Annotated in this window: 390 protein-coding genes, 5 tRNA genes, 4 pseudogenes and 1 riboswitch (2 of these 400 running past the window's edge); of the genes and pseudogenes, 208 read left to right on the top strand and 191 right to left on the bottom strand. The window is 61.6% G+C overall.

Going from position 1 to position 461,373, the window contains the following annotated elements; all coding sequences use genetic code 11:
* The 6 genes from HBO05_RS09035 to HBO05_RS09060 all read left to right on the top strand — a co-directional run.
* On the top strand, window positions 1–172 hold the 3' portion of the coding sequence (locus HBO05_RS09035) for a CsgG/HfaB family protein (protein WP_169953970.1). 512 nt of this gene lie to the left of the window's left edge; only the last 172 of its 684 coding nucleotides appear in the window; its start codon lies off the left edge, out of view; it ends in the stop codon at window positions 170–172.
* A gap of 29 nt (window positions 173–201) precedes the next feature.
* A complete protein-coding gene (locus tag HBO05_RS09040) occupies window positions 202–564 on the top strand; it encodes a DUF4810 domain-containing protein (RefSeq protein ID WP_169953969.1) in 363 nt (120 codons plus the stop codon).
* The gene (locus tag HBO05_RS09045) at window positions 561–1,211 is read left to right on the top strand and encodes a DUF799 domain-containing protein (RefSeq protein ID WP_169953968.1); all 651 of its coding nucleotides are present in this window, start codon (window positions 561–563) and stop codon (window positions 1,209–1,211) included. The genes HBO05_RS09040 and HBO05_RS09045 overlap by 4 nt, the downstream gene beginning before the upstream one ends.
* 202 nt (window positions 1,212–1,413) lie before the next feature.
* Window positions 1,414–3,045: a VWA domain-containing protein gene (locus HBO05_RS09050; protein WP_172312417.1), complete on the top strand. Its 1,632-nt coding sequence runs from the start codon at window positions 1,414–1,416 to the stop codon at window positions 3,043–3,045.
* A gap of 155 nt (window positions 3,046–3,200) precedes the next feature.
* Entirely contained in the window at window positions 3,201–3,773 is a 573-nt protein-coding gene (locus HBO05_RS09055; protein WP_172312418.1) for an RNA polymerase sigma factor, read from the top strand.
* Window positions 3,770–4,372 carry a hypothetical protein gene (locus tag HBO05_RS09060; protein WP_172312419.1) on the top strand — a complete coding sequence of 201 codons (603 nt, stop codon included), beginning with the start codon at window positions 3,770–3,772 and terminating at the stop codon, window positions 4,370–4,372. Before HBO05_RS09055 ends, HBO05_RS09060 begins: the two co-directional genes overlap by 4 nt.
* A gap of 53 nt (window positions 4,373–4,425) precedes the next feature.
* Here HBO05_RS09060 and HBO05_RS09065 read toward each other — a convergent pair.
* Window positions 4,426–4,502 (bottom strand) — tRNA-Arg (locus HBO05_RS09065).
* Window positions 4,503–4,871: 369 nt separating this feature from the next.
* Between HBO05_RS09065 and gabD the strand changes: the two genes are divergently transcribed.
* From gabD to HBO05_RS09080, 3 genes are all read left to right on the top strand, one after another.
* A complete protein-coding gene (gene gabD, locus HBO05_RS09070; protein WP_099170293.1) occupies window positions 4,872–6,314 on the top strand; it encodes an NADP-dependent succinate-semialdehyde dehydrogenase in 1,443 nt (480 codons plus the stop codon).
* Between the two features lie 180 nt (window positions 6,315–6,494).
* Window positions 6,495–7,775, top strand: a complete 1,281-nt coding sequence (gabT, locus tag HBO05_RS09075; protein WP_169953951.1) for a 4-aminobutyrate--2-oxoglutarate transaminase — start codon at window positions 6,495–6,497, stop codon at window positions 7,773–7,775.
* A 138-nt stretch (window positions 7,776–7,913) separates the two neighbouring features.
* Window positions 7,914–9,125, top strand: coding sequence for an HDOD domain-containing protein (locus tag HBO05_RS09080; RefSeq protein WP_170058193.1), 1,212 nt, complete (start codon window positions 7,914–7,916; stop codon window positions 9,123–9,125).
* A 238-nt stretch (window positions 9,126–9,363) separates the two neighbouring features.
* Here the strand turns inward: HBO05_RS09080 and HBO05_RS09085 are convergent, their stop codons facing one another.
* Complete coding sequence (locus HBO05_RS09085; RefSeq protein ID WP_169953949.1) at window positions 9,364–10,371, bottom strand: sensor domain-containing diguanylate cyclase; 1,008 nt, start codon at window positions 10,369–10,371, stop codon at window positions 9,364–9,366.
* 267 nt (window positions 10,372–10,638) lie between these two features.
* Window positions 10,639–11,820: a delta-9 fatty acid desaturase DesA gene (desA, locus tag HBO05_RS09090; protein WP_169953948.1), complete on the bottom strand. Its 1,182-nt coding sequence runs from the start codon at window positions 11,818–11,820 to the stop codon at window positions 10,639–10,641.
* Between the two features lie 165 nt (window positions 11,821–11,985).
* Here desA and dibA point away from each other — a divergent pair, with 165 nt between their 5' ends.
* The 6 genes from dibA (at window position 11,986) to HBO05_RS09120 (ending at window position 18,306) form a co-directional block, all read left to right on the top strand.
* The gene (dibA, locus tag HBO05_RS09095; RefSeq protein WP_169953947.1) at window positions 11,986–13,896 is read left to right on the top strand and encodes a phosphodiesterase DibA; all 1,911 of its coding nucleotides are present in this window, start codon (window positions 11,986–11,988) and stop codon (window positions 13,894–13,896) included.
* 285 nt (window positions 13,897–14,181) lie between these two features.
* Window positions 14,182–14,364, top strand: coding sequence for a sulfur starvation response protein OscA (gene oscA / locus HBO05_RS09100; RefSeq protein ID WP_029299482.1), 183 nt, complete (start codon window positions 14,182–14,184; stop codon window positions 14,362–14,364).
* A gap of 75 nt (window positions 14,365–14,439) precedes the next feature.
* Window positions 14,440–15,450 carry a sulfate ABC transporter substrate-binding protein gene (locus HBO05_RS09105; protein ID WP_169953946.1) on the top strand — a complete coding sequence of 337 codons (1,011 nt, stop codon included), beginning with the start codon at window positions 14,440–14,442 and terminating at the stop codon, window positions 15,448–15,450.
* A 167-nt stretch (window positions 15,451–15,617) separates the two neighbouring features.
* Window positions 15,618–16,436: a sulfate ABC transporter permease subunit CysT gene (gene cysT / locus HBO05_RS09110; protein WP_029299485.1), complete on the top strand. Its 819-nt coding sequence runs from the start codon at window positions 15,618–15,620 to the stop codon at window positions 16,434–16,436.
* A 13-nt stretch (window positions 16,437–16,449) separates the two neighbouring features.
* The gene (gene cysW, locus HBO05_RS09115) at window positions 16,450–17,322 is read left to right on the top strand and encodes a sulfate ABC transporter permease subunit CysW (protein WP_029299486.1); all 873 of its coding nucleotides are present in this window, start codon (window positions 16,450–16,452) and stop codon (window positions 17,320–17,322) included.
* Between the two features lie 3 nt (window positions 17,323–17,325).
* Window positions 17,326–18,306: a sulfate ABC transporter ATP-binding protein gene (locus tag HBO05_RS09120; RefSeq protein WP_169953945.1), complete on the top strand. Its 981-nt coding sequence runs from the start codon at window positions 17,326–17,328 to the stop codon at window positions 18,304–18,306.
* A 103-nt stretch (window positions 18,307–18,409) separates the two neighbouring features.
* On the opposite strand, the gene HBO05_RS09125 is transcribed toward HBO05_RS09120, so the two are convergent.
* A complete protein-coding gene (locus tag HBO05_RS09125; protein WP_169953944.1) occupies window positions 18,410–18,934 on the bottom strand; it encodes an Mpo1-like protein in 525 nt (174 codons plus the stop codon).
* Between the two features lie 83 nt (window positions 18,935–19,017).
* Between HBO05_RS09125 and HBO05_RS09130 the strand changes: the two genes are divergently transcribed.
* Window positions 19,018–19,704 (top strand): Crp/Fnr family transcriptional regulator, encoded by a 687-nt coding sequence (locus HBO05_RS09130; RefSeq protein WP_170058191.1) that lies wholly within the window; start codon window positions 19,018–19,020, stop codon window positions 19,702–19,704.
* A 121-nt stretch (window positions 19,705–19,825) separates the two neighbouring features.
* Here HBO05_RS09130 and HBO05_RS09135 read toward each other — a convergent pair whose 3' ends face one another.
* Genes HBO05_RS09135 through HBO05_RS09145 form a run of 3 tightly spaced genes read right to left on the bottom strand, consistent with a single transcriptional unit; the run spans window position 19,826 to window position 23,862 of the window.
* The gene (locus HBO05_RS09135; RefSeq protein WP_172312420.1) at window positions 19,826–21,436 is read right to left on the bottom strand and encodes an arylsulfatase; all 1,611 of its coding nucleotides are present in this window, start codon (window positions 21,434–21,436) and stop codon (window positions 19,826–19,828) included.
* 15 nt (window positions 21,437–21,451) lie between these two features.
* Window positions 21,452–22,267, bottom strand: a complete 816-nt coding sequence (locus HBO05_RS09140) for an ABC transporter ATP-binding protein (protein WP_169953941.1) — start codon at window positions 22,265–22,267, stop codon at window positions 21,452–21,454.
* Window positions 22,264–23,862, bottom strand: a complete 1,599-nt coding sequence (locus HBO05_RS09145) for an ABC transporter permease subunit (protein WP_172312421.1) — start codon at window positions 23,860–23,862, stop codon at window positions 22,264–22,266. Before HBO05_RS09145 ends, HBO05_RS09140 begins: the two co-directional genes overlap by 4 nt.
* A 286-nt stretch (window positions 23,863–24,148) precedes the next feature.
* Between HBO05_RS09145 and HBO05_RS09150 the strand changes: the two genes are divergently transcribed.
* Complete coding sequence (locus tag HBO05_RS09150) at window positions 24,149–25,150, top strand: ABC transporter substrate-binding protein (protein ID WP_169953939.1); 1,002 nt, start codon at window positions 24,149–24,151, stop codon at window positions 25,148–25,150.
* Between the two features lie 198 nt (window positions 25,151–25,348).
* Here the strand turns inward: HBO05_RS09150 and HBO05_RS09155 are convergent, their stop codons facing one another.
* Window positions 25,349–26,269: a LysR family transcriptional regulator gene (locus HBO05_RS09155; RefSeq protein WP_169953938.1), complete on the bottom strand. Its 921-nt coding sequence runs from the start codon at window positions 26,267–26,269 to the stop codon at window positions 25,349–25,351.
* Window positions 26,270–26,450: 181 nt separating this feature from the next.
* Here HBO05_RS09155 and HBO05_RS09160 point away from each other — a divergent pair, with 181 nt between their 5' ends.
* Window positions 26,451–27,356: a TauD/TfdA family dioxygenase gene (locus HBO05_RS09160; RefSeq protein WP_169953937.1), complete on the top strand. Its 906-nt coding sequence runs from the start codon at window positions 26,451–26,453 to the stop codon at window positions 27,354–27,356.
* 129 nt (window positions 27,357–27,485) lie between these two features.
* Here the strand turns inward: HBO05_RS09160 and HBO05_RS09165 are convergent, their stop codons facing one another.
* Window positions 27,486–29,090 carry an alkaline phosphatase family protein gene (locus HBO05_RS09165; protein WP_172312422.1) on the bottom strand — a complete coding sequence of 535 codons (1,605 nt, stop codon included), beginning with the start codon at window positions 29,088–29,090 and terminating at the stop codon, window positions 27,486–27,488.
* A gap of 159 nt (window positions 29,091–29,249) precedes the next feature.
* The gene (locus tag HBO05_RS09170) at window positions 29,250–30,194 is read right to left on the bottom strand and encodes a LysR family transcriptional regulator (RefSeq protein WP_169953935.1); all 945 of its coding nucleotides are present in this window, start codon (window positions 30,192–30,194) and stop codon (window positions 29,250–29,252) included.
* A gap of 155 nt (window positions 30,195–30,349) precedes the next feature.
* On the opposite strand from HBO05_RS09170, the gene HBO05_RS09180 reads away from it, so the two are divergent.
* Window positions 30,350–32,698, top strand: coding sequence for a TonB-dependent receptor (locus tag HBO05_RS09180; RefSeq protein WP_172312423.1), 2,349 nt, complete (start codon window positions 30,350–30,352; stop codon window positions 32,696–32,698).
* Window positions 32,699–32,790: 92 nt separating this feature from the next.
* Here HBO05_RS09180 and HBO05_RS09185 read toward each other — a convergent pair whose 3' ends face one another.
* Both HBO05_RS09185 and HBO05_RS09190 read right to left on the bottom strand, forming a co-directional pair.
* The gene (locus HBO05_RS09185) at window positions 32,791–33,975 is read right to left on the bottom strand and encodes a CynX/NimT family MFS transporter (protein ID WP_172312424.1); all 1,185 of its coding nucleotides are present in this window, start codon (window positions 33,973–33,975) and stop codon (window positions 32,791–32,793) included.
* Window positions 33,962–34,423 carry a nucleoside deaminase gene (locus HBO05_RS09190; RefSeq protein WP_172312425.1) on the bottom strand — a complete coding sequence of 154 codons (462 nt, stop codon included), beginning with the start codon at window positions 34,421–34,423 and terminating at the stop codon, window positions 33,962–33,964. The genes HBO05_RS09185 and HBO05_RS09190 overlap by 14 nt, the downstream gene beginning before the upstream one ends.
* 104 nt (window positions 34,424–34,527) lie before the next feature.
* On the opposite strand from HBO05_RS09190, the gene HBO05_RS09195 reads away from it, so the two are divergent.
* The 11 genes from HBO05_RS09195 (at window position 34,528) to HBO05_RS09245 (ending at window position 43,884) form a co-directional block, all read left to right on the top strand.
* Window positions 34,528–35,379: a LysR substrate-binding domain-containing protein gene (locus tag HBO05_RS09195; RefSeq protein WP_170042320.1), complete on the top strand. Its 852-nt coding sequence runs from the start codon at window positions 34,528–34,530 to the stop codon at window positions 35,377–35,379.
* 238 nt (window positions 35,380–35,617) lie between these two features.
* Window positions 35,618–36,427: an energy transducer TonB gene (locus HBO05_RS09200; protein ID WP_169953931.1), complete on the top strand. Its 810-nt coding sequence runs from the start codon at window positions 35,618–35,620 to the stop codon at window positions 36,425–36,427.
* 42 nt (window positions 36,428–36,469) lie between these two features.
* Window positions 36,470–37,195 carry a MotA/TolQ/ExbB proton channel family protein gene (locus tag HBO05_RS09205; protein ID WP_169953930.1) on the top strand — a complete coding sequence of 242 codons (726 nt, stop codon included), beginning with the start codon at window positions 36,470–36,472 and terminating at the stop codon, window positions 37,193–37,195.
* A gap of 1 nt (window position 37,196) precedes the next feature.
* On the top strand, window positions 37,197–37,598 hold the full coding sequence (locus HBO05_RS09210; RefSeq protein ID WP_029299521.1) for a biopolymer transporter ExbD: 402 nt from the start codon (window positions 37,197–37,199) through the stop codon (window positions 37,596–37,598).
* 297 nt (window positions 37,599–37,895) lie between these two features.
* Complete coding sequence (locus HBO05_RS09215; protein WP_032856553.1) at window positions 37,896–38,477, top strand: alpha/beta hydrolase; 582 nt, start codon at window positions 37,896–37,898, stop codon at window positions 38,475–38,477.
* 49 nt (window positions 38,478–38,526) lie between these two features.
* A complete protein-coding gene (locus HBO05_RS09220) occupies window positions 38,527–39,453 on the top strand; it encodes a sigma 54-interacting transcriptional regulator (RefSeq protein ID WP_169953929.1) in 927 nt (308 codons plus the stop codon).
* Window positions 39,454–39,602: 149 nt separating this feature from the next.
* Window positions 39,603–40,385: a MetQ/NlpA family ABC transporter substrate-binding protein gene (locus tag HBO05_RS09225; RefSeq protein WP_169953928.1), complete on the top strand. Its 783-nt coding sequence runs from the start codon at window positions 39,603–39,605 to the stop codon at window positions 40,383–40,385.
* Between the two features lie 557 nt (window positions 40,386–40,942).
* On the top strand, window positions 40,943–41,608 hold the full coding sequence (locus HBO05_RS09230; RefSeq protein WP_169953927.1) for an amino acid ABC transporter permease: 666 nt from the start codon (window positions 40,943–40,945) through the stop codon (window positions 41,606–41,608).
* The gene (locus HBO05_RS09235; protein ID WP_076962043.1) at window positions 41,589–42,248 is read left to right on the top strand and encodes an amino acid ABC transporter permease; all 660 of its coding nucleotides are present in this window, start codon (window positions 41,589–41,591) and stop codon (window positions 42,246–42,248) included. Before HBO05_RS09230 ends, HBO05_RS09235 begins: the two co-directional genes overlap by 20 nt.
* The gene (locus HBO05_RS09240) at window positions 42,245–43,021 is read left to right on the top strand and encodes an amino acid ABC transporter ATP-binding protein (protein ID WP_169953926.1); all 777 of its coding nucleotides are present in this window, start codon (window positions 42,245–42,247) and stop codon (window positions 43,019–43,021) included. The genes HBO05_RS09235 and HBO05_RS09240 overlap by 4 nt, the downstream gene beginning before the upstream one ends.
* Window positions 43,018–43,884 carry a transporter substrate-binding domain-containing protein gene (locus tag HBO05_RS09245; protein ID WP_169953925.1) on the top strand — a complete coding sequence of 289 codons (867 nt, stop codon included), beginning with the start codon at window positions 43,018–43,020 and terminating at the stop codon, window positions 43,882–43,884. The genes HBO05_RS09240 and HBO05_RS09245 overlap by 4 nt, the downstream gene beginning before the upstream one ends.
* Before the next feature lie 35 nt (window positions 43,885–43,919).
* On the opposite strand, the gene HBO05_RS09250 is transcribed toward HBO05_RS09245, so the two are convergent.
* The 4 genes from HBO05_RS09250 to HBO05_RS09265 all read right to left on the bottom strand — a co-directional run bounded on the left by HBO05_RS09250 (window position 43,920) and on the right by HBO05_RS09265 (window position 47,767).
* Complete coding sequence (locus HBO05_RS09250; protein ID WP_172312426.1) at window positions 43,920–44,309, bottom strand: hypothetical protein; 390 nt, start codon at window positions 44,307–44,309, stop codon at window positions 43,920–43,922.
* Window positions 44,306–45,721 (bottom strand): PAAR domain-containing protein, encoded by a 1,416-nt coding sequence (locus HBO05_RS09255; protein WP_172312427.1) that lies wholly within the window; start codon window positions 45,719–45,721, stop codon window positions 44,306–44,308. Before HBO05_RS09255 ends, HBO05_RS09250 begins: the two co-directional genes overlap by 4 nt.
* Before the next feature lie 128 nt (window positions 45,722–45,849).
* Window positions 45,850–46,329, bottom strand: a complete 480-nt coding sequence (locus HBO05_RS09260) for a hypothetical protein (RefSeq protein WP_172312428.1) — start codon at window positions 46,327–46,329, stop codon at window positions 45,850–45,852.
* 277 nt (window positions 46,330–46,606) lie between these two features.
* Window positions 46,607–47,767, bottom strand: coding sequence for an AAA family ATPase (locus HBO05_RS09265; protein WP_170042323.1), 1,161 nt, complete (start codon window positions 47,765–47,767; stop codon window positions 46,607–46,609).
* Window positions 47,768–47,931: 164 nt separating this feature from the next.
* On the opposite strand from HBO05_RS09265, the gene HBO05_RS09270 reads away from it, so the two are divergent.
* The 4 genes from HBO05_RS09270 to HBO05_RS09285 all read left to right on the top strand — a co-directional run bounded on the left by HBO05_RS09270 (window position 47,932) and on the right by HBO05_RS09285 (window position 55,505).
* Window positions 47,932–49,035 (top strand): efflux RND transporter periplasmic adaptor subunit, encoded by a 1,104-nt coding sequence (locus tag HBO05_RS09270; RefSeq protein WP_170042324.1) that lies wholly within the window; start codon window positions 47,932–47,934, stop codon window positions 49,033–49,035.
* Complete coding sequence (locus HBO05_RS09275; protein ID WP_172312429.1) at window positions 49,032–50,102, top strand: efflux RND transporter periplasmic adaptor subunit; 1,071 nt, start codon at window positions 49,032–49,034, stop codon at window positions 50,100–50,102. The genes HBO05_RS09270 and HBO05_RS09275 overlap by 4 nt, the downstream gene beginning before the upstream one ends.
* Window positions 50,099–53,140 carry an efflux RND transporter permease subunit gene (locus HBO05_RS09280; RefSeq protein WP_172312430.1) on the top strand — a complete coding sequence of 1,014 codons (3,042 nt, stop codon included), beginning with the start codon at window positions 50,099–50,101 and terminating at the stop codon, window positions 53,138–53,140. Before HBO05_RS09275 ends, HBO05_RS09280 begins: the two co-directional genes overlap by 4 nt.
* A 127-nt stretch (window positions 53,141–53,267) precedes the next feature.
* Window positions 53,268–55,505, top strand: a complete 2,238-nt coding sequence (locus HBO05_RS09285) for a glycoside hydrolase (protein WP_172312432.1) — start codon at window positions 53,268–53,270, stop codon at window positions 55,503–55,505.
* A 529-nt stretch (window positions 55,506–56,034) separates the two neighbouring features.
* Here HBO05_RS09285 and HBO05_RS09290 read toward each other — a convergent pair.
* From HBO05_RS09290 to HBO05_RS09345, 12 genes are all read right to left on the bottom strand, one after another.
* Window positions 56,035–56,670, bottom strand: coding sequence for a class I SAM-dependent methyltransferase (locus HBO05_RS09290; RefSeq protein ID WP_172312434.1), 636 nt, complete (start codon window positions 56,668–56,670; stop codon window positions 56,035–56,037).
* A 40-nt stretch (window positions 56,671–56,710) separates the two neighbouring features.
* Window positions 56,711–57,355 (bottom strand): methionine ABC transporter permease, encoded by a 645-nt coding sequence (locus HBO05_RS09295; RefSeq protein ID WP_169953913.1) that lies wholly within the window; start codon window positions 57,353–57,355, stop codon window positions 56,711–56,713.
* The gene (locus HBO05_RS09300; protein WP_169953912.1) at window positions 57,345–58,460 is read right to left on the bottom strand and encodes an ATP-binding cassette domain-containing protein; all 1,116 of its coding nucleotides are present in this window, start codon (window positions 58,458–58,460) and stop codon (window positions 57,345–57,347) included. The genes HBO05_RS09295 and HBO05_RS09300 overlap by 11 nt, the downstream gene beginning before the upstream one ends.
* Window positions 58,461–58,462: 2 nt before the next feature.
* Window positions 58,463–59,272 carry a MetQ/NlpA family ABC transporter substrate-binding protein gene (locus HBO05_RS09305; RefSeq protein WP_170042329.1) on the bottom strand — a complete coding sequence of 270 codons (810 nt, stop codon included), beginning with the start codon at window positions 59,270–59,272 and terminating at the stop codon, window positions 58,463–58,465.
* Between the two features lie 144 nt (window positions 59,273–59,416).
* A complete protein-coding gene (locus HBO05_RS09310) occupies window positions 59,417–60,769 on the bottom strand; it encodes an LLM class flavin-dependent oxidoreductase (RefSeq protein ID WP_170042330.1) in 1,353 nt (450 codons plus the stop codon).
* The gene (locus HBO05_RS09315; protein ID WP_169953909.1) at window positions 60,769–61,962 is read right to left on the bottom strand and encodes an SfnB family sulfur acquisition oxidoreductase; all 1,194 of its coding nucleotides are present in this window, start codon (window positions 61,960–61,962) and stop codon (window positions 60,769–60,771) included. Before HBO05_RS09315 ends, HBO05_RS09310 begins: the two co-directional genes overlap by 1 nt.
* A 23-nt stretch (window positions 61,963–61,985) precedes the next feature.
* Window positions 61,986–63,227, bottom strand: coding sequence for an SfnB family sulfur acquisition oxidoreductase (locus HBO05_RS09320; protein ID WP_172312436.1), 1,242 nt, complete (start codon window positions 63,225–63,227; stop codon window positions 61,986–61,988).
* A gap of 185 nt (window positions 63,228–63,412) precedes the next feature.
* The gene (locus HBO05_RS09325) at window positions 63,413–64,189 is read right to left on the bottom strand and encodes a hypothetical protein (protein WP_172312438.1); all 777 of its coding nucleotides are present in this window, start codon (window positions 64,187–64,189) and stop codon (window positions 63,413–63,415) included.
* Between the two features lie 304 nt (window positions 64,190–64,493).
* Window positions 64,494–65,240, bottom strand: a complete 747-nt coding sequence (gene tcyN / locus HBO05_RS09330) for an L-cystine ABC transporter ATP-binding protein TcyN (protein ID WP_169953906.1) — start codon at window positions 65,238–65,240, stop codon at window positions 64,494–64,496.
* A 3-nt stretch (window positions 65,241–65,243) separates the two neighbouring features.
* Complete coding sequence (gene tcyL, locus HBO05_RS09335) at window positions 65,244–65,909, bottom strand: cystine ABC transporter permease (RefSeq protein ID WP_169953905.1); 666 nt, start codon at window positions 65,907–65,909, stop codon at window positions 65,244–65,246.
* Entirely contained in the window at window positions 65,909–66,703 is a 795-nt protein-coding gene (gene tcyJ / locus HBO05_RS09340) for a cystine ABC transporter substrate-binding protein (protein WP_169953904.1), read from the bottom strand. The genes tcyL and tcyJ overlap by 1 nt, the downstream gene beginning before the upstream one ends.
* A 177-nt stretch (window positions 66,704–66,880) precedes the next feature.
* Window positions 66,881–67,873 (bottom strand): D-cysteine desulfhydrase, encoded by a 993-nt coding sequence (locus HBO05_RS09345; RefSeq protein WP_172312440.1) that lies wholly within the window; start codon window positions 67,871–67,873, stop codon window positions 66,881–66,883.
* Window positions 67,874–68,040: 167 nt separating this feature from the next.
* Between HBO05_RS09345 and epsC the strand changes: the two genes are divergently transcribed.
* Entirely contained in the window at window positions 68,041–68,967 is a 927-nt protein-coding gene (epsC, locus tag HBO05_RS09350; RefSeq protein ID WP_170042334.1) for a serine O-acetyltransferase EpsC, read from the top strand.
* A 392-nt stretch (window positions 68,968–69,359) separates the two neighbouring features.
* Window positions 69,360–71,321, top strand: a complete 1,962-nt coding sequence (gene betT / locus HBO05_RS09355; protein WP_170042557.1) for a choline transporter BetT — start codon at window positions 69,360–69,362, stop codon at window positions 71,319–71,321.
* 39 nt (window positions 71,322–71,360) lie between these two features.
* Here the strand turns inward: betT and tauD are convergent, their stop codons facing one another.
* The 7 genes from tauD to HBO05_RS09390 all read right to left on the bottom strand — a co-directional run bounded on the left by tauD (window position 71,361) and on the right by HBO05_RS09390 (window position 79,529).
* Window positions 71,361–72,197, bottom strand: a complete 837-nt coding sequence (gene tauD / locus HBO05_RS09360; RefSeq protein WP_172312442.1) for a taurine dioxygenase — start codon at window positions 72,195–72,197, stop codon at window positions 71,361–71,363.
* 12 nt (window positions 72,198–72,209) lie between these two features.
* The gene (gene tauC, locus HBO05_RS09365; RefSeq protein ID WP_172312444.1) at window positions 72,210–73,037 is read right to left on the bottom strand and encodes a taurine ABC transporter permease TauC; all 828 of its coding nucleotides are present in this window, start codon (window positions 73,035–73,037) and stop codon (window positions 72,210–72,212) included.
* A complete protein-coding gene (gene tauB / locus HBO05_RS09370) occupies window positions 73,034–73,813 on the bottom strand; it encodes a taurine ABC transporter ATP-binding subunit (protein WP_170058173.1) in 780 nt (259 codons plus the stop codon). The genes tauC and tauB overlap by 4 nt, the downstream gene beginning before the upstream one ends.
* A 16-nt stretch (window positions 73,814–73,829) precedes the next feature.
* Window positions 73,830–74,807 (bottom strand): taurine ABC transporter substrate-binding protein, encoded by a 978-nt coding sequence (gene tauA, locus HBO05_RS09375; RefSeq protein WP_170042337.1) that lies wholly within the window; start codon window positions 74,805–74,807, stop codon window positions 73,830–73,832.
* 203 nt (window positions 74,808–75,010) lie between these two features.
* Entirely contained in the window at window positions 75,011–76,594 is a 1,584-nt protein-coding gene (gene gshA / locus HBO05_RS09380; protein WP_172312446.1) for a glutamate--cysteine ligase, read from the bottom strand.
* A 215-nt stretch (window positions 76,595–76,809) separates the two neighbouring features.
* Window positions 76,810–77,193: a PaaI family thioesterase gene (locus HBO05_RS09385; RefSeq protein ID WP_169953896.1), complete on the bottom strand. Its 384-nt coding sequence runs from the start codon at window positions 77,191–77,193 to the stop codon at window positions 76,810–76,812.
* A complete protein-coding gene (locus HBO05_RS09390) occupies window positions 77,193–79,529 on the bottom strand; it encodes a Tex family protein (protein ID WP_170058171.1) in 2,337 nt (778 codons plus the stop codon). The genes HBO05_RS09385 and HBO05_RS09390 overlap by 1 nt, the downstream gene beginning before the upstream one ends.
* A 335-nt stretch (window positions 79,530–79,864) precedes the next feature.
* Here HBO05_RS09390 and ompR point away from each other — a divergent pair, with 335 nt between their 5' ends.
* Together ompR and HBO05_RS09400 are read left to right on the top strand one after the other, a co-directional pair.
* Window positions 79,865–80,605, top strand: coding sequence for a two-component system response regulator OmpR (gene ompR / locus HBO05_RS09395; RefSeq protein ID WP_032856582.1), 741 nt, complete (start codon window positions 79,865–79,867; stop codon window positions 80,603–80,605).
* Between the two features lie 116 nt (window positions 80,606–80,721).
* Window positions 80,722–82,035, top strand: a complete 1,314-nt coding sequence (locus tag HBO05_RS09400) for an ATP-binding protein (RefSeq protein WP_169953894.1) — start codon at window positions 80,722–80,724, stop codon at window positions 82,033–82,035.
* 128 nt (window positions 82,036–82,163) lie between these two features.
* On the opposite strand, the gene rimK is transcribed toward HBO05_RS09400, so the two are convergent.
* Together rimK and HBO05_RS09410 are read right to left on the bottom strand one after the other, a co-directional pair.
* Window positions 82,164–83,069, bottom strand: coding sequence for a 30S ribosomal protein S6--L-glutamate ligase (gene rimK / locus HBO05_RS09405; RefSeq protein ID WP_038445187.1), 906 nt, complete (start codon window positions 83,067–83,069; stop codon window positions 82,164–82,166).
* Window positions 83,066–83,515: an ATP-dependent zinc protease gene (locus HBO05_RS09410; protein WP_169851488.1), complete on the bottom strand. Its 450-nt coding sequence runs from the start codon at window positions 83,513–83,515 to the stop codon at window positions 83,066–83,068. The genes rimK and HBO05_RS09410 overlap by 4 nt, the downstream gene beginning before the upstream one ends.
* Window positions 83,516–83,830: 315 nt before the next feature.
* Between HBO05_RS09410 and HBO05_RS09415 the strand changes: the two genes are divergently transcribed.
* Window positions 83,831–84,238, top strand: a complete 408-nt coding sequence (locus tag HBO05_RS09415) for a S4 domain-containing protein (protein WP_169953893.1) — start codon at window positions 83,831–83,833, stop codon at window positions 84,236–84,238.
* A gap of 101 nt (window positions 84,239–84,339) precedes the next feature.
* On the opposite strand, the gene HBO05_RS09420 is transcribed toward HBO05_RS09415, so the two are convergent.
* Window positions 84,340–85,140 (bottom strand): phosphatase PAP2 family protein, encoded by an 801-nt coding sequence (locus tag HBO05_RS09420; protein ID WP_172312448.1) that lies wholly within the window; start codon window positions 85,138–85,140, stop codon window positions 84,340–84,342.
* A 126-nt stretch (window positions 85,141–85,266) separates the two neighbouring features.
* On the opposite strand from HBO05_RS09420, the gene hslO reads away from it, so the two are divergent.
* Together hslO and HBO05_RS09430 are read left to right on the top strand one after the other, a co-directional pair.
* Complete coding sequence (gene hslO / locus HBO05_RS09425) at window positions 85,267–86,169, top strand: Hsp33 family molecular chaperone HslO (protein ID WP_169953891.1); 903 nt, start codon at window positions 85,267–85,269, stop codon at window positions 86,167–86,169.
* A gap of 179 nt (window positions 86,170–86,348) precedes the next feature.
* Complete coding sequence (locus HBO05_RS09430; RefSeq protein ID WP_057437065.1) at window positions 86,349–87,890, top strand: phosphoenolpyruvate carboxykinase; 1,542 nt, start codon at window positions 86,349–86,351, stop codon at window positions 87,888–87,890.
* Window positions 87,891–88,031: 141 nt separating this feature from the next.
* Here HBO05_RS09430 and HBO05_RS09435 read toward each other — a convergent pair whose 3' ends face one another.
* Window positions 88,032–88,388 (bottom strand): DUF1493 family protein, encoded by a 357-nt coding sequence (locus tag HBO05_RS09435; RefSeq protein ID WP_172312672.1) that lies wholly within the window; start codon window positions 88,386–88,388, stop codon window positions 88,032–88,034.
* Between the two features lie 478 nt (window positions 88,389–88,866).
* Between HBO05_RS09435 and HBO05_RS09440 the strand changes: the two genes are divergently transcribed.
* From HBO05_RS09440 to HBO05_RS09450, 3 genes are all read left to right on the top strand, one after another.
* Window positions 88,867–90,042 (top strand): tetratricopeptide repeat protein, encoded by a 1,176-nt coding sequence (locus HBO05_RS09440; protein ID WP_169953890.1) that lies wholly within the window; start codon window positions 88,867–88,869, stop codon window positions 90,040–90,042.
* Window positions 90,043–90,304: 262 nt separating this feature from the next.
* Window positions 90,305–92,242 (top strand): ATP-dependent DNA helicase RecQ, encoded by a 1,938-nt coding sequence (locus HBO05_RS09445; protein ID WP_172312450.1) that lies wholly within the window; start codon window positions 90,305–90,307, stop codon window positions 92,240–92,242.
* Between the two features lie 23 nt (window positions 92,243–92,265).
* Window positions 92,266–92,697 carry a thioesterase family protein gene (locus tag HBO05_RS09450; RefSeq protein WP_170058168.1) on the top strand — a complete coding sequence of 144 codons (432 nt, stop codon included), beginning with the start codon at window positions 92,266–92,268 and terminating at the stop codon, window positions 92,695–92,697.
* Between the two features lie 134 nt (window positions 92,698–92,831).
* On the opposite strand, the gene HBO05_RS09455 is transcribed toward HBO05_RS09450, so the two are convergent.
* From HBO05_RS09455 to HBO05_RS09470, 4 genes are all read right to left on the bottom strand, one after another.
* Entirely contained in the window at window positions 92,832–93,311 is a 480-nt protein-coding gene (locus HBO05_RS09455) for a glycine zipper domain-containing protein (RefSeq protein WP_169953887.1), read from the bottom strand.
* Window positions 93,312–93,534: 223 nt separating this feature from the next.
* Window positions 93,535–95,883 (bottom strand): FdhF/YdeP family oxidoreductase, encoded by a 2,349-nt coding sequence (locus tag HBO05_RS09460; RefSeq protein WP_169953886.1) that lies wholly within the window; start codon window positions 95,881–95,883, stop codon window positions 93,535–93,537.
* Window positions 95,880–96,719, bottom strand: coding sequence for a formate dehydrogenase accessory sulfurtransferase FdhD (fdhD, locus tag HBO05_RS09465; RefSeq protein ID WP_169953885.1), 840 nt, complete (start codon window positions 96,717–96,719; stop codon window positions 95,880–95,882). The genes HBO05_RS09460 and fdhD overlap by 4 nt, the downstream gene beginning before the upstream one ends.
* A 115-nt stretch (window positions 96,720–96,834) precedes the next feature.
* Window positions 96,835–97,704, bottom strand: a complete 870-nt coding sequence (locus tag HBO05_RS09470) for a LysR family transcriptional regulator (RefSeq protein WP_170058166.1) — start codon at window positions 97,702–97,704, stop codon at window positions 96,835–96,837.
* Between the two features lie 134 nt (window positions 97,705–97,838).
* Between HBO05_RS09470 and lysM the strand changes: the two genes are divergently transcribed.
* Window positions 97,839–98,279: a peptidoglycan-binding protein LysM gene (gene lysM, locus HBO05_RS09475; protein ID WP_170042345.1), complete on the top strand. Its 441-nt coding sequence runs from the start codon at window positions 97,839–97,841 to the stop codon at window positions 98,277–98,279.
* Between the two features lie 127 nt (window positions 98,280–98,406).
* Here the strand turns inward: lysM and yrfG are convergent, their stop codons facing one another.
* Window positions 98,407–99,069 (bottom strand): GMP/IMP nucleotidase, encoded by a 663-nt coding sequence (yrfG, locus tag HBO05_RS09480; protein WP_169953882.1) that lies wholly within the window; start codon window positions 99,067–99,069, stop codon window positions 98,407–98,409.
* Window positions 99,070–99,160: 91 nt separating this feature from the next.
* On the opposite strand from yrfG, the gene nudE reads away from it, so the two are divergent.
* Complete coding sequence (nudE, locus tag HBO05_RS09485) at window positions 99,161–99,727, top strand: ADP compounds hydrolase NudE (protein WP_169953881.1); 567 nt, start codon at window positions 99,161–99,163, stop codon at window positions 99,725–99,727.
* Window positions 99,724–100,560, top strand: coding sequence for a 3'(2'),5'-bisphosphate nucleotidase CysQ (gene cysQ, locus HBO05_RS09490; protein WP_170042348.1), 837 nt, complete (start codon window positions 99,724–99,726; stop codon window positions 100,558–100,560). The genes nudE and cysQ overlap by 4 nt, the downstream gene beginning before the upstream one ends.
* Before the next feature lie 160 nt (window positions 100,561–100,720).
* On the opposite strand, the gene HBO05_RS09495 is transcribed toward cysQ, so the two are convergent.
* From HBO05_RS09495 to rfbB, 6 genes are read right to left on the bottom strand one after another with little or no spacing between them, the layout of a single operon-like run.
* Window positions 100,721–101,176, bottom strand: a complete 456-nt coding sequence (locus HBO05_RS09495; RefSeq protein WP_169953879.1) for a thioesterase domain-containing protein — start codon at window positions 101,174–101,176, stop codon at window positions 100,721–100,723.
* Window positions 101,177–101,202: 26 nt separating this feature from the next.
* Window positions 101,203–102,585 (bottom strand): sigma-54 dependent transcriptional regulator, encoded by a 1,383-nt coding sequence (locus HBO05_RS09500; protein WP_169953878.1) that lies wholly within the window; start codon window positions 102,583–102,585, stop codon window positions 101,203–101,205.
* Window positions 102,582–104,390 carry an ATP-binding protein gene (locus HBO05_RS09505; RefSeq protein ID WP_169953877.1) on the bottom strand — a complete coding sequence of 603 codons (1,809 nt, stop codon included), beginning with the start codon at window positions 104,388–104,390 and terminating at the stop codon, window positions 102,582–102,584. Before HBO05_RS09505 ends, HBO05_RS09500 begins: the two co-directional genes overlap by 4 nt.
* Before the next feature lie 35 nt (window positions 104,391–104,425).
* Entirely contained in the window at window positions 104,426–105,316 is an 891-nt protein-coding gene (rfbD, locus tag HBO05_RS09510; protein ID WP_172312452.1) for a dTDP-4-dehydrorhamnose reductase, read from the bottom strand.
* Entirely contained in the window at window positions 105,313–106,188 is an 876-nt protein-coding gene (rfbA, locus tag HBO05_RS09515) for a glucose-1-phosphate thymidylyltransferase RfbA (protein ID WP_169953875.1), read from the bottom strand. The genes rfbD and rfbA overlap by 4 nt, the downstream gene beginning before the upstream one ends.
* Window positions 106,185–107,267, bottom strand: a complete 1,083-nt coding sequence (gene rfbB, locus HBO05_RS09520; protein ID WP_172312454.1) for a dTDP-glucose 4,6-dehydratase — start codon at window positions 107,265–107,267, stop codon at window positions 106,185–106,187. Before rfbB ends, rfbA begins: the two co-directional genes overlap by 4 nt.
* Before the next feature lie 199 nt (window positions 107,268–107,466).
* Between rfbB and HBO05_RS09525 the strand changes: the two genes are divergently transcribed.
* The 4 genes from HBO05_RS09525 to HBO05_RS09540 all read left to right on the top strand — a co-directional run bounded on the left by HBO05_RS09525 (window position 107,467) and on the right by HBO05_RS09540 (window position 113,126).
* Complete coding sequence (locus HBO05_RS09525) at window positions 107,467–110,376, top strand: aminotransferase (RefSeq protein ID WP_172312456.1); 2,910 nt, start codon at window positions 107,467–107,469, stop codon at window positions 110,374–110,376.
* Window positions 110,377–110,679: 303 nt separating this feature from the next.
* Window positions 110,680–111,558: an N-carbamoylputrescine amidase gene (gene aguB / locus HBO05_RS09530; RefSeq protein WP_170042351.1), complete on the top strand. Its 879-nt coding sequence runs from the start codon at window positions 110,680–110,682 to the stop codon at window positions 111,556–111,558.
* A 5-nt stretch (window positions 111,559–111,563) separates the two neighbouring features.
* A complete protein-coding gene (gene aguA / locus HBO05_RS09535; RefSeq protein WP_172312458.1) occupies window positions 111,564–112,670 on the top strand; it encodes an agmatine deiminase in 1,107 nt (368 codons plus the stop codon).
* 243 nt (window positions 112,671–112,913) lie between these two features.
* On the top strand, window positions 112,914–113,126 hold the full coding sequence (locus tag HBO05_RS09540; RefSeq protein ID WP_172312460.1) for a hypothetical protein: 213 nt from the start codon (window positions 112,914–112,916) through the stop codon (window positions 113,124–113,126).
* A gap of 186 nt (window positions 113,127–113,312) precedes the next feature.
* Here HBO05_RS09540 and HBO05_RS09545 read toward each other — a convergent pair whose 3' ends face one another.
* The gene (locus HBO05_RS09545; protein ID WP_172312462.1) at window positions 113,313–115,385 is read right to left on the bottom strand and encodes a TonB-dependent siderophore receptor; all 2,073 of its coding nucleotides are present in this window, start codon (window positions 115,383–115,385) and stop codon (window positions 113,313–113,315) included.
* Window positions 115,386–115,845: 460 nt separating this feature from the next.
* Here HBO05_RS09545 and HBO05_RS09550 point away from each other — a divergent pair, with 460 nt between their 5' ends.
* Window positions 115,846–117,141: an OprD family porin gene (locus HBO05_RS09550; RefSeq protein WP_169863984.1), complete on the top strand. Its 1,296-nt coding sequence runs from the start codon at window positions 115,846–115,848 to the stop codon at window positions 117,139–117,141.
* A gap of 74 nt (window positions 117,142–117,215) precedes the next feature.
* On the opposite strand, the gene HBO05_RS09555 is transcribed toward HBO05_RS09550, so the two are convergent.
* The 4 genes from HBO05_RS09555 to HBO05_RS09570 all read right to left on the bottom strand — a co-directional run bounded on the left by HBO05_RS09555 (window position 117,216) and on the right by HBO05_RS09570 (window position 121,560).
* Complete coding sequence (locus HBO05_RS09555; RefSeq protein WP_169953868.1) at window positions 117,216–118,781, bottom strand: M48 family metallopeptidase; 1,566 nt, start codon at window positions 118,779–118,781, stop codon at window positions 117,216–117,218.
* Window positions 118,782–118,793: 12 nt separating this feature from the next.
* Window positions 118,794–119,159: a hypothetical protein gene (locus tag HBO05_RS09560; protein WP_029299836.1), complete on the bottom strand. Its 366-nt coding sequence runs from the start codon at window positions 119,157–119,159 to the stop codon at window positions 118,794–118,796.
* 38 nt (window positions 119,160–119,197) lie between these two features.
* Window positions 119,198–120,544, bottom strand: a complete 1,347-nt coding sequence (locus HBO05_RS09565; protein ID WP_172312464.1) for a CHASE2 domain-containing protein — start codon at window positions 120,542–120,544, stop codon at window positions 119,198–119,200.
* A 137-nt stretch (window positions 120,545–120,681) separates the two neighbouring features.
* Window positions 120,682–121,560, bottom strand: a complete 879-nt coding sequence (locus HBO05_RS09570; RefSeq protein ID WP_172312466.1) for an EamA family transporter — start codon at window positions 121,558–121,560, stop codon at window positions 120,682–120,684.
* A gap of 100 nt (window positions 121,561–121,660) precedes the next feature.
* On the opposite strand from HBO05_RS09570, the gene HBO05_RS09575 reads away from it, so the two are divergent.
* The gene (locus HBO05_RS09575; RefSeq protein ID WP_172312468.1) at window positions 121,661–122,443 is read left to right on the top strand and encodes a helix-turn-helix transcriptional regulator; all 783 of its coding nucleotides are present in this window, start codon (window positions 121,661–121,663) and stop codon (window positions 122,441–122,443) included.
* 69 nt (window positions 122,444–122,512) lie between these two features.
* Here HBO05_RS09575 and HBO05_RS09580 read toward each other — a convergent pair whose 3' ends face one another.
* The 3 genes from HBO05_RS09580 to HBO05_RS09590 all read right to left on the bottom strand — a co-directional run bounded on the left by HBO05_RS09580 (window position 122,513) and on the right by HBO05_RS09590 (window position 126,481).
* Window positions 122,513–124,921 carry a TonB-dependent receptor gene (locus HBO05_RS09580; RefSeq protein ID WP_262381392.1) on the bottom strand — a complete coding sequence of 803 codons (2,409 nt, stop codon included), beginning with the start codon at window positions 124,919–124,921 and terminating at the stop codon, window positions 122,513–122,515.
* A 112-nt stretch (window positions 124,922–125,033) separates the two neighbouring features.
* Window positions 125,034–125,981, bottom strand: a complete 948-nt coding sequence (locus tag HBO05_RS09585) for a FecR domain-containing protein (protein ID WP_262381090.1) — start codon at window positions 125,979–125,981, stop codon at window positions 125,034–125,036.
* Complete coding sequence (locus tag HBO05_RS09590) at window positions 125,981–126,481, bottom strand: sigma-70 family RNA polymerase sigma factor (protein ID WP_169953863.1); 501 nt, start codon at window positions 126,479–126,481, stop codon at window positions 125,981–125,983. Before HBO05_RS09590 ends, HBO05_RS09585 begins: the two co-directional genes overlap by 1 nt.
* Window positions 126,482–126,779: 298 nt before the next feature.
* On the opposite strand from HBO05_RS09590, the pseudogene HBO05_RS29245 reads away from it, so the two are divergent.
* The 3 genes and pseudogenes from HBO05_RS29245 to HBO05_RS09600 form a co-directional block, all read left to right on the top strand.
* Window positions 126,780–126,935 (top strand): annotated as a pseudogene (locus HBO05_RS29245) (phage portal protein); the annotation flags it as partial.
* A gap of 519 nt (window positions 126,936–127,454) precedes the next feature.
* A complete protein-coding gene (locus tag HBO05_RS09595) occupies window positions 127,455–127,931 on the top strand; it encodes a hypothetical protein (protein ID WP_172312470.1) in 477 nt (158 codons plus the stop codon).
* A 29-nt stretch (window positions 127,932–127,960) separates the two neighbouring features.
* A pseudogene (locus tag HBO05_RS09600) lies at window positions 127,961–128,635 on the top strand (hypothetical protein).
* A gap of 393 nt (window positions 128,636–129,028) precedes the next feature.
* Here HBO05_RS09600 and HBO05_RS09605 read toward each other — a convergent pair.
* A tRNA-Thr gene (locus tag HBO05_RS09605) sits at window positions 129,029–129,104 on the bottom strand.
* Window positions 129,105–129,346: 242 nt separating this feature from the next.
* Here HBO05_RS09605 and HBO05_RS09610 point away from each other — a divergent pair.
* Window positions 129,347–130,195, top strand: coding sequence for an SDR family NAD(P)-dependent oxidoreductase (locus HBO05_RS09610; protein ID WP_172312472.1), 849 nt, complete (start codon window positions 129,347–129,349; stop codon window positions 130,193–130,195).
* Window positions 130,196–130,335: 140 nt separating this feature from the next.
* Window positions 130,336–131,241 carry a cellulose biosynthesis protein BcsQ gene (gene bcsQ / locus HBO05_RS09615; protein WP_346343155.1) on the top strand — a complete coding sequence of 302 codons (906 nt, stop codon included), beginning with the start codon at window positions 130,336–130,338 and terminating at the stop codon, window positions 131,239–131,241.
* A 185-nt stretch (window positions 131,242–131,426) separates the two neighbouring features.
* Here the strand turns inward: bcsQ and HBO05_RS09620 are convergent, their stop codons facing one another.
* From HBO05_RS09620 to HBO05_RS09640, 5 genes are all read right to left on the bottom strand, one after another.
* Entirely contained in the window at window positions 131,427–132,695 is a 1,269-nt protein-coding gene (locus tag HBO05_RS09620; RefSeq protein ID WP_172312474.1) for a methyltransferase, read from the bottom strand.
* Window positions 132,676–133,365 (bottom strand): ABC transporter permease, encoded by a 690-nt coding sequence (locus HBO05_RS09625; protein ID WP_029295855.1) that lies wholly within the window; start codon window positions 133,363–133,365, stop codon window positions 132,676–132,678. Before HBO05_RS09625 ends, HBO05_RS09620 begins: the two co-directional genes overlap by 20 nt.
* 38 nt (window positions 133,366–133,403) lie before the next feature.
* The gene (locus HBO05_RS09630; RefSeq protein WP_076961640.1) at window positions 133,404–134,099 is read right to left on the bottom strand and encodes an ABC transporter permease; all 696 of its coding nucleotides are present in this window, start codon (window positions 134,097–134,099) and stop codon (window positions 133,404–133,406) included.
* Window positions 134,100–134,173: 74 nt separating this feature from the next.
* Window positions 134,174–134,923: an ABC transporter substrate-binding protein gene (locus HBO05_RS09635; protein WP_076961641.1), complete on the bottom strand. Its 750-nt coding sequence runs from the start codon at window positions 134,921–134,923 to the stop codon at window positions 134,174–134,176.
* Window positions 134,924–134,936: 13 nt separating this feature from the next.
* A complete protein-coding gene (locus HBO05_RS09640; RefSeq protein ID WP_057437115.1) occupies window positions 134,937–135,710 on the bottom strand; it encodes an ABC transporter ATP-binding protein in 774 nt (257 codons plus the stop codon).
* Window positions 135,711–136,263: 553 nt separating this feature from the next.
* On the opposite strand from HBO05_RS09640, the gene gabP reads away from it, so the two are divergent.
* Window positions 136,264–137,655, top strand: a complete 1,392-nt coding sequence (gene gabP / locus HBO05_RS09645) for a GABA permease (RefSeq protein ID WP_057437117.1) — start codon at window positions 136,264–136,266, stop codon at window positions 137,653–137,655.
* 138 nt (window positions 137,656–137,793) lie between these two features.
* Here the strand turns inward: gabP and HBO05_RS09650 are convergent, their stop codons facing one another.
* Together HBO05_RS09650 and HBO05_RS09655 are read right to left on the bottom strand one after the other, a co-directional pair.
* A complete protein-coding gene (locus HBO05_RS09650; protein WP_172312476.1) occupies window positions 137,794–138,207 on the bottom strand; it encodes a hypothetical protein in 414 nt (137 codons plus the stop codon).
* A 70-nt stretch (window positions 138,208–138,277) separates the two neighbouring features.
* The gene (locus tag HBO05_RS09655) at window positions 138,278–139,186 is read right to left on the bottom strand and encodes an alpha/beta fold hydrolase (protein ID WP_172312478.1); all 909 of its coding nucleotides are present in this window, start codon (window positions 139,184–139,186) and stop codon (window positions 138,278–138,280) included.
* A 199-nt stretch (window positions 139,187–139,385) separates the two neighbouring features.
* On the opposite strand from HBO05_RS09655, the gene HBO05_RS09660 reads away from it, so the two are divergent.
* Window positions 139,386–141,026: a glycosyltransferase family 39 protein gene (locus tag HBO05_RS09660; RefSeq protein WP_172312480.1), complete on the top strand. Its 1,641-nt coding sequence runs from the start codon at window positions 139,386–139,388 to the stop codon at window positions 141,024–141,026.
* 34 nt (window positions 141,027–141,060) lie between these two features.
* Here HBO05_RS09660 and HBO05_RS09665 read toward each other — a convergent pair whose 3' ends face one another.
* The 6 genes from HBO05_RS09665 to HBO05_RS09690 all read right to left on the bottom strand — a co-directional run bounded on the left by HBO05_RS09665 (window position 141,061) and on the right by HBO05_RS09690 (window position 148,050).
* Entirely contained in the window at window positions 141,061–143,136 is a 2,076-nt protein-coding gene (locus tag HBO05_RS09665) for a TonB-dependent siderophore receptor (protein WP_169955636.1), read from the bottom strand.
* A 307-nt stretch (window positions 143,137–143,443) separates the two neighbouring features.
* Window positions 143,444–144,112 (bottom strand): hypothetical protein, encoded by a 669-nt coding sequence (locus HBO05_RS09670; protein WP_169955637.1) that lies wholly within the window; start codon window positions 144,110–144,112, stop codon window positions 143,444–143,446.
* A 206-nt stretch (window positions 144,113–144,318) separates the two neighbouring features.
* A tRNA-Phe gene (locus HBO05_RS09675) sits at window positions 144,319–144,394 on the bottom strand.
* A 103-nt stretch (window positions 144,395–144,497) separates the two neighbouring features.
* Window positions 144,498–144,770: an oxidative damage protection protein gene (locus HBO05_RS09680; RefSeq protein WP_038445278.1), complete on the bottom strand. Its 273-nt coding sequence runs from the start codon at window positions 144,768–144,770 to the stop codon at window positions 144,498–144,500.
* Window positions 144,767–145,834 (bottom strand): A/G-specific adenine glycosylase, encoded by a 1,068-nt coding sequence (gene mutY, locus HBO05_RS09685; protein WP_172312482.1) that lies wholly within the window; start codon window positions 145,832–145,834, stop codon window positions 144,767–144,769. Before mutY ends, HBO05_RS09680 begins: the two co-directional genes overlap by 4 nt.
* The gene (locus HBO05_RS09690) at window positions 145,831–148,050 is read right to left on the bottom strand and encodes an AsmA family protein (protein ID WP_172312484.1); all 2,220 of its coding nucleotides are present in this window, start codon (window positions 148,048–148,050) and stop codon (window positions 145,831–145,833) included. The genes mutY and HBO05_RS09690 overlap by 4 nt, the downstream gene beginning before the upstream one ends.
* Window positions 148,051–148,346: 296 nt before the next feature.
* On the opposite strand from HBO05_RS09690, the gene HBO05_RS09695 reads away from it, so the two are divergent.
* The 7 genes from HBO05_RS09695 (at window position 148,347) to HBO05_RS09725 (ending at window position 154,114) form a co-directional block, all read left to right on the top strand.
* Window positions 148,347–150,008 (top strand): OFA family MFS transporter, encoded by a 1,662-nt coding sequence (locus HBO05_RS09695; RefSeq protein ID WP_169955640.1) that lies wholly within the window; start codon window positions 148,347–148,349, stop codon window positions 150,006–150,008.
* Window positions 150,009–150,246: 238 nt separating this feature from the next.
* Window positions 150,247–150,840 carry an imidazoleglycerol-phosphate dehydratase HisB gene (gene hisB / locus HBO05_RS09700; protein WP_003218037.1) on the top strand — a complete coding sequence of 198 codons (594 nt, stop codon included), beginning with the start codon at window positions 150,247–150,249 and terminating at the stop codon, window positions 150,838–150,840.
* Complete coding sequence (gene hisH, locus HBO05_RS09705) at window positions 150,840–151,478, top strand: imidazole glycerol phosphate synthase subunit HisH (RefSeq protein ID WP_057437127.1); 639 nt, start codon at window positions 150,840–150,842, stop codon at window positions 151,476–151,478. Before hisB ends, hisH begins: the two co-directional genes overlap by 1 nt.
* Complete coding sequence (locus HBO05_RS09710) at window positions 151,478–151,735, top strand: DUF2164 domain-containing protein (RefSeq protein WP_029295898.1); 258 nt, start codon at window positions 151,478–151,480, stop codon at window positions 151,733–151,735. Before hisH ends, HBO05_RS09710 begins: the two co-directional genes overlap by 1 nt.
* A 39-nt stretch (window positions 151,736–151,774) precedes the next feature.
* The gene (gene hisA / locus HBO05_RS09715; RefSeq protein WP_038445290.1) at window positions 151,775–152,512 is read left to right on the top strand and encodes a 1-(5-phosphoribosyl)-5-[(5-phosphoribosylamino)methylideneamino]imidazole-4-carboxamide isomerase; all 738 of its coding nucleotides are present in this window, start codon (window positions 151,775–151,777) and stop codon (window positions 152,510–152,512) included.
* A 9-nt stretch (window positions 152,513–152,521) separates the two neighbouring features.
* Complete coding sequence (gene hisF, locus HBO05_RS09720; protein WP_003171107.1) at window positions 152,522–153,292, top strand: imidazole glycerol phosphate synthase subunit HisF; 771 nt, start codon at window positions 152,522–152,524, stop codon at window positions 153,290–153,292.
* Between the two features lie 66 nt (window positions 153,293–153,358).
* Window positions 153,359–154,114, top strand: a complete 756-nt coding sequence (locus HBO05_RS09725; protein WP_169955643.1) for an ABC transporter substrate-binding protein — start codon at window positions 153,359–153,361, stop codon at window positions 154,112–154,114.
* Here HBO05_RS09725 and HBO05_RS09730 read toward each other — a convergent pair.
* The 6 genes from HBO05_RS09730 to gpmI all read right to left on the bottom strand — a co-directional run bounded on the left by HBO05_RS09730 (window position 154,111) and on the right by gpmI (window position 161,290).
* The gene (locus HBO05_RS09730; RefSeq protein ID WP_172312486.1) at window positions 154,111–155,367 is read right to left on the bottom strand and encodes a Vps62-related protein; all 1,257 of its coding nucleotides are present in this window, start codon (window positions 155,365–155,367) and stop codon (window positions 154,111–154,113) included. The two genes, HBO05_RS09725 and HBO05_RS09730, sit on opposite strands and share 4 nt — an antisense overlap.
* Before the next feature lie 153 nt (window positions 155,368–155,520).
* Entirely contained in the window at window positions 155,521–156,063 is a 543-nt protein-coding gene (locus HBO05_RS09735; RefSeq protein ID WP_178121770.1) for a hypothetical protein, read from the bottom strand.
* A 69-nt stretch (window positions 156,064–156,132) separates the two neighbouring features.
* The gene (locus HBO05_RS09740) at window positions 156,133–156,906 is read right to left on the bottom strand and encodes a divergent polysaccharide deacetylase family protein (protein ID WP_172312488.1); all 774 of its coding nucleotides are present in this window, start codon (window positions 156,904–156,906) and stop codon (window positions 156,133–156,135) included.
* A 1-nt stretch (window position 156,907) separates the two neighbouring features.
* Window positions 156,908–158,215: a S41 family peptidase gene (locus tag HBO05_RS09745; RefSeq protein ID WP_169955646.1), complete on the bottom strand. Its 1,308-nt coding sequence runs from the start codon at window positions 158,213–158,215 to the stop codon at window positions 156,908–156,910.
* Window positions 158,216–158,244: 29 nt separating this feature from the next.
* Window positions 158,245–159,531 carry a murein hydrolase activator EnvC gene (locus tag HBO05_RS09750; RefSeq protein WP_172312490.1) on the bottom strand — a complete coding sequence of 429 codons (1,287 nt, stop codon included), beginning with the start codon at window positions 159,529–159,531 and terminating at the stop codon, window positions 158,245–158,247.
* Window positions 159,532–159,763: 232 nt separating this feature from the next.
* Window positions 159,764–161,290 carry a 2,3-bisphosphoglycerate-independent phosphoglycerate mutase gene (gpmI, locus tag HBO05_RS09755; RefSeq protein WP_172312492.1) on the bottom strand — a complete coding sequence of 509 codons (1,527 nt, stop codon included), beginning with the start codon at window positions 161,288–161,290 and terminating at the stop codon, window positions 159,764–159,766.
* A gap of 151 nt (window positions 161,291–161,441) precedes the next feature.
* On the opposite strand from gpmI, the gene HBO05_RS09760 reads away from it, so the two are divergent.
* From HBO05_RS09760 to secB, 3 genes are read left to right on the top strand one after another with little or no spacing between them, the layout of a single operon-like run.
* Complete coding sequence (locus HBO05_RS09760; RefSeq protein ID WP_029295907.1) at window positions 161,442–161,855, top strand: rhodanese-like domain-containing protein; 414 nt, start codon at window positions 161,442–161,444, stop codon at window positions 161,853–161,855.
* A 1-nt stretch (window position 161,856) separates the two neighbouring features.
* On the top strand, window positions 161,857–162,111 hold the full coding sequence (gene grxC / locus HBO05_RS09765; protein WP_172312494.1) for a glutaredoxin 3: 255 nt from the start codon (window positions 161,857–161,859) through the stop codon (window positions 162,109–162,111).
* 44 nt (window positions 162,112–162,155) lie between these two features.
* Window positions 162,156–162,641, top strand: a complete 486-nt coding sequence (gene secB, locus HBO05_RS09770; RefSeq protein WP_057437139.1) for a protein-export chaperone SecB — start codon at window positions 162,156–162,158, stop codon at window positions 162,639–162,641.
* A 157-nt stretch (window positions 162,642–162,798) separates the two neighbouring features.
* Here secB and HBO05_RS09775 read toward each other — a convergent pair whose 3' ends face one another.
* On the bottom strand, window positions 162,799–163,254 hold the full coding sequence (locus HBO05_RS09775) for a tRNA (cytidine(34)-2'-O)-methyltransferase (RefSeq protein WP_029295910.1): 456 nt from the start codon (window positions 163,252–163,254) through the stop codon (window positions 162,799–162,801).
* Between HBO05_RS09775 and HBO05_RS09780 the strand changes: the two genes are divergently transcribed.
* Window positions 163,253–163,693, top strand: a complete 441-nt coding sequence (locus HBO05_RS09780) for a hypothetical protein (protein WP_170058147.1) — start codon at window positions 163,253–163,255, stop codon at window positions 163,691–163,693. The genes HBO05_RS09775 and HBO05_RS09780 overlap by 2 nt on opposite strands.
* Window positions 163,694–164,102: 409 nt before the next feature.
* Here the strand turns inward: HBO05_RS09780 and ntrC are convergent, their stop codons facing one another.
* From ntrC to glnA, 3 genes are all read right to left on the bottom strand, one after another.
* Window positions 164,103–165,539: a nitrogen regulation protein NR(I) gene (gene ntrC, locus HBO05_RS09785; RefSeq protein WP_169955651.1), complete on the bottom strand. Its 1,437-nt coding sequence runs from the start codon at window positions 165,537–165,539 to the stop codon at window positions 164,103–164,105.
* Window positions 165,536–166,621: a nitrogen regulation protein NR(II) gene (glnL, locus tag HBO05_RS09790; RefSeq protein ID WP_003218001.1), complete on the bottom strand. Its 1,086-nt coding sequence runs from the start codon at window positions 166,619–166,621 to the stop codon at window positions 165,536–165,538. The genes ntrC and glnL overlap by 4 nt, the downstream gene beginning before the upstream one ends.
* A 460-nt stretch (window positions 166,622–167,081) precedes the next feature.
* Window positions 167,082–168,488 carry a glutamate--ammonia ligase gene (gene glnA / locus HBO05_RS09795; RefSeq protein WP_029295916.1) on the bottom strand — a complete coding sequence of 469 codons (1,407 nt, stop codon included), beginning with the start codon at window positions 168,486–168,488 and terminating at the stop codon, window positions 167,082–167,084.
* 333 nt (window positions 168,489–168,821) lie between these two features.
* On the opposite strand from glnA, the gene thiI reads away from it, so the two are divergent.
* A complete protein-coding gene (thiI, locus tag HBO05_RS09800) occupies window positions 168,822–170,276 on the top strand; it encodes a tRNA uracil 4-sulfurtransferase ThiI (RefSeq protein WP_170042368.1) in 1,455 nt (484 codons plus the stop codon).
* A 139-nt stretch (window positions 170,277–170,415) separates the two neighbouring features.
* Window positions 170,416–172,236, top strand: coding sequence for a translational GTPase TypA (gene typA / locus HBO05_RS09805; protein ID WP_053140412.1), 1,821 nt, complete (start codon window positions 170,416–170,418; stop codon window positions 172,234–172,236).
* Between the two features lie 199 nt (window positions 172,237–172,435).
* Here typA and HBO05_RS09810 read toward each other — a convergent pair whose 3' ends face one another.
* Window positions 172,436–172,870 carry a YkgJ family cysteine cluster protein gene (locus HBO05_RS09810; RefSeq protein WP_032862271.1) on the bottom strand — a complete coding sequence of 145 codons (435 nt, stop codon included), beginning with the start codon at window positions 172,868–172,870 and terminating at the stop codon, window positions 172,436–172,438.
* A gap of 240 nt (window positions 172,871–173,110) precedes the next feature.
* On the opposite strand from HBO05_RS09810, the gene HBO05_RS09815 reads away from it, so the two are divergent.
* The 4 genes from HBO05_RS09815 (at window position 173,111) to HBO05_RS09830 (ending at window position 181,249) form a co-directional block, all read left to right on the top strand.
* Window positions 173,111–175,561, top strand: a complete 2,451-nt coding sequence (locus tag HBO05_RS09815) for a glycogen/starch/alpha-glucan phosphorylase (protein ID WP_169955653.1) — start codon at window positions 173,111–173,113, stop codon at window positions 175,559–175,561.
* A 156-nt stretch (window positions 175,562–175,717) separates the two neighbouring features.
* Window positions 175,718–178,789, top strand: a complete 3,072-nt coding sequence (locus tag HBO05_RS09820; RefSeq protein ID WP_172312496.1) for a DUF2339 domain-containing protein — start codon at window positions 175,718–175,720, stop codon at window positions 178,787–178,789.
* Window positions 178,789–180,126, top strand: a complete 1,338-nt coding sequence (locus HBO05_RS09825) for a DUF3999 domain-containing protein (RefSeq protein WP_172312678.1) — start codon at window positions 178,789–178,791, stop codon at window positions 180,124–180,126. The genes HBO05_RS09820 and HBO05_RS09825 overlap by 1 nt, the downstream gene beginning before the upstream one ends.
* Before the next feature lie 112 nt (window positions 180,127–180,238).
* Complete coding sequence (locus HBO05_RS09830) at window positions 180,239–181,249, top strand: class 1 fructose-bisphosphatase (protein WP_057437154.1); 1,011 nt, start codon at window positions 180,239–180,241, stop codon at window positions 181,247–181,249.
* Window positions 181,250–181,298: 49 nt separating this feature from the next.
* On the opposite strand, the gene HBO05_RS09835 is transcribed toward HBO05_RS09830, so the two are convergent.
* Both HBO05_RS09835 and HBO05_RS09840 read right to left on the bottom strand, forming a co-directional pair.
* The gene (locus tag HBO05_RS09835; protein ID WP_169955655.1) at window positions 181,299–181,622 is read right to left on the bottom strand and encodes a type II toxin-antitoxin system RelE/ParE family toxin; all 324 of its coding nucleotides are present in this window, start codon (window positions 181,620–181,622) and stop codon (window positions 181,299–181,301) included.
* Complete coding sequence (locus HBO05_RS09840) at window positions 181,619–181,891, bottom strand: type II toxin-antitoxin system Phd/YefM family antitoxin (RefSeq protein WP_169955656.1); 273 nt, start codon at window positions 181,889–181,891, stop codon at window positions 181,619–181,621. The genes HBO05_RS09835 and HBO05_RS09840 overlap by 4 nt, the downstream gene beginning before the upstream one ends.
* A gap of 235 nt (window positions 181,892–182,126) precedes the next feature.
* Between HBO05_RS09840 and HBO05_RS09845 the strand changes: the two genes are divergently transcribed.
* Window positions 182,127–182,381, top strand: coding sequence for a lipoprotein (locus HBO05_RS09845; RefSeq protein ID WP_038445326.1), 255 nt, complete (start codon window positions 182,127–182,129; stop codon window positions 182,379–182,381).
* A gap of 30 nt (window positions 182,382–182,411) precedes the next feature.
* Complete coding sequence (locus tag HBO05_RS09850; protein WP_032862264.1) at window positions 182,412–182,981, top strand: lipocalin family protein; 570 nt, start codon at window positions 182,412–182,414, stop codon at window positions 182,979–182,981.
* A gap of 206 nt (window positions 182,982–183,187) precedes the next feature.
* Here HBO05_RS09850 and HBO05_RS09855 read toward each other — a convergent pair whose 3' ends face one another.
* Window positions 183,188–184,552, bottom strand: coding sequence for a formimidoylglutamate deiminase (locus HBO05_RS09855; RefSeq protein ID WP_170042370.1), 1,365 nt, complete (start codon window positions 184,550–184,552; stop codon window positions 183,188–183,190).
* A gap of 78 nt (window positions 184,553–184,630) precedes the next feature.
* On the opposite strand from HBO05_RS09855, the gene hutC reads away from it, so the two are divergent.
* From hutC to HBO05_RS09955, 20 genes and pseudogenes are all read left to right on the top strand, one after another.
* On the top strand, window positions 184,631–185,410 hold the full coding sequence (gene hutC, locus HBO05_RS09860; RefSeq protein WP_169955658.1) for a histidine utilization repressor: 780 nt from the start codon (window positions 184,631–184,633) through the stop codon (window positions 185,408–185,410).
* Window positions 185,407–185,967, top strand: coding sequence for a HutD family protein (locus HBO05_RS09865; RefSeq protein ID WP_170058145.1), 561 nt, complete (start codon window positions 185,407–185,409; stop codon window positions 185,965–185,967). Before hutC ends, HBO05_RS09865 begins: the two co-directional genes overlap by 4 nt.
* A gap of 392 nt (window positions 185,968–186,359) precedes the next feature.
* Window positions 186,360–188,045 carry a urocanate hydratase gene (gene hutU / locus HBO05_RS09870; protein WP_170058144.1) on the top strand — a complete coding sequence of 562 codons (1,686 nt, stop codon included), beginning with the start codon at window positions 186,360–186,362 and terminating at the stop codon, window positions 188,043–188,045.
* Between the two features lie 175 nt (window positions 188,046–188,220).
* Complete coding sequence (locus HBO05_RS09875; protein WP_169955661.1) at window positions 188,221–189,690, top strand: cytosine permease; 1,470 nt, start codon at window positions 188,221–188,223, stop codon at window positions 189,688–189,690.
* Window positions 189,691–189,758: 68 nt separating this feature from the next.
* A complete protein-coding gene (locus HBO05_RS09880) occupies window positions 189,759–190,727 on the top strand; it encodes an ABC transporter substrate-binding protein (RefSeq protein WP_169955662.1) in 969 nt (322 codons plus the stop codon).
* 71 nt (window positions 190,728–190,798) lie between these two features.
* Window positions 190,799–191,650: a proline/glycine betaine ABC transporter permease gene (locus HBO05_RS09885; RefSeq protein WP_076961686.1), complete on the top strand. Its 852-nt coding sequence runs from the start codon at window positions 190,799–190,801 to the stop codon at window positions 191,648–191,650.
* Window positions 191,647–192,471: a glycine betaine/L-proline ABC transporter ATP-binding protein gene (locus HBO05_RS09890; protein WP_169955663.1), complete on the top strand. Its 825-nt coding sequence runs from the start codon at window positions 191,647–191,649 to the stop codon at window positions 192,469–192,471. The genes HBO05_RS09885 and HBO05_RS09890 overlap by 4 nt, the downstream gene beginning before the upstream one ends.
* Before the next feature lie 142 nt (window positions 192,472–192,613).
* Complete coding sequence (gene hutH / locus HBO05_RS09895; RefSeq protein ID WP_169955664.1) at window positions 192,614–194,137, top strand: histidine ammonia-lyase; 1,524 nt, start codon at window positions 192,614–192,616, stop codon at window positions 194,135–194,137.
* Window positions 194,138–194,156: 19 nt separating this feature from the next.
* The gene (hutH, locus tag HBO05_RS09900) at window positions 194,157–195,695 is read left to right on the top strand and encodes a histidine ammonia-lyase (protein ID WP_169955665.1); all 1,539 of its coding nucleotides are present in this window, start codon (window positions 194,157–194,159) and stop codon (window positions 195,693–195,695) included.
* 110 nt (window positions 195,696–195,805) lie between these two features.
* A complete protein-coding gene (locus HBO05_RS09905) occupies window positions 195,806–197,215 on the top strand; it encodes an amino acid permease (protein WP_169955666.1) in 1,410 nt (469 codons plus the stop codon).
* A gap of 15 nt (window positions 197,216–197,230) precedes the next feature.
* Window positions 197,231–198,436, top strand: a complete 1,206-nt coding sequence (hutI, locus tag HBO05_RS09910; protein WP_172312498.1) for an imidazolonepropionase — start codon at window positions 197,231–197,233, stop codon at window positions 198,434–198,436.
* A gap of 29 nt (window positions 198,437–198,465) precedes the next feature.
* Entirely contained in the window at window positions 198,466–199,266 is an 801-nt protein-coding gene (gene hutG / locus HBO05_RS09915) for an N-formylglutamate deformylase (RefSeq protein ID WP_172312500.1), read from the top strand.
* Between the two features lie 255 nt (window positions 199,267–199,521).
* The gene (pip, locus tag HBO05_RS09920; protein ID WP_169955669.1) at window positions 199,522–200,493 is read left to right on the top strand and encodes a prolyl aminopeptidase; all 972 of its coding nucleotides are present in this window, start codon (window positions 199,522–199,524) and stop codon (window positions 200,491–200,493) included.
* Window positions 200,490–200,927, top strand: a complete 438-nt coding sequence (dtd, locus tag HBO05_RS09925) for a D-aminoacyl-tRNA deacylase (protein ID WP_172312502.1) — start codon at window positions 200,490–200,492, stop codon at window positions 200,925–200,927. The genes pip and dtd overlap by 4 nt, the downstream gene beginning before the upstream one ends.
* A 267-nt stretch (window positions 200,928–201,194) precedes the next feature.
* Window positions 201,195–202,931, top strand: a complete 1,737-nt coding sequence (locus HBO05_RS09930) for a glucan biosynthesis protein G (RefSeq protein ID WP_346266507.1) — start codon at window positions 201,195–201,197, stop codon at window positions 202,929–202,931.
* A pseudogene (gene mdoH, locus HBO05_RS09935) lies at window positions 202,924–205,568 on the top strand (glucans biosynthesis glucosyltransferase MdoH). The gene HBO05_RS09930 and the pseudogene mdoH overlap by 8 nt, the downstream one beginning before the upstream one ends.
* A 155-nt stretch (window positions 205,569–205,723) precedes the next feature.
* Window positions 205,724–206,521 (top strand): transporter substrate-binding domain-containing protein, encoded by a 798-nt coding sequence (locus HBO05_RS09940; RefSeq protein ID WP_172312504.1) that lies wholly within the window; start codon window positions 205,724–205,726, stop codon window positions 206,519–206,521.
* Between the two features lie 222 nt (window positions 206,522–206,743).
* A complete protein-coding gene (locus tag HBO05_RS09945; RefSeq protein WP_032862246.1) occupies window positions 206,744–207,541 on the top strand; it encodes a transporter substrate-binding domain-containing protein in 798 nt (265 codons plus the stop codon).
* Window positions 207,542–207,664: 123 nt separating this feature from the next.
* Window positions 207,665–208,624, top strand: a complete 960-nt coding sequence (locus HBO05_RS09950) for an amino acid ABC transporter permease (RefSeq protein WP_172312506.1) — start codon at window positions 207,665–207,667, stop codon at window positions 208,622–208,624.
* Window positions 208,617–209,351: an amino acid ABC transporter ATP-binding protein gene (locus HBO05_RS09955; RefSeq protein ID WP_057437198.1), complete on the top strand. Its 735-nt coding sequence runs from the start codon at window positions 208,617–208,619 to the stop codon at window positions 209,349–209,351. Before HBO05_RS09950 ends, HBO05_RS09955 begins: the two co-directional genes overlap by 8 nt.
* Window positions 209,352–209,366: 15 nt before the next feature.
* On the opposite strand, the gene HBO05_RS09960 is transcribed toward HBO05_RS09955, so the two are convergent.
* The 11 genes from HBO05_RS09960 to ubiE all read right to left on the bottom strand — a co-directional run bounded on the left by HBO05_RS09960 (window position 209,367) and on the right by ubiE (window position 219,485).
* On the bottom strand, window positions 209,367–211,274 hold the full coding sequence (locus HBO05_RS09960) for a methyl-accepting chemotaxis protein (protein ID WP_172312508.1): 1,908 nt from the start codon (window positions 211,272–211,274) through the stop codon (window positions 209,367–209,369).
* 187 nt (window positions 211,275–211,461) lie between these two features.
* Window positions 211,462–213,378: a methyl-accepting chemotaxis protein gene (locus HBO05_RS09965; protein ID WP_169955677.1), complete on the bottom strand. Its 1,917-nt coding sequence runs from the start codon at window positions 213,376–213,378 to the stop codon at window positions 211,462–211,464.
* A 104-nt stretch (window positions 213,379–213,482) separates the two neighbouring features.
* Complete coding sequence (locus tag HBO05_RS09970; protein ID WP_172312510.1) at window positions 213,483–214,190, bottom strand: 16S rRNA (uracil(1498)-N(3))-methyltransferase; 708 nt, start codon at window positions 214,188–214,190, stop codon at window positions 213,483–213,485.
* Window positions 214,187–214,978 carry a twin-arginine translocase subunit TatC gene (gene tatC / locus HBO05_RS09975; RefSeq protein WP_170058129.1) on the bottom strand — a complete coding sequence of 264 codons (792 nt, stop codon included), beginning with the start codon at window positions 214,976–214,978 and terminating at the stop codon, window positions 214,187–214,189. Before tatC ends, HBO05_RS09970 begins: the two co-directional genes overlap by 4 nt.
* Entirely contained in the window at window positions 214,975–215,382 is a 408-nt protein-coding gene (gene tatB / locus HBO05_RS09980) for a Sec-independent protein translocase protein TatB (protein WP_172312512.1), read from the bottom strand. The genes tatC and tatB overlap by 4 nt, the downstream gene beginning before the upstream one ends.
* Window positions 215,383–215,392: 10 nt before the next feature.
* Window positions 215,393–215,671, bottom strand: coding sequence for a twin-arginine translocase TatA/TatE family subunit (locus HBO05_RS09985; RefSeq protein ID WP_170042383.1), 279 nt, complete (start codon window positions 215,669–215,671; stop codon window positions 215,393–215,395).
* Between the two features lie 27 nt (window positions 215,672–215,698).
* Window positions 215,699–216,031 carry a phosphoribosyl-ATP diphosphatase gene (locus HBO05_RS09990; protein ID WP_029295998.1) on the bottom strand — a complete coding sequence of 111 codons (333 nt, stop codon included), beginning with the start codon at window positions 216,029–216,031 and terminating at the stop codon, window positions 215,699–215,701.
* Window positions 216,032–216,033: 2 nt separating this feature from the next.
* On the bottom strand, window positions 216,034–216,426 hold the full coding sequence (gene hisI / locus HBO05_RS09995) for a phosphoribosyl-AMP cyclohydrolase (protein WP_169952418.1): 393 nt from the start codon (window positions 216,424–216,426) through the stop codon (window positions 216,034–216,036).
* 64 nt (window positions 216,427–216,490) lie between these two features.
* The gene (gene ubiB, locus HBO05_RS10000; protein ID WP_169952416.1) at window positions 216,491–218,095 is read right to left on the bottom strand and encodes a ubiquinone biosynthesis regulatory protein kinase UbiB; all 1,605 of its coding nucleotides are present in this window, start codon (window positions 218,093–218,095) and stop codon (window positions 216,491–216,493) included.
* The gene (locus HBO05_RS10005; protein ID WP_172312514.1) at window positions 218,092–218,715 is read right to left on the bottom strand and encodes an SCP2 sterol-binding domain-containing protein; all 624 of its coding nucleotides are present in this window, start codon (window positions 218,713–218,715) and stop codon (window positions 218,092–218,094) included. The genes ubiB and HBO05_RS10005 overlap by 4 nt, the downstream gene beginning before the upstream one ends.
* Window positions 218,715–219,485, bottom strand: coding sequence for a bifunctional demethylmenaquinone methyltransferase/2-methoxy-6-polyprenyl-1,4-benzoquinol methylase UbiE (gene ubiE, locus HBO05_RS10010; RefSeq protein WP_003209306.1), 771 nt, complete (start codon window positions 219,483–219,485; stop codon window positions 218,715–218,717). Before ubiE ends, HBO05_RS10005 begins: the two co-directional genes overlap by 1 nt.
* Window positions 219,486–219,640: 155 nt before the next feature.
* Here ubiE and HBO05_RS10015 point away from each other — a divergent pair, with 155 nt between their 5' ends.
* The 3 genes from HBO05_RS10015 to HBO05_RS10025 all read left to right on the top strand — a co-directional run bounded on the left by HBO05_RS10015 (window position 219,641) and on the right by HBO05_RS10025 (window position 221,448).
* Window positions 219,641–219,916, top strand: coding sequence for a polyhydroxyalkanoic acid system family protein (locus tag HBO05_RS10015; protein WP_032862236.1), 276 nt, complete (start codon window positions 219,641–219,643; stop codon window positions 219,914–219,916).
* Between the two features lie 138 nt (window positions 219,917–220,054).
* Window positions 220,055–220,477: a phasin family protein gene (locus HBO05_RS10020; RefSeq protein ID WP_076961706.1), complete on the top strand. Its 423-nt coding sequence runs from the start codon at window positions 220,055–220,057 to the stop codon at window positions 220,475–220,477.
* A gap of 11 nt (window positions 220,478–220,488) precedes the next feature.
* Window positions 220,489–221,448, top strand: a complete 960-nt coding sequence (locus HBO05_RS10025; RefSeq protein ID WP_169952412.1) for a phasin family protein — start codon at window positions 220,489–220,491, stop codon at window positions 221,446–221,448.
* Window positions 221,449–221,632: 184 nt separating this feature from the next.
* Here the strand turns inward: HBO05_RS10025 and HBO05_RS10030 are convergent, their stop codons facing one another.
* The 10 genes from HBO05_RS10030 to HBO05_RS10075 all read right to left on the bottom strand — a co-directional run bounded on the left by HBO05_RS10030 (window position 221,633) and on the right by HBO05_RS10075 (window position 234,613).
* Window positions 221,633–222,253, bottom strand: a complete 621-nt coding sequence (locus tag HBO05_RS10030; protein WP_169952410.1) for a TetR/AcrR family transcriptional regulator — start codon at window positions 222,251–222,253, stop codon at window positions 221,633–221,635.
* Window positions 222,254–222,280: 27 nt separating this feature from the next.
* Window positions 222,281–223,963, bottom strand: coding sequence for a class II poly(R)-hydroxyalkanoic acid synthase (gene phaC, locus HBO05_RS10035; RefSeq protein WP_172312516.1), 1,683 nt, complete (start codon window positions 223,961–223,963; stop codon window positions 222,281–222,283).
* Between the two features lie 102 nt (window positions 223,964–224,065).
* Window positions 224,066–224,923, bottom strand: coding sequence for a poly(3-hydroxyalkanoate) depolymerase (phaZ, locus tag HBO05_RS10040; protein ID WP_172312518.1), 858 nt, complete (start codon window positions 224,921–224,923; stop codon window positions 224,066–224,068).
* Between the two features lie 194 nt (window positions 224,924–225,117).
* The gene (gene phaC / locus HBO05_RS10045) at window positions 225,118–226,797 is read right to left on the bottom strand and encodes a class II poly(R)-hydroxyalkanoic acid synthase (RefSeq protein ID WP_169952406.1); all 1,680 of its coding nucleotides are present in this window, start codon (window positions 226,795–226,797) and stop codon (window positions 225,118–225,120) included.
* Window positions 226,798–227,047: 250 nt separating this feature from the next.
* Window positions 227,048–227,425 carry a DUF971 domain-containing protein gene (locus tag HBO05_RS10050; protein ID WP_169952404.1) on the bottom strand — a complete coding sequence of 126 codons (378 nt, stop codon included), beginning with the start codon at window positions 227,423–227,425 and terminating at the stop codon, window positions 227,048–227,050.
* 162 nt (window positions 227,426–227,587) lie between these two features.
* Window positions 227,588–228,925, bottom strand: a complete 1,338-nt coding sequence (gene hslU, locus HBO05_RS10055) for an ATP-dependent protease ATPase subunit HslU (RefSeq protein ID WP_169952401.1) — start codon at window positions 228,923–228,925, stop codon at window positions 227,588–227,590.
* Between the two features lie 38 nt (window positions 228,926–228,963).
* Complete coding sequence (hslV, locus tag HBO05_RS10060) at window positions 228,964–229,494, bottom strand: ATP-dependent protease subunit HslV (protein ID WP_017738857.1); 531 nt, start codon at window positions 229,492–229,494, stop codon at window positions 228,964–228,966.
* A gap of 255 nt (window positions 229,495–229,749) precedes the next feature.
* Window positions 229,750–230,451: an SPOR domain-containing protein gene (locus HBO05_RS10065; protein ID WP_029296044.1), complete on the bottom strand. Its 702-nt coding sequence runs from the start codon at window positions 230,449–230,451 to the stop codon at window positions 229,750–229,752.
* A 1-nt stretch (window position 230,452) separates the two neighbouring features.
* The gene (argS, locus tag HBO05_RS10070; RefSeq protein WP_169952399.1) at window positions 230,453–232,189 is read right to left on the bottom strand and encodes an arginine--tRNA ligase; all 1,737 of its coding nucleotides are present in this window, start codon (window positions 232,187–232,189) and stop codon (window positions 230,453–230,455) included.
* Window positions 232,190–232,393: 204 nt separating this feature from the next.
* Window positions 232,394–234,613: a primosomal protein N' gene (locus HBO05_RS10075; RefSeq protein ID WP_169952397.1), complete on the bottom strand. Its 2,220-nt coding sequence runs from the start codon at window positions 234,611–234,613 to the stop codon at window positions 232,394–232,396.
* Window positions 234,614–234,815: 202 nt separating this feature from the next.
* On the opposite strand from HBO05_RS10075, the gene rpmE reads away from it, so the two are divergent.
* The 3 genes from rpmE to HBO05_RS10090 all read left to right on the top strand — a co-directional run bounded on the left by rpmE (window position 234,816) and on the right by HBO05_RS10090 (window position 237,319).
* Window positions 234,816–235,046, top strand: a complete 231-nt coding sequence (gene rpmE / locus HBO05_RS10080) for a 50S ribosomal protein L31 (protein ID WP_029296053.1) — start codon at window positions 234,816–234,818, stop codon at window positions 235,044–235,046.
* A 14-nt stretch (window positions 235,047–235,060) separates the two neighbouring features.
* Window positions 235,061–235,867, top strand: a complete 807-nt coding sequence (locus HBO05_RS10085; RefSeq protein WP_172312520.1) for a thermonuclease family protein — start codon at window positions 235,061–235,063, stop codon at window positions 235,865–235,867.
* A 183-nt stretch (window positions 235,868–236,050) separates the two neighbouring features.
* Window positions 236,051–237,319: a malic enzyme-like NAD(P)-binding protein gene (locus HBO05_RS10090; RefSeq protein ID WP_057958076.1), complete on the top strand. Its 1,269-nt coding sequence runs from the start codon at window positions 236,051–236,053 to the stop codon at window positions 237,317–237,319.
* A 128-nt stretch (window positions 237,320–237,447) separates the two neighbouring features.
* On the opposite strand, the gene HBO05_RS10095 is transcribed toward HBO05_RS10090, so the two are convergent.
* A complete protein-coding gene (locus HBO05_RS10095; RefSeq protein ID WP_172312522.1) occupies window positions 237,448–239,892 on the bottom strand; it encodes a penicillin-binding protein 1A in 2,445 nt (814 codons plus the stop codon).
* A 48-nt stretch (window positions 239,893–239,940) separates the two neighbouring features.
* Here HBO05_RS10095 and HBO05_RS10100 point away from each other — a divergent pair, with 48 nt between their 5' ends.
* From HBO05_RS10100 to hemE, 12 genes are all read left to right on the top strand, one after another.
* Window positions 239,941–240,084 (top strand): hypothetical protein, encoded by a 144-nt coding sequence (locus HBO05_RS10100; RefSeq protein WP_169952392.1) that lies wholly within the window; start codon window positions 239,941–239,943, stop codon window positions 240,082–240,084.
* A 25-nt stretch (window positions 240,085–240,109) separates the two neighbouring features.
* Complete coding sequence (pilM, locus tag HBO05_RS10105) at window positions 240,110–240,763, top strand: type IV pilus assembly protein PilM (protein ID WP_170042387.1); 654 nt, start codon at window positions 240,110–240,112, stop codon at window positions 240,761–240,763.
* Window positions 240,763–241,314, top strand: coding sequence for a PilN domain-containing protein (locus tag HBO05_RS10110; protein ID WP_169952387.1), 552 nt, complete (start codon window positions 240,763–240,765; stop codon window positions 241,312–241,314). Before pilM ends, HBO05_RS10110 begins: the two co-directional genes overlap by 1 nt.
* Window positions 241,311–241,931, top strand: coding sequence for a type 4a pilus biogenesis protein PilO (pilO, locus tag HBO05_RS10115; protein WP_172312524.1), 621 nt, complete (start codon window positions 241,311–241,313; stop codon window positions 241,929–241,931). The genes HBO05_RS10110 and pilO overlap by 4 nt, the downstream gene beginning before the upstream one ends.
* Window positions 241,928–242,443 carry a pilus assembly protein PilP gene (locus HBO05_RS10120; protein WP_172312526.1) on the top strand — a complete coding sequence of 172 codons (516 nt, stop codon included), beginning with the start codon at window positions 241,928–241,930 and terminating at the stop codon, window positions 242,441–242,443. The genes pilO and HBO05_RS10120 overlap by 4 nt, the downstream gene beginning before the upstream one ends.
* Window positions 242,444–242,512: 69 nt before the next feature.
* Complete coding sequence (locus HBO05_RS10125) at window positions 242,513–243,844, top strand: type IV pilus secretin PilQ family protein (protein WP_170042560.1); 1,332 nt, start codon at window positions 242,513–242,515, stop codon at window positions 243,842–243,844.
* A gap of 4 nt (window positions 243,845–243,848) precedes the next feature.
* Entirely contained in the window at window positions 243,849–244,367 is a 519-nt protein-coding gene (aroK, locus tag HBO05_RS10130; RefSeq protein WP_169952380.1) for a shikimate kinase AroK, read from the top strand.
* Window positions 244,368–244,514: 147 nt separating this feature from the next.
* Window positions 244,515–245,615, top strand: a complete 1,101-nt coding sequence (aroB, locus tag HBO05_RS10135) for a 3-dehydroquinate synthase (protein WP_057958082.1) — start codon at window positions 244,515–244,517, stop codon at window positions 245,613–245,615.
* Between the two features lie 10 nt (window positions 245,616–245,625).
* A complete protein-coding gene (locus HBO05_RS10140) occupies window positions 245,626–247,200 on the top strand; it encodes an AAA family ATPase (RefSeq protein WP_169952376.1) in 1,575 nt (524 codons plus the stop codon).
* A gap of 349 nt (window positions 247,201–247,549) precedes the next feature.
* Window positions 247,550–251,995 carry a glutamate synthase large subunit gene (gltB, locus tag HBO05_RS10145; protein WP_172312528.1) on the top strand — a complete coding sequence of 1,482 codons (4,446 nt, stop codon included), beginning with the start codon at window positions 247,550–247,552 and terminating at the stop codon, window positions 251,993–251,995.
* Window positions 251,996–252,027: 32 nt separating this feature from the next.
* The gene (locus HBO05_RS10150) at window positions 252,028–253,446 is read left to right on the top strand and encodes an FAD-dependent oxidoreductase (protein WP_010213750.1); all 1,419 of its coding nucleotides are present in this window, start codon (window positions 252,028–252,030) and stop codon (window positions 253,444–253,446) included.
* A 253-nt stretch (window positions 253,447–253,699) separates the two neighbouring features.
* A complete protein-coding gene (hemE, locus tag HBO05_RS10155) occupies window positions 253,700–254,767 on the top strand; it encodes a uroporphyrinogen decarboxylase (RefSeq protein ID WP_169952372.1) in 1,068 nt (355 codons plus the stop codon).
* Between the two features lie 133 nt (window positions 254,768–254,900).
* Here hemE and HBO05_RS10160 read toward each other — a convergent pair whose 3' ends face one another.
* Entirely contained in the window at window positions 254,901–256,166 is a 1,266-nt protein-coding gene (locus HBO05_RS10160) for an MFS transporter (RefSeq protein WP_172312530.1), read from the bottom strand.
* 124 nt (window positions 256,167–256,290) lie between these two features.
* Between HBO05_RS10160 and HBO05_RS10165 the strand changes: the two genes are divergently transcribed.
* Complete coding sequence (locus HBO05_RS10165) at window positions 256,291–257,184, top strand: LysR family transcriptional regulator (RefSeq protein WP_169952367.1); 894 nt, start codon at window positions 256,291–256,293, stop codon at window positions 257,182–257,184.
* A 268-nt stretch (window positions 257,185–257,452) separates the two neighbouring features.
* Here HBO05_RS10165 and HBO05_RS10170 read toward each other — a convergent pair whose 3' ends face one another.
* From HBO05_RS10170 to HBO05_RS10265, 20 genes are all read right to left on the bottom strand, one after another.
* Window positions 257,453–257,902 carry a hypothetical protein gene (locus tag HBO05_RS10170; RefSeq protein ID WP_169952365.1) on the bottom strand — a complete coding sequence of 150 codons (450 nt, stop codon included), beginning with the start codon at window positions 257,900–257,902 and terminating at the stop codon, window positions 257,453–257,455.
* Window positions 257,903–257,929: 27 nt separating this feature from the next.
* Window positions 257,930–259,156, bottom strand: coding sequence for a beta-ketoacyl-ACP synthase (locus tag HBO05_RS10175; RefSeq protein WP_169952363.1), 1,227 nt, complete (start codon window positions 259,154–259,156; stop codon window positions 257,930–257,932).
* Window positions 259,156–259,884 carry a 3-oxoacyl-ACP reductase FabG gene (fabG, locus tag HBO05_RS10180; protein WP_169952361.1) on the bottom strand — a complete coding sequence of 243 codons (729 nt, stop codon included), beginning with the start codon at window positions 259,882–259,884 and terminating at the stop codon, window positions 259,156–259,158. Before fabG ends, HBO05_RS10175 begins: the two co-directional genes overlap by 1 nt.
* The gene (locus tag HBO05_RS10185; protein WP_169952359.1) at window positions 259,877–260,341 is read right to left on the bottom strand and encodes a hotdog family protein; all 465 of its coding nucleotides are present in this window, start codon (window positions 260,339–260,341) and stop codon (window positions 259,877–259,879) included. Before HBO05_RS10185 ends, fabG begins: the two co-directional genes overlap by 8 nt.
* Window positions 260,338–261,504 carry a beta-ketoacyl-[acyl-carrier-protein] synthase family protein gene (locus tag HBO05_RS10190; RefSeq protein ID WP_169952357.1) on the bottom strand — a complete coding sequence of 389 codons (1,167 nt, stop codon included), beginning with the start codon at window positions 261,502–261,504 and terminating at the stop codon, window positions 260,338–260,340. The genes HBO05_RS10185 and HBO05_RS10190 overlap by 4 nt, the downstream gene beginning before the upstream one ends.
* Window positions 261,501–261,983, bottom strand: coding sequence for a DUF3261 domain-containing protein (locus HBO05_RS10195; RefSeq protein WP_169952355.1), 483 nt, complete (start codon window positions 261,981–261,983; stop codon window positions 261,501–261,503). Before HBO05_RS10195 ends, HBO05_RS10190 begins: the two co-directional genes overlap by 4 nt.
* On the bottom strand, window positions 261,980–262,729 hold the full coding sequence (locus tag HBO05_RS10200; RefSeq protein WP_170042395.1) for a class I SAM-dependent methyltransferase: 750 nt from the start codon (window positions 262,727–262,729) through the stop codon (window positions 261,980–261,982). The genes HBO05_RS10195 and HBO05_RS10200 overlap by 4 nt, the downstream gene beginning before the upstream one ends.
* Window positions 262,726–263,973 (bottom strand): NAD(P)/FAD-dependent oxidoreductase, encoded by a 1,248-nt coding sequence (locus HBO05_RS10205; RefSeq protein ID WP_346266879.1) that lies wholly within the window; start codon window positions 263,971–263,973, stop codon window positions 262,726–262,728. The genes HBO05_RS10200 and HBO05_RS10205 overlap by 4 nt, the downstream gene beginning before the upstream one ends.
* 57 nt (window positions 263,974–264,030) lie before the next feature.
* Entirely contained in the window at window positions 264,031–266,343 is a 2,313-nt protein-coding gene (locus tag HBO05_RS10210) for an MMPL family transporter (protein ID WP_172312532.1), read from the bottom strand.
* The gene (locus HBO05_RS10215; RefSeq protein ID WP_172312680.1) at window positions 266,333–266,983 is read right to left on the bottom strand and encodes an outer membrane lipoprotein carrier protein LolA; all 651 of its coding nucleotides are present in this window, start codon (window positions 266,981–266,983) and stop codon (window positions 266,333–266,335) included. The genes HBO05_RS10210 and HBO05_RS10215 overlap by 11 nt, the downstream gene beginning before the upstream one ends.
* Before the next feature lie 134 nt (window positions 266,984–267,117).
* Window positions 267,118–267,546 (bottom strand): acyl-CoA thioesterase, encoded by a 429-nt coding sequence (locus tag HBO05_RS10220; protein ID WP_170042399.1) that lies wholly within the window; start codon window positions 267,544–267,546, stop codon window positions 267,118–267,120.
* On the bottom strand, window positions 267,539–269,083 hold the full coding sequence (locus HBO05_RS10225) for an aromatic amino acid ammonia-lyase (protein WP_169952349.1): 1,545 nt from the start codon (window positions 269,081–269,083) through the stop codon (window positions 267,539–267,541). The genes HBO05_RS10220 and HBO05_RS10225 overlap by 8 nt, the downstream gene beginning before the upstream one ends.
* Complete coding sequence (locus tag HBO05_RS10230; protein WP_169952347.1) at window positions 269,064–270,002, bottom strand: glycosyl transferase; 939 nt, start codon at window positions 270,000–270,002, stop codon at window positions 269,064–269,066. Before HBO05_RS10230 ends, HBO05_RS10225 begins: the two co-directional genes overlap by 20 nt.
* Window positions 269,999–270,733, bottom strand: coding sequence for a glycosyltransferase family 2 protein (locus tag HBO05_RS10235; RefSeq protein ID WP_172312534.1), 735 nt, complete (start codon window positions 270,731–270,733; stop codon window positions 269,999–270,001). Before HBO05_RS10235 ends, HBO05_RS10230 begins: the two co-directional genes overlap by 4 nt.
* An 80-nt stretch (window positions 270,734–270,813) precedes the next feature.
* Complete coding sequence (locus tag HBO05_RS10240) at window positions 270,814–272,484, bottom strand: acyl-CoA synthetase family protein (RefSeq protein ID WP_172312536.1); 1,671 nt, start codon at window positions 272,482–272,484, stop codon at window positions 270,814–270,816.
* Window positions 272,481–273,026, bottom strand: a complete 546-nt coding sequence (locus HBO05_RS10245) for a hypothetical protein (protein WP_169952341.1) — start codon at window positions 273,024–273,026, stop codon at window positions 272,481–272,483. Before HBO05_RS10245 ends, HBO05_RS10240 begins: the two co-directional genes overlap by 4 nt.
* A complete protein-coding gene (locus HBO05_RS10250; protein WP_169952339.1) occupies window positions 273,023–273,277 on the bottom strand; it encodes an acyl carrier protein in 255 nt (84 codons plus the stop codon). Before HBO05_RS10250 ends, HBO05_RS10245 begins: the two co-directional genes overlap by 4 nt.
* A gap of 9 nt (window positions 273,278–273,286) precedes the next feature.
* Window positions 273,287–273,556 carry a phosphopantetheine-binding protein gene (locus tag HBO05_RS10255; RefSeq protein WP_032862152.1) on the bottom strand — a complete coding sequence of 90 codons (270 nt, stop codon included), beginning with the start codon at window positions 273,554–273,556 and terminating at the stop codon, window positions 273,287–273,289.
* Complete coding sequence (locus tag HBO05_RS10260) at window positions 273,534–274,346, bottom strand: lysophospholipid acyltransferase family protein (RefSeq protein WP_172312538.1); 813 nt, start codon at window positions 274,344–274,346, stop codon at window positions 273,534–273,536. The genes HBO05_RS10255 and HBO05_RS10260 overlap by 23 nt, the downstream gene beginning before the upstream one ends.
* Entirely contained in the window at window positions 274,322–275,041 is a 720-nt protein-coding gene (locus HBO05_RS10265) for a beta-ketoacyl synthase chain length factor (protein ID WP_169952335.1), read from the bottom strand. Before HBO05_RS10265 ends, HBO05_RS10260 begins: the two co-directional genes overlap by 25 nt.
* 347 nt (window positions 275,042–275,388) lie before the next feature.
* On the opposite strand from HBO05_RS10265, the gene HBO05_RS10270 reads away from it, so the two are divergent.
* Window positions 275,389–276,159: a ParA family protein gene (locus HBO05_RS10270; protein ID WP_169952333.1), complete on the top strand. Its 771-nt coding sequence runs from the start codon at window positions 275,389–275,391 to the stop codon at window positions 276,157–276,159.
* Between the two features lie 116 nt (window positions 276,160–276,275).
* Here HBO05_RS10270 and trxC read toward each other — a convergent pair whose 3' ends face one another.
* The 5 genes from trxC to HBO05_RS10295 form a co-directional block, all read right to left on the bottom strand.
* The gene (gene trxC, locus HBO05_RS10275; protein ID WP_172312540.1) at window positions 276,276–276,710 is read right to left on the bottom strand and encodes a thioredoxin TrxC; all 435 of its coding nucleotides are present in this window, start codon (window positions 276,708–276,710) and stop codon (window positions 276,276–276,278) included.
* A gap of 120 nt (window positions 276,711–276,830) precedes the next feature.
* Window positions 276,831–278,294, bottom strand: a complete 1,464-nt coding sequence (locus HBO05_RS10280) for a protein adenylyltransferase SelO (protein ID WP_172312542.1) — start codon at window positions 278,292–278,294, stop codon at window positions 276,831–276,833.
* Window positions 278,295–278,342: 48 nt separating this feature from the next.
* Window positions 278,343–281,681 (bottom strand): mechanosensitive channel MscK, encoded by a 3,339-nt coding sequence (gene mscK / locus HBO05_RS10285; RefSeq protein ID WP_172312544.1) that lies wholly within the window; start codon window positions 281,679–281,681, stop codon window positions 278,343–278,345.
* A gap of 70 nt (window positions 281,682–281,751) precedes the next feature.
* Complete coding sequence (locus HBO05_RS10290) at window positions 281,752–283,494, bottom strand: potassium/proton antiporter (RefSeq protein ID WP_029299228.1); 1,743 nt, start codon at window positions 283,492–283,494, stop codon at window positions 281,752–281,754.
* A gap of 200 nt (window positions 283,495–283,694) precedes the next feature.
* The gene (locus HBO05_RS10295; protein ID WP_169952324.1) at window positions 283,695–285,320 is read right to left on the bottom strand and encodes a methyl-accepting chemotaxis protein; all 1,626 of its coding nucleotides are present in this window, start codon (window positions 285,318–285,320) and stop codon (window positions 283,695–283,697) included.
* 275 nt (window positions 285,321–285,595) lie between these two features.
* Between HBO05_RS10295 and HBO05_RS10300 the strand changes: the two genes are divergently transcribed.
* Together HBO05_RS10300 and HBO05_RS10305 are read left to right on the top strand one after the other, a co-directional pair.
* A complete protein-coding gene (locus HBO05_RS10300) occupies window positions 285,596–285,826 on the top strand; it encodes a hypothetical protein (RefSeq protein ID WP_029299225.1) in 231 nt (76 codons plus the stop codon).
* Complete coding sequence (locus HBO05_RS10305) at window positions 285,823–286,116, top strand: cell division protein ZapA (RefSeq protein WP_172312546.1); 294 nt, start codon at window positions 285,823–285,825, stop codon at window positions 286,114–286,116. The genes HBO05_RS10300 and HBO05_RS10305 overlap by 4 nt, the downstream gene beginning before the upstream one ends.
* On the opposite strand, the gene HBO05_RS10310 is transcribed toward HBO05_RS10305, so the two are convergent.
* Together HBO05_RS10310 and putA are read right to left on the bottom strand one after the other, a co-directional pair.
* Window positions 286,117–287,919 (bottom strand): acyl-CoA dehydrogenase, encoded by a 1,803-nt coding sequence (locus HBO05_RS10310; protein WP_172312548.1) that lies wholly within the window; start codon window positions 287,917–287,919, stop codon window positions 286,117–286,119.
* A gap of 269 nt (window positions 287,920–288,188) precedes the next feature.
* Entirely contained in the window at window positions 288,189–292,142 is a 3,954-nt protein-coding gene (gene putA / locus HBO05_RS10315; protein WP_169952318.1) for a trifunctional transcriptional regulator/proline dehydrogenase/L-glutamate gamma-semialdehyde dehydrogenase, read from the bottom strand.
* Window positions 292,143–292,171: 29 nt separating this feature from the next.
* Between putA and HBO05_RS10320 the strand changes: the two genes are divergently transcribed.
* Both HBO05_RS10320 and putP read left to right on the top strand, forming a co-directional pair.
* The gene (locus HBO05_RS10320) at window positions 292,172–292,426 is read left to right on the top strand and encodes a hypothetical protein (protein WP_172312384.1); all 255 of its coding nucleotides are present in this window, start codon (window positions 292,172–292,174) and stop codon (window positions 292,424–292,426) included.
* Window positions 292,427–292,583: 157 nt separating this feature from the next.
* A complete protein-coding gene (putP, locus tag HBO05_RS10325) occupies window positions 292,584–294,068 on the top strand; it encodes a sodium/proline symporter PutP (protein ID WP_169952316.1) in 1,485 nt (494 codons plus the stop codon).
* Window positions 294,069–294,214: 146 nt separating this feature from the next.
* Here putP and HBO05_RS10330 read toward each other — a convergent pair whose 3' ends face one another.
* Window positions 294,215–295,483 (bottom strand): aminotransferase class V-fold PLP-dependent enzyme, encoded by a 1,269-nt coding sequence (locus HBO05_RS10330; protein ID WP_169952314.1) that lies wholly within the window; start codon window positions 295,481–295,483, stop codon window positions 294,215–294,217.
* A gap of 252 nt (window positions 295,484–295,735) precedes the next feature.
* On the opposite strand from HBO05_RS10330, the gene rlmJ reads away from it, so the two are divergent.
* On the top strand, window positions 295,736–296,572 hold the full coding sequence (gene rlmJ / locus HBO05_RS10335) for a 23S rRNA (adenine(2030)-N(6))-methyltransferase RlmJ (protein ID WP_032862126.1): 837 nt from the start codon (window positions 295,736–295,738) through the stop codon (window positions 296,570–296,572).
* 96 nt (window positions 296,573–296,668) lie between these two features.
* On the opposite strand, the gene msrA is transcribed toward rlmJ, so the two are convergent.
* From msrA to aceE, 4 genes are all read right to left on the bottom strand, one after another.
* Window positions 296,669–297,316, bottom strand: coding sequence for a peptide-methionine (S)-S-oxide reductase MsrA (msrA, locus tag HBO05_RS10340; protein ID WP_169952312.1), 648 nt, complete (start codon window positions 297,314–297,316; stop codon window positions 296,669–296,671).
* A 67-nt stretch (window positions 297,317–297,383) separates the two neighbouring features.
* A complete protein-coding gene (locus HBO05_RS10345; protein ID WP_169952310.1) occupies window positions 297,384–300,074 on the bottom strand; it encodes a GGDEF and EAL domain-containing protein in 2,691 nt (896 codons plus the stop codon).
* A 311-nt stretch (window positions 300,075–300,385) separates the two neighbouring features.
* Window positions 300,386–302,029 carry a dihydrolipoyllysine-residue acetyltransferase gene (gene aceF / locus HBO05_RS10350; protein ID WP_169952308.1) on the bottom strand — a complete coding sequence of 548 codons (1,644 nt, stop codon included), beginning with the start codon at window positions 302,027–302,029 and terminating at the stop codon, window positions 300,386–300,388.
* Between the two features lie 11 nt (window positions 302,030–302,040).
* Complete coding sequence (aceE, locus tag HBO05_RS10355; RefSeq protein WP_172312550.1) at window positions 302,041–304,686, bottom strand: pyruvate dehydrogenase (acetyl-transferring), homodimeric type; 2,646 nt, start codon at window positions 304,684–304,686, stop codon at window positions 302,041–302,043.
* A gap of 383 nt (window positions 304,687–305,069) precedes the next feature.
* Between aceE and glnE the strand changes: the two genes are divergently transcribed.
* The 9 genes from glnE (at window position 305,070) to HBO05_RS10400 (ending at window position 315,687) form a co-directional block, all read left to right on the top strand.
* Entirely contained in the window at window positions 305,070–308,009 is a 2,940-nt protein-coding gene (gene glnE / locus HBO05_RS10360) for a bifunctional [glutamate--ammonia ligase]-adenylyl-L-tyrosine phosphorylase/[glutamate--ammonia-ligase] adenylyltransferase (RefSeq protein ID WP_170058108.1), read from the top strand.
* Between the two features lie 198 nt (window positions 308,010–308,207).
* Window positions 308,208–309,242 (top strand): lipopolysaccharide heptosyltransferase II, encoded by a 1,035-nt coding sequence (gene waaF / locus HBO05_RS10365; protein ID WP_172312552.1) that lies wholly within the window; start codon window positions 308,208–308,210, stop codon window positions 309,240–309,242.
* 1 nt (window position 309,243) lies between these two features.
* On the top strand, window positions 309,244–310,305 hold the full coding sequence (waaC, locus tag HBO05_RS10370) for a lipopolysaccharide heptosyltransferase I (protein WP_172312554.1): 1,062 nt from the start codon (window positions 309,244–309,246) through the stop codon (window positions 310,303–310,305).
* The gene (locus HBO05_RS10375; RefSeq protein ID WP_170042417.1) at window positions 310,305–311,426 is read left to right on the top strand and encodes a glycosyltransferase family 4 protein; all 1,122 of its coding nucleotides are present in this window, start codon (window positions 310,305–310,307) and stop codon (window positions 311,424–311,426) included. The genes waaC and HBO05_RS10375 overlap by 1 nt, the downstream gene beginning before the upstream one ends.
* Window positions 311,426–312,232 carry a lipopolysaccharide core heptose(I) kinase RfaP gene (rfaP, locus tag HBO05_RS10380; RefSeq protein ID WP_169952297.1) on the top strand — a complete coding sequence of 269 codons (807 nt, stop codon included), beginning with the start codon at window positions 311,426–311,428 and terminating at the stop codon, window positions 312,230–312,232. The genes HBO05_RS10375 and rfaP overlap by 1 nt, the downstream gene beginning before the upstream one ends.
* Window positions 312,232–312,966, top strand: a complete 735-nt coding sequence (locus tag HBO05_RS10385; RefSeq protein ID WP_170042419.1) for a lipopolysaccharide kinase InaA family protein — start codon at window positions 312,232–312,234, stop codon at window positions 312,964–312,966. Before rfaP ends, HBO05_RS10385 begins: the two co-directional genes overlap by 1 nt.
* The gene (locus HBO05_RS10390) at window positions 312,963–313,715 is read left to right on the top strand and encodes a lipopolysaccharide kinase InaA family protein (RefSeq protein WP_169952293.1); all 753 of its coding nucleotides are present in this window, start codon (window positions 312,963–312,965) and stop codon (window positions 313,713–313,715) included. Before HBO05_RS10385 ends, HBO05_RS10390 begins: the two co-directional genes overlap by 4 nt.
* Window positions 313,715–315,166 carry a lipopolysaccharide kinase InaA family protein gene (locus HBO05_RS10395; RefSeq protein WP_172312556.1) on the top strand — a complete coding sequence of 484 codons (1,452 nt, stop codon included), beginning with the start codon at window positions 313,715–313,717 and terminating at the stop codon, window positions 315,164–315,166. The genes HBO05_RS10390 and HBO05_RS10395 overlap by 1 nt, the downstream gene beginning before the upstream one ends.
* A gap of 209 nt (window positions 315,167–315,375) precedes the next feature.
* Window positions 315,376–315,687 (top strand): hypothetical protein, encoded by a 312-nt coding sequence (locus HBO05_RS10400; protein ID WP_172312558.1) that lies wholly within the window; start codon window positions 315,376–315,378, stop codon window positions 315,685–315,687.
* 151 nt (window positions 315,688–315,838) lie between these two features.
* Here the strand turns inward: HBO05_RS10400 and HBO05_RS10405 are convergent, their stop codons facing one another.
* Window positions 315,839–317,932, bottom strand: a complete 2,094-nt coding sequence (locus HBO05_RS10405) for a TonB-dependent receptor (protein ID WP_172312560.1) — start codon at window positions 317,930–317,932, stop codon at window positions 315,839–315,841.
* A gap of 163 nt (window positions 317,933–318,095) precedes the next feature.
* On the opposite strand from HBO05_RS10405, the gene HBO05_RS10410 reads away from it, so the two are divergent.
* The 4 genes from HBO05_RS10410 to HBO05_RS10425 all read left to right on the top strand — a co-directional run bounded on the left by HBO05_RS10410 (window position 318,096) and on the right by HBO05_RS10425 (window position 322,874).
* Window positions 318,096–318,437: a YceK/YidQ family lipoprotein gene (locus HBO05_RS10410; RefSeq protein ID WP_346266505.1), complete on the top strand. Its 342-nt coding sequence runs from the start codon at window positions 318,096–318,098 to the stop codon at window positions 318,435–318,437.
* Between the two features lie 151 nt (window positions 318,438–318,588).
* Window positions 318,589–320,343: a carbamoyltransferase gene (locus tag HBO05_RS10415; protein ID WP_172312562.1), complete on the top strand. Its 1,755-nt coding sequence runs from the start codon at window positions 318,589–318,591 to the stop codon at window positions 320,341–320,343.
* Window positions 320,336–321,241 (top strand): glycosyltransferase family A protein, encoded by a 906-nt coding sequence (locus HBO05_RS10420; RefSeq protein ID WP_169952283.1) that lies wholly within the window; start codon window positions 320,336–320,338, stop codon window positions 321,239–321,241. Before HBO05_RS10415 ends, HBO05_RS10420 begins: the two co-directional genes overlap by 8 nt.
* A gap of 160 nt (window positions 321,242–321,401) precedes the next feature.
* Complete coding sequence (locus HBO05_RS10425; protein ID WP_169952281.1) at window positions 321,402–322,874, top strand: hypothetical protein; 1,473 nt, start codon at window positions 321,402–321,404, stop codon at window positions 322,872–322,874.
* 2 nt (window positions 322,875–322,876) lie between these two features.
* Here the strand turns inward: HBO05_RS10425 and HBO05_RS10430 are convergent, their stop codons facing one another.
* On the bottom strand, window positions 322,877–323,533 hold the full coding sequence (locus HBO05_RS10430; protein ID WP_169952279.1) for a phosphotransferase: 657 nt from the start codon (window positions 323,531–323,533) through the stop codon (window positions 322,877–322,879).
* 124 nt (window positions 323,534–323,657) lie between these two features.
* Between HBO05_RS10430 and msbA the strand changes: the two genes are divergently transcribed.
* The 3 genes from msbA to HBO05_RS10445 all read left to right on the top strand — a co-directional run bounded on the left by msbA (window position 323,658) and on the right by HBO05_RS10445 (window position 327,961).
* Entirely contained in the window at window positions 323,658–325,478 is a 1,821-nt protein-coding gene (msbA, locus tag HBO05_RS10435; RefSeq protein ID WP_169992172.1) for a lipid A export permease/ATP-binding protein MsbA, read from the top strand.
* Window positions 325,479–325,583: 105 nt separating this feature from the next.
* Window positions 325,584–327,020: a bifunctional D-glycero-beta-D-manno-heptose-7-phosphate kinase/D-glycero-beta-D-manno-heptose 1-phosphate adenylyltransferase HldE gene (gene hldE, locus HBO05_RS10440; protein ID WP_170042429.1), complete on the top strand. Its 1,437-nt coding sequence runs from the start codon at window positions 325,584–325,586 to the stop codon at window positions 327,018–327,020.
* Window positions 327,021–327,031: 11 nt separating this feature from the next.
* On the top strand, window positions 327,032–327,961 hold the full coding sequence (locus tag HBO05_RS10445; RefSeq protein ID WP_169952274.1) for an NAD-dependent epimerase/dehydratase family protein: 930 nt from the start codon (window positions 327,032–327,034) through the stop codon (window positions 327,959–327,961).
* A gap of 27 nt (window positions 327,962–327,988) precedes the next feature.
* On the opposite strand, the gene HBO05_RS10450 is transcribed toward HBO05_RS10445, so the two are convergent.
* The 4 genes from HBO05_RS10450 to HBO05_RS10465 form a co-directional block, all read right to left on the bottom strand.
* Window positions 327,989–328,954 (bottom strand): metal ABC transporter ATPase, encoded by a 966-nt coding sequence (locus HBO05_RS10450; protein ID WP_169952272.1) that lies wholly within the window; start codon window positions 328,952–328,954, stop codon window positions 327,989–327,991.
* Between the two features lie 41 nt (window positions 328,955–328,995).
* Window positions 328,996–329,808: an aldo/keto reductase gene (locus HBO05_RS10455; RefSeq protein WP_169952270.1), complete on the bottom strand. Its 813-nt coding sequence runs from the start codon at window positions 329,806–329,808 to the stop codon at window positions 328,996–328,998.
* Window positions 329,805–330,980, bottom strand: coding sequence for an FAD-dependent oxidoreductase (locus tag HBO05_RS10460; protein ID WP_169952268.1), 1,176 nt, complete (start codon window positions 330,978–330,980; stop codon window positions 329,805–329,807). The genes HBO05_RS10455 and HBO05_RS10460 overlap by 4 nt, the downstream gene beginning before the upstream one ends.
* An 84-nt stretch (window positions 330,981–331,064) precedes the next feature.
* Window positions 331,065–331,400 carry a multidrug efflux SMR transporter gene (locus HBO05_RS10465; protein WP_099170110.1) on the bottom strand — a complete coding sequence of 112 codons (336 nt, stop codon included), beginning with the start codon at window positions 331,398–331,400 and terminating at the stop codon, window positions 331,065–331,067.
* A 105-nt stretch (window positions 331,401–331,505) separates the two neighbouring features.
* On the opposite strand from HBO05_RS10465, the gene HBO05_RS10470 reads away from it, so the two are divergent.
* Both HBO05_RS10470 and waaA read left to right on the top strand, forming a co-directional pair.
* Complete coding sequence (locus HBO05_RS10470; RefSeq protein WP_169952266.1) at window positions 331,506–332,396, top strand: LysR family transcriptional regulator; 891 nt, start codon at window positions 331,506–331,508, stop codon at window positions 332,394–332,396.
* A 23-nt stretch (window positions 332,397–332,419) separates the two neighbouring features.
* Window positions 332,420–333,697, top strand: a complete 1,278-nt coding sequence (gene waaA, locus HBO05_RS10475; RefSeq protein WP_169952264.1) for a lipid IV(A) 3-deoxy-D-manno-octulosonic acid transferase — start codon at window positions 332,420–332,422, stop codon at window positions 333,695–333,697.
* Between the two features lie 287 nt (window positions 333,698–333,984).
* Here the strand turns inward: waaA and HBO05_RS10480 are convergent, their stop codons facing one another.
* Complete coding sequence (locus HBO05_RS10480; RefSeq protein WP_169952262.1) at window positions 333,985–335,424, bottom strand: TolC family outer membrane protein; 1,440 nt, start codon at window positions 335,422–335,424, stop codon at window positions 333,985–333,987.
* 196 nt (window positions 335,425–335,620) lie between these two features.
* Window positions 335,621–335,726, top strand: a riboswitch (TPP riboswitch).
* A gap of 150 nt (window positions 335,727–335,876) precedes the next feature.
* Between HBO05_RS10480 and thiC the strand changes: the two genes are divergently transcribed.
* Both thiC and cytX read left to right on the top strand, forming a co-directional pair.
* Entirely contained in the window at window positions 335,877–337,766 is a 1,890-nt protein-coding gene (gene thiC, locus HBO05_RS10485) for a phosphomethylpyrimidine synthase ThiC (protein WP_169952260.1), read from the top strand.
* Between the two features lie 130 nt (window positions 337,767–337,896).
* Window positions 337,897–339,186 carry a putative hydroxymethylpyrimidine transporter CytX gene (gene cytX / locus HBO05_RS10490; protein WP_170042438.1) on the top strand — a complete coding sequence of 430 codons (1,290 nt, stop codon included), beginning with the start codon at window positions 337,897–337,899 and terminating at the stop codon, window positions 339,184–339,186.
* Here cytX and HBO05_RS10495 read toward each other — a convergent pair.
* Complete coding sequence (locus tag HBO05_RS10495) at window positions 339,155–339,901, bottom strand: RsiV family protein (protein WP_169952256.1); 747 nt, start codon at window positions 339,899–339,901, stop codon at window positions 339,155–339,157. The two genes, cytX and HBO05_RS10495, sit on opposite strands and share 32 nt — an antisense overlap.
* A 202-nt stretch (window positions 339,902–340,103) precedes the next feature.
* Here HBO05_RS10495 and HBO05_RS10500 point away from each other — a divergent pair, with 202 nt between their 5' ends.
* From HBO05_RS10500 to HBO05_RS10540, 9 genes are all read left to right on the top strand, one after another.
* Window positions 340,104–340,721, top strand: coding sequence for an NUDIX domain-containing protein (locus tag HBO05_RS10500; RefSeq protein ID WP_169952254.1), 618 nt, complete (start codon window positions 340,104–340,106; stop codon window positions 340,719–340,721).
* Entirely contained in the window at window positions 340,712–341,161 is a 450-nt protein-coding gene (locus HBO05_RS10505) for a DUF1249 domain-containing protein (RefSeq protein WP_169952252.1), read from the top strand. The genes HBO05_RS10500 and HBO05_RS10505 overlap by 10 nt, the downstream gene beginning before the upstream one ends.
* Before the next feature lie 97 nt (window positions 341,162–341,258).
* Window positions 341,259–342,074: a 3',5'-cyclic-AMP phosphodiesterase gene (gene cpdA, locus HBO05_RS10510; RefSeq protein WP_172312564.1), complete on the top strand. Its 816-nt coding sequence runs from the start codon at window positions 341,259–341,261 to the stop codon at window positions 342,072–342,074.
* Window positions 342,075–342,279: 205 nt separating this feature from the next.
* Window positions 342,280–342,888 (top strand): YqiA/YcfP family alpha/beta fold hydrolase, encoded by a 609-nt coding sequence (locus HBO05_RS10515; protein ID WP_169952248.1) that lies wholly within the window; start codon window positions 342,280–342,282, stop codon window positions 342,886–342,888.
* 44 nt (window positions 342,889–342,932) lie between these two features.
* Window positions 342,933–344,837: a DNA topoisomerase IV subunit B gene (gene parE, locus HBO05_RS10520; RefSeq protein WP_169952246.1), complete on the top strand. Its 1,905-nt coding sequence runs from the start codon at window positions 342,933–342,935 to the stop codon at window positions 344,835–344,837.
* The gene (locus HBO05_RS10525; RefSeq protein WP_169952244.1) at window positions 344,837–345,832 is read left to right on the top strand and encodes an esterase-like activity of phytase family protein; all 996 of its coding nucleotides are present in this window, start codon (window positions 344,837–344,839) and stop codon (window positions 345,830–345,832) included. The genes parE and HBO05_RS10525 overlap by 1 nt, the downstream gene beginning before the upstream one ends.
* A complete protein-coding gene (locus tag HBO05_RS10530) occupies window positions 345,829–346,350 on the top strand; it encodes a TIGR02281 family clan AA aspartic protease (protein ID WP_169952241.1) in 522 nt (173 codons plus the stop codon). Before HBO05_RS10525 ends, HBO05_RS10530 begins: the two co-directional genes overlap by 4 nt.
* 10 nt (window positions 346,351–346,360) lie before the next feature.
* On the top strand, window positions 346,361–348,625 hold the full coding sequence (parC, locus tag HBO05_RS10535) for a DNA topoisomerase IV subunit A (RefSeq protein WP_169952239.1): 2,265 nt from the start codon (window positions 346,361–346,363) through the stop codon (window positions 348,623–348,625).
* Between the two features lie 176 nt (window positions 348,626–348,801).
* Window positions 348,802–349,509, top strand: coding sequence for an ABC-type transport auxiliary lipoprotein family protein (locus HBO05_RS10540; protein WP_029299146.1), 708 nt, complete (start codon window positions 348,802–348,804; stop codon window positions 349,507–349,509).
* Window positions 349,510–349,664: 155 nt separating this feature from the next.
* Here the strand turns inward: HBO05_RS10540 and HBO05_RS10545 are convergent, their stop codons facing one another.
* A complete protein-coding gene (locus tag HBO05_RS10545; RefSeq protein ID WP_172312566.1) occupies window positions 349,665–351,194 on the bottom strand; it encodes an AhpA/YtjB family protein in 1,530 nt (509 codons plus the stop codon).
* A 133-nt stretch (window positions 351,195–351,327) separates the two neighbouring features.
* Here HBO05_RS10545 and serB point away from each other — a divergent pair, with 133 nt between their 5' ends.
* Window positions 351,328–352,542, top strand: coding sequence for a phosphoserine phosphatase SerB (gene serB, locus HBO05_RS10550; protein ID WP_169952235.1), 1,215 nt, complete (start codon window positions 351,328–351,330; stop codon window positions 352,540–352,542).
* A gap of 97 nt (window positions 352,543–352,639) precedes the next feature.
* On the opposite strand, the gene asd is transcribed toward serB, so the two are convergent.
* From asd to HBO05_RS10565, 3 genes are read right to left on the bottom strand one after another with little or no spacing between them, the layout of a single operon-like run.
* Window positions 352,640–353,500 (bottom strand): archaetidylserine decarboxylase, encoded by an 861-nt coding sequence (gene asd / locus HBO05_RS10555; protein ID WP_172312568.1) that lies wholly within the window; start codon window positions 353,498–353,500, stop codon window positions 352,640–352,642.
* Window positions 353,501–353,516: 16 nt separating this feature from the next.
* Window positions 353,517–354,332: a rhodanese-like domain-containing protein gene (locus HBO05_RS10560; RefSeq protein ID WP_169952231.1), complete on the bottom strand. Its 816-nt coding sequence runs from the start codon at window positions 354,330–354,332 to the stop codon at window positions 353,517–353,519.
* 57 nt (window positions 354,333–354,389) lie between these two features.
* Entirely contained in the window at window positions 354,390–355,925 is a 1,536-nt protein-coding gene (locus HBO05_RS10565) for an HDOD domain-containing protein (protein ID WP_170042449.1), read from the bottom strand.
* Window positions 355,926–356,091: 166 nt separating this feature from the next.
* Between HBO05_RS10565 and motA the strand changes: the two genes are divergently transcribed.
* Both motA and motB read left to right on the top strand, forming a co-directional pair.
* Window positions 356,092–356,943, top strand: a complete 852-nt coding sequence (gene motA / locus HBO05_RS10570) for a flagellar motor stator protein MotA (RefSeq protein ID WP_169952227.1) — start codon at window positions 356,092–356,094, stop codon at window positions 356,941–356,943.
* A gap of 3 nt (window positions 356,944–356,946) precedes the next feature.
* On the top strand, window positions 356,947–357,969 hold the full coding sequence (gene motB / locus HBO05_RS10575; RefSeq protein ID WP_169952225.1) for a flagellar motor protein MotB: 1,023 nt from the start codon (window positions 356,947–356,949) through the stop codon (window positions 357,967–357,969).
* 114 nt (window positions 357,970–358,083) lie between these two features.
* Here motB and rsgA read toward each other — a convergent pair whose 3' ends face one another.
* On the bottom strand, window positions 358,084–359,115 hold the full coding sequence (gene rsgA / locus HBO05_RS10580) for a small ribosomal subunit biogenesis GTPase RsgA (protein ID WP_170042451.1): 1,032 nt from the start codon (window positions 359,113–359,115) through the stop codon (window positions 358,084–358,086).
* A 106-nt stretch (window positions 359,116–359,221) separates the two neighbouring features.
* Here rsgA and orn point away from each other — a divergent pair, with 106 nt between their 5' ends.
* Together orn and HBO05_RS10590 are read left to right on the top strand one after the other, a co-directional pair.
* Window positions 359,222–359,764: an oligoribonuclease gene (orn, locus tag HBO05_RS10585; protein WP_169952222.1), complete on the top strand. Its 543-nt coding sequence runs from the start codon at window positions 359,222–359,224 to the stop codon at window positions 359,762–359,764.
* Window positions 359,765–359,939: 175 nt separating this feature from the next.
* On the top strand, window positions 359,940–360,554 hold the full coding sequence (locus HBO05_RS10590; protein WP_169851492.1) for a trimeric intracellular cation channel family protein: 615 nt from the start codon (window positions 359,940–359,942) through the stop codon (window positions 360,552–360,554).
* On the opposite strand, the gene queG is transcribed toward HBO05_RS10590, so the two are convergent.
* Window positions 360,536–361,615 carry a tRNA epoxyqueuosine(34) reductase QueG gene (gene queG, locus HBO05_RS10595; RefSeq protein ID WP_169952220.1) on the bottom strand — a complete coding sequence of 360 codons (1,080 nt, stop codon included), beginning with the start codon at window positions 361,613–361,615 and terminating at the stop codon, window positions 360,536–360,538. The genes HBO05_RS10590 and queG overlap by 19 nt on opposite strands.
* 63 nt (window positions 361,616–361,678) lie before the next feature.
* On the opposite strand from queG, the gene HBO05_RS10600 reads away from it, so the two are divergent.
* The 12 genes from HBO05_RS10600 (at window position 361,679) to HBO05_RS10655 (ending at window position 376,030) form a co-directional block, all read left to right on the top strand.
* Complete coding sequence (locus HBO05_RS10600; RefSeq protein WP_169952218.1) at window positions 361,679–362,539, top strand: NAD(P)H-hydrate dehydratase; 861 nt, start codon at window positions 361,679–361,681, stop codon at window positions 362,537–362,539.
* On the top strand, window positions 362,527–362,994 hold the full coding sequence (tsaE, locus tag HBO05_RS10605; RefSeq protein WP_169952216.1) for a tRNA (adenosine(37)-N6)-threonylcarbamoyltransferase complex ATPase subunit type 1 TsaE: 468 nt from the start codon (window positions 362,527–362,529) through the stop codon (window positions 362,992–362,994). Before HBO05_RS10600 ends, tsaE begins: the two co-directional genes overlap by 13 nt.
* Window positions 362,995–363,011: 17 nt before the next feature.
* Window positions 363,012–364,433 (top strand): N-acetylmuramoyl-L-alanine amidase, encoded by a 1,422-nt coding sequence (locus HBO05_RS10610; protein ID WP_169952436.1) that lies wholly within the window; start codon window positions 363,012–363,014, stop codon window positions 364,431–364,433.
* 14 nt (window positions 364,434–364,447) lie between these two features.
* Window positions 364,448–366,346 (top strand): DNA mismatch repair endonuclease MutL, encoded by a 1,899-nt coding sequence (gene mutL / locus HBO05_RS10615; RefSeq protein ID WP_170042563.1) that lies wholly within the window; start codon window positions 364,448–364,450, stop codon window positions 366,344–366,346.
* A complete protein-coding gene (gene miaA / locus HBO05_RS10620; protein WP_172312570.1) occupies window positions 366,346–367,317 on the top strand; it encodes a tRNA (adenosine(37)-N6)-dimethylallyltransferase MiaA in 972 nt (323 codons plus the stop codon). The genes mutL and miaA overlap by 1 nt, the downstream gene beginning before the upstream one ends.
* A 95-nt stretch (window positions 367,318–367,412) precedes the next feature.
* Window positions 367,413–367,673: an RNA chaperone Hfq gene (hfq, locus tag HBO05_RS10625; RefSeq protein WP_010221594.1), complete on the top strand. Its 261-nt coding sequence runs from the start codon at window positions 367,413–367,415 to the stop codon at window positions 367,671–367,673.
* Window positions 367,674–367,685: 12 nt separating this feature from the next.
* Window positions 367,686–368,987, top strand: coding sequence for a ribosome rescue GTPase HflX (hflX, locus tag HBO05_RS10630; RefSeq protein ID WP_029299582.1), 1,302 nt, complete (start codon window positions 367,686–367,688; stop codon window positions 368,985–368,987).
* Between the two features lie 96 nt (window positions 368,988–369,083).
* Window positions 369,084–370,262 carry an FtsH protease activity modulator HflK gene (gene hflK / locus HBO05_RS10635; protein WP_115127254.1) on the top strand — a complete coding sequence of 393 codons (1,179 nt, stop codon included), beginning with the start codon at window positions 369,084–369,086 and terminating at the stop codon, window positions 370,260–370,262.
* Window positions 370,262–371,128: a protease modulator HflC gene (hflC, locus tag HBO05_RS10640; RefSeq protein WP_017849753.1), complete on the top strand. Its 867-nt coding sequence runs from the start codon at window positions 370,262–370,264 to the stop codon at window positions 371,126–371,128. Before hflK ends, hflC begins: the two co-directional genes overlap by 1 nt.
* A 296-nt stretch (window positions 371,129–371,424) precedes the next feature.
* Window positions 371,425–372,612, top strand: coding sequence for an ATP phosphoribosyltransferase regulatory subunit (locus HBO05_RS10645; protein ID WP_172312572.1), 1,188 nt, complete (start codon window positions 371,425–371,427; stop codon window positions 372,610–372,612).
* A 54-nt stretch (window positions 372,613–372,666) separates the two neighbouring features.
* On the top strand, window positions 372,667–373,956 hold the full coding sequence (locus HBO05_RS10650) for an adenylosuccinate synthase (protein WP_172312574.1): 1,290 nt from the start codon (window positions 372,667–372,669) through the stop codon (window positions 373,954–373,956).
* Window positions 373,957–374,095: 139 nt separating this feature from the next.
* Complete coding sequence (locus HBO05_RS10655; RefSeq protein WP_172312576.1) at window positions 374,096–376,030, top strand: methyl-accepting chemotaxis protein; 1,935 nt, start codon at window positions 374,096–374,098, stop codon at window positions 376,028–376,030.
* A 76-nt stretch (window positions 376,031–376,106) separates the two neighbouring features.
* Here HBO05_RS10655 and HBO05_RS10660 read toward each other — a convergent pair whose 3' ends face one another.
* From HBO05_RS10660 to HBO05_RS10675, 4 genes are all read right to left on the bottom strand, one after another.
* Window positions 376,107–377,672: an iron ABC transporter permease gene (locus HBO05_RS10660; protein WP_172312578.1), complete on the bottom strand. Its 1,566-nt coding sequence runs from the start codon at window positions 377,670–377,672 to the stop codon at window positions 376,107–376,109.
* Window positions 377,672–378,697 carry an extracellular solute-binding protein gene (locus HBO05_RS10665; protein WP_169952203.1) on the bottom strand — a complete coding sequence of 342 codons (1,026 nt, stop codon included), beginning with the start codon at window positions 378,695–378,697 and terminating at the stop codon, window positions 377,672–377,674. The genes HBO05_RS10660 and HBO05_RS10665 overlap by 1 nt, the downstream gene beginning before the upstream one ends.
* Before the next feature lie 143 nt (window positions 378,698–378,840).
* Window positions 378,841–378,927: transfer RNA gene (locus HBO05_RS10670), tRNA-Leu, on the bottom strand.
* Between the two features lie 179 nt (window positions 378,928–379,106).
* Window positions 379,107–379,193: transfer RNA gene (locus HBO05_RS10675), tRNA-Leu, on the bottom strand.
* Window positions 379,194–379,417: 224 nt separating this feature from the next.
* Here HBO05_RS10675 and rnr point away from each other — a divergent pair.
* The 8 genes from rnr to HBO05_RS10715 all read left to right on the top strand — a co-directional run bounded on the left by rnr (window position 379,418) and on the right by HBO05_RS10715 (window position 389,110).
* On the top strand, window positions 379,418–382,054 hold the full coding sequence (gene rnr / locus HBO05_RS10680; protein ID WP_170042459.1) for a ribonuclease R: 2,637 nt from the start codon (window positions 379,418–379,420) through the stop codon (window positions 382,052–382,054).
* Window positions 382,051–382,806, top strand: a complete 756-nt coding sequence (gene rlmB / locus HBO05_RS10685; RefSeq protein ID WP_003217493.1) for a 23S rRNA (guanosine(2251)-2'-O)-methyltransferase RlmB — start codon at window positions 382,051–382,053, stop codon at window positions 382,804–382,806. The genes rnr and rlmB overlap by 4 nt, the downstream gene beginning before the upstream one ends.
* Window positions 382,807–383,126: 320 nt before the next feature.
* Complete coding sequence (rpsF, locus tag HBO05_RS10690; RefSeq protein ID WP_003217491.1) at window positions 383,127–383,549, top strand: 30S ribosomal protein S6; 423 nt, start codon at window positions 383,127–383,129, stop codon at window positions 383,547–383,549.
* Between the two features lie 29 nt (window positions 383,550–383,578).
* On the top strand, window positions 383,579–383,809 hold the full coding sequence (rpsR, locus tag HBO05_RS10695; RefSeq protein WP_003171373.1) for a 30S ribosomal protein S18: 231 nt from the start codon (window positions 383,579–383,581) through the stop codon (window positions 383,807–383,809).
* Window positions 383,810–383,845: 36 nt separating this feature from the next.
* Window positions 383,846–384,739: a hypothetical protein gene (locus tag HBO05_RS10700; protein ID WP_170042461.1), complete on the top strand. Its 894-nt coding sequence runs from the start codon at window positions 383,846–383,848 to the stop codon at window positions 384,737–384,739.
* Between the two features lie 18 nt (window positions 384,740–384,757).
* Window positions 384,758–385,204, top strand: coding sequence for a 50S ribosomal protein L9 (rplI, locus tag HBO05_RS10705; RefSeq protein ID WP_003171376.1), 447 nt, complete (start codon window positions 384,758–384,760; stop codon window positions 385,202–385,204).
* A 108-nt stretch (window positions 385,205–385,312) separates the two neighbouring features.
* The gene (gene dnaB, locus HBO05_RS10710; RefSeq protein ID WP_038445597.1) at window positions 385,313–386,707 is read left to right on the top strand and encodes a replicative DNA helicase; all 1,395 of its coding nucleotides are present in this window, start codon (window positions 385,313–385,315) and stop codon (window positions 386,705–386,707) included.
* Window positions 386,708–386,806: 99 nt separating this feature from the next.
* Window positions 386,807–389,110 (top strand): YgiQ family radical SAM protein, encoded by a 2,304-nt coding sequence (locus HBO05_RS10715; protein ID WP_169952196.1) that lies wholly within the window; start codon window positions 386,807–386,809, stop codon window positions 389,108–389,110.
* 103 nt (window positions 389,111–389,213) lie between these two features.
* Here the strand turns inward: HBO05_RS10715 and HBO05_RS10720 are convergent, their stop codons facing one another.
* A complete protein-coding gene (locus HBO05_RS10720; RefSeq protein WP_170042463.1) occupies window positions 389,214–389,564 on the bottom strand; it encodes a hypothetical protein in 351 nt (116 codons plus the stop codon).
* A gap of 23 nt (window positions 389,565–389,587) precedes the next feature.
* On the opposite strand from HBO05_RS10720, the gene HBO05_RS10725 reads away from it, so the two are divergent.
* The 3 genes from HBO05_RS10725 to HBO05_RS10735 all read left to right on the top strand — a co-directional run bounded on the left by HBO05_RS10725 (window position 389,588) and on the right by HBO05_RS10735 (window position 396,449).
* Window positions 389,588–392,872, top strand: a complete 3,285-nt coding sequence (locus tag HBO05_RS10725) for a transglutaminase family protein (protein WP_172312580.1) — start codon at window positions 389,588–389,590, stop codon at window positions 392,870–392,872.
* Window positions 392,873–393,066: 194 nt separating this feature from the next.
* Entirely contained in the window at window positions 393,067–395,553 is a 2,487-nt protein-coding gene (locus tag HBO05_RS10730) for a circularly permuted type 2 ATP-grasp protein (protein ID WP_172312582.1), read from the top strand.
* Entirely contained in the window at window positions 395,553–396,449 is an 897-nt protein-coding gene (locus tag HBO05_RS10735; protein ID WP_172312584.1) for a transglutaminase family protein, read from the top strand. Before HBO05_RS10730 ends, HBO05_RS10735 begins: the two co-directional genes overlap by 1 nt.
* A gap of 81 nt (window positions 396,450–396,530) precedes the next feature.
* Here the strand turns inward: HBO05_RS10735 and HBO05_RS10740 are convergent, their stop codons facing one another.
* Complete coding sequence (locus tag HBO05_RS10740; protein ID WP_169952186.1) at window positions 396,531–396,719, bottom strand: hypothetical protein; 189 nt, start codon at window positions 396,717–396,719, stop codon at window positions 396,531–396,533.
* A 382-nt stretch (window positions 396,720–397,101) separates the two neighbouring features.
* Between HBO05_RS10740 and azu the strand changes: the two genes are divergently transcribed.
* Complete coding sequence (gene azu, locus HBO05_RS10745; protein ID WP_172312586.1) at window positions 397,102–397,548, top strand: azurin; 447 nt, start codon at window positions 397,102–397,104, stop codon at window positions 397,546–397,548.
* Between the two features lie 133 nt (window positions 397,549–397,681).
* On the opposite strand, the gene nadE is transcribed toward azu, so the two are convergent.
* Both nadE and pncB read right to left on the bottom strand, forming a co-directional pair.
* Window positions 397,682–398,509, bottom strand: coding sequence for an ammonia-dependent NAD(+) synthetase (gene nadE / locus HBO05_RS10750; RefSeq protein ID WP_169952181.1), 828 nt, complete (start codon window positions 398,507–398,509; stop codon window positions 397,682–397,684).
* Between the two features lie 3 nt (window positions 398,510–398,512).
* The gene (pncB, locus tag HBO05_RS10755; protein WP_172312588.1) at window positions 398,513–399,727 is read right to left on the bottom strand and encodes a nicotinate phosphoribosyltransferase; all 1,215 of its coding nucleotides are present in this window, start codon (window positions 399,725–399,727) and stop codon (window positions 398,513–398,515) included.
* Window positions 399,728–400,115: 388 nt separating this feature from the next.
* On the opposite strand from pncB, the gene vgrG reads away from it, so the two are divergent.
* The 9 genes and pseudogenes from vgrG to HBO05_RS10800 form a co-directional block, all read left to right on the top strand.
* Complete coding sequence (gene vgrG, locus HBO05_RS10760; RefSeq protein ID WP_172312590.1) at window positions 400,116–402,485, top strand: type VI secretion system tip protein VgrG; 2,370 nt, start codon at window positions 400,116–400,118, stop codon at window positions 402,483–402,485.
* A 30-nt stretch (window positions 402,486–402,515) separates the two neighbouring features.
* A complete protein-coding gene (locus HBO05_RS10765; RefSeq protein WP_172312592.1) occupies window positions 402,516–405,182 on the top strand; it encodes an SH3 domain-containing protein in 2,667 nt (888 codons plus the stop codon).
* A gap of 8 nt (window positions 405,183–405,190) precedes the next feature.
* Window positions 405,191–405,973, top strand: a complete 783-nt coding sequence (locus HBO05_RS10770; protein ID WP_172312594.1) for a hypothetical protein — start codon at window positions 405,191–405,193, stop codon at window positions 405,971–405,973.
* A gap of 146 nt (window positions 405,974–406,119) precedes the next feature.
* Entirely contained in the window at window positions 406,120–406,632 is a 513-nt protein-coding gene (locus HBO05_RS10775) for an EF-hand domain-containing protein (RefSeq protein WP_169952171.1), read from the top strand.
* A 372-nt stretch (window positions 406,633–407,004) separates the two neighbouring features.
* Window positions 407,005–407,460 carry a hypothetical protein gene (locus HBO05_RS10780; protein ID WP_172312596.1) on the top strand — a complete coding sequence of 152 codons (456 nt, stop codon included), beginning with the start codon at window positions 407,005–407,007 and terminating at the stop codon, window positions 407,458–407,460.
* Between the two features lie 236 nt (window positions 407,461–407,696).
* On the top strand, window positions 407,697–408,092 hold the full coding sequence (locus tag HBO05_RS10785) for a hypothetical protein (protein WP_169952167.1): 396 nt from the start codon (window positions 407,697–407,699) through the stop codon (window positions 408,090–408,092).
* Between the two features lie 258 nt (window positions 408,093–408,350).
* The gene (locus HBO05_RS10790; protein WP_172312598.1) at window positions 408,351–408,611 is read left to right on the top strand and encodes a hypothetical protein; all 261 of its coding nucleotides are present in this window, start codon (window positions 408,351–408,353) and stop codon (window positions 408,609–408,611) included.
* A 186-nt stretch (window positions 408,612–408,797) separates the two neighbouring features.
* Entirely contained in the window at window positions 408,798–409,043 is a 246-nt protein-coding gene (locus tag HBO05_RS10795) for a PAAR domain-containing protein (protein WP_346343156.1), read from the top strand.
* Between the two features lie 168 nt (window positions 409,044–409,211).
* Window positions 409,212–409,565, top strand: a pseudogene (locus HBO05_RS10800) (type VI secretion IcmF C-terminal domain-containing protein); the annotation flags it as partial.
* Between the two features lie 65 nt (window positions 409,566–409,630).
* Here HBO05_RS10800 and HBO05_RS10805 read toward each other — a convergent pair.
* Window positions 409,631–410,518: a LysR substrate-binding domain-containing protein gene (locus tag HBO05_RS10805; protein WP_169952161.1), complete on the bottom strand. Its 888-nt coding sequence runs from the start codon at window positions 410,516–410,518 to the stop codon at window positions 409,631–409,633.
* A 150-nt stretch (window positions 410,519–410,668) separates the two neighbouring features.
* Here HBO05_RS10805 and HBO05_RS10810 point away from each other — a divergent pair, with 150 nt between their 5' ends.
* From HBO05_RS10810 to HBO05_RS10850, 9 genes are all read left to right on the top strand, one after another.
* Window positions 410,669–412,159, top strand: a complete 1,491-nt coding sequence (locus HBO05_RS10810) for an aldehyde dehydrogenase family protein (RefSeq protein WP_172312600.1) — start codon at window positions 410,669–410,671, stop codon at window positions 412,157–412,159.
* 152 nt (window positions 412,160–412,311) lie between these two features.
* Complete coding sequence (locus HBO05_RS10815) at window positions 412,312–413,595, top strand: FAD-binding oxidoreductase (RefSeq protein WP_170042481.1); 1,284 nt, start codon at window positions 412,312–412,314, stop codon at window positions 413,593–413,595.
* A gap of 389 nt (window positions 413,596–413,984) precedes the next feature.
* Window positions 413,985–415,121: a branched-chain amino acid ABC transporter substrate-binding protein gene (locus tag HBO05_RS10820; protein WP_104911477.1), complete on the top strand. Its 1,137-nt coding sequence runs from the start codon at window positions 413,985–413,987 to the stop codon at window positions 415,119–415,121.
* Window positions 415,122–415,343: 222 nt separating this feature from the next.
* Window positions 415,344–416,258 (top strand): branched-chain amino acid ABC transporter permease, encoded by a 915-nt coding sequence (locus HBO05_RS10825; protein WP_029300506.1) that lies wholly within the window; start codon window positions 415,344–415,346, stop codon window positions 416,256–416,258.
* Between the two features lie 2 nt (window positions 416,259–416,260).
* Window positions 416,261–417,538 (top strand): high-affinity branched-chain amino acid ABC transporter permease LivM, encoded by a 1,278-nt coding sequence (livM, locus tag HBO05_RS10830; protein ID WP_169952152.1) that lies wholly within the window; start codon window positions 416,261–416,263, stop codon window positions 417,536–417,538.
* Window positions 417,535–418,410 (top strand): ATP-binding cassette domain-containing protein, encoded by an 876-nt coding sequence (locus HBO05_RS10835; RefSeq protein WP_029300504.1) that lies wholly within the window; start codon window positions 417,535–417,537, stop codon window positions 418,408–418,410. The genes livM and HBO05_RS10835 overlap by 4 nt, the downstream gene beginning before the upstream one ends.
* Complete coding sequence (locus HBO05_RS10840) at window positions 418,407–419,123, top strand: ABC transporter ATP-binding protein (protein ID WP_029300502.1); 717 nt, start codon at window positions 418,407–418,409, stop codon at window positions 419,121–419,123. The genes HBO05_RS10835 and HBO05_RS10840 overlap by 4 nt, the downstream gene beginning before the upstream one ends.
* Window positions 419,124–419,926: 803 nt before the next feature.
* Complete coding sequence (locus HBO05_RS10845; RefSeq protein ID WP_169952150.1) at window positions 419,927–420,691, top strand: SDR family oxidoreductase; 765 nt, start codon at window positions 419,927–419,929, stop codon at window positions 420,689–420,691.
* Between the two features lie 164 nt (window positions 420,692–420,855).
* The gene (locus HBO05_RS10850; RefSeq protein ID WP_169952148.1) at window positions 420,856–421,761 is read left to right on the top strand and encodes a cation diffusion facilitator family transporter; all 906 of its coding nucleotides are present in this window, start codon (window positions 420,856–420,858) and stop codon (window positions 421,759–421,761) included.
* A gap of 111 nt (window positions 421,762–421,872) precedes the next feature.
* On the opposite strand, the gene HBO05_RS10855 is transcribed toward HBO05_RS10850, so the two are convergent.
* The 5 genes from HBO05_RS10855 to ureE all read right to left on the bottom strand — a co-directional run bounded on the left by HBO05_RS10855 (window position 421,873) and on the right by ureE (window position 425,569).
* A complete protein-coding gene (locus tag HBO05_RS10855) occupies window positions 421,873–422,994 on the bottom strand; it encodes an AGE family epimerase/isomerase (RefSeq protein WP_172312602.1) in 1,122 nt (373 codons plus the stop codon).
* Window positions 422,995–423,178: 184 nt separating this feature from the next.
* A complete protein-coding gene (locus tag HBO05_RS10860; RefSeq protein ID WP_169952144.1) occupies window positions 423,179–423,751 on the bottom strand; it encodes a HupE/UreJ family protein in 573 nt (190 codons plus the stop codon).
* A 22-nt stretch (window positions 423,752–423,773) separates the two neighbouring features.
* Window positions 423,774–424,388: an urease accessory protein UreG gene (ureG, locus tag HBO05_RS10865; protein ID WP_003217431.1), complete on the bottom strand. Its 615-nt coding sequence runs from the start codon at window positions 424,386–424,388 to the stop codon at window positions 423,774–423,776.
* A 9-nt stretch (window positions 424,389–424,397) separates the two neighbouring features.
* Entirely contained in the window at window positions 424,398–425,072 is a 675-nt protein-coding gene (locus HBO05_RS10870) for an urease accessory protein UreF (protein WP_169952142.1), read from the bottom strand.
* Window positions 425,069–425,569: an urease accessory protein UreE gene (ureE, locus tag HBO05_RS10875; protein ID WP_169952140.1), complete on the bottom strand. Its 501-nt coding sequence runs from the start codon at window positions 425,567–425,569 to the stop codon at window positions 425,069–425,071. Before ureE ends, HBO05_RS10870 begins: the two co-directional genes overlap by 4 nt.
* Window positions 425,570–425,878: 309 nt before the next feature.
* Here ureE and HBO05_RS10880 point away from each other — a divergent pair, with 309 nt between their 5' ends.
* A complete protein-coding gene (locus tag HBO05_RS10880) occupies window positions 425,879–426,397 on the top strand; it encodes a C40 family peptidase (RefSeq protein ID WP_169952138.1) in 519 nt (172 codons plus the stop codon).
* A 5-nt stretch (window positions 426,398–426,402) separates the two neighbouring features.
* Here HBO05_RS10880 and HBO05_RS10885 read toward each other — a convergent pair whose 3' ends face one another.
* Both HBO05_RS10885 and HBO05_RS10890 read right to left on the bottom strand, forming a co-directional pair.
* On the bottom strand, window positions 426,403–427,035 hold the full coding sequence (locus HBO05_RS10885; protein ID WP_076961541.1) for a TetR family transcriptional regulator: 633 nt from the start codon (window positions 427,033–427,035) through the stop codon (window positions 426,403–426,405).
* A gap of 152 nt (window positions 427,036–427,187) precedes the next feature.
* Window positions 427,188–427,526 (bottom strand): hypothetical protein, encoded by a 339-nt coding sequence (locus HBO05_RS10890; RefSeq protein ID WP_169952136.1) that lies wholly within the window; start codon window positions 427,524–427,526, stop codon window positions 427,188–427,190.
* Window positions 427,527–427,894: 368 nt separating this feature from the next.
* Between HBO05_RS10890 and HBO05_RS10895 the strand changes: the two genes are divergently transcribed.
* Window positions 427,895–429,964, top strand: a complete 2,070-nt coding sequence (locus HBO05_RS10895; protein ID WP_172312604.1) for an AsmA family protein — start codon at window positions 427,895–427,897, stop codon at window positions 429,962–429,964.
* 112 nt (window positions 429,965–430,076) lie between these two features.
* Here the strand turns inward: HBO05_RS10895 and HBO05_RS10900 are convergent, their stop codons facing one another.
* Window positions 430,077–430,607 (bottom strand): ferritin-like domain-containing protein, encoded by a 531-nt coding sequence (locus HBO05_RS10900; RefSeq protein ID WP_169952132.1) that lies wholly within the window; start codon window positions 430,605–430,607, stop codon window positions 430,077–430,079.
* A gap of 177 nt (window positions 430,608–430,784) precedes the next feature.
* Here HBO05_RS10900 and HBO05_RS10905 point away from each other — a divergent pair, with 177 nt between their 5' ends.
* Window positions 430,785–431,675, top strand: a complete 891-nt coding sequence (locus HBO05_RS10905) for a triacylglycerol lipase (protein WP_172312606.1) — start codon at window positions 430,785–430,787, stop codon at window positions 431,673–431,675.
* Here HBO05_RS10905 and HBO05_RS10910 read toward each other — a convergent pair.
* A complete protein-coding gene (locus tag HBO05_RS10910) occupies window positions 431,672–432,544 on the bottom strand; it encodes a DMT family transporter (protein WP_169952128.1) in 873 nt (290 codons plus the stop codon). The genes HBO05_RS10905 and HBO05_RS10910 overlap by 4 nt on opposite strands.
* A 97-nt stretch (window positions 432,545–432,641) precedes the next feature.
* On the opposite strand from HBO05_RS10910, the gene HBO05_RS10915 reads away from it, so the two are divergent.
* The 3 genes from HBO05_RS10915 (at window position 432,642) to HBO05_RS10925 (ending at window position 434,996) form a co-directional block, all read left to right on the top strand.
* Window positions 432,642–433,430, top strand: a complete 789-nt coding sequence (locus HBO05_RS10915; protein WP_170058620.1) for a helix-turn-helix transcriptional regulator — start codon at window positions 432,642–432,644, stop codon at window positions 433,428–433,430.
* Between the two features lie 71 nt (window positions 433,431–433,501).
* The gene (locus HBO05_RS10920) at window positions 433,502–433,801 is read left to right on the top strand and encodes a PsiF family protein (RefSeq protein ID WP_169952124.1); all 300 of its coding nucleotides are present in this window, start codon (window positions 433,502–433,504) and stop codon (window positions 433,799–433,801) included.
* Window positions 433,802–433,982: 181 nt separating this feature from the next.
* Window positions 433,983–434,996 (top strand): AI-2E family transporter, encoded by a 1,014-nt coding sequence (locus HBO05_RS10925; protein ID WP_169952122.1) that lies wholly within the window; start codon window positions 433,983–433,985, stop codon window positions 434,994–434,996.
* A 137-nt stretch (window positions 434,997–435,133) separates the two neighbouring features.
* Here HBO05_RS10925 and HBO05_RS10930 read toward each other — a convergent pair whose 3' ends face one another.
* Window positions 435,134–436,402 carry an Hsp70 family protein gene (locus HBO05_RS10930; RefSeq protein WP_169952120.1) on the bottom strand — a complete coding sequence of 423 codons (1,269 nt, stop codon included), beginning with the start codon at window positions 436,400–436,402 and terminating at the stop codon, window positions 435,134–435,136.
* Window positions 436,403–436,674: 272 nt separating this feature from the next.
* On the opposite strand from HBO05_RS10930, the gene HBO05_RS10935 reads away from it, so the two are divergent.
* On the top strand, window positions 436,675–437,619 hold the full coding sequence (locus HBO05_RS10935; RefSeq protein WP_169952118.1) for a DnaJ C-terminal domain-containing protein: 945 nt from the start codon (window positions 436,675–436,677) through the stop codon (window positions 437,617–437,619).
* A 764-nt stretch (window positions 437,620–438,383) separates the two neighbouring features.
* On the opposite strand, the gene HBO05_RS10940 is transcribed toward HBO05_RS10935, so the two are convergent.
* The 12 genes from HBO05_RS10940 to urtA form a co-directional block, all read right to left on the bottom strand.
* On the bottom strand, window positions 438,384–439,508 hold the full coding sequence (locus HBO05_RS10940) for a HAMP domain-containing sensor histidine kinase (RefSeq protein ID WP_169952116.1): 1,125 nt from the start codon (window positions 439,506–439,508) through the stop codon (window positions 438,384–438,386).
* A gap of 99 nt (window positions 439,509–439,607) precedes the next feature.
* Window positions 439,608–441,308, bottom strand: coding sequence for an urease subunit alpha (gene ureC, locus HBO05_RS10945; RefSeq protein ID WP_170042495.1), 1,701 nt, complete (start codon window positions 441,306–441,308; stop codon window positions 439,608–439,610).
* Window positions 441,309–441,421: 113 nt separating this feature from the next.
* Window positions 441,422–441,727 carry an urease subunit beta gene (locus HBO05_RS10950; protein WP_170042497.1) on the bottom strand — a complete coding sequence of 102 codons (306 nt, stop codon included), beginning with the start codon at window positions 441,725–441,727 and terminating at the stop codon, window positions 441,422–441,424.
* Window positions 441,724–442,257 (bottom strand): GNAT family N-acetyltransferase, encoded by a 534-nt coding sequence (locus tag HBO05_RS10955; RefSeq protein WP_169952110.1) that lies wholly within the window; start codon window positions 442,255–442,257, stop codon window positions 441,724–441,726. The genes HBO05_RS10950 and HBO05_RS10955 overlap by 4 nt, the downstream gene beginning before the upstream one ends.
* A gap of 5 nt (window positions 442,258–442,262) precedes the next feature.
* Window positions 442,263–442,793, bottom strand: a complete 531-nt coding sequence (locus tag HBO05_RS10960; RefSeq protein ID WP_172312608.1) for a GNAT family N-acetyltransferase — start codon at window positions 442,791–442,793, stop codon at window positions 442,263–442,265.
* Between the two features lie 9 nt (window positions 442,794–442,802).
* Window positions 442,803–443,105 (bottom strand): urease subunit gamma, encoded by a 303-nt coding sequence (locus HBO05_RS10965; protein WP_032862374.1) that lies wholly within the window; start codon window positions 443,103–443,105, stop codon window positions 442,803–442,805.
* Window positions 443,106–443,249: 144 nt separating this feature from the next.
* Window positions 443,250–444,089 carry an urease accessory protein UreD gene (locus HBO05_RS10970; RefSeq protein WP_169952104.1) on the bottom strand — a complete coding sequence of 280 codons (840 nt, stop codon included), beginning with the start codon at window positions 444,087–444,089 and terminating at the stop codon, window positions 443,250–443,252.
* Window positions 444,090–444,119: 30 nt separating this feature from the next.
* On the bottom strand, window positions 444,120–444,818 hold the full coding sequence (urtE, locus tag HBO05_RS10975) for an urea ABC transporter ATP-binding subunit UrtE (protein WP_170042502.1): 699 nt from the start codon (window positions 444,816–444,818) through the stop codon (window positions 444,120–444,122).
* A 115-nt stretch (window positions 444,819–444,933) separates the two neighbouring features.
* Window positions 444,934–445,767, bottom strand: coding sequence for an urea ABC transporter ATP-binding protein UrtD (urtD, locus tag HBO05_RS10980; protein ID WP_170042568.1), 834 nt, complete (start codon window positions 445,765–445,767; stop codon window positions 444,934–444,936).
* A gap of 23 nt (window positions 445,768–445,790) precedes the next feature.
* The gene (gene urtC / locus HBO05_RS10985) at window positions 445,791–446,870 is read right to left on the bottom strand and encodes an urea ABC transporter permease subunit UrtC (protein ID WP_170058621.1); all 1,080 of its coding nucleotides are present in this window, start codon (window positions 446,868–446,870) and stop codon (window positions 445,791–445,793) included.
* A complete protein-coding gene (urtB, locus tag HBO05_RS10990) occupies window positions 446,870–448,372 on the bottom strand; it encodes an urea ABC transporter permease subunit UrtB (RefSeq protein WP_172312610.1) in 1,503 nt (500 codons plus the stop codon). The genes urtC and urtB overlap by 1 nt, the downstream gene beginning before the upstream one ends.
* A 159-nt stretch (window positions 448,373–448,531) precedes the next feature.
* On the bottom strand, window positions 448,532–449,797 hold the full coding sequence (gene urtA / locus HBO05_RS10995; protein ID WP_169952098.1) for an urea ABC transporter substrate-binding protein: 1,266 nt from the start codon (window positions 449,795–449,797) through the stop codon (window positions 448,532–448,534).
* 295 nt (window positions 449,798–450,092) lie between these two features.
* On the opposite strand from urtA, the gene HBO05_RS11000 reads away from it, so the two are divergent.
* Window positions 450,093–456,008, top strand: a complete 5,916-nt coding sequence (locus tag HBO05_RS11000) for a DUF4329 domain-containing protein (RefSeq protein WP_172312612.1) — start codon at window positions 450,093–450,095, stop codon at window positions 456,006–456,008.
* Window positions 456,009–456,022: 14 nt separating this feature from the next.
* Here the strand turns inward: HBO05_RS11000 and HBO05_RS11005 are convergent, their stop codons facing one another.
* The 5 genes from HBO05_RS11005 to HBO05_RS11025 all read right to left on the bottom strand — a co-directional run.
* Complete coding sequence (locus HBO05_RS11005; RefSeq protein WP_169952094.1) at window positions 456,023–457,033, bottom strand: iron ABC transporter permease; 1,011 nt, start codon at window positions 457,031–457,033, stop codon at window positions 456,023–456,025.
* Window positions 457,030–457,977, bottom strand: coding sequence for an ABC transporter substrate-binding protein (locus HBO05_RS11010; protein WP_170058623.1), 948 nt, complete (start codon window positions 457,975–457,977; stop codon window positions 457,030–457,032). Before HBO05_RS11010 ends, HBO05_RS11005 begins: the two co-directional genes overlap by 4 nt.
* On the bottom strand, window positions 457,974–458,762 hold the full coding sequence (locus HBO05_RS11015; RefSeq protein WP_172312614.1) for an ABC transporter ATP-binding protein: 789 nt from the start codon (window positions 458,760–458,762) through the stop codon (window positions 457,974–457,976). The genes HBO05_RS11010 and HBO05_RS11015 overlap by 4 nt, the downstream gene beginning before the upstream one ends.
* Before the next feature lie 35 nt (window positions 458,763–458,797).
* Window positions 458,798–460,906, bottom strand: a complete 2,109-nt coding sequence (locus HBO05_RS11020; RefSeq protein WP_172312616.1) for a TonB-dependent receptor — start codon at window positions 460,904–460,906, stop codon at window positions 458,798–458,800.
* A gap of 153 nt (window positions 460,907–461,059) precedes the next feature.
* Window positions 461,060–461,373, bottom strand: the 3' end of a protein-coding gene (locus tag HBO05_RS11025) for a PepSY domain-containing protein (RefSeq protein ID WP_172312618.1). The gene runs 1,069 nt beyond the window's last position; 314 of the gene's 1,383 nt are visible here — the last part of the coding sequence; its start codon lies off the right edge, out of view; it ends in the stop codon at window positions 461,060–461,062.

Genomic DNA, 461,373 nt, shown 5'->3' on the forward strand with positions numbered 1-461,373 from the left:
CACCCAGGGCGCCGGTGAGTACGCGCTGTCGAACCGCGAAGTCGTGGGCTTTGGCGGCACCGCCAGCTATGACTCCACCCTCAATGGCAAGGTCCTGGACCTGGCCATGCGCGAAGCGATCAATCGCCTGGTCGACGGCATCAACGCCGGCGCCTGGAACCCGCGTAACTGATTCAAGTGTTTTCAAGGAGCAGTACACGGATGAGCAAGGCAGTTAAGTTGGCGCTGATGCTGACAGCAACCGCGCTGGTTGCAGGGTGCCAGACGGCACCCAAGCCCCTGTATCAATGGGAAAGCTACCAGCCACAGGTTTACGAGTACTTCAAGGGTGAGCCCAAGGAAGCCCAGGTCGAAGCGCTGGAACGCGACCTGCAAAAGATCAACGCCAGTGGCCGCCAGGCCCCGCCGGGCTACCACGCCCACCTGGGCTTGCTGTACCTGAGCATGGGCAAGGATGACCAGATGGTGCAGCAGTTGCGCACCGAGAAGGCGCTGTTCCCCGAGTCTGCGGCCTACATGGACTTTTTGCTCAAGAACGCCAAGGCCCCAGAGGTGAAGCAATGAGCTTTTTGAAACTCACCGGCGCCTTGCTCGCCCTGGCCTTGCTGGGCGGTTGCGCGGCCCCCAAGACCGTCGATTATTCGGCCTACAAGCAGGCGCGGCCGAAGTCGATCCTGGTGCTGCCACCGATCAATGAATCCCCTGAAGTGCAGGCCTCCTACAGCCTGGTATCGCAGGTGACCTACCCATTGGCGGAAGCTGGCTACTACGTGATGCCGATTGCCCTGGTGGACGAAACCTTCCGCCAGAACGGCCTGACCACCGCCAACGATATCCAGGGCGTGGCGCCGGGCAAGCTGCATGAGATCTTCGGTGCAGACGCGGCGTTGTACATCACCGTCAGCGAGTACGGCACCAAGTACATGCTGGTCACCAGCGACACTTCCGTGACGGCCTCGGCCAAACTGGTCGACCTGCGTACCGGCACCACCCTGTGGACCGGCTCGGCACGGGCCTCCAGCGAGGAAGGCAACAACAACGGTGGCGGCCTGGTGGGCATGCTGATCACGGCGGCGGTCAAGCAGGTGATCAACAGCTCTACCGACGCGGCGCACCCGATCGCCGGTATCACCAGCGCGCGCCTGTTGTCGGCCGGGCAACGCACCGGGATCCTCTACGGCCCGCGTTCGCCCAAGTACGGCTCGGACTGATCTGGACCAATCACTGCCGATCCAATGTAGGAGCGGGCTTGCCCGCGATAGCGGTAGGTCAGTCACCGTATGTATTGACTCGCCCACCGCTATCGCAGGCAAGCCAGCTCCCACATGGATTGAGTGACCAGACGCTAACCCGAATCCCGACGCCCCTACGTCTGACCTTGTGAACGCATCATTCACACACGAGGTTCAGCCCATGTCCCATCCTCTTCTCTTCCTGCGCCCCGCTGCCCAGGGTTTTGCCGTGACCTTGCTGGTGGCGCTCGCCGGGTGTGGGCTGTCATCCCGTGACGAGGCCAAGGCGCCCGAAGCGGTTGCTATCCCCGAACTGCAAAGCGCGCCGGTCCAGGCTCAGGCCGCCATGCTCAAAAGAATGGCGATGCCGGCACCGATGGCCATGCATGACGGCGTGGCGATGGAGTACCGCGCCGAGCCGCGTGAGCAGTATCAAAACCTGCCGGACAACCCGGTGCACAGCGTGGCCCAAACCCCGGTCTCGACCTTCAGCGTCGATGTCGACACGGGCAGTTACGCCAATGTCAGGCGTTTCCTCAACCAAGGCCAGCTGCCGCCCGAAGGCGCCGTGCGACTTGAGGAAATGGTCAATTACTTCCCCTACGACTATGCGCTGCCCACCGATGGCTCGCCTTTTGGCGTGACCACCGAAGTCGCCGCCACCCCCTGGAACCCCAGCACGCGTCTGCTGCGCATCGGCATCAAGGCGTCCGAGCGTGCCGTGGCCGAACTGGCGCCGGCCAACCTGGTGTTCCTGGTGGATGTTTCCGGCTCCATGGACCGTCGCGAAGGCCTGCCGCTGGTCAAAAGCACGCTCAAGCTGCTGGTGGACCAGCTGCGCGATCAGGATCGCGTGTCCCTGGTGGTGTATGCCGGCGAGTCGCGGGTGGTGCTCAAACCCACGTCCGGGCGTGACAAGGCAAAAGTCCGCAACGCCATCGAGCAACTGACCGCCGGCGGCTCCACAGCGGGTGCATCGGGCATCGAGCTGGCCTATCAGATGGCCCGCGAAGGGTTTATCGATAAGGGTATCAACCGCATCCTGTTGGCCACTGACGGCGACTTCAACGTCGGCATCAGCGACTTCGACAGCCTCAAGCAGATGGCCGTGGACCAGCGCAAAAGCGGCGTGTCCCTGACCACCCTGGGGTTTGGCGTGGGCAACTACAACGAACACCTGATGGAACAACTGGCCGACGCGGGCGATGGCAACTACGCCTATATCGATAACCTGCGTGAAGCCCGCAAGGTGCTGGTGGAGCAACTCAGCTCGACCCTGGCCGTGGTGGCGCGGGATGTGAAGTTGCAGGTGGAATTCAACCCGGCCCAAGTCAGCGAATATCGCCTGCTGGGCTATGAAAACCGGGCCTTGAAGCGTGAGGATTTCAGTAACGACAAGGTGGACGCCGGCGAGATCGGTGCCGGGCATACCGTGACGGCGCTGTATGAAATCGTACCCAAGGGTGCCAAAGGCTGGCTGGAACCGCTGCGCTATGCCCAGGCTACGCCTGTCGAGGGCAACGCCGCAGAACTGGCCATGCTGCGCGTACGCTACAAGCCGGCGGCGGGTGGCAGCAGCCGCCTGATCGAGCACCCGATCAATAGCACTCAACACGCCGCCAGCGACGACCTGCGCTTTGCCGCCGCCGTGGCCGCCTTCGCCCAACAGCTCAAGGGTGATGGCCGCTACACTGGCAACATGAGCCTGAAGGACACCGCCACCCTGGCCCGTTCGGCGCGCGGCGATGATCCCTACGGCCTGCGTAATGAATTCGTACAGTTGCTGGAACTGGCCCAGAGCCTCAAACACTGATCTTGCCCACGATATAGCTCTAATGTGGGAGCTGGCTTGCCTGCGATAGCGGTGGGTCAGTGCCGCCCATAGTGCCTGACCCGCCGCCATCGCGGGCAAGCCCGGCTCCCACAGGTAATCTGCAGTGATCCATCGAAAGGAGTTCGCCACCCAACATGGCCGTATCAGATGACCCACCCAGCGACGAATCGCTGCTGGCCCGCTACCGCAGCGGTGACGCCGCTGCGTTCGAGAGCCTTTATGCCCGGCACCGCCAGGGCCTCTACCGGTTTCTGGTAGGCCTTTGCAACAAGGCCGAACTGGCCGAGGAAATCTACCAGGACACTTGGCTCAGCCTGATCCGCAGCACCACCCAGCCACAAGGCCGGGCGAGTTTTCGTACCTGGTTGTTCCAGATTGCCCGCAACCGCCTGATCGACCATTGGCGCAAGCACGGTATCCACAACCCCCTGCACGACAGCTACGACGAACAGCAGCACGCCCAACCCGACGACAGCGCGGGCCCGGAGCAGCAACTGAGCCTGAGTCGCGACCAGGGCCGTCTCGATGCCGCGTTGCAGGACTTGCCCGAGGACCAGCGCGAAGTGTTCATGCTGCGCCTGCACGGCGACCTGGAACTGCCGCAAATCGCCGCCCTGACCGGCAGCCCACTGGAAACGGTAAAAAGCCGCTTGCGTTACGCCCAGCAGAAACTGCGTCGACTGCTGGCCGAGGAGGTACCCGTATGACTGACTCCCGACACCCCCAGGACCCGACTGACGAAGGGCTGATCCAGCACTTTCGCCAACACAGCGCCAGCGAGCCGCCCGCGTCCCTCGACGCCTTCATCCTCGCCGCCGCCCGCCGCGAAGCCCCCACGCCACCGCCGAGCCTGTGGCAACGCTGGCTGCAAGCCTGCCAACGGCCACGCTGGCAGATGGCCTTTGCTACCGTAGCCGGGGTCGCGCTATTGATTGGCGTGGTGACGCGCTCGCCAGTGCCCGACCTCAACCTGCCCGAAGCCAGCCAATACGCCGCCGCGCCACCGCCGCAGGCACTCTCTGCGCCCGCCGCCCCAGCGCCCATGGCGCGTATGGCAATGGCGCCCCAGGCCGACAGCACGCCGGTCCAGGCCGAAATGGCAAGCGCCATGGCCGATGAGCCCGTGGCAAAAATGAGCAAACAGATGGCCGCCAAGCCCCAGTCCCTGGAGCAAGGGCTTGAGGAAATCGTGCGTCTGCGCCAGGCGGGTCAGAGCAGGGCGGCGGATGAGAAGCTGCTGGCCTTGCACAAGCGCTTTCCCGAGGAAAACCTGCCGGCGCGGTTGGAGGCGTTGCAAAAGCGTTGAGCCGCGCCCACAAAAAAGCCCCAGGTCTTGCGACCTGGGGCTTTTTTTGTATCTGGTGCACCCGGCGGGATTCGAACCCACGACCCCTGCCTTCGGAGGGCAGTACTCTATCCAGCTGAGCTACGGATGCTTGTGCGGGCGCCATCATACCCATGTCGACCTTGGGCGTCCATGCTGGTTTTTGACCGTCTGCCGGTAGGATTCTGGTGCAGCGAGGCTCTGTACCGGGCGGTGTGTGCCGGTGATGCGCAATTCGGCTCCGTTACGCCTGTCAGAATAGTCTGGCTAATGCGCCGTTTTCGTTCTTTTTTTCGAACAGACTATTGCCCTGCCCCCCCATTGATCCTAGGATTCGTTTGAGATTTCAAACGCTCTGTCTCCCGTGCGCGATGTTTCAGCTTGCGCCCAGTGACTGATTTCCCTGACGGCAGCCTTCGAGGCGCCTTTCAACAACTCTAATTTGCCCCGCGCGCGCGCGGTGCTGTTAAGGAAAGCCGACATGCAGCTTAAAGACACCCAGTTGTTCCGCCAGCAAGCCTTTATTGATGGCGCTTGGGTCGATGCGGACAACGGTCAAACGATCAAGGTCAACAACCCCGCGACTGGCGAGATCCTGGGCACCGTGCCGAAGATGGGCGCCGCCGAAACCCGTCGTGCCATCGAAGCTGCCGACAAGGCCTTGCCGGCCTGGCGCGCACTGACCGCCAAGGACCGTGCGAACAAGCTGCGTCGCTGGTTCGAGCTGATTATCGAGAACCAGGATGACCTGGCGCGCCTGATGACCCTGGAGCAGGGCAAGCCGCTGGCCGAAGCCAAGGGCGAAATTGTCTACGCCGCTTCGTTCATCGAGTGGTTCGCCGAAGAGGCCAAGCGTATCTACGGTGACGTGATCCCTGGCCACCAGCCGGACAAGCGCCTGATCGTGATCAAGCAGCCGATCGGCGTCACCGCCGCCATCACGCCGTGGAACTTCCCGGCCGCGATGATCACCCGTAAAGCCGGCCCGGCCCTGGCCGCCGGTTGCACCATGGTCCTCAAGCCTGCGTCGCAAACCCCGTTCTCGGCGTTCGCCCTGGCTGAACTGGCCCAGCGTGCCGGGATTCCAAACGGCGTGTTCAGTGTGGTCTCCGGCAGCGCTGGCGATATCGGCAGCGAGCTGACCAGCAACCCGACCGTGCGTAAATTGTCCTTCACCGGCTCGACCGAAATCGGCCGCCAGTTGATGGCCGAATGCGCCAAGGACATCAAGAAAGTTTCCCTGGAGCTGGGCGGCAACGCGCCGTTCATCGTGTTTGACGACGCCGACCTGGATAAGGCCGTCGAAGGCGCGATCATCTCCAAGTACCGCAACAACGGCCAGACCTGCGTCTGCGCCAACCGCCTGTACATCCAGGATTCGGTGTATGACGCGTTCGCTGAAAAACTCAAGGTGGCCGTGGCCAAGTTGAAGATCGGCAATGGTCTGGAAGAAGGCACCACCACCGGTCCCCTGATTGATGAAAAAGCCGTGGCCAAGGTCCAGGAACACATCGCCGATGCCCTGAGTAAAGGCGCGACGCTGTTGGCAGGCGGCAAGGTCATGCAAGGCAACTTCTTCGAGCCGACCATCCTCACCAACGTGCCGAAAAACGCTGCCGTGGCCAAGGAAGAAACCTTCGGCCCGCTGGCGCCGCTGTTCCGCTTCAAAGACGAAGCCGAAGTGATCGCGATGTCCAACGACACCGAGTTCGGCCTGGCCTCCTACTTCTATGCCCGCGACCTAGGTCGTGTGTTCCGTGTGGCCGAGGCCCTGGAATACGGTATGGTCGGCGTCAACACCGGGCTGATCTCCAACGAAGTGGCGCCGTTTGGCGGTATCAAGGCGTCGGGCCTGGGCCGTGAAGGCTCCAAGTACGGGATCGAGGACTACCTGGAAATCAAATACCTCTGCCTGGGCATCTAACCGGCAAGGTATCGCTGCAAACGCAAAGGGCACGAGAGCGCTGTCCCTTTGCGTGTTTCACACCGTTATTCGAAGTGGCCGGGAAAGCTGTGGCAGTCGATCATCGCATGCTGCCGTAGTTGCCTCCCCGCCACGTAATCCTTGGACCACGCCACCCGATGAGTGGCGAATGAGGACTTTATGAGCAACAAGACCAACGCTTCCTTGATGAAACGCCGCGAAGCCGCTGTACCGCGCGGTGTTGGCCAGATTCACCCGATCTTCGCCGAATCCGCGAAGAACGCCACCGTGACTGACGTTGAAGGTCGCGAGTTCATCGACTTCGCCGGCGGCATCGCCGTGCTGAACACCGGTCACCTGCACCCGAAAATCATCGCGGCCGTGACCGAACAGCTGAACAAGCTGACCCACACCTGCTTCCAGGTCCTGGCCTACGAGCCGTACGTGGAGCTGTGCGAAAAAGTTAACGCCAAGGTCCCAGGTGATTTCGCCAAGAAAACCCTGCTGGTCACCACCGGTTCCGAAGCCGTTGAAAACGCCGTGAAAATTGCGCGTGCCGCGACTGGCCGTGCCGGTGTGATCGCCTTCACCGGTGCCTACCACGGCCGCACCATGATGACCTTGGGCCTGACCGGCAAGGTCGTGCCGTACTCCGCTGGCATGGGCCTGATGCCCGGTGGCATCTTCCGTGCGCTGTACCCGAACGAGTTGCACGGCGTGAGCATCGACGACTCCATCGCCAGCATCGAACGCATCTTCAAAAACGATGCCGAGCCGCGTGACATCGCTGCCATCATCATCGAGCCGGTGCAGGGCGAAGGCGGTTTCTACGTCGCGCCTAAAGCCTTCATGAAGCGCCTGCGCGAACTGTGCGACAAGCACGGCATCCTGCTGATCGCCGACGAAGTGCAAACCGGTGCCGGTCGTACCGGGACCTTCTTTGCCATGGAGCAGATGGGCGTCGCCGCCGACCTGACCACCTTCGCCAAATCCATCGCGGGCGGCTTCCCGCTGGCCGGTGTGTGCGGCAAGGCCGAATACATGGACGCCATCGCCCCGGGTGGCCTGGGCGGCACCTATGCCGGTAGCCCGATCGCTTGCGCCGCGGCCCTGGCCGTGATGGAAGTGTTCGAAGAAGAGCACCTGCTGGACCGCTGCAAGGCGGTTGGCGAGCGTCTGGTCACCGGCCTCAAGGCTATCCAGGCCAAGTACCCGGTGATCGGTGAAGTACGTGCCCTGGGCGCGATGATCGCGGTCGAGCTGTTCGAGGATGGCGACAGCCACAAGCCGAACGCTGCGGCGGTTGCCTCGGTAGTGGCCAAGGCGCGTGACAAGGGCCTGATCCTGCTGTCGTGCGGCACCTACGGCAACGTGTTGCGCGTGCTGGTCCCGCTGACCTCGCCGGATGAGCAGTTGGACAAAGGCTTGGCGATCATCGAAGAGTGCTTCTCTGAGCTGTAGGCGCAGGCTGACCTGATCGACAGAAAAAACCCGCTTCGGCGGGTTTTTTTGTGGGCTGTGCAGCTATTCAGGCCTTGTTCATTGTACGCAGGCGCTTCCTTTGTCTAATGTGCAAGGATTGCCGATGGAGCGTGCTGCATGACTGCTGTTGATTTACCTGCTGTACCCCGAGTGCTGATTGCCGAAACCGACCCCTGGTCGCGGGATCTGCTCAAGCAGGTGTTGTTGAATGTGCGCTGCGACGCGCGGCTGGATGTGTGCGCCGACGGGCAGCAAGCCGCCGAGTTGTTGCGAGATAAACCTTACGATTTGATCATTGCCGATTGGGAACTGCCGGGCGTTGATGGCCTGAGCCTGTTGCGCAGTGTGCGTCAGCGTCGACGGGTGCCGGCGTTGCCGTTTATCCTGCTGAGTGCGCGCAATGACGGCGCCAGCGTGCGCGAAGCGTTGCCGCTGGCGCCCACCGCCTACCTGACCAAACCTTTGAACATGGAAGGCCTTACGCAACGCCTGCAGGACTTGCTGCTCAACGAAGGCCAGACGGTGTATTGCGAAATCCCGGCCCTGGCGGCGGGCATGTCCTTGCCGGTGTTCCTGGAGCAGCGTCGCGAGCTGTCGGACGGCGCGCCGCTGCGGGTTGACGTAAAAGCCGCCGTGCAACGCAGCCTCGCGCCGCAGGGGCTGGACCTTAAGCAGCTGGAAGAACAGGTCAAGGTTGATCCACAGATTACCGCCGTGCTGATCGCCGCCGCCAACAGCGCCGGCCAGCACGGCACGCCGGTGCAGACGCTGTCTATGGCGCTGCATAAGCTGGCGGCCGGGCAGAGCATGAACCTGATCCTCGGCCTGGCCCTCAAGCACAACGTGATCCTCAGCGATGCAGTCTTGATGGAGTACGCCGAACGTCATTGGCAACTGTCCCAGCAGACTGCGCAATACGCCCGCGCCTTGGCGCGCATGCTCGACCTGGATCACGAGCGCTGCTACAGCGCCGGTATTCTCCATCGCCTGGGCGACCTGGCCCTGCTGCGCAGTTTGCAGGAGTGGCGCCAGGGTGGTGGCGAACTGGACGATGAGTTGGTTGGCGAGTCGTTGTCCACCTTTGGCGCCAGTTATGGCTCGGCGCTGCGTACGCGCTGGCGCTTGCCCCTGGAGCTGCGCCAACTGGTCGCGGCGATCTACTCCCTGGAAGGCGGGGTGTATTCCCGCGAAGCGCTGGTGATGAATATGGCGGCGCAACTGGCGGGGCTGACCGAGCATGAAGGGGTCGAGGCGCTGGCCAAGGGCAAGACGGCGCGGTTGCTCAAGGTGGGGTTTTCAGAACTCACGCGCATCCGCAAGCCTGGGTAGGCGTTGTGTCAGGCAGCCACAATGCTGAATGTGCCGCCGCCATCGTAGCCTCGCTGAAGCTCGACAACTCCCACATTGGTTTTGTGGTGCGTCCAAAATTCCCGGCCTGGTCGAGATCCCACATTGGTTTTGTGGGGTATCCAGAATTCTCGCCTGGTCGAGATCCCCTGTGGGAGCGGGCTTGCCCGCGATGGCGGTGGTCCAGGCGCTTTTTTTAGCGCCGTGAAAGGGCAGGCATTCAGCCGGCAATCACCCGGTTCTTGCCCTGGCGCTTGGCTTCATACATGGCTGCATCGGCCCGGGCGAACAGGCTGTCCAGGGTTGCATCTTCGGCGCTGAGGCTGGCCAGGCCCTGGCTGACGGTCACGCTATAGGGTTGGCCTTCATGGCTGAAGCCCAGTTGCCGCACTTCCTGGCCCAGGCGTTCGGCGACTTGCATGGCCCTTTCCGGGGCGCATCCGGGCAGTACCGCGGCAAATTCTTCGCCGCCAATGCGCCCGAACAGGTCCCCACGGCGCAACACCCCGCGACCGCTCTCGGCGATACGCAGCAACACCTGATCGCCCTCCAAGTGGCCGTAGGTGTCGTTGATGGCCTTGAAATCATCGATGTCGAGCAGCAGGAAGGCCAGCGGCAGGCCTTGGGCACAAGCGCGTTCGAATTCGTGATGGGCGCACTCGAAGAAGTGGCGACGGTTGCTGCTGCGGGTCAGCACGTCGGTGGTGGCCAGGCGTTGCAGTTCGAGCTCCAGGTGCTTTTTTTCGGTGATGTCTTCAGCGATGCCCACCACAATCAGCGGCTTTCCCGGCGTGGCCTGCTGGTTGGTAAAACACTTGTCGCTGAGCCAGCGGATCTGCCCGTCTGCAGTGATGATGCGGTACTGGCGATCCTCCACTGCACCCAGCTCCAGCACCTGGGCCAGGCTGTGCTCGGCGTACTGCTGGTCTTCGGGGTGGATGCTGTCGCGCCAGCCGCGGTGCTCGGCCAACAGCAGGCTGGCCGAGCGCCCGAAGATGCGCTCATAGGCGGGGCTGACGTACAGCACGCGCCGGGTTTCCCACTCGATGGCCCAGAGCACGGCGTTGACACTCACCAGCAGTGAGCTCAACAACTGTTCGCGCTCGCTCAGGCGCTCCACTTCGCCCTGGGCGTGCATCAACGCCAGTAGGGTCGCGGCAGCTGCCGGTCGCGACGTATCCGTCGAATCAGGTGTGGTGGAGGTAGGGGAGTCCGTTTCGTGGACCATCGGCACAATTCTCTCTGGACATGCCGCAGCATTGAACAGCAGTCAAAACAAGGCCCGCCAGGATGGCGAAGTGTTGTTTGAGAGAGGGGAATTGCAGCTAAGTTCCGTTATCAGTCGCGATTGAGGCGGAATGTTCGGTGACTGTGAAATGGCGCCAAAAAACTGTGGGGCTGGCTTGAAATGTACCTGGGCCTTGTAGGAACTGGCTTGCCAGCGATGGCGGCCTTGAAACTAGGCCTCATCGCCGGCAAGCCGGCTCCTACCGTGTCAGGCGCTGGGGCGTAGGGAGTAGGTTTTCAACTGGTGGGCAAAGTCGCGCAGGGACTGGATCCCGCTGGCCTCGGCCTCATGCACCCATTCCTTGATGGCGGCGAGCATGTCATGCCCGTTGCTGCTGGTCTTGAGCCAGATCTGTTGCAGCGCCAGGCGCTTTTCGTAGATCACTTTCAAGGCCTGGCTGTGTTCCAGCATGCCCTGGATGCGCAGATGGTGGCGCTCATCCAGCAGGCTGGTTTCCCGTGACAGCAGGCGCTTGGCCCGGTGGAACTGGTGGCGTACCGAATGATCGACCTTCTCCAGCTCCTGCTTGACCAGGGGCGCGATCACCAACTTGCGGTACTGGGCCATGATCTGGAAGCGGTTATTGAGGATCGCCATGGCGGTGTCCATGTCCAGATGGCCCTTGCCCTCGACCCGGTGGGCAATCGGTGCGACGCGTTGCACCTTGGCCAGGCGCAGGAAGCTGAACACCTTGATCCAGGCCCAGCCCAGGTCGAATTCCCACTTCTTCACCGACAGCTTGGCGGAGTTGGGGTAGGTGTGATGGTTGTTATGCAGCTCTTCGCCACCGACGATGATGCCCCACGGCACCAGGTTGGTCGCCGCGTCGCGGCATTCGAAGTTGCGATAGCCGATGGCATGGCCCAGGCCGTTGATCACGCCGGCGGCCCAGAACGGGATCCACATCATCTGGATCGCCCAGATGGTGATGCCGATGGTGCCGAACAGCAGCACGTCGATGACGCCCATGAGGGCCACGCCCAGCAGCGGATAACGGGTGTAGAGCTTGCGTTCGATCCAGTCGTCCGGGCAGTTCTTGCCGTAGATGCGCAGGGTCTCGGGGTTTTCCGCCTCGGCGCGGTACAGTTCGGCACCTTTACGCAGGACCGTGGACAGGCCCTTGATCACCGGGCTATGGGGGTCGTCGACGGTTTCGCACTTGGCGTGGTGCTTGCGGTGGATAGCGGTCCACTCGCGGGTGTTCTGCGCCGTGGTCAGCCACAGCCAGAAGCGGAAGAAGTGTTTCAGGCCGGCATTGAGCTCCAGGGAGCGGTGGGCTGAATAGCGGTGTAGATAGACCGTGACGCCGATAATGGTCACGTGGGTCATCAACAGAGTGACTGCCACCAGTTGCCAGGCTGACAAGTCAAGAAAACCGTTGTACCACATAGGCTGTATGGCCCTCAGATAAAGAAAAGAACAGCTGACGCATTATCACTAAGCCTACAGATAAAACCAGTCGCCCTTTTGAATAGGAGTGACGAGATGTTACTTATTCTATAATCCGCAGCCTTTGTAGGGCGATTCTGTTTTTTAGTAAGGATTACTAGTTATATGCTGCTTTCATACCGAGGTGCCCTACGTGCAGGGCTGGTGTACTTGCTGCTTTCCGTCCTGTGGATCCAGCTCAGCCAGCAGGTATTTATCAATTTCATCGATGAACCGACGGAAATGGTCCACTGGCAGATGCTGCGCGGCTACCTGTGGGTGACCCTCAGCGCCCTGTTTATTTTCCTGTTGTGCGCCCGCAGCGCCCGCGTTCATCGCATCCAGCAACCCTTGAAGGAAAACCGCGAACGCCTGCGCCAGGCGGCGGCGGTGTTCGATTGCACCCGCGAAGGGGTGTTGGTCACCGACGCTCGCGGGCGGATTGTCCACGTCAACCGCGCCTTTATCGAAATCACCGGTTACCAGGTGGATGACGTAATGGGCCGTCAGCCGAGCCTGTTCAAGTCCGGCCGCCATTCGCCGGCTTTTTATGAGCAGATGTTTCGTACCCTCAATCAAGACGGGGAATGGAGCGGTGAGATCTGGAACCGACGTAAAAGCGGGGAAATTTATCCACAGTGGCAAACCATCCGCGTCATCCATGACGACCAGGGCCAGGTCAGCCATTACGTGGCGGTGTTTTCCGACATCAGTGCCATCAAGCATTCCGAGCACGAACTGGCCCACCTGGCCCACCACGACCCGTTGACCGACCTGCCCAACCGCCTGCTGTTCACCGACCGCGCCGAACAGGCGCTGGCCTCGGCGCAGATCCACAAGCGTGGCTGCGCGCTGCTGATGCTGGACCTGGACCACTTCAAGATCATCAACGACAGCCTTGGCCATAATGTCGGCGACCAGTTGCTCAAGGCCGTGGGCGAGCGCCTGCAGGGCCTGTTCGGTCCGGGCGTGACCCTGGCGCGCCTGGGCGGCGATGAATTCGCGGTGCTGGCGGAAAGTTGTCCACAGGTGGTCCAGGCGGCCGCCTTGGCCCAGCGCATCATCGACGGCATGAAGCAGCCGTTTGTGTTCGATGGTCACCAGTTGTTTGTCAGCGTCAGTATCGGCATCAGCCTGTTCCCCAGCGACGCCTTGAGTGCCGAACAATTGCTGCGCAACGCAGACTCCGCGTTGTTCAAGGCCAAGAGCTCCGGGCGCGAAGGCTACGCCTTGTACACCGAGGAGCTGACCGCCCACGCCCAGCACAGGATCGAGATCGGCAATGAGCTGCGCCGCGCCCTCGATCAGCAAGAGCTGCGGGTCTACTACCAGCCGGTCCACGACCTGCAAACCAGCCAGATGATTGGCGTGGAAGCCCTGGTGCGCTGGCAGCACCCATTGCGCGGCCTGGTGCCGCCAGCAGAATTTATCCCGATTGCCGAGCGCACCGGGCTGATCGCCGAGATCGATGCCTGGGTCATGGACCAGGCCTGCCGGCAGATGTGCCGGTGGCTGGCTGAGGGCCGGGGCCTGTCCTTCCTGGCGGTGAATATCTCCAGCCGCCTGTTTGCCCGCCACGAACTGTACGAGCAGGTGGCCAAGGTGCTGCATGAAACCGGCCTGGATCCGGCGAAACTGGAGCTGGAAGTCACCGAAAGCGCGGTGATGGACGACCCGGAAATGGCCCTGGAGCAACTTCACCGCCTGCGCGAGCTGGGCCTGAGCCTGGCGATCGATGACTTCGGCACGGGCTATTCGTCACTGCTGCGCCTCAAGCGGTTGCCGGTGCAGAAGCTGAAAATCGACCAGGGCTTCGTCGCCGGCCTGCCGTGGGATGAAGACGATGCGGCGATTGTACGGGTGGTCATCGCCCTGGCGCAGAGCATGGGCATGCAAGTACACGCCGAAGGCATCGAGCAGATGGAACAGGCGCGGTTCCTGTTGAATCACCAGTGCGATCTTGGCCAGGGCTACTGGTTTGGCCGGCCGATGCTGGCGGCTGACATCGATTGGGCCAGGGCACCCGCCATCCACTGACCTCTATCTGGGGTTGAAATACAGTAAATGTGGGAGCGGGCTTGCTCGCGAATTCGGTGTGTCAGCTAGCAAATTCGGTGACTGGCACACCGCATTCGCGGGCAAGCCCGCTCCCACATTTGCATCTGCGTACGCCTTAACGTCGTGTCCTGCCTGAAAATTCTTTCTGGTTATATAAACATTCTTAAATAGTATTTTTAAGAATATCCGCGCTTATCTACTATCGCTCTCACGCCGCAAGCAGTGCCGCCACTGCCAGGCACTTCTCATTTCAGGAGCACGACCATGAGCGCATCTCTACGCAGCGTTGACGGCCAGGACGAAGCAGCCATTTTGCGCGAGATCCAAAGCGCATTGCGTGACCTGCGTTTTGGCGCAGTGGAAATCACCGTACACAACGCACAAGTGGTGCAGATCGAACGCAAAGAGAAATTCCGCTTGCAGAGCCCGGGCAACAAACCGAGCTGAGGCAACACGGCGCTTCGATTGCGGGACCCGTACTAATAAGAAAAGCCAACACCCAAGAATTTCAGGAGCTTGTCTATGTCGTCGATTCGCCGTTATGCCCTGGCCGCCCTGGCCAGCGCCGTGTTTGCTGGTTCCGCAGTGGCCAAGGATTACGAGCTGCTCAACGTTTCCTACGATCCGACCCGTGAGCTGTACCAGGACTACAACGCTGAATTCACGGCTTTCTGGAAGAAGGCACACCCTGGCGACAACGTGAAGATCCAGCAGTCCCACGGTGGTTCGGGCAAGCAAGGCCGGGCGGTGATCGACGGCCTGCGCGCCGACGTGGTGACCCTGGCCCTGGCCGGCGACATCGACGAAATCGCCAAGCTGGGCAAGACCCTGCCAGAGAACTGGCAGACCCGCCTGCCTGAAGCCAGCACGCCATACACCTCGACCATCGTGTTCCTGGTGCGCAAGGGCAACCCCAAGGGCATCAAGGACTGGGGCGACCTGATCAAAAATGACGTATCGGTGATCACGCCAAACCCGAAAACCTCCGGCGGCGCCCGCTGGAACTTCCTCGCGGCCTGGGCTTATGGCCTCAAGGCCGGTGGCAGCGAAGCCAAGGCCCAGGAATACGTGAAAGAGCTGTTCAAGCACGTGCCGATCCTCGACACCGGTGCTCGCGGTTCGACCATCACCTTCGTCAACAACGGTCAGGGTGACGTGTTGCTGGCCTGGGAAAACGAAGCGTTCCTGGCCCTCAAGGAAGATGGCGGCGCTGACAAGTTCGACATCATCGTGCCGTCCCTGTCGATCCTCGCCGAGCCACCCGTGGCCGTGGTCGACAAGAATGCCGAGAAAAAGGGCAACACCGAAATTGCCACGGCGTACCTCAACCACCTGTACAGCCCGGCTGGCCAGGAGATCGCGGCGAAGAACTTCTACCGCCCGCGTGACAAGGATGTGGCCGCCAAATACGCCCAGCAGTTCCCGAAACTGGACCTGGTGACTATCGACAAAGACTTCGGCGGCTGGAAAACTGCCCAACCGAAATTCTTCAACGACGGTGGCGTGTTCGACCAGATCTACACTGCCCAATAACCAACACGGCCTCCCTGTGGAATGCGACTTATGTGGGAGCGGGCTTGCTCGCGAAAGCGGTGTGCCAGTCAACGCATTTAGTGACTGACACACCGCTTTCGCGAGCAAGCCCGCTCCCACATGAGTTCGTTCCTGCAGTGGTATTGAACTGTTAACCAAGGACTTTTATGTCGCGTCGTATCTCCCCCGTCATACCCGGCTTCGGGCTGACGCTGGGCTACACCTTGGTGTACCTCAGCCTGATTGTGCTCATACCGCTGGCGGCCATGTTCGTCCATGCCGCCCAACTCACCTGGGATCAGTTCTGGGCCATCATCTCGGCGCCGCGGGTCTGGGCAGCCTTGAAGTTGAGCTTCAGTACCGCCCTGTACGCCGCGCTGATCAACGGCGTGATCGGTACGTTGCTGGCGTGGGTGCTGGTGCGCTACACCTTCCCCGGGCGCAAGATTATCGACGCGATGATCGACCTGCCGTTCGCCCTGCCCACCGCCGTGGCCGGTATTGCGCTGACTGCGCTGTACGCGCCGTCCGGCCTGGTCGGCCAGTTCGCCACCGACATGGGCTTCAAGATCGCCTACACCCCTTTGGGCATCACCCTGGCCCTGACCTTCGTCACCCTGCCCTTTGTGGTGCGCACCGTGCAGCCGGTATTGGCCGATATCCCCCGGGAAATCGAAGAAGCCGCCGCCTGCCTGGGCGCCAAGCCCTTGCAGGTGTTCCGCTACATCCTCGTGCCGGCGCTGCTGCCAGCCTGGTTGACCGGGTTTGCCCTGGCGTTTGCCCGTGGCGTGGGTGAGTACGGCTCGGTGATTTTCATTGCCGGCAACATGCCGATGAAAACCGAGATCCTGCCGCTGCTGATCATGGTCAAGCTCGACCAATACGACTACACCGGCGCTACCTCCATCGGCGTGCTGATGCTGGTGGTTTCCTTTGTCCTGCTGCTGCTGATCAACTTGTTGCAGCGGCGCATCGAACACCCATAAGGAGGCGCGGAACATGTCCCAATCGTCTATTTCCGCCGCGTCTTCGGCCAACGCTGCCCGCCGTGGCAGTGCGGTTTCGCGCCGTATCCTGATCGGCCTTGGCTGGCTGATCTTCGCCCTGTTTTTGCTGTTGCCGCTGTTTATCGTGGTGTCCCAGGGCCTCAAGCTCGGCCTGGGCGCGTTCTTTGCCGCGATCTTTGAGCCCGACGCGCTGTCGGCCTTGAAGCTGACGGTGATTGCGGTGCTGATCTCGGTGCCGCTCAACCTGGTATTCGGCGTCAGTGCGGCCTGGTGCGTGAGCAAGTACTCGTTCCGTGGCAAGAGCATGCTGGTGACCCTGATCGACCTGCCGTTCTCGGTCTCGCCAGTGATCGCCGGCCTGGTCTACGTGCTGATGTTCGGTGCCCAGGGCTTCTTTGGGCCGTGGTTGCAGGATCACGATATCCAGATCGTCTTCGCCTTGCCGGGCATCGTGCTGGCGACGATCTTCGTCACCGTGCCGTTCGTGGCCCGTGAGTTGATCCCGCTGATGCAGGAGCAGGGCACCCAGGAAGAAGAAGCCGCGCGCCTTCTGGGCGCCAATGGCTGGCAGATGTTCTGGCATGTCACCGTGCCCAACATCAAGTGGGGCCTGATCTACGGCGTGGTGCTGTGTACTGCGCGGGCAATGGGTGAGTTCGGCGCGGTGTCGGTGGTGTCCGGCCACATTCGCGGCGTGACCAACACCTTGCCGCTGCACGTCGAGATTCTCTACAACGAATACAACCACGTCGCCGCGTTTGCGGTGGCGAGTCTGTTGCTGATCCTGGCGCTCTTCATCCTGCTGCTCAAGCAGTGGAGCGAGAACCGTATTAACCGCCTGCGCGCCGGTGCGGCTGAGGAATAAGTCATGTCGATCGAAGTCCGTAACGTCAGCAAGAACTTCAACGCCTTCAAGGCCCTGGACAGCATCAATCTGGATATCCAGAGTGGCGAGCTGGTGGCATTGCTTGGCCCCTCCGGCTGCGGCAAGACCACCTTGCTGCGCATCATTGCCGGCCTGGAAACCCCGGATGCCGGGAGCATCGTGTTCCACGGCGAAGACGTGTCCGGCCACGATGTGCGTGATCGCAACGTCGGTTTTGTGTTCCAGCACTACGCGCTGTTCCGCCACATGACCGTGTTCGACAACGTCGCGTTCGGCCTGCGCATGAAACCTAAGAGCCAGCGCCCGAACGAAACCCAGATCGCCGCCAAGGTCCACGAACTGCTGAACATGGTGCAACTGGACTGGTTGTCGGATCGCTACCCGGAACAACTCTCCGGCGGCCAGCGCCAGCGGATCGCCCTGGCCCGCGCCCTGGCGGTGGAGCCCAAGGTGCTGCTGCTCGACGAACCCTTCGGCGCCCTGGACGCCAAGGTCCGTAAAGAGCTGCGCCGCTGGCTGGCCCGCCTGCACGAGGACATCAACCTGACCTCGGTGTTCGTGACCCACGATCAGGAAGAAGCCATGGAAGTTGCCGACCGGATCGTGGTGATGAACAAAGGCGTGATCGAGCAGATCGGCTCGCCGGGCGACGTCTACGAAAACCCGGCCAGCGATTTCGTCTATCACTTCCTCGGCGACTCCAACCGCCTGCACCTGGGCGAAGACCAGCACCTGCTGTTCCGCCCGCACGAAGTGTCGTTGTCACGCCATGAACTGGAAGACCACCACGCTGCGCAAGTGCGCGACATCCGCCCGCTGGGCGCTACCACGCGGGTCACGCTGAAGGTCGAAGGCCAGAGCGAACTGATCGAAGCGGAAGTGGTGAAGGATCACGACAGCCTGACCGGGCTGGAGCGGGGCGAGACGTTGTTCTTCAAACCCAAGGTCTGGCAAAAAGCCTAAGTCTCTGGCCTGCCAATCACCTGTAGGAGCTGGCTTGCCTGCGATGCAGACACCTCGGTGTATCAGTCACACCGCAGTGATGCTATCGCAGGCAAGCCAGCGCCTACACAGGTGTGTGTCGAGCGAGCGCGCGCACCGGCCCCGACCGCTCTTCAATCTGCCGCTTGAGCTCATGGCGCAACCCCAGCAAAAACGCCAACTCCGCCACCACAAACAGCGGCCCGACGATCAGCCCGGACACGTCATCGACAAAGGCCGGCTTGCGCCCCTCGTAGTAATGGCCGACAAACTGGATCACCCAGCCCAGCACAAACAGGCCGATGCCGCTGCTGAGCCACACCAGCGTGCTTTGCGCCGCCAGCACATGCCCAGCCCAGACCGACAGGCCCATCAGCACACTCATCAACACCCCCAGCGCCAGTTCCAGGCGCAGGTAGAACCCTGCAGAAAACAGCGCCAGCAGCACCGCCGGTGATAGCCACAGGCCGGCCACCTGCCATTCGGGGCGTGACAGCAGCACGGCGACGGCCACCACTATCATGGGGATGCCGATAAAGTGGCTGGCGATGTTGCGCGGGTCGCGGTGGTAGGCGGCGTATTGGCTGAGGTGGTCGACGAGGCTTTTCATTGTTATTCCTCCTGTAGGATGCTTGATCATGCCCTGTAGGACTGCGACAAACTGTCAACTGGGCGACAATCTTTGGAGTTCTCATGGACGCAGAGTCTTGGCATGGGCGCCTGTCCAGCGGCCACTGGTACCGCCATCTGCCTGCTCCCTTGCAGCATAGCCTGCTGGCCCACGCCCGCGTGCGGCAGCTGGCGGCGGGGCAGGTGCTGTTCAAGCGCGGTGATCCGCCATGTGGCTTGTATGCGGTGCTCGATGGCAGCCTGCGCATCAGCGCAGTGAGCGCCCAGGGCAAGGAGGCGTTGTTGAGCCTGGCGCAAGCGCCCTTCTGGTTTGGCGAAATCGCCGTGTTCGACGGCCTGCCACGCACCCATGACGCTTGTGCGGTCGGGCCTTGCACGCTGTTGCAGGTGCCGCAGTCGGCGATCCTGCACTTGCTTGCGCAAAGCCCGGCCTATTGGCGGGACATGGCGTTGTTGATGAGCCAGAAGTTGCGGCTGACCTTTATCAATATCGAGCAGTTGAGCCTTGCGCCGGCGTCGGTGCGGGTGGCCCATCGGTTGTGGATGATTGCCGAGGGTTATGGCGAGATCGACGGCTCGCGGCGCGTGGTGCAACTGGCGCAGGAAGATTTGGCGGCGATGCTGGGTGTGTCGCGCCAGACGATCAATGCGCTGCTCAAGGCGTTGCAAGAGCAGGGCGTTGTGCGGTTGGGGTATGGGGAGATTGAGATACTTGATGCCCTGCGGTTGCGGGAGATGGCGCAGGGTTGATGCGGCGCCTTCACTGGCCCCATCGCGGGCAAGCCCGCTCCCACATTCGAATGTATTCACAAATCAAAAAATGTGGGAGCGGGCTTGCCCGCGATGGGGCCAGCCCAGACACTGAAAAACCTCAGTCCGGCTGAAACGGCGAAGCACTCAGCACCACCCCGGTCTCCTCCACATACTGCTGCCAATGGCCAATCAAGGTCGCCAGCTTTTCCGGCTGGCTCAACGCTAGGTCATGGATCTCTCCAGGATCCCTGCCCAAGTCATACAGCTGCCAGGTCGCCGGCCCCACGGGCCCTGGGATGTACACCGCCTTCCACTGCCCCTGGCGAATCGCCCGGCGGCCGAACAGCTCCCAGCCGGTGACGGTATGTTCGTCGTGCACCTGCGCGGTTTCCCCAGATAAAAAGCCCAGCCACGACTTGCCTCGCAGCGGCGCAATCGGCTTGCCGCGCCACTGTTTGCCGGGGTGGCGCACGCCGGCCAGGTCGAGAATGGTCGGGGTGATATCCATCACCGTGCCAAAGCCATGGCTGATCCGACCCTTGAGTGCCAACTGCGGGTAATGCACCAGCGCCGGCACGCGGATCCCGCCTTCGGTGGTGAAGGCCTTGAACAGGCGCGACGGCGCGGTCGCCACCTGGGCCCAGGACGGTCCATACCAGACATAGGAGTTGGCGCGGCCGATGTTGCCCAGGCTGTTGTCGTAATGCTGGTTGAGGTAAGTCAGCAGCTCAGGCCCGAATTTGGGGAAGGCTTCCAGCAGCGCGCCCTCGGCGCCGTTGTCGGACATAAACAGGATGAAGGTATTGTCCAGTTGCCCCTGCTGGCGCAGGTACTCCACCACCCGGCCGATGTTCCAGTCCATGCGCTCGACCATCGCCGCATACACTTCCATGGCCCGCGCCGAGACCTGGCGTTGTTCATCGCTCAGGGCCGCCCACTGGGTGTTCAGCTCGATCAGCGGATGGGGCTCGACCTCGGCATCGATCAGCCCCAGGGCCTTGAGTTTTTCCAGGCGCTCCAGGCGCAGCACCTCGGGACCGGCGTCGTAGCGGCCACGGTATTTGTCGACGATCTCTACCGGCGCCTGCAACGGCCAGTGCGGGGCGGAAAACGGCAGGTAGGCGAAGAACGGCCGGGCCTGGTCGCGTTCCTTGAGGTACTGCAAAAGCTTGTCGCCAAAGGCATCCGAGGAATAGAAACCTTCGGGCAATTGCTCGACGAACCGGTCGTCCTCGATATACAGCGCCGGGGTGGATTTGAGCAGGCCAGGGGTGGTGTCGTCGTAGGGCGGCTCGAAACCATAGTGGTTGGCCGCCCCCGGCAGCAGCGAGAACGAGCGCTCGAAACCCCGGGCGTGGGGCGCCAGTTCGGCGGTCAGTCCCAGGTGCCATTTGCCGCTCATCAGGGTCTGGTAGCCGGCGTCGCGCAGCAGTTCGGGCAGGGCCACCACCTTGTCGTTGAGGTAGCCCTCATAGCCCGGCTTGCCGATCAGCTCCGGGGTCAGCGCCTCGGCCATGGTGCCGATCCCGGCGATATGGTGGTCGGTGCCGGTGAGCAGCATCGAACGGGTCGGCGAGCAGGTGGGCGCGGTGTGAAAATCGGTCAGGCGCAGGCCGTTGAGCGCCAGGGCGTCCAGGTGCGGCGTAGAGATCTCCCCGCCAAAGGCCCCAAGGTCGGAGAAGCCCATGTCATCGGCCAGGATCACTAGAAAGTTGGGACGTTGCGACATCAAGACACTCCTCAATCAGCAGGCAATAAACGCCAGGGGCAGGTCACGGATCTGTTCACGCAGCGGCGGCTGGTAATGGTCGTCGCTGATCAGCTCGTGCAGCAGTTCTTCGCGCAATTGGTGGAAGTCGAAACTGCTGCGCTGGCGCGGATGGGGCAGGGCGATATCCACCACCTGCTTGATCCGCCCGGGCCGGGGCTCCATCACCACCACGCGGTCGGCAAGAAAAATCGCTTCTTCCACATCGTGGGTCACCAGCACCGTGGTGATTCTGGCGCGGGCGCGGATCGCCAGCAGTTCATCCTGCATCTGCTGGCGGGTCAGGGCGTCGAGGGCGCCGAAGGGCTCGTCCAGCAACAGGATGCGCGGGCTGGCCACCAGGCCACGGGCGATTGCCACCCGTTGTGCCATGCCGCCGGACAATTGGTGTGGGTAGGCGCGGGTGAAATCGGTGAGGCCCACCAGTTCGATAAAATCGCTGATGCGCTGTTGGCGCTGGGCCTCGCTCAAAGGCTCGTTGACCAGGCCCAGGCCGATGTTTTCTGCCACCGTCAGCCACGGGAACAAACGGTGTTCCTGGAACACGATGCCGCGCTCGCCGCCGATGCCTTGCACGGCCTTGCCATCGACGCGGATTTCGCCGCGAAACTGCGTATCCAGGCCGATCAGCAGGCGCAGCAAGGTGGATTTGCCGCAGCCGCTGGAACCGACAATCGCGACGAACTCGCCCTCGGCAATGTCCAGGTTGAATTCGCGGATGGCCTCCAGCTCGAAGCCATCGACGTCGAAGGTCTTGCCCACATGGTTGAAGCTGACGATAGGTGCAGTCATGCGTGTCTCCAGCGCGTGGCGCGGGTTTCGATGCGTTGGCCGATAAGGTTGAGTGCCGCGCCCGTGAGGCCGACCAGGAGCATGCCGCTCATGATCAGGTCCATGCGCAGCAGCTGTTGGGCGCCGATCATCAGGCTGCCGATGCCGCCATTGGACGGCATGAAATATTCCGCGCCGATGGTGCCCAGCCAGGCGTAGATCAGGCTCAGGCGCAGCCCGGCAAAAATGCCCGCCGCCGCCCCCGGCAGCACCAGGCGGCGCAGGCGCAGGGCCAGGCTCAGGCGCAGCACCTGGGCGGCTTCATTGAGCTGCGGCGAGAGGTTGAGCACGCTGCGTTGGGTGGCGATAAACAGCGGGAAAAACGCGGCAAGGGCGATAAACACCGACTTGGCCAACTCCCCCAGGCCGAACCAGGCGGTAAGCAGCGGTACCCAGGCAAAAATCGCGATCTGGCGCAGCGCCGCCAGGGTCGGGCCCAATACCCGCTCACTGCGGCGCGACAGGCCCAACAGCAGGCCAAGGGCAAAACCCAGCCCGCCGCCAAGGAGCAAGCCACTCAAGGTGCGTCCCAGGCTTTTGCCCAGGGCGCTGGGCAGGCTGCCATCGAATATGCCGCTGGCGGTGGTGTACAACACGGTCCACGGGCTGACCAGGATATTGGGATCGACCCAGTCCAGGGCTGTCGCCGACTGCCACAGCGCCAACAGGCTCAAGGGCAGCAACCACGGTTGCAGGCGTTGCCAGCCCTGGTAGCGCGGGCCACGGCGGATCTGCGCGGTCGCCGGATGGGGCCAGTGCACCCACTTGCGATCCAGCCAGCCAATGCCGCGATCCATCGCCACGCCCAGCACGCCAATGACCACGATGCATACAAATACGATATCGAGCATGAACAGCTGCCGTGCCCACACCATCAGGTAGCCGATGCCTTCGCTGGAGGCCAGCAATTCCACGGCCAGCAACGAGGTCCAGCCGGCGGCCAGGGCCAGGCGTACACCTGCCATGAAGGCGGGCAGTGCGGCGGGCAGGATCAGCCGGCGGATCAGCAGGTGCGTGGGCAAGCGCAGCACCCGCGCGGCCTCGCGTAAACCGGGCTGGGCGTCGCGCACGCCGACCAGGGTGTGCAGGGTCACGGGCACCACAATCGCCTTGACCAGCACCACCAGCTTGAGGGTTTCGCCAATCCCGAAAAACACCATGAACAGCGGGATCCAGGCCAGGGTCGGGACTTGCGACAGGGCGCTGAAGGTGGGGAACACCAGGCGCTCGGCGCGGGCACTCAAGCCCAGCAGCGCACCCAGCAACGCTCCGGCGCCGACCCCTGCGAGCAAACCCCAGAACAGCCGTTGCAGGCTGATCGCCAAATGGCTCCACAACTCGCCGCCGGCCAGCTCCACGGCGCTGCTCCAGACCAGCGCGGGGGCGGGCAATATTTGCTCGCTCATCCAGTGCTGACGGCTGGCCAGCCACCACAGCGCAAACAGCGTGAGTGGCAGCAGCCATGGCAGCAGGCGTTCACTCAGGTTCGGCCAATGTGCCCGCCCGGCCTTGGCAGGGGCGGCGAGCGGCAGGCTCAACAGTGAGATTCGGGCCATGGAAGACCTCCGTGGTCGGCGAGTGCGTTATGTGATTTTGATCTTATAAACAAACAATCAAGATTATTTAGGGATAAGAAAAACCATTTAAAGCCTCTGCCCAACACGCATCCAATGCATTTGGAGAATATTTTCCATGCTGTTGATGCATAACCCTCTGGAACCGGCGTCTGCGGCTGCATAGTCCAAAAAGCTATTAAATTGTGAATTTATAGTATTTAAAGTTTTGATCGTGTTGTGCGTACTTTCTGCTCCAAAGGCCACCGTCGCCCACAGGAGCACCGCTATGAAACTGCCCTTTAAACGCTTGATCACCCTGGTCGCCGGCACCGCGCTCGCCGGGCTGGTGCATGCCGCCGACCTCAAGGAAATCCGCATCGCCGTGCCCGACCTGAGCGCCGGTACCCAGAACAGCGGTGGTGGCTTGACGGATGTGCTGAGGAGCCAGCAGATCTTTGAAAAAGCCTTCGCCGACCAGGGCATCAAGATCCAGTGGAATTACTTCAAGGGTGCCGGCCCCGTGATCAATGAAGCCTTTGCCAACGGCCAGGTGGACCTGGCTTACCTGGGCGACCTGGCAGCGATCATCGGCCGTTCCAATGGCCTCGACACCCGCCTGTTGAGCGCCACCGCTCGCGGGGTGAAGCAATACCTGGGCGTGGTGCCGGGCTCGGGGATCAAGACCTTGCAGGACCTTAAGGGCAAGCGTGTGGCGGTGTTTCGCGGCACGGCCACCCAGTTGTCCCTCAACGGCGCCCTGGCCAGCCAGGGCTTGAGTGAAAAGGACCTGAAGATCATCAACCTGGATTTCAACGCCGCCGTGGCCGCCCTGGCCGCCAAGCAGATCGATGCGACCTGGGGCGGGTCGAACCTCAGTTCATTGCAGGCCAAGGGCCTGGCCGAAATCCCCCTGACCACCAAGGACCTTGGCGACGCAGGCAGCATCCAGGCGGTGCTGGTGGGCAGCGGCACGTTTGTCGACGCCCATCCCGAGGTGGTGGCCAAGCTGCTCAAGGCGCAGCAGCAGGCGGTGCAGTGGTTGACCGATGACAACAACAAGCAGGCGTATATCGATTTGGTGTCGGGGCTGGCGAGTTATCCGCCGGTGATTCTGACCAATGATCTGAAGGATCAGAAACTCAGTGAGATTTTCCCGTCGACGTTGGATCCGGTGTTCCTGGGCAAGCTGCAGGACGCGGTGGATCTGGCTTCGAAGGAGCGGCTGATTCGCAAGTCGTTCCAGGTCAGTGATTGGGTGGTGCCGGGGTTGGTGGCGGCGCAACTGTAGGAGCCTTCAACGATAACGCGGGGTGCCTGGTGCCCCGCAGTGTGCTCAGGTTTTTCGCCGGCAAGCCGGCTCCTACAGGGGCCCGCTAGACCGCGAAGTGAAATCTACAGTGCATGAACGGGCCTCATCGCAGGCAAGCCAGCCCCCACATGGGAGTGCGGTCAAATGTGGGAGCTGGCTTGCCTGCGATGGCGCCCTTCAGACCGCCACATCCACCTCCTGCCGATCCACCGCCACCAACGTCTCGATCATCGCTTTTGCCGCCGGCGACAAGCGCGAGCCGGTGCGGCTGACGATCCCGCACCGCGCGCTCATGGTCTCCATGTTCTGTGGCAGGTTGCGCCAGTGCAGCAGCACCAGGGCGCCGCGGGCGATGTCCTCGGCAAAGGCTTCCTCGGTGCCCACGCCAATGGCGTTGGACTGCAACACGATCTTCACCAGCGCCGGGAAGTGTTCGGTCTGGATGCTCGGTGAAAAGTCCATGCGCCCGCTGAGGTTCGCCAGCAGTTTGCGAATGCCCTGGGAGATCAGCGGCGACGCCAGCGGGTAGTCGAACATGTCGTTGGTCGAAAGGCTGTCCTTGGCCAGCAGTGGGTGGCCAGGCCTGCAAAAAAATACCCCGCGCTTGGGCGAAAGCGCCTGGGTCTGAAAATTCGGATCGGCTTCGAACTGGCGGATGTCGGCGATAAAGAATTCGATCTCTTCCCGGCTCAGGCTGCGGCTCAGGGTTTCCCAGTTATCCACCTGAAATCGCGTGCGGATTTTCGGGTGCGCGTTGACGAAGCGCGCCACCGCGTCCGGCACCAGCTTCACCGCTGGCGCCGGGCCGCAACCGAAGCGCAGTTCGCCGGCATCGAGCTTGGTCATGCGCGTCACTTCACTGCTCAGCAGCGCGGCGCCGTGCACCAGGCTCAGGGCATGTTGCAGCACCACCTGGCCTTCCGGGGTGGGGCGCAGATCCTTGTGGCCACGGTCCACCAGCACGCAGCCAAATTCCTGTTCCAGGCCCTGGATGCTGCGGCTGAACGCCGGTTGCGTGATGCCCATGGCGTCGGCCGCGCGCACAAAACTGCGGTGTTCGTTGAGGGCGATGAAGTAGCGCAGTTGGCGAAGATCCATATGCTTTCCCGGCATTTTAAAAATAGGTCGAAGGCATTTGCGACCAGGGGAGCTGAGGTTTTAAATGCAAGCTCTTATTCCGTCAACGAAGCATGTGTTCATTTGCTAGACCTAAATTGCATATGAATAGAGCGTTGGCACAGCGTCACCCAACCGTAAGCAGACACATGAGGGTCATCCAATGAGCAATGCCGCACTCGCTGTTCAACCCGTCGCCCTGGCGCTGGATATCCACCCGGTCGCCGGGCGTATCGGCGCCGAGATCCGGGGCATCAAACTGTCCGGCGACCTCGACGCCGCCACCGTCGACGCCATCCAGCAAGCGCTGGTGCAGTACAAGGTGATCTTCTTTCGGCAGCAGACTCACCTCGATGACCAGAGCCAGGAAGCGTTTGCCCACTTGCTCGGCGAGCCGATTGCCCACCCCACGGTGCCGGTGCGCGATGGCACGCGGTTTTTGCTGGAACTCGATGGCGCCCGTGGTCATCGTGCCAACTCCTGGCACACCGATGTGACCTTCGTCGATGCGTACCCCAAGGCCTCGATCCTGCGTTCGGTGCTGGCGCCGCCATCGGGTGGCGACACGGTCTGGGCCAACACTTCCAGCGCCTACAACGACTTGACGCCCGAAGTGCGCGCGCTGGCCGACACCCTGTGGGCGGTACACAGCAACGAATACGACTACGCCGCGCGCAAGCCGGATGTGGCGCCTGAAAAGCTCGAGGAATACCGCAAAATCTTCACCTCGACGGTGTACGAGACCGAGCACCCGGTGGTGCGCGTACACCCGGTCAGCGGCGAGAAGACCTTGCTGCTGGGGCATTTCGTCAAGCGCCTGAAGGGCTACTCGCAGGCCGATTCCGCGCACTTGTTCAACTTGCTGCAAAGCCACGTCACCCGCCTGGAAAACACCGTGCGCTGGCGCTGGAACACCGGCGACGTAGCGATCTGGGACAACCGCGCCACCCAGCATTACGCAGTGGATGACTACGGCACCCAGGAACGCATCGTGCGCCGCGTGACCCTCAAGGGTGATGTGCCGGTCGGGGTACAGGGGCAGCGGAGCCAGACCATCAAGGGCGTGTAGCCCAGCGCAGATCAACTGTGGGAGATCAACTGTGGGAGCGGGCTTGCCCGCGATAGCGGTATGTCAGTTAACAACTGTGTTGGCTGATCCACCGCTATCGCGGGCAAGCCCGCTCCCACAGGGGGGGGGTCACCAAACCCCGATCTGCACCACCTTTTCCGCTTCCGGCTCCCCATAACGAAACCGTTGGCCACGCAGGTCAATCTCCGCGTGGCTGATGGTGGTGCGCCGCTTCAAACCCCGCAGCCATTCGAACAGATAGCCCTGATGCTCTTCGCGCACCGGGGCATACGCCGGGTCAGCGCCCAAATCGTGCAGTTCCTGGGGATCGTTTTCGAGGTCGAACAGCTGCGCGCGAAAGCCGTCATAGGCCAGGTATTTCCAGCGTTCGCTGCGCACCATGGTCATGCGGCAACGGTCGATCGGCTGCGCCAGGCGTTCGCGGGCCGGGGCCTGGAAGGCGTAGTCGTACTCGGCAATGGCGTAGCGGCGCCAGTCGGTTTCCAGGCCATGCAGCAGCGCGATCAACGAGCGGCCTTCCAGGCGATGCTCGGCGTTGGGCAGGCCCAGGGCCTCAAGGAACGTGGGCAGGGCATCGATGGTTTCCACCAGGCGCGCGTCCACCGTACCCCGACTGATATCGGCAGCGGCACGCGGGTCGCGGACAATCAGCGGAACCCCCACCGCGGGCTCCAGCAAAAACTCTTTTTCGCCCAGGTGGTGGTCGCCGAGGAAGTCGCCATGGTCGCTGGTGAACACAATCAGCGTGTCATCCCAGCGGCCAGTGCTGTGCAGCACATCGAACAGTCGGCCGAGCTGGTCATCGACCTGCTTGATCAGGCCCATGTAGGTGGGAATCACCCGTAGCCGTACCTCGTCGCGAGAAAAATTCAGGCTTTCCTGGTGTTGGCGGAAGGCCTGGTACACCGGGTGATCGCTGGCCTGCCCGGGCTCGGCGCGGATGGGCGCCTGCACCTGATCGACGCCATACAACGCGTGATACGGCGCAGGCGCGATATAGGGCCAGTGCGGCTTGATGTACGACAGGTGCAGGCACCAGGGCTGCTCGCCTTGTTCGTGGATAAAGTCGATGGCGCGGTCGGTGGTGTAGACCGTCTCCGAATGCGCCTCGTCCACCCGCGCCGGCAAGTGGGCGTTGCGCATGTGCCAGCCACTCAGCACTTCCCCGCCTTCGCCGGCGGCGGCGTTGGCCCATTCATGCCAGGGATTGGCGCCGGCATAACCCTGTTCGCGCAGGTAGTGGGTGTAGGGCGCGGACTCGCGCTTGCTTTCGAACAGCGGGCTGTCGGGGAAGATCCCGTCATGGCGAAAGTACGCCTCGAATCCGACCTCGTTGAGTGGCTGCGCTTGCGCGCTGTCGGGGTCGATCTCCAGGCGTTGCAAGGCGTCGAGATTGGGCGTGGCGTGGGTCTTGCCCACCAGCGCGGTGCGGATACCGTGGGGGCGCAGGTAGTCGCCGATGGTCAGCTCTTCCAGGGGCAGCGGCACGGCGTTCCATGCCACTTGATGGCTGCTGACGTAGCGCCCGGTATAGGCCGACATGCGCGACGGCCCGCAGATCGTGCCCTGGGTGTAGGCACGACTGAAACGCACGCCGGCGGCGGCCAGGCGATCGATATTGGGCGTGTGCAGGTGGGCGTGGCCGTAGCAGGAAAGGTAATCGCGACGCAGTTGGTCGCACATGATGTAGAGCACGTTGCGCACAGGGGACATGAGGGTTTACCGAACGGGGAACAGGCGGTGTTTTTCGCCGGTGAAGCGGGGGTGAGGCAAGTGCATTTGGGGAATGAGGTTTATGCAGTCGGTGCATGGTCAGCCCACATTGGAATGCGATCAACCTGTGGAAGCGGGCTTGCCCGCGATAGCGGTCGTTCAGACCGCAAGATTCTCCAGCTCACACACCTGCTCATCCTGCTCATCCACCTCCTTGATCTGCTCGATCATCGCCTCCGCCAGCGGCGACAACCGATACCCCGCCCGACTGACGATGCCATAGCGGGTGTAACGCTCCTCCAGGTCTTCGGCCAGGCCGTCGATCTTCAAGCACACCAAGTCGCCCCGGGCCATGTGCAGCACGTCGCTGTTGGCGCTGACGATACCGATGGCGTCGGAACGCAGCACCACCCCCAGCAGGCTGTAGCCGTTCTCGCATTCGACATTGGGCGTGTAGTCCGGCCGGCCGCTGAGGTCGACGATGACCTTGCGCAGGTTCGGCGGGCGGATGGTCACGGCCAGGGGATAACTCATCAGCTCGGCGGCGCTGACACTTTCGCGCTGGGCCAACGGGTGCCCGCTGCGGCAGCAAAAGTGCCATTTGCGCGGGCGCAGGCGGTGGGTCTGGTAGTCGGGGTTGGCTTCGAAGTGGCGGGTGTCGGCGACGAAGAATTCGAACTCTTCGCTGAGCAGGCGCTTGCCCAGGCTTTGCCAGTCATCCACCTGGAACTGCACGCGAGCCTTGGGGTAGCGCCCGATAAAGCTGCCGATCGCGCGCGGGATCAACCCGGCCGCCGGGGCCGGGCCGCAGCCAAAGCGCAGCTCGCCGGCTTCCAGGCCGTTGAACTGGCTGATCTCGTTGGCCAACTGCTGCGCGCCGCTGACCAGGCGCCGTGCATGTTCCAGCAGCACCTGGCCTTGCTTGGTCGGGGCCAGGTCCTTGCGCCCGCGATCCACCAGTTGGCAGCCGGCACTGTGCTCCAGGGCCTGGATGCTACGGCTGAAGGCCGATTGCGACAGGTTCACGGTGGTCGCGGCCGCGACAAAGCTGCGCTGTTCGGCGAGGGCGATGAAGTGACGGAGCTGGCGCAAGTCGATATGCATTTTTCACATTAAAAATATCGGGGAAATGCATTGGCTATGCATTAGGTCGACTCCTTATAAAGGCTATCTCTTATGCAGTAAATGTTTGTAAAAACATAAATAAATAACTTTATCGAATATGTGACTGTGCATATTCCGCGATTCCGGAGCCGCTTATGAGTGTGTCGAAGCCCGCTGTACCGTCTTCCCCCTGGCGGCTCAAGCGCCTGCCCCTGGCGCTGTTGCTGGCGGGCAGTGCCAGTTGGTTGCCGAGCCAGGCCGCCGAAACACCCGCCCCCGCGCGCAAGGGCGAGAGCGCCAGCGGGCAACTGGAAACGGTCACCGTGACGGCTCGCCGCCGCACCGAAAGCGCCCAGGAAGTGCCCACGCCCATGAGTGTGATCGGTGGCCAGGCGCTGGAAAGCCAGCGGGTCTACCGGATCCAGGATTTGCAGCAACTGGTGCCCAGCGTCAACGTCGCCTACATGCATGCGCGCCAGTCCAGCGTGTCGATTCGCGGCCTGGGCAACAACCCGGCCAGCGATGGCCTGGAAGGCAGTGTCGGGCTGTATATCGATAACGTGTACCTCGGGCGCCCGGGCATGGCGGTATTCGACCTGATGGACATCGAGCAGCTTGAGGTCTTGCGCGGCCCGCAAGGCACGCTGTTTGGCAAGAACACCACGGCCGGGGTGATCAATATCAGCACCCGCGCGCCGAGCTTCACCCCGGAGCGCAGCATCGAGACCTCGGTGGGCGAAGACGGTTATTTCCAGACCAAGGGCACGATTTCCGGGCCGCTCAACGATGAGCTGGCCGGGCGCTTTTCGGCCTATCGCACCCGCAGCGACGGCGATATCCAGAACCAATACAACGGCCACGACCTCAACGGCGGTTCACGCCAGGGCTTTCGCGGGCAACTGCTGTACAAACCCAACGAGGCGTTCAACCTGCGCTGGATCGGCGACTACAACGAAGAGGACTCCAGCGCCGGCACCCGCGTGCTGTACAGCACCGGCCCGACCATCAACGGCACCAACCTCTACCAATCGCGGGCCGATGCGGCCGGGGCGACCCTGGTCAATGGCTCCCACCGCAAGGTCAACCTGGACAACGACCAGCGCGTCACAGTGTTCCAGGGTGGCACGTCCCTTGAGGCCAACTGGACCCTGCCCAGCGACTTCACCCTGACCTCGGTCAGCGCCTACCGCTGGTGGAATTTCACCCCGCGCAACGACGACGGCCTTAACGTGCCGGCCTCGTATAACGCTGGTGTGTCGGTGGAAGATAAACAGTGGTCCCAGGAGTTTCGCCTGGCCTCGCCTACCGGTGGGTTCTTCGATTACGTGGTGGGCGCTTACTACTTTGGCTCCGACCTGGACAACAAATCCTTCGCTTACTACGGGCCCCAGGCCGATATCTGGAACGGCACGCCTGCTGGGGCCTTGAGCAATGTCAGCAGCGTCGGCAACGGGCATATCCGCACCGACAGTTTTGCCCTGTTCGCCCAGGGCACCTGGCACCTTACCGAACGCCTGGATTTCACTGCCGGCCTGCGCGGCACCTATGAAGAAAAAAGCGCCTCGGTCAGCCGCAACGCGCCGCTGGGTGGCGCAACCGTGGCGGGCGCGGCAGCCACCGCACGCCGTGGCCGTGCCGGAGCCTACGATTCCGGCGATCTCAACCAGTACAGCACCAGCCCTTCTGGCCTGCTCAACCTCAGCTACCGTTTCAGCGATGACTTGCTCGGCTATGCGACCTTGTCCCACGGTGAGAAATCCGGCGGGGTCAACCTGGCAGTGGGCTCTGCCCCGACCGCTGGCGCAGACTCGCTGTTGATCGGCACCGAGCGCGCCAACAACGCCGAGTTGGGCTTTAAGAGCACGCTGTGGGACCGTCGCCTGCAACTCAACGCCAACCTGTTCTGGACCCAGGTCAACGGCTACCAGACCAACGCCTACGACTATGGCAACCGCGTGCAGTACCTGACCAACGCCGGCTCCGTGCGCTCGCGTGGGGTGGAGCTGGAAAGCACCCTGGTGCCGATCCGTGGCCTGACGCTGAACATCAATGGCTCGTTCAACGATGTGCGCTACCTGTCGTACAAAGATGCGCCATGCCCACCGGAAGTCAGCCTGCGCCCGGGTGCACCGGCCTCGTGCGATCTCAGCGGGCACCCGGTGGTGGGCGCCTCGAAGTGGATTGCCAACGCCAACGGCGAATACAAGTGGAACCTGGATAACGGTTTGGAGCCCTACGTCACCGCAAGCTATGCCTACCGGTCCAAGGCGGTGGGTACGGTGGAGGATTCGGATTACGGGCAGATCCCGGGTTATGCGGTGGTCAACCTGTCCACCGGCCTGCGCGGCGATTTCCAGCAGGGTCAGTGGGACGTGTCGCTATGGCTGAAAAACGCCTTCGACAAGACCTACTACACCACCCTGTGGACAGGCGGCAACGGTGGCTATGAAGGGCTGCTGGGCACCCCGCGCACGCTGGGGGTGACCGGGCGCTACGACTTCTAGCCCCCATCCGTAGGAGCCGGCTTGCCGGCGATAGCGGTCTATCGGTCACCGGATCGATATCTGACCCACCGCCATCGCCGGCAAGCCGGCTCCTACAGCAGGGCGGCTTCGCGCGCAGGCTCTGTGCGGTAGGTGGCCGGGCTGAAGACCCGGGTCACCACCAGCATTGCGATCACCGTCACGGTCAGCACCACCCAGGCGCTGACAAAACTGCCGGTGAGTTCGCGCAGCCAGCCGGTCATCCACGGCGACACGGCATTGATCAGAAAACCCACGCCCTGCACGAATGCCGCCAGTTGCCCGGCTTCCCGTGGGTCGCGGCGATGGTCCAGGGTCAACAGCAGGCTCAGGGCAAAACATGCCCCCAGGCCGAAGCCGATCAGCGCCACCCACAGGTGCGGGTATTGCAGCGGCGCCAGCAGCAGGCCGAGGTAGCCCACGGTCTGGGCCAGCAGGCTGATGGTCAGCAAGGGCCGGCGGTCGATACCACGTTGCGCCAGCGCCGGCATCAACAGCGCGGCAATTACCTGGAAAATCGTCATGAACGCCAGCAGCGAGCCGCTGGGCAGCACGCCCCAACCCAGTTGCTGGTAGTACGCCGGCAGCCACGCCACCATGCTCATGTACCCGCAGTTCACCAGGCCGAAATACAGCGCCAGTAACCAGGCGCGACGATTGCGCAGGCCCTGGAGCGGCGCGCTCACCTGCAGGTTTTTCGCCGCGCCCAACGGCAGCCACGCCCACAGCAGCAACGCGCCGAGCGCCGGCAGCAGCCAGATGCCAAGGCCGGCCTGCCAGTGCTGGAAATGGCTGGCCACCAGCGGGCTGAGCAGCGCCGCCAAGCCACCGCCACCCATCAACGAGGCTGAGTACACCCCCATCGCCAGTGGCACCCGGTGGTGGAACTGGCGCTTGATCATCGCCGGCACCAGCGCCTGGATCAGCGCTACCCCGGCGCCGCCCAGCAACGCCGTGGCCAGCAGTGCCGGTGCCTGGCCCAGCAGCCAGCGCGCCAGGCACGCCAGCAGGATCATCATCAAGCCCAGGGCAATCCCGCGTCGTTCGCCCAGCTGCGCCTCGACACGGATGCCCACTAGCGCCACCAGACCCATGCACACCACCGGCAGGCTGGTGAGCAAGGCACTGCTCTGGAAACTCAGGCCGGTGGCCAGGCGGATTTCCCCGAGCAACGGGCTGATAGAGCTGAGGATCGGCCGCAGGTTGAGGCCCAGCACGACCAGCAGGCCCCAGCCGGCGAGGGATTTATTCAGGGTCATGCAGGGTTTTCCATTGACGGTAAAGGGCTTGCATGGCCGGCACAGGCAAGTGCTCGACGGGCAAGGGCTGTGCGCTCAGTGCCAGGCCCATCTGCTGGTAAATCGCTGCGGTCGACAGGCCAAAAGGCGCGGCCATTTCATTGCTCGCGGCAAACACCACGCGGGATACGCCGCACATATACATCGCGCCCAGGCACATCGGGCACGGCTGGCCGCTGGCGTAGATCACACAGCCTTCAAGGCGTGGGCCCAGTTGCTCGCTGGCGCGGCGAATGGCGAGCATCTCGGCGTGGGCAGTGGGGTCCTGGTCGAGGTGGATCTGGTTGACCGCTTCCACCAACACCTCGCCGTGCTTGACCAGGACGGCGCCAAACGGCCGTCCGCCACAGGCCACGTTGTCCTGCGCCAGGGCAACGGCGCGTTGCAGATGACGCTGATCGTCAGTCATGGAAAATCTCCCCTCTCGGTGAACGCGAAGTATGGCCACCGCCTGGGGTATTCTGAAATTAAATATAACCATGCCAACCAGTGGCAAACCCGATGGTGGTGTTCATGTTCGATCCCGTGCTGTTGCGCAGTTTTGTCGCCGTTGTCGATTGTGCGAATTTCACCCGCGCCGCCGAACGCCTGCACCTCACCCAATCCACGGTCAGCCAGCAATTGCGCCGCCTGGAAGACAGTGTCGGCTGCCGCTTGCTCGACCGTGATCAGCGCCGGGTGGTGGCAACGGTCGAGGGTGAACGCCTGCTGGCCTATGCGCGGCGCATCCTGGCACTCAACGAAGAAGCCGCCGATGTGCTGATCAACCAGCAGAGCGACGGTGTGCTGCGCCTGGGCGTGCCCGAGGATTTTGCCGCCGAGCGCCTGATGCCGTTGCTGTCGGCGTTTGTCGTGGCCTACCCACGGGTGCGCCTGGAGGTCACCAGCGGCCTGGGGCCGGCGCTGTTGCGTCAGTATCGCGGCGGTGAGTTCGATGTGTTGCTGGTCAAGCAGATGGGCGACAGCGACGACTGCCTGGCCTCCTGGCCGGAGCCGTTGTGCTGGGTCGATAGCCGCCACATGCCGGCCCTGGGCCGCGACCCATTGCCCTTGGTGGCGTTCCCGGTGGGCGGCCTGTACCGCAATGAAATGCTCCAGCACCTGGAAGTCGGTGGCTGGCGCTGGCGCATTGGCTATTCCAGCGCGAGCCTGGCCAGTGTGTGTTCGGCGGTGGCGGCGGGGTTGGGCATCAGCCTGCTGCCTGAGCGGGTGGTGCAGGCCGGGCATGTGGTGCTCGGCGCCGACAGTGGTTTGCCCGCGGTGCAGGGCGTGCGGCTGGCGCTGTATGGGCGCAATGGGATGGGGGCGGCGGGGCAGAGCCTGCAGGGGCAATTGTGGGATTTATGCGAGGCCAGCCCGCGCTGAGCCATGCCTTTGAGGAATATTTTGCATGCCCGCAAAGCATCATGATTTTGCCTCTCGCCGCTAGGCCCCGTGGGGCGTGGCTTTGGGCCAAGCGCTGATTTTTCATATTCCTGTTTGGTCTATGTATAACTTTAAAGATTACTTTAAGAGATAAGCGTCTGCCCCCGATGATTCAGCTCTCGACGGTCGCCCCGCAGGCCCGTCGGTTTTTTCGCTGAAGACAGCAGGGAGTGAATCAATGGGCAATGTCCAGACCGCCGCCAGTGCACATGAGGCGCAGTGGCGCCAGGCACCGAGTGGTGAGTTGGTCGACCTTGGCCGGCCGCATCGCGCGCCCTTGGGGCAGTTGCGTTTGCAGAAAACCCCCAAGGGGATCTTGAGCCGCCGTGAAGGCATTTTATTGGGCCTGTTGGCGCTGGCGCTGCATGGCGCGGTGATCTACTGGGTCAGCCAGAAACCGGTGCCGGTGCTGCCGATTGTGCCGCCGGAAATTCCACCGATGACCATCGAGTTTTCCCAGCCGGCGCCGCCGGTGGTGGAACCGCCGCCGCCTGTACCGCCACCGCCGCCAGTTGTAGAACCACCGCCACCGGTCGTGGATGAGTTGGCGGCCAAGCCGGCGCCACCCAAGCCGGTTCCCAAGCCCAAGCCAAAACCTGTGCCCAAGCCCGAACCCAAGCCGGTGCCCAAAGCCGTCGAACAGCCGCCTGCGCCACCCCAGCCGGCACCCCCCGCGCCCACGCCAGCTGCGCCTGCGCCGGCACCGGTGACGCCTGCTTCGGCCAACGCTGCGTACCTGAAGAACCCGGCGCCCGAGTACCCATCACTGGCCCAGCGCCGTGGCTGGGAAGGCACGGTGTTGTTGCGGGTGCATGTATTGGCCAGCGGCAAGCCCGGTGAAATCCAGGTGCAAAAGAGCAGCGGTCGCCAGCAACTCGACGACGCCGCACTCAGCGCCGTGAAGCGCTGGAGCTTCGTGCCCGCCAAGCAGGGCGACGTGGCCCAGGATGGCTGGGTCAGCGTACCTATCGATTTCAAGATTCATTGAGCCTTTGCTCGACACTCTATCGCTTACACCGAGGACCGCATCATGACGTTACTGGCATCTCCACTTGAATCCATCGAAAGCGCGGTGATCTGGCTGCTGGTGGTTTTTTCCGTCGCCACCTGGGGCCTGGCCCTGCTCAAGGGCGTGCAGTTCGGCCGCCTCAAGGCCCAGGATCGCAAGTTCCACAAACAGTTCTGGGCAGCGTCGAGTCTCGATTCGGCCGCCGAACTGAGCGAAACCCACCCCGGCGCCGCCGCCCGTGTGGCCCAGGCCGGTTATGCAGCGATCCAGGTCGGTGATGCGCCGCACGCCGCTGACTTGAGCCAGGCGATCAACCACCAGGACCGCCTCGAACGTGCCCTGCGCCAGCAGATTGTGCGTGAGCGGCGCTCCCTGGAAACCGGCCTGGCCGTGGTCGCGAGTATTGGCAGCACCTCGCCCTTTATCGGGCTGTTCGGCACCGTGTGGGGGATCATGGAAGCGTTGAAAGGGATCAGCGCCGCGGGCTCCGCCAGCCTCGAAACCGTGGCCGGGCCCATCGGTGCGGCGCTGGTCGCGACCGGCGTGGGGATCGCCGTCGCCGTACCGGCGGTACTGGTCTACAACTATTTTCTGCGTCGCCTGAAGCTGACAGCTGCCGACCTGGATGACTTCGCCCATGACTTCTACAGCCTGGCGCAGAAAAATTCGTTCCGCGTGCTGGTCCACCCGGCGCTGCACAAAAACGCCGCCCAGGGCAGCGCGCAAAAAGTGAAGGAGGCGTCCTGATATGGCCTTCTCCACCCAAGACAGCGACGAGGTACTGAGTGAGATCAACGTCACGCCCCTGGTGGACGTGATGCTGGTACTGCTGGTGGTGTTTATCGTCACCGCCCCGCTGTTGACCAATGCGATCCCGATCAACCTGCCCAAGACCGAGGCCGTGGCCCCGGTGGAGCAGAAAGACCCGTTGGTGGTGAGCATCGACGGCGCCGGCAAAGTGTTTATCAACAAGGATGAAATCCAGCCGGACCTGCTGGAATTCAACCTGCAGGCCGCCAAGGCGAAGGACCCAGAGGTGCGGGTACAACTGCAGGCTGACGATGGTGTGAACTATGGCGAAGTGGCTCGGGCCATGGCGTCGATTGAGCGAGCGGGAATTACCAAGCTGTCGGTGATTACTGCGCGTTAGTGTCAACAGCCTCGACAATTTTTTGGCCGTCTCCTTGGCAGGGTGCGGCCTTTTTTTTGCCTGTGATTTAAGCCGTCTTCCCAACCCCTGTAGGAGCTGGCTTGCCAGCGATAGCGGTGAGTCAGTCGATGAATGTTTCGGCGGACACGGCGCAATCGCCGGCAAGCCAGCGCCTACATTTTGAGCGAAATGGTTTTGTGTTTTTGGTTATTAATAAATAGCTTCTTATTCCTTAACGAATATATGCCCCGTCCCTATACTGGTCAGCAACGTTAAACGCTGCAGGAGGGCACACCCATGCACAGCGAGTTGATCCGTTACCTGATCGTGCCGGGCTGGCAAGGATCGCCAGAAGATCATTGGCAAACCCATTGGCAGAACAGCCTGCCCAACAGCGCCCGCGTGGAGCAGGCCGACTGGTTGACCCCGCGCCGCGAAGACTGGGTGGCGGCCCTGGCTGAAGCCATTGCGGCCGACAGCACTCCGGTGATTCTCATTGCCCACAGCCTGGGTTGCATCACCGTGGCGCACTGGGCGGCCAGCGCGCCATTGCAGTTCCTGCGCCAGGTGCGCGGGGCCTTGCTGGTGGCCCCGGCGGATGTCGAGCGCCCCGCGTGTGCGCCGGCGTTGCGCAACTTTGCACCGATTCCGCGCGACCTGTTGCCGTTTCCCAGCCAGGTCGTCAGCTCCGACAACGACAGTGCGGTCAGCGCCCCTCGGGCCCTGGAGCTGGCGCGGAACTGGGGGGCTGAAGCCGGAATTCTCGCAGGCGCCGGGCATATCAACGTGAAGTCCGGCCACCAGCGCTGGGAGCAGGGTTTCGCCTACCTCTATCGCCTGCAAAACCGTCTGGAGCATCACTCCCGGCGCCGCGCCTAATACTTTTCAACGCCCCGTCCCTTAAGTGGAATTGGGGCGGGAGCCTGCCATGAGCCTGCATGAAACCTTTGGCCAGCCACTGCTGACCTTCCCCGATGCCGAAAAAAGCCCCTTGAGCATCCGCGCCAAGGCGCTGGTGTTTGTCGACCCCCGTTCCCGGCAACTGCGCGAAGACCTCCAAAGCCTGGCCCCGCGTGCCTTGCCCGTACTGATTCGCGGCGAAACCGGCAGCGGCAAAGAGCTGCTGGCGCGCCATATCCATCGTGGCAGTGACCGCAGCGGCCTGTTTGTGTCGGTCAACTGCGGTGCGATCAGCCCCACTTACGCCGATGCCGAACTGTTCGGCTATGCCGCCGGCAGCCACAGCGGCGCGGCCAGCAGCCGCGCCGGTTGGTTCGGCTCGGCCAACGGCGGCACCTTGTACCTCGATGAGATCGGTGACTTGCCGCTGCCGATCCAGATCAAGCTGCTCGCCGCCCTGGAAAACCACGAAGTCACTCGCGTCGGCGCCCATCAGCCGAGCCCGGTGGACGTGCGCCTGGTCGCTGCCACCAGCATCGACCTGGCCCAGGCGGTGGCCGTGGGTAAATTCCATGAGCGCCTGTTCCATTACCTCAGCGAAGGCCAGTTGGAACTGCCGGCGCTGCGCGAGCGCGTAGGCGACATCCTGTCCCTGGCCGAGTACTTCCTGGGGATCTACAGCCAGCGCCTGGACCTGCCGGTGCCGTTGATCAGCGAGGACGCGCAGCGGGTGCTGGAGCAGCACAGTTGGCCGGGCAATACGCGGGAGCTGGAGAACGTGATCCACTTTGCGCTGCTGGTCAGCAGCGGCGATGAGATCTTGCCGGAGCATCTGAACCTGCCGGTGGCGTCGGTGGCGCAGATTGAGCATCAGGTGCGACAGATCCTGAGCAGCGGCAGCGAAGTCGAGCGCGCAGCGTTGACGCGTCTGTTTCAGGGCTTGGGCTCTGTATGAGCAAAATGGAATATCAAAGTGAATAAAAGGTATTGTTCGGGAATAAAAAATATCGGTATTGTCCATTCCACGCCGCGATAGCACATCGCTGGCACCCCCATAAGAAGCGGCCGTCACCGACGTCCCGGATTTTCGATTAAGGACACTGCATGAAAAAGGTTCTGTTGTTCACCGCCCTGGCGGCGGCCCTGACTGCCGGTATCGCTCAAGCCAACGAAAAACTGGTGGTCGCGGCCACGCCGGTGCCGCACGCCGAGATCCTTGAGCTGATCAAGCCGACCCTGGCCAAAGAAGGCGTGGACCTGGAAATCAAGGTCTTCACCGACTACGTGCAACCGAACGTGCAAGTGGCCGAGAAGCGTCTGGACGCCAACTACTTCCAGACCCTGCCGTACCTGGAAAACTTCAACAAAGGTAAAGGCACCAACCTGGTCACCGTGATTGGCGTGCACGTAGAACCGTTTGGCGGCTACTCGAAGAAAGTCACCAAGCTTGAAGACCTGAAAGACGGCGCCACCGTGGCCATTCCCAACGAAGGCTCCAACAGCGGTCGCGCCCTGTTGCTGCTGCAGAAGGCCGGCCTGATTACCCTCAAGGACCCGAAAAACGCCCTGTCCACGCCAAAGGACATCGCCAGCAACCCGAAGAACCTGAAGTTCAAGGAACTGGAATCGGCCCTGCTGCCGCGCGTCCTGGACCAGGTCGACCTGGACATGATCAACACCAACTACGCCCTGGAAGCCGGCCTGAACCCGGCCAAGGATGCGTTGATCATTGAAGGCGCCGACTCGCCGTACGTGAACTATCTGGTAGCCCGTCCAGACAACAAGGACAGCGACGCCATCCAGAAACTCTCCAAGGCCCTGACCAGCCCTGAAGTCAAAGCCTTCATCGATAAGAAATACAGCGGCGCGGTGTTGCCGGCGTTCTGATTTGCCAAACCCCCTTCAAGGTTTGAACGCCGACGGCTGATACAGCGTCGGCGTTTTTTGTTGGGCAACGAGGATCAAAAATGTGGGAGCTGGCTTGCCTGCGCTGCAGGCACCTCGGTATGTCTGTCACACAGTGGTGATGCTATCGCAGGCAAGCCCGCCCCTACACAAGCCCGCTCCCACACTGCGCTACAAATCCCGGCGGTTGATCGCCCGCCGCAGCGCCACCAGCCATTTCACCAAGTCCTGCGGGTCAATCGGTTTTGTCTCGCTCATCTGGCATTCCCTCGCTGTTAAATGGCCCTCAGTCTGGGCACGCGCTGTCCTTCCCTGTGGTTCAGCGCTGAAAAAAAGACCCTTCCTACACCCCCCAGAACAATAGCTGTCACCCGGCAACCCGGCGAATCCGCCGGTTAGCTTTTTGGGTGATATCAATATGCTATTTCGGTATTTAAATTTTGGTTTTTATACCTTTAAAGTCAGCGCTTCCCGGCGTTACCCACGCTGGACCGGACTGCGTTTACGCCGCATTACCCCTGCGGCGCCCAGGACTTGAAATGACCTTCGACTACGCGTTTATCCTCAGCACCCTGCCGGCGTTTCTCAAGGCCGTGGGGGTGACCCTGCAAGTAGGCTTGATCGCCATCGGCACCTCGCTGCTGGTGGCGCTGATCAACTCGGCCCTGCTGGTGTTCCGCACGCCCTACCTGTCGCGCCTGGTAGCGCTGTATGTGGAGCTGGCGCGCAACACGCCGCTGCTGATCCAGCTGTTCTTCGTGTACTTCGCCTTGCCGGCCCTGGGTTTGAATATCTCCGGGTTCTGGGCGGCGATCATCACCATGACCTTTTTGGGCGGCGCCTACCTCACCGAAGTGCTGCGCGCTGGTGTGGAAGCGGTGCCGCTGGCGCAGATCGAGTCCGGTAAGTCCATCGGCCTGTCCGACTGGCAGTTGCTGCGCCATGTGATCCTGCCCCAGGCCGGGATCCTCAGCCTGCCTGCGCTGTTCGCCAATTTCATTTTCCTGCTCAAGGAAACCACCGTGGTGTCGGCGGTGGCGGTGCCAGAGATTCTCTACACCACCAAAAGCTACATCGCCCTCTACTACAAGACTTACGAGATGCTCGCCGTGCTCACGCTGATTTGCGTGCTGTTGTTCTTGCCGCTGTCGCTGCTGCTCAGCCGCCTGGAAAGGAGGCTCCAGCATGGCCAGTTCGGGTCTTGAATTGTTGTGGGTGTCGTTGCCGCAACTGGGCAAGGGCGCTGCACAAACCCTGTCGATTTCGTTTTTGAGCATCGCCTTCAGCACCATCGGCGGGGTGGTGTATGGGGTGCTGCGCACTTTGAATGTGCGGGCGATCAACCTGCTGCTGCGCATTTACCTGGAATTGTTCCGCGCGATTCCGGTGCTGGTGTGGCTGTATCTGCTGTTTTTTGGCCTGCCGATTTTCACCGGCCTGAGCATCCCCAGTTTCTGGTGCGCGGTGCTGGTGCTGTCGCTGTGGGGCGCCAGTGAAGTGGGCGAAGTGGTGCGCGGGGCCTTGCATTCGCTGCCGCGCGGGCAGCGGGAGGCGGGGCTGTCGATTGGCTTGTCGGCGCCGCAGCTCTACGGCTACGTGCTGTTGCCCCAGGCGCTCAAGCGCATGACGCCGCCGACCATCAACGTCTACACGCGGATCATCAAGACCAGCTCCCTGGCGGTGCTGATCGGCGTGGTGGACGTGATCAAGGTCGGCCAGCAAATCATCGAGCGCACTTACGAGTCGGTATTGATCTACGGCGCGCTGTTCCTGTTTTTCTTCTTTATCTGCTACCCGTTGTCGGCCGCCTCCAAGGTGCTGGAACGGCGCTGGGCCCAAGCATGAGCGCATTGATCGAGTTCCAGGGTTTCAATAAATTCTTCGGCGAACAGCAGGTGCTCAATGGCATCGACCTGAGGGTGCAAAGCGGCGAAGTGGTGGTGATCCTCGGCCCCAGCGGCTGCGGTAAAAGCACCTTGCTGCGCTGCCTCAATGGCCTGGAAGTGGCCCACAGCGGCAGCCTGCGGCTGGCCGGCAAAGAGCTGCTGGATAAACACACCGACTGGCGCCAGGTGCGCCAGGACGTAGGCATGGTGTTTCAGAGTTACCACCTGTTCCCCCATATGAGCGTGCTCGACAACATCCTGCTGGGCCCACTCAAAGTGCAAAAGCGCGAGCCCCGCGAAGCCCGTGAACAGGCGCAAAAACTGCTGGAGCGGGTAGGGCTCGCCGACAAGCGCGATGCGTTCCCGCGCCAGCTCTCGGGCGGCCAGCAGCAACGTATCGCCATCGTCCGTTCGCTGTGCATGAACCCCCAGGTCATGCTGTTTGACGAAGTCACCGCCGCCCTCGACCCGGAAATGGTCAAGGAGGTGCTGGAAGTGATCCAGGACCTGGCCCGCGATGGCATGACCCTGCTGATCGTTACCCACGAAATGGCCTTTGCCCGCGCCGTCGCCGACCGCGTGGTGTTTATGGAGGCTGGCCGCATCCTCGAACACAACACCCCCGAGGCCTTCTTTACGAACCCGCAGACCGCACGCGCGCAGCAGTTCCTCGAGAAATTCTCGTTTGTTTCAACACTGCCCAAGAAAATCAAGGAACTGGAGCTGTCATGAAAACTGCCAAGTTGTTACTGCCGCTGCTCGGCCTCGCCTTACTGGCCGGCTGCAACAAAACTGAAGAACCGGCCAAACCCGCCGCTGCCGCGCCGGCGGCGGTGAGTTACATCGACAAGATCAAGGCCCGCGACAAGCTGATCGTCGGCGTGTTTACCGACAAGCCGCCGTTTGGCTTTGTCGATGAAGCCGGGCGCTACGTCGGCTTTGATACCGACATCGGCCGCCGGTTTGCCAAGGACCTGCTGGGTGACGAGAACAAGGTCGAGTTCGTGGCCGTGGAGCCGGCCAGCCGCATTCCGTTTTTGCAGAGCGACAAGGTCGACCTGATCCTCGCCAACATGACCGTGACCCCGGAGCGCAAGGAAGCGGTGGAGTTCACCAACCCCAACCTGAAAGTCGCGGTCCAGGCCCTGGTGCCTAACGACAGCGTGGTCAAAAGCCTCGACGACCTGGCCACCCGTACCACCATCGTCACCACCGGCACCACGGCCGACATCTGGCTGACCAAGAACCATCCAGACTGGAAACTGCTCAAGTTCGAGAAAAACTCCGAGTCACTGCAAGCCTTGTCGGCTGGGCGTGGTGATGCCTATGCCCAGGACAACCTGGTGCTGTTCAGCTGGGCCAAACAGAACCCGGGCTACCGCGTGCTCGAACAGAAGCTGGGTGACGAAGCGCCGATTGCACCGGCGGTGAAGAAGGGCAATATCGAACTGCGCGACTGGGTGAATGCCGAGTTGGCCAAGTTGGGTGAAGAGAAGTTCTTGCTCAAGCTGTATGACCAGTACGTGCGTAAAGAACTGAGCGACGACACCAAGCCTGAGAGTGTGATTGTTGAAGGGGGTAAGTGGCAGGGTTGATATCGGTATAGGGCCTCGGGAGAGGCCCGCTTGCGCTACCTGAATTTCAGCAGAATGGCTACCGCTACCATCCAAGTGAAGGCAGTGATCGTCATTGTCATTTTGATGATCAGACGCCGTTTCAGGTGAGGTGGGAAGTTTTCGAGATCGACTGAGTCCAGCTCACCGACAATGAGAGACGCCCTCGGCCACACCACCATCCCGGCGATTTTTGATATCTCCCAGAGCGACCAAATCAAACCTCGTTTCCCCAGGCTGGTCCCCCAAATATAGATATAACGGCTGTTCTTCAACGCTTCTTTTATTTCGTCCATGTGACGACGGCTGAGGTACAGGCTGTATGAAAGACTCAACACGGCAAGCAGAATTGGGCCGCCTGCAACAATGAGGGCAATCCAAGTTGGCCAGGTATCAATACTGGTCACTGTTGTATGGACTCGTAAATTTTTTCACCTATGTATTCGCCACCCATGCTAGCGGCAGTCGTACCCGCCCATACGCCAGTTCCCACTACGGCCGCGACACAGACAACACCTCCGATACCTCCTGTAGCTACGCCAATTGCCAAGCAGATCGAGCCACTTGTATAACTCGCTATCACGCCAGCTAGAAGACCACCAGAAGTTGCGCCGGCGAACTTCCCCCCTTCAGTGAACTTGATCTTCTCGCAAGCTGCCGCATCACCCCCGTTACACACTTGCTGAATAGCCAACACCGAAGAAACACCACCAATCCCAATGGCGATATACCCACCCGTCTTCATGTATTTGGCGGCACGACTGATCGCATCCACATGCGTGGCATACCCCGGAATCTGTCCCGGTGCCCCCGCCTTGTCCCAGTGATGCACCAGGCTGCGACTGGATAGGCCAAGGGACGTTTTCAGTTTTGGGTGATCCCCAAGGGTTGTCTGGCCACGCAGGCGCGTGGAGTTCAGCAAGTGGGCATCCAGTTGGTTCAGCAAGCGCTGGCGATCAGACAAGAATTGCGGTGATTTGAGATGGCGGTGCTGCCGATAGCTGTCCTGATGCAAGCGCTCGATGGCTTGGAGGGTGTCACGCAAGTTGCTCAGGTGCTGTTCCATCACCACCGCGCTGACGCCCAGCCAGGTTGAGGTGTGGCCGATAAACCCGGCGATTTCTGCGCCGTGCCGGTACAGAAAGTCGGCCTCCTCGGGTGTCAGGGGCTCCAGCGCTGCGTCTACTTGCTGGGCGGCCTGCATCAACAGGGCGTCCTGGTAAGTGCAGGCGGTGTTGTTCGGATCACTCAACACGATGATCGAGCCGGCTTTAACCTCGCCCTTATAGGGGTTAAGCCCCTGAAACTTGCTCATGACGGCGGGGTTGTGCTCGGGGAAAAGGACCGCCTCCAACGCTTCGCGGGTCATGCTTTTGGGGACCACGTAGAACCCAGGCTCCTGGGGTTCTACGCTGTTGAATACGGCTGGAGCGCGATTGCCTGAAAGCGCCAGGCTGGATGAGGTCGCAGCTTCCGGTCGTTGGGTAACGGGTGGCACGGTGGGTTCGGCGGCTCGCCTGGCCACTCGCGGTGCAGTGCCTTGGTTGCTGTAGGTCGCCGTGTACACCGAGGGAATCAGCCGCGCTCGGCAGGGGCAACTGCTGAAACTGTCCAACGTGCCCGCTACAAGTTTGCCATGACTCTCTATGTGCGATATGCCACCGATAATCTGATAGATCTTCCTGTCTATGCCGCATGTGACTTCGCCCCCTTCGCGGGCATGAAGTAGACCGAATATAGTTACCCTCGCATCTCCATCCAGAACGATCCCGCCGCAGGTGGTCTTGTCACCGCGACCAATGAAATGACCTTCACTCATTGTTATTCCTTATTGTTTGCGGTCGAGTAATGTCGCTTTGCGACCGTCAATTATCTTTTATTTGGACGTGGTTAAGTGTTATCTAACTAGCGGGTAGTCAACTGGTGTAACGGTTTGCGGTTAAGCACTCAAATAGATTGCAAAAAATCTTCAGCTTTCGACACTCCCGCACGTAATATGATCAACGAAGAACTTTGCGGTGTATTGATGATTTCGTCACCGTTACTGAGCACGCTGCCCACTAATGCAATATGGCTGTAGTCTGCTCCTGCGGCGGTTACAATTTGTGCTTTAGTGCCGTCGTTGTATACAGCGTAATCACCTTTCTGCGCGGCGCGTACGTGCTGCCCGTTAGGCAGTTTGAATTCCATCGGAGAAGTGGCTTGTTCAATAACGCCACCGTTGCGGGTTTGGCTGCCTTGCGCCGCGATTCGGTAAATAGCGATAGGAGGATGGGCTTTTCTGTATTCTTGCTGTTGCCTGACGAGGGTCAACACCTCTTCGTTGCAGGTGTCTTGTATGTTCTCCGTGATTTTCGACTTGTCTAGGTCGCGGAGAAGGTCAGCGCAAGCTTCGTTGGTGTGACGTGCAGGTTGGGCTGTATTCATTTTATATTCTCGTTCATGACGTGTGTGTTGCACTAAGCTTGGTGTATGCAGTGATTAAAACTAGGCGTAAGTGCCAGGTCGTCAGCCTGAAGAGATATAGGTTTTAAGTAAAGTCGGATGCCTCCGAAGTTAAGCTCATAAAGTTCTGAAGGAAAAATTCCATTTATTTAAATGATGGGAGTGATTCTGCGCATAGACAGCGATTACTTTGGTACTGCACCGTGAGTGTTCAGATGCCCGGTGTGCGGCGCCGGGCGAAGGGCTTCCAACGCACTGCCTAACTCGGCCAATGCCACGCCGGCTCATCCAACACCCGCTGCCCCACAATCTGCGTCTGGCCCATCACCTTCTCCAGCACAATCGAATTGCATCCCTCGTCCTGCTGCAACGCCGCGATCAAGCGGCTGGCATGGGACACCACCCACACCTGGCATTGCCTTGATGCCTGGATGATCAGGCGCGCCAAGGCCGGCAACAGGTCCGGGTGCAGGCTGGTTTCCGGTTCGTTGAGCACCATCATCGTTGGCGGGCGTGGCGTCAGCAGGGCGGCGATCAGCAGCAGGTAGCGCAGGGTGCCGTCCGACAACTCCGCCGCCGACAGTGGCCTCAGCAACCCTTCCTGATAAAACTCAATGGCAAAACGTCCGCCCTGCAACGGCTGGATATTCAGGCGTGCGCCGGGAAACGCATCGCCGACTGCGCGCTGCAAGGCCTCGGGGTCGCCGATTTCGCGGATGGTCTGCAACGCGGCCGCGAGGTCGCGGCCATCGTGGTGCAACACCGGTGTGCGCGTACCCAATTGGGGCAGGCGCACTGGCGCATCGGCGTCGCTGCGAAAGTGGTCGTAGAAGCGCCAGCCGCGAATGCTTTCGCGCAGCATCAGCACTTCGGGCGAGCCGCGCAGGCTGCCGACCTGGTCGAACAGGCTGTGGTAGTCGGGCGTGTGTTGGGCCAGCACATCCCAGGTCCGCCCGTCTCGGGCGCGGATCATCGCCCCCGAGCGTTGCACCAGCAGGCTGGCCGGGCGATAGACGTGGCCGGCCCAGATGCATTCCTTCTTGATCTCGGGGTCCAGGGAAAAGTACGACGAACTGGGTACTGGCAAGCCCAGGGAAATCGCGTAGCTGAAGTCTTCGCCGGCAAAGCCCAGGCGCAAGCGCTTGACGCCCTGGGGCACGCTGGCCTGCACCGCGACTTCGCCCTTGAGCATGCGCCGGCTGATGTTTTCGGGGCCGGCCCAGAACGTCGAGTCCAGGCCTCCTTCACGGGCCAGGGCATTGATCACGCCGCCCTGGGCGGTTTCCGCCAGCAGGCGCAAGGCGCGGTACAGGTTGGATTTGCCGCTGCCATTGGGGCCGGTGATCAGGTTCAGCCGATCCAGCGGTACCACCAATTTATTGATCGAGCGGTAATTGGCCACCGCTAAGGTTTTCAGCATCAGGGGCGTTCCCGGCCGGTATGGACCGCCATCTTACCCTGTAGGAGTCGGCTTGCCGGCGATCAACCGAGGCCAGGTAATTCCCATAGTCGAAGGCGGAACCCTGAACTAAGCTCACAGTCGCATACACACTGGCACGTCGGTATCACGCAAAAGGAGCCTGCATGGGCGGTCCCACCTCAACAGTTATTTGTGGCGTTGCTCTGCTGGCATTGCTGAGCGGCTGTGGCCAGCAAAAGCCTGAGTCCAAGGCCCATTCCAGGGTGTTTGTGCAAACCGTGCAGCCGTCCGATTTCGCGGCGGCGGTGACCCTTACCGGGGATATCCAGGCGCGGGTGCAGACCGATTTGTCGTTTCGCGTAGGCGGCAAGATTATCCAGCGCATGGTGGATGTGGGCGACCGCGTGACGGCCCGGCAAGTGCTGGCCAGGCTCGATCCCAAGGATTTGCAGACCAACGTCGATTCCGCCCAGGCCCAGGTGGTGGCGGAACAGGCGCGGGTCAAACAGACGGCGGCGGCCTTTGTGCGCCAGGAGAAACTCCTGCCCAAGGGCTACACCAGCCGCAGCGAGTACGACGCGGCCCAGGCCGCCTTGCGCAGCAGCCAAAGTGCCCTGGCGGCGGCGCAGGCGCAGTTGGCCAACGCCCGCGAGCAGTTGGGCTACACCGCCCTCATCGCCGAAGCGCCGGGGGTGATTACCGCGCGCCAGGCCGAAGTCGGCCAGGTGGTGCAGGCCACCGTGCCGATTTTCAGCCTGGCCCGTGACGGCGAGCGCGACGCGGTATTCAACGTCTACGAATCGCTGCTGGCGGAGCCACCGCCGGATGCGCCAATCACCGTCAGCCTGCTGGATAACCCGAGCATCAAGGCCGTGGGCCGGGTGCGTGAAGTGACCCCGGCCGTTGCGGCCAGCAGCGGCACGGTGCAGGTGAAGATTGCCCTGGAGGCCTTGCCCAAGGGCATGCAACTGGGTTCGGTGGTCAGCGCCACCGCCAACGGGCAAGCCAAGGCCAGCATCGAACTGCCTTGGGCTGCACTGACCAAGGATCTCAGCGAGCCCGCCGTGTGGCTGGTGGATGGCGACGGCAAGGCGCAATTGCACAAGGTCACTGTCGCGCGCTACCTGACCGGCAAGGTGATCATCAGCGATGGCCTCAAGGGCGGCGAAAAAGTCGTAGTGGCCGGTGGGCAATTGCTGCACCCAGGCATGGTGGTGGAGATCGCCCAGGCGCCGGACCAGGCCCAGGCCAAGGGCGTGCAGCCATGAAGCACCTGACGCTGATCCTCGCCAGCAGCCTGTTGCTGATCGCCTGTTCCAAGGAAGAACCGGTGCCGGAGCCTATAAGGCCGGTGCTCTGGGTCGAGGTGAAGGCCGAAGACCAGGCTCACCTCGGGCGCTTTGCCGGCAGCATCCAGGCGCGTTATGAAAGTAACCTGGGTTTCCGGGTGCCAGGGCGCATCGCCCGGCGCGCGGTGGATGTGGGCGCCGAAGTCGAAAAAGGCGCCTTGCTGGCGGTGCTCGACCCCACGGACCAGCAGAACCAGCTGCGCTCCGCCCAGGGCGACCTGGCGCGGATCCAGGCGCAATTTATCAACGCCCAGGCCAATGCGCGGCGCCAGCAGGAGTTGTTCAACCGTGGCGTCGGCGCCCAGGCGCAACTGGACATTGCCCAGACCGACCTGAAAACTACCCAGGCCTCCCTCGACCAGGCCAAGGCCTCGGTGGACCAGGCCAAGGACCAGCTCAACTACGCCGAGTTGCGCACTGACCACGGTGGCATCGTCACCGCCTGGAATGCCGAGGCCGGCCAGGTGGTCAGCGCCGGCCAGCAAGTAGTGACCCTGGCCCGTCCGGATATCAAGGAAGCGGTGATCGACCTGCCCGCCGGCCTCGCCGAGCGTCTGCCGCCGGATGTGGTGTTCCTGGTGGCCAGCCAGTTGGACCCCAGCATCAACACCACCGCCACCGTACGCGAGATCGAGCCCCAGGCACAAAGCGCAACCCGCACCCGTCGCGCGCGCCTGACCCTGGCCCAGACGCCCCCGGCGTTCCGGTTGGGCACGGCGATCAGTGTGACCTTGAGTTCGGCCATCGCGCCACGCATCGAGTTGCCCGCCAGCGCGGTGCAGGATGTCGAGGGCAAGGCCCGCATCTGGGTCATCGATATGCAGCAGCAGACCGTGCAACCCCGCGACGTGACCCTGGTCAGCCGTGATGCCAGCAGTGTCGTGCTCAACGGCGGCGTGCAGCCTGGCGAGCGGGTGGTCAGCGCCGGCGTCAATAGCCTCAAGCCCGGACAAAAAGTCAAAACCGACGAGGACAGCCCGCGATGAAAGGGAGCTTCAACTTATCCGACTGGGCACTCAAGCATCAGTCCTTCGTCTGGTACCTGATGTTCGTTGCGCTGCTGATGGGCGTGTTTTCCTACATGAACCTGGGACGCGAGGAGGATCCGTCCTTCACCATCAAGACCATGGTGATCCAGACCCGCTGGCCGGGCGCGACCCAGGAAGAAACCCTCAAGCAGGTCACCGACCGCATCGAGAAAAAGCTCGAAGAGCTGGACTCCCTGGACTATGTGAAAAGCTACACCCGGCCTGGTGAATCCACGGTCTTCGTGTTCCTCAAGGACACCACCAGCGCCAAGGCGATCCCCGAGATCTGGTACCAGGTGCGCAAGAAGATCGACGACATTCGCGGCACTTTCCCCCAGGGCTTGCAGGGACCGTCGTTCAACGACGAGTTCGGTGATGTGTTTGGCTCGGTGTATGCCTTTACCGCCGATGGCATGTCGATGCGCCAGTTGCGCGACTACGTCGAGCAGGTGCGCGCCGAAATCCGGGCGGTGCCGGGGCTGGGCAAGGTCGAGATGATCGGCCAGCAGGACGAAGTGATTTACCTGAATTTTTCCACGCGCAAACTGGCCGCCCTGGGGATTGACCAGCGCCAAGTGGTGCAGAGCCTGCAAGCGCAGAACGCGGTGACCCCGGCCGGGGTGATCGAGGCCGGGCCGGAGCGGATTTCGGTGCGTACCTCCGGGCAATTCGCCTCGGAAAAGGATCTGGCTGACGTCAACCTGCGGCTCAATGACCGCTTCTACCGCCTGGCGGATATCGCGGATATCAGCCGTGGCTATGTGGATCCGGCGCGGCCGATGTTCCGTTTCAACGGCCAGCAAGCCATTGGCCTGGCCATCGCCATGCAGAAGGGCGGCAATATCCAGGAGTTCGGCAAGGCCCTGCACCAGCGCATGGACGAGCTGACTGCCGACCTGCCGGTGGGCATCGGCGTGCACAAGGTGTCGGACCAGGCAGAGGTGGTGGAAGAGGCCGTCGGCGGCTTCACGAGTGCGCTGTTCGAAGCGGTGATCATCGTGCTGGTGGTGAGCTTTATCAGCCTGGGCCTGCGTGCCGGGTTGGTGGTGGCGTGCTCGATCCCGCTGGTGCTGGCACTGGTATTTGTCTTTATGGAGTACAGCGGCATCACCATGCAGCGGGTGTCGCTGGGTGCGTTGATCATCGCCCTCGGTTTGCTGGTGGATGACGCGATGATCACCGTGGAAATGATGATCACGCGCCTGGAAAAAGGCGAGACCCTGGAGCAGGCCGCGACCTACGCCTACACCTCCACCGCGTTCCCCATGCTCACCGGCACCCTGGTGACCGTGGCCGGCTTCGTGCCGATTGGCCTCAACGCCAGCTCGGCCGGCGAATACACCTTCACCCTGTTTGCGGTGATTGCGGTGGCGATGCTGGTGTCGTGGGTGGTGGCCGTGTTGTTTGCGCCGGTGATTGGCGTGCATATCCTCAGCAGCAAGGTCAAACCCCACAGTGAAGAGCCGGGGCGGATCGGGCGGGTGTTCAACGCCGGTATGCTGTGGGCCATGCGCAACCGCTGGTGGGCGATTGGCCTGACGGTGCTGCTGTTCGTGGCGTCGGTGTTTTCCATGCAGTTTGTGCAGAACCAGTTTTTCCCGTCGTCGGATCGCCCGGAAATCCTCGTCGACCTCAACCTGCCGCAAAACGCCTCGATCAACGAAACCCGCAAGGCCGTGGATCGGCTTGAGGCAATCATCAAGGACGACCCCGACATCGCACGCTGGAGCACCTATATCGGCCAAGGGGCGATCCGTTTCTACCTGCCCCTGGACCAGCAACTGGAGAACCCGTACTACGCGCAGTTGGTGATTGTCAGCAAGGGCCTGGAGGAGCGCGGCGCGTTGATCGAGCGCCTGCAAAAACGTTTGCGCGATGACTTCGTGGGCGTCGGCAGTTTTGTCCAACCCCTGGAAATGGGCCCGCCGGTCGGGCGGCCGATCCAGTACCGGGTGTCTGGCAAGGACATCGACCAGGTGCGCAAACACGCCATCGAACTGGCGACGTTGCTGGATAAAAATACGCACCTGGGCGAGATCATCTATGACTGGAACGAGCCGGGCAAAGTGCTGCGGGTCGATATCGCCCAGGACAAGGCGCGCCAGCTTGGGCTGTCGTCCGAAGACGTGGCGCAGTTGATGAACAGCGTGGTCAGCGGCTCGGCCGTGACCCAGGTACACGACGATATCTACCTGATCAACGTGGTCGGCCGCGCCGAAGACGCCGAGCGCGGCACCCCGGAAACCTTGCAGAACCTGCAGATCGTCACCCCCAGCGGCACCTCGATCCCATTGCTGGCCTTTGCCACCGTGCGCTACGAGTTGGAGCAGCCGCTGGTGTGGCGCCGTGATCGCAAGCCGACCATCACCATCAAGGCCGCCGTGCGCGACGAGATGCAGCCGACCGACCTGGTCAAGCAGCTCAAGCCTGAAATCGAGAAATTCAGCGCCGGCTTGCCGGTGGGCTACACGGTCGCTACCGGTGGCACCGTGGAGGAAAGCGGCAAGGCCCAGGGCCCGATTGCCAGTGTGGTGCCGTTGATGCTGTTCTTGATGGCGACCTTCCTGATGATCCAGTTGCACAGCGTGCAGAAAATGTTCTTGGTGGCCAGCGTGGCCCCACTGGGCCTGATCGGCGTGGTGTTGGCGCTGATTCCCACGGGCACGCCCATGGGCTTTGTGGCGATCCTGGGGATTCTGGCGTTGATCGGTATCATCATCCGCAACTCGGTGATCCTGGTGACCCAGATCGACGCCTACGAGCGTGATGGCTACACACCGTGGGACGCGGTAGTGCAGGCCACCGAACACCGGCGCCGGCCGATCCTGCTGACGGCGGCGGCCGCCAGCCTGGGCATGATCCCCATCGCCCTGGAAGTGTTCTGGGGGCCTATGGCCTACGCGATGATCGGCGGCATCATCATCGCCACCCTGCTGACGCTGCTGTTTTTGCCGGCGTTGTATGTGGCTTGGTACAAAATCCGCGAGCCCGCGTAGGGGTCGGCAAGCCGGCTCCTACAGCGCGGTAGGGGCCGTGGGAAACGTCTCAAAGTCCTAATGGGGCGTTTCTCAGGTAACCAATTGTTTTACCCTCCAGGCTTTCACTTGTGTGAAGGTCTTTGCCATGCCTCGTTGTCTGCGCCTTACCTTAATGGTTTGCATGCTACTGCTCTCACCCCTGGCGGTTGCCGGCACCGTGCTGGAAAACGCCCAATGGCGTATCGAACTCGACGCGGCGACCCTGGCTGTGCGCGTTACCCCCGCTGGCGGCGAACCGGTACTGGCCTCAAGCGGCGTGGGGGCCCATGAGGTCAGCCAGTTGCAACAGGCCGATCAACAGGCCAACTGGCAATGGGACAAGGGGGCCTATCACCTGAGCGCCACCCTGGACCAGCGCGACCTGATCCTTAGCGTCACCGCACGCGAGGCTGCTGAACTGGACATCCTCCGGCAACCGGCCAGCGCCATGGGCAAGGGCTTGATCTGGCCGCTCGCCGAGGGGCATTACATCCCCGCCGGCAATCGCCTGTGGCAAGACTTCCTGCTCGATTACGGCGATGTGAACAGCACCCAAGACCTCAGCCTGCCGTTATGGGGCGTCGACCACGCCAGCTTTACCCTCAACTGGCTGCTGACCAACCCCTACAACAATCGCTTGCAGTGGCATGCCGAGGGCCAGCGCCTGGGGTTGTCGTTGCGCCATGAGTTCACCGCCCTGGACCCTGGCGCGCCGATGACACTGCGCCTGAACCTGGGCGAAGCCGACTTGCTGGCCGGTGCCAAGCGCTATCGCCAGTGGCTGGTGGAGCAGGTCCTTTACGAGCCGTTGGCGCAAAAGCTGCAACGCCTGCCTGACGGCGAAAAACTGCTGGGTGCCAGCCATGTGTACCTGTGGGGCAACGACCTGCTGGGCCTTGGTGATGTACGCGATTGGCAGCAGCTACGCACATTGTTGCGCGCGGCTGATGGGTTGGGCGCGCAACTCAGGGGCCTGCTTGACCCGCAGGCGACGCAGGTGGTGCACGTCACCCAGCCGTTTCTGGATCGTTACCAGCAAGCCGTGTTGTTAAGAGGGCTCAACGCGGCCCTCGACAAAAAGGCGCGCCAGGGCTGGCAAGCCAAGACCGAGCCCGACATGCAGGCACTCGCCGAAGGCTATGGGGTGGTCCGTCAGGCATTGGCGCAGGAGTTTGCCAGCGCCTTGACCGCGCCCCCCGAAACCTGGGGTAGCACCTTATCCGCCAAAACTATAAAGACCCTGCAAGACAGTGGCCTACCACGCTTGCTATTGACCCTGGGCGAAGGCTGGGAGGGCGGGCTCTGGCACCCTGAGGCGGTACGCAAGGGTGTCGAGGCCGGGTACTTGATGGCGCCTTATGATTCCTATGAAACCGCGCTGGCGGACACGGAGAACCTCGACTGGACCACCGCGCACCTGGGCAGCCGGGCGTACCGCGACTGCGCGATCATGTTGAAAAATGGCCAGCTCAAGACCGGCTTCCAGAAGTCCGGGCACTACACCGACCCGCGTTGCGTGCGCCCGCTGCTGCAGGCACGGGTGACAGCGGTGCAGGCCAAGGCCGGGTTCAATGCCTGGTTTCTCGATGCCTACGCCACCGGCATGCTGTTTGACAGCTATCGCTCGGTACTGGGCATGACCCAGGCGCAGAACGCCGAGGGCAATATCGACGCGGCGCGCTGGATTGGTAGCCACCTCCAGTTGCCGGTGGGCTCCGAAGACGGCAATGCCACCACCGCCCGCGGCGTGTTGTTCGCCCATGGCATGCAGACCCCGGTCATGGGCTGGGGCGACCGCGAGATGACCCAGGACAAGCAATCGCCTTACTACGTGGGCGCCTGGTATCCACCGGAGGAACCGGCGGTGTTCTTCAAGCGCGTGCCGCTCAAAGAGCCGCTGCGCAGCGTGTACTTTGCCCCGGCGATGCGCCTGCCGCTGTATCAGGCGGTGTTCCATGGCTCGGTCATTACCAGCCATCACTGGCTGTACGACAGCCTGAAGCTGAGCAATGTGCAGGCGGAAAATGAGTTGACCCAGTTGCTTTACAACGTGCCGCCGCTCTATCACTTGAGCGCCGCTACCTTGAAGCAACGCTTGCCGATGATCCAGCGTCAGGCTGGGTTTTTCCGCCCGTTGCATGAGCGTTTGGCGACCCAGGCAATGACGGATTTTCGCTGGCTGAGCAACGACCGGCTGGTGCAGCAGACCACGTTTACCGATGGCACGCGGTTGGTGGCCAACTTTGCGCAGGAGCAGAGGGACGGGTATCCGGGGCGGAGTGTGACGGCGTTGGTGGTGGGTGAAAGTCCGGTGGTGTATCAGGTGGATCAGCAGCGCCCTTGAGTCCATCGCGGGCAAGCCCGCTCCCACAGGGGGGGCTCGATCAGGCAGGGAATTCTGGACACACCACAAAACAATGTGGGAGCTGGTCTGCCTGCGATGGCGGTATGTCAGCCACCAAAGATAGTGCCTGTACTACTGCCATCGCGGGCAAGCCCGCTCCCACAGGGGGGGCTCGACCAGGCAGGGAGTTCTGGACACACCACAAAACCAATGTGGGAGCTGGCTTGCCTGCGATGGCGGTATGTCAGCCACCAAAGATAGTGCCTGTACTACCGCCATCGCGGGCAAGCCCGCTTCCACAGGGGGGCTCGATCAGGCAGGGAGTTCTGGACACACCACAAAACCAATGTGGGAGCTGGCTTGCCTGCGATGGCGGTATGTCAGCCAAAGATAGTGCCTGTACTACTGCCATCGCGGGCAAGCCCGCTCCCACAGGGGGGGCTCGATCAGGCAGGGAGTTCTGGACACACCACAAAACCAATGTGGGAGCTGGCTTGTCGGGTCGCCGCATCGCTGCGATAGCGTCCGCTCAGACAACCCCTCCCTTACGCCACACACTGGCCAACCAGGGCTGCTGCTCGCGCGGCAGCCCCGCCGGGCGATAGTAGTGCTCCAACTCCACAAACCCCGCCGCCGCCAGCAGCGCCTGCCAGGCCGCAAGGTCGTGATACGAGCCATAACGCGGCCCGTTCCAGCCCTCCTGGTTTTGCCCCCTGGGATTGGAGCTGAACAACACCCCGCCCGGTTTCAGCGCAGCATGCAGTTGCTGGAGAATGCGCGGCAATTCCTGCTTGGGGATATGGAACAGCACTGCATTGGCAAAAATCCCGTCGAAGCGCGCGGCCGGCAGATCCAGTTTGAGGAAGTCCTGGTGCAGTACCTCGCAGCCGCTGTCCTGGCGCGCCATCTGCGCGAAACGCTCGGCGCCATCCAGGCCTACGGCGATATGCCCAAGCCGGGTGAAGGTCTGCAAATCCCGCCCCGGCCCGCAGCCGAAGTCCAGCACGGTAAACGGTGCGGGCGCCTGGATATGCCGCAGCAGTGCGTCGATGTTCTGGCTTACATCATGGTCGCGGGTGCCTTCGCGAAAGTCCTCGGCCACCTGGTTGTAGTGGCCCAAGGTGGTGGAGGTGATCTGGTCGAGGTCGTCGGGGGCGAGTTTCATGGCAGTCGGCACCAGGGCAAAGAAAGGTGCCGACTATACCTCAGCGCTTGTTCAGCCCGCGCGCCAGGCGATCGCCGCCCAGTTGGATCGCGGCCACCAGCAGAACCAGCAATACAATCACCGTGAGCATGATCTGGCTGTCAAAACGCTGGTAACCGTAGCGGTAGGCAATATCCCCCAGGCCTCCGGCGCCGATCGCCCCGGCCATGGCCGACGAGTTGATCATGGTCACCAGGGTAATGGTGAACCCGCCGACAATCCCCGGCAGCGCTTCCGGCAACAGCACATGCCAGACGATATGCCAGCGCCGGCAGCCCATGGCCTGGGCGGCTTCGATCAGGCCATGGTCGACTTCGCGCAGGCTGACCTCGGCGATTCGCGCAAAGAATGGCGTGGCGGCGATGGTCAGCGGCACCACGGCGGCCCATACGCCGTAGGTGGTGCCGACGATCAGGCGGGTGAACGGGATCAGCGCCACCATCAGAATCAGGAAGGGGATGGAGCGGAACAGATTGACGAACGCCCCCAGTACCCGGTTCAACGCGGGGGCCTGGTAGATGCCGCCCTTGTCGCTGGTGACCAGGAACACCGCCAGCGGGATGCCCACCAACAGCGCGATCAACGACGACACCCCGACCATCAACAAGGTATCGATGGCGCCCTGCAATAAACGATCAAACCACATAGCCCAGCACCTCGACCTGTTGTGCCCAGCGCGCGGCGCGGGTGCGTAATGTATCGGCATCCAGGGTGGAGTCGCTCACCGCCAGCAGCAACTGCCCCAGGGCGTGGCCCTGGATGCGCTCGACCCCGCCTTGCAGCAGGCGCACGCGCCCACCCAGGGCGCCGAACAGTGCGGCGAGGTCCGGTTCATCCGCGCTGGCGCCGGTAAATTGCAGGCGCAGCACCACGGCCGCCTGCGCCGACGGCGGCGTGGCCTGCAAACGCTTTTGCAGCTCATCGGGCAAGCCATGTTGCAGGGGCGCCAGCAGGGTTTTGCTGACCTCATGCCTGGGGTTGCCAAACACTTCCCACACCGGCCCTTGCTCGACGATCCGCCCGTGTTCCAGCACCACCACGCGGTCGCAGATTTCGCGGATCACCGCCATCTCGTGGGTGATCAGCACGATGGTCAGGCCCAGGCGCCGGTTGATCTCGCGCAACAGGCCGAGGATCGACTGGGTGGTTTCCGGGTCCAGGGCCGAGGTGGCTTCGTCGCACAGCAGGATCTGCGGGTCGTGTACCAGCGAGCGGGCGATGCCTACCCGTTGCTTCTGCCCGCCGGACAACTGCGCCGGGTAGGCCTTGTGCTTGTCTTGCAAGCCCACCAGCTCCAGCAGTTCGCGGACTTTTTGTGCGCGCTGTGGCTTGGGCACACCGGCGACTTTCAGCGGCAGCTCGACGTTCTGCCACACGGTCTTGGCCGACATCAGGTTGAAGTGCTGGAAAATCATGCCGATGCGCCTGCGCAGGGCCACCAGGCGGTCTTCGTCGAACTCGCCGATATCCACCTGGTCGATCAGCACCCGGCCGCTGCTGGGTTGCTCCAGGCGGTTGATGGTGCGGATCAGCGACGACTTGCCGGCACCACTGCGGCCGATGATGCCGAACACTTCGCCGTGCTGGATCGCCAGGTCAATGCCTTGCAGCGCATGCACCGTGCCGTCATAGGTTTTGCCCAGGTTGATAAAACGCACATGGGCGCGGTTGAGGTCTGGGTGCAGTTCGGTCTGCCGGGCGTCCCTGGGCGGTGTGCCCAGGTCGCGCAGTTGGCTGTTGGCGGCGCTCATGTTCAGCCTTCCCAACCGACTTGGTACAGCGTGCCGAGGGATTTATCCAGGGCAGCACGCACCACCGGCGAATGCTGGTAGATCTCGACGAACTTGATCACCCGCGGGTCGGTTGTGCCTTTGGGCTGGGTCACGAACTGGATCACGTATTCCGGGTGGTCGAGGCCGTCGAACAGCAGCGCCGACTCGGCATTGAAGGTCTTGGACAGGCGGATGTAGGCCGGGTAGCCCTGCACCAGGTCGGCATCGTCATAGGCGCGTACCAGCTGCACTGCTTCGACTTGCAGGATCTTGAGCTTTTTCGGGTTGGCGACGATGTCTTCTTCGGTGGCCTTGTAGCCCACGCCCGGCTTGAGGGAGATCAAGCCCGCCTTGGCCAGCAGTTGCAGGCCGCGCCCGCTGTTGATCGGGTCGTTGGCGATGGCCACGCTGGCGCCCTGGGGCAGCTCATCGAAGCTTTTGTATTTTTTCGAGTACAGGCCCACGTTGTTGATGATCCCCGGCTTGAACGGCACCAGGTCAAAACCGGCGGCGGCCTTGGCGTTTTCCAGGAACGGAATGTGCTGGAAGTAATTCACGTCGATATCGCCGGCGGCGAGGCTGACGTTGGGCGCGATCCAGTCGGTGAACTCTACCAGCTCGACTTTCAGGCCCTGCTTGCCGGCCTCTTCGACGGCGGCTTCCAGGGGGATGGCGAAAGCCGCCGTGGTGCCGACTTTCAGCGGCGCATCGGCGGCAAACACCGCCGAGCTGAACAGGCCGAGGGCCAGGGCCAGTGCTTTGACTGGGTGGGACAGCAGTGTTTTTTTCATGGTCGATTTCCAGTCATAAGGTGTGGGGAAAAACAACGAAGATCTAATGTGGGAGCTGGCTTGCCTGCGATAACGGTGTGTCAGTGCCAACTGCATCAACTGGCACACCGTTATCGCAGGCAAGCCAGCTCCCACATTTTTGGTTTAGTGGCGGTAGTGAGAGCCGGTGTGTTGTTCGGGTAAGCGAGCATCGCGGTGGAACACTTTCTCGCGCAGCGTCCCGCTCTCATAAGCGGTCTTGTACGACCCCCGTTTTTGCAACTCCGGAATCACCAACTCGATGAAGTCCACATAGCTCTCCGGCGTAACAATGCGCGTCAGGTTGAAGCCATCCAGGCCGGTCTCGCTGATCCAGGATTCCAGCTCATCAGCCACCTGCGCGGGGGAGCCCACCAGGGTGATATAGCGCCCGCCCAACGCGTGTTGCTCCAACAACTTGCGACGGGTCCAGTCGTTGTTCTGCAAGGCTTTGGTGGCCGATTGGATCGCGTTGCTCTTCACGTACTGGATCGGTTCATCCAGCTCGTATTGCGAGAAGTCGATGGCGGTGGAGGCGCTGAAATGCGCCACCCCGGCCTCGGCGCTGGCGTAGCTCAGGTACTCGGCATGCTTGGCCCAGGCCAGTGCCTCGGTGGCGCCGACAATCACGTTGAGGCCCATGAACACCTTGATATCGTCCGGGTTGCGCCCGGCCTCGACCGCGCTGGCGCGCACCTTGTCCACTTGCACCTTGGTCGCGGCCTTGTTCTGCCCGCTGATGAACACGCACTCGGCATGGCGCCCGGCGAACAGCAGGCCGCGCTCCGAACTGCCGGCCTGGAACAGCACTGGCGTGCGCTGCGGCGACGGCTCGCACAGGTGATAACCCTCCACCTGGTAGAACTCGCCATGGTGCTCGACCTTGTGCACCTTGCCCGGTTGGGCATAGATCCGTTGTTGCGGGTCGTTGAGTACCGCGTCGTCTTCCCAACTGCCTTCCCACAGCTTGTACAGCACCTCCAGGTACTCGTCGGCCTGGTCGTAGCGCCGGTCATGTTCGACCTGCTCGGTGAGGCCCATGGCCTTGGCGGCGCTGTCCAGATAGCCGGTGACGATGTTCCAGCCCACCCGGCCACGGCTCAGGTGATCGAGGGTGGACATGCGCCGGGCGAACAGATAGGGCGGCTCGTAAGTCAGGTTGGCGGTCAGGCCGAAGCCGAGGTTTTTCGTCACCGCAGCCATGGCCGAGACCAGCAGCAGCGGGTCGTTGACCGGCAGCTGGATCGACTCCTTGAGCGGCACATCGACCGAGCCTTGATAGACGTCGTACACGCCAACGATGTCGGCGATAAACAAGCCGTCGAATAGCCCGCGCTCCAGCAGTTGCGCCAGTTCGGTCCAGTATTCGACGCTCTTGTACTGGGTCGAGGTATCCCGTGGATGCGTCCACAGGCCATGGTTGATATGCCCGATGCAGTTCATGTTGAAGGCATTGAGCAGGATCTTTTTCTTCGCCATCAGATGGTCCCCCGCAGCGGCGGGTTTTCATCGTTGAGGTAATAATTGCCGACTGCGTGGTACTTCCAGCGCACCGGGTCGTGCAGGGTGTGCACCCGGGCGTTGCGCCAGTGGCGGTCCAGGCCATGTTCGGCGAGGGTTGCCTGGCTGCCGGCGAGTTCAAACAGGGTGCTGCCGGCGGCCAGGGAAATCTCGGTGCTCAGGGCGCGTGCTTCGGCCACGGCGATCGATGCCGCAGCGACGGTGTGTGCGGTGCTGTCGGCCTGGGCGCGGTCGAGGAATTCGCCGGAGCGCTCCAGCAGGGCTTCGGTGGCGTGCAGGCGGACGCTCAGGTGGCCGAAGCTTTTCAGGGTCAGCGGGTCTTCGCTGGCCTTGTCATTGCCCGAGTCGATCCATGGGCGGGTCTTGGTGCGCACAAAATGCAGGGCGTCTTCAAAGGCCGCGCGGGCGATGCCGGTGTCGATGGCCGCGTGAAGGATCTGCGCCAGCGGGCCTACTGTGGTCGGGCGCTCGAAGGCGCTCTGGAACGGGATCACGTCTTCGGCGGCGACCCACACATTGTCGAACACCACCGAGCCGCTGCCGGTGGTGCGCTGGCCAAAGCCGCTCCAGTCGTCGATCACCGTCAGGCCCTGGCTGTCATGCGGCACGAAGGCCAGTTGCTGCACGCCGAGCTCATCCACCACCGAGGTGGGAATGCGCTGGGCGTAGATCGCGCCGGTGGCGTAGAACTTGCGGCCGCTGATGCGAAATCCGTCGCCCTCGCGCACAAGTTTCGTCACCCGGTCATGGGCGGTCTTGGTGCCCAGTTCCGCCAGGGCATTGCCAAAGCGCTGGCCGGCCAGCACCTCGGCGTACAGGCGTTGTTGCTGCGCCGGGCTGCCATTTACGCGCAGCACTTCCAGGGCATAGAAATGGTTTTGCGGGATCTGCCCCAACGAGGCATCGGCCTGGGCGATCAGGGCAATGACCTTGGCCAGGGTGACGTTGGATACGCCAGCGCCGCCGTATGCCTTGGGTACGCTGATGCCCCACAGGCCGGAGCGGGAAAAGGCTTCCAGCTCGGCGTGTGGCAGGCGGCGTTCGCGGTCGCGCAGGGCGCTGTCGCGGCGAAAGTCTTCGGCCAGGTCGCTGGCGACAATCAGGGCTTGCTCGTCGCTGGTGATGACCGCGACGGGATGGGAAAGCGTCATGTTTTTCTCCAGATGTCTGGTCGTCAGATCCAGGAATGCCGGGCCGGCAATGTTCCGTTGAGGTGCCAGGCGCCCACCGCGTGATATTTCCAGCGCACCGGGTCGTGCAAGGTGTGCACCCGTGCATTGCGCCAGTGGCGGTCGAGGTTGAATTCGGCGAGGGTGGCGCGGCTGCCGGCCAGTTCGAAAAGCTTCTCGCTGACCAGCAGCGAGACTTCGGTGGTCAGCACCTTGGCTTGTGCCACGGCAATCGAGGCCCGGGCGGCGGAGTGTTCGGTGATGGGCGCGGCGCTGACCTGGTCCAGCACCTGGCCGGCCTTGCGCAGCAGGGCTTCGGCGGCATGCAGTTCGATTTTCAGCTTGCCGATGTCGGCAATCACATAGAGGTCGTCACTGGCCCGCTCGACCTTGGCGTCGATCCACGGCCGCGAGCGTTCGCGGACAAAACTGATGGTGTCGTCGAGGGCGCCACGGGCGATGCCGGCGTCGATGGCGGCCTGGATCAATTGCGAGACTGCGCCCTGGATGCCTGGGGTCTGCCCCAGGCGCCAGGTCGGCACCACCAGGTCGGCATCTACCGGCACGTTATTCAGCAGCACGGTGCCGCTGGCGGTGGTGCGTTGGCCAAAGCCCGACCAGTCATCGACGATGCGCAATCCCGGGGTGCCACGCCGTACAAAAGCCATGACCTGGCGGCCTTCGTCGTCCAGGGCCTTGACCGCGACCCAATGGGCAAACAGTGCGCCGGTGGAGTAGAACTTCTGGCCGTTGATGACAAAGCCGTCACCCTCGGCGCTGATCCGGGCCTTCAAATCCAGGGTATTTTTAGTGCCGCGTTCCGGCCCGCCGTTGCCGATGCGCCAGCCGTCGAGGACGCTTTGGAACAGCTGCTTTTTCTGTTCCTGGCTGGCGGCGCCTTGCAGCACGTGGAGGATGCCGAAGTGGTTCTGCGGGATCTGCCCCAGGGCCGGGTCGACGGCGCTGATAATCGCGAACACTTCGGCCAGGGTCACAAACGACACTTGTGGGCCACCGTATTCGCGGGGGATGGAAATGCTGCCCAGGCCGCTGCGGGTGAACTGTTCGATTTCGGCCCAAGGCAGTTTGCGCTGGCGGTCACGCAGGCCGGCTTGCAAGCGGGCGGCCTGGGCAAGCTCGTGAGCGGCGGCGAGGGCTTCACTGTCGTTGCGCAGCACCTTGGCGGGCAGTAGCAGCGGGGCGATATCCAGATCGCTCTGGAGGGGCGATTGCGCCAAGTTAGACATCGGTGCGCCCCTGCGTGGCTACACGTAATGCCCTGGCGTTGTGCACCGGGGTAATTTTGACCATACCTACCTCACATCCGTGGAAAAGCTAAAAAATCAGGAATGTCCGGTGGTCCGGTGCATATACCCTAAGCGTGTTTATTTTTTAAATAAACTAACTTTTAGGAATATGTATAGAAGGTCTGTCACCCCGGCTCGCACGGTGAGCCAGGACGCCGTGGCTGGTACACCGACAAGGCCTCGGCCGGGCCTGGGGCTTTGGCCTGGGCGATGCTCACGATGCGCCCGGGCGCCCAGCGCGAGTTGTTGCCCACGCGGTCGATCACGCAGTAGGTGACCTCCTGGCGCGCGTCGTCCCCCGCTTCGAGGATCAGCGTCGAAGGCACCCAAACCTGCACGGGCCGCCCCACCCCGGTGGGGTGGATGGGGGGCAGGTCCAGGCGCGCATCGCCCCAGCGCAGGGTGATTGCATCTCCGGCGGCCATGTTCAGGTAGGGCTCGATGGTCAATGGCACGCCCCGGCGGATCTGGCTGGGGTTGACGCCATGGCGGCGGATGGTTTCAGGCAGGCCCACAGGGGCCAGGTTCTGGATTTCTGCGCCACACAGCACCGATGGAGGGCCGCCCGGGCAGGCGGTCTTGACCTGCACCCGGGTAATCATCGAGCGCGCCGGGCCGCGCCCCACTTGCATGACCCGGTAGTGAATCCGTGCGGCACCATTTTGCACAAAGCTTTCCGGTACCCGCAGGCTGCTGGGCTGGCCGATATCGGCGGCGCTCACGCGCTTGGAGGCGGCAAAGCAGTTGTTCCAGAACAGCTCGATCAAGTCGCCCTTGCCCATGTCCGGGTAGGGGGCGATATCGACCTGCAAATAGGTGGCGGCCTGCGCGTTGATACCTTGTTTGAGAGCCTGGGGCACTGTCGGCGCGGCGAGCATGGCCAGGGGGGGAATGTGCTTCATAAATAATCTCCTTGATGCAGCCAGCAGCGATCGTTCCGAACCTCAGGCATGGGGTTCGAAAGGAACGTTTTTTTGAAAAGCCAGGATAGGATCCAATCCAGTGGGCCCTAGATAAGAGGGTTGGCCAGGGGGCGTCAATGGAGGCAAAAGGCTAAACGGCGGGTTGGGGATTATTCAGAAGGGTCTTACTGATGGCTGCTATTAAAGGGGGCGTTGATAGGCGCTTTGCCCAATGATTACGGGGACTTTTCCGAAAGGGAGGATACATGTGAGAGCCGGCAAGCCGGCTCCTACAAGGGCAGGGTCAGTGGGTGAGGAATTTGCTGAGGAACTGCCGGGTGCGTTCTTCTTTGGGGTTGGCAAACAACGCCTTGGCGTCGCCTTGCTCGACGATGACGCCCTTGTCGAAAAAGACCACGCGGTTGGCCACGTCCCGGGCAAAACTCATTTCGTGGGTGACGATGACCATGGTGCGGTTCTCTTCGGCAAGGCTGCGGATGGTCGCCAGTACTTCGCCCACCAGCTCCGGGTCGAGGGCCGAGGTCGGCTCATCGAACAGGATCACTTCCGGCTCCATCGCCAAGGCCCGGGCAATGGCCACCCGTTGCTGCTGGCCACCGGACAGGCGCCGGGGGTAAGCATCTTCCTTGCCTGCCAGGCCGACCTTGGCCAGCAGGGCCCGCCCGAGACGGTCGGCGGCATCGCGCGGCATCTTCTTGACCACCAGGGGGCCTTCGATGACGTTTTCCAGGGCGGTGCGATGGGGGAACAGGTTGAAGTTCTGGAACACAAAGCCCACATGCTGGCGCAGGCGCCGCACCAGGGCCTGTTGCTGGTTGAGCGGACGGCTGCCGTCGATCTCGATGTCGCCGACCTTGATCCGGCCGCTGGTGGGTTCTTCGAGGAAGTTCAGGCAGCGCAGGAAGGTGGTCTTGCCGGAGCCGCTGGGGCCAATGATGGCGACAACTTCGCCTTCCTTGACCTCCAGGTCGATCCCATTGAGCACCACCTGACCCTTGAATTGTTTGGTCAGTTTTTCAACCACGATCATGCTTCAAGACTCCAGGTCATGCCGGTTGACCCGGTCTTCCAGGCGGTTCTGAAAATGCGCCAGGATGCTTGCCAGGACCCAGTAGACCAGGGCCGCAGACAGGTACATGGTGAAAATTTCGAAGGTGCGCGCCGATACCAATTGGGCCTGGCGGAACAGCTCGGGCACCTGGATGGTGGCGGCCAGCGCCGTGTCCTTGACCAGCGAAATAAAACTATTGCCCAAGGGCGGCAGGGCCGTGCGCATCGCCTGCGGCAAGATGGCCCGGCGCAGGGTCTGCGCGCGGGTCATGCCGATACTGGCGGCAGCTTCCCACTGGCCACGCTCGATGGAGCCGATGGCCGCGCGCAGGATTTCACAGGCGTAGGCGGCCATGTTCAGCGAGAAGCCGATCATCGCCGCCGGGATCGGGTCCAGCTCGATACCCACTTGCGGCAAGCCGTAGTAGATCAAAAACAGCTGCACCAGCAACGGCGTGCCGCGAAAGAACGAGACATAGACCCTGGCCGTCCAGCTCAACAGCTTGAAGCGCGACAGGCGCATCAAGGCCAGGCCGAAGCCCAGCAGCAAGCCGAAAAACATCCCGCCGAGGCTGAGGATCACCGTGTAATACGCGCCCTTGAGCAAAAAGGGCGCGGAGTCGAGCGCGAGTTGGAAACCTGCTTCCATTATTGAGTGACGTCAGCGTTGAAGTATTTCTCGGACAGCTTCTTCAAAGTGCCGTCGGCGCGCAGTTTATCGAGAGCTTGGTTGACCGCCTCAAGCAGCTCAGGCTCGCCTTTGCGCAGGGCAATCCCTGATTCCTGGCGGGAGAAGGCGTCACCGGCAGCGGCAGTGTCCTTGGCTTTTTTCGCATATTCCAGGGCCGCCAGGCGGTCGATCAGAATCGCGTCGATACGGCCGATGCGCAGGTCCTGGAACTTGGTCGGGTCGTCGTTATAGGTCTTGATGATGGCTTTGGGTTGGTTGTCCTTGAGCCATTGTTCGTAGTTGGTGCCAAGGCCCACCCCGACTTTCTTGCCGGCCAGGTCGTCGGCGGTCTTGATGGTGTCGACGTTTTTCGCCAGGGTCAGCGCCTGGATCCCGGAGACGGTGTAGGGCTTGGAGAAATCGTATTTTTTCTTGCGCTCTTCGGAGATCGTCACCTGGTTGACCACCGCGTCGAGGCGCTTGGATTCCAGGGCCGCGAGGATGCCGTCCCACGGGGTGGCCTGCAGCTTGACCTTGACGCCCAGCTCCTTGGCCAGGGCTTCGGACAGCTCGACTTCAAAGCCGCTGAGCTTGCCGTCTTCATCGACGAAGCTGAACGGCGGGTAGGTGCCTTCCAGGCCGATCTTGATCTCGCCGGCCTTCTTGATATTGCCCAGCTGTTCGCCGGCAACCGCCTGGCCCAACAACCCGGCGCCAAGGGCCAGGCCCAAAGTGCCAACCAGCAACGTACGACGCAATACAGAAATAGTCATGACAAGCCCCTGTGCTTTTTATGGTGTGCGAAGCAGGTGACGCAGTGGTCGTATCCTGCCCTAAAAACGCGGTGTGTGGGAGCGCGACTATAGGGCGAGTTTTAAAGCGTTAAAAATAATATAAATTAAGTTTTATATTCCATTTTTGCATATCAGGTGCAGATTCAATGTGTCCAGTCAGAACACTGAATCATAGGCAAACAACGCCGGCGCCCCCCCGGTGTGCAGGAAGATGATCGGGCCTTCCCCGAACGCGTCGCGACCGATGCCATCGAGCAACCCGGCCATGGCCTTGCCGGTGTAGACCGGGTCCAGCAACAGGCCTTCCTGACTCGCCAGCAGCTTGATTGCCGCCAGGGTTCCGGCGTTGGGCTCGCCATAGCGCGGGGCGAAGTATTCGTCCCACAAAATCACTTTGAACGCGTCGGGTACCGCCACCCCCAGCAATTGCGCCGTGCGTTCGGCCAGGCCTTGGACCTTGGGCCGTTGCGCCTCGTCGGTGCGCGACACGGTGACGCCAATCACCGGCAAGTCCGGCAGCACTTCGCTCAACGCCAGGGCCAGGCCGCTGTGGGTGCCGGCGCTGCCGGAGGCCAGGACCACCGCCGCAAACTGCAGGCCGCTGTCCTGGATCTGCCCGGCCAATTCCAGCCCGGCCCGCACATAGCCCAGGGCACCCAGGGCGTTGGAGCCGCCGATTGGCACCAGATAGGGGGTCTTGCCGTTGCTGCGCAGGCGTTCGGCCAGGGCGTGGAGTTGCTCGTCGGCGTTGTCCAGGTTTTCGACCAGTTCGACCTTGGCGTCGAACAACTCGACCAACAAGCGGTTGCCGTTGCCCAGGTAGTTGGGGTCGTCGGTGCCCGTGGGGTTTTCCAGCAGGGCGACACAGCCCAGGCCCAGCTTGGCGGCGAGGGCTGCGGTCTGGCGCACATGGTTGGACTGGATCGCGCCGGCGGTGACCAGCGTATCGGCGCCCTGGGCCAAGGCATCGGCGGCGAGGTATTCGAGCTTGCGCAGTTTGTTGCCGCCCATGGCCAGCGGCGTGGTGTCGTCGCGCTTGACGTAGATATCACGGCCCAGCCAGGCCGACAGTCGTTCGAGTTTTTCCAGGGCGGTGGCGCCACCCAGTAGTTCCAGACGGTTAAAACGCTCGAGCTGTTGTTTGATCATGGTTACGCACGGGTAATAGAAGATGGGAGGGACTATAGGCAGGGCTTTTTGCGCGGGCAACCGCCAGTTGCTTATGCCAGAACGTTATGAGCATCGCACCATTGGTTATTAAGAGCGGCCCGGTTGCATACCGTAAAGTGATGGCCATTACCTCAGGAGGGATTACCGTGAGCGAGCGTTCCAGTCATTGGCAATTACAGACCATCGTCAGCCAGTTGCGCGGCGCCCGGGATCAGTGGCGTACGCGCAACGGCCGGGTCAGCGGCGAGCAGGGCGGTCGCGAGTTACCTTCCCGTGATGCGATGGCGCAGATTCTTGAAGCGCTGTGCGGCGCACTGTTCCCCATGCGCCTGGGGCCGGTGGATTTGCGCGAGGAGAGTGAGGATTTCTACGTCGGCCATACCCTCGATGTGGCGCTCAATGCCCTGCTCGCCCAGGCACGCCTGGAGTTGCGCTATGCCGCACGCCAGGGCGGCCGGGCCGATAATGAAGTCGATGCATTGGCCATTCGCCTGATCCAGGATTTTGCCCTGGCCTTGCCGGCGCTGCGCAGCCTGTTGGACACCGATGTGCTGGCGGCCTATCACGGCGACCCGGCCGCGCGCAGTGTGGATGAGGTGTTGCTGTGCTATCCGGGGATCCTCGCGGTGATCCACCATCGCCTGGCCCACCATTTGTATCGCGCCGGGCTGCCTTTGCTCGCGCGGATCAGCGCGGAAATCGCCCATTCGGCGACCGGCATCGATATTCACCCCGGCGCGCAGATCGGCCCGAGTTTCTTTATCGACCACGGCACGGGTGTGGTGATTGGCGAGACGGCGATCATTGGTGAGCGGGTGCGCATTTATCAAGCGGTGACCCTGGGCGCCAAGCGTTTCCCGGCGGATGAGGACGGGCAGTTGCAGAAGGGCCATCCACGGCACCCGATTGTCGAGGACGATGTGGTGATTTACGCCGGGGCGACGATCCTGGGGCGGATCACCATCGGCCAGGGCTCGACCATTGGCGGCAACGTGTGGCTGACGCGCAGCGTGCCGGCGGGGGCGAACATCACGCAGGCGAATTTGCAGCATGATGATGGGACGCAGAAGTAGTGACGACCTAATGTGGGAGCGGGCTTGCCCGCGATGGCGGTAGGCCAGTCAAATACCGCTAACCTGACACTCCGCTATCGCGGGCAAGCCCGCTCCCACAGGGGATAGCATTTCAATTTAGGTAAGCAATCGCTGAACGTTTTGCCTCTCCCGTCCGTCATACCCTTCCTTGAGCTAGTGTAGGAATTACCTACCACTCAGCCCTGCGATTAGTCCCAGACCGCCTATCCATGTTTAACTTGAACGTTCGTTCAAGTTAAACCGGTGGTTCGCTGCCCGCTCACAACAGGAGGCTTACCTTTGCTGAGTCCGTTTTATACAGCCACATCCCACACCCTCGAGGTGCACGGTTCATGAGTGCATCGTCTGTCCCTCCAAGCGGCCTGGTGCGCATGAATGCGCCGGTGTTTTACTTCGCCGCCAGCTTCATCCTGCTGTTTGGTGTCACCGTAATCGCGATCCCCGAACAGGCCGGCGCCTGGTTGCTGGCCGCGCAAAACTGGGCGGCCAATACGGTCGGCTGGTACTACATGCTGGCGATGACCCTGTATCTGGTCTTCGTGGTGGTCACCGCGTTGTCTGGCTACGGCAAGATCAAACTTGGTGCCGACCACGACGAGCCCGAATTCAGTTACCTGTCCTGGGCCGGCATGCTGTTTGCCGCCGGGATCAGCATCACGCTGTTTTTCTTCTGCGTCTCGGAACCCTTGACCCACCTGGTGCAACCGCCCCAGGGCGAGGCCTTGAACGCCGACGCGGCGCGCCAGGCCATGCAGGTGCTGTTCCTGCATTGGGGCCTGCATGGCTGGGGTGTATTTGCGTTTGTCGGCATGGCCCTGGCGTACTTCGCCTACCGGCATAACCTGCCGCTGGCCTTGCGTTCGGCGCTGTATCCGCTGATCGGCAAGCGCATCAATGGCCCCATCGGCTACGCGGTGGATGGCTTCGGCATTATCGCCACGGTGTTCGGCCTGGGGGCTGACATGGGCTTTGGCGTGCTGCACCTCAACTCGGGCCTGGACTACCTGTTCGGCATCGCCCACACCCAATGGATCCAGGTCGGCCTGATCACCCTGATGATGGGCGCGGCGATCCTGGTTGCGGTGGCCGGTGTCGACAAGGGCGTGCGGGTCATGTCCGACATCAACATGCTGCTGGCCTGTGCGCTGCTGCTGTTTGTGTTGTTCGCCGGGCCCACCCAGCATTTGCTCAACACCCTGATCCAGAACATCGGTGACTACCTTGGCGCGTTGCCGAGCAAGAGTTTTGATGTGTACGCCTACGACAAGCCCAGCGACTGGCTCGGCGGTTGGACGGTGTTCTACTGGGCCTGGTGGATCGCCTGGTCGCCGTTCGTGGGCCTGTTCATCGCACGGATCTCCCGTGGTCGCACCATCCGCGAGTTCGTCTTTGGCGTGCTGCTGATCCCGCTGGGGTTCACCCTGGCGTGGATGTCGATCTTCGGCAACAGCGCGATTGACCAGGTGCTCAACCACGGCATGGTTGCCCTGGGTCAGTCGGCCATCGACGACCCGTCGATGAGCCTGTACCTGCTGCTGGAAACCTACCCGTGGAGCAAGACCGTGATCGCCGTCACGGTGTTTATCAGCTTTGTGTTCTTTGTCACTTCGGCCGACTCCGGCACCGTGGTGCTGTCGACCCTGTCGTCCAAGGGCGGCAACGCCGATGAAGACGGGCCCAAGTGGCTGCGGGTGTTCTGGGGCGCGATGACGGCGCTGGTGACCAGCGCCTTGCTGTTTGCCGGTAGCATCGACTCGCTCAAGTCCGCGGTGGTGCTGACTTCGCTGCCGTTCTCGATGATCCTGCTGTTGATGATGTGGGGGCTGCACAAGGCGTTCTACCTCGAATCCCAGAAGCAGATCGCCCAACTGCACTCCCTGGCCCCGGTGTCGGCATCACGCAAGGGCCGTGGCGGCTGGCGCCAGCGCTTGAGCCAGGCGGTGCATTTCCCTTCACGGGACGAGGTCTACCGCTTCCTCGAAACCACGGTCCGCCCGGCGATTGAAGAAGTGACCGCCGTGTTTGTCGAGAAGGGCCTGAACGTGGTCACCCAGCCCGACCCGTCCAACGACAGCGTCAGCCTGGAAATCGGCCACGGCGAAGAGCATCCTTTTGTCTACCAGGTGCAGATGCGCGGCTACTTCACGCCGTCCTTTGCCCGTGGCGGCATGGGTTCCAAAGAGATGAACAACCGTCGCTACTACCGCGCCGAAGTGCACTTGAGCGAGGGCAGCCAGGACTACGACCTGGTGGGCTACACCAAGGAGCAGATCATCAACGACATCCTCGACCAGTACGAGCGGCACTTGCAGTTCTTGCATTTGGTCCGCTGAAACCTGTAGGAGCCGGCCTACCGGCTCCTACAGCGGGAGTCAGAAGGGGACGTCACCCAGAATCGTCGCCCGGTGCATCACTCGCCGCTGTGGGCGGTAGTCGTCCACGGCGTAGTGCTGGGTCACGCGGTTGTCCCAGAAGGCCACGTCGTTGGCTTGCCAGCGCCAGCGGATGGTGAATTCCGGCCGGGTGGCGTGGGCGAACAGCAGCTTGAGGATGACTTCGCTTTCGGCCGGCTCCAGTTCGTTGATCCGGGTGGTGAAGCCGTCGCTGACAAACAGCGATTTGCGCCCGCTGACCGGGTGGGTGCGGATCACCGGGTGGGACAGTGGCGGGTTCTTTCTGCGGGCCTCCTCCCAGCGGGCCAGGTCTTCGGCGGTGTTGCCGTAACGCTCCAGAGGGAACGAGCGGGTGAAGTCATGGGTTGCCGTCAGGCCGGTCAAAAAAGCCTTCATCGGTTCTGACAACGCATCAAAGGCCGCGATACCGCTGGCCCACAGTGTGTCACCGCCAAAGGCTGGCAGCAGCTTGGCGCTGAGTACTGCGCCCAGGGCCGGGGTGGGCAGGAAGGTTACGTCGGTGTGCCAGATGGCGTTGTCGCGCACGTCAGTGACGGCAGTGTCGAGCACCAGCACTTCTGGCTGCTCGGGCACATTGGGGTAGATCGGGTGAATGTGCAGGTCACCGAAATTCGCCGCGAAGCGCGCTTGCTGCTGCGGGGTGATCGGCTGGTCGCGAAAGAACAGCACCGAATGCTGGAGCAACGCCTGCTCGATGGCGTCGCGCTGTTCGAGGTTCAGCGGCTGGCTGATATCGACGCCACTGATCTGGGCGCCCAGGGCGGTGCTTAAAGGGGTAACGGTCAGGCGGCTCATGTTGTTCTCTTCTTAGTGTGCCTGGCCATGCCACGGCACCCATTTACGCTGCAGGGCGCGCAGGCCCATTTCCATGGCAAAGGCGATCAGCGCGATCACCAGGATGCCCAGCACCACCACATCGGTCACCAGAAACTGCGCCGCCGACTGCACCATGAACCCCAGGCCGCTGGTAGCTGCGATCAACTCGGCGGCCACCAGGGTCGACCAACCCACACCCAGGCCGATGCGCACACCGGTGAGGATGTCGGGCAGGGCGCTGGGCAGAATCACATGGCGAATCAACTGCGCCCGGGTGGCGCCCAAAGACTGTGCTGCGCGCAATTTGGCCGGGTCGACGGTGCGTACGCCGGTGGCGGTGGCGATGGCAATCGGGGCGAAGATCGCTAGATAGATCAGCAACACCTTGGACAGCTCGCCGATGCCGCACCAGATCACGATCAACGGCAGATAGGCCAGCGGCGGGATCGGCCGGTAGAACTCGATCAGCGGGTCGAGAATGCCGCGGGCGATGCGGTTGGCGCCGATGGCAATGCCGATCGGCACGGCGGTTAGCACCGCAAAGCCCAGGCCCAGGCCGATACGCCCAAGGCTGGCGCCCAGGTGTTGCCAGAGGGTGGAATCCATGTAGCCGCTGGTCGCCAGCAGCCAGCCTTTTTGCAGCACGGCAGACGGTGGCGGCAGGAACAGCGGCTCGATCAGCCCGCTGGCGGTCACGGCCCACCACAGCGCCAGCAGCGCAACCAGGGTCAGCAGGCTGATCCAGCGCGTGCTCAGGCTGCGGCGCAACGGCGGGGTGATTGGGTTGGCGGCGGTGGCCGGGATTTCATAGCTGCTCATGCGTACACCTGCCGTTGCGAGAACACTTTGCCCAGCACATGTTCGCGGGTTTCGATAAACCGTGGGTCGGACTTGATCGCGCGGGCCGGCTCGCCGGCCGCGTAACGCTGGCCGAAATCCAGGCTCAGGCGCTCGACGATTTGCCCGGGGTTGGGTGCCAGCAAAATGAGGTCAGTGGCGAGGAAGACCGCTTCTTCGATGTCGTGGGTGATCAGGAACACCGGCTTGGCCGTGCGCCGCCAGACTTGCAGCAGCAGCTCCTGCATCTGTTCGCGGGTGAACGCATCGAGGGCGCCGAAGGGTTCGTCCATCAGCAGCACCCGTGGGTCGGCCGCCAGGGCGCGGGCCAGGCCGACGCGTTGTTTCTGCCCGCCAGACAGCTGCCAGATGCGCCGGCTGTCAAAACCGGCCAGGTCCACCAGGGCGAGCATTTCCCGGGCGCGGACTTGCCGCTGGGCCTTGGGCACGCCGGCCAGCTCCAGGCCGAAGCCGACATTGGCCAGCACATCCTGCCAGGGCAGCAAGGCATCGTCCTGGAACACCACGCCGCGCTCGGCACTCGGGCCTTGGACGGGCACGCCGTCTAGGGTGATGCGCCCGGCGCTGGGTTCGACGAAGCCGGCAATCAGGTTCAACAGCGAAGTCTTGCCACTGCCGGAAGGGCCGAGGGCCACCAGCAATTGCTGGGGGCCAAGGGTCAGGGAAATGTCCGCCAGCACGGGCGTGGTCGCGCCTGGGTACTGTGCGCTGATGCGCTCCAGCTGTAGCAAGGCCATCGCGGTGAACTCCTGATCAGTTAGTGATGAACTTGGCGCTGACGTAAGGGGCGTAGTCCGCCAGCACGGCTTCGACCTTGCCTTGTTCCTTGAGGAACGCGGCGGTGTCGGTCACGGCCTTGGTGGTCGGGGCGCCGAGCAGGGTTACTTGATCAGCGGCCAGCGGGTAGACGTTGCCTTGCAGCAGCAGCGGAATGTCGCTGGCCTTGGCGCCGGAGAGCTTCACCAGTTTGTCGACATTGCCCTTGTCGGCCAGCCAGGCTTGTGGGTCTTTACGGTATTGGGCGTAAGCATCGAGGGTGACTTTGGCGAAGGCGCTGACAATTTCCGGGTGCTTCTCGGCAAAGTCCTTACGCACGATCCAGGCATCGAAGGTCGGCGCGCCGAACTTGGCCAGTTCGCCGGAGGTGATCAGCACTTTGCCGTTTTCCTTGGCTACGCCCAGGGCCGGGTCCCAGACATAAGTGGCATCGATATCGCCACGCTTCCAGGCGGCAATGATGGCGGGCGGGGCGAGGTTGAGTACGGTGACTTTCGATGGGTCGATGTTCCAATGCTTGAGCGCGGCCAGCAGGCTGTAGTGGCCGGTTGAGACAAACGGTACGGCGATTTTCTTGCCGATCAGGTCCTGCGGGCTGTTGATCCCGGAACCGTTGCGCGCCACCAGGGCTTCGGCGCCGCCGATCTGGGTGGCGACGAGGAAGGTCTGCACCGGCACTTTGCGGGTGATGGCCGCGGTCAGCGGGCTGGAACCGAGGTAGCCGATCTGCACATCGCCGGAAGCGATGGCGGCAATGATATCGGCGCCATTGTCGAATTTGCGCCAGTCGATAGTGGCGTTTGTGGCTTTTTCATAAGCACCGTCGGCCTGGGCGACTTTGGCCGGGTCAACGGTGGTCTGATAGGCGATGGTCACGTCGGCCGCCTGGGCAAGCAGGCTGGCGCCGGCCAGGGACAGGGCCGCCAGGAGGCGTAAAGGGAAAGGTCGTAGCATGGAAAAGCTCCTCATCAGGCGGCCGCAGGTCGGCGTGTGAGGAGACTAAATGATCTAAGAATCCGAAAATAAATAACATTTTCGAATTAGCTTATGTAGGAGCGAGCATGCTCGCGAAAAACCTTAACGATGACGCGTTCGGCTTGGATAAACGCGGCGTGCTTGAGTTTTTCGCGAGCAAGCTCGCTCCTACAAAGGGCGTGTCAGTTACTGATCGCCAGGATGCTCGCCTGGTACGACCCGACAAACACATCAAAATCGCCCACTTCGTTCTGCTCCAGCTCCGCCTGTTGCGCCAGCGACGTACGCGCCAGCTCTTCAAAGCGCGCCTGCTCGTCTGCCGGCAACGGCTCGCTACGGAAGTACTCGGCATGCACTTCGCTCTGACGCAGGGAGAACTGCGCGAAGCTTTCCTTGCGCTCCTGCATGGTCGCCAACACCTGGGCCGACGGGGTCAGGGAGGAGTCCTTGATCTTCGCCAACTGGGCATCCAGTGCCTGGCTGTGTTCGTTGATGCCCTGGCTCTGGTCGAGCAGCGCAGCCAGCGGTGCGATTTTTTCCAGTAGCTCGGCGGCCCATTCCTTCATTTCCACCGATTCGCCGCGACGCTGCAATTGCAGGCCCGGGCGCCGGCCTTCCTTGACCACGCTGAGGAAGTTCGACGTGGCATTGGCGCACTCGTTGTTTTCGAACAGCGGGCTGTCGTTCAGCGCGCAATACAGCAGGAACGCGTCGAGGAAGCGCGACTCCGGCAAGTCGATGCCCATCGGTAGGAACGGGTTGATGTCCAGGCAGCGCACTTCGATGTACTGGATGCCACGGGCCATCAGCGCCTGGATCGGCCGCTCGCCGGTGTAGGTCACGCGTTTGGGGCGGATGTTGGAGTAGTACTCGTTTTCGATCTGCAGGATGTTGGTGTTGAGCTGGACCCACTCACCATCCTTATGGGTGCCGACTTCGACGTAGGGCGCGTAGGGCGTTGCCACCGCTTCGCGCAGGCTGTCGGTGTAGCTGGCCAGATCGTTGTAGCAAGGGGTCAGGCCCGCCTGGGCGTTGCTCTGGTAACCCAGGTCGCTCATGCGCAGGCTGGTGGCATACGGCAGGTAAAGGGTGTCGGCATCGAACTGTTCAAGCTGATGGGACCGTCCGCGCAGGAAACCCGCATCCAGGGCCGGCGAGGCACCGAACAGGTACATCAGCAGCCAGCTGTAGCGGCGGAAGTTACGGATCAGGGCGATGTAGGCCGTGGACTGGTAGTCACGGTCGGTGCCCACGAAACCCTCGGTTTCCTTGAGCAGCGGCCACAGCTCTTCCGGCAGGGAAAAGTTGTAGTGGATCCCGGCGATGCACTGCATGGTCTTGCCGTAGCGCAGGGCCAGGCCCTTGCGATACACGTACTTGAGCTGTCCGATGTTGGAGGTGCCGTAGTAGGCAATCGGAATATCTTCCTCGGCCGGCAACGGGCACGGCATCGATGGACTCCACAGGTACTCGTTGCCGAGCTTGCTGTAGGCAAAACGATGAATCTTGTCGAGGCTGCGCAGGGTATCTGCCGGGTTGGGCAGCGCCGGCGTGATGAACTCCAGCAGCGACTCGGAATAGTCGGTGGTGATCGATTCATGGGTCAATGCCGCGCCCAGGGCCTCTGGATGCGGCGTTTGAGCCAGGCGGCCTTCGCCGGTGACACGCAGGCATTCACGCTCGATGCCGTGCAGGCAATGCTCAAGCAAAGAGAGGTGTTCGCGCTTGCCGAGCAGAGCCAGGCGGCGGTTGAGAAGTTCGCTCAAGTTGGATTCCTTCACGCGTCAGTCGCCCCAATATGGGGGTGGGCAAGACGGTCTACAAGGGTGAAGTTAAAACTGGCGTTATCGCCTGGTTTTCGAGCCGGAATAACCTGCTCTGAAAGTGCCGACTTCATTCCCTGAATTAGGCTATTGCGCAGGAAGAAAATTCCGACGCTGTTTTTGCAGCGCCGAAATTAACCCAAATTGATGACCGGGAGCTATAGGACAGCGAAGGTGCCTTGTGCTTTTGCGACGAGTCTTTCGTCCTGATACACCTCGGCCTCGACCACCAGCGTGCGCCGGCCGGGGTGGATGACCCGGGCGGTACACAGCACGTCACCGTCGGACACGGCACGGATGTAATTGATTTTGCACTCGATGGTCGCACTCTGCTGGTCGAAACCATGGGCGCTGGAACAGGCCAGCCCCATGGCAATGTCCACCAGGCTGAAAATCGCCCCGCCATGGAGCTTGCCCGCGCGGTTGCGCAGTTGCGGCTCAAGGCTCAGGGCAACCTCGGCAACGCCCTGGTCCAGGCGTTGCAGGCGGCAGCCGAGCAGTTCGCTGAAAGCGCTGTGGGTCAGGCCGGCTGGCAGCTCCATCAGCGTTTTTTCAGTTGCTTGGCGTTGGCGAACAACGAAGCCATGGCGTTGTTGGCCGGGGCTGCGGTGGCGGTTTCCTTGCGCGGTGCAGTGTTTTCAGAGCGGTTTTGCGACTGGCGCGGCGCTGAACCTGGGCGTGCGCCACGGGCACCGTCGATTTTCTCGCCGGGGGTATCGCTCATACGCATCGACAGACCCACGCGTTTGCGCGGGATATCGACTTCCATGACCTTGACCTTCACCACATCCCCGGCTTTCACCGCCTCACGCGGATCCTTGATGAACTTCTCCGAAAGCGCAGAAATATGCACCAAACCGTCCTGATGCACGCCGATGTCCACAAACGCACCGAAGTTGGTCACGTTGGTCACCACGCCTTCGAGGATCATCCCCAACTGCAGGTCCTTGAGGTCTTCGACGCCTTCCTGGAACTCGGCGGTCTTGAACTCAGGACGCGGGTCGCGACCGGGTTTTTCCAGCTCTTGCAGGATGTCGGTGATGGTCGGCACGCCGAAGGTTTCGTCGGTGTACTTCTTTGGATCCAGGCGCTTGAGGAACCCGGCGTCACCGATCAGCGAACGGATATCGCGGTCGGTTTCAGCGGCAATGCGTTGCACCAGCGGGTAGGCTTCCGGGTGGACCGCCGAGGCGTCCAGCGGGTTGTCACCGTTCATCACGCGCAGGAAGCCTGCGGCCTGTTCGAAGGTTTTTTCGCCAAGGCGTGCAACTTTTTTCAGTGCCGCTCGGGTCTTGAACGCGCCGTTTTCATCACGATGGGTGACGATATTCTGCGCCAGGGTGGAGTTGAGGCCGGAAATCCGCGCAAGCAAGGCGACCGAGGCGGTGTTCACGTCGACGCCGACCTTGTTCACACAGTCTTCCACTACTGCATCCAGGCCGCGCGCCAGTTTCAGCTGCGACACATCGTGCTGGTACTGGCCGACGCCGATGGATTTAGGGTCGATCTTCACCAGTTCGGCCAGTGGATCCTGCAGGCGGCGCGCGATGGACACTGCGCCACGGATCGACACATCGAGGTCCGGGAATTCCTTGGAGGCCAACTCCGACGCCGAGTACACCGAAGCGCCCGCTTCGGAGACCATGACCTTGGTCATTTTCATGCCTGGGTATTTTTTGATCAGCTCCAGGGCCAGCTTGTCGGTTTCTCGGCTGGCGGTGCCGTTGCCGATGGCGATCAGGTCTACCGCGTGCTTGGCGCACAGGGCGGCCAGGATGGCGATGGTCTGGTCCCACTTGTTGTGGGGCACGTGCGGGTACACGGTGGCGTGGTCCAGCAGCTTGCCGGTGGCGTCGACCACGGCGACCTTGCAACCGGTACGCAGGCCCGGGTCCAGGCCCAGGGTCGCGCGCGGGCCGGCCGGCGCGGCGAGTAGCAGGTCGTGCAGGTTATGGGCGAATACGTTGATCGCCTCGGTCTCGGCGCCGTCGCGCAGTTCGCCCAGCAGGTCGGTTTCCAGGTGGGTGTAGAGCTTGACCTTCCAGGTCCAGCGCACGACTTCACCGAGCCATTTGTCCGCAGGACGATTCTGATTCTGGATGCCGAATTGTTGGCCAATCATGCCTTCGCACGGGTGCATGGTGCCCGGCAGTTCGTCGCCGACTTTCAGCGCGGAGCTGAGAATACCTTCGTTGCGCCCGCGGAAAATGGCGAGGGCGCGGTGGGACGGCATGCTCTTGAGCGGTTCGTCGTGCTCGAAGTAATCGCGGAACTTGGCGCCTTCTTCCTCTTTGCCGGCGATCACGCGGGCGCTGAGGGTGGCTTCCTGTTTCAGGTAGTTACGCAGTTTTTCCAGCAGGTTGGCGTCTTCGGCGAAGCGCTCCATGAGGATGTACTTGGCGCCTTCGAGGGCCGCCTTGACGTCGGCCACGCCTTTTTCGCTATCGACAAAGCGCGCAGCTTCGGTTTCCGGGGCCAGGGACGGGTCGTTGAACAGGCCGTCTGCCAGTTCGCCGAGGCCGGCTTCCAGGGCGATCTGGCCCTTGGTGCGGCGCTTCTGCTTGTACGGCAGGTACAGGTCTTCGAGGCGGGTCTTGGTGTCGGCGAGCTTGATGTCGCGTTCGAGTTGCGGGGTCAGCTTGCCCTGCTCCTGGATGCTGGCGAGGATGCTGACACGCCGTTCGTCGAGTTCTCGCAGGTAGCGCAGGCGTTCTTCCAGATGCCGCAGCTGGATATCATCGAGGCTGCCGGTCACTTCTTTACGGTAACGGGCGATGAAGGGCACCGTGGAGCCTTCATCCAGTAGAGCGACGGCCGCTTCGACCTGTTGTGGGCGTACACCGAGTTCCTCGGCGATGCGGCTGTTGATGCTGTCCATAAAACCACCTGAAATTCTTGAAAGCAGTGTGCAGGCCCGCAAAACAAGGCCCTGCGCGGCTGGTTGAGCGGCCCGACTGGCGCCGCTGCCTGGGTCAAGAGGCAGCCTATTGACCCTCGAAATCGAAAAAGTCACGACTAGCAGATGAAAAAAACACCAGGCCGGCCTTGGTATTGCCCGGCACTGAGGCGCGGCATTATAACCAGCGATCCGTCCTTGGGGGGATTGCGCCAGGAGCAGGCGTACTGGTGGTTGGAGAAAAATCTGCTAACAATGCGTACCGTGCGTATAACGGCAGCTAAGCCATAATGCGCGCCAGATAAGAGGAGCATCCAATGAGCAGCACTGCACAAACTGCTGAAGGCGAAAAAATTCTCATCGTTGATGACGATCCGGGGCTGAGCAGCCTGCTGGAGCGGTTCTTCACCTCCAAGGGCTACCGTGCCCGCGCGGTGCCGAACACCGAGCAGATGGACCGCCTGCTGGGGCGCGAGGTCTTCAACCTGGTCGTACTCGACCTGATGTTGCCCGGTGAAGACGGCCTGACCGCCTGCAAGCGCCTGCGCAGCACCAACAACCAGATTCCGATCATCATGCTGACCGCCAAGGGCGATGAACTGAGCCGGATCAAGGGCCTGGAACTGGGCGCCGACGATTACCTGGCCAAGCCGTTCAACCCCGACGAGCTGATGGCGCGGGTCAAGGCTGTATTGCGTCGCCAGGCGGCTCCGGTTCCGGGCGCTCCAGGCAGCGAAGACGAAAGCGTGACCTTTGGTGACTACGAGCTGTCGCTGGCCACCCGTGAGCTCAAGCGTGGCGAAGAAGTCCACATGCTCACCACGGGCGAATTCGCGGTACTCAAGGCGCTGGTGATGAACGCTCGCCAACCGCTGACCCGTGACAAGCTGATGAACCTGGCCCGTGGTCGTGAATGGGACGCCCTGGAGCGCTCCATCGATGTGCAGATTTCCCGTCTGCGCCGGATGATCGAGCCGGACCCGTCCAAGCCGCGTTATATCCAGACAGTGTGGGGCGTGGGTTACGTGTTTGTGCCGGATGGCACGGCAACCAAGTAACCGATGATTTGCACATGCGGGTATTCCGGAGTTCGATCCCAGCGGGTCGGCCGGATGCCCGGCGTCTGCAATTCTGCGAGCGTGGCTCGCTCTTGCCAGGTGTCTAGCTGTCTTCTATGAAAACCCCGCTGTGGTTCCCGCAAAGTTTCTTCTCCCGCACCCTTTGGCTGGTGCTGATCGTCGTGCTGTTTTCCAAGGCGCTGACCCTCGTTTACCTGCTGATGAACGAAGACGTGTTGGTAGACCGCCAGTACAGTCACGGTGTTGCGCTGACGTTGCGTGCCTACTGGGCTGCCGACCCGGAGAATCGTGAAAAAATCGCCAAGGCGGCAACTTTGACTCGCGTGGTGGGTGCGGGCGTGCCGGAGGGCGAACAGCATTGGCCCTACAGCGAGATCTATCAGCGCCAGATGCAGGCCGAATTGGGTGAAGATACTGAGGTGCGGCTGCGCATGCATGTTTCGCCAGCCTTGTGGGTGCGAGCCCCGAGCCTGGGGGATGGATGGCTGAAAGTGCCGTTGTATCCCCACCCGCTGCGGGGTCAGAAGATCTGGAACGTGCTCGGTTGGTTCCTGGCCATTGGCTTGCTTTCCACTGCGTCGGCCTGGATCTTCGTGCGTCAGCTCAACCAGCCACTCAAGCGCCTGGTATTTGCGGCCAGGCAATTGGGGCAGGGTCGCAGCGTGCGCCTGCCGATCAGCGACACTCCCAGCGAAATGACCGAGGTCTACAGCGCGTTCAACCAGATGGCCGAGGATGTCGAACAGGCCGGTCGTGAGCGTGAGCTGATGCTGGCCGGGGTTTCACACGACCTGCGCACGCCGCTGACACGTTTGCGTCTGTCCCTGGAGTTGATGGGCAACCATACCGACCTAACCGATGACATGGTCCGTGATATCGAAGACATGGATGCGATTCTCGACCAGTTCCTCGCGTTTATCCGCGATGGTCGTGACGAGGTGGTGGAAGAGGTGGACCTGACCGACCTGGTCCGCGAGGTCGTGGCGCCCTACAACCAGAATGGCGAGCAGGTGCACATGCGCCTGGAGCCGATCCAGCCCTTTGCGTTGCGCCGGGTCTCGATGAAGCGCCTGCTGAACAACCTGATCGGCAACGCCTTGCATCACGCGGGCACCGAGGTGGAAGTCGCCGCCTATGTGTCGGGTGACACCAATGCGCCTTATGTGGTGCTGAGTGTCATGGACCGTGGCGCCGGGATCGATCCGGCAGAGCTGGAAGGCATTTTCAACCCCTTTACCCGCGGTGATCGTGCCCGTGGTGGCAAAGGCACCGGCCTGGGCCTGGCGATTGTGCGGCGGATTGCTTCGATGCATGGTGGCAATGTCGAACTGCGTAACCGTGCCGATGGCGGGTTGGAAGCGCGAGTGCGCTTGCCATTGGGGCTGATGCTGCCAAGAGATGCGGTCTAAGCCACGACGAAAATCAAATGTGGGAGCTGGTTTGCCTGCGAAAAAACTAACAGTGATGTTGAATGTTAGTCAGTCATCGCAGGCAAGCCGGCTCCCACACTGGTTTGTGTTGCCTTAAAGGGAGTATTTCAGCCCTTGCCTTTGGTACGGGTCATGTTCGGCCCGCTGTTCTTCTCCAGATGCTGAATGATGATCCCCGCCACATCCTTGTTGGTGGTGGTTTCAATCCCTTCCAGGCCCGGTGAAGAGTTCACTTCCATCACCAGTGGCCCGTGGTTCGAGCGCAGGATATCCACGCCCGCCACACTCAAGCCCATGACCTTGGCTGCACGCAGGGCGGTCATGCGTTCTTCCGGAGTAATCTTGATCAGGCTGGCGCTGCCGCCTCGGTGCAGGTTGGAGCGAAATTCTCCCGGCTTGGCCTGGCGTTTCATCGCCGCAATCACCTTGTCCCCCACCACGAAGCAGCGGATATCGGCACCGCCGGCCTCCTTGATGTACTCCTGGACCATGATGTTCTGCTTCAGGCCCATGAACGCCTCGATCACCGACTCTGCCGCCGTGGCGGTTTCACACAGCACCACGCCAATGCCCTGGGTGCCTTCCAGTACCTTGATCACCAATGGGGCACCGTTGACCATCTCGATCAGGTCGGGAATGTCATCGGGGGAATGGGCAAAGCCAGTCACTGGCAAGCCGATGCCCCGGCGCGACAGCAATTGCAGGGAGCGCAGCTTGTCCCGGGAACGGGCAATGGCCACCGATTCGTTGAGTGGAAACACCCCCATCATTTCAAACTGGCGCAGTACCGCGCAGCCGTAGAAGGTCACCGAGGCACCGATACGCGGGATCACCGCGTCGAAGCCTTCCAGTGGTTTGCCCCGGTAGTGGATCTGCGGCTTATGACTGGCAATGTTCATATAGGCGCGCAACGTATCGATCACCACCATCTCATGGCCCCGTTCGGTGCCGGCCTCGACCAGACGACGGGTGGAATACAGACGCGGGTTACGCGACAGCACAGCGATCTTCATGCAACACCTGTGGCAGCAATAGTAGAGACCGGGAACACCGGCTTGTCTTGAACGTACTTGAGCCCCGGGTTGACCACCAACTGGCCGTCGATCAGGGCTTTGGAACCTAGCAACAGGCGGTAACGCATGGTCTTGCGGCAAGCCAGGGTGAACTCCACCCGCCATACCCGATCACCCAGGGCCAGGGTGGTGCTGATGACGTAGCGCACCTGCGCCTGGCCGTTGGAGCTTTTAATGGTTTTCATCGCCACCAGCGGCGCTTCACAGCGCCGGTGACGCAGTTGCACCACGCTGCCCAGGTGGGCGGTGAAACGCACCCACTTTTCACCGTCACGCTCAAAAGGCTCGATCTCGGTGGCATGCAGGCTGGAGGTACTGGCCCCGGTGTCGATCTTCGCGCGCAGGCCCGCCACTCCCAGATCGGGCAGTGCCACCCATTCACGCAGACCGACAACGGTCAAATGGTCAAATGTCTTCAATATGAACAACCGGCAATCAGAAATGTTTCGACGTCACACGACACTAGCGTCCAACTGCTCACAGATTGTGACAACCCAGGAACGTTGACGAGCGCTTGGCGCCGAATTCGCGGTATTCACGCAGAATATTCACCAAATGGCGACAGATATCTTCACGCCACAAAAAACCACGGCTGAGGGGAAACTGCCTGACAGCTGGCGTATCTTAGGTGAGCCTTGGCGTTTGTGCGTCGAAGGGCTTCGACTGTTAAGTTGCGACATTTTTCAGAGCGAGGAATTCAAGTGGCTCAAAAGCAGGAAGAGGACGAAAAAGTCCGTTTGGACAAGTGGCTGTGGGCTGCACGTTTCTACAAGACCCGGGCCTTGGCCAAGGCCGCCATCGAGAGCGGCAAGGTGCATTGCCGTGGCGAACGCTGCAAGCCAGGCAAGGAGCCGCGTGTGGGTGACGAGTTGCAGATCCGCGTCGGGTTTGATGAAAAAACCGTGTTGGTCGAGGCGCTTTCCGTCGTTCGCCGTGGCGCACCCGAAGCCCAGGCACTGTACACCGAGACACCTGCCAGTATTGCCAAGCGCGAGAATGCGGCGGCCATGCGCAAGGCCGGAGCCTTGGGCATGAGCACCGATGGCAAGCCCAGCAAGAAACAGCGCCGCGACCTGTTCAAGTTTCGCGGCAGCGGCAATGACGATTGAATATCGGTTATCTGCTGTAGGAACTGGCTTGCCAGCAATGGCGGTTGCAACAGTTGCAGTGCCGTCGAGGGGCTCTTCGCCGGCAAGCCGGCTCCTACAGGTCAGGCGTTGCGGATCACGCTCAAGCGATTGATCACAGGTACTCGTTGCAACAACCCGAATAACGGTGCGGTCACGCGCAGCAGCCAACCCGACACCTTCGCCGCAAACGGCGTGTAATAACCCCAGCCCAGCGCCAACAATGCCAGCAGCACACCGCCGATATAGTCGTCCTGCCCCCAGTGTGCACCCGCCACCAGGCGCGGCATCATGAACAGCAGCGCCAGGGCCCAGATCAGCACAACCTGGCCAACGCGCTTGGCAAACACGCTCATGAACATCCCCCAGATCAGCAGCACCGAAGCATGATCACCGGGGAAGCTCTGGCTGGAGCGATCCTTCAATTCCCAGGTTTTTTCCAGGTCAGGGAAGTAATCGCTCATGTGGATCGCCCCGCTGATCACCATTGACGGGCTGTTGTGCTGCCAGCCCATCTGCGCCGCGAGCTTGGAAAACAGCATGCGGATAAACAGCAGCAACAGCAGAATCGCGAGGAAGCCGAAAAACGCCTGGCGCACTTCAATCGCCTTGAATAACCATTCGCCGCGAATCAGCAGCATCAGCAGGATCACCCCGACCACCGCATCAAAGGGGCGCAGGCTGGCGATCGCCCATACATGCAGCCAGGCCGGGTTGCTGGCCAGTGGGTCGTTGAGCAGATGAAACAGCCATTCGTCGAATATCACGCAAAGCATCTGGCCCGCGGGCCATAGCCAAAAACACAGCAGCCCCAGAGCGAATAAATTGCACAAGGCCAATCGCCCGAGGTTCCACTTGGCTTGGAACAAACCCGGATTGTTCATAAACTGTTTCCTCTTCGCTCTAAACTCTCTTCACCTATCAGAAGAAAATCGCACCAAATTGGTGCTAAAGCGCATAATTTTAGAAACATTGTCATCACTTTGTCATCAATTCAGATACCCAGACCTATGACTGATCTACCGGATACCGACTTCACCCAACGTTTCCTCTTTGACGACAACGACGCGCGTGGCGAACTGGTTGCCCTGGAGCGCAGCTATGCCGAAGTCCTTGCCAAGCACCCCTATCCGGAGCCGGTCGCGCAGTTGCTCGGCGAACTGATGGCCGCCGCGTCGCTGCTGGTGGGCACCATGAAGTTCGATGGCTTGCTGATTCTCCAGGCCCGTTCCGAAGGCCCGGTGCCCATGCTGATGATCGAGTGCTCCAGCAACCGCGAAATCCGTGGCCTGGCCCGGTATGACGCAGACCGGATCCCGGCGGACGCGACCCTGGCCGACCTGATGCCCGACGGCGTGCTGGCGTTGACCATCGACCCGACCGTTGGCCAGCGTTACCAGGGCATTGTCGACCTGGACGGTGAAACCCTGTCCGACTGCTTCACCAACTATTTCGTCATGTCCCAGCAAGTGGGCACCCGCTTCTGGCTCAACGCGGACGGCAAGCGTGCCCGTGGCCTGCTGTTGCAACAGCTGCCGGCGGACCGTATCAAGGATGAGGATGAGCGCGAAGAGAGCTGGCGCGGTCTGACCGCCCTGGCCGGTACCCTGACCGCTGAAGAGCTGCTGGGCCTGGACAACGAAACCATCCTGCACCGCCTTTACCACGAAGAAGAAGTGCGCCTGTTCGATGCGCAATCGTTGCGTTTCCACTGCAGCTGTTCCCGCGAGCGTTCGGGCAATGCCCTGGTGAGCCTGGGCTTGGAAGATGCGCAAAACCTGGCGGTGGAGCACGGCGGCAGAATCGAGATCGATTGCCAGTTCTGCAACCAGCGCTACCTGTTCGACGCTGCCGATATCGGCCAATTGTTCGCTGGCGCTGGCGTTGACACCCCTTCGGGCACCCACCACTAAAACGTTTAAGCACAGGTAAATCACCTGACAAACGCCGGATTAGAGGTGTTCTGACGGGAGGGCCCTACTCTTTTTGGGCTTTTCTGGCATAATCCGGCCCACTTTTTTCGCGGTAGTAGTGCGCAACTTTCTACTACAAAACGTTTGGAGCACTCGGCCATAGGCCGACGGGGAACCTCATGACGCAAGCCAATAACGCCGTATACACCGATCTGAGTGTTGACGATCTGGTCAAAGAAGCCCTGCAGCGCGGTGAAGGCGTGCTTGCCGATACTGGCGCGCTGGTCGTAGAAACCGGTCACCGTACCGGTCGTTCGCCGGTCGATCGTTTCATCGTTGAAGAGCCGTCCACCCAGGCTGCCATTGCCTGGGGCCCGATCAACCGCAAGTTCCCGGCCGACAAGTTCGATGCCCTGTGGGCTCGCGTCGAGGCTTTCAACAACGCGCAAGAGCATTTCGTTTCCCACGTGCATGTAGGTTCTGCCGAAGAGCATTACCTGGCCGTGAAAATGACCACCCAGACTGCCTGGCAGAACCTATTCGGTCGCTGCCTGTTCATCAACCCGGCCCAGTACAACCCGGCCGGGCGTGAAGAGTGGCAAGTGCTCAACGTTGCCAACTTTGAATGCGTCCCTGAGCGTGACGGCACCAACTCCGATGGTTGCGTGATCCTCAACTTCGCCCAGAAAAAAGTCCTGATTGCTGGCATGCGTTACGCCGGCGAGATGAAAAAAGCCATGTTCTCGGTGCAGAACTTCCTGCTGCCGGCCGCTGACGTGCTGCCAATGCACTGCGCTGCCAACATCGGCGAAGAAGGCGATGTGACCTTGTTCTTCGGTCTGTCGGGCACTGGCAAGACCACCCTGTCCGCCGACGAAAGCCGTTACCTGATCGGTGACGACGAACACGGCTGGGGCGAGGGTGTGGTGTTCAATATCGAAGGCGGTTGCTATGCCAAGTGCATCGACCTGTCCGAGAAAAACGAGCCGGTCATCTGGAAAGCCATCAAGCACGGCGCCGTCCTGGAAAACGTGGTGATCGACGATGCCAAGCACGCCGATTACACCAATGTCAGCCTGACCCAGAACAGCCGTGCGGCCTACCCGCTGGAGCACGTTGCCAAGCGTTCCGAGAAGAACCTGGGCGGCGAGCCAAACGCAGTGATCTTCCTGACCTGCGACCTGACTGGCGTGCTGCCACCGGTGTCGATCCTCAACGAAGAACAGGCGGCCTACCACTTCCTGTCCGGCTACACCGCACTGGTGGGCTCGACTGAAATGGGTTCGGGCAGCGGCATCAAGTCGACCTTCTCCACCTGCTTCGGCGCGCCGTTCTTCCCGCGCCCGGCTGGCGAATACGCAGAGCTGCTGATCAAGCGCATCCGTGGCTTCGGCTCCAAGGTCTACCTGGTCAACACCGGCTGGACCGGCGGCGGCTACGGTGTTGGCAAACGCTTCAACATCCCGACCACCCGTGCGGTGATCGCAGCGATCCAGAGCGGCGCGTTGATCGGTGCGCAAACCGAGCACCTGGACACCATCAACCTCGACGTGCCACTGGCCGTACCGGGCGTTGAGACCGGCCTGTTGAACCCACGTAACACCTGGGCTGACAAGGCTGCCTACGACGAAGCAGCGAAGGCCCTGGCCGGCCTGTTCGTCGAGAACTTCAAGAAGTTTGAAGTCAGCGACGCGATCAAGGCAGCGGGTCCGAAGTTGTAAGATTCGGTAGCTGTTAAAAAGCCGCCCCTAGTGGGCGGCTTTTTTGTGCGCGAAACAGTTTTGTAGGAACCCGGCTTGCGGGCGAAGAGCCTGAGAACAAAGCGGTGCACCAGTCATCCCACATTAATTCCCCAGCGCTCTTCAGCTCAGGTTTTCCAGCGTCTGCGTATCCCAGCTATGGGTCTTGATAGCCAGGTAGAGCATGCCGATGGTGAGTGGCGTCTTCTCGCCGCGGCCCTTGGCGCGGTGTTTCAGGAATACATCGAATACCGGCGGATTGAAGTAACGATAAGCATCATAGTCACCCAGGTCGAGATCAAATGCCTGCTCCAGAGTCTCCATAAACTGCCTGGCGTCTGCGCCGTCGCAACCGAGGTCAAAGTTGAGCGAGGTTTTAAGGCGGATGGTCTTGTGCTTGGGCAGGCCGATTTCTTCGTGCAGCAATTGCAGGAGCTGCTGCATGACAGGGTCTTGGGGGAAGTTGGGGGCCAGATTCATGGTGGGGGCACGCGGGAGTGGGTCAGAGGGATGGTCGCCTTGCTGGCGCAGTTTGTTTCGGCTGATGAAGAGCGCCAAGCCTATCAAGATCAGGGCAAAGAAGATCGCCGACTGTAAGAAGAGCATCGGACTATGACTCATGTGTGTACACATGCATTGAGAGGCTTGATGGCTGAGCATCGCTCACGGACTTTTACCGAGCAGATGGCGAAGGCGCTAGTTTCGGTCAGGGTTGGCTGATTCTGTAGAGGGTCAAGTGTAGGTTGGAGGAAGTTTGGGAAGCGTATGGGTCCCGGCTTGGCGATTTCCTACGGAGGCTTCCGAAGTTTGCGATTTGGCTGCGGGGCACCCTGGCGCAGGTGGGATAAAAACCACGTCACATTCTGTATAAAATCCCGGCAAAACCCCTGAATTCAGCGTATGTTTCACCGCAAAATCTTGTAGGGCGATTCCGCCCACTACTTAAAGGGAGTTAAGCATGGGTTTGCTTCGTGTCGCCTCGGCGATGTCATTGTGTGCGGTGGCGTTTTCGGTCCAGGCCGAGCAGTTGCCGATCGAGGTGCTCAGTGCGGTGGTCAAGGACCAGAAAATCGCCGACGCCGAAGTCTTGTTGCAACGCAACGGCGCACAGAATGTGGTGGGGCGCACCAATGCCCAGGGCCAAGTCACTCTCACCAGCGAAGTTGCCGATGGTGCCGACAACCTGCTGATCATCAAGAAGCCCGGCTACTCCAACCTGGTGGTCAAGTGCCCGTGCAAAGGCATGACCTATGCCATCAGCCCGGTGATGGAAAACCTCGACGGCCTGCGTGTGGTGCTGACCTGGGGGCAATCGCCTTCGGACCTCGACTCCCACATGATCTTCCCCGGCAACAACATCTACTTCAACAGCAAGACCGGCACCGATGCCGAGCTGGATGTGGATGACACCGACAGCTACGGCCCGGAAACCATCACCCTGCAGAAAAAACACTACGGCGAAAGCTACGTGTACGCCGTGCATGACTTCTCCAACCGCACCGATACCGGTTCCACGGCGCTGTCCGAAAGCCAGGCCAAGGTGTTTGTGTACATGGGCCAGTCCCTGGTCCGCACTTACTACGTGCCGACCAATCGCACCGGTAACTTGTGGACCGTGTTCCGCATGACCGGCAGCGGTGACTTCCAGGACATCAATACCTTCACCGGCGTGCTGGTCGAGGCCAAGGATGTGCTCAACGAAGTCAAACCCCTGCTCAACGACAGCGTTGCCGTGGATGCCGTGGTGGTCAGTTCAGCGGTACAGGGTGATGCGAAAAAGCTGAACCTCAAAGGCGAAGCGGCCTACCAGGCCGGTAACCTGGACCAGGCGATCGACTACTTCCGCCAGGCAATCGAGCTGGATAATTCCTTCGGTAAAGCCTACGGCAATCTCGGCCTGGCCTATCAGAAAGCCGGAAACACCGCCGAGTCGATCTGGGCCAACCGCAAGGCGATTGCCCTGGCCAGCGGCCCGACAGCCGCCACCGTGCGTGCCGGGTCCTACTACAACATCGCGCGGATCTACGAAGCGGCCGGGCAGTTTGCCGATGCGTTGCGTCACTACCAATTGGCCAAGGAACAGAAGGCCAACCCGGTGTATGACAAAGCCATTGAGCGTGTGCAAAACCGCTGATCGAGCGGTAGCAAAGGTCTGAAAATGTGGGAGCGGGCTTGCCCGCGATAGCGGTGTAACAGTCAACAGAGGTATCGACTGGGGCACCGCCATCGCGGGCAAGCCCGCTCCCACATGTGTTTTGCGGTGTTCTATAGATTGTCGGTTCACCCTCGCAGCCTGTGTATCATCCTGTCTCTCTTTTCCTCGCGACCTTTTTCGATCCGCTGAAAATACCGGGCTATGTTTTAGGCCTGTTCAGCGGTCAATGGAGTGACAGCTCATGCACGACACCCTCCAACAGGTCTTTGGTTATCCACAGTTTCGTCCTGGCCAGGAGGCGGCTGTCAGCGCCGTGCTGGCCGGTCGTTCGGCGGCGGCGATCTTTCCCACAGGTTCCGGCAAATCCCTCTGTTACCAGCTCTCAGCCGTGCTGCTGCCGCACCTGACACTGGTGGTGTCGCCACTGTTGGCGTTGATGCAGGACCAACTGGGCTTTTTGCAGCGTCATGGTATTTCGGCCGGCAGCATCGATTCGACGCAAAGTCGTGATCAGGCCAATGACGTAATGGCCCGCGCTCGCTCCGGCGAGCTGAAGATCCTGATGATTTCCGTAGAACGCCTGAAGAACGAGCGCTTTCGCAACTTTTTGCAAAGCGTTTCGATTTCATTATTGGTGGTGGATGAGGCGCACTGTATTTCCGAATGGGGCCATAATTTCCGCCCGGACTACCTCAAGCTCCCCGACTACCAGCGCCAGTTCAAGATTCCCCAGGCGCTGCTGTTGACCGCCACCGCCACACCCAAGGTGATTGCGGACATGCAGGCCAAGTTCGCCATCGCCCCCGCAGACGTGATCACCACCGGTTTCTATCGACCCAACCTCAACCTGCTGGTGGAACCGGTCAGCGGCGCAGACAAACGCCGGCGCCTGGTGGAGTGGATGGGCGAGCGGGCCAACCAGCCGAGCATCGTCTACGTCACTTTGCAGAAAACCGCCGAGCAGATCGCCGAGCATCTGAATCGCCATGGCATCCAGGCCGAGGCCTATCACGCAGGTTTGCCCCACGATAAGCGCGAGGGCATCCAGCATCGGTTCATGGGCGGCCAGTCCAATTGCATCGTCGCCACCATTGCCTTTGGCATGGGTATCGACAAGAGCGATATCCGCAACGTTGTGCATTTCGACCTGCCCAAATCCATCGAGAACTACAGCCAGGAAATCGGCCGGGCCGGGCGCGATGGCCAGCCTTCCGAGTGCCTGGTGCTGGCCAACCGCGACAGCCTTAATGTGCTGGAGAACTTTGTGTACGGCGATACGCCGGAGCAGGAAGGCATTCGGTTGGTGCTGGAAGAACTGCTGGCGGCCGCTGATGACGGGCAATGGGAGTTTCTGCTGAGGTCATTGGCAGAGCTGAGCAACATCCGCGAGCTACCCCTCAAGACCTTGCTGGTGCAATTGGAACTCAAGGGGGTCATTGCACCGCGCTATGCGTTTTATGCCGAGTATCGCTTCAAGTACCTGGTGGAGCCGGAGGTGTTGCTGGCGCGTTTTTCCGGGGAGCGGCAGCAGTTTGTCGCCGCGATCATCCATGTGTGCAAACGGGCCAGGAGCTGGGCCACCGTGGATTTCGACGCGCTTTATCAACAGCACCAGGCCGAGCGTGGCCGGGTGGTCAAGGCGCTGGACTATTTCCAGGAACAGGGCCTGATCGAGTTGGAAAGCAAGCAGATGACCGAAGTCTACAGCCTGCTCGATAGCGGGTTTGACCCCCAGGCCTTGAGCGAAGAGTTATACACAGGCTTCAAGCAGCACGAAGCCACGGAAGTGGCGCGCATCCATGGGATGCTGGCGTTGTTTGCCAGCGAACGCTGCCTGGGCTATCGGTTGGCGGAGTACTTTGGCGATGCCGAGGCGCCGCGCCAGTGCGGGCATTGTTCGGTGTGTCATGGCCAAGTCGCCCATCTGCCGGCACCACCGGGGCTGGCACCGCTTGTGGATAAAAATTTCCAGGGGCTGTGCGGGGATTTTATCCACAGGCATCATCAGCACACCGGCAGCCTGCCAGGGGCGGAACGCCTGACGCGGTTTCTATGCGGGATCAGCGTGCCGCTGTTTACCAAGCTCAAGGCCCGGGGGATTCCAGGATCTGGCGTGCTGGAAGAATATCCGTATGCCCAGGTGCGGGATTGGGCCGAGACCCATCTGAGCGACCTGTAAATTCACTTCAGCGAGACTTGTCCATGCCTGACTCAATGCCGCAGCGTGCCGATTACCGTCACTTCCAACCGATCATTACGCGCTGGCACGACAATGACGTGTATGGGCATGTGAATAACGTCACCTACTACAGCTTTTTCGACACGGCGGTGAACACCTACCTGATCGAACAGGGCGGGCTGGATATCCATGACGGCGAAGTGGTGGGGTTTGTGGTGAGTTCGGCGTGCGACTACTTTGCCTCGATTGCCTTTCCCGACCGTATCGATATCGGCCTGCGGGTGGGCAAGTTGGGCAACAGTTCAGTGCAGTACGAGTTGGCGGTGTTCAAGGCCGGCGAGGATGAGGCCTGTGCGGCGGGGCGGTTTGTGCATGTGTTTGTGGACCGGGCGACGAACCAGCCGGTGACGATTCCACAGGTACTGCGCGAAGCACTGCAACACCTGGCGGTCTGACTGCGGCCTGCGAAACAATGAAGAACTAATGTGGGAGCCGGGCTTGCCCGCGATAGCGCAGTGTCAGGCCACCTATTGGTTGCTGGCATTGCGCTATCGCCGGCAAGCCAGCTCCCACATTGAGTTTGCTGTGTTCACCGGTGACGGTAGTGATGCTTGTTCTTGCGATGGCCATAAGCATGCCCACGGCCACGATGATCATCACGGTCATAGCGACGGTTATCACGCCCGCGATCGCGGCGGTCGTCGTCATCGCTCTTGTTGCCCATATAGTTACCCAGTGCGCCGCCGGCGCCACCGCCTGCTGCTGCGCCGATCAAGCTGCCGGTGCTACCGCCGACACTGCGCCCGACCACGTTGCCGCCCGCTGCGCCCAGTGCACCGCCAATGGCTGCTTCGCCACGGCTGCGTTTGTCTGCGCCTACTGCGCTACCGCCAGCGCCGCCCAGGGCTGCACCAATGGCCGAACCGGTATTGCCGCCGATCTGCTGGCCGACGACAGAACCTAAAACCCCGCCCAATGCGCCGCCTACACCGGCTTCGGTGGTGCCACCGGCCATGGCTGCGCCACTGACCAGGCCAAGGGACAACAAGAGAATCGAGGAGAACTTCATAGGTGAACCTCAAGGGGATGACGGCGCGATCCTGAGGTTGTCGGAATATTCTTACAATCGAATTCCGACCAGTGGTGCAGGTTGTATACAATTAGCTAAGTTACTGTTTTATCTAGGGAACTTAAGTCGTTTTTGCCGGTCTTTAGTTACTTCGCAACGGCCGCTTTTATACAAAAGCGGCCTTTTTTGTGCCCGTGAAGATCGTTCCCAGCCATGGAGACGATCAGGCAGTTCGGGCCATGATCAAACCCTTGTCGCTGGCCGCTTCCAGGCGAATCGCCACGAACTTGGAGGTAGGCGTATGGCTACCATCCCCGGTGCTTTCCAACGGCACCAGCGGGTTGACCTCCGGGTAATAGGCCGCTGCCTGCCCCGCCGGAATATCGAACGCCAGCAAGGTAAAACCCTTGACCCGGCGTTCACGGCCATCATCCCAGATCGACACGATATCGGCCTTCTGCCCCGGCTTGAAGCCCAGGCGGATGATGTCGGCTTCGTTGACGAACAGCACGTCGCGCTGGCCCTTGACCCCACGATAACGGTCATCCAGGCCGTAGATGGTGGTGTTGTACTGATCGTGGGAACGCATGGATTGCATGATCAGGTCGGGCAACTGGCCAGTGGCACGGGTGCGTTCATGCACCAGGTCCTTGGGCAGGATGTTGGCGCGGAAATTCGCCCGGCCTGACGGGGTATTCCAGCGGCGGGCGCCGGCGCTGTTGCCCAGGTAGAAACCGCCTGGGTGCTGCACACGCTCGTTGAAGTCCTTGAAGCCGGGGATGGTGTCGGCGATCAAGTCGCGGATGCGGCGGTAATCGGCCACCAGCCAGTTCCAGTCCACCGGCTTGCTACCCAGGGTGGCGGCGGCGATGCCGGCGAGAATGGCCGGTTCCGACTTCATCAGTTTCGACAGCGGCTGCAACTGGCCATTGGAGGCATGCACCATGCTGAACGAGTCTTCTACCGTCACCGCTTGAGGGCCATCGGCCTGGATATCGATGTCGGTGCGGCCCAGGCACGGCAGGATCAAGGCCTGCTTGCCGTGGGCCAGGTGGCTGCGATTGAGCTTGGTGCTGATCTGCACCGTCAGGTCGCAGTTGCTCAAGGCCTGGAAGGTGCGAGGGCTGTCGGGCGTCGCTTGGGCGAAGTTGCCACCCAGGCCGATAAACACCTTGGCGCGGCCTTCGAGCATGGCGTGGATCGCTTCGACCACGTTATGCCCGTTGTCCCGGGGTACCTTGAACTGGAAGCGACGCTCCAGGGCATCCAGGAAGGCCACGGGTGGCCGTTCGTTGATCCCCATGGTGCGGTCGCCCTGCACGTTACTGTGGCCACGCACCGGACACAGGCCGGCACCGGGGCGGCCAATGTTGCCGCGCAGCAGCATAAGGTTGGCGATTTCCTGGATGGTCGGCACCGAGTGCCGATGCTGGGTGATGCCCATCGCCCAGCACATGATCACGTTCTTGCCTTTGGCGTACATGCGCGCCGCTTGCTCGATCTCCACCAGGCTCAGGCCGGATTGCTCGACGATTTCATCCCAGGAGGTGTCGTCGATCTTGGCCAGGTAATCCAGCACATTGATCGTGTGTTCATTGAGGAAGTCGTGGTCGAACACTGCCTCCTTGCCTTCGGCCTGGGCCTGGCGCTCCCACAGCAGCAGGAACTTGGCCATGCCGCGCAGGATCGCCATGTCGCCACCCAGCGCCGGGCGGAAATACGCGGTGTTGGTCGGTTTGTCGCCGTTGGTGAGCATTTCCAGCGGGTGCTGCGGGTGCTGGAAACGTTCCAGGCCACGCTCCTTGAGCGGGTTGATACACACCACCTGGGCGCCGCGCTTCACCGCTTCGCGCAGCGGTTCGAGCATGCGCGGGTGGTTGGTGCCGGGGTTCTGGCCCCAGACGAAAATCGCGTCGGCGTGCTCGAAATCATCAAACGTCACAGTGCCTTTGCCGACACCTACGCTTTGCGCCAGGGCCACGCCGCTGGCTTCGTGGCACATGTTCGAGCAGTCCGGGAAGTTGTTGGTGCCGTAGGCGCGCACGAACAACTGATACAGGTACGCCGCTTCATTGCTGGCCCGGCCCGAGGTATAGAACTCGGCCATGTCCGGGCTTGGCAGGGCTCGCAGGTGCTGGCCGATCAGGTCGAAGGCCGACTCCCAACTGATGGGTTTGTAGCGGTCGGTCTGGGCGTCATAGCTCATCGGCTCGGTCAGGCGGCCCTGGTATTCCAGCCAATAGTCGCTCTGCTCCAGCAGTGCGCTGACACTGTGTTTGGCGAAGAACGCCGCATCTACCCGGCGCTTGGTGGCTTCCCAGTTGACCGCCTTGGCGCCGTTCTCGCAGAACTTGACCATGCCGCTTTCCGGCGAGTCACCCCAGGCGCAACCTGGGCAGTCGAAGCCGCCGTTCTGGTTGGTCTTGAGCATCATGCGGATATTTTTCAGCGCGTTATCGCTGGTCAGCCACGCCTGCGCCACGCTGATCAGCGCGCCCCAGCCGCCAGCCGGGCCTTTATAGGGCTTGTAGCGCGGGGTCGGGGTTTGGTCGGCTTGGTGATGATTGCTCATGGCTGGTACTCCATCGCAGGGCTGTAGACCCGCGGCGCGCTTTTTTGCGGCAGGTGGATGAGATTGAGGTTATGCCGGCGCGCCCATTGCAGGGCCAGGCCGGTGGGCGATGACAGGCTGACCAGGGTCTGGATGCCTGCGCGCAGGACTTTCTGGATCAATTCGAGACTGCAACGGCTGGTGACAATTGCCACGCCGCCTGCGGTCGGGATGCGCTGGCGGACCAGGGCGCCGATCAGTTTGTCGAGGGCGTTATGGCGGCCGATATCTTCGCGGCCCAGCAGCAGTTCGCCCTGGTTATCCATGAACACCGCCGCATGCACCGCGCCGCTGTACTGGCCCAGCGGCTGAAAGGCACTGATGCGCTGGCGCAAGCCCTCCAGCCAGGCAGCAGGCGGCAGCGGTGCGCCCGACAGCACCTGAAGGTCCGGCAGCGCCTGCTCCAGGGCTTGCACGCCACACAGGCCGCAGCCGCTGGTGCCGGCCAGTTGCCGGCGCTGTTGCTTGAGGTTCCAGAAGGCGCGGCTGCAGATCTGCACCTGGGCGTACTGGGCCGAGCCTGCACCGCTCAGTTGCAGGTCATAGATATCGCTGATGTCGCTGATGATGCCGCTGCCCAGGCTGAAGCCGACGATAAAGTCTTCAAGATCGGTGGGCGTCACCAGCATTACCGCCTGGTTGATGTCGTTATAGGCAATCGCCAACGCGACTTCCTCGGCCAGCGCGGTGCTGGCCGATTCCGTATGGTCGAGGTTGCAGTATTGATAACTCTGGCTGGCGGCAGGCGCGGGCGTTGTCAGGGCGGGCGCCGCGCATGCTGGGCGCTGGGCGTTCATCAAGTCTAGTCACCGGCGAAGTGTTCAGAGTGAAGACTAGGCGCGACAAAGGGTCGCGTCTAATCGTCAGTACTGATCTACCGATAGATGACGTCGATCAAGGCTTTGCCAGCGATTACTGATAAAGCGCGAAACACGCCTCGGCCAACGCCGAGCGCGGCGCGCTGCGGCGCATGATCAGCCCCAGCTTGGCCAGGGTTTGCGCGTTTTCGATGGGTTGCAGGCGCAGGTGTTCGGTCAGCGCGTCGAGGCCGCCATCCAGCGGCATCACCGCACAACACAGGCCGCCGTGCACGGCCTGCAGCAACTGATGGACGGCATCGGTTTGCAGCAGAGGTCGCGGCGTCAGGCCCCGGCTGTGGAAGTTATGGTCGATGGACTGGCGAAAGTGCATGCCACTGGTGAGCATGCCCAGGGGCAGTTCGATCAGCGCCTCCCAGCTCAGGGGCTTTTCGCCGAAGCTGAAGAAGCGTTGGTCGTACAGCAGGCCCATGCGGGTTTCTTCCAGGGCCAGGGAGTCAAAGCGCTCGGCGTCCAGGCGCTCGAGGTAGGACACGCCCAGGTCCAACCGATTGCTCGCCAGTTGTTCGAGGATTTGTTCGGAACTCAACGCTGATAACTCAAATCGCAGGCTGGGGTGTTGCTTGTGCAGTTGTTGCATCAAGGCCAGCGGATCAAAGCTCGACAGCGGCACCACGCCCAGGCGCAGTGTCCCCACCAGGTTGCCCCGGCAGGCGGCGGCTTCGGCCTGCAGGCCGTCGTAGGCTGCCAGCACCGTCCGCGCCCAGGCCAGCACCCGCTCGCCGGGGGCGGTAAAGCCCTCGAAACGCTGGCCGCGGTTGACCAGCGGCAGCTCCAGCTCTTCTTCCAGGCTGCGCAGGCGCATCGACAGGGTCGGCTGGGTAATGTGGCAGCGCGCGGCTGCCTGGCCGAAGTGACGGGTTTCGTCGAGGGCGATGAGGAATTTCAGCTGTTTGATGTCCATCTTCGCTCCGGGGCTCTTATTCCAATAGCGGGGGGATTCTAGCGCGTTTGCGTCATTGGTCGGGCTGGAACCAAGGTCTGTAAGACTGGTCTAGTCTTTGGCATCTGGAAACCTAATCCCAAGGAGAGCGCACTATGAGTCTTTTTAGCTTTATCAAAGAAGCCGGCGAGAAAATCGTTGATCTGTTGACGCCGGGTAATGCGAACGCGAGTGAACAGTTGAAGGATCACGTTGCCAAGGTCGGCCTGGGTAACCCGAATGTGCAGACCACGGTGGATGGCGACAAGGTGACGGTGACCGGTGAAGTCGCCACCCAGGAGGAGAAAGAGAAGATTCTGCTGGCGCTGGGCAATATTGCTGGCGTGGCTACCGTGGAAGATAAAATCACCGTGTCGGGCCCTGTTGTTGCGGCTGCCCGCTTTGTCGTGGTGAAAAAGGGCGACACTTTGAGCGCGATCGCCAAAATTGAGTACGGCGACGCCAACAAGTACAACAAAATCTTCGAGGCCAACAAGCCGCTGTTGTCGCACCCGGACAAAATCTACCCAGGGCAGACGCTGCGTATTCCTGAGTAATACCCAAGGCAACTAAATAATGTGGGAGCGGGCTTGCCCGCGATTGCGGTGTGTCAGTCAGCAGATCTAGCTCTGACCCACCGCAATCGCGGGCAAGCCCGCTCCCACAGGGGTGTTACATATAGTTTTAGAGCCCGACAATCAATTCCCGGTAATCCCCGACCGCATCGAACTCCGCCGTATCCTTGGGCCCTTTGCGGCTGTCCGGCTGTTTGACCGCCAGCAAATGCCCCACCCCGAAATCCCGCGCACTGCGCAGAATCGGCAAGGTGTCGTCGATAAACAGGCTGCGCGCCGGGTCAAAATCGATATCCGCTTGCAGGGCGTCCCAGAACTGCGGGTTTTCCTTGGCAAAACCATAGTCGTGGGAGCTGATCAGCCGCTCGAAATACGGCGCCAGCTCAATGCGTTCCAGCTTCAGCGACAGCGAGTCGCGGTGGGCGTTGGTGATCAGGATCACGCGCTTGCCAGCCTGTTTGATCGCCGCCAGAAAGGTATCGGCGTCCGGTCGCAGGGCGATCAGGTGGGCGGTTTCCAGCTTGAGTTCGCGCACCGGGATCTGCAGTTCGGCGCTCCAGAAATCCAGGCAATACCATTGCAACTGGCCAGCGTTACGCTCGAACAGCGGCTGCAACTCCATCTCGGCCATGGCCTGGCTCACCCCGTGCAGTTCGGCATAGCGCCGGGGCAGGTGTTCCATCCAGAAGTGGTTGTCGAAATGCAGGTCGAGCAAGGTGCCGTCCATGTCCAGCAAGACGGTATCGATATCAGACCAGGGCAGTGGCGGCATGGTGGGCTCTCAAGCAGGTAAGTAAATACATCCGACACAGACAATCGGAAAAGCCACGGTATAGTAACCCGATCACGCCAAGGAGCCCTTTATGCGCCAGAAACCCACCGTCCTCGCCCGCGAAATTGTCGCCAGTAGTCGTTTGTTCCGCGTGGAGCAAGTGCAGTTGCGCTTTTCCAATGGCGTTGAACGGACCTACGAGCGCCTGGTGGGCCGGGGTGCAGGGTATGGCGCGGTGATGATCGTGGCGATGATCGACGCTGACCACGCGCTGCTGGTGGAGGAATACTGCGGTGGCACGGATGAGTATGAACTGTCCTTGCCCAAGGGCCTGATCGAACCGGGCGAAGATGTGCTGGCGGCGGCAGACCGTGAACTCAAGGAAGAAGCAGGCTACGGCGCACGGCAGTTGGAGCACTTGACCGAGCTGTCCCTGTCCCCCGGCTATATGAGCCAGAAAATCCAGGTGGTGCTGGCCACCGAGCTGTACGAAGAACGCCTGGAGGGCGACGAGCCCGAGCCGATGCGCGTGGACCGGGTCAACCTGCGCGAACTGGCGCAACTGGCGCAGAACCCGCAGTTCAGCGAAGGCCGTGCCCTCGCCGCGCTGTACCTGGTGCGGGACCTGCTGACCCAGCGCGGGGCCTACCAGCCATGAGCGAATTGTTCCTCGGCCACGCCTACATCGCCCCCGTGATTGAACTGGCCCGCCAGGCCGGCGAGGTCATCCTGCCGTATTGGCGCGCCGATGTGGCCGTGACAGCCAAGGCCGATGATTCGCCAGTCACCGCCGCCGACCTGGCCGCCCACCACCTGATTCTCGCCGGCCTCACCGCGCTGGACCCCAGCATCCCGGTGCTGTCGGAAGAAGATGCCGACATTGACCAGAGCGTGCGTGCCCGTTGGCAGCGCTGGTGGCTGGTGGACCCGCTGGATGGCACCAAGGAGTTTATCAGCGGCAGTGAAGAATTCACCGTCAACATCGCCTTGATCGAACAGGGACGGGTGGTGTTCGGCGTGGTGTCGATGCCCACCAGTGGCCGCTGCTACTTCGGCGGCGCGGGCCTTGGGGCGTGGCGCTCGGACGTGAATGCCGCGCCCCGGCCGATCCAGGTGCGCCAGAAGCCAGTCGCAGGCGAAGCGTTCACCGTGGTCGCCAGCCGTCGCCATACCAGCCCCGAACAGGAGCGCTTGCTCGATGGGTTGAGCCAAGGGCTGGGGGAGTTGAAGCTGGCCAATATCGGCAGCTCGTTGAAGTTTTGCCTGTTGGCCGAAGGCAGCGCCGATTGTTATCCGCGCCTGGCGCCGACGTCGCAGTGGGACACCGCTGCGGCCCAGGGCGTGCTGGAAGGTGCGGGCGGCGAAGTGCTGGAATTGAATGGCCAGCCGTTCAGCTACCCGGCGCGCGAGTCGCTGCTGAACCCGTTCTTCCTGGCCTTGCCGGCCAAGGCCGCCTGGCGCGAGCGTTTGCTGGCCCTGGCAAGGTCATAAACCGCCGCGATCAAAAATGTGGGAGCGGGCTTGCTCGCGAAAGCGGTGTATCAGCCAATACAAGTGCTGACTGATACACCGCTTTCGCGAGCAAGCCCGCTCCCACATAAGCCCTGTGCCCACATAAGCCCTGTGCCCACATTGTTTATGTGTTGCAGGTTTAGCGGTGCAACACGTACTGCCCGGTAAACGCCACCGCCTGCTCTTCACTGCCCTCATTCACAATCCACGTCTGCAGGGCCAGCCGTGCCCGGCCATGGCGCCGGTAGGTCGCCAAAAACCGCTTCCACACCTTGTCCTCCGGCGCTTGGCAAATCGCGGTGGCGTCCTGGGTGACAGGCAGCGGATAGCTGATCTGCCCTTCCTGAATCACGATGTGCCCGTCTTCAATCCCTTCCTCGCGCAGTTGTAGGTGCAGCCAGCCCCAGCCGGCCAAGACCGCGCCGCAATACAGGCTGCCGCCAAACATAGTGCTCTTGTGGTTGATATTGGCCTGCAACGGTAAGTGCAGGCGCAATTGCCGGTCCTGCCAGTCGAGCACCTTGAGGCCCATCTCCCGGGTCAGGGGGATGTCATGGTGCAGAATGGATTCCAGGTAACGGCTATCGCGGCTCATGGTGGTCTCTTGGCTGGTGGAAAGGGTCACTCGTCATCGGTGTGAGCGTTGCCGCTGTCGGCAAAGTTCAGCCCATGCTTGCGCAACTTGTCATGCAGGGTCTTGCGCGGCACCCCGAGGGCTTCGGCCAGGCTACGCACGGAGCTGTGGGGGCGACCAAGCTCGGCGGCGATCAGGGCTTTTTCAAAGTGCTCGACTTGCTCGCTCAAGCCCCCGGTAGACATTGGCACACCCGGCGCCGGGCCGTCCGGTGTGCTGTCCAGGGCCAGTTCCAGGCCGAGGGCGAAGCGTTCGGCGACGTTTTGCAACTCCCGCACATTGCCCGGCCAGTTATGGCGCAACAGCATTGCCCGTTGGCCAGGCTGCAACTCATGCAGCGGCAGGCCGTGGCGGCTGCTGGCCTCGTCGGCGAAGTGCTGGAACAGCATCAGGGCATCTTCGCCACGCTCGCGCAGGGGCGGAATGCGCAGCGGCGCAACGTTCAGGCGGTAGTACAAGTCTGCGCGAAAGCGGCCCTGGTCGGCGGACTGGCGCAGGTCTTCCTTGGTCGCGGCGATGATGCGGATATCCAGGGGGATCTGCTGATTGCCACCCAGGCGCTCGACCACGCGCTCCTGCAACAGGCGCAGCAACTTGACCTGTACATCCAGGCTCATGCTTTCGATTTCATCGAGGAACAACGTGCCGCCGTTGGCAAATTCGAACTTGCCGATCCGCCGCTTCTGCGCACCGGTAAAGGCCCCCGGTTCATGGCCGAACAGCTCGCTTTCGACCACGGACTCGGCCAGGGCGCCGGCGTTGATGGCGACAAACGGCCCGGTGCGACGGTTCGACAGGTCGTGCAGAGCGCGTGCCACCACTTCCTTGCCGGCGCCGGTTTCACCAAGGATCAGCACATCGGCGCGGGTCGCCGCCAGCGCGCCAATCTGCTCGCGCAGGCGCAGCATCGGCGCCGATTGCCCCACCAGGCGCGTGCTCAGTTGCTGGCGATCACTCAGGGCCAGGCGCAGGCTGCGGTTGTCCAGCACCAGCCGGCGCAGGGCCAGGGCGCGGCGCACGCTGTCGAGCAGGGCGTCGCTGGCGAAGGGCTTTTCGAGGAAGTCATAGGCGCCGGCGCGCATGGCCTGCACCGCCAGTGGCACATCGCCGTGGCCGGTGATCAGCAGCACCGGCAGCTCCGGGTCCTGGCTGTGAAGTTCAGTGAGCAGCTCCAGGCCGTCCATGCCGGGCATGCGGATGTCGCTGACCACCACCCCCGGCCAGTCCCGCGACAGGCGCGCCGTAAGGCCGGTGGCTTCGCCAAGGGGCAGGACTTTCAGCCCGGCCAGGTCCAGGGTCTGGCACAGGGCCTGACGCAGGTGTGGATCATCGTCGATCAACACCACCTGAATCTGGTTATCGATACTCATACACTGCGGTCCTCGGACGGTTGCAGACTGACGCCGGGGGCGCCGGCGCGCAGTTTCAAGGTTATCAGTGCGCCACCTTCCTTGTGGTTGGCAAACAGCAGTTCACCGCCAAAGGCGCGCATCAGGGTGTCACAGATGGCCAGGCCCAACCCCAGGCCCTGGGTGCGGGTCTTGGTGGTGTAGAAAGGCTCGCCGGCGCGACCCAGGGCTTCCATGCAGAACCCAGGCCCGTTGTCGCGGATGTACAGGTTGACGCCCTGCTCGGTGGATTCGGCACTCAGCCACAGTTTGCGCGGCGGGCCTTTTTCGGTCAGGGCGTCCAGGGCATTGGCCAACAGGTTGCCCAGTACCTGGCGCAGGCGGGTTTCGCCGGCCTCTACCCACAGGGATGCCTCTGGCAAGTCGCGGATCAGTTCCACTTCCATGGCCCGCCGGCGCTTGGCCAGCAATGCCAGCGCGTCGTCCAGGGCCGGTTGCAGGGCCACGCTTTCCGGGGCATGCCGGTCGCGGCGGGCAAAGGCGCGCAAGTGGGCGATGATCGAGGCCATGCGCCCGGTCAATTCGCTGATCAGCTTGAGGTTGCCGCGGGCGTCGTCGGTGCGCTGGTGGTCGAGGAGAATCTCGGCGTTTTCTGCGTAACTGCGGATGGCGGCCAGGGGCTGGTTGAGTTCATGGCTGATACTCGCCGACATGGTGCCCAGCGCCGACAGCTTGCCCGCCTGCACCAGGTCATCCTGGGCGCGCACCAGTTCCTGCTGGGCATTTTCGCGTTCCAGCACTTCCTGGCGCAGGCGGCGGTTGAGGCCTTCGAGGTCGCTGGTCCGTTCGGCCACGCGCATTTCCAGCTCGCGCCGGGCCTTGGCTTCAAAGGCGATGCGCTCCAGGTAATGACGACGGCGCTGCATCATCAGGCCGAGCAGCAGCATCAGCACCAGCAAGGTCGCGCCGCCGACGGCGACCACTGTGCGCACCGGGCGGTCGATCAAGGTGCGCGGGGCAAGGATCTCCACATTCCAGCCGGTTTCGGCAATTTCGGTGGATTGGCGCAGCCAGGCGCTGGAGCTGAAAACCAGCGGCTGCGGATCGCGGGTCGGATAGGGCTGGATCGCGATGATCGCCTGGCGCTCGGCCTCGGTCAGGGGCCGGGTCGCACGAAAACGCCATTGTGGGCGCGAGGTCAGGATCACCACGCCGTTGTGGTCGGTGACCAGCAATTGCTCGGGAGTCTGGCCCCAGAGGCTTTCGGTGTGGTCCAGGTCGACCTTGACCACCAGCACGCCGATCACATGTTCATCTTCACGCACCGCAGCGGCGAAGAAATACCCGCGCTTGGCCGAGGTGGTGCCCAGGCCGAAGAAGCGCCCCAGGCGCCCGGCCATGGCTTCGCTGAAATAAGGTCGAAAGGAAAAGTTGCGGCCGACGAAGCTGTCCTGTTTGTCCCAGTTCGAAGCGGCCAGGGTCTTGCCACGGGTGTCCATCAGGTACATCACTTCCACGCCCGCCTGGGCTGCCACCTCCTTGAGCAACTGGTTGGCCGCGACCAGGTTGGTGCTGACGTGGGGCGCTGCCAGGGCGGTACGCAGGGCCGGCAAGTCGCCAAGGATCTGCGGCAGTACTTCGTAGCGATGCAGTGTGCCCAGCAGGTTGGCGACGTACAGGTCGAGGGTCTGGCGGTTCTGCCCGGCCAGTTCGCTGCGATAGTAGCGCTCGGCCAGATGCTCCAGCGGCCACAGCAACGGCGCCAGGCACAGTGCCAGCAAGGCCAGGCTGCGCCAGCGGGGTCTTCGTGGAAGAGGTGGAGTCATGTAGGTCTGCGCCTGAGGGTACAGGCGCATTATGCCTAGTGCTGCTGTGCAAGACACTCGCGCAATGCTTCGCGCCACTGCGGTTGGCTGACTTGCCATTGTTGTTGCAGGCGGCTGCAATCCAGGCGCGAGTTCAACGGGCGCTTGGCGGGCGTTGGGTAGTCACTGGCGGGAATCCCTTCCAGCTCGGCGCACGCCTTGCCTTCGGCCAGCAGGTGCTCGCCAATGGCCTGGGCAAAGCCGAACCATGAGGTCTCGCCCTGGGCCGTCAGGTGATAGACACCCCAGTCTGCGGCCTGGCCGGCCTGCCAGCGCTCGATCAGGGCACGGGTGCTGTTGGCGATGGTCCCGGCCCAGGTCGGCGCGCCGATCTGGTCGGCGACGATGCGCATCTGCGGCTTTTCCTGGAGCAGGCGCTGCATGGTCAGCAGGAAGTTCTTGCCGTGGCTCGAATACACCCAGCTGGTACGCAGGATCAGGTACTGACCGCCCACCGCCGCAATGGCCTGCTCGCCCGCCAGCTTGCTCTGGCCGTAGACACCCAAGGGGTTGGGCACATCGTCTTCGGTGTAGGGCGCGGGCTTGCTGCCGTCGAACACATAGTCGGTGGAGTAGTGGATCAACGGAATGCCCAGGGCCTTGGCTTCTTCGGCGAGGATGCCGGGCGCCGTGGCATTGATCGCGAAGGCTACATCGGGCTCGTTCTCGGCCTGGTCGACAGCGGTATGCGCCGCCGCGTTGATGATCAGCCCCGGGCGATGGCTGCGTACCTGTTGGCGGATCTGCTCGGGATTGGCCAGGTCGAGCTGGTCGCGACCGAGCACGACCAGTTCACCCAGGCCCTGGAGCCGCTGTTGCAGTGCACGGGAAACCTGGCCGTGCTGGCCGGTGATGAGGATTTTCAACGGTGTCCCGCTCCCAGTCATTTGGTTTCCCCGGCGAGGGTGAACAGGTACTGGCCGTAGCCTGTCTTGCCAAAGTATTTGGCCCGCTCAAGCAAATGGTCGCGATCGATCCAACCGTTCTCGTAGGCGATTTCTTCGAGGCAAGCCACTTTCAGGCCCTGCCGATGCTCAATGGTCTGAACATAGATCGAGGCTTCCAGCAGGCTGTCATGGGTGCCGGTATCGAGCCAGGCAAAACCACGGCCGAAACGCTCGACATGCAGGTCGCCACGCTTGAGGTAGGCATTGTTGACGTCGGTGATTTCAAGTTCGCCGCGTGGCGATGGCTGGACGGCCTTGGCGATCTTGACCACATCGTTGTCATAGAAGTACAGGCCGGTCACGGCATAGCTGGACTTGGGCTTGGCGGGTTTTTCCTCGATGGAAAGGGCGCGGCCTTCACCATCGAAATCAATCACCCCGAAGCGCTCCGGATCCTTGACCCAGTAGCCGAACACTGTGGCGCCGGTTGGGCGTTTGGCAGCGGTGCGCAGTTGCTCGCTGAAGTGTTGGCCGTGGAAAATGTTGTCACCCAGGATCAGGCATACCGGGTCATTGCCGATGAACGCTTCGCCGATCAGGAAGGCTTGCGCCAAGCCGTCTGGCGAAGGCTGCTCTGCGTAGCTGATCTGCACGCCGAACTGGCTGCCGTCGCCCAGCAGGTTGCGGTATTGCGGCAAGTCCACGGGCGTGGAGATCACGAGGATCTCCTTGATCCCGGCGAGCATCAGCACGGAAATCGGGTAGTAGATCATCGGTTTGTCGTACACCGGCAGCAACTGCTTGGAAACCCCCAGGGTAATGGGGTGCAGGCGCGTCCCGGAGCCACCGGCCAGTACGATTCCCTTCATCATGCAATCAGGTCCTTCGCATCGGTGTTGCCGAGGCGCTCGCCCTGATAACTGCCGTCTTGGACCCGGCGGCACCATTGCAGGTTATCGAGGTACCACTGCACGGTCTTGCGCAGGCCGGTCTCGAAGGTTTCTTCCGGGACCCAACCCAGCTCGCGTTCGATCTTGCTGGCATCGATGGCGTAGCGCTGGTCATGGCCTGGACGATCCTTGACGAAGGTGATCAGGTCGCTGAACTGGGCAACGCCGGCCGGACGCTGTGGCGCCAGCTCTTCGAGCAGCGCACAGATACCACGCACCACGTCGATGTTCTTCTGCTCGTTGTGCCCGCCGATGTTGTAGGTCTCGCCTACCACACCTTCGGTGACCACTTTGAGCAGCGCACGGGCGTGGTCTTCGACATACAGCCAGTCGCGCACTTGCAGGCCATCGCCATATACCGGCAGCGGCTTGCCTGCCAAGGCATTGAGGATCACCAGCGGGATCAATTTCTCGGGGAAGTGGAACGGCCCGTAGTTGTTCGAGCAGTTGGTCAGCAGTACCGGCAAGCCATAGGTACGCTGCCAGGCGCGGACCAGGTGGTCGGACGCCGCCTTGCTCGCGGAATAAGGCGAACTTGGCGCGTAAGGCGTGGTTTCGGTGAACAGGTCATCCACGCCATGCAGGTCGCCATACACTTCGTCGGTGGAGATGTGATGGAAGCGGAAGGCGCTCTTGGCCGGCTCTGCCAGCTGTTGCCAGTAGGCACGAGTGGCTTCAAGCAGGCTGTAGGTGCCGACGATGTTGGTCTGGATAAAGTCCGACGGGCCGTCGATGGAGCGGTCGACATGGGACTCGGCCGCCAGGTGCATGATGGCCTGGGGCTGGAAACGCGCCAGCACTGCGCTGACGGTGGCCTGGTCGATGATATCGGCCTGGACGAACTCATAGCGGGTGTTGGTCGCGATGCTGGCCAGCGACTCAAGATTGCCGGCGTAGGTCAGTTTGTCGAGGTTGAGAACTTCATGTTCAGTGTTTTGAATCAAATGGCGGATCAGTGCGGAACCGATAAAACCGGCGCCACCGGTAACAAGAATACGCATGTCGAGAGGCCTTTTCCTTAGACGGACATTGAGCGAATGGGGCATAGCTTGCGGGCTTGCGATGGGGCGTGCAAGGGGCGGTGGTCAGATTGGCCCAGCTTGCGTGCTTTAAAGAAGACAATCTCAATGGGGTCGGGGTTGCATCTGACCTATTAACAATGGCGATATAAGCGCCCAACAAAAAACCAGGGACCGTCACATGCTGCTCGATACATTGATCCACCGCACCCGTTTGCCGTGCCCGCAGGTCAGTCCGGAGCAAGCCTTGCAGTTGCTTGAGCAGCATTACGGCCTCAGCGGCACCCTGCAGTCCCTGGGCAGCCAGCAAGACCTCAATTACCGCGTCGACAGCGATCGTGGCCGCTTCGTCCTGAAAATCTGCCGGGGCGAGTACGCCGCCGTTGAGCTGCACGCCCAGCACGCCGCTCTTGCGCACTTGCAGGCACACGCCGGCGTCCGCGTGCCCAAGGTCATCAGCACCCTCGGCGGCGAGCAACTACTGAGCGTGACGCTGGCCGGGCAGGCCTTGCACCTGCGGTTGCTGGACTATATCGAAGGCCAGCCGCTGACCCACCTGCCGCATCTGGGCCGCGCGTTGATCACAGGTTTTGGCCGGCTGTGCGGGCAGATGAGCCAGGCATTGGCCGATTTTGCGCACGCGGGCCTGGAGCGCACCCTGCAATGGGACCCGCGCCATGCCCGGGAGCTGATCAGCCATTTATTGTCGACGCTCGACAACCTGCCGCAGCGCGCGGCCCTGGAGCGGGTCGCGGTAGAGGTCGAGCAGCGCCTGCGGCCCTTGGTCGATCAGTTGCCCTGGCAGGCCGTGCATATGGATATCACCGACGACAATGTGGTGTGGCAGCGCGATGCCGAGCGGCATTGGCAAGTGCAGGGTGTCATTGATTTCGGCGACCTGGTGCACACTTGGCGGATTGCGGACTTGTCGGTGACCTGTGCCGCTCTGCTGCACCACGCCGAGGGCGACCCGTTTGCGATCCTGCCGGCGATCCGGGCCTGTCACGCGTTGACCCCTTTGCAACCCCAGGAATTGCAGGCGCTGTGGCCGCTGATCGTGGCCCGTGCGGCGGTCCTGGTGCTGAGCAGCGAACAGCAGCAGCGCCTGGACCCGGATAACACCTACCTGTTGAAGAATGCCGAGCACGAGTGGGAAATCTTCCAGGTTGCCACCTCGGTGCCGTTTGAGTTGATGGAGGCGGCGATCCAGGTGTGCGTCGGTGCAACCCCCAAACCAGTGGCCAGCGAAGGCTTCGCCCCGCTGCTGCCGGGGTTGGTGGGGCGCGAGTTCGCGCTGATTGACCTGGGTGTGCTCAGTGAGCATTTCGAAGCCGGAAACTGGGAAACCCCTGGCATCGACCAACATTTATTGCAGCAGGCCGCAACGGTGCATGGCTTGGCGGCCAGTCGTTATGGTCAGTATCGCTTGTCCCGCACGCGTCCCGACTGCGCGAGCGAACCGCAAACGTTCGCCCTGCACGTTGAACTGTATGTGCCCCAGGGCAGTGTCGTAGAGGCGCCGTTCGCCGGCATCCTGCGCAGCACTGCCGATGGCGTATTAAGTCTGCATAGCGCGCAACTGAATGTACGGCTGCTGGGCCTGAAAAATGCCTTGCAACCCGGCGCCGCGGTGCTCAAGGGCCAGGTCCTGGGGGAGGCGGGCGGGGCATTGACCGTGCAACTGTGCCGGGTTGACCTTGATCCGCCATTGTTCTGTACGCCGTCCCGCGCTGCGGCCTGGCAGGTGTTGTGCCCCTCGCCGGCGACACTGCTGGGCCTTGCCTGTGACGCCGAGCCGGAGCTGGATCCAGAAGCCTTGCTGGCCCGACGCGACGCCAGCTTTGCGCGCTCGCAAAAGCACTATTACGTCGACCCGCCGCGCATCGAACGCGGCTGGCGCAACCATCTGATCGACATGCAGGGCCGCTCGTATCTGGACATGCTCAACAATGTCGCGGTGCTGGGCCACGGCCATCCACGCATGGCCCAGGTGGCGGCGCGGCAGTGGTCGCTGCTCAATACCAACTCGCGCTTTCATTACGCCGCGATTGCCGAGTTCTCCGAGCGGCTGCTGGCGCTGGCGCCCGAGTCCATGGACCGGGTGTTCCTGGTCAACAGTGGCACCGAAGCCAACGACCTGGCGATCCGCCTGGCCTGGGCCTACAGCGGCGGGCGCGACATGCTCAGTGTGCTGGAGGCCTATCACGGCTGGTCGGTGGCCGCCGATGCGGTGTCCACCTCGATCGCCGACAACCCCCAGGCCCTGAGCAGCCGGCCGGATTGGGTGCACCCGGTGACCGCACCCAATACCTATCGCGGCGAATTCCGTGGCCCGCACAGTGCGCCGGATTATGTGCGCAGCGTGGAGCACAACCTGGCGAAAATCGCCGCCAGCCAGCGCCAGTTGGCGGGTTTTATCTGCGAGCCGGTGTATGGCAATGCCGGTGGCATCTCCCTGCCGCCGGGCTATTTGCAGCAGGTGTATGCCCTGGTGCGTGCCCAGGGTGGGGTGTGCATCGCCGATGAAGTGCAGGTCGGCTACGGCCGCATGGGCCACTTCTTCTGGGGTTTTGAAGAACAGGGCGTGGTGCCGGACATCATCACCATGGCCAAGGGCATGGGTAACGGCCAGCCCCTTGGCGCCGTGATTACCCGCCGGGAAATCGCCGAAGCGCTGGAGGCCGAAGGGTATTTCTTCTCGTCCTCGGGGGGCAGCCCGGTGAGTTGCCGGATTGGCATGGCGGTGCTGGATGTGATGGAGCAAGAAAAGCTTTGGGAAAACGCCCAGGTGGTCGGCGGGCACTTCAAGGCGCGGCTGGAGGCGTTGATCGAGCGCCATCCCCTGGTGGGGGCGGTGCATGGCTCGGGCTTTTATCTGGGACTGGAGTTGGTGCGCGACCGCCAGACCCTGGAGCCGGCGACGCAAGAAACCGCCAAGCTGTGTGATCGCTTGCGTGAGCTGGGGATTTTCATGCAGCCGACCGGGGACTATCTGAACATCCTCAAGATCAAGCCGCCGATGGTCACGTCTAAACGCAGTGTGGATTTCTTTGTCGACATGTTGTCGAAGGTGTTGGATGAAGGGTTGTAGACACCTTTTATGAGTTGAAATGAGATCACCCCTGTGGGAGCGGGCTTGCTCGCGAAAGCGGTGTATCAGTGACAGATTTGTAGACAGACACACCGCTTTCGCGAGCAAGCCCGCTCCCACAAGGGTGATGGGGTTTCAGACGTTAACCCGATTGTTATCGGGAATATTTTGAGTTTTTTAGACGGTTGGATGTTTGCAAGCTTTAAAAGCCGATTTTTATCCGCTATAAAGTCGTCCAGCATTCCCCTTTCTGTCATCGGCCCCGGTTATCCTGGCCGCTGACCACCGCCCAGGAGATGATTCATGAGCCGTATCGTTACCGTCGCCGCTACCCAGATGGCTTGTTCCTGGGACCTCGAAGCCAATATCGAGACCGCTGAAAAGCTGGTCCGTGAGGCCGCAGCCAAAGGCGCGCAGATCATCCTGATCCAGGAACTGTTCGAAAGCCCGTACTTCTGCCAGAAGCCAAACCCGGACTATCTGCAACTGGCAACCCCGGTTGCAGAAAACGTGGCCATCAAGCACTTCCAGAAAATCGCCAAGGAACTGCAAGTGGTCCTGCCGATCAGCTTCTTCGAGCTGGCCGGCCGTGCGCGGTTCAACAGCATCGCGATCATCGACGCCGACGGCTCCAACCTCGGGATTTATCGTAAAAGCCACATCCCGGATGGCCCTGGCTACCACGAAAAGTACTACTTCAACCCGGGCGATACCGGCTTCAAAGTGTGGAACACCCGCTACGCGAAAATCGGCGTGGGCATCTGCTGGGACCAGTGGTTCCCGGAATGCGCCCGCAGCATGGCGTTGCAAGGCGCGGAGATCCTGTTCTACCCGACCGCCATCGGCAGCGAGCCACACGACAAGACCATCTCGTCCCGTGACCACTGGCAGCGCGTGCAACAAGGCCATGCCGGCGCCAACCTGATGCCGCTGATCGCCAGCAACCGCATCGGCAACGAAGAGCAGGACGGCTACGACATCGACTTCTACGGCTCGTCGTTCATTGCCAACCAGTTCGGCGAAAAAGTCGAAGAGCTCAACGAAACCGAAGAAGGCATCCTGGTGCACAGCTTCGACCTCGATGAACTGGAGCACATCCGCAGCGCGTGGGGCTCGTTCCGTGACCGCCGGCCGAACCTGTACGGCGCGCTCAAGACCCTCGACGGTTCCCTGGAGTCCTGATCGCCATGACCACTTTGCACAGCACGCCTCGCGCTGACGGCTTCTATATGCCAGCCGAGTGGGCACCCCAGACCCAGGCCTGGATGATCTGGCCCGAGCGCCCGGACAACTGGCGCCTGGGCGGCAAACCGGCGCAGGCGGCCCACGTGGCAGTGGCCAAGGCCATTGCGCGTTTTGAGCCGGTGACGGTTGCGGTTTCCGCCGGTCAGTACGAAAACGCCCGGGCGCGCCTGGATGTGCCGAATATCCGGGTGGTGGAGATGTCCAGCGACGATGCGTGGGTACGCGACAGCGGGCCGACCTTCGTGATCAATGACCACGGCGAAGTCCGTGGCGTGAATTGGGACTTCAATGCCTGGGGCGGGTTTGACGGTGGCCTGTATGCGCCGTGGAACCGCGACTCCCAGGTGGGCGGCAAGATCCTCGAGATCGAGCGCAGCCCGCGTTATCGCACCGAGGGTTTTGTGCTCGAAGGCGGTTCGATTCACGTCGACGGTGAAGGCACCCTGATCACTACCGAGGAATGCCTGCTCAATCGCAATCGCAACCCCCATCTGGGCCGCGAAGAGATCGAAGCGGTCCTGAGCGCCAACCTGGCTGTGGATAAGATCATCTGGCTGCCCGACGGTCTGTTCAACGACGAAACCGACGGCCATGTGGATAACTTCTGCTGCTACGTGCGCCCGGGTGAAGTGTTGCTGGCCTGGACGGACGATCCGCAAGACCCGAACTATGCACGCTGCCATGCTGCCATGGACGTGCTGCAAAACAGCACCGACGCCAAGGGCCGCGCGTTTACCGTGCATAAAATGCCGATCCCGGGGCCGTTGTACGCCACTGAGGAAGAATGCGCCGGTGTCGACCCGGTGGACGGTTCCCAGGAGCGTAATCCGACCGTGCGTCTGGCCGGTTCCTACGTCAACTTTCTGATCGTCAACGGCGGCATTATCGCGCCGAGTTTTGATGACCCGCTGGACAGCCGCGCCCAGGAAATCCTCCAGGGCCTGTTCCCGCAGCATGAAGTGGTGATGGTGCCGGGCCGTGAACTGTTACTGGGTGGCGGCAATATCCATTGCCTGACTCAACAACAGCCCGCGCCGCACAAAAACTGAGTGCAGTTGTAACAGGCAATTTCGCTGCACCTCGGCTGATTGCCGGCAAGTGCGCCGGGTAATAACAGCAAGCCCATGGCCCGTCGGGGTCGTGGGCTTTTTTGTGTCCGCAGGCCTATAAACCGGACGCTTTGGCACAGCTCTTGTATCGGCGTTGTGACAGTGATCGGGGTTTGTGACTGCGCAGTTCTGTCATAAACCTTGAGTAAGTTAGCCGCTCAAGCAGTAGGAGAGAGCGCTGAAATGAACGCCGATATCAACCTGGTCTATAAACGCGCGCCCCATCCTTCGGTCGTGCGAGGTGACGCGATTCACACGCTGGCACTTTGGTTGAAGGCAAACGGCTCACGGCGCGTGCGGCAGGCTGACCCGCGCCGGGTGATGCGTGAGCGCTACCCGGTGGGGTTGTTCAGCGAGGATGAAGTGCAAGTGCTGTGCGACCTGATCCAGGACTGACTGACACTGATCTGCAAGTGTGGGAGGGGGCTTGCCCTAATGCCAGTCAGTCAAGCGCAGATCCCCTGTGGGAGCGGGCTTGCTCGCGAAAGCAGTGGGTCAGTCAACATCAATGTTGGCTGGGCCGACGTCTTCGCGGCGATGCGGCGATCCGACAAGCCCGCTCCCACAGGAACTGCATGTGGCTTAGAAGTTGTACGTCCCCGTCACCACCAGGCTGCGCGGCTCACCAAACTGGATCTGGTTGGCGCTGGTCGCCGACGCGTAGTACGTCTTGTCGCTGATGTTGTTCAGCGCCGCCCTCACATCCCAGTCCTTGTGCCGGAACCCGGCCAGGGCGTCCCAGCGGCCATAGCCCGGCAACACCACGGTGTTGGCGTTATCGGCATAACGCTCGCCCACCAGGGTCAGGCCGGTTTCGGCGTACCAGCCCATTTCCGGTTTCCAGGTGACGAACAGGCTGGCGTTGCGCTTGGCCACGTCGCTGATACGCTTGCCTTCAAAGCCATTGTTGTCCTTCACCACCTTGGCATCCTGCACGCCGACGCCACCGCGCACATACCAGTTGCCGACGATTTTGCCGGTGGTGGTCAGCTCGATACCACGGGAGCGCTGGATTCCGCTGAGCAGGGTGATCAGCGGGTTCTCCGGGTCGCGGGTGCGGCGGTTGTACAGTTCCAGTTCATACACGGCGAGGGTGGTGCTCAAGCGGTCGTCGAGCCAGTCGCTCTTGACCCCGATTTCCTTTTGCTTGGTCAGCTCGGGGCTCAGGTCATTGGCATTGCCCGTTGCATTCGGGGTGATGCCGATCAGGCCACCGCCGGTGGGGGAAAACGTCTTGCTCCACGACGCGTAGAACGAATGGTTCTCCACCGGCGTCCACACCACGCCCAGCCGTGGGCTGGTGTTGTGGCTGTCGACGGGTTGCCGGATATTGGTGATCTTATTGGTGGTTTCTACTTCAAAACGGTCGTAGCGCAAACCGGCGAGTACTTGCCACTGATCGTTCAGGCGCAGTTGGTCCTGCACATACAGCCCCTGGCTTTCGACTTCGGTGTGGTTGTTGCTGGAGATCCTCATCGGCCCGGTATGGCTCAGGTGCCGGTTGGGGTGGTTCAGATCGAGGCCGGGCACTGTTGCCGTTACCGCGCTGTACAACTTCGGATCACGGCGCTGGCTGCCCAGCTCCACGCCGGTCAGCAGGCGGTGTTCCAGGCCAAAGGTATTGAAGCCACCTTCGAGTTCGACGTTATTGAATACGTTGCGCGTCGTCAGGTCTTGCTGCCAGCGCTGGCGCCCGACCATGTTGGTCACAGGGTTGTAGCCGGTCAGGTAGGTGTTGTCGAAATCACTGTCGAGCTTGAACACACCCAGGGTGTGACGCAGTTGCCAGCTGTCGTTGAGTTCATAGGCGAGCTTGGAGCGCAGGGACTGGGTGGTGTCGTCGATATAGTCCCGTGGATCGCCGTAGGTAGTGTCGCGGCTCACATCGGCCGGGCGCCCGCGCACGCCAGGGATGCCCCGGTCCGGGGTGCGGTCGTAGCGGCTGTATTCGTATTGCACCAGCCAGTTCAGTTGCGGGGTCAGTTGCCAGCTCATCGACGGGGCGAATAATTTACGGTTGCCGCTGATGCCATCGCGAAAGCTATCGGTGTCTTCGTTACCCATGTTCAGGCGCAGGCTGATGTTCTCGGTCGGGTCGGCGCTCAAGTCGGTGTACAGGCTGCGCAGCCCGTTCGTGCCGCCCTGGGCCTCGATGCTGGAGGCGCGCCCGGCCTGGGGCAGCTTGCTGACGCGGTTGACGATCCCGCCCTGGCCACCACGGCCGTACAACAAGGCGGCGGGGCCCTTGAGCACATCGATGCGCTCGATGTTGTGCAGGTCGCGCACGTATTGGCTGTCGTCGCGGATGCCATCGAGGTAGAAGTCGCTGCTGGCCTCGAAGCCGCGGATGCGCAAGCTGTCGAAGCGTGTGTCGGCGCCGCTGCTGACGTTGGGGATGCCACTCAACGCCTGGCCCAGGTCGTTGGTGCCGTAGGCGCGCAGGTTCTCGGTCTTTACCGAGTCGATCGCCTGGGGCACGTAGCGCACCGGCGTACTTGTGCGCGTGGCGGTGTTGGTGTCTTTGACGCGTGGGTCGTCTTCGTCAGCTTCGGCGCTGATGGCGGTGGCGGGCAGTGTGGTCGCGGCGCAGGCAAATCCGGCACACAGCAGTGCAGAAAGCCCAAGGGTCATGGGCGTCAGGCGAGAGGCAGGCATCTAGGGGCGCATCCGTAAGAGGGAGGGTAAATAATGCGCGAATGATAATGCTTGCTATTTGCGCGCGTGATTTATTCTTACGCTGCCTGTTCGGGCATTTGTTACAAAATGTGTTTTTGAGGGAATTTTACGCATCAATGGAAAATGCGTTACCCACCAGCGGCTTATTCACACGATGAATTGGCCGAGCGTATATATCGCGTAAATAATGGCTAAATAATATCGCTTAGACTTTTTTTGCCTAAATACAGACGATTCACTAAATTGACACGCGGTTCAGGGCGCGGATAGGATTCGCCTCAACGCCTGTGGCTAACCGCCATGACTTCTCTATAAAAAAGGCCCGCGGCATATTCGGTCGTCCGCGGGCCTTTTTTTATCCGGGGAAAGTCGATACCAAAAAAGCCAAATGGAGCCAGGTGTCACAGCGCGTACTCAACCAGTAATAAGGAATAAAAAAATGTTGAATAAACGGATGGGTCTGATTGCTCTGGGGATTTTGAGCGCTACTCAGGCAATGGCAAACGACCAGGAGCAATCCAAAGGCTTCGTGGAAGACAGCCACTTGAACATCGCGGCGCGTAATGCGTATATCAGCCGCGACTACAAAGACGGTGGTAAAGATAAAGCCGAGTGGGGCCAAGGCTTCATCGGTAAGTTCGAGTCCGGCTTCACCCAAGGCACCGTTGGTGTGGGTGTGGACGTGATCGGCCAATACGCCATCCGTCTGGACGGTGGTAAAGGTCGCAGCGGCGCTGGCGGCATCAACTTCTTCAAGCAAGGCGACAGCGGCGCAGCACCACACGACCTGGCCAAGGGCGGCGCAGCCGTCAAGGCACGCATCTCCAACACTGTGCTGAAGTACGGTGACCAGATGCCAGCCGTGCCGGTCCTGCAGTACGACAACTCCCGTCTGTTGTCGGAAACCTACACCGGTACCTCGATCGTCTCCAAAGAGATCAAGGGTCTGGAGCTGCAAGGTGGTTACTTCACCAAGGAAGCCCAAAAAGGCGCCGAAGGCACCGACAGCGGCAACCTGAAAAACATCGCCTACCTGGGCGGTAGCTACAAATTCACCGAAAGCCTGTCGGCCGCGCTGTACGCATCCGACATGGAAGACGTGCTGAAGAAGCAATACGTCAACGTCAACTACGTGCTGGCCCTGCCACAAGAGCAGTCGCTGACTTTTGACTTCAACGGCTACAAGACCAAGCTGGACAAGAGCTTCGCCCAGCTGACCCAAGGTGATGCTGACGCCCGCGACAACAAGATCTGGAGCCTGGGCGCCACTTGGGCCTTCGGTCCGCACAGCCTGACCCTGGCTCACCAGCGCAGCACCGGTGACACCGGCTACATGTACGGCGGCTACCGTAACAACACCAAGGGTAGTGGTATCGGCGACGGTGGTAACACCATCCTGCTGGCCAACTCCTACTGGTCTGACTTCAACGGTAAAGACGAGCGCTCCTGGCAGGTCGGCTACGGCATTGACTTCAGCACCTTCGGCGTACCGGGCCTGACCTACAACATCGCTTACGTGCGTGGCACCAACATCGACGACGGTAGCAACCGTGGCGATGGCACCGAGCGTGAAATCTTCAACCAGTTCAAGTACGTAGTACAGAGCGGCCCGGCTAAAGACCTGAGCCTGCGTGCCCGTGCCTCCTGGTTGCGTGTTTCGACCAACGCCAACAACTACAACGTTGGTGGTAACGAAATCCGCCTGTTCGCCGACTACCCGATCAACGTGTTCTAAGATCGTGCGTCGTGCCTGATACCAGGCAATAAAAAACCCCGACTTGTCGGGGTTTTTTTATGGCTGCCTAAACCCTACGCCTTGACCTGCGCCAACTTCTGGCAGTTGGCCTTGCGCGCCGGGTACTGCCCGCATTTGCGCAACACGCTTTGCACCTGCTGGGTGTTCTGCAGTTGCTGGTTGGCCAAGAGCTTCTCGGTGATAAACAGCTCCTCCGAACCCAGGTGACGCTCGGCCGTGTCGATCATTGCCAGGGCGGCCTTGCCGTCGCCGCGCTTGAGGTAGTAGCTGATCATCAAGTCATAGGTCGAAGGCCCGGCCAGGGACCAGTCCTTGATCGCCTGCAATTCTTTGAGGGCATCGGCATTTCTACCCTGGGCCAGGCGCACGGCGTAGGCGGTGCGGCGGATGTTCGGCTGGTCCTTGACCGGCGAGCTCAAGGCGCGCCGGATAAACGCATCGGCCTCGGGCACCTTGTTTTTTGCCAGGGCGGCGGTGGCGGCGTAGGCGTCCTTGTAACCCTGCATGGCCTTGGCCACAGGCGCGGCGTCACGCACCTTTGGCCAGCTCGTGGTGTTGACCCGGGCGCGGCGCTCCTTGCGGTACTCGCGTTGCAGGTATTGGCGCAGCTCGGTGTCCCGGTCGATGGCGGACATGTGGGAGCGGTTGAAGTAATCGGTGGTGGCGGTGATGGTATTGGTCAGGCCGTCCTTGACCAGCACGTCCAGCTCCTTGGTAAAGCGGTCGAGGTTGAACTGCTGCAATGAATCTTGCATCGCGTCCTTGCGGGCGGTGAGAAAGCCCGTCAGCAGCGGCTTTTGCTTGCCCTGGAAATCATTCAGGCGCTCCAGGCTGTGGGTGGCCGCACGGGGCGCGTAGCCGGCCCGGATCATCAGGTCGGTGCCGAGCAAATCTGCCTGGTCCTCCTGGCTGCGGCCCCAGGCAGTGCTCCACACGTTGTCGGAAAAACTGTTGGCCAGCGAGGTATACAACACGGTATTGCCGATGGTTTTTTGCGTGCCGGCCGGGTCCTTGCTGAACAGTTTCATGGTGCCCGAACTGCGGTCCACCCCGGTGTTGGCCGCCACGGTTGCCAGGGCCACGGTGGAGGCCACGGTGGTGAACATGTCCTTCTGCTGCTGGAAGGCAGCGGCACGATCATGGTGGTGCAACAGCACGTGGCTCATTTCGTGGCCGAGCATGGCGGCGATTTCGTCTTCGCTGCCGACGTTCTCCAGCATGCCCAGGGGCACGAAGATATTTCCGTACGGGTCCGCCGACGGTCCGAAGCTGTAACTGTCGGTGATCTTCACCTGCAACAGCGGCAACTGCCCCGGCCAGCCCTTGGACAGGCGCGTGACGATGCCCTGCAAGTACACCTGCAACATCGGGATATCCACCAGGTTCTGCTGGCGCGCCTCGGCCGCAGGCACGGTGCGCCCGTCGTAACTCAAGCGCTGCTGGCCCGCGCGCTGCGGGTCGAGCTTGTAGTACTGGCGCACGTCAGCGTTGTCCACATAGTGGCCTTCGACGCGCGACTGGGTCGACGGCCCCACCAGGTTCAGAAACGCCTGGTCTGCACCCTTCAAGGTGGCGCAGCCGCTGAGCAATGCACTGGCCAGCAATAGATATCCCTTCACCGCGATACTCCCTTATTGATTGCAGCCGGCGCCGTAGCTGAGCGTGGAATTGTTGTGTGTGTCCTTGGCCAGGCTTTGGGGCATTAGCTGGCACGGCAGTGCGGTTTTGTGAAATGGCGGCTCGATACGCACGTCGCCGGTGTCCAGCCAGACTTTCTGCCCTGCCAATTCCACCTGGATCAGCTCCAGCGCCTGGTTGAGCTGCAACACCGGAAGAGGTTGCTTGGGTGCGTCTTTGCGCGCGATTTCCCGCTGCACTTTGCCTTGCTCGTCCACCACCTCCACCGGGTCGGCCAGGAACTCCTTGATGAGATGGGTTTCGGCCAGCACGCCCTGGCTGTAAAGCGCGGCGAGTAACACGATGAGGATCTTGTTCATCCTTGGTTTCCTTGAGTGAGACGACATGGCGGCACCCTTCAGCGGCCACGGTCGAAGAAGGCTTCGATCCGCTCGCTGAACAGCGCCAATGACAACAAAACAATCCCCAGTACGTTGACCAGGGTGATGTGGTTCAGATACAGCACCCCGCACACCACCAGCAGCATCAGCATCACCAAACCCCACGACGGATAGGGCGAGGTGAAGAAGCGGATCTCCTGCCTGCGCCAGCGAGTCCAGGTATGCAGGCCGGCCAGACGCCGGGCATGCAGGGCCTTGAGCACGATAATCAGCGCCAGCAGCCCAAGCTCCAGCACGTCCACCCAGTGCAGGTTCCAACCGGGGAAATTGGCCGGCTCGCGCTCGTAATCCATGCCCTTGTTGATCAGGTTGTCCAAGGCCATGGCATGCAGGTAAACCCCAGGAATCAGGCCATGCACGGGTGATTGCACCACGTCGCCGGTTGAGGTGATGCTGGCCCCGACCATCACCAGTCGGTCGCGCAGCAACCCGGCCACCAACGCCTGGTCTTCCGGTGAGCTGACCTCCAGGTCGCTGGCCGACAGGGTCAGGCTATAAGGGCAACGGGCCTGGGCGGAGTCGTCGAGTTTCCAGAACACTGCCTGGAAAAATTGCGCCACCCAATCCAGCACAAAGTTGCGCGGTGGTGCGCAGTGCCGGATATCCGCGATCTGCGCCTGCTGCGGCGCCAGCTTCAAGCCCCACTGCACGGCGATCGGCTGTAGCTGCGCCGCGGCTTCAGCATCCCGGGGCAGTTGGCTGGCACACGGCTGGCCCTTGCAGAACTGGCGGTACAGGGCCAGGGCCGGGGTTTCCATCACCCCCAGTGCGGTCGGCATCGCCAAGGGGTACTTGTCGTCCACACCGTCCCACACCACCAGCCCCGGCTGGCTGAATGCGGCAAACTGCTCGAGGGTATTGGCCTGCCCATTCTCGCCCCGCGTCACCCCGGTATTGGCCAGCAGCAGGGGAATGCCCCGGCGCTGATAGCGCTCGAACACATTCGCCAACAACTGGCTGCCCCGCGTCGGATCGCCCAGGGAGTGATCGTGGCTGTACAGCAAATCCACAAACACCGCCTTGGGTTTGTAGGCCAGCAAGCGCTTGAACAACTTGCTCTGCTCGCTATACGGCATCGGCCACGAGGTGTTGTTGCGCATCAGGTAGGCGTCGTCGATCAACACCACGGTGATATGTTGCTGGCCGGTGCCGGGGTAATTGCTGGAGAACATCCGGTTGAGCCACTGGGCGGATGCCTTGTCACTGGAGCTGGCCAGGCCGAAGGGGTCGAGCACCGCCAGCAACACGATAAAAAACGCGAGCAAATAGCGACGACGATTAAAAAGCGGGGGGTTCTTCGACATCCATGTCTCGATAAAAAACGGCGGGTGCTGTTGGGGGCAGGTTTCCCGCAGCGAATGCATGGGGTTTTAAAGGACGGGGAGGGGGGTGTCAATTAGAAATATGGCTAAGTGCCATCTGGCGCCCGCCGCCCTCGGCATCAAGCGGCAGATGACGTCCCCGCCGGGCGTGATTTCACCAGCCCCACGGCCAATGCAGACAAAATCAGCGCAATCGAGATCCCCTCGTTGAGATCGACCCGATGCCCCAGCAACAGCATGGAACCGGTGACGCCAAACACCGGGATCAGCAGCGACAACGGCGCCACCTTGGAGACCGGGTACTCGCGCAGCAGCAGGTTCCAGCCCCAGTAACAAAAGTGCGTGGCCGCATACACCTGGAATAACAGCGAGAACACCGTCAGCCACTCCATATGGGTGACCAGCGCAGTGAACGGCGCTGATCCATGGGCCAGCCACGTCAGCAGCAGCAACGGAAGCGGCGGGAACAGGCTGGCCCACACCACAAAGGCAAACATCTCGCGCACTTTTGATTGCTTGATGATGACGTTGCCCACACTCCAACTGAACGCACTTACCAGCAGCATGCCGTAACCCAGGGTTGTCGCCTCGCCCGGACTGCTGGCGATAATGCCGATCAGTCCTACAGCCGCCAGCCCCACTCCGAGGATCTGGCCGACGCTCAGTTGCTCGCGAAACAACAACACGCCCCAACCCAGGGTAAAAAAGGCACTGAACTGGATCAACAAGGCTGCCGTACCTGGCGGCACACCCCATTCAATCCCCAGGTTGATCAAGGCCCACATCGCCACCCCGAAGATCAAGCCATAGGCCACCAGCCACTTGAGCGCCACGGTCGGACGCCGCACAAAAAACACCCACGGCAACGCCGCCAGCGTAAAGCGCAGGGCGGTCAGCAACAGCGGATCGATCCCCGCCAGCCCCAGCTTGGTAATCGGAAAATTCAGCCCCCAGACAGCCGTCACCAACACGGCCAGGGCCAAGTGTTTCTTTTGCATAGTGTTCTGATTCCTGTGTGCGTCAGCCAAGGCCCAACTATGCGCAATAGGTGAGCTGGCTCGCTTGCACTATCAGGTCATAAATCATTAAATTCGGGCCATGCGCGAAACTGACATCGACCCTTACGAAAACACCCCCCGTGACGCCGTGGTCACGGCCAACGACTATGCCGACGGCCAGCACTTTGCGTTGCATACCCATCGGCGCGGGCAATTCGCCTACGCCGCCTGCGGCGTGATCACCGTCTTCACCCAACAGGGCAACTGGGTGGTGCCACCCCACCGTGCCATCTGGGTCCCGGCGGGCGTGCCCCACGAAATGAGCATGAGCGGCCCGGTGACCATGCTCAACACCTACATCCGCACCCACGCCGCAACCCGCCTCAACCTGCCCGCGCAGTGCCAGGTGTTCGGCGTATCGACGTTGCTGCGCGAACTGCTGAGCCGCGCCATCGATGTACCGGCGCTGTACGAAAAGGACCATCTGCACGGCCGCCTGATGACCCTGCTGCTCGACGAAATAGCCGACATGCGCCCCCTGTCACTCAACGCCCCACTTCCCAACGACCCCCGGCTGGCCGACATCTGCCGCCACCTGCTGGAACAGCCATCACTGGAAACCAGCATCGACGACATGACCCAACGCCTCGGCATGAGCCGCCGCACCTTCACCCGCTTGTTTCGCCAGCAGACGGGCATCAGCTTTGTGGAATGGCGCCAGCAAGCGTGCCTGTTGGCGGCGGTGGTCAGGTTGGGGAATGGAGAGTCGGTGACGCGGGTGGCGATTGATTTGGGGTACAGCAGCTCGAGTGCGTTTACGAGTGTTTTCAGGCGGGTGTTGGGGGAGGTGCCGAGTCGGTATTTTGTGAAGAACGTGCCTTGAGGTATCACGCCTGTCAAGCGCGACAATACCGTGCGCAAGCAGAGTATTGTCGTTTTCAACGGCTGCGCCTTACATGCTCCACCTCATGGTCACCGCCACGTTACGTGGGTCGCCAAAGAGGTTCGCGCCGGCAGGGTTACTGATGCTTTGGTAGTAGCGCTTGTCGAACACGTTGTTGAGGTTGGCTTGTACCTTGAGGTTTTTGTTCACGTTGTAGCCAGTCATCAGGTCGAAGATGCTGTAGCCGCCCTGAGTAACGCCGAACGAGGTATAGGTGCTGCTCTGGCTGCGCAATGAACCGCCAATGGACCATTTTTCCAGGTCGCCCGGCAGTTGGTAAGTGGTGGACAGTTTGAGCAAGTTGTACGGCGTGTCGCTGTCGAAGCGGCCGCTGCCGCCCTTGACGTTCTTGGCGGCGGCATAGGTGTAGCCGGCCGAGGCCTGCCAGCCACGAGCGAGCATGCCCTGCAGCTCCATGTCGACACCTTTGGTCTGCACTTCACCGGACGCTACCGAGCAAGACGCGACCCCCGGCAAGCACGTGTCCAGGCTTTGGGCGCGGTTCTCCTGAGTCAGCTGGAAATAGGCCACGCTGGCGTTCAAGGCACCCTCGAAGTATTCGCCTTTGATCCCGACCTCCCGGTTGGTGCCCGTGACTGGCGGCAGCAGGCTGCCGTAGTAATTCACGTTGGCCTGGGGCTGGAAGATTTTTGTCCAACTGGTGTACACCGAGTAGGTGTCGTTGATGTCGTAGATCAGGCCGGCATAGGGGGTGTATTCGCGCGTAGCCTTGTAGTCGGCGCCGAACGTGTATTCACCGGAAATAGTGTTCTGTTCGTACTCGTACCAATCCAGGCGTGAGCCGAGGATCAGTTTCAAGTCATCGCGCAGGTGCAAGCGCGTGGTGGCGTAGGTGCTGTACTGATCGACCTGGCCTTTGCGCGACCAGTTGTAGTTGATGGCGGGTTTATCTACGCCGTGATAGTCGAAATTGGACGGGTCGAGCACGACGTTCGGGTCGTTGAGGAAGCCGCCGCCGGGACCATCGTTGGTGTTATCGGTGCGATAGCTGGCGCCAAGCACCAGTTCGTGGGTGGCGCCGAAGAGGATGAAGGGCCCGGAAACGTAGCTGTCGACGCTTTTTTGCGTGTGTTGGTAGGTGTATCGGCCCACGTTCAGGTTCAGTTGGTCGGCTGCCGGGTCCAGTCGGTAGAAACTGGTGCCGAGCATGTCCAGGTCGCCTCGCAACCAGGTGGTGTTCAGGCGCAGTTTCCAGTCGTTGTCAAAACGGTGTTCGAGTTCGGCAAAGGCACTGGTGTTTTTCTTGTTCCAGTAGGTCCACTTCGGGCTCATGCGCGTCGAACGGGAGATGGGCAGGAACGTGCCATTGGCCTTGGTTGGTATGCCCGACCAGTCGGCCCCTGGGTTGTCTTCGCGGTTGTAGTACGCGCCCAGGGTCAGGGTAGTGGCTTCGCTCAGGTCAAATTCAGTGATGCCGTACAGCAACTGGCGCTTGCTGCTGTAGCCATCGGTAAAGCTGTCTTTGTCCTGAAAGGCGCCGACCACACGCCCCCTGATCGAGCCGCTGGAATTGAGTGCGCTGCTGGCATCGAGTTCGGTGCGGTAGTTGTCCCACGAACCGGCACCTACGGTCACCGATACTTGTGGCTCGACGGTCGGGCGTTTGCGGATCAGGTTGAGCGTGCCGGACGGGTTGCCGGCACCGATCATCAGGCCCGACGCACCGCGCACCACCTCGACCCGGTCGAACATCGCCATTGTCGAGGTGCCGAGAGTGTCGGTGTCATATGCCACGGGTAGGCCATCGATCATGATGTTGTCGATGGCCGAGCCACGCGAGTAGAACTGCGGGCGTTCGCCGCCGGTCTTGCGCATGGTCAGGCCCGGGGTGTAGGTCGAAATGTCCTCCAGGGACTGCATGTTTTGATCATCCATGCGCTGGCGGGTGATGACCGTTACTGACTGTGGCGTCTCGCGCATCGAGGTGGCCAGTTTGGTCGCGGTGCTCATGGAACCTGTGGTGTAGGAACCGGTACCTTCGGTCGTTGCGTCCAGGCTCTGCCCTGAGATGCTGGTTGTGCCGAGTAGCACCGCTGATTCGTTATTGCCAGCAATTAACACAAAGCCCCCGTTGCCTTGGCGTTGCGCCAGTAATCCGCTGTTTGCCAACAGGCGCGATAACCCCTCCTCGATGCTGTAGGTGCCAGTAAGGCCCGCGGTAGAAAGGCGGCGTGTTTGCTCGGTGTCGAATGAAATAGTGACCCCCGCTTGCACCCCAAACCGGGTCAGGGCGCTACCCAGCGGGCCTGCAGGAATCTGGTAAGCCTTTAGGCTCTGGGCCAGCACCGGCAGCGGCATCAGTGCCAAACCCGGCAACCCGGCGAGGGACATGCCAAATACTGCAAAGCGTATGGCGCGCGTTATCTTGGGAGTGACATTGAGGGGGAGCGGGAGCATTCGTTGATCCTTGCGTTGTCATGGCAGAAACCCGCTGTTATCGCGGCTTATGTCATTGACGGATGAGAATCAAAATCAGCAAGGTCGTTGGGCAAGAATCAACACCAGGGGATTATGCCGGCTCGATGCTGACCCAATACCGGGTCAGATAGCTCACCTTAACGGGTAGGGTTTTGCTCAAGTTTTCCAACACCGTATCGGTGTCATCGATACGGAACGCGCCCGAGATACTCATGCCCCGTACAGACGCGGCACAGCGCAATACGCCTGGACGATAGCGACCCAGCTCTTCGATAAAGTCTCCCAGGCGCCAGTCATCCACACTCAACATCCCCTGGACCCACGCAGTTGAGCCCGCGGGTAATGGGCGCACCTTGTGGACTTCATCGCGACTGAAAGCCACTTGCTGCCCGGCTTCCAGGCGCAGCGTCCGCTCGACATGCTGACTTGGGCATACCTGCACAGCCGATTGCAGTACGCCGACGAGTGTTTGCTCAGGCAATTGACGGACGCTGAACCGGGTACCCAGCGCGCGTACGCTGCCCTCGCCGGTTTGAACGATAAACGGACGCAGGGCGGGGTCTTTGGCGGTCTGAACCTCAATCTCACCACTGTATAGCTGGATCACGCGCTGTTTTGAGTCAAAGCGGACATCCAGGGCGGTGCCGGCATTCAGTTCCAACTGCGAGCCATCGTCAAGCTGCAGCGTGCGACGCTCACGGGTCCCGGTGCGTTGTTGAGCGAGCATCGAGCGGTACGGTATCTGGTCCGCCGCCATCCAAGTACAGCCGCCAGCGGCCACCAGCATGCCAAGCAGTTTCAGAACATCACGGCGCTGTGTCTTCGCTGCGTCCAGGCTGGAGAGGGCGGCTCGCCTGGGCATCAACGCCCATTGCCGTTGAAGCGTTTCGACCCTTTCCCAGGCTTGCGAGTGCAGTGGGTCGGACGTTATCCAAGCCTGCCAGGCCTGGGTTCTGGCTTCATTGACCGTACCGTCATTGAGTTGCACGTACCAGGTAGCCGCAGCCTCGAGCGTCTTGAGATCCAGAGAGGAGGTCATCAACTGTCGACCAGCAACAGGCAACGGGTCATGGCACGAATCAAGTGATTTTTGACCGTCGTCACTGACACCTCGAATCGCTCAGCTGCTGCAACATAACTCAGCCCTTCCAGTTGCACGGCGAGAAAAATCTCCCGAGTCCTGGTGCCCAACTCATCGAGCAGGCTATCGACGGCAACCAGCATTTCGATGATCGACAACCGTATCTCTGGTGAGACATCCACAGGTTCTGGCCTTTGAGCCAGCGCGTGCAGATAAGCCTGCTCAATAGTGCGGCGGCGGGCCTTATCGATCAGAAGAGAACGCGCAATGGCACTGAGATAACCTCGAGGCTCGCGGATCGGCGCGTCATTGCGGGCCGTCATGACCCGCACAAACGTGTCCTGAGCCAGGTCCGAAGCATCGGCGGCATTGCCCAGGCGGACTCGCAACCAGCCTTTCAGCCAGCTGTTGTGTTCGCTATACAGCTGATGAAGAGCTGATTGATCAAGCGCTGACATGAGCGTGCCACCGATGCGTAAATGGTAATCGCTCTCATTGTCGTGATGGCATGATTTTTATGCAAGAGACTTTTCTGCGCCAGGGAGGGAAAGGTGTGGACATTTTGTGGGGGGCACAAACCCGAACCCCAGAAACAACAAAGCCCCCACATTTCTGTGGGGGCTTTGTTTTGTATGGTGCGGCACGAGGAGTCGAACCCGTGACCTACTGATTATGTTTGCATCGTGGCTTCCCGTTATCGTCCCGTAGGGTTCCTCCTCGGGCCGCCAGCCTTGTTCGAGCTTCTCTATAGGAACGCTGACTCGCTTCAAGAACATCACTCGCAACGACGTGATTGCGGCTTGGCGCATGAACCCGGAGCTGGCGGGGTGCATGCCCGAGAATGCAGCGAGGTTTGGGGATTTGGAGAAGATTGATCGGGTGTATATGAATAATGAGATACGGCCGATCAGGTAGTTGCTTCTACAGCTTAATACTGCATTGCGTCGTGACCGATGTGTGGCATGGAGTCTTTAAGTAGATTTGGATTCATGGCGTCTTCAAGCGATAACACTTTGGCTGCGTTCAAGGGGGGCGAATAGCGAATCCGACATTGACGCGGAACAGCTTCGGTTAGCTAAGGAGTAACGCATAACGGGGGCAGATCTGTTAATGGGTTTTATACTATTTAATTTTTAAGCGTTTGTATGAGTGTGATCGTTTTGATGGTAGATATTTTTTACGCGGTTGCTATCTGGTCTTGCGAAGTAATGCCTAATTGGCATGATTTTATTTTTTTGAAAAATATCTAGCTTGAGGTGGTTTTTGGTCATTTTTGCTTGAAACGAACTCGAAACCAGTCGCAGTAAGTTATTGCTAAGGGGAATAACGTATATCGTGAAATTGTATTTGTACCTGTTAGATCTGACAGTAGTAGTGGGCCTGATATTGGATTATTTTTCAATTTCATTTGTTTGAACGGAGGCGTCTCTTATGGGCTCTGTAGCGGTTTTGCATATTTATCTCGGTGTTGGAAGGTATAGCCTACTGGATACATACAACAAGGCGAATAACAATCTCAAATCGTTGGGGATCATAGGTAAGATTGACAAGGTTTTCAGGGACGCTGAAGGAGCGGTTTTTTCTTCTATGGTAAAAGAAGTCCAGACGGGTAAGTTTGGTGGGGGGGGTAAGTATGAGGTGATAAATCGGGATGGCGAAATAGTCAATTGGGAAGTGTTCAAGAGTAATGACTCCAATAATACTTTGCAATACATCTCTGGTCTGATCGGGAGTAAAGTTGGTGTGTGGATCGGGGGTGAAGTACTTATGTTGAATGAAAGTGGAATTGTATTGCTTATGAGCTGTCCTGATAATATCAACTCGGGCGCCTATTTTGTCGATGGCACTTTTTATGCAAATCACGGTGACTTTGTTAAGTGGAGAGACTCATTTGTCGGCGTTACGTAATGGTGACGTATCAATTTGTCGTCGCCTCAATAGAGAACGGTGTAGAGCAGGAGGCTAGATTCTGGCGGCGCCTGATACAGAGTTTTGGGCGCCGATCAGGCCTAGTTACAGCGGGTTGTGGGCGCTCGAGGGGATAGGCTACAGCGCCGGTCAAAGGGTTGGTGACGCTCGATATCGGCTACAACGACAGCACGCTGCAGCGTCACTTCATTGGCTACGTCGAACGCTCCACCACGGCCAGCAGCACCCTGCAGGTGCTGTTCTGCCGCGAACTGGCGGCAATCCTGGCCAACCCGCTGCCGCTAAACCTGCGCCACGTTGATCTGCGCGCCATCCTGGTCGAGATCAGTCAGCACACCGGCCTGCGCTTTCGCGTGCCAGACAAGCCCTACGCCGGGGTCAAGGCGCCGTTCTTCTACAGCCTGGCCTGGGTATTCAACATCCCCGACTTCATCTGGCAGCAGCAGGGTGATGGGGAGGTGTTCGTGGGCAGTTGGGCTGACAGCTTCTTTGGCGTTCGCCCGCCGTTGCAGCTGCCGGCGGAACTGTTCGACGACTACCCGGGCAACTAGAGCGCAATGATTGCGGCCCTTCCCGGGTTGCGACCAGGTGCAACGATCAACCACGGCGAGCGCATCACCAGTGTGGCCCTCGTCGATAATCAGATGGCCTTCCGATGGCCGACGCAATCAAGCGCAGCGTAGAACGACAATTCCCTGAACTCACCGGCGGATATCACCTGCCCTGTTTTGTCAGGTTTTGACAGTTCGCTGACAGCTTTCTGACAGTGATGCAAAACGCTGAAAGGCTTGAAATACAAGGGTTACAGAGTAGATGAATATAAATCTGACAAATCTGACAGGCTTTTAAGGGGTCAACCTTAATTTTTTTTCGCTTCGCATAAGGGGTGTTTGGTCATACGCGTACACATCGCACAGGCTCTAAACATTCGGCCTATCACACCGCGACACTTCCACTTTCACCCCCCAGCTACTGAGCTGAGAGCAACCCGTTCTGTGCCTTTTGATGGCCACGGGAGCGCTTGTTACGTCGCTTAAAAACAAAGGGCCTGCATCGCTGCAAGCCCTTGTTTTAAATGGTGCCGGCACCAGGAGTCGAACCCGGGACCTACTGATTACAAGTCAGTTGCTCTACCAACTGAGCTATACCGGCGTGTTAGGGCGACGATTATAGCGATTGGAAAGGTTCTGTAAACCCCTGAATTCTGACTATTTTTCAGTGCGTGGTTTTTTCGCTGGCAGTCGCACGCTCCAGCGGTTTCACAAAGGGTGATGAGGGCCGATGGCGAGGCCTGAGGCTTGATACGCAGAAGGTATCAAACCGCCCCTTGATCAGTATTAAACAACGCCGTTGTTCATTGCTAAGTTGAGGGGGCACTCAATGAGGAAAAGCCAATGAACTTCGCAGGAAAAACCGCCGTTATCACCGGCGCTGGCCGTGGTTTGGGTTTTGTCTACGCACAAGCGCTGGCCCAGCGCGGGGCCAATGTGGTGATCAGTGATATCGGCGCCGATAACCTCGGTTCGGGAAGCGATGCCTCCATCGCCCTGGACGCGGCACGCCGCCTTGAGGCCGAGGGTTTGAGCGCGGTTGCTCATCAGGGGGATTTGTCCAGCGAGCAAGGCTGTCGGCAGTTGGTCGAGACGGCCATCGCGGCGTTTGGGCAGCTCGACATCCTGATTCATAACGCCGGCTGGGTGGGTTATCAATCCATTGAGGAGGCGGACGCGGCGTTTATCGGGCGTGCGCTGGATATCAAGGTCTATGCGCCCATCTGGCTATGCAAACATGCCTGGCAATACCTCAAGCGATCCACTGCCGCGCGGGTGGTGCTGACGTCGTCTGATCGGGCGATGTACCAGCAATATGCCCAGCCCGGGCTGGTGGCCTATGCGGCGGGGAAGATGGCGCAGTTGGGCATCATGAATGCGTTGAGTATGGAAGGCGCAAACGCCGGGATTCTGGTGAATGCGGTGTCGCCGGTGGCCAAGACGCGCATGTGGGGCGTTGAGGGTGAGCCGGGCAATCTCAAGCCAGAGTGGGTAGCGCCGGGGGTGGTGTTTCTGGCGTCGGAGCGCTGCCAGGACACCGGCTATGTTCTGCGCGCCAGCAATGGTCAATTTACCGCGACGCGGTTTGTCGAGAATCCGGGGGTGGATTATCCCGTTGACCTGGCGCGGGTCGGGGCCTCCAGTGCCGAGCAGGTTGCGCAGCAGTGGGAGCGGATAAAGGATTGTCATTAAATTGACTTTTAACCGCTCGTCGAAATTGCTTCGCTAAAAAACACCAAAATAATGACACTCACCTACTCCTGTCACACACTGCTTGAACAACAAGTGCACCCATGTCCTAAAAGAGGTGCCGTGACAAAGGAGGGTGGTCTGTGAGCCATGCCGACGAACGTTTTGCCAAGAATCTTGCCAGTCATGATCACCCGGTGACGTCGACGCTGCAGTTCTTCGAAGATACCCCCATCGACGATGCGCCTTCCTCCATTGAGCAACCCCAACCAACCGCCATGCCGGCCTGTCGCGCGCAGGTTGTGGCGTTGGTGTCGGGCAATGGCGGCGTAGGGCGCAGCACCCTGGCGACGGCATTGGGCAGTGGCCTGCAACGCCTGGGGCGCGCAGTGACGGTGCTGGAACTGGACCCACAAAACGCCCTGCACCTGCACTTTGGCCTGCCCCACGACACCCCGGGAATCGGGCGTGCCAGCCTGTGCAAGCAACCCTGGGGGCCGATCGCCCAACCCGGCTTTTGTGGCTGTCGGGTAGTGGTCTTTGGCGAGACCGACCTGCAACAGCAGGAAGACCTGCAACGCTGGCTCAAGCAGGACCCGCAGTGGCTGGCGCAGCACTTGTCGCGTCTGGGCTTGAGTGAGCAGGCCACGGTCATCATCGACACCCCCGCCGGCAATAACGTCTACCTGCACCAGGCATTGCACGTCGCCGACAGGGTGGTGGTGGTGGCCCTGGCGGACGCGGCGTCGCTGGGTGCGCTGGAGCAGATGCAGCGGTTGCTGGCGCCGTATCTTGCGCGCCCGTCGGCACCGCGTTGCCATGTGTTCGTCAACCAGTTGGATGAGGGCAGTGCCTTCAGCCTGGATATGCTGGACGTATTCAAGCAACGCCTTGGGGAGGATGGCCTGGAGGTGATCCATCGCGACCCGCAGATCAGCGAGGCGCTGGCCTTTGGCGAGGACCCCCTGGATAACGAGGCGGTGAGCCTGGCCTGTGACGATATCCATGGGCTGTGCCAGTTGCTGGATAGCCCGCCAAACGCGCCCTGACCCACGCCTTATACGGTTAACCGCAGATGCTTATGCACAATCTGTTGGTCGGACAGGTGTTGAAACAGTCATTTTGTGGAGCTGTTCTCATTACGCTGCAACTGCCTGTTTTTCGTGCGTTTTATTTTATGAACAAAAAATGATCAGTCAGGATTTTGGCCTATGGCGCCCGCTTTTACGGCGTCCTACAGAATTTCATCAACAGAGTTATCCACAGGGCTTGCTGCCCTTTGATCGCGCTCGGCGAGCACCATCAGGTTGCGCGGTGTCAGGCACGATTCGCAGAAGCGACCGACTAGAGCCTTGTAGCCGTTTTCTTGCAGGAACAATGCCCGATCCAGCACCAGCCACAATTCCAGCGGGCGGCGAAATAGGCCACGTACCAGTTCCAGGTTTCGTACATGGGCCAGGCGTTGCCAGCCGTGCTGTTCCAGGGTTGCCCAATCCTGCTGCCCTGTGGATAAACCCTTGAGCGCCGCCAGGTGTTGGCAGTAATCAGCGAAGGGCCGGTGCAGCCATTCGCTGGGCAACGAAGGCGTGGGCAGGTACTCGTCACACCCGCGCATTTGCCGCTGCAACTGATCGAAACCCAGGCGCCGGGCCATGGAGGTGTCGCGTTGCAGGCGCACCCGCAAGCCTGCGGTGACGGTTTCGCTCAGGGGCAGGCCCAGGTCTTCGCGCGACAAACGCAGCGCCGAAGCACGAGCCGGGGTCGACAGCGCCTGGTACTGCTCGCTACTGATGCGGTTGTAACAGCAGGGCGCCACGGCCAGTTGCTGGCAGCCGGCGGCGCTGGCCAGTTGCAGCAGGCGTACGTGCAGATCGCCACAGGCATGCAGGGCCACCGGGGTGTGTTTATCGGTGAGTTGCTGCACAGCGCTTTCAGCCATCACATCTTGCTGGAGGTGGCGGGCGGGCATTTGATGACGGTCGCTGAGGATTTGGCCTGCGCCGATCAGCGCCGGATCGTACTCCAGGCAGGTCAGGCTTTGCCCCGGTTGCAGCAGCCGCCGGCCAAGGTGGCCTTTGCCGGCGCACCAATCGAGCCAATGGGTGGGGCGCCCGGCAAACTGCAAGGCGGCGCCAAACGCCTCGATCTGCTGCCATTTGCGCCCCGGTACATCCACATTCAGGCGCGACGACGGCGCATGCAGCGCGCTCGACGGTAACTTATCCACAGCACTGAGACGCGCTGCCAGCTGCGCCCATTGGGGAAACGGCGCCGGGGCTTGTAGTTCGGTGGGCAGGTTATGGCTGCTTTCGGCCTCTGCCAGCGAGCGCTGGCGCAGCCATTGGGCCAGCGCTGGATGCTGGGCTTCCCAAGGCAATTGCAGATGGGTGAAGGGCCGTGGTCGCCACAGCCCTTGATGTTCGGTGAGGAACGCATCCAGTGCGAGAAAACGGGCCAGCAGTCGCTCGCCCGTCAACCCGCTGTTAGCGTCCTTGGCAGGCATCGACCCGCAACCAGCGTTCCAGCAGCTTGAAGCCGCGCACCAGCACATAGGCCATCAGCAGGTAGAACATGCCGGCGGCAAAGAAGATCTCCACCGGCAGGTAGGTGCGGGCAATGATGGTGCGGGCCATGCCGGTCAACTCCAGCAAGGTCACGGTACTGGCCAGGGCGCTGGCCTTGAGCATCAGGATCACTTCGTTGCTGTAGGCCGGCAGGCCGATGCGCGCGGCGCGCGGCAGGATGATATAGAACAGTGCCTTGGGCTTGGACATGCCCAGCGCCCGCGCCGCTTCGATTTCACCGGGCGGGATGGCCTGGATCGCGCCGCGCAGGATCTCGGCGATGTAGGCGGCGGTGTGCAGGGTCATGGTGACGGTGGCGCACCAGAATGGGTCCCGCAGGTAGGGCCACAGGGCGCTTTCGCGCACGGCGTCGAACTGCGCCAGGCCGTAGTAGACCAAAAACAGCTGCACCAGCAGCGGCGTGCCACGGAAGAAGAAGATGTAGCAGTAAGGCAGGGTGCGCACGTACCACAGTCGCGAAGAACGGGCGATGCCCAGGGGGATCGCCAGCAACAGCCCGGCGATCACCGCGATGGCCACCAGTTCCAGGGTCAGGGTCGCGCCCTGGGCCAGTCGTGGCAGCCACTTGATGATCACGGCCCAGTTCAGGCCCAGGTCGAAATGCGCCAGCCAGCTATAGTCGCCGTTCATTGCGTGCTCCTCGCAAAGCCGCGAGCGGCGCGTTTTTCCAGGAAGTACATGCCGGCCATGGCCAGGACGGTAAGGCCCAGGTACATGAAGGCTGCGACCATGAAGAAGGTGAACGGCTGCTTGGTGACGGTCACGCCGATTTGCGCGTGGCGCATGATTTCTTCCAGGCCGATCACCGAGACCAGTGCGGTGTCCTTCATCAGGATCATGAACAGGTTGCCCAGGCCCGGCAGGGCGATGCGCCACATCTGCGGCATGATCAACCGGGTGAAGATACGCAGCTTCGACAGGCCCAGGGCAATGCCCGCTTCACGGTGGCCCTTGGGGATCGCCAGGATCGCGCCACGGAACACTTCGGTGGCATAGGCGCCAAAGCACAGGCCCAGGGCAATCACGCCGGCAGCGAAGGCGCTGAGCGACAGGTCGGGGTTACCGAAAAACTCCCCGAGGGCCCGCATCATATTGACCGTGCCGAAATAAATCAGCAGCACCCACAGCAGTTCGGGAATGCCCCGGACAATGGTCGAGTAAGCGCCGCCAAGCCATTGCAGGAACTTGTACGGGGAAGTCTTGGCCAAGGCGCCGGCCAGGCCGAGCACCAGCCCCAGGCATAACGCCGTGAGTGCCAGTTTGACGGTCATCAGCGCGCCGGCAGCGAGTGCGGGGCCGAATCCGTAGAGATCGAAATTCATGGTTTTTTCATATCGCGCAAGGCTTGCGAAAAACCGGCGCGCTCAACGGAGCGCGCCGGTCTGGCCAATCAGGATCATTCGATGCTGAAAGGGAAGTACTTGTCGTTGATCTTCTTGTAGGTGCCGTCGGCCTTGATTTCCGCCAGGGCTTTGTTCAGGCGCTCGCGCAGCGGGTCGCCTTTACGCACGGCGATGCCGATCTTGTCGCTTTCTACAACCGGATCGCCCTTGAACTCGTAGGCCGAACCGTCTTTGCTCTTGAGCCACTCGTATTGCACGTACTTGTCGGCGAGCATCCCGTCCAGGCGGCCGGACGTCAGGTCGAGGTAGGCGTTTTCCTGGGTGTCATAGAGCTTGGCGGTGGTGTCTGGCAGTTTGTCTTCCAGGTAGGTACCGGCCAATGTCGCACGCTGGGCACCGATGATCTTGCCCTTGAGGTAGTCGGCGTCGGTCTTGAAGTCCTTGATGGATTTGGCCGCGATGAATTGCAGCTTGTTGGAGTAGTACGGGTCGGTGAAGTCAACGGCTTGCTTGCGCTCGTCGGTGATCGACAGCGACGACACCAGGAAGTCGAACTTCTTGGCGTTCAGGGCCGGGATGATGCCATCCCAGTCGGAAGTGACTACGCTGCATTCGACTTTCATCTTGGCGCACAGGGCGTCGCCGATGTCTTTGTCGAAGCCGACAACGTTGCCGCTGGCGTCTTTATTGTTGAAGGGCGGGTAAGCCGCCTCGATCCCCATTTTCAAAGTCTCGGCCATGGCCGTGGCGCTGAATGCCATGGAAACGGCGGCGGCCAGGAGGAATTTTTTATAGTTCTGCATGCATGTTGCTCCGTTAGCGGTTGCTGGACATGAATTGTTTGCAGCGCGCCGAAAGCGGGTTGTCAAACACCTGCTGTGGCGATCCTTGCTCTTCGACCAGACCCTGGTGGAGGAACACCACTTCGCTGGACACTTGGCGGGCAAAGCCCATTTCGTGGGTGACCAGCAGCATGGTGCGGCCTTCTTCGGCCAGCGCGCGGATCACATTAAGTACTTCCTGAACCATTTCCGGGTCAAGTGCCGAAGTGGGCTCATCGAACAGAATGACTTTAGGTTGCATCGCCAGGGTGCGGGCGATGGCGGCGCGTTGCTGCTGGCCGCCAGACAATTGCGCCGGGTAGGCGTGGCGCTTGTCGCCAATGCCGACCTTGGCCAGCAGCGCTTCGGCCACTTCGATGGCCTCGGCTTTGCTTTGGCCGAGCACGCGGCGTGGGGCCTCGATGATGTTGTCGAGGATGCTCATGTGCGGCCAGAGGTTGAAGTTCTGGAAGACAAAACCGATTTCGCTGCGCAGGCGATTGATCTGCTTGCCGTCGGCGGCCATCAGCTCGCCGTTTTTCGCGGCCTTGAGCTTGAGCTCTTCGCCGGCCACCAGGATCTGGCCCTGGTGCGGGTTTTCCAGCAGGTTGATGCAGCGCAGGAAGGTGGACTTGCCGGAACCGGACGAACCCAGGATCGAGATCACATCGCCGTCGCGAGCGGTCAGCGAGATGCCTTTAAGCACCTCCAGCTCACCATAGCGTTTATGCAAGTTGCGGATTTCAAGCGCGGGCGCGGCCAAAGCCATGTGCGGTCCTCATTGTGTTCATTGCGTTCCTGCTGTTGGGTCGCCTTCCTGGCGTGGCGCCAAGCTAGCATAGCGTCCGGATGACAGCCAACAGCGCCACGGGCGTTAAACAGACGGTGTGTGACAGGTTGTCGCATCGGCACAGTAGCGTGTCGCGCCATCAACAACCGAACAGCCGTTTTAACCGATAAACCCGTGGCAGTCGCGTAAAAAAGGGCGCGATGGTGCCAGCTTTGGCCGGGTGTTGGAAGGGTTAAACGGGTAAACGGTGCCTATCGGCCCTTTAATTGGGCGTCACTTACTTTTTGTGTGTGTTTTTGGTGCGCTCATTCGTCCTGGAGGTGAGTCGACCGGTAACGTTGTGGCGGATTGCCAGCAATCTCAATGGCTTGCGAGTGCTGAGGGATTGTCCTACAGGCCGCGTCGACCTTGGCTTTGTAACATTTTGGCGCAAATCTTGCGTAAAAAATAAAGAACGCCCCGTTTGTTTCTTTTCACGAAGAGGCGGCAGGCCGGGTGGACCGTATACGCAATTCCTCGCAAAGGTGTGTCAATGAGTAGTACGCAAAGCTCCAATGACCTCGAACAGGGGCTCAAACCGCGGCATGTCACCATGTTGTCGATTGCCGGTGTGATCGGCGCTGGTTTGTTTGTCGGCTCCGGCCACGCGATTGCGGCAGCCGGGCCCGCCGTGCTGTTGGCTTATGCCGCAGCCGGTACGTTGGTGGTGCTGGTGATGCGCATGCTGGCCGAGATGGCCGTTGCCTCGCCAGACACTGGCTCATTTTCCACTTACGCCGACCGGGCTATCGGCCATTGGGCCGGCTTTACCATCGGCTGGCTGTATTGGTGGTTCTGGGTGCTGGTGATTCCCCTGGAAGCCAACGCCGCCGCAACTATCCTGCATGCCTGGTTCCCCGACGTGGCGATCTGGGCTTTCACCCTGGTCATCACCCTGCTGCTGACCGCGACCAACCTGTTCAGCGTGAAGAACTACGGCGAGTTCGAGTTCTGGTTTGCCCTGATCAAGGTGGTGGCGATCATCGGCTTTGTGATCCTCGGCGTGCTGGCGATTTTCGGCTTGCTGCCGGGCAGTCAGGTCAGCGGTGTTTCGCACCTGTTCGACACCCAAGGCTTTTTGCCCAACGGCATGGGCGCGGTGCTGGCGGCGATTTTGACCACCATGTTCTCGTTCATGGGCACCGAGATCGTGACCATCGCGGCCGCAGAATCGAAGAACCCTGGCCAGCAGATCACCAAGGCCACCAACTCGGTGATCTGGCGGATCGGCTTGTTCTACCTGGTGTCGATCTTCATCGTTGTGGCCCTGGTGCCGTGGAACGATCCGACCCTGGCTGCCGTCGGTTCCTACCAGACGGTGCTGGAACGCATGGGCATCCCGAATGCCAAGCTGATCGTCGACCTGGTGGTGTTGGTCGCCGTGACCAGTTGCTTGAACTCGGCGCTGTACACCGCGTCGCGCATGCTGTTTTCCCTGGGGCGTCGTGGTGATGCACCGGCGGTAGCCAAGCGCACCAACAAGAGCGGCACGCCTTACTGGGCGGTGATGCTGTCTACCGGCGCGGCGTTCCTCGCGGTATTTGCCAACTACGTGGCGCCGGCGGCGGTGTTTGAATTCCTGCTGGCCAGCTCCGGCGCGATTGCGCTGCTGGTGTACCTGGTGATTGCCGTGTCGCAACTGCGCATGCGGCAGAAACGTACTGCGGCGGGCGAGAAGATTGCCTTCAAGATGTGGTTGTTCCCCGGCCTGACTTACGCGGTGATCGTGTTTATCGTCGGCGCGTTGACCATCATGCTGTTCCAGGAAGCGCATCGGGTGGAGATTATCGCGACCGGTGTGTTGAGCCTGCTGGTGGTGTTGGCGGGGTTGCTGGTGGCAAGTCGGCGCCGGGCCCAGAAGTTGGGGGCTGCGGTACTCAACTGATGAGTTGAAATGCTTGCTGTCTAGCGCCACAAAGCACTGTGGGAGCGGGCTTGCTCGCGAAAGCGGTGGGTCAGTCAACATCAATGTTGGCTGGGCCGACGTCTTCGCGAGCAAGCCCGCTCCCACATTGGTGTTGTATCAATCCTGCGCGCTAGTCAGCGCCTGGGATGCCGCCACGTAGTCCGCCTGGAACTCTGGCGATTCAATCCACGCCAACGCCGCCGCTTCATCATCGCTGTCGGTGGACCACTGCCGGTACTCGATCAGCGCCGCCAGGATAAAGTCCGTGGCGTTTTCTTCGCCTTCCTGCTCCAGCACCAGTGCCAGCAACGGGTGCGCCAGGAATGCCGCACACAGCGCCTGCTGGCTGGTCTCGCCGGCCGTGCGCATTTGCACGAACAGTTCGGTCAAGTCCACCGACTCAAGGTCAATACGCTCGTCGTCACCTGCAAACGCATCCTGCTTGGGCGCATTGGCGCGCTGGGTGCGGTTCTGCTTGGCCTTGGCTTTTGCCCGCTGGGCACGTTTTTGCTGCTTGTCTGGCGAAGCCATGGGCTCACGTCCTTGGTTCAGGATCTGGGTGGCGTATTGAAGCGCAGGTCTGGCGAAATCCCAAGGGTTTCTACAGCCGTGACCCCGGTGTGTCGGCCGGCAACTGGCCATGCTGCAACCAGGCCAGTGCAATCGGCCACAACCGATCCTGATATTCACTGCGGAAAAACGCGAAATGCCCGATGACCTCTTCGCCAATATCCATGGGCGCGATGCGCAGGTGCGTGCGCTCGCTGGCCTGGAAGTAGTTCAGCAGGCGCTCGATGGCGGGCACGGTGCCAAACGGGTCGTCGCTGATGCTGATCGCCAGGATCTGTGCCTGCACCCGGGCAAAGGGCAACACGCCCAAGGCCCGCCCGCTGGGACGTGTCTCGTAGGTAGGCGTGGGCGTGCTCCAGTCGCGCACCACCCCGGCGGGCGTGTCTTCCAGCCAGCCCAGGCGCTTGCCCGGGAAATACCCGCAGACGGCGGTCACCAGGGGCATCACCAGGTGCCATTTGGCAAACATCCGCCAGCGCCCGTCCGCTTGATAGTCGCGCCAGTAGGCGAACTGCGCCCCTACGGTGACCAAGCGCCTGATCGCCGCCCCCGACGCCCCGAGCCCGGCCGCGCAGCCGCCAAAGCTGTGGCCGACCACATCAATGGGCTGCCCGGCAAACTCGCGCTGCGCCCGTTGCACGATGGCCTCGAAATCCAGCCGGCCCCAGTCTGACCACGAGGCCTTGAACCCGCGCAATGAGCCACTACGCGACTCGCCGATACCGCGATAGTCGTAGGTGATGACGTCCATGCCATTGGCAAACAAGTACGCGGCAAAGCGCGAATAGTGACGGCAGCGTACCGAGGTGGCGGCGTTGATGATCACCACTGGGCGCTCGATGTCGCGGCGGATATGGCGCCAGGTGAAACCGCCGATGGGGTAGTGGTCGGCGGCGGGCTCGCGGAATGTCTCGGGGTGAGGGCGGGTGGGCAGGTTCATGAAAGGCCTTGATCCATGCGCTGTGGATAGGGGGAGTGAGCCAGAACTTTAGTGATCGTTGACGATTTTTTGCTGGCAAGCCAGCGCCTACAGTGAGTTGTTGTCTGTGCCATCGCAATGTTGCGTTTGGTTCAGGCGCGATTCAGGCGTGCTGCCGGCAATATACGCCAGCATCTCCCCCGCCCTGGCAGGTTAAACCATGGAACACCGCAACCGTTTTCGTGTGGAGGCCCTGGGTGTTTTCCTGGTGGCCTTGTTGTTATTTACCCTGGGCATCTGGGATCAACAGCCGCAAGGGTTTGACGGGCGTTGGGCGGTGTTCATGCAGGAGATGTTCCGCCACGGCGCGAGCCTTTTCCCTACCACCTACGGTGAGCCTTACCCGGATTACCCAGGGACGGCGACTTATTTCAGCCTGCTCTTTGCCCGGTTGTTCGGTGCGCCTAACGACCTGGCTAACGTGCTGCCCACCGCCCTGGCGTCGGCCGGGGTCATGGCCCTGGTCTACCGTTTGCTGGTGCCCTCCGGGCGGGCCTGGGCGTTGCTGACGGTAGTGCTGACGGCCTTGACCGCGCAATTGCTGGAGAAGTCGCGTTCAGTCTGCCTGGACCAGATGGTCTCCCTGCTGTGCCTGGGCTGTTTCTACCTGCTGCACACCGGCGAGCGCCTGGGCTCGCGGCTGCGCCAATACGCAATCTTTCCCCTGTTTGTGGCGGCATTTGCCATTCGTGGCCCTTTGGGGTTGATCGAGGTCTGTGGTGTTGCCTGCGTGTATTGGGCGCTGGGGCCTGCCCGCTCGCGGGAAGAGAAGATTGGCTTGCTGAAAAAGGTGATTGCCCACGGCGTGATCGGCCTGGTCCTACTCCTTGCCTGTTGGTGGGTGTTGCTGAAGCTGGCGCGGATCACCGGGGGTGATGCTTTTGCCGATGAGGTGATGAAGATGCAGGTGGCCGGCCGCCTGGATGAAAGCGGCGAACCGTTCTACTTCTACTTCAAGCTGAGCCTGTATCGCTATTTCCCGGTGATCCCGCTGGCGCTGGCGACGTTGATTGCCCTGCGCCACACCTGGTCGGCGCGCAATGAAGATGCCGATGTGCGGCTGATGCTGCGCCTGGGCGGCTGTGGCCTGATGATCCTGCTGGGGTTATCGGTGCCGAACTTCAAGCGCGCCTACTACATCCTGCCGATGGTCCCGATGTTTGCCGCGGTGGCGGCCTACGGGCTGCTACAGGCCCGGGGCTGGTTGCTTGGGGTGCGTCGGGGTTATGAGTGGCTGGTGGCGGTCCTGCCGCTGCTGGGGCTTGTCGTGGTCCTGGTCTGCCGGCAGCTGTGGAGCAAGCACGGTTACTGGCCTGATGTTTCAGTGCCGGGATTGATTGCGCTGCTGGTCGTCCTGCAACTGGCGGCGGTGGCTGCCTGGCGTCGTTTGCACGGCCGTGTGGGGCCGCGACTGGTGACGCTCAGCCTGATCGCGCTGGCCACTCAATGGCTGGTACTGGTGACGGTCGTGGAGCCGGCCAAGGATCTGCAATTCGACACCAAAAACTTTGTGGGTGCGGTGGAAAACCTGCGGGCCGAGCACCCCGGACCGTTGGTGTTTCTCAACCTCGGCAAGGACACCTGGGCCATTCGCTACATCATGAACCTGGGCCATGACGAGCAGCCGCTGTTTGTCGGGCGTGACGACCTTGCGCAACTGAACGCGCTGCCGCGTTCGTCCTGGGTCATCGTCGCGCGCAAGGAAACCGAACTGCTGCAGGCCACGCCGCTGGAGCACCTGGCCCCAGCGTTCAATGGGCGACTCAATGACAACCCGTTGTTGGTGTTCCGGGTGCCGTGATCAGCCGCCGCAGTGTCGTGGCCTTACAGCTCGATCAAAAGTTGTAGGCCAGTGTACCGACGAGCGTACGACGGTTGCCGATGAAGCAGTCACCTCGTGCCAGGCATGTGGTGTAGTAGGTCTTGTCTTCTAGGTTGGTCGCGTTGAGGCTCAGGTTCCAGTTCTGGTAGCGATACCCGAGCATCGCGTCCACCAGGGTGGAAGACGGTGTTTTCAGCCGGTCGGCCCCATCCCAGCTGGTTCCTACATAGCGAATGCCTGCACCGACGCTGAACCCGGAAATGTCGCCGATGCTGAATCGGTGCTGGCTCCATACCGAGGCCATGTTCTCTGGAACGCTGGCCAGGCGTTTGCCTTGCTCGGCGGGCGAGCCCTTGATGACGGTGGTGTCGGTGTAGCTGTAGGTGCCAATCAGGTCCCAGGCGGGCGTGACTGTCACCAGGGCTTCGAGCTCCAGCCCACGGGCACGGGTTTCACCACTTTGCAGGGTGTTCATCGCATCCAGGGGGTCGGGCATGCGCCGGTTCTGCTCGCGAATGTCATACACCGCTGCGGTGTAGAGACTGTTGCTGCCAACCGGCTGATATTTCACGCCCAGCTCCCATTGTTTGCCCTTGAGCGGTACGTAGGGCTCCAGCGTTCGCCGGTTGAGGCCGATTTGGGGCTGGAATGATTCGCTGTAGCTCAAGTAGGGCGCTATGCCGTTGTCGAACAGATAGGTCAGGCCCGCGCGGCCGGTCAGCTTGTCGTCCTTTTGTCGGGCGCTGCCTTGGGTCTGGCTGGCGGACCAGTCCTTGCGCAGGCCCAGGGTCAACAACCACTGCTCGTATTTGATCTGGTCCTGGGCATACAGCCCTTTTTGCATGACCCGTTGTTCCGGGTCTGCGGTGAGGCGAATGACAGAGGGATCAAAGGTGCCATACACCGGTTCGTACACGTTCAGTGGTGTTGCGTTGCCGCTGGCGCCGTCCCGGTTGGAGACGGCATGCTGGTAATCGCCTCCCAGCAACAGGGTGTGTTGGAGCGGGCCGGTGTCAAATCGAGCCTCGGCGTTTTGGTCGGCGACCCACACTTTGACCTCGGGTTTGGAAACGTAATAGACGCGGTCGAGGGTCTGGTTATCGGGCTTGAACGGTGGGTTTTTGGCAAATACCGAGTAAATCGATTGGTAGCTGACTTTGCTTTTTTGCCAGCGCAGGTTTTGGCGCAGGGTCCACGTATCGTTCAGATGCCACGAAAATTGCGACGTCAGCGCTGTCTGGTCACTGTCGTATTCGTCAAAGCCTGGCTCGCTGGCGAACCGGTTGCTGTGGATCCGGCCATATGGCGCGTTCCAGACGGTACCTTTGTGTGGGAAGAACTGCGTGGTGGAGCCGCTGTCATCGCGCTGGATGTTGGCCAGGAGGGTCCAGTCGATATCGTCGTTGGGGCGCCAGGTCAGCGATGGCATCAGGACCTGGCGGTTGTCTTTGACATGATCAACCTGAGTGTCACTGTCGCGCTGGATCGCCACCAGTCGGTACAGCAGCGTGCCTTGTGGGTTCAGGGAGCCGGTGGTGTCCACGGCGACCTGCTTGCGGTTGTAATTGCCGTACTGCAGTTGCACTTCGGTGTGCTGTTCGGCTTTGGGGCGTTTGCTGACCTGATTGATGAGGCCCCCCACGGGGCTTTGCCCATACAGCATCGACGCGGGGCCCTTGAGCACTTCAAGGCGTTCCAGGGTGAAGGGGTCGGTGCGCACGTTGGTGTAAGTACCGAAGCTCTGCTGTAAACCATCCAGGAACAGGGCCGGCGAGCTGCCTCGCACTTTCGACCAGTCTCCCCGGCTATCGAGCCCGAAGGTCTCGGCCCGCACCCCAGAAACATACCGCAATGCGTCTTGCACGGTCAGTGCGCCCTGATCGCGCATGCGGTCGGCGCTGATGACAGAGATCGACTGGGGGATCTCAGTGATTGGGGTGTCAGTCTTGACCCCCGTTGCACTGCGCTTGGCAACATAGCCTTTGACCGGGCCGTCGGCCGTTTCTTCTGAGGCAGTTGCCGTAATGCTTTGGCTGGGCAGTTCGAGCTGGCCTTTTTCCTCGGCCGCGAAGGCGGCGGGGGCAAGCATCGAAGCGAATCCTAAGGGGGCAAGGCCAAGTGCCTTCAACCATGAACCTGGCTCGCGTGCAGAAGGCATCGCAGCTCCTTGATTATTTTTAGTGGTGCAGGGGGGGGGATTTTGCGCGCCAGCTTAAATGATAATAATTGCTATTAGCAACTATGGGCTTCAGTCGAGCCTGGCTTTTTGGCGGGGGGATGTTTGATGCGGGCGACCGGGTGGGGTCGCCCTGTGCGGGGAGGGGCAATCAAGGCTGGCAGTCAGGCAGGACTGCGAAGTGACATTCGCCCTGCACTACCTGGAATGGTGCGACGAACTATTTGCAGCGATACCCCTCGGGCATCGTGACGCTGTAGTTGCGCTGCACACGGTCCTGGAAGTTCAGGTTCTGCAAGCCCTGCTGCACCAGGAAGGCCTCGACCTTGGCCGCTTGGCAGTCCTCGTTGTAGGACGTTACCCGCAGCAGGTACACCGCGCGTTTGCTCGCCTCATCCCGAGCCGTGGCGGTGAAGGTGGTGAGGGTGGTGTAGCCGGTGCGTTCCGAACTGCCTACCGGGCCATAGGTGGTGTTCGGCGTGCTGGTGCAGATCATCTGGTCGCTTTTTTTCTTGCTGTTCTTGCACACGGTAGAGGTGCTGGTTGGCACCTGCCCATACTCGGTGGCGGTATAGCGGTAGGTCACCTGGTGGCTGTCGATATCGAGGGTGATGGTGATTTTTGGCGTGCGATTCTTGGGCAGGGTCACGTCGGTATAGACCTCGCGAAACCCCTGGTCCTTCATGGCGCTGACCATGTCGCGCAGGTAGTAGCGGGCATTGAGCGCATTCTCGCTATTGCCGCCGACCGATGTCACCAGCACGGGCGCCTGTCGGTCAAAGTGATAGTCCGGATCAGGGGTTGCATTGATCGCGACGTCCATCGTCGTGGCGCATCCGCTGAGCAGCGCTGTCAGCATTAACAGCGTGCAGAACAAATACCGGGTCATGAAGTAACTACCTTGCTGAAGAGTGGATTAAGGCTAGACGGTTGAGCAGCGCGATAAATAACACATCGGATGCCCGTGAGGCTTGGCGTTAACCTAAAAGTAACCAGAGGGGCGCTGGCGCACTAAATCGCAGGCAACAAAAAACCCGCACTAGGCGGGTTTCTTGTGTGTTTCAGATGATGTTTGCACCACCTGAATCTAATAAGTGGTGCCCAGAGACGGAATCGAACCGCCGACACGGGGATTTTCAATCCCCTGCTCTACCGACTGAGCTATCTGGGCAACGGGGCGCATTAAACGGGTTTTTCAGGGGGTCGTCAAGCAAGTTTTCAAAAAATATTTAATTATTACCGTCGCTTACGTGCCAACCCCGGTTTTTGCTCAATTATTGAGCAGGCGGCACGTAGCCGTCGGCCTTGGCGTAATCCTCGCCGGAAAAGTACTTGTCCATCTCGCCCTGCAGATATTTGCGGTCTTCGGCGTTCATCATGTTCAGGCGTTTTTCGTTGATCAGCAGGGTCTGGTGCTTCTGCCAGTCGGCCCAGGCCTTGGCGGAGACGTGGTCGAAAATGTCCTGGCCCTTGGCGCCGGGGAATGGGGCGCGCTCAAGGGCGGGCAGTTCTTCGTGATACTTGCGGCAGATGATGGTGCGGGTCATGACGAAACTCCTGCGTTCAATACGTCGGCCGCGCGCTTCAGCAGTTTTTTCACCGGGGCGGCAAGGCCCAGGCGCGGCGGGGTGGCGAGGTTATACCAGAGCCAGTCGGCCTCGGCCACGTGATGGGCCGATTCCTCGACCTGCACCAGCCAGGGTTCGATAGCCAACTGGAAGTGGCTGAAGGTGTGCACCAGCCCGGGTAGTTCCTGATGTTTGCCCAGCGCCAGTGAGTGCTGGTTGGCCAGGTGTTCCAGGTCGTCCAGGCCGTCCAGTTCCGGCAAGCTCCACAGCCCGCCCCACAGCCCTGTAGAGGGGCGACGGTAAAGCAGGATCGCGCCCTCCTGGTTGGCCAGCATCGGCATCAGCGTGCGCTTTTGCGGGATGGTCTTGCGTGGCTTGGGGATCGGGTAGCGGGTTTCCAGGCCCAGCATGTGCGCCTCGCAGCCCTTTTCCAGGGGGCACAGCAGGCAGCTGGGCTTGCTGCGGGTGCAGAGGGTGGCGCCCATGTCCATCATGGCCTGGGTGTAGGCGTTGACGCGGTCGTGGGGGGTAAAGCGCTCGGCAGTGGCCCACAGCTGCTTGGCCACCTTGGGCTCGCCCGGGTAGCCTTCCTGGGCGGTAAAGCGTGCCAGCACGCGCTTGACGTTACCGTCGAGGATCGGCGCGCGCAGGCCCATGCTCAGGCTGGCGATGGCGCCGGCGGTGGACAGGCCGATGCCCGGCAGCTCGGTGAGTTTCTCTACATCGCGGGGAAACTCGCCGCCGTATTCGGCGACGACAATCTTCGCGGTCTTTTGCAGGTTGCGTGCCCGGGTGTAGTAGCCCAGCCCGGTCCACAGGTGCAGCACTTCATCTTCCGGCGCGGCCGCCAGGGCTTCGACCGTTGGCAGCGAGGCCATGAAGCGATCGAAGTAATTGAGCACCGTGCTGACCTGGGTCTGTTGCAGCATGATTTCCGAGACCCACACCCGATACGGGGTGATGCCCTGTTGCCAGGGCAGGTCATGGCGGCCGTGACGGTCGTACCAGTCGAGCACGGCCGCTGAAAATTGCTCGTTTCTCATCGGTTGAACAAACCTTTGAGGGCGTCTTTGAGCTTGGGATTGACCTTGTCGAGCTTCTCTTCAATCTTCTCGCTGAGCTTGTTGCCCGCCACTTTAGCGGCCACCTGGCCCAGGCCGTCCTTGTCCAGGCGGCAGGCCTTGGCACCTAGCTCCAACGGGCCACGGCAGCGCAGCGGTACTTCGATGCCCTGGAAGTTCGAGCCGACCTGGCAGGCCGGGTCCGGCATGTCGCGCTTGTCGCCTTCGACGATGATGCCCACGCGGTAGTCCATGCCCAGTACGCGCAGGTCCACGTCGCCATTGCCGTTGACGGTCAGGCCGGGGATGCGCACTTTCAGGTCCGGATTACTGGCCACGCCATTACGCAAGGTCAGGTTGCCCTTGAGTTCCTGGAACGGAGTGTCCTTGCTGCGCGGTGTGGCGGCCAGGGTCTTGCGGTTGAGCAGGGCAATGCCGGTGCACAGCTGTTGCTCAAGGTTGGCATTGAGCAGCACACCATTGTTGATGACGAAGCTGGCGGTGCCGTTGAGGCTGTCGATCAGCGCTTTCTGGCTGTTGCCACGCCCGCTCAGGTTGCTGTCGAGGGTGATCTGGCCCTTGACCGGCGGGGTTTGCCCCTGGGCCTGCAGGATCCGCTCGACCGGCACTTGCTTGATTTTGGTTTGTAGCGCCAGCACCGGCACATCCTCCCGTGCATCGAGGCTGCCGCTGGCCTGGAACGTGCCGTTGTAGAGACCGCCGCTCAAGGTGTCGAGCTTGAGTTGGCCACCCTGGCCGGAGGCCTTGAGTGCTGCATTCTCGATGGGCAACTGGCTCAGGGTCAGTTGGCCGAAGGACAGGTCGGCAATCACGTCCAGGCTGCGCAGGCGCGCCAGCGGGAGCAGCTTGTCGGTGCTCCAGGCGCCTTTGGTCGGCGCGTCCGGCAACGGCGTGGTGCCACCGGCGGCCATGGCCCCGGCTTCGCTGCTCTGCACCTCGGCCTTGCGCGCAACGGCGGCGCTGTTGGCGGCCTCGGACTTGGCGGGCAGGTAGTGGTCGGCATTGAACGTGTCGGCCTTCAACTGCACGCGCAGGGCTTGCTTGGCAAAGTCCTCCACCGCCAGGCGCCCGGTGAAGGTGCTGCCATCGACTTTGAGGTTGAGGTCTTCCAGGGCCATGCTCGACGGCGTGCCTTGCAGGCGGCTGACCAGTTCGACCTTGCTCAGGCTCTCTGGGGCCATGGCCGGTAGCGGCTGGCCGACGCTGTCGAGGAACTTGGCCAGGTCAAACTGGGCAATCGACAGGGCGCCGCTGATCTGCGGGGTTTTATCCAGGTCGTTGACCTTCAGTTCGCCCAGTGCCCGCAGTTGGTTGAGCGAGAGCTTGAGGCCGGTCCACTCGGCAATGTTTGCCGACAGGTCCACCAGCAACTGGCCCTGGGTGGCAAACGTCACGGTCTTGCCTTGCAGCGGCTCGCCAGTGGCTTCGCCTGCGATTTTCATGTCTTCGAACTGATAGCGCTTGAGGGCACGATCAAAACGCAGCTCGCCGTTGAGCTCGCTCTTGACCCGCATTACCGGCTGGTTGCTGCCGAAGAACGCGGTGAGCTTGACCGGAATGCTTGCGCCTTCATGCACGGCACCGGTGCTCAGTTGGATGCTTTCGGCGCTGAACTGCTTGCCGGTCTGCTCGTCGTTGTACTCGATGCGGGCGTTGTTGACAGTCAGGCTGTCGATGTCCAGGCGGATCGGCTGGGCCGGTTTCTCCGGCGCTGGCGCCGTGGTTGGCGCAGTCGTCGCGGGTGCATCGGCGGTACCGGTAGCCACGACGGGCGGTGCCTTGCCGATATCTTCCCAGTTGCCATGGCCTTGCTTGTCGCGGGTCAGGCGCAGGTTCAGGCCCTCGACGCGCACATCGCTCATCTGCACTTCGCGGCGCAGCAGCGGCAGCACGCGTACCGACAGGCCGAGCATCTGCAGGTCGGCAAACGGTTGGGCAGGATTGCTCAGGGTAGCCACGCTGGCTTCATGCAACTCCAGGCCCAGCCAGGGGAACAGGCTCCAGCCGATATCGCCATTGAGCGTCAGCTCGATGTGGGCCTTGTCGCGGGCAATCTGGCGAATCTCGTCTTTATAGTCGTTGGGATCGAAGAGGTGGGTCAGGGCAAAGCCCAGAGCCACAATGATCAGCAACAGCCCGAGAAGTACCAGACCCAGGATTTTGCCGAACGCTTTCATGGGCGAGTCCTTGTGTGTCGATTTTAAAATTTAGCCGCAGAGTATAACGCCGCGAGGTCCACGGCTGTTTACGCATCGTTACATAGTGTCAAACAAAACAGATGAACCGAAAAAGGTAGTGTCAGTTTGGTTTCTCTCGCTGCGCCAGATGCTAATCTTTGCGCGTTCGCCCGCCTTCTGCGACGAAACGTCGCGCTTACAAGGAGCTTCACTCGACAAAACGGCCACGCATTGCGTGCAAAGGCCGAGGAGGAGAGCGCCTGGCGAACACAGACCAATAACTGGGGGAAACACCAATGAACACTAGCACTGCGGCCGGCGTTACTGCTGCGCAGCCTGCGTTCCTGTCCAAGGAGCGCATCATCGCCAAGCCCGGTTTCAACCGCTGGCTGGTTCCGCCGGCCGCCCTGGCCATCCACTTGTGCATCGGCATGGCCTACGGCTTCTCGGTGTTCTGGCTGCCACTGTCCAAGGCGCTGGGTGTGACCGCGCCGGTGGCTTGTGCGCCGGACATGAGTTTTATCGCGCAGATCTTCTCGTCGTCCTGCGACTGGCCGATTTCCATGCTGGGCTGGATCTACACCCTGTTCTTCATCTTCCTGGGCTGCTCGGCAGCGATCTGGGGCGGCTGGCTGGAACACGCCGGGCCGCGCAAGGCCGGTGTGGTCTCGGCACTGTGCTGGTGTGGTGGCCTGCTGATCTCGGCGCTGGGGATCTATACCCACCAGATCTGGCTGATGTGGCTCGGCTCCGGGGTCATTGGCGGTATCGGCCTGGGCCTGGGCTATATCTCGCCGGTCTCGACCCTGATCAAGTGGTTCCCGGACAAGCGCGGCATGGCCACCGGCATGGCGATCATGGGCTTTGGCGGCGGGGCGATGGTCGGTGCGCCGCTGGCGGCAGCGCTGATGGGCCACTTTGCCTCGCCGACCGGCGTGGGCGTGTGGCAGAGCTTTTTGGTAATGGCCGCGATCTACTTCGTGTTCATGATCGGCGGTGCCTTGTCCTACCGTGTGCCACCGACCGGCTGGAAGCCTGAGGGCTGGACCGCGCCGGCGAAAAAAGCCAGCAACGCGATGATCACCCACCGTCACGTGCACGTGAACGTGGCCTGGAAAACCCCGCAATTTCGCCTGGTCTGGCTGGTGCTGTGTCTGAACGTATCGGCCGGTATCGGCATCCTCGGCATGGCGTCGCCGCTGTTGCAGGAAGTGTTTGGCGGCAAGCTGCTGGGCGTGGACGTGCCATTTGGTCAACTGGATGCCGGGCAACTGGCCTCCATCGCCGCCATCGCGGCGGGTTTCACCGGGCTGCTGAGCCTGTTCAACATTGGTGGGCGGTTCTTCTGGGCGTCGTTTTCCGACTACCTGGGCCGTAAGAACACCTACTTCGTGTTCTTCGCCCTGGGCTTTGCCCTGTATGCGCTGATCCCGAACCTCGGCCACCTGGGCAACGTCTCGCTGTTCGTGGCGGCGTTCTGCATCATCCTGTCGATGTACGGCGGCGGCTTCGCGACCGTACCGGCCTACCTGGCGGACCTGTTCGGCACGCAAATGGTCGGCGCGATCCACGGTCGCCTGCTCACCGCCTGGGCGGCGGCCGGCGTGCTGGGCCCGGTGTTGGTGAACTACTTGCGTGAGTATCAGTTGAGCATCGGCGTCGAACGCGCTGCGGCCTATGACATCACCTTGTACATCCTCGCCGGCCTGCTGGTGCTGGGCTTTATCTGCAACCTGCTGGTACGCCCGGTGGCCGACAAGTACTTCATGACCGACGCCGAACTGGCTGCCGAACAGGCCCTGGGCCATGACAAGGGCGCTGATGCCAGCACTTCCCTGGAGTGGAAAGCAGCCTCTGGCACCGTGCCATTGGCCATTGCTGCCTGGCTGGTTGTAGGTATCCCGCTGGCGTGGGGCGTGTGGGTGACCTTGCAGAAGACTGCAGTGCTATTCCACTGATGTAAAAACCTGTAGGAGCCGGCTTGCCGGCGATGGCGTCAGTAAGGTCGATGCTGATCTTGCGAATGCTTCGCCGGCAAGCCGGCTCCTACAAGGGTTGTTGCGTGCTTGTCGGGGGTTGTATGCACATGTCTATCCCCGACAGGCCGTCAGTCTTATCCCGTTCGATGTTTCTGTTTAGCGCCCGCAGCCCCTATAATGGCCACCTTTTTCGCCCAATGATTTTGCGGAGCTGGTGATGGCCGAACGTAAGGCGTCCGTCGAGCGCGACACTCTGGAAACCCAGATCAAAGCCTCGATCAACCTGGATGGCACCGGAAAGGCCCGATTTGATATCGGTGTCCCTTTTCTTGAGCACATGCTGGATCAAATCGCCCGTCATGGGCTGATCGACCTGGATATCGTCAGCAAGGGCGACCTGCATATCGACGACCACCACACCGTGGAGGATGTCGGTATCACCCTCGGCCAGGCGTTTGCCAAGGCCATCGGCGACAAAAAAGGCATCCGCCGTTACGGCCATGCCTATGTCCCGCTGGATGAGGCGCTGTCGCGTGTGGTCATCGACTTCTCGGGCCGCCCAGGCCTGCAGATGCACGTGCCTTACACCCGCGCCACGGTGGGTGGCTTTGACGTGGACCTGTTCCAGGAATTCTTCCAGGGCTTCGTCAACCACGCCCTGGTCAGCCTGCACATCGACAACCTGCGCGGCACCAACACCCACCACCAGATCGAAACCGTGTTCAAGGCTTTCGGCCGCGCCCTGCGCATGGCGGTGGAGCTGGATGACCGCATGGCCGGGCAAATGCCGTCGACCAAGGGCGTTCTGTAATGCAGACGGTCGCGGTTATCGACTACGGCATGGGCAACCTGCATTCGGTGGCCAAGGCCCTCGAACACGTCGGTGCCGGCAAGGTGCTGATCACCAGCGATGCGCAGGTGATCCGCGAAGCCGACCGCGTGGTGTTCCCCGGTGTGGGCGCGATTCGCGACTGCATGGCCGAAATCCGCCGCCTGGGCTTTGACAGCCTGGTGCGCGAAGTCAGCCAGGACCGGCCGTTCCTCGGGATCTGCGTGGGCATGCAAGCCTTGCTCGATCGCAGTGAAGAGAATGGCGGCGTCGACTGCATCGGCCTGTTCCCAGGCGCGGTGAAGTTTTTCGGCAAGGATCTGCACGAAGACGGCGAACACCTGAAAGTCCCGCACATGGGCTGGAACGAAGTGCGCCGCACCGTCGATCACCCGTTGTGGCACGACATCCCGGACATGGCGCGTTTCTACTTCGTGCACAGCTACTACATTGCCGCCGGTAACCCGCGCCAGGTGGTGGGTGGCGGGCACTACGGCGTCGATTTCGCCGCAGCCCTGGCCGAAGGCTCGCGCTTTGCCGTGCAGTTCCACCCGGAGAAAAGCCATACCCATGGCCTGCAGTTGCTGCAGAACTTCGCCAGCTGGGACGGGCGCTGGTAATGGCCAAGAAGATCAAGCCGCCGATCCTCAACCTCACTCCCCAGCAGGAGAGTGAGGCGACCGACAAGATCAAGCGTTTCATGGAAGACCGCTTCGAGCTCCGTCTCGGGTCGTTCGAGGTGGCTGAGATCCTCGAACTGTTCACCACTGAAATTGCTCCGCACTATTACAACAGGGCGATTTTCGATGTGCAGACGCACCTTAAAGAAAGGTTCGAGAGCATCGAAAGCGACTTGTGGGCGCTCGAAAAACCCTGATTTTCCGAGCAATGCTGAATATCGAATAAGGTTTGCCAGATGCTGATTATCCCCGCTATCGATCTCAAGGACGGCGCTTGCGTACGTCTGCGCCAGGGCCGCATGGAAGATTCCACGGTGTTCTCCGATGACCCGGTGAGCATGGCTGCCAAGTGGGTGGAGGGCGGCTGCCGTCGCCTGCATCTGGTGGACTTGAACGGCGCCTTCGAAGGCCAGCCGGTCAATGGCGAAGTGGTGACGGCCATCGCCAAGCGCTACCCGAACCTGCCGATCCAGATCGGTGGCGGTATCCGCTCCCTGGAAACCATCGAGCACTACGTCAAGGCGGGCGTGAGCTACGTGATCATCGGCACCAAGGCCGTGAAAGACCCGGCCTTCGTCGCCGAGGCCTGCCGCGCGTTCCCGGGCAAGGTCATCGTGGGCCTGGACGCCAAGGATGGTTTCGTCGCTACAGACGGCTGGGCGCAAATCAGCACCGTGCAGGTAATCGACCTGGCCAAGCAGTTCGAAGCCGACGGTGTGTCCGCCATCGTTTATACCGACATCGCCAAAGACGGCATGATGCAGGGCTGCAACGTACCGTTTACCGCGGCGCTGGCGGCTGCCACCAAAATCCCGGTGATCGCTTCCGGTGGTATCCACAACCTGGGCGATATCAAGTCGCTGCTGGACGCCAAGGCGCCGGGGATCATTGGCGCCATCACTGGCCGCGCGATCTACGAAGGCACCCTGGACGTCGCCGAAGCCCAGGCTTACTGCGATGCCTACAAAGGCTGAGGACTGACCATGGCGCTGGCCAAACGCATCATCCCTTGCCTGGACGTCGACAACGGTCGGGTGGTCAAGGGCGTCAAGTTCGAGAACATCCGTGACGCCGGCGACCCGGTGGAAATTGCCCGTCGCTACGACGAGCAGGGCGCCGACGAGATTACCTTTCTCGACATCACCGCCAGCGTCGACGGCCGCGACACCACGCTCCATACCGTGGAGCGCATGGCCAGCCAGGTGTTTATCCCGCTGACCGTGGGCGGTGGCGTGCGCACCGTGCAAGACATCCGCAACCTGCTTAACGCGGGTGCAGACAAGGTTTCGATCAACACTGCGGCGGTGTTCAACCCGGAGTTTGTCGGCGAGGCCGCGCAGCATTTCGGTTCACAATGCATCGTCGTCGCCATCGACGCCAAGAAAGTCTCAGGCCCCGGTGAAACCCCGCGTTGGGAGATCTTCACCCACGGCGGGCGCAAGCCTACCGGCCTGGATGCGGTGGAGTGGGCGATGAAGATGGAAGGCCTGGGCGCCGGTGAGATTTTGCTGACCAGCATGGACCAGGACGGCATGAAAAATGGCTTCGACCTGGGCGTGACCCGCGCCATCAGCGATGCGCTGGGTATTCCAGTGATTGCGTCCGGTGGGGTGGGCAACCTGCAACACCTGGCCGATGGCGTCATCGAAGGCCACGCCAGTGCGGTGTTGGCGGCGAGCATTTTCCACTTTGGCGAATACACCGTTCCCGAGGCCAAGGCCTACATGGCTGCACGCGGCATCGTCGTACGCTAAACGCCACTGGACACCATGACAGGCTCGCGGCACTCTGGGGCCTGCCATGGATTCCGGTAACCCTACATGTTCAAAGACCTGCTGCTTGCCCTCGCCAGTTCTTCCATTCTGTTGGCGGGCTCGGCCAACGCCGCCGAGCCTTCCGGCACCTCCCTGGTGCTGCTGACGGAAAACTTTCCGCCTTACAACATGGCGAAAAACGGCAAGAATTTTGCCAAGGACGAGAACATCGAAGGCATTGCGGTGGACATTGTCCGCGAGACCTTCAAGCAGGCCGGCATTTCCTACAACCTCACGTTGCGCTTCCCCTGGGAGCGGATCTATAAACTCGCCCTGGAACAGCCAGGCTACGGCGTATTCGTGATGGCGCGCCTGCCGGACCGCGAAGCGTTGTTCAAGTGGGTCGGACCCATCGGCCCGGATGACTGGGTGCTGCTGGCCAGGGCCGACAGCAGCATCCAACTGACCGACCTTGAGCACGCCCGCACCTACAAGATCGGTGCCTATAAAGGCGATGCCATTGCCCAGACCCTGGAAAAACGCGGGCTCAAGCCGATTATCGTGCTGCGCGACCAGGACAATGCGCAAAAGCTCATGGAGGGGCAGATCGACCTCTGGGCCACCGGCGACCCCGCCGGGCGGTATCTGGCGCGCCAGGTCGGTGTTTCCGGGCTCAAGACGGTGCTGCGCTTCAACAGCGCCCAGCTGTATCTGGCACTGAACAAGGACGTGCCGGATGAGGTGGTGGCCAAACTGCAGGCGGCGCTGGACCAGCTACGTAAGGAAGGCGTGGTCGATCAGATCATGGCGCGCTATCTCTAGCGGTTCATGAGGCAGGCGCTGGCAACGGCTTGCAAGTGACCGCGCGGTGGGTATTCGCTCCAATACACACTGTCACCGTCGGTGTAGCTGATGCTAGTTGACACTTGCGTACCGTTTTCCCGCAGCAGCTTGTAATTGCTTTGCACCAGATAGACGGCTACCGCCTTGTGCGCGGGAACTGTGGCGTTGACTTCAAAAGTGGTCGAGCTGGTCCACCCTTCGGAGGACGTTTGCGTGTGCGTGAGGCTGCCGCTGAGTTTTGCCGAGACCTTGCCCGAAGCGCCCCACACGTTGAAACCCCATTCAGTGCCAATTTCGATGGCCGTGGTGTCGGTCAGTGTCTTGAGGCTACTGCCGTTCTGCCCTCGCGTAGCGGTCCATTTGAAGGTCTGGTTCAGCGAGCTGTTGTTATGACCAAACCCGACCAATATGTATTTGTCCGATCGTTCCAGTCGGTAAGTGGGGGACGTACGCAGTTGTTGGAGGGGCGACAGATTGGGGTCCGTGACGGTAAACCAGGCCAGTTTTGCGATATAGGTCACTTCGGCCTTTTCGAAAGGCGAAGGCTGTCGCTCGCTTGCAAGTGCTGGCGCCGGAGGCGGGGCCTTGGCCTGCAGGGGGATCTGCATGCGCAATGAATAAGCCGCAATGTGTACCGAGGGTTTGGTATAGCTGGCGACTCCGACAAAGGTTCCTGCCGACAGGTACACCTCGCCTGCCGCCGCCCCTGGAGGGCTGATGCCCCAGGCGCTGAAGTCCAGCCGGGCGGGGCTGCGCCTGTTGTTCCAGATCGGGTCGCTGATGTATGAGGCAATCACCAGATCCGCTCGAACGCACCGGATCGTGTTGAGTGAAGGTTTTTCGTAGCCATCAGTGGCCACCAGTCCCATTGCTACATAGCCGGTGGGTGGAAGCGGGCGCCAGATGGCCCCGTTCGAATGGGCACTGGAGCCTTTGTCATCCCACACTTTTTCGAACTCGATGGGTGGCATGAGTGCGTTGCCTTTACTGCGCTCTTCTTCGGTTAGTGCAGGGGCCTCCGATACCACAGCGACCGTGGCTTTATGGTTGATACCGTCGTGTCCGGCAACCGCATGGTCGCCGAGCGGAAAGTAGTCGGTGAGGAAGTCGGCGGACGGTACCGGGCGCCAAAAACTGACGGGTGATGCGTTGGGTGAACCCTTGTTGTCCCAGAGTCGACTGAACTCCGTTGTGAAATTAATGAGCAGATTGCCAAATTTTATCGATTCCATTCGTGGGGCTCCGGTTGTTAGCGAGGCTTTATGAAGTCAACCCGTAGGGTTGAGGGTTGGTCGGCCTGATCACAGGCATAGGTGCAGACTTTGACAGGCTTGTTATTTACAAAAAGGATCTTGGTGAGGTGGTCCTCTGGCCCGCTGACCGCGTCATCGAGTGGGCGAAACAGAGCGATGGGTTCTGGGCGGTTTGCGGGCCAATAGGGTCGTTGATATAGGCGTTGCGGGCGTCGATAGGCGCGCTGTCAGGGCCAGAATGTCAGCGCCATCGGCGGGCGCGGCCTCAGCCAGTTTCAAGGGCGTGATCCCATCGTCAATCAGGCTTGCCAGCGAGGTGTGCAGCTCGACGATGGCCAGGTCCACCCCTTGGCTGCTGCTCCACTTGAGGGTTTTGAGTGGATAAGCCTTGATGGTTTCCAGGGTGTCGTCGAAATAGTTGAAGTTGACGCTGCCCTTGATCGGCAGATCCTCATGTACCAGACCGCCGAGACGATGCAGACAATGGCTGCTGGTCACCACATAGGCCGGACCGGATTTTCCGTGCGCATTGCGCGTATCCAGCAGGCTGGCGGTACACAGGGCCTGGCTTTGGTGCTGTTGCCGGTTATTGTGCAGAAGCCTGGGCGCGGCGATGAGGGCTGTGTAAAGGGTACTGGGCAACAGCCCAGAGAGAAGGTGTCGAGAGGGGGTCATGATCATCCTGATAGTTGAGTGTTGTCCGCTCACTATTCAGGTGTTCACGTGCGGCGGTGCGGTAGCTATCTAGCGGTAGATGCCATTTTTGCCGTGGCCACTCATGGCCTGGTTGCTGCGCACACTGATCATCAGCTTGATATCAATCCACTCGACGCCCTGGGCCTTGAGCTTGGGCAGCTCGCGCTCCAGCACCGCCAGGGTCTGTGGGTATGGGTGGCCGATCATCACTGCCGAACCCTGTTTGTGCGCCAGCTTGATAGCCGTTTGCAACTGCGTGGTGATGGCCGCTTCGGTGCGTTCGTCATCCAGAAATACATCCCGCGAGACGTGGGCCAGGTTGATCTTCTGTGCCTCGGCGGCGGCCACGGTCTTGGCGCTGGTGCGGCTGTCGACGAAAAACTTGTGCCGGCGCTGCAACTCGCCCATCAACCACGCCATGGCGCCAGGCTCAGCGGTCATGCGGCTGCCCATATGGTTGTTGATGCCGGCGGTGTAGGGCACGGCCTTGAACGCTGCATCCAGGCGCTTGCCCAGTTCTTCGACAGGCAGCTCGGGGTGCCAGGCGAACGGGCCGGTGGCCGGGTCCATGGGCATGTGCAGGATCACGATCTTGCCGGCGCGATGGGCTTCGCGGGCGAACTCGGCGGCGTGCGGGGTATCGGGCATGATCGCCGCCGTCACCGGGCCGGGCAGGGCCAGCACGCGACGATCCCTGGGCAGGTTTTGCCCAAGGTCGTCGATGATCAGGGTCAGGTAGGCTTTGCGGGGCTGGTCGGCAGGAGTCGCTTGGGCGACTCCTGCCAGGCTGCACAACAGTGCGAGGATGAGCGCAAAACGCATATCAACGGCTGCGCGTAATGCTCAGGCCCTTGAGCAGGCTCAACGCCTGGGCCAGTTGGTAGTCGTCGTCCTGTGGCATGGGCTTGGCTTTCGGGCCGCTGCCGCTTGGCTGGTCGGCGCCGCCGTTGCCATTGCCCAGGTGACCTTGCAGGTCGGCTTCCTTGAAGTATTCGTTGTCGCTCTCGTTGGTGATCTTGGCCCGACGCACCTCGATATCCGGCACGATGCCCTGGGCCTGGATCGAACGACCATTAGGCGTGTAGTACAGCGCCGTGGTGATCTTCAGCGCACGCTCGTTGTTCAGCGGCAGCACGGTTTGCACCGAGCCCTTGCCGAAGCTGGTGGTGCCCATCAGTACACCGCGTTTCTGGTCTTGCAGGGCGCCGGCGACGATTTCCGAGGCCGAGGCGCTGCCGCCGTTGATCAGCACCGCCAGCGGGACGTTTTCGCTGAGGTCCTTGCCGGTGGCCGAGAAGCGCAGTTCGGAGTTGGCGATGCGGCCCTTGGTGTAGACGATCAAGCCTTTGGTGATGAAGTGGTCGACCACTTCCACTGCCGATTGCAGCACGCCGCCGGGGTTGTTGCGCAGGTCCAGGACAATGCCGTTGAGCTTCTTGCCGTTGTCCTTGCGCAGCTTGGCCAGGGCCTTGGCCACTTCGTCGCCGGTCTTGACCTGGAACTGGGTGATGCGGATGTAGCCGTAACCCGATTCCAGCAACTGGCTCTTCACGCTCTTGACCACGATGGTGGCGCGGGTCAGGGTCACGTCAAACGGGCTGCCGCCGTCACGCACCAAGGTCAGGGTGATTTTCTGGCCGACCTTGCCGCGCATCTTGTCGACGGCTTCGGTCATGGTCTGGCCACGGGTCGGCTGGCCATTGATCTTGACGATCAGGTCGCCGGCCTGGATGCCGGCCTTGGACGCCGGGGTGTCATCGATTGGCGACACCACCTTGATGATGCCGTCCTCGGCGCCGACCTCGATGCCCAGGCCACCGAATTCGCCGCTGGTGCTTTCCTGCAGCTCGGCGAAATCTTCCGGACCCAGGTAGGCAGAGTGCGGGTCGAGGTTGCTGAGCATGCCTTTGATGGCATTTTCCAGCAGGGTCTTGTCGTCCACAGGTTCGACATAGGCTGCCTTGATCCGGTCCATGACCTCGGCAAAGGTGCGCAATTCGTCCAGCGGCAGCGGTGCCTTGGTGGTCGCGGCCGTGGCTGACGGGGCGGTCTGGTCGGCGAATGCCATAGGCGCGCCGATCACCAGGGCGATCGTCAGGGCCAGCGAAGTGAGGCGGGACAAATGCAGCATGTCGAACGAACTCCTAATGTAGGTGCGGCCTATCCTTGGGCGCGACACCATTGTGCAGGGTCGCTCGGGCGGCCCTGCTGACGAATAGCGAAGTACAGCGCCGGGGTGTCCTGGCCGCCACTGTTACCGACAGTGGAGATGGATTCACCGGCTTTTACAACATCACCTGCGGCCTTGAGTAACGTCTGATTGTGGCCGTAAAGGCTCAAATAGCCATTGCCGTGGTCAAGAATCACCAGCAAACCGGCGCCGCGCAGCCAATCGGCGAACACCACGCGCCCGCCGTGCACGGCATGCACCTGGCTGCCCGCAGAGGCGCTGATCATCACGCCATCCCACTTGGTGCGGGTGTCATCGCCACGGGTTTCACCAAAGCGTGCCAGTAGTCGACCATCAACTGGCCATGGAAGTTTGCCTCGGGCAGTAGCAAAAGGCCCGCCAAACGATTCACCGGCGCTGGAAACCAGTGGGCCGGGGGCTGCACGCGCCGGTTTACGCGGGGCGTCGCTGGCGAGCGCCTCGGCTTCACGCTGGCGCTTTTTTTCTGCTTCCTGCTGGGCGATCAGCGCTTTCTGCCGCGCTTGTTCGGCTTCGCGGGCCTGGCGTGCCAGGGTTTCCTCGATGGTTTTCAGTACTTTGGCCAGGTCGGCCTGGTCCTGCTGGCGCGCCTGCAACTTGGCATCACGGGCTTTTACGTCACTGTTGAGCTTGGCCAGGGCCTGCTGGCGTTCCTTGCGCACCTTGTCCAGCTCGTCGCGCTGGGTGTCGAGGCTGCTTTTCTGGGCCAGTAACTGGCTTTGCTGATCGGCGATTTCCCTCTCGACGTTGGCCAACTGGCGCAGGGTCTCGTTGAAGCTCTTGAGTTGCTCCAGGCGCGCGGTGCTCAGGTAGTCGTAGTAGGTCAGGGTGCGGGCGAATTTTTCCGGGTTCTGCTGGTTGAGCAGCAGCTTGAGGTACTCCTGGCGGCCGTTCTGGTAGGCGGCACGGGCCTGGATTGCGATCAGGCGTTGCTGTTCAACGCGCGCGCTCTGGAGTTTTTTTTTCTCACCGTCGAGTCGCTCCAGTTCCGACTCGCTCTTCTTTAGTTCTTTTTGCAGCTCCTGGACCTGCTTCTCCAGCTTGCCCATTTCGGTTTCCGTGCCGCGCAGGTCTTTCTGCACCCCGGATTTTTCTTCCTGGAGCTTGCCGAGCAGTTTCTTCAGCTCGGTAATGTCCTGACGCGTAGCGTCCAACTGTTGTTGGGTTTGCGCACGCTCGTCGGCCAAGGCCGGTTGGAGCACGCAGACAAGAGCAAGGGTAATCAAGGCGCGAAGCATAGAGGCGGGCGACACCAGGGAAAGGGACGGCCTAGTATGCCCGCCCCACGCTGCAAAAAAAACGCCCAATGGGTAAGTTAGCTGCCATACGGCAGGGTATGGCTAAACGCCACCCTCAAAAACACCTCTAACTCACTGTAGGAGCTGGCTTGCCAGCGATGGGGGCCTTGAACCTTGTGGTGATCAATCAGGCGCCATCGCCGGCAAGCCGGCTCCTACAGGGTGTTTTGGTTTAGACCAGAATCGAGGTGCCGGTCATCTCGGCAGGCTTCTTGAGCCCGATCAGCATGAGCATGGTCGGCGCCACGTCCGCCAGCACGCCGCCTTCGCGCACTTTGAAGTCGCGCTTGCCGACATAAATGAACGGCACCGGCTCGGTGGTGTGGGCGGTGTGGGCCTGGCCGGTGGACTCGTCGGACATCTGCTCGCAGTTGCCGTGGTCGGCGGTGATCAGTGCTTCGCCGCCGACCTTTTCCAGGGCGTCGACGATCCGGCCTACGCACAGGTCCAGGCATTCCACGGCCTTGACCGCGGCTTGCAGGTTGCCACTGTGGCCGACCATGTCGCCGTTGGCGTAGTTGACCACGATCACGTCATAACGCTGGTGTTCGATGGCGTCGACGATCTTGTCGGTAACTTCCGGTGCGCTCATTTCCGGTTGCAGGTCGTAGGTGGCGACTTTCGGCGACGGGATCAGGATGCGCTCTTCGCCGGGGAACGGTTCTTCACGCCCGCCGGAGAAGAAGAAGGTGACGTGGGCGTATTTCTCGGTTTCGGCGATACGCAGTTGGGTCTTGCCGTTTTTCGCCAGGTAATCACCCAGCACGTTTTCCAGGCTGCCCGGGGCGAAGGCCGATGGGGCCGGGATGTTGGCGGCGTATTGGGTCAGCATCACGAACTCGACTTTCGGCTGGCGCGCGCGCTCGAAGTCTTTGAAACCCTCATCGACGAACACATGGCTCAGTTCGCGGGCACGGTCGGCGCGAAAGTTCATGAACACCACGGCGTCGCCATCTTCGACCTTCACGGGCTCGCCGATGGTGGTGGCCTTGACGAACTCATCGCTCTCGCCACGGGCGTAGGCGGCTTCCAGGCCTTGCTGGGCGGTGGCTGCGTTGAATTCGGCGTTGCCGTCGACGATCAGGTTGTAGGCCTGGGACACACGGTCCCAGCGGTTGTCGCGGTCCATGGCAAAGTAGCGGCCAACCAGGCTGGCGATGCGGCCCTTGCCGAGGGCGGCGAAGGTCGCGTCCAGCAGTTCGATAGACGATTGCGCGCTTTTGGGCGGGGTGTCGCGGCCATCGAGGAAGGCGTGCAGGTAGATCTTCTCGGCGCCGCGTTTGTAGGCCAGTTCGGCCATGGCCACCAGGTGGTCCTGATGGCTGTGCACGCCACCGTCGGACAGCAGGCCCATGAAATGCACGGCCTTGCCGGCGGCGACGGCTTTATCCACCGCGGCGCAGATGGTCGGGTTCTCGAAGAACTCGCCATCGCGGATGGCTTTGGTCACGCGGGTGAAGTCCTGATATACCACTCGTCCGGCGCCCAGGTTCATATGGCCGACTTCAGAGTTGCCCATCTGGCCGTCCGGCAGGCCGACGTCCATGCCCGATCCGGAGATCAGGCCATTGGGTACGCTGGCGCACAGGCGGTCCAGTACGGGCTTGTTCGCCGCGAATACGGCGTTGTCGTGGTGGTTTTCACTGTGACCGAAGCCATCGAGAATCATCAGGACCAAAGGTTTAGGCGTGGTAGTCATAGATCCTCTCGCGGCGGTATTAAAGGAAGGCGATTGAAAAGGGAGTGGCAGTTTAAAGCGAAGTTCCGATGCCGTCACCGCTTTACGGGGGTTGGCCCCCCATGGCGGCTGTGTATACTTACCGCCATTTTAACGCCCTGGAACCTCCTTGATGGTTGATCACCTGATTGCATTTGCTACCTCTCACTATCTGCTGGTCGGTGCCTTCGTTGTACTGCTGGCGCTGCTGATTGCTCATGAAGTGAGCCGTGGCGGCCGTAGCCTCAGCACCGCCGAGCTGACCGCGCTGGTCAACAAGGACCAGGCCGTTGTCGTCGACATCCGTCCGGCCAAGGACTTTGCCGCCGGCCATATCGTTGGCGCGCTGAATATCCCCCAGGACAAGCTGATCGCCCGCATCGCCGAGCTGGAAAAGCACAAGGCCAAGACCATTATCCTGGTCGACGCCCAGGGCCAGCACTCCGGTGGCCATGCCCGCGAAATGATGAAGAGCGGTTTCACCGCCGCCAAGCTGTCGGGTGGTATCTCCAGCTGGCGCGCCGATAACCTGCCGTTGGTGAAGTGATATGAGCCAGGTTGTCGTTTATTCCAGCGATTATTGCCCCTATTGCATGCGAGCCAAGCAGTTGCTCCAGAGCAAACAGGTTGCCTTCGAAGAGATCAAGGTCGATGGCAAGCCTGCGGTGCGTGCCGAGATGGCCCAGAAGGCGGGGCGCACCTCTGTGCCGCAAATCTGGATCGGTACCCAGCATATCGGTGGATGCGACGACCTGTTCGCCCTGGAGCGCGCCGGTAAACTCGACGCGCTGCTTCACGTCTGACTCCAAAAACCTAAAAGACCCCAAGATCAAGAAGGATCTGCGAGATGACTGACCAACCGAACATCGAAGCGGCAGCAGAAGAGGCTCAAGGCCCACAATTTTCCCTGCAGCGTATCTACGTGCGTGACCTGTCGTTCGAAGCGCCGAAAAGCCCGGCGATCTTCCGCCAGGAGTGGACCCCAAGCGTCGGCCTGGATCTGAACACCCGTCAGAAGCAGCTCGAAGGCGACTTCCACGAAGTGGTACTGACCCTGTCGGTCACCGTGAAGAACGGTGAAGAAGTGGCATTCATCGCTGAAGTGCAACAGGCCGGTATCTTCCTGATCCAGGGCCTGGACGATGCGTCCATGAGCCACACCCTGGGCGCGTTCTGCCCGAACATCCTGTTCCCGTATGCCCGCGAGACCCTGGACAGCCTGGTTACCCGTGGTTCGTTCCCGGCCCTGATGCTGGCCCCGGTGAACTTCGATGCCCTGTATGCGCAAGAGCTGCAGCGCATGCAACAGGAAGGCGCACCGACGGTTCAGTAAGCTGAACCCGACGCCGCTCTAAATGTGGGAGCGGGCGTGTGTGGGAGCTGGCTTGCCAGCGATAGCATCACCTCTGTGTGACTGACACACCGAGGTGCCTGCATCGCGGGCAAGCCCGGCTCCCACACACGCCCGCTCCCACATTTGTTTAGGCGGGTTATTTGAAACCGAGCTGGCGCCAGCCTTCGTAGACGGCGACGGCCACGGTGTTGGACAGGTTCAGGCTGCGGCAGCCCTCGCGCATCGGCAGGCGCAGGCGCTGGCCGTCGGGCAGGGCGTCGAGCACGTCTGCCGGCAGGCCACGGCTTTCGGGGCCGAACAGGAAGGCATCGCCCTCGGCAAAGCTGGCATCGTGAAACGGCCGCGAGCCCTTGGTGGTGAACGCAAACAGGCGCGGGTGCCCCAGGCTCTCCAGGCAACTGGCGAGGTCGGCGTGACGCTGCAGGGTGGCGTACTCGTGATAGTCCAGGCCCGCGCGGCGCAGGCGCTTGTCGTCCATCTCGAAGCCCAGCGGCTCGATCAAATGCAGGTGGCAGCCACTGTTGGCGCACAGCCTGATAACGTTGCCGGTATTCGGCGGAATTTCTGGTTGAAAAAGGATGACGTGAAACATGCACGGCTCCGAAGATAAAGATGCAGCGCATTCTACCCCTGAAGACGACCCCAGGCCGCAGCTATTGCCCCGCGTCCTGGGTTCGCTGGCGATTGTCGGGTTGATGGTGGGCTTGATGATCGGTCGCCTGACCACCTCGGACCCAACCGCCTTGCTGCAGGTAGAGCCTGGCAGCGATGGCCTGGTGGTGTGGTTCAACAGCGAGCCGAAGCTGCACGGCGAGCATATCGACGGCACCGTGGCGCTGCTGTTCGACGCCCAGGGCCAGGCCCAGGCGGGGCAATTGAAGGTCAGTGACAAGGATGTGAACTGGCGCGTGCGCAAGACCGATGGCGGCTTGCTGTTGAACCTGGTGGCGGCACGGCCGCTGCGCGGGGAATGGTCGGGCAAGGCGGTCGATGACCGCTGGCGACTGGAGATCCATCTCCTGGAGCAATAAAAGAGGGAGTTCCCGGCCTGCCTGTACCAGGGCTCCCAAAACGGTTTGACGCTCGAATTAAAGAGGGGATTCTCGGCCTGCCTGTACCAAGGTCCCCGAAACTGGGTAGTACCAGGGTTATTGCAGGGGGCGTGCCAGAGTGGCGAATTTTTCTGAGGAAATTCTTTTATAAGGCGCAAAGCCCCGGATTACGGGGCTTTGGCGTTTTCAGGGTTCAGAGTTTTTTGAAAGCGGCCTGGAGTTCGTGCGCGATAGCGGTTCATGGTGCGTTGAAGCGGTGCATGGTTTTTTGCGATTGCACAAAACAATGTAGGAGCTGGCTTGCCAGCGATAGCATCACCGCGGTCTCACTGAAAAACCGAGGTGCATGCATCGCCGGCAAGCCAGCTCCTACAAAGGAAAGCTGTGCTCAGCCCTCTTCGCCCTCATCATCATCCCCACCATCGACCTTCATCCCCAACTCCTTGATCTTGCGGGTCAAGGTGTTGCGGCCCCAGCCCAGCAGCACGGCGGCATCACGACGCCGGCCGGCGGTGTGCTTGAGGGCGGTTTCGATCATGATCCGCTCAAAGGTCGGCACGGCGCTGTCCAGCAGGCTCGACTGGCCACGGGCCAGGGCCTGGTCGGCCCACTGGCGCAGGGCCTGTTCCCAGTTGGTCACCGGCGCCGAATCCTGCGGCAGGTTCAACAACTCCGGCGGCAGGTCGCTGATATGCACCTCGCGCCCGGACGCCATCACCGTGATCCAGCGGCAGGTGTTCTCCAGCTGGCGCACGTTGCCCGGCCACGGCAGGTTCTTCAGGTACTCCTCGGTTTCCGTCTTCAGCAGCTTGGGCTCTACCGCCAGCTCCTGGGCGGCGCGGCTGAGGAAGTGGCGGGCCAGGGTCGGGATATCTTCGCGACGGTCCGACATGCGCGGGATGTGGATGCGGATCACATTCAGGCGGTGGAACAAATCCTCGCGAAACTTGCCAGCGTGCACCAGGGTTTCCAGGTTCTGGTGGGTCGCGGCGATGATCCGTACGTCGACCTTGACCGGCGTATGACCGCCGACACGATAGAACTCCCCATCGGCCAACACTCGCAGCAGCCGAGTCTGGGTGTCGGCGGGCATATCGCCGATTTCATCGAGAAACAGCGTGCCGCCGTCCGCCTGTTCAAAACGCCCGCGACGCAGGTTGGCCGCGCCGGTGAACGCGCCTTTTTCATGGCCGAACAGCTCGGATTCCATCAAGTCCTTGGGGATCGCCGCCATGTTCAACGCGATGAACGGCGAGGCCGCCCGCGGGCTGTGACGGTGCAGGGCATGGGCCACCAGCTCTTTACCGGTCCCGGACTCACCGTTGATCAGCACGGTGATGTTGGAGTGGCTCAGGCGCCCGATGGCGCGAAACACTTCCTGCATCGCCGGTGCTTCACCGATGATTTCCGGGGTGCGGGTCAGGGTCGGTTCCACGGCCTGGCCTTGCTGTTCCTGGGCGTGCTGGTTGGCGCGCTTGACCAGCGCCACCGCCTCATCAACGTCGAACGGCTTGGGCAGGTACTCGAAGGCGCCGCCCTGATACGACGCGACAGCGCTGTCCAGGTCCGAGTGCGCGGTCATGATAATCACCGGCAAGCGCGGGTGCTGCTCGCGGATCCGCGCCAGCAAGTCCAGGCCGCTGGCGCCGGGCATGCGGATATCAGAGATGATCACGTCGGGCTGCTGGCGCGCCAGGCGGCTCATCACCCCATCGGCGCTGTCGAAGCTTTGGGTGGTCATGCCTTCCTGTTGCAAGGCTTTCTCCAGGACCCAGCGGATGGAACGGTCGTCATCGACGATCCAGACAGTTTCACTACGGCTCATGTCGATGGGGCTCCTTGTTCCAGTGGCAGAAAGATCGAAAAGGTCGTGTGGCCGGGATGGCTTTCACATTCGATCAGGCCCTGGTGCTGGCTGATGATGTTCTGGGTAATGGCCAGGCCCAGCCCGGTACCGTCCGGGCGACCGCTGACCATTGGGAAGAAAATGGTTTCTTGCAGTTCGGCCGGGATGCCCGGGCCGTTGTCGATGATCTCGACCTTGGTCACCAGGCGATGGCGCACATGGCCGATGGTGAACTGGCGCAAGGCGCGGGTGCGCAGGCTGATGCGGCCCAGGCGCAGCTCGTTCTGGCTGCTGATGGCCTGCATGGCGTTACGTACGATATTGAGCACCGCCTGGATCATCTGCTCGCGGTCGATCAACACGTCGGGAATGCTCGGGTCGTAGTCGCGCACCAGGGTGATGCAGCCCTGGCTTTCGGCCTCCACCAATTGGCAGACGCGCTCCAGCACTTCATGCACATTGGTCATCGCCAGCGACGGCAGCTTGTTGGAGCCGAGCATGCGGTCCACCAGGTTGCGCAGGCGGTCCGCCTCTTCGATGATGACGTTGGTGTAGTCCTTGAGGTTTTCATCCGGCAACTCGCGGGCCAGCAGCTGCGCGGCGCCGCGAATCCCGCCCAGCGGGTTCTTGATCTCATGGGCCAGGCCACGCACCAGCATCTTGCTGGTTTCCTGTTTGGACAGCTGGGCCTCTTCCTTGGTGATGCGCAGCAGGCGATCACGGGGATGCACCTCCAGCAGCAGCAAGGTGGCGCCGTGGCTCAGGATCGGTGTTACCGCGTAGTCGACGGTCAGGGTCTGGCCGGTGAGGGCCGTGAGCATCGCTTCACGCTTGGTGAACGGGTGGGCCTGCTCCACGGCCTGGCGCAAGGAACTCAAGGCCTCGGCGGACTCGGTGAACAGCTCGCTGATAAATTGCCCATGGCTGCGCTGGCCGCTGATGGCCAGGAGCATCTCCGCCGCGGGGTTCATGTACTCAAGGCGCAGTTCGTCATTGAGCAGGATGGTCGCGGTGGTCAGGTTGTCGAGTAGCAAGCGGTGCAGTGCGTCGCTGATGGTCATTAGGACCTCTTTTGGAGCAAGGCGTGGGCTTGAGGCTCACGCTGATACCAGGAAAATGCAAAAACCAAACCAAGGCTCCGAAAAGAAGCGTAAAAGCCCTGAAATGGGGGCTTGAGGCGCGAAACTATGGCGCTCTGCCAGCCTGCTCGGGAGATTTCGACCCAAAATGGGCTGGTCCGTGGGCATGGGTGCAACCTATCGCACCAATATAGTGCGAATCCCCACATTCTGTTCAGCGATCAAATATTTCCTGGAAGCACCCCATCAAACTGTAGGAGCTGGCTTGCCTGCGATAGCGGTGGCTCAGTCAGTCGTGATGCGACAGATACACCGCCATCGCAGGCAAGCCAGCTCCTACAGTTTTGATGGGGTTTGCAAAGGTGGATAGTCATTGTTTCAGGCAAAAAAAAGACCTCCCGAAGGAGGCCTTTTTGTCACGCCACTAAGCGGCGCTACCGGATCAGCAGCTGTAGTACAGCTCGTATTCCAGTGGGTGTACGAAGGTGCGGACCTTGATTTCTTCTTCGCTTTTCAGGGCGATGTAGGCATCGATAAAGTCGTCGCTGAACACGCCGCCTTTGGTCAGGAACGCACGGCCCTTGTCCAGCTCTTCCAGGGCTTCTTTCAGGCTGCCGCACACTTGTGGGATCTCTTTGGCCTCTTCAGGCGGCAGGTCGTACAAGTTCTTGTCGGCGGCGTCGCCTGGGTGGATCTTGTTCTGGATGCCGTCCAGGCCAGCCATCAGCAGGGCAGCGAAGCCCAGGTACGGGTTGGCTGCTGGATCCGGGAAACGTGCTTCGATACGGCGAGCGCGAGGGCTGGACACGTAAGGAATACGGATCGAAGCGGAACGGTTGCGCGCCGAGTAGGCCAGCATCACTGGCGCTTCGAAACCTGGGACCAGACGCTTGTAGGAGTTGGTCGACGGGTTGGTGAAGCCGTTCAGGGCCTTACCGTGCTTGATGATACCGCCGATGAAGTACAGGGCAGTGTCGGACAGGCCGGCATAACCTTCGCCAGCGAAGGTGTTCTTGCCATCTTTGGCGATGGACAGGTGAACGTGCATACCCGAACCGTTATCGCCGTACAGAGGCTTAGGCATGAAGGTAGCGGTACGGCCGTAGGCCACAGCCACGTTGTGTACGCAGTACTTGAGAGTCTGTACTTCGTCAGCCTTGGCCACCAGGGTGTTGAACTTCACACCGATTTCGTTCTGGCCGGCAGTCGCCACTTCGTGGTGGTGAACTTCGATGACCAGGCCCATGTCTTCCATGGCGTTGCACATGGAGGTACGGATTTCGTGGTCGTGGTCGAACGGTGGAACCGGGAAGTAGCCGCCTTTGACGCCTGGTCGGTGGCCATGGTTGCCGCCTTCCACGTCCTGGTCGGACATCCACGAACCTTGGTCGGAGAAGATTTTGAACATGGAGCCGGAGATGTCGGACTTGAACTTCACTTGGTCAAAGATGAAGAACTCAGGCTCCGGGCCCACGAATACGGTGTCACCGATACCGGTGGACTTGAGGTATTCCTCGGCACGCTTGGCGATCGCACGTGGGTCGCGGTCGTAGCCCTGCATGGTCGAAGGCTCGATCACGTCGCAGACGATGATCAGCGTCGGCTCTTCGGTGAACGGGTCGAGTACGGCGGTGGAATCGTCCGGCATCAGGATCATGTCGGAGGCTTCGATGCCTTTCCAGCCAGCGATGGAGGAGCCGTCGAACATTTTGCCTTCTTCGAAGAAGGCGTCATCCAGCGCGTCGCGAGCCGGCATGGTCACGTGGTGCTGAGTGCCTTTGGTGTCCGTGAAGCGCAGATCAATCCATTTAACGTCATGATCTTTGATGAGTTGAACCGACTTCGACATAGTGTCCTCCGGGTGGCTTCGGGCTTGGGTAGTGGAGTAGCCCTTAGAATGTGGGTGATGCCGGCGCGGATAGTCCGCCATGGCAACCTGCCTCACAAGAGAGCAAATTGCATGCCAGTGCCCCGACATGGGTTTTTTGCCTCAAAATGGCTCCTATAAAGGTGCAAATCGTCAAAACGGCAAAATTCGCGCACTGCAATGTAGCGCAATCAGTCTTAAATGCACCTCTTTGGTGCGCTGCATGCCGTTTGTATATTAACTGGTTAAACCTTGAGCGATTTCCGCTATAATCCGCGCCCCCCTTTTTCGGCTGGCCCTGCGCGCGCTGTTTCCATGAAATTAATCGTTAAAGTCTTCCCCGAGATCACCATCAAGAGCCGACCGGTACGGATGCGTTTCATCCGTCAATTGGCCAAGAACATCCGCGCTGTGCTCCGTGACCTGGACCCGGCCGTGGTGGTGAACGGTGTGTGGGACAATCTCGAGCTGGAAACCCGCGTCAGCGACCCTAAAGCCTTGAAAGATATGACCGAGCGCCTGAGCTGCATGCCGGGCATCGCGCATTTCCTGCAGGTTGACGAGTACCCGCTGGGCGACTTCGACGACATCACTGAAAAATGCAAACTGCACTTTGGCGACAGCCTTGTGGGCAAGATTTTTTCGGTGCGTTGCAAGCGTGCGGGCAAGCACCCGTTCAGCTCCATGGACGTCGAGAAATACGTCGGCAGCAAGCTGCGTCGTGAGTGCGGCGCGGCTGGAATCTCGCTGAAAGAGCCGCAAATCGAAGTGCGCATCGAAATTCGCGACCAACGGTTGTTTGTGATCCACAGCCAGCACAACAGCATCGGCGGCTACCCGCTGGGCGCGCTGGAGCAGACCCTGGTGCTGATGTCCGGCGGTTTCGACTCCACCGTGGCGGCCTACCAGATCATGCGCCGCGGCCTGATGAGCCACTTCTGCTTCTTTAACCTGGGCGGGCGTGCACACGAATTGGGCGTGATGGAAGTCGCGCACTATATCTGGAAGAAGTACGGCAGCTCCCAGCGCGTGCTGTTTGTCAGCGTGCCGTTCGAGGAAGTCCTGGGAGAAATTCTCGGAAAAGTCGATAACGGTCATATGGGCGTCGTATTGAAGCGTATGATGTTGCGCGCAGCGTCGAAAATCGCCGACCGCCTGCAAATCGAAGCGCTGGTCACCGGCGAGGCGATTTCCCAGGTCTCCAGCCAGACCCTGCCGAACCTGTCTGTGATCGACTGCGTGACCGACAAGTTGGTATTGCGCCCGCTGATCGCCAGCCACAAGCAAGACATCATCGACCTGGCCAACGAAATCGGCACCGCTGATTTCGCCAAGCACATGCCAGAGTATTGCGGGGTCATTTCGGTGAACCCCAAGACCCATGCCAAGCGCTACCGCGTGGAGCATGAAGAGAAAGAATTCGACATGGCGATTCTGGAGCGAGCGCTCGAGAACGCCAAACTGGTGCCGATCGATCGGGTAATCGACGAACTGGGCCAGGATGTGCAGATCGAAGAAGTCAGCGAAGCACTGGCCGGCCAGATTGTCATCGACATCCGTCACCCGGATGCCGCTTGCGACGAGCCGCTGGAAGTCGCTGGCATCGACGTGCAAACGCTGCCGTTCTATGCACTGAACGCGCGTTTCAAGGAACTGGATAACAGCCGTCAGTACCTGCTGTATTGCGACAAAGGCGTGATGAGTCGCCTGCATGCCCACCATTTGCTCAGTGAGGGGCATGCCAATGTGCGCGTTTATCGACCGAGCTAAGAGCCCGGGGCTGTTTGCCTGTGGCCTGCGTCACCGGCCCCCCGACTCTGCCGTCAAGCTGTAACGGCAAGGCCTGACTCTACTGTTAATCGCTGCCACGACCTGTCAGCACACCGAATCCTCTGATCGAGATACACAAGTGATCGAAAATCTACGTAACATCGCCATCATTGCCCACGTTGACCATGGTAAAACCACCCTGGTAGACAAACTCCTGCGTCAATCCGGCACCCTGGAGCGCAACGAGCTCAACGACGAGCGCGTGATGGACTCCAACGACCAGGAAAAAGAGCGCGGTATTACCATCCTGGCGAAAAACACCGCCATCAACTGGAACGGCTACCACATCAACATCGTGGACACCCCGGGCCACGCCGACTTCGGCGGCGAAGTAGAACGCGTAATGTCGATGGTTGACTCCGTTCTGCTGCTGGTTGATGCCCAAGACGGCCCTATGCCGCAAACCCGTTTCGTGACCAAGAAGGCTTTCGAAGCCGGCCTGCGTCCGATCGTGTGCATCAACAAGGTTGACCGTCCAGGCGCGCGTCCGGACTGGGTTCTGGACCAGATCTTCGACCTGTTTGACAACCTGGGTGCTACCGAAGAGCAACTTGATTTCCAAGTGATCTACGCCTCTGCCCTGAACGGTATTGCCGGTCTGGAACACACCGCCATGGCGGAAGACATGACCCCGCTGTACCAGGCGATCGTTGACCACGTTCCACCGCCGAAGGTTGACCGTGAAGGCCCGTTCCAGATGCAAATCTCGGCACTGGACTACAACAGCTTCCTGGGTGTTATCGGTGTTGGCCGTATCGCTCGCGGTAGCGTCAAGCCGAACACCCCGGTTGTGGCTATCGGCGCCGACGGCAAGAAGCGCAACGGTCGTATCCTCAAGCTGATGGGTCACCACGGCCTGCACCGCATCGACGTTGAAGAAGCTTTCGCCGGCGACATCGTGTGCGTGAGCGGTATGGACTCGCTGTTCATCTCCGACACCCTGTGCCAGCCGGACACTGTCGAGGCGATGAAGCCTCTGACCGTCGACGAGCCAACCGTTTCCATGACCTTCCAGGTAAACGACTCGCCTTTCTGCGGTAAAGAAGGCAAGTTCGTGACTTCCCGTAACATCAAGGAACGTCTGGACAAAGAGCTGCTGTACAACGTTGCACTGCGCGTTGAAGAAGGCGACTCGGCTGACAAGTTCAAGGTTTCCGGCCGTGGTGAGCTGCACCTCTCGGTACTGATCGAAACCATGCGTCGCGAAGGCTTCGAAATGGGCGTTGGTCGTCCGGAAGTGATCATCCGTACCGTTGACGGCGTGAAGCAGGAACCGTTCGAAAACGTCACCATCGACACCCCTGAAGAATCCCAGGGCAAGGTCATGGAAGAGATGGGCCTGCGTAAAGGCGACCTGACCAACATGGTGCCGGATGGCAAAGGCCGTGTGCGTCTGGAATACAACATCCCTGCTCGTGGTCTGATCGGTTTCCGTAACCAGTTCCTGACCCTGACCAACGGTGCTGGCATCCTGACCTCGATCTTCGATCGCTACGACACCATGAAGTCCGGCGACATGTCCGGCCGTCAGAACGGTGTTCTGGTATCGGTAGAAACCGGCAAGGCGCTGACCTACTCCCTGGAAACTCTCCAGGCGCGTGGCAAGCTGTTCGTTGAACACGGTCAAGAGATCTACAACGGTCAGATCGTTGGCTTGAACAGCCGTGACAACGACATGGGCGTCAACCCAACCAAAGGCAAGAAGCTCGACAACATGCGTGCTTCGGGTAAAGACGAAACCATCGCCCTGGTTCCACCTGTTCGCTTCACCCTGGAACAGGCCCTGGAATTCATCCAGGACGACGAGCTGTGCGAAGTGACGCCTAAGTCCATCCGTCTTCGCAAGAAGATCCTGGACGAAGGCGAGCGTACCCGCGCTGCCAAAAAGGCTAAGAACTGATACTTAGTTCCAGCTGAATAAAAACGCCCCCGGCCTGTTGGCCGGGGGCGTTTTTTTATGCCTGCAGATTGTGTGGTGTCTGGCCTGGCCTCATCGCGGGCAAGCCCGGCTCCCACATTGACCGAGTTTATTGAGGATGAACGCGATCAACTGTGGGAGCTGGCTTGCCTGCGATGGCGATCTGTCAGGTAACCAACATTTAGAACTTGTCGAGCGTGCGCAACTTGGTCTCGCGCACCACTTCCTTGGGCTTGTACGCGCAATACCCTGGGCGCGGCCCGATCTTGGGGTGATTGCGGCAGGTATCCGGGCGCTTGTCATAAATAGTGCAGAAGCGCGTCTTACGATCCAGGTACAGGCAATCGTTGTTGCTCATGCGCTGCAGGGTAAAGATCTCGGACTTGGAGTTGAAGCGCTCGACGATGCCTTCCTTCTGCAAGCGCTTGGCGATGTTCTTTGGCGGGTCGCCACGCTCGAATTCATCGACGATGCCAATACGGATCAAATCCTTGATCTTCACCTCAACCGGCAGGGTGCAGCAGTTGGACGTGCAGCCGCCGCACATGTGGCTGGAGTATTTCTGCCACGTTTCGAGACGGTCGAGTTCCGCGGCGGCGATCAGTTGAGGCTTCATCAGGTTTCCAAGAGGGGCTTTGTCCGGGCGCGCGATCATACCGGGATTGGTGATTTTTTGAACAATATTTTGCGGGTTTCGGCTCAAAGGCTGCTTGGTGACGTAAACGGGCACGGCCCCTGCATCTAAAACCTGCATGCGTGAATGAGTGAAAAAACTGCCGAACCGTCAGCCATGCCATGGGTCAGACCGTCTAGGCTCTAGGATTTCCCTTCTTCTATCTCGCCCGAGGTCGCACCGATGTCTCAGGAACCGCTTGTACGAGAAGCAGAGGTAGCCGCGTTTCGCGATGCTGTCTTGACCAAACTCACTTATGCGGTGGGCAAGGATCCCGATCACGCCTTCGACCATGACTGGTTCGAAGCCATTGCCCTGGCGGCGCGCGACCACATGGTCGACCACTGGATGGACCACACCCGGCACATCTACCGGCGTGGGCAGAAGCGGGTGTATTACCTGTCCCTGGAGTTCTTGATCGGCCGTTTGCTGTTTGACAGCCTGAGCAACCTCGGCCTGCTGGAGGTGGCGCGCGAAGCCCTCGGCGAGCTGGGTGTGGACCTGGAGCGCATCCGCCTGCTGGAGCCCGATGCGGCCCTGGGCAACGGTGGCCTGGGCCGCCTGGCCGCGTGCTTTATGGAAAGCATGTCGACCCTGGGCATTGCCGGCCATGGCTATGGCATTCGTTATGAGCACGGGCTGTTTCGCCAAGCGATTGTCGATGGCTGGCAGCAGGAGCAGACCGAGCGCTGGCTGGATTTCGGCAACCCCTGGGAGTTCGAGCGCGCCGAAGTGATCTACCCGATCGGCTTCGGCGGCAGCGTCGAGACCGTGCTGGATGCGTCCGGCAAGTCGATACAGGTCTGGTCGCCCAATGAAACCGTGCGCGCGGTGGCCTACGACACCCCGGTAGTCGGCTGGCGCGGTGCCAGTGTGAACACCTTGCGCCTGTGGCGTGCGCGAGCTGTCGAAGACCTGCACCTGGAGCGCTTCAACGCCGGTGACCATTTGGGCGCCGTTGCCGAAGTGGCCCGTGCCGAAAGCATCTCCAGGGTGCTTTACCCGGCCGACAGCACCGAAGCAGGGCAGGAATTGCGCCTGCGCCAGGAATACTTCTTCGTCTCGGCTTCCCTGCAAGACCTGCTGCGGCGCCACAAAAACATGCACGGCTCGGTGCTGAGCCTGGGCGAACACGCGGCCATCCAGCTCAACGACACCCACCCGTCCATCGCCGTGGCCGAGTTGATGCGCCAATTGGTCGACCTGCACGACATCGCCTGGGATGCGGCCTGGCAGGTTACGGTGGAGACGCTTTCCTACACCAACCACACGCTGCTTCCCGAGGCTCTGGAAACCTGGCCCGTAGGCCTGATGGAACGCATGCTGCCCCGGCATATGCAGATCATCTACCTGATCAACGCCCAGCACATCGATTCGCTGCGGGCCAAGGGCATCCACGATTTCGACGTGCTGCGCGCAGTGTCGCTGATCGAAGAAGACAACGGTCGCCGCGTGCGCATGGGCAACCTGGCGTTCCTTGGCTCCCACAGCGTCAACGGCGTGTCCGGGCTGCACACCCAGTTGATGCGCAGCACGGTGTTTTCCGAACTGCACAAGCTCTACCCCGACCGTATCAACAACAAGACCAACGGCATCACCTTCCGCCGCTGGCTATTCCAGGCCAACCCCAAGCTCACCGCGATGCTGGTAGAAGCCCTGGGCCCGGACATTCTCGACAACATGGAACAGCGCCTGGTGGAGCTGGAAACCTTTGCCGAGAAGCAGGCGTTCCGCAAGGCCTTCGCCGAGCAGCGCCTGCACAGCAAGCGCGTACTGGCCGATATCATCCATGAGCGCCTGGGGATCTCGGTCAACCCGGCGGCGATGTTCGATGTGCAGGTCAAGCGCATCCACGAGTACAAGCGCCAGTTGCTGAACCTGCTGCACACCGTCGCCTTGTACCAGGCGATTCGTGCCGAGCCCGAAGTGGATTGGGTGCCGCGGGTGAAAATCTTCGCCGGCAAGGCAGCGGCCAGTTATCACCAGGCCAAGCTGATCATCAAGCTGACCAACGACATCGCGCGTACGGTCAATAACGACCCGACCGTGCGCGGCCTGCTCAAGGTGGTGTTCCTGCCCAACTACAACGTCAGCCTGGCGGAAAACATCATTCCGGCGGCGGACCTGTCAGAGCAGATCTCCACCGCCGGGTTCGAGGCCTCGGGCACCAGCAACATGAAGTTCGGCCTCAATGGCGCGCTGACCATCGGCACCATGGATGGCGCCAATGTCGAGATGCACGAGCGCATCGGCGGCGAGCACATGTTTATCTTCGGCCTCAGCGCCGAGCAGGTCGAAGCGCGCAAACAGGCGGGTGAATTCAATGCCGGCCCGGATATCGCGGCCTCCCATCGCTTGAACGACGTGCTGCAGGCGATTCGTGGCGGGGTGTTCTCGCCGGACGATCCGGGGCGCTATGTGGGGTTGATCGACTCGTTGATCGCCTACGATCGCTTCCTGGTGTGTGCCGATTTTGACGCCTATTGGGACGCCCAGGCGCGGGTCGAAGCCCATTGGCATGACTCCAAGGAATGGTGGCGTTCAGCGGTGCTCAACACCGCGCGTACCGGGTGGTTCTCGTCGGACCGTACCATCCGCGAGTATGCGACCGAAATCTGGAAAGCCCTGGACTAAACGCCGCAGGAGCAAAATGTGGGAGCGGGCTTGCTCGCGATAGCGCTGCGTCAGTTAGCAAATAGGTGACTGATGCAGCGCTATCGCGAGCAAGCCCGCTCCCACATTGGTTATGCGTCTATATACTGGGCCTCGGTTTGCTTAGGGATTTGGACCATGCAATGGATGTTCATGCTCATTGGCCTGGTGCTCGGCTGGGCGCTGGATGAATCGTTTAGTGATGCAGGCTTCGGTGCACTACTGGGTTTGGGGGTTGGCCAGGCCATTCGCCTGTCGAACCTGGGCAGTGCCGTAAAGGCGCTGGAACAACGCCTCGCGCTGCTGGAAAAGCCGCCTCAGGTTGAACCGTCCAGGGCCGAACCCGCGCCCGCCCCAGAGCTGGTCTGGGAGCTGCCCGCCGAACTGCAATCCACCCCTGCTCCCGAGCCGAGCCCGCCGCTGCCGGACGACCTGTGGAAACCGGCCGCCGTTGCCCGCGAAGCTGAACCCGAAATCCCCCGTAGCCCCAACCTGATCGAACGTGCCATCGGCGCCGCGCGCAACTGGCTGCTGGGCGGCAATACCGTGCTGCGGGTCGGCGTGGTGTTGCTGTTCTTGGGCCTGGCATTTTTGCTGCGTTATGCCACCGAAGGCCTGGTGGTGCCGATCGAGATGCGCTACGCCGGTGTCGCCGCCTGCGCCCTGGGCTTGCTGGGCCTGGGTTGGTGGCTGCGCCTGCGCCGGGGCAGTTACGCGCTGATCCTGCAAGGCACGGGCATTGCCGTGTTGTACCTGACGGTGTTCGCCGCCATGCGCCTGCACCCGCTGCTCGATCCGGGTGCGGCGCTGGGCCTGCTGGTGGCGGTGACGGTGTTTTCGGCGATCCTGGCGATTACCCAGGACGCCATCGGCCTGGCCTGCGCCGCAGCCCTCGGCGGGTTTGCCGCGCCGATCCTGGCGTCCACTGGCGAAGGCAGCCATGTGGCGCTGTTCAGTTACTTCGCCCTGCTCAACGCCGGGATCCTCGCCATCGCCTGGTTCAAGGCCTGGCGCCTGCTCAATGTGATTGGCTTTGCCGGCACCTTCGGCATTGGCTTCGCCTGGGGGATTCGTTCCTACACCCCGGAACTGCTGTGGAGTACCGAGCCGTTCCTGATCTTGTTTTTCCTCATGTACCTGGCCATCGGCCTACTGTTTGCGCGGCGCAAACTCCTGGAAACCCCCGACGCCCCGGCCGATGACAGCCGTGGCGCGCTGCTGCGCTGGTCGGCGGCCAAGGGTGATTATGTGGATGGCGGCCTGTTGTTCGGCCCGCCGCTGGTGGCGTTTGGTTTGCAGTTCACCTTGGTGCAACACCTGGCCTTCGCTCCGGCATTCAGCGCGCTGGCGTTGGGGATCATCTATATGGTCCTGGCGCGTGTGCTCAGCGGTGGGCGCACCGTGTTGCTGGCAGAAACCTGCCTGGCCCTGGGCGTGATCTTCGCCAGCCTGGCGATCCCCCTGGGCCTGGACGCGCGCTGGACCGCCGCAGCCTGGGCGGTGGAAGGCGCTGGCATCCTGTGGCTTGGCCTGCGTCAGCAGCGAGCGTTGGCGCGCGGGTTCGGCTTGCTGTTGCAACTGGGCTCGGCGCTGGCCTTTCTCAGTGAGCTGGACGTGGGCGAACACACGCTGCTGGACGGCGCGGCGCTGGGCGCGTTGTTGCTCGGCGTGGCGTTGCTGTTCAGCTTCCAGCAACTGCGCACGGCCGCGCTGGCGCAGACCACGACGTGGGAGCGCCGGGGCTTGCCGGTCCTGGCCGGCCTTGGCCTGGGCTTTGTGTACCTGCTGGCGCCGTTGCTGGTGGCCGAGCAGGGCACCGCGATCAGTTGGGCGCTGGCCGGGCTGGTAACGGTGTTTGTCGGCTGGCATATCGCTTCGCGCACCTTCCTGTTCTGCGCGCTTGGCGTGCAAGTGCTGGCGGGGGCGTTGCTCATGCTCACGTCATGGGGCGGCGAAGAACTGCCGGCGTTTCGGCATATCGGTTTCTGGGCGCCGATGCTGGTGGGGTTGGCCGCATTTGTCGGCGCCTGGCGCTTGCAGGGCAGTGATCGACGGCTCAAGTTGCCCCATCTTTCCAACGGCCTGCTGGCCTGGGGCGCGGCGTGGTGGGTATTGGCGCTGAACCATGAAGTGCTGCGCTTCACCCCGCCAGAGTTGCAAGCCACGTTCCTGTTGGCGGCGGCTGCGGCCAGCGCGGCGTTGTGGATGTTGCTGGCGTTGCGCCTGCGCTGGGCCGCGCTGGGTGCCCTCTGCCTGTTGCTGATGCCAGCGGCGGCGCTGGTGGTGCTGGTGTCGTTGCATCGCTATTACCACCCGGCGGCCGAATTGGGCTGGTTGGCCTGGCTGGCGGTGTTCGCCGTGCATTTCATCGCGCTGCGTTATTTGGCCGACCTGGCGGCGGCAAAGGCCCTGAGCGTCGCCCATGTGCTGGGCTGCTGGATGCTGATCGGCATGCTCGCCCTGGAGCTGCGCTATGGCCTGTTGGTGCTTTCGGTGCACTACAACGCCTGGCGCTGGCTGGGCTGGGCGATTTTCCCCAGCCTGTACCTGATAGCCGTCGCTACGCCGCGCCAGTGGCCATGGCCGATATCTGCTTATGCGCGTGAATACCGCCTGCTGGCCGCGCTGCCGCTGGCCGCGCTGATGCTGGTGTGGTTCTGGCTGGCCAATATTTTCAGCGACGGCACGGCCAGGCCATTGCCCTATGTGCCGTTGCTCAACCCCTTGGACCTGGGCCTGCTGTTTGCGCTGTTGGGCGTGTACCTGTGGGCGCGCAGCGCGGCGCCACAACTGGGCAGCCGCACCCCGTGGATTGCCCAGGGCGTTGCCGGGGTCTCGCTGTTCGCCTTTTTCACCGCATTGGTGATGCGCGCGGCGCACCATTGGGGCGGCGTGCCGTTTTATCTGGATGCATTGCTCGACTCAATGTTGGTCCAGGCCGGCCTGTCGATTGTCTGGACCCTGATTGCCTTGGGCTTGATGATCGGCGGGCACCTGCGCAATCGCCGGGAAGTGTGGCTGGTCGGCGCGGTGCTGATCGGCGTAGTGGTCGCCAAGTTGTTCCTCGTGGAGCTGAGCAACCGTGGCGGGCTGGAGCGGATCGTGTCGTTTATCGGCGTGGGCGGGCTGTTGCTGGTGGTGGGCTATTTTGCTCCGCTGCCGCCCAAGCGCAGTGAACCCGAGGTTCAAACCCAAGGAGCGTCCTCTTGATCGGCAAACTGAGTATTGCACTGGTGGGCCTGTGCGCCGCGTTATCGGCGTCGGCCGCAGAAGGCCTCGCCGACTTCACCACCCAAGTGCCGCTGACCGTCAGCGGCGACGGCCCCTGGTATCGCCTGGAGTTGCCGCTGGCGGTGCAATTGAGCGCCAGCCAGGCGGATCTCGGTGACCTGCGGGTGTTCAACGCGGCGGGCGAACCCCAGGCATATGCATTAGTGCGGCAGTCGGCCGCAAGCGCAAACAACCTGGCCCGGCTGAAGGGCTTCCCGCTGTATGCCACCGATAATGCCAGCGACAGTGTGCCCAGCGTGCGCGTGCAATCCAGCGCCACGGGCACCCTGGTGCAGGTGCAGCCGTCCAGCGAGGTGCCGACCGGTGCGCAGGTGCGACGCGGCTGGCTGCTTGATGCCAGTGCAGTCAAGGCGCCGTTGCAAAAGCTGATCCTCGACTGGCCCGCCGAGCACGAGGGTTTCCAGCGTTTCAGCATCGAAGCCAGTGACGATTTGCAGCAGTGGCGCTCCTGGGGCGACGGGCAGGTGGCGCGCCTGGCATTTGCCGAGGATCGGGTGGAGCAGCGTGAAGTCGCCTTGCCAGGGCAGTCGGCGCGCTACCTGCGCCTGCTATGGCAAGGCCAGGCCGCGCCCGAGTTGACCTCCATTGAAGTGCAGAGCACCAGCAGCCTGCCGCTGTCGCTGGTGTGGTCCGAGCCTTTGGCCGGCAGCACCCTTGAGCCTGGGCAGTACAGCTGGCAGCTGCCTGGGGTGTTGAATATCGAGCGGGTGCGCGTTGAGTTGCGCCAGCCCAACAGCCTGGCGCCGGTGGGGCTGCAAGGGCGTCAGGACAGCAAGCAGGCATGGCAGCCGTTGAGCCGTGGTTTGCTCTATCGCTTGGCGCAAGGCGGGCAAGAAGTCACCCAGGATCAACTGCAACTGCCGGGCTATCCGGTGCGGCAGCTCAAGCTGGAGGTGGACGAACGGGGCGGTGGCCTGGGGGCGCAGGCGCCGGCGTTGAGTTTTGCCGTGCGGGCCACGCAAGTGGTGTTCCTGGCGCGGGGCGAACCACCATTTACCCTGGCGCTGGGCAACCCGTCGGCCAAGGCCGCGAACCTGGCACTGACCACCTTGATTCCCGGCTACACCCCGCAGCGCCTCGCGAATCTGGGCCAGGCCCGGGTCGATGGCGCGTGGCGCGCCAGTACACCGCCTGCGCCAAATGCCGCAGGTACCCACTGGAAGACAATCGGCCTGTGGGCCGTGCTGTTACTGGGCGTCGCGGCACTTGGGGCGATGGCCTACAGTCTGCTGCGCAAGCCGCCGGCCAGGCCCTGAGCCGGGGCCTACATGAACTCTGTCAGGCTTATCTCGTCTGATAGGAGGAAATGCGCCCCGACTCGCGCTAAACTGCGCGGGTTTTTAGCCCCCCCATTCTCCGGAGCCGTCCATGTCCCGCGTTACCCTGAGTCGCTATTTGATTGAGCAGACCCGCAGCAACAACACCCCTGCCGATCTGCGCTTCCTGATCGAAGTGGTGGCGCGTGCTTGCAAGGAAATCAGCCACGCCGTGTCCAAGGGCGCGCTGGGCGGCGTCCTGGGCAGCATGGGCACTGAAAACGTGCAAGGCGAAGTGCAGAAGAAACTCGACGTGATTTCCAACGAAATCCTGCTCGAAGCCAACGAATGGGGCGGTCACCTGGCCGGCATGGCGTCCGAAGAAATGGACAATGCCTACCAGATCCCGGGCAAATACCCTAAAGGCGCGTACCTGCTGGTATTCGACCCACTGGACGGCTCGTCGAACATCGACATCAACGCGCCAGTCGGCACCATCTTCTCGGTGCTGCGTTGCCCTAACGAATACCTGAGCCAGAACGAAGCGCTGAACGAAAAGGCCTTCCTGCAGCCAGGCACCGAACAGGTTGCTGCCGGCTATGCGATCTACGGCCCGCAGACCATGCTGGTGCTGACCCTGGGTGATGGCGTCAAGGGCTTTACCCTGGACCGCGAAATGGGCAGCTTTGTGCTGACCCACGAAGACATCTCCATTCCTGCCTCGACCCAGGAATTTGCGATCAACATGTCCAACCAGCGCCACTGGGAAGAACCGGTCAAGCGCTACGTCAACGAGCTGATGGAAGGCGAAGAAGGCCCGCTGAAGAAAAACTTCAACATGCGCTGGGTGGCCGCGATGGTTGCCGACGTACACCGCATCCTGACCCGTGGCGGTCTGTTCATGTACCCACGCGACAGCCGTGAGCCGTCCAAGCCGGGCAAACTGCGCCTGATGTACGAAGCCAACCCGATGTCGTTCCTGGTTGAGCAGGCGGGCGGTGCCTCGACTGACGGCCACCAGCGCATCCTCGACATCCAGCCTGAAGGCCTGCACCAGCGTGTGGCGGTGTTCCTGGGGTCCAAGGAAGAAGTGGCGCGTGTGACCGGTTACCACAAGGCCTAAGGTCTTGCGCTAAAGAAGCCCCGAAATGCTTTCAGTGTTTCGGGGCTTTTTATTGGGTCAGATTTTTGAACAGCAGTGCCTGCAAATTCTTGCGAGTGTCGGCAATGATGTGGATGTAGAGGACCTGGCCGCGGATTTCGTAGATGATCCGGTTCATTCCGCTGATAATCTGGCGGTACTGGGTCAGGTTCAACTGCTCGATTTCTTCCGGCATCGAGCCTGTAAACGGTTGGGTTTCCAGGCGACGTAAAGCCTGTTTAAGCGACTCGTAGGTCTGTTGCCAGGTTGATGTAGAGAACTGTCGTGTAAGGTAGGACTTGATTTCTTTCAGATCTTTTTTTGCAGATTGAAGAATAACAACTCGATAAGTCATTGAGCTTCGTCCTGATCCAGTTCAGCGAACACGTCCTCCATATCCTCAAACTGGCCCAGCTCAATCTGTCGGTTGCCCAGTGCTAAAAGCTTCAACAGCGCCATGGTTTCTGCTTGTTCTTCAAAGCTCTTCACATCCATTACGACTAGCTTGGCCTCACCGTTTTGGGTGATGACCAGCGGCTCACGGCTTTCTGTGAGGTTTTTGACGATCTCTGCGGTATGGCTTTTGAGGTAACTGATCGGCTTTATCTGAGATGAGAATTTCATGACATGACCCCTCTGCTCGAAATTGGGACTGATTTTAGTCTTTATTCAGTCATCAGGGGGCTGAAGTCTCATCGTGATCGACGAAAGGCGGCGCTTTACTCCTCTGAAAATTTGTCGAAAAAGGCCACCTCGCAGAAAAAAGAAATACCACCCCCCTCCGGGAACCAGACCCCCCTTTTCCCTTCTAAGCTTCTGGCAGACCCCCACTGCTGCGTGTCCCTCCAGGAGCTCTACCATGTCGTTACGCCGTCTCGCCCTCTTGTGCTTTTGCGTGCTGTTGGCCGCTTGCAGCAAGGTCACCCAGGAAAATTACCAGAAGCTCTCGGCTGGCATGGCCAAGGCTGAAGTGGAGTCGTTGCTGGGCAAGCCCACCGATTGTTCTGGCGCACTGGGCATGTCCAGTTGCACCTGGGGCGATAAAAACAGCTTTATCAGCGTGCAGTACGCCGGTGACAAAGTTCTGATGTTTTCCGGGCAAGGCCTGAAGTAAACCGGGGCGCAAGCCTGCGGGAGAAGAAGAATGATGCGTTTCGTTTTATACCTTTGCGCCAGCCTGTTTTTGGCAGGCTGCGCCAGCCATTCTGGCGATGATCTGCAACCCAAGACTGTCGGCAGCGTCAACCTCAAGCGTTACCAGGGCACCTGGTACGAACTGGCCCGCTTGCCCATGTATTTCCAGCGCAACTGCGCGCAATCCGAGGCCCGCTACTCCCTGTTGCCCGATGGCGACATGTCAGTGTTCAACCGTTGCCTGACCACCGAGTGGAAGTGGGAAGAAGCCAAGGGCACGGCCACGCCGCAGGTACCGGGCAAGACCGACAAGCTGTGGGTCGAATTCAATAACTGGTTCACCGCGTTGCTACCGGGCGTGGCCAAGGGCGATTACTGGGTGTTGTATGTCAGCGATGACTACAAGACCGCCATCGTCGGCAGCCCGAGCCGGCGTTATATGTGGCTGCTGTCACGCACGCCGACCGTCAGCGCCGACACCCGTGAAGACCTGCTGAGCCGGGCGCGCCAGCAGGGTTACGACACCACACGGTTGATCTGGCGTACGTCGGACAAACAGATGGCCAAGACCTCGCAGTAACCCGAAACAAGGTCGAGCAAAGAAGGGCGGGCATGCCATAAAGCCCGCTCTTTTTTTTGCTGGTTTTTTGCAAAACCAGAAGGGCATCACACTACCCAATGTGGGAGCTGGCTTGCCTGCGATGGCGGCGGGCCAGTCGATGACGATTTCGACTGACACACGGCTATCGCGGGCAAGCCCGCTCCCACAGGGGTTATGTGTTGTTCTTAAGACAGTAGGTCTCTGAGGACTTGCGTGAAGGCCCGGCTGCTCTCTTCCTCGCCCGCATGATGCCCATCGCGCACCACCCACTGGCCGTTGACCAGCACATCGCGCACCTGCCGATCCCCTCCGGCAAACAACCAGCGATTAAGAATGCCATCCTCATGGGCCGTCGCCAGGTACGGATCATTGCCATCGAGCACCAGCCAGTCCGCACGCTTGCCGACTTCCAGGCGGCCAATCGGTTGCCCCAGCGCCTGCGCGCCGCCGTCCAGGGCTGCGTCATACAGGGTGCGGCCGACCATCGGTTGATCGCTGCGATACAGCCGGTTGCGCCGCTGGTCGCGCAGGCGCTGGCCGTATTCCAGCCAGCGCAGTTCTTCGACCACGCTCAAGGACACATGGCTGTCCGACCCAATCCCCATGCGCCCACCCTGGGCCAGGAAGTCCACCGCCGGGAAGATCCCGTCGCCCAGGTTGGCCTCGGTGGTCAGGCACAACCCGGCGATCGCCCGGCTGTTGGCCATCAATGTCACTTCGTCGGGGTTGGCGTGGGTGGCGTGCACCAGGCACCAGCGCTGGTCGACGTGCACATTGTCATACAGCCATTGCAGCGGGCGCTTGCCGCTCCAGGCCAGGCAGTCATCGACTTCCTTTTGCTGCTCGGCGATGTGGATGTGCACCGGGCAGGCCTGGTCGCTGGCGGCCAGCACTGCGCTGATCTGTTGCGGCGTTACCGCGCGCAATGAGTGGAAACACAGGCCCAGTTGCTGGGCCGGTTGTGCCGCCAGGATCGGTTGCAGGCGCGCTTGCAGCTCCAGATAGTTATCGGTGCTGTTGATAAAGCGGCGTTGGCCGTCGTTCGGCGCCTGGCCGCCAAAGCCCGAGTGGCTGTAGAGCACTGGCAGCAAGGTCAGGCCGATCCCGCTGCTGGCCGCGGCCAGGCTGATCTGGCGCGACAGTTCGGTGGGGTCGCTGTAGGGCTGGCCGCTGATATCGTGGTGCACATAGTGGAACTCGGCGACCGAGGTGTAGCCGGCCTTGAGCATCTCGATATACAGCTGGCGCGCGATGACCTGCAATTGCTCGGGGCTGATCTGGCCGACCATGCGGTACATCAGGTCGCGCCAGGTCCAGAAGCTGTCATTGGGGTTGCCGGCGACTTCCGCCAGCCCCGCCATGGCCCGTTGAAACGCATGGGAGTGCAGGTTCGGCATGCCCGGCAACACTGGGCCTCTCAGCCGTTCGGCGCCGTCTGCGCTGGCATTGGCCGTCACGTTAGTCAGCAGGCCATCGGCGCTGACTTCAAGGCGTACATCAGTGGCCCATCCATTAGGCAGCAGCGCGCGTTCGGCAAAGAAAGCGGACATGATCAAGGCACCCCGGTCGTGTGTTTATTTGTATATACATATACAGACGTTTGCCTGCTCGGTAAACTCCGGCAATCTATGCATCTTTTCCTCCTGCAAGGATTCCCCGTGCCGACTCCGCCCGCCAAGTCCCCGCTGGCTGCCCACATGGACGAAAGTCCGGCGCCCTTGTATGCCCGCGTCAAGCAGATGATCAGCCAGCAGATTCTCAACGGCAACTGGCCGCCGCACTATCGTGTGCCGTCGGAAAGCGAGTTGGTCAACCAGTTGGGCTTTAGCCGCATGACCATCAACCGCGCCCTGCGGGAGCTGACCGCCGAAGGCTTGCTGGTGCGCATGCAAGGCGTCGGCACCTTCGTTGCTGAGCCCAAGAGCCAGTCGGCGCTGTTCGAGGTGCATAACATCGCCGATGAGATCGCCTCCCGCGGCCATCGCCACACCTGCAAGGTGATTACCCTGGGCGAGGAGGCTGCTGGTTCCGAGCGCGCCGTGGCCCTGGAAATGCGTGAAGGCGGGCGGGTGTTCCACTCGCTGATCGTGCACTACGAAAACGATATCCCGGTGCAAATCGAAGACCGTTTCGTCAACGCCCTGGTCGCCCCCCAGTACCTGCAACAGGATTTCACCCAGCAAACCCCCTACGCCTATCTCAACCAGGTGGCGCCGCTGACCGAGGGTGAGCATGTGGTGGAAGCGATCCTGGCCGACCCGCAGGAATGCAAGCTGCTGCAGATCGAGGCCGGCGAGCCGTGCCTGCTGATTCGCCGGCGCACCTGGTCCGGGCGCCAGCCGGTGACCGCTGCGCGGCTGATCCACCCAGGTTCCCGGCATAGCCTCGAAGGACGTTTCAGCAAATGAGTGCAGTCAAGGTCTGGCGCGCCGCCGATTACGTACGCATGCCGTGGAAAAACGGCGGTGGCAGCACCGAAGAAATCACCCGTGATGCAGGCTTGGGCCTCGATGGTTTTGGCTGGCGCCTGTCAATTGCCGACATCGGCGAGTCGGGTGGTTTTTCCACGTTTGCCGGGTATCAGCGGATCATCACCGTGATCCAGGGTGCCGGCATGGTGCTGACGGTGGACGGCGAAGAGCAGCGCGGCCTGCTGCCTCTGCAACCGTTTGCCTTCAAAGGTGAAAGCCAGGTGGCGTGCCGCCTGATCACCGGGCCGATTCGCGACTTCAACCTGATCTATTCGCCCCAGCGTTACCACGCACGTTTGCAATGGGTGGACGGGGTGCAGCAGTTTTTCAGTACCGCGCACACCGTGCTGGTGTTCAGTGTGGCCGATGAGGTGAAGGTGCTGGGCGAAGTGCTGGGCCATCATGATTGTTTGCAGGTGGACGGTAACAGTGGCTTGCTGGATATCAGCGTGACAGGCCGCTGCTGCCTGATCGAACTGACCGCACGCGATTAAACATGTGGGAGCTGGCTTGCCTGCGATTGCGGTGTGTCAGACAAATGGCTATCGCAGGTAAGCCAGCTCCCACATGGGTTATGTATAGGCTGCACAATCTGTTTCCAGTCCTGCACCAAGTTGTTACCGAATGCCCCAGCATGGCGCAATACCCTGCTTTTGTAACAACTCCCCAACTGTCCAAACCAGTGCTTTAAGAAATTTCATCAAGCCTCGAAGCCTTGATTTCCGAGGCCTGCACGCCCACCACAAAAAAATCTTAAGCTCTCCCTCATCAAGTTGGCCGCTCGATTGCATATGCTTGTATGTACAAGTAAAGGTGTGTGCATAAGAGTCGCTAAACATCCTCTTCGCACCATCGTGTTCGCGCATCGATTGCTGAGGAGTTTTTTGTGACTGACTTTTCCCAGAACAAGCCTACCAAGTACCGCGACGTTGAAATCCGCGCCGCCCGTGGCAACACGCTCACCGCCAAAAGCTGGCTGACTGAAGCGCCGCTGCGCATGCTGATGAACAACCTCGACCCGCAAGTGGCCGAGAACCCCAAAGAGTTGGTGGTGTACGGCGGTATCGGCCGTGCGGCGCGTAACTGGGAGTGCTACGACCAGATCGTCGAAAGCCTGACCAACCTGAACGACGACGAAACCCTGCTGGTGCAATCGGGCAAGCCGGTCGGCGTGTTCAAGACCCACAGCAATGCCCCGCGTGTGTTGATCGCCAACTCCAACCTGGTGCCGCACTGGGCCAGTTGGGAGCATTTCAACGAACTGGATGCCAAGGGCCTGGCCATGTACGGCCAGATGACCGCCGGCAGCTGGATCTACATCGGCAGCCAGGGCATCGTTCAGGGCACCTACGAAACCTTCGTCGAGGCCGGTCGCCAGCATTACGATTCAAACCTCAAGGGCCGTTGGGTGCTCACTGCCGGCCTCGGCGGCATGGGCGGCGCCCAGCCTCTGGCCGCGACCCTGGCCGGCGCGTGCTCGCTGAACATTGAATGCCAGCAGGTCAGTATCGATTTCCGCTTGAACAGCCGTTATGTCGACGAACAAGCCCGCGACCTCGACGACGCCCTGGCGCGCATCGCCAAGTACACCAAGGAAGGCAAGGCCATCTCCATCGCCCTGCTGGGCAACGCTGCCGAAATCCTCCCGGAACTGGTCAAGCGCGGCGTGCGCCCGGACATGGTCACTGACCAGACCAGCGCCCACGACCCACTCAATGGCTACCTGCCCGCCGGTTGGACCTGGGACCAATACCGCGCCCGCGCCAAGACCGAACCGGCCGCCGTGATCAAGGCCGCCAAGCAGTCGATGGCCGTACACGTCAAGGCGATGCTGGACTTCCAGAAAATGGGCGTACCGACCTTCGACTACGGCAACAACATCCGTCAGATGGCGCAGGAAGAAGGCGTGGAAAACGCATTCGACTTCCCAGGCTTTGTACCGGCCTACATCCGCCCGCTGTTCTGCCGTGGCATCGGCCCGTTCCGCTGGGCGGCACTGTCGGGCGACCCGCAGGACATCTACAAAACCGACGCCAAAGTCAAAGAACTGATCGCCGACGATGCCCACCTGCACAACTGGCTGGACATGGCGCGCGAGCGCATCAGCTTCCAGGGCCTGCCGGCGCGCATCTGCTGGGTTGGCCTGGGCCAGCGCGCCAAGCTCGGCCTGGCATTCAACGAAATGGTGCGCAGCGGCGAGTTGTCGGCACCGGTGGTGATCGGCCGTGACCACCTGGACTCCGGCTCGGTATCAAGCCCCAACCGCGAAACCGAATCCATGCAGGACGGTTCCGACGCCGTGTCCGACTGGCCACTGCTCAACGCCCTGCTCAACACCGCCAGCGGTGCGACCTGGGTTTCGCTGCACCACGGCGGTGGCGTGGGCATGGGCTTCTCCCAGCACTCCGGCATGGTCATCGTCTGCGACGGTACCGACGAAGCCGCCGAGCGCATTGCCCGCGTGCTGCATAACGACCCGGCCACCGGGGTGATGCGTCATGCCGATGCGGGTTACCAGATCGCTATCGATTGCGCCAAGGAGCAGGGCCTGAACCTGCCAATGATCAAGTAACGCCTGGCTCGGTTCCTGTGGGAGCTGGCTTGCCTGCGATGCGGGCGACTGGGTCTGTCAGGCAGATCACAGTGATGCAATCGCAGACAAGCCAGCTCCCACATTTGACCTGCTGTGTATTTGAAACATGTTTGAGCCGCACCACCGAAAACAATCCATTAGAGGTTGAATACCCATGGCTGCAAAAGACGCGCGTGCAAGCTCCACCCCGTTGATCGAAAGGCGTTCGATCGACTACATCCCGGAAGCGGAAAGACACGGTCGTCTATTGAGCCAGTTCACCCTGTGGATGGGTGCCAACCTGCAAATCACCGCGATTGTCACCGGGGCCCTGGCCGTGGTGCTGGGCGGGGATGTGTTCTGGTCGTTGATCGGTCTGTTGGTCGGTCAACTGCTGGGCGGCGGCGTGATGGCGTTGCATGCGGCGCAAGGGCCCAGGCTTGGCCTGCCGCAGATGATTTCCAGCCGGGTGCAGTTCGGTGTGTATGGCGCAGCCATCCCGATTGTGCTGGTGTGCTTGATGTACCTCGGTTTCACCGCCACCGGGACCGTGCTGTCCGGCCAGGCGCTGGGCCAGTTGTTTGGGGTCAGCGACAGTGTTGGCATTCTGATTTTCGCCAGTGTCATCGTGCTGGTCACGGTGCTCGGTTACCGGGTGATCCATTTCATCGGCCGTGTCGCCAGCGTCATTGGCGTGATTGCCTTTGTGTACCTGTTCAGCCGCCTGATGAGCCAGACCGACGTTGGCGCACTCCTGCAAATCCGTCACTTCAGCTGGAGCAGCTTCCTACTCGCGGTATCGCTCGCGGCCTCCTGGCAGATCGCCTTCGGGCCCTATGTGGCGGACTATTCCCGCTACCTGCCGCGCAACACGTCCTCGGTGAAAACCTTCCTGGCCGCAGGCGCCGGCTCGGTCATTGGCGCACAGGTGGCGATGATCCTCGGTGTGTTTGCCGCTGCGATGTCCAACGGCAAATTTGCCGGTAACGAAGTGGCCTACATCGTGGGCCTGGGCGGCACGGGGGCTACGGCGGCACTGCTGTATTTCAGCATCGCGTTCGGCAAAGTCACCATTTCCACGCTGAACTCCTACGGCAGCTTCATGTGCATTGCGACCATCGTCAGCGGTTTTCGCGGGCGCATGGAGGTGTCGCGCATGCAGCGCCTGGTTTTCGTGCTGGCCATCGTCGGTGCGGCGACTCTGATCGCGTTGCTCGGGCAGCACTCGTTCCTCAGTGCGTTCAAGTCCTTCATCCTGTTTTTGCTGGCGTTCTTTACGCCCTGGAGCGCGATCAACCTGGTGGACTACTACTGCATCACCCGCGATCGCTATGACGTGCCGGCGCTGGCCGATCCAAATGGTCGCTACGGCCGCTGGAACCCGCTGGGGATCAGCGTCTATGTGTTCGGGGTGCTGGTGCAGTTGCCGTTCATCGCCACCAAGTTCTACACCGGTCCCCTGGTGGCCAGCCTGGGGGGTGTGGATATTTCCTGGATCATCGGCCTGGTACTGCCCGCCGCCCTGTATTACCTGTGTGCGAAAAAATGGCACGGTGCGATTCCTGAGCGGCTGATCCTGCCGGTAGAGCAGGGCGCTGCACCCCAAGTTACCCCTAAAAACAACGGGCTGAGTGCACAAGCCTGATGGGACGTGGACAAGGCAGGATGCCTTTTGACTGCCGTAATCCATTTCATGATTGGGAGCGTCACATAATGAGAATGCATAAGACCCTGCTGACCCCATTGCTCGCCGCCGGCCTGCTGGCCAGCGCTGGCGCCACCCAGGCGGCCGGCTGGTGCGAGTCGGGCAAGCCGGTGAAGTTCGCCGGCCTGAACTGGGAAAGCGGCATGTTGCTGACTGACGTCCTGCAAGTGGTCCTGGAAAAAGGCTACGACTGTAAAACCGATAGCCTGCCGGGCAATTCCATCACCATGGAAAACGCCCTGGGCAGTAACGATATCCAGATCTTCGCCGAAGAGTGGGTTGGCCGCAGTGAAGTGTGGAAAAAGGCCGAGAAGGCCGGCAAGGTCGTGGGTGTCGGTGCGCCCGTGGTCGGCGCGGTTGAAGGCTGGTACGTGCCGCGCTACGTGATCGAAGGCGACGCCAAGCGCAAGCTCGAAGCCAAGGCCCCGGACCTGAAAAGCATCGCCGACCTGGCCAAGTATTCCGCAGTGTTCAAGGACCAGGAAGAGCCCGCCAAAGGCCGTTTCTACAACTGCCCGGCCGGCTGGACCTGCGAGCTGGACAACAGCGAAATGCTCAAGAGCTACGGCCTGGAAAATTCCTACACCAACTTCCGCCCAGGCACCGGCCCGGCGCTGGATGCAGCGGTGCTGTCGAGCTACAAGCGTGGCGAACCGATCCTGTTCTACTACTGGTCGCCGACGCCACTGATGGGCCAGGTGGACCTGGTCAAGCTCGACGAAAAACCCGGCGTGGATAAAAGCGTGACCATCAAGGTCGGCCTGTCCAAGACGTTCCACGAGCAGGCCCCGGAACTGGTGGCGGTGCTGGAGAAGGTCAACCTGCCGATCGACCTGCTCAACCAGAACCTGGCGCGCATGAGCAAAGAGCGGATTGATTCGTCGAAGCTGGCGAAGATTTTCCTCAAGGAGCACCCGGAGGTCTGGCACGCCTGGGTCAGTGAAGACGCAGCCAAGAAAATAGACGCGGCCTTGTAGGCACAGTGCTCCCGGCTACCCTGAACAGGCAGCCGGACACCGGCCACACTCCACTGGATCGAGAGCACGTTATGTTTCCTGAGAGTTTTACGTTTTCCATCGCCGACTGGGTCAACGGTTGGGTCGATGGGTTGGTGACCAACTACGGCGATGTGTTCCGGCAGATTTCCGACACCTTGCTGTGGGCTATCGTCAACCTGGAAGGCCTGCTGCGCGCGGCGCCCTGGTGGCTGATGCTGGCGATAGTCGGCGGCGTTGCCTGGCACGCCACCCGCAAGGTGCTGACCACGGCGGTGATCGTCGGCCTGCTGTTCCTGGTGGGCGCGGTCGGCCTGTGGGACAAGCTGATGCAAACCCTGGCGCTGATGATGGTGGCCACGGTGATCTCGGTGCTGATCGGCATTCCCCTGGGCATCCTCTCGGCGCGCAGCAATCGCCTGCGCTCGGTGCTGATGCCGCTGCTGGATATCATGCAGACCATGCCCAGCTTCGTGTACCTGATCCCGGTATTGATGCTGTTTGGCCTGGGCAAGGTGCCGGCGATTTTCGCCACGGTGATCTACGCCGCGCCGCCATTGATTCGCCTGACCGACCTGGGCATTCGCCAGGTGGATCGGGAAGTGATGGAAGCCATCAATGCCTTTGGCGCCAACCGCTGGCAGCAGCTGTTTGGCGTGCAACTGCCGCTGGCCCTGCCGAGCATCATGGCCGGGATCAACCAGACCACCATGATGGCCCTGTCGATGGTGGTGATCGCCTCGATGATCGGCGCCCGTGGTTTGGGTGAAGACGTACTGGTGGGCATCCAGACCCTTAACGTCGGGCGCGGCCTGGAGGCTGGCCTGGCGATTGTGATTCTCGCAGTGGTCATCGACCGCATTACCCAGGCCTATGGTCGTCCACGGCATGAGGCGAGCAAATGACTATTGTCAGCAAGATCGAAGTTAAAAACGTATTCAAGATTTTCGGCGCCCGTGACAAGGAAGCCCTGGCGCTGATTGGCCAGGGCCAGACCAAGGACCAGGTGCTGGCGCAGACCGGTTGCGTGGTGGGGGTCAATGACCTGTCCCTGAGCATCGGCACCGGCGAGATCTTTGTGATCATGGGCCTGTCGGGTTCCGGTAAGTCCACCCTGGTGCGCCACTTCAACCGCCTGATCGACCCCACCAGCGGCGCGATCCTGGTGGACGGCGAAGACATTCTGCAACTGGATATGGACGCCTTGCGCCAGTTCCGTCGGCACAAGATCAGCATGGTGTTCCAGAGCTTCGGCCTGCTGCCGCACAAGAGCGTGCTGGACAACGTGGCCTATGGCCTGAAAGTGCGCGGCGAAACCAAGCAAGTGTGCACCGAGCGTGCCTTGCACTGGATCGCAACCGTGGGTTTGAAGGGGTATGAAAACAAATACCCGCACCAGTTGTCGGGCGGCATGCGCCAACGGGTGGGCCTGGCCCGGGCCCTGGCGGCTGACACCGACATCATCCTGATGGACGAAGCGTTCAGTGCCCTCGACCCGCTGATCCGCGCCGAGATGCAGGACCAGTTGCTGGAACTGCAAAAGACCCTGCACAAGACCATCGTGTTTATCACCCACGACCTGGACGAGGCCGTGCGCATCGGCAATCGCATCGCGATCCTCAAGGACGGCAAGCTGATCCAGGTCGGCACGCCCCGGGAGATCTTGCATTCGCCGGCCGATGAGTACGTGGACCGGTTTGTTCAGCGGCGGGCGGCGGTGGTCTGAGCCGAGCCTTGTGGTGAATTGGCAGGCCTCATCGCAGGCAAGCCAGCTCCCACATTTGAATGCATTCACAAATCAAAATGTGGGAGCGGGCTTGCCCGCGATGAGGCCGGCAAGGCCGCAAAAAATTCCAGAAGGTATGAAGATGTCCCAGGCTAAAAAAATCGTCATCGCCGACACCCCCCTGCACTGGCAGGACGTGGTCGCTGTCGCGCGCTTCGGCGCCGAGCTTGCGCTGTCGGGCCAGGCCTGGGCGCGCATCGACAATGCCCAGTCCATCGTGCAGCGCATCGTCACCGGCGGCGAGCGCGCCTATGGTGTCAACACCGGCCTGGGCGCGTTGTGCAATGTGTCGCTCAAGGGCGAGCAACTGAGCCAGCTGTCGCGCAATACCTTGCTCAGCCACGCCTGCGGTGTCGGTGCACCGCTTACCGATGAGCAGACTCGCGCCATCATCTGCGCCGCCATCCTCAACTACAGCCAGGGCAAGTCCGGCCTGCATCCGCAGGTGGTGCATTCGCTGCTGGCGCTGCTCAACCATGGCATTACCCCGCAGGTGCCGTCCCAGGGTTCGGTGGGCTACCTGACCCACATGGCCCATATCGGCATTGCCTTGCTGGGTGTGGGAAATGTCAGCTATCGCGGCCAGATCGTTACCGCCCAGGCCGCCTTGGCCGCCGAAGGCCTGCAGCCGGTGGTGCTCGGCGCCAAGGACGGCCTGTGCCTGGTCAATGGCACGCCGTGCATGAGTGGCCTGAGCTGCCTGGCCCTGGCCGATGCCCACCATTTGCTGCAATGGGCCGATGTGATCGGTGCCATGAGCTTTGAAGCGCAGCGCGGGCAGATCGATGCGTTCGACGAGCAGATCATTGCCCTCAAGCCACACCCTGGCATGCAGCAGGTCGGCAGCAACCTGCGGGCTTTGCTCGCGGGCAGCGAGGTGATTGCCGCCAGCCGGGGCATTCGTACCCAGGACGCGCTGAGCATCCGTTCGATCCCCCAGGTCCACGGCGCCGCCCGCGATCAACTGGAGCACGCCACCCGCCAGATTGAAACCGAACTCAACGGCGCCACCGACAACCCGTTACTGCTCGGCACGCCAGACAACTACCGCGTGGTGTCCCAGGCCAACCCCCACGGGCAGTCCGTGGCACTGGCGGCGGATATGCTGGCCATCGCCATGGCGGAAATCGGTTCCATCGCCGAGCGCCGCCTGGACCGCCTGATCAACCCTCACGTCAGCGGTTTGCCGGCGTTCCTGGTGAGCAACCCGGGGGTCAACTCGGGGATGATGATCGTGCAGTACGTCGCCGCTTCCCTCTGTGGGCAGAATCGTCAACTGGCGCAGCCGGCGGTGCTCGACAATTTCGTCACCTCGGGCCTGCAGGAAGACCACCTGAGCATGGGCACCAACGCTGCGCTCAAGCTGCATTCGGTGCTGGCAAACGTCACCCAGATCCTCGCCATCGAATACCTGCTGGCGGCCCAGGCCTTTGAGTTCCTCAAGCACCAAGGCTTCGGCGCCGGCACCCACGTGGCTTGGCGCCTGCTGCGCGAGCACGTCCCGGCCTATGAGCAGGACCGCTGGTTGGCACCGGATATCGCGACCACCGCAAAGCTGCTCAACACCCCTGATTTGCTGAACCACGTTTTACCGAATTTGCACTGAACCCTATTTCAAAAGGAGCATGAATGTGACTGCGCTAAATCTGATTCCAGGCCAACTGACCCTTGCCCAACTGCGGGCCATCTACCAGCAGCCGGTAACCCTCAGCCTGGATGACAGCGCCTCGGCGCAGATCGAAGCCAGTGTGGCCTGTGTCGAGCAGATTCTCGCCGAGAACCGCACCGCCTACGGCATCAACACCGGTTTCGGCCTGCTGGCCTCGACCCGTATCGCCAGCGAAGACCTGGAAAACCTCCAGCGTTCCCTGGTGTTGTCCCACGCGGCCGGCGTTGGCGAGCCGATCAGCGATGCGCTGGTGCGTTTGGTGATGGTGCTCAAGGTCAACAGCCTGAGCCGGGGTTTTTCCGGGATTCGCCGCCAGGTAATCGATGCGCTGATCGCCCTGATCAACGCCGAGGTCTACCCGCATATCCCGCTCAAGGGCTCGGTCGGTGCTTCCGGAGACTTGGCGCCGCTGGCCCATATGTCCCTGGTGCTGCTGGGCGAAGGCAAGGCCCGTTACAAAGGCGAGTGGCTGGAGGCGACCGAAGCGCTGAAAGTCGCCGGCCTTGTGCCCCTGACCCTGGCCGCCAAGGAAGGCCTGGCGCTGCTCAACGGCACCCAGGTCTCCACCGCTTACGCCTTGCGCGGTTTGTTTGAAGGCGAAGATCTGTTCGCCGCTGCTATCGCCTGTGGCGGCCTGACCGTGGAAGCGGTGCTGGGCTCGCGCTCGCCGTTCGACGCGCGCATTCATGCGGCCCGTGGCCAGCGTGGGCAGATTGACTCGGCCGCCGCTTATCGCGACCTGCTCGGCGACAGCAGCCAGGTGTCCCAGTCCCACCAGAACTGCGACAAGGTGCAAGACCCGTACTCCCTGCGTTGCCAGCCGCAAGTCATGGGCGCCTGCCTGACCCAGTTCCGCCAGGCGGCAGAGGTGTTGGTGGTCGAAGCCAACGCCGTATCCGATAACCCGCTGGTGTTCGCCGCCGAAGGCGATGTGATTTCCGGCGGTAACTTCCACGCCGAACCGGTGGCGATGGCCGCCGACAACATGGCCCTGGCCATCGCTGAAATCGGCTCCCTGAGCGAGCGCCGCATCTCGCTGATGATGGACAAGCACATGTCGCAATTGCCGCCGTTCCTGGTGGGCAATGGCGGGGTCAACTCCGGCTTCATGATCGCCCAGGTGACGGCGGCGGCGTTGGCCAGCGAGAACAAGGCGTTGTCCCATCCCCATAGCGTCGACAGCCTGCCGACGTCGGCCAACCAGGAGGACCACGTGTCGATGGCGCCGGCTGCCGGCAAGCGCCTGTGGGAAATGGCCGAAAACACCCGTGGGGTTCTCGCAGTGGAATGGCTGGCCGCCTGCCAGGGCCTGGACCTGCGCGATGGCCTGAAAACCTCACCCAAGCTGGAAAAGGCCCGTGGGATCCTGCGCGCCAAAGTGGGCTTCTACGACAAGGACCGCTTCTTCGCCCCGGACATCAACGCTGCCAGCGAGCTGTTGGCCAGCCGCTGCCTGAACGAATTGGTGCCGGCCAAGCTGCTGCCAAGTCTCTAAGCACCACCCCGATCCCGTGTGGGAGCTGTCTCGCCAAGGCTCGACAGCTCCCACAGGTGATCGCCCATAGGTTCGGATTCTCTCTGGATAACAATAATTAGGGACGAGAAATGCACCAGCAAGCACAAGGTCTCAAACGCGGGCTGACCGCCCGCCATATTCGCTTCATGGCACTGGGGTCGGCGATCGGCACCGGGCTGTTCTACGGCTCCGCCTCGGCCATCCAGATGGCTGGCCCGGCGGTGTTGCTGGCCTACCTGATCGGTGGCGCTGCCGTGTTCATGGTGATGCGCGCCCTCGGAGAAATGGCCGTGCACAATCCGGTGTCCGGTTCGTTCGGCCAATACGCCAGCACTTACCTGGGCCCGATGGCCGGTTTTATTCTCGGCTGGACCTACGCCTTCGAGATGATCATCGTCTGCCTGGCAGACGTCACCGCCTTTGGCATCTACATGGGCTTCTGGTTTCCCGAAGTCGCACGCTGGGTCTGGGTGCTCGGCATCGTCCTGCTGATCGGCGGGCTGAACCTGTGCAACGTCAAGGTATTTGGCGAAATGGAGTTCTGGCTGTCACTGCTCAAGGTCGGCGCGATTGTCGCAATGATCCTCGGCGGGTTCGGCATCATGCTGTTCGGCGTGCATTCGGCCGGCGAAGCCCCGGCCACCGGGTTGAGCAACCTCTGGGCCCATGGTGGCTTCATGCCCAATGGCGTGGGCGGGCTGATCGCCTCGTTTGCGGTGGTGATGTTTGCCTTTGGCGGCATCGAAATCATCGGCATCACCGCCGGTGAAGCCAAGGACCCGCAGCGGGTGATCCCCAAGGCGATCAACGCGGTGCCGCTGCGCATCCTGCTGTTCTACGTGCTGACCCTGTTTGTGCTGATGGCCATCTACCCATGGCCGCAGATCGGCAGCCAGGGCAGCCCATTCGTGCAGATCTTCAGCAACCTGGGGATTGGCTCGGCGGCGACCATCCTCAATATCGTGGTGATCTCGGCGGCCGTCTCGGCCATCAACAGTGACATCTTCGGCGCCGGCCGCATGATGTACGGCCTGGCCCAGCAAGGGCAGGCGCCCAAGGGCTTTGCGCAACTGTCGCGCCACGGTGTGCCATGGATGACCGTGGTGGTGATGGGCGCGGCGCTGCTGGGCGGTGTGGTGTTGAACTACCTGATCCCGGAAAACGTGTTCCTGGTGATTGCCTCGATTGCCACCTTCGCTACCGTGTGGGTATGGCTGATGATCCTGGTCACGCAGGTGGCAATGCGCCGCTCGATGACCCGGGAGCAGATCGCCGAACTGAAATTCCCGGTACCGTTCTGGCCCTATGCGCCGGCGGCGGCCATTGTGTTCATGCTGTTTATTTTTGGCGTGCTGGGCTACTTCCCGGACACCCAGGCCGCGCTGCTGGTAGGCGCCGTATGGATCGTGTTGCTGGTCCTCGCCTACCTGCTGTGGGTCAAGCCCGCAGCCGGGCAAGCGGCCAAGGTCAATTACGACCCGGCTTTGTCTCACCGATAACTTAGGGAGGCGTTGATGAAAACGCTTTGGCAACACTGCCACATCGCAACCATGGCCCGGGGCGAGTACTCGATCATCGAGGATGGCGCCATGGTCACGGCCGGTTCGCTGATCGAGTGGATCGGCCCCCGTGCCGAGCTGCCGCCTGGCGACTACGGGCAGACCCATGACTTGCAAGGGGCGTGGGTCACGCCGGGGCTGATCGACTGCCATACCCACACGGTATTTGGCGGCAACCGCAGCGGCGAATTCGAGCAGCGCCTGCAAGGCGTGAGCTACGCCGAGATCGCGGTGGCCGGCGGCGGTATCGCCAGCACCGTGCGCGCCACTCGCGCAGCGAGCGAAGACGAGCTGTTCGACAGCAGCCGCAAGCGCCTGCGCAGTTTGCTGCGTGACGGCGTGACCACGGTAGAGATCAAGTCCGGCTACGGCCTGGACCTGGCCAACGAACGCAAGATGCTGCGGGTGGCCCGGCGCCTGGGGCAGGAGTTGCCGGTCAGCGTACGCGCCACGTGCCTGGCGGCCCATGCGTTGCCGCCGGAGTACAAGGATCGCGCCGACGACTACATCGAGCACATCTGCAACGAGATGCTGCCGGCCCTGGCGGCAGAAGGGTTGGTGGATGCGGTGGATGCGTTCTGTGAATACCTGGCGTTTTCCACCGAGCAGGTAGAGCGCGTGTTCAAAGTCGCGCAGCGCTTGGGCTTGCCGGTAAAACTGCATGCCGAGCAACTGTCGTCGCTGCACGGCTCCAGCCTGGCGGCGCGGTATCAGGCGCTGTCGGCGGACCACCTGGAGTTCATGACCGAAGAAGACGCCATCGCCATGGCCGCTGCCGGCACCGTCGCCGTGTTGCTGCCGGGGGCGTTCTACTTTTTGCGCGAAACCCAGTTGCCGCCGATGGATGCCTTGCGCAAGCACGGGGTGAAGATCGCCATCGCCAGCGACCTCAACCCCGGCACCTCGCCGGCCTTGTCCGTGCGGCTGATGCTGAACATGGCCTGCACCCTGTTTCGTATGACCCCGGAAGAAGCCCTGGCCGGCGCCACCCGACATGCCGCCACGGCACTGGGCATGGGCGACACCCACGGCTCGCTGGAAGTGGGCAAGGTCGCGGATTTTGTCGCCTGGCAGATCGATCGCCCCGCCGACCTGGCCTACTGGCTGGGCGGCGAGCTGGATAAACGCGTCGTGCGCCATGGCGTCGACGTCGATGTGTAAGGCTGCCTTTGTGAGTAAGGAGTACTGCTGTGGATAAGGTTCTGAACTTCAAACAAGGCCGTGTGCCGCTGCTGATCAGCATGCCCCATGCCGGCCTGCATCTGACGCCTGCGGTTGCAGCGGGCCTGATCCCCGAGGCGCAAAGCCTGCCGGATACCGACTGGCATATCCCCACGCTGTACGACTTTGCCCAGGAACTGGGGGCCAGCACCCTGGCGGCCGAGTATTCGCGGTTTGTCATCGACCTGAACCGGCCGTCTGACGATAAGCCGTTGTATGTCGGCGCGACCACCGGCCTGTTTCCCGCGACGCTGTTTGATGGCGTGCCGTTGTTTATCGAAGGCAAGGAGCCGTCGAAGGCGGAGCGGGCGACCTACCTGGAGCAGATCTGGACGCCTTATCACCAGACCCTGCAACAGGAACTGGCACGGCTCAAGGCTGAATTTGGCTACGCGTTGCTGTTCGACGCCCACTCGATCCGCTCGGTGATCCCCCACCTGTTCGACGGCAAGTTGCCGGACTTCAACCTCGGCACCTTCAATGGCGCCGCCTGCGACCCCGAGTTGGCCAGCCAGCTGCAAGCCATCTGTGCGGCGCATCCGCAGTACAGCCATGTGCTGAACGGGCGCTTCAAGGGCGGGCATATCACCCGGCACTACGGCAACCCGGCGCAGGATATTCATGCGGTGCAGCTGGAGTTGGGGCAGTGCACGTATATGGAGGAGTTTGAGCCGTTCAGGTATCGGCAGGATCTGGCCGAACCGACGCGGGTGGTGTTGAGGCAGTTGCTGCAAGGGCTATTGGCCTGGGGCCAGAAGCACTACACCTGAGGCAACGAAGATCAAACGGTGGGAGCGGGCTTGCCCGCGACGGCGGTCTGTCAGTTCACGAATATGTCGACTGATACGCCGCTATCGCGAGCAAATCCGCTCCCACACGTGGTTGCGTGAACCTTCCTGGCTGATCGCTGACCCAGGTCCAGGCCTTCAAGGACATGCTCATTGCACAATTCGGGTTTATGATGCCAGACGGCAAAATAATAGACGTCCCCCCAGGGATGGAACCGACCCCTTACGGAGTGCGCAATGCAGACTTTGTACCCGCAGATCAAACCCTACGCCCGGCACGATCTGGCCGTCGATGAAACCCACACGCTGTATGTCGACGAAAGTGGTTCCCCGCAAGGTTTGCCCGTGGTGTTCATCCACGGTGGCCCCGGCGCCGGTTGTGATGCCAACAGCCGCTGCTATTTCGATCCCAACCTGTACCGCATCGTCACCTTTGACCAGCGTGGTTGCGGGCGCTCCACGCCACGGGCCAACCTGGAAAACAACACCACCTGGGATCTGGTCGCTGACCTTGAGCGCATTCGCGAGCACTTGGGCATCGAAAAGTGGGTGCTGTTCGGCGGCTCCTGGGGCTCGACCCTGGCCCTGGCCTATGCGCAAACCCATCCCGAGCGCGTGCATGGCCTGATCGTGCGCGGCATCTTCCTGGCCCGCCCCCAGGATATCCAGTGGTTCTACCAGGCCGGCGCGAGCCGCCTGTTCCCGGATTACTGGCAGGACTACATCGCGCCCATCCCGCTGGAAGAACGCGACGACATGATCAGCGCTTATCACAAGCGCCTCACCGGCAACGACCAGATCGCCCAGATGCATGCCGCCAAGGCCTGGTCCACCTGGGAAGGCCGCATGCTGGGCCTGTGCCCCAGCCCGCAGTTGATCGAACGCTTCTCCGAGCCTCAGCGCGCCTTGTCGATTGCGCGTATCGAGTGCCACTACTTCACCAACAACTCGTTCCTGGAGCCCAACCAGCTGATTCGCGACATGCACAAGATCGCCCATCTGCCGGGCATCATCGTCCATGGCCGCTACGATATGATCTGCCCGCTGGATAATGCCTGGGAGCTGCACCAAGCCTGGCCCAACAGCGAGCTGCAGGTGATCCGCGAGGCGGGCCACGCAGCGTCCGAGCCGGGCATCACCGATGCATTGGTGCGTGCCGCGAGCCAGATGGCACGGCGTCTGCTTGATCTGCCCCCTGAAGAAGCATGAAGGGCCTTTTGCAGCGGGTGCGTGGCGCCCGGGTCGAAGTGGCAGGGCAAGTGGTGGGCGCGATAGACCAGGGTTTGCTGGTACTGGTGGCCGTCGAGCCTTCAGATACAGCGGCCAGTGCCGACAAGCTGTTGCATAAGCTGCTTAACTATCGGGTGTTCAGTGACGACGAGGGCAAGATGAACCTGTCGTTGAAGGACGTTGGCGGCGGTTTGCTGCTGGTGTCGCAGTTCACGCTGGCGGCCGATACCAAGAGCGGCCTGCGGCCCAGCTTCTCCACAGCGGCGCCTCCGGCGCTGGGCGAGGCACTTTTCGAGCACTTGTTGCTACAAGCGCAACAATTGCATGGCACTGTGGCGTCGGGGCGTTTTGGCGCGGATATGCAGGTGCATTTGGTCAATGACGGGCCGGTCACCTTCCTTTTACAGACCTGATTGTATGAAAAACGACTTTTAATGCGCAAAAACGCAAGTTTTCGCTACAAATACTTCGCTGCCCCTGCTGCGTTATCTCACCGGCTACTAGATAATCGCGCGCTACGGGGATCAGCGTAAATTGATCCATTTTTGACTTAGGTAGAGACTTGTCCGCTCGCCCGTGGGGAATCATTTAGCCCCATCGGAGTCGGAACAATGCTCGCCAACCTGGCATATAGATAGCTGGCCGTTGGTTTTTTGATCTGTTTTCGGCGAGGGTTGCTCGTGATTGTTAGTCCCTGTAATGCACCAAAATTGTCTGCCAAACGGTTACGAAACGCACTGGTGACGGGCTCTGCCCTGTTTTGCCTGTTCGGCGCGGGTCAACTGTGGGCATTCAGTCTGGACGATGTGTCGGCCAAGGCAAAAGAGCTGGCCGGGCAGAAATACGAAGCCCCGCGCAGCAATCTGCCGAACGAATTCCGCGAAATGAAGTTCGCTGACTACCAGAAAATTCGTTTCCGCAATGAAAAAGCCGAGTGGGCCGATCAGAAAACCCCGTTCAAGCTGTCCTTCTATCACCAGGGCATGCACTTCGACACGCCGGTGAAGATCAACGAAATCACCGCGACTGACGTCCAGGAAATCAAGTACGACCCGACTCGTTTCGATTTCGGCGACGTCAAGTTTGATCCAAAAGCCACCGACCAGCTGGGTTATGCCGGCTTTCGCGTGCTGTACCCGATCAACAAGGACGACAAGCAAGACGAAATCATGACCATGCTCGGCGCCAGCTATTTCCGCGTCGTGGGCAAGGATCAGGTCTACGGCCTGTCCGCCCGTGGCATGGCGATTGATACCGCGCTGCCGTCCGGCGAAGAGTTCCCGCGTTTCACCGAGTTCTGGATCGAGCGTCCAAAACCGGGTGACAAGCACCTGGTGATCTTTGCCCTGCTGGACTCGCCACGGGCCACTGGCGCCTATCGCCTGATCCTGCGCCCGGGCACCGACACCATTGTCGACGTCAAGTCGCAGATGTTCCTGCGCGACAAGGTCAGCAAGCTGGGCGTTGCCCCGTTGACCAGCATGTTCCTGTTCGGCGCCAACCAGCCGTCCAAAGTGCTCAACTACCGTCGCGAACTGCACGACTCCAGCGGTCTGTCGATCCATGCCGGCAACGGCGAGTGGATCTGGCGCCCGCTGAACAACCCAAAACACCTGTCGGTCAGCAACTTCTCGGTAGAAAACCCGCGTGGGTTCGGCCTGTTGCAGCGTGGTCGCAACTTCAGCCAGTACGAAGACCTCGACGACAACTACGACAAGCGCCCAAGCGCCTGGATCGAGCCTGAAGGCGACTGGGGCAAGGGCTCCGTCGATTTGGTAGAGATCCCGACCGCCGATGAGACCAACGACAACATCGTTGCCTTCTGGAGCCCGGCCGAACTGCCCAAGCCCGGCGAGCCGCTGGATATCGCCTACCGCCTGCACTGGACTCTCAACGATGCACCGTTCCACTCGCCGGACAGTGCCTGGGTCAAGCAGACCCTGCGTTCTACTGGTGATGTGAAACAGTCCAACCTGATCCGCCAGCCAGACGGCAGCGTGGCCTATCTGGTGGACTTCGAGGGCCCGTCCCTCAAGGCCCTGAAGCCAGATGCGGCAGTGCGCAGCCAGGTCAGCGTCGGTGAAAACGGCGAAGTCGTGGAAAACAGCGTGCGCTACAACCCGCACACCAAAGGCTGGCGCCTGACCCTGCGCTTGAAGATCAAGGATGCAGGCAAACCGACCGAAATGCGTGCGGCCCTGGTCCAGGACATCGTCAAGCCTGAGCCAGAGCAGGTTTCCACCCAAGTCCTGAAGGCTGACAAAGTCCTGGCCAAGCAACACGAGAAACACGCCAAGAAAGACGCCAAGGACAAGCAAGACAAGCAGCCAGAAGCTGCCCCAGCCACCCCGGAGCCAGTCAAGACAGAACAAGTCCTGACCGAAACCTGGAGCAATCAGTTGCCTGCCGATGAGTAACTCCCAAGTCCAGCCAGAGACTCTTGCCGAGTACCTGGCGCATCTTCCGATGACCGACGAGCAGCGCGCCGAACTGGCGGGCTGCAAGTCCTTCTCCGAACTGCACGAGCGCCTGTCGTCGTCGACCTTTGACGCCCCGGTGGACGCGGCGCAGGCCTCGGTTGGCCGAAGGCTCACCCTCAACACGGCCGAGGAGCTAGAGGAAGCCGAAATGCTGGTGCTCGACGCCAGCGGTCGGGTTTGCCTCAAGGCCACGCCGCCGATCCGGCGTACCAAAGTGGTGCCCGAGCCTTGGCGCACCAATATCCTGGTGCGTGGCTGGCGCCGGCTGACCGGCCGTAGCAACCCGCCTGCGCCGCCCAAAGACGAGCGCGTGCTGCCGGCTGCGCGCTGGCGCACCGTGGGTTCGATCCGCCGCTATATCCTGCTGGTGCTGATGCTCGGCCAGACGATCGTGGCCGGCTGGTACATGAAAGGCATCATGCCGTACCAGGGCTGGTCCTTCGTCGACTTTGACGAGGTGCGTAACCAGACCCTGCTGCAAACTGCCACCCAGGTCCTGCCCTACGCCCTGCAAACCAGCATCCTGATCATGTTCGGCATCCTGTTCTGCTGGGTTTCGGCGGGTTTCTGGACTGCGCTGATGGGTTTCCTTGAGTTGCTTACCGGTCACGACAAGTACCGGATCTCCGGGAAAAGCGCCGGCGACGAGCCAATCCCGAAAGAGGCCCGTACCGCGCTGGTCATGCCGATCTGCAACGAAGACGTGCCCCGGGTGTTTGCCGGCCTGCGCGCGACCTTCGAGTCGGTCGCTGCCACTGGCGATCTGGATCGTTTCGACTTCTTTGTGCTCAGCGACAGTAACGACGCCGACATCTGCATTGCCGAACAGCAAGCCTGGCTCGACGTCTGCCGCGAGGCCGGTGGCTTTGGCAAGATTTTCTATCGCCGCCGTCGTCGTCGCGTCAAACGCAAGAGCGGCAACCTTGACGACTTCTGCCGTCGCTGGGGCGGTGACTACAAGTACATGGTGGTCCTCGACGCCGACAGCGTGATGAGCGGCGAATGCCTGACCAGCCTGGTGCGCCTGATGGAAGCCACGCCGGACGCCGGGATCATCCAGACCGCGCCACGTGCCTCGGGCATGGACACCCTGTATGCGCGCATGCAGCAGTTCGCCACCCGCGTCTACGGCCCGCTGTTCACCGCGGGCCTGCACTTCTGGCAGTTGGGCGAATCCCACTACTGGGGCCACAACGCGATCATCCGCATGAAGCCGTTTATCGAGCACTGCGCCCTGGCGCCATTACCGGGTAAAGGTGCGTTTGCCGGCTCGATTCTTTCCCACGACTTCGTTGAAGCTGCGCTGATGCGCCGTGCCGGCTGGGGCGTGTGGATTGCCTACGACTTGCCGGGCAGCTACGAAGAACTGCCGCCCAACCTGCTGGACGAGCTCAAGCGTGACCGTCGCTGGTGCCACGGTAACCTGATGAACTTCCGCCTGTTCCTGGTCAAGGGCATGCACCCGGTACACCGTGCGGTGTTCCTCACTGGCGTGATGTCGTACCTGTCGGCGCCGTTGTGGTTCCTGTTCCTGGTGCTGTCCACGGCCCTGCTGGCGGTCAACACCCTGATGGAGCCGCAGTACTTCATGGCGCCGCGCCAGTTGTACCCGCTGTGGCCGCAATGGCATCCGGACAAGGCGGTGGCCCTGTTCTCCACCACCATCGTGCTGCTGTTCCTGCCTAAATTGCTGAGCATCATCCTGATCTGGGCCAAGGGCGCGAAAGAGTTCGGTGGCAAGTTCAAGGTGACCTTGTCGATGCTGCTGGAGATGTTGTTCTCCATGCTGCTGGCGCCGGTACGGATGATTTTCCACACCCGCTTCGTGCTCGCCGCGTTCCTCGGCTGGGCTGCGACCTGGAACTCGCCGCAACGTGACGATGACTCCACGCCATGGAGCGAGGCAGTCAAGCGCCACGGCCCGCAGACCTTGCTGGGCTTCTTCTGGGCGCTGCTGGTGGTGTGGTTGAATCCAAGCTTCCTGTGGTGGCTGGTGCCGATTGTCGGTTCGCTGATGTTGTCGATCCCGGTCTCGGTGATCTCCAGCCGGGTCAAGCTGGGCCTCAAGTCGCGCGACGAAAGCCTGTTCTTGATCCCCGAGGAATACAATCCGCCGCAGGCGCTGCTGTCGACCGACCGCTACACCCACGAAAACCGTTGGCATGCACTGAATGACGGTTTTATCCGGGCAGTGGTCGATCCGCAGCAGAACGCCCTGGCCTGTGCCCTGGCGACCTCCCGCCATGGCCATGCGGAGCCGATTGAGTGGCTGCGCGCCGATCGCGTGCGACATGCCCTGAAAGTCGGCCCCGCGGGCCTGAACAACAACGAGCGCGTGGCCTTGCTCAGCGACCCGGTGGCCCTGGGGCGCCTGCATGAGCAAGTCTGGAGCGAGGGGCATGCCGAATGGCTTGGCGCCTGGCGCGAATCGGTCAAGGCCGACCCGCATGCGCCGTTGCTGCCGCTCAAGCCGCTGTCATCCCAGGCTCAGCCAGCCTGATTCAGACGCCCCCGGGATTCGTCTCGGGGGCGCTTGAAACGCCCTTCCTACAGCGTTTTTCGCTTCTGCCTTAGCCTTCTAACTTCGATACAAAAGACCCTGGTTCAAGGCGTATTGCCGTGCCTGCCAGTGGGTTAGGATCGCCCCCCAAATCTGACTCGACCGCCTGTGGCTTGCGCTAGACCCGCAACGCACGGTACGCGGCTGCTTAATGAAAAAGGGGCTTTTCATGATCAAGGGTTACTGGTCGATACTGCTGGGTATTGTCGCGTTGCTACAGGTACAGATGGCGCACGCGGGCGCCATTGATGAGGCCGTGCGGCGCGGGGTCTTGAAAGTGGGGACCGACCCCAACTACGTGCCCTTTGAAATGACCGACAAACAGGGGCGTGTTATCGGCTTTGAAGCTGACCTGCTCGAAGAAATGAGCAATGCCCTGGGGGTGGCGCTGGAATGGGTGCCGGTGGCCTATACCGAGCTGATCCCGGGCCTGCTGGGCGGCCGCTTCGACATGATCGGCAGCGGTATGACCGTAACCCAGGAGCGCAACCTCAAGCTCAACTTCAGCGACTCGTTCATCATCGTTGGCCAGACCGTACTGCTGCACCCGCGCCTGGCCGGCAAAGTCAGCAGCATTGAAGACCTGAACGAAGCCGGCTATCGGATTGCTGCCGCAGACGGCACCACCGGCGAAGCGGCGGCGCGGCGCTTCCTGGGGGCTGCGCAACTGCGCAGCTTTGCCACGGAGGAGGAAGGCGTGCGCCAGTTGGTCGACGGGAGGGTTGATGCCTTTATCCATGATGCGCCCTATAACCTGATTGCCCTGGCCAAGCCGCAAAACCGCGAACTGCTGGCCCTGGAGCAGCCCTTCACCTACGAACCCCTGGCGTTTGGATTGCCAAAGGGCGATTACGATAGCCTGAACTGGATCAATCACTTCCTTAATCAGATAGCCCAGGACGGCACCTACGATCGGCTGCATGACAAGTGGTTTCGGGACACGGACTGGTTGTCGGAGATCGAATGATGGTCACAACTGCTTACATAACTCCTGGGGGCTTACCCGTCAGGTCAAGCCGTCTAACTGCGCTTTTCTCCGGGGTTTTGTGGGGTTTTTCTGTCATATCCGCCAACAAATCCCGGCTAGACCTTTGTGCCGGTGGGCGAGTGGGTTAGCATCGCTCCCCGAAGAAATAGTGCAGCCCTGTGAAGGCCTGCATCAAAATAAAATGAGTCAGGGGACTTGGTGATGAAAAAGTATCTTTCGATGCTGATGCTCGGCGTTACGGCCCTGCTGGCAGTCAATACGGCCCAGGCCGGTGCGATTGACGAAGCGGTCAAGCGCGGCACCTTGAAAGTCGGCATGGATCCGACCTACATGCCGTTTGAGATGACCAACAAGCGTGGCGAAATCATTGGTTTTGAAGTCGACCTGCTCAAGGCGATGGCCAAGTCCATGGGGGTCAAGCTGGAACTGGTCTCCACCGGTTACGACGGCATCATCCCAGCCTTCCTCACCGGCAAGTTCGACATGATCGGCAGCGGCATGACCCTGACCCAGGAACGCAACCTGCGCCTGAACTTCAGCGAACCCTTCATCGTGGTTGGCCAGACCCTGCTGATCCGCAAGGAACTGGAAGGCACCATCAAGTCCTACAAAGACCTGAATGACGAGAAGTACCGCCTGACCTCCAAACTCGGCACTACGGGTGAGATGGTGGCCAAGAAGCTGATCTCCAAGGCCAAGTACCACGGCTACGACAACGAGCAGGAAGGTGTGCTCGACGTGGTCAACGGCAAGGCCGACGCCTTTGTCTACGACGCGCCGTACAACGTGGTTGCCGAGAAAAAAGTCGGCAATGGCAAGCTGGTGTACCTCGAAGAACCCTTCACCTACGAGCCGCTGGCATTCGGTTTGAAGAAGGGCGACTACGACAGCATCAACTTCATCAATAACTTCCTGCACCAGATCCGCAACGACGGCACCTACGATCGCATCCATGACAAGTGGTTCAAGAGCTCCGAGTGGCTCAAGGACATGGAATAAGCTAGAAACCGCGTCGCGCCCATCGCGGGCAAGCCCGCTCCCACATTTGGAATGCATTCCAGTGTGGGAGCGGGCTTGCCCGCGATGGCGGCCTGACAGCCGATACACATCCCGGAACCCGCAATGAAACAGAAAAAAGCCCAATGGCCCTGGCACCTGCTGACCGTGCTGGTGCTGGTCGGCATGGCCGGCGCGTTGTACTACGCCACCTCGCTGATGTCCTACGAATGGCGCTGGAACCGCGTGCCGCAATACTTCGCCTACCAGGCTGAAGAGTCCAAGCGGGCGGCGGATATTTCCACGGTGGTCGAGTTGGTGCGCAAGGGCGACGTGGCGCAAGTCACCCTGCGCAACGACGCCGGCGCCGAACAGCACCTGACGGTGGCCGAAAACAGCCTGCAAGTGGCCCGTGGCGACGATGTGGCCGAGGGCGATGTGATCGGTGTGACCCGGCACTGGGCGCTGGGCCCATTGATGTGGGGGTTGTGGACCACCCTGTGGCTGTCGCTGGTCTCGGGGGTATTGGGCTTGTTCATCGGCCTGGCAACCGGCCTGTGTCGTTTGTCGAATAATCCGACCTTGCGCGATCTGTCGACGATCTATGTCGAACTGGTACGCGGTACGCCGCTATTGGTACAGATCTTCATTTTCTACTTTTTCATCGGCACGGTGCTGAACCTGTCGCGCGAGTTCGCCGGCATCGCCGCGCTGTCGCTGTTTACCGGCGCCTACGTGGCCGAAATCGTGCGTGCCGGCGTGCAGTCGATTGCCCGTGGCCAAGGCGAAGCTGCCCGCTCCCTGGGCTTGAGCGCCTGCCAGTCGATGCGCCATGTGGTGCTGCCGCAGGCCTTCAAGCGCGTGCTGCCGCCGTTGGCCGGGCAATTTATCAGTCTGGTCAAGGACACCTCGTTGGTGTCGGTGATCGCCATTACCGAGCTGCTCAAGAGCGGTCGCGAGGTCATCACCACCTCGTTCTCGCCGTTTGAAATCCTGTTCTGTGTCGCAGGCCTGTACCTGCTGATCAACCTGCCGCTGTCGAAAATGGCCAGCCGGCTTGAGCGGAGGCTCGCCCAAAGTGATTGAAGTGCGCGATCTGGTAAAAGTCTTCGACACCCGTGGGCACGTGGTGCGCGCGGTGGATCACGTCACCACCCAGGTAGCCAAGGGCGAGGTGCTGGTGGTGATCGGCCCGTCCGGCTCCGGCAAATCGACGTTCCTGCGCTGCCTCAACGGCCTGGAAGAGTTCGATTCGGGCTCGGTGAGCATTGATGGCCTGCAACTGGCCGACCCCAAGACCGACGTGAACGCCTATCGCCGGGAAGTCGGCATGGTGTTCCAGCATTTCAACCTGTTCCCGCACATGACCGTGCTGGAAAACCTGTGCCTGGCGCAGAAAGTCGTGCGCAAGCGCGGCAAGAAGGAGCGCGAGGCCAAGGCCCTGGCATTGCTGGAAAAGGTCGGCATCGCCCAAAAAGCCAACGAGTTCCCCTCGCGGCTCTCGGGTGGCCAGCAACAGCGCGTGGCGATTGCCCGGGCGCTGGCCATGGAACCCAAGGTCATGTTGTTTGACGAGCCCACCTCGGCACTGGACCCGGAAATGGTCGGCGAAGTGCTGGACGTCATGAAGACCCTGGCCCTGGAAGGCATGACCATGGTCTGCGTGACCCACGAAATGGGCTTTGCCCGTGAAGTGGCAGACCGGGTGCTGTTCTTCGATCACGGCAAACTGTTGGAAGACGCTGCACCCGCGCAGTTCTTTGATGCACCGAAGGACCCACGGGCACAGGCGTTCCTGCGCCAGGTTCTGTAACCCACGGGGGCAGGTTCAGACCTTGAACTTGCCTACGCACTGCTGAAGATTCGTGCCCAGCCGTGCCAATTCAATACTCGCCGCCGCCGTCTGTTCGCTGGCAGCGGCGGTTTGCTCCGACACATCCCTGACCTTCAACACGCTGCGATTGATCTCCTCGGCCACCGCACTTTGCTGTTCGGCGGCGGCGGCGATCTGTGGGTTCATTTCCTGGATGACCAGCACGGTGCGCGCGATTTCCGTCAGGGCGTCGCCGGCATTGCGCGTCAGGCCGACGCTGCGGTCGGTCAGGGCGCGGCTGTTGTCCATGATGTCGGCGACCTGTTGCGTGCCGCTGTGCAAGCCGCCGATCAGTTCTTCGATTTCCTCGGCGGACTGTTGGGTGCGCTGGGCAAGGCTGCGTACTTCGTCGGCCACCACGGCAAATCCCTGGCCGGCTTCACCTGCGCGTGCGGCCTCGATCGCCGCATTGAGCGCCAGCAGGTTGGTCTGCTGGGACACCGACTTGATCACCTCCAGCACGCTGCCGATCTTCTGGCTTTCCCGTTGCAGGCCCAGCATCGCCTGGCTGGAGCGCGCCATCTCGTGGGCCAGGTGTTCAATGTGCGCCACCGCATCCGTCACCACCTGGTCGCCCAGTTCGGTCTGCTGGTTGGCCTGGCTGGCGGCAATCGAGGCCTGTTCGGCATGCCGCGCGACTTCCTGGGCGGTGGCGAGCATCTGGTTCATGGCGGTCGCCACCTGCTCGGTTTCGTCACGCTGATTATTCACGCCCGCCCGGGTTTGCTCGGTGACGGCCGACAACTCCTCGGCGGCGCTGGCGATCTGCCGGGCATTGTCGCTGATGCTGCCAATCAGCCCCCGCAGGTTCAGGGTCATTTGCGCCATGCTGCATTGCAACTGGCCCAGCTCATCGCGGCGCCGGGTCTGCACATCGTGGCTGAGGTCGCCGTCGGCAATGCGATTGGCCACGGCCAGGGCCCTGCGCAGTGGCTTGACGATCTGCCCGGCGATTATCCAGGCGGCCAGGGCGCCAAAGAGCACAGCCGCAGCGGTAATGGCGAGCGTCTGGGTGCGGGCCTGTTCGGCTTCCCGATTGCGGCGCTGGGTCTGGTCCTGGCTCAACAGGTCACTCTGCACCAGCAGTTGATCCAGCTGCTGCTCCAACTCGTTTTGCGCCGTTTCGGTGGTGAGCTGGGTATCGCGCAGGCGTGCCAGATGGGTGCGCAGGCTGAGCACGGCATTTTTCAATGCGCTGTTGTCCACGGGCAGTTTCTCCACGGCCGCCTGGGCGAGTTCGAGGCTGCGCTCGGCGTCGCTGACGGCCTGGGCATAGGTATCCAGGCTGCTGGCCGCCCAGGCCGGGCTCAGGGCGCGGTCTTCGGCTTGTTCAATGGCCAGGCGCAGGGCTTCGATGGCATCGAGGGCTTTTTCGTCGTCCTGGTCGGGCAGGTCGCTGGCCAGTTGCGCCAGGCTGTCGCTGGTACGGATGGAGCTCTGTTTCAGCTGTTCGCGGGCAGTTTCCCGCTGCTTGACCAGTGAGGGCACATCCTTGAGCGTGGTTTTGAACTTGCCTGAAATACTGGCCATGCTCTGCAGGTATTGCAGGGCTTTTGGCGCCTTGAGACGGTTTGACAGCTCGCTCATGTACCCGTCGACCTCGTCCATGGAGACGCTCAATTTATTGAGGCTGGTTGCGTTGTCCAGGGTGCGGTACACGATGCGGTCGGCCCGCACTTGTTCACCGGTCACTGCCAGTTGCGCGAGCACGGTCAGGGTTTGTGAGCGGTAGAGCGAGGCGGCGAGGGACTGCCAGCCAGTCAGGGCGATTACAAGGCTCAGGGCCAGCACCAAGGCAAAACCCAGGACCAGTTTGAGAGTGACGCTGGTGTTACCCAGCAGTTGAGTCATTCGACGAAGCATGGCCAACCTCCGGCAAGTGAACAAAGGCGTTCGACGTGCCGGGGCGCCGACGGGCGCGGACACATTGAATCCATTTGAACGCTAGTCGGCGTAGGCGCCAGGTGTACCGATCATGGCCTGAAAAACGTGTAGGAAATTTCACAAGCTGCGAGCGGCGACCCGGACGGATCGCCGCGAAGGGCAGGGGTCAGACCCGGAAGCGGCCGACCAGTGATTGCAGATGGGTGCCCAGGCGCGCCAGTTCGGTACTGGAGGCGGCAGTCTCTTCGCTGGCTGCTGCGGTCTGCTCGGACACATCGCGTACGTTCAGCACGCTGCGGTTGATCTCTTCGGCCACGGCGCTCTGTTGCTCGGCGGCGGTGGCGATCTGCTGGTTCATCGCCTGGATGGCCGAGACCGTGCGGGTGATGTTCCCCAGGGCATTGCCGGCGCGACGGGTCAGCTCGACGCTGCTGTCGGTGAGGCCACGGCTGTTGTCCATGATGGTCGCCACCTGCTGGGTGCCGCTTTGCAGGCCAACGATCAGCTCTTCGATCTCTTCGGTGGATTTTTGCGTGCGCTGCGCCAGGCTGCGCACCTCATCGGCCACCACCGCGAAGCCACGGCCGGCTTCCCCGGCGCGTGCCGCTTCAATGGCGGCGTTGAGTGCCAGCAGGTTGGTTTGCTGGGCCACGGACTTGATCACGTCCAGCACGCTGCCGATCTTGTCGCTTTCGCGCTTGAGATGGCCCATGGCCTCGGTGGAATTGCCGACTTCGCCGGCCAGGCGCTCGATCTGGGCGATGGCTTCGCCGACCACCCTGTCGCCTTCGCGGGCTTGTTGGTCGGCGGCGACGGCGGCTTCCGAGGCCTCCTCGGCATTGCGCGCCACTTCCTGCACGGTGGCGGCCATTTCGTTCATCGCGGTGGCGACCTGGTCGGTCTCCACCTTCTGGCTGTTGACCCCGGCGCTGGTCTGCTCGGTAACCGCCGACAACTCTTCGGCGGCGCTGGCAATTTGCGTCACGCCGTCGCTGATCCCGCCGATCAGGTCACGCAGGCCCATGGTCATGCTTTGCATGGCGCGTTGCAGTTGGCCCAATTCGTCCTGGCGTTGCGAAACCAGATCATGGGTCAGGTCACCGGCGGCGACGCGCTCGGCGACCTTGAGGGTCTGGCTCAGTGGAATCACGATCTGCCGGGTAATCGCCCAGGCCGCCACCATGCCAAAGACCAGCGCCAGGGCGGTGGCCAGCATCAACAGGAACTTGGCCTGTGCGGCGTCGGCGTCGCGGATGATGGTTTGGGAGGCGGTGAGTTTTTTGCTGCGCTCGAACAGCAGGTCACCTTGCTCGGCCATGGCCTTGAGGGCCGCGGCGCTGGCCACCTGGGAATCGCGAAACTGACTGACGGCGGCGAGGTAGGCCTTGAGGGAGTCGCTGGCCTCCTGCAGGTTGGCGCTGTATTGATCCGGCAGTTGGCTGCGCAGGCTGTCGGCGCTCTTCAGGGCGTTGGCAATGGCATCCAGCGCCGGTTGCTCAGCTTCGACCTTGGCGCTGTAGGTATAGCCGCGCACCTGGAAACGCGCCTGCTGGATCAACTTGCTCAGTTCGACCGCGCTGTTGAACTGGGGGACGCTGTCACCTTGCAGCAGGACTTTTTCGATTTCCGCGACGCGCCCGACGGCGTTGTCGGCGGTAGCGCCAAGCTTGCTGCGTGCATCTTCGCGGTGGGCACCGGCCTGGACCATGGCGCCAAAGGCCTGTCGATACTTGGCGACGGCGGCCAACTGCTCATCGATGATGGCGACATCGGCCGGTTGCTCGATCTGGCTGCGCGCGGTCTTCAGGCCGCTGTCGAGTTTATCCATAAGCTCGTTGACCAGCCCCGGGCCTTGTTCGCCACGGCGCATTTCATAGTCCAGCCGGGCCTGGCGCAGGTCTTTGGTGAGTTCGTTGAGGCTGGAAATAAAACCCAGTTTATCGCCACGGCTGATCACGCCACTCAGGCCCGTCCAGCCGGTGAAGGTGATCAGCAGCGTGAGGACCAAGACCAGGCCAAAGCCCACGCTCAGCTTGCGATTGACGCTCACATTCCCCAGTTTTTCAGCTAGCCAACGGTACATGCGGTGAACTCCCCTGAACAAGGCTTGGACTTATCCTGAGGGTATCGGCATGCGAGCGGGATTCTGTAGCGGCACAAAGCCCCGTGGTGTTTGGAGGGGCGGGGTTAGAAGAGGCGGGCGAGCAGGGCGGTCACGGCAGTTTCTACGCGCAGGATCCGCGCGCCCAGTTGCACCGGCTGCAAGCCGGCCTTGGCCAGCAAGTCCACTTCATAGGGAATCCAGCCACCTTCGGGGCCGATGGCCAGGGTCACCGGTTCATCCAGGCCGCGTGGGCAGGCCGGGTAATCGCCGGGATGCCCGACCAGGCCCAGGGTGTCCTGGGCCAGGGCCGGCAGGCGGTCTTCAACGAAGGGCTTGAAGCGTTTTTCGATGACGATCTCGGGCAGCACCGTATCCCGCGCCTGTTCCAGGCCGAGGATCAGTTGCTCGCGGATGGCTTCGGGCTCCAGGAACGGGGTCTGCCAGAAACTTTTCTCGACCCGATAACTGTTGACCAGCACCACCCGTGGCACACCCATGGACGCCACGGTCTGCAACACCCGACGGAGCATTTTCGGGCGTGGCAAGGCCAGCAGCAGGGTCAGTGGCAGCTTGGCCGGTGGCGGCTGGTCGAGGCTGATTTGCAGCTCGGCCTCGCCCGCTTCCAGGCGCAGCAACTGTGCATTGCCCATCAAGCCGCCAATGCGCCCCACGCGCAGGCTGTCGCCGACCGCGGCGCGATGCACTTCTTGCATGTGCACCAGGCGCCGGTCACGCAGCACGACCCGGTCGGCCGCGATAAAGTCGGCCTCTTCAAGCAGCAACAGGTTCACGGTTGGGTCGCTGGCGGCTGGTCGTCATCGGCGGGTTGGTCATCCGGGTGTTCGCCGCGCTTGCTTATCAGGCTGCCAAACAAGATGCCAATTTCAAACAGCATCCACATCGGCACGGCCAGCAAGGTTTGCGAGAAGATATCCGGCGGAGTCAGGATCATGCCGACCACGAAGCAGCCGATGATCACGTACGGGCGAATCTTGCGCAGGTACTTCACGTCGACCACGCCGATCCACACCAGCAGCACCACCGCCACCGGGATCTCGAAGGCCACGCCGAAGGCGAAGAACAGCGTCATCACGAAGTCGAGGTAACTGGTGATGTCGGTCATCATTTCCACACCGGCCGGGGTAGCGGCGGCGAAGAACTTGAAGATCAGTGGGAACACCAGGAAGTAGGCGAACGCCATGCCGGTGTAGAACAGCATGATGCTCGACACCAACAGCGGCACCGCGATGCGTTTTTCATGCTTGTACAGGCCCGGTGCGATAAAGCCCCAGATCTGGTGCAGGATCACCGGGATCGCCAAGAACAGCGACACCATCATCGTCAACTTGAGCGGCGTGAGGAACGGCGAGGACACGTCGGTGGCGATCATCGTCGCGCCCACCGGCAGGTACTCGCGCAGTGGCGTGGAGACGAAGGTGTAGATCTGCTGGGTAAAGGCAAACAGCCCGGCAAAGATCACGAAGATCGCCGCGACACACCGCAGCAGGCGGGTGCGCAACTCGGTGAGGTGCGAGACCAGCGGCATATGCTGGTCGTTTTCCGGTTTATCAGCGCTCATGGGGCTCGCGGCGGCAATGTAGGGTCGTGGGGAGCGGGCGACGCGGTAGGCGTCGGCGCAGGCTCTGCTGGGGGAGCGGGCGTGGCGATCGGGGGCGTCTCGGCCACCGGCGCAATGCTCTGCTCGGGCACCGGCTCAACCGGTGTCGGCGCCTGTTGCTGGGGCGCGAGGATTTTGCGCGCTTCCTGCTCCAGGGACAGAATGTGTTCGTTGTGCAGTTGCCGGCGAATCTCGTCGGCGCCGATTTCCCGTTCAACTTCCTGTTTGATGGCGTTGAAACTGCGTTTCAGGCGCCCGACCCACAGGCCGGCCGTGCGCGCGGCGCCGGGCAGGCGTTCAGGCCCCAGCACCAGCAGGGCAACGAGGCCGACGAGCAGCAGTTCAGAGAAGCTGATACCAAACATTAGTCAGTGCTCACGAGTCTTTGCGGGACGGCTCTTCGACTTTCTCGGCCTGTACGTCGAAGGTGCGACGCTCGGTGATCGGCTGTGCCGCCTGCGGGTGTACAGGTTGCGCCGGTGGAACCGGGGTGGCGCCGGTATCGGCCGGTTTTTCGTCGTCGTTCATGGCCTTGCGAAAGCCCTTGATGGATTCGCCGACATCAGTGCCCAGGTTCTTCAGTTTCTTGGTACCGAACACCAGGACGACCACTACGAGAATGACGATCCAGTGTTTCCAGTCAAAAATGCCCATGCTGCAATTCCTCAGTCAGAAAGTTATTCAGGCGGACGGGCGCGAGGCCTTTTCGGCGTGCCCGGACAAGCCGAAGCGACGGTCCAGTTCATCCAGCACGGCCTGTGGGTGCTGCCCCAGTTGGGCGAGCATGACCAGGCTATGGAACCACAAGTCAGCGGTCTCATAGATGACATCGCTGTAATCGCCGCTGATTTCGGCATCCTTGGCGGCGATGATGGTCTCGACGGATTCTTCGCCGAGTTTTTCCAGAATCTTGTTCAGGCCCTTGTGGTACAGGCTGGCGACATAGGAGCTGTCGGCGTCCGCACCTTTGCGGTCCTCCAGCACCTGGGCCACACGGTTCAGGGTATCGCTCATGTTCAATGTCCTGCCGAGTAAATGGCGTGCGGGTCTTTGAGCACCGGCTCGACGGTTTTCCACGCGCCGTTCTCGAACACTCGGTAGAAGCAGCTGTGGCGGCCGGTATGACAGGCGATGTCGCCGACTTGCTCGACCATCAGCACGATCACGTCGGCGTCGCAGTCCAGGCGCATTTCGTGCAGCTTTTGTACATGCCCGGACTCTTCGCCCTTGCGCCACAGTTTGCCACGGGAACGTGACCAGTAGATGGCACGCTGCTCGGCGGCAGTCAGGCTCAGGGCCTCGCGGTTCATCCAGGCCATCATCAGGATGCGCCCGGTCTTGTGGTCCTGGGCAATGGCCGGCACCAGGCCGTCACTGTCCCATTTGATCTCGTCCAGCCAGTCTTTCATCTTCGACTCCGACAGCCGTGCGCGACCCGCCCCGGCAATGTGCAACAGTGTATAACCGGTCGGCCTATCGACGCACGACCAGATAAAGACCCACGGCGACCATGATCCCGGCCGGCCAATGGCCCAGCTCGTTCAACGGCCCACCGGCTGCGAGCACCGCGCCACCGCCCAGGTGCGCCGCGCCCAGCAGGCGCAGGAACCAGTCGTCCTTGCGCTGGTGCCACGGCGGCGCCGGGTCCTTGGCGTGGGGCTGGGACATGCGCTCGAGCAGGTCGCGGGTCATGTTGGCCAGGTGCGGTAGCTGCTCGACCTGGCTTTGCAGGTTGCCCAGCAGGGTTTTCGGGCTGACGCGCTCGCGCATCCAGCGTTCGAGGAACGGTTGCGCGGTGTTCCACAGGTCCAGGTCCGGGTACAGCTGGCGGCCCAGGCCTTCGATATTGAGCAGGGTCTTTTGCAGCAGCACCAGTTGCGGCTGCACTTCCATATTGAAGCGTCGCGCGGTCTGGAACAGGCGCATCAGTACCTGGCCGAATGAAATATCTTTTAACGGTTTTTCGAAGATCGGCTCGCACACGGTGCGGATTGCTGCCTCGAACTCATTGAGCTTGGTTTCGGCCGGCACCCAGCCCGAATCGATGTGCAATTGCGCCACGCGCCGGTAGTCACGCTTGAAGAAGGCAAACAGGTTGCGCGCCAGGTAGTCCTGGTCCTCGGGGGTGAGGCTGCCGACGATGCCGCAGTCGATCGCGATGTACTGCGGGCTCCATGGATTTACCGTGCTGACGAAGATATTGCCGGGGTGCATGTCGGCGTGGAAGAAGCTGTCGCGAAACACCTGGGTGAAGAAAATCTCCACACCACGCTCGGCGAGCATCTTCATGTCGGTGCGCTGGTCGGCCAGGGTCGCCAGATCCGTGACCTGCACGCCGTAGATGCGCTCCATCACCAGCACCTTTGGCCGGCACCAGTCCCAATAGACCTGCGGCACGTACAGCAGTGGCGAGCCTTCGAAGTTGCGCTTGAGCTGGCTGGCGTTGGCTGCTTCACGCAACAGGTCGAGTTCGTCGTAGATGGTTTTTTCGTAGTCGGCGACCACATCCACCGGGTGCAACAGGCGCGCATCGGCAGAGAAGCGCTCGGCGGCGCGGGCCAGAATGAACAGCCAGGCCAGGTCCTGGCCGATGATCGGCTTGAGGCCAGGGCGGATCACCTTGACCACCACCTCTTCGCCGGTTTTAAGCTGGGCGGCGTGCACCTGGGCAACCGAGGCCGAGGCCAGGGGCTCGACGTCGAAACGGCTGAACACTTCGCTGATTTTCTTGCCCAGCTGTTCTTCGATCAGCTTCATCGACTGCTGTGAGTCGAACGGCGGCACGCGGTCCTGCAACAGCATCAGCTCGTCGGCGATATCCTCGGGCAGCAGGTCCCGACGGGTCGACAGGATCTGCCCGAACTTGATGAAGATCGGCCCCAGGTCCTGCAAGGCCAGGCGCAGGCGTGCGCCACGGCTCAGGTCCAGGGTCTTGCGCGGGAACCAGCGCCACGGCAGCACGTAGCGCACTGCCAGCAACAACCACGGCAGCGGCAGGGCGAACAGCAGGTCATCGAGGCGGTAGCGAATGACGACGCGTTGGATTCGGAACAGACGGCGGACGGCGAGCAGCTTCATGCGTTATCGCTTGGATCAAGGGAGCGGTTCAGGCGCTCGAAGCGCGCCTCAAGCCGTTCCAGGTCGAGTTTGGCCTGGTCGAGTTCACGAAAGCGCGCTTCGGCTTCCCGTTGTCCGACGAGGGTGCGCGATTCTTCGCTCAGGTATTCGGCGAGGTTCTGATTGAGACTGGCGAAACCCTGCTGGTACCAGCGCGAACGGCTGCGCAGGTGCCCGCTGATCAACTGGGTGGCCACCGGGCCGAGCCAGCGCGACAGCTCGTATTCCCAGTCCAGCTCCAAGTCTTGCAGCACGGCGGCCAGGTCCATCAGCACCGCGCTGTCGCCTTCAAGGGTCACCTCGGGGCCGTGCAGGATCGCGGTCTTGTCACGGCTCAAGGCCAGGCGCAGCAGGCTCGCCGCCGGTGCACGCAGGGTGCAGTCGGCATCGGCGGCCCAGTGCGCGGCGAGCATCAGGCCTTCATCGCTGGGCAGGATAAACAGCTGCAAGGCCGGGCTGGTGCAATCGACGGCAATGATCTTGCCGTTCAGGTGCGCCAGCCGTGCCAGGGCGGTGCTGTCCAGGCGCAGGACACGGTTGAGGCCGTGTTCGACACTGGCGAGAAGGCCCGTGAACAACATCAGGGCTTGATGCCGCGATGCAGGGCGACGATACCGGAGGTCATGTTGTGATAGGTCACGCGGTCGAAGCCGGCCTCGACCATCATCGACTTCAGGGTTTCCTGGTTGGGGTGCATGCGGATCGACTCGGCCAGGTAGCGATAGCTCTCGGCATCATTGGTGATCAGCTTGCCCATCAACGGCATGAAGGCGAACGAGTAGGTGTCGTAGACCTTGGACATCAGCGCGTTGGTCGGCTTGGAGAACTCCAGCACCAGCAGGCGACCACCGGGCTTGAGCACCCGCAGCATCGAGCGCAGGGCGTCTTCCTTGTGGGTCACGTTGCGCAGGCCGAAGGCGATGGTCACGCAGTCGAAATGGTTGTCGGGGAATGGCAGCTTTTCAGCGTCGGCCTGGACGAACTCGATATTACCCGCCACGCCCTTGTCCAGTAGGCGATCGCGGCCCACCTTGAGCATCGAGCCGTTGATGTCCGCCAATACCACCTGGCCGGTGGGGCCAACGAGCTTGGAGAACTTGGCGGCCAGGTCGCCGGTGCCACCGGCGATATCCAGCACCCGGTTGCCGGTGCGCACGCCGGACAACTCGATGGTGAAACGTTTCCACAGGCGGTGCATGCCGCCCGACAGCACGTCGTTCATCAGGTCGTACTTGGCGGCCACGGAGTGGAACACTTCAGCGACTTTTTCCGCTTTCTGGCTTTCCGGGACGTTCTTGAAGCCGAAGTGAGTGGTGGGTTCGGCATCGCTGCCTTTGCGCTGATCAGTCATATCGCTGTCACCAAAAGAGAATGGGGGCATTCTAATCCCCAAGGCATGCTTTGTCTTGGCAAGGCTGAAGGTAAGATAGGTGGCCGCCGAGACCTTTTGCCGCATGGCGGGTGAGCAGGGTGCTCAATACGTCTTTATAACGAGGAGTCATTCAAATGGCCCGCATACAGATTGAACGTGCCCACGCACTGGGTAAGGAAGCTGCCAGGGCGAAAGCCGAGAAGTTGGCGCATAAACTCAAGGAACAATATGGCCTGGAGCCATCTTGGTCTGGCGACACGTTGAACCTCAAGCGTTCCGGCGTCAAAGGCACGCTGAAAGTGGCCGAGGATTCGTTAAGGATTGAAGTGGAACTGGGCCTGTTGATGTCGGCCATGAGTGGCACCATCAAGTCCGAAATCGAGAAGGCCCTGGATAAAGCCCTGGCCTGATCTGCGACTGCGCGCCGCATTGGCTGGAGGCTCATTGTGCTGTTCTTAGGGTGCCGATTCTAATTTTTCTCCCTACTTTGTACTCAGCCCTCAACTCCTGTGGGCAGTTCCTCCACCCTTTTATGCGTGAGGTGCACCATGGCCAAAGTTATTTTGAAGAAAAAAATCGACACCCAAATCAGCGCTCTGAGCGACGTTAAAACCTATGCTCGCAAGATCTGGCTGGCGGGTTTGGGGGCTTACGCGAAGGTCGGCAGCGAAGGCAGCGAGTACTTCAAGGAACTCGTTAAGACCGGTCAACATGTTGAAAGCAAAGGCAAAAAAGTTGTGAATGAACAACTTGATGCTGCCAACAGTCAGATTGATTACGTTAAGAGCAATGTCTCCAGCGTCAAAGGTCGCGTCGAAGTGCAACTGGATAAAGTCGAGAAGGCTTTTGACGCGCGTGTTGCAAGTGCCTTGAATCGAATCGGCATTGCGTCTAAACATGACGTGGAGACACTCTCTGCTAAGCTCGATGAGCTAACGGCATTGCTCGAACGTGTCGCGCGTAAACACTAAGGAGACATCGGATGGCTGTTAAAAAGACTACTCAGAAAGAAGGCAGCTCTTGGGTCGGGAAAGTTGAAGAATACTCCCGCAAGATCTGGCTGGCTGGTTTAGGCGTGTACTCGAAGATCGACAGTGACGGCAGCAAACTCTTCGAGACTTTGGTTAAAGACGGCGAGAAGGCCGAGAAGTTGACCAAGAGCACAGTCGGTAAACAAGTAGATGCGGCCAAGGCGAGCGCGAGTTCGGCCAAGTCCCGTATCAGTGATGCGAAAAAGCAGGTACTGGGTACTTGGGGCGAACTTGAAGGTGCACTCGACAAGCGCCTGAACAGTGCTATTTCGCGCCTGGGCGTGCCGAGCCGCAATGAAGTGAAGGCGCTGCACAGCAAGGTCGATACCCTGACCAAGCAAATCGAAAAGCTGACCGGTGCTAAAGTCGCTCCCGTCAAAGCAGCGGCCAAGCCTGCTGCCAAGCCGGCCGCGAAAACGGCTGCGGCCAAACCTGCGGCGAAAACCGCGGCCAAGCCACTGGTCAAGGCCGCGGCCAAGCCAGCCGCTAAACCTGCTGCCAAGCCAGCGGCGAAAACGGCAGCAGCCAAACCTGCCGCCAAGCCTGCTGCCAAGAAGCCAGTAGCGGCTAAAGCTGCTGCAAAACCTGCGGCCAAGCCGGCAGCGAAACCTGCCGCCAAGCCTGTGGCAAAAACGGCTGCGGCCAAGCCGGCTGCCAAGCCAGTGGCAGCAAAACCCGCAGCCAAACCGGCCGCCGCGAAGCCTGCAGCCAAGCCAGCAGCGGCAAAACCTGCGGCAAAGCCAGCAGCGAAAAAGCCGGCCGTAGCCAAGAAACCTGCAACGCCCAAGCCTGCTGTAGCGGCCAAGCCTGCAACCCCGGCACCTGCGACCAACTCGGCCACCGCGCCGACGCCCGCCGCAGCGACCCCGACTGTAACGCCGGCCACCCCGACGCCATCCAGTCAGTCCTGATTTACACGGGACAAATAAAAGCGCCCGGCCTGCAAAGGTCGGGCGTTTTACTGGGTGCTTGCAACAACACATTCCTAATGTGTGTGGGCTTGTGTGGGAGCGGGCTTGCCCGCGATAGCGGTGTATCAGTGCCAGATTTGTTGGCTGACCCACCGCAATCGCGAGCAAGCCCGCTCCCACATTTCTAGTCCGTGTCGTCCAGGTAGCGCAGAGCAAAACGCTCGGTAGCCAACCGCGCCGGCATCAACAGATGCGGCGCCACCAGCATCATCACTTGATACACCGCCACCCGCACCTCGGCCTCACGATCGAGGATGCGTTGGTAATCCAGGGAAAACAGCAGGGTCATGGTGATCTGCTCCACCAACTGCCCCAGTGCCTGGGTATCGCTGACCAACTGCCCTTCGGCCTTGAGCCGCGCCAGCAGCGAAGCCAGGGTGCGCTTGAGCGCGGTCAACAGGTTGCGAATGCCCTTGGCTAGCTTCGGCAAGCGCCCGGCCAGGTTCGACAGGTCCTGGAACAGGAACCGATAGTGCGCCATGCGCTCGACGATCAAGTGCAGGAACAGCCAGTAATCCTCCGGTGCCAGCTGCACATCGGCCGGCGGGTCGAGCAGCGGCGCCAACTCCCCCTGAAAACGCTCGAACAGCCCCAGTACCAGGGGCTCCTTGCCATGGAAGTGGTAATAGAGGTTACCGGGGCTGATCCCCATTTCATTGGCCACCTCCATGGTTGAAACATTTGGCTCGCCCTTATGGTTGAACAACTGCAGGGCACATTCCAGGATCCGGTCGCGGGTTTTCATCCAGTCTTCTTAATCTGATCGTTGAGCTCAGCGCACTCGCACATAGGTGCCCGGCGCCGCTTCCATCGGTGGGTAGTTCTGGTTGCCCAGGGCCGTCAGGGTTTCGCGCTGCACCCCGGAGCGTTGCTGGATCCACTCAAGCCACTGCGGCCACCAACTGCCCTCGATGTGGCTGGCGTCGTAGTACCAGGCGCGGGGGTCGCTGCTCAGCTTGAGGTTCTCGACAAAATTCGCCTTGGGATTGCCCGGCGGGTTGAGGATGCTCTGGATATGCCCGCTGTTGGAGAGCACGAAGCGCTTGTCGCCGCCCAGCAGCAAGGTCGAGCGGTAGACCGCGTCCCACGGCGTGATGTGATCGTTGATTCCGGCCACGCTGAAGCTGTCTACCGTGACTTTCTGCAAGTCGATGGGCGTGCCGCAGACTTCCAGGCCACCGGGGTGGCTCAGTGGGTTGTGCTTGAAAAAATCCAGCAGATCGCCGTGCAAGGCTGCCGGCAGGCGGGTGTTGTCGTTGTTCCAGTACAGGATGTCGAACGCCGGTGGCTCCTTGCCGAGCAGGTAGTTGTTGATCCAGTAATTCCAGATCAGATCGTTGGGGCGCATCCAGGCGAAGACCTTGGCCATGTCGCGGCCATCCAGCACGCCCTGTTGATAGGAGCGGCGCTTGGCCGCTTCCAGGGTCTGTTCGTCGGCAAACAGCATGGCGGGGCTGTCGATCTGGCTGTCCAGCAGGCTCACCAGGTAGGTGGCACTGGCGACCCGCCGTTGTTGGCGCTTGGCTTGCAGATGGCCTTGCAGGGCGGCGATGGTCAGGCCCCCGGCGCAGGCGCCCATCAGGTTCACTTCACGGGCGCTGCTGATCGCCCGGCAGATGTTCAGGGCTTCTTCCAGGGCCGCCACGTAGGTTGACAGGCCCCACTCGCGATGGCGCACGTCCGGGTTGCGCCAACTGACCATAAACACCTGCAGGCCGTTTTTCAGGGCGTACTGCACGAAGCTGTTGGCGGGGCTCAAATCGAAAATGTAGTACTTGTTGATTTGCGGCGGCACCACCAGCAGCGGCTTGGCGTACTGTTTTTCGCTCATGGGCTTGTACTGGATCAGCTCCAGCAGTTCATTGCGAAACACCACCGAGCCAGGCGTGGTGGCCACCGTCTTGCCGACCTCGAAAGCCTGCTTGGTGACCTGGCGCGGCAGGCCGTTGTTGTGCAGCAAGTCATCGAACAGGTTGCTCATGCCACGCACCACGCTGTTGCCGCCGGAGTTGAGCAACTCCTTGATCGCCAGCGGGTTGAGCAGGGTGTTGGACGGCGACACCGCATCGTTGAGCAACGAGAAGGCAAAATGCGCCCGCGCGCGGTCGTCTTCGCTCAGGCTGCTGTCGTCGATCCACTGCCGGGTCTGTTTCTGCCAGCTCAAATAAGCTTGCAGGCTGCGCCGGTACAGGGGGTTGAGGGTCCAGGTGGGGTCGGCGAAGCGGCTGTCGTGGGGGTTGGGTTCGTGCACGGTTTCACCCAGTAGTACCCGGCCCAATTGCCCACCCAATGCCAACGCATGCCGCGCGCTGTGCAGCGGGTTGCGCAAGCCATGGGCGGCGACACTGCGCAGGGTCGACAGCAGATCCCGGCCGCGCAGCCCGGTGATCGCACTTTGTGCATTGATGAACGCGGCGGGTGTAGGCGCCGGGACGTTTACGGGTCGGTCACGCATGGGTCAACACTCCTTCGTCAATTCGCCAACAAGCACGCCAATTCAGAACCATAGTCGGTTCTGGCCAAGTTGCGCGTAGGGGTCGTCCTGACCCGATACCGCTCAGGTGTTGCTATAGGGCGCCGGCTGCGGATGGATCACCGCACGCAGGCGTTCCTCCTGGAGAAACTTCATGATGATCGGTGCCACGGCTTCGGCCCGGGTGATCAGGAACAGATGGCCATCGTCGATGATGTGCAGTTGGGTATTGGGAATGCGCCAGGCCAGCATGCGCATGTTGACCAGCGGGATCAGTGGGTCGTCGTCGCCGGCCAGTACCAGGGTCGGTTGCTTGATCTTGTGCAGCCAGTGAATGCTGGTCCAGCCCAGGCCCGCAAACAGTTGCCAGTAGTAGCCGAGCTTGCCGGCCGAGCGCACCTTGCTCGCGTGTTCGGCGGCCAGTTTCGAGTCGCGGCGGAACGAGCCGCCATAAATCATCGGTGCGATACGCACCACATGGGACGGTTGGATGTAGCGCCGCGGGCTGGCCATCAGCCATAGCACTTTCGGCTTGCCGGGTACCATAAAGGCGCCGGCGGCGGTGGCGGCGAGGATCAGCTTTTTGCAGCGTTCCGGGTAGTCGTAGGCAAACTGCTGCGCCAGGGCGCCGCCCCAGGAAACCCCCACGGCATTGACCTGGCCATAGTCCAGGTAATCGAGCATGCGCGCGGTGAGTTTGGCCAGGCCGGGAAAACGATAGGGGCGGCTGGGTGTCGACGACCCGCCGACGCCGGGTACGTCGAAGGCAATCACTTCCAGGTCCGGGTCCAGAGCCTGGACGAACGGAAACACCAGCTCAAGGTTGGCGCCGATGCCGTTGAAAATCAGCAATGGCGTCAAGTGAGACTTGCCCGGTCGTACCGCCGTGCGGATGGTCTGGCCATCCAGGTCGATGGTACGGAAGATGAACGGTTGCGGCATGCTCAAGCCCTGTGAAGTGTTACTGCTGGAATGCGGCCCATGCGGGAGCAGGTGTGTGTGGGAGCGGGCTTGCCCGCGATGGCATCAACTCGGCCTGACAGATACACCGTGTTGCCTGCATCGCGAGCAAGCCCGCTCCCACCCTGACCGAGTTCCCACATTTGATCTCATTGCAATCACACAAAAGTGTGGCCTTAGCGCTCGTGAACGTATGTGCCTGGCGCAGCCTCTGCTGCTGCGTAGGTCTTGTTACCCAAAATCGTAGGGGACTTCTTGAGCTTGCCTGAACGCTCACCCACCCATCCCTGCCAGTGCAGCCACCACGAGTCGGTATGCTTGGTGGCGTTTTCCTGCCAGTCCAATGCCTTCTCGCCCATGCTCTCGCTGGTCTGGTAACGCGCCTTGGGGTTGCCGGGCGGGTTGAGGATGCTCTGGATATGCCCGCTGCTGGACAGCACGAACTCGACCTTGCCGCCAAACAACTGCGCCGACTTGTAGCAGGACTGCCACGGCGTGATGTGGTCGTTGGTGCCCGCCAGCGAGTAGATGTCGGCTGTCACCTGCTTGAGGTCAATCGGGGTGCCGCACACTTCCAGGGCATTGGCCCGCACCAGCGGGTTGTTTTTGAACAGTTCGATCAGGTCGCCGTGGAAGGCTGCCGGCAGGCGCGTGGTGTCGTTGTTCCAGAACAGGATGTCGAACACCGGCGGCTCATTGCCCAGCAGGTAGTTGTTGACCCAGTAGTTCCAGATCAGGTCATTGGGGCGCATCCAGGCAAACACCTTGGCCATGTCCCGGCCTTCCAGCACGCCGGCCTGATACGAATGGCGCTTGGCCGCTTCCAGGGTCTGTTCGTCGACGAACAGGGCCACCTGGGTGTCGAGGGTGGTGTCCAGCACGCTCACCAGCAAGGTCAGGGCGTTGACCTTCTTCTCGCCCAGCGCCGCGTAGTGGCCCAGCAGCGCGGTGCAGGTGATGCCACCCGAACAGGCGCCGAGCATGTTGATGTCCTTGCTGCCGGTAATCGCCGTGACCACATCGACCGCCTCTTTCAGCGCTTCGATATAGGTCGACAGGCCCCATTCGCGCTGGGCCTTGGTGGGGTTGCGCCAACTGACGATGAAGGTTTGCTGGTTATTGCGCAGGCAGAAACGCGCCAGGCTCTTGTCCGGGCTCAGGTCGAACACATAAAACTTGTTGATCTGCGGCGGCACCACCAGCAGCGGGCGCTCGTACACCTGTTCGGTGATCGGCTTGTACTGGATCAGCTCCAGCACGTCATTGCGAAACACCACCGCGCCTTCGCTGGTGCCCAGGCTCTTGCCCACTTCAAAGGCGCCCATGTTCACCTGGCTCGGCATGCCGCCGTTGTGCACCAGGTCCTTGGCCAGGTGCGAGAGGCCATCGAGCAGGCTCTTGCCACCGGTTTCAAAGAAGCGTTTGACGGCGGCCGGGTTAGCGGCGCTGTTGGTCGGCGCCATGGCCTCGGTCATCAGGTTGATGACGAAGTGGCCGCGGCTGATGTCCTGCTCCGACAGGTTGCTGTCGCCGATCCAGTCGTGCAGCTCCTTGCGCCACGCCAGATAGGTTTGCAGGTAGCGTTTGTAGAGCGGGTTCTGGCTCCACGCCGGGTCGTTGAAGCGACGGTCATCGCTTTCGGGGGCAAGCTCGGACTTGCCGAACACCACATTCTTCAATTCGACGCCAAAGTGGGCGACGTGCTTGACGCTGTGCAGCGGTTGCTTGATGGCCTGGGTCAGCACCATGCGCGCAGAAGCCAGTAAATCCTTTTTCCGTAATGCGATGATCGGGTTGAGCCCCAGGGTGTTTTCCGAGGCCTGGCGTTTCAAGTCATCGTTATTCTTGTTACTCATCTACGACGCTCCATTGTCCGAAAGACGAGTACCGGGTACCGCTGTGCTCCCAATTATCGAGGCACAACACAAGCCTGGTACTGCTGCTCGGGTGACCGTAAATACCGCATCGTCAAATGCAGGGAACTTGCCAATTCCATTGGTTACCCGAGTTTAATTTTTTTCGCAAGCGGGCCAATCTTTGGCCACACGGAGGGGCATTCAAGCAGATGAAATTAGAAAATGCCCACTAATGAGCAAGAGGCTTGAGTTAGAGCATCAGCTTGACGACGGACTGGCTCGGGTCGCGGGTTTTTCCGGCCGCCTTGAGCTCGGCAAGATAATCGGCCCACAGCTCGTCCTGACGTACGGCGAGTTGGTAGAGGTAGTCCCAAGTGAACAGTCCGCTGTCATGACCGTCGTCGAAGGTCAATTTCAGTGCGTACTGCCCGGCAGGTTCGATCTTGGTCAGGCCGACATTCAGCTTGCCAAATTGCAGGATCGGTTTGCCGTGGCCCTGGACCTCGGCGGAAGGCGAGTGGACCCGCAGCAGTTCGGCGCTCAGGTGATAGACCTCGTCGGGACCGTAGGTCAGCGAGAGGGTCTTGGAGGCTTTGTGCAGGTTGATGGCGGTAGGCAGTTTGGTCATTTGGGGAACCGCTCAGAGATGATCCTGAAGGAACCGGCTTTAAAATGTGGGAGCGGGCTTGCTCGCGAATGCGGTGGGTCAGTCACCGTTGCATAAACTGACCCACCGCATTCGCGAGCAAGCCCGCTCCCCCATTAAAGCAGAGCGGTTCCTGCGTAAGGCTTACAGGATATAACGAGACAGGTCTTCGTTCTGCGCCAATTCGCCCAGGTGGCTGTTGACGTAGTCGGCGTCGATCCTGATTGCTACGCCATTCTGCGCGCCCGCCATGTCGCCGGCGCTGAAGGACACTTCCTCAAGCAGGCGCTCAAGCAGGGTGTGCAGGCGACGGGCACCGATGTTCTCGGTCTTCTCGTTGACCTGCCAGGCAATTTCCGCCAGGCGCTTGATGCCATCCGGCAGGAACTCGATCCCCAGGCCTTCGGTTTTGAGCAGCTCGCGGTATTGCTCGGTCAGCGAAGCATGCGGTTCGCTGAGGATGCGTTCGAAGTCGCCCGGCGTCAGGGCCTTGAGCTCCACGCGAATCGGCAGGCGGCCTTGCAGCTCGGGCACCAGGTCGCTGGGCTTGCTCAGGTGGAACGCACCGGAAGCGATAAACAGGATGTGGTCAGTCTTGACCATGCCCAGCTTGGTATTGACCGTGCAGCCTTCGATCAGCGGCAGCAGGTCGCGCTGCACGCCTTCGCGGGATACATCGACGCCACCGGAATTGCCGCGCTTGGCCACCTTGTCGATCTCGTCGATAAACACGATGCCGTGCTGCTCGACCGCTTCCAGGGCCTTGGCCTTGAGCTCTTCCTCGTTGACCAGGCGCCCGGCTTCTTCGTCACGCACCAGCTTGAGCGCGTCCTTGACCTTGAGCTTGCGGTTTTTCTTCTTGCCCTTGCCCATGTTGGCGAACAGGTTTTGCAGCTGGCTGGTCATTTCTTCCATGCCGGGCGGTGCAGAGATGTCGACGCCGGCGCTTTCGGCGACTTCGATCTCGATTTCCTTGTCGTCCAACTGGCCTTCACGCAGGCGCTTGCGGAACAGCTGGCGCGTGTTGGAATCCGAGGCGGGGGCGGCGTCTTCATTGAAGCCCGTGCGTGCCGGTGGCAGCAGGGCGTCGAGGATGCGTTCTTCGGCGGCGTCTTCGGCGCGGTGGCTGACCTTGGTCATTTCCTGTTCGCGCAAAAGTTTCAGGGCGGCGTCGGCCAGATCACGGATGATCGACTCGACGTCGCGGCCCACATAGCCGACTTCGGTGAACTTGGTCGCTTCGACCTTGATGAACGGTGCGTTGGCCAGCTTGGCCAGGCGCCGGGCGATCTCGGTCTTGCCGACACCGGTCGGGCCGATCATCAGGATGTTCTTGGGGGTTACTTCAACGCGCAATTCTTCGGGCAGTTGCATCCGGCGCCAGCGGTTACGCAGGGCGATGGCAACGGCGCGCTTGGCATCGTCCTGGCCGATGATATGGCGATTGAGTTCGTGGACGATTTCGCGGGGAGTCATGGACATAGTGGTGTGTGGTCCTCAAGCAGGAACAAGCCGACGGCTTATTCCGCGAGGTCCTGCTCCTCAATGGTCAGGTTGTGGTTGGTGAACACGCAGATATCGCCGGCGATACCGAGGGCGGTCTCGACGATTTCCCGGGCCGACAGGTCGGTTTTTTTCAGCAGGGCGCTGGCTGCGGCCTGGGCATAGCCACCGCCGGAACCCATGGCGATCAGGCCGTTCTCGGGCTCCACCACGTCACCGTTGCCGGTGATGATCAAGGAGGCGTCTTTGTTGGCGACGGCGAGCATGGCTTCGAGGCGGCTGAGGGAGCGATCGGTGCGCCACTCCTTGGCCAGTTCGACGGCGGCACGCACCAGATGGCCCTGGTGTTTTTCCAGTTGGCCTTCAAAGCGTTCGAATAAGGTAAAGGCGTCAGCGGTGGCACCTGCAAAACCGGCGAGGACCTGGCCGTGGTACAGGCGGCGCACTTTTTTCGCGTTGCCTTTCATCACGGTATTACCAAGGGAAACCTGGCCGTCGCCGCCCATGACGACTTTGCCGTGGCGACGAACTGAAACGATGGTGGTCAAGGGGAGAGTCTCCACGCTGCGGGGCGAAAATGCCCTGATGGAACTCATATGGGGGTGGCGGGGGAGATTTCAACCGTAGGAAGGGTGCGCGGACGAGTGGTGTCTAGCGGGCTGGCACAGGCTCAAGAGCACTATAAAACCAATGTGGGAGCTGGCTTGCCTGCGATCGCGGTGCACCCGTCACTGAAAATATTGACTGATACACCGTCATCGCAGGCAAGCCAGCTCCCACATCTGATCCATGTTGCCTGTGGCTCAACGGCTCTGGCGTTGTTGTAACAACAGGTTGCTAAAGCCCGCACCCGCCAGCTGCTTCTGGGCCACGGTCAGCTGTTCACGATTGCTGAACGGTCCCACCAGCACGCGATACCAGGTCGCTTCCTTCACCGTCCCGGATTCCACCGTCACCGTCTGCCCGAGCAGGATAATCTGCGCCCGCACCCGGTCCGCATCCGCCTGCTTGGGGAACGAGCCCGCCTGCAGGAAGAACTTGGTGACCGGCGCCGCCTTGGTAGTGGCAACCGGTGGTGCCGGCGGCGGGGTAATCCCGGCCAACGCCGCCTGGGCTCGTGCGGTGTCGATCTTGGCTGCTTCCGCCGGGGTTACCGGGGTGGTCGGCACTTGCGGCGTCGGCAGGGTTTTCTCCGGCACGGCGTCTTGCGGCACGATCACTTCCGATTCCGGCAGCAGCGTATAGAAGTCGTATTTCGGCTTCACAGGCGCGGTTGGGCTCGGCGGTGTCTTGTTCGCTTCGGCGATCTTGCTGGCCTTCTGCTGCTCCTGCTTGACCCGCTTGACGTCTTCGCCCTGGCCCGGCTCCAGTTTCATCAGGAACACGATAAACGCACCGACCGACAGGCCGATGGCCAGCCACATCCAGCCCGGGATCGGTTGTTTGGCCGGTGCCTGGTAGCGGCTGGCGCCGCGCTTGGGTGCAGGTTTTTTCTTGGCTGCCAACTTACATACGCTCCAGAGTTTCCAGGCCCAACAGTTCCAGGCCTTGCTTGAGGGTCCGTCCAGCCAGTGCGGCGAGGCGCAGGCGGCTTTGCTTTTGCGTTTCGTCGTCGGCGCTCAGGATCGGGCAGTTCTCGTAGAAGCTGGAGAACAGCCCGGCGACTTCATACAGGTAGGTGCACAAAATGTGCGGCGTACCTTTCTCGCCCACGCTGTTGAGCACTTCGCCGAACTGCGCCAGCTTGGCGGCCAGGTCGTGCTCTTGCGGCGCTTGCAGGATGATCTGGCCGTCGACTTCGCTGAAATCCTTGCCCAGCTTGCGGAACACGCCCGCCACACGGGTGTAGGCATACAGCAGGTACGGCGCGGTGTTGCCTTCGAAGTTGAGCATCAGCTCGAAGTTGAAGCTGTAGTCGCTGGTGCGATGCTTGGACAGGTCGGCGTATTTCACCGCGCCGATGCCCACCACCCGGGCGATATTGCGCAGCTCGGCTTCCGCCAGTTCCGGGTTCTTTTCCTTCACCAGGTTGTAGGCACGCTCCTGGGCTTCGTTCAGCAGGTCGATCAGCTTCACGGTGCCGCCGTCGCGGGTCTTGAACGGGCGGCCATCGGCGCCGTTCATGGTGCCAAAGCCCATGTGTTCCATGTGCATCGGGTGGGTGACGAAACCGGCGCGGCGCGCCACTTCGAACACTTGCTGGAAGTGCAGGGCCTGGCGCTGGTCGACGAAATACAGCGCACGGTCGGCCTTGAGCACGCCGCTGCGGTAGCGCACGGCCGCCAGGTCGGTGGTGGCGTACAGATAGCCGCCGTCGGCCTTGACGATGATCACCGGCAGCGGCTCGCCGTCGGCGGTCTTGAATTCGTCGAGGAACACACACTGGGCGCCGTTACTCTCGACCAGCAGGCCCTTGGCCTTGAGGTCGTTGACCACATTGATCAGGTCGTCGTTGTAGGCACTTTCGCCCATCACGTCGGCCATGGTCAGCTTGACGTTCAGCAGTTCGTAGATTTTCTGGCAGTGGGACAGGGAAATATCGCGGAAACGTGCCCACAGCTCCAGGCATTCCGGGTCGCCGGCCTGCAGCTTGACCACCAGGCCACGGGCGCGGTTGGCGAACTCTTCGGATTCGTCAAAGCGCTTCTTGGCGGCGCGGTAGAAGTTTTCCAGGTCCGACAGCTCGTTGCTGGTGATGGGGTTCTCTTGCAGGTACGCCATCAGCATGCCGAACTGGGTGCCCCAGTCGCCCACGTGGTTCTGGCGGATCACGGTGTCGCCAAGAAACTCCAGGACCCGCGCCACGCCGTCGCCAATGATGGTCGAGCGCAGGTGGCCGACGTGCATTTCCTTGGCCAGGTTGGGGGCCGACAGGTCGATGGCCACGCGCTGCAGGGGGCCGGCCTTGCGCACGCCGATCTTGGCGTCGGCCAGGGCGGCGTCCAGGCGTGAAGCCAGGGCCTGGGTGTTCTGGAAAATATTGATAAAGCCTGGGCCGGCGATTTCGGCCTTGCTGACCTGTGGGTCGGCCGGCAGCGCGGCAATGATTTTTTCCGCGAGGTCGCGCGGTTTCATGCCCGCAGGCTTGGCCAGCATCATTGCGATGTTGCTGGCGAAGTCGCCGTGGGTCTTGTCTCGAGAGTTTTCCACCTGGATCGCCGGCGTCAGGCCTTCAGGCAACACACCTTCGTTGACGAGTTGGGTGAGGGCTTGTTGGATCAACTGGCGAATTGTGTCTTTCATGGTGTTCTCTTTCGACCGCAAGCGGCGGTGCGCGATGCGCAGGTGGAAAAACTGGACATTATCCGGTGCGAGGGCGGGCTTGCCAACCTTCAAGGTCCGTTACTGGACCTGCGGGCCTCATCGCGGGCAAGCCCGTTCCCACATTTTGATGTGTGAATACCGTCAAGTGTGGGAGCCGGCCTGCCTGCGATAGCAATTTATATATCAGTACAAATCCACCGGATCGACATCCAACGACCATCGCACCTGTCGCCCGCTGGGCATTTGCTCCAGCGCAAGTAACCAGCTACTTAATAGCCGATGCAGCGGTGCGCGGGCGGTGGCTTGCAACAGGAGCTGGGCGCGATAACGTCCGGCGCGGCGCTCCATCGGTGCTGGCACAGGGCCCAGCAACTCGATGCCGCTCAGACCCAGCTCACCGAGCAAACGTTCAGCGGCGCTGCATGCCTCGTCCAGGAAACCTTCGGCCTGCCCCGGTTTATGGGCCTCGGCGCGCAACAGCGCAAGGTGCGCAAAGGGCGGCAAGCCGGCGGAGCGACGCTCGCTCAACGCCTGCTCGGCGAAGGCGAAATAGCCTTGTTCTGTCAGTTGAATCAGCAGGGGGTGGTCGGCCAGGTGGGTCTGGATGATCACTTTGCCAGGCTCTTCGGCGCGCCCGGCGCGGCCTGCGACCTGCACGATCAGTTGCGCCATGCGTTCACTGGCGCGAAAGTCCCCGGAGAACAGCCCGCCGTCTGCATCCAGGATCGAGACCAGGGTCACCCGTGGGAAGTGATGGCCTTTAGCAAGCATCTGCGTGCCGACCAGGATGCACGGCTGGCCTTTCTGGATGGTGGCGAACAGCTGGTTCATCGCATCCTTGCGCGACGTACTGTCGCGGTCCACCCGCAGTACCGGGAAGTCCGGAAACAGAATCCCCAGGCGTTCCTCGGCGCGCTCGGTGCCTGCGCCCACGGGACGCAGGTCGACTTTGCCGCATTGCGGGCAGTGGCGCGGGACCCGCTCCACATGGCCGCAGTGATGGCAGCGCAGCTCGCCGGAGCGCTGGTGCACGGTCATGCGCGCATCGCAGCGGTTGCACTCGGACATCCAGCCGCAGTCGTGGCACAGCAGGGTCGGCGCAAAGCCCCGGCGATTGAGGAACACCAGCACTTGCTGGCCGGCCGCCAGGGTCTGGCCGATGGCTTGCTGCATCGGCCCGGAGATGCCGCTGTCCAGTGGCCGGCTTTTCACATCCAGGCGCAGGAAGCGCGGTTGCTTGGCGCCGCCCGCGCGCTCGTTGAGGCGCAGCAGGCCGTAGCGCCCGGTGTAGGCGTTGTGCAGGCTCTCCAGGGAGGGCGTGGCCGAGCCGAGCACAATCGGGATGTTTTCCTGGCGGGCGCGCACCAGGGCCAGGTCGCGGGCGTGGTAGCGCAGGCCTTCCTGCTGTTTATAAGAGCCGTCGTGTTCTTCGTCGATGATGATCAGGCCGGGATTTTTCATCGGCGTGAACAGCGCCGAACGGGTGCCGATAATAATGTCGGCCTCGCCGTCTCGGGCGGCCAGCCAGGATTCCAGGCGTTCGCGGTCGTTGACGGCCGAGTGCACCAGGGCGATCCGCGCATTGAAACGCTGCTCGAAGCGCGCCAGGGTCTGGGGGCCGAGGTTGATCTCGGGGATCAGCACCAGGGCCTGCTTGCCGGCCTCCAGGGTTTCGCGGATCAGTTGCAAATAGACTTCGGTCTTGCCGCTGCCGGTGACGCCGGCCAGCAGGAACGCGTGGAAGCTGTCGGCGCCGGCGCTGATGGCCTCAAACGCGGCGCGTTGTTCCGGGTTCAGTGGCAGTTCCGGTTGTGCCAGCCAGTGCTCGTGGCGCTCGCCGGGGGCGTGGCGGCGGATTTCCACCTGCACCAGGTCCTTGGCCAGCAACAGGTCGAGGCTGTCCTTGCTCAGCATCAGTTTGCTCAGCAACTGGTGAGCCACGCCATGTGGATGCTGCGCCAGAGTGGCCAGGGCCTCGCGCTGGCGCGGGGCGCGGGCGATGCGCGGGTCGTCCAGGCGCGCGCCGGGCGTTATCGACCAGAAGCGCTCCTGGCGGGTCTCGGCCAGCTCGCCCTGGCGCAACAGCACTGGCAACGCCCAGCTCAAGGTGTCGCCCAGGCTGTGCTGGTAATACTGGGAAGTCCACAGGCACAGCTTGAACAGCGACGCCGGCAGTGGCGGCGTGGCGTCCAGGATGGCCAGGGCCGGCTTGAGCTTTTCTGCCGGCACTTCGCTGTGGTCCGCCACTTCGATCAGAATCCCAATCATCTCCCGCCGGCCAAACGGTACGCGCACGCGCATCCCCGGCTGCAACTGCGACCTTACGACACCCGCAGGCGCCCGATAATCGAAGAGGCGGCGCAGGGGCGAGGGCAGGGCGAGGCGCAAAATGGCGTCGGGCACGCGGGAGGTTCTCATATGGCAGACGGTGAAGAAGGGCGCGAGCCTAGCAGACCCGCAGGGGAGTGTCCTGCCACAGTTTCTGATGAAAGGGGGCATGGCGGCGCTTGCGTGATTAAAAAGCTCTGGTAGAATCCGCGGCCTAATTACGTGCGGTATTCGACAATAGTGTCGAGTGGCGGCACGCTAGCCTGAGGAAGACACCATGAAAGCCGATATCCATCCAGCGTACGAAACCATCCAAGTTACTTGCAGCTGCGGCAACAAGTTCGAAACTCGTTCGAACCTGTGCAAGCCACTGGGTACTGACGTATGCAACGAGTGCCACCCGTTCTACACCGGTAAGCAGAAGACTCTGGATACTGGCGGCCGTGTACAGCGCTTCGCCGACCGTTTCGGTGCTTTCGGCAAGAAAGCTCCAGCTGCTGCAGAGTAAGGTTCGAAAGCCTGATGGGCTTTTACCTGCTTATGAAGAAGGCGTCCCTTGTGGGCGCCTTTTTTGTGCCCGCGATTTGGCTATCGGCCGCCCAGGCCGAGGTGTTTTGCCCAGCGCCGGCCTCGGTCAGCGCCGTCGAGGTGCAGCGCGTGGTGGATGGCGACACCGTCCGTCTCAAGGACGGGCGCAGTGTGCGCATGATCGGCGTCAACGCCCCTGAGACCGGCAAGAAAGGCCGCCCGGACGAGTCATTCGCCGTGGCCGCGCGCCAACGCCTGCAAGGGCTGGTGGATGCCAGTGGTGGCCGGGTCGGCTTGGTGTCGGGTCGCGAGGGCAAGGACCGTTATGGGCGAACCCTGGCGCACCTTTATGGGGCCAACGGTGCGAATCTGGAGGCGCAACTGCTCGCCGAGGGCCTCGGGTTCATGGTGGCGGTGGCGCCCAATGTCGATCTGGTCGCCTGCCAGCAAGCCGCCGAGCGCAGTGCGCGGGCGGCCAGGTTGGGCCTGTGGCGCCAGTCGCCTGTGCAGAAAGCCGGGCAAATCCAGCAGTCGGGCTTCGCCGTGGTCAGCGGGCGCGTGAGCAAGGTCGAACGCAATCGCGGCGGGATCTGGATCGAATTGCAGGACTCACTGGTATTACGGGTTGCACCCAATCTGGTCGGGCAATTTGATAACGCCCTGCTCAAGCGCCTGCAAGGCCAGGAGGTCGAGGCTCGTGGCTGGGTGCTGGACCGTTCCCGACGCGGTGGCCTGAAAAGTGGCCAGGCACGCTGGCTGCTCCCCTTGACCGATCCCGGCATGCTGCAATTGGCACAATAAGAAAAAATTGTAGACATTTTTTCAGTCGATTGTGAACAGTTGTAGGCCTTGTATCCCGTGGCTCTTGGCCGAAAGTCGTAGGGCAGGGCCCTTGACACCGGTGACTGCCCAGTCTTGTAGGGACTTTGCGACACGAGTATCCTCGGCGGTCCGTCGTCCAACAGTAAAAAGCGGAATGCCGATATGTCTGATTTGAAAACTGCCGCTCTCGAATATCATGCCCATCCTCGTCCAGGAAAGCTGAGTGTCGAGCTCACCAAAGCCACTGCTACCGCACGCGACCTGTCGCTGGCGTACAGCCCCGGTGTAGCCGAGCCCGTGCGTGAAATCGCCCGCGATCCTGAACTGGCCTACAAATACACCGGCAAGGGCAATCTGGTTGCAGTGATTTCTGATGGCACCGCGATTCTCGGCCTGGGTAACCTCGGCCCATTGGCTTCCAAGCCAGTGATGGAAGGCAAGGGCGTGCTGTTCAAGCGCTTTGCCGGCATCGACGTATTCGACATCGAAGTCGACTCCGAAAGCCCGCAAGCCTTCATCGACACCGTCAAGCGCATCTCCATCACCTTCGGTGGCATCAACCTGGAAGACATCAAGGCACCTGAGTGCTTCGAGATCGAAAAGGCCCTGATCGAACAGTGCGACATCCCGGTATTCCACGATGACCAGCACGGCACCGCGATCGTTACTGCGGCCGGCATGATCAACGCCCTGGAAATCGCTGGCAAAACCCTGTCCGACGCGAAAATCGTCTGCCTGGGCGCCGGTGCCGCGGCCATCTCGTGCATGAAGCTGATCGTGAGCATGGGTGCCCGGCTTGAAAACATCTACATGGTCGACAGCAAGGGTGTGATCCAGTCCGAGCGTACCGACCTGAACCAGTACAAGGCGATGTTTGCCCACCCGTCCTCCAAGCGCACGCTGGCTGACGCACTTGACGGTGCTGACGTGTTCGTCGGCCTGTCCGGCCCGAACCTGCTGAGCGCCGAAGGCCTGAAGTCCATGGCGGCCAACCCGATCGTGTTCGCCTGCTCGAACCCTGATCCGGAAATTGCCCCGGAACTGGCGCACGCCACCCGTAACGACGTGATCATGGCCACTGGCCGTTCGGACTACCCGAACCAGGTCAACAACGTACTGGGCTTCCCGTTCATCTTCCGTGGCGCCCTGGACGTTCGCGCCAAGCGCATCAACGAAGAGATGAAAGTAGCTGCCGCCAACGCCCTGCGTGAACTGGCCAAGCTGCCGGTACCTCAGGACGTATGCGACGCCTACGGTGGCGCCAAGCTGGAATTTGGCCGTGAGTACATCATTCCCAAGCCAATGGACAAACGCCTGATCACCGTGATCTCCGATGCCGTGGCCAAGGCCGCCATCGAGACAGGTGTGGCCACCCTGCCGTATCCGAAGAACTACCCGCTGCAAAGCGTGGATGATGTGTTCAACGGCTAAGCCGTTGTAGCGCACCAACAAAAAGCCCCGGCTCTTGCGAGTCGGGGCTTTTTTGTGGCTGTGCAAAACGGTGGGAGGGTACACCGTCAAAATGTGGGGGCGGGCTGCCACAATTGGATCTGTGTTTGTCAGAACAGATCGATTGGCGCCGACTCATCCGCTGGCAGCGGGCTGCCCGGTGCCACGCCATTGCCCAGTTCATTCATCGACGGCGGCGTGTCTTCGCTCTTGAACAGTTCAAAGTACGCATTCGGCGTGCCCGGTGCTGCAGCGCGGCCGCTGATCGGGTCGATGCGCAGGCTGAGGATGCCTTCCGGCTCGGCCTGGGTGTGAGCCGGCTTGTCCTTGAGGGCGGCGCCCATGTAACTCATCCAGATCGGCAAGGCGACGGTGCCGCCGTATTCGCGGCGACCGAGGCTTTCTGGCTGGTCGTAACCTGTCCAGACGGTGGTGATGTAATCGGCGTTGTAGCCGGAGAACCACGCATCCTTGGATTCGTTGGTGGTACCGGTCTTGCCTGCCAGGTCCGTGCGGCCCAGGGCCAGGGCGCGACGGCCGGTGCCGCGCTTGATCACGTCCTGCAGCATGCTGGTAAGAATGTAGGTGGTCCGCCCATCAACCACGCGCTCTGCCACCGCCGGTGCCTGCGGGGCAGAAGCGGCATCGGTAGGTGCCGTGCCAGGCGCAGGCTCGATGGTGATGCCACCATTGGCGGGCGCGGCCAGGCCATCGCTGGCGGCAACGCCGTTGGGCACGCTCGGCGGGTTGGCGACAAACAGCGTGTCGCCGTTGCGGCTTTCGATCTTGTCGATCAGGTACGGCGTGACCTTGTAGCCGCCGTTGGCGAATACGCTCCAGCCGGTGGCGATCTCCATTGGCGTGAGGGTCGCGGTGCCCAGGGCCAGGGACAGGTTGGGCGGCAGGTCCTGCTTGTTGAAGCCGAAGCGGGTCATGTAGTCGATGGTCTTGCCCACGCCCATCGCTTGCAGCAGGCGGATCGATACCAGGTTGCGCGACTTGTACAGCGCCTCGCGCACGCGGATCGGGCCGAGGAAAGTGTTGGTGTCGTTCTTCGGGCGCCAGACCTTGTCCAGGTACTCGTCGACAAACACGATAGGCGCGTCGTTGACCAGGCTGGCGGCGGTGTAGCCGTTATCCAGCGCGGCACTGTAGACAAATGGCTTGAAACTGGAGCCCGGCTGGCGCTTGGCCTGGGTGGCGCGGTTGTAGTTGCTCTGCTCGAAGGCGAAGCCCCCGACCAGGGCGCGGATTGCACCGTTCTGCGGGTCCAGGGAGACCAGTGCGCCCTGGGCGACCGGGACTTGGCTGAATTTCAGGCTGTCGTCCTTCTGGCGCTGCACGCGGATCAGGTCACCGACCTGGGCCACATCAGATGGCTGCTTGGGCATCGGCCCCATGCTGTTGGTGTTCAGGAAGGGGCGCGCCCACTTCATGCTGTCCCACGCCACATGTTCTTCGCCGCTGCGGGTCAGGACCTGCACGCCATCCTTTTTTACCTGGGTGACGATGGCTGGATCCAGGCCGCTGATGGAGCGCTGCTTGCCCAGTTCGACGGTCCAGGCGCTCAGGGTCTTGCCCGGCAGGCGCGATTCCGGTCCACGGTAGCCGTGGCGCTGGTCATAGGTGATCAGGCCTTCATGCACCGCGTGGTTGGCGATTTCCTGCAAGTTGCTCGGAATGGTCGTGGTAACGCGGAAACCTTCGGTGTAGGCATCGCTGCCATAGCGGCCAACCATTTCGGCGCGGGCCATCTCGGCGATGTACGGTGCGCTGACTTCTGGCGTCGGCACGTGGTAGCTGGCGTTCAGCGGCTCGGCCACCGCCGTCTCATAGGCGTTCTGGTCGATCTTGCCCAGCTTGTACATGCGCCCCAGGATCCAGTCGCGACGCTCCTTGCTGCGGGCCGGGTTGGCCAGCGGGTTGAAGCGCGACGGGGCCTTGGGTAGGCCGGCAATCATGGCCATTTGTGCCAGGCTGGCGTCGCGAATCGACTTGCCGTAGTACACCTGGGACGCCGCCTCGATCCCATAGGCGCGGTTGCCCAGGTAGATCTTGTTGACGTACAGCTCAAGGATTTCATCCTTGGTCAGTTGGCGTTCGATCTGCAGCGCCAGGAGGATTTCCGTGGCCTTGCGCGAGAAGCTGCGCTCGCTGGTGAGGAAGAAGTTCTTCGCCACCTGCATGGTGATGGTGCTGCCGCCCGATTGAATGTGTCCGCTTTTTACCAGCTGCGTGGCTGCGCGCACCAGGCTGCTGGGGTCCACGCCATAGTGGTTGGCAAAATTATCGTCTTCAGCCGACAGCAGGGCATTGATGAAATTGGGTGGAATGTCGGCGAAACGGATCGGGGTGCGGCGCATTTCGCCGAACTCCGCGATCAGTTTTTCATCGCTGCTGTAGACCCGCAAAGGAATCTGCAACTGGATACTTCTCAGGGCCTCTACCGAGGGCAATCCCGGACTAAGGTAGAGATAGGCGCCGCTGAACACGAGCAGCAGCCCGCAAACGATAGCGACGAAGGAGTACCCGAAAAACTTCAGCAGACGAATCAAGGCTTTTGGATTTCCAGAGAAAAGAATGAGTTAGGTGTCGGGATAGGCATGACTAAAGATGTATCGACCCGACCTGCAGATAAAAAGCGGGAAAAAACGCTGGGCATTAAAGCATTTTTCGCCTCGGAGCGTCATGGGCGCCGCTCAACCGAGCCGACCGAATGCATCAAACCCGGAACTGACCAGCCCTGAGACAGGCAAAGCTTTAGGGAGTTTTATGAAAAAGGGATTTTTCAGGCGAAAAGCCGATACCGTACTGGGCGTGGACATCCAGGACAGCAACGTGAAGATATTGGAGCTGGCCCGCGCCGGCGATGGCTATGCGGTGCGCGCGTATGCGAGCCAGCCTCTGCCTGGCCATGCGGTGCTCGACAGTAATATCGTTGATCTGGAGGTTGTCGCGCAGACCCTTTCCAAGGCATTGTTCCGGGCCCGGACCCAGGTCACCCATGCGGCAGTTGCCGTGGCGGGGCCATCGGTGATCAGCCGGGTGGTGGCGCTGGAGGCGGGGCTTGAGGCCGACGAGATGGAGCAGCGCCTGCGCTGTGAAGCCGACCAGTACATTCCTTATCCGTTAGATGAGGTTGCAATTGATTTTCAGGTCCAGGGCCCATCGGGTCGTGAACCCGGTTATGTTGATGTGCTGCTTGTGGCGTGCCTCAAGGAGCAGGTGGAGGCGCGCGAAGCAGTGTTGGCCCTGGCCGGCCTGGTTGCGCGAGTGGTGGATGTAGAGGCGTTTGCCCTGGCGCGGATGACCGACCAGGTGGTTGCCCGGATAGCGCCGGGGAGTGGGATCAATAGTGCACAATGGGCTGCCGATGCCCAGGGATTGCGGGTCGCCTGCGGTTTGGCCCTCAGGAGTTTCGATTGATGACAAGAATCAACCTTTTACCCTGGCGTGAAGAACGCGCTGAGCGCCGTCGCAAGTTCTTCCTGATTTTCCTGTTGGTGATCACCACTATTGCATTGGCCGCCGTATGGCTGGCCGACCGGGTCATTGACCGGGCGATTGATCGACAAGTGGCCCGCAACAACCACTTGAGCAAGCAAGTCACGGTGTTGGATTCGCGCATCAAGACCATCGACGAGCTGCGCGAACAGCGCCAGCAACTGATGGAGCGGATGAAGGTGGTCGAAGATCTCCAGGGTCATCGTGCATCGGGCCAGGAATTGTTCGAGCAGTTGGCCCGCGCGATGCCCGATGGTATCCAACTGAGCGAGGTCAGCGTCAGCGGCACATCGGTGCAAGTCACCGGCACGGCGGTGTCCAACGATGATGTCGCGCGGTTGATGCGTAGCCTTGAGGCTTCCAACAGCCTGCGGGCGCCCAATCTGCGTCATGTCCGGGCCGAGGAGGGCGCCGCCGGCAGTGCCTTCCAGTTGATGGTGGACCATGGGGAGCACCAGGAGACGCAGCGGTGAGCCTTGTGTCCAGCCCGTCAGGGCTGGCACTCCTGCAACTGTCCACGCTGTACCGCAACATCGCCCACTGGCCCTTGGCTGGCAGGATTCTGCTGGGCGCGGTACTCGCCTTGCTAGTGCTGGCGGCGGGGGATGCTGTCTACCTGGGCGGTGCCCGTGAGGTCTTGCAGCGCCAGGAGGCGGGAGAAATAACGCTGCGCCAGCAGTTTGCTGCCAAAGCCCGGCAAGCCGCCGAGCATGAGGGCGTGGTACGTGAGCTTGAAACCCTGCGCACTGCCTTTGCCGAACAGTTGCGCCAATTGCCGACACTCACGCAAATGCCCGGCCTACTGGAAGACTTCGCCCGGCTGGGTCAGGTCAGTGGGGTGCTGGTCGAGCAGCTCAGTGTGCTGGACGAGCAGGTGCAACCGGTGTTCGTCGAGCGGCCGATGCAGCTCAAGCTGGTGGGCACCTATCACGACCTGCTGGCCTTCATCAGTGGCGTGGCCGGGTTGCCGCAGATCGTGACCCTGCATGACTTTGTCATTCGTCCTGTGGATTCCCAGGCTGGCGCATTGCTGAGCCTGACGATGCTCGCCAAGACCTACCGGTACGGCAACCAGGGAGCATTTCCATGAGCCGCTTCAAGGTTGCGGGCCTGGGCCTGGTCTTGCTTGCTGGATGCGACAGTGATCCGCAATTGCAGGCGCTGAACGACGAATTGCAAGCGATTCGCCAGCAGGCAGTGCCGCTGGCTGACGAAACGCCTGCAACACTGCCGGGACTACGCTTTGTCTCCAGCCCGACTCCCTTGCGTGACCCTTTCCAGCCGCCGGACCAACCCGCCAGCCGTCCCACCGGCAAGCCCGGGCCTGCCCCGGACCTAGACCGCCCCCGGCAGTTTCTCGAAGGATTTGCCGTGGACCAGTTCCAGATGGTCGGCACCTTGTCCCTGGGCGCGCAGACATTTGCCCTGCTGCGCGGCGCGTCAGGGGTTCATCGCCTGGCGGTGGGGGATTACCTGGGTGCCGATCATGGGCGCGTCGTGAGGATCCATGAAGGTCAGTTGGAGCTGGTCGAACTTTTCCCCGATGGCGAGGGCGCTTGGCTTGAGCGCCCGCGCACCTTGGTGTTGAACGTGAACTCATAACGGAAGCAAAAAATGAAAAGGATTATTTCGTCCTTCGGTGTGGCGCTATGGATAGCGTTCACGGCACCGATGACTGAGGCTGTGCCCAATCGGATCGACCTGATTCACCTGCCACCACCCGGTGCTTCGCCCCAGGGTAGCGGGCGTGGCCCGTTTAGCGGCGACAAGCTTTCCCTCAACTTCCAGGACATCGAGGTCCGCGCAGTACTGCAGCAAATTGCTGACGTGGCCGGGCTTAACCTGGTGGCCGGTGATGATGTGCACGGCTCGATTACCCTGCGCCTCAAGGACGTGCCGTGGGATCAGGCCCTGGACCTGGTGCTGCAAGCCAAGGGCCTCGACAAGCGTGTGACGGCCAATGTGCTGCTGGTGGCGCCGGCCGAAGAACTGGCCGCCCGCGAGCTGCTGGCCCTGGAATCGCGCAAATTGATGACCGAGCTGGCGCCCCTGCGCCGGGAGCTGCTGCAAGTCAATTACGCCAAGGCGTCTGAGCTGGCCAAGCTGTTCCAGTCGGTAAGCGGGCCTGAGGGGGTGGCCGATGAGCGTGGCTCGGTGACGGTAGACGATCGCACCAACAACATCATTGCCTACCAGACGGGAGAGCGTCTGGAGGAGCTGCGGCGCATCGTCAATCAATTGGATATCCCGGTGCGCCAGGTGATGATCGAGGCGCGGATAGTCGAAGCCAATGTCGATTATGACAAAAGTGTGGGGGTGCGCTGGGGCGGGTTGCTGCGCAATAAAGGTAACTGGAGTGGTGGCGGGGTGGATAAAAGCCCGACAGGGGATGGCGAGTCTCCCGATAGCTCGCCCTTCGTGGACTTGGGCGTCGTCAATGCAAGCTCCGGCCTTGGCATCGCGTTTATCACCGATAACGTGCTGCTGGACCTGGAGCTCACCGCCATGGAGAAGGGCGGCAATGGCGAGGTGATTTCCCAGCCCAAGGTGGTCACGTCCAACAAGGAAACCGCACGGATTCTCAAGGGTACCGAGATTCCTTACCAGGAAGCTACGTCCGAGGGGGCGACCTCGGTCTCGTTCAAGGAAGCCTCGCTTTCTTTGGAGGTGACGCCGCAAATCACTCCGGACGACCAGGTAATCATGGAGGTTCGGGTGACCAAGGATGAACCGGACTACCTGAACAAACTCAACGATGTGCCGCCGATCAAGAAGAACGAGGTCAACGCCAAGGTGCTGGTCAGGGACGGCGAGACCATCGTCCTTGGCGGGGTTTTCTCCAAAAACCAGAGCAAGGTGGTAGATAAAGTGCCATTTTTGGGCGATGTGCCGTATCTTGGCCGCCTTTTCCGGCGTGATGTCGTTGCCCAAAGAAAATCCGAGCTGCTGGTATTCCTGACTCCGCGTATTATGAATAACCAGGCGATTGCTGTGAGTCGTTGATTCTGTGCGAAATTTGATTCTTGTAGGGCCGATGGGGGCTGGAAAAAGCACCATCGGCCGTTTGCTGGCCAAAGAGCTGCGCCTGCCATTCAAAGACTCCGATAAGGAAATTGAATTGCGCACGGGCGCCAATATCCCGTGGATCTTCGATAAGGAAGGCGAACTGGGCTTTCGTGACCGCGAACAGGCGATGATTGCCGAGTTGTGCGGCTGCGATGGCGTGGTATTGGCCACCGGCGGCGGTGCAGTGATGCGCGAGGAAAACCGACGGGCGCTGCGGGATGGCGGTCGGGTGGTCTATTTGCATGCGTCGGTCGAGCAGCAGGTAGGGCGCACCGCACGTGATCGCAACCGGCCATTGTTGCGTACCGCCAACCCCGAGAAAACCCTGCGGGACTTGCTGACCCTGCGCGATCCGCTTTATCGGGAAATCGCCGATCTGGTGGTGGAAACCGATGAACGGCCACCGCGCATGGTCGTAATCGACATTCTCGAGCGCTTGCAGCAGTTGCCACCCCGTTAAAGCCAGGGCCGAAATGCGCTATCCTCGGCAGCGCGTTGCAACCGTCCGAGGTGTGGCGTAGAGCCATCAGGCAGCGTCCGATCTCGACGGTGCCGACAACGTTAATACAGGGCAGGACGCCTGCTTCCATCTTCAGCGCGGGGACACATGCAGACACTTAAGGTCGATCTTGGCGAGCGTAGCTACCCGATCCATATTGGCGAAGGCTTGTTGGACCAGCCCGAGTTGCTCGCGCCGCATATTGCCGGGCGACAAGTGGCAATCATCTCCAACGAGACCGTCGCGCCGCTCTACCTTGAGCGTCTGAGTCGCAGCCTTGCGGCGTATTCGGTGATCTCGGTGATTCTTCCCGACGGCGAAGCCTTCAAGAACTGGGAAACCCTGCAATTGATCTTTGACGGGCTGCTCACCGCGCGCCATGACCGGCGTACCACGGTGGTGGCCCTTGGCGGCGGCGTGATCGGCGACATGGCCGGTTTTGCCGCGGCCTGTTACCAGCGTGGCGTGGACTTTATCCAGGTGCCGACCACCCTGCTGTCCCAGGTCGATTCGTCGGTGGGCGGCAAGACCGGGATCAACCATCCCCTGGGCAAGAACATGGTCGGCGCGTTCTACCAGCCCAATGCCGTGCTGATCGACACCGCCACCCTCAATACCCTGCCGCCCCGCGAGCTGTCGGCGGGCCTGGCGGAAGTCATCAAGTACGGGTTGATCTGCGATGAGCCGTTCCTGACCTGGCTTGAAGAGCACGTCGATGCCTTGCGCAACCTGGACCAGGTGGCGCTGACCGAGGCTATCTCCCGCTCCTGTGCGGCCAAGGCGCTGGTAGTCAATGCCGACGAGCGTGAGTCTGGCGTGCGCGCCACCCTGAACCTGGGCCACACCTTCGGCCATGCGATTGAAACCCACATGGGCTATGGTGTCTGGCTGCATGGTGAGGCCGTGGCGGCTGGCACAGTGATGGCGTTGGAGATGTCGCAACGCCTGGGCTGGATCAGTGTCCAAGAGCGTGATCGTGGTATCCGCCTGTTCCAGCGCGCCGGGTTGCCGGTCATTCCTCCCGAGGAGATGACTGAAGCCGATTTCCTTGAACATATGGCGATAGACAAGAAAGTGATCGATGGTCGTTTGCGTCTGGTGCTGTTGCGCCGAATGGGCGAAGCGGTAGTGACCGACGATTATCCGAAAGAGATTCTACAGGCCACGCTGGGAGCGGATTACCGCGCCCTGGCCCAGCTGAAAGGTTAACCAGATCCCGATGACTAGTTTGCATGCCGACGAGGCTTTCCTCGGCCATTACCAGTTGAGCCATGACCCTTTTGCGCCACGGGTCCCCGGTTTCAAGTTTTTCCCTGCACAGCGCAAGCCGGTGCTGGGGCAGTTGCACCACCTGGCTCGCTACAGCCAGTTGCTGTTGGTGGTCACTGGCCCCTTGGGCAGCGGCAAGACCCTGCTGCGCCAGGCCCTGGTGGCCAGCACCAACAAGCAATCGGTGCAAAGCGTGGTGGTTTCCGCCCGTGGCGCCGGCGACGCGGCAGGCGTGTTGCGCCAGGTTGCCCAGGCGCTGGACGTGGCCAATGCCGAGCCGACTGCAATTCTCAAGCAAGTAGTGCAACTGGGCCTGACCGGCCAGGAAGTCTACCTGCTGGTGGACGATGCCGAGCAGCTCGACGAGTCCGCCCTGGAAGCGTTGCTCGCCCTGGCGGCGGGTACGCCGGAAGGGCGCCCCCATGTCTTCCTGTTCGGTGAGGCGTCGCTGATTGCCGACCTGGAGCAGCTCAGTGGCGAGCAAGAGCTGTTTCACGTCATCGAATTGCAGCCCTACGAAGAAGAAGAAACCCGCGAGTACCTGGCCCAGCGCCTTGAAGGTGCCGGCCAGGGCATCGAACTTTTCTCTGCCCAGCAGATCTCTGATATTCACGAAAGCTCCGACGGCTGGCCTGGCACCATCAACCAGGTGGCCCGGGATGCGATGATCGAAGCAATGATTGCCAGCCGCTCTGCGGTTAAGCGTCCAAAGATGGGGTTCACCATGCCGAAGAAACACGTACTGGCGATTTCTGCTGTTGTCGTGGTTGCCGTTGCCGCCGCCTGGCTGATTCCCGGCCGTAGCAAGGCCCCGACTGCTCCAGGTGCACCGACCGAGCAGGCGCAGCTGCCACTGGGCAAGCCCACTACCAATGGCGCACCAGCCGTTGAGTTTGCCGGCTCTGGCCAGCCTACCAACCTGCCGATGGTCGGCCAGCCGGTCATGCGTGGCCCGTTGGCAGAAGAGGCCGGTGCCATTTCCGAAGGCGACGACGGCGTGCCGGTAGAAGGCTCCAGCGCCACGCCACCGACCGTCACCACCGTGGCTCCGCCGCCTGGTGCAACAGCCAGCCCGGCCCCGGTGCCTGCGGCCAAGCCGACGCCTGCGCCGACCCAGGTTGCCACCGCCAAGCCAACCCCGGCACCCGTGGTCAAGCCGACGCCAGCCCCGGCGGCCAAGCCTGCACCCGTCGCCAAGCCTGCTGAAAAACCGGTGACCGTGGCCAAGGCCGCTGCCGGCAGCGGCTGGTACGGCAGCCAACCGGCGAAGAACTACGTGGTGCAGATCCTCGGCACCAGCTCCGAAGCCAACGCCCAGGCGTTCGTCAAAGAGCAGGGCGGCGAGTACCGTTATTTCAAGAAAGTGCTCAACGGCAAGCCTCTCTACGTGATCACCTACGGCAGTTTCCCGAGCCGCGCGGCAGCCGATTCCGCGATCAAGGCCTTGCCAGCGAAGGTTCAGGCTGGTAAACCTTGGCCTCGCACTGTTGCCAGCGTTCAACAAGAACTCGCAACAACTCGCTGAAGTCCGGCGACCTTACCCAGGTCGCCCTCCCAGCACCTCAAAAAAAACAACAAAGCGTGCAGCCCTGAAGGCCGCGCGCTTTGTGGTGTCTGCCTCACAGTAGCTTTTGAGTAGTAGCAGTCAGAATTAAAAAAGTTTTGACTAGCACAGCATATCGCTTTAAACCTTTCATAAATGCGACATAGATTTGCGACAGTTCGTCGCCAAATTTGTGGGCGTCTGTGTCGGTGTGTACAATGACCTCCCTTTTGCCCCCGCTAAGCCGGCGTACGTTCGGCGTGGAAGGTAACCGGTTGAATTGAAAAGAAATTTGCCTCGAAGTAAGAGGCAGCCTGGTGAGAAAGTGTCTATGAAAGCAGGTCTGTACCAACCCGATGAATTCAAGGATAACTGTGGTTTCGGCCTGATAGCCCATATGCAGGGCGAACCCAGTCATACCCTTCTGCAAACGGCCATCGAGGCCCTGACCTGCATGACCCACCGCGGTGGGATCAACGCCGACGGCAAGACCGGTGACGGTTGTGGCTTGCTGATTCAAAAGCCCGACCTGTTCCTGCGCGCTGTCGCCAAGGAAACCTTCGGCGCCGATTTGCCCAAGCAATACGCGGTGGGCATGGTGTTCTTCAATCAGGACCCGGTCAAAGCCCAGGCCGCTCGCGAGAACATGAACCGCGAGATCCTCGCCGCCGGCCTGCAACTCGTCGGCTGGCGCAAAGTGCCGATCGACACCAGCGTGCTCGGCCGCCTGGCCCATGAGCGCCTGCCGCAGATCGAACAAGTGTTTATCGCAGGCGACGGCCTGAGCGACCAGGACATGGCGATCAAGCTGTTCACCTCGCGTCGCCGCTCGTCCGTGGCCAACGCCCTGGACACCGACCACTACATCTGCAGCTTTTCCCACAAGACCATCATTTATAAAGGCCTGATGATGCCGGCGGATTTGACCGCCTTCTATCCAGACCTGAGCGATGAGCGCCTGCAAACCGCGATCTGCGTGTTCCACCAGCGCTTCTCCACCAACACCCTGCCGAAATGGCCGCTGGCCCAGCCATTCCGCTTCCTCGCCCACAACGGCGAGATCAACACCATCACCGGCAACCGCAACTGGGCCGTGGCCCGTCGCACCAAGTTCGCCAACGACCTGATGGACCTCGAAGAGCTCGGCCCGCTGGTCAACCGCGTGGGTTCCGACTCCTCGAGCATGGACAACATGCTCGAACTGATGGTCACCGGCGGCATCGACCTGTTCCGTGGCGTGCGCATGATCATTCCGCCAGCGTGGCAGAACGTCGAGACCATGGACCCCGATCTGCGGGCGTTCTATGAGTACAACTCGATGCACATGGAACCGTGGGACGGCCCGGCCGGCGTAGTCATGACCGATGGTCGCTACGCGGTGTGCCTGCTCGACCGTAACGGCCTGCGCCCGGCGCGTTGGGTGACCACCACCAACGGCTTCATCACCCTGGCGTCTGAAGTCGGCGTGTGGAACTACCAGCCGCAGGACGTGATTGCCAAAGGCCGCGTCGGCCCTGGCCAGATCCTTGCCGTGGACACCGAAACCGGGCAGATCCTCGACACCGATGCCATCGACAACCGCTTGAAGTCGCGTCACCCGTACAAGCAATGGCTGCGCAAGAACGCCCTGCGCATCCAGGCGACCATGGAAGACAACGACCACGGTTCGGCTTTCTATGACGTCGACCAGCTCAAGCAGTACATGAAGATGTACCAGGTCACGTTCGAGGAGCGCGACCAGGTGCTGCGCCCACTCGGCGAGCAAGGCTACGAGGCCGTCGGCTCCATGGGCGATGACACGCCGATGGCCGTGCTGTCCCAGCGCGTGCGCACGCCGTACGACTATTTCCGCCAGCAGTTCGCCCAGGTGACCAACCCACCGATCGACCCGCTGCGTGAAGCCATCGTCATGTCCCTGGAAGTGTGCCTCGGTGCCGAGCGCAACATCTTCCAGGAATCGCCAGAGCACGCTTCGCGCGTGATCCTCAGCTCGCCGGTGATTTCGCCGGCCAAGTGGCGCTCGTTGATGACCCTGGAGCGTCCAGGCTTCGAGCGGCAGATCATCGACCTGAACTACGACGAGAGCCTCGGCCTGGAAGCTGCTGTGCGCAACGTCGCCGATCAGGCTGAAGAAGCCGTGCGTGCCGGTCGTACCCAGATCGTGCTGACCGACCGCCATATCGCCCCGGGCAAGCTGCCGATCCACGCTTCGCTGGCCACCGGCGCGGTCCACCACCGCCTGACCGAAAAAGGCCTGCGCTGCGACTCCAACATCCTCGTCGAAACCGCCACCGCCCGCGACCCGCACCACTTTGCGGTGCTGATCGGCTTTGGCGCCTCGGCGGTGTATCCGTTCCTGGCCTACGAAGTGCTGGGCGACCTGATCCGCACCGGCGAAGTGCTGGGCGACCTGTACGAAGTGTTCAAGAACTACCGCAAAGGCATCACCAAGGGCCTGTTGAAGATCCTGTCGAAGATGGGCATCTCCACCGTCACCTCGTACCGTGGTGCGCAGTTGTTCGAGGCTATCGGCCTGTCGGAAGAAGTCTGCGAGCTGAGCTTCCGTGGTGTGCCAAGCCGCATCAAGGGCGCGCGTTTCGTCGATATCGAAGCCGAACAGAAAGCCCTGGCTTTGGAGGCCTGGAGCGCGCGCAAGCCGATCCAGCAAGGTGGCCTGCTCAAGTTCGTGCACGGTGGCGAATACCACGCCTACAACCCGGATGTGGTCAGCACCCTGCAAGCCGCTGTGCAGCAGGGCGACTACGCCAAGTTCAAGGAATACACCGCGCTGGTGGATAACCGCCCGGTGTCGATGATCCGCGACCTGTTCCAGGTGAAAACCCTGGACACGCCGTTGGCTATCAGCGAAATCGAACCGCTGGAGTCGATCCTCAAACGCTTCGACTCCGCCGGTATCTCCCTGGGCGCCTTGTCGCCCGAGGCCCACGAAGCTCTGGCCGAAGCCATGAACCGCCTGGGTGCGCGTTCCAACTCCGGCGAAGGCGGCGAAGATCCGGCGCGCTACGGCACCATCAAAAGCTCGAAAATCAAGCAGGTGGCCACTGGCCGTTTCGGCGTAACCCCGGAATACCTGGTCAACGCCGAAGTACTGCAGATCAAAGTCGCCCAGGGCGCCAAGCCCGGTGAAGGCGGCCAGTTGCCAGGCGGCAAGGTCAACGGACTGATCGCCAAGCTGCGTTATGCCGTGCCGGGCGTGACCCTGATCTCGCCACCGCCGCACCACGACATCTACTCGATTGAAGACTTGTCGCAGCTGATTTTCGACCTCAAGCAAGTCAACCCGCAGGCCCTGGTCTCGGTGAAACTGGTCGCGGAAGCCGGCGTCGGCACCATCGCCGCTGGCGTGGCCAAGGCCTATGCCGACCTGATCACCATCTCCGGCTACGACGGCGGCACCGGCGCTTCGCCGCTGACCTCGATCAAGTACGCCGGCGCACCGTGGGAGCTGGGCCTGGCCGAGACCCACCAGACCCTGCGCGGCAACGACTTGCGCGGCAAGGTCCGGGTGCAGACCGACGGCGGCCTGAAAACCGGCCTCGACGTGATCAAGGCCGCGATCCTCGGCGCCGAAAGCTTCGGCTTCGGCACCGCGCCGATGATTGCCCTGGGCTGCAAATACCTGCGCATCTGCCACCTGAACAACTGCGCCACCGGCGTGGCCACGCAGAACGAGAAGCTGCGCAAGGATCACTACATCGGCACCGTCGACATGGTGGTGAACTTCTTCACCTACGTCGCCGAAGAAACCCGTGAATGGCTGACCAAGCTGGGCGTGCGCTCCCTGCAAGAGCTGATCGGGCGTACCGATTTGCTGGACATCCTCCAGGGCCAGACCGCCAAGCAGCACCATCTGGACCTGACGCCGCTGTTGGGCAGCGATCACATCCCGGCAGACAAGCCACAATTCTGCCAGGTCGACCGCAACCCACCGTTCGACAAGGGCCTGTTGGCCGAGAAAATGGTCGACATGGCCGGCTCCTCGATCAACGACGCCAGCGGTGGCGAATTCACCCTGGATATCTGCAACTGCGACCGCTCCATCGGCGCGCGGATCTCCGGCGAAATCGCGCGCAAGCACGGCAACCAGGGCATGGCCAAGGCGCCGATCACCTTCCGCTTCAAGGGCACCGCGGGCCAGAGCTTTGGCGTGTGGAACGCCGGCGGCCTGCACATGTACCTTGAAGGCGACGCCAACGACTACGTGGGCAAGGGCATGACCGGCGGCAAGCTGGTGATCGTCCCGCCCGTGGGTAGCATCTACAAGACCCAGGACAGTGCCATCATCGGCAACACCTGCTTGTACGGCGCCACCGGTGGCAAGCTGTTCGCCGCAGGGACCGCCGGTGAGCGTTTCGCCGTGCGTAACTCCGGTGCCCACACCGTGGTCGAAGGCACTGGCGATCACTGCTGCGAGTACATGACCGGTGGTTTTGTCTGCGTGTTGGGCAAGACCGGTTACAACTTTGGTTCGGGCATGACTGGCGGTTTCGCCTACGTGCTGGACCAGGACAACACCTTCGTCGACAAGGTCAACCACGAGTTGGTCGAGATCCAGCGGATCAGCGGCGAAGCCATGGAGTCCTACCGGAACCACTTGCAGCACGTGCTGGACGAGTACGTCGAGGAAACCGGCAGCGAATGGGGCCGTAACCTCGCCGAGAATCTCGATGATTACCTGCGTCGTTTCTGGCTGGTCAAGCCCAAGGCTGCCAACTTGAAATCGTTGCTTTCCAGCATCCGTGCCAACCCGCAGTGATATGCGCCTGAAGAGTTTGATGAGGTTTTAACATGGCTGAACGTCTGAATAACGACTTCCAGTTCATCGATGTCGGGCGCAAAGATCCGAAGAAGAAACTGTTGCGTCAACGCAAGAAAGAGTTCGTGGAAATCTACGAGCCCTTCAAACCCCAGCACTCGGCCGACCAGGCCCACCGCTGCCTGGGGTGCGGTAACCCGTATTGCGAATGGAAGTGCCCGGTGCACAACTTCATTCCCAACTGGCTCAAGCTGGTGGCCGAGGGCAACATCCTCGCCGCCGCCGAACTGTCGCACCAGACCAATACCCTGCCGGAAGTCTGCGGCAGGGTTTGTCCCCAGGACCGTCTGTGCGAGGGTGCGTGCACCCTCAACGACGGTTTCGGCGCGGTGACCATCGGTTCGGTGGAGAAGTACATCACCGACACCGCATTCGCCATGGGCTGGCGCCCGGACATGTCCAAGGTCAAGCCCACCGGCAAGCGCGTCGCGATTATCGGCGCGGGCCCGGCGGGCCTGGGTTGTGCCGACGTGCTGGTACGTGGCGGCGTGACCCCGGTGGTGTTCGACAAGAACCCGGAAATCGGCGGCCTGCTGACCTTCGGCATCCCCGAGTTCAAGCTGGAAAAGACCGTGTTGAGCAATCGCCGCGAAGTCTTCACCGGCATGGGCATCGAGTTCCGCCTGAACACCGAGATCGGCAAAGACGTGACCATGGAGCAACTGCTCGAAGAATACGATGCCGTGTTCATGGGCATGGGCACCTACACCTACATGAAGGGCGGCTTTGCCGGTGAGGACCTGCCGGGCGTGTACGACGCGCTCGACTTCCTGATCGCCAACGTCAACCGCAACCTGGGCTTTGAAAAGTCGCCGGAAGATTTCGTCGACATGAAAGGCAAGAAGGTCGTGGTGCTCGGCGGTGGTGACACCGCGATGGACTGCAACCGCACCTCGATTCGCCAGGGTGCCAAGTCGGTGACCTGTGCCTATCGCCGCGACGAAGCCAACATGCCCGGCTCGCGCAAAGAGGTGAAGAACGCCAAGGAAGAAGGCGTGAAGTTCCTCTACAACCGCCAGCCGATCGCTATCGTCGGTGAAGACCGTGTCGAAGGCGTGAAGGTGGTCGAGACCCGTCTCGGCGAACCGGACGCCCGTGGCCGCCGCAGCCCCGAGCCGATCCCGGGTTCCGAAGAGATCATCCCGGCCGACGCCGTGGTCATCGCTTTCGGCTTCCGCCCAAGCCCGGCGCCGTGGTTCGAGCAGTTCCAGATCCAGACTGACAGCCAGGGCCGCGTCGTGGCCCCGGAACAGGGCCAGTACAAGCACCAGACCAGCAACCCGAAAATCTTCGCCGGTGGCGATATGGTGCGCGGCTCCGACCTGGTGGTGACGGCGATCTTCGAAGGCCGCAACGCCGCCGAAGGCATCCTGGACTACTTGCAGGTCTGATCTGATCCCGAGTTGAAACGGGATCAAAATGTGGGAGCTGGCTTGCCTGCGATGCAGGCAACTCGGTCTGTCAGCCAGGCCCAGTTGATGCCATCGCAGGCAAGCCAGCTCCTACACAAACCCCATTGCCTATTGAGGTTTGTGCTGCCAGCCATTGCGACAAATTGACCCGATAGACAAAAGGCTGACCTGTAACCGTGCCTTTTGCGTCCGGCTCTGAGAAAATGCCCGCACTTTTTTTGCGGATGCCGACATGACTGCCCTCAAGAACGACCGTTTCCTTCGTGCCCTGCTCAAGCAACCCGTAGACGTCACCCCCGTGTGGATGATGCGTCAAGCCGGTCGCTACCTGCCGGAATACCGCGCCAGCCGCGCCAACGCGGGCGATTTCATGAGCCTGTGCATGAACCCGGAGTTCGCCTGTGAAGTCACGATGCAGCCGCTGGACCGCTATCCACAGTTGGATGCGGCCATCCTCTTCTCCGATATCCTGACCATCCCCGATGCCATGGGCCAAGGCCTGTACTTTGAAACCGGCGAAGGTCCACGTTTCAAGAAAGTGATCAGCACCCTGGCCGATATCGAAGCCCTGCCGATCCCCGATCCGCACAAAGACCTCGGCTACGTGATGGACGCCGTCAGCACCATCCGCCGTGAGCTCAACGGCCGCGTACCGCTGATTGGCTTCTCCGGCAGCCCGTGGACCCTGGCCACCTACATGGTCGAAGGCGGCTCGTCGAAAGACTTTCGCAAGACCAAGGCCATGCTCTACGACAACCCACAAGCCATGCACTTGCTGCTGGACAAGTTGGCGCAGTCGGTCGTGTCCTACCTCAACGGCCAGATCATGGCCGGCGCGCAAGCGGTGCAGATCTTCGACACCTGGGGTGGCAACCTGTCGGCGGCTGCGTACCAGGAGTTCTCCCTGGCCTACATGCGCAAAATCGTCAGCGGCCTGATCCGCGAACACGAAGGCCGCAAAGTGCCGGTGATCCTGTTCACCAAGGGCGGCGGCCTGTGGCTGGAAAGCATCGCCGATGCGGGCGCCGATGCACTGGGCCTGGACTGGACCTGCGACTTGGGCGAAGCCCGTCGCCGCGTCGGCAACCAGGTGGCCCTGCAAGGCAACATGGACCCGACCGTGCTCTATGCCAAGCCGGAAGCGATCCGCACCGAAGTGGGCCGCATCCTCGCCAGCTACGGCAAGGGCAGCGGCCACGTGTTCAACCTCGGCCACGGCATCACCCCGGAAGTGAACCCGGAGCATGCGGGCGCGTTCCTGCGGGCGGTGCATGAGTTGTCGGCGCAGTATCACGAGTAAGCATCAGCTAATAAAAAACCGGCTCAGGCCGGTTTTTTATTAGCTGACGATTGTTGTAGGAGCCGGCTTGCCGGCGATGACATGCCTGAGCCCTGCGGTGATTCTTCGGGCCACATCGCTGGCAAGCCAGCTCCTACAGTTTGAGCGGTGGCAACTTGGCCAGCTTCAACGCCACCAGCAATGCCACGATCAGCAGCGCGACGATAAACCCGCCAATCCCGTTCCAGCCGGCGTAGTGCCAGAAAAACCCACCGGCCGTCCCGGCAATGCTCGACCCCGCGTAATAGCTGAACAGGTACAGCGACGAAGCCTGGCCCTTGGCTTTGACTGCGCGGCGGCCAATCCAGCTGCTGGCCACCGAGTGGGCGCCGAAGAAGCCGAAGGTGAAGATCAGCATGCCGATGATGATCAGTGACAGCGGGCCGAACAGGGTCAGGGTGATGCCAGCGAGCATCAGCACGATGGTGGCCCACAGCACGCGGCGGCGGCCCAGGCGGTCGGCCAGCGAGCCAATCTTCGCCGAGCTGTAGATGCCCGACAGGTACACCACCGACAGCAAGCCCACCACCGCCTGGCTCAGGTCATAGGGATCGGCCAGCAAGCGGTAGCCGATGTAGTTGAACAGCGTGACAAAGGCGCCCATCAGCAAGAAGGCTTCGAGGAACAACCAGGGCAGGCCGGCATCCTTGAAGTGCATGACGAAACCATTGAGCAAATTGCGCGGCTTGAGGCTGCTGGCGCGGAAGTTGCGCGAGGGCGGCAGGATTTTCCAGAACACCGTCGCCGCAATCAGCGCCAGCGCGCCGATGACCAGCATTGCGGTATGCCAGCTGACAAAGTCGATCAACACGCCAGTGATCAGGCGCCCGCTCATGCCCCCAATCGCATTGCCGCCGATATACAGGCCCATGGCCAGGCCGATGTGCTGCGGGTGGATCTCTTCGCTGAGGTAGGTCATGGCCACGGCAGCCAGGCCACTGAGGGACAGGCCCAGCAGCGCGCGCATCCACAGGATCCCTTCCCAGGTCGGCATCAGGCCGCTGGCGATGGTGCACACCGCAGCGCAGAACAGCGAGGTGACCATCACCGGCTTGCGCCCCAGGCGATCGGAAACTGGCCCGGTGATCAGTAGGCCAAAGGCGAGCATCGCGGTGGAGACAGAAAGGATCAGGCTGCTCTGCGCGGCATTGATGGAAAACTCGTGGGACAGCGCCGGCATCATCGGTTGTACGCAATACAGCAGGGCAAAGGTGGCAAAGCCGCCGGAAAACAGCGCCAGCACTGTACGCATAAACATCGGCGTACCTTTTTCGATGTACACGTCGTTGAGCTGCGCCACCACCTCATCCAGGGCAGTGGGCGGACGTTCTTGGACAAGTGGAGCGACAGCAGCTTTCACGCGGGACCTCGGCAAGCAAAGGCAGCCAGGACTGGCCATGCAAAAAAGAATATAGCTGGCTAATGATTCTTTCCAATATATTGTTCGACCTGTTTGATAGCTTTTACGACCTAATGAGGTTTTCATGGAATTGCGCCACTTGCGCTACTTCATCGCCGTGGCTGAAGAGCTGCATTTCGGCCGGGCCGCCCAGGTTTTGGGGATCTCCCAGCCGCCCTTGAGCCAGCAGATCCAGGCGCTGGAACAGCAGGTCGGCGCGCGGCTGTTCGAGCGCACCAATCGTCGGGTCGAACTGAGCGAGGCTGGGCGCCTGTTCCTCGTGGAAGCCCGCCTGGTGCTGGCGCAGGTCGACAAGGCTGCGGATGTGGCGCGCCGTGCGCAGTTGGGGGAACTGGGTGAACTGAAGATTGGCTTCACCTCTTCGGCGCCGTTCAACTCCAGCATCCCACAAGCGATTTTTGCTTTTCGCCAGGCCTTCCCGGCGGTGCACCTGAACCTGCAGGAAATGAGCAGTACCGAAGTGGCGGGTGCGCTGGTGGATGAGTCGATCCAGGTCGGCTTGATGCGCCCGTTGCCGTTGCCGGACTCACTGAGTGTCGTGGAGTTGATGCGTGAGCCCCTGGTGGCGGTGCTCAGTGCCGGCCATCCGTTGGCGCAAGGCAGCGAGCGGGGCTTGCATCTGACGCAGTTGGCCGACGAACCTTTTGTGTTTTTCCCACGGGCCTATGGCAGCGGTTTGTACGCCCAGTTACTCAGCCTGGCTCGCGACGCCGGCTTCAGCCCGCACTTCGCCCAGGAGGCCGGCGAGGCCATGACCATCATCGGCCTGGTGGCGGCGGGGTTGGGGGTGTCGGTGTTGCCGGCGTCGTACCAGCGCATCCGCATCGATGGCGTGGTCTACCGCACCTTGCTCGACCCGGAGGCGGTAACGGCGGTGTGGCTGGTGCAGCGCAAGGACCAGCAGTCACCCATGGCCAAGGCGTTTGTCGAACTGCTGACGCGCAAGGCGTTGGTGTAACCGCGGTCACATATCAGGTAACGGAACCGATTTAGTGATTTGCCTTGGCGTTGCGCAGAATCGTTTCTTTTTCACTGAGTGACATGGATGACACTTCTCTATCAGCCCAAAGAAGGCAGCGTGTTGATTTGACAAAATCGCTGAACTTTCCCGTGAGCAGTTTTTGGCTGTCAAGGCGATGACAAGCCAGCCTGCTTGTGAAGAGGGCGCCGAAAGGCGCCCTTTGTCGTTTCTGGTGCTAGGTAGATGCCGGTTTTTCAGGCGCCGATCAGTTCTGCTTCGACGTCCCCGTCTCCTTGAACAACTGCGCCGCCGTGCCCGCTTCAGCTGCGCCATTGGAGCGCAGCCCGGCCATGATGTCGCGGTCGAGCATGCTCACCCAGCGGTTGTAGTTGCGATGGATCTTGCCGTCCTTGTAGCCCAGTTCCTGGCTGTCGCGGTAGGTGATGGCGTAGCTGGTGCCGGTGTAGCGGATGTCGATTTCGGCGTAGTAGCGGTTGCGCACGTTGATCTGGGCCTGGATCAGGCGTGGGTCGGCGCGTTGTACGGTCCAGTTGCGCTTGTCCAGCGCGGTGAGGATGCTCTGTTTCATTTTCGCTTCGCTGACCTGCTCGTTGGCGGCGAGTGCGTGCTGGGTATTGAGTACCGGCTTGCTGGTACAGCCGGCAGCGGTCAGCAGGGTCAGGGCGATGAGGGTGGCGCGTAGCAACGAAGACATTGCGTTCTCTCCAATCAGATAAAAGGCTTACTGCCAGCGGCGAAAGATCAGCGACGTGTTGACGCCGCCAAAGGCAAAGTTGTTGTTCATCACGTAATCGTTGTGCATCTGGCGGAACTCGCCGCGCAGGTAATCCAGTTCGCCGCAGCGTGGGTCGACTTGATCGAGGTTGAACGTCGGCACGTATTGGTCGCGGTTCATCATCTCGATGCTGAACCACGACTCCAGCGCCCCGCAGGCGCCCAGGGTATGGCCCAGGAAACTCTTTTGCGAGCTGATGGGCATGCGGCTGCCGAACAGGCTGCTGGTGGCCAGGGTTTCGGCAATGTCGCCTTGTTCGGTGGCGGTACCGTGGCCGTTGACATAGCCGATGGCATCCGGCGCCAGGCCGGCATCTTCCAGGGCCAGCTCCATGGCCCGGCGCATGGTGGCCTGCTCGGGGCGCGTGGTGTGCTGGCCGTCGGCGTTGCTGCCAAAACCGACGATCTCGGCATGGATATGCGCGCCACGGGCCAGGGCATGCTCCAGCTCCTCAAGCACCAGCATGCCGCCGCCCTCGCCAATCACCAGGCCGTCGCGACCACTGTCGTAGGGCCGTGGGCTGGTCTGCGGGGCGTCGTTTTTCAGGCTGGTGGCGTAGAGCGCGTCAAACACCATGGCTTCGGTGGGGCACAGCTCTTCGGCGCCGCCGGCGAGCATCAGCGGCAGGCGGCCGAACTTGATCGCTTCATAGGCGTAGCCGATGCCCTGGCTACCGCTGGTGCACGCGCTGGAGGTGGGGATCAGGCGCCCGGTGAGGCCAAAGAAGATGCTGATATTGGCCGCCGTGGTGTGCGGCATCATGCGCACATAGGAGTTGGCGTTCAGGCCCTCGGCCACCGAGTTGAGCAGCATATTGCCGAACGCCTTGATCTCATCGGTACTGCCGGTGGATGAGCCGCAGGCCACACCCATGCGTCCATCCTTGATCGACGCATCGCCCAGCAGGCCGGCGTCGTGCAACGCCTGTTCGGCAGCCCACACCGCCAGGCGCGAAACCCGGCCCATGCTGCGCAGTTGCTTGCGGGTCCAGTGGGCCGGCACGACAAAGTCGTCAATCGGCCCGGCCAAACGGGTGTTCAGTTCGCTGAAGCGATCCCACTCGTCCATGCGCCGGATACCGCTGCGCTGGGCACGGAAGTTGGCGACGATGGTGTCCCAATCGCAGCCCAGGGAGGTCATGCCGGCCATGCCGGTGACTACCACACGTTTCATCAGCACAGGCCCCCGTTCACGGCCAGGACCTGGCGGGTGATGTAGCCGGCTTCCGCCGACATCAGGAAGTTCACCGCACTGGCGACTTCTTCGGGGGTGCCCATGCGCTGCGCGGGGATCATCTTCATCAGTTCTTCCACCGGCACGTTTTCATCGAGCATTGCCGTGTCGATCAGGCCCGGAGCCACACAGTTGACGGTGATCTTGCGCTTGCCCAGCTCAATGGCCAGGGCCTTGGCGGCGCCGATCAGGCCGGCCTTGGACGCGCTGTAATTGACCTGGCCACGATTGCCGATCAGCCCCGAGACCGAAGTAATGCACACAATGCGCCCGGCCGCGCGCCGCCGGATCATCGGCATCATCACCGGGTGCAGCACGTTATAGAAACCATCGAGATTGGTGCGCATCACCACGTCCCAGTCGTCCTCCGACAACGCCGGGAACGCGCCATCGCGGGTCAGCCCGGCATTGAGCACCACGCCGTAATAGGCACCGTGGGTTTCTACGTCGGCTTCAAGGATCTGCTTGCAGGTGGCACGGTCCGCCACATCGAATTGCAGCACCCGCGCCTTGCGGCCCAGGGCCTCGACTTCGGCCTGTACGGCATCCGCCTCGGCACGGCCACTGCGGCAATGCAGCACCAGGTCATGGCCGGCCTGGGCCAGGCGCAGGGCGATAGCGCGGCCGATACCCCGGCTGGAGCCGGTGACCAGTACGGATTCAGTCATGACACGTGTCCTTCGATTCAGCTAAATAGTTGGCCGCCTGGGGCGGTCGAAATACGTTCAGGCGTGCGCTGGCCTGGATCCCGTCGCCGGTCAGGTGGCATTCGAACACACCCATGCCGTTGTCGTCTTCCAGGGAGCGCAGGCCGTGGATGGTCAGTTCGGCACCTAGGGGAAAGTACTCGACATTGCATTCGAACTTGCGCGTGCCCAGCAGGAAGCCCAACTCCACCGCTTCGCCGTTCTGGCGCGCGCGGCAGCCGGCATAGGCGGCCACGCTTTGCGCCATCAACTCGACGCCGACCCAGGCCGGCAGGCTGCCGTCGGGGCGATTGAACAGGCCGCCGGGCTTGACGGTGACGCGGGTGTGGATCTGTTCTTCATCGAATGCCAACACCTGGTCGATCAGGATCATGTCCCCGGCGTGGGGCAGCAGTTCGGCGAGTGGCCAATGGCTCATGGGGCGTCTCCGATAATCAGGCTGACGTTGTTGCCGCCGAAGGCAAACGAGTTGCTCATCAGGCAGCGTTTTTCCAGGGTGTCGCCGACCTTGGCCCAGCGCAGGGCGGGCAACGCCGGGTCGGCTTGACCGTCCCAGATATGCGGCGCCAGTGTGCCCTCGACCAGGCTCAGCCAACAGAACGCAGCCTCCAGTGCCCCGGCAGCGCCGAGGGTATGGCCGGTCAGCGGCTTGGTCGAGGAACAGGCCACGCCAGCCGGAAACAGGGTGGCCACGGCCAGGCTTTCCATGGCGTCGTTATGCTGGGTCGCGGTGCCGTGCAGGTTCAGGTAACCGATCTGCGCCGGTGCCAATTTTGCACTGGCCAGGGCCTTGCTCATCGCCTGCAATGCGCCCTTGCCGCTGGGCTCCGGCGCAGAAATATGGTGCGCATCGCAACTGGCGCCGCTGCCCAGCAGGGCGATGGGCGCCGGTGTTTTGCTCATCAGGAACAGCACCGCCGCCTCGCCGATATTGATGCCGTTGCGGTTCAGCGAAAACGGGTTGCAGCGCTCGGAAGACACCGCCTCCAGCGAGGTGAAGCCATTGAGGGTCAGCTTGCACAGGCTATCGACCCCGCCGCACAGCACCGCATCGCACAGGCCCAGGTCCAGCAGGCGGCGTGCGCTCATCATTGCGCGGGCGCTGGAGGTGCAGGCGGTGGAAATCACATAGGCCGGGCCGCTCAGTTGCAGCCAGTCGGCGAGGAAGTTGGCCGGGGCGCCGAGCTCTTGTTGGCGGTAGTCATAGGTCTGGGGGAACTGCCCTTCGCGCAGGTAATGGGCGATGCCGCGACTGGCCTCATCGATGCCCGAGGTGCTGGTACCCAGCACCACCCCGATACGCGAGGCGCCAAAGGTGTGGATCGCCTGCCGGATCGGGCCTTCGATCTGCAAGGCGGCCTCCAGCAACAGCTGGTTGTTGCGACTGCTCTGTTGCGCCAGGTGCGGCGGCAGTGGCACCAGTTCGCCAGGCACGCTGCCCACCGGCAGTACTCGCTCGGGCACCCAGCCGCTCTCGGCGCGCATGCCCGAGCAATCCCCGGCAAACAGATTGCGCCGCACTTGCTGCTGGCCACGGCCCAGGGCGCAGATGATCCCCAGGGCATTGAGGTAGGCGGTCATGGGCTGCTCTCGAGCGCGGTGACGCGGTAGTTCAGGTGCTGGCCGGGCATGTTCACGCTGAAGGTCAAGGGGGCGCGGTAGATCACCTGCCAGTGCGGCTTGAGTACCCGTACGCCATCGTCTTCACGGGCTTGGGGGTAGTTGCCGGGCATTTCGGCGGCCGGGGTCAGGGCAAACAGCAGCGCCGCAAACAGCTCGCGGGCCTGGGGGTTGGGCGGTAGCAGGCCATCTGCCTGCCAACTGCCGGCCACCAGCTTTTGCCGGGCCAGGGGGATGCCCAGCGGGTCCATCAGCGACCAGCGCAAGGCCTCGCCTTCGCGCTGGATCACCAGCAACCAGTCCTGGCGCTGGCCGTCCTGCTCGCGCTCGATATGCAATTGCAGGGGCAACGCCAGGCTCGGTGTATGCACCGGCAGCGGCGGCTGGCTGGCGCATGCGGCCAGCAGCAACAGGCAGCCGATCAACAGCGCGCGGATCAAGCTGGCGGGCCTGTGAGTGGCTTGCGTGCAACCACATTCACCAACGTCTCTTCACGCTCGCCAAACGGCTTGGGCTGGCGCAAGCCCCAACGCTCCAGCAGGCCGAAGTCTGCCGAGCGGCTCCACCACAGGTACGGGTACGACACGTTCTGCGGGCCAAACTCGAAACCCTGCTCGCGGATCATCTCCAGGTACTCATCGGCACTTTTCTGCACATGCATCGGGTGACGGAATAGCCAGCGAATCACCCAGGTGTCGATATAGGCTTCGGTGGACTCGGCAAACAGCAGGTAGCCGCCGGGCTTGAGCACTCGATAAAACTCGGTGAGTGCCCGTTGTTGCTCCACCAGGTGGTGGAAAGTCTGGTGGCAGAACAGGATGTCGACACTTTCATCGGCCACTTTGAGGGTGGCGCAATCGCTGCCGATCAACTCGATCTCAATGCCCTGGCGCGCCGCTTCGGCACGGCTCAGGTCGAGGCTGTGCGGGTCGGCGTCAAGGCCGATCAGGCGCTTGGGAGCGAACACCTGCTGTAAATAGCTAAACGACTTGCCCTGGCCACAACCGGCATCCAGCAGCACCGGCGCCTCCGGCAACGGCGTGCTGAACAGGTTGCGCAGGTCGTTGATTGCCACGCGCAGTACGTGATGTTGCCAGGTGTGGCTGCGCAGGAACCAGAAGCCGAACTTGGTTTCTTCGACGTAGTTTTTGCTCAAGTACTCTTTAGACACAGGTGGGCTGCTCATAGGTTTTCCCCCGCACAGATTTCCGAGAGCATCCGCAAGCGGCGCTTGGGTTCGCTGACAAAGGGATTGCGCTCGTCCCAGGCATAACCGGCGAGGATCGAGCTGATCATGCGGCGGATTTCCGGCGAGCTGCCAGGGTGGTAGATCACATCCTGGAAGGTGCCGGCGTACCAGCCTTCGACGTAGCAACGGAAGGTATCGACCCCGCGTTTGAGTGGTGCGGCGAACTCGGTTTGCCAGTCCACGCTTTCGCCCTTGAGTTGGCGGTGCAGGAGACCTGCCGCCATGCTGGCCGAGCGCATGGCGATGGTCACGCCTGAAGAGAACACCGGGTCGAGGAACTCTGCGGCATTGCCCAGCAGCGCAAAGCCCGGGCCATGCAAGGTGGTGACGTTTGCCGAGTAGCCGCCGATGGTCCGCGCCGGGGTATCCCAGACCGCGTTCGCCAGCACCTTGGACAGGCTCGGGGTTTGCTCGATAAAGCCGCGCAGGCAGGCATCCAGATCCCCATCGCAACCGTCGAAATGCTCCTTGGCCGCGACCACGCCTACCGAGCAGCGGCCGTTGCTGAACGGGATGGTCCAGAACCAGATATCGCGCTGGGTCGGGTGGGTGGTGATGAGGATCTTGCTGCGGTCGAAGCCCGGATGTTCGATACGGTCCTCGACGTGGGTGAACACCGCCTGGCGCAACGGGAAGTTTGACGGCGCCTCAAGGTTCAGCAGGCGTGGCAGCACGCGGCCGTAACCGCTGGCGTCGAGCACAAAGCCGGCCTTGATGTGGTATTCGCGGCCGTTTTCGCGGCGTACATGCAGGTAGCGGTGGCCCGCGGCGAAATCCACCCCGACCAGGGTCTGGCCGTAACGGATCTCCACGCCTTGCAACGCCGCCTGATCGGCCAGCAACTTGTCGAAGTCGGCGCGCTGGACCTGGAAGGTTGTGGGTTTGCCTTCGCTGAAGGTGTCACCGAAATCGAAAGCACTGTAGCGCTCGCCCCAGGCAAACGCGGCGCCGGTTTTCAGCTGGAAGCCGGCGGCGTTGACCGCCTCGAGCATGCCGGCCTCTTCGATAAAGTCGATGCAATGGGACAACAGGCTTTCGCCGATGGAAAAACGCGGGAAGTGCTCGCGCTCGATGATCAATACATCATGCCCGTTACGCTTGAGCAGCGCGGCCGCAATGGCACCGGACGGGCCGGCCCCGATCACCACGACCTGGCGACGTTCCATTTCAACTGTGGGCACTGTGGCTCCTTGCCGGGTTGGCGATCATCACATTCAACAAAAAAAAATTAGTCGGCATCATTGCGCATGTTCCTGGCGGCCGGCCCATGGCGCCAGCATAAAGCTGAAGGCCAGGCCCAGGCTGACCGACAGGCCGAAGTTACTCACCGCCGGGGTGCTGGACACCGCCAGCAGGCCAAAGGACAGCCAGGTGGTGACCGCGGCCAGCAGCGTCCCCAGCAAGCTGACCGCGGCCCCGCCGATCTGTTCGCGCATGAGGATCGCATAATCGACGCTGATCGCTGTCACCAGCAACAGGCCGAACAGGCTGAACAGGGTCAACGGTTGCCCCAGCCACCCGAGGCTGGCCAGGCTGCACAGCGCAGCCAACAGCGGCAGGGCGACAATGCGCAGCGCGCCGCCCAGGCCAAAGGGCAGGATCAGCAGCAAGACGATCAGTACACAGGACAATAATTTCAGTTCGGCGGCGCTGACCTGGGTCGCGGCAAATACCTGGTTCAAGTCGCCGAGGCGATCCACCAGTTGCACGCCCGGCAGGTCCAGGGCCTGGATGCGCAGCAGCGCCGGGTTGTTCAGGCCTTGCAGGCTGACCATCGCCGCCACGCCGCCGTCGGCATTGCCCAGCCACAACAGGCGCCAGGGCTCGGCCAGCGGGCCGGCGAGGGCGGCGTCGATGTCGGCGGTGGGCAGCGCCTGCAACTGCGCCAGCTCTGCTTGCAGGGCGCTGGCGGGGATGCCGAGGTCGAGCAGCGGCTGCCACAGGGCGGGCAGTTGATTCAGGGCCTCGCGCACGTGTTGCTGTTCGCCGGGCGTGCTGACCAGTTGATTGAGCGCCAGGTAGCCCTGCAGCTTGTCCATGTGCACCAGTTGATCCAGGCGCTGGCTCAACGCCGCCTGGCGCTCCAGTAACTGTTGTTGATTGTCCGCACGCACCAGGAAGAACTGGCTGGTGGGTTGGTAGCCGGTAATGCGCGCAATGGCCTGGGCTTCTTGCAGTAACTGCGGCGGTGCGCCGATCCACTGGCGAATATCGTTCTTGCTGTTCAACTGCCACAGGCCGCCGGCGCAGAACAGCAGGGCCAGCACCAGCAGCGCCTGGCTCGGCAGGCGCTTGAGCAAGGATTCACGTACCCCCAGCAAAAAATCGGCGACCCGTAGCGGCCATTGCGCCGGGCGCAGGTCCAGGCCGTTGAGCAGCGCCGGCAACAGGCACACCGCCGACAGGTAGGCGCCCACCAGGCCGGCGGCGGAGAACACGGCGATCTGCGTCAGCGCCGGGAATGGCGTCCAGGCCAGGGCCAGGTAGCCGATGCAACTGGTGGCCAGGCTCAGGCTCAGGCCCGGCAGGGTCAGGCGCAAGGCCGGCCAGCTGCGCCAGGGGTGCAGGCTCCAGCTCTTGGACAGGTAGTGCAGCGGATAGTCGACGGCCACGCCGATCAGGCTCGCGCCCAGCACCAGGGTCATCACATGCATATGGCCGAACAGCGCCACACAGGCCACCGCGCCAAACAGCATGCCCACCAGCACCGGGACAAACGCCAGCAACACCCGCCAGCGACGGAACGCCAGCAGTAACAGCAACAGAATCCCTACCGTTGCGCCACCGCCGACCCAGGTCATCTCGCGGCTGGCCTGTTGTTGGCCGTTGGCCGCGTACAACAGGCCGCTGGCGGCGAGCAGTTGCACGCCTTGCTCGCTGGCCTGGTCGCGGCTGGCTTGCAGCAGGTCGGCGACTTGCAGCGGCAGTTTCATATCAAAGGCATTGCCCTGGGTACGCGCGCGCAGCAGCACCCAGCTTTTGCCGTCGGCATCGGCAATCAACGCGCCGCTGCCGATATCCAGCTGCACCGCACCGTGTTGCGGCTGGCTGTTCTGGATGCGTCCGGTCAGGCCCAGCCAATCGTCCTGGCTCGGCACCAGGCTGAAGCCGGTAAAGGGGTCGAACAGCGCCTGCACCCGCTGCGCGATAAACGCCTCGGGCTCGCTGACCAACTGCTCGCGGTCCTTGGCCGACAGCATCGCCAGGCGCCCTTGCAGCAATTGCTGGCGCAGGGCTGGCAGGTCGGCCTGCAGGGTCCAGGTGACCTTTTCAAACAGGCCGCTGGCTTGCCACTGTTCACCGAGCTGTTGGGCCATGGCCAGTGCGTGCTGGCGATCGGCATGCCCGACCAGCACCAGCATCTCGCGGTTCAGCGGCTCTTGCATGCGTTGCTCGGCCGCCAGTTCCAGCGCGTCCGGGGTGTTGCCCGGCACCAGATCCATCAGGTTGGCCGATAACGGCGCGCCCTCGCGCCATTGCCAGCCGGCCAGGGCCAGCACCGCCACCAGCAGGATCAGGAACAGGCGCGGCAACCAACGCTCACTGGGCAAAGTCGTGTTGCTCCGCGTCGCTCAAGGGTTGCGTGCTGGTGCTGTCTTGCATGCGTAACAGGGTGCTGTCGCCCTGGGTTTCCAGCAGTTCGATGGTGTGCACCAACTCGCCGCCGTCGATATTGATCTGGGTGAACACTTGTTTGAGCAGCAGCGAACGGGGGATCAGCTTGAGTTTCCAGGCCTTGGCCTCGCCTTGCAGCTGCAACTCGAAGTCGCGCTGCAAGCCGCTGCTGTCGCCTTGCAGCACGGCCAGGAACAAACGGTTCTGCTCGGCGCCGGCGCTTTTGTTCGGCAGCGGTTGCCAACCGTTGGCATCACGCCGGGCAATGCCCTGGGCGTTGATGCGGTAGTCCTGCTGCAGCGGGGTTTTCAGCAGCCAGAGCAGGCCGTGGTCCCGGGCTAATACGAAGGTGCCTTTGCTGGTCAGCGGCAGGGGCAGGGCGCGCAGGTGTTTTTCCTGGATGAAGCTGCCGTGGATCACCGAGGGCTTGGCCAACTGATCGCTCAGTTGTTGCAAGTCGAAGGCATAAGCCCCAAAACTCAAAAACAACCCAACCCCTGTAGGAGCGAGCTTGCTCGCGAAAAACCCGAGGACGCCGCGCAGTGTCAGGCCCCCCGCGTTATCGTTGACGACCATCGCGGGCAAGCCCGCTCCCACAGGGAAGTCCTTTCGACGCCCCTCTGTAGGAGCGAGCTTGCTCGCGAAAAACCGGAGGGCGCTGCGCAGTGTCAGGCCCCCCGCGTTATTGTTGGCGACCATCGCGGGCAAGCTCAGCATTCCAGGGCCCTTTCGACGGCGGTGATGAACACGGTGGGCGAGGCCAGTTGCATCTCGCGGCTGGCAATCTCGACGGCCACTTGCACGGTGCTGGCGCGGGTCAGGCGTTCGCCGCTGGCAAGGTCGGTGATCAGGTAGTTGACCTTCAAGCGGTTCTCCCACTCCACCAGGCTGGCGCGCACGTTGAGGGTCTGGCCAAAGGTGGCGCCACGCACGTAGCGCAGTTGCAGGTCGATTACCGGCCACGCATAGCCGGATTCGAGCATCGCCGTGTAGTTGTGGCCGAGCTTGTCGAGCAGCGCGCAGCGGGCGATTTCCAGGTATTTCACGTAGTGGCCGTGCCAGACCACGTTCATCGTGTCGATGTCGAAGAAGGGCACGAGGACTTCAGTGTCGCAATGCAACACGCCGGGGCTACGCATGCAGCCTCCAGTGTTGCGCGGCGATGCGTTGCAGGCACAGGCGCAGTTCGCCCTCCAGGGCACGGTCTTCGATCACCGGCGGGAAGTCCTTGGCCAGCTCGATGTGCATCGCGGCCAGGGCCGGCGGCAACGGCCTGGCATCCGTGACCTGGGCGCGCAACCACACGCCCTGGTTGGCGGCAAGCAAGGTGGCGGCGGCCACCTGTTCGGTCAGCTCCAGCACGCGGATTGCATCGCGGGCGGCGATCGTACCCATGCTGACCTTGTCCTGGTTGTGGCACTCGGTGGAGCGCGAAAACACGCTGGCCGGCATCGTATTTTTCAACGCTTCGGCGGTCCAGGCGCTGGTGCCGATCTGCACCGCCTTGAAGCCGTGGTTGATCATCGCGCGGTCCGCCGGGGCGCCCGACAGGTTGCTCGGCAAGCCATGGTTGTAGCGCTCGTCCACCAGCAGCGCCAGTTGCCGGTCGAGCAGGTCGGCGACGTTGGCCACCAGGTTTTTCAGGCTGTCCATGGCAAAGGCGATATGCCCGCCGTAGAAGTGCCCGCCGTGCAACACGCGCTCGGCCTCGGCGTCGATGATCGGGTTGTCGTTGGCGCTGTTGAGCTCGATCTCGATAAACGAACGCAGCCAGTTCAGGCTGTCGGCCAGCACGCCGAGGACGTGGGGCGCGCAGCGCAGCGAGTAGCGGTCCTGCAAACGGTGCAGCGGCGCGGTCGGGGCGTCGATGGCCAGGTCCTTGCGCAGCCACGCCGCAACCTGCATCTGCCCGGGGTGCGGCTTGGCGGCGAACAGGCGTTCGTCAAAGTGCTCCGGGTTGCCTTGCAGCGCCACCACGTTCAACGCGGTGATGCGCGTGGCCAGTTGCAGCAGGTAGTCGGCGCGGGCGAAGGCAAGGCAAGCCAGGCCGGTCATCACGGCGGTGCCGTTCATCAGCGCCAGGGCTTCCTTGGGCCGCAGCACCAACGGCGTCCAGCCCAGCTCACGGTGTACGTCGGCGGCCAGGCGGCGCTCGCCACGAAACAGCACTTCACGCTCGCCGGACAAGGTCGCGGCTACGTACGACAGCGGCGTCAGATCGCCGCTGGCGCCCACCGAGCCTTCTTCCGGGATCAGCGGCAGGATGTCGTGTTCAAGGAACGCATGCAGGCGCTCCAGCAGTTCAACCCGCACCCCGGACACGCCGTGGCACAGCGACTGCAAACGCGCCGCCAGCACCGCACGGGTGGCCTGGGCGTCGAGCAACTTGCCCAGGCCGCAGCCGTGGAAGGTGTACAGGTGACGCGGCAATGCCTCGACATGCTGCAACGGCACCGCCACCACGCACGAGTCGCCGTAGCCGGTGGTGACGCCGTAGATCACGCCTTCCTTGTCCAGCAGCGAATCGAGGAACTGCGCGCCCTTGGCGATGCGCTGGCGATACCCGGCATCGTCTTGCAGGCGGGTGGGCGCCTGACGGTTGGCCAGGGCCAGCACGTCTTCGATGCGCAAAGGGAGTTCGCCGAAGGTTACCGGCTCAAGCAGATGCGTCGTCATCGGTCTTCCAGAAAGGGTAAAAGTTGAACCATTGTTGGGGCGCTTGCAGGCAGAACTGGCCCAGGCGTTCGGCGTAGCGGGCGGCCCAGTGGGCGATCACCTGCTGGCGGTCGCTGCGTTTCCATTCGATCAATGGGGCAAAGGGCTCGATGATCAGCCGATAGCGCCCCTGGTGCTTGAGGCACATCAGCAGGTTGACCGGGCATTTGAGCAGGCCGGCCAGCAGCCATGGGCCCTGGGGGAAGGCGGCGCTATGGCCGAGAAAATCCACGCGCACCGTGCGCCCGCCGTGCAGCGGGATGCGGTCGCCGGCAATTGCCAGCCATTCGCCGTCGTCCAGGCGCTGGCTGAGCAGCAGCATCACCGCCGGGTCCAGCTCGCTGACCTGGATCAGCCGCAGGTTGCTCGCCCCGGCTTCGCCCAGCAGGCGGTTGAACTGTTCGGCGTGTTTGGTGTGCACCAGCACGTTCATGGTGACTTTCTCACCCAGCTCCGCGAGGGCCCGGCACACTTCCAGGTTGCCCAGGTGCGCGCCCACCAACATCTGCCCGCGTTCGCCGCGCAGTTGCCCGCGCAATTGGGCCGGGTCGATGATTTCGATCTGTTCCAGGCGCAGCTTGCCGTTCCATACGTCGAGCTTGTCCAGCAAGGCGTCGGCGAAAGCCATGAACTGGCCGAACACCCTTGTGTGGCTGGGGCGCAGGTCGTCGCGCCCGCTCCAGTCGGCCAGGCGCTGCTGGTACTGCCAGATGCTCTGGCGCGCGGCACGGCCAAACACGAAAAAGTACAGGACGATGCCATACAGCAGCGGGCTCAGCACCCGGCGCCCGAGGACCTTGGCGGCGAATGCGGTGAGTTTCATCAGCCAGAAACTGCCGCGTTCCTGGCGGTCGGCCCAGTGCCGGGGGTTGTCGCTCATGCCTGCCACCGTCGCCAGAGGATCATTGGCGCACGCAGCAACATGCCGAAAAACAGCCGGGTGTGCATGGATGAAATCAGCAGGTTGTCGTGGACCAGGCGAAAGTGCGACAGGCCGTCGGCCGGGTAATGCACTTGGGTCGGCAGCCAGCGCATCGGCTGGTTGCGCCATGACAGGCGCACGAGGATGTCGGAGTCGAAATCCATGCGCTTGCCGATCCGTGCCGAGTCCATCAAGGCCAGCACCGGTGCCAGGGGGTAGATGCGAAAGCCGCACATCGAATCGCGGATCTGCAGCGACAGGCTGTTGATCCACACCCAGACATGGGTCAGGTAGCGCGCATAGAGGCGGCCCTTGGGCACGCTGTCGTCGTATTCGGGGTAGCCGCAGATCACCGCGTCGGGGTGGGTGCGCGAGGCGTCGAGAAACAGCGCGACTTCGCGCAGGTCGTGCTGGCCGTCGGCGTCCACTTGCAGGGCGTGGGTGAAGCCCAGGCGCGCGGCTTCGCGAAAGCCGGCCATCACTGCCGCGCCCTTGCCTTGATTGACGGGCAGGGTCAGCAGCGACACGTTATCCAGGCTTGCCAGTTGCGCCAGCACGGCGGCGCAGGCCGGGCTGCTGCCATCGTCCACCAGCAGGCAGGGCAGGCCATGGTCCAGCAGGCTGCGGACCACGGCGGGCACGGCGGATTCGTGGTTGTAGACCGGGATCAGGGCGCAGGGGTTATGCATGGTGGTGGGCACCTGATGGACCGAGTTGCCTGCATCGCAGGCAAGCCAGCTCCCACATTTGGAATGTGCGCTCACCCAACCTATGCATGAGAATTCTCCAGCAAAACCCGCCCGCTGGAACACGCCGCACTGTCATTGCGATAAGCGAAATACAACTTGCCCCGCTCGCGATCAAAACGCAGGTGCAGCTCGATCACGTCACCAGGGCGCACCAGTTGCTGGAACTTGAGCACTTCCATGCCGGCAAAGGTCGGCGGTAGATCAAGCAGTTGCTGGCCCAGGTTGAACGCCCATTCCACCTGCACCACCCCTGGCAACACCGGGGTGTGAGGGAAGTGGCCGCTGAAGTAGGCCAGGTCCGGCGGGATGCTCAGTTGCAGGGTCCATTCGCCGTCGGTCTCGACTTGCGCCAGCAATTCCGGCGCCTTGGGGCGCGGTGCCAGCAGCAGGGCTTCGACATCGGCCTGGGGTAGCTTGCCCTGGGGGGTAAGCGGCAACTGGCGCAACAAGCGCCAGCGGCGGGGCAGCGCCAGGGCTTCGCAGTGCTGGCCCAGGTGCTGGCGCAGGGCTTGGGTGACGCTGCGCCGGCCTTGGTTGCGCAGGGCGTGCAGGCCGTCGCCACTGAGCACCACCAGGGCGCCGAGGGACGCGCGGTTTTCCTGGACCACCCCCAGGCGCGCTTCCGCGACCCAGGCGTGGTCGGCCAGGGCCTGTTCGAGCATCGGCAGGGAGATGCGTTTTTCTTCCAGCTTGACGATCCGGTCCAGGCGCCCGAGCAGTTCGAAGCGCCCATCTGCGTGGATCTGCGCGGCATCGGCCGTCTGCTCGACATGCCCGGCCGGCAGGTACGGCGAGGCAATGCACAAGGCGCCATCGGCATCCTGAGTCAGGCGTACATCGGCAAACGGCTGCCAGGGCGTGTGGCCCTGGCGCCAGGCAATGCCGCCGGTTTCCGAACTGCCGAGGATCTCGGTCGGCCACTGGTGCAGGCGTTGGTGCAGGCTGTCGGCAGCATCGGCGGGCAGCGCGCCTCCGGAGGAGAACACGCGCTTGACCGTGCTCAAGGCCGTCCAGTCGAGGTTATCGCCCATGCGCTTGAGCAGGGCCGGGCTGGCCACCCAGGCGAAATGCGGGTGCTGGCGGCTGACGCGCTGCAAGTCTTCGGGGAACGGCAGTTGCTGGCGCACAAAGCTGCGACCGGCGCACAGCGGCCACAGCACGCGGAACAACAGGCCATAGATGTGCTGGGTAGCGACGCTGCCGACGATGCACGCGCGGCCCAGGTCGGCGCCCCACAAGGCTTCCAGGGCCTGTACCTCGTTGGCCAGTTGGCGCAGGGTCTTGTCGATGCGCTTGGGCGCGCCGCTGGAGCCGGAGGTGCACAGGCCCAATTGGCAGGCGTCCAGGTCCAGGGCTGCGGCGGCGAGCGGCGGGTGGTAGAGCGCCTCCAGGTCGCCCGCTTCGGTCAGCCAGGCGTCGACCGCAGTAGCCCAGCGTTGGCGGGTCTGGGGTTGCAGGTCGGCGGGCAGCAGCACACTGGCCCCGGCGCGCCAGGCGCCCAGCAGGGCAATCGCCAGCTCGCCGGCGTCGCTCAGGTGCACGGCCAGGCGCTGGATGCCACGGGCTTTGAGCCCGGCCGCCAGGCTCAGGGCCCGTTCGCACAGTTGTGCGTGGTTCATTGCAGGTTCAGTGGTGACCGAACGCAGTTGCACAGGCTCAAGCAACAGATGCTCAAGATTGACCCAATTCATACGCGGCCTCGAACCCTTTGTCGTATCAGCCATTCCACGGCGAACAACAACCCCATCAGCCCATAGGCGATCAGGCCGTTGTACAACGTCCACCAGCTCAACGGTGCCCACAAGGTGAGCGCAGCGGCGAGCAGGCCGTTACACAAGAAAAACCCACTCCACACCACGGTGACCTGGCGCGTGTACGCAATGGCCTTTTCAGGCAGATGCGGATCGCTCAGGCGCGCGAGGCGCTCGACCATCGGCGGGCCGTACTTCAGGCTCAGGCCGAACAGCGCCAGCATGAAGATGCTGACCAGGCTTGGGTACCAGCGCAGCAACTGCGGGTTGTCGAACCAGGCCAGCAGCAGGCAAAACACAAGCGCCACGCCGGCCATCCAGCCGCTGCCGGGACGCCGCGGGCCGGTCAGCGCGCGCAGCAGCCAGAGGCTCGCCAGCAGCAGGCCGAATTGCCACGGGGCGAAATGCTCCGTGCCGTAATACACCGCGAAAGGGTACAGCAGCCCTACCAGCAACAGGCCAAGGCCGATCAGCCGGCTCATGCGGCCGGTTGGACCAGACGGTAGACCGCCTCGACCACATCATTGACCGTACGCACGGCCTTGAACTCTTCGGCGGCGATTTTCTTGCCGGTCTGGCGCTTGATATGGTCGATCAGGTCCACCGCATCGATGCTGTCGATTTCCAGGTCCTGGTACAGGTTGGCGTCGAGGGTGACCCGCGTAGGCTCCAGTTCAAACAGTTCCACCAGGGCGTCGCGCAGGGTGTTGAAGATATCGTCACGAGTTTGCATGGTCGGGTCTCAAGCTGCCTGTCGGGCCGTGACGAACGCCGCGAGGCTGGCCACGTTGATAAAGTGATTGCGGGTGTCCTTGGCGTCGGCATCGATCTTGATGCCGTACTTTTTCTGGATCGCCAGGCCCAATTCCAGGGCATCTACCGAATCCAGGCCCAGGCCTTCGCCGAACAGGGTTTGCTCGCTGCCGATGTCGCAGGCGTCGATGTCTTCCAGGCCCAGGGCCTCGATGATCAGGGTTTTGATTTCGTGTTCAAGGCTGTTGGGGTTGCTCATCTTCGGCGAGCTCCTTAATGAAATAGTGATGCAGATAATCGTTGAGCTTGCGTGAGGCCTGAGGTGGTGGCCCTTGTGAGGCAAACACCTGTGGGTCTATATCGGCACCCACCCGCAAACTGAAGTGAAAGCGGCGGTTGGGGATGCGATACCAGGGCTCGGCCTTGGTCAGCGTGGTCGGGCTGACCTTGAGCACCACGGGGGTGATGATTGTCGCACCGCGCAGGGCGATGGCGGCGGCCCCGCGATGAAAGGCCGGGGCTTTGCCCGGCACGGTGCGGGTGCCTTCGGGAAAGATAATCAGGGTCTGGCCGCCTCGCAGGGCACTGGCGGCGGCATCGAGCATGTCGATGCTGCCATCGTTGCTGATATAGCCGGCATCATTCACGGGGCCACGGGTGAAAGGGTTCTGCCACAGGCTCTGCTTGACCACGCAATTGGCCTGGCGTACCAGACCGATCAGCACCACGACGTCGATCAGCGACGGGTGGTTGGCGATGATCATCTGCCCGGGGCGCCCGAGTTTTTCGGCGCCTTCGACGCTGTAGGTGAGAATGCCGGCGCGGTACATCATGTTGATAAAGAACCAGAACAACTGCCCGACGGTCAGGCGCGCACGGCGCTGGTGCTGCCGGGCGTCCCCTGGCAGGCAACTGAGCAGCGGGAACACCAGCAGGCGCAGGCACAAGCCGCCCACGCCGAACAGCACGAAGCTGGCTGCCGTGGCGAACAGGCGCCAGTAGTAGGCGTCCCGGGGCTTGTCGGTCAGGGTTTGCGTTGCCAGTTCCATACTCGGTTCTTCCAGGCATGTTGGCAGGCACCTTGCTCGGTGAGCAGGGTGCGCAGCAGGTTCAGGGCGTGGGGCCACTGGGTCTCGGTGGGTTGGACCGTTGTGGTGTGCAGCGCCAGTTGCCATTCGTCGCCTGGGGTCAGCAGCAGGCCCAGGGCGTAGGGGAACGGCACATCATCGATCCACCGCGCGTAGGCCAGGGGTGGCTGCTCTTCGGTAATCACCAGCAGAACGGCCGGCGCGCCTTCGTTGAGCAGGGCTGCGGCTTCGAGCATGCCGTGCTCCAGGCCGTCGCCCGCGGCTGCCAGGGCGGTCATTTCGCTGGTTTCGTTACGCAGGATCGACCACAGGCCAATCACCGCATTGTGTACCGACAGGCTGAATTGGGTGGGCGACAGCGGCTGGTCGTTGGCCAGGTCGCTGAGAATGTCCAGGGTGCGTGGGGTTTCGCCATGACGCGAGACAAATACCAGCGGCAGGTCCTGCAGGCCGTCGGCCAAGGGCCAGCCGACGCTGAAGGCCATCCGGGCCAGGCGGCTCAGGCGCCGGCGCTGCATGGCCGGCAGGAACGACACATCGGGCGCGGCATCGCTTTGGGCCACCAACACTGGGGCCTGGCACCAGTCGCGCCAGGCATCCACGCTGTCGAGCCCAGGGGCCCAGGCGCGCCATTGGGCGATGTTGAAGTTGATCACTGAGAAGATTTCCCGCCCCTGCGGGCTTCCTTGTGCTGCAAATTGCCCATAAAACCGGGGCATGGCGCGATGGCCGAGTGGCGCGCATTATCCGGGTGCGGTGGGGTTCTAGCAAACTTTGGTAAAGAATTGTTCACGAGAATTTACAAATTCGCCGAAAAGAATCAGTGATTGTCCGCCAATGGCTACGGGGGGCTGGTGTCAGGCAACTCTTTATTGGTTGGCGTATTACGAGATAGTTATGCGGGATCCGTCTTCAGATGCTGTAGTACAAGCTTGATCAAGGTAGCGAGCGGGCGCTTTTGCCCTCTACACTCGGGCATTCATTGATACACGGAGGTTTTTCCATGCGGCGCGTGGTGTTCAATCAAAAAGGTGGCGTTGGCAAGTCCAGCATTGCCTGCAACCTGGCGGCGGTCAGCGCCAGCGAAGGCTATCGAACCCTGTTGGTGGACCTCGATGCACAGGCCAACTCGACCCAGTACCTGACAGGGCTGACGGGTGACGATATTCCCATGGGCATTGCCGATTTCTTCAAGCAGACCCTGTCATCCGGGCCGTTTTCGAAGAAAAACCAGGTGGATATCTACGAAACCCCGTTCGACAACCTGCACGTCATCACCGCCACCGCAGAACTGGCGGACCTGCAGCCCAAGCTCGAGGCCAAGCACAAGATCAACAAGCTGCGAAAGCTGCTGGATGAACTGGCCGAGGATTACGACCGGATTTACCTGGATACCCCGCCGGCCCTGAACTTCTATGCGGTTTCGGCGTTGATCGCGGCTGATCGTGTACTGATCCCTTTCGATTGCGACAGCTTTTCGCGCCAGGCGCTGTACGGCCTGCTGGCGGAAATCGAAGAGCTCAAGGAGGACCACAACGAAGGCCTTGAAGTGGAAGGCATCGTGGTCAACCAGTTCCAGGCCCGGGCGAGCCTGCCGCAGAAGATGCTGGACGAGTTGATCGCCGAGGGCCTGCCGGTACTGCCGGTGTACCTGGCCAGTTCGGTGCGCATGCGCGAATCCCACCAGGAGAGCAAACCGCTGATCCACCTCGACCCGCGCCACAAGCTGACCCAGCAGTTTGTGGAGTTGCATAACCTGCTGGAAAACGCCTGATCATCAAGGATGAGCACGCTCGATGTGGGAGCTGGCTTGCCTGCGATGACGGTGTGCCAGCTTGCATATCCATCAAGCTGCCCCTCGCCATCGCGGGCAAGCCCGCTCCTACAGGGTTACACCCCTTGGCTACGCAACCAGCTCATCAGTTGCGGTAACGCAAATGCCCCGCTCTGGCGCGCCACTTCCCGGCCGTTCTTGAACAGGATCAGGCTGGGAATCGAGCGAATGCCCAATTGCGCCGAAAGCTGCTGGTTGGCCTCGCTATCGAGCTTGGCCAGCCGGCACTTGCCGGCCAGCTGCCCGGCCGCCTGTTCAAACACCGGCGCAAACGACTTGCACGGCCCGCACCATTCGGCCCACACATCCAACAGGAGCGGTAAATCGCCCTTGATCTGGCTGGAATAATCGCCCTGGCTTAATTCAAACGGTTTGCTGAGCAACACCGGCTGCTTGCAGCGCCCGCACTTTGGGGCATCGCCCAGGCGTTCGTGGGGGATGCGGTTGAGGGCGTTGCAGTGTGGGCAGGGGATTACAAGAGAATCGGACATGATGGGCTCCTTGGGTGTGGCCTATGGGCTCAATCTGGCGCCCGTCACGGGGATTATCAAGGCCAGACGAATAGGCGACAGTGAAGACTAACGTGGCGTGAGCACGCTGCGCTTTTGATCCTAGGACGAACAACTGATCTCCAAATGCTTGCCCCAATCGGGCGGCCGTTGCGCGTACTGCTCCATCCCGGCCTGTTCTTCAAATGGCTGGCTCAATACCTCATGCAGCCTTCGCACTTCACTGTAGTCACCTGATTCGGCGGCGGTGATGGCGTTTTGCGCCAGGTAGTTGCGCAGGATGTACAGCGGGTTGACCGCGTGCATGCGCTCGCGGCGTTCTGCCTCGCTGCCTGTGCCGTCGCGCTCAACCCGGGCCTTGTAGTCGTCGGCCCAGGCATCGAAGCCCGCGCGGTCGACAAAGTCATCGCGCAGGCGCGCCACGGCCAGTGCGGCGGATTCGTCGCCCAGATGGCGGAAGAACAAGGTGTAGTCCACGCCACTGTTTTGCATCAGTTGCAGCAGGCGCTCCAGCAGTTTCTGGTCATCGTCCTCGGCGGTGGTCAGGCCCAGGCGGCGGCGCATCAGGTCCAGGTAGTGGGCCTGGTACAGCGGCAGGTACAGGCCCAGGGTCTCGCGCAGGGCGTCAACGCTGATGTACGGCGTCAGCGCCTGGGCCAGGGCGCTGAGGTTCCATTGGCCGATGGGCACCTGGTTGCTGAAGGAGTAGCGGCCTTCGTGATCGGAGTGGTTGCAGATGAAGTGAGCGTCGAAGTCATCGAGGAAGGCAAACGGCCCGAAGTCGAAGGTAATGCCCAGGATCGACATGTTGTCGGTGTTCATCACCCCGTGACAAAAGCCGTAGGCCTGCCATTTGGCGATCAACTCGGCATTGCGCTCGACGATCTCGCGGAACATCGCCAGGTACGGCTCGGGTTGCTCCTGGCAGTGGGCGAAGTGCAACTTCAGCACATGCTCGGCCAGTTGCTGGTGCAGCTCGGTTTTCTGGGTGTAGTAGAAGTATTCGAAGTGCCCAAAGCGGATATGGCTCGGCGCCAGGCGCAGGACCATGGCCGCGCGTTCCTGCTTCTCGCGCCATACCGGGGTGTCGGAGCCGATCACGCACAGGGCGCGGCTGCTGGGGATACCCAGGGCGTGCAAGGCTTCGGAGGCGAGAAACTCGCGGATCGACGAACGCAGCACCGCGCGGCCATCGCCCATGCGCGAGTAAGGCGTTTGCCCGGCGCCCTTGAGGTGCAAGTCCCAGTGTTCGCCCGCCGCGTTATATACCTCGCCCAGCAGCAAGCCGCGACCATCCCCCAGTTGCGGGTTATAGGAGCCAAACTGATGCCCGGAATAGACCATCGCCCGCGGTTCGGCCTCGGCCCACAGCTTGTGGCCGCCGAACAGTTCGGCAAACACTGGCGTCTGGGCGACGGCTGGATCGAGGTCCAGCAGGGCCATGGCGGCGTTGCTCGCCACCACCAGCCGCGGCTCGTCGATGGGCTCGGGCAATACGTGGGTTGAGAAACCGTCGCCCAGGCGGGCGAAGCGGTTGTCGAAGGTCAGGTCGTCGAGGGCTTTCACCGGCCATCTCCAGCAGAATGTCCGAGCATTCTGCTGGGGATAGCGCGGTTAGTCGAGTTTGGCCGGCGGCGTGGGTTGCGGCGAGCCGTCATTGGCCGGCTTGCTCAAGGGCTCGATTTCCACCAGTTTGTATTCCTGGCCGTGCAGGTTCTTCAGGTAAACCTCCATCTGGCGGAACGAAATGTTGATGCTCTGCTTCTTGAACTCGCGGTTGATGAAGCGGTTGACCTCATCGATGACCGGGTTGCGGTCGCCGAGGTCGCGCACATGCATGCGCAGTTCGTGGTCCAGGGTGCTTTCGCCAAAGTTGAGGAAGTACACGTGGGGTTCCGGGTCTTTCAATACCCGTGGGTTATCCCTGGCGGCCTTGAGCAACAATTCCTTCACCAGGTCCAGGTCGGAGCCGTAGTCCACGCCGAGCTTGAGGGTCACCCGGGTGATGGTGTCGGTCAGCGACCAGTTGATCAGTTGCCCAGTGATGAAGGTTTTGTTCGGGACAATGATGTCCTTGCGGTCGAAGTCGGTGATGGTGGTGGCGCGGATGCGGATCTTGCTCACCGTGCCCGACAGGTTGCCGATGGTAATGGTGTCGCCGATGCGCACCGGGCGCTCGAACAGGATCATGATGCCGGAGATAAAGTTGGCGAAAATCTCCTGCATGCCGAAGCCCAGGCCCACCGACAGTGCGGCCACCAGCCATTGCAACTTGTCCCAGCTCACCCCGAGGGTCGACAGGGTCGACACAAAGCCCACGCCGGCGATCACATACGACAGCAGGGTGGTGGTGGCATAGGCGGTGCCCTGGGCCAGGTCCAGCTTCGACAGCACCAGTACTTCCAGCAGGCCCGGCAGGTTGCGCGCCAGGGCAAAGGTAATGCCGATGATGATCAGCGCGCCCAGCATGTCGCCGATGCTGATGGGCACCATGCTGATATTGGCGCCGGTGCCGCTGGTGTATTCGTAGAGGGTGACGTTGTCCAGGTAGGAGAACACCGAGATCAGGTCCGACCAGACCCAGTACAGCGCCGCAATAAAGCCGCCGAGCAGGGCCAGGCGGATCAGGCGCATGGATTGTTCGTTGACCTGCTCGATATCCAGGGTCGGTTCCTCGATCACCACTTCGCCGTCGCCGGCTTCCTTGGCGGCCTGGCGTTTGGCCAGTGCCCGGGCATAGGCCAGGCGCCGCGCGGCAACACCCAGGCCACGGACGAAGGTGGCTTCGATCACCAGCCAGAACATCAGCAGGTACAGGGTGTTGATCAGGCGGTCGCTGAGTTTGAGCGCGGTGTAGTAGTAGCCAAAACACACGGCGATAAACAGCGCGATGGGCAGCGCGGTAAACGCCACGCCGACGACCTTGCGAAACAGCGAGGCCTTTTCATGGGTCGGGCTGTTGAGCAGCAGGCGGCTGAGCAGCCAGGCCATCAGCCCATAACAGGTGAGGACTACGGCGATCCCCAGCACATCATCGGCCAGGGCTGCCGGCTGGTGCTCGGCGATGGACACCACGGCCACCAGCGCCAGCACCACCAGCCCCAGCTTGCGGATCCAGCCCTGGAGAAACTCGACCTGGGGTTTTTCCCAGCGGAAATGCAATTCGGCCACGCCACCCGGCGCGAGGATGCGATAGGCGGTGTAGAACACCAGCCACGCCTGGGAAATTTGCACCAGGGCCATGCCCAGGTTGGCGTTCTGCCCGCGTGCATCGATCTGCAGGGCGTAGCCGCACAGCGCCAGGCCGAGGGTTACCGGCAAGGCCAGCAGGATATTCACCAGGATCGCGACCGGAGTGTGCCACTGGCTGTCCCGCTTGAAGTGCCCGATATCCATATGGATTTTTTTCAGGCGCTCGTAGAGGCTGTTGCGCCGCCACAACAGCGCGCCGATCAATAGCAGCAGGGGCAGGAACAGCAGCGGGCGCTGGGCCAGGCCGTCATACAGTTCGCTGAGGCTGGAGGCCCAGGGCAGGGTGTCGACCTGTTTGCTCAGGCGGTTGGGCACGCCTTCGAGCCATTCGACGTCCAGCGGCTTGTTGCTGGGGATCCAGAACATCTGTTCGTCGAGGGTCGCGCGCAGGCTGGCGGCGGTGCTGAGCAGTTGTTTCTGGTTCAGTTGCAGGGTGATGGATTCGTTGAGCAGCGCGCTCAACTCCCGGCTCAGGCGTTCGAGCAGGTCGCTGCGGGTCACGGCCAGCTCCAGCAGGGTGCGGCGCAACTGTGGCGTGACTTGGTCCTCGGGCTGGTTGGCCAGCAGGTTGTCGACGTAGGTGCTGGGCGAACTGATCAGTTCGCGCTGCTGGTTGACCTCGAACTGGTACAGGCGAATGTTGGCGATATCGTCGGCCAGGTCGCGGTCGACCTTCAGGCGCGGCAAGGCCTGTTTCTGTTTATAGAGGATCTTCGATAGCAGCAGGCTGCCCTTGAGCACGTTGATCTGCTCGTCCAGGGCCGAATCGCTCTGGGTCACGTTGTCCAGCAGCTGTTTGGTTTGCAGGTTCTGCTGGGTCAGCTCATTGAGCCGGTCGGTGCTTTTGAGCAGGTAGTCAGAGAGTTTCAGGTTGGCTGCGCTTTCCGTAGCCAGCAGGCTGCTGCCACCGGCTTTCTGCGCTTCGATGGACTGCTGGGTCACGGTTTCCTGGGACTGGGCCAGGCGTTTCTGGTTGATCAGGGTTTGCAGGTCCTGGATTTCCTGCTCCAGGCGCGCGGTTTTTTCCACCGCCAGGTCATGTTGGCTGTTACCCAGGTCTTGCAGTTGGCTGTTGCCCGCCAGCTCCTGGCGGCGCAGCGGGATCAAGGCGTTGAGCGCCGCCAGTTCGGCGTTCAGCAGGTTGCGCTGGTCGCCATTTAGCGGTTTGCCATTGTCCTTGCCGGCCTTGAGGATGCCGTTGATCTGCTGGATGCGCGTCTGGCTGTTGCTGATTTCGGTCTGGGCACGCTCGGGGCGGGTTTGGGCGGCGATGCTCAGGCTGTTGGCGTCGGCCAACTCCTTTTGTAGGTCGCCTTGCTGGGTGCTGCGCTGCACCAGCAGTTGTTCGAGCTGCGGCACTGGCAGGCTGGCGTAGCGCTGGGCGACCGGGACCACCTTGGTGGCCTTGAGCCGGGCCAGTTCACGGGCGTTTTCCGTGGTCTGGCGTGGCGCGTCTTGCAATTGGCGCTTGAGATCGCTCAGGCGTTGCTCGTAGTCCTGCTTGTTGCCCAGCAACGTCAGGGTCTGCTGCAACACATTTTGCAGCGCCTTCATGTCGGCGTCGGGCAGCTTGCGGTCCGGCAGCTTGTCCAGGGTCTGTTGCACACTCTCGATGCTTGGCGGGTCGGCGGCGAACACCGGGCTGACGCAGAGACTCAGGCCCAGCAGGGCAGTGGCTAAAAAAGTGCGCAGGATTGTCATAGAGACCGGTCGAACAAGATGAAGAATAGGGGGCGTGTTGATGGCCAATGGCACACCGTCGCCCCGCAGTTTAGAGGAAGAGTCCGGGGGCCGGGCGACTTCCTTCGGGGAATCTGACGCCGACTTTGCCGATCTTGTTCCCGTCCATCACGGCGACTGTCCAAATGGTGTTGTTCCACTCCACCTGGTCGCCGACGATGGGGGCACCACCGACCTTCTGCGTGATGAACTGGCCCAGCGGCATGTCCGGATCGATGCCGTCGAGCTTGAGCCCGTACAGCGCCGACACCGCGCCCAGCTGGGCGTCGCCTTCGAGCACGAAGTCGCCGAAGAAGCGCAGGTCCAGGCCCCGTTGCGGCGCCTGGCTGAACAGCTTGCCGAGGGCGGCGAGATTGTGTTCATGGCCGATCACGCACAGCAAATCATCGGCTTCGAGCACCGTACTACCCGACGGATGGAGCAGTTGCTGGCCGCGAAACAGGGCGGCGATCCGCGTGCCTTCGGGCATTTTCAGCTCGCGCAGGGCGGCGCCGATGCACCATTTCTCGGCACCCAGGCGGTAGACGAACAACTCCCACTCGCTGGTGACGTGTACTTCCAGGGCCGCCCGGGAAATCGGCGCGGGCTCGGGCGGTACCGTTACTTTCAAGAGCTTGGCTACCCACGGCAGGCTGGTGCCCTGCACCAGCAACGACACCAGCACGATAAAGAACGCCAGGTTGAAATACAGCTGGGCATGGGGCAAGCCGGCCATCAGCGGGAACACCGCAAGAATGATCGGCACCGCGCCGCGCAGGCCGACCCAGGCGATAAACACTTTTTCGCGGCCATGGAACGCCTTGAACGGCAGCAGGCCAACCGCCACCGACAGCGGCCGCGCAAACAGGATCATCCACAGCGCCAGGCCCAGGGCCGGCAGGGCGATGGGCAGCAGGTCATGGGGCGTGACCAGCAGCCCCAGCACCAGGAACATGCCGATCTGCGCCAGCCAGGCCATGCCGTCGAGCATATGCAGGATGCCGTGGCGGCTGCGCACCGGACGGTTGCCGATCACCAGGCCGCACAGGTACACGGCGAGGAAGCCGCTGCCGTGCAGGGCGTTGGTCAAGGCGAAGACGAACAGGCCGCCGGCGATCACTAGGATCGGGTAAAGGCCGTTTGCCAGGTTGATCCGGTTGACCAGTTGCAGCATCAACCAACCGCCGCCCAGGCCGATAATGCCGCCGATCCCGAATTCGCGGATCAGGTGGGTCAACAGGCTCCAGTGCAGGCCAGTCTGGCCGCTGGCGAGCATGTCGATCAGGGTTACAGTGAGGAACACCGCCATCGGGTCGTTGCTGCCGGATTCGATTTCCAGGCTGGCGCTGACCCGTTCGTTCAGGCCCTTGCCGCCCAGCAGCGAGAACACGGCGGCGGCGTCGGTGGAGCCGACGATGGCGCCGATCAGCAGGCCCTGGATGATATTGAGGTCAAACAGCCAGGCCGCCGCCATGCCGGTGAGGCCGGTGGTTATCAACACCCCCACGGTCGCCAGCGACAGGGCCGGCCACAGTGCCACGCGAAAGCTCGCGACCCGGGTCCGCAAGCCGCCATCGAGCAGGATCACTGCCAATGCCAGGTTGCCCACCAGGTACGCGGTAGGGTAGTTATCGAAAATGATCCCGCCGCCATCGACGCCGGCGATCATGCCCACGGCCAGGATAATCACCAGGATCGGGATCCCCAGGCGGGACGAAAGAGAACTCACCAGAATGCTCGCACTTACCAGCAACGCGCCGATCAAGAACAGGCTGTTGATGGTCGTCGCATTCAAAGGCAGTACTCCGGAATTAAGGCGAGGCGCAGACTGACCATGCAGTCTGCGTGCCAGCGATTCTAACCTGTTGAATTGCTGCGCTGTCAAAAAGCTTTTGTAGGATCTGGCTTGCCTGCGATGGCAGCGCCGCGGTGAATCAGGCTCACCGCGGCGCTGCCATCGCAGGCAAGCCAGCTCCTACAGGGGGTGACTGTATTTCAGAGGCGGAAACGCCCCACCATCCCATTCAAATCCACCGCCAGGCGTGACAACTCGCCGCTGGCCGCACTGGTCTGGCTGGCGCCCGTGGCCGATTGCACCGACAAGTCGCGGATGTTCACCAGGTTGCGGTCCACTTCCCGCGCGACCTGGGCCTGCTCTTCGGCGGCGCTGGCGATCACCAGGTTGCGCTCGTTGATCTCGATAATCGCGCTGTTAATGGTATCCAGGGACATCCCTGCGCCTTTGGCGATATTGAGCGTCGACTCGGCGCGCTCGGTGCTGTTGCGCATCGAGTCCACCGCCTGTTCAGTGCCGGCCTGGATACTGCCGATCATCCGCTCGATTTCACTGGTCGATTGCTGGGTGCGATGGGCCAGGGCCCGCACTTCATCGGCAACCACCGCAAAACCACGCCCGGCTTCCCCGGCACGCGCCGCTTCGATGGCGGCGTTCAGGGCCAGCAGGTTGGTCTGGTCGGCCAGGCCGCGAATCACATCCAGCACCTTGCCGATATCCCGCGATTCTTCGGCCAGGGCGCCGATCAGGGTGGCGGTGCCCTGTACATCGCCGCTCATGCGTTCGATGGCGCTGACGGTTTCTTGCACCAGGTCGCGGCCATCGCCCGCCGAGGTGGTGGCGTTTTTCGAGGCCTCGGAGGTGCTGACCGCATTGCGCGCGACTTCTTCGACGGCGCTGGTCATCTCGTTGACAGCGGTGGCTGCCTGCTCGATTTCATTGTTCTGCTGGGTCAGGCCACGGGCGCTTTCGTCGGTGACGGCGTTCAGCTCTTCGGCAGCCGAGGCCAGTTGAGTGGCCGAGCCGGAAATGCGCTGCAGGGTGTCGCGCAATTTCTCCTGCATTTTATTCATCGCGCGCAACAGACGGCCGGCTTCGTCGTCGCCATCGACCTTGATCGGCTGGGTCAGGTTGCCTTCGGCAATGTTCTCGGCGGCGTCCAGGGCCTGGGCAATGGGCAGGGTGATGCTGCGGGTCAGCAACCAGGCAAACAGCACAGTCAGCGCCGTGGCCAGCACCAGCAGGGCCACTACCAGGTCAAAGGCTGAATCATATTGATCGGCAGCTTTCTGGTTGCTGTCGTTGGCCATCGAGTTGTTGATGTCCAGCAGGCGCGTCAGCACCGCGTTGACCGCCTCGGAGTTGCTCAGCAGTTCGGTGTTGAGCAAGGTGCGCAGCTCTTCGGTCTGATTGTTGCGCGACAGGCTCTTCATCCGCTCTTCGATCTGCCGGTACTGGCCCAGCAGGCGCACATAATCGTCGTAGGCCGAGCGCTCCTCGCGGCTGTCGATCAGCTTTTCGTACACGCTCTGGGCGGCACGAATCTGCTGGTTGCGCAATTCAAAGGCTTCCAGGGTCTTTTGTTGCACATCCGGCTCGCGGTTGGTCAGCAAGCGGTAGGACAGCACGCGCAGGCGCAGGGTCAGTTGGGTGAAGTCGTCCAGCGCGCGAATGCTCGGCACGCTGCGCAGGGTGATGTCTTCGGTGGCGCCACGGATCTTGCTCATCTGGTTCAGCGCAAAAATACCGAGAAACAACATCAGCGCACCAATGCACGCGAAGCCGAGAAACGCGCGCGGCGCGATATTCATATTACGAAGAGACATGCAATGGTCCTGGGAGAGGCGCGATCCGTGCGGCTTTGAGGCGGGGTAAGCATGACCTATCGGACATACGACTAAAGTCTTGAGGGGCTGCGCGCTTTTGTCGCACCTTGCGCGCATTGGAATGGATTCAGGAACCAGATGGCGTAAATGCAGTCACTAAGGCTCCACAGCGTGGCCTGACCCGTGAAATCGGGGCTGCGCGCCAGGATAACCCTGGCTTCCACGGTGAATTTTCTTTATCGTCACCGCCCTTTGAAAAAGCCCGAGAATTCAAAATGTTAGAAACATCCCTCAGCCAACTGGAACAACTGGTCAGTGACCTGGTGCAGCAGAATCAAGCATTGCTGGGCACCAACGAATCCCTCAAGGCGGAACTGGCCCGCGCCAAGGATGAGAACGACAGCTTGCAACTGAACCTGATGGAACAGGAAGAAAAGCAGGGCGCCACCGCAGCCCGTATCCAGGCGTTGGTTGAGCGTGTGAGCGCAGGTCCTGTGAGCGCATGAGTGAAGGGATAAAGGTCGTTTCGATTCTCGGTGAGGATTACTCGATCAAGGCACCGGACGGGGAAGACAACACCCTGCTCAAGGCCGTGACCCTGCTCAAGGCGTCCCTGGCCACCACCAAGCAGAAGTACCCGACCCTGATCGGCGACAAACTGCTGGTGCTGGCGGCGCTGAATCTATGTGCCGAGCAGATCGAGATGCAGCAGCGTCACCAGCAGGAACTCGACCGTTACCAAGAGCAAGTCAGCGCCACGGTCGACGTGATTGCCAAGGCCATCGGCCAGCCCTGATCAGAACCATTCATCCTGCATGGCCAGGCACGTATCGTCCCGAGTTTCCAGGATCGACAGTTCATGATGGCAGCCCGGTACTTCCCACGTCAGGAAGTACCGGGCCGCTTGCAGCTTGCCTTTATAGAAGGCCACATCCGCCGCATTGCCCCTGGCCAGCCCTTCTTCGGCGCGGATCGCCTGTTCCAGCCAGCGCCAGCCAATCACCGTATGCCCAAACACTTTCAGGTACAGCGCCGAGTTCGCCAGGCTGCTGTTGACCTTGCCCTGGGCGAGATCCGTCAACAGTCCCAGGGTCACCCTTTGCAGGCGTGCCACCAGTTGATCCAGCGGCTCGCGCAATGGCGTGAGTGACGGATATTCCTGCGCCCGTGCGCCCGTCTCGGCGATCAGGCGAATCAACTGTTTCAAGCCCGCGCCGCCGTTTTGCCCCAGCTTGCGCCCCAGCAGGTCCAGGGACTGGATGCCGTGGGTGCCTTCGTGGATCGGGTTCAGACGGTTGTCGCGGTAGTACTGCTCCACCGGGTATTCGCGGGTGTAGCCGTGGCCGCCGAGAATCTGGATCGCCAGTTCGTTGGCCTTGAGGCAGAACTCCGACGGCCAGGACTTGACGATCGGCGTCAGCAGATCGAGCAATTCATGGGCCTGCTTGCGCGCGGTTTCGTTGTCCAGGGTGGTGGTGTCATCGAACAGCCGCGCGGCGTACAGGCCCAGGTCGAAGGCGCCTTCCACATAGGCTTTTTGCGTGAGCAGCATGCGCTTGATATCGGCGTGCTGGATGATCGACACCGGTGCGGTGTTCGGGTCCTTGCTGTCCGGCAGGCGGCCTTGCGGGCGTTCCCGGGCGTATTCCAGGGAATACAGGTAACCGGCGTAGCCAAGCATCACCGCGCCCATGCCGACGCCAATCCGTGCCTCGTTCATCATTTGGAACATACACGCCAGGCCTTGGTGCGGCTTGCCCACCAGATAGCCGACACACTCGCCGTTATCGCCGAAATTCAGCGCCGTCGAAGTGGTGCCGCGCCAACCCATCTTGTGGAACAGTCCGGCCAGCAGCACATCATTGCGCGGGCCCAGGCTGCCGTCCTCGTTGACCAGGAACTTGGGCACGATAAACAGCGAAATGCCCTTCACCCCAGCGGGCGCATCCGGCAGTTTGGCCAGGACCATGTGCACGATGTTTTCCGACAGCGGGTGGTCGCCACCGGAGATAAAGATCTTGTTGCCCTTGAGCCGGTAGGTGCCGTCCGCCGCCGGCTCGGCGCGGGTGCGGATATCCGACAGCGACGAGCCGGCATGGGGCTCGGTCAAGGCCATGGTGCCGAAGAACCGGCCTTCGATCATCGGTTGCAGAAAACGCTGCTTCTGCTCCTCGGTGCCAAAACTTTCGATCAGATTGGCCGCGCCCATGGTCAGGAACGGGTACGAGGTGGAAGCCGCATTGGCTGACTGGAAATGCGCAAAGCAGGCCTGGGACAGCAGTGTCGGCAGTTGCATGCCCCCGGCTTCGAAACTGCGCGCCGCATTCAGAAAGCCGGCTTCGAGGAAGGCATCCACGGCAGGTTTCACCTCCGGGATCAGGATCGCCTGGCCGTCTTCGTAGCGCGGTTCGTTTTCGTCACCTTTGCGGTTGTGCGGGGCGAAGTACTTTTCGGCGATGCTGCGGGCAGTGCCGATGGCGGCATCGAAGGTTTCGCGATTATGTTCGGCAAACCGCTCGCGCTGGGTCAGGCCCTCGGCATCGAGGACTTCATACAGCTCGAAAGCCAGATTGCGGGAACTGAGGAGCGTCTCGGACATGGCGGCTTACCTATGTGGGAATAGGCCGCAGTCTAAGTGCGCGAATAGAGGCGCGATAGCAAGATTGATCTGGGTGATGGAGCAGCAAAACACAGCGCAAAGGTATGACGCGGTCAATGTGGGAGCTGGCTTGCCGGCGATGGCGGTAGGCCAGGCAATATTTGCTTGGCTGACCCGCCACTATCGCAGGCAAGCCCGCTCCCACATTTATCCGGTTTCGACCGATGCAATGCAGTGGGGCACCCATTGCAGGTGCCCCACTGGATTGATTAGCCGATGGTCATCAAGCTTGCGTTACCACCCGCCGCAGCGGTGTTGACGCTCAATGCACGTTCGATCACCAGGCGCTCCAACGCAATGTTGGTTTCGCCCGAAGACAGGCCGTTGACCCCGACAATCGCGCCGCTACGCTGCGCCACTTGCTGGCAAACCCCGCGCAGTTGGTCGCAATCGCCATGGTGCAGGACCGCATCGAAGATCACTTCGTCCTTGGTCCAGTCGGCCACGCGCTGGATCTTCGCCTGAACTTCCTTCGGCAGCCGTGGGAACAGCGCCTTGGTCAGGTCAGTTTCCGGCCATACCGCCGAGCTGCCTACAGCCAATACCGCCGCCAGTTGCGCCAGCAGATCGCCTTCCACCTCTGCCAGGCACAGTACGTGCTCGCGGGGCAGGATGGCGTAGCTGTTGCGCTCGCCGGTCGGGCCGGCCAGCAGGCGGGTGATACCGCTTTGCGATTGCGCGGCGAACTGGTTGCACAGGGCGCCCAGGTCGCTGAACTTATTGCTCTCGGCCCAGGTTTTCAGGGCGGTCAGCGGTTGGCTCATGGCGTCACGCAGACGTACATCCGGCGCGGCCAGTGCGTCACCCCGTACGAAGGATTGCTCGATCGCATCGGTAGGACGTGTCGACAGCAGGCGGTACAGGTACAGCGGGCCACCGGCTTTCGGACCGGTGCCCGACAAGCCTTCGCCGCCGAATGGCTGCACGCCGACCACGGCCCCGACGATGTTGCGGTTGACGTAGACGTTACCGGCATGGACGTTGTCGATCACCTTGGCGATGGTCTCGTCGATACGGGTGTGCACGCCCAGGGTCAGACCGTAGCCAGAAGCATTGATCTGACCGATCAACTGGTCGATTTCCTTACGCTTGTAGCGCACCACGTGCAGGACCGGGCCGAAGATCTCCCGTTGCAGCTCGTCGAAGCTTTCCAGCTCGATCAGGGTTGGCATCACGAAGGTGCCGCGCTTGATTTCTTCGCTGTCGGCGATTGCCACCTGATACACGGTGCGACCCTTGTCGCGCATGGCCTGGATGTGTTTCTCGATGCCCGCCTTGGCTTCGGCGTCAATTACCGGGCCGATATCCACGGACAGGCGCTCCGGATTGCCGAGACGGCATTCTGCCATGGCGCCCTTGAGCATTTCGATGACGCGGTCTGCCGAATCTTCCTGCAGGCACAGTACGCGCAAGGCAGAGCAACGCTGGCCGGCACTGTCGAAGGCCGAGGACACGACGTCGATCACCACCTGTTCGGTCAGGGCCGAGGAGTCGACGATCATCGCGTTCTGGCCACCGGTTTCGGCGATCAGCGGGATTGGGCGGCCCTGGGCATCCAGGCGTCCGGCGACGTTGCGTTGCAGCAGGCGCGCCACCTCGGTGGAACCGGTGAACATCACGCCTTTGACGCGATCATCACCCACCAGGCGGGCACCGACGCTTTCGCCCTGGCCCGGCAGCAGTTGCAGCACGCCTTCAGGGATGCCGGCTTCCAGCAGCAGGCGCACGGCTTGCGCGGCAACCAGCGGGGTTTGTTCGGCCGGCTTGGCCAGTACCGGGTTGCCGGCGGCGAGTGCGGCGGCGACTTGGCCGCTGAAGATCGCCAGCGGGAAGTTCCATGGGCTGATGCAGACTACCGGGCCCAGTGGGCGGTGGGCGTCGTTGGTGAAGTCGTTACGCGCCTGCACTGCGTAGTAGCGCAGGAAGTCCACGGCTTCACGCACTTCGGCGATGGCGTTGGCGAAGGTCTTGCCGGCTTCGCGGGCCAGCAGGCCCATCAGCGGCTGGATCTCGCCTTCCATCAAGTCGGCGGCACGTTCCAGGATCGCGGCGCGCTCGGCCGGTGGGGTGGCCTGCCAGATCGGTGCGGCGTTGAGGGCGCACTGGATCGCGTTGTCCACGTCTTCGACCGTGGCTTCCTGGACATGGCCGACCACATCCCGCAGGTCGGACGGGTTCAGTACCGGCACAGCGGCTTCATTGCTCGAAGCACAGCCGAGCATCGGCGCGGCTTTCCAGTTGTTGTGCGCGGTGGCCAGCAAGGCGCAGGACAGCGACGCCAGGCGGTGTTCGTTGGCCAGGTCGATACCGGCCGAGTTGGCGCGCTCGCTGCCATACAGGTCGCGCGGCAGTGGGATACGCGGGTGCGGCAGGCCGAAGCCGCCTTCCAGCGTCGCCATCTGCTCGATGCTGGCCACTGGATCGGCCACCAGCTCCTGGATCGAGATGGATTGGTCGGCGATCCGGTTGACGAATGAGGTGTTGGCGCCGTTTTCCAGCAGGCGACGCACCAGGTAGGCCAGCAGTGTTTCGTGGGTGCCGACCGGAGCGTACACGCGGCACGGACGGTTCAGCTTGCCTTCGGAAACCTTGCCTACAACCTGTTCGTACAGCGGTTCACCCATGCCGTGCAGGCACTGGAACTCGTACTGGCCGGGGTAATAGTTCTGGCCGGCAATATGGTAGATGGCCGACAGGGTGTGGGCGTTGTGCGTGGCGAACTGCGGGTAGATGACTTCCGGTACCGACAGCAGCTTGCGTGCGCAGGCGATGTAGGAAACGTCGGTGTACACCTTGCGGGTGTAGACCGGGTAGCCTTCCAGGCCTTCGACCTGGGCGCGCTTGATCTCGCTGTCCCAGTACGCACCTTTTACCAGGCGGATCATCAGGCGGTGACGGCTGCGGCGTGCCAGGTCGATCACGTAGTCGATCACGTACGGGCAGCGCTTCTGGTAGGCCTGGATCACGAAACCGATACCGTTCCAGCCGGTCAGTTGCGGCTCGAAGCACAGGCGCTCGAGCAGGTCCAGGGACAGCTCCAGGCGGTCGGCTTCTTCGGCATCGATGTTCAGGCCGATGTCGTATTGCTTGGCCAGCAGGGTCAGGGACAGCAGGCGCGGGTACAGCTCGTCCATCACGCGCTCGTACTGGGCACGGCTGTAGCGCGGGTGCAGGGCCGACAGCTTGATGGAGATGCCCGGGCCTTCATAAATCCCACGGCCGTGAGAGGCTTTGCCGATGGAGTGAATGGCTTGTTCGTACGAGGCCAGGTACTTCTGTGCATCGTGTTCGGTCAGTGCAGCTTCACCGAGCATGTCGTAGGAATAGCGGAAGCCCTTGGCTTCGAACTTGCTTGCGTTGGCCAGGGCTTCGGCGATGGTTTCGCCGGTGACGAACTGTTCGCCCATCAGGCGCATGGCCATGTCGACGCCCTTGCGGATCATCGGCTCGCCGCTCTTGCCGATGATGCGGCTCAGGGAGGAGGTCAGGCCGGCCTCGTTGTGGGTGGCGACCAGTTTGCCGGTCAGCAGCAGGCCCCAGGTGGCGGCGTTGACGAACAGCGACGGGCTGTTGCCCAGGTGCGGCTGCCAGTTGCCCGTGCTGATCTTGTCGCGGATCAGCGCGTCACGGGTGCCCTTGTCAGGGATGCGCAGCAGCGCTTCGGCCAGGCACATCAGCGCCACGCCTTCCTGGGACGACAGGGAAAATTCCTGCAGCAGGCCCTGGACGATACCGGCACGGCCGCCGGCGCTCTTCTGGTTACGCAGTTTTTCGGCAATCGAGGCGGCCAGCTTGTTGGTGGCTTCGGCCATCTGGGCCGGCAGGCGGGCCTGCTCGATCAGCATCGGCACCACTTCCGGCTCAGGGCGGCGGTAGGCGGCAGTGATCGAGGCACGCAGCACCGATTGCGGCAGGATGCTTTCGGCAAATTCGAGGAAGCACTGGTGGGCGTGGTCGTTCTGCACCTCACCGGCGTCGTCTGCGTCCTTGAGGCCCGAACCGTTGAGTTCGGTCAGGGTTGCACCACCCTCCAGTTTCTCCAGGTAATTGAAAATTGCCTGCTTGATCAGCCAGTGCGGCGTGCGATCAATGGAGGTCGCGGCGGCCTTCAGGCGTTCGCGGGTCGGGTCATCGAGTTTGACCCCAAGGGTGGTCGTAGCCATATTTTTATCCTCATGGGTGCCACTACTGCGTGGCATCAGCTGGCGGCAAGATTAGCTTTGCGCCGTACGAGGTGCAACCGGGTGCAACCCATTTTCTTCAGGAAATCCGCACTGCTCGTCAGAATTCATTTTCACTCGACGGAATCGGCTTGCTGTTGGTGCATTTACTTCTGGATTTGGCTGTTCTTGCTCCGAAAAGGAGCAAAAAACTGCCATTTGCCGAAAAACGCCTACAGGTGCAACTAATTCTCAAGAAACTGGTTGCACCTTATTTGCTTTGTTGAATAGCATTCGCGGCCAAGGTGCAACCAATTGTAAAGTTCGGTTCATCGGCTGATGGCTTTCCTGGGGAAACGTCAGTCATAAATGCGCGGCATGCAGCTTCGTCTACAAGAGCTGACAGACCGCCGCTACATAAAAACAAAGCCAGGGCGTAACTCAATGAGCGTAAGTAATCCAACCCTGATCACATTTGTGATCTACATCGCCGCAATGGTGCTGATCGGTCTCATGGCCTATCGCTCCACCAATAACCTTTCCGATTACATCCTCGGTGGTCGCAGCCTCGGCAGCGTCGTTACCGCACTCTCGGCTGGCGCCTCGGATATGAGCGGCTGGTTGTTGATGGGCCTGCCGGGCGCCATCTACATGTCGGGCCTGTCGGAAAGCTGGATCGCCATCGGCCTGATCGTCGGTGCTTACCTGAACTGGCTGTTTGTGGCCGGTCGCCTGCGCGTGCAGACCGAACACAACGGCGACGCCCTGACCCTGCCGGACTACTTCTCCAGCCGCTTTGAAGACAAAAGCGGCCTGCTGCGGATTATCTCGGCGGTAGTGATCCTGGTGTTCTTCACCATCTACTGCGCCTCCGGCATCGTCGCGGGTGCGCGTCTGTTCGAAAGCACCTTTGGCATGTCCTACGGGACTGCGCTGTGGGCCGGTGCTGCGGCGACGATTGCCTACACCTTCATCGGTGGTTTCCTGGCAGTGAGCTGGACAGATACCGTACAAGCCACGCTGATGATCTTCGCGTTGATTCTCACGCCAATCATCGTGCTGTTGGCCACCGGCGGTGTCGATACCACGTTCCTGGCTATCGAAGCGAACGATCCAACCAACTTCGACATGCTCAAAAACACCACCTTCATCGGCATCATCTCGCTGATGGGCTGGGGCCTGGGCTACTTCGGCCAGCCGCACATCCTCGCGCGGTTCATGGCGGCGGATTCGGTCAAGTCGATTGCCAATGCCCGTCGTATCTCCATGACCTGGATGATCCTGTGCCTGGCCGGCACCGTGGCGGTAGGCTTCTTCGGTATTGCCTACTTCTCGGCACACCCTGAAGTCGCCGGTCCCGTGACCGAAAACCCTGAGCGTGTGTTCATCGAACTGGCCAAGCTGCTGTTCAACCCGTGGATTGCTGGCGTGCTGCTGTCGGCCATCCTGGCTGCCGTGATGAGCACCCTGAGCTGCCAACTGCTGGTGTGCTCCAGCGCCCTGACCGAAGACTTCTACAAGGCTTTCCTGCGCAAGGGCGCGTCCCAGCTTGAGCTGGTATGGGTCGGCCGGATCATGGTGCTGGTAGTGGCGTTGATCGCGATCGCAATGGCCGCCAACCCGGAAAACCGCGTACTGGGCCTGGTGAGCTACGCCTGGGCCGGCTTCGGCGCTGCGTTCGGTCCTGTGGTGCTGATCTCGGTCCTGTGGAAAGGCATGACCCGCAACGGCGCACTGGCCGGGATCCTGGTCGGCGCGATCACCGTGATCGTGTGGAAACACTTCGAACTGCTGGGTCTGTACGAAATCATCCCAGGCTTCCTGTTCGCCAGCCTGGCGATCTACTTCGTGAGCAAGATGGGCGCCCCGACTGCCGGTATGGTTGAGCGCTTCACTGCTGCCGAGAAAGACTACAACCTCAACAAATGAGGCGTTCGTATTGGCCTTGATGGCCAGGTGAACTGAAAAAGGCCCGCATCCTTGGATGGCGGGCCTTTTTTTGTGTCGGGATTTACTGAAATTGCCTGTAGCGCACGCAGCCACGCCAGCCTTGCCTGGCTGCGTGCGCGGGTGAATCAGGCGTTCAGTGACTGTTGCAGGTCATCGAGCAGGTCTTCAATCGCCTCGATACCCACCGACAGGCGGATCATCTCCGGGCGTACCCCGGCCTTGGCTTGCTCGTCTTCGTTCATCTGCCGGTGGGTGGTGGACGCCGGATGGCAGGCCAGGGATTTGGCATCGCCGATATTCACCAGGCGCTTGAAGATTTGCAGCGCATCGTAGAAACGCACACCGGCCGCATAGCCGCCCTTGAGGCCGAAGGACAGGATCGCCGAGGGTTTGCCCTGCATGTACTTTTGCGCCAGGTGATGGTGCGGGTGATCCGGCAGGCCGGCGTAGCTGACCCATTCCACCTGCTCGTGGGCTTGCAGGAACTGCGCGACTTTCAGCGCGTTCTCGGTATGGCGCTCCATGCGCAGGGCCAGGGTTTCCAGGCCTTGCAGCAGCAGGAAGGCGTTCATTGGCGCCAAGGCTGCGCCGGTGTTGCGCAGCGGTACGGTGCGGGCACGGGCGATAAAGGCCGCCGGGCCGAATTTTTCGCTGTACACCACACCGTGGTAGGCCGGCTCCGGCTGGTTGAGGCCGGGGAATTTGTGCGGGTAGTCGGTCCAGGGGAAGGTGCCGCTGTCGACGATCACCCCGCCCAGGGAGTTGCCGTGGCCGCCGACATACTTGGTCAGGGAATGCACGACGATGTCCGCGCCGAACTGGATCGGCTTGCACAGGATCGGTGTGGCGACGGTGTTATCCACCATCAGCGGTACGCCACGGGCATGGGCGACGTCGGCCAGGGCCTGCAGGTCGACGATATTGCCGGCCGGGTTGCCGATGCTTTCGCAGTACACCAGCTTGGTGTTGTCGTCGATCAGCTCGGCGATGGCCTCGGCCGAGTCATCACGGGCGAAGCGCACGTCCACGCCGAAGCTCGGCAGCAGGTGGGCGAACAGGGTGTAGGTGCCGCCGTACAACTGCGGGGTGGAGACGATATTGTCGCCGGCGCGGGTCAGGGCCTGGATGGCATAGTGGATCGCCGCGCTGCCCGCCGACACGGCCAGGGCCGCGATCCCGCCTTCCAGCGCCGCCATGCGCTGCTCCAGCACATCGTTGGTGGGGTTCATGATCCGTGTGTAGATGTTGCCGGGCACGTCGAGGTTGAACAGGTCGGCGCCGTGCTGGGCGTTATCGAACTCGAACGCGACGTTCTGGTAGATCGGCACGGCGACGGCCTTGGTGGTCGGGTCCGACTTGAAGCCGTGATGCAATGCGATTGTGGCGTCTTTCATGAGTGTTACTGACCTCCCTGGATTGCATGGGGCAGCCCCGGATAAGGTAGGAGCTGGCTTGCCTGCGATGGCATCAGCGCAGAGTACGGGTAATACCGCGTCGCCTGCATCGCGGGCAAGCCCGCTCGCACATAACTCGCTAGAACGTTTTCGCTGCTGTTCCTACATTTGCGACATAAGCACCGCCCAGCATGCAGCCCTGCACCTTTGCCCGCGTAAAAGGTAAACTTCGCCCCCTGCGCAGGAGCAACCATGAATTATCGTCACGCCTTTCACGCCGGCAACCATGCCGATGTCTTCAAACACCTGACCTTGACCCGCCTCATCGCCCTGATGTCGCGCAAGGAGCAGCCGTTTGCCTATCTCGACACCCACGCCGGGATTGGTCTGTACGACCTGCAAGGCGACCAGGCCAACCGCACCGGTGAATACCTGGAAGGCATCGCCCGCCTGTGGGGCGAGGCGGACCTGCCGGCGCTGACCGCCGACTACATGCAGGTGCTGCACGAGATGAACCCGGATGGCCAATTGCGCTATTACCCGGGTTCGCCAGAGCTGGCGCGGCGCCTGACCCGGCCCCAGGACCGCGTACTGCTCAACGAAAAACACCCCGAAGACGGTGTGTTGCTCAAGGACAACATGAAGGGCGATCGGCGTGTGAAGGTCCATCTGGGCGAAGGTTGGCACGTGCCACGGGCCTTGCTGCCGGTGCCGGAAAAGCGCGCGTTGATGCTGATCGACCCACCGTTCGAGCAACTCGACGAGATGCAGCGCTGCGCCGCCTCCCTCAAGGAAGCCGTGGGCCGCATGCGCCAGACGGTCGCCGCGATCTGGTACCCGGTGAAGGATCAGCGCATGTTGCGCCGCTTCTACCAGGACCTGGCCGGCACCGGCGCGCCGAAGCTGCTGCGTGTGGAATTGCTGGTGCATCCGCTGGACACGCCCAACACCCTGACCGGCTCGGGCCTGGCGATTGCCAACCCGCCGTGGGGGCTGGAGGAGGAACTGCGTGAGCTGCTGCCGTGGCTGTCAAAGAAACTGGGGCAGACCCAGGGTGGCTGGCAGATGGATTGGTTGATCGCCGAATAACGGCATCGCTCTTTAGATTGCTATCGCGGGCAAGCCCGCTCCCACATGGTTATGCGATCCCATGTGGGAGCGGGCTTGCCCGCGATGCTTTTGAGGTCAGATCGGGCAGGTCACGCCAGTACCGCCGATCCCGCAGTAACCCTGCGGGTTCTTCGCCAGGTACTGCTGGTGGTAGGCCTCGGCGAAGTACACTGTTGGCGCCTGGTCGATTTGCGTGGTGATCTCGCCCAGGCCAGCCTTGGTCAGTTCTTCCTGATAAGCCTGTGCACTGGCCTGCGCCGCGTCCAGTTGCTCAGGCGTGGTGGCATAGATCACCGAGCGATACTGGCTGCCGATATCATTGCCCTGGCGCATGCCCTGGGTCGGGTTGTGCAGTTCCCAGAACATCTTCAACAGGTCTTCGTACTTGAGCTTGGCCTGGTCATACACCACCAGCACCACTTCGCTATGGCCGGTCAGGCCCGAGCAGACTTCTTCATAGGTCGGGTTTGGCGTGAAGCCGCCGGCGTAGCCGACCACCGTGCTGACCACGCCGTCGCGCTGCCAGAACTTGCGCTCGGCGCCCCAGAAACAACCGAGGCCAAAGATCGCAAAGCCCACATCGTCCATAAACGGGCCCAGCAGCGGGTTACCGTTGACGAAGTGCGTCTCGGGCAGGTTCATCGGGGTTTCACGGCCAGGCAAGGCTTGTTCGGCAGTAGGCAGCACGTTTTTATTCACCAGGATTTCCGAGCGCAAGACCATGATCAGTCCTCTCGTCAGGTTGAGTTAACAGTTCAGACCACCAGTGTGCCCGAGTGTTACAGCGCTGTCAGGCGATTGGCCCGCGCGGATAGCGTTTGAGCTTCTCTAGCAACTCGGAGCCGGGAATTGGCCGGTCGAACAGGTAGCCCTGGCCGACGTCGCACCGATGGCGGCGCAGGAACGCCAGTTGTTCGGCGGTCTCGATGCCTTCGGCGACCACCTTGAGCTTGAGGTTGTGCGCCATGGCGATCACTGCTGAGGTGATTTCCATGTCGTCCTGGTTGTCCGGGATCTCATGGATAAAGCTGCGGTCGATCTTGATGATGTCGATGGGGAATTTCTTCAGGTAACTGAGGGACGAGTAACCGGTGCCGAAATCATCCATGGCCAGGGTCAGGCCAAAGCTCTTCAACTGGTCCAGTTGCAGGCGCGTGTCTTCGGTGGCTTCCAGCAGCAGGCCCTCGGTCAGCTCCAGCTCCAGCAGGTTGGCCGGCAGCTGTTCTTCCTTGAGGATGCTGGCGATGGAGGCCACCAGGTCCGGGTCGGAAAACTGCTTGGGCGACAGGTTGATCGCCACCTGCAGGTTGCCCAGGCCGGCGGCGCTCAACTGCTTGCTCATGCGGCAGGCCTGGCGCGCGATCCATTTGCCGATGGGGATGATCAGGCCGGTCTCTTCGGCGACGCTGATGAACTGGTCCGGGCGGATCATGCCCTTTTCCGGGTGGTTCCAGCGTAGCAGCGCCTCCATGCCCAGCAGGCGCCCGCTGCGCAGGCACAGCTTGGGCTGGTAGAACACGTCCAGCTCGTTCTGGGTCAGGGCGCGGCGCAGGTTGTTTTCGACGAACAGTTTGTAACTGGCCTCGGCATTCAGGGCCTCGGTAAACACCTGTACCTGGTGCTTGCCGTTGGCCTTGGCCTTGTGCAGCGCCAGGCCGGCGTTGCGCATCAGGGTCTGCGGGTCGCGGCCATGCAGCGGCGCGCAGGCCAGGCCCACGGAGCCGGTGACGCTGATCAACTGGTTGTCGACGAACATCGGTTTGTCGAGGGTCATCAGCAACTGGCAGGCCATTTGCTGGCCGGCCTCAAGGTCGGCGTTGTCGAGCAGCACCGCAAATTCGTTACTGGCAAAGCGTGCCAGGCTGCCACCGGCATTGAGGCTGTTGCGCAGGCGTCGGGCCAGGCTGATCAGCAGCTTGTCGCCGGTCTGGTGGCCGAGGCTGTCGTTGATCCGCTTGAAGTTGTCGATATCCACCAGCAGCAGGCTGATGGGCGCGTCGCTGTCGCGGGCGAAGCGTTCGTCGAGGTTGCGGATAAACGCCGGGCGGTTACCCAGGTTGGTCAGGTTGTCGGTGTAGGCCAGGCGCTCGATACGCTGCTGGGCCAGCTTGGTCTGGGTGATGTCTTCGTAGATGCCGATGTAGTGGGTCAGTTCGCGGTTGTCGCCATACACCTTGGAGATCGACAGCTGGCCCCAGTACGGTTCGAGGTTTTTGCGCCGGCTCTTGAACTCGCCCTGCCAACTGTTGCTCTTGGCAAGGCTGGAGGGTGCGTCGAACAGCAGTTCGCTGAGGTTTTCCAGGGCCGGCAACTGGGCCAGGCGATGGCCGTGGACTTCCTCGGTGCTGTACTGGGTGATCGCGGTGAAACTGGGGTTGACGTACTCCACCACGCCGTCGCAATTGACCAGCAGGAAGGCATTGGCACTTTGCTCCACGGCGCGCTGGAACAGGTGCAGGGCGCTGGTGGCGGTGCGCCGGTTATGGTTGTTGATGACCTGGGCGAACTGGTCGGCCAATTCGCCGGCAAAGGCGATTTCATCGGACAGCCAGTCCCGGGTGCCAGCGCTTTGTTCCAGGCACAGTACGCCCACCACCTGGCCATCGACGCGGATGCTGGCGTCGAGCATGGCGTGGATGTCCATGGGCCGCAGGCTTTCGACCATGTCCCGGGTGCGCGGGTCGCGCATCGCATTGCCGGCATCGATGGCGCGGCAGCTCTGCAGGGCTTCGAGGTAGTCCGGGAAGCCACTGGCATCGATCGGCGCCGGCATATGGTGTTGCTGGTCGGCGCGATGAAACGCAGAGATCGGCACCAACTGCTGGCCTTCGAGGTTCCAGATGCTGGCGCAGTCGATCTGGTAGATGTCACAGGCACTGCGGGTGATCAGTTCGGCGGCTTCTTGCAGGGAGTTGTTGGTGCTGTAGCGCTGGCGGGCCAGCAGCAGGATCAGTTCCTGCTGGGCGCGCACCCGCTCCAGGTGCTGCAACTGCTCCTGTTGGGCGCGCTGGTTGAGCTCCAGGGCGATCTGCAGGCGGCTGTTCTGGTCTTCCAGGTCGGCGGCGGGCAGCGGCGCCAGGTTGCTGAATAAACCGTCCACCACCATCAGGTAGCCGCGCAGCAGGTGGCGATTGTGTTGCTTGTAGGCCTCGCCGACCTCCAGCAGGCTCAGCGGGCCGTCGTTGGTGTGTAGGGTGTAGCGCACCAGGTAATGGGGGCTGGTGGTCAGTTGCTGCTGGATCGTGTCGTGCAACTGATAGCGCGCCTGGGGTTCCATCAGGCTGGCGTAGGGCGAGCCGATCAGCGAGCACAGCTCTACTGCGGGCAAGCCGAATTGGCGTTCACAATTGGGGTCGAGGTACAGCAGCGCCCAGCTAGCCTCATTCAGCCGCTCGAAACGCAGCATACCGAGGCGCGAAGGCACCGGTAATTGCGTCACGACCTCGGCCGCCGTTCGGGCGACATCGGGTTGGCTTTTCATGGGGGAACTCGCTTGGAAAAATGCGCATCGCGCCGGGCTATCGCCCTCTTTGCTGCTGTCTGCGGCAAGGTTGCATCATGCAGCGCGGACTGACAAGAGAGGATGAAGGCTAAGTGCTATAAGTGGGTTATCGGCCGCAGGGCGGTTTTCTACAGTCGGCCTGATAGATGGTCTGTCGATTCCCTGTAGGAGCCGGCTCCTGCAAACCACAGGCAAAAAAAGCCCCGCCAAATTGGCGGGGTTGAGGTACGAGCGTGGCGCTCGGAAATCGTTGCAACCAGCCTCCCCGGTGAAGGGGAGGCTGCTGCGGCTTACAGCAGGATGGTGCGGATGTCGTTGAGCAACTGGCTCAGGCGCTGGGTGAAGCGTGCAGCGGCCGCGCCATTGATCACACGGTGATCGTAGGACAGCGACAGTGGCAGCATCAGCTTCGGCTGGAAGGCCTTGCCGTCCCACACAGGCTGGATGGTGGCCTTGGAAACACCAAGGATCGCCACTTCCGGCGCGTTGACGATTGGCGTGAAGCCAGTACCGCCAATGTGCCCGAGGCTGGAGATGGTGAAGCAGGCGCCTTGCATGTCGTCCGGAGTCAGCTTCTTGTCGCGGGCCTTGGCAGCCAGTGCAGCCGCTTCGCCAGCCAGTTGCAGCAGGCTCTTCTGGTCGACGTTCTTGATGACCGGTACCAGCAGGCCATCCGGGGTGTCGACCGCGAAGCCGATGTGTACGTATTTCTTGCGAATGATCGCCTTGCCGCTTGGTGCCAGCGAACTGTTGAAGTCCGGCAGTTCCTTGAGCAGGTGCGCGCAGGCCTTGAGCAGCAGTGGCAGCACGGTCAGTTTCACGCCGGCCTTTTCGGCCACGGCTTTCTGCGCAACGCGGAAAGCTTCCAGGTCGGTAATGTCGGCCTGGTCGAACTGGGTCACGTGCGGAATGTTCAGCCAGCTGGCGTGCAGACCGGCTGCGCCGATTTGCATCAGGCGCGTCATCGGCACTTCTTCGATTTCGCCGAAGCGGCTGAAGTCTACGGTGCGGATCGGCGGAATGCCCGAGCCACCGGTAGCAGCGCCGGCAGCCGGAGCTTCCTTGGCCTTCTGCATCATGGATTTGACGTAGACCTGCACGTCTTCCTTGAGCACACGACCGTGTGGGCCGGTAGGGCTGACAGCGCTCAGCTCGACGCCGAACTCACGGGCCAGTTGACGCACGGCAGGGCCGGCGTGAGCCTTGGCACCACTTGGCGCTGGGGCAGCCGCCGGGGCCGGTGCGGCCTCGGCTTTTGCCGCAGGAGCCGGGGCGGCGGCAGCCGGTGCAGCTTCAGCCTTGGCAGCAGGAGCAGCGGCCGGCGCCGGGGCAGCAGCAGGCGCAGCGCCTTGTACTTTCAGCTTGAGGATGAAGTCGCCAGTGCCGACTTCGTCTTCGAGCTTGACCGCGATGCTTTCCACGACGCCGGCAGCCGGCGATGGGATTTCCATGGAGGCCTTGTCGGACTCCAGGGTGATCAGCGACTGGTCGGCTTCGACAGTGTCGCCGACCTTGACCAGCAGCTCGATGATCTTGGCCTTGCCCGACGAACCGATGTCCGGGACGTGAATGTCCTGGACAGTCGCCGCCGCCGGTGCAGCCGCCGGGGCCGCAGGGGCCTCGGCAGCCGCCGCTGGCTTTTCAGCCTGCGCCGGTGCAGCAGCGGCAGCAGGCGCCGCCGCCGGGGCCGCATCAGCGGCACCTTCGATTTCCAGCTCCAGCAGTTCGTCGCCTTCTTTCAGGCGGTCGCCCAGCTTCACTTTCAGGCTCTTGACCACGCCAGCCTTGGGAGCAGGGATTTCCATGCTCGCCTTGTCCGACTCCAGGGTCAGGATGCTCTGGTCGGCTTCGACGGTGTCGCCGACCTTTACAAACAGCTCGATTACTTCACCTTCACCGCTGCCGATGTCAGGTACGCGAATGAGTTCGCTCACAAAAAATCTCCTCAGCAGTCCAGTGGGTTGCGTTTTTCCGGGTTGATCCCGAACTTGACGATAGCGTCTGCTACCACCTTTGGTTCGATTTCACCACGGTCAGCCAAGGCTTCCAGGGCTGCCAACACCACGAAGTGACGGTCGACCTCGAAGAAGTGACGCAGCTTCTTGCGGCTGTCACTGCGGCCGAAACCGTCGGTGCCCAGGACTTTGAATTCCTTGGACGGGACCCACTGGCGAATTTGTTCAGCAAACAGTTTCATGTAGTCGGTAGAGGCGATGACTGGACCTTTACGGCCGGTCAGGCACTCTTCGACGTAGCTGCGCGCAGGCTTCTGGCCTGGGTGCAGGCGGTTGCTGCGTTCCACGGCCAGGCCGTCGCGACGCAGTTCGTTGAAGCTGGTAACGCTCCATACGTCAGCACCGACGTTGAACTCTTCACGCAGGATCTTCGCCGCTTCACGCACTTCGCGCAGGATGGTGCCGGAGCCCATCAGCTGGACGTGGTGTGCCGCTTCCTTGGTGTCTTCTTCGAGCAGGTACATGCCCTTGATGATGCCTTCTTCAACACCGGCCGGCATGGCTGGTTGCTGGTAGGACTCGTTCATCACGGTGATGTAGTAGAAAACGTCCTGCTGCTCTTCGGTCATCTTCTTCATGCCGTCCTGGATGATCACCGCCAGCTCGTAGCCGTAGGTTGGATCAAAGGTGCGGCAGTTCGGGATGGTGGCAGCCAGGATGTGGCTGTGACCGTCTTCGTGTTGCAGGCCTTCGCCGTTCAGCGTGGTCCGCCCGGCAGTACCGCCGATCAGGAAACCACGGGTACGGCTGTCGCCTGCTGCCCAGGCCAGGTCGCCAATACGCTGGAAGCCGAACATCGAGTAGAAGATGTAGAACGGCAGCATCGGCTGGTTGTGGCTGGAGTACGAAGTACCGGCAGCGATGAAGGAGCTCATGGCGCCCGCTTCGTTGATACCTTCTTCGAGGATCTGGCCCTTCTTGTCTTCCTTGTAGAACATCACCTGGTCTTTATCGACTGGCTCGTAGAGCTGGCCGACGGAGGAGTAGATGCCCAACTGGCGGAACATGCCTTCCATACCGAAGGTACGGGCTTCGTCCGGGATGATCGGGACGATGCGCGGGCCGATTTCCTTGTCCTTGACCAACTGCGCGAGGATCCGCACGAAAGCCATGGTGGTGGAGATTTCACGGTCGCCCGAGCCGTCCAGGATAGCCTTGAGGGTATCGAGTGGTGGCGTCGGTACGCTGAAGCTCTGGGCGCGGCGCTGTGGCACGAAACCGCCCAGTGCAGTGCGACGCTCGCTGAGGTAGCGGGCTTCGGCGCTGTTTGGCTCGGGCTTGAAGAACGGCAGGTTCTCCAGCTCTTCGTCCTTGACCGGGATGTCGAAGCGGTCGCGGAACAACTTTAGGCTGTCGACGTCGACTTTCTTGGTGTTGTGCGCAGTGTTCTTCGCTTCGCCGGCACCGGTGCCATAACCCTTGATGGTCTTGGCCAGGATGACGGTCGGTTGTTCTTTGTGGTTGACCGCTTCGTGGTATGCCGCGTAGACCTTGTACGGGTCGTGGCCGCCACGGTTGAGTTTCCAGATCTCGTCGTCGGACAGGTCGGCAACCATCGCCTTGAGTTCAGGCGTGTTGAAGAAGTGTTCACGTACGAACGCGCCGTCTTTGGCCTTGTAGTTCTGGTACTCGCCGTCGATGACTTCGTCCATGCGGCGTTGCAGGATGCCGTCGACGTCCTTGGCCAGCAGTGGGTCCCAGAAACGGCCCCAGATGACTTTGGTCACGTTCCATTGGGCGCCGCGGAACACGCCTTCGAGTTCCTGGATGATCTTGCCGTTGCCGCGAACCGGGCCGTCGAGGCGCTGCAGGTTGCAGTTGATGACGAAGATCAGGTTGTCCAGCTTCTCGCGGCCGGCCAGGGAGATGGCGCCCAGGGATTCCGGCTCGTCGCACTCGCCGTCGCCCAGGAAGCACCAGACTTTCTGCTTGCCTTCGGGGATGAAGCCACGGGCTTCCAGGTACTTCATGAAGCGTGCCTGGTAGATCGCCTGGATCGGGCCCAGGCCCATGGATACAGTCGGGAACTGCCAGAAGTCAGGCATCAGCCAAGGGTGCGGGTACGACGACAGGCCGCCACCGTCGACTTCCTGGCGGAAGTTGTTCATCTGGTCTTCGGTGATGCGACCTTCCATGAACGCACGGGCGTAGACGCCTGGCGAGGTGTGGCCCTGGAAGTAGATCAGGTCGCCGCCGTGTTCTTCGGTCGGGGCCTGGAAGAAGTAGTTGAAGCCGATGTCATACAGGGTTGCGCTGGAAGCGAAGCTGGAGATGTGACCGCCCAGGTCAGAATCTTTCAAGTTCGTGCGCATAACCATCGCCATCGCGTTCCAGCGTACCAGCGAGCGAATGCGGCGTTCCATGAACAGGTCGCCAGGCATGCGTGCTTCGTGGGTAACGGGGATGGTGTTGCGGTATGGCGTGGTGATGGCGTAGGGCAGTTGCGAGCCGCTGCGGGTCGCGAGTTCGCCCATACGGGTCATCAGGTAATGCGCACGGTCTTCGCCTTCTTTGTTGAGAACCGATTCCAGGGCGTCCAGCCATTCCTGGGTTTCGACGGGATCGAGGTCTTGCATGGCTTGCTCCAGGGCGGAAAGGCTACCAGAATCGGTTGCCTGAAGTTTGCGACTGGCCTTGTGGGCAGACGACATAAATTCTTGGATGGCCGAAGGTTGCTTCGGCGTCCTGTAGTTTTACTACAAATCGTCGGCCATTTCAGCCTTTCGAATGTATATACGAGTAGTAAAACTACACAAGACTGAGCGTATGGCTCGGTCTGGCTGGTGAGCATAATCGTTATTGTTGATCTTTTGCGAACAAGAAAAGGTAGAAGTTTAATGTTGCCTGCCAAAATTAAAGAATTTTCAGCTATTTCTAACCTTTGTTCGACAGTCCTTCATCGAGCGTGGTTCTTGCGTTCACAGCTACAAGTCATTTACGCGCCGATCAAGGATAGACCATGAGCCTTCCAATGCTGGTTGAACTCCCAGCCATTCTGTTGCCATTTGCCAGCCGGGCCGAGCAGTCATTTCGTGACGCGGTGGCCATGCTGGATGCCGATCATGGCCTGTCCGCGTGGACGCCGCAACGTTGGGCCGACTTCGCCCGGGTGTGCGCCGCCAGTGACTTTGTGATTGAACAGAGTGTTCGTGACCCTTTGATGTTGCTTGAGCTGGTGGCCTGGGGCGAGCTGGATCGCGGCTTTGCGCCCGATGAGCTGTGTGGGCAGATTGCCGCAGCCGTGCAACAGGCGCAAACAGAAGACGAACTGGGTCGCGTGCTGCGCCGCCAGCGCACCCGCCAGCAAGTGCGCATCATCTGGCGCGACCTGACCCGACAGGCGGACCTGGTGCAGACCTGCCGCGACCTGTCGGACATGGCCGACGCCAGCATCGACCAGGCTTACCAGTGGCTGTACCAGCGTCACTGCGCGCAATTCGGCACGCCCACCGGCGGGCGTAGCGGCGAGCCGCAGCAGATGGTCATCCTCGGCATGGGCAAGCTGGGCGCGGTGGAGTTGAACCTGTCGTCGGACATCGACTTGATCTTTGCCTACCCCGAGGGCGGCGAGACCGTGGGGGCCAAGCGTGCCCTGGACAACCAGGAGTTCTTCATCCGCCTGGGCCAAAAATTGATCAAGGCCCTGGACCCGATGACCGTCGACGGCTTTGTGTTCCGGGTCGACATGCGCCTGCGGCCCTACGGTTCCGCCGGGGCGCTGGTGCTGAGTTTCAATGCCTTGGAGCAGTACTACCAGGATCAGGGCCGCGACTGGGAACGCTACGCGATGATCAAGGCGCGGGTGGTGGCCGGCGACCAGGTGGCCGGCGCGCAATTGCTCGACCTGTTGCGCCCGTTCGTCTATCGGCGCTACCTGGACTTTTCTGCGATCGAAGCGCTGCGCACCATGAAGCAGTTGATCCAGCAGGAAGTGCGGCGCAAGGGCATGGCCGACAACATCAAGCTGGGCGCGGGCGGTATCCGTGAGGTGGAATTTATCGCCCAGGCGTTCCAGCTGATTCACGGCGGCCGCGACCTGAGCCTGCAACAGCGGCCTTTGCTGAAGGTGCTGGGCACCCTGGAAGGCCAGGGCTACCTGCCGCCGGCGGTGATTGCCGAGTTGCGCAGCGGCTATGAGTTCCTGCGCTACACCGAACACGCGATCCAGGCCATCGCCGACCGCCAGACCCAGATGTTGCCCCACAGTGATGAAGACCAGGCGCGGATCGCGTTCATGCTGGGCTTTGCCGACTGGACCGCGTTCCACGGGCAGTTGATGTACTGGCGTGGCCGGGTGGATTGGCATTTCCGCCAGGTGATCGCTGATCCGGACGAAGAGGAGGGGGTGGAAAGCGAATTGGTGGTCGGCGGCGAGTGGCTGCCCTTGTGGGAAGAATCCCAAAATGAGGAGGCCGCCTGTCGCCAATTGGCCGAAGGCGGCTTTGCCGATGCGCCCAAGGCCCTGAAAGCCCTGGCCAGCCTGCGCGGCAGCCCGCAACTGCGGGCGATGCAGCGCCTGGGACGTGAGCGCCTGGATGCGTTTATCCCGCGCCTGCTGGCCCAGGCCGTCGAACACGCCAACCCGGACCTGGTGCTGGAGCGCGTACTGCCGCTGGTAGAAGCTGTCGCGCGGCGTTCTGCGTATCTGGTGCTGTTGACGGAAAACCCTGACGCCCTGCGTCGGCTGTTGACCCTGTGCGCGGCCAGCCCGTGGATTGCCGAGCAGATCACCCGCTTCCCGCTGCTGCTGGATGAACTGCTCAACGAAGGCCGCCTGTTCAAGCCGCCCTTGGCGCCGGAACTGGCCGCCGAACTGCGCGAGCGCCTCACGCGCATCCCCGAAGATGACCTTGAGCAGCAGATGGAAGCCCTGCGCCACTTCAAGTTGGCGCACCGCCTGCGGGTCGCCGCTTCGGAAATCGCCGGCAGCCTGCCGTTGATGAAGGTCAGCGATTACCTGACCTGGCTCGCCGAGGCCATTCTGGAGCAGGTGCTGGCCCTGGCCTGGCGCCAGACTGTGGCGCGCCACGGCACGCCGCAACGCCTGGACGGCACCCTGTGCGACCCCGGATTCATTATTGTCGGCTATGGCAAGGTCGGCGGGATCGAGCTGGGGCATGGCTCGGACCTGGACCTGGTGTTTATCCACGACGGTGACCCGCAGGCCGAAACCGACGGCGCCAAGCCGATCGATGGCGCGCAGTTCTTTACTCGCCTGGGCCAGCGCATCATTCACCTGCTGACCACCCAGACCAACTCCGGGCAATTGTACGAAGTGGACATGCGCCTGCGACCTTCTGGCGCATCCGGGCTGCTGGTCAGCTCCCTGGGGGCTTTTGCCCGGTATCAGGAAAACGAGGCCTGGACCTGGGAACATCAAGCCCTGGTGCGGGCGCGGGTGCTGGTCGGCAGCCAGGACGTGGGCCGCGCGTTTGAAGACGTGCGCGCGCAGGTATTGGGCCGCACGCAGGACCTGGCGAAGCTGCGCCAGGAGGTCAGCGAGATGCGTGCCAAGATGCGCGATAACCTGGGCACCAAGTCGACCGGGGCCGGCACGGCGGCGAACGCCTTCGAGCCCACGGCGCTGTTCGATCTCAAGCAGGACGCCGGAGGTATCGTCGATATTGAATTTATGGTGCAATACGCCGCTTTGGCGTGGTCTGCGCAGCATCCATCGTTACTGCGCTACACCGACAATATCCGCATCCTGGAAGGCCTGGAGCAGGTCGGGCTGATGCCCGCCGCCGATGCCCACCTGTTGCGTGAGGTGTATAAGGCCTACCGCTCGGCGGCTCATCGCCAGGCCTTGCAGAACGAGGCGGGGGTGGTTGCCGGGGATCAGTTTGCTGACGAACGGCGCCAGGTGAAACGGATCTGGCAAGAACTGGGGTTAAGCTAAAACACTACAGCGACCCCAATTGAATGTGGAGACCGGCTTTATGTGGGAGCGGGCTTGCCCGCGATGCAGGCGCTGCGGTCTGGCTGACAGCACGCGGTGATGCTATCGCGGGCAAGCCCGCTCCCCCACACACCGTGACCTACAGTAATTATCGAGGCGGGGAGGCATGAGCCTCCCCGAATCGTTTGTGGAAACTACATGAATATTCTGATCGTTGGGCCCAGTTGGGTCGGTGACATGGTGATGGCGCAGACACTGTTCCAGTGCCTGAAACAGCGTCATCCCGACTGCCAAATCGACGTGCTCGCCCCCGAGTGGAGCCGGCCGATCCTGGAGCGCATGCCCGAAGTACGGCAGGCCTTGAGCTTCCCGCTCGGCCATGGCGCGCTGGAGCTGGCGACCCGGCGGCGGATCGGCAAGTCCCTGGCCGGCCAGTACGACCAGGCGATCCTGCTGCCCAACTCGATGAAGTCGGCCCTGGTGCCGTTCTTCGCCGGCATCCCCAAGCGTACCGGCTGGCGCGGCGAGTTCCGTTATGGCCTGCTCAACGACGTGCGCAAGCTCGACAAGGCCCGCTACCCGCTGATGATCGAGCGCTTCATGGCCCTGGCCTATGCGGCTAATGCCGAGCTGCCGACGCCGTATCCACGGCCGAGCCTGCAAATCGACCCGGTCACCCGCGATGCAGCCCTGGCCAAGTTCGGCCTGAGCCTCGATCGCCCGGTGCTGGCACTGTGCCCAGGCGCCGAGTTTGGCGAGTCCAAGCGCTGGCCGTCGGAGCATTATGCGAAGGTTGCCGAGCTGAAAATCCGCGAAGGCTGGCAAGTCTGGCTGTTTGGCTCGAAAAACGATCATTCGGTGGGGGAGGACATCCGCCAGCGCCTGATCCCCGGCCTGCGCGAAGAAGCGGTCAACCTCAGTGGCGATACGTCGCTGGCCGAGGCGATCGACCTGCTGTCCTGCGCCGACTCGGTGGTGTCCAACGACTCTGGCCTGATGCACGTGGCCGCCGCGCTGAATCGCCCGCTGGTGGCGGTGTACGGTTCCACCTCGCCAGGCTTCACGCCGCCGTTGGCCGACCAGGTCGAGGTGGTGCGCCTGGGCCTGGAGTGCAGCCCGTGCTTCGACCGCACCTGCCGTTTCGGCCACTACAACTGCCTGCGCCAGTTGCTGCCCGACTCGGTAGCCCAAGCCTTGCAGCGCTTGCAGGGCAACGTGGTCGAGGTTCACTGAGTTGCGGGTACTGGTAATCAAGACCTCATCCCTGGGCGATGTGATCCACGCCTTGCCGGCATTGACCGACGCGGCCCGGGCGATCCCGGGGATCCGTTTCGACTGGGTGGTGGAAGAGGGCTTCGCCGAAATCCCCACCTGGCACCCGGCGGTGGACAAGGTGATCCCGGTGGCGATTCGCCGCTGGCGCAAGAACCTCTGGCAGACCTTCAAGAGCGGCGAGTGGCGCCGCTTCAAGAAGCAGGTCCAATCGACCAAGTACGACCTGGTGATCGACGCCCAGGGCCTGCTGAAAAGCGCCTGGCTGACCCGCTATGTGCGGGCGCCGGTGGCGGGTTTTGACAAAAATTCAGCCCGCGAACCCATCGCCGCGCGCTTCTATTCCCGGCGCCTGGCGGTTGCGCGTGGGCAGCATGCAGTGGAGCGCCTGCGCCAGTTGTTCGCCGTGGCCCTGGGCTATGACCTGCCCAAAGGCCTGGGGGATTACGGCCTGAGCACCGAAAAACTGCTCGGCCTGCCGCCGAAGAAGCCCTTTGTGTTGCTGCTGCACGGCACCACCTGGGACACCAAGCACTGGCCCGAAGCCTATTGGCGCGAGCTGGCCGAACGCATGGGCAGCCTGGGGGTGGATGTGAAGTTGCCATGGGGCAATGCCGCCGAAAAAGCCCGCGCCGAGCGCCTGGCCCAAGGCCTGGCCAACGCCGAGGTGCTGCCCAAGCTGAACCTGGCCGGTGTGGCGCGGGTACTGGCCGGCGCCAGGGCCTGTGTGGCGGTGGATACCGGCCTCGGGCACCTGGCCGCCGCGCTGGATGTGCCGACAATTTCCCTGTTCGGCCCGACCAACCCGGGCCTGACCGGTGCCTACGGCAAGGCGCAGATCCATCTGGGCAGCGATTTCCCCTGCGCGCCCTGCCTGCAAAAGAAATGCACCTACCAACCGACCGCCGAAGACCAGCGCCGGTTTGATCTCAAGCGCGAGTGGCCGTTGTGCTTCACTCGCCTGAACCCTGAGCGTGTGGCCAGCCGACTGAGCACGTTGTTATTGGCTGAGGAGCTGCACTGATGCAACTGGCATTTGTACTGTACAAATATTTCCCCTTTGGTGGCTTGCAGCGCGATTTCATGCGCATCGCCCTGGAGTGCCAGCAGCGCGGCCACCAGATCCGTGTCTACACCCTGATCTGGGAAGGCGACGTGCCCCAAGGTTTTGAAGTGCTGGTGGCGCCGGTCAAGGCGTTCTTCAACCATCGGCGCAACGAGAAGTTGACCGCCTGGATGCAGGCCGACCTGGCCAAGCGCCCGGTGGACCGCTTGATCGGCTTCAACAAAATGCCTGGCCTGGATGTGTACTACGCGGCAGACGGCTGTTTTGAAGACAAGGCGCAGAACCTGCGGCACTCGCTGTATCGCAGCTTCGGCCGCTACCGGCACTTTGCTGAGTACGAGCGGGCGGTGTTTGCCAAGGACGCCAAGACCCAAGTGCTGATGATCTCCGAGGTCCAGCAGCCGCTGTTTATCAAGCACTACGACACGCCGCTGGCGCGCTTCCACCTGCTGCCACCGGGTATCGCCCAGGATCGTCGGGCGCCGCCGAATGCGGCCGAGATCCGCGCAGGCTTTCGCGCCGAATTCAACCTTGCGCACGATGACTTGCTGCTGGTGCAGATCGGCTCGGGTTTCAAGACCAAGGGCGTGGATCGCAGCCTCAAGGCACTGGCCGCACTGCCGCCAGACCTGAAAAAGCGCACCCGTCTGTTTGTAATTGGCCAGGACGACCCCAAAGTATTCCAATTGCAGAGTGCTACCCTTGGCCTGGGCGACAATGTGCAGTTCCTCAAGGGGCGCAGCGATATCCCGCGTTTTTTGCTGGGCGCCGACCTGTTGATTCACCCGGCGTACAACGAAAACACCGGGACCGTGCTGCTCGAAGCCCTGGTGGCCGGGTTGCCGGTATTGGTCACGGCGGTGTGTGGTTATGCCCATTACATCAGCGAGGCCGATTGCGGGCGTGTGCTTGACGAGCCTTTCGAGCAGGCCCAGCTCAACCAGTACCTGGCCGGGATGCTCAGTGATCAGCAGCAACGTGCGGCCTGGAGCCGCAATGGTCTGGCCTTCGCCGAGACGGCCGACCTCTATAGCATGCCGCAGCACGCTGCGGATGTAATTCTGGCGGAGCAACACTGATGAAGTTGATTCTTGCCGAACCGTTCAAGAGCCTTTGGGCCGGGCGCGATGCGTTCGCCGAAGTCGAGCTGTTGGAGGGTGAGGTTTACCGTGAACTGGAAGCCCGTCGCACCTTGCGCACCGAGGTGGATGGGCGCGGCTACTTTGTGAAAATCCACCGTGGCATCGGCTGGGGTGAAATCTTCAAGAACCTGTTCACCGCCAAATTGCCGGTGCTGGGCGCCGGGCAGGAGTGGCAGGCGATCCAGCGCCTGCACGAAGTGGGCGTCCCGACCATGACCGCCGTGGCCTACGGCGAACGTGGCGCCAACCCGGCCGACCAGCATTCCTTTATTGTCACCCAAGAGCTGGCGCCGACCATCAGCCTGGAAGACTTGAGCATGGACTGGCTCAAGCAGCCGCCCGAGCCGCGTCTCAAGCGCGCGCTGATTGCCGAAGTGGCGCGCATGACCGGGATGATGCATCGCGCCGGCGTCAACCATCGTGACTGCTACATCTGCCACTTCCTGCTGCACACCGACAAGCCGGTGACGGCCGATGACTTCAAGCTGTCGGTGATCGACCTGCACCGCGCCCAGGTGCGGCCGCGCATCAGTCAGCGCTGGCGCAACAAGGACCTGGCGGCCCTGTATTTTTCGATTCTGGATATCGGCCTGACCCGCCGCGACAAATTGCGCTTCCTCAAGGGCTACTTCCAGCAGCCCCTGCGCCAGATCCTGGCCGAGGAAGGCGCGTTGCTGCAGTGGCTGGAGCGCAAGGCCAGCAAACTCTATGACCGTAAAATCCGCTACGGAGGCGCGCTCTGATGGCGGGTTGGAACCTGGAACCTGCTTACTCGGAGCTTGTGGACGATTTTGGTAGCCTCGACGCGGTGTTCGCCCTGCAAGGCGAGCGGCTGACCCGAGACCCACTGTCCGAAGTGATTCGCGTGGAGCGCGGCGGGGTCAACTACTACGTCAAGCGCTACACCGGCGCCGGCAAAGGCTTGCGGCGTTACTTGGGCAAGCCACGGGTCAAGTCCGAATGGCAGAACCTCAAGCGCTTCGCCAAGTGGGGCATCCCCACGGCCGAAGTCGTGGCCTGGGGCCTGGAGCGCAAGGGCCTGGCCTATGATCGTGGGGCGATGATCACCCGCGAGTTGCCGCGCACTGAAGACCTGGCGGCCCTGGCCGAACGCAAGGACCCGCAATTGTCCGACCCAGCGTGGGTCGACAAGGTCAGCCGCCAGCTCGCCGAATACACCCGGACCATGCACGACCACCGGTTTACCCACAACGATTTGAAGTGGCGCAACCTGTTGATCGACGACCAGCAGACCCTGTACCTGATCGACTGCCCCAACGGCGACTTTTGGCGCGGCTTCTGGCTCAAATACCGGATCACCAAGGACTTGGCGTGCCTGGACAAGGTCGCCAAATACCACTTGTCGGCCACCCAGCGCCTACGCTTCTACATGCAATATCGTCGGCGCAAGCACCTGAACACATCGGATAAGCAGCGGATCCGCCATGTGCTGAAGTTTTTCGAGGGACGCGAATGAATGACTTCCTGGCAACTGAAGACCGGGCCTTGCTGGAGCGCAATGGCCTGGCTGACTTCGACGCCCTGTGGGCCAGGCAACTGGATGCAGTGGACGAGCCCAACACCAGTCGCGGCGGCTGGAGCAGTGTGTTCCGCCTGGAGCTGGAGGGCCGTGGCTTCTACCTCAAGCGCCAGAGCAACTACCTGACGCGCACCCTGCATCGGCCGTTTGGCGAGCCAACCTTTGCCCGCGAGTTTCGCAATATCAGCCGCTATCGGCAGAAGGCGATCCCAGCCTTGCAGGCCGCCTTTTATGGCGAGCGCAAAGTTGCCGGCGAATACCGCGCCTTGCTGCTGACCCGCGCGCTGGATGGCTGGAATGACCTGGATTCACTGCTGGAGCAGTGGCCGGCCCTGAGCGAAGCCCAGCACCACGCAATCCTCGTGGCCTGCGGCCAATTGGCGCGCAAGCTCCATGGTGTCGGCCAGGTGCATGGCTGTTTTTACCCCAAGCACATCTTCCTGCAGGCCACCGGCGACGGTTACGCGGCGCAGTTGATCGACCTGGAAAAAACCCGGCCGCTGTTGCTGGGCCGGCGTGATCGGGTCAAGGATCTGGAGCCGCTACTGCGCCGTGCCGGGGCATGGACCGCAGAGCAGGTGCGGCAATTTCTGGCGGCTTACCTCGACCAGCCGGTCGACAGTTCGCTGGTGGATACCTGGGCAACTTACCTGGCGGGGCGCCGCAGTCACAAGGAGGCCCGCTGATGCGGCTGTCTGAACTCAAAAACGCCGGGCGCACCCCCGCGCTGCCGTTGAGTATTGAGTTGGCGGATGCAGCGGGCCCTGGGCAGTTGCAGTTGCTGAGCCTGTTGCGGGTGTTGCCCGGCCAGCGTTATGTGGGCGCGGCCATCTGGCGCGGCCGGCCGGTGCTGGCCAAGTTGCTGGTGGGTAGCAACGCCGCGCGACATTTCCAGCGCGAACTCCAGGGCGTGCGCCTGCTCGCCGAGCAAGGCCTCACTACCCCGCTGTTGCTTGCCGACGGCCTGCAAGACGGCGAGGGTGGCTGGCTGCTGTTCGAGTTTCTGGAAGGGGCCCAAAGCCTGGCCGACGCCTGGGCGGCAGTCGAAGCCTTGCCGCTCTTGGCCGATGAGCAACAGGCGGTACTGGCCCAAGCGCTGGGTGCGATTGCCCAGATGCACGCCAAGGGTTTGTGGCAGGAAGATCTGCACCTGGACAACCTGATGCGTCAGGCTGACAAGCTGTATTTGATCGACGGGGGGGGCATCTGCGTCGAGCAGGCGGGTAAACCCCTGTCACGCAACCGGGTGCTGGAAAACCTCGGGGTGTTTTTTGCCCAGTTGCCGAGTGACCTCGAACCGTTTACCGAAGAATTACTGGTGCACTACCTGTTAAGCAACGGCGAGCACGCGTTGCCTCTGGAAGCCTTGCAAAAACAGGTGCGCAAAGTGCGCGCATGGCGCCTGAAAGACTTCATGGGCAAGATCGGCCGTGAGTGCACCTTGTTCAGCGTAGTGCGCGGGGCCTTTGGGCTGCGCGCCATCCGGCGTGAAGAAGAAGCCACCCTGCTGCCGGTGCTGGCAAACGTCGATAGGCTTATCGACCAGGGCCAAATGTACAAGGCCGGCGCCTCGGCCACGGTGGCCGGGGTTGATGCTGCGGGTCGAGCGCTGGTGATCAAACGCTACAACATCAAGGGTTTTACACACTGGCTCAGGCGCTTCTGGAGGCCCAGCCGCGCCTGGCACGCCTGGAGCGAAGGCAACCGCCTGACATTCCTGGGGATTGCCACACCCAAGCCCCTGGCGCTTCTGGAACGACGCTTTTTCTGGCTGCGCGGCCGGGCTTATCTGGTCACCGAGCACCTGTCCGGGCCCGACCTGATCGAGCACCTGGCCCCTTACGTGGACAGCGGCGAGGTGCCCGAGCCTGAACTGCTGGCCCTGGAGCGCCTGTTTGGCGAACTGATTCGCGAGCGGATCAGCCATGGCGACTTCAAGGGGCGCAACCTGTTCTGGCAAGGGGGGCGTTGGGTGCTGATTGATCTGGATTCGATGTGTCAGCATGGCTCGCTGAGCAGCTTCGCACCGGCGTTTGCCAAGGACCGTGCGCGGTTTATGCGCAACTGGCCGGCTGATAGTGCTTTGTATCGCGTGATTGATCAGCGCTTGCCCAAGGTGAGCGCGTTAGCTAGGTGATCCGCGTGAGGCCGTCATAAGTCGTAGCGATTTTTTCAGGTCTGGGAAGTCACAGTGTTTTCGAAGGCAAGGGGCATTACTTAATATTTTGATTAAGTAGTGCTCTGGACATTGTTCGTTGGGGTTAATAGGTTGTATCGACGCTTGATAAAAATATCTTATATAGATGTTTATTGAGTGATCGAAATGTTAATTCCGGGAGTGTGCAAATGACTTCGATAACAGGTTTTCAACCGTTTTCTTTTTACAGTGATCTGGCCGGTAAAAATAAGCCGATAGATCCGGTGAATCCAACAAGTCCGATAGATAAAGTGCAGTCGGGTGTCCGCAATCCAAAGGACACAACCGCTGGTGATGGCGCCGAATTTTTTAACGCCGATACCCAGGAATGGCAGCCAACCGCATCTAATGGCAAAGGTGATGGCGGTTATGTGAGCTTTGGTGATCCCTATCGAGAGCCCATAGATCATGAACTGGTTTACGGGGCTAATGGAGAGTGGCAATTAAAGGCTGATGGGTGATTGCTCAAAAGTTGAGTAGGTGTTTGCGTTTATAGTTCTTTATGATTTTGGTGGGTACTTTTCCAAAGTGTAGGGGCTGAGTTATGGGAAGTGTCTGTTATTGATGTGGGAACCAAATGGGCAATGTTGTTTGCCCATTGGTTTTTATCACTCAAAAACTGTACTGGGCTCCTGCGCCCGCATACCACGACCTGCCGGGCGCGGCTTCGTAATAACGATCGTTGCCATCGCCAACAATCACCGAACCGACATACTGGCGATCCAGCAGGTTGTCCAGGCGCAGGGTCTGGTGAAAGGTCCAGTGTTCGACCTTCTGCTCAAAGCGTGCACGCCAGTTGAAAACGCTGTAAGCCGGAGCGGCATGCTTCTGGTTGGTGTCTTCGACATAGATCTTGCTGCGGTACATGCCTTCAACGGCGGTACTCACCCAGTCCCTTGGTTTCCAGTTCAGTTCGGCAAAGAGCGTGGTCTGTGGGACGCCGGGTAGGTAGTTGCCCTTGTCCACGGTTTTGCCGCTGTTGCTGAAGTTGCTGTCGTAGGTGGCTTGCAGGCGGGTGTAGGCGAGGTTGGCGCTCCACTGTTCGCTCAGTTGGCTTTCGATGCCCAGCTCAAAGCCACGGCGTAGGGTGCGGCCGGCGTTTTGGTAGCTGGTGCGTCCATCCTTCGATGCATTGACCACCAACTCATCTTCCGTAGCTATTTGGAATACGGCAGCGTTGACCCGCGTGCTGTTGTTCACCTGCGCCTTCAAGCCCACTTCATATTGAGTGCTTTCTGACGGCTTCAGGCCGAAGTTGAAACCTTCGATGTCACCAGGGGCGTAAGCCAGCTCTGCCTGGGTCGGCGTTTCGAAGCCCTTGCCGGCGCTGACATAGCCGTGCAGGTCAGGGGTGAACGCGTACATCACGCTCATCGAGGGCGTGTTCTTCTGATAGGTCTTATTGCCGCTGGCATCGCCATTGCTCAGGAACTGGTCATCCACGTCCATTTCCATCGTGCTGTGGCGCAGCCCGGCTTGCAGGGTCCAGCGCTCGATGGCCCAGTTGGCCTGGATGTACGGGTCGAGGCTGCGGGCGGTGTCGATTTCATTGCGGCGTAATTCGCCTTTCACGCCGAGGGTGTTGCCGCTGTAGTTCTGGTAGCCGTGGCGGCTGTCTTCGCTCTGGTCGAAGTCCAGGCCGGTGATGATCATCAATTCGCCCGGCACGCTGTCGATGGGCTGCATCCAGCGCACGCCACCGCCGTAGAACTTGCGGTCGAATTGCACCACGCCGCCGCCGCGTTCGTTGCTCGCTACGCCCTTGGGAATCGACAAATACTGAATCACACTCCGCCGCCCGGTATAGGCATTCACCTGCAACGTTGCATCGCCAATGTACCGCTCGTAATTCATCCCCAGTTGCTGATGATCAATGCTCTTGCGCGTGTTGTACGCCAGGGCATTGCTGTTTACCGAACGCGGGTCGGCCTTGTAGCCTGTCCAGGTTTGCCCCAGCGGGTCTTGGGTGCCGTTTTGCTCCAGGCTGCTATAGATCAGGGCTAGCTTGCTGTCGTCATCGGGTTCGAGGTTGAGCTTGGCGAAGGTCTGGTCACGGCGGGCGCTGCTGTGGTCGCGGTAGCCGTCGGTGTCCATGCGCGAGGCATCGAGGACAAACCCGGCGCCCTGCACCGCGCCTTCGGCGCTGAGGTGGTTCTTGTTCAGGCCGTCGCTGCCAAACAGGGTTTCGGCGCCGATACGGGGCGGGCCTTCGCCATTGCGCGAAAACATCTGGATCACCCCGCCGGCGTTGCTGCCATACAGGGTGGCGGCCGGGCCGCGCAGTACTTCGATGCGGTCCGCTGTGTCGAGGTTGAAGGTGGCGGCCTGGCCCTGGCCATCCGGGGTGCTGGCGGGGATGCCATCGGCAATCAGCTTGATCCCGCGCACGCCAAACGCCGAGCGCGCGCCAAAGCCGCGGGAGGAAATCTGCAGGTCCTGGGCGTAGTTCTGGCGGTTCTGCACCACCAGCCCCGGCACGCGGGACAGGGCCTCCGAGGCATTGATACCCAACTGGCCGTCGCTGATCTGCTCACGGCTGATGCTGTCCACCGAGTAGGGCAGGTCGAAGCTGCGACTGGCGCTGCGCGAACCTGTCACCACGCTGGGGTCGAGGATCAGCAGGGCATCTTCGGCCAGGGCAGTTTGCTGCAGGCCCGGCAGGCACTGGAGCAACATCGCAAAACACGTGGGGGCAACAACTTTCATGAGCAAACCAACTTCCATGACGCGCAGCGCGGGCGCGGAAAAAGGGCGCGAGTTTAACGATTCTGCACGGCGTTTTTTGAAGAATATTCCCGCAAAATGCCGGCATATTCGTCTTACACAGTCTTGGGTTAGGCTGTGCGCCCCATACCAAAGAGGGTTACCCGTGAATCCTACAAACATTCTGCTGCTCGCCGCCATTGTCCTTTCGACCACGGCCTGCGGCACCCTGAATACGGTGTTTCGCGAAGACGCGGTGGCCAGCCAGAAGCTCAAGGACCTGCGCAGCCACTGCGAGAGCGTGCCCCGTATCTACAGCGGGGTGGTGTATGACTTCTGCTCCCTCAATGGCGAACCCAACAGCAAAAAAAGCCTGGAAGACCAGCAGATCGCCTCGGTGCCGTGGATAGCCATTGATTTCGTCCTATCGGGCGTTCTCGATACTTTGGTACTGCCCTACACCGTCTACCGGCAAAATCGAGACGGCAGTATCGAGATTTTCCGATGATGCCTCTTGTTTCTCCGTGCCATTTGCGGCTAGAGGCGTTTTGCCGCTTTTAAGCTATAATCCCGCCCTTTAGCTTTTCTCGCCGAGGCGAGGGGCTCACATTTTTTCAGGCGCCAGCGCCTGCATGCAGACTAAAAGAGGCTAGACCCCAGTGGCATTGACGATTCTTGGCCTGTCCGGCGCCCTTAGCCATGATCCTTCCGCAGCGTTGTATATCGACGGCAAGCTGATCGCGGCCGCCGAAGAAGAGCGCTTCGTACGCGATAAACATGCAAAGAACCGCATGCCCTACGAGTCGGCGAAGTTCTGCCTGGAACAGGCTGGCATCAAACCCTCCGACGTTGATGTGGTGGCGATCCCGTTTGCCCCGATCAGCCTGTTCGGCGAGGCCCGCTGGCACTATGCCAAGCGTTACTGGTATGCCCCGGACCGCGCCCTTGACGCGATCCTGATGGGCAACCGGCGCTACAAGCGCTACCGCAACAAGATTGTCTGGTGCCTGGAGCAACTGGGCTTCGATCCGAAGAAGATCAAGATCGAGCCGGTTGAACACCACCTGGCCCACGCTTCCAGCGCCTATCACTGCTCGGGTTTCCAGGAGAGGACCGCGATCCTCGGGATCGACGGCAAGGGCGAGTACGCCACCACCTTCTTCGGCTACGGCGAAAACGGCAAGATCCACAAGATCAAGGAATTCTACGATCCGGACTCCCTGGGCGGCCTGTACGGCGCGATCACCGAGTTCCTCGGCTTTGAAATGCTCGACGGCGAGTTCAAGGTCATGGGCATGGCACCCTATGGCGATGCCAGCAAGTACGACTTCTCGCGCTTGGCCTCCTTTGAAAACGGTGAGCTGGTGATCAACACCGACTACGCCAACGTCATCGGCCTGCGCCGCTATAAAGAGAAGGGCAAGGGCTTCTACTTCTCGCCAAAACTGATTGAGTGGCTGGGTCCCAAGCGTGAAGGCGACATCGCCGACGAGCCGTACATCCACTACGCAGCCAGCATGCAGGCGCTGTTCGAGAAACTGGCCTTGCAGATGATTGACCATTACCTGGGCGATATCCTCAAGGAAACCGGCAAGCTGGCCTTCGCCGGCGGCTGCGCGCTGAACGTCAAGTTGAACCAGAAGATCATTGCCCGCGACGACGTCAAGGAGCTGTTCGTGCAGCCGGCGTCCGGTGATGCCGGCACTGCCGTGGGCGCGGCGGCCTATGTGTCCCATGCCCGTGGGGTACCGGTAGAGAAGATGGAACACGTCTATCTCGGCCCGTCCTACAGCAATGAAGAAGTGATTGCCGCGTGCGCCAAGCACCCGAGCAAGCCGAAGTGGCGCCAGATCGACGACATGCCCAAGCGCATCGCCCAGATCATGGTCGACGGCAATCCGGTGGCCTGGTTCCAGGGCCGCATGGAGTTCGGCCCGCGCGCCCTGGGCGGACGTTCGATCATTGGTTGCCCGAGCGCCGTGGGCGTGGCTGACCGGATCAACCACCAGATCAAGTTCCGCGAGCGCTGGAGGCCTTTCTGCCCGTCGATGCTCGACACCGTGGCCCCGCAGATGATCAAGGTCGATCACCCGGCCCCGTTCATGACCTTCACCTTTGAAGTGGCCGAAGAGTGGAAAACCCGCGTGCCGGAAGTAGTCCATGAAGATGGCACCTCCCGCGCCCAGGTGCTCAAGCGCGAGTACAACCCGCGCTACTACGACATGATGAAAGAGCTGGAAGTGCTGACCGGCAACGGTGTGTCCCTGAACACCTCGCTCAATCGCCGCGGCGAAGCGATGATCTGCTCGCCGACCGACGCCCTGAACATGTTCTTCGGCTCCGATCTGCAGTACCTGATCATGGAAGACATCCTGGTCGTCAAAGACGGTGTGGAAGGGCAAGCCGTTGACTGAAGCACTGATTGGCGTCGTCATCCCGGCCTACAACTACGCGCGCACCCTGGGGCGCGCGGTTGAGTCGGTGCTGGCGCAACTCGACGAAGCCGATGCGCAGCTGTTGGTGATTGATGACGGCTCTACCGATGAGACGCCGCAGGTGCTGGAAGCTCTGCTGGCCAAGCACCCCGGGCGTTTCCAGGCCCTGCGCAAGCCCAATGGCGGCCTGGCCTCGGTGCGCAATCGCGGGATTGAGGAGTCTGCGGGCCAGTACCTGATGTTCCTCGACGCCGATGATGAAATGGCCCCAGGCGCCCTGGCCCTGGTTGCGCAGCATATTGCTGCTCACCCGGATAGCCGCCTGATCATCGGTGGCCACTGGTCGGTATTTGAAGATGGCAAGCGCCGCCTGCATGCCGTCAAGCCGCTGCCTGCCACCCCATACCAGCGGGTGCGCGGGTACTTGCTGGACAAGACCATCGCGATCTCCAATGGCGCTTGCGCCATGCACCGCGACATCTTCGCGGTGGGCAACTACCCGGAGCGCATGCGTAACGCCGAGGATATCCCGGTGTTTGCCCAGGCCCTGGCGCGCGTGCCTTGCACGGTCATCGACCAGCCACTGGCGCTGATCTACAAGCATGCGGATAGCCTGCGACATGACATCAACCACAGTGTCGCCGCTGGCGTGAGCCTGGTAGACGAGGTGTTTTCGCCGGTGCGTATGCCAGCAGAGTTGCAAGGCCTGCGCAGTGCGTTTCTCGCGCAGCGCTGCCTGTCGTTGTTTCGCAATTGCTTCAGTGCTGGGGAATACACGCTTGCCAGGCAGTTTTACTGCCAGGCGGTACGTACCGACTGGCGCGCCCTGACGCGCTGGTCGTACACACGCAAGGCGCTTCAGCTGATGTTCAAGTAAGCGCTTTATAGCCTGTTACGCTACGCCGGGAATTACCTATGCAGCGCCAGAGTTGATTGCAATGACTGGGCGCTGGGTTTTCGTGGTGCAGTGGTTTTTCTGAAATGTATGTTTTCAAATCTTGTGCACGCGATGTGACGCCAGGTTTTAAGGGGGGGGTGTGGTTGGAATAGGCAGCAAGTTGTGGGCCCGGGTGTTGAGTATTGTCGTCGAGCATCCCGTTCGAGTGGCATTTTTTGGGAGCCTGCTGCTGTCCCTGATCGCTGTGCTGGGCGCAGCGACTGTCGGACGTGATGCGGCTTTCTACCTGACCATTGCCCAGGACGCTCACGTCCATGGCCCGAAAGCCGCCTTTGCCGTATTCAACTGGCCCTGGTTCTCCCTGCTCCTGGCGGGCACCCATTCGGTTTCAGCCCTGCCCATAGAACTGAGTGCGTACTTGTGGTGTTCGCTGTTTGCTGCCGGTACCTGTGCGCTACTGGTTGACTGCGTGCGCCAGCGCTCGGTGCAGGTGGCGCCTTGGGCTTGCCTGGTGGTGTTGGCGATGCCTGCGTTCAACCAGTTTCGTGGCGAGATCCTGCGTGAGTTCGGCTTCTGGTTCTTCTGCATCCTGACGCTTTGGCTGGCCATGCGCTGGCAGGCCCGCGGTGGATGGCTGCGGGCGGCAATCATCCACCTGGCGATTGTCGCGGCGGCAGCCTTCCGGCTGGAAGCGTTGTTGCTGTTGCCGGCGTTGGGCTTATGGCAGTTGCCTGGCCTGTGGGTGCGCGAGCGGCGCCTGGCGCTCCTGCAGTTTGTGGCGCTGCCGCTGTTGGGTGTCGTGGCGGGGATAGTGCTGGTCTCGGCCACCGATGGTTTTACATCGGCTCGCGTTGACTACTATCTGGGCTTGATCAACCCCAACCAGGTGCTGGCGTCGTTTGACTTGCTGCGCGATCAGTTCGCCAACTCGCTGATCAACAAGTACTCCCAGGATGAAGCCGGACGCATCATCTTTTTTGGCATCCTGGCGGCCATGGCCATCGGCTTTGTAAATATTTGCGGTCCGTTTGCCGTGCCGTTTTTGCGTGGCCGCAATTGGCAGGCGATCAAGCGCTACTGGCACGAATACCGGCCTTTTGCCTGGGCGGCGCTGTTGTACCTGTTGGTATTGCTGCTGTTCTTTATCCAGCAGCAGTTCATGAACTTGCGCTACATGAGCTTCCTGAACCTACTGTTTGTGCCGGCGCTGGCCTTGGCGATGCAGATGTTTGCCCAACAGTTCCCGCGCCTGGGCAAGGCCCTGGTGGCGGTCTGCCTTTTGGTGATGTTGTCCAATGTGGTGTCCACCGGGCCGGGCAAGGTCCAGTACGTTGACGCGGGGCGCTGGATGGCGGCGAATGTCGAGCCGGATGTCCCAGCGTATTTCGATGACGGCCGGATCGGCTATTACGCCGGGCGTGGTTATCTGCTCAAGCAATTGACCCGGGAAGCGGCGATGTCGCCGGCCTATGCGGATCAATTCCGCTATTTCCTGATCGAGGCCCGCGGTAACGAGCCCTGGCTCATCAGTTGGCTGGCCGAGCGCAACATGCGCATCGTCGAGCGCTTCGCCAATCGCCGAGGCGCCACGGTGCTGATCATCACCCGGTGAAGTCAGTCCAGTAATTGCCGCAGGCGCTCAATCAGCGGCGCCTGCTGACTGCCGGCCGGCAAGCCCTGGCGATAGCCATCGAAGAAGGCTTGCCCGGCATCATCGCCCAGCAGCCATTGCCGATCCTCGGGATAGCGCCGCAGATGGCTGAAGTTACGCAGGCGCTTGCTCTGGCTCAGGGCGGCGGCCTGGCAACTCAGGTCGGCAATGTCGATCAGCCCCAGGGTGTTTTCCGGAGTCAGGACCACGTTGCCAAAGTGCAGCGAGCGAAAGTACACGCCCTTCTCATGCAGTTGCGCAATGAAACAGCCCAGGCGCACACGCAAGGCGTCGGCCTCGGCCTTGGCGAGTTTCAACTGGCGGATGGTTTCCCCGGCCAGCGGGCTGTAATACACCGCGTCCCGCGCAATGCTGGGAATGCGATACACCGCAATGATGCGCGGGCAGGGGATATCCCGTTGCTGCAATGCGCGGGTGTTGTTGGCGAAGCGCTGGGCATACGGGTAGAACAGCGCCGAACTGAGCAGGCGCTTGCGCCGGAACAGTTTGAGCATGCAACCATCGGTCAACCGGAGCACCTTGTCGCCAGAACCATCGGCTTCCAGCACCTGCGCGCCGGCGCGCAATGCCTCATAGGTGTTGTGATCGATTACTTGCATGCCTGACTCCCATCAATAGCCGGTTATCTTAACCGACTTGATGCAAGGCTGGCCCCTGCTCATGTTTTTTGGGGCGAAGAGGCCTGTGATATGATCCGCGCCTTACTGATTTGCGCGGATTCCCATGAGCAGTCCTGAACCGAAAACCCAGTCGACGCTGGCGATTTACTTCCGCCTCCTGACTTACGTACGGCCTTATGTGGGTCTGTTCATCCTGAGTATCGTCGGGTTCCTGATCTTCGCATCGACCCAGCCGATGCTCGCTTATATCCTCAAGTATTTCGTCGATGGCCTGGCGAATCCCGAGGCCAGCCTGTTCCCCGGCAACCCTTATCTGGGCAAGTTGCAGTTACTGGAAACCGTGCCGCTGATGATCGTGCTGATCGCGGCCTGGCAGGGCGTGGGTTCGTTCCTCGGCAACTTCTTCCTGGCACGGGTTTCCCTGGGCCTGGTCCACGACCTGCGCGTGGTGCTGTTCAACAAACTGTTGGAGTTGCCCAACCGCTTTTTTGACAAGAACAACTCCGGCCACCTGATTTCGCGCATTACCTTCAACGTCACCATGGTCACCGGTGCAGCCACCGATGCGATCAAGGTGGTTATCCGCGAAGGCATGACCGTGATTTTCCTGTTCTGCACCCTGGTGTGGATGAACTGGAAGCTGACCCTGGTGATGCTGGCGATCCTGCCGGTGATCGGCATGATGGTGAACAGCACCAGCCGTAAATTCCGCAAGCAAAGCAAGAAAATCCAGGTGTCCATGGGCGACGTGACCCATGTGGCCTCCGAGACGATCCACGGCTACCGTGTGGTCCGCAGCTTTGGCGGCGAGCAATATGAAAAGGTGCGCTTCGAGCAGGCGAGCCTGAGCAATACCGAGAAACAACTGGCGATGACCAAGACCGGCGCGGTATACACGCCGATGCTGCAGTTGGTGACCTACAGTGCGATGGCCGTGGTCATGTTCCTGGTCCTGTATTTGCGTGGCGATGCCTCGCCCGGCGACCTGGTGGCCTACATCACCATGGCCGGCCTGTTGCCCAAGCCGATTCGCCAGCTGTCCGAAGTCAGCTCGACCATCCAAAAGGGCGTGGCGGGTGCCGAGAGTATTTTCGAGCAGTTGGATGAGCCGGTCGAAGTCGACCAGGGCGTGATCGAGCATGAACGTCTGGCTGGGCGCATTGAAGTGCGCAACCTCAGCTTCCAATACCCGGAAAGCGACAAGAAGGTGCTCAACGACATCAGCTTTATCGTCGAGCCTGGGCAAATGGTCGCGCTGGTGGGGCGTTCGGGCAGCGGCAAGTCGACCCTGGCGGGCTTGATTCCGCGCTTCTATCAGCACGAACAGGGGCAGATTCTGCTCGACGGCGTACGCGTGCAGGATTTCACCCTGCGCAACCTGCGCCGGCAAATTGCCCTGGTGACCCAGCAAGTCACCTTGTTCAACGACACCGTGACCAACAACATCGCCTATGGCGACCTGGCCGGAGCGCCCGCCGACGCGGTGCACCATGCCGCTCGCGAAGCCTATGCCGACGAGTTCATCGTGAAGATGCCCCAGGGCTACGAAACCCTGGTGGGCGAGAATGGCGTGCTGCTGTCTGGCGGCCAGCGCCAGCGCATTGCGATTGCCCGGGCCTTGCTCAAGGATGCGCCGCTGCTGATTCTCGACGAGGCGACTTCGGCCCTGGACACCGAGTCCGAGCGTCATATCCAGGCGGCCCTGGACCATGTGGTGAAGAACCGCACGACCCTGGTGATTGCCCACCGCCTGAGCACCATCGAGAAAGCCGACCTGATCCTGGTGATGGACGACGGCCAGATTGTCGAGCGCGGCACCCATGTCGAGCTGCTGGCGAAGAACGGTTACTACGCCCGTTTGCACGCCAAGGAGTTCGAAGAAGGTGACCCTGTGGCGCCCTCCCACGTGACTGATGCCTATTGAGGCGCTATTGCAGCCAGGCTGGGATCGACCGCCAGGATTGAATCGGTCGATGCTTTTCCCTGTGCTAATATCGCGCCCCTGTTCATTTTGTATGTGGGTTGCTCCATGAAGTTGTCCATGCCGCGATTCGATCAAGCCCCTGTCTTGGTGGTCGGCGATGTCATGCTCGACCGTTACTGGCATGGCGGTACCTCACGGATTTCCCCTGAGGCACCGGTACCGGTAGTCAAGGTCGAGCAAATCGAAGACCGTCCAGGCGGCGCTGCCAACGTCGCCCTTAACATCGCTGCACTCGGCGCCCCGGCCTCCCTGGTCGGCGTGACCGGTGACGACGAAGCCGCCGACAGCCTGACCAACAGCCTGCGCGGCGCTGGCGTGCGTGCCCTGTTCCAGCGCATTGCCCACCAGCCGACCATCGTCAAGCTGCGGGTCATGAGCCGTCACCAGCAATTGCTGCGTATCGATTTTGAAGAACCCTTCGCCACCGACGCCCTGGCCCTCAGTGACCAGGTCGACACGTTGCTCGAAGGCATCAAGGTGCTGGTGCTGTCGGACTACGGCAAAGGCGCGTTGAAAAACCACCAGGTGCTGATCCAGGCCGCCAAGGCCCGGGGTATCCCGGTGCTGGCCGATCCCAAGGGCAAGGACTTCTCGGTCTACCGGGGCGCCAGCCTGATCACGCCGAACCTCAGCGAATTTGAAACCATCGTCGGCGGCTGCGCCGATGAGCACGACTTGGTGAGCAAAGGCGCACGCCTGATGGCCGACCTCGACCTCGGTGCCTTGCTGGTGACCCGTGGCGAACACGGCATGACCCTGCTGCGCCCCGGCCACCCGGCCATGCACCTGCCGGCGCGGGCGCGGGAAGTATTCGACGTCACCGGCGCCGGCGACACCGTTATTTCCACCCTGGCGGCGGCGATCGCAGCCGGTGAGGAATTGCCCCACGCGGTGGCCCTGGCCAACCTGGCGGCGAGCATTGTGGTGGGCAAACTGGGTACGGCATCCATCAGCGCCCCGGAACTGCGCCGTGCGATCCAGCGCGAGGAAGGCTCGGAGCGCGGCGTGTTGAGCCTTGAGCAATTGCTGCTGGCGATTGACGATGCCCGTGCCCATAACGAAAGCATCGTTTTCACCAACGGTTGCTTCGACATCCTGCACGCCGGCCATGTGACTTACCTGGAGCAGGCCCGCGCCCAGGGTGATCGCCTGATCGTGGCGATCAACGACGACGCTTCGGTCAGCCGCCTCAAAGGCCCTGGCCGGCCAATCAACAGTGTGGATCGGCGCATGGCGGTCCTGGCTGGGTTGGGCGCGGTGGACTGGGTGATCAGTTTCTCCGAGGGCACCCCGGAAAACCTGCTGGCCCAGGTCAAGCCGGACGTGTTGGTCAAGGGCGGCGACTACTCGGTCGACCAGGTGGTCGGCGCCGATATCGTCAACGCCTATGGCGGCAAGGTCAAAGTCCTGGGGTTGGTGGAAAACAGCTCGACCACCGCGATTGTCGAAAAAATTCGCCAAACCAACGATGCTGCTCAATAGGGTTTGCCGCTATGTCTGATGCTCTCGTACTGATTACCGGTGGTGCTGGCTTTATCGGTTCCAATCTGGTCGATGCACTGCTGGCCAAGGGCTACGCGGTGCGCGTGCTGGATAACCTGTCCACCGGCAAGCGCAGCAACCTGCCGCTGGACAACCCACGCCTGCAACTGCTCGAAGGCGATGTGGCCGATGCCGCACTGGTCGCTCGTGCAGCGGTAGGGGTTACGGCGGTAGTGCACCTGGCGGCAGTCGCTTCGGTGCAGGCGTCGGTGGATGACCCGGTCAGTACGCACCAGAGCAACTTCGTGGGTAGCCTCAATGTTTGCGAAGCCATGCGCCAGGCTGGGGTCAAGCGCGTGGTGTTTGCTTCCAGTGCGGCGGTGTATGGCAACAACGGCGAAGGCGACTCCATCGATGAGCAAACCGCCAAGGCACCGTTGACGCCATACGCTTCGGACAAGCTGGCCAGCGAGCACTACTTTGACTTCTACCGTCGCCAGCATGGCCTGGAGCCGGTGATTTTCCGCTTCTTCAACATTTTTGGGCCGCGCCAGGATCCTTCATCGCCGTATTCCGGGGTGATCAGCATCTTCAGCGAGCGCGCGCAAAAAGGCCTGCCGATTGCCGTGTTCGGCGACGGTGAGCAAACCCGTGACTTCATGTACGTCGGGGATCTGGTGGCCGTGCTGGTGCAAGCCGTGGAAATGGCCGATGCGCCGCTGGGCGCGATCAATGTCGGCTGGAACCGCACCACCACCCTCAAGCAGTTGCTGCAGGCACTGTCGCAAATCGTCGGCTCATTGCCGGCTGTCAGCTACACCGCGCCGCGCTCGGGAGATATCCGGCATTCCAGGGCCAACAACCAGCGCTTGGCGGCGAGCTTCACATTGCCTGAGCCGACGCCGTTGACGGTTGGGCTGGAAAAACTACTCAACCAGTAGACACCGCTCGCCACAGGCGGGGCTGCTTCAGCGACCCGCCTTCTTCGGCACCATCTTGCGCAAGATCTGCCTGGCCCGCCCGGTCAACTGGCTCAACTTCGATTCCTTCTCTGGCGCGCTCAGGCCCTGTTGCCTGAGCCAGTCCTTCCAGCGGATCCGCTCATCGCGCACCAGCCAGCCTTCCTGCTGGGCAAAACTCTCGGCCAGGTACAAGCCGCGCGTGCTCGCCGGGATCAATTGATCCTTCTTCAGGGTATACAGCTCGGCGCACGGCTGGCCGTCCTTCAGGGGCATCAGGTACAGATCCGGGCGCTGGCGGTCCAGGCGCGCCACCAGTTGATCGCCCTCCAGGCGTTCGTCCACATGGAACAGGCTCAAGGACTTGGCTTCCTTGGGCACTTCCAGGCGCAGGTCATAGATCAATTGCAGGGAGGCCGTGGGCAGGTGCACATAGGCCCGGGGGCGTTCGATCAGTTGCATGCTGGCGCAGCGCACCGGGCGGGCGGCGCCGGACAGCGGTGACAGGCGAAACGGCAAGGCCTCACGGTAATGCAGCGCGCTGGAGTAGGGCGCCGGCAGCCAGGTGTCGTTGAAACGCCCGCCGAGCCAGCCTTCCGGGGTTTCCAGCAGGCATTCCTCGGCGATTTCCTGGATGGCCGTGTGCAGCGGCAGGTTCAGTTCATGGGCCGGCACGTAGCCGGAAATCAGCTTGAGCACCACATCGCCACGGTCCTGCCGGCGCTGGCGCACCAACACCCAGTAATCGCGGTTTTGCCAGTGCAGTGTCAGGCGCACCGATACGCCGAGGTTGGCCAGTTCCAGGGCGAAGCGTTCGGCATCTGCCACCTCCACCGGCTTGCGCCGTTGCAGAGTCTGGGCAAAGTTGAGCGGCATGCCCACGCTCTGGTAGCTCAGGCCTTCGGGGGTGGCTTCGACGTACAGCGGCAGTGTTTTAAAGTTACTGGGGTTTTTTCTTATGAGCGTTCGCGGCATGTCGGCTCCTTCTTGCGTCGGGGTCGGCCGCGTCGGCGGCATCAGGATTGGCGAATGATCTTGGCAGCGGTTGCCACGTTATGGGCAAGGTGCAGCGGGTTGATGGTCCCGACAATAGCACTGGCCACGCCCGTTTGCGCAAACAACAAGACGAAACTGGCATGAATTGGATCCACTCCAGGCTCAAGGCATGCATGGCCGCTGGCCAGGGCCTTTTTCACCAGGATGCCTTTGCCATGGGCGGCGGCGTAATCGATCACGGCTTTTTCGTTTTGCTCGTTCAGATTGTAGGTGACCATGGCGCAATCGCCTTGTTCCAGAGCCTTCACGCCGCCTTCGACGGTTTTGCCGGAGAAGCCGAAGCCGCGAATTTTGCCCTCGGCCTTGAGCTGCGCCAGGGTCTGGTAGACCTCGCAGTCATTGAGGATATGCAAGTCATTGCCGTCGGAATGCACCAGCACCAGGTCGATGAAATCCGTTTCCAGGCGTTTCAGGCTGCGCTCCACGGAGAGCCGGGTATGGGCTGCGCTGAAGTCATGGTGGGACACGCCGTCGGCAAACTCTTCGCCGACCTTGCTGACAATCACCCAGTCCTGGCGCTGGCCGCGCAACAGCGGCCCCAGGCGCTCTTCGCTATGGCCGTAGGCCGGTGCGGTGTCGATCAGGTTGATCCCCAGCTCGCGCGCCTGGCGCAGCAACATCCGCGCTTCTTCATCATTGGGGATCTGAAAACCATTGGGGTACTTCACCCCCTGGTCGCGGCCCAGCTTCACGGTGCCCAGGCCCAGCGGCGATACCAGCAGGCCGGTGCTGCCCAGGGGGCGATGAAGGTCATGCAGGGTCGGCAGGCTCATGGCAACAGTTGCTCCCAGGCGGGTTGGGCGATGGCTGGGCGTGGCAGTTCAGGCAGCGGCGTGCTTGGGGTTGGCTGGATGCCGTCACGTTCCAGGGCGCTGAGCACGCGGTCGGCGAAGTCCGGCGCCAGGGCCAGCTTGGTTGGCCAGCCCACCAACAGGCGGCCCTGTTCGGCGAGGAACGCGTTGTCTGGCCGGGTCAGGCCCGTTTGCAGGGGCTCGGCGCGATCCACCCGCAGGGTTGCCCACTGGGTCTGGCTCATGTCGATCCACGGCAGCAGGTGCGCCAGCTCCTTTTGCGCGGTGGCGATTTGCTCGGCGGGCGTGCGGTGCACGCCTTCGGTCTCGGCAATATCACCGCCCATGTACCACACCCAATGGCCATCGGCGGCCGGGTGCGTGGTGATGGTGATCCGTGGCTTGGTGCCGCCGCCCAGGCAGTGCGCGTACAGGGGTTTGAGGCCGGGGCCCTTGGCGATGATCATATGCAGCGGGCGCTTTTGCATGGCCGGCTGGCTCAGGCCCAGGGCCGTCAGCAGCTCGGCGGTGCCGCCGCCGGCACTCAGCACGATGCGCTGGGCGCGGATCGCCCGGCCATCGACTTTCAGGCCGACCAGGATGCCGCCTTCCAGCAGCGGCTCGATCTGTTGCCCGGCGAGCAGGCCGTCGCCGGCCAGTTGCGCCAGGCGTTCGATCAGGCTCGGCACGTCCACCACCAGTTCGGCCAGGCGATAGACCTTGCCCTTGAAGCGGCGGTCTTGCAGGGCCGGCGGCAAATCGTCGCCCTTGACCTGGTCGACGCGGCCACGCACCGCCTTGCTGGCGAAGAAACTGGTGAGGTTGCCGGCCAGGGTGCCGGGCGACCACAGGTAATGGGCCTGGGACAGCAGGCGCACGCCCGTCAGGTCCAGCTCGCCGGTGCCCGCCAGCGCTTCACGCCAGCGTCGCGGCATGTCGGCAATGGCTTCGGAAGCGCCGGTCAGGGCACCGTGCAAGGCGTATTTCGCACCACCGTGAATGATCCCCTGGGACTTCACGCTCTGCCCGCCACCCAGGGTCGCGTTCTCCACCACAATCGTGGAAAACCCCTGGCTGCGCAGGCGCGCGTTGAGCCAGAGGCCGGCAACCCCGGCGCCGACAATCAGGACGTCGGTGGAAATAACGGATGGCATGGGCGACCTCAGTGTTCAGAACAAGAGGCCAAGTATACAGACTCGACAGCGGGATCTTTGCCCAGGATCAACAACTGTAGAAGGTCAGTGGCCGGCTGTTTTCGAAAACAACTGAATCACCACCACGCCCAGCACGATCAAGCCCATCCCCAGCATCGCCGGCAGATCGAGCTTCTGCCCATAGATAAACAGCGCTGCGATGCTGACCATGACGATCCCCAGCCCCGCCCACACCGCGTAGGCCACGCCCACCGGTACGGTGCGCACCACCAGCGTGAGCATCCAGAACGCTACGCCGTAGCCGACGATAACCAGCAGCAGCGGGATTGGCGTGCTCCAGCCCTTGATCGCTTTCATGGAAACGGTGGCGATCACTTCCGAGCAAATGGCAATGGCCAGGTAGTAGTAGGCGGCGTTCATGGGGGTGTTCCTCGGAAATAGGGGCGCATAACAAGGCCGGCATTCTAGAGAATCCGTAGATGGGGTAAAGTCATTACCTATCCGAATTTAAGATGGGTTTGGCCAATGAGCGTGCAATGGAACCTGGAGCAGATGCGCCTGTTTGTCAGCGTCGCCGAGCAGCGCTCGTTTTCGGCGGTGGCACGGCACCAGCGCAAGGCGCAGTCGGCGGTGAGCAATGGCATTGCCTTGCTGGAGGCCGACCTGGGCGTGAGCCTGTTTGAGCGTAGTAGCGGTCGCCAGCCACGCCTGACCGAGGCCGGCACTGTGCTGCTGGAGGAGGCCCGGGAAGTGCTGCGCCAGTGTGAGCGCCTCAATGGCCGCGCCCTGTCGTTGATGCGCGGCGAAGAAGCACGGCTGCGCCTGGCCCAGGACGAAGCCATGCTCTATCAGCCGGTACTCGACAGCCTAGAGGCGCTGGCGGGGAAATTTCCCAGCCTGGAGGTGCAGTTGTCCAGCACGGCCCAGGGCGATGTCGCGCGCAAGCTGGTGGAGCGCAAGGCTGACCTGGGGTTGCTGTTTTACCACGACCAGATCCCCGAAGCCCTTGAGCGGCGGGTGGTTGGCAGTGTGGAGATGGTCACGGTGTGTGGCGTCGGGCATCCGCTGGCCAGGGAAGGTTTTGTCGATTGCCAGCGCCTGGCGCAGTTTCGCCAATTGCTGATGTCGACCCAGACCAGCGTCTACCCCGGCAGCGAGGCGGCCAGCCCGCAGGTGTGGCGCGCCGACAGCTTCTATGTGCTGGCCGAATGGCTGGCCCGTGGCCTGGGCTGGGCCTGGTTGCCCCGGCATGTGGTGCAATACCCGACCTATCACGGGCAGATGGTCGAGCTGGACAGCGAATGGACGCCGCCGGCCTTGGTGGTGGAACTGGTGTGGCGGCGCGATGAGCCCCTGGGTCCGGCCGCGCGCTTTCTGGCCGAACGTTTTACCGCGTGTTTGCAGGCGATCGGCTGAAAAAGCCGATAAACTCCGCCGCCATGAATAGAACTCTCTACAGCTGTCTGTTTTACCTGGCGCTGCCGTTGGTGGCCTTACGACTATGGCTACGTGCCCGCAAGGCGCCGGCCTACGCCAAGCGCGTCAGCGAGCGCTTTTCCTACGGTTTGCCGGTACTCAAACCCGGCGGGATCTGGGTGCACGCGGTGTCGGTGGGCGAGAGCATCGCCGCCGCACCGATGATCCGCGGCTTGCTGGAGCGTCATCCACAGCTGCCGATCACCGTCACCTGCATGACGCCCACCGGTTCCGAGCGGATCCAGGCACTGTTTGCCAACGAACCGCGCATCCAGCATTGCTACCTGCCCTACGATTTGCCGTGTGCCGCCAAGCGTTTCCTGGACCGGGTCCAGCCCAGGCTTGCGGTCATCATGGAAACCGAGCTGTGGCCCAACCATATTCACCAATGCGCCAAGCGCGGGATACCCGTGGCCCTGGCCAATGCGCGGCTGTCGGCACGTTCGGCCAAGGGTTACGGGCGTTTCGCCAAGCTGACCGCGCCGATGCTGGCAGACATGAGCCTGTTCGCGGTGCAGACCGCCACCGAGGCCGAGCGCTTTCGCAGCCTGGGCGCGCGCCCGGAAACGGTCGAAGTCACCGGCTCGATCAAGTTCGACCTGACCATCGACCCAGCGCTTTTGGCACGCGCCGCCGCGTTGCGTGAGCAATGGCAGGCCAGCGAGCGCCCGGTATGGATCGCCGCCAGTACCCACGAGGGCGAAGATGAAGTGGTGCTGGCAGCCCACCGGCAGTTGCTCGCCAGCTACCCCAACGCGCTGTTGATCCTGGTGCCCCGTCATCCGGAGCGGTTCAACACGGTGCTGGAGCTGTGCCAACAGCAGGGTTTTGCCACGGTGCAGCGCTCCAGTGGGGCGCCGGTCGATGCCGACACCTCGGTATTGCTTGGCGACACCATGGGCGAGCTGCTGTTTCTCTACGCCTTGGCCGACAGCGCCTTTGTCGGCGGCAGCCTGGTGCCCAACGGCGGGCACAACCTGCTGGAGCCTGCGGCGCTGGCCAAGCCGGTGATCAGCGGCCCGCACCTGTTCAACTTCCTCGAAATCGCCGCAATGATGCGCGACGCCGGGGCGTTGCAAGAAGTGGATGATGCCCAGGGGTTGGCCGAGGTAGTGCGGCAACTGTTCGAACTGCCACAGGATGCGCACAAGCGGGCGCTGGCGGGGCTGAAGGTGATGCAGGCCAATCAGGGCGCGTTGAAGCGTTTGCTCGATGGCTTGGACAGACTGCTCAAACCCTGAACCAGCTCGGTCAAAAATGTAGGAGCTGGCTTGTCGGGTCGCCGCATCGCTGCGATAGCGGTAGGCCAGTCAGCACATCCTTACATGACCCACCGCCATCGCGGGCAAGCCCGCTCCCACAGGGATCTCGGTTGGGCACAGGACTTTGCACATACCACACACCAACTGTGGGAGCTGGCTTGTCGGGTCGCCGCATCGCTGCGATAGCGGTAGGCCAGTCAGCACATCCTTACATGACCCACCGCCATCGCGGGCAAGCCCGCTCCCACATTTGTTATGTGGTGGGTTTAGTTGCTGGGGCGGGCCTTCAGTTGTTCGGCCGCGGCCTTGGCCAGGTCCGGCGGCAGGAAATCCTTGTCCGGGTTGTAGTCAGCTTTCAGGTAGCGCGCCAGGTCCTGCAGATCCCCCGGGTTCAACGTTCCCGCCGCCTGTTTCAAGCGCAGGTTGTCGAGGATGTAGTCATAACGGCTGTTGTTGTAGTTGCGCACCGAGGTGTACAGCTGGCGCTGGGCGTCGAGCACGTCGACGATATTGCGCGTGCCCACCTGGTAACCGATTTCCGTGGCTTCCACTGCGCTCTGGTTGGAGATGATCGACTGGCGGCGTGCCTGCACCTGTTCTACATCGGTATTCACCGCGCGGTGCAGGTTACGGGTGTTTTCCACCACCTGGCGGCGCAGGCCTTCGCGTTGCTGTTCGGTCTGGCCCAGGCGCGAATAGGATTCGCGTACCTGGGAGCTGGTGAGGCCGCCGCTGTACAGCGGGATATTCAGGCGCAGGCCGATGGTGCGTTGCTCGACGTCGCCACGATAGGGCTGGCCGAAGGCGTTGGGGTTGCTGAAACCGAGGGCGTCGTTGTCACCTTTTTCGTATTGCGCCACCGCGTCCAGGGTCGGCGCGTGGCCGGCCTTGCGTTGCTTGAGGGTTTCTTCGGCGGCGGTGACCGCATAGTTGCTGGCCAGCAGGTTCAGGTTCTGGCGCCCGGCGGTGTCGACCCAGGCCTTGGCGTCGTTGGGTGCTGGCGGCAAAACGGGCAGGGTATGGACAATGCCCTGGATCGCGTTGTACTGGCGGTTGGTCAGGGTGATCAGCGCTTCAAACGCGTCATCCACCTGGCGCTGGGCGAGGATCCGGTTGGCCCGCGCCGTGTCGTAGCTGGCCTGGGATTGCAGCACGTCGGTCTTGTCCGACAGGCCCACGTCAAAACGCTCGTTGGACTGGTCCAGTTGGCGCTTGAAGGCGGCCTCTTCGGCCTTGGTCGAGGCCAGGTTGTCCTGGGCGCGTAGCACGGCGAAGTAGTTTTCCGCGCTTTGCAGGATCAGTTCCTGCTCGGTGGCCGAGAGTTGCAGGGCGGCCTGTTCATTGACGGCTTCGGCAGCTTGCAACTGGAACCAGCGGTCGGCGCGGAACAGCGGCTGGCTCAGGGTTGCGCGCCAGGTGTGGGCGTCGCGATTGGCGGTGGCCGACGGTGTGTCGATCTGGGTGCGCACGTTGTTCACGTCGGCACCGGCCGAGAGGTTGGGCAGCAGGCCGGCGCGGGCCTGGGGCACCACTTCTTTCTGCGCGCCGTACTGGGCGCGGGCGGCGGCCAGGTCGGCGTTGTTGTCCACCGCTTCCTGGTAGACGCTGACCAAGTCGGTTTTGGTCGACAAGGGCGCTTCTGCTGCCCAGACCATTCCATTGGTCGCACAAGACACGGCAAGAGCCAGTGAAAGTTTGCGCAGCATGAGGCGATCCCTAGATAAATATTACGGCGATAATTTAGCGCCCAAGGCTACGACGAGCAATCCATAGCGTCAAGGCGTTGAGACAGTAGGCGAGTGTAGTGGCCACACCCCCGCACAACAATCCTGTAATTGCGCCATTCATCACGCTGAATGCACCGCTATTGGCAATTTGCCTGCTCCATGGTCTAGACTGGCCGCGTTCTTGTCGGGGTGCCTTGCTATGAGGCTGAGATCGGTAAATACCGGATCCCGTTGAACCTGATCAGGTTAGCGCCTGCGTAGGGAACAAGATTTCTCGTCACCCGGCGAGTCCTCTTGTGCTTCGTCCGGGATGTTGTTCGACAATCGAACAGCCCTCGTGCGCCAAGCACAGCACTGCTTCCAGTGCGTCCGTCCGTCACAGGTTCGCTCCGACAAAAATCCACTGCCTGGATGTGTCTGGAGAGCCCGTGATGAGTACAAAACTAAAAAACACCGTGCATTTGAGTGAGTCGGCCAAGGTTGACTCGGGATCCGTGCAGCCGTTTACCCGCTCGCAAAAAGTCTATGTGCAGGGCACTCGCCCGGATATCCGCGTGCCGATGCGCGAAATCAGCCTGGACGTGACCCCCACCGATTTTGGCGGCGAGATCAATGCGCCCGTGGTGGTCTACGACACTTCCGGCCCGTACACCGACCCCAACGTGATCATTGACGTGCGCAAAGGCCTGGGCGATGTGCGCTCGCCGTGGATCGAATCCCGTGGCGACACCGAGCGCCTGCCAGGCCTGAGTTCGCACTTCGGCCAACAGCGCCTGAGCGACGCCGAGCTGACCGCCCTGCGTTTTGCCCATGTGAAAAACCCGCGCCGCGCCAAGGCCGGGGCCAACGTCACGCAGATGCACTACGCACGCCAGGGCATCATTACCGCCGAGATGGAATACGTCGCCATCCGCGAAAACATGAAGCTTGAAGAAGCCCGTGCCAGTGGCCTGCTCGACCAGCAACACGCCGGGCACAGCTTCGGGGCCAGCGTGCCGAAAATCATCACCCCGGAATTTGTGCGCGAAGAAATCGCCCGCGGCCGCGCCATCATCCCGGCCAACATCAACCACACCGAACTGGAACCGATGATCATCGGCCGTAACTTCCTGGTGAAGATCAACGGCAACATCGGCAACAGCGCCCTGGGTTCGTCCATCGAAGAAGAAGTGGCGAAACTGACCTGGGGCATTCGCTGGGGCTCGGACACGGTGATGGACCTGTCCACCGGCAAGCACATCCACGAAACCCGCGAGTGGATCATCCGCAACTCGCCGGTACCGATCGGTACCGTGCCGATCTACCAGGCCCTGGAAAAAGTCGGCGGTGCCGCTGAAGACCTGACCTGGGAACTGTTCCGCGACACCTTGATCGAGCAGGCCGAGCAGGGCGTCGATTACTTCACCATCCACGCCGGTGTGTTGCTGCGCTATGTACCGCTGACCGCCAAGCGCGTCACCGGCATCGTGTCCCGTGGCGGCTCGATCATGGCCAAGTGGTGCCTGGCACACCACAAAGAGAACTTTACCTACACCCATTTCGACGAAATCTGCGAAATCATGAAGGCCTATGACGTCAGCTTCTCCCTCGGCGATGGCCTGCGCCCGGGCTCGATTGCCGACGCCAACGATGCGGCGCAGTTCGGTGAGTTGGAAACCCTCGGCGAGCTGACCAAAATCGCCTGGAAGCACGACGTGCAAACCATGATCGAAGGCCCCGGCCACGTGCCGATGCAGTTGATCAAGGAGAACATGGACAAGCAGCTGGAGTGCTGCGACGAAGCGCCGTTCTACACCCTGGGCCCGCTGACCACCGATATCGCGCCCGGCTACGACCACATCACCTCGGGCATCGGCGCGGCGATGATCGGCTGGTTCGGTTGCGCCATGCTTTGCTACGTCACGCCCAAGGAGCACCTGGGCTTGCCGAACAAGGATGACGTGAAGACCGGGATCATTACCTACAAGATTGCGGCCCACGCGGCGGATTTGGCCAAGGGCCATCCCGGTGCGCAGATCCGCGACAACGCGTTGAGCAAGGCACGGTTCGAGTTCCGCTGGGAAGACCAGTTCAACCTCGGCCTGGACCCGGACACCGCGCGCTCCTATCACGACGAAACCCTGCCCAAGGATTCGGCCAAGGTCGCGCACTTTTGCTCGATGTGCGGGCCGAAATTCTGCTCGATGAAAATCACCCAGGAAGTGCGCGAATACGCGGCCAACCAGCGCATCGAGGCGGTGGACGTGGATGTGGCCAAGGGCCTGGCCGAGCAGGCGCAGCGGTTCAAGCAGGAAGGCAGTCAGCTCTACAAAAAGGTCTGACTTGGGATTGGAGGTGCTTCTACTGGCCTTATCGCGGGCAAGCTCGTTCCCACATTTTTGAATGTGTGGGAGCGGGCTTGCCCGCGATAGCAATCTCTCCAATAACAAATGTCCCTCTGAGATGACCCCCTTGAGCATTCAACCGAGTACCTACTCTCCCGACATTGCAGTCCCAATAGACAAACGTGTCTTCGGCGCCCGCGATCTGTTTTCCCTGTGGTTTTCCCTAGGCATCGGCCTGATGGTCCTGCAAACCGGTGCACTGTTGGCGCCGGGGCTTGGCCTGTCGGGGGCGTTGCTGGCCATCTTCCTCGGGACCCTGGTGGGCGTGCTGTTACTGGCCGCCGTCGGGGTGATCGGCAGTGACACCGGCCTGTCGTCCATGGCCGCCCTCAAGCTCAGCCTGGGTGCCAAAGGCGCCAGCCTGCCGGCGCTGTTGAACTTGTTGCAACTGATCGGTTGGGGTTCGTTCGAGATCATCGTCATGCGCGATGCCGCTAGCCTGCTGGGCACCCGCGCCTTCAGTGCAGGCAGCCTGTTGGCCAGCCCGTTGCTCTGGACCGTGTTCTTCGGCGGTCTCGCCACTTTGCTTGCAATCAGCGGCCCGTTGACCTTTGTGCGAAAGATCCTGCGCAAATGGGGAATCTGGCTGCTGCTGGCGGCGTGCCTGTGGCTGACCTGGAACCTGTTCGCCAAGGCTGACCTGGCCGCGCTGTGGGCCCAGGCTGGCGACGGTTCGCTGCCGTTTGCCGTCGGGTTTGATATCGCCATTGCCATGCCGTTGTCCTGGCTGCCGCTGATTGCCGATTACTCACGTTTCGGCCAGCGCGCCACCCGTGTGTTCGGCGGCACGGCCCTGGGCTTTTTTATCGGCAATTTCTGGCTGATGAGCCTGGGCGTGGCCTACACCCTGGCGTTCGCGCCCAGTGGTGAAGTCAATGCGCTGTTGTTGGCGTTGGCCGGGGCTGGCCTGGGGATTCCGCTGCTGCTGATTGTGTTGGATGAGTCAGAAAACGCCTTCGCCGACATCCACTCGGCGGCGGTGTCCAGCGGCATGCTGTTGCGCCTGAAAGTCGAGCACCTGGCGCTGGCGATTGGGCTGGTGTGCACGCTGATCGCCTGCTTTGCGCCCTTGGCCCAGTATCAGAACTTCCTGCTGTTGATCGGCTCGGTATTCGCGCCGCTGTTTGGCGTGGTGCTGGTAGACCACTTCATCCTGCGCCGGCGTGGCCAGGCGCTGGTTGCAAGCCTGCGCTGGCCGGCACTGCTGGCTTGGTTGGGGGGCATCAGTACCTATCACCTGCTGGCCAATCTGTACCCGGATGTTGGCGCGACCCTGCCGGCACTGGTGCTGGCAGGGCTGCTGCAATTTATCCTCGGGCGCGCCTTCAGCGGCGCACGGGCACCAGCTCAGGCTTGATGATGCCGTCGAGGCGAGCGTAAGGAATCTGCAACTCGACGTGGCCCATGGCGTAGGGCGCGATGGTGGCGGTAGGGTACTTGAGCACTACCGCGCCGTAGGTCAGCGCCACGTTCGGGGTTTTCTGGAAGGGCCAGCTTTTCACGTAGTCCGGCTCCAGGCTCAGGCGGGTGCTGATCAGCCAGCTGTTGTGGGCCACCTGGGCGGCTTTCCAGAACGCGTCTTCCTTGCCGGGGCGCAGCATGTCCGCCAGGGTCAGGTTTTTTTGCTGCTGGCGCGAGTAGTTGATGAAGCCGCGGCCAGGTTCGCCATGGGCGCCGCCGGTGTCCAGGTAGCTGGACAGTTCGATGATCACCAAGCCGTCATGCTGCTCCCGTACCTTGGCCTGCAAGTACATGCTGTTGCGCGGGCCGGACTCGCGCAGGAATTTTTCCCGATAGGCGTTCAGTGTGGCTGGCAATGGGGCGCCGGGCGTGGTGCGGGTCATTTCCAGCAGGCGTTGCTCGATCAGCGCATCGAGCTTGGGCTCGTTGGCGAAATGCACGGTATCGATGTTCACCAGTGGGCAGTCGGCGGTGGTGCAGCCGGGTTGCACCACCTCGGAGGCATCGCGGGTGGCTTCCAGCGGTGCACGGTAGCTGGATTGGAACAGGCTCTGGCAAGCGCCGAGGGTCAAGGCAATACAGGCCACGGAGGCGACTTTTAACAGCGACATGGGCGTCCTTCATAAAGCGGAGAAGAGCGAAAGAGATGGGGCTTGGACTATCGGCATCCCAGTCAGTTCGCCACTAAGCTGATTACAGTGAGTTTGACCGCCGCCGCCCGTCCCGGCAACTGCAAAGGGGCTGCACCGAGGCACGCGGGCGCTGTAGGATGGCGCGATGCTCAGACACACACCGTATTAAACGAGGGTTGATATGACCGACAGTGCGAAATCGACGCCGAACAAAATTGAAATCGTTCAGCGCGACAATGCCTACCAGGGCTTCTACAAGCTCGATCGTGTACAGCTGCGCCACGAGCTGTTCGATGGTGGCATGAGCCCGGTGATCAATCGTGAAGTCTTTGTGCGCCACGATGCCGTGTGTGTACTGCCCTACGACCCGCAGCGCGATGAAGTGGTGTTGATCGAACAGTTTCGCGTGGGCGCCATGGGGCGCACCGACAACCCCTGGCTGGTGGAGATGGTTGCCGGCCTGATCGACAAGGACGAGCAACCGGAGGAGGTTGCGCACCGCGAAGCCGAGGAGGAAGCTGGGCTGACCTTCTCGGCGCTGTGGCCGATTACCAAATATTTCCCCTCGCCGGGTGGCAGCACCGAATTCGTCCACCTGTTTTTGGGGCGTTGCGACAGTACCGGTGCCGGCGGTATCCACGGCCTGGCCGAAGAAGCAGAAGATATCCGCGTCACCACCTGGGCATTTGAAGATGCCCTGCAAGCGGTGCGCGACGGTAAGATTTCCAACGCAGCCAGCATTATCGCCCTGCAATGGCTTGCGCTTAATCGCGCGGAAGTGAGGGGGCTATGGCAGTAAAGACACGGGAACGCTACCGGGTCGACCTGATCGGCTTGCAAGCCGCTTGCGAGGCTAACTATGCGCGGCTGATGCGCCTGCTGCCAGACATGCGCCGCACGCCGCAAGCGCGGCGCATTGCCGTGACCCACGGCGACCAGATGCTCGGCGTACTGAACCTGGAAGTCATCCTCACCTGCCCGTACACCAGCACCCTGCGCGTGCGCCAGGAGCACAGCCTGCCATGGCTGCCGGTGCCGCAGCTGGAAGTGCAGGTGTATCACGATGCGCGGATGGCCGAAGTGGTCAGCGCCGAACATGCGCGGCGCTTTCGCAGCATCTATCCTTACCCCAATGTGTTCATGCACCAGCCCGACGAGAAAGCACAGCTCAATGTGTTCCTCGGTGAATGGTTGAGTCATTGCCTGGCCTTGGGCCATGAATTTGAAGTCGTGCGCTAGAGGTGAACTGCGTACGCTTCACGGGTTTCCTCTTTGTGTCCTGCCCCAGCATAATTGCGCCCATTGTCCATTTTTGTGATCGCCCTGGGAGAACGCCTTGCCGAGCGTATCCACCGTGAACCCTGATGCGCCGGCGTTGCTGGTGCAACTGTCCGACAGCCACCTGTTTGCCGAGGCCGACGGCACGCTGCTGGGCATGAACACCCGTGACAGCCTGCAACGGGTGATCGAGCTGGTTCGGGCCCAGCAACCGCAGATTGATTTGCTGCTGGCCACCGGTGACTTGTCCCAGGACGGTACGCTTGCGTCGTACCAGCAGTTTCGCGACCTGAGCCAGCAGCTTGGCGTCCCGGCGCGCTGGATTCCGGGCAACCACGATGAGCCGCAGGTCATGGCCCAGGCGACCATGGGCAGCGCACTGCTGGAACCGGTGGTGGATGTGGGCAACTGGCGGGTGATTTTGCTGGACTCCGCCGTGCCGGGCTCGGTGCCGGGTTATCTGGCCGAGCCGCAACTGCAATTGCTGGCGCAAGCCTTGAGCGAAGCGCCGGGCCGTCATCATCTGGTGTGCTTCCATCATCACCCGGTGCCCATTGGCTGCCCGTGGATGGAGCCGATTGGCCTGCGCAACCCCGAGGCGCTGTTCGCCGTGCTCGATCGCTTCCCCCAGGTGCGGGCGGTGCTGTGGGGGCATGTGCACCAGGAAATCGACCGCGAACGCCATGGCGTGCGCTTGCTGGCGTCGCCGTCGACCTGCATCCAGTTCGCCCCCGGCAGTGAGGATTTCAAGGTCAGTGAAGAGGCGCCAGGCTATCGTTGGCTGCGCCTGCATCCGGATGGACGGCTGGACACTGGGGTAGAGCGGGTCAAAGACTTCACCTTTACCGTAGATTACGGCAGTAACGGCTACTAAACCTGCAAACACACATCAAAATGTAGGAGCGGGCTTGCCCGCGATTGCGGTGGGTCAGCCAACAAATCTATCACTGATATAGCGCCATCGCGGGCAAGCCCGCTCCCACACCCCTGGCAGACCGCGTTCGGCAGTAACCCTGCTCACACTGCGTCATTCCCTGTAAACTGCGCCCCTTTGGCCGATAACGCACGGAGAGCCCGGCATGTCCGCTTCGATCTTGTATATCCACGGTTTCAACAGCGCGCCAGCCTCGACCAAGGCCAGCTTGCTGATGGGCGTGATGGACAGTCTCGGTCTGGCCGACCAACTGCGGGTGCCGGCCTTGCATCACCACCCGCGCCAGGCGATTGCCCAGCTGGAGCAGGCGATCGGCGAGCTGGGGCGGCCGCTGCTGGTCGGCAGCTCACTCGGCGGCTACTATGCAACCCATCTTGCCGAACGCCATGGCCTCAAGGCGCTGCTGGTCAACCCGGCTGTCAGCCCCCATCGCATGTTCGACGGTTACCTGGGCACCCAGAAGAACCTCTATACCGATGAAACCTGGGAACTGACCCACGATCACGTCGCGGCCCTGGCTGAGCTTGAGGTTGCGGCGCCCCAGGATGCCCAGCGCTATCAGGTGTGGTTGCAGACCGGGGACGAAACACTGGATTATCGCCTCGCCGAGCAGTATTACCGGGCCTGTGCCTTGCGTATCCAGGCTGGCGGCGACCACGGTTACCAGGGTTTTGGCCGACAGTTGCCGGCGCTGTTGAGTTTTGCCGGCATTGGCGCAGATCAGTACCAATCCTTCGATTTCACCGCATTGTGAAACCGCAGGTTACTTTTTAATCGAACGACTCACGACGAGACCCCATGGCCACTCCCAGCGCTAGCTCTTATAACGCCGACGCCATCGAAGTCCTCTCGGGCCTCGACCCGGTGCGCAAACGCCCCGGCATGTACACCGACACCAGTCGGCCGAACCACCTTGCCCAGGAAGTCATCGACAACAGCGTCGACGAAGCCTTGGCCGGGCACGCCAAGTCGGTCCAGGTCATTTTGCACGCCGACCACTCCCTGGAAGTGTCCGACGACGGGCGCGGCATGCCGGTGGACATTCACCCCGAGGAAGGGGTTTCGGGTGTCGAGCTGATCCTCACCAAGCTCCATGCCGGCGGCAAGTTCTCCAACAAGAACTACCAGTTCTCCGGCGGCTTGCACGGTGTGGGTATTTCCGTGGTCAACGCCTTGTCCACGCAGGTGCGGGTCAAGGTCAAGCGCGACGGCAACGAATACCAGATGACCTTCGCCGATGGCTACAAGGCCACCGAGCTGGAAGTGGTCGGCACCGTCGGCAAGCGCAACACCGGGACCAGCGTGTACTTTGCGCCGGATCCGAAATACTTCGATTCCCCGAAATTCTCCATCAGCCGCCTCAAGCACGTACTCAAGGCCAAGGCCGTGTTGTGCCCGGGCTTGCTGGTCAGTTTTGAAGACAAAGGCACCGGCGAAAAGGTCGAGTGGCACTACGAAGACGGCCTGCGCTCCTACCTCGAAGACTCGGTCAGCGACTTCGAACGCCTGCCCAACGAGCCGTTCTGCGGCAGCCTGGCCGGTAACAAGGAGGCGGTGGACTGGGCCTTGCTGTGGTTGCCCGAGGGTGGCGACAGCGTTCAGGAAAGCTACGTCAACCTGATCCCCACCGCCCAGGGCGGTACCCATGTCAACGGTCTGCGCCAGGGCCTGCTGGATGCGATGCGTGAATTCTGCGAATACCGCAGCCTGCTGCCGCGCGGCGTGAAGCTGGCGCCGGAAGACGTCTGGGAGCGCATCGCCTTTGTGCTGTCGATGAAGATGCAGGAGCCGCAATTCTCCGGCCAGACCAAGGAACGCCTGTCGTCCCGCGAGGCCGCGGCGTTTGTCTCGGGTGTGGTCAAGGACGCGTTCAGTCTGTGGCTCAATGAACATCCGGAGCTGGGCCTGGCCCTGGCGGAACTGGCGATTAACAACGCCGGCCGTCGCCTCAAGGCCAGCAAAAAGGTCGAGCGCAAGCGCATCACCCAGGGCCCGGCATTGCCCGGCAAGCTGGCGGACTGCGCCGGCCAGGACCCGATGCGCTCCGAACTGTTCCTGGTGGAGGGTGATTCCGCCGGCGGTTCGGCCAAGCAGGCACGGGACAAGGAGTTCCAGGCGATCCTGCCGCTGCGCGGCAAGATCCTCAATACCTGGGAAGTCGATGGCAGCGAAGTGCTGGCCAGCCAGGAAGTGCACAACATCGCCGTGGCCATTGGCGTCGATCCAGGCGCCGAGGACATGAGCCAGCTGCGCTACGGCAAAATTTGCATCCTCGCCGACGCCGACTCCGACGGCTTGCACATCGCAACCTTGCTCTGTGCCTTGTTCGTCCAGCATTTCCGCCCGCTGGTGGATGCCGGTCACGTCTATGTGGCGATGCCGCCGCTGTACCGCATCGACCTGGGCAAAGAGATTTTCTACGCCCTGGACGAAGCCGAGCGCGACGGCATCCTCGACCGCCTGGTAGCCGAGAAGAAGCGCGGCAAACCGCAGGTCACCCGATTCAAGGGCCTGGGTGAAATGAACCCGCCGCAACTGCGCGAAACCACCATGGACCCGAACACTCGGCGCCTGGTGCAGTTGACCCTGGAAGACTACGCCGCCACCTCGGAAATGATGGACATGTTGCTGGCCAAGAAACGCGCTGGCGACCGCAAGGCCTGGCTGGAGTCCAAAGGCAACCTGGCCGAGGTATTGGGCTGATGCGCAGCGGTTTCGCCCTGGCGATACTGTTGTTGAGCGGGTTGGCAGCTACCCAGGCAGTTGCCCAGCCTGCGGTCGAGCTCAAGTTGCTGTCCGAACACCCGGTAGACGGCATGCGCGGCGGCAACCTGTCGGGCCTGGCGTTGTGTGGCAAGGAGTTGTGGACGGTCTCTGACCGCGACGACGACCAGATCTACCGCCTCGACACCCGCGCCGACACCTGGCAGGCCGAGACGGTAAAGCTCGACGTGCCACCAGTGCCCGAGTCGGGCCTGCCGTGGGGCTTGCGCGCGCGCACCACGGCAGCGTCGGTGATACGCGGCGGCGACCTGGATTTTGAAGGCATCAGCTGTGACGCCGCAGGTAATCGCTACATCGTCAGCGAAGCTCATGCGGCAGTGCTGCAGGTGCCGGCAAGCGGTGATCCAGAGTGGCTGAAAATTGCCCCTGGCATGGTTCGCGAGGCGCGGGCCAGTGGTTTGCTGCTGCACTTCAATGCGTTGTTTGAAGGCCTGGCGATCAACCCCGAGGGCAATCAGATCTGGCTGGCGGCCGAGCGCGAGCGGCGTGGGCTGATCTCGATCAAGCGCGGGCAAAGCGTTTGGGATTGTGATGGCCCATGCGTACTGTTGAGCGAAGCCGGCCAGGAAATGCAGCCGGCGCAGTTTCCGGGGGCCAGGGCGGTGTCCAAGGATTTTGCCGACCTGGCGCTGTTCAACGGCAAGCTGTTTACCCTGGAGCGCAACGCGTTCCAGATCTGCCGGCGCGACAGCGTGACGGCCAAGGTCGAGTTGTGCTGGTCGTACGCCGATGAGGCCCTGCTGCCAAATCGGCGCTACCCCCAGAGTTACGGGCTGGCGGAAGCGCTGCTGATTGACGCTGACGGTGCCTGGGTTGGCATCGACAATAATTTCGGCGCCCGGGCCGATGGTGAAAAACGCCCGATGGTCTATCGTTTTGCCGCCCCGGCCGGTGGCTGGAGCGCCCAGCCGTGAGCACGCAACCGCCCGGCAAGCGCGCTGGACGCCTATTGATGTTCGTGGCCTGGGGCGCGGGGCTGTTTTTGGCAACACGGTTTTTTGGGCAATGGGAGGCGCGGCAGGAAAACCCCAACGCCGTGGTCACCTCGCAGCAACACGCGGGTTATATAGAAGTGAAACTGGTCGGCAACGGCCAGGGGCATTTTGTCGCCACTGGCCAGATCAACGGCCAGCCGGTGGATTTCATGCTCGACACCGGTGCCACCGATGTGGCAGTGCCGGCCGAGTTGGCCGAGCGCCTGGGGCTCAAGCGCGGTTTGCCGGTGACCTTGAGCACCGCCAACGGCCGTAGCCAGGGCTATCGCACCCACCTCGACCGCCTGCAGTTGGGCGATATCGTCCTGCAGGACGTACGCGCCCTGGTGGCGCCGGGCCTGGGTGGCGAGCAAGTGCTGTTGGGCATGAGCGCATTGAAACAACTTGAATTTACCCAGCGTGGCGGCACCTTGCTGCTGCGCCAGACCAGACAATGATGAGGCCCGCATGAGTGACATCCTTGCAGACAGCTTAGACGGCGTAGAACGCCGGTCGCTGGCTGACTTCACCGAAAATGCCTACCTCAACTACTCCATGTACGTGATCATGGACCGTGCCTTGCCGCATATCGGCGACGGCCTGAAACCGGTACAGCGGCGCATTATCTACGCCATGAGTGAGTTGGGCCTGGACGCGGACTCCAAGCACAAGAAGTCGGCGCGTACCGTCGGTGACGTGCTCGGCAAGTTCCACCCCCACGGCGACTCGGCGTGCTATGAAGCCATGGTGCTGATGGCCCAGCCGTTCAGCTACCGCTACACCCTGGTCGATGGCCAGGGCAACTGGGGTGCGCCGGATGATCCTAAGTCGTTCGCCGCCATGCGTTACACCGAGGCGCGGCTGTCGCGTTACTCCGAAGTGCTGCTCAGCGAGCTGGGCCAGGGCACGGCAGACTGGGGCCCGAACTTCGACGGCACCCTCGACGAGCCTCTGGTCTTGCCGGCGCGCCTGCCCAATATCCTGCTTAACGGCACCACCGGCATCGCCGTGGGCATGGCCACCGACGTACCGCCACACAACCTGCGTGAAGTCGCCACCGCCTGCGTACGCCTGCTCGATGAGCCCAAGGCCACGGTCGAGCAGCTGTGCGAGCATATCCAGGGTCCGGACTACCCGACCGAAGCGGAAATCATCACGCCGCGTGCCGACCTGCTGAAAATGTACGAGACCGGCAAGGGCTCGGTGCGCATGCGCGCGGTGTACCACGTCGAAGATGGCGACATCATCGTCACCGCCTTGCCGCACCAGGTCTCCGGCGCCAAGGTGCTGGAACAGATTGCCGCGCTGATGCAGGCCAAGCCGTCGAAGCTGCCGCAAGTCGCGGACTTGCGTGACGAGTCCGACCACGAGAACCCTTGCCGCATCGTGATCATCCCGACCAATAGCCGGGTCGACCACGAAGTGTTGATGCAGCATCTGTTTGCCAGTACCGAGCTGGAATCCAGCTACCGGGTCAACGTCAACATCATCGGCCTGGACGGCAAGCCGCAGCTGAAAAACCTGCGCAACCTGCTGGTGGAGTGGCTGGAGTTCCGGGTCAATACCGTGCGCCGCCGCCTGCAGTTCCGCCTGGACAAGGTCGAGCGCCGCCTGCATCTGTTGGACGGCTTGCTGATTGCCTACCTCAACCTGGATGAAGTGATCCACATCATCCGCACCGCAGAGCACCCGAAGGCCGAGTTGATCGCGCGTTTCGAACTGAGCGAGATCCAGGCCGACTACATCCTCGATACCCGTCTGCGTCAGTTGGCGCGCCTGGAAGAGATGAAGCTGCGCGACGAGCAGGACGCGTTGCTCAAGGAACAAGCCAAACTGCAAGCGCTGCTGGGTAGCGAAGCCAAGCTCAAGAAGCTGGTGCGCAGCGAACTGATCAAAGATGCCGAAACCTATGGCGACGACCGCCGCTCGCCGATTGTCGAGCGCGCCGAAGCCAAGGCCCTGACTGAAACCGAGCTGTTGCCCAACGAGAAAATTACCGTCGTTCTGTCGGAAAAGGGTTGGGTTCGTTCTGCCAAGGGGCATGATATTGATGCCACTGGCTTGTCGTACAAGGCGGGCGATGGGTTCAAGACCGCCGCAGCCGGGCGTTCCAACCAGTTCGCGGTGTTTATCGACTCCACCGGGCGCAGTTATTCGGTGCCGGCCCATACCCTGCCATCTGCACGGGGCCAGGGCGAACCGCTGACCGGCCGCCTGACGCCGCCGCCAGGGGCAAGTTTTGAATGTGTATTGCTGCCCGATGATGACTCGCTGTACGTGATCGCCTCCGACGCCGGCTACGGTTTTGTGGTCAAGGGTGAGGACTTGCAGGCCAAGAACAAGGCGGGCAAGGCCCTGCTGAGCCTGCCGAACAACGCCAAGGTGATCCTGCCGCGCCCGGTCGAGGACCGCGAGGGCAATTGGCTGGCATCGGTGACCACCGAAGGGCGCTTGCTGGTGTTCAAGATCAGCGACCTGCCGCAACTGGGCAAGGGCAAGGGCAACAAGATCATTGGTATCCCAGGGGAGCGGGTGGCCAGTCGCGAAGAGTACGTGACCGACATCGCGGTGATCCCGGAAGGCTCGACCCTGGTGCTGCAGGCCGGTAAACGCACGTTGTCCCTGCGTCCTGACGACCTTGAGCACTACAAGGGCGAACGTGGACGCCGCGGGAACAAATTGCCCCGTGGCTTCCAGCGGGTAGATGCATTGCTGGTAGAAACACCCGCTTAAAGCGATATAGAGCGCCCGATCTACGATTTAACGCGTAGATCGGCGCTTTCGCGCTGGAGTCATGGCGCATATTCACGGATGATATGGCCTTTCCAGCGCCGGCGTGGCTGAGCGCGTATAGGTTATTTTTAGTATTACATTGTGGTTTGCCTTGTGGCAGCCACCTGGATGGGATGATGACTGCTCCACGCCTTCCTTTATTTTTGATGCTCGCCGGCCTTTTGGGGTTGGCGGGTTGCACTACGCACCAACCGGTGTCGCTGTACCAGCTGGATAGCGGAAATCCGGCGCAGCCAGCGCAAAGTGCTGGCATGGCGGTCTTGCTCGGTCCGGTAGTGGTTGCCGATTACCTGCAACGTGAAACCCTGCTGCAACGCCAGGACGATGGCAGCCTGCAAGGCTCCATCGACGGCCGTTGGGCCGGTAGCCTGTCGTCGGATATCAACCAGTTGATGTTGCGTCAGGTGGCTGGCCACTTGGACAGCCAGCGTGTGGTGCTGTCGCCGGCGCCTACAAGCTTCTCCCCCGATGTGCAGGTATTGCTGACCATCACGCGCCTGGACTCCGGGGCTTCCCAGCCGGCGATCCTTGACGCGCAATGGCGCCTGATCGACCGCCGCGGCCAGGTGCGGGACAACCGCATCGTGCATCTGCAGGAGCAACATGCCGGCAGCACCGCTTCACAGGTCCAGGCCCAGGGTGTGTTGTTGCAGCGTTTGGCTGAGCAGTTGTCGGTAGCCCTCAAGCCGCTGGCCAACCAGCCACCGATTGCCGAAGCCCCACGCAAACAGGCCCCGGCCCCGGCCAAGCCGGCAGCTCCGGAAAAGCCAAAGATCCCGATGGCTTCGCCGATTCGTACGGATATGGAAGTGTTCAGGTTCTGACCTGGATCGCAGCCAAATAAAAGGCCCGCTGAGTAAGCGGGCCTTTTTGTTTGGTGCAGATCAAATGTGGGAGCGGGCTTGCCCGCGATAGCGCAGTGTCAGTTGACACTTGATTGACTGATCCAGCGCCATCGCGGGCAAGCCCGCAGTGTTGTTTAGGGCTTGTTCCGAGTCTCATGCATCCGCGCCAGCTGGCGCTCCAGCATCGACGGGTAAGGCTCCATCAAGCGCTCTACACAGCACGCGCCTTCAGGGCTGGCAATCGGGCGGATACGCGCGCGTTGGCGGATCAAGGCGTCGTCGCTGATCTTGCGCTCCACCAGCAGCAGGTTGCGGCTGTGTTGCGACAAGGCCAGGGCATCCTGGGCGTTTTCGGTCAGCAACAGGTCGATCTGGCTCATGCCATATAGATCGTCGCCCAAGGTCAGGCCCAGTTGCAGTTGCAGGGTGATGCCGCTGTCAGCGACTTCGATCTGCAAGGCATGGCCCAGGGCGCGCAGCAGCTCACCGCAGCAGATGGCGTTGGTCAAATAATCTTCGCCGCTGTCTTCGCTGTGGAACAGCATCAGCGTGCTGCCATCGTTGAGGGTGTGCAGCTCGCTCTGGTACAGCGACGCCGCCTGGTCAAGGCAGTCGCGGTAGCGTTCCAGCAACTCGGTCAGGCGTGCCCGTGGCAGGCGGCGCAATTGCTCCTGGGCGCCCAGTTGCACGGCCAATACCGCGCTGTGCTGGGGTTGGCTGTTCGCAGGCTTGGGCGCGACCACCGGGCTTGGTGCCGACTCGTCACGCAGGTCGGCAAACGGGTCGTCTTCGTCCAGGCTGTCTTCGTCGGCCTTGATGAGGGTGCGCGGTAGCGGCTTGAGGCCTGCCACCGGCGCCGACTCGTCGAAGCTCGGGTCGCGCAGGTTGCGCACCTCGAACTCGGGCTCGTCGTCATAGTCGGTGTCGTCGAACTCTGGCTCAGGCTCAGGCTTGGCTTCGGGCACGGCCGGCTCCGGGGCAAAGCTTGTGTGCAACTGGCGGGCAAGGTCGCCGATCTCATCCTGGCGGTCGGTGGCCGGGGTGTGTTCGTCGATGTCGCGCAACCAGATGCGCAGTTGCATCAGGGGCGTGGAGATATGCCGGCCCAGACGCAGGCTCAAGGCCAGGGCCAGGGCCAGCAGGATCGCGCTGAGGATGCCCATGCTTTGCAGGCTGATGGTCATCGGCTGCTGGAACTGTTGCATGTCCAGGCTGATGCGCAATTGGCCGGCTTTCACATCCTGAAACGTGATATTGCTCTGGTACAAGCCTTCGGCTTCACCCAACAGGCCGTTTTTCGGGCGTTGCCCGGCTTCGGCCATGATCCGGTTGTCCACGCTGTAGATGGCGGCGTGGGCCACCAGCGGGTTCTTGGTCAGGTTGTTGAGCAGCACGTTGAGGCTGAGGATGTCATTGGACACCAACAGCTCGGTCGCCGAGGTGGCGGTCTGGGTCGTCAAGCTCTCGCCCAGGGCGTCGGCTTGCTCGTGCATGGCCTGTTTGAACTGCAAACCCATCACGCACGCGTAGATCACCAGGGCCAGGGCGACCAGGATCACGTTATGGCTGGCAATGCGTAATGCGATCGGTACACGGCGGTGGCGCAGTGCCCGGAAGATCAGCAGGAAGAAGTTATCGGTTTTTACTGGCGTGGGCCGGTTCACTTGCGCTCGGCTCTTGGTCCGTGAAGTTGACGCGCAGTATAGCGACAGGCCCAAGACCGGCAAAGCGCTGGCTGTGCCCGATGGTCACTGAAAGTGGGTAGAATGCGGTTTTTTTCCAGCTCGGGGGTGCGCTTTGCGCGAAATTGTCCTGATTAACATCACAGGTGAGGACCGTCCGGGTCTTACCGCAGCCATCACCGGTGTCCTGGCCCAGGGTGGCGTGACCATTCTGGACATCGGCCAGGCCGTGATCCACGACACCCTGTCGTTCGGCATTCTGGTGGAGATTCCAGATACCGAACAGGCCTCGTCCGTGCTCAAGGACATCCTGTTTACGGCCTATAAGCTGGATCAGCAGGTGCGGTTCACTCCGGTATCCGAAGAGGATTACCAGCACTGGGTGGCCGGCCAAGGCAAGAAACGCCACATCGTCACGCTGCTGACGCGCAAGGTCACCGCCGAACAGTTGCAGCGGGTCAGCTCGATCACCGCGCAATACGGCTTGAACATCGACCATATCGACCGTCTGTCGGGTCGTATGCCGCTGGACATGCCGGCGGACCAGGGCAAGGGTTGTATCGAGTTCTCTGTGCGCGGTGAGCCGGCCGATCCACAGGCCTTGCGCGCCGAGTTCCTTAGCGTCGCCCAGGAACTGAACGTGGATATCGCCTTCCAGGAAGACTCGCTGTTCCGTCGCAATCGCCGCCTGGCGGTGTTCGACATGGACTCGACCCTGATCGAAGCCGAAGTCATCGACGAGTTGGCCAAGGCTGCGGGCGTTGGCGAGCAAGTTTCCCAGATCACTGAACGCGCGATGGCGGGTGAGCTGGACTTTCGCGCCAGCTTCAAGGAGCGCCTGGCGCTGCTCAAGGGCCTGGACGTCAGCGTCCTCGACTCTATCGGCGCCTCCCTGCGCTTGACCGAAGGTGCCGAAACCCTGTTCGCCGAACTCAAGCGCCTGGGCTACAAGACAGCGATCCTTTCGGGCGGCTTTACCTACTTCGCCAAGCAATTGCAGGCCAAGCTGGGCATCGACTATGTGTTCGCCAACGAGCTGGAAGTGGTGGATGGCAAGGTGACGGGCGTGGCGGTCGAGCCGATTGTCGACGCGCAGCGCAAAGCTGATCTGCTACGGGAGCTGGCACACAAGGAAGGTTTACGTCTGGAGCAGACCATTGCGGTCGGCGACGGCGCCAATGACCTGCCGATGCTGGCTATCGCCGGGTTGGGCGTAGCGTTCCGTGCCAAGCCGCTGGTCAAGCAGTCGGCCAAGCAGGCGATTTCGACGTTGGGGTTGGACGGTGTGCTGTATCTGTTGGGCCTGCGCGATCGCGACGGGCAGCTGTAAGCCGAGATCAAAATGTAGGAGCTGGCTTGCCAGCGATAGCGGTGTTGGATTCACCACCGTCATCGCCGGCAAGCCGGCTCCTACAATGAAGGCTGCATCAGGCTTTTGGTAGCGCGATACCCTGGCCCATCTGCACCGGAGTTCCCGCCACCAGTTCTTCAGCCCACTGCACCTGATTCGGCCCGAACAGTACGATAGCGGTCGAACCCAGCTTGAAGCGCCCCAGTTCCGCACCTTTTTCCAGGTGGATCGGTGCACGGGCGGCTTCGTCGTAGCGCACGGTTTTCAGCTCGCGCTTGGGCGGCGTCACCAGCCCGGCCCATACGGTTTCAATCGACGCCACAATCATCGCGCCCACCAATACCACGGCCATCGGGCCGCGTTCGGTATCGAACAGGCAGACAACACGCTCGTTACGCGCAAACAGTTCCGGCACGTTTTCGGCGGTGGTCTGGTTGACCGAGAAAATCCGCCCAGGCACGTAGACCATTTCCCGCAGGGTGCCGGCCAGTGGCATGTGCACGCGGTGGTAGTCCTTCGGCGACAGGTAGATGGTGGCAAAGTCGCCGCCCATGAACGGTGCGGCAACGGCGGCGTCGCCACCGAGCAACTCCAGCACGCTGAAACTGTGGCCCTTGGCCTGGAACACACGACCGTGCTCGATCGGGCCGAGCTGGCTGACGGCGCCGTCTGCCGGGCTCAACACCGCGCCCGGGGTTGGGTCCAGTGGGCGCGCGCCGTCCTTCAGGGCGCGGGTGAAGAAGGCGTTGAAGTGCTCGTAGGCGGTCACGTCTTCCACCAGCGCCTGGGACATATCCACCTGGTAGCGCTTGGCGAACCAGGTGGTGAAGGCATTCTTGAACCAGCGCACACGGCATTCGGCGATGCAGCCGGCCAGGCGCGACAGCAGGTGGTGGGGCAGCAGGTACTGGCTGAGGATAAACAAACGCTTTTTCATGAACTGTCCTTAAACCTTAAATCTCGACGGGGGTGTCGGGGTGGTTGCCCCATTCGCCCCAGGAACCGGCATAACCTTTGACTCGCGGATAACCGAGCGCCTTGGCCACCAGGTAGGTGAAGCCAGAACGGTGGTGAGTCTGGCAGTGGGTAATGATTTCTTTGTCTTTGCTCAGGCCCAGGCCTTCGAGGATCTGCGGCATGTCGCGACGGATCCGCAGGTTGCGCGCCTTGTCCATGCCCGCCGTCCATTCGAAGTTGACCGCACCGGGAATATGTCCGCCCTTGGCGGCGAGGACTTTCTCTCCCGAGTATTCCAGCGGCCCGCGTGCATCCCAGATGCCCAGGTCGGCAGCGCCGAGGCGGCTTTGCAGGTACTCGCGGGTGGCGGTGGGCTCGTCGTGCAGGGTCAGGCTGACCGGCCCACCCACGGCGGCGGTTGCCTCGGTGGACACCGGGTGCTGCTCGTCCAGCCACGCCAGCAGGCCGCCATCGAGGTAGTGATACTTTTTGTGGCCGATCACGTCGAGCAGCCAGATAAAGCGCCCGGCCCAGCCGCCGCCTTCGTCGTCGTACACCACGTAGGTGGCGTCCGGAGTGTGGCCCAGTTCGCCGAACAGCTTCTCCAGGTCGGCCTTGGCCGGCAGCAGCCCCGGTGCCGGAGGCTGGCCCAGTTGGGTGCGTTTGGGATCAACAAAGTGCGCGCCGGGGATATGCCCCTGGGCATAACGGGCGGCGCTGGTGAGGTCCACCAGAATCAACGGCTCGGCGGCGAGGCGGCCAAGCAGGTCGCTGGGCTCGATCACCAGCGGCAAGCCAGAAAAGTCAGGCATGTGAGGTCTCCCGGGCACTAGGTTGGGCGATAAAAGAGGGCGATTGTAACGCAAGCATCAGGTGGTGCGGTTGGTAAAGCAGTGCAGGGCTTTCTCGATGCATTGGGCGGTTTTACCGAAGGCCTGTACGGTGGTTTCGGAGAACGGCCCGCCACCCTGGTCGGCCACCATCAGCATCACCACCCGGCCGTTACAGCTCAGGGAGCGCAACAGCAGGTGCTCGCCGACAAACAGGCGACGCAATGAGGTCGGCAGCAGTGCCGCGAATTGCGCGTGATTGTCCGGGTTAAGGCGCACCTGCGCAGACTTCTCCAGCAGGCGTTGCAGCAGCGTGCTTTGTGCGGTTTCAAGGCTCAGGTTGGCGGCGTCCTTGGGCAGGCCATCGACCTGATGCACGCGCAGCGTGGTCAAGGCCTTGTCGGCCATCAGCAACATGACGCGCTGCATGCCACTGGCCACCAGGGCCTCCTTGGCACAGGTGGTCAGGTGCATGGCGTTGGCGAAGCGGCTGGGCTCCACCAACAGTTCGCTGCAGCGCTTGCGCCAGACCGCCAGGGATTCGGCGGTGGGCGGCGGTGCTGGCAGCAGGCCGCGATGCACCCGCTGCACATGCCACGGCCAGATCAGTGCCAACGCTGGGTGCCAGAGACCGGCGGTCAAGGTATGGCGGGCGCTGATGGCTGCCTGCTGGTGCACCTGTTGCTGCACATCGGCCAGCGGTTGTTGCAGGTACAGTGCGGTGAGGTACTGCCAGCGCTGGGTGTGCGGGCAGGTCCAGGACTCCTGCGCTGCCAGCGCCATGCCATTGGCCAGCAGCACGGTGTTGGCCGGCTGGTTCAGCCAGCGCCGCAGCGCTGGGTCGTCATCGAGTTTTTGCTGCTGGCTCAGGGGCGCTTCATCGCGGGCGATGTGCAGGGCCTTGACCAGCAAGCGTTGTTCCTTGAGCAGCAGTTGGTAGCCCTGGGACACCCAGATCGGCAAGCGCCAGGCCTCGGTCAGCCCCAGGCACAGTTCCAGCAGGCGCACGCCGAACAGTTCCTGCTCGACCTTGCGTGCCGATTGGCCCTTGTGGATCACCCGCAGTTCCCATTCTTCCAAAAGCTTTGGGTAGGCCACGGCCATCGGCCACAGCGGCGAGAGAAACAGCAGGCTGCCCCAATGAATGTCCTGCCACAGGCGCGCCAGGCGGCTGGCGAACAGGCCATTGGCTTGTTGCGAGGCGTGCTGGCTGATCAGTTGCAGTTGACGCAGGGCCACGGGGATTTCATTGAGCGGCACCGACGGCAGGCGCACGAGCAGTTCTTCGGTGCGCTTGAGGCCGAGGCGGTTGATCGCCACTTCAAGGTTTTCTGCAGGCTCTGCAAGGCTGCCGTGGGCCTGGTTGTTGGCTTCGCGCATGACGCTCAGGACTAGCGCCGGGCTGTCTTGCATCAGCTCCGCAATATCTCGCAACGAACGGCGGCTGTCGCCGATGGCCTTGCACACCGCAACGTGGCTCGCTTGCGGGACGGGCAGGTGCACCTCGTCCAGACGCTTGATCCAGCCAGCCAGGGAGTTGGGTTTTGCAGTTGGGACTGTCGTTTCGTTTGCCATGATTGGGGCGCGATCATCACTTGCGGTCAACACGCCCGGAGTGGGCCGAACTGGCTTTTCGCCTTAACGGGCTATAGTCTGGCGCAGTTTTGCCGATAAGTAGAAGAAGAGTTTTTAGATCTTCCGAATATGTCCATGAACCCGACGGCGCAAGTACTCATCCCCTATGGCTAAAATTATCGGCATCATCGTCGTCATCGCAAGCGTGCTCGGCGGATACGTTCTGTCCCACGGTAAAATTGCTGCGCTGATCCAGCCCTTCGAAGTGCTGATCATCGGCGGTGCGGCGTTTGGCGCTTTCCTGCAGGCTAACCCAGGCTACATGACCATGCACGTGGTCAAAAAGTCGCTGGGCATGTTCAGCTCGCGCTTTTCCCACACGTTCTATCTGGAAGTGCTGGGCCTGGTCTACGAGATCCTCAACAAGAGCCGCCGCGAAGGCATGATGGCCATTGAGGCGGATATCGAGGACGCTGCAGCGAGCCCGATCTTCGCCAAGTACCCGGCCGTGCTCAAGGACGAGCGCATGACCGCCTACATCTGCGACTACCTGCGCATCATGTCCTCCGGCAACATGGCCCCGCACGAGCTGGAAGGCCTGTTCGACATGGAGCTGTTCAGTTTGAAAGAAGAGCTGGAGCACCCGTCCCACGCCGTGACCGGCATCGCCGACGGCATGCCCGGTTTCGGTATTGTCGCGGCGGTACTGGGTATCGTGGTGACCATGGCGTCCCTGGGCGAGGGCGACCAGGCGGCCATCGGTATGCACGTAGGCGCGGCGCTGGTGGGGACCTTCTTCGGTATTCTCGCGGCCTATGGTTTCTTTGGCCCGCTGGCCACCTCCCTGGCCCACGATGCCAAGGAAGAGCTGAACATCTACGAAGCAATCAAGGCGTCGCTGGTGGCTTCGGCTTCCGGTATGCCGCCGTCCCTGGCCGTGGAATTCGGGCGCAAGGTGCTGTATCCGAAGCACCGCCCGAGCTTTGCCGAGCTGGAACAAGCAGTTCGCGGTCGCTAAGCCATGGAAAACAACCAGCCAATCATCATCAAGCGCGTCAAGCGCTTCGCTGCCGGGCACCACGGCGGCGCCTGGAAAATCGCCTTCGCCGACTTTGCGACGGCGATGATGGCGTTCTTCCTGGTGCTGTGGCTGATGTCCACTGCGACGCCGGAACAGAAGATCGCCATCGCCGGTTATTTCAAGGATCCCATCGGCTTCTCCGAGAGTGGCACGCCGTTTGTGATCGACCTGGGTGGTTCGCCAGAATTGGCTCCCGAGCGCACCATCAACCCGGAAGTCCAGACCGAAGCGCCCCAGAAAAACATCCCGATCGAACGCCAGACCGTCGAGAGCATGGCCGAACAGGTCGAGCAGGAGCGCCTGGAGTTGTTGCTGCAAGAGCTGCAGAACAAGGTCGACGAGAACCCGCAACTGCAAAAATTCAAGGATCAGATCCACTTCGAGATCACCCCGGACGGCCTGCGTATCCAGATCATGGATGACGCCAATCGACCGATGTTCGACTCTGGCAGTGCGCGCCTCAAGCCCTACTTCGAAGACATCCTGCTGGCCATGGCCGACACCATCAAGGCGGTGCCGAACAAGATCAGCGTCAGCGGCCATACCGATGCCAAGCCGTATTCGGGCCTGGGCGATTTCGGTAACTGGGAGCTGTCCGCCAACCGCGCCAACGCCGCCCGTCGTGCCCTGGTGGCTGGCAGTTACCCAGACACCCAGGTGGCGCGGGTGGTGGGCTTTGCTTCATCGCAGTTGTTTGATACCCAGGACCCATTCAACCCGATCAACCGGCGCATCGACATCGTGGTGCTGACCAAAAAAGCCCAGCGCGCCATCGAAGGCGAGCAGGGCACTCCACCGCCAGTGCCGACCCAGGGCGAGGGCGCTCCGGGTGAAGTCCCGGTGGACCCGAACGCCCTGCCACCCGAGCAGCAGCCGTTGCCGGCCCATGAGCTGCGCCAGAAGCTGAATTTGTTTGACGAGGGTGGGGTGAAGGCTCCCGGAGAAGCCCCGGCCGGTAGCTGATGCGGCTTAGGTGGGAGCGGGCTTGCTCGCGATAGCATCACCTCGGTGCATCAGTTGCACCGAGTTGTCTGCATCGCGGGCAAGCCCGCTCCCACACAAGCGTGCATCTACAACTTAATAGCTGCTTTCGGGCAAGCTGGCGATGATCGAGCGATAGCTGTTCATCCGTTGTTGCTGCACGCGCCCATCGTCCAGGGCCTTGAGCAAGGCGCAGCCTGGCTCGCGGTCGTGCTTGCAGTCGCGAAAGCGGCACGTGCCGATCAGGTCGTTGAACTCGATGAAACCCGCTTCGACATCAGCACGGCTGACGTGGCCCAGGCCGAACTCACGGATGCCGGGGGAGTCGATCAACTCGCCACCGCCCGGGAAGTGGAACAGACGCGCGGTGGTGGTGGTGTGCGTGCCCTGGCCGGACAGTTCCGACAGCGGGCCGACGCGGGTCTCGACTTCCGGCAGCAGGCTGTTGACCAAAGACGACTTGCCCACGCCCGACTGGCCGACGAACACGCTGATGCGCCCGTCCAACTGCTGTTGCAGCTGTTCCATGCCGTTGCCATGGTGCGCCGAGACTTCCAGCACCGGGTAGCCCAACTGCCGATACACCGCGAGCAATGCATTGAGCGCCGGGGCGTTCTGTTCGTCGATCAGGTCGAATTTGTTCAGCAGCAACAGCGGGCGGATGCCGGCGTGTTCGGCCGCCACCAGGTAGCGGTCGATCAGGTTGGCGTGGGGCTCGGGCAGCGGGGCGAAGACGATGACAATCATGTCGACGTTGGCCGCCACCGGCTTGAGTTGGCCACGGCTGTCGGGGCGACGCAGTTCGGTGGTGCGCGGCAGTTGCGCGACGATCACCCCGATACCCTGGTTGCCGGCACGCCATACCACTTTGTCGCCAGTGACCAGCGCCGGCAGGTTGGCGCGCAGGTGGCAGCGGAACACTGCGCCGGCCAGTTCGCCTTCCAGGGCCTCGACTTCGACCTGCACCCCAAAGTGCGCGATTACCAGGCCCGTTTGCTCGGGGCCGAGGTCGCCACCCTCCAGCGCTTCTACGGCAGAGGATTCACGTTTGGCGGCGCGGGCAGCGCGTTCACCCTGGATCTTTTCGATGCGCCAGTTTTGGCGGCGGTTGAGCTGGCGTTTGGCCATTGGTGTTCCGTGTCGATAATGCAAAGGTTGGATAAAACGGTCGCGAGTCTAGCACGCCCCGCCTGCTAAACTGCGCAGCTACGCCAAGGTGCCAAGGAACCACGACATGCAAAACCCACAGAACCTGATTTGGATCGATCTGGAAATGACCGGTCTGAACCCTGACACCGACGTCATCATCGAGATGGCGACCATTGTCACCGACAGCAACCTCAACACCTTGGCCGAAGGTCCGGTGATCGCCATCCACCACAGCGACGCGGTGCTGGCCACCATGGACGAGTGGAACACCCGCACCCACGGCAACTCGGGCCTGACCCAGCGCGTGCGCGACAGCCGCGTGAGCATGGCTGAGGCTGAGGCCGAGACGATTGCGTTCCTGGAAAAGTGGGTGCCCAAAGGCAAGTCGCCGATCTGTGGCAACAGCATCTGCCAGGACCGTCGCTTCCTTTATACCCACATGAAGGGGCTGGAAAGCTACTTCCACTACCGCAACCTTGATGTGTCGACCTTGAAAGAACTGGCCGCGCGCTGGGCGCCAGAGGTCAAGGACAGCTTCCACAAGGGCAGCACCCACCTGGCCCTGGATGATATCCGCGAGTCGATTGCCGAATTGCAGCACTACCGCAAGCATTTCATCAAGGCCTGACTTGCAGCAGGGAGGTGCCCTCTGTAGGAGTTCCGCTTGCCGGCGATGGCGTCCTCAAGGGCCCCATCGCCGGCAAGCGGGGCTCCTACACGGATGTTCGCGTGGGTTTTCTGGCCGCCCCCTTTTGGTGCCCCTGCCAAATGATTAGACTGCGCGCCTCTTTGCAAGGATCGCCATCATGCTGCTGATGCTCTACCTCATCGCCATCACCGCCGAAGCCATGACTGGTGCCTTGTCGGCTGGCCGTCGTGGCATGGATTGGTTCGGCGTGGTGCTGATTGCGTGCGTCACAGCCCTTGGCGGCGGTTCGGTACGCGATGTGTTGCTTGGCCACTACCCGCTCACCTGGGTCAAACACCCGGAATACCTGGTGCTGACCTCGGTAGCGGCATTGGTGACGATCTTTATCGCCCCATTGATGCGTCATTTGCGTTCACTGTTTTTGGCGCTGGACGCCGTGGGCCTGGTGGCGTTCACCCTGATCGGCTGCATGACGGCCCTGGAAATGGGCCACGGCATGCTGGTGGCCTCGGTCAGCGGGGTGATCACCGGGGTCTTCGGCGGGATCCTGCGGGATATCTTCTGTAACGATATCCCATTGATCTTCCGCCGCGAGCTGTACGCCAGCGTGTCGTTCCTCGCCGCCTGGTGCTACATGCTGTGCATCTACCTCGAATTGCCCAGCGAGCAGGCGATCCTGCTGACCTTGTTCAGCGGTTTTCTATTGCGTCTGCTGGCGATCCGCTTTCACTGGGAAATGCCCAAGTTCGTCTACAACGACGAACATTGACGGAGCGCGTGCTGGTTCAGCGCCCATTCCACATGTTCGCGAACCAGTTCGCTGGGGTAGTCCAGGCGTGCCTTCAAGGCTTCCAGCACCGGAATGCTCGAGGGCGCATTGCCCAGGCCCACGGCCAGGTTGCGCAGCCAGCGCTCATAGCCGGCGCGGCGCAGCGGCGAGCCTTCGGTGCTGCTGAGGAATTTATCCTCATCCCACATAAATAACTCAGCCAGTTCGGCGTTATCCAGATTGTGGCGCGGCTTGAAATCGCTTTCTCCTGAGGGGCGGGCGAAACGATTCCATGGGCAAACGATCTGACAGTCATCGCAGCCGAAAACCCGGTTGCCAATCAACGGCCGCAGCTCTTCGGGGATCGCGCTCTTGAGCTCGATGGTCAGGTACGAAATGCAGCGCCGGGCGTCCAGTACATAGGGGCCGACGAAGGCATTGGTCGGGCAGATATCCAGGCAGGCGGTGCAGCGGCCGCAGTGTTCGGTGCTGTGGGGCGGATCGATGGGCAGCGGCAGGTCGACAAACAGCTCACTGAGGAAGAAGTAGCTACCGGCCTTGCGGTTGAGGACCAGGGTGTTTTTGCCGATCCAGCCTAAACCTGCCTGTTCGGCGATGGCTTTTTCCAGCACCGGGGCGCTGTCGACAAAGGCGCGAAAGCCAAACGGGCCGATCTGTGCCTGGATCCGGTCGGCCAGTTGCTGCACGCGCTTGCGGATCAGCTTGTGGTAGTCGCGGCCCAGGGCGTAGCGGGAGATGTAGGCTTTTTCGGGTTGGGCCAGCAGTTGCGCCATTTGCGTGTCGCCGGGCAGGTAATCCATGCGCAGGGACACCACGCGCAAGGTGCCGGGTACCAGCTCGTCAGGGTGCGAGCGCTTGCTGCCATGGGCGCCCATGTAGTCCATCTCGCCGTGATAGCCCGCGTCGAGCCAGCGCTGCAGGTGCTGTTCATGCTCGGCCAGGTCCAGGCCGCTGATGCCGACTTGTTGAAAGCCCAGCTCGCGGCCCCAGTCTTTGATCGATTGGGCGAGGGCGGGCAGATCGGTGGTAATAGCAGGCATGAGACGAGAGAAACCGCAGGTTAGATGCGTATAATTCTGCCAGACATCGGAGCTTGAAGACGCATGCCGCAGACAAAACACGAAATAACTGACGTTCAGCCCCTGTTGCCCGGCCATTTGCCGCAACTGGCTGCGCGTTCCCCAGAGGCCCACAAGGGCCAGTTTGGCCATGTCCTGGTGATTGGCGGCGACCATGGCTTTGGCGGGGCGGGGTTGCTGAGTGCCGAAAGCGCGCTGCGCAGCGGTGCTGGCCTGGTGTCCCTGGCGACCCGCAGCGAACACGTCCCGGCGGCCTTGACCCGCTTGCCGGAAATCATGGCGCGGGGCGTGCATTCGGCCAACCAATTGATGGGCCTGCTGGAAAAAGTCTCGGTGATTGTTATCGGCCCTGGCCTGGGCGACATGGCGTGGGGCAAGAGCCTGCTGTCGGTGGCGGCCAATGCCCGGCAACCCCAGGTCTGGGATGCTGACGCGCTGAACCTGCTGGCCGCAGGCCATGTAACCTTGCCGGCCGATTGTGTGATCACCCCGCACCCGGGGGAAGCGGCGCGGCTGATGGGTATTTCGACAGCCGAGGTTCAGGCCGACCGACTTAAGGTGGCGCGCGCGCTGAGCCAGAAATTCAATGCCGTCACGGTACTCAAGGGTGCTGGCAGCCTGATCGCCAGCCCGGATGGGCGGGTATCGCGTTGTGACCAGGGGCATCCGGCCATGGCGTCGGCGGGCCTGGGGGATGTGCTCGCCGGCCTGACCGGCGCGCTGCTGGCCCAGGGCATGCCGGCGTTCGAGGCCGCCAGCCTGGCGGTGTGGTTGCACGCCACGGCGGGTGATCGCCAGGGCACCTTTGGTCGCGGCCTGGTAGCCAGCGACCTGATTCCTGCCATTCGTCAGTTGCTGGAGGAGCAGTCACCGTGTCTGAAGTAACCCTGTTTATTGCCGATGAAGAGGCCATGGTGGCTTTTGGTAAACGCATTGCCGAGATCACCCAGGGCGTGGGCCTGATTTTTCTGCAGGGTGACCTGGGTGCCGGCAAAACCACGCTGTCGCGCGGCATCATTCGCGGGCTTGGGCACGCTGGCGCGGTGAAAAGTCCGACGTTTACCCTGGTAGAACCTTACGAGATCGGTGACCTGCGCGCGTTCCATTTCGACCTGTACCGCCTGGTGGATCCTGAGGAATTGGAGTACATGGGCATCCGCGATTACTTCGATGGCGATGCTTTATGCCTGATCGAGTGGCCGGACAAGGGCACAGGCTTTTTGCCAAAGCCTGACCTGACCATTACCATTACCCCGCATAACCATGGGCGTCAGTTGAAATTGTTGTCCCAGAGCGCGCGCAGTGAGTCTTGGTGCGCCGCTTTGGCTTTGGAATTCTAATAATGGGTGGGTTAGGTATGCGCTTTCGCGCGTTGGTTGCTGTCGTGGGGGTGTTGCTTGCGGCAATGACTGTCAATGCTCTGGCCGCTTCACAGGTAAAAAGTGTGCGCCTGTGGCGAGCACCGGATAACACGCGACTGGTGTTCGACCTGTCTGGCCCGGTCCAGCACAGCGTCTTTACCCTGACGGCGCCTGATCGCCTGGTGATCGACATCAACGGTGCAACCCTGGCTGCGCCCTTGAAGGTTTCCACCGCCAACACGCCGATTACCGCGATGCGCTCGGCCCAGCGCACGCCGACCGACCTGCGGGTGGTCATCGACCTGAAGAAAGTCGTGACGCCCAAGAGTTTTTCCCTCGCGCCGAACGCCCAGTATGGCAACCGCCTGGTGGTCGACCTCTTTGACAATCCTGCCGACGCCGCGCCCACCCCGGCGCCGACCCCTGCGGTTGCCACCACCCCGGCGGTGCCAGTCAATCCTGCGCAGCCCCAGGTCAAGTTGCCACCGCTGCCACCCGCGCCGGCCGGCAAGCGCGACATAATCGTAGTGATCGACGCCGGGCACGGCGGTGAAGACCCGGGCGCCTCGGGCTCCCGTGGCCAGCACGAAAAAGATGTGGTCCTGGCCATCGCCCGTGAACTGCAGCGCCAGATCAACGGGATGAAGGGTTATCGCGCCGAATTGACCCGTACTGGCGACTACTTCATCCCATTGCGTGGGCGTACTGAAATCGCCCGCAAAAAGGGCGCGGACCTGTTCGTTTCGATCCACGCCGACGCCGCACCGTCGAAGGCAGCCTTCGGCGCCTCGGTGTTTGCCCTGTCGGATCGTGGCGCCACATCCGAGACCGCACGCTGGTTGGCTGACAGCGAAAACCGTTCCGACTTGATCGGCGGTGCCGGCAACGTGTCCCTGGATGACAAGGACCGCATGCTCGCAGGTGTGTTGCTGGACTTGTCGATGACCGCCTCGCTGACCTCCAGCCTGAACGTGGGGCAGAAGGTGTTGAGCAACATGGGCCGGGTCACGCCGCTGCACAAACAGCGGGTGGAGCAAGCCGGGTTCATGGTGCTCAAGTCGCCGGATATCCCGTCGATCCTGGTCGAAACCGGCTTTATCTCCAACGCCAACGAAGCCAACAAGCTCGCCTCCGCCAGCCACCAGCAGGCGCTGGCGCGCTCCATCAGCGCCGGCGTGCGCCAGTTCTTCCAGCAGAACCCGCCACCGGGCACCTATATCGCCTGGCTGCGGGACTCCGGGAAAATTGCCCAGGGCCCGCGTGACCATCGGGTGCAGCCCGGCGACACCCTGGCCATGCTGGCCGTACGCTTCCAGGTCTCGGCTGCCACCTTGCGCAGCGCCAATAGCCTGAAAACCGATGAACTGAAAGTCGGCCAGGTATTGACCATCCCCGGCACTGAATTGGCAGCCCAGTAATGAGCGAATCGGTATTGAACAGCGCTTCGCGCATCGAACTGCTCAGCCCACGGCTGGCCAACCAGATCGCCGCCGGCGAGGTGGTTGAGCGTCCGGCCTCGGTGATCAAGGAGTTGCTGGAAAACAGCCTCGACTCCGGCGCCAAGCGCATTGACGTGGACGTGGAGCAGGGCGGGGTCAAGTTGCTGCGGGTGCGTGACGACGGCAGCGGGATCTCCTCCGACGACCTGCCGCTGGCGCTGGCACGCCATGCCACCAGCAAGATCCGTGACCTGGAAGACCTTGAGCGGGTGATGAGCCTGGGCTTTCGCGGTGAGGCCCTGGCGTCGATCAGCTCCGTGGCGCGCCTGACCCTGACTTCCCGCACCCGTGGCGCCGATCAAGCCTGGCAGGTCGAGACCGAGGGTCGCGACATGGCCCCTCGGGTCCAGCCGGCGGCCCATCCGGTAGGCACCTCGGTGGAAGTGCGCGACCTGTTCTTCAATACTCCGGCACGGCGCAAATTCCTCAAGGCCGAAAAAACCGAATTCGATCACCTGCAAGAAGTCATCAAGCGCCTGGCCCTGGCTCGTTTCGACGTGGCTTTCCATCTGCGCCACAACGGCAAGACCATCCTTAGCCTGCACGAGGCCAACGACGATGCCGCCCGCGCCCGGCGCGTGTCGGCGATCTGCGGTGCTGGGTTCCTGGAGCAGGCGCTGCCGATTGAAATCGAGCGCAATGGCCTGCATTTGTGGGGTTGGGTCGGCCTGCCGACGTTCTCCCGCAGCCAGGCCGACTTGCAGTATTTTTTTGTGAATGGTCGTGCAGTGCGCGACAAACTGGTGGCCCACGCGGTGCGCCAGGCCTATCGCGATGTGCTGTTCAATGGCCGGCATCCGACCTTCGTACTGTTTTTTGAAGTGGACCCGGCGGTTGTTGACGTCAACGTGCACCCGACCAAGCATGAGGTGCGCTTCCGTGACGGGCGCATGGTCCACGATTTCCTCTATGGCACCTTGCACCGTGCCTTGGGCGATGTGCGTCCGGATGATCAACTGGCGGCGCCGATAGTCACCGCCATCGTCCGCCCGACGGGACCTGAGGCCGGTGAATTCGGGCCCCAGGGCGAAATGAGCCTGGCGGCCAACCTGCTGCAAGCGCCGCAATCCCAGCCAAGCTACCCGGCGGCGGGTTCCGGCGCGGGGGCGGGCTATCAGTATCAATACACCCCGCGTCCGCAGTCGGCGGTGCCAGTGGCCGAGGCCCAGGCGGCCTATCGCGAATTTTTTGCGCCGCTGCCTGGTGCCGAGCCGGGCGCGGTGGCCCTGCCGGAAGGTGGCGGTGATATCCCGCCGCTCGGTTATGCCCTGGCTCAGCTCAAGGGCATCTATATCCTCGCCGAAAACGCCCACGGCCTGGTGCTGGTGGACATGCACGCAGCCCACGAGCGGATCATGTACGAGCGCCTGAAGATCGCCATGGCCAGCGAAGGCCTGAGCGGCCAGCCATTGCTGGTGCCAGAGTCCCTGGCCGTCAGCCAGCGTGAAGCCGATTGCGCCGAGGAGCACCTCGCGGTGTTCCAGAAACTGGGCTTTGAATTGCAGCGACTGGGCCCGGAAACCCTGGCTATCCGGCAGATTCCCGCCTTGCTCAAGCAGGCTGAGGCTAACCGGCTGGTGGCTGACGTGCTGGCGGACCTGATGGAGTACGGCACCAGTGACCGGATCCAGGCACATATCAACGAACTGCTCGGCACCATGGCCTGCCACGGCGCGATCCGCGCCAACCGGCGCCTGGCCCTGCCGGAAATGAACGGCCTGCTGCGGGACATGGAAAACACCGAGCGCAGTGGCCAGTGCAACCACGGCCGACCGACCTGGACCCAGATGGGCCTGGATGATCTGGACAAACTATTCCTGCGCGGCCGTTGATGAGCGTCCTACCTCCCGCCATCTTCTTGATGGGCCCGACAGCCGCCGGCAAGACCGACTTGGCGATCGAGCTGACCAAGGTCCTGCCCTGTGAGCTGATCAGCGTTGATTCGGCCCTGGTTTATCGAGGCATGGATATCGGCACCGCCAAGCCGTCCAAAGAGCTATTGGCTGCCCATCCCCATCGTCTGATCGACATTATCGATCCGTCGCAAAGCTACTCGGCGGCGGATTTTCGTACCGATGCCCTCGCCGCCATGGCTGAGATCACCGCGCGGGGCAATATCCCGCTGCTGGTGGGCGGCACGATGCTCTATTACAAGGCTCTACAGGACGGCCTGGCAGACATGCCGCCCGCCGATCCACAGGTGCGCGCCGAGATCGAAGAAGAGGCTGCGCGCCTTGGCTGGCAGGCCCTGCACGAGCAATTGGCGGCGATTGACCCGGTGTCTGCCGCGCGCATTCACCCCAATGACCCCCAGCGCCTGAGCCGGGCCCTGGAAGTCTGGCGCGTGAGTGGCCAGACAATGACGGCCCATCGCCTCAGACAATCTGCGCAAAGTACTGACGCAGGCACCTCTGGACCGGGACAATTGCCCTATACTGTCGCCAATCTGGCCATCGCTCCGGCGAATCGCCAGGTGCTGCATGAGCGAATTGCACAAAGATTCACAATTATGTTGGAACAGGGGTTCGTGGAAGAGGTCGTAGCACTGCGTTCAAGAGGTGATCTGCATCCGGGATTTCCTTCGATACGTGCTGTAGGCTACCGCCAAGTCTGGGATCATCTGGATGGCAAGCTGACGTCAGCCGAAATGCAGGAGCGCGGCATTATTGCCACGCGCCAATTGGCAAAGCGCCAGTTCACTTGGCTGCGCAGCTGGACTGACTTGCATTGGCTGGACAGTCTGGATTGCGACAATCTGTCACGCGCCTTGAAATACTTGGGAACGGTCTCCATATTGAGCTGAGTCCTTGCAATTGCCGTCTATCCTTGGGGGTGTGACGGCTACAAACTATCTATTTTTCCGATTTTTTATTATTGATCCTTAAAGGAGTGCGGCACATGTCAAAAGGGCATTCGCTACAAGACCCTTACTTGAATACTTTACGTAAAGAGAAAGTTGGGGTTTCCATCTATCTGGTCAACGGCATCAAGCTGCAAGGTACGATCGAGTCTTTCGACCAGTTCGTGATCCTGCTGAAAAACACCGTAAGCCAGATGGTCTACAAACACGCTATCTCGACAGTAGTGCCGGTTCGTCCAATTCGTCTGCCTAGCGCAACCGAATCCGAACAGGGTGACGCTGAGCCAGGTAACGCCTGATAGGAGTCTCCTTTGTTCTTTGAGCGCCACGGTGGTGGTGAGCGAGTAATCCTCGTTCACTTGGATGGACAGGACCCTGAGGCGCGCGAAGATCCGCAGGAGTTTCAGGAGCTGGCAAATTCGGCCGGCGCCGAGACCGTCGCGTTTTTTAACGTGCCGCGTCATCGGCCAACCGCCAAATTTCTGATTGGCAGCGGCAAGGTCGAGGAACTACGCGACCTGGTCCATGCCGAAGAAGCCGATCTGGTGATCTTCAATCACATCCTCACGCCCAGTCAGGAACGTAACCTCGAACGTGTCTTCGAGTGTCGCGTGATTGACCGCACCGGTCTGATTCTCGATATTTTCGCCCAGCGCGCCCGTACCCATGAAGGCAAGCTCCAGGTTGAACTGGCCCAGCTTGACCACATGAGCACCCGCCTGGTTCGTGGCTGGACTCACCTTGAGCGTCAGGGTGGTGGTATCGGCATGCGTGGCCCGGGTGAAACCCAACTTGAAACCGACCGGCGTCTGCTGCGGGTGCGCCTGCGCCAGATCAAGGGCCGCCTGGAAAAAGTACGCAGCCAGCGCGAGCAATCACGCCGTGGGCGTACCCGTGCGGATATCCCTACCGTGTCCCTGGTGGGCTACACCAACGCCGGTAAATCCACGTTGTTCAACAACGTGACCAAGTCGGACGTGTACGCGGCAGACCAGTTGTTCGCGACCCTCGACCCGACCTTGCGCCGTCTGGAACTCGACGACCTGGGGCCGATTGTGCTGGCCGACACCGTGGGCTTCATCCGCCACTTGCCGCACAAGCTGGTCGAGGCATTCCGGTCTACGCTCGAAGAGTCGAGCAACTCCGACCTGCTGCTGCACGTCATCGATGCGGCCGAGCCTGACCGGATGTTGCAGATCGAGCAGGTCATGGTAGTACTGGGTGAGATTGGTGCCCAAGACTTGCCGATCCTCGAGGTCTATAACAAACTCGATTTGCTCGAGGGTGTAGAGCCGCAGATCCAGCGCGACGAAAACGGCAGGCCCCAGCGGGTCTGGCTCTCGGCGCGGGACGGTAGCGGCCTGGAACTGCTTGAACAGGCGATCGCAGAGTTGCTGGGCGGCGATTTGTTCGTCGGCACCTTGCGCTTGCCGCAGCGTTTTGCTCGACTGCGTGCTCAATTTTTCGAGTTGGGCGCCGTACAGAAAGAAGAACACGACGAAGAAGGTGTCAGCCTGCTGGCTGTTCGTTTGCCCCGTTCGGAGCTCAATCGACTGGTGAGTCGTGAGGGCGTTGTACCGACGGAGTTCCTCGAACAACACACTTTGCAATAAAAGCCTGAGAAAGCGGTTGTGCCGCTGTGGCAGGCATTCTGTAGCATTGGTCGGCGCGCCGTGGGTGCGTCTTTGCTTTATCAGATGGAGAGCGCTATGGCTTGGAATGAGCCGGGTGGCAACTCGAATAATCAGGATCCTTGGGGTGGTAAACGCCGCAATAATGGCGACCGCAAGGGGCCACCAGATCTCGACGAGGCCTTCCGAAAGCTGCAGGAAAGCCTGAATGGGTTGTTCGGTGGTGGAAAAAAACGTGGTGGTGACGACGGCGGTCGCACAGGCAAGGGCGGCGGCTACGGCCTGCTTGGCCTCGGCCTCGTGGCGCTGGCGGCTGTCTGGCTGTACAGCGCGGTTTATGTAGTCGACGAGCAGGAGCAAGCCGTGGTGCTGCGCTTTGGCAAGTACTACGAGACTGTCGGTCCAGGCCTGAACATCTACTTCCCGCCGATCGACAAGAAGTACATGGAGAACGTCACGCGTGAGCGTGCCTACACCAAGCAGGGCCAGATGCTGACCGAAGACGAGAATATCGTCGAAGTGCCGCTGACCGTGCAGTACAAGATCAGCAACCTGCAGGACTTCGTGCTTAACGTCGACCAGCCGGAAATCAGCTTGCAGCACGCGACCGAAAGCGCCCTGCGCCACGTAGTGGGTTCCACTGCGATGGACCAGGTGCTGACCGAAGGCCGTGAACTGATGGCCAGCGAGATCAAGGAGCGCCTGCAACGGTTCCTCGATACTTATCGCACCGGTATCACCGTTACCCAGGTCAACGTACAGAGCGCAGCTGCACCGCGTGAAGTGCAGGAAGCCTTCGATGACGTGATCCGTGCCCGTGAAGACGAGCAGCGTTCGCGCAACCAGGCTGAAACCTACGCCAACGGCGTCGTGCCGGAAGCCCGTGGTCAGGCCCAGCGCATCCTTGAAGATGCCAACGGTTACCGCGACGAAGTCGTGTCCCGCGCCAAGGGTGAGGCCGACCGCTTCACCAAGCTGGTGGCCGAGTACCGCAAGGCACCGGAAGTCACCCGCGAGCGTCTGTACCTGGACACCATGCAGGAAGTCTTCACCAACACCAGCAAGGTTCTCGTGACCGGCAACAAAGGTGGGCAGAACAACCTGCTGTACCTGCCGCTGGACAAGATGATCGAAGGTGGTCGTAGTGCCGGCAGTACTTCGTCTTCCGCCAGTTCGACTGCCGCTGCCAACGAAGCGAGCGCCCGTGCGGCCGCTGACCTGCAGCAACAGCAAACACGTTCCAGGGAGAGTCGTTGATGAGCAATAAATCGCTGACCGCCCTGATTGTGGGCGTCGTCGTGGTCATCGCTGCCTGGAACTGCTTCTACATCGTGGCTCAGACCGAGCGCGCGGTGCTGCTGCAATTCGGGCGTGTGGTCCAGGCGGATGTCCAGCCGGGCCTGCATGTGAAAGTCCCCTACGTCAACCAGGTGCGCAAGTTCGACGCCCGCCTGATGACCCTGGATGCACCGACACAGCGTTTCCTGACCCTGGAAAAGAAAGCCGTGATGGTTGACGCCTACGCCAAGTGGCGCGTCAAGGATGCCGAGCGTTTCTACACCGCGACTTCCGGCCTCAAGCAGATTGCCGACGAGCGTTTGTCCCGTCGTCTGGAATCGGGCCTGCGCGACCAGTTTGGTAAGCGCACCCTGCACGAGGTGGTATCCGGTGAACGTGATGCGCTGATGGCTGACATCACGCGTTCGTTGAACACCATGGCTGAAAAAGAGCTGGGCATCGAAGTGGTCGATGTCCGGGTCAAGGCCATTGACCTGCCCAAAGAAGTGAACCGCAGCGTGTTCGAGCGGATGAGCACCGAGCGTGAGCGTGAGGCTCGTGAGCACCGCGCCAAGGGTAACGAACTGGCTGAAGGTATCCGTGCGGATGCCGACCGTCAGCGTCGCGTACTGTTGGCAGAAGCCTATCGTGAGTCTGAAGAGGCTCGCGGTGACGGTGATGCTCAAGCCGCATCGATCTACGCCAAGGCTTATGGCCAGGACCAGGAGTTCTACGCGTTCTACCGTAGCCTGCGTGCCTACCGTGAAAGCTTTGCGAACAAAACCGACGTCATGGTGCTGGACCCAAGTAGCGATTTCTTCCGCTACCTGGAAAAGTCCAAGTAACCCGCTGACTGTCTGGACCCACTCCGTCGGGCGGCTAAAACGCTTGGCGGGGTGATCCTTTCGGAAAACGGGTGTATGATGCGGCAGCCGGGAAATTCCCGGCTTTTTTGCGTCTGCATGTTTGATTGCTGTTTTACGCTGCAGGCGTGACAGGTTTTTCGAGGAAAGTGCCCGACGAGGCCGTTTACAGGCCATTCGTCACGTCGCTCTTGCGCGTGGTTTATGCAGGGGCCGGGTATTTTCTGCTTCACTCAAGGCTCGCCCAAGGGCAGGCCGGGTCATAGGGGAATGGCGTAATGGCAACGGTAGACCGCTGGCTGCTGCCAGATGGCATCGAAGAAGTACTGCCACCAGAGGCTGCGCGTATTGAAATCGCGCGCCGCCAGGTGTTGGATCTGTTCCAGAGCTGGGGTTACGAGTTTGTCGTGACTCCCCATATCGAGTACCTGGAATCCCTGCTGACCGGCGCGGGCCAGGACCTGGATCTGCGCACCTTCAAGGTCATCGACCCGCAATCGGGCCGGCAAATGGGCTTTCGCGCCGACATCACGCCGCAAGTGGCGCGCATCGATGCGCATACCCTGCGCCGTGAAGGGCCGAGCCGCCTGTGCTATGCCGGCAGCGTGCTGCACGCGCAACCGCGCGCCCTGTCATCGTCCCGTAGCCCGATCCAGCTGGGCGCCGAGTTGTACGGCGATGCGAGCCCGAGCAGCGACGTCGAAGTCATCAGCCTGATGCTGGCGATGCTGCAACTGGCTGACGTGCCGGATGTGCACATGGACCTGGGGCATGTCGGTATCTACCGTGGCCTGGCCCGTGCGGCCGGTTTGTCTGGCGAAGTTGAGCAACAGTTGTTCGATGCCCTGCAACGCAAGGCCATCGACGAAGTGATCGCCCTGACCGAAGGCGTGCCTGAGGATCTCGCCGGCATGCTGCGTGCGCTGGTGGGCCTGTGTGGTGGTCGCGAAGTGCTGACCGCTGCCCGTGATCGCCTGGCCAACGCACCGGCCCCGGTGTTGGCGGCTCTGGACGACGTGCTGGCGATTGCCGAGCAGTTGTCGGCGCGCTTCCCGCAACTGCCGCTGTATTTTGACCTGGGTGAGCTGCGCGGCTACCACTACCACACCGGTGTGGTGTTCGCCGTGTTTGTTCCGGGTGTTGGCCAAGCCATCGCCCAGGGCGGTCGTTATGACGATATCGGCGCCGACTTCGGTCGTGCCCGTCCAGCGACTGGCTTTTCTACCGATTTGAAAACCCTGGTGACCCTGGGGCGTGCTGAAGTCGAGCTACCGTCTGGCGGTATCTGGATGCCAGACAGTACGGACGCGGCACTCTGGCAGCAGGTCTGCCAGTTGCGCAGTGAGGGTCAGCGTGTCGTCCAGGCCTTGCCTGGGCAGCCATTGGCCGCCGCCCGTGAAGCGGACTGCGACCGGCAATTGATTCAGCAGAACGGGCTTTGGCAAGTATCGCCACTGGCTTCTTGAGTTTTCCTGCCGGCCAATGCCGGCACCAAGTTTGCGCGAATGAGGACAAGTGTTATGGGTAAGAATGTCGTAGTCCTGGGCACCCAATGGGGTGATGAGGGCAAAGGCAAGATCGTTGATCTGCTGACCGAACATGCTGCCGCCGTAGTGCGCTACCAAGGTGGTCACAACGCTGGCCACACCCTGGTCATCGATGGCGAAAAAACCGTCTTGCACCTGATCCCGTCGGGCGTCCTGCGCGAAGGCGTGCAGTGCCTGATCGGCAACGGCGTGGTGGTTGCACCTGACGCCCTGCTGCGCGAGATCACCAAGCTGGAAGAGAAAGGCGTACCGGTGCGCGAGCGCCTGCGTATCAGCCCGTCCTGCCCGCTGATCCTGTCCTTCCACGTTGCGCTGGACCAGGCCCGTGAAAAGGCCCGTGGCGAGCTGAAGATCGGTACTACCGGTCGCGGCATCGGCCCGGCCTACGAAGACAAGGTTGCACGTCGTGGCCTGCGTGTGGGCGACCTGCTCAACATGCCGCGCTTTGAAGACAAGCTGCGTGAACTGGTGGATTACCACAACTTCATGCTGGTTGGTTACTACAAAGAGCCTGCCATCGAGTTTGAAAAGACCCTGGCCGAGTGCAAGGAATACGCCGAGCTGCTCAAGCCGCTGATGCTGGACGTGACTGCCGAGCTGCACGACCTGCGTCGCGCCGGCAAAGACATCATGTTCGAAGGCGCCCAGGGTTCGTTGCTGGACATCGACCACGGTACCTACCCGTACGTGACCAGCTCCAACACCACCGCTGGCGGCGTTGCGACGGGTTCGGGCGTCGGTCCGATGTTCCTGGACTACATCCTGGGCATCACCAAGGCCTACACCACACGCGTAGGTTCGGGCCCATTCCCGACTGAGCTGTTTGACGACGTCGGTGCGCACCTGGCCAAGCAAGGCCACGAGTTCGGCGCCACTACCGGCCGTGCCCGCCGTTGTGGCTGGTTTGACGCCGTTATCCTGCGTCGCGCTATCGATGTGAACAGCATCTCGGGCATCTGCCTGACCAAGCTGGACGTACTCGACGGCCTGGAAACCATCAACATCTGCATCGGCTACAAAGACGCAGAAGGTAATGATGTGGCCCCGACTGACGCTGACAGCTATGTCGGCCTGCAGCCTGTGTACGAAGAAGTACCAGGCTGGACCGAATCGACCGTGGGTGCCAAGACCCTGGAAGAACTGCCCGCTAACGCCCGTGCGTACATCAAGCGCGTTGAAGAGCTGATTGGCGCGCCGATCGACATTATTTCGACCGGCCCGGACCGCAACGAGACCATCGTTCTGCGTCATCCGTTCGCTTAATAAGCTGTTGATGTAAAAAGCAAAGGGTCCCTTCGGGGGCCCTTTGTCGTTTCTGCCGTGCGCACGGCACGACCCTTGCTATGTTTCTCTCTTTCGCGGTGCTATCAATTTAATGGCACCCGTGGTGGAGGGATTCCCGATGTCTGCCGTTCTCTCATTGTTACAAAGCCGGCTGTTGCGGCCGGTGTTCGTTACCCTTGGTATCGCTCTTTTGGTGCAAGTGCTGGTGGCGGTCGCCCTGACCCGGAGCACAGTCACGGCCCTGGAAGCCGATTTGGGCAAGCGCCTGGGCGTGGACAGCCAGAAACTGTCGGGCGAATTGACCCAGGCGGGCAAGGAAGTGACATCCAGCCTGGACAGCCTGTCGACCAGCACCAGCGACCGCCTGACGGCCGGGCTTTCTGCGCGTCTCAAGCAAGAGCAGCAGCAACTGCGTGCGACCCTGGAAAAGGACCTGAAGGACTCTGCCAATGACATGGCGCAGTTGCTGGCCTCGGTTGCGCCGCGTGCCATGTGGGACAGTGATGTCCCGGCGTTGTCCGAGTTCGCCCGACGCGCCCAGCGCAACCCCAACGTGCTGTTTGTGGTGTACGACGATGCCACGGGCCAGCACCTGACCCGTTATCTGAACCGGGAAAACCCGATCAATAAGGCGCTGTTGGAGAAAGGCGAAGGCGACCGCGCGCTGGATAAAGTGTTGAATGCCGCGAAAAACGACCCGTCGGTGTATTACGTTGAGGCATCGATCAGCCCCAATGGCGTGGAGATCGGCAAGGTGCTCATGGGGGTTTCCACCGTTGGTGTCGAGGCGGATCTGGCGGCGCTGGACCAGCGTTTCATCGCGCTGATCGCCAGTGGCGGTCAATTGGTGGGCGATAGCCTCAAGGGCGCGGCGGCTGACAGCGCAGCGGCCATGGGCGCACGCTTGCAGTCGGCGCAGGCCACGGCCACGCAAATGACGGCTAACACCTCAAGCGCCGTACAAGAGGCCGCGCAGGCCCTACGCTGGCGGATTGGCCTGGGCCTGGCGGTGGTTGGCCTGGGCGTGCTGTTGCTGATTGCCGTGGTGCTGGGGCGGCGGGTGGTCAATCGCCTGAAGCTGCTGATCGCCGCCATGGATGACTTGGCCGCTGGCGAGGGTGACCTGACCAAGCGTGTGCAGATCAACAGCCAGGACGAAATCGGCGCCATGGCTTCGGCGGTCAATCGGTTTGTGGATAAGTTGCAGCCCATCGTGCGCGAGGCGGGCGATGTGGCCCAGCGTACTGGTGTGGAAATCGGCGCGATGACCCTACGCAATGCTGGTGCTGATGCGGCGGCGGGCTTGCAGCGCGACGAGGTGGCCGAAAGCCTGCGGGCGCTGTCGCAAATGGCCGACGAGGCCCAGGCTGAAAGTCACGCCATGCAGGCCGCGTTGCAGCAGGTGGTGGATATCCGCCAGGCCACCGATGAAAATTCGCGGACCTCGGCTGAGGTCGGCAGTTTGATCGAAGCACTGGCAGGCCAGGTGCAGGCCGGCTCCAAGGTGATCGAGCGCCTGGCCCAGCAAAGCGAGCAGATTGAAGTGGTGCTGACGGTGATCCACGGGATTGCCGAGCAGACCAACCTGCTGGCCCTGAATGCGGCCATCGAAGCGGCGCGTGCCGGCGAGACCGGGCGCGGTTTTGCGGTGGTGGCGGACGAAGTGCGGGCGCTGGCGAGTAAAACCCAAAGCTCCACTGGTGATATCCAGGCGCACATCGTGGCGTTGCAGCAAGGCGCGCGCGAGGCAGTCGAAACCATCGGCAAGGCCGGGCGCCAGGCCAGCGAAGGTCTGCTGGTGCTGCGTGACAGCGTGCGCCTGCAGCAAACGGTGCAGGCCTCGGTAGAGCAGGTGCACGCGGCGATTGGCCTGGCGACCCGGGCTGCCGAGCACCAGGCCCAGGGCGCGCATGCGGTGCGGGGGCGGGTCGAGGTGATCCACGCCCAGGCCGAGCGTGCGGCGCAGGCGGTGGTGGAAACCACGGCCAGTGGCAAGGTGCTGGATGGGTTGGCGGCGCAGTTGAAGGCCAGCCTGGGGCAGTTTCGGGCCTAGCGTCGCCTGAGCGGGCGCCATCGCGGGCAAGCCCGCTCCCACAGGTGTGGGAGCGGGCTTGCCCGCGATGGCGCTCTCAGCGGCTCAGATACATCCGCGTCGTCAGCAGATACACCGGCAACCCCGACACCAGAATCAACAACGCCGCATAAGGCGCCGCCGCCGCAAACTCCACATTCGAGGTGTGTGCCCATACTGCCGTGGCCAGGGTATTCAGCCCCGTAGGGCTGAGCAGCAAGGTTGCGGTCAATTCCTTCATCGCGTCGAGGAACACCAGCGCAAACGCCGCACCCAATGCCGGAAAGATAATCGGCAGGGTCACCCGGCAGAACGCGCTGAACGACGATGCGCCCAGTGTGCGTGCCGCCTCTTCCAACTGCGGCGCAGCCTTGTTCAGCGCAGTGCGGATGGGGGCCTGGGCCAGTGGCAGGAACAACAGCGCATAGGCGATCAGCAGCAGCGCCGAGGTCTGGTACAGCGCCGGCACGTAATGCAGGGCGAAATACACCAGGGTCAGGGCAATCACCAGGCCGGGCAGGGCGTGCAGCAGGTACGGCAGGCGTTCGGCCCATAGCGCCAGTTGACCCTTGTAGCGCACCACCAAAAGGCCTACCGGCACAGCCAGCGCCAGGCACAGTGCGGCGCCGCCGAGGGAAAGGGCCAGGGACGACAGCAGTGCCTCGCTGATTTGCGCAACCGGGAAGGCGGCCGAAGAGCCCACGGCCAGCCAGTAACCGAGCATCCCTAACGGAATGCCACTGCCAATGATCGCCAGCATCACGCAATACAACTGGCCCAGTGGCGCCCATCTGCCCAATCGAACCTGTTCGGCATGCCGCGCCGCGCCTTGTCCGGTGCGCACATGCCGGCCCTTGCCGCGCACGCGCAACTCCAGCCACAGCAGGGTCAGGCACATCAATAGCAGTACCGCAGACAGCATCGCCGCATTGGCGTTGCTAAATTCCAGCTCGAACTGTTGGTAGATCGCCGTGGTGAAGGTTTGCAGGCCGATGATCGACAAGGCGCCGAATTCCACCAGCATGTGCAGGGCAATCAGCAGCGCGCCGGCCAACAGTGATGGCCACAGCAGTGGCAGGGTGATGCGAAAGAATACGCCCCAGCGATTCAGGCCCAGGGTGCGGGCCGACTCTTCCAGGGACGGGTCCAGGTTGCGCAGGGTGGCCGCCACCGGCAGGAACACCAATGGGTACTTGGACAGGGTCATCACCAGGATCGCACCGCCCAGGCCTTCGAACTGGGCGCTCAGCGACACCCAGGTAAAGCCGCTGACAAACGCCGGCACGGCAAACGGCAGGCACAGGATCACTCCCCAGATCCGCCGGCCCGGCAGGTTGCTGCGCTCCAGCAGCCAGGCCAGGGACAGGCCGATCACCGCGCAGGCCATGGTTACGCCAACCATCAGTGCCAACGTGTTGCGCAGCAACCCGAACACATACGGGCGCCACAGCAGATGCACCGCTTCGGTCCAGCCCGCTTGCCAGGCCTTGAGGCCCACATACACCAATGGCAGCAGGCTCAGGCCCACCAGGAGCAAGACCGGCAGCAGCAACCAGATTGAAGGGCGCTTGCGCCGTGGACTAAAACCCCCGCGCAAGGCGGGGGTCGGTAGCGATGGGTTCATCAGTTCAGGCCAACCTCACGTTCCAGCTCCAGGGCTTCTTCGGCATTGCCCAGGTCGGCGGGAGTGACTTTTGGCGGTTGCAGCTCGCTGAAAGGCTTGAGGCCGCGATTGGACTCCATGCCCTTGCGCAACGGGTATTCAGCCGAGGTATTGGTGATAACCCGCTGGCCTTCTTCGCTGGCCATGAAAGCCAGCAGTTGCTGGGCTTCCTTGGGGTGCTTGCTGGATTTGAGTGCCGCCGCTGCCGATACGGTGATCAGGCCGCCGGCATCGCCATCGGTGAAATAGTGCAGTTGCGAATCCAGGTTGGTCTTTTCTTTTTTCAGGGCAAACCAGTAGTAGTTGTTCACCAATACCGTCGCGACTTCGCCGTTTTCCACGGCTTTGAGGGCCACCATATTGTTGCTGTAGACCTTGCCGAACGCGCGCAGGCCGGTCAGCCATTCCTCGGCGGCTTCACGACCATGCAGCTTGATGATGGCCACGGCCTGTTCCTGGAAGGCGCCGCTGGTGGGGACGAAACCAACCTTGCCTTGCCACTCGGGGCCGGCAAAATCCAGGACCGACTTGGGCAGTTCTTCTTCCTTGATCAACTTTGGGTTGAAGGCCACGACCCGGGTGCGTGCGGTCACGCCCATCCAGGCGCCGTTGGCAGCTACGTATTCCTTGGGCAAGACATCCAGGGTGCTGGCGTCGATAGTGGCCAGCAGGCCTTGTTCGCCGAGCTTGTTGAGCGGCGGGGATTCTTCGGTGTAGATCACGTCGGCGGGGGAGCGCTCACCCTCTTCGACGACCTGGCTGGCCAATTGGTTGCTGCTGCCCTTGCGCACATTCACATGAATGCCGGTCTTGGCTTCGAAGGCCTTGGCGAGTTCATCGCCGACTTCCTTGTGCTGGCCGTTGTACAGGGTCAGTTCAACCTTGTCGGCGGCGTAGGCGGCGGGAGAGAGCAGGGTCAGGCCGAGCAGAGTGATGGTCAGGCCACGCAGAAGGGATGTCTTGAGACGGGTATCGCGGATCATCATCCGGGGTTTTCCTCACTTGAGTGCAACAAATCATTGCAAGGATAAACGATAAAACTTCTCAAGTGCGGACAGGGGAGCAATGCAGTGGGAGTTTTTAAACCCCAGAAACGAAAAAACCCGCTTTCGCGGGTTTGATCTGAATTTGGTGCCCAGGAGAAGACTCGAACTTCCACGACCTTGCGATCACCAGCACCTGAAGCTGGCGTGTCTACCAATTTCACCACCTGGGCATTATCAAACAACGTTGCCGCTGTTGATGGGGCGAACTATACGGCGGGCTTTTTGATCTGTAAACCCCTGATTTGATTTTATAAATCAATTTTTCGGTTAAAAATCAAAGGCCTGTAACGCAAAAACCCGCTTTCGCGGGTTTTTGTGAGACTCAAGGCGCAAACCTCAAGTTTTGAATTGGTGCCCAGAAGAAGACTCGAACTTCCACGACCTTGCGGTCACCAGCACCTGAAGCTGGCGTGTCTACCAATTTCACCATCTGGGCAGTATCTTCAACGTTGCCGTCGTCGATGGCGCGCACTATACGGAGTGACTTTTGAGCTGTAAACCCCCGTCATCAAAAAAGCCTGGAAAATTTCGCGGGCGGTCGCGCAAGGTGGTTTTGCGGGGCTATAAAACGCATTTCCCGGCTAGTTATTGCTGGAAATTTCCCGTTTCAATACGCGTATGCCAAACTAACCCACATATAGACAAGGTGAAAACTCTCTAATGGCCGATTGGCAGTCCCTCGATCCCGAGGCCGCTCGTGAAGCGGAAAAATATGAAAACCCTATTCCTAGCCGCGAACTGATCCTGGCGCATCTCGCCGATCGGGGTTCGCCTGCTAGCCGCGAGCAGCTGGTTGAAGAATTCGGTCTGACCACCGAAGACCAACTCGAAGCGCTGCGCCGCCGCCTGCGCGCCATGGAGCGCGATGCACAGTTGATCTACACCCGCCGCGGCACTTACGCACCGGTGGACAAGCTCGACCTGATCCTTGGCCGCATTGCCGGTCACCGTGACGGCTTCGGCTTCCTGATCCCTGATGATGGCAGCGATGACCTGTTCATGAGCCCGGCGCAAATGCGCCTGGTGTTCGATGGCGACCGTGCCCTGGCGCGTGTGTCGGGCCTGGATCGTCGCGGTCGGCGCGAAGGCGTGATCGTCGAAGTAGTGTCCCGTGCCCACGAGTCCATCGTCGGCCGTTACTTCGAAGAAGGCGGCATCGGTTTCGTGATTCCGGACAACCCGAAGGTCCAGCAGGAAGTGCTGGTGACCCCGGGCCGCAATGGCGCTGCCAAGGTCGGTCAGTTCGTCGAGGTGAAAATCACCCACTGGCCAACCCCGCGCTTCCAACCACAGGGCGATATCGTCGAAGTGGTCGGCAACTACATGGCGCCGGGCATGGAAATCGATGTTGCGCTGCGCACCTACGATATTCCTCACGTCTGGCCTGAGGCAGTGCTCAAAGAAGCCGCCAAGCTCAAGCCGGAAGTCGAAGAAAAAGACAAAGAGAAACGCATCGACCTGCGCCATCTGCCGTTCGTCACCATTGACGGCGAAGATGCCCGCGACTTCGACGATGCGGTCTACTGCGAAGCCAAGCCCGGCAAGCTGCGCCTGTTCTCCGGCGGCTGGAAGTTGTTTGTCGCGATTGCCGACGTATCCAGCTACGTGAAGATCGGTTCGGCCCTGGATAACGAAGCCCAGGTGCGCGGCAACTCCGTGTACTTCCCTGAGCGCGTGATCCCGATGCTGCCGGAGCAGCTGTCCAACGGCCTGTGCTCCCTGAACCCGAAAGTCGACCGTTTGGCCATGGTGTGCGAGATGACCATCTCGAAAACCGGCGAAATGACCGACTACCAGTTCTACGAAGCGGTGATCCACTCCCAGGCGCGCCTGACCTACAACAAGGTCAGCACCATCCTGGAAACGCCGAAAACCAGCGAAGCCAAGGCTTTGCGCAGCCAGTACGCCGACGTAGTCCCGCACCTCAAGCAGCTCTACTCGCTGTACAAGGTGTTGCTGGGCGCACGTCATGTGCGTGGCGCGATCGATTTTGAAACCCAGGAAACCCGGATCATTTTCGGTTCCGAGCGCAAAATCGCCGAAATCACGCCGACCACCCGTAATGACGCGCACAAGCTGATCGAGGAATGCATGCTGGCGGCCAACGTGGCCACCGCCGAATTCCTGAAAAAGCACGAGATTCCTGCGCTGTACCGAGTGCACGATGGTCCGCCGCCGGAGCGCTTGGAAAAACTGCGCGCCTTCCTCGGTGAGCTTGGCCTGTCCCTGCACAAAGGCAAGGACGGCCCGTCGCCCAAGGATTACCAGGCGCTGCTGGCCAGCATCAAGGACCGCCCGGATTTCCACCTGATCCAGACCGTCATGCTGCGCTCCCTCAGCCAGGCGGTGTACAGCGCCGACAACCAGGGCCACTTCGGCCTGAATTACGAGGCGTATACCCACTTCACCTCGCCGATCCGCCGCTACCCGGACCTGCTCACGCACCGTGCTATCCGCAGCGTGATCCATTCCAAGCAGAACACCCCGCACGTCAAGCGTGCCGGTGCCATGACCATTCCGAAGGCACGGATCTATCCGTACGACGAAGCGGCCCTGGAACAGTTGGGCGAGCAGTGCTCCATGAGCGAACGCCGTGCCGACGAAGCCACCCGTGACGTGGTGAACTGGCTCAAGTGCGAGTTCATGAAGGATCGCGTAGGCGAGTCGTTCCCGGGTGTGATCACCGCGGTGACTGGCTTTGGCCTGTTCGTCGAGCTGACCGATATCTACGTCGAAGGCCTGGTGCACGTCACTGCCTTGCCGGGTGACTACTACCACTTCGACCCTGTGCATCACCGCCTGGCGGGCGAGCGCACCGGTCGCAGCTTCCGCTTGGGCGATACCGTGGAAGTGCGGGTCATGCGCGTCGATCTCGACGAGCGCAAGATCGACTTCGAGATGGCCGAAAAAACCATCGATGCACCGATTGGTCGCAAGAAGCGTGGTGCTGAAACTGCAGCGCCGGCGAAAAAAGGCGCTCCGGCCAAAGCTGCTGCGGCCGTTGCCGCCGAGCCAGCCGCCAAGCCTGCTCGCCGTTCGTCGAGCAAGGAAAAGGTCAGTGACGCTTACCGCCCTAGCGATGCGGCGGCGAAAAACGCCGAGCTGCGCAAGAGTCGCGAGTTGAAGCAGCAGCTGCTCAATGAAGCCAAAAGCGGTGGTAAAGCGGCGTCTGGGGGAAAGTCCCAGGCCGCCGACAAGCCGTCGAGCAAACCGAGTAAACACCGTAAAGGCCCGCCAAAAGCGGGTTCGGCCCCTGCCAAGAGCGGCGGGTCGCGCAAACCTAAGGCCAAGTCATGAGTCTGGAAAAAATCTACGGCGTACACGCCGTAGAAGCGTTGCTGCGTCACCATCCCAAGCGCGTCAAGCAAGTGTGGTTGGCCGAGGGTCGTAGCGAGCCGCGCGTGCAAGCGCTGGTGGAGCTGGCCAACCAGAACAAGGTTGCCATCGGCCAGGCCGAGCGTCGCGAAATGGACGTGTGGGTCGAAGGCGTGCACCAGGGCGTGGTAGCGGACGTGAGTCCGAGCCAGGTCTGGGGCGAGGCGATGCTCGACGAGCTGCTGGACCGTACCGAAGGCGCGCCGCTGTTGCTGGTGCTGGACGGCGTGACCGACCCGCATAACCTCGGCGCCTGCCTGCGTTCGGCGGATGCTGCCGGTGCGCTGGCGGTGATCGTGCCTAAAGACAAGTCGGCCACGTTGACGCCGGTTGTGCGTAAAGTCGCCTGCGGCGCGGCGGAAGTGATTCCGCTGGTGGCCGTGACCAACCTGGCGCGCACCCTGGAAAAACTCCAGCAGCGCGGCTTGTGGGTCGTGGGCACGGCGGGGGAGGCCGAGGTCAGCATTTATGACCAGGACCTCACTGGCCCGACCATCCTGATCATGGGTGCCGAAGGCAAGGGCATGCGTCGCCTGACCCGTGAACATTGCGATTACCTGGTGCACTTGCCGATGGCGGGTAGCGTCAGCAGCCTCAACGTTTCAGTCGCGACGGGCGTCTGCCTGTTCGAAGCCCAGCGCCAGCGTGGTGCCAAGGCCAAGGCCAAGAAGTAATCAGGTCTGGCGCAGGTCCGAATGTGGGAGCGGGCTTGTGTGGGAGCTGGCTTGCCTGCGATAGCATCACCTCAGTACACCTGATGTGCCGAGGTGTCTGCATCGCAAGCAAGCCAGCTCCCACACAAGCCTGTTCCCACATTGGTTTTTGGTCAAATAATCACCAATTGCCTTGCGCCCTTTCTCCCCCTTCTCTACAATTGCGCCCCTTGCCTTCCTGGCGGGCACCGATGTGCCTCCCTTCGGCAAGATTCCTAAGTGTCATTCACTCCTTGTCTGACCGTTTTTGAGCGGCAGGCTACAACCCGTAAGGAGCATTCATGCGTCATTACGAAATCATCTTTTTGGTCCACCCGGATCAAAGCGAGCAAGTCGGCGGCATGGTTGAGCGTTACACCAAGCTGATCGAAGAAGACGGCGGCAAAATCCACCGTCTGGAAGATTGGGGCCGTCGTCAACTGGCCTACGCAATCAACAATGTTCACAAGGCTCACTACGTGATGCTGAACGTTGAGTGCACTGGCAAGGCCCTGGCCGAGCTGGAAGACAACTTCCGCTACAACGATGCAGTGATCCGTAACCTGGTCATCCGTCGCGAAGAAGCCGTTACCGGCCAATCCGAGATGCTCAAGGCTGAAGAAAACCGCAGTGAGCGCCGTGAGCGTCGCGACCGTCCTGAGCACGAAGGCGCTGAAAGCGCTGATAGTGATGACAGCGACAACAGCGATAACGCTGACGAGTAATCCACGGACCTTATTAAGGAGCCTATCAAATGGCACGTTTCTTCCGTCGTCGTAAGTTTTGCCGCTTCACCGCTGAAGAAGTGAAGGAGATCGATTACAAAGATCTCAACACTCTGAAAGCCTACGTATCCGAGACCGGCAAAATTGTTCCAAGCCGTATCACCGGTACCAAAGCTCGTTATCAGCGTCAGCTGGCCACCGCTATCAAGCGCGCCCGCTTCCTGGCCCTGCTGGCCTACACCGACAGCCACGGCCGCTGAGACCGGGCAGTCGACAAGTAGTAAGGGATTGAATGCATGCGCGCCTTAGCTGAGTTCATCATGCGCGGTCGTGTGCAGGCCACTCTGGTAGTGGCTGGATGTGCTGCATTGCCGTTGTTGTATTGGTTGGGTGCTGCCGCAGGAAGCCTTGTGCTGCTGCGGCGCGGTTTGAAGGACGCCCTGGGCGTCCTTGCCCTGGGGTTGCTGCCGGCCTTGATCTGGTGGCTGCAATTCGACGATCCGCGGGTACTTCTGGTACTGCTGGGGTCTTCGAGCCTTGCGTTGGTTCTGCGCGCAAGTGAGTCCTGGGTCCGTACGCTGCTGGTCAGCGTGGCATTGGGAGTGGTGTATTCAGTGGTGCTTGGCGCGGCTTTCCGCCCGCAAATCGAGGCGCTGTCGCAGGAGTTGGTAAAAATCCTGCCACTGGCCCTCGGGGATCTCTACCAGCAATTGTCGGTAGATGAGCGAGCGCGCATGGCCACACTGATTGCTCCGGTCCTTACCGGCCTGATAGCGGCACTGTTGCAGATCGTCAGTGTGCTGAGCCTGATTCTTGGGCGCTACTGGCAGGCGTTGTTGTATAACCCAGGTGGTTTTGGTCGCGAGTTTCGCAGTATCAGAATCCCCGCAGGACCAGCGATGTTGCTGCTGGCGTGCATGCTTGTAGGGCCGAACTTCGGTCCGCAAATGGCCATGTTGACGCCGTTGTGCAGCGTACCGCTGGTGATTGCCGGGCTGGCCCTGATTCACGGGCTGGTGGCGCAAAAGCGCCTGGCCAGGTTCTGGCTGGTGGGGTTGTACGTGACGCTGTTGCTGTTTATGCAACTGATCTATCCGTTACTCGTGGTCTTGGCCATTGTCGACGGCCTGATTGATTTTCGCGGTCGTCTGGCGCCGAAAGACGCCGATAACGCGAACGGTGAAGGTTAAAAGTTAGAGGATTTTCACATGCAACTGATCCTTCTGGAAAAAGTCGCCAACCTGGGCAACCTGGGCGACAAAGTAAACGTTAAGGCCGGCTACGGTCGTAACTACCTGCTGCCATACGGCAAAGCCACCGCTGCAACCGCTGCCAACCTGGCCGCGTTTGAAGAGCGTCGCGCTGAGCTGGAAAAAGCTGCAGCAGACAAGAAAGCTTCGGCTGAAACCCGTGCCGCCCAACTGGCTGAGCTGGAAGTGACTATCACTGCCACCGCCGGTGACGAAGGCAAGCTGTTCGGTTCGATCGGCACCCACGACATCGCTGATGCACTGACCGCCTCCGGCGTTGAAGTGCAGAAGAGCGAAGTTCGTCTGCCGAACGGCACCATCCGCAACGTAGGCGAATTCGACGTAGCCGTGCACCTGCACGCTGAAGTTGAAGCCACCGTACGCGTTGTAGTGGTAGCAGCTTAAAGCAAGCTAACTGACTGGCACCCCCGGTGCCAGGCGGTTAACATCGGGCACGATCCTGTTTACAGGTCGTGCCTTTTGTTTTTTCAGACCCCCTAATTTCAAGTGGCCATGAACGATATCTCCGCTCCTGAGCAATACGATCTGCAAACCGCTGCCCTGAAGGTGCCGCCGCATTCCATCGAGGCCGAACAGGCCGTGCTCGGTGGCTTGATGCTGGACAACAACGCCTGGGAACGCGTGCTCGATCAAGTCTCGGACGGTGATTTCTATCGCCATGACCACCGCCTGATTTTCCGCGCCATCGCCAAACTGGCCGACCTTAACTCCCCCATCGATGTCGTGACCCTTGCCGAGCAATTGGACAAGGAAGGTCAGACCTCGCAGGTGGGCGGCCTCGGTTACCTGGGCGAATTGGCGAAAAACACGCCATCTGTCGCCAACATCAAGGCCTACGCGCAGATCGTCCGCGCACGGGCCACCTTGCGACAGCTGATTGGCATCGCCACGGAAATCGCCGACAGCGCCTTCAACCCCGAAGGCCGCACGGCAGAAGAAATCCTTGATGAAGCCGAACGGCAGATCTTCCAGATCGCCGAAGCGCGGCCCAAGACCGGCGGCCCGGTCAGCGTCAACGACCTGTTGACCAAGGCCATCGACCGCATCGACACGCTGTTTAACACCGACAATGCCATCACCGGCCTGTCCACTGGCTACACCGACCTCGACGGCATGACCAGCGGCCTGCAACCGGCTGACTTGATCATCGTCGCCGGTCGTCCGTCCATGGGTAAGACCACGTTTGCCATGAACCTGGTGGAGAACGCGGTACTGCGCAGCGAGAAGGCCGTACTGGTGTACTCCCTGGAGATGCCAGGTGAATCGCTGATCATGCGGATGCTCTCGTCCCTGGGCCGCATCGACCAGACCAAGGTGCGTGCCGGTCGCCTCGAAGACGACGATTGGCCGCGCCTGACCTCGGCGGTCAACCTGCTCAACGACCGTAAGCTGTTCATCGACGACACCGCGGGCATCAGCCCGTCGGAAATGCGCGCACGCACCCGGCGCCTGGTGCGTGAGCACGGCGATGTCGGCCTGATCATGATCGACTACCTGCAATTGATGCAGATCCCTGGTTCCGGCGGCGACAACCGGACCAACGAGATTTCCGAAATCTCGCGCTCCCTCAAGGCCCTGGCCAAGGAGTTCAACTGCCCGGTGGTTGCGCTCTCGCAGCTCAACCGCTCCCTGGAGCAGCGGCCGAACAAACGCCCGATCAACTCCGACTTGCGTGAATCCGGAGCGATCGAGCAGGATGCCGACGTGATCATGTTCGTGTACCGGGACGAGGTTTATCACCCGGAGACCGAACACAAAGGCATCGCCGAGATCATTATCGGTAAGCAGCGGAACGGGCCGATCGGCACCACGCGCCTGGCGTTTATCGGTAAATACACACGTTTCGAAAACCTCGCGCCGGGCAGCTACAACTTCGAGGACGAGTAAAAGACGGTCTCGCCAATTCCGACTGCAAAGGTCGGAATTGGTCAAAATTTGTGCTATATTCCGCGCCCGCGATTTTTCATCTCAACACCGGTCACCGTCATGCAAACAGCCAAGCCGTTATTTGACTATCCCAAGTATTGGGCCGAATGTTTCGGTCCAGCGCCATTCCTGCCCATGAGCAGGGAGGAGATGGATCAGCTTGGCTGGGATTCATGCGACATCATCATCGTCACCGGCGATGCCTACGTTGACCATCCGTCGTTTGGCATGGCGATCATCGGCCGGCTGCTGGAGTCCCAGGGCTTTCGCGTCGGGATCATTGCCCAGCCCAACTGGCAGTCCAAAGACGACTTCATGAAGCTCGGCGAGCCGAACCTGTTCTTCGGCGTCGCGGCCGGCAACATGGACTCGATGATCAACCGCTACACCGCCGACAAGAAAATCCGTTCCGACGACGCCTACACCCCAGGCGGCATGGCCGGCAAACGCCCGGACCGGGCGAGCCTGGTGTACAGCCAGCGCTGCAAGGAAGCCTATAAGAACGTGCCGATCGTGCTCGGTGGCATCGAGGCTTCGCTGCGCCGCATCGCCCACTACGACTACTGGCAGGACCGGGTGCGCAACTCGATCCTGATCGACGCCACCGCCGATATCCTGCTGTACGGCAACGCCGAGCGAGCGATTGTCGAAGTTGCCCAGCGCCTGTCGTGGGGCCACAAGATCGAAGACATCACCGACGTGCGCGGCACCGCGTTCATTCGCCGTGACACGCCGGAAGGCTGGTACGAAGTGGACTCCACCCGTATCGACCGTCCGGGCAAGATCGACAAGATCATCAACCCGTACGTGAATACCCAGGACACCCAGGCCTGCGCCATCGAGCAGGAAAAGGGCCCGGTTGAAGACCCGGAAGAGGCCAAGGTCGTACAGATCCTGGCCAGCCCGCGTATGACCCGTGACAAGACGGTCATTCGTCTGCCGTCCGTGGAAAAAGTCCGGGGCGACTCGGTGCTGTATGCCCACGCCAACCGCGTGCTCCATCTGGAAACCAACCCAGGCAACGCCCGCGCGCTGGTACAGAAACATGGCGAAGTGGACGTGTGGTTCAACCCGCCGCCCATTCCCATGACCACCGAAGAAATGGACTACGTGTTCGGCATGCCTTACGCCCGTGTCCCACACCCGGTGTATGGCAAAGAGAAGATCCCCGCCTACGACATGATCCGCTTCTCGGTGAACATCATGCGTGGCTGCTTCGGCGGCTGCACCTTCTGCTCGATCACCGAGCACGAAGGCCGGATCATCCAGAACCGTTCCGAAGAGTCGATCATTCGCGAGATCGAAGAAATCCGCGACAAAGTCCCGGGCTTTACCGGGGTGATTTCCGACCTCGGCGGGCCGACCGCGAACATGTACCGCATCGCCTGCAAGAGCCCGGAAATCGAATCCGCGTGCCGCAAGCCGTCCTGCGTGTTCCCAGGCATCTGCCCGAACCTGAACACCGACCACTCGTCGTTGATCCAGCTGTACCGCAGCGCCCGTGCGTTGCCGGGTGTGAAGAAGATTCTGATCGCTTCCGGCCTGCGCTACGACCTGGCCGTGGAGTCGCCGGAATATGTCAAAGAGCTGGTGACCCACCACGTCGGTGGTTACCTGAAGATCGCCCCGGAACACACCGAGGAAGGTCCGCTCAATCAGATGATGAAACCGGGCATCGGCAGCTATGACAAGTTCAAGCGCATGTTCGAGAAGTACACCAAGGAAGCGGGCAAGGAGCAGTACCTGATCCCGTACTTCATCGCCGCCCACCCCGGCACCACCGATGAAGACATGATGAACCTGGCCCTGTGGCTCAAGGGCAATGGCTTCCGTGCCGACCAGGTGCAGGCGTTCTACCCCTCGCCAATGGCCACCGCCACCGCGATGTACCACTCGGGCAAGAACCCGCTGCGCAAGGTCACCTACAAGAGCGACGCGGTGACCATCGTCAAGAGCGAAGACCAGCGCCGTCTGCACAAGGCGTTCCTGCGCTACCACGACCCCAAAGGCTGGCCGATGCTGCGTGAAGCGCTGACGCGCATGGGCCGCGCCGACCTGATCGGGCCGGGCAAGGAGCAGTTGATCCCGCTGCACCAGCCGTCCACCGACAGCTACCAGAGTGCTCGTCGCAAGAACTCGACGCCGGTGGGCAGCCATAAGGTCGCCAAGGAAACCACCACCAAGATCCTCACCCAGCACACCGGCCTGCCGCCCCGTGGCAGCGACGGCAGCAACCCGTGGGACAAGCGCGAACAAGCCAAGGCCGCGGCCATGGCGCGCAACAAGCAGGCAGCTAAAGAACGCACCGACGCGGCCAAGGGCAAAGGCAAGAAGCCTGCGCGCAAGCCGGTCGTGCCGCGCTGATCACCGCCTGAAATGCAAAACGCCAGCCTCCGTGCTGGCGTTTTGCTTTGCCGCGGGTGGGAAACCTGCTTGTTAAGGTGGCGCCCGTCAAGCCGTCAAGCCGTCATCGCAGGCAAGCCAGCTCCCACATCTGATCAGGTTCACAATTTAAAATTGTGGGGGCTGGCTTGCCTGCGATGACGCCAGACCAGCCACCCTCGACCTCGAGAGAGAAAACCAGCTCAACATCAAGCACCAGCGCCACATACTCCATGCGCCAAGCCGTCATCGCCGCGCGCAAAACGCGCTGATTGGGTAGATTCACCACTGCGCCCCGCGCTTGCGCCACAAATATGTGCAACCCTCGCACCACGGCGGTCACTCTCGCGCCGTTTTGGTGCTGTACTGCACCGGGTCCCTCGATAAAGCGCAATGACCGCCGCACTGGCATAAGTCTTGCGCGCTTTGTTTCCATGCCCTGGCTCGCAGGAGGCCGCCGTGTCGATTCATGTCGCGTTGCACCACGTTACGCATTACCGCTACGACCGCGCTGTGGAGCTTGGCCCGCAGATTGTACGCCTGCGCCCGGCAGCCCATAGCCGCACGCGGATCCTGTCCTACGCGCTGAAGGTGCTGCCCGAGCAGCATTTCATCAATTGGCAGCAAGATCCCCAGGGCAATTACCTGGCGCGCCTGGTGTTCCCGGAAAAGACTGACGAGCTGCGCATCGAGGTCGATCTGGTGGCCGAGATGGCGGTGTTCAATCCGTTCGACTTTTTCCTTGAGCCCTACGCCGAACACATCCCCTTCAGCTACGCCGCCGATGAGCAGCGCGAGCTGGCACCGTATCTGGAAACCCTGCCGCTGACCCCCAAGTTTGCCGCGTACTTGGCCGGTATCGACCGCACGCCGCTGCCGGCCGTGGATTTCCTGGTCGGCCTCAACCAGCGCCTGGCCGCCGATATCGGCTACCTGATCCGCATGGAGCCTGGCGTACAAACCCCCGAATTCACCCTGGAAAACGCCTCCGGCTCCTGCCGTGACTCGGCCTGGCTGCTGGTGCAATTGCTGCGCAACCTGGGCTTGGCGGCACGGTTTGTCTCCGGCTACCTGATCCAGTTGACCGCCGACGTCAAGGCCCTCGACGGGCCCTCCGGTACCGAGGTGGACTTCACCGACCTGCATGCCTGGTGCGAGGTGTACTTGCCCGGTGCCGGCTGGATCGGCCTGGATGCCACCTCCGGCCTGTTCGCTGGTGAAGGGCATATCCCGTTGGCGTGTAGTCCTGATCCATCGTCTGCCGCCCCGATCAGTGGGCTGGTGGAACCGTGCGAGTGCGAATTTACCCACGAAATGTCGGTAGAGCGCATCTGGGAAGCGCCGCGCGTCACCAAGCCCTACACTGAAGAGCAATGGCTGGCGATCCAGGCCCTCGGGCGGCAGATCGATGGCGACCTGCTCAGGGACGATGTGCGCCTGACCATGGGCGGCGAACCGACCTTTGTTTCCATCGACGACCCCGACGGCGCCGAGTGGAACACCGCCGCCCTCGGCCCGGACAAGCGCCGGCTGTCTGCCGAGCTGTTCCAGCGCATGCGCAAGCACTACGCGCCCAAGGGCCTGGTGCACTTCGGCCAGGGCAAGTGGTACCCCGGCGAGCAACTGCCGCGCTGGTCGCTCAATTGCCATTGGCGTCGGGACGGCGTGCCGGTCTGGCACAACGACGCGTTGATTGCCGACGAGCAGCAGGACTACGGTGCGGATGACGTGATGGCAGGGCGCTTCCTGGCGAGCATTGCCGAGCGCCTGAAGCTCCCCGCACGCTTTGTATTCCCGGCCTTCGAGGACAATTTTTACTACCTGTGGCGCGAAGGAGCCTTGCCGCAGAACGTCAGCCCCCAGGATTCGCGCCTGGACGATGAGCTGGAGCGCGAACGCCTGCGCAAGGTGTTCAGCCAGGGCCTGGATAAAGTCATCGGCCACGTACTGCCCCTGGCGCGCACGGCGGCCAACGACCGCTGGCAGAGTGGCCGTTGGTACCTGCGCGACACCCACTGCCGGCTGGTGCCGGGTGATTCGCCACTGGGCTATCGCCTGCCCCTGGCCTCTCAGCCCTGGGTGACGGTGGCAGATTACCCCTTTGTGCATCCGACCGATCCCAATCAGGATCTGCCGGCGCTGGCCATCACCACGCCAGGCCCTGGCGAGCCTGCGCCCAGCGATGAGCGTGTGCCCAAGATCGACGAGTCTGCCGACTGGCTGACCCGTACCGCCTTGTGCGCCGAAGCGCGGGGAGGGCGGCTCTACCTGTTCATGCCGCCCCTGGAGCGGGTCGAGGATTACCTGGAGTTGGTGAGCGCCATCGAGGCCACCGCCCAGGAACTGCATTGCCCGGTGCTGCTGGAAGGTTACGAGCCGCCGAGTGACCCACGCCTGAGCAACTTCCGTGTGACGCCAGACCCTGGCGTGATCGAAGTCAACGTGCAGCCGTCCGCCACCTGGGACGAACTGGTGGAGCGCACCGAGTTCCTCTATGAAGAGGCCCGGCAAACCCGCCTGACCACCGAAAAATTCATGATCGACGGGCGCCACACCGGCACCGGCGGCGGTAACCACTTTGTGCTGGGTGGGGCCACGCCCAAGGATTCGCCGTTCCTGCGCCGCCCGGACCTGTTACGCAGCCTGATCAGCTACTGGCATAACCACCCCTCGTTGTCGTACCTGTTTTCCGGGCTGTTTATCGGCCCGACCTCCCAGGCACCACGGGTGGATGAGGCGCGCAACGACGCGCTGTATGAACTGGAAATCGCCTTCGCGCAAATGCCCGCGCCAGGCGAGGAATGCCCGCCGTGGCGGGTGGACCGCTTGCTGCGCAACCTGTTGATCGACGTCACCGGCAATACCCACCGCGCCGAATTCTGCATCGACAAGCTCTACTCGCCGGATGGCGCCACCGGGCGCCTGGGCCTGCTGGAGTTGCGCGCTTTTGAAATGCCGCCCCATGCGCGCATGAGCCTGACCCAACAGTTGCTGCTGCGCGCCCTGGTGGCGCGCTTCTGGCGTGAACCCTACGCGCCGCCGAAGCTGGCGCGCTGGGGCACGGAGCTGCACGATCGCTTCCTGCTGCCGCACTTTATCGAGCAGGACTTTGCCGACGTGATTGTCGAGCTCAACGCCGCCGGTTATCCGCTGCGCGCCGAGTGGTTCGCGGCACACCTGGAGTTTCGCTTTCCCAAGGTCGGCGACTATGCCGTCAGCGGTATCGAGCTGGAACTGCGCCAGGCCCTGGAGCCCTGGCATGTACTGGGCGAAGAGGGCGCGGCGGGCGGTACGGTGCGCTATGTGGATTCATCCCTTGAGCGCTTGCAGGTAAAACTCAGCGGCCTGGCGCCGCAGCGCTATGTGCTGACCTGCAACGGGGTGGCCGTGCCACTGCATGCTACCGGCCGGGTCGGCGAGTACGTTGCGGGCGTGCGTTATCGCGCCTGGCAACCGGCCAATTGCCTGCAGCCGACCATCGCCGTGCATGCGCCGTTGGTATTCGACTTGCTGGATACCTGGATGCAACGCTCCCTGGGTGGTTGCCAATACCACGTGGCCCATCCGGGCGGGCGCAATTACGACAGCTTGCCGGTGAATGCCAACGAAGCGGAAAGCCGACGCATGGCGCGGTTCTTCCGTTTGGGCCACAGCCCGGGGAAATTGCCGGTGCCGACGGTGGTGATCAACGATGAACTGCCAATGACCCTGGATCTGCGGCGCTTCGCCAATAAAAATGACTAAACACAACTCCACCTATAGGAGCGGGCTTATGTGGGAGCGGGCTTGCCCGCGATGACGGAATATCAGCCAGTACATGCATTGGCCGACCCACCGCTATCGCGAGCAAACCCGCTCCCACGCAAGCCCAGTTTCCACAGAGGATTTGCAATGTTTGTTGGGTTAATCTGAGCCCCCTTGCCCCTGCCGAGCGTTCCATGTCCGACTTGCTCGACCGTTACCCGCTGACTGCGGGCACCTATCACGAACTGCTGGATGACAGCGGCGCCGTGCGCGCCCATTGGCAGCGCCTGCTCGACCATCTGCAACGCAGCACCCCGGCGCAGTTGGCCCAGCGCCAGGCGTTGTTGACGCGGCAGATCCAGGAAAACGGCGTGACCTACAACGTCTATGCCGACCCCAAGGGCGCCGATCGCCCATGGGAACTGGACCTGCTGCCCCACGTATTGGCGGCGGATGAGTGGGCGCATTTGGCGGCAGGCATTGCCCAACGCGCGTGCTTGCTCAATGCGGTGCTGGCCGACCTGTACGGCCCGCAACGCCTGATTGCCGAAGGCTTGCTGCCGGCAGAGCTGGTGTTTGGGCATAACAACTTCCTGTGGCCTTGCCAGGGCATCCAGCCGCCCGATGGGGTGTTCCTGCACCTGTACGCGGTGGACCTGGCGCGCACCCCGGATGGCCGCTGGTGGGTCACGGCGGACCGTACCCAGGCGCCGTCCGGTGCCGGCTACGCCCTGGAAAACCGCACCATCGTTTCCCGCGCATTCCCGGATTTGTATCGCGACTTGCAGGTGCAGCACCTCACCGGGTTCTTCCGCACCCTGCAGGAAACCCTGGCCCGCCAGGCCCCCGGCGATGACCAGCCGCCGCTGATCGTGCTGCTGACCCCGGGGCGCTTCAATGAAAGCTATTTCGAACACCTGTACCTGGCCCGCCAGCTTGGCTACCCCCTGGTAGAAGGCGGCGACCTGACCGTGCGCGACAGCACCGTGTACCTGAAAACCCTCAGCGGCCTGCGCCGCGTGCACGCGATCATGCGGCGGCTGGACGATGATTTTTGCGACCCCCTGGAGCTGCGCACCGACTCGGCCCTGGGCGTGCCCGGCCTGCTGGACGCGGTGCGCCAGGGCAATGTGCTGGTGGCCAATGCCCTGGGCGCCGGCGTGCTGGAGTCCCCTGGGCTGCTGGGTTTCCTGCCGAAGATCAATCAGTTTCTGTTTGGCGAAGAACTGATCCTGCCGTCCATCGCCACCTGGTGGTGCGGCGAAGCGCCGGTGCTGGCCGAAGCCCTGGAAAAACTGCCGGAGCTGCTGATCAAGCCAGCATTTCCCTCGCAGAGTTTTGCCCCGGTATTTGGCCGCGACTTGAATGCCGAACAACGCCAGGCCCTGGCCGAACGCATGCAGGCGCGCCCATACGCCTACGTGGCCCAGGAGCTGGCGCAGCTGTCTCAGGCGCCGGTCTGGCACACCGTGGATGACCATTTGCAACATCGCGCCATCGGCATGCGTGTGTACGCGGTGGCCGGTGAGGATGGCTATCGGGTGCTGCCGGGTGGCCTGACCCGCGTGGCGGCCCATGCGGACGCCGAAGTGGTGTCGATGCAGCGTGGCGGGGCGAGCAAGGACACCTGGGTGCTGGGCGAGCGTGCCCCCGGCGGCGAACAATGGCGCGCGCAGAGGGTGATCGGCACCCATGACCTGGTGCGCCGCGATCCGTACCTGCCGTCGCGCGTGGTAGAAAACCTGTTCTGGTTCGGCCGCTACTGCGAGCGCTGCGATGACAGCGCGCGCTGGCTGCGCATCGTCCTCGCCCGCTATGTCGATGGTGACGACCCGTTGGCCTTGCAGGCCGCCGTGGAACTCGGCGAAAGCCTGCGCCTGCTGCCGGAGGAGGGCGAGTTGCCCGAGCGCCTGCTACAGGCCCTGCTCGGTGATGACTGGCCGTCGAGCCTGCGTGCCAACCTGCAGCGCTTGCAGTGGGCGGCGTCCCAGGTGCGCGGCAAGCTGTCCCGAGAGAACTGGCAGGCTCTGGTGGAGCTGCAGCGCGAAGCCCTGGAGCTGGAGCGCGAAGCGCCGGACTTTGGCCAGTTGCTGGACTTCCTCAACCGCCTGGTGATGTCCCTGGCGGCGCTGTCCGGCTTTGCCCTCGACGACATGACCCGCGACGAAGGCTGGCGCTTTTTGATGATGGGTCGGCGCATCGAGCGCCTGCAATTTCTCAGCAGCAGCCTCGCGGCCTTCCTGCGCGGGGTGGCGGTGTTCGACCAGGCCGGGCTGGAGTGGTTGCTGGAGCTGGGCAACAGCAGCATCACCTACCGTTCGCGCTACCTGGCGGTGCCGCAATTGATTCCGGTGCTGGACCTGTTGTTGCTGGATGAACAGAACCCCCATGCGGTGCTGTTCCAGCTCAAGCTGGTGAGCCGCACCTTGCGTCGGCTCAACGATGACTTCGGCGTGCCCCGCGAGGCCGGACTGGCGCCGCTGGTAGAGCGCCTGGCGCGCTTTGACCTGGGCTGCCTGGAGAACCCGCTGTTTGGTGATGCCAGCGTGCGCGGGGCCCTCGATGGCCTGGCGGACCTGCTGCAGGCGGTCGCCGATGAAAGCGGGCAGGTCTCCGATCGCCTGGCCCTGCGCCATTTTGCCCATGTAGATGATGTCAGCCAGCAAACGGTGTCTGTGTGATGAGCGCGCGCTACCAGATTTTCCACGATACCCATTACCACTATGACAGCCCGGTGTCCCTGGCCCAGCAACTGGCGCACTTATGGCCGCGCCCGTGTGCCTGGCAGCGCTGTACCTCGCGGCAACTGGAGATCAGCCCCGAGCCGACAGCGCGTCGTGATGAGCTGGACGTGTTTGGCAACCCGATCACCCGGCTGGCGTTCGAGCGGCCCCATGATGAATTGCTGGTCAACGCTGGCTTGACCGTGGAAGTGCTGGCCCGGCCCGTGCTGGACTTCAGCCAGTCACCGCCCTGGGACCAGACCCGCAACCGCCTGACCTACAGCGGCCAGCCATTGTCGTTGGAGGCCATCGAGGCGTGCCGCTATCGTTTCGAGTCGCCCTACGTGCACTTGAAGAAAAACTTCGTCGAGTTCTCCCAGAGCTGCTTTGCGCCCGGCCGGCCGCTGTTGCTGGGGGTACAGGCGTTGATGGAGAAGATTTTTTGCGAGTTCACCTTCGATGCCGAAGCCACCCAGGTGGCCACGCCGCTGGTGGAGGTGCTGGAGCGTCGACGGGGGGTGTGCCAGGATTTTGCCCACCTGATGCTCGCCTGCCTGCGCTCACGGGGCCTGGCGGCGCGTTATATCAGTGGCTACCTGCTGACCCAGCCGCCGCCCGGCCAGCCACGGCTGATCGGCGCCGATGCGTCGCACGCATGGGTGTCGGTGTTTTGCCCGTTGTCGGGCTGGGTGGATTTTGATCCGACCAACAATGTGCAGCCGGCACTGGAACACATCACCCTGGCCTGGGGCCGGGATTTCTCCGATGTCTCGCCGTTGCGCGGGGTGATCCTGGGAGGGGGCAGCCATGACCCGGAAGTGCGGGTGACGGTGATGCCATTAGACCCACTGTAAGAGCCGGCTTGCCGGCGACAGTGGTCTACCGGGCGCCGCCATCGCCGGCAAGCCGACTCCTACATAAGCCTGTGTGGTTACTCAGGCCTCGGGTGCCTGGTCTTTCGGTGTTTGGGTATCGTCAGCAGCCACTTCACCCTCGGCATCCGGGTTCAGTGCGCCTGCTTCTTCGTCGGCCGCAGCTTTCTTGCGTTGCAGCTTTTCCTCTTTCTTCTGTTCCTTGGCCAAGTCTCTCTGACGTTTGGCGAAGGAGTAATTAGGTTTTGCCATGGGCGATCCTCTGGGGTCGAAGGTGAGGTTGAGCGGCGGGTATTCTGCCTTTAAACGTGCCCCAAGGGTTAATCGGGTTTCAGAATCGCCTCTCTAGGTTAAACGTTAGTCGACATTAACCGTTTCGTAAGTACCGCTGGCGCCACAGGCATAAGCGGCAAGCAGGCTGCATAACAGGCTATTGAGGTGCATGGGGCGGACTCCAGGAAACAAAGATGAGCCGATCATAGGCCCCGTGCGGCACTTTGGCTGGTTGATTCTGTCGATCAGTCTGATAGCCTAAAGTTGTATACAATTTGTTGATTCAGATCATTGGAACATCTGCCTGCCTCAGGCACCCTTGTCGCATATGCGTTTTCTAAACCCTGCCTTGGAGATTCACATGTTTGCCAAAATCGTTGCTGTTTCCCTGCTGACTCTGGCTAGCGGCCAGTTGCTTGCTGCAGAGTGCAAGGTCACTGTCGACTCCACCGACCAAATGTCCTTTGACACCAAGGCCATTGAAATCGACAAGAGCTGCAAGACGTTCACCGTTGAGCTCAAGCACTCCGGTAACCTGCCAAAGAACGTCATGGGCCATAACTGGGTGCTGACCACTGAGGCTGATATGCAGCCGGTTGCAACCGAGGGCATGGCTGCCGGTATCGAAAACAACTACCTGAAAAAAGACGACGCCCGCATCATCGCCCACACCAAGATCATCGGCGCTGGCGAGACTGATTCGGTGACTTTCGACGTGTCCAAGCTCAAGGCTGACGGCAAGTACATGTTCTTCTGCTCGTTCCCAGGCCACATCTCGATGATGAAAGGCACTGTGACCCTGAAGTAAGGCCACAGGCCGCGTTATCGTTCATCACCGGCAAGCCCGCCCCCACATTTTGATGTATGAATACATTCAACTGTGGGAGCGGGCTTGCCGGTGATAGCGGCCTGACAATCAATACACAACCCCCCGCCTCACCTCAAGGCGCAAACGGCATCACCCGCTTGTGCTCAGTCTTGCGATAGGTCTCGCAGATAATCCTGAACGCTTCCTCACGCACCGGCTGGCCGTGCAGGAACGCATCGATCTCGGTATAGGTCACGCCATGGGACGCTTCATCCGGCTTGCCCGGTGACAGGTCTTCCAGGTCGGCCGTCGGGATTTTTTCCACCAGCGACTCCGGCGCACCAAAGTGCCGCGCAATCGCGCGTACCTGGTTTTTCACCAGCCCGCTCAACGGTGCCAGGTCGCACGCGCCATCACCGAACTTGGTGAAAAACCCCATCACCGCTTCCGCCGCATGGTCGGTGCCGATCACCAGGCCGCTCGCTGCGCCGGCGATAGTGTATTGCGCAACCATGCGCATCCGCGCCTTGGTATTGCCCAGCACAAAGTCACGAGACACCGCAGCCTTGCCTTCGAAGGCCGCTACTTCGTTGGCCAGGGCCTTGACCGCCGGGCCGATATTGACCGTGTGGCGTTCGTCGGGGTTGATAAAGTCCACGCTGGCCTGGGCATCGTGCTCGTCGAACTGGGTCTCGTAAGGCAGGCGCACCGCGATAAAGCGGTAAGCCTCATCACCTTTGAGCGCGCGCAGCTCTTTCATCGCCCGCTGGGCCAGCAGGCCTGCGGTCAGGGAGTCGACACCGCCGCTGATGCCCAGTACCAGGGTCTTGAGCCCCGAGTTGAGCAGGCAGTCCTGGATAAAGGTAATCCGCCGGGCCACTTCCGCCTCAAGGGCGGCGTGGTCCTGGAACGGTGGTTGGACCTTGAGCTGTTGGGCAATCTCACGCTGTACGGCTTGCATGATTCACTCCTCGCTAGAGATGGCAGGTACTTTGAAAACGTGGCGCAAATAGGCGACGAAGTTCGGATCCGTGCAGTGGGTCTTGCCCGCTTCATCGGAGATCTTCGCCACGGGCTGGCCATTGCAGGCGGTCATTTTAAGCACGATGCTCATCGGTTCCACACCTGGAATGTCACAGGTCAGGTTGGTGCCGATGCCAAAGCTGACATTGATCCGCCCGCGCAGCGCACGGAAAATCTCCAGGGCCTTGGGCAGCGTCAGGCTGTCGGAGAACACCAGGGTCTTGCTCATCGGCTCGATGCCCAGCTTGTGGTAATGGGCGATGGCTTTTTCGGCCCACTGCACCGGGTCGCCGGAGTCATGGCGCAGGCCGTCGAACAGCTTGGCGAAGTACAGATCGAAATCGCTGAGGAAGGCATCGGTGGTGATGCAGTCGGTCAGGGCGATGCCCAGGAGGCCACGGTACTCGCGGACCCAGCAATCGAGGGCGGCGATCTGGCTGTCGATCAGGCGCGGGCCCAGTTGCTGGTGGGCCATGATCCATTCATGGGCCATGGTGCCCAGGGGCTTCATGTCCAGCTCGCGGGCCAGGTGCACGTTGCTGGTGCCGACGAAGCGGCCGGGGAAGTCGTGCTTGAGCACATTCACCACTTCCTCCTGCACGCGGTAGGAAAAGCGCCGGCGGGTACCGAAGTCCGCGACCTGCAACTCGGCCAGTTCATCGTTGCTGGCGTTGGCGGTCAGCCAGTCGAACTTGCGATACAACTGCTCACGGGCCTGCTCCAGGATGATGGTCTGGTAGCGATAACGGTTGCGCACTTCGCTGACGATGGCCAGCAACGGCACTTCAAACAGAATCACATGCAGCCAGGGGCCACGCAGGCGGATAAACAACTCGCCGTTCTCAATGCCGGTCTGCACGTAGCGCAGGTTGAAGCGAAACAAGCCAAGGAAGCGCAGGAAGTCCGGCTTCATAAAGCTGATGCGTTCCAGGAAGCCCAACTGATCCGGGCTCAGGCTCAACTCGGCGAGGCGCTCGATCTGGTAGCGGATTTCTGCCAGGTAGGGGCGCAGGTCCTCGCTGTTACGGCAACGGAACTCCCATTCAACTTCCACATTGGGGTAGTTGTGCAGCACCGCCTGCATCATGGTCAGCTTGTAGAAGTCGGTGTCGAGCAGGTTCTGCACGATGCGATCGGCAAACACACTCTCGCTCATGGCGGGAATCTCCAAACGGGGCGGCGATGGCGCCGACCTTGTACGCGCAATTAAAGGAAGGGTGCTAGTGGCGCATAGATTTGTGCCGTTTTGCCAGCAGTTTTTTTGCTAGGGCCACCCAGGCCGATATTGGCCACTGTGAGCCTCAATGACGTCATGCCGATCCCGGTGCTCAAGGTGAGAAAAAGGAATCGAGAAGTTCCCTTCTGGGAAAGACGAATGCTCCGACATTACTGGGTGATAAAGAGCCTTTACCCTCCTGGCTCTTTGTGAAGAGGCTTACCCAGGGACTGACATGAATGATATCCAGCACTGTATCAGCAGGTTCGAGCCACACGTTTCAGCGAAGGGGCGACCCGGTGTCTTGTGTGCTGAATAGGGAGCGCCAATGAATTCGACTCCCTTTTTCGACCACAGCCGACACACCCTGAGGGTGCGCAACGTTGAGCCCCGCCTTGATGTCTTGAATTTCACCGGCGAAGAGCGGCTTAGCCTGCCCTTTGTCTATCGTGTTGAGTTCACCTGTATCGAGCGTGATCTTACTGCCGGTGCCATGATTGGGCAGAGTGCCAGTTTCAGCATGAATGGTGCGCCGCAAAATGTGCAGAGGCGCGGTTTCACCCCACTGGCGGCTAAACCACTGCGCACACTTCATGGCGTGGTCACCGGATTCAAGCGCCTGTCCGGCTCGCTGGACGAAGCCCGCTACGAAGTCATCCTGGAACCGCGTCTGGCGTTGCTGGGACGGGGCCAACAATTTCGTATCTATCAACACCAATCAGTACCGGACATTGTCGAAAGTATCCTGCGCAGCCGCCACGATTTTGAAGGCCAGGACTTTCTCTTCAGCCTGGTGCGCGAATACCCCAAGCGCGAACAGGTCATGCAATACGGCGAAAGCGACCTGGCCTTTATCTCGCGTCTGCTGGCCGACGTGGGCATCTGGTACCGCCTCACCCGCGACGAACGCCTGAACATCGACGTGGTGGAATTTCACGATGATCAGCGTCACTACCAGTTCGACGTCGAGCTGCCTTACCGTCCGCAGTCCGGCACCAGCAGCAGCGGGCAAGACGGCGTGTGGGCCTTGCAATCGAGCCATCAGGTGGTGGAGCAGCACGTCAACATCCGCGCCTACTACCACCGTGTCGCCAACGCCCAACTCAACGGCGACGTCGACCAAAGCCGTGGCGCGAGTACCACCTACGGCGAGGCCTATCACTACGCTGAACCCTACACCGGCCTCGGCGATCCTCATGCCCAGGACGAAGACCTGCAAAGTGAAAGCGGTTTTTTCTACGCACGCCTGCGTCACGAACGCTACCTCAACGACCAGACTCACCTCAGCGGCACCAGCAGCAGCGCCACCCTGGCACCCGGCCAAGTCCTGAAAATCTCCGGCGGCGCCCCGCAAGCCTTTGGCCCCGGTGCGGTGATTACCCACCTGACCACCCGTGCTGCTCGTGATCGCAGTTTTGAGGTCAACTTTGAGGCGATTCCTTACTCGGAAACTGTGTGCTTCCGCCCCCCGCTGCAAAAAAAGCCACAAATCGCCGGCACCGTCCCGGCCCGCGTCACCAGCCCGCAGGAGCACGACCCGTACGGCCATATCGATATCGAAGGTCGATACAAAGTTAACTTCCTCTTCGACCGCGACAGCTGGAAACCCGGCGAAGAAAGCCTGTGGTTACGCCTGGCCCGCCCATACGCCGGCGACACCCACGGCCTGCACCTGCCGCTGATCCCCGGCACCGAAGTGGCCATCGCCTTCGAACAGGGCGACCCCGACCGGCCCTACATTGCCCATGCGTTGCACGACAGCCAGCATGTCGACCACGTGACCTTGCGCAACTACAAACGCAACGTGCTGCGTACGCCGGCGAATAACAAACTGCGTATGGATGACACGCGGGGGCAGGAGCACGTCAAGCTCAGTACGGAGTACAGCGGTAAGAGCCAGCTCAACCTGGGGTATGTCGTCGATGGCCAGAGACAGCCACGAGGCCAGGGCGCGGAGTTGCGCACGGACGGGCATGCCGCTATCCGGGCGGGCAGCGGCGTCTTCATCAGTGCTGACGCGCAATCCAAAGCTCAGGGGCAGATGCTGGAAATGGATGCCACCTTGGGCCGGTTACAGCGGGCCGGCGACCAGTTGGACGGGTTGTCGGTCGATGCCCAGGCCGCCAACGCGGATCCAGCGGATGTGCAGGCGCAACTGACGTTGATGCGAGACCAACTCGATACGCTCAAAGCGGCTGTGGTGCTTCTTAGTGCTCCCCAGGGCATCGTTCTCACCAGCGGCAAGCATTTGCAGTTGGCTGCGCAGGGCAACCTGATGATTAACGTCGGGGCAGAGGCTGATATCAGCGTGATCAAGCGACTATTTATAGGCGTGGGTCAGGGGGTAAGCCTGTTTGTGCGCAAGCTGGGCATCAAGCTGATCGCCAACCAAGGGCCGGTGAGTGTGAAGGCACAGAACGACACCCTGGAACTGATGGCCCGCCATGGCCTGGAGATCATCAGTACCGAAGATGAAGTTCGCATCGTTGCGAAAAAGAAAATCACCCTCAATGCAGGGGGCAGTTACATCACCTTTGATCAGAGCCGCATCGAGTCCGGTACCCCAGGGGACTACAACATCAAGTCGGGGCACTTCGACTATCTGGGCCCCGCTCAGCAAGTACTGGAAATGCCGCAGCCACCTCAATTGACCGAGCATAAATCCAAGTCCCTGGGACTGATGGATTTCTCTGGCTGATCCCTTTGCAAACCAGGAGTGAAGCACACCATGGCCAATTCGTTACTTCGGTTTCTTGATTTCTTCAGCAGTTACCGGGAGGCACAAGTCTATGCGTCAGATGCCCCAATCTTGCCGACGCTAGATACACATCCCATTCAGCCTCATGCGCTGGCCCCAGCAAGCGCCGCGACTCCGCAACCGCTGAAGAACTGGAGCCATCCCTTCAAGGATAAAAATCCCCCACTGCTGCAATTAACCCAATTGGCCAAGGCGGCATCGGGTTACTACCCGTTAGGACGCAATGGCCTGTGGCACGGTGGCGTGCATTTTGACAGCGGTACCGCAGGCTCTCTGGAACAACAATCCAGCGTGCATTGCTTGGCCGACGGCGAAGTGGTGGCTTACCGCATCGACGAGCACTCGCCGACCACGAGCTACTTCGTCAATACACTGATTGTGCAAAAGCCCTTTTCACGTAATTTTGTGCTGGCACGTCATCGACTCGAAGCTCCGAAGATCGAGGGCAGTACGGACATGCCGCCCTGCTTGACCTTCTACAGCCTGTACATGCACTTGCAGGATTGGACGGTTCATCAGCGTGACCCTGCCATCGCCCGCCCGGCGTTCTGGCCCGAGGGGCAGAGCCGTCGGGTCAAGGCAACGGTAAAAGACGTACTCCTAGGGCATCCTGGGCAGCAGGGCCTGAATGTGCGTAACCAGGTACAGCGGGGCAAAGTACTCGCTCTCCTGCCACGAGGCGCGGAGGTGACCGTCAGCGGTGAGGGTGAGTTTCGAAAACTGGAAAACTCCAACGGGCCAGATGTCCTGAAAAGTGCCGATGGCTCGCTGCGCGGCTACCTTTTCTTTGACAAGCTGGAACCTATCGCTGGAGGTGAGTTTCGCATCAACGCCACCGCTCTGAATGTCCGCGAAGAAGCGAATGCCAGCAGTACCATTATTACGACGTTGCCAAATGGCACGGAAGTGACAATCAGCGGTGAGGGGGCGTTTCGAAAGCTGGAGCGAGTGAACCAGTACGTTCATTTCAATTCGCTGGAGGGTGCGCGAGAACCTATGGCTGACCGCATCGTGGTCCTTGACCAGCCCATAGCCATCAAGGCCGGCGAGCTAATCGGTCACATCGGCAAGTATCAAGACAGTTGTGCAGAGCACCCGGAAAAGAAGTTGCACCTGGAAGTATTCAGTGGCGATGAGGTGGAAACGTTCATCGAGGCCAGCCGGGACTGGGCAAAGCGACTGCCCGCTATTAGCAAGAGCTGGCTAAAAATTGCCAAGGGCACCGCCGTGGTGGCACATCAGCCTGCTTTCAACGCCACACAGCCGCCCACCCTGAGGGACGCCAGCACTCCCAGCGATGCCGATCTATTGGTACCTAAGAGCCTGCTCGATGGCCTACTTGCTGAGAACAAAATCGTGGTCCCTGCGACGGCAGAACGCAAAGCCTGCAACTGGTACCGCCTTGATGGGCTGCTCCACGATGCCAGCAATACGTTGCTCAACGGCTGGGTACACGAAGAAGTTGGGGTCACCCTCTGGGTTAATCCTTGGTCGTGGGAGGGCTACGATACGATCTTCAACTACGACACCCCTCGGCAAGCTTTGGCCTCCTTCCTCCGGGCCGCTAACCGCTTCAGTGAGGACCAACTCGAACGTCATGGCGCCTTGGCAGATGCGTCGGACAAAGGGCCGATGAAGAGTCGTCTGTACGACATCATCGACCGTGACCACGATGGGAAAATGACCGCTGAAGAGTTGCAAGCAGCGATTAGCCTACCAGCGCACGCGCAATCGCTGTCGCAGTTAGTCATTCATTACGAAAGCGAGTGGCACTACAAGCCGAAGAAGTGGGACGCGCTGGACGAAGTGCTTGGTCATAGTGGTTCGACCCCGCACCTTAACTGGTTGGCGGAGAAAGAGCGGATCAAGCAAATGAGTTGGTGGGATGAGGTGGCAACAAAGGTTGGACTACCGGCGGATGGGCAGGTGTATCACATCCACCCGGTGGGGCTGGCGGGCAGGTTTCAAGCTAGTGAGCGGAGAATTACAGTAGAACTTTTGGAAAGGGTAACTGGTAAGTCGGGCAACTGGTTCACAGGGCGTGGGGGAGGTCGTGCGTTCGTGCGAGAGTTTGAAGAGAAATATCCACGAATATATAAGTATGATAAGCATAGGTTTGTTGTCGAGCTAAATGATGCTCTTGAGCGGTATGAAATAATAACCCCGTACCAGCAGGCGCACTTTATTGCTCAATGTTTCCATGAGTCTGCCGCCTTTGAAACAGCAGTTGAGTTTGCCGCCGGTACACAGTATGACCCTGGAAGGCATTCTGGTGCTATAGTTAACGGTAATACGGAGATTGGCGATGGTCCAAAATATAAGGGGAGGGGACTGATTCAACTCACATGGAAAAACAACTATGTCGCTTATTCTAGTTATAGGGGAGTTGATTTTGTTAGTGTTCCGAATATGCTCGCTGAAAATATGTTCGATGCTATAGATGTTTCGTGTTGGTATTGGCGGCATAATGGAGCTGTCAGTAGGCGGCATAATGCACAGGGTGATATTAATGTCTTGGTGGATAATGAGCCTGGTAATGTTCGGCTTGTGACTTTGGCCGTGAATGGGGGCGATAATGGCCTGCATGAGCGCGTGGAGGTATACGAGGCAATACGAAAAGAGTGGGGGCTAGCATAATGAGTAGGATGAACTCTTCTATTGCGATGGCAGGTGGGCTATCTCTTTACTTTGCTTTTTCATCTGTGGCTTATGCTAGTGGATCTTTGCCGATACTAGAGGTGGAGAGTCGCTTTCCTCTTAAGCTATCCGTTTTTGAGCAAGGAAAGTCATATGGCTTATCGCCACCTGGCGATTTTATGCGTGAAATTGAGGACGTGTATGAGGATGTTCATGTTGAGGATTTGACTGGGGATGGGGTAGGGGAAGTTGTTTTTAACTTGGGCGGGGGAAGGGTAAACGCTTGTTCAAGGGTGCTGCATTATACCGATAGCGATCGATCATTGAGTGAATTGATGTTCAGCGGGGGCGGGCTGTGTGATTTTAAAATTCGCCATGGCTATGTTATTAGCTCTTATAAGGACGGAGCAGTATGGGCTGAGGATGTCTATGTTGTTAAAGGTGGGAAGGCGTACATTAAAATCTCGGATCGTTGCGTTGGGTGTGGAGAAATAGTTCGGAAAGAATATCTCCCTGATGGTTCGTTTGTTAGGCTGTTAGTGTCTGATGAAGTTGATTTTGAAAAGCGAACTCCACTGATCGCTAAGGTGGCTTCTCTCCAGGCTTGGATTTTTTCTTCGCTAGGCGCTGCGCAACCGACAAGAAAGTATTTGATACGTGGGGATGAAGTTACGATTCTTGGAGGGGGAAAGGCGCGCGGTGAAGAATGGATTGAATTTAGATTCTCAGGAAGTACCACTACTGAAGGATGGCTTAAGTGTAGCGATCTTGATGGCTGTAATGAGTTTTAGTGTGTGAGTCATTCGCGGAAACAATAGGGGGTTTTAGCAATATATATTAAAGAAGCTCCAGGATTGTTGCAGTATGAGCAAGGCCGAAATAGAGCCAGGTACCTTAGGGGGGAATTAAGATTGAAAGCTATAGTGATGCCGATCTATTGGTACCTAAGAGCCTGCTCGATGGCCTACTTGCTGAGAACAAAATCGTGGTCCCTGCGACGGCAGAACGCAAAGCCTGCAACTGGTACCGCCTTGATGGGCTGCTCCACGATGCCAGCAATACGTTGCTCAACGGCTGGGTACGCGAAGAAGTTGGGGTCACCCTCTGGGTTAATCCTTGGTCGTGGGAGGGCTACGATACGATCTTCAACTACGACACCCCTCGGCAAGCTTTGGCCTCCTTCCTCCGGGCCGCTAACCGCTTCAGTGAGGACCAACTCGAACGTCATGGCGCCTTGGCAGATGCGTCGGACAAAGGGCCGATGAAGAGTCGTCTGTACGACATCATCGACCGTGACCACGATGGGAAAATGACCGCTGAAGAGTTGCAAGCAGCGATTAGCGCTACCAGCGCACGCGCAATCGCTGTCGCAGTTAGTCATTCATTACGAAAGCGAGTGGCACTACAAGCCGCAGAAGTGGGACGCGCTGGACGAAGTGCTTGGTCATAGTGGTTCGACCCCGCACCTTAACTGGTTGGCGGAGAAAGAGCGGATCAAGCAAATGAGTTGGTGGGATGAGGTGGCGACAAAGGTTGGACTACCGGCGCATGGGCAGGTGTATCACATCCACCCGGTTGGGTTGGTGAGGCGATTCTTGGCGAAAGATGAGTGCGCTTGTGGTTGTTGCTTGGGTATTGAGTTCTCAAGATATAGATGGGTTAGGAAGAGGGATGGGCATCCAGATGTAACCTATTACGGCCCTGTATTTAATGGAACTAAGAAACTAAATAATTTTACAGGCTGGGGCGATCTAATCGGTAAGGGGAAAGCAACAACTGACGAAAGGCCATCGTGATTGCCATGTCATCGAATGAAGGGGCAATGGATGCAGTTCAAGCTTGGGACTGGCAAACATTTAGTGCCGGAGCCATGCAGAAGACTGTAACTCCTAAGGGCTACGGTGAGTTACCCAAGCAGATCAGTGAATTTCAAGAAGAAAACCCAGCTTTGTTTAGTGAGATTTTTTCTCAGTGCGGCTGGTCCATTAAACAAGAAGCCGGCGGTGTAAGAATTTATTATTCGTCCAGAGAGACGGAGTATGAAGATATAACAGGAAGTGCTCTGTGCGATTTTATAAAAAGGGGGTTTAGTCAGACGGACTCTGGGTTTCCTAAGAAGTCAGAATCTTTGGCTTCAATTGCGAGTGCTGTGATTCATGAAGAGTTTCAGAAAAAGCAGGTGGTAGACTTTATTGCTCGCATGAGGGCGGCGCTCTCTAAGTCACCTCGCGGCTATAGTAATTCCGCAAGTGACTTTTTCCAATCAAAGCTTGGGTGAGCTCTGGTTCTTGATCATGATGTGAACGCACCTGGTAACGTGTCGCGTAATCTTAAGAGTGCAATTGATACACTGCGTCATCGTCACTCGGGATCGAGTTCCGATCCGCGCCCGTGGGGTGAAAATCGCATGCAGTACGAGGAGGAGTTGATTGGGATTTACGGACCATCTCGCAGGATGAACTCGCCGATGGAACGTTATAGTCACCTTAGTGGGCTGTTATAAGGAGTGCAGTGATGAGAGGTTTGGTTCTACTGTTTATTTTTATATTGGTTTCTACCCAGTTAAGGGCTGCCAGCGTCCAGGGAGGATCAGGTTCCCTGGTCTATTCGGATGGTGTTGACGGCAACTTTAATTCGTTGGTCTACAAAACGAACTCAGGGGGTATTCTGCGAGTATTTGATGAGGGATTAAGTTTTAATTACGACAGCCGTTATGATGCTGGCAATCTGTCTCCTGATAAGACCTACTCGGTCGTACAGTTTTCTGAGTCGGGGGTGGGCGTGCAGCAGGAGCCAAAGAAAATATATCTTTGTGCGTTTGTACGAATGTCCGATGGTTGCGTTGTCAATGTGGAGAGTGGAGAACAATGTGGTGGCGAGTGGAGTGGGTCTGAGCGGTGGAGCAGTTAAATTAGCAGTGTTATCGACTATTCTTTTAAAGAAGCACCAACTGTCGAAAAAATCTACAAAGATTATGAGTCGGGAAGAAAGGATTTAACCCAGGTCTCCTCTCCTAGGATTTTGGCATATTTTTCAGAGGGGACGACATTTGATAATTTGTTAGCTTGCGATCTTCCCCGTGATACAAATAAAAAAACGTACACTGACATGCTGTCGTTACTATAGCGTGACGGCGATACTAAAAACTTTGAAAGACTGAGAGCCGCTATGAACTCAGGTGGTGTATTCGTTTCTGCAAAAAGTGTCAATAACTGGGCTGTAAAGTCAATTCTCTCTGAAAAAGCCTATCTATATAGCTCGCCATCGTTATCCGACACATCTACGGCTTACCTGATTCGTGGCGATATTATCTTTGTGCTTCCGAGCTCAAATAATTCCCTCGTAAAATTTCGCTACCAACAAGAAAGCGGGAAGGTGATCGAAAAATGGATTCGGTGTGAAGATATTGGTTTTTGTGGCCGCCAGTAACGTTTTTTTGATCCTGCAGGTGCATAGAAGCAAGTCTTGGTGGGGCGTTTAGATGAGTTTAATAATTGGCGTTGAGAATAGACTGCGAGAAAGAGAATCGAACTGCTCTCGAGTGTGCCGAATAAGTTCTCTTTTAAGTAAGTGGATATTTTTTGAGTAGGGATAAGGCATGAAAACATAATTCGTATCGGCAATAAAACAACCGGCGGCCGCACGGTTCAATCGGGTTCTGTCGTTATGAAGTTCCGCGGTATCGGTGTGGCTCGCAAGGGTGACCCGGTAGATTGCCCGATTCCCGGTCATGGTCGAACAGAGATTGCCGAGGGGCACCCAACGTTTCACGACAAGGGTGTTCCGGTTGCGTTTCACGGGCATCGCTGCGCTTGCGGTCGCGCCTTGATTTCGTCACTGCCTGAAGCGAGCGCGAGATAGCCATGCCGGTCAGATTGGATCAAATCCCAGCTCTTGCGCCACGGGCTGCGCGGCCGAGGTGCTGGCTTTGGCTGGGCGTATTTCCGCTGCTGTTGCTGTTGCTGTTGCTGTTGCTGCTGCTGGGTGTGGGGGCAACGTTTTTGTTCGGCACTCAAACGTTGCGCCAACAACCAGCGCGAAATCTGGCAGCGCTTCAACTGGCCGGGCCGCAGCGACCACCCGGGGGCCAGCCTGAGCTGGACCAGCATTCATACCGGCGAGCGTCTGTTCGGCGACTTCCAGGGCACTTGGGGCCTGATCCGCCTGCTGGAAAAAGCCCAAATCACGCATCTGGACGATGGTGACAGCCACTATCGTATGGTGCTGAAGGCCCCAGACGGCGCAAGCCTGACCTGGAACCTGCGCACGGAACTAGGCGCAGGGCCGTTGGCCTTGCTGCAATTGCGTGACTTCACCTTGCCGCAGCAGATATTTCTGAGTGAGGGCGCTGTAGAGGTGCCCTATGCGCAGATTGATCGGTAGTGGTTTTGGAGAGCGGGGCTTGCTGCGGATGGTTTGCTATCCCGCTCTAGCCGCAGACACTTTGCTCACTTCTGCTCCATCATCCACTTCACAAAATCCCGCACCTTGGGCACCTCCGCCGAATGCTCCGGGTACGCCAGGTAGTACGCATCCTGGCTGGGCAGTGCGTGCTGCCAGGGGATCACCAACTTGCCGTCTGCCAGCTCTTCTTCCACCAGAAAACGCGGCAGGAGCGCCACGCCACAGCCCACCTGGGCGGCGCGGATGCACATATAGAAGGTGTCAAAGCGCGGCCCGTGGTAGCTGTGTTCGGTCTGGTAGCCGAGGCTGGCGAACCAGTCGTGCCAGCCTTGGGGGCGTGAGGCGTTTTGCAGCAGCACCAGTTCGCTCAGTTGCGTCGGGTCGCGCAAGGGCAGGGCCGGCAGGCTCTCGGGGGCGCACACCGGCACCAGTTCCTCGCTGAACAGCTTGAGGCTCTCGGTGCCGGGCCTTGCGCCTGCGCCGAAGTAGAAGGCCAGGTCGGCCTTGCCTTGCAGCAACTCGTCTGGCGTCTGTTCGTTGCACAGGTCCAGGTGGATCTGCGGGTGGCGTAGGCGCCAGCCCTTGAGACGTGGCACCAGCCAGCGCGCGCCAAAGGTGTAGGGCGTGGACACCCGTAGTACTTCGGTCTCGCCGCCGTAGGAGCGCAGGTAGTGGGTCGACATCTCCACCTGGCTCAGGATCTTGCGCACTTCCACCAGGTACAGGTCGCCCGCCGGGGTCATCTGCAAGCGCCGACGCACCCGGCGAAACAGCAGGTGCTGCAGCAACTCTTCCAATTGCGCGACCTGCTTGCTGACGGCGCTCTGCGTGAGGTTCAGCTCCTCGGCGGCACGGGTGAAGCTCAGGTGGCGGGTCACGGCCTCGAAGCATTGCAGCGCGGTGATCGAGGGCAAATGTCTTTTATTGAGCACGGCATGCCTCTTTTTGTTTTGCATGAATAAACGGAATGATATCTCGCCTAATCGTCGTTTGTTGGCAAGTCCTGGGCCAGCTACAAATAAGGCCTGGATCGTCGTGCGGGCTGCGGCGCATTTTTTGTTGATGGATTGAAGGAGTGACCCATGGTTGCCGCATTGCTTGATCGTCTGGGGGTAGACCCGGCGTTGTACCAGGCGGGGAAACAGCCCGTGCATTCCCCTATCGATGGCAGCCGCATTGCCAGTGTGCACTGGGAAGGCGCCGCCGAGGTCGAGCAGCAGGTCAGTCGTGCCGAGCATGCATTCGACGCCTGGCGCAAGGTGCCGGCGCCCCGTCGCGGTGAACTGGTGCGCCAGTTCGGCGACCTTTTGCGTGAGTACAAGGCCGACCTGGGCGAGTTGGTGTCGTGGGAAGCCGGCAAGATCACCCAGGAAGGCCTGGGGGAAGTGCAGGAAATGATCGATATCTGCGACTTCGCCGTGGGCCTGTCGCGCCAGTTGTATGGCCTGACCATCGCCTCCGAGCGCCCTGGCCACCATATGCGTGAAACCTGGCACCCGCTGGGCGTGGTGGGCGTGATCAGCGCCTTCAACTTCCCGGTCGCAGTGTGGGCGTGGAATACCGCGCTGGCGCTGGTGTGCGGCAACGCGGTGATCTGGAAACCCTCGGAAAAGACCCCGCTCACCGCACTGGCCTGCCAGGCCTTGTTCGAGCGGGTGGCGAAAAACTTCAGCGATGCACCACAGTACCTCAGCCAGGTGGTCATTGGCGGGCGCGATGCCGGCGCCGCCCTGGTGGACGACCCGCGCGTGGCGCTGATCAGCGCTACTGGCAGCACGCGCATGGGCCGCGAAGTGGCGCCCAAGGTTGCCGCGCGGTTTGCCCGCAGCATTCTGGAGTTGGGCGGCAATAACGCGATGATCCTCGGCCCCAGCGCCGACCTGGACATGGCCGTGCGCGCCATCCTGTTCAGCGCGGTCGGTACCGCAGGCCAGCGCTGCACCAGCCTGCGCCGGCTGATCGCCCACGAGTCGGTCAAGGATGAAATCGTCACGCGCCTCAAGGCCGCGTATTCCAAGGTGCGCATCGGCCATCCTCTGGAAGGCAATCTGGTCGGCCCGCTGATCGACAAGCACAGCTTTGAAAACATGCAGGACGCCCTGGAGCAGGCCCTGAGCGAAGGCGGCAAGGTGTTTGGCGGCAAGCGTCAGTTGCAGGACCAGTTCCCCAACGCTTACTACGTGGCGCCGGCCATCGTCGAAATGCCTGAGCAGAGCGATGTGGTGTGCAGCGAAACTTTCGCGCCGATTCTCTATGTAGTGAGCTACAAGGACTTCACCGAGGCGCTGCGTTTGAACAACGCTGTGCCGCAGGGCCTGTCGTCGTGCATCTTTACGACCGATGTGCGCGAGGCCGAGCAGTTCATGTCGGCGGTGGGCAGTGATTGCGGGATCGCCAACGTCAATATCGGGCCGAGTGGCGCGGAGATCGGTGGCGCGTTTGGCGGCGAGAAAGAAACCGGTGGCGGGCGTGAATCGGGTTCGGATGCCTGGCGCGGATACATGCGCCGGCAGACCAACACCGTGAACTATTCGCTGGAGCTGCCGTTGGCCCAGGGCATTACCTTCGACTGAGCCTCCAGCCGAAATGCGGTCAATGTGGGAGCTGGGTTGCCGGCGATAGCGGTATTGAATTCACCATCGTCATCGCTGGCAAGCCAGCTCCCACATTCGATTGGGTTCGCAATTCAGAATAAGAGTTGTTTGTTAGATCCCGGAGTCTGGCAATGCCATTACGCGAAGCGTGTTTGTGGGAACAACTGACCCCTGGCCGGCCGGATCGCATCGCCCTCAAGGGCGAGGTCAAGGTGGATGTGTGTGTGATCGGCGCCGGTATCACCGGTTTGTCGGCGGCCATCCACCTGCTGGAGCAAGGTAAAAGTGTCTGCGTGCTGGAGGCCCATCGCACCGGCCATGGCGGTTCTGGGCGCAACGTGGGGCTGGTCAACGCCGGGATGTGGATCCCTCCGGATGAGATCGAGGCTGGTTTCGGCACGGCGGTGGGCAGCCAGCTCAACCGGATGCTTGGCGCAGCGCCGTCCCTGGTGTTCAGCCTGATCGACAAGTACAGGATAGATTGCCAACTGCGCCGCGAGGGCACGTTGCACATGGCGCACAACGCCCGTGGCGAAGCCGACCTGCGCAGCCGCGAGCAACAATGGAAGCGCCGTGGCGCGCCCGTGGAGCTGCTGACCGGTGCTGCGTGCGAGCAGGCCACCGGCACCCAAAAGATCGCCGCCGCCTTGCTCGACCGGCGTGCCGGCACCTTGAACCCGATGGCCTACACCAGTGGCCTGGCCAATGCCGCAGTGGGCCTGGGTGGGCAGTTGTTCGATCATTCACCGGTGACCCAACTGGAGCGCCAGGGCCAATCCTGGTCTGTGCAAACGGCCCAGGGCGCGGTGCAGGCTGCACAAGTGGTGATCGCCTCCAATGCCTACACCGAAGGCGAGTGGACCGAGTTGCGGCGCAATTTTTTCCCCGGTTATTACTATCAGGTGGCCTCGGTGCCCCTGAGCGGTGGTGCTGCGCAGCAAATCCTGCCGGGCGGCCAGGGTTCCTGGGATACCCGCCAGGTACTGAGCAGCATCCGCCGCGATGCCGATGGGCGGTTGTTGCTGGGCAGCCTGGGCAATGGCAACCAGAAACCCACCTGGTTTCTCAAGGCCTGGGCCGACCGCGTGCAGCAGCACTATTTCCCATTTCTCAAGGCAGTGGACTGGGAATACACCTGGACCGGCTGCATCGCTTTCACCCCAGACCATCTGATGCGTCTTTTCGAGCCGGCGCCCGGTTTGGTGGCAGTCACTGGTTACAACGGGCGTGGGGTGACCACTGGCAGCGTGGTGGGCAAGGCATTTGCCGATTACTTGTGCCACCAGGACCCCAAGGCCCTGCCGATTCCGTTTGCGCCGATGCAGCCGCTGGCCGGCGTGGGCCTGCGCAGTTGCCTGTACGAGGCCGGATTCTCGCTGTACCACGCGGGCCAATGCCTGCGAATTGTCATCTGATCAGCGAAATACCCTTCAAAAGCCGGCATTTTCTTAGCCGGCTACTAATCTGTATTGGTGCGAGTCGTAGCAGTGACGCACTGTAAATGTGCACTTCCGTTACGCGCATGGTTACAGATGCTCGAAGGGGCGCTTGATGGCTGGCTGACATCAGTCCAATGGGCAGGTTTCACTCTTTCGGGCCAGTGGTTGCACCTCTGCGTTCCAGAGGGTTGCACGTCCCGCCAAAAAGGCACCGAAACGCCTGTAATAACAATGACACCGTGTCTTTTTGAAATATAAAAACGCAATGGCACGCCGCTTGCTCTCAGCTTTCCAGTGAAGGTTTCAAGTGAAAGTTTGAAGTGAAATTGCAGTGCCCATTCAACAAAAAACTCGGAGCACCACTCATGTCCCAGACGTTTTACAAGAAAGGTTTCCTGGCCCTCGCGGTAGCTGCCGCGCTGGGCGTTTCTACGTTTGTTCAAGCTGATGTGAAGATTGGCGTGGCGGGGCCGATGACCGGTGCCAACGCTGCCTTCGGTGAGCAGTACATGAAAGGTGCCCAGGCGGCGGCCGATGTGATCAACAAGGCGGGCGGGATCAACGGCGAGCAGATCAAGCTGGTGGCCGGTGACGACGCGTGCGAACCCAAGCAGGCCGTAGCCGTGGCCAACCGCCTGGCCGACCAGGACAAAGTGATCGGCGTGGTCGGGCACTTCTGCTCGTCGAACACCATTCCAGCCTCCGAGGTGTACGACGAAGCGGGCATCATCGCAATCACTCCAGGCTCCACCAACCCCCAAGTGACCGAGCGTGGCCTGGGCGCCATGTTCCGCATGTGCGGGCGGGATGACCAGCAGGGCATCGTGGCCGGCGACTACATCGTCGACGTGCTCAAGGGCAAGAAAGTCGCGGTCATCAACGACAAGGACACCTACGGCAAAGGCCTGGCCGATGCCACCGCAGCCCAACTGACCAAGCGCGGCGTCAAGCCGGTGCTCGAAGAAGGCCTGACCCGTGGCGAGAAAGACTTCAGCGCCCTGGTGACCAAGATCCGTTCGCTGGGCGCCGATGTCGTGTACTTCGGCGGCCTGCACCCGGAAGCCGGCCCACTGGTGCGCCAGATCCGTGAAGCGGGGCTCAAAGACGTCAAGTTCATGTCTGACGATGGTGTGGTGACCGACGAACTGGTGGCGACCGCCGGTGGTGCGCAATACGTCGATGGCGTCTACATGACCTTCGGCGCCGACCCGCGCCTGCTGCCAGACAGCAAGGCCGTGGTGGAAGAGTTCCGCAAAAATGGCACCGAGCCTGAAGGCTACACCCTGTACGCCTACGCCTCGATCCAGGCCCTGGCGGCCGGCTTCAACGGCGCCAAGTCCAACAAGGGCGAAGACGCGGCCAAGTGGCTCAAGGCCAACCCGGTGCAAACCGTGATGGGCAAGAAGGAATGGGATACCAAGGGTGACCTGAAGGTCTCCGACTACGTGGTGTACCAGTGGGACAAGGACGGCAAGTACCACCAGTTGGAAAAGCAGAAGTAATCAACCAGCCACCACCGACCCCTTGTGGGAGCCGGGCTTGCCCGCGATGACGGACTGACAGCCAGCACCTGTGTTGAATGTGAGACCGCTATCGCCGGCAAGCCAGCTCCCACACTGGATCGCGGTTGCCCGGGCCATTGCGTCCGGCACCAGATCTGTTTTTTCCTCCAGAAGGGCCGCACGCCCAAGGGTGTGCAGGTTCTCACCGCGTGAGATTGCGTTATGGATGGTATTTTCCTGCAGCAACTGGTCAACGGCCTGACCCTCGGGTCGGTCTATGGCCTGATCGCCATCGGCTACACAATGGTCTATGGTATCATTGGCATGATCAACTTCGCCCATGGCGAGGTTTATATGATTTCCGCTTACCTCGCGGCGATCAGTCTGGCACTGCTGGCTTATTTCGGCCTCGAATCCTTCCCGCTGCTCATTCTCGGCACCCTGATATTCACCGTCGTCGTCACCGGCGTCTATGGTTGGGTCATCGAGCGTGTCGCCTACAAACCGTTGCGCAACTCCACTCGCCTGGCCCCGCTGATCAGCGCCATCGGGATCTCGCTGATCCTGCAGAACTACGCGCAGATCGCCCAGGGCGCCAAGCAACAAGGCATTCCCACCCTGCTGGCCGGCGCCTGGCGCGTCGATATCGGCACCGGGTTCGTACAGTTGACCTACACCAAGGTCTTCATCCTGGTCGCGGCCTTTGCCGGCATGGCGCTGCTGACCTACATCATCAAGTACACCAAGCTCGGCCGCATGTGCCGCGCGACCCAGCAAGACCGCAAGATGGCCTCGATCCTGGGGATCAACACCGACCGCGTGATCTCCTACGTGTTTGTCATCGGTGCCGCCATGGCGGCCCTGGCCGGTGTGCTGATCACCCTGAACTACGGCACGTTCGACTTCTATGCCGGCTTTATCATCGGCATCAAGGCATTTACCGCAGCGGTACTCGGCGGCATCGGCTCCCTGCCTGGGGCGATGCTGGGCGGGATTATCCTGGGGATTTCCGAGTCGCTGTTCTCGGGGTTGATCAACTCTGACTACAAAGACGTGTTCAGTTTCTCCCTGCTGGTGGTGATTCTGATTTTCCGTCCCCAGGGCCTGCTTGGTCGCCCGCTCGTGGCGAAGGTGTAAACATGTCTGCTGCCAAATCTATCGATATCAAGAAAAGTGTGGTCGATGCGGTCCTCGCCGGGCTGATTTCCCTGATCGTATTCGGCCCCATCGTCGGCGTGGTCCTGGACGGCTACAGCTTCAACCTGGAACCGGCCCGCGTCGGCTTGCTGGTGGCCATCGTCATGGCCGGGCGCCTGCTCATGAGCCTGTTCCTGCAAACCCCCAAGGGCTTGAAGATTCTCCAGGGTTTTGAAAGCTCGGGCTCTGGCGTGCATGTGCTGGCGCCGGACTACAAGTCGCGGCTGCGCTGGATCATCCCGGCGTTGATCGTGATCGCCATTGTCTTTCCGTTTTTCGCCAACAAATACCTGCTGACCGTGGTGATCCTCGGGCTGATCTACGTGTTGCTGGGCCTGGGCCTGAACATCGTGGTCGGCCTGGCCGGGCTGCTTGACCTGGGTTACGTGGCGTTCTACGCCATCGGCGCCTACGGCCTGGCCCTGGGTTACCAATACCTCGGGCTGGGGTTCTGGACGGTGCTGCCGCTGGCGGCCATCGCTGCTGCGCTGGCGGGGTGCATCCTCGGGTTCCCGGTGTTGCGAATGCACGGTGACTACCTAGCCATCGTGACCCTGGGTTTTGGTGAAATCATCCGCCTGGTGCTCAATAACTGGCTGTCGTTTACCGGCGGGCCAAACGGTATGCCGGTGCCATCGCCGACGTTCCTCGGCCTGGAGTTCGGCCGGCGTGCCAAGGAGGGCGGGGTGCCGTTCCATGAGTTCTTCGGCATCGCCTACAACCCCAACGTGAAGTTCCTGTTCATCTACATCGTGCTGTTTCTGGTGGTGCTGCTGGTGCTGTACATCAAGCATCGCCTGACCCGCATGCCAGTGGGCCGCGCCTGGGAAGCCTTGCGCGAGGATGAAATTGCTTGCCGTTCCATGGGCCTGAACCACGTACTGGTCAAGCTCTCGGCCTTCACCATCGGCGCTTCGACGGCCGGCCTGGCCGGGGTGTTCTTTGCCAGTTACCAGGGCTTCGTCAACCCGTCTTCGTTCACCTTCTTCGAGTCGGCGCTGATTCTCGCCATCGTGGTACTGGGTGGCATGGGCTCGACGGTGGGCGTGGTCATTGCCGCGTTCGTGCTGACCGTGGCGCCTGAACTGCTGCGCAGCTTCTCCGAGTACCGGGTGTTGCTGTTTGGCGTGTTGATGGTGGTGATGATGATCTGGCGGCCACGCGGCCTGATCCGGATCAGCCGTACCGGTGTGACACCACGCAAGGGGGTAGCGCCATGAGCAAGGAAGTTGTCCTCAACGTGGAACACCTGATGATGCACTTCGGTGGCATCAAGGCCTTGAGCGATGTGAGCCTCAAGGTCGAACGCAACTCGATCTTCGCCCTGATCGGCCCCAACGGCGCCGGCAAGACCACGGTGTTCAACTGCCTGACCGGCTTTTATACGGCCAGCGGCGGCAAGATCGAACTCAACATCCGCGGCAAGCAGACCAACGTGATCCAGTTGCTCGGCGAGCGCTTCAAGCCTACCGACTTCGTGTCGCCCAAGAGCTTTTTCAGTCGGGTGTACTACAAGATGTTCGGCGGCACCCACCTGGTGAACCGCGCAGGCCTGGCCCGTACCTTCCAGAACATTCGCCTGTTCAAGGAAATGTCGGTGGTGGAAAACCTGCTGGTGGCCCAGCACATGTGGGTCAACCGCAACATGCTGGCGGGCATTCTCAACACCAAGGGCTACCGCAAGGCAGAAAGCGACGCACTGGACCACGCCTTTTACTGGCTGGAAGTGGTGGATTTGGTGGACTGCGCCAACCGCCTGGCTGGCGAGCTGTCCTACGGCCAGCAGCGCCGCCTGGAAATCGCCCGTGCGATGTGCACCCGGCCGCAGATCATCTGCCTGGACGAACCGGCAGCGGGCCTCAACCCCCAGGAAACCGAAGCCCTTAGTGCGATGATTCGCCTGCTGCGCGACGAACACGACCTCACAGTGGTACTGATCGAGCACGACATGGGCATGGTGATGAGTATTTCCGACCACATCGTGGTGCTGGACCACGGCAACGTCATTGCCGAGGGCGGGCCGGAAGCGATCCGTAACGACCCGAAAGTGATCGCGGCCTACCTGGGCGCCGATGAGGAGGAGCTGGTATGACGACGCCTATCCTCGAAATGAAGGACCTGGACGTGTTCTATGGCCCGATCCAGGCCCTGAAGAAAGTCTCGCTGCACATCGACGAGGGCGAAACCGTGAGCCTGATCGGCTCCAACGGCGCGGGCAAGTCCACGCTGCTGATGTCGATCTTCGGCCAGCCGCGTGCCGAATCCGGGCAGATCCTCTACCAGGGCGTGGACATTACCCACAAGTCGTCCCACTACATCGCCTCCAACGGCATCGCCCAGTCCCCGGAAGGGCGGCGGGTGTTCCCCGACATGACCGTCGAGGAAAACCTGCTGATGGGCACCATCCCCATTGGCGACAAGCACGCCAGCGAGGATATGCAGCGCATGTTCGAGCTGTTTCCACGGCTCAAGGAGCGGCGTAACCAGCGGGCCATGACCATGTCCGGTGGCGAGCAGCAAATGCTCGCCATTGCCCGGGCGTTGATGAGCCGGCCCAAGCTGTTGCTGCTCGATGAGCCGAGCCTGGGCCTGGCACCGATTGTGGTGAAGCAGATCTTTGCCACCTTGCGCGAACTGGCGGCCACCGGGATGACCATCTTCCTGGTGGAGCAGAACGCCAACCACGCGCTGCGCCTGTCTGACCGGGCGTATGTGATGGTCAACGGCGAAATCCGTTTGACCGGCAGTGGCAAGGAGCTACTGGTGAACGAGGAAGTGCGCAACGCCTACCTCGGCGGGCACTAACCCGCCATCACCCTAGGCGCCGGCTTGTGTGGGAGCTGGCTTGCCTGCGATGCAGACACCTCGGTATTTCAGGTACACCGAGGTGCTGCCATCGCGGGCAAGCCCGGCTTCCACATAAAGCGGGCGCCTACATTTTTCGGTAGTCCGCAGGCCTTCCGGCAAATTGTGGAAAACAAATCCACACACCTCCCAAAGCGCGACATATAGCCGCCGCAAATCCCTGTTTTGTCACACAAATGACTTGTCCCCATCCACTGTGGAACCGGCTGTGGGTAACATGGGAGTAGCTGGCTGTACGCCTTTATCTACGGGGCTTATAGCGCGGTGGCTGTTTTTTGATCAGGGGCTTTTTCGGGAGGTGCCGCAGGTTTTGTCAACCTGTTCATAGACACAGGTATATGACCGGAACATGACCTGCAAGCCTGTGGATAAGTCTGTGGTTAAACTCTGGAAAGACGTGTGCAGGGGCCGGATTTACTGGCCTGGAGCCATGCCTCCTGGCGCGTCCTCCCCCATGGGCCTACATATGGGCCGCCCAAGGTCAAGCAAAAAACTTTTTGAATCGCCCTGAAAGCCTTGTACACAGCGGCCTGGAGGGTTTTGCACTTGCCCCCAAAGACTGTGGGCGCAGCTGTGGATAACCTGCGCGCACATGGCTGCGCGCCACGTTTTATAAGGCTTTGCCTGTGGTGGTTAAAAATTGACCAGATGTGCTTCAAGTTGTGTGCATAGCGGTTGCCGCGACGGCGGCGTAAGGGCATTCTGCTGGCTGATTTTTTCTCGATGCCCGCAAGGAGAACACCATGTCCGACACGCTGTTTATTACTGGCGCAACCTCAGGTTTCGGCGAAGCCTGTGCCCGTCGCTTTGCCGAGGCTGGCTGGAAACTGGTGCTCACCGGTCGACGTGCCGAGCGCTTGAATGCCCTGGTCGAAGAGCTTTCCAAGCAAACCGAGGTGCATGGCCTGGTAGTGGACGTGCGTGACCGCAAGGGCATGGAAGAGGCGATTGCCAACCTGCCGGCGTCGTTCAGCAAGCTGCGCGGGCTGATCAACAACGCGGGCCTGGCCGTGGGCACCGACCCGGCGCCCAAGTGCAGCCTCGACGATTGGGAGACCATGGTCGACACCAATATCAAGGGCCTGCTGACCACCACCAGCCTGTTGCTGCCGCGCCTGATCGCCCATGGCCGTGGCGCCGGGATCGTCAACCTGGGCTCCATCGCCGGCAACTACCCATACCCGGGCAGCCACGTGTATGGCGGCTCCAAGGCGTTCGTCAAACAGTTCTCCCTGAACCTGCGCTGTGACCTGCAAGGCACCGGCGTGCGCGTGACCAACATCGAGCCGGGCCTGTGCGAGAGCGAGTTCTCCCTGGTGCGCTTTGGCGGTGACCAGGCGCGTTACGACGCCACCTACGCCGGCGCCGAGCCGATCCAGCCGCAGGACATTGCCGACACCATCTTCTGGGTGATGAACACCCCGGCGCACGTGAACATCAACCGCCTGGAGCTGATGCCGGTAAGCCAGACCTGGGCTGGGTTTGCGATTGAGCGTGGGGCCAAGTAAGGCTTGAGACCGCGTCGCCTGTTTCGCGAGCAAGTCCAATCGCCGCACCGCCGATTCGACTTGCTCGCGAAGGCGGCAAATCGGCCAAAAGGCGGCATAAGGTACACTCCACTCCTGAAAACCCCACCGCACCCAGCGGTTTAAAGGTTTTGACAGGAGGATATGTGAGTAACCGAGGTGAGCAGGCACTGCTCAAACAATCGACCATCCTGATGTTCGCCGTGGCGATCGCCGGGATTGTCACGGGTGTGATATCAGGCGCCCAATCCATTTTATTCGACGGCTTTTTCTCGCTGATCGCGACCTTTATCAAGGTGCTGATGCTGATCACGGCCAAGCTGATCGCCAAGAAAAGCAACGACCGCTTCCAGTTCGGCTACTGGCACCTGGAGCCGATGGTGTTGCTGATCGAAGGCAGTTTCCTGCTGTTGATCGCCATCTACGCGTTTCTCAATGGGGTGTTCGGCATTATCAATGGCGGGCGCGAGATCGAGTTGGGGCTGGTGATCATCTACGCTGCGGTGTTTACCGTGGTCGAGTTCGCCTACTTCTTCTATGTGCGGCACCGCAACCGCAAGCTGCAGTCGTCGCTGATCCAGTTCGACAACATCAGTTGGCTGGTAGACGCCATGCTCTCCGTGGGCCTGCTGGTGAGCTTCCTGGCCGCGCTGCTGCTCAAGTCCCAGGGCTATGGCGAGTGGGCGGTGTACGTCGACCCCTTGATCCTGATCCTGCTGGCCCTGAGCATGCTGGCGCCGGCGTTGAAGATCTTGCGCCCGGCCTTGCGCGATGTGCTGGGAATTGCCCCCGACCAGTTGGACGACAAAGTGCGCGAAGTGATGGACGCGGCCCAGGCCCGGCATGGTTTCGACGACTACGTGTCCTACGTGCAGAAGCACGGGCGGGCGCGGTTTATCGAGATTCATGTGGTGCTGCCGGCGGACTACCCGGTGGATAAGGTCGCGACGCTCGACGGGCTGCGCGAAGAGATATCCACAGGGCTGGGCGCGCCGGACAAGGCGCGGTGGTTGACGATCAGCTTTACTGGGGATCGCAAGTGGATTGCTTGATCGGCCGTTAGACCGAGGTGAGGCTACCGCAGGCAAGCCAGCTCCCACATTGTTGAAGGGTGAACCCCTTCAAGTGTGGGAGCTGGCTTGCCTGCGATGGGGCCAGAAAGATCAGCCGAGAAACTCGCTCAACGCCTGATAGCAGGTAGCCAAATGGTAAGGCGTAGTCGACGGCATATCCCGCCGGCTCACCTCACCCTTGGCATCCAGGCACTCATTCCAGCCCTTGGCATGTAAAAAATGCTGCTGCAACGCCAGCAACTGGCGCTCCAGCACTGCCGCGCTGCCCGGGCGCAAGGTCAGTGCGCGCAGGTACTCGGCCTGGGCCCAGATGCGCTGGGTGGCGTCACGCACGCTGCCGTCCAGCGCCAACATGCCGCTGACCGCGCCACTGAGGTTATCCACACCGGTTTGCTCGGCATAGGCGAATGCCCGGCTCAGCGAGGCATGCAGCGCAGTGCCGCGCAGCAGGGGCGAGGACTCCAGCAGGAAGAACCATTCAAACTGATGCCCCGGCTCGAACCAGTTATCCACAGCCCCCAGGGGCTTTTCCATCATTACGCCATGCTGGCGCTCGATAAAGCGTTGCTGCATGGCCGTCGCCAGTGCCAGCAGGGCCTGTTGCACCGCCGCATCTTCACGCACTGCGAGGGTGGCGAGGAAGCCCTCGGCCAGGTGCATCAGCGGGTTCTGCAGCGGGCCGGACTTGAGGGACGACCAGTTACGCTCCAGGACCGCTTCATACAGGCCGTCGCCCGTGGCAAAGCGCTCGGCGACCACTTCCAGGGCGGCATTGAGCACCGACTCCACCAACGGCTCGCGAACCTTGGCCCAGTAATGGGCGCAGGCGAAGATGATAAACGCGTGGGTATACAGGTCTTTGCGCTTGTCCAGCGGCTGGCCGTGGGGGTCGATGCTGTAGAACCAGCCGCCGTGCTCGGCGTCATGAAAGTGCCGTTGCAGCGAGCGAAACAGCGTCGCGGCGCGTTCTTCGGCAAAGTCCTTGCCCGGCGCGCCGATCAGGCTGGCAAACACATACAACTGTCGGGCACAGGCCATGGCGCGGTAGCGTTGCGGGGGCAACGGGCGGTGATCGGCATCCAGCGCCTCATAGGGCAGCGCCAACTCGGCATTCCAGCCCGGACCCTGCCAGAGCGGCACGATCAGGTCGTTGAAGTGCGTGAGCACAGCGTTCAATTGAGGCTTGTTGGCAGAGCTTGGAGCGATGGGCATCGGCTGGCGTCGTCACGGCAGGGGTGTTTGCCGCGCATGGTAGCAGGCTTGGGGGCTGCGGTGGTTTTGCTACCGCTATCGCGAGCAAGCCCGCTCCCACATTCGACCCCATTCCAAAGGTAGAACTCGGTCAAATGTAGGAGCTGGCTTGCCTGCGATGAGTACCTTACAGGCGCCGCCAGACTCAGCCCGCCAGCAACCAAACCCCCGTCGCCGCCGAAGCCGCACCGGCCACCCGCACCAGCGGTGCCGCCGCAGCCGGCAGGAAACGCACCAGCGCATACCCGGCCGCATGCAGCACCGCCGTCGCCCCGACGAACCCGGCCGCATACGCCCAAGGGCTGGTCATGTCCGGCAGCTCCAGGCCATGGGCCACGCCATGGAACAGGGCAAACACGGCTGTTGCGGCCACGGCCACCGCCACCGGCGGGCGGATCGCCAAGGCCACTGCCAGGCCCAGGGCCAGCACCGACGCGGCAATCCCGCTCTCCAGGGCCGGCAAGGCCAACCCTTCAAAACCCAGCAAGCCACCGATCAGCATGGTGCCGACAAACGTACACGGCAGCGCCCAACGCGCCGCGCCTTGTTGCTGTGCCGCCCACAGGCCGACGGCCAGCATCGCCAGTAAATGGTCCAGCCCGCCGAGGGGATGGCTGATACCGGCCACCAGGCCATTGTCGCCGTGGCCCGGATGGGCCAGGGCCAGGGCCGGGGCCAGTAGCAGGGCGGCGGCGGCAAACAGTTTGTTGAGGCTCATAAACAGCTCCTTGGTAAGGGGATCAGGCTGCGGTCAGCAGGCCCTGGCGTTCGATAAAGGCGACGATTTCTTCCAGGCCGACCCCGGTTTTCTGGTTGCTGAAGACAAATGGCTTGCCGCCGCGCATGCGCTGAGTGTCGCTGTTCATCAGTTCCAGCGAAGCACCGACCAGCGGCGCCAGGTCAATCTTGTTGATCACCAACAGGTCCGACTTGCAGATCCCCGGCCCGCCCTTGCGTGGCAGCTTGTCGCCGGCCGACACATCGATCACATAGATGGTCAGGTCCGACAGTTCTGGACTGAAGGTGGCCGATAGGTTGTCACCGCCTGACTCCACCAGGATCAGGTCGAGGCCGGGAAAACGCCGGTTCAGTTGATCCACCGCTTCGAGGTTGATCGACGCATCTTCGCGAATCGCCGTGTGCGGGCAGCCGCCGGTTTCTACGCCGATGATGCGCTCGGGCGCCAGGGCCTGGTTGCGTACCAGAAAGTCCGCGTCTTCGCGGGTGTAGATGTCGTTGGTGACCACCGCCAGGTTGTAGCGATCACGCAGGGCCAGGCACAGCGCCAGGGTCAGGGCGGTCTTGCCGGAGCCAACGGGGCCGCCGATACCGACGCGCAAAGGTTGTGTGTTCATGGGGTTCTCCTAGGAACGGAACAGGCGGCTGTACTGGCGCTCGTGGGCCATGCATGCCAGGGACAGGCCGAACGCGGCGCTGCCAAAGTGGTGGGGATCGCGCTGGCTGGCGTCCTGCTGGGCTTGTTGCAGCAACGGCAGCAGTTCGCTGGTCAGGCGTTGGGCGGCCTGTTGGCCCAGGGGCAGGGTCTTCATCAGTACGGCCAACTGGTTTTCCAGCCAGCTCCACAGCCAGGCGGCCAGGGCATCGTCGGGGCTGATCGCCCAGGCTCGTGCGGCAAGTGCCCAGCCCAGGGCCAGATGGGGTTCGTGGGTGGTGTCGAGAAAGCGCCGCGCCGCGTCATCCAGTTCCGGCAGGCCGTTGAGCAGTTGTTGCAGGGAGTAGCCCATTTGCCGGCTCTCCTGGAACAGCTCGCGGGTTTCGCGGCTGGCGCGGTGTTCTTCACACAGTTGGCGCAGGCCCACCCAGTCCTGGGCAGCTGCCGCCTGGCAATGGGCAAGCAACAGCGGCGCTTCGAAGCGCGCGAGGTTGAGCAACAGTTGGTCGCTGATCCAGCGTCGGGCGCTGTCGGCATCGCTGACACGGGCATTGTCCACGGCCATTTCCAGGCCTTGGGAATAGCTGTAGCCGCCAATCGGCAATTGCGGACTGGCCAGACGCAGCAGCGCCCAGGCCGGGTTCACAGGCGCACGCCGAACTGATGCAGTTTGGGCGGGTAGTTGAAGTCTTCGTCACCGTGGCGCGAGTGATGATGACCGCCACCGTAGGCTCCGTGCTCGGGTTGGAACGGCGCTTCGAGGGTTGCGGCATGGGCCCCCAGTTGCTCCAGCATGGCCTTGAGCACGTAGTCATCGAGCAGGCGCAGCCAGCCGTCCCCCACTTGCAGGGCCACATGCCGGTTGCCCAGGTGATAGGCCGCACGGGTCAGTTCAAAGGCGCTGCTGCAGGTGACGTGCAGCAGTTGTTCAGGGCGTGCGCAGACGCGTACGACACGTCCGTCTTCAGCTTGTAGGAATTCCCCATCGTAGAGCGGCGGCTGGCCGCGCTCCAGAAACAAGCCGACATCTTCACCCTCGGCACTGAAACAGCGCAGGCGGCTTTTGCTGCGGGCTTCGAAGTTCAGCAGCAACTCCGCGGCCCAGGTGGGTTGGGGCGCAATTCGGCGGTGGATGACCAGCATCGGGAAGCTTCCAGCAATGAGCGATAAACAGGCTAGAGCAAGGGGCTTGCCAATCACGCTTAGCGTAGGAAATGGCCGTAGGTTCTGGGCATTGCGCCACTAAACGGGGCGGTGGCAGGAGGTTGGAGTGATCTATTTTGGTGCGCTGCAGGAGGCGATGGCACCTGAATTGGGCGATTTGGCCGGGGCTATTTATAGCTAGAGGTGATTTGGGATTTGTCCTACGAGCATCTTGGATTTGCCGTTCATCTTGCTTCGCATCGCTTCACTAGGATTGCACCCCGTGTTTAATCCACTGCGTTGTTTATCATGTTCAAGTCATTTTTATGTGTAGTGATGGTCGGCCTGTTTGGCGTCACGTCATCGGCTTCGGCCAACTTCAACAAGCGCCACACCTCACTGGCCCCCTTCAGTGCCTCGCTACAGGCCGTGCCGCAGCCGAGCATCGAGAATGTAGTCGACCGCGCCCACCAATTGCTCGGCACCGCCTACAAATGGGGCGGCAGCTCTCAGGACCAGGGGTTCGATTGCAGCGGCTTGCTGGTCTATCTGTTCAAGACCGAGGCCAACATTGTCATCCCGCGCACCACGGCGGCGATGCATCGGTCAACGGCGGCGACGATCAAGCGTGACGCGCTGCAACCGGGCGATGCGGTGTTTTTCAGGGCCAATGGACGCAACCAGGTCAGCCATGTCGGCCTGTACGTGGGCGAGGGCAAGTTCATTCATTCGCCGCGCAAGGGCAAGAGCATCCGCATCGACTCACTGGCCAATAGCTATTGGAAGAAAAACTACACCACCGCCAAGCGTTTCCAGGCGCTGCGCTGACCGGCCTATTCGGTGCTGCCCAGGCCTTGCCAGTGCTTGAGGCCGATAAAGATAAAGCGCAGTTGCTGGGTGATCTTGGCCTGGGGCGTGAGGTGCGCCGGCAAGGCCGCGGCGGGCGGGTCGATAATGTCGGGCAGGGTGGCGAACACGCTCTTGACGATCAGGTCGGCCATCACATGCAAACCGTCGGCATCCAGGTGTTGCAGCTTGGGCATCAGCGTCAGGTCGGCTGCCAGGTCCGAGGTGATGTCTTCGCGCAAGGCGCCGATGGCTTGGCGCACGGCCAGGCAACCGCCGTATTGCTCGCGGGCGAGGAACAGGAATTGTGAACGGTTGGCCGCCACTACATCGAGAAAGATCCGTACCGAGGCATCGATGATGCCGCCCATGACGAATTCGTTGTGGCGTACCAGGCGGATGGTGGCACGGAAGGTCTGGCCGACCTCACTGACGAGCACCAGGCCCAATTGGTCCATATCGGCAAAGTGTCGGTAAAAGCCGGTGGGCACGATGCCAGCGCTCTTGGCCACTTCGCGCAGGCTCAGGCTGCCAAACCCTCGGCCACCCTCCATCAGATGGCGGGCTGCGTCCATCAAGGCAAGGCGGGTCTGTTGCTTCTGTTCGGCGCGGGGCAGCATTGGCGGGTGGGCTTTGTAGACAAGGACAGCGACGCACTCTAGCAAATCAACTTTGCCTGCGTCGAACTTGTAACGGGACAAAGGTGGCGCAGATCCCACAAAGTCAAAGCCCGATCTCTGGGGATCGGGCTTTTTTCAGGGCCAGCACAGGCTTAGCTCGTAGCTTTATGCATGTCATCCAGACGGTCGGAACCGCCCTCGGCGACGAATTCGCGTTGTTGCAGGCGGTCCGAGCCACCTTCAACCAGGCCTTTTTGTTCCAGGCGATCACGGCCACCTTCGGCGACGAATTCGCGTTTTTGCAGACGGTCCGAGCCACCTTCAACCAGGCCTTTTTGTTCCAGGCGATCGCGACCACCTTCGGCAACGGTCTGACTGATGTGCGTGGCGTCAGCCTTGGCTTGCGGGATGGCTTGTTCAGCAGCTGGCAGGGCAAAAGCGCTGGTGGCCAGGACAGAGAGTGCAACACTGAGCAGTAATTGGCGTTTCATGATGAGTTGCTCCTTGGGAGGGCGATAAAGTGGGTACAGGGCTAATGCTACTCTCGATATCTCGATATAAAAGTTCATAAACACAATGGTAATAATCAACAGAATTGATTGTTCTGCGCCGAGGCTCTAGATCGCGCCTCTCAAGCACGCGCTTTTGCACCGGGGTGGGTATTTTCGACACGGGCGTGGGTAACAACGGTGCGTCGTTGATGAAAGAAGCTGTCGGATTAGTCAGAAAAAGCGCTTTTCAGCGCTAATTGCCATCTGCGGTTAAACCCCCAGGCCATTTGCCAGTCGTAGCCATATAAGCTTTAGTCCTTGCGCGCGTTGCCAGTGGCACGCGCAGTCGTAATCAGGAGCCCTGTGCAATGACGCGCACTCGTAAAATTCTCGCCTGGAGCAGTGCCTGCTTCGTTCTGTTAATCGCCGCTGTGGTACTGATCCTGGTGTTCTTCGATTGGAACCGGATCAAGCCGCAACTCAATGCCAAGGTCTCCGAAGAGCTGCATCGCGCCTTTGCCATTAATGGCAACCTGGCGGTGGTCTGGCAGCGCGAGCCGGACGAGGGCGGTTGGCGCGCCTGGGTGCCGTGGCCCCATGTGGTGGCCGAAGACCTGAGCCTGGGCAACCCCGAGTGGTCGAAACAGCCGCAGATGGTCACCCTCAAGCGCGTTGAACTGCGCATCTCACCCTTGGCCCTGCTGGCCCAGCGCGTGGTGATCCCGCGCATCGACCTGACCGAGCCGAGTGCCCAATTGCAGCGCCTGGCCGATGGCCGCGCCAACTGGACCTTCACCTTTGATCCCAAGGACCCGAATGCCGAACCGTCCAGTTGGGTGGTGGATATCGGCGCCATCGGCTTCGACAAGGGCCACGTGACCCTCGACGACCAGACCCTCAAGACCCGTCTCGATGTGCTGATCGACCCCCTGGGCAAGCCGATTGCGTTCAGCGAAATCGTCGGTGAGCGCGATGCAAAAAAAGCCCTGGAGCAGGGCGCCACACCCCAGGACTATGCGTTTGGCCTCAAGGTCAGCGGCCAGTACCACGGCCAGAAACTCGCCGGCAGCGGCAAGATCGGCGGGCTGCTGGCCCTGCAAGACGCCGCCAAGCCGTTCCCCCTGCAGGCCCAGGCGAAGGTCGGGGATACCAGCATCGCCCTGGCCGGCACCCTGACCGACCCACTGAACCTCGGCGCCCTGGACCTGCGCCTGAAACTGTCTGGCACCAGCCTGGGCAACCTTTACCCACTGACCGGCGTGACCCTGCCGGACTCGCCGGCCTATTCCACCGATGGGCGCCTGATCGCCAAGTTGCATGAGGCGGGCGGTGCGTCGTTCCGCTATGAAAACTTCAACGGCAAGATCGGCAACAGCGACATCCACGGCGACCTGGCCTATGTCGCCAGCCAGCCACGGCCAAAGCTCAGTGGCGCACTGGTGTCCAACCAACTGCTGCTGGCCGACCTGGCGCCGCTGATCGGTGCCGACTCCAACGCCAAGCAAAAGGCCCGTGGCGGTGAAAGCAAGCAACCGGCGACCAAGGTGCTGCCGGTGGAGGAGTTTCGCACCGAGCGCTGGCGCGATATGGACGCCGATGTCGAGTTCACCGGCAAGCGCATTGTCCACAGCGCCGAACTGCCCTTTACCGACCTCTACACGCACCTGGTGCTCAACGACGGCCAACTGAGCCTCGAACCCCTGCGTTTCGGCGTGGCGGGCGGCAAGCTCGATGCACAGATTCGCCTCAATGGCCGCATCACCCCGCTGGAAGGCCGGGCGAAACTGACGGCGCGCAACTTCAAGCTCAAGCAACTGTTCCCCACCTTTGAACCGATGAAGACCAGCTTTGGCGAGCTAAACGGCGATGCGGATATCGCCGGGCGCGGCAACTCGGTGGCGGCTTTGTTGGGCAGTGCCAATGGCGATCTGAAAATGCTCATCAACGACGGTGCCATCAGCCGAGGCCTGATGGAAATCGCCGGGCTGAACGTCGGTAACTATGTGGTCGGCAAGATGTTTGGCGACAAGGAAGTGAAGATCAACTGCGCGGCGGCGGACTTCGGCATCAAGACCGGCCTGGCCACCAGTCGGTTGTTTGTGTTCGACACCGAGAACGCGATCATCTACATCGACGGCACCGCGAACATGGCCAGCGAACAACTGGACCTGACAATCACCCCAGAGTCCAAGGGCTTTCGCCTGTTTTCGCTGCGTTCGCCCTTGTACGTCAACGGGCCGTTCATCAAGCCCAATGCAGGGGTCAAGGCAGTGCCGCTATTGCTGCGTGGCGCGGGGATGGTGGCGCTGGGTGTGATCGTTGCACCTGCGGCAGGCCTGCTGGCACTGGTGGCGCCGAGCGGGGATGAGCCCAACCAGTGCGTGCCGCTGTTGCAGCAGATGCGGGAAGGCAAGGCGCCGAAGACGGTGAAAGGCTAAATGTGGGAGCGGGCTTGCTCGCGAATGCGGTGTATCAGTCAACATATCCATCACTGATCTACCGCATTCGCGAGCAAGCCCGCTCCCACATTAGTGAGTGCTGCTGGCAGGCTTACAGGTCTTTGAGAATGTCCGCCATATCGTCGGCGTGCTCTTCTTCCTGGGCCAGGATGTCTTCAAAGATCCGGCGGGTGGTCGGGTCTTTCTCGCCGATGTACTGGATGATCTCGCGATAGCTGTCCACCGCGATGCGCTCGGCCACCAGGTCTTCGTAGACCATGTCCTTCAAGGTCTTGCCGGCCACGTACTGTGCGTGGGACAGCTTGGACAGCAGGTCCGGGTTGAACTCTGGTTCGCCGCCCAGCTGTACGATACGTTCGGCCAGTTTGTCGGCGTGTTCCAGTTCCTGGTTGGCGTGCTCCAGGAACTCATCGGCGGCCACGCTGGCTTTCAGGCCGCTGGCCATGAAGTAGTGGCGCTTGTAGCGCAACACACAGACCAGTTCGGTGGCCAGTGACTCGTTGAGCAGGCGCAGGATCTCTTCGCGGTCGGCGCTGTAGCCTTCGGTCACTGCGCCGTTTTCCACATTCTTGCGCGCGCGTTCGCGAAGGGTGCTTACGTCAGACAAATGCATGTCGGTCATTTCAATCTCCTCAGGGCGATATCCGGTTTTGCGCCACACTCTCGGGGTGTGATCGCTCAAGGTTGTGAGTGCTGCGCGGCGCAAAAAGTTTTATCGGATGTTGCCGGGTGTCATATCGATTGCCGCAGGGCTGGTCTAGGATCAGCTCAATCGCCCCTTTGAAGGACGTTTGCCCCCATGCCGCAGACATTGGCTACACGTTATCCCCTGGTTTTGGTGCCGGGCATGCTCGGGTTTGTGCGGCTGCTGCTGTACCCGTATTGGTACGGCATCGTCCCGGCCTTGCGTGCGGGCGGGGCGCAAGTGTTTGCGGTGCAGGTGGCGCCGCTCAACTCCAGCGAGGTACGCGGCGAGCAGTTGCTGGTGCAGATCGAGCAGATTCGCCGCGAGACCGGCGCCGACAAGGTCAACCTGATCGGCCATAGCCAGGGCTCGCTCACCGCCCGTTACGCGGCGGCCAAACGCCCGGAATGGGTGGCCTCGGTGACCTCGGTGGCCGGGCCCAATCATGGTTCGGAATTGGCGGACTACCTGCACACCCATTACCCGGCCGACAGCGCCAAGGGCCGGGTCATGAGTGCGCTGTTGCGCCTGGTGGGCGTGGTGATGGGCCTGCTCGAAACCGGCTATCGCGGCCCGCGTTTTGCGGCGGATATCCACGCCTCCCATCAATCGCTGACCAGCGCGGGGGTGGCGCTGTTCAATCGTCAATACCCCCAAGGCCTGCCAGACACCTGGGGCGGGCAGGGCGCCGAAGAAGTGGGCGGAGTGCGTTATTACTCCTGGTCCGGCACTTTGCAGCCGGGCAAGACCGATCGCGGGCGCAACCTGCTGGACGGCACCAATCGCAGTTGCCGGCTGTTTGCGCGCACCTTCGTCAAGGAGAAAGGCCAGTGCGACGGCATGGTCGGGCGTTACAGCTCACACCTGGGCACGGTGATTGGCGATGACTATGCGCTGGACCATTTCGATATCGTCAACCAGTCACTGGGCCTGGTGGGCAAGGGCGCCGAGCCGATCCGCCTGTTTGTCGAACATGCGCAGCGGTTGAAGGCGGCCGGGCTTTAACGCCTTACCGGCGTGGTCCAGCGCTCCGACAAAATCACCCCGCCCAAGGTCAACACACCCCCCACCAAGTGATACAGCGCCAACTGCTCCTTGAGCACCACCGCTGCAATCAGCGCCGTGATCAGCGGCAGCAAATTGAAAAACAGCGTGGTCCGGCTCGGCCCCAGGTTTTTGACCGAATGCATCCACGAAAGCGGCGCAATCATCGATGCCAACAGGCAGGCGTACACCACCAGGCCAATATTCGACGGGCCCAGGCCGACCTTGTCCGAGGCCAGGAACAGCGGAAACAGCACCACCACCGCCACCAGCACCTGCAAATACAGCAACACCAGGGGCGGTAGGCGCAATTGCCATTTTTTCAGCAGGGTGCTGTAGATCGCATAGGCCAGGGTGGCCACCAGCATCATCGCGTCGCCCAGGTTAACCCCGTGTTGCAGCAGCGCGCCGAGGCTGCCGGCCGACACCACCACCACCACCCCGGCAAACGACAGCACCGCCCCGGTCAGGGCGCCGAAGGTCAGGCGCTGGCCGAGGCTGATAATCGCCGCAGTCAGGGCCATCAATGGCATCAGCGACAGGATGATCCCCATATTGGTGGCGCTGGTCAGGCTGGCGGCGTAGTACGCCAGGCTCTGGTAGACCGCCATGCCGAGCACGCCGAGCACGGCGATCTTGCCTAGGTTGGGGCGAATCAGCGCCCAGTTGGCAATGACTGGCTTGAGCATGAACGGGGTAAACAGGATGGCGGCCAGCAGCCAGCGATAAAAACCGATCTCGGCCGGGAAAATCGAGCCCACGGCGAGTTTGTTGACCACGGTATTACCAGCCCAGATAAAGATGGCCAGCAGCGGATAAGCGTATTGCATTGCAAGGAACCAGGAACGTTAGTGAGGGGTGATTATCCTTTGTCTGGATCGAAGCCTATACTTCGATCCAGACAAGCCGCCTCTGTATCCAGACAATATGCCGAAGACCTACATCAACCTGCCCGATTTCGACGTGCTACCGGCCCCGGTCTACTTTCGCTACTCGGAATTTGCCGCCGACAGCCGCGCCTCCCGCCACCAGCATGCCTGGGGCTCCCTGGACTACTCGGCCCGCGGCGTGATGCGCTTTGAAGTGGGCGGCAACCGGTTTATGTCGCCGCCGCAATATGCGGTGTGGATCCCGCCCAACACCCAGCACAGTTCCTACAACGCCCAGGCGATTATCTACCGCTCGGTGTACCTGGCGCCGTCCCTGTGCGAGCAATTGCCCACGCAGCCCTGCACCCTGACCATCAGCAACATCCTCAAGGCAATCCTCAGTGATTTTGCCGAGCGCGACGTGAATATCCCGGCCAACGAAGCCGACGTGCGCCTGGCCCAGGTGCTGGTGGACCAACTGCGCCAGGCGCCGGTGCATGACTGTTTCCTGCCGTATGCCAGCAGCCCCGGCCTGCTCAGCGTGCTTGAAGGCATGCAGGCTGATCCCGGGGACAACCGCGCGCTGGCGCTATGGGCGCAGCAGGTACACGTCAGCGAGCGCACCCTGGCCCGGCAATTTGTGCGCGAACTGGGCATGAGCTTTGGCGAATGGCGCCAGCGCCTGCGCTTTCTGGCGGCCATCGAGGCTCTGGAAAACACGCGCAGCGTCCAGGAAGTGGCCTTTGACCTTGGCTACAGCACCGCCTCGGCGTTTATTGCGATGTTCCAGCGCCAGGCCGGCTGTACGCCGGAGCAGTATCGACGAACGAACTTACGTAGCAGGTGAAGGTGTAACAGGCTTTGTCTACACTGCAGGGGAGGCCGCGCCCCTCGGCGTGGTAACAGGGAGAAAACTCCATGAAGATGTTGCGTATTCCGTTGTTGATGATCGGTCTGCTGCTCTGTTCCCAAGGGTTTGCGGCCACTGCCCAGCAAAACAAAATGACCACCTGCAACGCCGAAGCCTCCACCAAGACCTTGAAGGGCGACGAGCGCAAGGCCTTCATGAAAACCTGCCTCTCGGCCCCGGCCGCCAATGACGCCAAGACCCTGACCCCGCAGCAGCAAAAAATGAAGGACTGCAACGCGACGGCAAAAACCAAGGCGCTGGCCGGCGATGCGCGTAAAACCTTTATGAGCACCTGCCTTAAAGGCTGACCCGCTTAAATACCCCTGTGGGGGCGGGCTTGCCCGCGATTGCGGTGTGTCAGCCAGCCAGCGCCATCGCGGGCAAGCCCGCTCCCACAGTTGATGGTGTTCACAACCATCAGACTTCTCGCTTGATTGCCCCAAGGCTGGCAGACTGCCCATCCTTTAACGCCGTTCGTTTAGAGGCTGTATGCCAACGTTTTCTCAGCGTCATGTGTTGTTGCTGGCCAGCTACATCATCATTTTCGGCGGGTTGCTGCTGGTCCTACCGTTAAAACTGCTGCCCAGCCTGTTGGCCGGCCTGTTGGTCTTCGAACTGGTCAACATGCTCACCCCGCAACTGCAACGCTTGATCGAAGGCCGGCGCGCGCGCTGGCTGGCGGTGGCATTGCTCGGCACCGTGATTGTCAGCGTGCTGACCCTGATTTTTGCCGGTGCCATCAGCTTTTTGCTGCACGAAGCGGAAAACCCCGGGGCTTCCCTCGATAAATTCATGGGCGTGGTCGACCGCGCGCGCGGCCAGCTGCCGCCGTTCCTCGACGCCTACCTGCCGGCCAGCGCCGCCGAGTTTCGCGTGGCTATCGGTGAATGGCTGAGCAAGCACCTGAGCGAACTGCAGCTGGTGGGCAAGGACGCGGCGCATATGTTCGTGACCCTGCTGATCGGCATGGTCCTGGGCGCCATCATCGCCCTGCAGCGGGTCCCGGACCTGACCAAGCGCAAACCCCTGGCCGCCGCGTTGTTCGACCGCCTGCACCTGCTGGTCCAGGCTTTTCGCAACATTGTCTTTGCGCAAATCAAAATCGCTGCGCTCAACACCATCTTCACCGGGATCTTCCTTGCGGTGGTGCTGCCGCTGGCGGGGATCCACCTGCCGCTGACCAAGACCCTGATCGTCCTCACCTTCCTGCTGGGCCTGCTGCCGGTGATCGGCAACCTGATGTCCAACACCCTGATCACCATCGTCGCGTTGTCGATGTCGATCTGGGTGGCGGTGGCGGCGCTGGGCTACCTGATCGTGATCCACAAGGTCGAGTACTTCCTCAATGCCCGCATCGTCGGCGGGCAGATCAGCGCCAAGTCGTGGGAGTTGTTGTTGGCGATGCTGGTGTTTGAAGCCGCATTCGGCCTGCCTGGGGTGGTGGCAGGGCCGATTTATTATGCGTATTTGAAGAGTGAGTTGAAGCTGGGTGGGATGGTCTGAAGGTTGAGGGCGTCTAGGCTGGCCTTATCGCGGGCAAGCCCGCTCCCACATTTCGACCGGGTTCCGCCTTGGGAATGCGGTCCAAATGTGGGGGCGGGCTTGCTCGCGAAAGGGCGCGCCGCGGTTTCAGCTAATACTCAGTAGCCGTAACGCTTGCTTGCCTCGATCGCCAACCCGCTGCCGATGCTGCCGAAGATGTTGCCTTCCACGTGCCGGGCATTGGGCAGCATCGCCGAAATGCTGTGGCGCAGGGCCGGGATGCCGCTGGAGCCGCCGGTGAAGAACACCGTGTCGACCTGGGCCACGTCCACCGAGGCGTCGTCGAGCAGTTGGGTCACGCTGTTGCGCACCCGTTCCAGCAGGTTGTCGATGGACGATTCGAACAGGGCGCGGCTCAGTTCCACGCTCAGGCCCGGTTCTACCCGGTCCAGCGGCACGTGGCGGCTGTCGTCGTGGGTGAGGTGGATCTTGGTTTCTTCCACTTCCATCGCCAGCCAGTGGCCGGCGCGCTGCTCGATCAGCTTGAACAGGCGGTCGATGCCGCCGGTGTCTTCGATGTCGTAGCGCATGCTGCCCAGGGCCAGCTGGGATTTTTGCGAGTACACCGAGTTGATGGTGTGCCAGGTGGCCAGGTTCATATGGTGGCTGGTGGGCATGTAGGCCCCGCTTTTCATGCGGCTGCCGTAGCCGAACAGCGGCATCATGCCGGCCAGCGAGAGCTGTTTGTCGAAGTCGGTACCGCCGATATGCACGCCGCCGGTGGCGAGGATGTCGTCGTGGCGGTTGTCGTGCTTGCGCCGCTCGGGCGACAGGCGCACCAGGGAGAAGTCGGAGGTACCGCCGCCGATGTCGACAATCAGGACCAACTCTTCTTGTTCAATGGTGGATTCGTAGTCGAAGGCTGCGGCGATCGGCTCGTACTGGAACGAGACTTCCTTGAAGCCGAGCTTGCGGGCCACGTCCACCAGGGTGTCTTCGGCCTCTTTGTCGGCCATCGGGTCGTCGTCGACGAAAAATACCGGGCGGCCCAGTACCACTTCTTCGAACTCACGGCCGGCAGTGGCTTCGGCGCGGTTCTTGAGCTGGCCGATAAACAGCCCCAGCAGGTCCTTGAACGGCATGGCCGTGCCCAGCACGCTGGTGTCGTGCTTGATCAGCTTGGAGCCCAACAGGCTCTTGAGCGAACGCATCAGGCGGCCTTCGTAGCCTTCCAGGTACTCGTGCAGCGCCAGGCGGCCGTACACCGGGCGGCGTTCTTCGAAGTTGAAGAACACCACCGACGGCAGGGTGATCTTGTCGTCCTCCAGCGCGATAAGCGTTTCCATGCCGGGACGGATCCAGCCGACAGTGGAGTTGGACGTGCCGAAGTCGATGCCGCAGGCACGGGCTGGAGAGGTGTTGTTCATGTCTAACAGGTTCCGGTTAAAAAACGGCCGCGCAGTGTATGTCACTCGCGTGCAGATGCGTAGGCCGACTATCCGCTAAATACAGCAGACTTGTTACCTTGAAAGGTCGGCTCCTTGCCCCCAACTCCTGTGCATACGGTTGGTGGCTGTCGAAAGGATCAAGCTTGTCCTGCAAGCCGCCGATATTTTTCTGACGCACCTCGAATCGCCCCGCAATGCCCAGGCAGGCAGGGCCCGACTGTGCGATCTCGATAACGGATGGTGATGCCCCCATGGATTTCAAAGACTATTACAAGATTCTTGGTGTCGAGCCGACGGCCGATGACAAGCAGATCAAGGCCGCTTATCGCAAGCTGGCCCGTAAGTATCATCCCGACGTCAGCAAGGAAAAGGACGCGGAAGAGAAGTTCAAGGACGCCTCGGAAGCCTATGAGGCGCTGAAAAGTGCCGACAAGCGCGCCGAGTACGATGAATTGCGCCGCTATGGCCAGCACGGTCAGCCCTTCCAAGGGCCGCCAGGTTGGCAGAGCCGTGGCGGGTTTGGCGGTGGCCAGGATACGGGCGAGTTTTCGGACTTCTTCAGCTCGATCTTCGGCTCGCGTGGCAACGGCTTTGGCGGCGCCCAGGGGCGCAGCCCCGGGCGGCGCGGCCAGGATGTGGAGATGGAGTTGCCGGTGTTCCTGGAGGAGACCCTGTCCACCGAGCCCAAGGCAATCAGCTTCCAGGTGCCGCAATACAATGCGGCGGGCCAGCACGTCAGCAACACCACCAAGAGCCTGAACGTGAAGATTCCGGCCGGTGTGGCCGATGGCGAGCGCATTCGCCTCAAGGGCCAGGGGGCTCCGGGGATCGGTGGCGGCGCCAATGGCGACTTGTACCTGATCATCCGCTTTGCGCCGCACCCGAAGTTCGAGGTCGAAGGCGAAAACCTGGTGATCACTTTGCCGCTGGCACCGTGGGAATTGGCTCTGGGCGCGGAAGTCGCAGTGCCGACCCTGACCGGCAAGATCAACCTCAAGGTCCCGGCCGGCAGCCAGAACGGCCAGCGCATGCGGGCCAAGGGCCATGGCTTGCTGAACAAGGCCGGGCAGCGCGGGTACCTGTTTGTGCAGCTCAAGGCCGTGATGCCCAAAAGCAGTGACGATGAGGTCAAGGCGCTGTGGCAGGAACTGGCGCAAAAGGCCAATTTTGATCCGCGGGAAACCTGGGGCCGCTAACCGCCCTGTGTGGGAAATCAGCAAAACCCTGTAGGAGCTGGCTTGCCAGCGATGGCGGCGGCATTACCAGCATTGATGCTGCCTGACCCACCGCCATCGCCGCCTCGCTAAAGCTCGACAGCTCCTACCGAGGATCGTTGCCGGGCACAAATTTGCGCCACATCGCAAAAGAAATGTAGGAGCTGTCGAGCCCCGGCTAGGCTGCGATGGCGGCGGCACTGCCAGCATTGATTCTGCCTGACCCACCGCCATCGCCGTCTCGCTAAAGCTCGACAGCTCCCACAGGGGATCGTTGCCGGGCACAAATTTGCGCCACATCGCAAATGAAATGTAGGAGCTGTCGAGCCCCGGCGAGGCGGCGATGGCGGCGGCACTGCCAGCATTGATTCTGCCTGACCCACCGCTATCGCCGCCTCGCTAAAGCTCGACAGCTCCTACAGGGGATCGTTGGCGGGCATAAATTTGCGCCACATCGCAAATGAAATGTAGGAGCTGTCGAGCCCCGGCGAGGCGGCGATGGCGGCGGCATTGCCAGCATTGATGCTGCCTGACCCACCGCTATCGCCGCCTCGCTAAAGCTCGACAGCTCCTACAGGGGATCGTTGCCGGGCACAAATTTTCGCCACATCGCAAATGAAATGTAGGAGCTGTCGAGCCCCGGCGAGGCTGCGATGGCGGCGTTATTGCCAGCATGGATGCTGCCTGACCCACCGCCATCGCCGCCTCGCTAAAGCTCGACAGCTCCTACAGGGGATCGGTGGTGTCTACTGGCGCGGCAGCACTACGGTAAACGTGGTGCCCGCCGCCTCGCTGGACGTCACTTCAATCGTGCCCCCATGGGCCTGCACCACTTCCTTGACGATAAACAAGCCCAGCCCGAGGCTGGTCGAGTTGCTGCCCAGCTCTTCGTTGGCGCTGCGTACCAGCGGGTCGAACACGGTGCCCAGCGCCGCCTGGGGAATCGGCTGGCCGTAGTTGTGCATGCGCAGTTCCACGCTGTCGGGCGTGCCGTCCAGGCTCAGGGTCACCGCCTGGCTGTTGAGGCCGTGCTGCAATGCATTGCCGATCAGGTTCTGCAGCAGTTGATCAATGCGCCCGCGATCCCACAGCCCTTGGGTTTCCCCGTCGATGTGCAGGTGAACCCGGCAGTCCGGGCGGCCTGCGCACGCTTCATTGATGGCCTCTTTGGCAGCATCGGCCAGGTTCATCGGCTTGGGCTCGATAGGCAGGCTGCTGCCCAGTCGGCTGCGGACAAACTCCAACAGGTCGCTGACCATCGCCTCCATGTGCCGCGCACCATTTTGGATATTGCCCAGCAGGCTCAAACCGTTGCTGTCCAACGCAGCTTTGCGCAACAACATCTCGGTGGACATCTTCACCGCCTGCAAGGGCGCGCGCAGGTCGTGGCCGAGGATGGCGAGGAAAATATCCCGCGAGCGATTGACCTGCTCGGCGTAGGCCGCCGTGGATTCGGCCAGGGCTTCGTCGATGGCTTCGTTGAAGCGGATCATGTCCTGGAAATAGTCCAGGTCCGGCGATTCCAGGCTATTGACCCACAGGCGAATCACACAGGCGCGCAGGTGGCGGAACTCGGAGGTCATCTGCACCAGGTCAAAACCCACGGTATGGCGCAGTTCGCCATGGCTGGCGGCCGCTTCGTCCAGGCTCGGGGTCTTTTCCGGGCCTTCGCCCTTGGCCTTGGCCGCCTGTTCGCTGGCGCTCTGGCGGGTGTTCATGTCCCGCGCGGCGGCCAGCAGGATCGAACGGGCGTGGTCGCGCAGTTGCGCGCGGTTCAGGGTTTCGGCGGCCGGGGTCAGGGTTTCGGCAAACTGTTCCCATTCATCGACGATTCGGTCGGCATGCAACACGATGAATTCGGATAGGCGCATAGCCAGGTTCCCAAGTGCAAGACAGTGAACAAACGTCGCGCATCGTAGCGCCAACGTCTCCCGGCTTCACTGGCACAGCAGGTGCCTGCCGATGAACGGTCAGAACAGGAAGTAACGCTGGGCCATCGGCAGCACGTCCGCCGGCTCGCACCACAACAGCTCGCCATCGGCCTTGACCTGGTAGGTCTGCGGATCGACCTCGATATCTGGCAGGTAGTCGTTGTGGATCAAGTCGCTCTTTTGCACCTGGCGGCAACCCTTGACCACCGCGATCTGCTTCTTCAGGCCCAAGGCCTGCGGCAGGCCCTCTGCCAGCGCCGCCTGGCTGATAAACGTCAGGCTGGTGGCGTGCAGCGAGCTGCCGAAGCTGGCGAACATCGGGCGGTAGTGCACCGGCTGCGGGGTGGGGATTGACGCATTGGCATCGCCCATCAGGCTGGACGCAATCGCCCCGCCCTTGAGGATCAGGGTGGGCTTGATGCCGAAGAACGCCGGGCGCCACAACACCAGGTCGGCCCATTTGCCGACTTCGATGGAGCCCACTTCATGGCTGATGCCGTGGGTGATCGCCGGGTTGATGGTGTACTTGGCGATGTAGCGCTTGGCGCGGAAGTTGTCGTTGCCCGCGCCGTCGCCAGGCAGTGGCCCGCGTTGTTTCTTCATCTTGTCGGCGGTTTGCCAGGTGCGTGTGATCACTTCGCCCACGCGGCCCATGGCCTGGCTGTCGGAGCTGATCATCGAGAAGGCGCCAAGGTCGTGCAGGATATCTTCGGCGGCGATGGTTTCGCGGCGGATGCGGCTTTCGGCGAACGCCACGTCTTCGGCAATGCTCGGGTCCAGGTGATGGCAGACCATCAACATGTCCAAGTGCTCGTCGATGGTGTTGCGGGTGAACGGCCGCGTCGGGTTGGTGGAGCTGGGCAGTACGTTAGGGAAACCGCAGGCCTTGATGATGTCCGGCGCGTGGCCGCCACCGGCACCCTCGGTGTGATAGGTGTGGATGGTGCGCCCCTTGAGCGCGGCGAGGGTGGTTTCGACGAAGCCCGACTCGTTGAGCGTGTCGCTGTGGATCGCCACCTGCACATCGTACTCATCGGCCACGCTCAGGCAGTTGTCGATGCTGGCGGGCGTGGTGCCCCAGTCTTCGTGCAGCTTCAAACCGATGGCGCCGGCCTTGACCTGCTCGATCAGCGGCTCGGGCAGGCTGGCATTGCCCTTGCCGGTAAAGCCGATGTTCATCGGGAATGAGTCGCTGGCTTGCAGCATGCGCGCCAGGTGCCACGGGCCTGAAGTACAGGTGGTGGCATTGGTGCCGGTGGCCGGGCCGGTGCCGCCGCCGATCATGGTGGTGACGCCGCTGGTCAGCGCCTCTTCGATCTGCTGCGGGCAGATGAAATGCACATGTGAGTCGATGCCGCCGGCGGTAAGGATCATGCCTTCACCGGCGATCACTTCGGTGCTGGCGCCGATGGCCATGGTCACGCCGGGCTGGATGTCCGGGTTACCGGCCTTGCCAATGGCGTGGATGCGGCCATTCTTCAAGCCAACGTCGGCCTTGACGATGCCCCAGTGGTCGATGATCAGCGCGTTGGTGATCAGCGTATCCACCACTTCATGGGCGAGCAGTTGGCTTTGGCCCTGGCCATCGCGGATGACTTTGCCGCCGCCGAACTTCACTTCTTCGCCATAAACCGTGAAGTCCTGCTCCACTTCGATGAACAGTTCGGTGTCGGCGAGGCGGACCTTGTCACCGACGGTGGGGCCGTACATGTCGGCGTAGGCTTGGCGGCTGATTTTCATGTGTGTGAACCCTGGAAAATATGTGTTGAATGTGAAACCGCTATCGCCGGCAAGCCAGCTCCTACATTTGAAGTGCATTCCCATGTGGGAGCTGGCTTGCCTGCGATGAGGCCCTAAAGATCACCCATGATCTTCCCGGCAAACCCGAACACCCGGCGCAACCCTGCCAGCTCCACTAACTCCACCTCGCGACTCTGCCCCGGTTCAAAGCGCACCGCCGTGCCCGCCGGGATGTTCAGGCGCATGCCGCGGCTGAGGGCGCGGTCAAAGGTCAGCGCGTCATTGGTCTCGAAAAAATGGTAATGGGAACCCACCTGGATCGGACGGTCGCCGCTGTTGGCCACGTTCAGGGTGACCGTGCGGCGGCCCACGTTGAGTTCGATTTCACCAGGCTGGATCTGATATTCACCAGGAATCATGCAGGTTGCCCCAGGGTCTTGAAGTAGATGGCGGTCGGGCTGTAGTGCCCGTCCGGGCTTTGGCAGTAGTCCGGCAACTCGCCGATTTTTGTGTAGCGCAGCGCCTGGTAGAAGGCTTCGGCACCGGAGCCGGCCTCGGTGTCCAGGTACAGCAGGCCGCGTTTGTGCTGGCGGGCGGCGAGTTCCAGAGCGCTCATCAGTTGCTGGCCCAGGCCATGGCGGCGGGCGCTGCTGTGCACCAGCAGTTTTTGCACTTCGGCGCGGTTGAGGCCGTTGGCTTTGAGGCACAACGCCAATTGCACACTGGCGATCACTTGCTCGTCGCGCACCACTACCCAGAGCAGCAGGCTGCCCTCCTCGATACTCGCCTGCACACCGCTCAAATAGGTGCGGGCCTGGGCATCATCGAAGTCGGCCATGAAACCTACCGAAGCGCCATGCTTCACCGCGTCCAGCAACAGCTCAATCAAACCCAGGCGGTAATGGGCAAAACTTTCAGCATTGACTCGACGCAGTTGGGCAGCATTCATCGGTGTTACTCCTTGTGGACCGCCGGCGGCTGGGCGCCGGGGCTGAGCAGCAGTTGCATAAAGGTCAGGTCCAGCCAGCGGCCAAACTTGGTGCCCACCTGGGCCATCTGCCCGGTGATGCCAAAGCCCAGGCGTTCGTGCAGGCGGATCGAGGCCTGGTTGCCGCTTTCGATGGCGGCAACCATCACGTGTTTGTCGCACGCCCGGGCGCGTTCGATCAGGGCCTGCATCAGCAGCGGGCCCAGGCCTTTGCCGCGTTGGTCGTTGCGCACGTACACCGAATGCTCGACGGTGTGGCGAAAGCCGTCGAAGGGCCGCCAGTCGCCGAACGAGGCATAGCCGAGCACCTGCTCGGCCTCCACCGCCACCAGGATCGGATAAAACTGCGCCTGGCGTGCGCTGAACCAGGCCTGGCGATTGCCCAGGTCCACCGGTTGATCGTTCCAGATGGCCGTGGTGTTGAGCACGGCATCGTTGTAGATATCGCGGATCGCCGGCAGATCGCCGTGCACCGCGTCACGAATCAGCAAGGACATGGCCGGGCCTCAGGCGATGGGTTGGTGGACGGTCACCAGTTTGGTGCCGTCGGGGAAGGTGGCTTCGACCTGGATATCCGGGATCATCTCCGGGATGCCTTCCATCACTTGCTCGCGGCTGAGCAGGGTGGTGCCAAAGTGCATCAGGTCGGCCACGGTGCGCCCGTCGCGCGCGCCTTCGAGCAGGGCCGCGGAGATGTAGGCGATGGTTTCCGGGTAATTGAGCTTCACCCCACGCGCCAGGCGGCGCTCGGCCACCAGGCCTGCGGTGAAGATCAGCAGCTTGTCTTTTTCCCTTGGGGTCAGGTCCATGGTCAGCAGTCCGTTTTGAAAAACAATTATTAACAACACAGGTCCAATGTGGGAGCGGGCTTGCTCGCGAATGCGGTGGGTCAGTAATGGATATGCTGACTGATACACCGCATTCGCGAGCAAGCCCGCTCCCACATTTTGATCTCATGTGTTCCAAATTCTTGGTGGTATGGCCTCACGCCCCAGCAATGCCGGGCGCAACAGCCGCCACAGATCAATCAACCAGGCCCGCGCCAGTAACGTCTCGCTGGCCAGGCAGCGCGCCACCAGCAAACCCGGCAGTTGGGTCAGGTCGCCACGCACTGCATGCGGCAGCGCTCGGCATTGTTCAAGCAGTTCGGTATCGATTTCCCCGCTCACCAGCAACGTGGCGAACACCGGCTGCCCATCCAGGCCAATCGGCGAGTCGAGCAGGCCGTCGTCGCCGACGATGCGTTGGCGTTCATGCCAGAGCAACTGGCCGTCGCGACGGATATCCAGGTGCGACTGGAAGTGCCCACGGTCGAAACGTTCGCCGCTGGCCGGGCGCCCCAGCGCCACCACGTCCCAGTACAGCAGCCGGGCGTCGCCGTGCAGGTCGATGCGGGTGCTGAGTTCGGCCTGGGCCGCACTGAACACGATGGTTTCCTGGGGCAGCCACTCCAGGGTGGCGCCGGCCTCGACCGTCAAGGCCACCTGCTGGTAGGCCGGCCCGCTGGCACGGTACCACTTGGCGGCGCCGGGGCTGGTCAGTTGCGCCCACGCGCCCTCAGCCAGGTGGGCGGTGATCTCCAGGCGATCGCCCCCGGCAATCCCGCCCGGCGGGTGCACGATGATGTGCTGGCACACCTCGGGGCCTTCGGCATACAGGTGCTTTTGCACCCGCAGCGGGCCCAGGTGGCGGCGCAGCACCGGGCGCGTGCTGGCGCCAAAGCGTGCATAACCCAACTCCAGCGCGGCGTGCCAACTGGGGGTGAACAGAGCGGTGGGGGCAGGAACGGTCATGGTCAGGGCTTATCAACGAGACGCTACAGATTAGATGGTAACCAGGCCGCGTACACCCTCGGCCTCCATATTTTCTCCGCGGCCCTGCTGGACGATTTCCCCCCGTGACATCACCAGGTATTGATCGGCCAGTTCGGCGGCGAAGTCGTAGAACTGCTCCACCAGCAAAATCGCCATGTCGCCGCGTTCTGCGAGCTTCTTGATCACCGCGCCGATCTCCTTGATCACCGAGGGCTGGATGCCTTCGGTGGGCTCATCGAGGATCAACAGGCGCGGACGGCTGGCCAGCGCACGGCCAATCGCCAACTGCTGTTGTTGACCACCGGACAAGTCGCCGCCGCGCCGATGCTTCATTTGCAGCAACACCGGGAACAGTTCGTAGATAAACGCGGGGACTTCCTTGGCTTCAGAGCCCGGAAAGCGCGACAGGCCCATCAACAGATTTTCTTCCACGGTCAGCCGCCCGAAAATCTCGCGGCCCTGGGGCACATAGGCGATACCGGCGTGCACGCGCTGGTGCGGCTTGAACCCGGTGATGGCCTTGCCTTCCCAGTTCACCGCGCCCTCCTTGGCGGGCAGCAGGCCCATCAGGCATTTGAGCAGGGTGGTCTTGCCCACGCCGTTACGGCCGAGCAGGCAGGTGACTTCGCCGACTTTCACGTCGAACGAAAGGCCGCGCAGGATGTGGCTGCCGCCGTAGTACTGGTGCAATTTGTCGACTTGCAGCATGTTCAAAATCTCCTCAATTCCCCTGTGGGAGCTGGCTTGCCTGCGATGGCGCTGTGTCAGTCACCCTGGCTATCGCTGGCCAGCCAGCTCCTACATAAAGCGGATTGCATCAGGCTTAGCGACCGAGGTACACCTCGATCACCCGCTCATTTTCCTGCACCTGTGCCAGCGACCCTTCGGCCAGCACGCTGCCCTGGTGCAGCACCGTCACATGGTCGGCAATCGCGCCGACAAAGCCCATGTCGTGCTCCACCACCATCAGCGAATGCTTGCCCGCCAGGCGCTTGAACAACTCGGCGGTGAACTCGGTCTCGGCGTCGGTCATGCCGGCCACCGGTTCATCGAGTAGCAACAGTTGTGGGTCTTGCATCAGCAGCATGCCGATTTCCAAAAACTGCTTCTGGCCGTGGGACAGTAAACCCGCCGGGCGCTGTACCGAAGTCGTCAGGCGAATGGTGTCGAGCACTTCATCGATGCGGTCCTTCTGTTCACCGCTCAGGCGCGCCCGCAGGCTGGCCCACACGGACTTGTCGGTCTTCTGCGCCAGCTCCAGGTTCTCGAACACGCTCAGGGCCTCGAACACCGTGGGTTTCTGGAACTTGCGGCCAATGCCGGCCTGGGCGATCTGCACTTCGCTCATGCGCGTCAGGTCCAGGGTTTCGCCGAACCAGGCCTTGCCGTGGCTGGGGCGGGTCTTGCCGGTGATCACGTCCATCAGGGTGGTCTTGCCCGCGCCGTTGGGGCCGATGATGCAGCGCAGCTCGCCGACGCCGATATACAGGTTGAGGTCGTTGAGGGCCTTGAAGCCATCGAAGCTGACGCTGATGTCTTCCAGGGTCAGGATCGTGCCGTGGCGGGTATTGAGGCCCTTGCCGGCGGCCTGGCCGAGGCCGATGGCGTCGCGGCTGGTGCCTTGGTCGCGGTTCGGTTCGATGATCGGTTCGAGCATGAACTGGTCGGTTGCCGTGACTCTCATTGTTCGCCCCTTTTCTTCAGCAGGCCGATGATGCCCTTGGGCAGATACAGCGTGACGATGATGAACAGCGCCCCCAGGAAGAACAGCCAGTACTCCGGGAAGGCCACGGTGAACCAGCTCTTCATGCCGTTGACCACGCCGGCACCCAGCAGCGGGCCGATCAGGGTGCCGCGCCCGCCCAGGGCCACCCACACGGCGGCCTCGATGGAGTTGGTCGGCGACATTTCGCTGGGGTTGATGATGCCCACCTGCGGCACGTACAACGCACCGGCCAGGCCGCACAGCACCGCGCTCAACACCCACACAAACAGCTTGAAACCGCGCGGGTCGTAGCCGCAGAACATCAGGCGGTTCTCCGCGTCGCGCAGGGCCGTCAGCACCCGGCCGAACTTGCTCCGGGCCAGGCGCCAGCCGATAAACAGGCTGCCCACCAACAGCAGCACCGTGGCCAGGAACAGCACCGCGCGGGTGCCCGGCTCGGTGATGCCAAACCCCAGGATGCTACGGAAGTTGGTAAAGCCGTTATTGCCGCCAAAGCCGGTCTCGTTGCGGAAAAACAAGAGCATCCCGGCAAAGGTCAAGGCCTGGGTCATGATCGAAAAATACACGCCCTTGATCCGTGAGCGGAAGGCAAAGAAGCCGAACACCAGCGCCAGCAAACCCGGCGCCAACACCACCAGGCACAGGGCCCAGAGGAAGTGCTGGGTGCCGAGCCAATACCACGGCAGTTCGGTCCACGACAGGAAGGTCATGAACGCCGGCAACTCGCTGCCGGCGGCCTGGCGCATCAGGTACATGCCCATGGCGTAGCCGCCAAGGGCAAAGAACAGGCCGTGGCCCAGGGACAGCATGCCGGCGTAGCCCCACACCAGGTCCAAGGCCAGGGCAACGATGGCGTAACAGAGGATCTTGCCCACCAGCGTCAGGGTGTAGGCCGAGACATGCAATGCGTTATCGGCCGGCAGCAGCGACAGCAGCGGCAACGCCAGCAGCACGGCGAGGATCACCGCGCCCACTGCAATCGTCACCTTGGGGCCGGCCTTTTGCGCGGCCGTGAGCATCAATGGCTGGTTCATCAGTCGATCACCCGTCCTTTCAGTGCGAAGAGTCCTTGCGGGCGTTTCTGGATAAACAGAATGATCAGCGCGAGGATCAGGATCTTGCCGAGTACGGCACCGATCTGCGGTTCGAGAATTTTGTTGGCGATGCCCAGGCCAAAGGCGGCCATGACGCTGCCGGCCAGTTGGCCGACGCCACCGAGCACCACCACCAGGAACGAGTCGATGATGTAACTCTGGCCCAGGTCCGGGCCGACGTTGCCGATCTGGCTCAGGGCTACGCCGCCTAAGCCGGCGATGCCCGAGCCGAGGCCAAAGGCGAGCATGTCCACACGCCCGGTGGGCACGCCGCAGCAGGCGGCCATGTTGCGGTTCTGGGTGACGGCGCGCACGTTGAGGCCCAGGCGGGTCTTGTTCAGCAGCAGCCAGGTCAGCACCACCACGCACAGGGCAAAGCCGATGATGACGATGCGGTTGTATGGTAATACCAGGTTGGGCAATACCTGGATCCCGCCCGACAGCCAGGCCGGGTTGGCCACTTCGACGTTCTGTGCGCCGAACAGCAGGCGTACCAGTTGGATCAGCATCAGGCTGATGCCCCAGGTGGCCAGCAGGGTTTCCAGTGGGCGGCCGTAGAGGTGACGGATCACCGTGCGTTCCAGGGCCATGCCGATGCCGGCGGTGACAAAAAACGCCACCGGCAGCGCGATCAGCGGGTAGAACTCGATGGCCTGGGGCACATAGCGCTGCATCAGCAACTGCACCACATAGGTGGAGTAGGCACCGAGCATCAGCATCTCGCCGTGCGCCATGTTGATCACCCCGAGCAGGCCGAAGGTGATCGCCAGGCCCAGGGCCGCCAGCAACAGGATCGAGCCCAGGGACATACCGCTGAAGGCTTGCCCGAGGATCTCGCCCACCAGCAGCTTGCGCTTGACCTGGGCCAGGCTGGTTTCGGCCGCGGTGTGTACTGCGGCGTCGGCTTCCACGCCGGGCGCCAGCAGGGCCTCCAGGCGCGTGCGGGCCAGCGGGTCGCCGGTGCTGCCGAGCAGGCGCACGGCAGCCAGGCGCACGGCCGGGTCGGTGTCGACCAGTTGCAGGTTGGCCAGGGCCAGGCTCAGGGCGCTGTGCACCGGGTCATGGGTTTCGCTGGCGAGCTGCTGGTCGAGGAATTTCAGCTGCGCCGGTTGCGCGCTTTTTTGCAGGGTTCGGGCGGCGGCCAGGCGCACCTTGGGATCGGCGGCGAGCAGTTGCTGGCTGGCTTGCACGTTGTCGATCAGGCCGCGCAGGCGGTTGTTCAGGCGCACGGTCTTGGCTTCGCCGTTGACCGTGAGTTGGCCTTGTTGCAGGGCGTTGACCAACTCGATACGCGCAGGGTCAGGCTGGGCGGCCCAGTCCTGCAACAGCTTGGCCTGTTGGCTCGGGTTGGCGGCGAGGAAATCTTCGGCATCGCCGGCGTGTGCGGCCAGGGGCAGCAACAGCAGGCAGGCCAGGAGGAGGCGGTGGAGGGCAGTGGGCATAACAAATTGTCCTGAACATGCGCGGACGGGGTGAACACCTACCCCCTGTAGGAGCCGGCTTGCCGGCGATTGCGGTGTGTCAGTCGATTCATCTGTCACTGACACGCTGCTATCGCCGACAAGCCAGCTCCTACAGGGGGCGGGCTCGTGGGTTGGGGCTTAGTTGCTCTTGACCGCGTGATCCGGCTTCTTGTCATTGCCAGGGATGTACGGGCTCCACGGCTGGGCGCGGATCGGCCCTTCGGTCTGCCACACCACCGAGAACTGGCCGTCGGACTGGATCTCGCCAATCATCACCGGCTTGTGCAGGTGGTGGTTGGTCTTGTCCATGGTCAGGGTGTAGCCCGACGGCGCGGCGAAGGTCTGGCCGGCCAGGGCTTCACGCACTTTGTCGACGTCGGTGGACTTGGCTTTCTCCACCGCCTGCGCCCACATATGGATGCCGACGTAGGTGGCTTCCATCGGGTCGTTGGTCACGGCCTTGTCGGCACCCGGCAGGTTTTTCGCCTTGGCGTAGGCTTTCCAGTCGGCGACGAACTTGGCGTTGACCGGGTTCTCTACCGACTGGAAGTAGTTCCACGCCGCCAGGTTGCCCACCAGCGGTTTGGTGTCGATGCCGCGCAGTTCTTCCTCGCCTACCGAGAACGCCACCACAGGCACCTCGGTCGCCTTCAGGCCCTGGTTGGCCAGTTCCTTGTAGAACGGCACGTTGGAGTCACCATTGACGGTGGACACCACCGCGGTCTTGCCACCCGCCGAGAATTTTTTGATGTTGGCCACGATGGTCTGGTAATCGCTATGGCCGAACGGGGTGTAGACCTCTTCGATGTCCTTGTCGGCTACGCCTTTGGAATGCAGGAACGCGCGCAGGATTTTGTTGGTGGTGCGCGGGTACACGTAGTCGGTGCCCAGCAGGAAGAAGCGCTTGGCGCTGCCGCCTTCTTCGCTCATCAGGTATTCCACTGCCGGGATCGCCTGCTGGTTCGGCGCGGCGCCGGTGTAGAACACGTTGGGCGACATTTCCTCGCCTTCGTATTGCACCGGGTAGAACAACAGGCCGTTGAGTTCTTCGAACACCGGCAGCACCGATTTACGCGACACCGAGGTCCAGCAGCCGAACACCACCGCGACCTTGTCCTGGGTCAGCAACTGCCGGCCCTTTTCGGCGAACAGCGGCCAGTTGGAGGCCGGGTCGACCACCACCGCTTCGAGCATCTTGCCGTTCACCCCGCCCTTGGCGTTGATCTCGTCGATGGTCATCAGCGCCATGTCCTTGAGGGACGTTTCGGAGATGGCCATGGTCCCGGACAGCGAGTGCAGGATGCCGACCTTGATGGTCTCGGCGGCCTGGACGGTCCAGGTCAGGCCCATGGCGGCAATGGATGCCGACAGAGTGAAAGCCTTGATCAAGCTGCGACGCTTCATGGTGCGGTCTCCAGAACTCAATATTTTCAGGGGGCGGATAGGGGCGTTGCCAGAGCATTTGCAAAGGCTGTGCCTATTGGCTGCGCTGCCTTGTTATGTGGGCCATGGGCTGCACTGGTCGGTTGCACTGCACCAAGTGAGGGCTTGCCGGGCGTGCTGGTGCGTGGCGTGCGCCCGAACGGGGCAGGGCGTGTGGCGCGGTGGATATCTATTTAGCGCCCTCGCGCTCGCGCCAACGGTAAAGATCGCCGTGACCCTGGCCAGCGTCTGGTCGGGGCATATTTGAGGGGATGTCATGGAACGACCTAAACGCGGTTGGTTCGGCAGCGGATTGAAGTCGGATGTGGTACTGCCACCAGTGGGACCGGCCTTTGTCACCATGGATGATGCGGCGCGTTATGCCCATCGACAGATCGGCAGCCGGCGCGATAAGGAGTATGGCGGGGTGATCCTGGAGAGCTTGGCGGACGGCTACTTCTATGCCACCGAGCCGATAGCGGGCGGGGCCTACACCTTCGATTACTGGACGGTGCTGAAAGTCGACAGCAATAGCCAGTATCTGCACCCACAAGGCTATCGGTGCGTGGCCGACTACCACTCTCATCCCGATGCGTTCGATGATTTTCAAGAGAACAACCCTGAGTTTTCCGAGCGTCAGGTCAGGGGGCTGAATGGCTTTTTTTCGGATATTGACCTGAGCATCTTTATTTTGGAGCGCGGTTTTTTTTCGGCCTCTTATCTGTCTGGGCCCGATGGCGGGTTGCTCAAATATGTCACCACCGGCTCGGCTGAGGAGCAGCGTTTTGGTGTGTGGCTCGATAAAAAGCTGCACTTCGGTCATGCGGATGGCCCGGCCGATAACAAACCGGAGACCTTCTTCAAGAAGGCCGCCAGTGTCAGCCAGTTGTCCATCGTGGTTCCGAGTGCGTTGTGGGGGGGCTCGACAGGCACAGTGCCCAGGCAATGGCGACCGTTCACAGCCTTTGTCTCGCGCACCTACGAGCTGCCGGCCTGCGGGCCGGTGTACGCCGGGCTTGATGCCCTGCTGGAGGTATTGCAGCAACGCAACCCTGAACGCGCCTTTATCCTCAAGGATGCCAACAAAGAGGACTATGTGCTGGTCGAGCCCCCGGCCGGCGGGCCCGCACCGGTGTCCATCCAGCAATTGTTCCCGCGCACCTCGGATGGTAAGCGCGTGTCACACGAGAGCTTCCATTGGGTGGCGGTCTATCTGGGACGCCCTCCGGTGCCCCTGCGCCTCCCGTCCAGGGACGCGTGGCTGTACCGTAACTTTTTTAGCCCGCTGGAGTTGGCGACCCAGCTTTACCATGGGGTGCAGTCCAGGGATTTGCTGGGGCCGGAGCGTCAGCTGTTTTTCTATCGCAACCTCAATGATGGGGCGTTGTTGCAATACAAGTGCGCGTTCTCGACCGCCGAGACTGAACTGTTTCGCGTCGAGCCGGACGGTCAGGTGGTGGATAACCAGATCGATTCGGCGCTGCTCGCGGGTACGCTGAGCCCTCGGGACTTTGTCCTGCGCGTGGCGGCAGGCGGGTATCTGTCGGTGATCCGGGCGGGCAAGATCTGGGACAGGCTCGGCCCGGTCGACGCGCAGTGGCGAGCCGTCTCCAGGGTTCCCAAACCCGTATTGAGTCCGCCCTTTGTCACCGCCGATGATGCTGCGCGCTGGGCTCACAACCGGATCGGCGAGCGACGCGACAAGGAGTATGGCGGTGCGGTGCTGCGACAAGGCGTGCGTTATTTCGCCACAGAACCGGTGGCCGGTGCGTCGATACAGTTTGATTTTCGCGCCATCATGGCCACCGATGAGCATGACTACTTCATTGCTCCGGCTCCCTTCGACTGCTACGCCTTTTACCACTCGCACCCGGCGGGCTCTCCCGGTGAGCAGGGGTTGCACACTCAGTTCACGGCCGATGAGGTGGAGATATTTATCAGCTTTTTCTCGTCTGCCGACCAGGCGTTTGTCATCGGTAACCGCGAGTTTGCCCCGGCCCACTACCTGTCAGGCCCGCAGGGCTCGTTGCTCAAGTATGTGAGCAGCGGTTCAACGGCGGAGCAGACGCTGCTCAAGCAGTTGACCGGTGAAATGCCGATCCAGCCGATCACCGAGTTTGAAGGGACTGTCTGGAATTTTGCCGATGCGGGCGACCTGCGGGTGGTGTTGGCCAACCGTGTCTGGGGCGGCGCTCGCGGTCGTGTCGCCAGGGGGTGGCGGGTCGGCGAACCGGTCATTCCCAAGGACACCGTGCAGGAGCAGCCGTTCTTTACGCCGCAGGCCAACACGGGGCAAGTTGCCGCGCTGATCGCCCTGAACCATATCAATGGCATGCCGGCGGGCGCTTACCAGGGGTTTGTGCTCAAGCATCAGAATGCCCCGAGCTATATCGCGACGCTACCGGTTGCAGCAGGCACAACCCTGGCCAGTCTGTTCCCCGCCCGTGCCGACGGTCAGGCGAAACTGCCCTCCAATTATCGCCTGGTTGGCCTTTACCGTAATGTGTTTGCGTCCGAGCCGAGGCCGTTGCCGGCCAATGAAGCCTGGCTGTATAAGCGGTTTGCCCCACCTGCGCTATGGGTGGAGGTCATGACCCAGGCTCTTGCCACCTCCAAGCTGCAGATCGCCGGGTTGGGGCTCAAGTTGTATCTGCAAGCCCCTGACCGGGCGCTGCTGCATTGGCAGGTGCCGAGTGCCGATACCGCCAACGAGCTGTTTAGCGTGGTCGGCCAGAGGGTGACTGACAAAGGCAACCAGGCGGCACTGCTCGACGGTACGTTGTCGTCCCGGGAGTTCGTGCACCGGGTGATTCGTGCCGGCGAGTTGACGGTGATTCAGCAGGGCGACTTATGGAACGTACTGGGGCCGATGCATGACGGCGAGCGTCTGCCGCTGGGTTCGGGGACCACGCTGCTGAGTGCGGCATTCCTGACGGCCGATGATGCCGCGCGCCTTGCCCACGAGAAGATCGGCTTTCGCCGAGGGACGGCCTTTGGTGGGTACATTCTCAAAAGGCCAGACGGGCGATTTTTATTCACCGAACCTGTGACTATTCATGGCGACGGCTTTTCCTCCGACCTGCTGCTGCCGAGACCGGGCGGTGGTTCGCTGGTGCCTCCGGTGGGCCATGAGATTCATGGGCGCTACGCCTCCCATGGGGCGGTGTCCTTCAATGACCTGGCCCGCCAGCGGCGCCTTGACTGGACCCTTGCGGACCTTGAGGTCAATGCCACGATGTTCTCGGATGTGGAGATCCGGGCGGTGATTGAATCCCGCCTGCCGGCTTACCTGAGCGGTTCGCCGAACAACCTGATCGGCTACACCCCCAGCGGCTCGGCCAATGAGTTGCTGGTGCTGAGCAACACCACCCGCGAGCCCGGCCAGCATGGTTACTTCGAACGCCTGGAAACCGGCAAGCTCAAGCCGGTGGACATCGTTACCCGCCTGGCGGATGCGGGCAATCTGCAAGTGCTTGTCGGTAGCCAGTTATGGGGGCCGCGTGGCACGGTCTACGACGACTGGACGCCCAACTTCGAGTATGCCCAGATCGATCTGCAAACCCCGGCGTTTGGTGCAATCTTCAACAGCCAGGACGCGGCGGCGCTCAATGCGCACATTCGCTGGTACGGCAGGAACCTGGATGCACAGGCGGCGACGGCCTACATTCTCAAGCACCCGCAACACGAAGAATATGTGGTCAGCGAGCTGTTGCCGATCAAGCCGCCCGGGCGTTGGTTGAGCGACTCCTCCAGGGGCTTCGGGTATCTGACCGGTGGCGACTTCGCCAAGGGCTTTGTGCTCAAGGGCCTGCTGTATTCACAGCAATGGCTGCCTGTGGGGCTGAACACTTCCGAGGCCTGGTTGACCCAGTTCTTTGTCACCCCCGAGTTGCTGTTGCGTGCCGAAGAAGATGCCCGGCATTTGCCGCGATCTTCTGCGGGGCCCGCCGTATTGCCTGTGTATATGTCAACACTGGACGGCGCCTTGTTGCGGTATCAACCCCAGGCTTCGTCAATGCTCAAGCAGGGCATTGATGGCGCCGGTGTGACGATCCAGGGCATGAGCCTGCATGACGGCTCCCTGGATATCCGCCGGTTTGTCACGCTGATCGCCAAGGCCGGTGACCTGCGGGTGTTATACAGCAGCCAGTGCTGGGATCGACGGGGACTGGTCATCGAAAACGCCACGTCATGGCGTCCCTATGGGCGTTTCACCCGCCGTCGCCTGGGCCCGGCTTTCCAGGAACAGGATGACGCAGTGCGCCATGCTCGCTCACGGCTGGGTGATCACGATAACGGCTTGCTGGGAGGCTTGGTGCTCAAGCGCCCTGACGGCCTGTTCGTGGCCACAGAACTTTTGAAAGTGCCTCGCGAAGATTTCGATCCCAAGTGGATTTTCCCCGATGAGGTGGTCTCGGTGGGAGGTTTTCCGGCGGGCCATACAATTGTTGCGCGTTACCGCACCAGTGCTGCGCGGGAGTTGCCGTTTACCCTGGAGGCCACGCAAAAGAGCGTCTACCGCAATATGCTTTCCACCCGGGTGATTGGCGCATCGCTGCAGTCGCGGGACGTGCATCTGACCCGCGAGTACCTGTTAGGCACCGACGGCTGCGTACTCAGTTACACCCGTAGCCGCACAGCCCTTGAGGATCAGTTGAAAACAGCCCTGCAGCCATTGCAGCCGCAACGTGCCGAGCTGTTGGATAACCTTGTCGAGCGGCAGATGCGCGACGGCACGCTGACCCCGGTCGAGTTCGTCACCCGGCTGGCCCAGGCCGGTACATTGCGCGTGGTGGACGGTAGCGTGGTGTGGGGCATGCCGCGCACGATCACAGCACCCTTCGTTGCCAACGTCGTCTGGCCCGAGCCGTTGTTGATCCGCAACGCCGTGGCCGACCCGCCGTTCAGCCCGCTCTTCACCCAGGAGCAGGACGCGGTGCGCTATGCCCATGAGCAGTGCAGGCCCGGTGAGAGCTTGCAGTTCGGCTACGTTTTCAAGTCGCCCAAGCTGGGGCTTTACATGGTCAGCCTGCCACTGGTGCGTGCGAGCTATCGCGACTATAGCCAGGTGTTCCCCCAAGGCCTGCTTCCCCAGGGGTATGCCCTGGAAGGTCTCTACCTCTGCGCCACCAATGAGCTGTTGACGCCGGCGGAAGACCCGTTGCACCAGGCGTTCTTCCTGCCCACGGATTTTGATACGGGCCTGCGTTTCTCCCAGCACGCTGTCAAGGACAAGAAACTGCGCCTCTACCTGTCGTGCCCGGACGGCGCGCTGCTCAGGTATCAGTACCTCAGTAGCGATGAGCAACTGGACACGCTCGGCTCGTTGCAGGTATTGCGCGAACAGTTGCTGCTGGGTAATGCCCGCATGCTTGACCACGTGCGCAGCCTGGTTGCCCGGGGCAATCTGGATGTGTTGATCGAGGGCCGGGTGTGGGCTGGCACGACACGGGTTTCCTCCGATTGGCAACCGGGTACGGGGCCAGGTTTCGAGGAAACCTGGCGGGCCTGTGGCCCGCTCTTTTCCCATGCCGACGATGCTGCCCGCGATGTACAGCGCAGGCTCGCGCCGTATCGTGGCCAGGAGTACCTTGCCGCGATATTGGGCAATCGTGCGCGCACCTCGTTTGTCGCTACGTTGCCGCGAGTGGCCGGGCTCGACACGGCGCAGCAGCTGGCGCTGTTTTACACCGGGCCAGATGGGCCGGTACAGCCGCTGGTGCAACCGACTGAGCACCCGGTGCCTGAGCCGGTGTTCCCGACGCAGTACCAAGTGGTCGCCGCACAACTGATCTACGGCGCCATGCCGCCCTCGCAAAGCAACGATCCCCAGGAGCAGCGGCTGCTCAACAACTTTGTCGGCCCGGCACTCTTGAGCTTGTTCCAGCGGGTGTTGCGTGCGCATGCAGAGCGCCCGGCAAGCCTTTACCTGTCGGTTCGCGATGGGGCGCTACTCAAATACATTCCGAGCTTTTCGCAGATGGAAGACCAAATCCAGCAGCTGGGTGTGAGGCTCCAGCCCAGTGAGTTCCTCAAGCGCGTGACCGGCTATGGCCAGCTTTTTGTACTGGATCGGGATGCGCTCTGGCGCAACGAGGGGCGCACGGTGGAAGCTCAGGTCGACCCGCGCAACCAAACCGAAGAAACCCAGATCGATGAAGCATTGAGCATCCGCGACCGGGATGAGCTGTAAGCCGGCGCCTGAGCTTAGCGCCTGCGCATCAGGCCAATAAAAAACAGGCCGCCAATCGCCGCCGTGGCCACGCCAATCGGCAGGTCCTCGGGGGCGATCAGGGTGCGGGCGGCGACATCGACCCACACCAGGAACAGGCTGCCCACCAGCACGCACACCGGCAACAGGCGCCGGTGCTCGGCGCCCACCAGGCGCCGGGCGATATGCGGCACCATCAGCCCGACAAACCCGATGGAGCCGCTGATCGACACCAGCACGCCGGTCATCAGCGAGGCAATCAAGAACACCTTGAGGCGCACATTGCGCGCGTTCAGGCCCAGGGTCACGGCGGTCTGCTCGCCGGCCATCAGCGCGTTGAGCGGGCGGGCCATGCCCAGCAGCAACAGTAGGCCCAGCAGCACCGTGGCGCTGGGGATCGCCAGCAGTTCCCAGCGCGCCAGGCCCAGGCCGCCGAGCATCCAGAACATCACCGCCGACGCCGCGCGATGGTCGCCCATGAACAGCAGCAGATTGGCCGCCGCCATCATCACGAATGACACCGCCACCCCGCACAGCAACAGGCGATCACTCTCCAGCCGGCCATTGCGGCTGGCCACCGCCAGCACCACCAGCATGCTCAGTAGCGCGCCGATGAAGGCGGCGATGGGCAGGGTCAGCAGGCCGATGATTTCGCCCACATGCAGCACTACGATTACCGCGCCCAGGGTAGCGCCCGAGGTCACCCCCAACAGGTGCGGATCGGCCAGTGGGTTGCGCGTGACCGCCTGCAAGACTGCGCCAATCAACGCCAGCCCGGCACCCACCAGCGCCCCGAGCAACATGCGCGGTACGCGGATCAGCCAGACGATATGTTCCTGGCCCACCGACCAGTCCACCGCCCCGATACCCAGGGCCTTGTGCAGCAGGATCCGCCACACCACGTCCACCGGCACCCGTGCCGAACCGAAGCCCAGCGAGACCACACAGGACACCAGCAGCACCGCGCCAAGGGCGGCGAGCAGCAGGGCATAGCGGCGCTCGATCATTGGCCGTGGAACCCCTTGGCCAGGGTTTCCACCGCCAGCACATTGTCGATCCCAGGTGTGGCCTGCACGTAGGGGATCACGATAAAACGCCGCTGCTTGATCGCGTCCACCGATTGCAGGGCCGGGTTATCCAGCAGGAACTGGATTTTCTGCTCGGCAGTGATTTCGCTGTAGTCGACGATCACGATCACCTGGGGGTTGCGCTCCACCACGGTCTCCCAGTTGACCCGGGTCCAGCTGGCGTCCACATCGTCGAGGATATTGCGCCCGCCAGCGGCAGCGATCAGCGCCTGGGGCATGCCCAGGCGGCCGGAGGTCATGGCGCGGTCTTCGCCGCTGTCATACAGGAACACCCGTGGCTGTGTGGCGGGCAGGGTTTTGTGCACAGCGGCGACCTGGGCCTGCATCCGGGCGATCAGGGCGTCGGCGCGGTCCTGCACGTCGAAGATCCGGCCCAGGTTGCGCAGGTCGTTATAGGTGTCGTCCAGGGTTGCTGCCGGGCGCTTCATCACGAACGCGCAGGATTCGGTCAGCTCCAGCACGTTGATGCCCAACGGTTGCAGGGTCTGTGGGGTGAGGTCGCCCCCCACGCGCATGCCGTAGTCCCAGCCGGCGAAGAAGAAATCCACATTGGCGTTGAGCAGGGTTTCCACCGACGGGTACTTGGCCGCCAGCTCCGGCAGGCCGTCGAGCAGCGTGGCCATTTGCGGGGTCACCGCCTTCCAGCCGGTCACGCCGCTGTAGCCGACCATGCGCGACTTGAGCCCCAGGGCGAGCATCATCTGGGTCATGTTGATGTCGTGGCTGACCGCGTGTTCAGGGGCCTGGTTGAAGATCACCTCGCGGTTGCAGCTCTGGATCTTCAACGGGTAGCGGGTGGCCTCGGCAAAGGCCTGGGTCGCACCGCACAGCAGGGTAAGGCACAGCAGGGAACGCAGGATCATGGTTGGGTTATCCAGGTGATTCGCGGGTAGCCGGAAAGTGGATGGGTATCGATCAGTGCCTCGACACCGAACACCTCGCGCAGCAGCTCGGCGGTCAGCACTTGGTGGGGCGTGCCGCTGGCGACGATGCGGCCATGGTTGATCACGTACAGGCGATCACAGAAGGCGGCCGCCAGGTTCAGGTCATGGATGCTGGCCAGGGTGCCGATCTGCAGGCGCTTGACCAGCCCCAGCAGCTCCAGTTGGTAGCGTGGGTCGAGGTGGTTGGTCGGCTCGTCGAGGATCAGCAGTTGCGGCTGCTGGGCCAGGGCGCGGGCGAGGATCACGCGCTGCTTTTCACCGCCGGACAGGGTGGCGAAGGCATGGTCCTCAAAACCCAGCAGGCCGACGGATTCGAGGGCGTGCTGAATCAGTTGGTGGTCGTGCAGGGTATCGCTGTCGAACAGCCCTTTGTGCGGGGTGCGGCCCATGGCGACCACTTCATCGACCCGCAGGCCGAAGGCGTCGGGGAACTCCTGCAGCACCACGGCGATGCGCTGGGCGCACCAGCGCGAGGATTGCTTCCAGACGTTCTGGTGATCCAGATGCACTTCACCCTGCTCGGGCTTGCTGAAGCGATAGGCGCAGCGCAACAGGCTGGTCTTGCCGCTGCCATTGGGCCCGATCAACCCGACAAACTCCCCGGCACCCACCTGCAGGCTGGCATCACGCAGGTGGAACTGGTGATGACAGTGGCCATGGCCCAGGGGGGACCAGGCGAGGTGGTGGAGGTTGAGTGTGGGCATCAAAAATCTCAAGTCAAACAGCGATCCAGGGGTGGTTAGAAGGTGTAGTCCGCGGTCACAAAGAACGAGCGCGGTTCACCCAGTATCCATTGCTGGCCGTCATTGTATTGGCTCACGGCATAGGTGCGGTCGAACAGGTTATTCAATTGCAGGCCCAATGTCGTGTTGCGCAGGGCTTTCCACGAAACAGTGGCGTCGACCACGGTGTAGCTGGGCAGCTCATTGCGGTTGGCCATGTCAGCGTAGCGCGCATCCACATACCGCACGCCGGCACCGGCGCGGATGTCGTCGCTCACCGCCTTGCTGACCCACAGGTTGGCCGTACGGCGCGGCACGTCCACCGGGCGATTGCCGTCGCGCGAGACCTGCACGCCGCCGACGTTCTGCTGGAAGTCGTCATATTGCGCCCGCACGATGGCCGCGTTGGCCTGCAGTTGCCAGGCGTGGGGCAGTTGCAGGTCGAGGCTGGCCTCCAGGCCGTCGGAGGATTGCTGGCCCACTTGCTGTTTGAACTGCGGGTTGCCCGGCACATCGGTCAGCAGTTTCTTTTTGACGATATGGTAGGCCGCCAGGGTCCACTCGCCGCGCTGGTCCCAGAAAGCTTGCTTGATACCGATTTCGGTCTGCTTGGCGGTGGACAGGTCGAACGCCTGTTGGCTTGAACTCAGAGAGATCAGCCCGCCGACGCCATCGGTGCTGGTGGCGTACTGGCCGTAGACCGAGGTGTCCGGGGTGAGGGCAAACACCAGGCCGGCCTTCCAGTTGTTGCCGGTCAGGGTCTTGTCGTTGCGTTCACCGCTGCGCAGTTCATCGCGGTCCAGGTGCACGTAGTCGCGACGAATGCCGGTGACCAGGGACAGGCGCTCGCTCAGTTGCAGGCGGTTTTCGGCAAAGCCTGCGAACTGCTTGGTGGTGGTGGCGAACACCGGCAGGAACGGATCGGCGCTTTCAAACGGGGCCTGGGCCGGGTGTTTCACATCGATGGGCTGGCCACCGTCCACGACGTCGTTAAACGGTGAGTTGCTGGCCAGGCGAAAGCGGATGCGGTTGTATTCCACGCCGGTCACGGTCTGGCTGTCGAGGCCAAACAGGGTGTGTTTGAAGGTAAAGGTCTGGCGGTCGCCGACCTGTTCCTGGTTGTGCTTGATGCCAAAAAAACCGCTGCGGGTCAGTTGCCCGGCGCTGAAGTTGTAGTTCTCGGCGTTCTGCCAGCGGCGCTGGGCCTTGAGGTAGTACAACTCGTTGCGCGCGCTGACACTGTCGTTGATCTGCCATTCGCTGCTCAGGCGGGTCCACTGGTCGTTGTAGTGCTGGGTGTCGTTGCTGACGTTGTAGTTCTTGTCCCGCAGGCCCTTGTGCAGGTGGCCGTTGAGCAGCGGTGTGCCGAAATAGTTCTGCGGGCGTTGGTCGCCGTAGTCGTGGGCCAGGGTGAAGCTCAGGTTGTCGGCGGCCTGCCAGCGCAGGGCGGCGCTGGCAAACTCGCTGGCCGAGTCGCCACGGTCGATAAAGCCATGGCTGCGCAGGCGGTTGAGGTTCAGGCGATAGCTCAAGGTATCGGTCAGCGAGCCGCCGCTGTCCAGGGCCTGTTGCTGGCGATCATAGGCGCCGTAGCCGAGGCGGATGTGGTTTTCGATCTCGCCCTCAAAGGGCTTTTTCGCGACGGTATTGACCACCGCGCCGGTGGCGCCTTCGCCATACAGCACCGATGCCGGGCCGCGCAGCACGTCCACGCGTTCGACGGCCCAGGTGTCGACCGGGAAGGTCGAGGTGCCCATGCCGTTGTACAGGCGGTTGCCGTCATACAACTGCATCACCGAACCCTGGCCGGCAAACCCACGGGCTTGCAGCGAGGTACCGCCGTCGCCCGGGGTGCCGGTGCGGCTGATGCCGGTGGCGCGGGAGATGGCGTCCTGCACACTGGCGTCGCCGCGTTCGCGGATCTGCTCGCCGGTCTGGCTTTCGACACTGCCGGGGGTTTGCCGGGCGCTGAGGCCCAGGCGCGAGCCGGCGGTGGTCGGGGTGTCGAGGTCGACAGGTGCGCTGTCCACTGCCGGGGCGGTCACGGGGCTGACGGGCAGGGTCAGGGCCTGGGCACTGTTGTGCAAGGCAAGCAGGCACAGGCCGCTGGCAAGGTACTTGTTCATCGGACGACAGATCGCTTCTTCGAGACGGTACTCGCCGCTGAGCGCGGCGAGTGGGGACGGTGCAGTAAGTGTTATAAGTTAACACTTCTTGCGCTGGGGATGAAAGCCCGCGTAAGACTACATAACGTCTCTATGTAGGGCATCTCGCCTACCTCATGCAGAAGATGAGGCCGATTCACGTTGCTTGAAAAAACGCGCCAGTACCAGCCGATCCAACACCCACACCACGATCAGCGAGGCGCCGACCAGCGGGAAAATGATCGCCAGGGCCAGCATGATCAGCATCGCGGTTTTCCATTTCGGCAGGTCGTGGCGCAACGGCGGCACCCCTAGGCCGCCCTGTGGCCGGCGCTTCCACCAGATCACCAGGCCACTGACGGCACTTAGCAGAATCATCAGGCACACCAGCAGCACGATGATCTGGTTGATCACCCCGAACATCTTGCCCTCGTGCAGCATCACCCCGG

This window comes from Pseudomonas sp. WS 5079, from assembly GCF_012985465.1.
In the GTDB taxonomy this organism is placed as follows: domain Bacteria; phylum Pseudomonadota; class Gammaproteobacteria; order Pseudomonadales; family Pseudomonadaceae; genus Aquipseudomonas.

Bases quoted from the DNA above. Each gene is read 5' to 3' on its own strand.
- HBO05_RS09240 (WP_169953926.1), top strand. From the start codon at position 42,245: ATGAGCGCATTGATCGAGTTCCAGGGTTTCAATAAATTCTTCGGCGAA.
- HBO05_RS10140 (WP_169952376.1), top strand. From the start codon at position 245,626: ATGACTAGTTTGCATGCCGACGAGGCTTTCCTCGGCCATTACCAGTTG.
- HBO05_RS10955 (WP_169952110.1), bottom strand. From the start codon at position 442,257: ATGAATGCTGCCCAACTGCGTCGAGTCAATGCTGAAAGTTTTGCCCAT.
- HBO05_RS09320 (WP_172312436.1), bottom strand. From the start codon at position 63,227: ATGTCTAACTTGGCGCAATCGCCCCTCCAGAGCGATCTGGATATCGCC.
- HBO05_RS09295 (WP_169953913.1), bottom strand. From the start codon at position 57,355: ATGTGGTTTGATCGTTTATTGCAGGGCGCCATCGATACCTTGTTGATG.
- HBO05_RS10880 (WP_169952138.1), top strand. From the start codon at position 425,879: ATGTTCAAGTCATTTTTATGTGTAGTGATGGTCGGCCTGTTTGGCGTC.
- miaA (WP_172312570.1), top strand. From the start codon at position 366,346: ATGAGCGTCCTACCTCCCGCCATCTTCTTGATGGGCCCGACAGCCGCC.
- HBO05_RS09125 (WP_169953944.1), bottom strand. From the start codon at position 18,934: ATGAAAAGCCTCGTCGACCACCTCAGCCAATACGCCGCCTACCACCGC.
- HBO05_RS09665 (WP_169955636.1), bottom strand. From the start codon at position 143,136: ATGCTTGCCCCCGCCGCCTTCGCGGCCGAGGAAAAAGGCCAGCTCGAA.
- phaZ (WP_172312518.1), bottom strand. From the start codon at position 224,923: ATGCCGCAACCGTTCATCTTCCGTACCATCGACCTGGATGGCCAGACC.
- urtB (WP_172312610.1), bottom strand. From the start codon at position 448,372: ATGCCCACTGCCCTCCACCGCCTCCTCCTGGCCTGCCTGCTGTTGCTG.
- livM (WP_169952152.1), top strand. From the start codon at position 416,261: ATGTCTGCTGCCAAATCTATCGATATCAAGAAAAGTGTGGTCGATGCG.
- HBO05_RS09225 (WP_169953928.1), top strand. From the start codon at position 39,603: ATGAAAAAGGTTCTGTTGTTCACCGCCCTGGCGGCGGCCCTGACTGCC.
- HBO05_RS10930 (WP_169952120.1), bottom strand. From the start codon at position 436,402: ATGAACAACACCTCTCCAGCCCGTGCCTGCGGCATCGACTTCGGCACG.
- HBO05_RS09670 (WP_169955637.1), bottom strand. From the start codon at position 144,112: ATGACCCGGTATTTGTTCTGCACGCTGTTAATGCTGACAGCGCTGCTC.
- hslO (WP_169953891.1), top strand. From the start codon at position 85,267: ATGACTGATCTACCGGATACCGACTTCACCCAACGTTTCCTCTTTGAC.
- HBO05_RS10940 (WP_169952116.1), bottom strand. From the start codon at position 439,508: ATGCGCCTATCCGAATTCATCGTGTTGCATGCCGACCGAATCGTCGAT.
- HBO05_RS09855 (WP_170042370.1), bottom strand. From the start codon at position 184,552: ATGTCCGCTTTCTTTGCCGAACGCGCGCTGCTGCCTAATGGATGGGCC.
- hflC (WP_017849753.1), top strand. From the start codon at position 370,262: ATGAGCAATAAATCGCTGACCGCCCTGATTGTGGGCGTCGTCGTGGTC.
- HBO05_RS10470 (WP_169952266.1), top strand. From the start codon at position 331,506: ATGAGCGTGCAATGGAACCTGGAGCAGATGCGCCTGTTTGTCAGCGTC.
- HBO05_RS10790 (WP_172312598.1), top strand. From the start codon at position 408,351: ATGAACTCAGGTGGTGTATTCGTTTCTGCAAAAAGTGTCAATAACTGG.
- HBO05_RS09960 (WP_172312508.1), bottom strand. From the start codon at position 211,274: ATGCTTCGTCGAATGACTCAACTGCTGGGTAACACCAGCGTCACTCTC.
- HBO05_RS10480 (WP_169952262.1), bottom strand. From the start codon at position 335,424: ATGCTGCGCAAACTTTCACTGGCTCTTGCCGTGTCTTGTGCGACCAAT.
- HBO05_RS09575 (WP_172312468.1), top strand. From the start codon at position 121,661: ATGCGCGAAACTGACATCGACCCTTACGAAAACACCCCCCGTGACGCC.
- HBO05_RS10230 (WP_169952347.1), bottom strand. From the start codon at position 270,002: ATGAGCGACAACCCCCGGCACTGGGCCGACCGCCAGGAACGCGGCAGT.
- HBO05_RS10110 (WP_169952387.1), top strand. From the start codon at position 240,763: ATGACAAGAATCAACCTTTTACCCTGGCGTGAAGAACGCGCTGAGCGC.
- HBO05_RS10890 (WP_169952136.1), bottom strand. From the start codon at position 427,526: ATGAAACGCCAATTACTGCTCAGTGTTGCACTCTCTGTCCTGGCCACC.
- HBO05_RS10900 (WP_169952132.1), bottom strand. From the start codon at position 430,607: ATGACCGACATGCATTTGTCTGACGTAAGCACCCTTCGCGAACGCGCG.
- tauC (WP_172312444.1), bottom strand. From the start codon at position 73,037: ATGAGCAGCTATGAAATCCCGGCCACCGCCGCCAACCCAATCACCCCG.
- HBO05_RS10835 (WP_029300504.1), top strand. From the start codon at position 417,535: ATGAGCAAGGAAGTTGTCCTCAACGTGGAACACCTGATGATGCACTTC.
- argS (WP_169952399.1), bottom strand. From the start codon at position 232,189: ATGAAAGACACAATTCGCCAGTTGATCCAACAAGCCCTCACCCAACTC.
- pilM (WP_170042387.1), top strand. From the start codon at position 240,110: ATGAAAAAGGGATTTTTCAGGCGAAAAGCCGATACCGTACTGGGCGTG.
- tatC (WP_170058129.1), bottom strand. From the start codon at position 214,978: ATGAGCGCTGATAAACCGGAAAACGACCAGCATATGCCGCTGGTCTCG.
- hutI (WP_172312498.1), top strand. From the start codon at position 197,231: ATGAAAACGCTTTGGCAACACTGCCACATCGCAACCATGGCCCGGGGC.
- betT (WP_170042557.1), top strand. From the start codon at position 69,360: ATGAATGCGCCGGTGTTTTACTTCGCCGCCAGCTTCATCCTGCTGTTT.
- HBO05_RS10375 (WP_170042417.1), top strand. From the start codon at position 310,305: ATGCAACTGGCATTTGTACTGTACAAATATTTCCCCTTTGGTGGCTTG.
- HBO05_RS09835 (WP_169955655.1), bottom strand. From the start codon at position 181,622: ATGACTTATCGAGTTGTTATTCTTCAATCTGCAAAAAAAGATCTGAAA.
- HBO05_RS09155 (WP_169953938.1), bottom strand. From the start codon at position 26,269: ATGGATCTTCGCCAACTGCGCTACTTCATCGCCCTCAACGAACACCGC.
- HBO05_RS10465 (WP_099170110.1), bottom strand. From the start codon at position 331,400: ATGAACGCCGCCTACTACTACCTGGCCATTGCCATTTGCTCGGAAGTG.
- HBO05_RS09760 (WP_029295907.1), top strand. From the start codon at position 161,442: ATGGTTGATCACCTGATTGCATTTGCTACCTCTCACTATCTGCTGGTC.
- ubiB (WP_169952416.1), bottom strand. From the start codon at position 218,095: ATGAAGCTGCTCGCCGTCCGCCGTCTGTTCCGAATCCAACGCGTCGTC.
- HBO05_RS09420 (WP_172312448.1), bottom strand. From the start codon at position 85,140: ATGAACAATCCGGGTTTGTTCCAAGCCAAGTGGAACCTCGGGCGATTG.
- HBO05_RS09815 (WP_169955653.1), top strand. From the start codon at position 173,111: ATGTCTCAGGAACCGCTTGTACGAGAAGCAGAGGTAGCCGCGTTTCGC.
- HBO05_RS09595 (WP_172312470.1), top strand. From the start codon at position 127,455: ATGGGCTCTGTAGCGGTTTTGCATATTTATCTCGGTGTTGGAAGGTAT.
- HBO05_RS10455 (WP_169952270.1), bottom strand. From the start codon at position 329,808: ATGAGCCTGCCGACCCTGCATGACCTTCATCGCCCCCTGGGCAGCACC.
- HBO05_RS10785 (WP_169952167.1), top strand. From the start codon at position 407,697: ATGAGAGGTTTGGTTCTACTGTTTATTTTTATATTGGTTTCTACCCAG.
- HBO05_RS09385 (WP_169953896.1), bottom strand. From the start codon at position 77,193: ATGGAGCTGCCAGCCGGCCTGACCCACAGCGCTTTCAGCGAACTGCTC.
- HBO05_RS09570 (WP_172312466.1), bottom strand. From the start codon at position 121,560: ATGCAAAAGAAACACTTGGCCCTGGCCGTGTTGGTGACGGCTGTCTGG.
- HBO05_RS09630 (WP_076961640.1), bottom strand. From the start codon at position 134,099: ATGAATTTCGATCTCTACGGATTCGGCCCCGCACTCGCTGCCGGCGCG.
- nudE (WP_169953881.1), top strand. From the start codon at position 99,161: ATGCGCCAGAAACCCACCGTCCTCGCCCGCGAAATTGTCGCCAGTAGT.
- HBO05_RS10650 (WP_172312574.1), top strand. From the start codon at position 372,667: ATGGGTAAGAATGTCGTAGTCCTGGGCACCCAATGGGGTGATGAGGGC.
- HBO05_RS09145 (WP_172312421.1), bottom strand. From the start codon at position 23,862: ATGGCCCGAATCTCACTGTTGAGCCTGCCGCTCGCCGCCCCTGCCAAG.
- HBO05_RS10030 (WP_169952410.1), bottom strand. From the start codon at position 222,253: ATGAAAACCCGCGACCGGATCCTGGAATGTGCCCTGCAGTTGTTCAAC.
- HBO05_RS10015 (WP_032862236.1), top strand. From the start codon at position 219,641: ATGGCCCGCATACAGATTGAACGTGCCCACGCACTGGGTAAGGAAGCT.
- HBO05_RS09230 (WP_169953927.1), top strand. From the start codon at position 40,943: ATGACCTTCGACTACGCGTTTATCCTCAGCACCCTGCCGGCGTTTCTC.
- HBO05_RS09495 (WP_169953879.1), bottom strand. From the start codon at position 101,176: ATGAGCCGCGATAGCCGTTACCTGGAATCCATTCTGCACCATGACATC.
- tauB (WP_170058173.1), bottom strand. From the start codon at position 73,813: ATGGCCTTGCTACAGCTGGAGCGCATCAGCGCACAGTACCCAGGCGCG.
- HBO05_RS10965 (WP_032862374.1), bottom strand. From the start codon at position 443,105: ATGGACCTGACCCCAAGGGAAAAAGACAAGCTGCTGATCTTCACCGCA.
- HBO05_RS09445 (WP_172312450.1), top strand. From the start codon at position 90,305: ATGCACGACACCCTCCAACAGGTCTTTGGTTATCCACAGTTTCGTCCT.
- hutH (WP_169955665.1), top strand. From the start codon at position 194,157: ATGAATGTGACTGCGCTAAATCTGATTCCAGGCCAACTGACCCTTGCC.
- fdhD (WP_169953885.1), bottom strand. From the start codon at position 96,719: ATGAACGCCCAGCGCCCAGCATGCGCGGCGCCCGCCCTGACAACGCCC.
- HBO05_RS10665 (WP_169952203.1), bottom strand. From the start codon at position 378,697: ATGATGATCCGCGATACCCGTCTCAAGACATCCCTTCTGCGTGGCCTG.
- HBO05_RS10960 (WP_172312608.1), bottom strand. From the start codon at position 442,793: ATGTCCTTGCTGATTCGTGACGCGGTGCACGGCGATCTGCCGGCGATC.
- HBO05_RS10385 (WP_170042419.1), top strand. From the start codon at position 312,232: ATGGCGGGTTGGAACCTGGAACCTGCTTACTCGGAGCTTGTGGACGAT.
- HBO05_RS10610 (WP_169952436.1), top strand. From the start codon at position 363,012: ATGCGCTTTCGCGCGTTGGTTGCTGTCGTGGGGGTGTTGCTTGCGGCA.
- HBO05_RS10715 (WP_169952196.1), top strand. From the start codon at position 386,807: ATGCAAACAGCCAAGCCGTTATTTGACTATCCCAAGTATTGGGCCGAA.
- HBO05_RS09965 (WP_169955677.1), bottom strand. From the start codon at position 213,378: ATGTACCGTTGGCTAGCTGAAAAACTGGGGAATGTGAGCGTCAATCGC.
- HBO05_RS10905 (WP_172312606.1), top strand. From the start codon at position 430,785: ATGCCGCAGACATTGGCTACACGTTATCCCCTGGTTTTGGTGCCGGGC.
- HBO05_RS09690 (WP_172312484.1), bottom strand. From the start codon at position 148,050: ATGAAAGCGTTCGGCAAAATCCTGGGTCTGGTACTTCTCGGGCTGTTG.
- HBO05_RS10165 (WP_169952367.1), top strand. From the start codon at position 256,291: ATGGAATTGCGCCACTTGCGCTACTTCATCGCCGTGGCTGAAGAGCTG.
- HBO05_RS10025 (WP_169952412.1), top strand. From the start codon at position 220,489: ATGGCTGTTAAAAAGACTACTCAGAAAGAAGGCAGCTCTTGGGTCGGG.
- HBO05_RS09710 (WP_029295898.1), top strand. From the start codon at position 151,478: ATGGCCAAGAAGATCAAGCCGCCGATCCTCAACCTCACTCCCCAGCAG.
- motA (WP_169952227.1), top strand. From the start codon at position 356,092: ATGGCTAAAATTATCGGCATCATCGTCGTCATCGCAAGCGTGCTCGGC.
- aguB (WP_170042351.1), top strand. From the start codon at position 110,680: ATGAGCCGTATCGTTACCGTCGCCGCTACCCAGATGGCTTGTTCCTGG.
- HBO05_RS09880 (WP_169955662.1), top strand. From the start codon at position 189,759: ATGAGAATGCATAAGACCCTGCTGACCCCATTGCTCGCCGCCGGCCTG.
- HBO05_RS10815 (WP_170042481.1), top strand. From the start codon at position 412,312: ATGCCATTACGCGAAGCGTGTTTGTGGGAACAACTGACCCCTGGCCGG.
- HBO05_RS10260 (WP_172312538.1), bottom strand. From the start codon at position 274,346: ATGGAACTGGCAACGCAAACCCTGACCGACAAGCCCCGGGACGCCTAC.
- cysW (WP_029299486.1), top strand. From the start codon at position 16,450: ATGTCCCAATCGTCTATTTCCGCCGCGTCTTCGGCCAACGCTGCCCGC.
- HBO05_RS10735 (WP_172312584.1), top strand. From the start codon at position 395,553: ATGAGCGCGCGCTACCAGATTTTCCACGATACCCATTACCACTATGAC.
- urtD (WP_170042568.1), bottom strand. From the start codon at position 445,767: ATGCTCGAACCGATCATCGAACCGAACCGCGACCAAGGCACCAGCCGC.
- HBO05_RS10220 (WP_170042399.1), bottom strand. From the start codon at position 267,546: ATGCGTAGCCCCGGCGTGTTGCATTGCGACACTGAAGTCCTCGTGCCC.
- gabP (WP_057437117.1), top strand. From the start codon at position 136,264: ATGAGTAGTACGCAAAGCTCCAATGACCTCGAACAGGGGCTCAAACCG.
- HBO05_RS10175 (WP_169952363.1), bottom strand. From the start codon at position 259,156: ATGAAACGTGTGGTAGTCACCGGCATGGCCGGCATGACCTCCCTGGGC.
- nadE (WP_169952181.1), bottom strand. From the start codon at position 398,509: ATGCAAGCCGTACAGCGTGAGATTGCCCAACAGCTCAAGGTCCAACCA.
- HBO05_RS10855 (WP_172312602.1), bottom strand. From the start codon at position 422,994: ATGCCCATCGCTCCAAGCTCTGCCAACAAGCCTCAATTGAACGCTGTG.
- HBO05_RS10255 (WP_032862152.1), bottom strand. From the start codon at position 273,556: ATGAGCAACCCCAACAGCCTTGAACACGAAATCAAAACCCTGATCATC.
- HBO05_RS10895 (WP_172312604.1), top strand. From the start codon at position 427,895: ATGACGCGCACTCGTAAAATTCTCGCCTGGAGCAGTGCCTGCTTCGTT.
- HBO05_RS09525 (WP_172312456.1), top strand. From the start codon at position 107,467: ATGCTGCTCGATACATTGATCCACCGCACCCGTTTGCCGTGCCCGCAG.
- HBO05_RS09435 (WP_172312672.1), bottom strand. From the start codon at position 88,388: ATGAATCTGGCCCCCAACTTCCCCCAAGACCCTGTCATGCAGCAGCTC.
- hflK (WP_115127254.1), top strand. From the start codon at position 369,084: ATGGCTTGGAATGAGCCGGGTGGCAACTCGAATAATCAGGATCCTTGG.
- HBO05_RS09460 (WP_169953886.1), bottom strand. From the start codon at position 95,883: ATGAGCAATCATCACCAAGCCGACCAAACCCCGACCCCGCGCTACAAG.
- rfbD (WP_172312452.1), bottom strand. From the start codon at position 105,316: ATGACTGGGAGCGGGACACCGTTGAAAATCCTCATCACCGGCCAGCAC.
- rfaP (WP_169952297.1), top strand. From the start codon at position 311,426: ATGAAGTTGATTCTTGCCGAACCGTTCAAGAGCCTTTGGGCCGGGCGC.
- HBO05_RS10825 (WP_029300506.1), top strand. From the start codon at position 415,344: ATGGATGGTATTTTCCTGCAGCAACTGGTCAACGGCCTGACCCTCGGG.
- tcyL (WP_169953905.1), bottom strand. From the start codon at position 65,909: ATGGAAGCAGGTTTCCAACTCGCGCTCGACTCCGCGCCCTTTTTGCTC.
- hfq (WP_010221594.1), top strand. From the start codon at position 367,413: ATGTCAAAAGGGCATTCGCTACAAGACCCTTACTTGAATACTTTACGT.
- HBO05_RS09985 (WP_170042383.1), bottom strand. From the start codon at position 215,671: ATGGGCATTTTTGACTGGAAACACTGGATCGTCATTCTCGTAGTGGTC.
- HBO05_RS10120 (WP_172312526.1), top strand. From the start codon at position 241,928: ATGAGCCGCTTCAAGGTTGCGGGCCTGGGCCTGGTCTTGCTTGCTGGA.
- HBO05_RS10390 (WP_169952293.1), top strand. From the start codon at position 312,963: ATGAATGACTTCCTGGCAACTGAAGACCGGGCCTTGCTGGAGCGCAAT.
- pncB (WP_172312588.1), bottom strand. From the start codon at position 399,727: ATGAGCGAGAGTGTGTTTGCCGATCGCATCGTGCAGAACCTGCTCGAC.
- waaF (WP_172312552.1), top strand. From the start codon at position 308,208: ATGAATATTCTGATCGTTGGGCCCAGTTGGGTCGGTGACATGGTGATG.
- HBO05_RS10885 (WP_076961541.1), bottom strand. From the start codon at position 427,035: ATGCTGCCCCGCGCCGAACAGAAGCAACAGACCCGCCTTGCCTTGATG.
- HBO05_RS09840 (WP_169955656.1), bottom strand. From the start codon at position 181,891: ATGAAATTCTCATCTCAGATAAAGCCGATCAGTTACCTCAAAAGCCAT.
- mutY (WP_172312482.1), bottom strand. From the start codon at position 145,834: ATGAGAAACGAGCAATTTTCAGCGGCCGTGCTCGACTGGTACGACCGT.
- HBO05_RS09205 (WP_169953930.1), top strand. From the start codon at position 36,470: ATGACGTTACTGGCATCTCCACTTGAATCCATCGAAAGCGCGGTGATC.
- HBO05_RS09850 (WP_032862264.1), top strand. From the start codon at position 182,412: ATGATGCGTTTCGTTTTATACCTTTGCGCCAGCCTGTTTTTGGCAGGC.
- HBO05_RS11015 (WP_172312614.1), bottom strand. From the start codon at position 458,762: ATGCCCACACTCAACCTCCACCACCTCGCCTGGTCCCCCCTGGGCCAT.
- HBO05_RS09105 (WP_169953946.1), top strand. From the start codon at position 14,440: ATGTCGTCGATTCGCCGTTATGCCCTGGCCGCCCTGGCCAGCGCCGTG.
- hisH (WP_057437127.1), top strand. From the start codon at position 150,840: ATGCAGACGGTCGCGGTTATCGACTACGGCATGGGCAACCTGCATTCG.
- HBO05_RS09725 (WP_169955643.1), top strand. From the start codon at position 153,359: ATGTTCAAAGACCTGCTGCTTGCCCTCGCCAGTTCTTCCATTCTGTTG.
- hisB (WP_003218037.1), top strand. From the start codon at position 150,247: ATGGCCGAACGTAAGGCGTCCGTCGAGCGCGACACTCTGGAAACCCAG.
- HBO05_RS09745 (WP_169955646.1), bottom strand. From the start codon at position 158,215: ATGCTGCATTTGTCCCGCCTCACTTCGCTGGCCCTGACGATCGCCCTG.
- rpsF (WP_003217491.1), top strand. From the start codon at position 383,127: ATGCGTCATTACGAAATCATCTTTTTGGTCCACCCGGATCAAAGCGAG.
- HBO05_RS10270 (WP_169952333.1), top strand. From the start codon at position 275,389: ATGCGGCGCGTGGTGTTCAATCAAAAAGGTGGCGTTGGCAAGTCCAGC.
- HBO05_RS09500 (WP_169953878.1), bottom strand. From the start codon at position 102,585: ATGAGTATCGATAACCAGATTCAGGTGGTGTTGATCGACGATGATCCA.
- HBO05_RS09505 (WP_169953877.1), bottom strand. From the start codon at position 104,390: ATGACTCCACCTCTTCCACGAAGACCCCGCTGGCGCAGCCTGGCCTTG.
- dnaB (WP_038445597.1), top strand. From the start codon at position 385,313: ATGAACGATATCTCCGCTCCTGAGCAATACGATCTGCAAACCGCTGCC.
- HBO05_RS09905 (WP_169955666.1), top strand. From the start codon at position 195,806: ATGCACCAGCAAGCACAAGGTCTCAAACGCGGGCTGACCGCCCGCCAT.
- dibA (WP_169953947.1), top strand. From the start codon at position 11,986: ATGCTGCTTTCATACCGAGGTGCCCTACGTGCAGGGCTGGTGTACTTG.
- HBO05_RS09680 (WP_038445278.1), bottom strand. From the start codon at position 144,770: ATGACCCGCACCATCATCTGCCGCAAGTATCACGAAGAACTGCCCGCC.
- HBO05_RS09280 (WP_172312430.1), top strand. From the start codon at position 50,099: ATGAAAGGGAGCTTCAACTTATCCGACTGGGCACTCAAGCATCAGTCC.
- HBO05_RS09165 (WP_172312422.1), bottom strand. From the start codon at position 29,090: ATGTCCCCTGTGCGCAACGTGCTCTACATCATGTGCGACCAACTGCGT.
- HBO05_RS09195 (WP_170042320.1), top strand. From the start codon at position 34,528: ATGTTCGATCCCGTGCTGTTGCGCAGTTTTGTCGCCGTTGTCGATTGT.
- tauD (WP_172312442.1), bottom strand. From the start codon at position 72,197: ATGAGCCGCCTGACCGTTACCCCTTTAAGCACCGCCCTGGGCGCCCAG.
- HBO05_RS09060 (WP_172312419.1), top strand. From the start codon at position 3,770: ATGACTGACTCCCGACACCCCCAGGACCCGACTGACGAAGGGCTGATC.
- HBO05_RS09390 (WP_170058171.1), bottom strand. From the start codon at position 79,529: ATGGACAGCATCAACAGCCGCATCGCCGAGGAACTCGGTGTACGCCCA.
- rnr (WP_170042459.1), top strand. From the start codon at position 379,418: ATGGCCGATTGGCAGTCCCTCGATCCCGAGGCCGCTCGTGAAGCGGAA.
- HBO05_RS09265 (WP_170042323.1), bottom strand. From the start codon at position 47,767: ATGCTGAAAACCTTAGCGGTGGCCAATTACCGCTCGATCAATAAATTG.
- HBO05_RS09610 (WP_172312472.1), top strand. From the start codon at position 129,347: ATGAACTTCGCAGGAAAAACCGCCGTTATCACCGGCGCTGGCCGTGGT.
- HBO05_RS09260 (WP_172312428.1), bottom strand. From the start codon at position 46,329: ATGAATACAGCCCAACCTGCACGTCACACCAACGAAGCTTGCGCTGAC.
- glnA (WP_029295916.1), bottom strand. From the start codon at position 168,488: ATGTCGAAGTCGGTTCAACTCATCAAAGATCATGACGTTAAATGGATT.
- HBO05_RS10300 (WP_029299225.1), top strand. From the start codon at position 285,596: ATGTTAGAAACATCCCTCAGCCAACTGGAACAACTGGTCAGTGACCTG.
- HBO05_RS10920 (WP_169952124.1), top strand. From the start codon at position 433,502: ATGAAGATGTTGCGTATTCCGTTGTTGATGATCGGTCTGCTGCTCTGT.
- HBO05_RS10660 (WP_172312578.1), bottom strand. From the start codon at position 377,672: ATGAACCCATCGCTACCGACCCCCGCCTTGCGCGGGGGTTTTAGTCCA.
- rfbB (WP_172312454.1), bottom strand. From the start codon at position 107,267: ATGCGTATTCTTGTTACCGGTGGCGCCGGTTTTATCGGTTCCGCACTG.
- HBO05_RS09215 (WP_032856553.1), top strand. From the start codon at position 37,896: ATGCACAGCGAGTTGATCCGTTACCTGATCGTGCCGGGCTGGCAAGGA.
- HBO05_RS09290 (WP_172312434.1), bottom strand. From the start codon at position 56,670: ATGAAACTCGCCCCCGACGACCTCGACCAGATCACCTCCACCACCTTG.
- HBO05_RS09750 (WP_172312490.1), bottom strand. From the start codon at position 159,531: ATGCTTCGCGCCTTGATTACCCTTGCTCTTGTCTGCGTGCTCCAACCG.
- motB (WP_169952225.1), top strand. From the start codon at position 356,947: ATGGAAAACAACCAGCCAATCATCATCAAGCGCGTCAAGCGCTTCGCT.
- hslU (WP_169952401.1), bottom strand. From the start codon at position 228,925: ATGTCCATGACTCCCCGCGAAATCGTCCACGAACTCAATCGCCATATC.
- HBO05_RS09940 (WP_172312504.1), top strand. From the start codon at position 205,724: ATGATCAAGGGTTACTGGTCGATACTGCTGGGTATTGTCGCGTTGCTA.
- HBO05_RS10720 (WP_170042463.1), bottom strand. From the start codon at position 389,564: ATGGAAACAAAGCGCGCAAGACTTATGCCAGTGCGGCGGTCATTGCGC.
- HBO05_RS09780 (WP_170058147.1), top strand. From the start codon at position 163,253: ATGCACGGCTCCGAAGATAAAGATGCAGCGCATTCTACCCCTGAAGAC.
- HBO05_RS09565 (WP_172312464.1), bottom strand. From the start codon at position 120,544: ATGTCGAAGAACCCCCCGCTTTTTAATCGTCGTCGCTATTTGCTCGCG.
- orn (WP_169952222.1), top strand. From the start codon at position 359,222: ATGCAAAACCCACAGAACCTGATTTGGATCGATCTGGAAATGACCGGT.
- HBO05_RS10540 (WP_029299146.1), top strand. From the start codon at position 348,802: ATGACTGCTCCACGCCTTCCTTTATTTTTGATGCTCGCCGGCCTTTTG.
- HBO05_RS10445 (WP_169952274.1), top strand. From the start codon at position 327,032: ATGTCTGATGCTCTCGTACTGATTACCGGTGGTGCTGGCTTTATCGGT.
- HBO05_RS09560 (WP_029299836.1), bottom strand. From the start codon at position 119,159: ATGAACAAGATCCTCATCGTGTTACTCGCCGCGCTTTACAGCCAGGGC.
- HBO05_RS09170 (WP_169953935.1), bottom strand. From the start codon at position 30,194: ATGCATATCGACTTGCGCCAGCTCCGTCACTTCATCGCCCTCGCCGAA.
- HBO05_RS09735 (WP_178121770.1), bottom strand. From the start codon at position 156,063: ATGACCCCCTCTCGACACCTTCTCTCTGGGCTGTTGCCCAGTACCCTT.
- HBO05_RS09210 (WP_029299521.1), top strand. From the start codon at position 37,197: ATGGCCTTCTCCACCCAAGACAGCGACGAGGTACTGAGTGAGATCAAC.
- HBO05_RS09990 (WP_029295998.1), bottom strand. From the start codon at position 216,031: ATGAGCGATACCCTGAACCGTGTGGCCCAGGTGCTGGAGGACCGCAAA.
- HBO05_RS10240 (WP_172312536.1), bottom strand. From the start codon at position 272,484: ATGAATTGGGTCAATCTTGAGCATCTGTTGCTTGAGCCTGTGCAACTG.
- rpsR (WP_003171373.1), top strand. From the start codon at position 383,579: ATGGCACGTTTCTTCCGTCGTCGTAAGTTTTGCCGCTTCACCGCTGAA.
- phaC (WP_172312516.1), bottom strand. From the start codon at position 223,963: ATGCGTGACCGACCCGTAAACGTCCCGGCGCCTACACCCGCCGCGTTC.
- HBO05_RS09245 (WP_169953925.1), top strand. From the start codon at position 43,018: ATGAAAACTGCCAAGTTGTTACTGCCGCTGCTCGGCCTCGCCTTACTG.
- HBO05_RS09430 (WP_057437065.1), top strand. From the start codon at position 86,349: ATGACGCAAGCCAATAACGCCGTATACACCGATCTGAGTGTTGACGAT.
- HBO05_RS11005 (WP_169952094.1), bottom strand. From the start codon at position 457,033: ATGATCGAGCGCCGCTATGCCCTGCTGCTCGCCGCCCTTGGCGCGGTG.
- hldE (WP_170042429.1), top strand. From the start codon at position 325,584: ATGAAGTTGTCCATGCCGCGATTCGATCAAGCCCCTGTCTTGGTGGTC.
- HBO05_RS10765 (WP_172312592.1), top strand. From the start codon at position 402,516: ATGGCCAATTCGTTACTTCGGTTTCTTGATTTCTTCAGCAGTTACCGG.
- rfbA (WP_169953875.1), bottom strand. From the start codon at position 106,188: ATGATGAAGGGAATCGTACTGGCCGGTGGCTCCGGGACGCGCCTGCAC.
- HBO05_RS10020 (WP_076961706.1), top strand. From the start codon at position 220,055: ATGGCCAAAGTTATTTTGAAGAAAAAAATCGACACCCAAATCAGCGCT.
- HBO05_RS11000 (WP_172312612.1), top strand. From the start codon at position 450,093: ATGGAACGACCTAAACGCGGTTGGTTCGGCAGCGGATTGAAGTCGGAT.
- HBO05_RS10700 (WP_170042461.1), top strand. From the start codon at position 383,846: ATGCGCGCCTTAGCTGAGTTCATCATGCGCGGTCGTGTGCAGGCCACT.
- HBO05_RS09885 (WP_076961686.1), top strand. From the start codon at position 190,799: ATGTTTCCTGAGAGTTTTACGTTTTCCATCGCCGACTGGGTCAACGGT.
- HBO05_RS10295 (WP_169952324.1), bottom strand. From the start codon at position 285,320: ATGTCTCTTCGTAATATGAATATCGCGCCGCGCGCGTTTCTCGGCTTC.
- gpmI (WP_172312492.1), bottom strand. From the start codon at position 161,290: ATGACTACCACGCCTAAACCTTTGGTCCTGATGATTCTCGATGGCTTC.
- HBO05_RS10810 (WP_172312600.1), top strand. From the start codon at position 410,669: ATGGTTGCCGCATTGCTTGATCGTCTGGGGGTAGACCCGGCGTTGTAC.
- HBO05_RS10645 (WP_172312572.1), top strand. From the start codon at position 371,425: ATGGCAACGGTAGACCGCTGGCTGCTGCCAGATGGCATCGAAGAAGTA.
- HBO05_RS10190 (WP_169952357.1), bottom strand. From the start codon at position 261,504: ATGACCGCCTACCTCAATGCCCTGGGGATCATCTGCGCCCTGGGCCGT.
- cysT (WP_029299485.1), top strand. From the start codon at position 15,618: ATGTCGCGTCGTATCTCCCCCGTCATACCCGGCTTCGGGCTGACGCTG.
- HBO05_RS09545 (WP_172312462.1), bottom strand. From the start codon at position 115,385: ATGCCTGCCTCTCGCCTGACGCCCATGACCCTTGGGCTTTCTGCACTG.
- HBO05_RS09325 (WP_172312438.1), bottom strand. From the start codon at position 64,189: ATGAAGCACATTCCCCCCCTGGCCATGCTCGCCGCGCCGACAGTGCCC.
- HBO05_RS10450 (WP_169952272.1), bottom strand. From the start codon at position 328,954: ATGCCGCGAACGCTCATAAGAAAAAACCCCAGTAACTTTAAAACACTG.
- phaC (WP_169952406.1), bottom strand. From the start codon at position 226,797: ATGAGTAACAAGAATAACGATGACTTGAAACGCCAGGCCTCGGAAAAC.
- HBO05_RS09455 (WP_169953887.1), bottom strand. From the start codon at position 93,311: ATGAAGTTCTCCTCGATTCTCTTGTTGTCCCTTGGCCTGGTCAGTGGC.
- hisA (WP_038445290.1), top strand. From the start codon at position 151,775: ATGCTGATTATCCCCGCTATCGATCTCAAGGACGGCGCTTGCGTACGT.
- HBO05_RS10405 (WP_172312560.1), bottom strand. From the start codon at position 317,932: ATGAAAGTTGTTGCCCCCACGTGTTTTGCGATGTTGCTCCAGTGCCTG.
- HBO05_RS09845 (WP_038445326.1), top strand. From the start codon at position 182,127: ATGTCGTTACGCCGTCTCGCCCTCTTGTGCTTTTGCGTGCTGTTGGCC.
- HBO05_RS09185 (WP_172312424.1), bottom strand. From the start codon at position 33,975: ATGACCCTGAATAAATCCCTCGCCGGCTGGGGCCTGCTGGTCGTGCTG.
- rsgA (WP_170042451.1), bottom strand. From the start codon at position 359,115: ATGGCCAAACGCCAGCTCAACCGCCGCCAAAACTGGCGCATCGAAAAG.
- HBO05_RS10345 (WP_169952310.1), bottom strand. From the start codon at position 300,074: ATGAAAAGCCAACCCGATGTCGCCCGAACGGCGGCCGAGGTCGTGACG.
- HBO05_RS09875 (WP_169955661.1), top strand. From the start codon at position 188,221: ATGGCTGCAAAAGACGCGCGTGCAAGCTCCACCCCGTTGATCGAAAGG.
- rplI (WP_003171376.1), top strand. From the start codon at position 384,758: ATGCAACTGATCCTTCTGGAAAAAGTCGCCAACCTGGGCAACCTGGGC.
- mscK (WP_172312544.1), bottom strand. From the start codon at position 281,681: ATGACAATCCTGCGCACTTTTTTAGCCACTGCCCTGCTGGGCCTGAGT.
- HBO05_RS09130 (WP_170058191.1), top strand. From the start codon at position 19,018: ATGGACGCAGAGTCTTGGCATGGGCGCCTGTCCAGCGGCCACTGGTAC.
- HBO05_RS10200 (WP_170042395.1), bottom strand. From the start codon at position 262,729: ATGAGCAGCCCACCTGTGTCTAAAGAGTACTTGAGCAAAAACTACGTC.
- hutH (WP_169955664.1), top strand. From the start codon at position 192,614: ATGTCCCAGGCTAAAAAAATCGTCATCGCCGACACCCCCCTGCACTGG.
- ntrC (WP_169955651.1), bottom strand. From the start codon at position 165,539: ATGAGCCGTAGTGAAACTGTCTGGATCGTCGATGACGACCGTTCCATC.
- rlmB (WP_003217493.1), top strand. From the start codon at position 382,051: ATGAGTCTGGAAAAAATCTACGGCGTACACGCCGTAGAAGCGTTGCTG.
- HBO05_RS10310 (WP_172312548.1), bottom strand. From the start codon at position 287,919: ATGTCCGAGACGCTCCTCAGTTCCCGCAATCTGGCTTTCGAGCTGTAT.
- HBO05_RS09315 (WP_169953909.1), bottom strand. From the start codon at position 61,962: ATGACGCTTTCCCATCCCGTCGCGGTCATCACCAGCGACGAGCAAGCC.
- HBO05_RS09695 (WP_169955640.1), top strand. From the start codon at position 148,347: ATGAACACTAGCACTGCGGCCGGCGTTACTGCTGCGCAGCCTGCGTTC.
- cysQ (WP_170042348.1), top strand. From the start codon at position 99,724: ATGAGCGAATTGTTCCTCGGCCACGCCTACATCGCCCCCGTGATTGAA.
- HBO05_RS09945 (WP_032862246.1), top strand. From the start codon at position 206,744: ATGAAAAAGTATCTTTCGATGCTGATGCTCGGCGTTACGGCCCTGCTG.
- oscA (WP_029299482.1), top strand. From the start codon at position 14,182: ATGAGCGCATCTCTACGCAGCGTTGACGGCCAGGACGAAGCAGCCATT.
- HBO05_RS10970 (WP_169952104.1), bottom strand. From the start codon at position 444,089: ATGACCGTTCCTGCCCCCACCGCTCTGTTCACCCCCAGTTGGCACGCC.
- urtC (WP_170058621.1), bottom strand. From the start codon at position 446,870: ATGAACCAGCCATTGATGCTCACGGCCGCGCAAAAGGCCGGCCCCAAG.
- HBO05_RS09080 (WP_170058193.1), top strand. From the start codon at position 7,914: ATGACTGCTGTTGATTTACCTGCTGTACCCCGAGTGCTGATTGCCGAA.
- HBO05_RS10820 (WP_104911477.1), top strand. From the start codon at position 413,985: ATGTCCCAGACGTTTTACAAGAAAGGTTTCCTGGCCCTCGCGGTAGCT.
- aceE (WP_172312550.1), bottom strand. From the start codon at position 304,686: ATGCAAGACCTCGATCCCGTCGAAACCCAGGAATGGCTGGACGCCCTG.
- HBO05_RS09450 (WP_170058168.1), top strand. From the start codon at position 92,266: ATGCCTGACTCAATGCCGCAGCGTGCCGATTACCGTCACTTCCAACCG.
- HBO05_RS09190 (WP_172312425.1), bottom strand. From the start codon at position 34,423: ATGACTGACGATCAGCGTCATCTGCAACGCGCCGTTGCCCTGGCGCAG.
- HBO05_RS09040 (WP_169953969.1), top strand. From the start codon at position 202: ATGAGCAAGGCAGTTAAGTTGGCGCTGATGCTGACAGCAACCGCGCTG.
- HBO05_RS10780 (WP_172312596.1), top strand. From the start codon at position 407,005: ATGGATGCAGTTCAAGCTTGGGACTGGCAAACATTTAGTGCCGGAGCC.
- ompR (WP_032856582.1), top strand. From the start codon at position 79,865: ATGAGCAGCACTGCACAAACTGCTGAAGGCGAAAAAATTCTCATCGTT.
- gabD (WP_099170293.1), top strand. From the start codon at position 4,872: ATGCAGCTTAAAGACACCCAGTTGTTCCGCCAGCAAGCCTTTATTGAT.
- msbA (WP_169992172.1), top strand. From the start codon at position 323,658: ATGAGCAGTCCTGAACCGAAAACCCAGTCGACGCTGGCGATTTACTTC.
- HBO05_RS10245 (WP_169952341.1), bottom strand. From the start codon at position 273,026: ATGAGCCGGCTGATCGGCCTTGGCCTGTTGCTGGTAGGGCTGCTGTAC.
- HBO05_RS09740 (WP_172312488.1), bottom strand. From the start codon at position 156,906: ATGCGTTTTGCGCTCATCCTCGCACTGTTGTGCAGCCTGGCAGGAGTC.
- dtd (WP_172312502.1), top strand. From the start codon at position 200,490: ATGAAGGGCCTTTTGCAGCGGGTGCGTGGCGCCCGGGTCGAAGTGGCA.
- HBO05_RS09345 (WP_172312440.1), bottom strand. From the start codon at position 67,873: ATGATCAAACAACAGCTCGAGCGTTTTAACCGTCTGGAACTACTGGGT.
- HBO05_RS10560 (WP_169952231.1), bottom strand. From the start codon at position 354,332: ATGCCTGACTTTTCTGGCTTGCCGCTGGTGATCGAGCCCAGCGACCTG.
- ureG (WP_003217431.1), bottom strand. From the start codon at position 424,388: ATGAACACACAACCTTTGCGCGTCGGTATCGGCGGCCCCGTTGGCTCC.
- HBO05_RS10860 (WP_169952144.1), bottom strand. From the start codon at position 423,751: ATGAGCCTCAACAAACTGTTTGCCGCCGCCGCCCTGCTACTGGCCCCG.
- HBO05_RS10655 (WP_172312576.1), top strand. From the start codon at position 374,096: ATGTCTGCCGTTCTCTCATTGTTACAAAGCCGGCTGTTGCGGCCGGTG.
- rlmJ (WP_032862126.1), top strand. From the start codon at position 295,736: ATGAATTATCGTCACGCCTTTCACGCCGGCAACCATGCCGATGTCTTC.
- HBO05_RS09235 (WP_076962043.1), top strand. From the start codon at position 41,589: ATGGCCAGTTCGGGTCTTGAATTGTTGTGGGTGTCGTTGCCGCAACTG.
- HBO05_RS09640 (WP_057437115.1), bottom strand. From the start codon at position 135,710: ATGGCTTTGGCCGCGCCCGCGCTTGAAATCCGCAACTTGCATAAACGC.
- HBO05_RS09830 (WP_057437154.1), top strand. From the start codon at position 180,239: ATGTCCCGCGTTACCCTGAGTCGCTATTTGATTGAGCAGACCCGCAGC.
- putA (WP_169952318.1), bottom strand. From the start codon at position 292,142: ATGGCTACGACCACCCTTGGGGTCAAACTCGATGACCCGACCCGCGAA.
- HBO05_RS10050 (WP_169952404.1), bottom strand. From the start codon at position 227,425: ATGACCAAACTGCCTACCGCCATCAACCTGCACAAAGCCTCCAAGACC.
- desA (WP_169953948.1), bottom strand. From the start codon at position 11,820: ATGTGGTACAACGGTTTTCTTGACTTGTCAGCCTGGCAACTGGTGGCA.
- gabT (WP_169953951.1), top strand. From the start codon at position 6,495: ATGAGCAACAAGACCAACGCTTCCTTGATGAAACGCCGCGAAGCCGCT.
- fabG (WP_169952361.1), bottom strand. From the start codon at position 259,884: ATGACTGAATCCGTACTGGTCACCGGCTCCAGCCGGGGTATCGGCCGC.
- HBO05_RS10565 (WP_170042449.1), bottom strand. From the start codon at position 355,925: ATGGCAAACGAAACGACAGTCCCAACTGCAAAACCCAACTCCCTGGCT.
- HBO05_RS09285 (WP_172312432.1), top strand. From the start codon at position 53,268: ATGCCTCGTTGTCTGCGCCTTACCTTAATGGTTTGCATGCTACTGCTC.
- HBO05_RS09540 (WP_172312460.1), top strand. From the start codon at position 112,914: ATGAACGCCGATATCAACCTGGTCTATAAACGCGCGCCCCATCCTTCG.
- pip (WP_169955669.1), top strand. From the start codon at position 199,522: ATGCAGACTTTGTACCCGCAGATCAAACCCTACGCCCGGCACGATCTG.
- HBO05_RS09580 (WP_262381392.1), bottom strand. From the start codon at position 124,921: ATGCTCCCGCTCCCCCTCAATGTCACTCCCAAGATAACGCGCGCCATA.
- HBO05_RS10225 (WP_169952349.1), bottom strand. From the start codon at position 269,083: ATGACGACGCATCTGCTTGAGCCGGTAACCTTCGGCGAACTCCCTTTG.
- HBO05_RS09135 (WP_172312420.1), bottom strand. From the start codon at position 21,436: ATGTCGCAACGTCCCAACTTTCTAGTGATCCTGGCCGATGACATGGGC.
- HBO05_RS09305 (WP_170042329.1), bottom strand. From the start codon at position 59,272: ATGAAAAAAACACTGCTGTCCCACCCAGTCAAAGCACTGGCCCTGGCC.
- urtE (WP_170042502.1), bottom strand. From the start codon at position 444,818: ATGCTGCAAGTCGACAAATTGCACCAGTACTACGGCGGCAGCCACATC.
- HBO05_RS10005 (WP_172312514.1), bottom strand. From the start codon at position 218,715: ATGTTGTTCACGGGCCTTCTCGCCAGTGTCGAACACGGCCTCAACCGT.
- HBO05_RS09585 (WP_262381090.1), bottom strand. From the start codon at position 125,981: ATGACCTCCTCTCTGGATCTCAAGACGCTCGAGGCTGCGGCTACCTGG.
- HBO05_RS10495 (WP_169952256.1), bottom strand. From the start codon at position 339,901: ATGTCGCTGTTAAAAGTCGCCTCCGTGGCCTGTATTGCCTTGACCCTC.
- HBO05_RS09775 (WP_029295910.1), bottom strand. From the start codon at position 163,254: ATGTTTCACGTCATCCTTTTTCAACCAGAAATTCCGCCGAATACCGGC.
- grxC (WP_172312494.1), top strand. From the start codon at position 161,857: ATGAGCCAGGTTGTCGTTTATTCCAGCGATTATTGCCCCTATTGCATG.
- hisI (WP_169952418.1), bottom strand. From the start codon at position 216,426: ATGAAAGACTGGCTGGACGAGATCAAATGGGACAGTGACGGCCTGGTG.
- HBO05_RS09180 (WP_172312423.1), top strand. From the start codon at position 30,350: ATGAGTGTGTCGAAGCCCGCTGTACCGTCTTCCCCCTGGCGGCTCAAG.
- HBO05_RS09590 (WP_169953863.1), bottom strand. From the start codon at position 126,481: ATGTCAGCGCTTGATCAATCAGCTCTTCATCAGCTGTATAGCGAACAC.
- HBO05_RS09255 (WP_172312427.1), bottom strand. From the start codon at position 45,721: ATGAGTGAAGGTCATTTCATTGGTCGCGGTGACAAGACCACCTGCGGC.
- HBO05_RS10500 (WP_169952254.1), top strand. From the start codon at position 340,104: ATGACCGACAGTGCGAAATCGACGCCGAACAAAATTGAAATCGTTCAG.
- parC (WP_169952239.1), top strand. From the start codon at position 346,361: ATGAGTGACATCCTTGCAGACAGCTTAGACGGCGTAGAACGCCGGTCG.
- HBO05_RS10100 (WP_169952392.1), top strand. From the start codon at position 239,941: ATGACTAAAGATGTATCGACCCGACCTGCAGATAAAAAGCGGGAAAAA.
- HBO05_RS09220 (WP_169953929.1), top strand. From the start codon at position 38,527: ATGAGCCTGCATGAAACCTTTGGCCAGCCACTGCTGACCTTCCCCGAT.
- HBO05_RS10950 (WP_170042497.1), bottom strand. From the start codon at position 441,727: ATGATTCCTGGTGAATATCAGATCCAGCCTGGTGAAATCGAACTCAAC.
- aguA (WP_172312458.1), top strand. From the start codon at position 111,564: ATGACCACTTTGCACAGCACGCCTCGCGCTGACGGCTTCTATATGCCA.
- thiC (WP_169952260.1), top strand. From the start codon at position 335,877: ATGAGTACAAAACTAAAAAACACCGTGCATTTGAGTGAGTCGGCCAAG.
- hisF (WP_003171107.1), top strand. From the start codon at position 152,522: ATGGCGCTGGCCAAACGCATCATCCCTTGCCTGGACGTCGACAACGGT.
- HBO05_RS09470 (WP_170058166.1), bottom strand. From the start codon at position 97,704: ATGGACATCAAACAGCTGAAATTCCTCATCGCCCTCGACGAAACCCGT.
- HBO05_RS09120 (WP_169953945.1), top strand. From the start codon at position 17,326: ATGTCGATCGAAGTCCGTAACGTCAGCAAGAACTTCAACGCCTTCAAG.
- rpmE (WP_029296053.1), top strand. From the start codon at position 234,816: ATGAAAGCCGATATCCATCCAGCGTACGAAACCATCCAAGTTACTTGC.
- HBO05_RS09730 (WP_172312486.1), bottom strand. From the start codon at position 155,367: ATGGAATCGATAAAATTTGGCAATCTGCTCATTAATTTCACAACGGAG.
- HBO05_RS10770 (WP_172312594.1), top strand. From the start codon at position 405,191: ATGAACTCTTCTATTGCGATGGCAGGTGGGCTATCTCTTTACTTTGCT.
- HBO05_RS10215 (WP_172312680.1), bottom strand. From the start codon at position 266,983: ATGGTCGTCAACGATAACGCGGGGGGCCTGACACTGCGCGGCGTCCTC.
- HBO05_RS10730 (WP_172312582.1), top strand. From the start codon at position 393,067: ATGTCCGACTTGCTCGACCGTTACCCGCTGACTGCGGGCACCTATCAC.
- tcyN (WP_169953906.1), bottom strand. From the start codon at position 65,240: ATGATCGTGGTTGAAAAACTGACCAAACAATTCAAGGGTCAGGTGGTG.
- thiI (WP_170042368.1), top strand. From the start codon at position 168,822: ATGAAATTAATCGTTAAAGTCTTCCCCGAGATCACCATCAAGAGCCGA.
- HBO05_RS10840 (WP_029300502.1), top strand. From the start codon at position 418,407: ATGACGACGCCTATCCTCGAAATGAAGGACCTGGACGTGTTCTATGGC.
- HBO05_RS10250 (WP_169952339.1), bottom strand. From the start codon at position 273,277: ATGCAAACTCGTGACGATATCTTCAACACCCTGCGCGACGCCCTGGTG.
- HBO05_RS10150 (WP_010213750.1), top strand. From the start codon at position 252,028: ATGGCTGAACGTCTGAATAACGACTTCCAGTTCATCGATGTCGGGCGC.
- HBO05_RS10125 (WP_170042560.1), top strand. From the start codon at position 242,513: ATGACTGAGGCTGTGCCCAATCGGATCGACCTGATTCACCTGCCACCA.
- HBO05_RS09810 (WP_032862271.1), bottom strand. From the start codon at position 172,870: ATGAAGCCTCAACTGATCGCCGCCGCGGAACTCGACCGTCTCGAAACG.
- waaA (WP_169952264.1), top strand. From the start codon at position 332,420: ATGAATAGAACTCTCTACAGCTGTCTGTTTTACCTGGCGCTGCCGTTG.
- HBO05_RS09045 (WP_169953968.1), top strand. From the start codon at position 561: ATGAGCTTTTTGAAACTCACCGGCGCCTTGCTCGCCCTGGCCTTGCTG.
- tauA (WP_170042337.1), bottom strand. From the start codon at position 74,807: ATGCTACGACCTTTCCCTTTACGCCTCCTGGCGGCCCTGTCCCTGGCC.
- HBO05_RS10845 (WP_169952150.1), top strand. From the start codon at position 419,927: ATGTCCGACACGCTGTTTATTACTGGCGCAACCTCAGGTTTCGGCGAA.
- tatB (WP_172312512.1), bottom strand. From the start codon at position 215,382: ATGTTTGGTATCAGCTTCTCTGAACTGCTGCTCGTCGGCCTCGTTGCC.
- yrfG (WP_169953882.1), bottom strand. From the start codon at position 99,069: ATGCCGCCACTGCCCTGGTCTGATATCGATACCGTCTTGCTGGACATG.
- HBO05_RS10915 (WP_170058620.1), top strand. From the start codon at position 432,642: ATGCCGAAGACCTACATCAACCTGCCCGATTTCGACGTGCTACCGGCC.
- HBO05_RS11010 (WP_170058623.1), bottom strand. From the start codon at position 457,977: ATGATCCTGCGTTCCCTGCTGTGCCTTACCCTGCTGTGCGGTGCGACC.
- HBO05_RS10935 (WP_169952118.1), top strand. From the start codon at position 436,675: ATGGATTTCAAAGACTATTACAAGATTCTTGGTGTCGAGCCGACGGCC.
- HBO05_RS11020 (WP_172312616.1), bottom strand. From the start codon at position 460,906: ATGAACAAGTACCTTGCCAGCGGCCTGTGCCTGCTTGCCTTGCACAAC.
- HBO05_RS10085 (WP_172312520.1), top strand. From the start codon at position 235,061: ATGGGCTTTTACCTGCTTATGAAGAAGGCGTCCCTTGTGGGCGCCTTT.
- queG (WP_169952220.1), bottom strand. From the start codon at position 361,615: ATGCCTGCTATTACCACCGATCTGCCCGCCCTCGCCCAATCGATCAAA.
- HBO05_RS10185 (WP_169952359.1), bottom strand. From the start codon at position 260,341: ATGAGCCATTGGCCACTCGCCGAACTGCTGCCCCACGCCGGGGACATG.
- HBO05_RS09440 (WP_169953890.1), top strand. From the start codon at position 88,867: ATGGGTTTGCTTCGTGTCGCCTCGGCGATGTCATTGTGTGCGGTGGCG.
- HBO05_RS09085 (WP_169953949.1), bottom strand. From the start codon at position 10,371: ATGGTCCACGAAACGGACTCCCCTACCTCCACCACACCTGATTCGACG.
- HBO05_RS09050 (WP_172312417.1), top strand. From the start codon at position 1,414: ATGTCCCATCCTCTTCTCTTCCTGCGCCCCGCTGCCCAGGGTTTTGCC.
- hutC (WP_169955658.1), top strand. From the start codon at position 184,631: ATGCATCTTTTCCTCCTGCAAGGATTCCCCGTGCCGACTCCGCCCGCC.
- HBO05_RS09160 (WP_169953937.1), top strand. From the start codon at position 26,451: ATGAGCAATGCCGCACTCGCTGTTCAACCCGTCGCCCTGGCGCTGGAT.
- HBO05_RS09655 (WP_172312478.1), bottom strand. From the start codon at position 139,186: ATGAACCTGCCCACCCGCCCTCACCCCGAGACATTCCGCGAGCCCGCC.
- azu (WP_172312586.1), top strand. From the start codon at position 397,102: ATGTTTGCCAAAATCGTTGCTGTTTCCCTGCTGACTCTGGCTAGCGGC.
- asd (WP_172312568.1), bottom strand. From the start codon at position 353,500: ATGAAAAAGCGTTTGTTTATCCTCAGCCAGTACCTGCTGCCCCACCAC.
- HBO05_RS10235 (WP_172312534.1), bottom strand. From the start codon at position 270,733: ATGCATAACCCCTGCGCCCTGATCCCGGTCTACAACCACGAATCCGCC.
- HBO05_RS10330 (WP_169952314.1), bottom strand. From the start codon at position 295,483: ATGAAAGACGCCACAATCGCATTGCATCACGGCTTCAAGTCGGACCCG.
- HBO05_RS10460 (WP_169952268.1), bottom strand. From the start codon at position 330,980: ATGCCATCCGTTATTTCCACCGACGTCCTGATTGTCGGCGCCGGGGTT.
- HBO05_RS09650 (WP_172312476.1), bottom strand. From the start codon at position 138,207: ATGGCTTCGCCAGACAAGCAGCAAAAACGTGCCCAGCGGGCAAAAGCC.
- HBO05_RS10600 (WP_169952218.1), top strand. From the start codon at position 361,679: ATGCCGCAGACAAAACACGAAATAACTGACGTTCAGCCCCTGTTGCCC.
- HBO05_RS10430 (WP_169952279.1), bottom strand. From the start codon at position 323,533: ATGCAAGTAATCGATCACAACACCTATGAGGCATTGCGCGCCGGCGCG.
- vgrG (WP_172312590.1), top strand. From the start codon at position 400,116: ATGAATTCGACTCCCTTTTTCGACCACAGCCGACACACCCTGAGGGTG.
- urtA (WP_169952098.1), bottom strand. From the start codon at position 449,797: ATGAAGCGTCGCAGCTTGATCAAGGCTTTCACTCTGTCGGCATCCATT.
- HBO05_RS09400 (WP_169953894.1), top strand. From the start codon at position 80,722: ATGAAAACCCCGCTGTGGTTCCCGCAAAGTTTCTTCTCCCGCACCCTT.
- HBO05_RS10400 (WP_172312558.1), top strand. From the start codon at position 315,376: ATGACTTCGATAACAGGTTTTCAACCGTTTTCTTTTTACAGTGATCTG.
- HBO05_RS09200 (WP_169953931.1), top strand. From the start codon at position 35,618: ATGGGCAATGTCCAGACCGCCGCCAGTGCACATGAGGCGCAGTGGCGC.
- ubiE (WP_003209306.1), bottom strand. From the start codon at position 219,485: ATGACTGATCAGCGCAAAGGCAGCGATGCCGAACCCACCACTCACTTC.
- gltB (WP_172312528.1), top strand. From the start codon at position 247,550: ATGAAAGCAGGTCTGTACCAACCCGATGAATTCAAGGATAACTGTGGT.
- HBO05_RS10910 (WP_169952128.1), bottom strand. From the start codon at position 432,544: ATGCAATACGCTTATCCGCTGCTGGCCATCTTTATCTGGGCTGGTAAT.
- HBO05_RS09275 (WP_172312429.1), top strand. From the start codon at position 49,032: ATGAAGCACCTGACGCTGATCCTCGCCAGCAGCCTGTTGCTGATCGCC.
- rimK (WP_038445187.1), bottom strand. From the start codon at position 83,069: ATGAAGATCGCTGTGCTGTCGCGTAACCCGCGTCTGTATTCCACCCGT.
- HBO05_RS09820 (WP_172312496.1), top strand. From the start codon at position 175,718: ATGCAATGGATGTTCATGCTCATTGGCCTGGTGCTCGGCTGGGCGCTG.
- HBO05_RS09620 (WP_172312474.1), bottom strand. From the start codon at position 132,695: ATGCCTGCCAAGGACGCTAACAGCGGGTTGACGGGCGAGCGACTGCTG.
- HBO05_RS10525 (WP_169952244.1), top strand. From the start codon at position 344,837: ATGCGCAGCGGTTTCGCCCTGGCGATACTGTTGTTGAGCGGGTTGGCA.
- HBO05_RS10925 (WP_169952122.1), top strand. From the start codon at position 433,983: ATGCCAACGTTTTCTCAGCGTCATGTGTTGTTGCTGGCCAGCTACATC.
- HBO05_RS09150 (WP_169953939.1), top strand. From the start codon at position 24,149: ATGAAACTGCCCTTTAAACGCTTGATCACCCTGGTCGCCGGCACCGCG.
- lysM (WP_170042345.1), top strand. From the start codon at position 97,839: ATGAGTCTTTTTAGCTTTATCAAAGAAGCCGGCGAGAAAATCGTTGAT.
- HBO05_RS10090 (WP_057958076.1), top strand. From the start codon at position 236,051: ATGTCTGATTTGAAAACTGCCGCTCTCGAATATCATGCCCATCCTCGT.
- HBO05_RS10515 (WP_169952248.1), top strand. From the start codon at position 342,280: ATGTCCGCTTCGATCTTGTATATCCACGGTTTCAACAGCGCGCCAGCC.
- glnE (WP_170058108.1), top strand. From the start codon at position 305,070: ATGAGCCTTCCAATGCTGGTTGAACTCCCAGCCATTCTGTTGCCATTT.
- secB (WP_057437139.1), top strand. From the start codon at position 162,156: ATGACTGACCAACCGAACATCGAAGCGGCAGCAGAAGAGGCTCAAGGC.
- HBO05_RS09310 (WP_170042330.1), bottom strand. From the start codon at position 60,769: ATGGCGAAGAAAAAGATCCTGCTCAATGCCTTCAACATGAACTGCATC.
- HBO05_RS09055 (WP_172312418.1), top strand. From the start codon at position 3,201: ATGGCCGTATCAGATGACCCACCCAGCGACGAATCGCTGCTGGCCCGC.
- HBO05_RS09270 (WP_170042324.1), top strand. From the start codon at position 47,932: ATGGGCGGTCCCACCTCAACAGTTATTTGTGGCGTTGCTCTGCTGGCA.
- msrA (WP_169952312.1), bottom strand. From the start codon at position 297,316: ATGGTCTTGCGCTCGGAAATCCTGGTGAATAAAAACGTGCTGCCTACT.
- trxC (WP_172312540.1), bottom strand. From the start codon at position 276,710: ATGTCCGATTCTCTTGTAATCCCCTGCCCACACTGCAACGCCCTCAAC.
- HBO05_RS09140 (WP_169953941.1), bottom strand. From the start codon at position 22,267: ATGACTGCACCTATCGTCAGCTTCAACCATGTGGGCAAGACCTTCGAC.
- aroB (WP_057958082.1), top strand. From the start codon at position 244,515: ATGCAGACACTTAAGGTCGATCTTGGCGAGCGTAGCTACCCGATCCAT.
- HBO05_RS09300 (WP_169953912.1), bottom strand. From the start codon at position 58,460: ATGAGCGCCGCCAACAGCCAACTGCGCGACCTGGGCACACCGCCCAGG.
- HBO05_RS09865 (WP_170058145.1), top strand. From the start codon at position 185,407: ATGAGTGCAGTCAAGGTCTGGCGCGCCGCCGATTACGTACGCATGCCG.
- ureE (WP_169952140.1), bottom strand. From the start codon at position 425,569: ATGCTGGTCATCCACCGCCGAATTGCGCCCCAACCCACCTGGGCCGCG.
- HBO05_RS10505 (WP_169952252.1), top strand. From the start codon at position 340,712: ATGGCAGTAAAGACACGGGAACGCTACCGGGTCGACCTGATCGGCTTG.
- parE (WP_169952246.1), top strand. From the start codon at position 342,933: ATGGCCACTCCCAGCGCTAGCTCTTATAACGCCGACGCCATCGAAGTC.
- HBO05_RS10395 (WP_172312556.1), top strand. From the start codon at position 313,715: ATGCGGCTGTCTGAACTCAAAAACGCCGGGCGCACCCCCGCGCTGCCG.
- HBO05_RS09635 (WP_076961641.1), bottom strand. From the start codon at position 134,923: ATGCAGAACTATAAAAAATTCCTCCTGGCCGCCGCCGTTTCCATGGCA.
- hemE (WP_169952372.1), top strand. From the start codon at position 253,700: ATGACTGCCCTCAAGAACGACCGTTTCCTTCGTGCCCTGCTCAAGCAA.
- ureC (WP_170042495.1), bottom strand. From the start codon at position 441,308: ATGAAAATCAGCCGCCAAGCCTACGCCGACATGTACGGCCCCACCGTC.
- HBO05_RS10170 (WP_169952365.1), bottom strand. From the start codon at position 257,902: ATGTCTTCGTTGCTACGCGCCACCCTCATCGCCCTGACCCTGCTGACC.
- tcyJ (WP_169953904.1), bottom strand. From the start codon at position 66,703: ATGACTATTTCTGTATTGCGTCGTACGTTGCTGGTTGGCACTTTGGGC.
- HBO05_RS09550 (WP_169863984.1), top strand. From the start codon at position 115,846: ATGTTGAATAAACGGATGGGTCTGATTGCTCTGGGGATTTTGAGCGCT.
- putP (WP_169952316.1), top strand. From the start codon at position 292,584: ATGAGCGTAAGTAATCCAACCCTGATCACATTTGTGATCTACATCGCC.
- HBO05_RS09890 (WP_169955663.1), top strand. From the start codon at position 191,647: ATGACTATTGTCAGCAAGATCGAAGTTAAAAACGTATTCAAGATTTTC.
- HBO05_RS09950 (WP_172312506.1), top strand. From the start codon at position 207,665: ATGAAACAGAAAAAAGCCCAATGGCCCTGGCACCTGCTGACCGTGCTG.
- glnL (WP_003218001.1), bottom strand. From the start codon at position 166,621: ATGACCATCAGCGACGCACTGCACCGCTTGCTACTCGACAACCTGACC.
- HBO05_RS09660 (WP_172312480.1), top strand. From the start codon at position 139,386: ATGGAACACCGCAACCGTTTTCGTGTGGAGGCCCTGGGTGTTTTCCTG.
- HBO05_RS10740 (WP_169952186.1), bottom strand. From the start codon at position 396,719: ATGGCAAAACCTAATTACTCCTTCGCCAAACGTCAGAGAGACTTGGCC.
- HBO05_RS10305 (WP_172312546.1), top strand. From the start codon at position 285,823: ATGAGTGAAGGGATAAAGGTCGTTTCGATTCTCGGTGAGGATTACTCG.